We start from the raw sequence: 355,746 nt of genomic DNA on the forward strand, positions 1-355,746 counted from the left end.
GTCCGACACAGGTGTTGCAGCACCCTTCTCGCCGCATTTGACTCTTTCTTTGCGGCATGCCGCGAGTCCGGCAGAGAGGTGCCCCACGATGCTTTCGGCCAAGAGTCTGTTCCAGGAGATCCTCGACAACGACGAGTCCTTCCGGCTGTTCTGCTCCATCGCGGCCAGCGGGGAGTCACAGGGCGGCTGGGAGAACGCCCGCATCGCGGCGCTGGTGCCGCCCAGCGAGCGCGCACTCGCTCCCAAGATCACCCGGCACGGCGCCGACGAGGACAAGCACGGGCGGATCTTCAACGCCCTGATGAGGAAACGTGGTCTCGAACCGGTGCCCGTTCCGCCCGAGACGGACTACACGATGCTGCTGGAGAAGCACGGCATCGGCCTCGCCCACGAGAAGCTCAGGAGCGACGAGCCGCTGACCGTGCAGGACATCGTCACCTACCTCTCCCACAGCAGGGTCACCGAACAGCGGGCCTCCGAGCAGATGGAACTGCTGCGCAAGCACTTCGCCGACCACCCCGAGCTCGGCCGGGCGGTGAGGATGATCTCGGGCGACGAGGACAACCACCTCGCGTACTGCCACGAGGAACTGCTGCGCTTCGCCCACGCCGGCCACGGCCACGCCATCCGGCACACGCTCAGGCGGTGCGCGCTCGCCGAGATCCGCGTCTACCGGGACGTCAGCCTCGCGGTGATGGCCCACATGGGAGGCATCCTCGGCTGGTCCCGGGCGAAGGCCGCCGTCCTCGCCGCGGGCATCCACGGCGTCTACGCCTACGAACGCGCCGCGGGCTGGCGCCGCATGGTCTCCCTGAAGCCGCCGGAGCGACGGGACGCCCTCGGCGGACCCGCCACCTCCGCCCCCGAGTTCGCCTGAGCACCCCTACAGCCAGCCCCGGCGCTTGAACAGCCGGTACAGCAGCACTTCCAGAGCGCCCATCAGTGCGATCACCGCCGGATACGCCCACACCCAGTGCAGCTCCGGCATGTGGTCGAAGTTCATGCCGTAGATCCCCGCGATCATCGTGGGGACCGCCGCCATGGCCGCCCACGCGGAGATCTTCCGCATGTCGTCGTTCTGCCGGACGCTCATCTGCGCGAGATGCGCCGACAGGACGTCCGACACCAGCCGGTCCAGGCCCTCCACCGACTCGTTCACGCGCGCGAGATGGTCGTTGACGTCCCGGAAGAAGGGCCGCGCCCTGTCGTTAACGAACGGCACCGTCCCGCCGTACGCCCCCACTCCCGCGAGCCGGGTCAGCGGCATCGAGAGCGGGACCGTGGCCCGGCGGAACTCCAGGACCTGCCGCTTGAAGGTGTAGATCCGGGACGCGGTGTGCCGCGAGCCGCCGCCGTCCGGCGAGAACACCTCCGCCTCCAGCTCCTCCAGGTCGGTCCCCAGCTCCGTCGCCACCTCCAGGTAGTGGTCCACGACGGCGTCGGCGACCGCGTACAACACCGCGGTGGGCCCCTTCCCGAGCAACTCCGGCTCCTGCTCGAGGCGTTCCCGTACGGCCTTCAGCGGTGAGCCCACGCCATGACGGACCGTCACCACGAACGCGTCTCCGAGGAAGAGCATGACCTCGCCGGTGGAGACGGTGTCGCTCTCCGGCTCGTACACCACCGGCTTGAGGACCACGAACAGCGAGTCGTCGTACACCTCCAGCTTGGGCCGCTGATGCGCCTTGAGAGCGTCCTCCACCGACAGTGGGTGCAGTCCGAACTCCCGGGTGACCAGGTCGAACTCCTTCTCCGTCGGCTCGTGCAGCCCGATCCAGACGAACCCGCCCGCCGATCGCGCCTCGTCCAGCGCGTCGGACAGGTCCTCGGGCCCCTCCGTACGGTGCCCTTCCCGGTAGATGGCACAGTCAACGATCACGGAGTGTGTTCTCCCGTCGCTCGAAGGACGCCGGGGTCCGGCGTACGCCTACCCTGGGCCGCATGCCCACGTTGATCCTTGTCAGGCACGGACGATCCACCGCGAACACCGAGGGGCTGCTCGCCGGGTGGACACCCGGGGTGGCCCTCGACGAGCGCGGCAGCGCACAGGCCGCCTCGCTGCCCGGACGGCTCGAAGGAGTGCCGATCTCCGAGGTCGTCGCCAGCCCCCTGCAGCGCTGTCAGGAAACGATTCAGCCGCTGCTCGACGCCCGGCCCGGCCTCCCGGCGCACAGCGAGGAACGCATCGGGGAGTGCCACTACGGCGACTGGTCCGGCCGCAAGCTCGCGGAGCTGGGGGACGAGCCGCTCATGGAGGTCGTCCAGGCGCATCCGTCGGCGGCCGCGTTTCCCGGCGGCGAGTCCATGCGAGCGATGCAGACGCGCGCGGCGGAGGCCGTACGCGAGTGGAACGCGCGCGTGGAGCGCGATCACGGAGCCGACGCCGTCTATCTGATGTGCTCGCACGGCGACATCATCAAGTCGCTCGTCGCGGACGCACTGGGACTTCATCTCGACCTCTTCCAGAGGATCTCTGTCGAACCGTGTTCCATCACTGTCATCCGCTACACACGTCTCAGGCCGTTTCTCGTCCGCCTCGGCGACACCGGTGACTTCGCGTCCCTGGTGCCGCGCGAGGAGGCCGCGGGCGGTGACGCCCCGGTCGGTGGTGGTGCGGGCGCACCGTGATCGTCGGGCGCAGTAGGGTGAAGCGGTTCACGCAAGCCCGTTCACGCATGGACGTTCCCGTACTCACGAATCCAATGGAGACAGGACGTGTCCCGTCAGGTGTTCCTCTATGACCCGCCGGACCGCTTCGTGGCCGGCACGGTCGGACTGCCCGGGCGCCGTACGTTCTTCCTCCAGGCCACGGCCGGCCCCCGAGTGACCAGCGTGGCCCTGGAGAAGACGCAGGTGGCCGCTCTCGCCGAGCGGATGGAAGAACTCCTCGACGAGGTCGTGCGCCGCAGCGGCGGCAGCGCCCCGGTGCCGGCGGTGTCGCCCACCGAGATCGCCGACACCGGCCCCCTCGACACTCCCGTCGAGGAGGAGTTCCGGGTCGGCACCATGGCCCTCGCCTGGGACGGCGAGGAGCAGCGCATGATCGTCGAGGCGCAGGCCCTCGTGGAGCTGGAGGCCGAATCCGAGGAGGACCTCGCCGAGGCCGAGGAGAAGCTCCTCCAGGACGAGGAGAACGGGCCCCCGATGCTGCGGGTCCGGCTCACCGGCGCGCAGGCCAGGGCCTTCGCCAAGCGCGCCCTGGACGTCGTCAACGCCGGGCGGCCGCCGTGCCCGCTGTGCAGTCTCCCGCTCGACCCGGAAGGACACGTATGTCCGCGCCAGAACGGATACCGCCGCGGAGCGTGACCACGGCAGAGGTGCTCGCCAGGGGTGAGCTGACGGTGCGCGGACAGATCCGGGACGCGTCCAACGCGGTGCTGCACTGCTCCGTCTCCCACGACGGCCAGGAGGCGCTCTGCGTCTACAAGCCGGTCCGCGGCGAGAGGCCCCTGTGGGACTTCCCGGACGGCACCCTCGCCCAGCGCGAGGTCGCCGCGTACGAGGTGTCCGAGGCGACCGGCTGGGGCCTGGTGCCGCCCACCGTGCTGCGGGACGGACCCTACGGCGAGGGCATGTGCCAGTTGTGGATCGAGGCCGTGCCGGGCAGCGAGCTGCTCGCCCTGGTCGACGCCGAGGAACCCGAGCCCGGCTGGAAGGCCATCGGCCTCGCCGAGGTCGACGAAGGCAGGACCGCGCTCCTGGTGCACGCGGACGACGAGCGGCTGCGCAGGCTCGCGGTCCTCGACGCGGTGATCAACAACGCGGACCGCAAGGGCGGCCATCTGCTGCCCGCCGAGGGCGGCCGTCTCTACGGCATCGACCACGGAGTGACCTTCAACACCGAGAACAAGCTCCGCACGCTCCTGTGGGGCTGGGCCGGGGAACCCCTGACGGGAGAGGCGGTCGACGTCCTCAAGAGCCTCAAGGAGACGCTCGGCCCCTCGGGAGCGCTCGCCCGGCGTCTCGCCGTACTGATCACCGCCGCCGAACTCGACGCCACACGCGCGCGTGTCGACGCGCTGCTGGACTCCGGGAAGCACCCGGAACCCAGCGGTGAGTGGCCGGCCATTCCCTGGCCGCCCGTTTAGCGGCACACTGCACACAGGCCCGTACCGCGCAAGAAGGCCTTACCGGCCATCCGGCCCGGTCCGGTTCGTATACGGAACATCCGTCCGGTTAGGCTCATGACATGCATGCCTGGCCCGCTTCCGAGGTCCCCGCCCTGCCTGGTCAGGGCCGCGACCTGAGGATCCACGACACCGCGACCGGTGGCTTGGTCTCCCTCGACCCCGGTCCTGTCGCCCGTCTCTACGTCTGCGGCATCACGCCGTACGACGCCACCCACATGGGGCACGCGGCGACCTACAACGCGTTCGACCTCGTGCAGCGCGTGTGGCTCGACACCAAGCGCCAGGTTCACTACGTCCAGAACGTCACCGACATCGACGATCCGCTCCTGGAGCGCGCCGAGCGGGACAGCCTCGACTGGACCGCCCTCGCCGAGAAGGAGACGGCCCTGTTCCGCGAGGACATGACCGCTCTGAGGATGCTGCCCCCGCAGCACTACATCGGCGCGGTCGAGGCGATACCCGGGATCGTGCCGCTCGTCGAGCGGCTGCGGGACGCCGGTGCCGCCTACGAGCTCGAGGGGGACGTCTACTTCTCCGTCGAGTCCGACCCGAACTTCGGCAGGGTCTCGAACCTCGACGCGGCCGCCATGCGGCTGCTGTCCGCCGAGCGCGGCGGCGACCCGGACCGTCCGGGCAAGAAGAACCCCCTGGACCCGATGCTGTGGATGGCCGCCCGCGAGGGCGAGCCCAGCTGGGACGGCGCCTCGCTCGGCCGGGGACGCCCCGGCTGGCACATCGAGTGCGTCGCGATCGCCCTTGACCACCTCGGCATGACCTTCGACGTCCAGGGCGGCGGCTCCGACCTTGCCTTCCCGCACCACGAGATGGGCGCCTCCCACGCCCAGGTGCTGACCGGCGAGTTCCCCATGGCCAAGGCGTACGTCCACGCCGGCATGGTCGCCCTCGACGGCGAGAAGATGTCCAAGTCCAAGGGCAACCTGGTCTTCGTGTCGCAGCTGCGGCGCGAGGGTGTCGACCCCGCCGCCATCCGGCTGGCGCTGCTCGCCCACCACTATCGGGCCGACTGGGAGTGGACCGACCAGGTCCTCCAGGACGCCGTGGACCGGCTGGGCCGCTGGCGTGCCGCCGTCTCCCGGCCCGACGGTCCGTCCGCCGAGACGCTCGTCGAGGAGATCCGCGAGGCCCTCGCGAACGACCTGGACGCCCCCACCGCGCTGGCCGCCGTCGACCGCTGGGCCGCCGCGCAGGAGGAACGGGGCGGAGCCGACATGGGCGCGCCCGGCGTGGTGACACGTGCGGTGGACGCGCTGCTCGGCGTCGCATTGTAAGGCCGTAGGTCTGTACGGAAGGGGCGCTTCCCGCGGAGGGAAGCGCCCCTTTGTCGTTCAACCGCCGGTCAGATCCGCTGGATCCGCACGCTGCGCAGGACGTTCGGGGACTGGGCGTCCCAGATGCCGATCACCTGATGACCGAACGCGAAGGCCTCCTGGATCTGCTGGTGGATCTGCGGGCTCGGGTTGTTCAGAACCCGGAACTGGTTGTTGATACGCAGGAAGACCTGCTGGGGCTGGGCCTGGAGCGGGTGCACGATGTCGATGAAGCCGTTCGCCACTCCGGCGGCGAGCGCCTGCGACTGGACCTGCTGGATCACCTGCTGGACCACGGACTGCGCGAGCTGCTGGAGCTGCTGCTGGTTCTGCTGCTCCAGCTGCTGCGCCTGCTGGTCCTGCTGCTGTGCCTGCCCGAAGGGCTGCTGCTGGCCGCCCAGCTGCTGCAACAGCTGCTGGAACGGCTGCTGCTGACCGAGCTGCTGGAGCTGCTCCATGGAGCCGGTCCCCGTGCCGAAGCCCTGCTGGCCGCCCTGCTGTCCGAAGCTCTGCTGGCCGCCCTGCTGCTGGTAGGGCGAGGTCGTCGGGAACTGCTGACCCTGTTGCTGTCCCTGCTGGCCCATCTGCGGAGTGATGCTCATGCGGGTGTCACCTTCCGTTTGATGTGACGGGACGTGCCGTGCCGGACCGTCAGCCGGTGATCACCAGGCCGACGATCTCGTCGTCCGAGAACCACACCCGGACGTCGGGCCGTCCGCCCGCGAAGGCGGTGTGGACCGCCTGCCGGATCTCGGGGGACGGGTGGTTGAGGTTGCGCCAGGCGCCGGCCACGAACAGCCGCAGGCGCGGGGGGAGTTCACGGGGATAGGGCAGGAGCTCGTCCCAGTAGCCCTCGGCCTGGCCCGAGCCGACCGCCTCCGGCAGCAGCCGGGTGACCGCCGCCTTGATGTCGGGACGGTTGCCGATCCGCTGCGAGGCGGGGCGGCCCGGCGCGTCCTGCTGCGGGGAGCCCGTGGCGCGCAGCACCGTACGGGCGAGTTCCGGGGACATCGGTGGCCGGCCGGCCGCCTTGAGCATGCCCTGCAGTGCGGCAAGTGCGCCGACCACCACCGGGGAGGCGGAGGACGTCCCGGAGAACGTGTCGGTGTACCAGGCGATCTCCTCGGGCCCGCCCTGAAGGTCGCCGGGCCTGTCCCAGAAGCCGCCGGTGGTCGTGACCTCGCGTCCCCAGCCCTGCGCGTCCACGCGTGCGCCGTAGTTGGAGAACGCCAGGCGAGAGCGGTCCGGGCCGTGGTCGCGGCCGTGCGTGCCGGGCGGCGGGGCGCCCGCACCGACCAGGACGGCACCGGAGGACTGGTTGGAGGGGTTGAAGGGGTTGCGCCACCACTCGGGGAACTCGTCGGGGCGGCGCTCGTAGACGGCGTCGTCGAGGGACTCGCCGCCGTTGCCCGCGGCCGCCACGACGAGAACGCCCTTGGCGGTCGCGTACCGGACGGCCGCGTAGTCGTCCGGCCACCACTCGATCGCGAGGTAGCCCTTCTGGTCGTCACGGATCTCGTAGTCGAACCGCGGTCCGGGACGGTGCAGTTCGACCAGGACGACGTCACCGGGGCCGAGCCGGTCGGCCGCCGCCTGGATCGCGGCGGCCGTGCCGACGCCCTGGAAGGACGCGGCCGCGGTCACCGCCTCCGGCACGATCCCGGTCACTCCGCGCTCGCCCGGGTCGCCGCCGATGACGCCGATCACGGCGGTGCCGTGGTTGCGCCAGGCCAGGTCGGTCAGCGGGGTGCCGACGACCACGCCGGCGAGCTTGGCGGCCAGGTCCTCGTGGCCCAGTTGCCAGGCGCCCTCGACGTCGATCACGGTCACCCCGTGACCCGTCCCACCGGGGCGCTGCCAGGCCCAGTGGGCGTCGATCCCCTCGGGCGCGGGGCGCAGATAACCCTGCCTGCTGGTGAAGTCGGGCGTGACGGGCGCGCCCTCCTTCAGTCGGCGGTCGTCGTCCACCGTCGCGGGCACGGCGGGCGGTTTGACGTACGCCGTGTCGATGCCCGGCAGCGCGGCGATCCGGGCCCGCAGTTCCGCCGCCCGGTCCTCTCCGCCGCGTACCCGGTAGAACCGCGCGAGATCGGGCACGTCCTCGGTGCCCGGGCCGGCCGACTGCTGCAGTCGCTCCTCGCTGCCGAACAGCGGCTCGAGGGCGAGCTGTTCGTCGCTGAGGAACATGTTGAGGGCCGACACGTCAGCCCCCGCCGCGGAGCGGACGCCCTCGGCCCCGGCACGCAGCCGGGCCTCGCGGCGGGCGACGACGATCAGTTCCTGTTCGGCTCCCCGGTAGGTGAATCCCGCTCCGTCGGGGCCCGGCCCGGAGGCTCCCGGGTCCTGTGGCGGCTGTACCTGCTCGGTCATCGGGTACCACTCCCTTCGTCCGTGCGGGTTCTGCGGGTGCCTTCAGTGCCTTCCGGGAGACAACCAAGCACCGCAACGGCGGCCCGTCCAGCCCTGGTTCGCCAACTCGGTTTAGAAACAAGTTGAATTGGGTAACGGGTGCAATCCGTCCGGAAACCGATGTCACGCCACAATCCGGCCAAAGGCTGTGGAGACAGCCGTCGTGTGATGGGGTGGGAGCTTCGCTCGTCCGTTCGGCCGGCCGCGCGCCGGCCGCCTTGCGGAAGGACGCACCGTGGCACTCGCAGACCGTTCCTTAGCACGTCGCACACTCCTGACCACGACCGCCGCACTCACCGGGGCAGCCCTGCTCGGCGGCACCGCGCACGCGGCCGAGACCCGGCAGGCCGCATGGCCCGCGCAGTTTCCCCTCCCCGACGGCTTCCAGCCCGAGGGCATCACCATCGGCTCCCGGCCGTACGCCTACTTCGGCTCCCTGGCGAACGGAGACATCTACCGGGCGAGCCTGGCCACCGGCCGCGGCAAGATCGTCGCCAAGGGCGCCGGACGCCCGACGGTCGGCCTGAAGATCGACCGGCACGACAGACTCTTCCTCGCCGGCGGCGACAGCGGCGAGATACGGACCGTCGACGCCCGCTCCGGCGAGACCGAACAGGTGTACGCCACCGGCGGTACCTTCGTGAACGACGTGATCCTCACCCCGGGCGCCGCCTGGTTCACCGACTCCTTCAAGCCGGTGCTCTACCGGCTGGCCAAGGGCGCGGTGACGACCGTACCGCTGACCGGGGACTGGCAGCAGGGGCCCGACTTCACGGCCAACGGCATCGAGCGCACCCCCGACGGCCGCGCCCTGCTCGTGGTGAACGACTTCGCGAACGGCGGCGGCCTCATGCGGGTCGACCCGCGCACCGGCGCCGCGCGCGCCGTCGACCTGGGCGCGGCGAAGCTGCCCAACGGCGACGGCCTGCTTCTGCTCGGCCGGATCCTCTACGCAGTCCAGCAGCGGCAGAACGCGATCGACGTGTTCCGGCTGAACGACGCCGGCACCCGGGGCACCGCGATCACCCGCATCACCGACCCGCGCTTCCGCATCCCTACGACGGTGGCGGCCTGGGGCAGGCGCCTGTATCTGCCCAACGCGCGTTTCGACGTGGAGCCGACGCCCACCACCGATTACGACGCGGTGGCGGTGCGGCAGGTCTGACACGGCTGAGGGCGGTGCGCATCCCGCGCACCGCCCTCACCGGCCCGGTCTTCGGCAACCCGGTCTTCGGCAACCCGGCCTCGGCTCAGTCCTCCGACGACGAGTCCTCGTCGTCCGTCTCCGGTTCCGTCTCGGCTTCGGCCTCCGGCTTCGGCGGCTTGGGGGGCTTCGCCCGGCCGCCGGGGCTGTCCCGCAGATAGGCGGCGCTGTCACTGCCGTCCGCGGTCGCGTGACCGCCCGGCTGCCCGGGCTGGCCGCCGTCCCGGCGCCGCAGATACCGCTCGAACTCCCGGGCGATCGCCTCGCCCGACGCCTCCGGCAGCTCCGCGGTGTCCCGGGCCTCCTCCAGCGTCTGCACGTACTCCGCGACCTCGGTGTCCTCGGCGGCCAGCTGGTCCACGCCCACCTGCCAGGCGCGCGCGTCCTCGGCCAGCTCGCCCAGCGGGATCCGTACGTCGATCAGGTCCTCCAGACGGTTCAGGAGGGCCAGCGTCGCCTTCGGATTCGGCGGCTGCGACACGTAGTGCGGTACGGCCGCCCACAGCGACACCGCGGGCACGCCCGCGTGGGTGCAGGCCTCCTGGAGGATGCCGACGATGCCCGTGGGGCCCTCGTACTTGGTCTCCTCCAGGTCCATCCGCCGGGCCAGGTCCGCATCGGACGTGGTCCCGCTGATCGGAACCGGACGGGTGTGCGGGGTGTCGCCGAGCAGCGCGCCCAGGATCACCACCAGCTCCACGCCCAGTTCGTGGGCGAAGCCCAGCAGCTCGTTGCAGAACGAGCGCCATCGCATCGACGGTTCGATGCCCCGGACGAGTACGAGGTCGCGCGGCTTGTCGCCGCCGACGCGGACCACCGACAACCTTGTCGTCGGCCACGTGATCTTGCGCACTCCGCCGTCCAGCCACACGGTGGGGCGGTTCACCTGGAAGTCGTAGTAGTCCTCGGCGTCGAGCGCCGCGAACACCTCGCCCTTCCACTCCTTGTCCAGATGTGCGACCGCGGTGGAGGCGGCGTCGCCGGCGTCGTTCCAGCCCTCGAACGCGGCCACCATGACCGGGTCGATCAGCTCGGGAACCCCCTCGAGCTCGATCACCCAGCGCCTCCTTCCGACGTGCCCTCGCTTAACGCACCAACCTTACGGCGTCCGGCGGGGGCGCCCGCAGCCCCCTTGCACGGGGGAGTGAACGGATCACTGCCCCGTTCGCCCCCCTGAAACACCCGGCCCCTCACCCCGGGAGCCGTCCCGACCCCAGGGGCGCGGGCCGTGTCGACATGCGGCTCCGCCACATGGGCGCGAACAGCCGCGACGAGCCGGCACCCGTAACATGACGCGCCGCTACCGCCCCCGCCGCGAAACTCACAGAGTGGACCGCAGCCACTGCTCCACGCTCGCGATGTGCACCGTCGCCCACGATCGGGCCGCCTCGCCGTCCCGGTCGCGCAGGGCGGCGACGATCGCGCGGTGCTCGTGCAGGGTGCGGCTGACCGCGTCCTCCTGCGTCAGTCCACGCCAGATCCGGGCCCGGGTGGTGGGACCAGACAGACCGTCAAGAAGCGAGCAGAGCACGGAGTTGCCGGAGCTCTGCACGATCCCGCGGTGGAAGTCCAGGTCGCAGGCCACCAGCTCCTCCACCGACGGGCTGTCGCCGAGCTTGTCCAACTGGGCGGAGAGGGCGTCGAGTTGCTGCTCGCTGATCCGGGAGGCGGCCATCGCCGTGGCGGCCGGCTCCAGGATGCGGCGCACGGCCAGGAACTCCAGGACCGTGTCGTCGCGATGGAAGTCGACGACGAAGCTCATCGCCTCCAGCAGGAGTTGCGGATCCAGGCTGGTCACATACGTGCCGTCGCCCTGCCGTACGTCCAGGATGCGGATCAGCGACAGCGCCCGCACGGCCTCGCGCAGCGAGTTGCGGGACAGCCCCAGCTCGGAGGCGAGCTCGCTCTCCTTGGGGAGCCGGTCGCCGGGGCGCAGCGCGCCAGAGACGATCATGCCCTTGATCTTCTCGATCGCCTCGTCGGTGACAGCCATGTCCGGCCTCCTTGTCGCCCCGCATCGCGCTGAGACGTCGGATGTCTCAGCCCATTATGAGGTCTGCTCAGACGAGCGCCTCCAGATCACCGATCACGGCCCGCTCGTCGAGCCTAAGCAGCTCCCGGTCCCCGCATCGACCTGCGGCTCGGAAAAGGGCGGCCCCTCGACGAGGAGCCGCCCTTCCCGTGTCACCGCTCACTTCTTGTCGAGCAGATCCTGAACCTTCGCCCGCACGTCGTCCGTGGCAAGCCCCCGGATCGTCAACGTGGTCCTGCGCCGCAGCACGTCGTCCGCGGTCTCGGCCCATTCGTTGTCCCGCGCGTAGACGACCTGCGCCCAGATCTCCGGCGCGTCCGGATGCACCCGCTGACCCAGTTCGGGGCTCTCGTTGGCCAGTCGGGCGATGTCGAAGGCCAACGAACCGTAGTGCGTCGCCAGATGCTTCGCCGTGTCGGCGGCCATGCGCGGACCCGGTGCCGGGTTGTCCACCAGCAGGCGGTGCGCGACCGCGCGCGGGTTGGCGACACCGGGCAGCGGAAGCTTCTTCGGCAGGGACGCGATGGGCTCGAAGTCGTCGCCCAGCGGAGCGCCCGGCAGCGCCTCCAGCTTCTGCATGACCGTACGGCCGATGTGCCGGAAGGTCGTCCACTTGCCGCCCGCGACGGACAGCATGCCGCCACGGCCCTCCGTGACCACGGTCTCGCGCTTGGCCTTCGCCGTGTCACCGGGGCCGCCCGGCAGCACGCGCAGACCGGCGAAGGAGTACGTGATCAGGTCGCGGGACAGCTGCTGGTCGCGGACGGAGAACGCGGCCTCGTCGAGTATCTGGGCCGTGTCCTTCTCGGTGACCGCGACGTCGGCCGGGTCGCCCTCGAACTCCTCGTCGGTCGTACCGAGCAGGAGCATGTCCTCCCACGGGAGGGCGAAGGTGATCCGGTACTTGTCGATCGGGGTGGCCAGCGCGGCCTTCCACGCAGACGTCCGCTTCAGGACCAGGTGCGCGCCCTTGGACAGCCGGATGGACGGAGCCGCGTTCGGGTCCTCCATCTTGCGCAGGTGGTCGACCCACGGCCCGGTCGCGTTCAGCACGAGGCGCGCGTTCACGCCGAACTCGTCACCGGACTGCCGGTCGCGCAGATCCGCGCCCGTCACCCGGCCCTTGGTGAACCTGAGGCCGGTCACCTCGGCGTGGTTGAGCACGACCGCGCCCGCCTCGACGGCCGCGCGGACCGTCATCAGCGCCATGCGCGCGTCGTTCATCTGGTCGTCGCCGTACACGGCCACGGCCTTGAGGTTCTCGGTGCGCAACTCGGGCACGTCCTGCGCCGCCTTGGCGGGGGACAGGAGGTGACCGACGCCGTCACCGAACGCGGAGAGCGCGGAGTAGGCGAAGACGCCCGCCCCGAGCTTCGCGGCGCCGTGCGGCCCGCCCTTGTACACGGGGAGGTAGAAGGTGAGCGGGTTCGCCAGGTGGGGGGCCACCTGGCGGGAGACCGCACGGCGCTCGAAGTGGTTCTCCGCCACCAGCTTCACCGCGCCGGTCTGCAGATAGCGCAGACCGCCGTGGAGCAGCTTGGAGGAGGCGGAGGAGGTGGCGCCGGCGAAGTCGCCGGCGTCGACCAGTGCCACCCTGAGGCCGGACTGCGCGGCGTGCCAGGCGGTGGAGATGCCCAGGATGCCGCCGCCGATCACGAGAAGGTCGTACGACGCCTTGGAGAGCTGCTCCCGGGTCTCGGCGCGGCTCGGGTGGGAGCCGGAGGCCGGGTGCGTACCGAGGGCAGGCACGGACTGCAGGGTGGACTGACTGGTCATGTCGGGTTCTTACTCCTCATCAGAACTTCGAGATGAGCTTTCGTGGAGCTCTCTCGTCAGTTCTCGTCCTCGAGCCAGCCCATGGTCCGCTCGACGGCCTTGAGCCAGCTCTTGTACTCACGGTCGCGCTTCTCCGCGGCCATGTTGGGGGTCCACTCGGCGGCCCGGCGCCAGTTGGCGCGCAGGTCGTCGGTGCTGGTCCAGAAGCCGACGGCGAGGCCGGCGGCGTAGGCGGCACCGAGGCAGGTGGTCTCGGCGACCATCGGGCGCACCACGGGGGCGTCCAGGAAGTCCGAGAGCGTCTGCATCAGCAGGTTGTTGGAGGTCATGCCGCCGTCGACCTTGAGTGCCGCGAGCTCGACACCGGAGTCCTTGGTCATGGCGTCGCTGATCTCACGGGTCTGCCAGGCGGTGGCCTCCAGGACGGCGCGGGCGATGTGCGCCTTGGTGACGTACCGGGTGAGACCGGCGATCACACCGCGGGCGTCCGGGCGCCAGTACGGGGCGAAGAGCCCGGAGAACGCCGGTACGAAGTACGCGCCGCCGTTGTCCTCGACCGAGAGCGCGAGCGTCTCGATCTCGGCGGCGGTGGAGATCAGGCCCATCTGGTCGCGCATCCACTGCACCAGCGAACCGGTGACGGCGATCGAGCCCTCGAGGGCGTAGACCGGTGCCTGGTCGCCGATGCGGTAGCCGACCGTCGTCAGCAGCCCGGAGTACGAGTTGATGATCTTGTCACCGGTGTTCATCAGCATGAACGTGCCGGTGCCGTACGTCGACTTGGCCTCGCCCTCGGCGAAACACGTCTGGCCGAACAGGGCCGCCTGCTGGTCACCGAGCGCCGAGGCGACCGGGATGCCGCCGAGCAGGTCGCCCAGCTTGCCGCCGGTGACCTCGCCGTACACCTCGGCGGACGAGCGGATCTCGGGGAGCATCGACAGCGGCACGCCGATGGACTCGGCGATCTTCTCGTCCCACTCCAGCGTGTGGAGGTTCATCAGCATGGTGCGGGAGGCGTTGGTGACGTCGGTGACGTGGTGACCGCCGTTCACACCGCCCGTCAGGTTCCAGATGACCCAGCTGTCCATGGTGCCGAAGAGGATCTCGCCGCGCTCGGCGCGCTCGCGCAGCCCCTCGACGTTGTCGAGCAGCCAGCGGGCCTTCGGGCCGGCGAAGTACGAGGCGAGGGGAAGACCGGTCTCGCGGCGGAAGCGGTCCTGGCCGACGTTGCGGCCGAGCTCCCTGCACAGGGCGTCGGTGCGGGTGTCCTGCCAGACGATGGCGTTGTGGACGGGCTCACCGGTGTTCTTGTCCCAGAGGAGAGTGGTCTCGCGCTGGTTGGTGATGCCGATGGCCTTGATGTCGTCGCGGGTGATGCCGGCCTTCTGGATGGCTCCGGCGACGACTTCCTCGACGTTGGTCCAGATCTCGGTGGCGTTGTGCTCGACCCAGCCCGGCTTCGGGAAGATCTGCTCGTGCTCCTTCTGGTCGACCGAGACGATACGGCCGTCCCTGTCGAAGACGATGCAGCGGCTGGAGGTGGTGCCCTGGTCGATGGCGGCGATGAAAGGGCCGGCGGTGTGGGCGTCGGTCACTGTGTGCTCCCGGGGTTCCGTGAGTAAGGGGACTGGCTACGACTGGTCTACGACGGCTTTGCTCTGTGCTGTGTCAGCTGTTCTAAGCGAAAGCGATGTTGTAGATGCCTGCAGCGATCGCGCCACCGATCAGCGGACCGACGACCGGGACCCAGGCGTAGCTCCAGTCGGAGCCGCCCTTGTTGGGCAGGGGCAGGAGGGCGTGCACGATACGCGGACCGAGGTCACGGGCCGGGTTGATCGCGTACCCGGTCGGGCCGCCGAGGGACAGACCGATGGAGACGACGACGAGCGCGGTGATCAGGGCGCCGAGGGTGCCCAGGCCCTTGCCGTCGCCGTTGAGCCCCTGCGTGAGTACGGCGAGCACCAGCACGATCGTGCCGATGACCTCGGTGACGACGTTCTGCCAGGCGATCCGGATCTCGGGGCCGGTGGAGAAGATGCCCAGCACCGGGCCGGCGCCCTTCTCCTGTGCCTCGACGGCCTTGGCGCTCGTGGCCTGCGCACCCGGAGCGCCGACGATCTCCTTGTCGGTCAGGTGCGCGTGGAACTGGCCGTAGTAGGCGATCCAGACCAGCGCCGCACCGATCATGGCGCCGAGCAGCTGACCGCCCCAGTAGATCGGGACGTCACTCCAGGAGATGCCGTCCTTCTTCAGCGCGAGCGCGAGCGTCACGGCCGGGTTGAGGTGGGCGCCGGAGAGCGGCGCCGAGGTGTAGACGGCCGTCAGTACGGCGAAACCCCACCCGAAGGCGATGGCGAGCCAGCCGGCGTTGCGTGCCTTGGAGGCCTTCAGCGTGACGGCGGCGCACACGCCGCCACCGAGCAGGATGAGTATGGCGGTACCGATGGTCTCGCCGATGAAGATGTCGGAGCTGGACACCCGCGACTCCTTTGTCCTTCGTCCAGGGGACCGAACCCCGGGTCCCTCCGGAGGTTCGAGCTGCCCTCGGGGATGAGAGCGATGCCGGCCCTTGGCGTTGTCACACTCTAGCGCGTATTGCCGGTAGGTGTTCGACAATGCCGACCGATGGACGGGAGTCTTGCTCCGGCGTTACGTGCACGTCAAGGGTTCTGTTATCGAAAGCGCGATCGTTATTGATCGGTATGGGCTGTCGATCTTGCGAGGTGACCGCGCAGGGCGCGGCGCCGGACACGCTGCGTGCCGACCGGCCGGTATGCCCCCTGCGTGAGGGTACGGCGAGGACCGGAACGCCACCCGGCGCCCGGCCGTCCCTGCCGGCTCCCACGTACGTCTCTCAGAACCGCCCGGCGCCCAGATCCCGTGAGACCGCGCGGGCGCAGTCCCGCACGGCCGCGATCAGCTCCGGGCGCAGCGCGCCCTCTTCGTCGGACCGGCACAGCCGCTCCACCGCGCCCGTGATGCCGACCGCGCCGACCGGCATGCGCCGCCGGTCGTGGATGGGTGCGGCGATGGACGCGACACCCTCCCAGGTCTCCTCCACGTCCGCCGCGTACCCACGCGCGCGCGTGACGTCGAGGATCTGCTCGAACTCGTCCAGCTCGCACACGGTCCGCTCGGTGAACGCCTTGCGGTCGCTCTCCAGCACCTCGCTGTGCGCGACCGGGTCGTACGCCGAGAGCACCTTGCCGAGCGCCGTGCAGTGCAGGGGCTGCATGGCCCCGATCTCCAGCACCTGCCGGCTGTCGTCGGGCCGGAAGACGTGGTGCACGATCAGCACGCCCTGCTGGTGCAGCACGCCCAGATGGACGCTCTCGCCGCTGGAGCGGGCCAGGTCGTCCGTCCAGACGAGCGCCCGCGCGCGCAGCTCGTGCACGTCCAGATAGGTGGTGCCCAGGCGCAGCAGCTCGGCGCCCAGCTGATAGCGCCCGGAGGCCTCCTCCTGCTCCACGAACCCCTCCTGCTGGAGGGTGCGCAGGATGCCGTGCGCGGTGCCCTTGGCGAGGCCCAGGGACGAGGCGATGTCCGACAGGCCGAGTCTCCGCTCGCCGCCCGCGAGGAGCCGCAGCATCGCGGCCGCCCGTTCGAGCGACTGGATGTTCCGTGCCATCGCCGTCCTGCCTCCGTCCGCTTCGGCACCCGAGTGTTACGGCGCCGCTGCCGCTGTTCGGCAATGTCGAACACTACCGGTCGATGCCGACCTCCCGCTAATGGTCGGTCGGCAACTGTTGTGTCACTGGTATCCCGTTGATGACCTGGCCGCCATCCTCGTCCGTCCCGTGGACGTGCCGAACATCCCGGCGGGGACCCGGCTACCCTGGCGTGGTGCGCCCGGCGTGGGACGTCTCGCGGGCGCCTGAAGCCGACAGCCGTCGCAACTGAGGGAGCCCCTTCATGGCCTCGTCGCCACTGACCCCTTCCGCCGACAGCCGGACCCGTGTGTCCGCGCTCCGTGAGGCACTCGCCACCAGAGTGGTGGTCGCCGACGGAGCGATGGGCACCATGCTGCAGGCCCAGGACCCCACTCTCGAGGACTTCGAGAATCTCGAGGGTTGCAACGAGATCCTCAACGTGACGCGCCCGGACATCGTCCGCTCCGTCCACGACGCGTACTTCGCGGTGGGCGTCGACTGCGTCGAGACCAACACCTTCGGGTCCAATCACACGGCCGCGTCGGAGTACGACATCGCCGACCGCGTGCACGAGCTCTCCGAGGCCGGTGCCCGGATCGCCCGCGAGGCGGCCGACGAGCACACCGCCCGCGACGGCCGCCCGCGCTGGGTCCTCGGTTCCGTCGGGCCCGGCACCAAGCTGCCCACCCTCGGCCACATCGACTACGCCACGATCCGCGACGGCTACCAGGCCAACGTCGAGGGACTCCTCGCCGGCGGCGCCGACGCCCTGATCGTCGAGACCACGCAGGACCTGCTCCAGACGAAGGCCTCCGTGCTGGGCGCCCGCCGCGCACTGGAGGCCACCGGCGCCGATGTGCCCCTGGTGGTCTCGATGGCGTTCGAGACCACCGGCACCATGCTGCTCGGCTCCGAGATCGGCGCCGCGCTGACCGCGCTGGAACCGCTCGGCATCGACATGATCGGCCTGAACTGCTCGACCGGCCCGGCCGAGATGAGCGAGCACCTGCGTTACCTCGCCCGGCACTCCCGCATCCCGCTGCTGTGCATGCCGAACGCGGGTCTGCCGATCCTCACGAAGGACGGCGCGCACTTCCCGCTCGATCCCGAAGGCCTGGCCGACGCCCAGGAGACCTTCGTCCGCGACTACGGCCTCTCCCTGATCGGCGGCTGCTGCGGCACCACCCCCGAACACCTGCGCCAGGTCGTCGAGCGCGTCCGTGACCTCACGCCCTCCGAGCGCAACCCGCAGCCCGAGCCCGGCGCCGCCTCCCTCTACCAGACGGTCCCGTTCCGCCAGGACACCTCCTACCTCGCCATCGGCGAGCGCACCAACGCCAACGGCTCGAAGAAGTTCCGCGAGGCGATGCTGGAGGCCCGCTGGGACGACTGTGTGGAGATGGCCCGCGAGCAGATCCGCGAGGGCGCCCACATGCTGGACCTCTGCGTGGACTACGTCGGCCGCGACGGTGTGGCGGACATGGAGGAGCTGGCCGGCCGTTTCGCCACCGCCTCCACCCTGCCGATCGTCCTGGACTCCACCGAGGTCCCCGTCATCCGGGCCGGTCTGGAGAAGCTCGGCGGCCGCGCGGTCATCAACTCCGTCAACTACGAGGACGGCGACGGCCCGGAGTCCCGCTTCGCGAAGGTCACCAAGCTCGCCCAGGAGCACGGCGCCGCGCTGATCGCCCTCACCATCGACGAGGAGGGCCAGGCCCGCACCCCCGAGCACAAGGTCGCCATCGCCGAACGGCTCATCGAGGACCTGACCGGCAACTGGGGAATCCACGAGTCGGACATCCTCATCGACACCCTGACCTTCACCATCTGCACCGGTCAGGAGGAGTCCCGCAAGGACGGCCTCGCCACCATCGAGGCGATCCGCGAACTCAAGCGCCGCCACCCGGACGTCCAGACCACGCTGGGCCTGTCCAACATCTCCTTCGGTCTCAACCCGGCCGCCCGCGTCCTGCTCAACTCGGTCTTCCTCGACGAGTGCGTCAAGGCGGGCCTGGACTCGGCGATCGTCCACGCGTCGAAGATCCTGCCCATCGCCCGCTTCAGCGAGGAAGAGGTCCAGACGGCCCTCGACCTCATCTACGACCGTCGCGCCGAGGGCTACGACCCCCTCCAGAAGCTGATGGCCCTGTTCGAGGGCGCCACCACCAAGTCCCTGAAGGCCGGCCGCGCCGAGGAACTGGCCGCCCTGCCCCTGGAGGAGCGCCTCAAGCGCCGCATCATCGACGGCGAGAAGAACGGCCTGGAGGCCGACCTCGCCGAGGCCCTCCAGTCCCGCCCCGCCCTCGACATCGTCAACGACACCCTCCTGGACGGCATGAAGGTCGTCGGCGAGCTCTTCGGCTCCGGCCAGATGCAGCTGCCGTTCGTCCTCCAGTCCGCCGAGGTGATGAAGACCGCGGTGGCCTACCTGGAACCGCACATGGAGAAGGTCGAGGGCGACGAGGCCGGCAAGGGCACCATCGTGCTCGCCACCGTCCGCGGCGACGTCCACGACATCGGCAAGAACCTCGTCGACATCATCCTGTCCAACAACGGCTACAACGTGATCAACCTCGGCATCAAGCAGCCGGTCTCCGCGATCCTCGACGCCGCCGCCGAGCACCGCGCCGACGTCATCGGCATGTCCGGCCTCCTGGTCAAGTCCACGGTGATCATGAAGGAGAACCTGGAGGAGCTCAACCAGCGCGGCATGGCCACCGACTTCCCGGTCATCCTGGGCGGCGCCGCGCTGACCCGGGCGTACGTCGAACAGGACCTGCACGAGATCTACCAGGGCGAGGTCCGCTACGCCCGCGACGCGTTCGAGGGCCTGCGCCTCATGGACGCCCTCATCGGCGTCAAGCGGGGCGTGCCCGGCGCCAAGCTGCCCGAGCTCAAGCAGCGCAGGGTGCGCGCGAGCGCCGTGACCGTCGAGGAGGAGCGCCCCGAAGAGGGACATGTCCGCTCCGACGTCGCCACCGACAACCCGGTGCCCACCCCGCCGTTCTGGGACACCCGGGTCATCAAGGGCATCCAGCTCAAGGAGTACGCCTCCTGGCTCGACGAGGGCGCCCTCTTCAAGGGCCAGTGGGGGCTCAAGCAGGCCCGCACCGGCGAGGGACCGACGTACGAGGAGCTCGTCGAGACCGACGGACGCCCCCGGCTGCGCGGTCTGCTGGACAAGCTGCAGACCGAGAACCTGCTGGAAGCCGCCGTCGTCTACGGCTACTTCCCGTGCGTGTCCAAGGACGACGACCTGATCATCCTGGACCAGGAGGGCAACGAGCGCACCCGCTTCACCTTCCCGCGCCAGCGCCGCGGCCGCCGGCTCTGCCTCGCCGACTTCTTCCGCCCGGAGGAGTCGGGTCAGACCGACGTGGTCGGCCTCCAGGTCGTCACCGTCGGCTCGCGGATCGGCGAGCAGACCGCCAAGCTCTTCGAGGCCAACGCCTACCGCGACTACCTCGAACTGCACGGCCTGTCCGTCCAGTTGGCGGAGGCGCTCGCCGAGTACTGGCACGCGCGCGTGCGTTCCGAGCTCGGCTTCGCGGGCGAGGACCCCAGTGACGTCGAGGACATGTTCGCCCTCAAGTACCGGGGCGCCCGCTTCTCCCTCGGCTACGGCGCCTGCCCGAACCTGGAGGACCGCGCCAAGATCGCCGACCTGCTCCGGCCCGAGCGCATCGGCGTCCAGCTCAGCGAGGAGTTCCAGCTCCACCCCGAGCAGTCCACCGACGCCATCGTCATCCACCACCCCGAGGCGAAGTACTTCAACGCCCGCTGAGCCGCCGCATCCCGGCTCGCCCAGCACACTGATCGGATAAGTCGTACACTGGTCGGTCCACCGCAGGCCGGTTCCCTTCGTGGGAACCGGCCTGCTCGTCCCTCAAGGAGGTACGTGGATGACCAGCACGGTCCCCGCACCCATCACCCGTACGGCAGACGGCTCCGCCCTCCAGGCCGTCCTCCTCGACATGGACGGCACCCTGGTGGACACCGAGGGCTTCTGGTGGGACGTCGAGGTCGAGATCTTCGCGCGCCTCGGCCACACCCTCGACGACTCCTGGCGCCATGTCGTGGTCGGCGGCCCCATGACCCGCAGCGCGGGCTTCCTGATCGAGGCCACCGGCGCCGACATCACACTCGCCGAGCTCACCGTCCTGCTCAACCAGGGCTTCGAGGACCGTATCGGCCACGCCCTGCCCCTGATGCCCGGGGCCACCCGGCTGCTGACCGAACTGTCCGCGCACCGGATCCCCACCGCCCTGGTCTCCGCCTCGCACCGGCGCATCATCGACCGCGTCCTCGCCTCCCTGGGCCCTGAGCACTTCGCCCTCACGGTCGCCGGAGACGAGGTGCCGCGCACCAAGCCGCACCCGGACCCCTATCTGTTCGCCGCCGCCGGGCTCGGCGCCGATCCGGCCAGATGCGCGGTGGTCGAGGACACCGCCACCGGTGTCGCCGCGGCCGAGGCCGCCGGCTGCCAGGTCGTGGTCGTGCCCTCGGTCGCCCCTATCCCGCAGGCCCCCGGACGCACCGTCGTCGGCTCCCTCGAAGAGGTCGACCTGACATTTCTGCGCGGCCTGATCACCCTTCGATGACGGAAATGCCTCGGCTGTTCACCCAGCGTGCAGTGCGGATAACGCGGTAATTCCCCAGGTCCCTGTCACAGGAATTCGAACCGTGCCGGATGGCCGAATTCCGGTCCGCCGCCCTCCCGTCACGGGTGTGAGGTTCCCCACTCGGCCGGGTCTCGACAGGTGGCCGCGACTGTGCCGGACACCCCGTTTCCGGGGGTGCGGGGGCGCCCATGTGTCCCGATTGATGAAACCCTGCACCAATCCTTCCCCTGATGGGTTTTCGGTGCGTCCACACCCGGTTCCGCTGTGTGATGGAGGCCCAACTCCGGTGGCCGCGAACGCTCCTGCAGGTGCGGACTAATCTCCTGGTGACAACATCGCCCTAACCCCGTGATCCGCCGCACCACCCATGCATGCCGGGTACACGGACTGAACAGCTGTGGAGAAACTCGAGCATGAACCGCAAGACTTTGGTGCTGCCGGCCGTCATCGGTCTGCTGGCGCCGGTGCTCGCCGCCTGCGGCGGCTCCGACAGCGGCAGCGGCGGAGGCGACGCGATCGCTGTCGGCACCACGGACCGGTTCACCGCCACGAAGGCAGCTCCCGCGCCGCTCGACCCCGCCTACGCCTACGACGTCGGCACCTGGAACGTCCTGCGCCAGACCGTGCAGACCCTGATGATCCAGCCCAAGGGCGACGGCGACCCCGTGCCCGAGGCGGCCAAGTCCTGCGGCTTCAGCGACAGCGGCAACGAACGCTACGTCTGCACCCTGCGCGACGGCCTGAAGTTCGCGAACGGCGACGCCATCACCGCGGCGGACGTGAAGTACTCCATCGACCGCGCCCGCGCCATCAAGGCGGACTCCGGCGTCTTCGCCCTGCTGTCCACCGTCGACACCGTGGAGACCAAGGGCGACCGCGAGGTCATCTTCCACCTCAAGACCGCCGACGCCACCTTCCCGTACAAGCTGTCGACCCCGGTGGCCGGCATCGTCAACCCCGACGACTACGCGAAGAACAAGCTCCGCGACGGCTTCGACGTCGACGGCTCCGGCCCCTACACCATGAAGGCCGACGTCAAGAACGACGAGCTCGTCGACGCCGTGTTCACCAAGAACCCCAACTACAAGGGGTCGTTGACGGTGAACAACGACAAGGTCGAACTGCGCTCCTACTCGGACGCCGACGACATGGGCACCGCCCTCGAAAAGGGCGACATCGACCTCATCACCCGCACCATGTCGCCGCAGCAGATCAAGAAGCTCTCGAACGAGTCCGGCGGTGACGTCGACCTCGTCGAGATGGCCGGCCTGGAGATCCGCTACCTCGCCTTCAACACCGACGCCCCGACCGTGAAGTCCCGTGCCGTGCGCCAGGCGATGGCTCAGCTCATCAACCGCAGCGAACTCGTCTCCAAGGTCTACGGCACCCAGGCCCAACCGCTCTTCTCGCTGGTCCCGGCCACCATCACCGGCCACTCCAACTCGTTCTTCAACAAGTACGGCGACCCGAGCGTCACCAAGGCCAAGTCCCTGCTGACCCTGGCCGACATCACCACCCCGGTGAAGCTGACCCTCCATTACACGACCGACCACTACGGCTCGGGCACCAAGGAGGAGTTCGAGGACCTGCAGAAGCAGCTCAACGACAGCGGGCTCTTCGACGTCAGCATCCAGGGCGCGCCCTGGACGACCTTCCGCCCGGCCGAGCAGAAGGGCAAGTACGACGTCTACGGCATGGGCTGGTTCCCCGACTTCCCCGACGCCGACAACTACCTCGCCCCGTTCCTCGACAAGGACAACTTCCTCGGATCGCCGTACGACAACACGAAGATCCGCAGCACCCTGATCCCGGACTCCCGCCGCGAGGCCGACCGCATCGCCGCGGCCTCGAGCCTGACCGAGATCCAGGACATCGTCGCCAACGACGTCCCCGTGCTGCCGCTGTGGCAGGGCAACCAGTACGTCGCCGCACGCGACGACGTCACGGGCACCGCCTACGCGCTCAACTCCTCGTCGACACTGCAGCTGTGGGAACTCGGCCGAGGCGTGAGCGGCTGACCGACCGCGACGCCTCCAGCACCCCGGGCCCCGGCGAACGGGCCCGGGGTTTCCACCAGAACCGACGACAAGGCACTCCTACGTGAACAAGCGCATCCAGTGGCAGGTCCTGCCCATCGTGGCGGGGCTGGGCGCCGGTCTGCTGACCGGCTGCGGCACGGAGTCGGGGGGCTCCGGTTCCGGCGGCTCCTCCGTGGTCATGGGGATGTCCGACGACGTCCTCGCCACCGACCCGGCCTCCGGCTACGACCCCGGCTCCTGGCTGCTGTTCAACAACGTCTTCCAGTCGCTGCTCAGCTTCCCCAAGGGCGGCACGGAACCGGAGCCGGACGCCGCCCGGAGCTGCGAGTTCACGGACACCAAGACCCAGGTGTACGAGTGCACGCTCAAGGACGGCCTCAAGTTCAGCAACGGCGACGCGCTGACCTCCGAGGACGTCAAGTTCTCCTTCGACCGCACGTTGAAGATCAACGACGACGCCGGTCCCGCGATCATGTTCCCGATGCTCGACAAGGTCGAGACACCGGACGCGAAGACGGTCGTCTTCAAGCTCAACACCCCGGACGCCACCTTCCCGAGCAAGATCGCCTCTGGCGCCGGCTCGATCGTCGACCACACCCAGTACGACGCCGACGGCCTCCGCAAGGACGGCAAGGCGGTCGGCTCCGGCCCGTACCAGCTCGACTCGTTCGACGACGACCAGGCCGTGTTCTCCGTCAACGAGAACTACAAGGGCACCGCCGACCCCCAGAACTCCGGCGTCACGCTGAAGTTCTTCCACGGCGACCAGAGCGCCCTGAAGACCGCCCTGACCGACAAGAAGGTCGACATCGCCTACCGCGGCCTGACCGCGGGCGACATCACCGACATCGAGAACGCCTCGCCCGACTCCGGCGTCGAGGTCGTCGAGGGCACCAGCGCCGAGGTCCAGCACCTCGTCTTCAACATGGACGACCCGGCCGCGGGCCGGCTCGGCGTCCGCAAGTCGATCGCCTACCTGATCGACCGCGAAGCCCTGATCCACGACGTCTACCAGGGCACCGCGACCCCGCTGTACTCGATCATCCCGGCCGGTATCGGGGGCCACAACACGGCCTTCTTCGACACCTACGGCGCCGAGCCCTCCAAGTCCAAGGCCGCCGCCGCCCTCGCCGCCGACAACATCACCGGCAAGGTGAAGCTGACCCTGTGGTCGACGCCGTCCCGCTACGGCCCGGCCACCGGCCAGGAACTCAAGACGATCGCCCAGCAGCTCAACGCCAGCGGCCTGTTCGACGCCGACGTGAAGTCCGTGGCCTTCGACCAGTACGAGAAGGACATCGCCGCCGGGAAGTACGGCGTCTACGTCAAGGGCTGGGTGCCCGACTACCCGGACGCCGACAACTTCACGGCCCCCTTCTTCGGCAAGGGCAACGTGCTGGACAACCACTACAGCAACAACGAGATCACCGGCTCGCTCATCCCGCAGACCGCCGCCCAGCCGGACCGCTCCGCGACGGACGACCCCTTCGGCACCCTCCAGGACATCGTCGCCGAGGACGTCCCCGTCCTGCCGGTCTGGCAGGCCAAGCAGTACGCCGTGGTCCGTGACGACGTCTACGGCCTGGAGTACTGCCTCGACGCCTCCACCGTGTTCCGCTTCTGGGAGCTCAGCAAGGGCTGATCCCGCGACGGCCGCAGACACGAAGAGGGCGCCCCCAGTCAGGCGGGGGACGCCCTCTTCGCTCCGTACCGCTTCCGCTACTGCGCGCCGGGACGCACCAGCCCGCTCTCGTACGCGTACACCGCGGCCTGCACCCGGTCCCTGAGCCCCAGCTTGGTCAGGACGTGACCGACGTGCGTCTTCACGGTGGTCTCACTGACGAACAGATCCGCGGCGATCTCCGCGTTGGACAGCCCGCGCGCCACCAGCTTCAGCACTTCGACCTCGCGGTCGGTGAGCGTGTGCAGCGTGTCCGGCACCGGCTCGTCGCCGGACGGCAGATGCGTGGCGTACTTGTCGAGCAGCCGACGCGTGATGCTGGGCGCGAGCATCGCCTCACCCGCGGCCACCACCCGGATCGCCTGCACGAGCTCGTTGGCCGGGGCGTCCTTGAGCAGAAAGCCGCTGGCCCCCGCCCGCAGCGCCTCCACCACGTACTCGTCGAGGTCGAAGGTCGTCAGCACGAGCACCTTGGCCGGGCCGTCCCGCCCGGGCCCGGTGATCTGCCGCGTCGCCTCGACACCGTCCATCCGAGGCATACGGATGTCCATGAGGACCACGTCGGGCTGGAGCGCCCGTACCTGGTCGAGAGCCTGCAGGCCGTCTCCGGCCTCGCCCACGACCGCGAGGTCCTGCTCGGCCTCCAGGATCATCCGGAAGCCGGTTCGCAGCAGGGGCTGGTCGTCGACCAGTAGGACGCGGATGGCCACGTAAGTCTCCTTCGCTAGTCCGGCCCCATTCTGCCCTGCTCACCGATCGCGGACGTCACCGGCAGCGGGTACGGCGGGGGAGTGCCGCCGAACTCCGGGCAGTGCTCCTGGTGATCGCACCAGCCGCACAGCTTGGTCGGGCGCGGCCGCCAGTCGCCCGTCTCCGTGGCCTGCCGGATGGCCTCCCACAGCGCCAGCAGCTTGCGCTCGACGCGCTCCAGGTCGGCGAGGACGGGGTCGTACGTCAGGACGTCACCGCTGCCGAGGTAGACGAGCTGGAGCCGGCGCGGGATCACGTTCTTCAGCCGCCACACGACCAGGGCGTAGAACTTCATCTGGAACAGCGCGCCCTCGGCGTACTCGGGACGGGGCGCCTTGCCGGTCTTGTAGTCGACGATCCGCACCTCGCCGGTCGGCGCCACGTCGACCCGGTCGATGATCCCCCGCAGCCTCAGCCCCGAGTCCAGCTCCGCCTCGACGAACAGCTCCCGCTCCGCGGGCTCCAGGCGCGTCGGATCCTCCAGCGTGAACCACCGCTCGACCAGCCGCTCCGCCTCACCGAGCCACAGCGCCAGCCGCTCGCCGTCCGGATCGTCGGCGAACAGCTCCACGACCTCCGGCCGGCTCTCCCTGAGCCGGTCCCACTGGCCGGGGACGAGCGACTTGGCCCGGGGCGCGGTCCGCTCCGTGGCCGGGGCGTCGAAGAGCCGCTCCAGCACCGAGTGGACCAGCGTCCCCCGGGTGGCCGCCTCGCTCGGCTTCTCCGGAAGCCGGTCGATCACCCGGAACCGGTACAGCAGCGGACACTGCATGAAGTCATTGGCACGAGAAGGGGAGAGGGAAGCCGGCGCTATGGCGGTCGGCCGGGACACCTCCACGGTCCCCTCCGCCGTACCCTCTGCCGTCGGCTCGCCGGTGACCGGCTCCACCGCCGCCCCCGGGTCGCCGCTCGCGGCTTCCGCCGTGTCCTCGGTGCTCGTCTCCATGACCACAGACCATACGGCCCGCCACTGACAGTGACCCACCCGCGGCCGTGACCGCCGTGACCGCTGAGGAAACACGGGGGGTGCCGGGGCGGAACGCGTCGCGACCGCCGCATACCATCAACCCGAGACCCTTCCGCACGGCAGGCGGAAGACGCTTCGAACGAGGGGACATCGTGGACGAGAGCGGCGGGAGCGGGCAGCCGCGGTCCGGCAAGGACCGGCCGGCCAAGCCCCACGCAGGGCCCACGGCCCACACCACCGACCCCACGACCCCCGACCCGCACGAGAACGGCACCCGGGCGTCCGCCCCGAACCCCCAGCCCACGAGCGCTCCCGCACAGGCCGCCAACACACCCGAACACGACGGCGCCCCGGAGCCCTCCGCGGATGATCACCCCACCCACGACACCTCCGAGGCGGACGGTCTCCCACAGACCGGCGCCGGGCCCGAGGGCAGTGGGCGCCCGTCGCAGCCGCCGACGGCCGACGACCGCGGCGCCTCGCCACGATCGACCGACGGCACTCCCGAGGCCGACGCGGCCCCCACGGCCGGTGGTCCCCCGCAGACCGGCGCCGGGCCCGAGGGCAGTGGGCGCCCGTCGCAGCCGCCGACGGCCGACGACCTCGGCACTCCCGAGGCCGACGCCGAAGCCGACGCGGCCCCCGCGGCCGGTGGTCCCCGGGAGACCGGCGCCGGGCCCGAGGAGAGTCGGCGCCCGTCCGAGGCCCCGGCCCCGGAGGCCGACGGGCCGGCAGGTGAGGGTGCGAGCGCGGATCGTGAGTCCGAGGGGCACCACGGCGGTCACCGGCAGCCCTCGCCACCCGCCGGCCCGCACAAACCCGAAGAGGCGGACGCCGACCACGCCCCTCCGGCCTTCCACGGCGAGCACCGCACCCTCGCCCACTCCGGCGCCCCCAAGAACCCCCCSCCACCCCAGTCCCCCCAGCCCCGCGGCGGCCTGCTGATGGGCCGCCCCTTCGGTGTGCCCGTCTACGTCGCCCCCAGCTGGTTCCTCGTCGCCGCCCTCATCACCTGGGTCTTCGGCGGACAACTGGACCGCGTGCTCCCGGAGCTCGGCGCCGCCCGCTACCTCGTCTCCCTCTTCTTCGCGGTCGCCTTCTACGCCTCCGTCCTCGTCCACGAACTGGCGCACACCGTCGCGGCACTGCGCTTCAAGCTCCCCGTCCGCCGCATCCAGCTCCAGTTCTTCGGCGGCGTCTCCGAGATCGAGAAAGAGGCCGAGACCCCCGGCCGGGAGTTCGTGCTGGCCTTCGTCGGCCCGCTGCTCTCCCTGGTCCTCGCCGGCCTCTTCTACCTCGCCATGCTGACCGTCGAACCCGGCACGGTCCCCGGCGTCCTGCTCGCCGGCCTGATGGTCTCCAACCTCATCGTGGCCGCCTTCAACCTCCTGCCCGGCCTCCCCCTCGACGGCGGCCGCATGCTCCGCGCCGTCGTCTGGAAGATCACCGGCAGGCCCATGAGCGGCACCATCGCCGCCGCATGGGTCGGCCGCGCTCTCGCCGTCTGCGTCCTCATCGGCCTCCCCCTGCTCACCCAGTCCGGAGCGCTCGGCTCCTCCGCCGAGGACAACGTCGGCATGGACACCGTCATGGACGCCCTGCTCGCCGCGATCCTCGCCGCGATCATCTGGACCGGCGCCGGCAACAGCCTGCGCATGGCACGCCTGCGCGAACACCTCCCCGAACTGCGCGCCCGCACCCTCACCCGCCGCGCGGTCCCCGTCGAGTCCGACACCCCCCTCTCCGAGGCCCTGCGCCGCGCCAACGCCGCCGGCGCCCGCGCCCTGGTCGTCGTCGACGCCGAAGGCACCCCGCTCTCCCTCGTCCGCGAGGCCGCCATCGTCGGCGTACCCGAACACCGCCGCCCCTGGGTCGCCGTCGGCGGCCTCGCCCAGGACCTCACCGACGGCATGCGCGTCTCCGCGGAGCTCGCGGGCGAGGACCTGCTGGACGCCCTGCGCGCGGCCCCCGCCACCGAGTACCTCGTCGTCGAGCAGACCGGCGAGATCTACGGCGTCCTGTCCGCGGCCGACGTGGAACGCGCCTTCGTGAAGGCCATGGCCAGACCGTCCTAGTGGTCGGCGGCCCCGCCGGGGACCGGTAGGCTGTTCACATGTCCGAACCGACCGGTGCCGCCCGCAGGCGCGGGCCCTTCAAGGTCGGGGACCAGGTTCAGCTGACCGACCCCAAGGGCCGCCACTACACGTTCACGCTCGAAGAGGGAAAGAACTTCCACACCCACAAGGGTTCCTTCCCGCACGACGAGCTGATCGGCGCACCCGAGGGCAGCGTTGTCCGCACCACCGGTAACGTCGCCTACCTCGCGCTGCGCCCCCTGCTCCCCGACTACGTCCTGTCCATGCCCCGCGGCGCCGCCGTGGTCTACCCCAAGGACGCGGGGCAGATCCTCGCCTTCGCGGACATCTTCCCCGGCGCCCGCGTCGTGGAAGCCGGCGTAGGCTCCGGCTCGCTCAGCAGCTTCCTGCTGCGCGCCATCGGCGACCAGGGCATGCTGCACAGCTACGAGCGCCGCGAGGACTTCGCCGAGATCGCCCAGCAGAACGTGGAACGCTACTTCGGCGGCCCGCACCCCGCCTGGCAGCTCACTGTCGGCGACCTCCAGGACAACCTGTCCGACACCGACGTCGACCGCGTCATCCTCGACATGCTCGCCCCCTGGGAATGCCTGGAGGCCGTCTCCAAGGCACTCGTCCCCGGCGGCATCCTGTGCTGCTACGTCGCCACCACCACCCAGCTCGCCCGGACCGTCGAATCCATCCGCGAGATCGGCTCCTTCAACGAGCCCACCTCCTGGGAGTCGATGATCCGCAACTGGCACGTGGAAGGCCTGGCCGTCCGCCCGGACCACCGCATGATCGGCCACACCGGCTTCCTGCTCACCGCCCGCCGCCTCGCCGACGGCGTCGAGCCCCCCATGCGCCGACGCCGCCCCGCCAAGGGCGCCTACGGCGAGGACTACACCGGCCCCAACGCCGACGGAGGCGCCGGCCGCTAGGACGGCCCCGTGCCGCAGTCAACGTACAGGCGTCGGAGTGGAGTTCCCGCAGACCAGGGGAACTTCACCCCGACGCCTCCGTGTTGAGGGAACCGCCGTACGGCAACCCGCACAAGTACCCACCCCGCCGTTCCCCCCACCTGTGACGTGTGGCACCATGCTGGCCACCCCACCCCCACCGGCACGCCCTCACAGGAGACGCTCCTAGTGCAGCAATCCGCCGTCCCGGAACTGGCACACACGAACACCCGCCCCATCCACTGGGTCGCCACCGCCACCGCCGTGGCAGGCGTCGTGGCCTTCTCCTCGGTCCTGCAGCCCAACTCGGCGACAGCGGCCCAGGCGGCCGGCCCCGAGCCCAGAACCGCCCCCGTGGTCGCGACCGCGCCCGATCCCGCGGACGTCCGCTTCCCGATCGACTGCGGACCCGTCAAGGCGAAGATCCAGAAACAGGTCTCCGGAGACCTCGACGGCGACGAACGGCCGGAAACAGTCGTCGTCGTGCACTGCGACGCCCCCATGGGCACCCCGCCGGACGCCGTCTACGTCATCACACGCGCGAAGGGCACCGGTGAACCCCGTGTCGTCGCCACCCTGCTGAGCCCGAAGACCCGCAACACCGTCACCGACTTCACGGTGAGCGACGGCACCGTCCTCGCGACCCTCCTCGGCTACTCCACGTCCGACGTACCCAGTTGCTGCCCGGACGTGAAGGACAAGGCGAAGTGGCAGTGGAAGGACGGTGCGTTCGTCCGCTCGACCCCCGCGGGCACACACACCGTCTGACCGAAGCGATCACATCTGTGAGAAATCAGACAGTCATCACGCACGGTCGTCTCCGGTCACTCAGCGTCCGGACCGTAGATCTCCACCCTGTCCGAAACTCGACGTACGTGAATGCAGTCGCCAGGACACTCCTTCGCGGAGTCGACCACATCGTTGAGAAGCGGCAGCGGTACGGGCGTTGTGGCGCCCCTGTCCTGCAGAAGCTCGTCGTCCGAGCCCTTCACATACGCCAGACCGTCGATGTCCAGCTCGAACACCTCGGGCGCGTACTGGGCACAGATGCCGTCACCAGTACAGAGATCCTGGTCGATCCAGACCTCCAGGGTCTCGCCGTCGGCCCCGACCTCCTGCTGCACTCTCATCTCTCCTGCCGTTTATGCGTCGAGCCGAACGGGAATCCGGCCAGCTCTGGCGGGTGTTGAACACTTCGACCCTACCTTCGGCAGCTTTCCAATCTTGTTCGGTGGGTATTCCCCTGGCGTGAGGGAGAGCGCAAGGGTGAAGATCGGACACACCTCGACAGTCTTTGTGATCTAGGGGTTTCAATCGACACCCACCCAGGTAGGGTCTGGAAGCGTCCAGCTCCCCTTGGAGGAGGTGAGGACCGTGGCAGCCCACGACGACGACATGAACCGCGGCATCCGCCCGGGACGAGGGTCCGACGACCCGTCCGGGCAGATTGCCTACCTTGAGCAGGAGATCGCCGTCCTGCGACGCAAGCTCGCCGACTCTCCGCGACACACGAGGATTCTCGAAGAGCGGATCGTCGAGCTGCAGACCAACCTGGCCGGCGTGTCCGCCCAGAACGAGCGACTCGCCAACACGCTCCGTGAGGCCCGCGACCAGATCGTGGCCCTCAAGGAGGAGGTCGACCGGCTCGCACAGCCCCCGGCCGGCTTCGGCGTCTTCCTCGAAGCGAACGAGGACGGCACCGCAGACATCTTCACCGGCGGCCGCAAACTGCGGGTGAACGTCAGCCCAAGCGTCGAACTCGAAGAGCTCCGGCGCGGCCAGGAAGTGATGCTCAACGAAGCTCTCAACGTGGTCGAGGCCATGGAGTACGAGAGCGTCGGCGACATCGTCACCCTCAAGGAGATCCTCGAGGACGGGGAGCGCGCCCTGGTACAGGGCCACACGGACGAGGAGCGGGTGGTACGGCTCGCCGAACCGCTGCTCGACGTGACCATCCGCCCCGGCGACGCCCTGCTCCTCGAACCACGCTCCGGCTACGTCTACGAGGTCGTGCCCAAGAGCGAGGTCGAGGAACTCGTCCTCGAAGAAGTCCCCGACATCGGCTACGAACAGATCGGCGGACTCGGCGGCCAGATCGAGGCCATCCGAGACGCCGTAGAGCTCCCGTACCTCTACCCGGACCTGTTCAAAGAGCACGAACTGCGCCCACCCAAGGGCGTCCTGCTCTACGGACCCCCCGGATGCGGCAAGACGCTCATCGCCAAGGCCGTCGCCAACTCGCTGGCCAAGAAGGTCGCCGAGGTCACCGGCCAGGCCACCGGCAAGAGCTTCTTCCTCAACATCAAAGGCCCCGAGCTCCTCAACAAGTACGTCGGCGAGACCGAGCGGCAGATCCGCCTCGTCTTCCAGCGTGCGAGGGAGAAGGCCAGCGAGGGCACACCCGTCATCGTCTTCTTCGACGAGATGGAATCCCTCTTCCGCACCCGCGGCTCCGGTGTCAGCTCGGACGTGGAGAACACCATCGTCCCCCAGCTGCTCGCCGAGATCGACGGCGTGGAAGGCCTGCAGAACGTGGTCGTGATCGGCGCCTCCAACCGCGAGGACATGATCGACCCCGCCATCCTGCGCCCCGGCCGCCTGGACGTGAAGATCAAGATCGAACGTCCCGACGCCGAGGCCGCCAAGGACATCTTCGCCAAGTACCTCACCGAGCGCCTCCCGCTGCACTCCGACGACGTCGGCGAGCACGGCGGCAGCAAGGCCACCACCGTCCAGAGCATGATCCAGACGGCCGTGGAACACATGTACGCCGAATCCGAGGAAAACCGCTTCCTGGAAGTCACCTACGCCAACGGCGACAAGGAAGTCCTCTACTTCAAGGACTTCAACTCCGGCGCCATGATCGAAAACATCGTGGGCCGAGCCAAGAAGATGGCGATCAAGGACTTCCTCGACCACAACGCCAAGGGTCTCCGCGTCTCCCACCTCCTCCAGGCCTGCGTGGACGAGTTCAAGGAGAACGAGGACCTGCCCAACACCACCAACCCCGACGACTGGGCCCGCATCTCCGGCAAGAAGGGCGAGCGGATCGTCTACATCCGTACCCTCATCACCGGAAAGCAGGGCGCCGACACAGGGCGCTCCATCGACACGGTGGCAAACACCGGTCAGTACCTGTAAAGACAGGGCGGCTGCGGGTGCCCTCACCGGGGTACCCGCAGCCGACTGTTTTTCAGGCAACTAACCGGACCAAAGGCGAGCAAGGCAATGACGCAAATGATCTCCCCACCAGCGCAGAGCCGTTCTAGGCTCTTCGGTACCGCCGAATCGCGCAGTGCGGGGACGGGCACCGCACACGCACCGGAGCGCCAGCGGTACTTGAGCGGCGCCCCCGACCGAGGGCGCCGCCGGGCAAGGAGGGCCGCATGACCGTACGGCGAGTAATGGGCATCGAGACGGAGTACGGGATCTCCGTCCCCGGCCACCCCAACGCCAATGCCATGCTCACCTCATCCCAGATCGTCAACGCCTACGCGGCGGCGATGCACCGGGCCCGACGGGCCCGCTGGGACTTCGAGGAGGAGAATCCGCTGCGGGACGCACGGGGCTTCGACCTCGCCCGCGAGGCCGCCGACTCCAGCCAGCTCACCGACGAGGACATCGGCCTGGCCAATGTCATCCTCACCAACGGCGCACGGCTCTACGTCGACCACGCACACCCCGAATACAGCAGCCCCGAGGTCACCAACCCCTGGGATGCCGTCCTGTGGGACAAGGCCGGCGAACGCATCATGGCCGAGGCCGCCGAACGGGCCGCCCAGCTCCCCGGCGCCCAGCCCATCCACCTCTACAAGAACAACACCGACAACAAGGGCGCCTCCTACGGCACGCACGAGAACTACCTGATGAAGCGGGAAACCCCCTTCTCGGACATCGTGCGCCACCTCACCCCCTTCTTCGTCTCCCGCCAGGTCTTCGCAGGCGCCGGCCGCGTCGGCATCGGCCAGGACGGACACGAACACGGCTTCCAGCTCAGCCAGCGCGCGGATTACTTCGAGGTCGAGGTAGGCCTCGAGACGACCTTGAAGCGCCCCATCATCAACACCCGCGACGAGCCCCACGCCGACGCCGAGAAATACCGCCGCCTCCACGTGATCATCGGCGACGCAAACCTCTCGGAGATCTCGACGTACCTCAAGCTCGGCACCACGGCTCTGGTCCTGTCCATGATCGAGGACGGCTTCATCGCGGTGGACCTCGCTGTCGACCAGCCGGTACGCACCCTCCACCAGGTGTCGCACGACCCCACCCTCCAGCGCCTGGTCACCCTCCGCAGCGGCCGCACACTCACCGCGGTACAGCTCCAGATGGAGTACTACGAGCTCTCCCGCAAATACGTCGAAGAACGCTTCGGCGCCGACGCGGACGACCAGACCAAGGACATCCTGGCCCGCTGGGAAGACACCCTCAACCGCCTCGAGAACAACCCCATGAGCCTCGCCGGCGAACTCGACTGGGTCGCCAAGCGCGAACTCATGGAGGGCTACCGGCGCCGCGACGACCTCGACTGGGACGCCGCCAAGCTCCACCTCCTGGACCTCCAGTACGCCGACGTGCGCGCCGACAAGGGCCTCTACAACCGGCTCGCGGCCCGCGGCCGCATCAAGCGCCTGCTGGACGAGAACGAGGTCGAGCGAGCCCGCACCAAGCCCCCGGAGGACACCCGCGCGTACTTCCGCGGCCGCTGCCTGGAGCAGTACGCCGACGACGTCGCCGCGGCCTCCTGGGACTCGGTGATCTTCGACCTCCCGGGCCGGGACTCGCTCCAACGGGTCCCAACCCTCGAACCGCTTCGCGGAACGCGAAATCACGTCAAGGAGCTCCTGGACCGCTGTCGCACGGCAGAAGACCTGGTCAGGGTCCTGTCGGGCAGCTGAACGAGTCCTTTGGCCGGGCGGTCCCGCAGGGTGGAAAACCCGGCCAGAGGGAATCATCGAGATGGCCCCCGTACGTTGTAGGAACTGCGGGGCCGATGTCAGACCCTGCTTGTAGGGTCTGATCAAGAACGTCGAACCGAGCGGGGTGAGGGGTTATGGCGACCAAGGACACCGGCGGCGGACAGCAGAAGGCCACGCGCAACACCGAGGAGGTCGAGGAGCAGACCGCGGAAACGCAGGGTTCCGAGGACCTCAAGGAGCGCCAGGAGAAGCTCAGCGACGACGTGGACTCCGTCCTGGACGAGATCGACGACGTACTCGAGGAAAATGCCGAGGATTTCGTGCGCTCCTTCGTGCAAAAAGGTGGAGAGTAGAGGCTGATAGGTCACTTTGCCTTCGAAGTGAAGGTTGCGGGGGATTTAAGTGGCTGAAGAGCTCGACGCCAAGGAGTGCAGGAAGTGTGGGCGGGATCTACCTCTTGCGGCCTTTGCGCGTGACAAGAATCGGCGTGACGGCCTCCAGGTGCACTGCCGGGAGTGCGTGGCGGAGTACAGCGCCACGCACTACCGGCGGCGCCGGGAGGCCATGGGTAAGTCGGTCCGAGAGCATGTTGACGTCCCGGACGGACACAAGCTCTGCCGCACGTGCGGAGAGATCAAGCCGTGGAGCGAATGGCATCGCAACGCGACGGCCTCGGACGGGCTGTCGACGCGCTGCAAGGCGTGCCGCGCGGCTCAGGGTCGGCGAGACCATTTGAAGCGTCAGTACGGCCTCACCGAAGCCGAGCGTGACGAGTTGATCGCCTCTCAAGGGGGCGTCTGCTGCATATGTTTGGCGGCTGTGCCCGAGCATGTGGATCACTGCCACAAGACGGGTAGGGTCCGAGGCGTACTGTGCTTCAGCTGCAATGCCGCACTGGGGCAGTTCAAGGATCGGCCCGATGCCATAAGGCGGGCTGCTGCTTATGTGGAAGGAATCGCGTGGAAGCCAACACTCGTAGCACCGGGCGTCTACCAGCTGCCTTCCTGACGCCTGGGTCGTCGTCCTTCATGGACTTCCTGTCCGAGCACCAGCCGGAGATGCTGCCGGGCAACCGGCAGCTGCCGCCCATGCAGGGTGTGATCGAGGCGCCGCACGGCACCACGATCGTGGCGGTCACCTTCCCCGGCGGTGTCGTGCTCGCCGGTGACCGTCGCGCCACGATGGGCAATGTCATCGCTCAGCGGGACATCGAGAAGGTGTTCCCGGCGGATGAGTACTCGGCCGTCGGGATCGCCGGCACCGCCGGTCTCGCCGTCGAGATGGTGAAGCTGTTCCAGTTGGAGCTGGAGCACTTCGAGAAGGTCGAGGGCGCCCAGCTGTCCCTGGAGGGCAAGGCGAACCGGCTGTCCACCATGATCCGTTCCAATCTCGGCATGGCGATGCAGGGGCTGGCCGTGGTGCCGCTGTTCGCGGGGTACGACGTGGACCGCGGCAGGGGGCGGATCTTCTCGTACGACGTCACCGGCGGCCGTTCCGAGGAGCACAACTTCGCCGCCACCGGTTCCGGCTCGGTCTTCGCTCGCGGTGCCATGAAGAAGTTCTTCCACGACGGTCTGAGCGAGGCCGAGGCCACGATGCTCGTGGTGCAGGCCCTGTACGACGCGGCCGACGACGACTCGGCGACCGGTGGCCCCGATGTCGCCCGCCGGATCTACCCGATCGTCACCGTGATCACCGAGGACGGCTTCCGCCGGCTCACCGACGACGAGTCCTCCGAGATCGCCCGTTCGATTCTCGAGCGGCGGCTGGAGCAGCCCGACGGCCCGCGGGCCGCGTTGCTCTAGGCGCCACCGTCTTGTTCAAGGTGATCGCAGTGACTTCCACAGAAAGGGACGGATAACCGGTGTCGACGCCGTTCTATGTCTCCCCCCAGCAGGCGATGGCCGACCGGGCGGAGTATGCCCGCAAGGGCATCGCCCGTGGTCGCAGTCTGGTCGTGCTGCAGTATGCCGACGGCATTGTGTTCGTCGGCGAGAATCCGTCCCGTGCGCTGCACAAATTCAGCGAGATCTACGACCGGATCGGTTTCGCGGCCGCCGGTAAGTACAACGAGTACGAGAACCTGCGGATCGGTGGCGTCCGGTATGCCGATCTGCGTGGTTACACCTATGACCGTGACGACGTGACCGCTCGTGGTCTCGCCAATGTGTACGCCCAGACGCTGGGCACGATCTTCTCCTCGGCCGGTGAGAAGCCGTACGAGGTGGAGCTGGTCGTGGCGGAGGTCGGTGAGACGCCGGACGGTGACCAGATCTACCGGCTGCCGCATGACGGTTCCATCGTGGACGAGCACGGCTCGGTCGCGGTGGGCGGCAACGCGGAGACGATCAGCACCTATCTGGACCAGCGTCACCAGGACGGTATGAGCCTGGCGGAGGCGCTGAAGCTGGCCGTGCAGGCGTTGTCCCGGGACACGAACGGCAGTGAGCGGGAGATCCCCGCGGAGCGGCTGGAGGTCGCTGTGCTGGACCGTACGCGTCCGCAGCAGCGCAAGTTCAAGCGCATCGTGGGGCGTCAGCTCGGTCGGTTGCTGGAGGCCGGCGGTGCGTCCACCGAGGCGGAGAGCGCGGATGACGCGGAGGGTTCCGAGGACGAGTAGTCCTGGGGCGTTCCGCCCGACCATCACCCCTTCTGTGCCCCGGCCGACCATGAGGCCGGGGCACAGGGCGTTCAGGGGGCGCTGGGCGGGGCCGTGGAGCCTCGTACGACGAGTGCGACGGGGATGTCCCCGGGTTGCGGTGTGCGGCCTTCCAGGACGGCCAGGAGGGCTTCCATGCCGCGTTCGCCGAACAGCTCGGCGTCCAGTCGTACGGTGGTCAGTTCCGGGTCGATGGCGGTGGCGAGGCCGAGGTCGTCCAGGCCGGTGACGGAGATGTCGTCGGGGATGCGCAGGCCGAGTCGTCGTACGGCTTTGTAGGCGCCGGCGGCGAGTTTGTCGTCGTCGCAGACGAGGGCGGTGGGCCGGGGGCCCGGGGTGGCGAGGGCGGCCTCTGTGGCGGTCAGGGCGCCGTCGATGGAGATGGGTGCGTGGGCGGTGCGGATGGAGGTGCCGGGGACCGCGTCGAGTTGTGCGGCGAGTTCGCGGGCTCGGATCTCGAAGGTCCAGGAGGGCACGTCGGCCGCGAGGTGCAGGAAGCGGCGGTGGCCGAGGTCCAGGAGGTGGGCGGCGACCTGGCGGATGCCGTCGGTGATGTCGAGGTTGACGGTGGCGGCGCCGAGGCTGCCGGTGGGGTCGCTGTCGAGCATGACGAGGGGGAGTTGGTCGCCGCGGATGGCGGTGAGGGCGTCGGCGGCCATGGAGGAGGCGATGACGCCGTCCAGGGCGGCCTGGGCGGAGGCGAAGGGGTCGCGGGCGGGGCCGATGCCCTCGGGGGAGGGGTAGAGGACGACGCCGAAGCCGTGGTCGGCGGCCACGCGTGCGGCGCCGGTGTAGACGCCGGCGAAGAACTCCGTGGTCAGGGCCGGGACGACGAGCAGGACGGTGCGGGTGTGGCCGAGGCGGAGGTTGCGGGCGGCCAGGTTGGGTCGGTAGCCGAGGTCGCGGGCGGCTTCGCGGACCCGTTGGGCGGTGGTTTCGGAGACCCGGCCGCGCCACTTGTCGCCGAGCACGAGTGAGACGGCTGCCTGGGACACTCCGGCCGCCTGTGCGACGTCACGGCTGGTCGGGCGCGTACTGCTGCGTGCCACCGTGGGTCCGCTCCTTCGTCTGGACGTCCGAACAGCGCACATGGTACGTATGGGTGTCGGGGTTATACGTATGACTTGGAGGCGGGACATGGCCGCGGGATACCTGGAGATCCTCAGGGCGAGGCACGCGGCGCGCCTGCTGACGGGAACGTTGGTGGGCCGGCTGCCGAACGCCACCGCGGCGATCGCCATCGTGCTGTTCGTGCGGGCGCAGGGCGGCACGTACAGCCTCGCGGGGGGTCTCGCGGCCGTGTACGGCGTGGCCAACGCCGTGGGGCAGCCGGTGCTGGGGCGGCTCGTCGACCTTCACGGCCAGCCCCGTGTCCAGCTTCCCTCCGCCGTGCTGTCGCCCCTCGCGATGGCTGTGTTCGCCTTCAACGGCACCGCCCCGCTCCCGCTCGCCTATGCGGCCGTGGCCGCCGCGGGACTCTTCACGCCGCCTCTGGAGGGCGGTCTGCGGGCCCTGTGGCCGAGTGTGCTGCGCAGGGAGGGCCAGGTGCACACGGCGTACGCCATGGACGCGGTGGCGCAGGAGGTCATGTTCACGGTGGGGCCCTTGCTGGTGACGTTGTGCGCGTCGCTGTGGTCGGCGCAGGCGGCACTGCTGGTGCTGAACGTCATCGGGGTGCTGGGTGCTGTCTCGGTCGTGGTGTCGCCGCCTTCGCGCGCGTGGCGCTCCGCACCGCGTGAGGCGCACTGGCTCGGCGCGCTGCGCTCACCCGGACTGGTGGCGATGCTGGGGGCGTTCCTGTTCGTCGGCATCGCGCTCGGGTCCATCACGGTGGCCTCCGTGCCGTATGCGGACGAGCACGGCGGGGACGCGGTGTACGGCTGGCTGATGGCCGGGATCGGTCTGGGCGCCCTGGTGGGCGGCATGGCGTACGGCGCGCGGCAGTGGGCCGGTGAGCCTGCGCGGCGACTTCAGGTCCTGGTGGGCTTCCTGGCGGTGTGTTACCTGCCGCTCACTCTGATGCCGGGGGCGGTGGCCATGACGCTGCTGGCGGTGCTCGCGGGTGTGTTCCTGGCGCCCGTCATCGCGTGCGCCTTCGTGCTGGTGGACCGGCACGCGCCTGCCGGGACGGTCACCGAGGCTTTCTCCTGGCTTGTGACGACGTTCACGGTCGGTGCCTCGGTCGGAACGGGCCTCGCGGGCCCGGTCGTCGAGCGGGGCGGGGCCCTGTGGGGCTTCGTCGTGCCGGGTGTCGCGGGGGGCGTGTCGCTGCTGGTTCTGCTGGTCACGGGAGGCGTCCTGACAGCTCCCGCTGGGCGGGCGGTGGTTGCGTCTTCATCGGAAAATGATCCAAACCGTGCTGCCGAACCCCGTTTCAGCTCGGGGGATCGGGCGTAATGTTCACTCATGGACCGCCGCATTTTCGGGCTGGAGAACGAGTACGGCGTCACGTGTACGTTCAGGGGACAGCGACGCCTGTCTCCCGACGAGGTGGCGCGGTACCTCTTCCGCCGTGTCGTGTCATGGGGCCGCAGCAGCAATGTCTTTCTGCGAAACGGCGCCCGCCTCTATCTCGATGTCGGGTCACATCCGGAATACGCGACACCCGAATGTGACAACGTGACCGAACTGGTCACACACGACAAAGCGGGCGAGCGCATTCTCGAAGGACTCCTGGTGGACGCCGAACGACGCCTGCACGAGGAAGGAATCGCGGGCGACGTCTACCTCTTCAAGAACAACACGGACTCGGCCGGAAACTCCTACGGCTGCCACGAGAACTATCTCGTCGCACGCCACGGGGAGTTCTCCCGGCTCGCGGACATCCTCATTCCCTTCCTTGTCACCCGCCAGCTGCTGTGCGGCGCGGGGAAGGTTCTGCAGACCCCGCGGGGCGCCGTGTACTGCGTCAGCCAGCGGGCCGAGCACATCTGGGAGGGCGTCTCCTCGGCGACGACCCGTTCCCGGCCGATCATCAACACCCGCGACGAACCGCACGCCGACGCCGAGCGCTACCGCCGCCTGCACGTCATCGTGGGCGACTCGAACATGTCCGAGACGACCATGCTGCTGAAGGTCGGCGCGACCGACCTGGTGCTGCGCATGATCGAGGCGGGCACCGTGATGCGCGACCTGACCCTGGAGAACCCGATCCGGGCGATCCGCGAGGTCAGCCACGACATCACCGGCCGGCGCAAGGTGCGTCTGGCCAGCGGCCGGGAGGCCTCCGCCCTCGAGGTGCAGCGCGAGTACTACGAGAAGGCCGTGGACTTCGTCGAGCGGCGCGGGATCCGCACCGGCACCGTCGACCAGGTCCTGGAGCTGTGGGGCCGGACGCTGGACGCGATCGAGGCGGAGGACCTCGACCGGATCGGCACCGAGATCGACTGGGTCATGAAGTACAAGCTCATCGAGCGGTACCGGGCCAAGCACAACATGACCATGTCCCACCCGCGGGTCGCGCAGATAGACCTCGCTTATCACGACATCCACCGCCGTCGTGGTCTCTACTACCTTCTGGAGAGGAAGGGGCAAGCCGCCCGTATCTGCAACGACTTGAAGATCTTCGAGGGCAAGTCGGTTCCGCCGCAGACCACTCGGGCGCGGTTGCGCGGTGACTTCATCCGCAGGGCCCAGGAGCAGCGCCGGGACTTCACCGTCGACTGGGTCCACCTCAAGCTCAACGACCAGGCGCAGCGCACGGTGTTGTGCAAGGACCCGTTCCGTTCGGTCGACGACCGGGTCGAGAAACTGATCGCCGGAATGTGAGCACCCCGTTCCGGAAGAACGTCCGGAACGCAACACGGGCGCCGTACGTTTCACGTACGGCGCCCTTCTCACGCCGTAGAGTTGCGCGCACGCCATCAACAAGATCGACCGATTACGAGGCCCCCACCGTGCGCCGACGCTCACTCCTCATTGCCGTTCCCGCAGGACTGGCCACACTCGCCGCATGCGGTGACGACAAGTCCGACTCGAGCAAGGCGAGCGACAGCGCGTCACCCTCGGCGTCGTCCTCGGCTTCGCAGGCGCCGCCGCCGAAGATCGTCGACGGTCCGTTGCCGGCGATCACGGCGGGCACGAAGTTCGGTGAGAAGCCGACGGTCGCCAAGGGCAGCGGCGATCCGTCGAAGGATCTCGCGGTCAAGACGGTCATCGCGGGCGGCGGCACCACCATCGCCGAGGGCGACTACATCCAGGCCAACTACCTCGGCCAGGTCTGGAGCACGGCCAAGGTCTTCGACAACTCCTATGACCGTAAGACGGCGCTGGTCATCCAGCTCGCGCCGAACAGCATCATCGACGGCTGGCGGTACGCCCTGACCGGCAAGAAGGCCGGCAGCCGGGTCCAGTTCGCCATCCCGCCCACCTGGGGGTACGGCAAGGAGGGCAACGCGCAGGCGGGTATCAAGGGCACCGACACGCTGGTGTTCGTCGTCGACGTCCAGGACACGTTCAACGCGAAGAGCTCCGCCAAGGGCAAGAACGTCGCGCAGAGCGACGCGGCTCTGCCCAAGGTCGGCACCAACACCGACGGCAAGGCCCCCTCGATCGAGGTCCCCAAGGCGGACGCGCCCACCAAGCTCGTGTCGGAGTACGTCATCGAGGGCGACGGCGACAAGGTGGCGGCCGACAGCACGCTGCTCGTGCAGTACAAGGGCGTGGTGTGGGACTCCGGCAAGGAGTTCGACTCGACGTACAGCCGCAAGCAGTTGGCGTCGTTCTCGCTCCAGCAGGTCGTCAAGGGCTGGGCGCAGGGCCTGACCGGCAAGAAGGTCGGCAGCCGGGTGCTGATCTCCATTCCGCCGAAGCTGGGCTACGGCGACAACCCGCCGGCCGGCAGCGGTATCGAGAAGGACTCCACGCTGGTCTTCACCGTGGACATCCTGGCGAAGATGTGACGCACGGGGGACATGCGCGAAGGTGTCGGCCGCGGGGATGTAAGACTGGTCCCTGTTGCCTTTCCGTGAACCAGCAGGAGCGAGTGACGTGAGCATCGACAAGCCCGAGATCGACTTCCCGGGCGGCGAGCCCCCGGCGGACCTGGAGATCAAGGACATCTGGGAGGGCGACGGCGAGGTTGCGCAGGCCGGCCAGACCGTCACCGTCCACTACGTGGGCGTGGCCTTCAGCACCGGCGAGGAGTTCGACGCCAGCTGGAACCGTGGTCAGCCGTTCCGCTTCCCGCTGGGCGGCGGCCGGGTCATCAAGGGCTGGGACCAGGGCGTGCAGGGCATGAAGGTCGGCGGCCGTCGGCAGCTGACCATCCCCGCCCACCTCGCCTACGGCAACCAGAGCCCGACCCCGGCGATCAAGCCCGGTGAGACCCTGATCTTCGTGGTCGACCTGCTCGGCGTCTGATCGTCGCACCGGAGTCATAAGGGATCGCGTCGCGGTCGGATCGTCGTAGGACTTCCGACCGGACCTGATCAACCGGGGTCCATGCCTGTCCGGGCATGGGCCCTCGGCTTTTGCCCTGCTCCTTCGGGGCGGTACGGTCATCGTCCGTAAGCACATAGGGAGGCGAAGGGCGTCGATGGCCATTGCCAAGGCCGAGCGGCTGATGAACCTGGCGCTGTGTCTGCTCGGGACGGGACGGCCGCTCAGCAAGCGTGAGCTTCGGGAGTCCATCGAGGCCTACCTGGAGGCGAACTCCGACGACTCCTTCAACCGGATGTTCGAGCGCGACAAGGACGATCTGCGCGAACTCGGGCTCGTGATCGAGACCGTTGAGAACCTGGACGGCGAAGTCGGTTACCTCGCCCGCCGCGACAGCAACCGGCTGCCGCCCGTCACCCTCGACGCCGAGGAGGCCGCCGCCCTGGGGCTGGCCGCCAAGGTGTGGCAGCAGGCCCGGCTCGCCGGCGCGGCCAGTGGTGCCCTGCAGAAACTGCGCGCGGCGGGGCTGCCCGAGGACTTCGACCCGTACGAGGCGCACGGCGCCCTGGAGCCGCGCATCCCGGTGCACGAGGCCTCCTTCGAGCCGCTGATGCTCGCCTGCCGGGACCGCCGCCCGGTGGTCTTCGACTACCGCAAGGCCAACGCCGCCCGCCCCGAGCCCCGCCATGTCGAGCCGTGGGCGCTGGAGTGCTGGCGCGGCCACTGGTACCTGGCCGGATTCGACCGTGACCGGGGTGCCGAGCGGGTCTTCCGGCTCTCCCGGATCACCGGCAAGGTGCGCTCACGCGGCACGCGCTACACGGCCCCGGTCCCCGATGTCGTGACCGTCCGTGAGACCGTCGCGAGCTGGGCGGGGGAGACCGCCGACCGCAGCGCGCTGATCCGGCTGCGCACGGGCGCCGGGTACCCCTTGCGGGCGAAGGCCAACTCGGTGCGGGAACTGGGCGACGGCTGGGACGAGTTGGAGATTCCGTACGGCCATGGTCTGGACGCCTGGCTGGTGGAGTTCGGGCCGGACGTGGTGGTCCTGGAGCCCGCCGAGTTGCGGGCCGATGTGGTGGACCGGCTGCGTGCCGTGGCCAAGGGCTGAGGGGGAGCGGAAGAGAACTGTGGCAGGCAAACCGGTCAGGCCCACGAACGCCATCGACCAGACCCGGCGGATGCTCTCCCTGGTGACCTATCTCAGGGAGCGCCCCGGCGCCCGGGTCGAGGACGTCGCCCGCGCCTTCGGGATCACCGAGGACGAGCTGGTCTCCGACCTCGATGTGCTGCCCATGTGCGGCACCAGCTTCCGGGGCGGAGATCTGCTCGACATCGACACCGACGGCGAGCGGATCTGGTGGCACAACCCCGATGACGTGGCCGAGCCGCTCAGGCTCGCCGCCGACGAGGCGACCGCGCTGCTGGTGGCCGCCCGCGCGGTGTCCACGCTGCCCGGCCTGAGGGAGAGCGACCGGCAGGCCCTGCTGCGGGCCACCGCCAAGGTGGAGACCGCGGCCGGTGAGACGGCGGGTGCCAGCGCGCGGCTGTCGGTGACCTTCGAGTCCGAGGGCGGGGTCTTCGCGGACGTCGACCGGGCCATCTCCGAGCGCCGGCGCCTGTGGATCCGCTACTACTCGCCCGCCCGCGACGAGCTCACCGAGCGCGAGATCGACCCGATCCGCCTGGTCAGCGTCGGTCACACCTATGTCGAGGCCTGGTGCCGGCGCTCCGAGGCCCGGCGCACCTTCCGGCTCGACCGGGTCGCCGAGATCAAGATCCTCGACGAGCCGTCCGCGCCGCCCGAGGTCGAGCTCAGGGACCTGTCCGAGGGGCTCGTGCAGCCCGCGGCCGAGGACCCCGAGGTGGTCGTCGAGGTGGGCCCCGGCGGCCGCTGGGTCGCCGAGTACTACCCGCACGACAGCGCGGATGAGCTTTCCGACGGCGGGCTGCGTATTACCCTGCGCACCCCCGACCCGGCATCGCTGCGGAGGCTGGCGCTCCGGCTCGGCCGCGACGGCCGCATCGTCTCGCCGCGCGACCTCGCCGACAGCGCCCGCGACGCGGCCCGCGAGGCGCTGGCGGCCTACGACGGGGTCGAGGCGCAGGACAGCCCCAGCAAGTCGGGGACGCGGGTGCACGACGGTCGGTACGACAGGCAGGAGCAGGGGCTTTGAGCGAGTCGGCGACGTCCGGTGCGGGCATGACGGTGGCTGCCGCCTTCGCGGGGATGAGAAGCGCGGCTCCGGTGACCTTCAAGGCGAGCTGCCCCGACTGCCGGGAGCGGTTCGAGCTGGCCGCCGCCGCCCTGCGCCTCGCCATCGGCGCGACCAGCCGCGCCACCTTCTACTCCTTCACCTGCCCCGAGTGCGGCGCGGCCGTCCGCAAGCCCGCCGGCGAGCGGATCGTGGAACTGCTGACCGGCGGCGGGGTCCGGACGCTGCGGCTGCACTCCACCCTCTAGGCTCGGTGCCATGTTCTGGCCGATGTTCGCGGTAGCAGTGGGGTTCGTGGGTCTCGCCGTCCTGGGTGTGCTCGCCGTCCGGGTCTTTCTCGAAGCACAGCGTCTTGGGCGCGAGGTCACGGACTCGGCGCGGCGTATCAGCAGGGCCGCGGAGGACCTGGAGCGGGCGGCGGTGAGCACGGCCCGTTCTGTGGACTCACTGTGAGTAGGGCTGAGAGTTGGGTGTGAGTCGAGCGGCGCATGCGTTTTGGGCCACTTCGCCCTGTCACCTCGGCCGGGTCGGCAGGTACGCTGCTGGTCGCGGTCCGGATAACGAGGCTCGGCCGCGAACCGGGAGTACGCACAGGGATTGCCAGGCGTTCACCCCTGAGCGTTACGATCGCTGTCAGCACGACTGATCGGACACATGTCCGACCGGTCGGACAGCACCCCACAAGCCGCCTCGGTGAGAAGGTAAAGACTTATGTTCGGAAGGCTCGGCGCCCCCGAGATCATTCTCATCCTCGTCGTCATCATCCTGCTGTTCGGCGCGAAGAAGCTTCCCGACATGGCGCGCTCGCTCGGCAAGTCCGCTCGCATCCTCAAGAGCGAGGCCAAGGCGATGAAGGACGAGGGCAGCAGCACGGCCACTCCGGCCGGTCCGCCCAACACCGACGAGCAGAACCCTGCTCAGCGCACCATCCAGGCCGCCCCCGGCGACGTGACCAGCTCGCGCCCGGTCACCGAGCCGACGGACACGACCAAGCGCTGACGCGGGGCCGGTGACCTCCGGCCCGCCCGCACGAGATGGGAACGTGGGTTGCTGAAGTCTGCCCGCAGAGAAGAGAGGGATCCCGAGGGGCGGATGCCTCTCGCGGATCACCTTCGTGAGCTCCGCAACCGGCTCGCGAAGGCGATGCTGGCCATCGTCATCGTCACGGTGGTGGCCGCCTTCTTCTACAACGACATCATCAACTTGATCACCAAGCCGATCCTCGACTCGGTCGGCTGTGACAAGTCCTTCGCGGAACTGGCCAAGTCGACACAGTCGACCAAGCCGTGCGCCGAGATCACGATCAACGGCCTGCTCGCGCCCTTCACGCTGGCCCTGAAGGTGTCGCTGATGGCCGGTGTCGTCGCGGCCTCGCCGGTCTGGCTCTACCAGCTGTGGGCCTTCGTCGCACCCGGCCTGCACCGGCACGAGAAGAAGTACGCCTACGCGTTCGTCGGCACGGGCGCCCCGCTCTTCCTCGTCGGCGCCTACTTCGCCTACTCGGTCCTGCCGACCACGGCCCAGGTGCTGATCGGCTTCACCCCGGGCGGCACCTCCAACCTGCTGCCGTTGGACGACCTGCTCGACCTCGTCCTCCGCATGGTGCTGGTCTTCGGCCTCTCCTTCGAGCTGCCCCTGCTGCTGGTCTTCCTCAACCTCACCGGGTTGATCACCGGCAAGCGGATGCTCGGCTGGTGGCGCGGCATGATCATGGCCATCACCGTGTTCGCGGCCATCGCCACACCGAGCACCGACCCGCTGACGATGCTGGCGCTCGCCGCGCCGATCTGGGTCCTGTACTTCGGGGCGACCGCCTTTTCCCTGCTCAACGACCGGCGCAAGCGCCGCCGCGAGGCCGAGGGCCCCGACGACGACGAGGCCTCCGACCTGGATCTGACCCCCGAGGACATCGGCGAGGTCGAGACCGTCGCCGCGAGCCGGGCACTGCCCGAGCAGTCCGGTTCGGACCGGGTCAACGGTTATGACGACGTGACCTGACGAGGGCAAGCGGCTCGTAAGGTCACTTCCGTGACCAGCGAGATCACCCTCTTCGTCAACCCCACCGCGGGCCGCGGCCGGGGCGCCCACGCGGCGCAGCCGGCCGCTTCCGCTTTGCGGGCGGCCGGCTTCGCGGTGCGGACCGTGCTCGGCGAGGACGCCGCCGACGCCCTCGCACGCGCGCGTGCCGCCGTGCGGGAGGGCACGGGGGCACTCGTCGCCGTCGGCGGCGACGGAATGGCCAACCTCGCCCTCCAGGCCGTGGCCGGCACCCGCACCCCGTTCGGTCTGGTCGCCGTCGGCACCGGCAACGACCTCGCCCGCACCCTGGGCCTGCCGGTGCGCGATCCCGCCGCCGCGGGCCGGCTGATCGCCGACGCCCTCAAGGAGGGCCGGGTCCACGACACCGACCTGGGCCGGGTCGGTGACCACTGGTTCGCCACCGTCCTCGCCTCCGGCTTCGACTCCCGGGTCAACGACCGCGGCAACCGCATGAGGTGGCCCGCGGGCCGCCTCAAGTACGACCTCGCGATGCTCGCCGAACTGGCCGCCTTCCGGCCCGTGCCGTACCGGATCACCCTCGACGACGGCCGGGTCCGCAATGTCGAGGCCACCCTGGTGGCCGTCGGCAACGGATCGTCGTACGGCGGTGGTATGCGGATCTGCCCGGGCGCGGACCTCACCGACGGGCTCTTCGACATCACCGTGGTCGGGGACTGCAGCCGTACGACCCTGCTGCGGGTGTTCCCGAGCGTGTACCGGGGCACCCACGTCGACCATCCCAAGGTGAGCGTGCTGCGGGCCGCGCGGGTCGAGATCGCCGCCGAGGACGTCACGGGCTACGCGGACGGCGAGCCGCTGGGGCCGCTGCCGCTGAGCGCGCGCTGTGTGCGCGGGGCGGTGTCCGTGGTGGGCCCGTGAACCACGGTGGGCCCGTGAACTGCGTGAAGAGCAGGTTTCGCGGACTCCGATCCGGATAATGATCGTCCTGTTGTCAGTGCCGCCGGGTACGCTCGAAAGTACGATGACAGAGGATCTCTCACCGGCCGAGCGGTACGCGGCAGCCCGCCTGCGGGCAGCCGAGCAGGCCACCTCGCTCGCGGACTTCCGCGAGATGTACGACTTCGGTCTCGACCCCTTCCAGATCGAGGCCTGCCAGGCTCTCGAAGCGGGCAAGGGCGTGCTGGTCGCCGCCCCCACCGGCTCCGGCAAGACGATCGTCGGCGAGTTCGCCGTCCACCTCGCCCTCCAGCAGGGCAAGAAGTGCTTCTACACGACCCCCATCAAGGCTCTGTCCAACCAGAAGTACGCCGACCTGTGCCGCCGTTACGGCGCCGACAAGGTCGGCCTGCTCACCGGCGACAACAGCGTCAACTCCGACGCCCCCGTGGTCGTGATGACCACCGAGGTGCTGCGGAACATGCTGTACGCGGGCTCGCAGACCCTCCTCGGCCTCGGTTACGTGGTCATGGACGAGGTGCACTACCTCTCCGACCGCTTCCGGGGCGCCGTTTGGGAAGAGGTGATCATCCACCTCCCCGAGTCGGTGACCCTGGTGTCGTTGTCGGCGACAGTGTCCAACGCCGAGGAGTTCGGCGACTGGCTCGACACCGTCCGCGGCGACACCCAGGTGATCGTCTCCGAACACCGGCCCGTGCCGCTGTTCCAGCACGTGCTCGCCGGGCGCCGGATGTACGACCTGTTCGAGGAGGGCGAGGGCAGCAAGAAGGCCGTCAACCCCGACCTCGCCCGGCTGGCCCGCATGGAGGCCCAGCGGCCGTCGTACCAGGACCGCAGACGCGGCCGGGCGATGCGCGAGGCCGACCGGGAGCGCGAGCGGCGGCAGCGGTCGAAGGTGTGGACGCCGAGCCGGCCCGAGGTCATCGAGCGGCTGGACGCCGAGGGCCTGCTGCCCGCCATCACGTTCATCTTCAGCCGCGCCGCGTGCGAGGCGGCCGTCCAGCAGTGCCTGTACGCGGGGCTGCGGCTCAACGACGACGAGGCTCGCGGGAAGGTGCGCGCCCTCGTCGAGGAGCGCACCGCGTCCATTCCGCACGAGGACCTCCACGTCCTGGGGTACTACGAGTGGCTGGAGGGCCTGGAGCGCGGCATCGCGGCCCACCACGCGGGCATGCTGCCGACCTTCAAGGAGGTCGTCGAGGAGCTGTTCGTGCGCGGCCTGGTCAAGGCCGTGTTCGCGACCGAGACACTCGCGCTCGGTATCAACATGCCCGCGCGTTCCGTGGTGCTGGAGAAGCTCGTCAAGTGGAACGGCGAACAGCACGCCGACATCACCCCCGGCGAGTACACCCAGTTGACGGGGCGTGCGGGGCGGCGCGGCATCGACATCGAGGGTCACGCGGTGGTGCTGTGGCAGCGCGGGAGCAGCCCGGAGCACCTGGCGGGACTGGCCGGCACGCGCACATATCCGCTGCGCTCCAGCTTCAAGCCGTCGTACAACATGGCGGTCAACCTCGTCGAGCAGTTCGGCCGGCACCGCTCGCGTGAGCTGCTCGAGACGTCGTTCGCGCAGTTCCAGGCCGACAAGTCGGTCGTCGGGATCTCGCGTCAGGTGCAGCGCAACGAGGAGGGCCTCGACGGCTACAAGGCCTCCATGACCTGCCACCTCGGCGACTTCGAGGAGTACGCGCAGCTGCGCCGCGAGCTCAAGGACCGCGAGACCGAACTGGCCCGGCAGGGAGTCTCCCAGCGGCGGGCCGAGGCTGCCGTGGCGCTGGAGAAGCTCAAGCCGGGCGACGTCATCCATGTGCCGACGGGCAAGTACGCCGGTCTCGCGCTGGTGCTGGACCCGGGCCTGCCCGCCGGGCGGTCCAACGGCCACCGGGGCTTCGAGCACCACGACGGCCCGCGGCCGCTGGTGCTGACCGCCGAGCGGCAGGTCAAGCGGCTCGCGTCGATGGACTTCCCGGTGCCGGTCGAGCCGTTGGAGCGGATGCGGATCCCGAAGTCCTTCAACGCGCGCTCGCCGCAGTCCCGTCGGGACCTGGCCTCCGCGCTGCGTGCCAAGGCGGGTCACATTCCGCCGGAGCGGGCCCGTAAGCAGCGCTCCCAGGCGGCCGACGACCGCGAGATCGCGCGGCTGCGGACGGCGATCCGGGCGCACCCCTGCCATGGGTGCAACGACCGTGAGGACCACGCCCGTTGGGCCGAGCGGTATCACCGGCTGCTGCGGGACACCTCGCAGCTGGAGCGGCGCATCGAGGGGCGTACGAACACGATCGCCCGCACCTTCGACCGGATCGTGGCGCTGCTGACCGAGCTGGACTATCTGCGGGCCGACGAGGTCACCGAGCACGGCAAGCGGCTGGCCCGGTTGTACGGCGAGCTCGACCTGCTGGCCAGCGAGTGTCTGCGGGAAGGTGTCTGGGAGGGGCTCGGCCCCGCCGAACTGGCCGCGTGCGTGTCGGCGTTGGTGTACGAGTCCCGGATGGGCGACGACGCCATGGCGCCCAAGGTGCCGTCCGGCAAGGCCAAGGCCGCGCTCGGTGAGATGGTGCGGATCTGGGGACGGCTCGACGCCCTCGAGGAGGACTTCCGGATCAACCAGACCGAGGGGGTCGGGCAGCGGGAGCCGGATCTCGGGTTCGCCTGGGCCGCGTACATGTGGGCCAGCGGGAAGGGGCTCGACGAGGTGCTGCGGGAGGCGGAGATGCCTGCCGGTGACTTCGTGCGGTGGTGCAAGCAGGTGATCGATGTGCTGGGGCAGATCTCGGCTGCGGCTCCCGTGTCGGGAGGGAGCGGGTCTTCCTCCGTCGCGAAGAATGCGCGGAAGGCTGTTGATCTGTTGCTGCGGGGGGTTGTGGCGTACTCGTCGGTGGGGTGACGGGTTCGTGGGCGGGTGGCGGGTTCGTTGCGACTGGTCGCGCCCACGCGGCGGAGCCGCATATCGATGCGGCCCCGCGCCCCTGGGTGGGTTGTGCTACTCGGCGTTCACATAGGGCCGCCAGCCTCCGTACTCCGTGATGTCCTCGGCGTTCTTCAGAGCGCCGGGTTCGCAGAGAAAGCCGGGGACGTGGGTGCCGTCCGCCAACTGCACCCTGCCCAAGGTCATCGGGCGGGGGAGGGTCGCCAAAAGGCGGCCCAGGCCCTCCGCCGACAGGCGCCACACCTCTGCCTCGATCTCCGCGCCGCCCTCGCCCACGTGGACCAGGCCCGGCTTCGGCGGGGTCGTCCGCAGGGCGTGCAGGCGGTAGACCGGCGCCGTGGTGGTCGTACGGTCCAGGCGGGCGCCCAGCGCGAGGAGCTGAGGGTTCAGCGGCTGGCCCGTCAGGTGCGCGCCGACCACCGCGAGCCGGGTCTCCGGCTGGAGCAGGCTCGCGATCCTCGCCAACCGCTCATCGGTGTACGCCGGGCCGATCAGCATCACGCCGAACGGGAGGCCGTTCACCTCACCAGCCGGGACGGCGGCCGCGGCCAGGTCGAAGAGGTTCGTGGAGTTGGTGAAGCGGCCCAGGCGGGCGTTGGCACCCAGGGGATCGGCGGCCACCTCGGCGAGCGTGGGGTGGCCAGGAGTGGTGGGCAGCAGGAGGGCGTCCGCGTCGGCCAGTTCGGCCAGCGCGCGCGTGCGGAGCGCGGCCAGGCGGTCCATGTCGGCGTAGAGCTGGTGGGCGGGGAGGTCGCGGGCCCGGGTGATGATGCCGGCGACCGTGGGGTCCAGGGAGTCGTCGTTCGCCGCTGTCGCCTTGTCGACAAAGGCTCCTACCGCTGTGTAGCGCTCCGCCACGAAGGCACCCTCGTAGAGCATCGCCGCAGCCTCGGTGAAGGGCGACAGATCAAGCTCGCGGAGCGTCGCGCCCGCAGCGGCGAGCTGCTCCACCGCTGCCTCGTACGCCTGGGCCCAGCCCTCGTCCAGTTCGCCGAGCTGGTCGCGCGGCGGGATCGCGATCCGCCATGGGCCGGGGCGGCGCCCGGGGAGGGACGGGATCGTGCCGGTCGCCATGTGGGACAAGGCCTGCTCGGCCTCCGGCAGGGTGCGGGCGAACACCGTCACGCAGTCGATCGAGGCGCAGGCCGGGACGACTCCGGCCGTGGGGACCAGACCGCGCGTGGGTTTGAGGCCGACGATGCCGTTGAAGGCGGCTGGTACCCGGCCCGAGCCCGCCGTGTCGGTACCGAGGGCGAAGTCGACGATGCCCAGGGCCACCGCGACGGCCGAGCCGGAACTGGAGCCGCCGCTCACCCTGGCAGGGTCGTACGCGTTGCGGACCGCGCCGTACGGGGAACGGGTGCCGACCAGGCCCGTCGCGAACTGGTCCAGGTTCGTGGTCCCGAGCACGATCGCACCCGCCGCGCGGAGACCGGCGACGACCGGGGCATCGGCCTCCGGATGGTAGGCGTACGACGGACAGCCCGCCGTGGTGGGCAGGCCGGCCACGTCGACGTTGCCCTTGGCCGCGAACAGGCGTCCCGCGAGAGGGAGCTGCTCACCCTTCGCGAGCCGTTCGTCGATCGACCGGGCTTCCCGCTCGACCTCCTCCCGCGGGCGCAGGTCGATCCAGATCTCGGGGCGGTCCACGGCCTCGACGCGGTCGTAGGCGGCACGGACCCGGTTGACGGTGGTGGACATGGCTCGCTCCTCTTTCACTGTGCGACCGCGCTTCACCGAGCGGGCGGGGCCAGGACGAGCAGAGCCGTCCCCGCCTCCACCTGGTCGCCCGGCCTGGCCAGGATCTCCGCGACCACGCCGTCCGCCGGCGCGTGCACCCTGGACTCCATCTTCATCGCCTCAAGGGCGAGGAGCGGCTGCCCGGCGGCCACCTCGTCGCCCGGCTCGACGTTCAACTGCCATACGGAGGCGGCGAATTCGGCCTCAATGAGACGTCCGCCCGGAGGGACCGCCACCTCGGCGGCAGGGGCGGCCGGTGCGGACGTCTCCGCTGCCCGCGCGAACTCGCCCGCCGCCTCCCACGCGTCCCGCTCCGCGGAGAAGGCCGCCTGCTGATGTGACCTGAACTCCGCTATGGACTCGGCGTGTTCGGCGAGGAAGGACTGGTACGCGGCGAGCGAGAAGGTGCTCTCCTCGATGCGGGGAACGAAGCGGCCGGACGTGATGTCGGCCCGCAGTTCCAGGAGTTCGTCCGCGTCCACCGGATACCAGCTGATGCGGTCGAAGAAGCGCAGCAGCCAGGGCGAGCCCGGCTCGAACGCGCCGCGCTGCTGCCAGGGCGACCACACCTGGGTCGTACGGCCCACGAACTGGTAGCCGCCGGGGCCCTCCATGCCGTAGATGCAGAGATACGCTCCGCCGATCCCGACCGAGTTCTCGGCCGTCCAGGTGCGCGCCGGGTTGTACTTCGTGGTCACCAGGCGGTGGCGCGGGTCGAGCGGGGTGGCCACCGGGGCGCCCAGGTAGACGTCGCCCAGGCCCAGGACGAGGTACTCCGCGTCGAAGACGGTGCGGTAGACGTCGTCCACCGACTCCAGGCCGTTGACCCGGCGGATGAACTCGATGTTCCAGGGGCACCAGGGCGCGTCGTCCCGCACGCCCGCCATGTAGCGGGCGATCGCCTCGCGGGTTGCGGGGTCGTCCCAGGAGAGCGGGAGGTGGACCGTGCGGGAGGGGACGACCAGTTCGTCGGACGGAGGGAGGGAGGCGGTGATCTCCCTTACGACGGCGAGGAGTTGCTGCTGGGGGAGGCGACCGGGGTCCGTCTGGATCTGCAGGGAGCGGATGCCGGGGGTGAGGTCGGTGATGCCGTCGGGGCCCTGCTCGGCCACCGCGTCCATCAGCGCGTGGACCCGCATGCGCAGCGCCAGGTCCAGCTGCATGGGGCCGAACTCGACCAGCAGGTTGTCGTCGCCGCTGCGGCGGTACGTCACATCGCCGTCGCGGGCGAGGACACCGCCGTCCACGATCGCCGGGCGGGGCTCGCCCGAGGCGTCCACCGGCATGAAGCGCACGGTGTCGCCCGGGCGCAGCTGGCCGAGCTTCCATCGCTCGGTGCTGATGACCGTCGCCGGGCACACGAACCCGCCGAGGGAGGGCCCGTCCGGGCCCAGCAGCACCGGCATGTCACCCGTGTAGTCGACCGCGCCGACCGAGTAGGGGGTGTCGTGGATGTTGGAGGGGTGCAGGCCGGCCTCGCCGCCGTCACTGCGGGCCCAGCGGGGCTTGGGGCCGACCAGGCGGACACCGGTGCGGGCCGAGTTGAAGTGGACCTTCCAGTCGGCCGCGTAGAAGTCGTGGATGTCGTCCTCGGTGAAGAACTCCGGTGCGGCGTGCGGGCCTTCAACGGCGCCGATGTGCCAGGTGGAGGTGTAGGAGGGGCGGTCCTCGACCGGTGCTCCCTCGGCCTGAGCCTCTGCGAGCAGCGTTCCCCCGGCCTCGCGGCCTCCGTGCAGTACGTCGCCCGTCCGCAGGGCCCGGCCGCCGTGTCCGCCGAAGCGGCCCAGCGTGAAGGTGCTCGCGCTGCCGAGGAAGGCCGGGATGTCGAGGCCGCCCGCGAACAGGACGTACGTCCGCAGTCCGTGTTCGGTGGGTGTGCCGACCTCCAGGACACCGCCCGCGGGCACGGTCACCGGCTCCCACTGGGCGACCGGTGTGCCGTCGACGGCGACCGGGGCGGGGGCGCCCGTCACACAGACGGTCGTGGCGTGGGTGAACCTCAACGAGGGGCCCTGCAAGGTGCATTCGAGGCCCGGGGCGCTTTCCGGGTTGCCCAGCGCCGTATTGCCGAGCCGGAAGGAACGGTCGTCCATCGGACCGCACGGGGGTACGCCGACCTGCCAGTAGCCGGTACGGCCCGGCCAGTCCTGCACGGTGGTGAGGGTGCCGGCGGCCATGACCTCGATGCGTGGGGTCGGGTCCTGGATCTGGGAGAGCGTTGCCGTCGAATGGGTCGCGGCGGCGACGCGCTGGTCCGCGAGCGCCGCCCGGACCAGGCCGAGGTTGGTCTCGATGCCGTCGACGCGGGTGCGTTCCAGGGCCTCGTCCAGCCGGCGGAGGGCGTGGGCGCGATCGGGGCCGTACGCGATGATCTTCGCGAGCATCGGGTCGTACGACGTCGTCACCTCGGTGCCCGTCTCCACCCAGGCGTCGACCCGGACGCCGGTGGGGAACTCGACCCGCGTCAACAGCCCGGCGCTGGGCCGGTGTTCACGCGAGGGGTCCTCGGCGTAGACGCGTGCCTCGACGGCGTGGCCGTGCGGCGGGTCCGGTTCGCGTACGACGTCCCGCTCGCCGCGGGCCAGGCGGAGCATCCAGGCGACCAGGTCGACGCCGTAGATCTCCTCGGTGACCGGATGCTCCACCTGGAGACGGGTGTTGACCTCCAGGAAGTAGGCCTCCTCGCGGGCGGCGTCGTAGACGAACTCGACGGTTCCCGCGGAGCGGTAGCCGACCGCGGCGCACAACTCACGGGCACTGTCCGCGAGTTGCGCGCGAACGTGCGAGGGGAGCCCCGGCGCCGGAGCCTCCTCCAGGACTTTCTGGTTGCGGCGCTGCAGGGAGCAATCGCGGTCGCCGAAGGTGACGACCCTGCCCTCGCCGTCGCCGAAGACCTGCACCTCGACATGGCGGGCGTGCTCGACGAGCCGTTCCAGGAAGACACCGGCGGAGGAGAAGGAGGCGGCGGCGACGCGCTGCACCCGGTCCCAGGCGTCGCTCAGTTCGTCGGCGGAGTGGCAGGCCGACATGCCGATGCCGCCGCCACCGCCGGTGGCCTTGAGCATGACGGGATAGCCGATGGCCGCCGCGGATTCGAGGGCCTCCTCGAGCGAGGGCAGCAGTCCCGTCCCCGGTGCCAGCGGCACTCCGGCCGCCTCCGCCGCCGCCCGTGCCGTGTGCTTCGCGCCGAAGAGCTCCAACTGCTCGGGCGTCGGACCCACGAACACGATCCCCGCGTCCTCGCAGCGGCGGGCGAAGGCGGCGTCCTCGGACAGGAAGCCGTAACCGGGATGGATCGCGCCCGCGCCCGTGTCCTTGGCCGCCTTCAGCACCAGGTCGGCGTCGAGGTACGACTCCTTCGCGGGTGCGGGACCGAGGCGTACGGCCTGGTCGGCGAGCCGGACGTGAGGTGCGGCCCGGTCGGCGTCGGAGTACACCGCGACCGTCCGCAGGCCCAGCTCACGGGCTGTGCGGATGATCCGGACGGCTATCTCGCCCCGGTTGGCGACGAGGAGGGTGTCGAAGGTCATTCTGCGGCCCCGATCGTCGTCTCTGCGGTCGTGGGCGTCGTCCCAGGGGTCCTGGTCATCGTCTCCGCGGCCCCGATCGTCATTTCCACGGGTGTCGGGTCGAAGCCGTTGCAGGGGTTGTTGATCTGGGGGCAGTTGGAGACCAGGACGAGGACGTCGCGCTCGGCGCGCAGGGTGAGCGAGAGGCCCGGGGCGGAGATGCCGTCGACGATGCCGAGGGTGCCGTCCTTCTCGACCGGCACGTTCATGTACCAGTTGATGTTGGAGACGAGGTCGCGCTTGCCGAGACCGTGCTTCGCGCCCTCGGCGAGGAAGTTGTCCACGCAGGCGTGCTGCGACCAGGTGTGATGGCCGTAGCGCAGGGTGTTCGACTCCTTGGAGCAGGCGCCGCCTACGGTGTCGTGGCGGCCCACGTCGTCGGCGGTGACCGTCATCAGCGGGGTGTGCTCGCCGGACATCAGCACGCTGCCCGCGGTGAGGAAGATGCCGCCCTGCGCCTGGATGGTGTCGGGGGCGCTGTAGCGGACCGCCGTGTCGTGGGCGTCGTAGACGAGGAAGTCGACGGCCTGGTTGCCGTGCAGGTCGGTGATGGTGAGCGTCTCGCCCTCGCGGATGACGCGGGACCAGGCGGCGCGGGCCGGAACCACGGTCTTCATGCGCGTCCCTTCGAGGCCAGGAATTCGGCGGTGTTGAGGAAGGCGCGGCGGCCCTCGGGGGTGGCGTCCCAGAGGGCGTCGCCGGCGCGGGTGGGGTCGGCACGCCAGGCGAGGACTTCCAGGGGCGTGCTGACGTAGTCGGGCCGTGGGTCGGCGGGGTGCGGGACGTTCGCGATCAGTACCATCACGTCCTGTTCGGCGCGAAGGGTGACGCTGCCGCCGGGGCCCGCCGAGCCGGTGAAGTCGAGGGTGCCGTCCTCGCGGATCTCGACGCCCTGGAAGAAGGATAGGGACGGGGGGAGATCGCGGGGTTCGAGGCCGTTCTTCGCGGCTGCCAGCTTGAAGAGCTCGCGACCGGCGGGGGAGGGGCTGTGGGCGGTGCCGTCGCCGTAGCGCCCTGTGTTGCTGACCAGCGTGGAGGTGCCGCACAGCGCGTCGTGGCGGCCGGAGGTGTCGGCGACGACGCTCGCGAGGACGCGGCCCTGGTCGGACAGGAGCAGTTGGCCCTCGCCGAGGTAGGCGTTCCACTGGACCTTGACCGTGTCGGCGACGTTCAGCCGCTCCCACGGGCGGCCCTCCGCGTACAGGAGGACGTGGGCGCAGGCGTCTCCGTGCGGGTCGGTGAGGCGCAGTTCGGTGCCGCGGGCGAGGACACGGTGCGTGTAGTTGCCGCCCGCCACGGTCTCCGCCCACACCAGGTGACCCGCCTCGCACGGTGGGTCCGGCCAGGCGCCGGCCGGGACGACGGGCATGGCCTCGGCGCGGGTGCCCTCCTGGGCGCGGGCATGGTCTCGGGCTCCGTATGTGGTCTGCGTGGCCATGGCGGGACCTCCGGCTCCGGGGTTATTTCTGTCGCTCGACAGAAATTAGGGGCGATGCGGGTCGGAGGGATTGCTCCGGCGTTGCTGGGGGGTTACCGGGGGCTCACAGGTGGGTTGTCGGGTGCAGTGCGGTGGGGGTGGGGTGGTGCGTTGTCAGGTGCGGGCGGTGGGGGTGGGGCGCGTCCGCGCGTGAGGCTTTAAGGCGATACGGCCCGCGCTCCTGGGGAGGGTGGAGCGGGGGTTGGAGGGGGTCGGGGTGTCGGCGGTCGCCTGGCGCCTGTGGGTTAGGCGGAGATCCTGGCGGGCGTTGGGTGGTTGGGGAGGGGCGGGGGTACGGGCGGCTGTCGGGCGCCTGTGGGGGATGCGGGGGTTGCCGTGCCGCTGGGGGTCGGAGTTGGCCGGGGTGTCGGCGGTCGTCCGGCTTCCTGGGCTTCGCGGAGGTCCCTGTGTCGCCGGGGGTTGGAGCGGGTCGGGGTGTGGGCGGCTGTCGGGCGCTTGGGGGGTTGCGGGGCTTGCCGTGCCCGCTGGGGGTTGGAGCTGGCGGGGGTGTCGGCGGTCGTCCGGTTTCTGTGGGTTGCGCGGAGGTCCCTGCGTCGCCCGGGGGTGGAGCGGGCCGAGGTGTCGGCGGTGGCCCGGCGCTCATGGCTCACGCCGAGAACCCCCTGCCATTGGGGGAGGCGTGCCGGGCTGTCGGCGGCGGCCCGGCGCTGGTGGGGCACGCCGAGTACCCGGCCCCCGGTTGGAGCGGGCCAGAGGGTCGCCGGTCGCCCGGTGCTTGTGGATCACCCGGAGACCCCGTGCCCCCGTGTGCGAGGATCGAACGCATGGGTACGACGGGTGGGACGGCGGAGTCCGGGCGACGGGTCGGTAGGCCGCGGGCCGCTCGGCGGCCGGACAGCGGGCTGGCGCCGCGTGACGAACTCCTCGTCGCCGCGGCCGAGTTGTTCACCTCTCTGGGCTACGCCGCCACCAGCACCCGGGCGGTGGCCGAGCGTGCGGGCATGCGGCAGGCGTCCATGTACCACTACGTCTCCGGCAAGGAGGAGCTCCTCGCCGAGCTCCTGGAGTCCACCGTCACGCCTTCGTTGGCGTACGCCCGCGAGCTGCTCGCCGACGACACGGTCCCGGCCGAGAACCGGCTGTGGGAGCTGTGCCGCGCGGACACCGAGGTGCTGTGCGACGGACCGCACAATCTCGGCGGCCTCTATCTGCTGCCCGAGGTGCGCGCCGAGCGGTTCGCCGGCTTCCATGCCGTGCGTGCCGAACTCAAGGACGCCTACCGGCAGTTGCTCGCCGCCACCCCGGCGGGCGGCGCCCTCGCCAAGAGCGAGCTCGATCTGCGCACGGACCTGTTGTTCGGCCTGATCGAGAGCGTGATCCTCATCCACCGCTCCGACCCCGAACGCCCCGTCTCGGTCTTCGCGGAGGCCACCGCGGACGCGGCCCTGCGCATCGCCGGGATCTGAGCCCGGTACCCGGCCGAAGGCCGGTCTTCACCCGCCACGGTGAGTGAGTTCCGTACGTCTGTACGCCCTGACTGAACGTGTTCGAATGGTGCCGGAGCGTATAAATGGGCCGAGGGTACTCCAGTCGCAATGCCCGTTTCAGGTGCTTGCTGAATATGACACGGCGATGATCCGGTCGGACTAAGCTCGCCCGCAGCGCACCGAGTTGATGTGTATTCGTGCGCTTGTTCCCTATATGTGCGACTCCCCGTCGATACGTCTCAGAGGGCCCACATGGTGAGTGTTCAATCCCCGCCAGGACGCCGTGAACTGCCGTATGCGCGCGTGCTGTTGCTCCCCGCCATAGTCATGGCCGCGGCGACCGGGGCCGCCGTCGCGGCGGTGCAGCAGCCCGCCCGGGCCGCTGTCGGCTGGTGCGGCGCCATCGCCACGCTGCTGGTGATCGCGGTGGCGGCCGAAGCCGTCCGGCGCGGTCGTCAACTGCGGGACCAGCGTCTCGAGCACGTCCGTCACACCGCGGATCTGAAGCGGCGCATCGCCGACCAGGACCAGGAGCTGACCCGGTTCGCCAAGGAGATCGCGCCCACCGCGCTGGACTGGCTGCGCCGCGGAAGTTCCCCCGGAGAGGTGATTCGCCAACTCGGCGACATCGACCCAGCGTGGGCGGACCTTCCCGAGGCGCAGATCCGCCTGCTCAAGACGGTGCTCACCATCGTCGACACCGAGGAGATCATGCGCGACGCCGCGCAGCGCTCCTTCGTGAACATCGCGCGTCGCGTTCAGGCCATCGTCCACCAACAGGCCAACGAACTGCGGGAGATGGAGGAGGACCACGGCCGTAACCCCGAGGTCTTCGACGACCTCCTGCGCATCGACCACGGCACCGCGCTGATCGGCCGTCTCGCCGACTCCATCTCCGTCCTCGGCGGCGGCCGCCCCGGCCGCCAGTGGCCCGAGCCCGTCGCGCTGTACAGCGTGCTGCGCGGCGCCATGTCCCGGATCCTGGAGTACCGGCGCATCGACCTGTCCTCGATCGCCAAGGTGAACGTCAAGGGCACCGCCGTCGAGCCGGTCATCCACGCCGCGGCCGAACTCCTCGACAACGCCACGCGCTACTCCCCGCCGCAGAGCAAGGTGCACGTCACCGCCACCGAGGTGCAGACCGGTGTCTGCATCGAGATCGAGGACGCCGGCGTCAGCCTCAGCGAGGAGGCCCGGCTGAGGGCCGAGGGCATGCTGGAGCGGGCCAAGGCCGGTGTGGACCTCCAGGACCTGGGTGAGTCGCCGCGTCTCGGCCTCGCGGTGGTGGGCCGGCTCTGCCAGGCGTACGACATGCAGGTCTCCCTGCGTGCCTCCGCGTACGGCGGCGTGCGCGCCATCCTCGTCGTGCCCAGCGACATGCTCACCGACGAGCCCGGTGTCGGACTCGCCCACGGCATCGGCGCCACCGCCGTGCCCAAGGCCGAACTGGGCGCCCTGCCCGGCCCCAAGCGCACGATCAAGAAGCGCCGCCCCACCAGCCCCAAGTTCACGACCCCCGTCTCCATGGAGGACGACGTCCCGGAGGTCACCGAGTGGACGGCCAACGGGCTGCCGCAGCGCCGCAGCCGGGTCAAGACCTCGCTCACCCAGCGCTATGCCGAGCAGGCCGAGATCGAACGGGCAGAGCGGGAAGGCCGCCCGACGATCTGGTCGACGGCCCAGCGCGAGCCGGAGCCGGAGCCGGAGCAGAAGCCGGACGACACCCCGCCCGGCCTGTGGGTCCAGGCGTTCATGGACGGCCTCAAGCGGCCCACCTCTTCCACAGTCACCCAGCCGACCGACGAACCGGCCCGTACCGAGGCCGAAGACGAGGGGAACCTCAAGTGATCCAGCAGCGAGGCAACTTCGACTGGATGCTCCAGGACCTCGCCAAGGGCGTACCGGGCATCCAGATGATCGTGGTGCTCTCCGCCGACGGCCTGCGCATCGCGCGGCACGGCGGAGACCCGGACACCGCCGACCGCGTCGCCGCCGCCTGTGCGGGCCTGCAGAGCCTGGCGGGTGCCGTGGCCGGGGAGATCCCCGGCAGCGACGGCAAGATGAAGATGGTCCTCATCGAGATCCACGGGGGCTACTTCTATCTGATGGCCGCCGGCCCCAACGCCTATCTCGCGGTGCTGTCCGACATCATCACCGAACCGGGCCACATGAGCGCCCGCATGAGCGACCTGGTCGTCCGCATCGGCGCGCACCTCACCAGCCCGCCCCGGCGCAACGGGCAGACCGTATGACTCCTCCACAACGCCGACGGCGATTCCCCAAGGCCAGTCCGGAACCGACGCCGCAACCCCCGCAGGAGGGCCAGGACCCACCAGAGGGACCGAAGAAGAACCCCGAGCGGCTGTACGTCATCACCGGCCCCGACGGAACCGAGCGCTCGGAACTCGACCTGGTCACCTTAATCGTGGCGCACGCCGACCCGCCGCCCTCCGCCACGCCTGAGCAGGCGGCGCTGCTCAGGCTCTGCACGGCCCCCCTGTCCGTGGCCGAGCTGTCCGCCTATCTCAGCCTGCCGTTCAGCGTGGTGACCGTCCTGCTCACCGAGCTGTTGACGGCCGAACTGGTGACGGCCCGCGCCCCGGTCATCCGCCAGGCGCTGGCCGACCGTTCCCTCCTCGAAGCGGTGATGCATGGACTTCAACGGCTCTGACACCATCCCCGGTCCGCGCACAGCGGACCACCTTCCGCAAACCGCCGAAGCCGCGGTGAAGATCGTCATCGTGGGCGGCTTCGGCGTGGGCAAGACGACCATGGTCGGCTCGGTCAGCGAGATCAAACCGCTGACCACCGAGGAGACCATGACCCAGGCCGGCATCGGGGTCGACGACAACTACGGCTCCGAGACCAAGACGGCCACCACCGTGGCCATGGACTTCGGCCGTATCAGCATCACCGACCAGCTGGTCCTCTACCTCTTCGGCACCCCGGGCCAGGAACGCTTCTGGTTCCTGTGGAACGGCCTGTTCGAAGGCGCACTCGGCGCGGTCGTCCTCGTGGACACCCGACGCCTCGAAGTCAGCTTCGACGTCATGGACCGCCTGGAGGAGCGAGGCGTGCCCTTCGTCGTCGCCGTCAACACCTTCCCCGACGGCCCTCGCCACCCGCTCGACGACCTCCGCGCCGCGCTCGACCTCAGCGCCGACATCCCCATCGTCGAGTGCGACGCGCGCCGGCGGGCGTCCAGCCGGGACGTGCTGATGACGTTGTTGCGGTTCCTTCATTCGCTGTCTTTGGAGAAGACCCCTGTGTGAGGCGTGGCGCGGCAGTGCCGTACCGCCGCCCCCCTCTCCCCCTCTCCCACGCTCCCGGCTTCGCTCGAACCCATCGGACCGGGGCGGCCCATCACTTCCCGTACACCAGATCGATCTCAGCTTCGGAGCGACCATCGTGACGCCTGAATCCCTTTCCCCGACCGGCACGGAAGACCCCACGGCCGCCCCTCCCCCCGGCTGCCCCGCACACGGCGTCGGCGTCGGCGTCGGCGGACTGCGTCGGCTGTACGGCCCTGGGGCGGAGGATCTGGAGGCCGTGTACGAGAAGCTGCGTGCCGAGCACGGAACTGTGGCTCCTGCGCTGCTTCACGATGATGTGCCGATCTGGGTGGTGCTCGGTCACTCCGAGAATCTGCACATGGTGCGCAACCCCTCGCAGTTCTGCCGAAACACCCGATTGTGGTCAGCCCTGCAGGACGGCACGGTCAAGCCCGATCACCCGCTCATGCCGCACTTCGCCTGGCAGCCCATCTGCAGTCACGCCGAAGGCGACGAGCATCTGCGGTTGCGCGGTGCGGTCACCGGTGCCATGTCGACTATCGATCACCGAGGCATCCGCCGTTACATCAACCGGGCGACCCAGCAACTCGTCAACAAGTTCTGCCGGGAGGGTAGGGCCGACCTGGTCGGCCAGTTCGCGGAGCACCTGCCGATGTCGGTGATGTGCGAGATCCTCGGTATGCCCGAGGAGTACAACGACCAGATGGTGCAGGCCGCTCGTGACATGCCCAAGGGCAGCGAGACCGCGATCGCCAGCAACGCATACCTCATGGACGTCCTGATGCGGCTCACCGCCCGCCGCCGGGCCGAGCCCAGGGACGACTTCACCAGCCACCTGATCAATCACCCGGCGAATCTCACCGACGACGAGGTCGGCCAGCACCTGCGCATCATCCTGGTCGCAGCCTACGAGGCCACCGCCAATCTCATTGCCAACGTGATGCGTGTGGTGTTGACCGACCCGCGGTTCCGCGCCCAACTCAACGGCGGCCAGATGACGGTGCCCCAAGCGGTCGAGCAGTCCCTGTGGGACGAGCCGCCGTTCAGCACCGTCCTTCCCTACATCGCCAAGCAGGACGCGGAGCTGGGTGGCCAGCGCATTCGTAAGGGTGACGCCCTCATCCTCGGCATCGCACCGGGCAATGTAGACCCACGAGTCCGGCCCGACCCCAAGGCCCACATGCAGGGTAACCGCTCCCACCTGGCCTTCGGCGGCGGCCCTCATGAGTGCCCGGGTCAGGACATCGGCCGTGTCATCGCCGAGGTCGGCGTCGACGCACTGCTGACCCGCCTGCCTGACGTTCAACTCGCCTGCGACGAGGACGAGCTGGACTGGTGGGCGTCCATCTCGAACCGGCACTTGGTGGAACTGCCGGTGAAGTTCGAGGCCAAGCCCCAGCAGGACGTCATGGCGCGGCCCGCGCACCCGCTGGCGTTTCAGCGGTCCAGTGACTGGCTGGTCAGCACACCCCAGCCGAAGACGGCGCGTCAGGAAGCTGCCTCGCCGACCATCGCGCCGACGCCGACCATCGCGCCGACGCCGACCTACGAACCGGCTGGTCGGCCTGGTGTGTTCCGGCGCTTCCTGCGCTGGTGGCGCGGCGAGTGAGCCGACAGGCCCTGGGTCTATTCGGCAGCCCATTCGACGTACGACGACCACGCCCGCAGCACGCGAGGGCTGACGAACCGGTGCTCGAGTCCCGTGACCGGGTCGGTGAACTCCAGCACCCGGGCCAGCAGTTGGAGCGGACGCCGGAAGTCGCCGGACGCAACGGGGTCGGTGACCACCGGATAGAGGGGGTCGCCGAGGATCGGCACCCCCAGGGCGCTCATGTGCACGCGCAACTGATGCGTCTGCCCGGTACTCGGCGTCAGCCGGTACCGGGCGTGCTCGCCCTGGTGCTCCAGCAACTCGATCCGGCTGACGGCGTTGGGCTCGCCCTGGATCTCCTGGGCCGCCAGGACTCCGCGTTCCTTCACGATACGGCTGCGCGCGGTGTGCGGCAGGGGCAGCGCCGGGTCGTACGGGGCCACCGCTTCGTACTCCTTCGCCACCCGCCTGTCCCTGAACAGCGACTGATAGGCGCCGCGCTCCTCGGGCCGCACGGTGAACATCACCAGGCCGGCCGTCAGTCGGTCCAGCCGGTGCGCGGCGCCCAACGTGGGGATGTCCAGCTGCCGGCGCAGCCGTGCCAGGGCCGTCTCGGCGATATGGCTGCCGCGCGGGGTGGTGGCAAGGAAGTGCGGCTTGTCGGCCACCACCACGTGTTCGTCCTGGTAGAGGACGTCGATCGGGAACGGAACCCGCTCCTCGTCGGGCAGCGCCCGGTGAAACCACACGAACATCCCCGGCACGTACGCCATGTCGCGTGTCACCGGACGCCCGGCGGCATCCACGATCTGCCCGGCCTCCAGCAGCCCGTCGATCACTTCGGCGCCGGCCGCGAGCCGCGCCACGAGATGATCCCGCACGGTCGCCCAAGCATCACCGATCGGCAACCGAACTCGCACCGGATCGATCCCGTCGCGTTGTGACAGGGGAGAAGGCGGGGGTGGAGTACGGCGTCTCATCAGGACCAAGCCTACGAGGGGGTGGTGCCGAGCATGCCTCAACAGTGCCGTACTCGCCGTCGGCACCATCGTCCAGCACCCGCGTCTCACGGGCGCTGCTTCGAAGATCGCCTGTCAAATCCCATCGGGGCAATGGGAAGTTATCGAGACACCGTTGTGAGGTTTGCGGGGTGAAGCTGGCCAGTCATATTCGGGCTCAGGGCGCTGGCCGTACGTGGGGAATAACGGCCATTGCTGCGGCTCCAGTCGTAGCTGCCGCGTATCCATGTGAGCAAGGCGGTCGCATAACGTTGGACATTCTCGGACTCCGAGCTCGTGAGTCCGAGCCGGGCACAGAACAGGGGGACCAGTTTCATCTGCTCTAAAAGCTGACTGACTGTTTTCTGGACGAGCGCGATGGCCAGTCTGATGGCTTCCGCCCGGGAGCAATTTCGTTGCCGCATGAGGCAGCGCACGAGGTTGGGATCGCCTCGTGCGTCGTCGTTCTCGAGGGACATCACCTCGTTGATGAGTTTGACGGCATCGACAGCTGCGCGCCGCATCGAATCCAGATGACTGCTATGCCAAATGATCGGTGGGATCTCGAAGTGTCCCACCCTTTCGGCCAGGTCGAGTGACGGAATAAGCCCCAGGGTGCGGTGCCCGATCCTCATCCGGGTGGCGAAGTCCTCAGGGATCCATGTGCGACGATCGACTTCCTCGGTGAGGTTTCCTGTCAGGTAGTCCGTCCAATTGTGAGCGGCCCGCTGCTGCCATTCCTCGGACATCCCCGTCCTGGCTCGACGCCAGATGTTCGCGAAGGCGCTCACCAGAGGCGCATCGTGGTTGGTTTTCTGCTGCGAGGGGTGGGTGATGAGCGTGATGAGCTGCTGGCACACGTCGACGGCTGCATCGGCCTTGCACCCCTCGGGCACATCAAACAGATCATCGAAAAGGAAGAACCAGCCCATGGTGTCAAAGGCCAGGTCGAGGTCGTCACCTTCGACGTCTGGGTAGCTGTAGGCGGCCAAGTCCGCTACTGCCGAGAATATGTAGCGGTGCGTGGCCCTATGTCCCGACACTAGTTTCTGCTCACGCATCCACTCCAGATTGCGTTGCCTGGCGGCTGCCAAACCGGTGTTCAGTCGGTAAGGGATGGGCAATTCGAAGATTACGTTCTGGGGCATTATTCTCTCCCAGTTTCTGCCACGGCATGCTTGTCGGCCCAGACGATCAGGTGGTCGTCGATGCCTGGTGCCTGCGGGCATCGCTGCCTCAGGATTGTTTTCCAGCGACGAACCGAATTGATCTATCCGGCGAGCTGGACGACGCGAAGCGCCTTGGGCGAGTCCGCTAGGGCCCCGCGACCTCTGGTGCAGTCGGGGGGCTGCCACGGTCCTGAGGGCCCCTCCTCCCGGTCGATCCCACTGCTGGATTGGTGCGGGTCGGCAGGTGTCGCCTCTGCTCGGGCGGACCCGGTGGCTGCGAGCCCCCCGTGGTCCTGGTCGGGATCGGCCGGCGGGCGGATATGCCGGGCAGGGGCATGCGCACCACCTGAGGCGTGTGCTCGATCAAGGGGGCGGACCGAGACAACTGGGCACGAGCAGAGTCTTTCATGAGCCCTCCGGGTGGCGGAGTCGACCAAGTTCATGAACTGTGCGTTGTGCTCCAGACACTGCGATGTGGCGTTGCTGACTCGTGCGCGGCCTGGGCGTGCAGTCCGAGTCGGTCGAGCCGGCCTTGTCAACCGCCTACCGGGCAGGTCGCTGGCGTGACCTTCGAGGCGACCGCGCGACAGCGCAGACAATCCGTGGCCACCACCGCCCCGACAGCGTTGTCGCAGGCGAGGTCGTGGATCATCCCTACCCTCCAGTGCCGCCGTGGGTTTCGTCAACGGTGCGGGGCGAGTTGGCGCTGGTGCGGGGCGCAGCCCCGGGCCGCTGCGCGGGGCAGATCGGGTAGGGACCGGTTCACTTTCCGCGGTGACATTCCGGACAGTCCGGTCGGCGTGAGGAAGGCCGTCACCCCGGGTAGATTCGCACTAGCGTACGACCGTGCCGGTCGCTCCGAACACATCGGTGCGTTGCGCCGAGCACGCACCCGAGCCACACCGCCGACCCTCGCAGGCATCCGGCCACCATCCTCACGGGCCCCGGGTGCGACACCGCTCATGCCGGCAATTCACCTGACAGCCCACCACTTCGCACCATGCGACGATTTCCGGCCGCGGGAAAGGGGGCGCAGCCCCGGCGCACGGAGCGGATCCGCTGGCCGCCGGATGCACGGCCGCGCATTCCAGCCTCTCGGTGCGCCGCGGGTACCACCCTCGTTTGCGGCAGTTGGGAAGCAAGTTCGTCCGGAGGACGGGCCGCGACGCGAGCGCCGAGCGCGAGGGTGGGATGGCGGGCCGCGTCTCATCGCCGTAGGAGTAAAAAACTCGTTGGGACGGAGTCCGCGCGGTTGGCAGGATGCCGCTCATGCCGTTCCTCACCCGCTCGGTCCTCGCACCAGGCACCCTCTCCAGCACCGCCCAACCCACCCTCCCCACCGGCGACGGCCTGCTCCTGCGTCCCTGGCGGGCCGAGGACGCCCCCGCGGTCCTCGCGGCGTTCCAGGACCCGGTGATGCACCAGTGGCACGCCCGTGCCGCCGACTCCGTGGAGGAGGTCGGCGGCTGGATCGAGGAGTGGCGGGAGGCCTGGGCCCAGGAGGAGACCGCTCAGTGGGCCGTGGTGGACGCGGACACCGATCTGCTGCTCGGCCGGGTGGCGCTGCGAGAGATCAACCTCGTCGACGGGCAGGCCGAGATGGCGTACTGGACGACCGCGGCGGCGCGTGGCCGGGGTGTCGCGGCGCGGGCCACGGTCGTCCTGTCTCGCTGGGCCCTCGAAGACATCGGGTTCCACCGTCTCGAGCTCATGCACGCCGTCCGTAATGAGGCCTCGTGTCGTGTCGCGACCAAGACGGGCTTCGTTCTGGAAGGGACCAAGCGAAGTGCGGTTCTGCATCCGGACGGTTGGCATGACATGCATCTGCACGCGCGCGTCCGGGGCGACTGACGGGCTGCCGAGGGGACATCGGTAGGGGTCCGCCAGGGGGCTGCGCCTCCTACGCCCTCGGCGTACGCCCGCGCACCGCCCGCCACGCCACGCCCACTGCCAGCGTCGCGGCCAGGAACAGCACCGTGAACCACTGGAAGTACCAGTGCCCGCCCGCCGGGTCGTACACCTCTGCCCGGGGCCAGGCCAGATTGACGGTCATCAGGAGGCCGTAGAGGAGGGCCAGGGCGTTGACCGGGATGCCCCAGCGGCCCAGGGAGAACAGGGGGGCGCCCGTCTCGTCCGTGCCCTCGGACGTGAACTCCCCTCGCACCCGCCGGATCAGCAACGGGCCCGTGACCATCGCGTACGCCAGGTAGAGCATCACGATGCAGGTCGTGCCGATCGCCAGGAACGCGTCCGGCGAAGCGAAGTTGAGGAGGAGGAGAGCGGCGGCCAGGATGCCGACGACCAGGGCGGGGGCGGTGGGCATGCCCGTGCGGGGGTTCACCCGCGCGAGGCGGCTCGCGAAGGGCAACTGGCCGTCGCGGGCCATGGAGAAGAGCATGCGGCACGCTGCTGTCTGGATGGCGAGGGTGGCCACCGCGATCGCGACCACCACGTCGGCCAGCAGGGTCTTGCCGACGCCGTCGCCCAGGCTGCTGGTGAGGACGTAGCTGAGGCCGTCGACCGACAGGTGCCCGTCGGTGAGGCTGGGGGCGGCGAGCAGGCCGCCCAGGACGAGCAGGCCGCCGAGCAGGCCGGCCGCGCCGAGCGCCGTGAGGATCGTGCGGGGCGCGGTGCGGCGGGGAGCGTGGGTCTCCTCGCTCATCTCGCCCGCGCTGTCGAAGCCGATCATCACGTACGCCGCCGCGAACGAGCCCACCAGCAGGGCCCCGAACAGGCCGCTCTGCGCGGCGCCCGTGGTGTGGAAGGTGATGCTCGGCGTGCGCTCGGAGTGGGTCAGCAGGAGCACGATGATCAGGACCGCACCGATGATCTCTGCGGTCACGCCCACCCGGTTGATCAGGGACATCACCCGGTTGTCGAGGATGTTCACGACGGTCGTCAGGACCAGCAGGATCACGCCGAGGAGCGCCGCGTTGGCCGCCCCGTCCGCCGAGGTCACCGCCGGGTCGGTGCCGATCAGCTGGAAGCCGGACCAGATCGCCGGGAGCACCAACTGCAGGGCGAGTGCCGCCGCCGCGACCACGACGATCTGCCCGATCACCATGATCCAGCCGGCGAACCAGCCGAAGGCCGGGGTGGAGAGGCGGGACGACCACTGGTAGATCGCGCCGGACAGCGGATAGCGCGCCGCCAGTTCCGCGAAGCAGGCCGCCACCAGGAACTGGCCGACCAGTACCACCGGCCAGGTCCAGAAGAAGACGGGGCCGCCGAACGCGTACCCGAAGGCGAAGAACTGGAAGACGGTCGTCAGGACCGAGATGAAGGAGAAGCCGGCCGCGAAGGACGCGTACCGGCCCAGGCTCCGGTGCAGTTCCTGGTGGTAGCCGAACTCGGTGAGGGAGCGGTCGTCGGGGGCGGGGGAGTGCGGGGGATCGGGACGGACGTCGGAGGGGCTGGCTGTCGTCACGGCGGCACCTGCCTTCGGCGGCATGAGGGCGGAGAGCGGAACAGCGGTGCGGGAGCTGAATTCCTGTCGGGTGACAGAAATTAAGGAGGCGCTGTTTCGGGTGCGTGACGCAGGCGTGTCGAAGCGGCTCCCAAGTCCTCACGCCCTTGTACGGGGCACTTAAGCGCGATACATCGTGTCTATTGACCGCCCTTTTGGGTCGCGATATATTCGGTCACGGATATTCGGATACGAGGTCGGATGCGAGGTGGAGTCATGGGGCGTCGCAAGCTCCGCAACCCCCTGGCGCTCGCCGTGCTGGCGACGCTGTGGCAGAAGCCGATGCATCCCTACGAGATCGCCCAGACCCTGCGCCGGCAGGGCAAGGACGCCAGTACGAAGATCAACTACGGCTCGCTCTACACCGTCGTCCAGAGCCTTGAGAAACACGGGTTCGTCGAGGTCACGGACGTGGAGCGGCAGGGCAACCGGCCCGAGAGGACCGTCTACGGCATCACCGCGGCCGGGCGCCAGGAGACGACCGAGTGGATGTCGGACCTGCTCGCCTTCCCGGCCAAGGAGTACCCGATCTTCGAGACCGCGCTCTCGCTGCTCGGCGTGCTGCACCCCGACGAGGTGGTGCCGCTGCTGGAGGAACGGCTCGACGCCCTGGAAGTGCAGATCGCCGGCGGCCGAGGCGCACTGGAGAAGCTCTACGAGACGCTGCCCCGGCTCTTCCTCGTCGAGAACGAGTACCAGCTCCACATGGTCGAGGCGGAAGCGGCGTGGGTCCGCGGCTTCCTCGACGAACTGAGAAAGGGCACGCTGCCCGGCATCGAGGAGTGGAAGACGTTCCACGACCCGTGACCTGAACAAGAACAGGCCCCGGCACGGCTGTTGCAGCAGCCCGCCGGGGCCTCGAACCCCGAACTGAATCCGCCCTGAGGCACATCCAGGCGATCGAGGTGCGGCATGCCCAGGATAGCCCGGTGCTCCTCACGCGGATCAGTTGTCATCCCTTCACCGGATCCGCTCACCCAGGAGGACACCTGCCATGAACACCCGTGCGCCCGCGATCGAGGCGCGTCAACTGATCAAGACCTACGGCGGTGAGGTCACCGCCCTCGACGGCATCGACGTGGTCGTCGAGCGGGGCAGCGTCTTCGGCCTGCTCGGCCCGAACGGCGCCGGCAAGTCCACCACCGTCAAGATCCTCACCACCCTGGCCCGCCCCGACTCCGGCTCGGCCACCGTCGCGGGCCACGACGTGCTGCGCCACCCCGACCGGGTCCGCCGGGCCATCGGCGTGGTCGCCCAGGGCTCCGGCGCCGACCCGGTCGCCACCGGTCACGAGAACCTCCGGCTCCAGGGCAGGCTCTACGGCTTGAAGGGCGCCGCCCTCGACCGGCGGGTGGACGAACTCCTCGACCGCTTCACGCTCACCGACGCCGCCCGGCGCCCGGTCAAGGGCTACTCCGGTGGCATGCGACGCCGACTCGACGTCGCCCTAGGCCTGGTGCATCGCCCCGAGGTGCTCTTCCTCGACGAGCCGACCACCGGGCTCGACCCGGAGGCCCGCAGCGCGATGTGGGACGAGATCGGCCGGCTCGCCGGTGAGGAGGGCCTGACGATCCTGCTCACCACGCACTACCTCGAAGAGGCGGACCGGCTCGCCGAGCGGGTCGCCGTCGTCGACCGGGGCCGGATCGTCGTCGAGGGCACCCCGGACGCGCTGAAAGGTGAACTGCGCGGTGACGCGGTGCACTTGGAGCTGCGCGAGCCGCTCGGTGACGCGGGCCGCACCCTGCTGACCGGCGCCCTGCGCGGGGTGCCGGGCGTGCACGAGGTGCTGGCCGACGGACACCGCGTCAGCGTCCGCGCCGACGACGGGGCCGCCGCGGTACCCGCCCTGCTCGCCGCCCTGGAGCGGGCCGGGGTCAGGGTGGCCACCGCGACCGTCGCGCGTCCCTCGCTGGACGATGTCTATCTGCGCTACGCGGGCCGCCGTTACGCGGAGGCCGAGGATCTGGTGGGTGCCCGATGAGCATGACCGTCTCGCAGACCTGGTACATGACGCAGCGTCAACTCATGGTGTTCGTACGGCAGCCCGCGTACGCGATCATCACCCTGGTCCAGCCGGTGATCTGGCTCTTCCTGTTCGGCAGCCTGTTCAGGAAGGTCGTCGAGCTCGGCGGTTTCGGCACCACGTCCTACCTGGACTACCTGGTCCCCGGTGTGGTGGTGATGAGTGCGCTCAGCTCCAACATGTGGGCGGGGATGACCACCCTGGACGAGATCCAGCGCGGCACTCTCAACCGCTTCCTGACCACTCCGGTCAGCCGGGCCGCGCTGATGAACGGCAACGTCGTCAACAACGGCCTCGTCACCGCCTTCCAGTCGGTGGTCATCGTGCTGCTCGGGCTGCTGGGCGGCGCCGACTACCCGGGCGGAATCGCCGGGATCGCCGTCCTGGTCCTCGCCTCGGTGCTGCTGGGCACGGTGTTCGGGGCGCTGTCCAACGCGCTCGGCATGCTGGTGCGGGAACGGGAGTCGATCATCGGGATCAACACCTTCCTGCTGCTCCCGCTCACCTTCCTGTCCAGCGCCTTCATGGCGCCCTCGCAGATGCCTTCCTGGATGCGGCACGTCGCCGACTTCAACCCGTTGAACTGGGCGATGGTGGCGGGCCGTTCGGCCCTGTCCGCGGACCCGGACTGGGGCGTGGTGCTCGGCCGCGGGGGAGCGCTGCTCGGGCTGGCGGTCGTGGCGGTGTGGCTCTCGATCCGGACGTTCCGGTCGTACCAGCGGTCGGTGTGACCCCTCCCGGACACAACTCCGGACACAACTATCGGGCGTGACTCCCGGACACGACGAAGGGGCGGCACCTTCGAAGGTGCCGCCCCTTTCGGAAACGTAAGCCTAAGCCGCCGGCGCCGCGCCCTCCTGCTCCGCCTCGATGCGCGCGTTCCAGTCCCGCTTGGAGGCCTGCCAGCCGTCCTCGTTGTGGCCCAGGCGCCAGTAGCCGGAGATCGACAGGTCCTCGCGCGGGACGCCGCGCTCGACGCGCAGCAGATGGCGCAACTGCTTCACGAAGTGCGCCTCGCCGTGCACGAACGCGCACAGCCGGCCCTCCGGGAACTCCAGCGCGCGCACGGCCTCGACCAGCGACTCCCCGACCGGGCGGGAGCCGCGGTGCAGCCACACGACCTCCACGTCCGAGTCGATCTTCTGCTCCTCCTCGGGCCCGGAGACCTCGATGAAGGCGTGCGCCCGGGCGCCGTCGGGCAGCGACTCCAGGGAACGGGCGATCGCGGGCAGCGCGCTCTCGTCACCGACGAGGAGATGCCAGTCGGCGTCCTGGTCGGGGGCGTAGGCGCCGCCCGGGCCCATGAAGCGCACGGTCTCGCCGGGCTGGACGCGCACGGCCCAGGGACCGGCGAGGCCCTCGTCGCCGTGGATCACGAAGTCCAGGGTGAGCTCGCGGTGTTCGGGGTCCCAGTGGCGCACGGTGTAGGTGCGGGTCACGGGCCACTGCTCGCGCGGGAACTCCTCGCGGATGCGCTGCATGTCGAAGGGCTCGGGATAGGTCGCGCCCCCGGCCGGGAAAAGGATCTTGACGTAGTGGTCGGTGCAGGTGTCCGCCGCGAAGTCGGCGAGTCCGTCGCCGCCGAGCACCACGCGCTGCATGTGCGGGGTGAGGCGCTCGGTGCGGACGACCTGTGCGGAGTGAGGCTTCCGCGGCTTGCGTCCCGGTCCTTCAGCCATGTCGGCCTCCCAATTCCCTACGCTTAGGCTTACCTAAGTTAGCATCCACCCCCTTGGTGATGGCATGCCACTCATGGAAAGCGCGGGCAATATTTACCCGCCGAGCGTCGCCATCAGCCGCTGCAGTGACCCACCCAGCCCCCATCGCTCTGCCAGCTTCTCCAGTGCCGCGGGATCGCGCGGTGTGCGCGGAACCGCGGTCTCCACCTTCGGCAGCGGCACGTCACCGGCCACCAGCACCACCTTCGGCGCCACGGCGACGTACGGCCGCGACTCGTCGAGCCGCTTGCGCTGCGACGGTGTGAGCTTCGCCTTCGGGTCGTCGACCGCGGCCATGATGCCGGCCAGGTCGCCGAACTCGGCGAGCAGCTTGGCAGCCGTCTTCTCGCCGATGCCGGGGACGCCCGGCAGGCCGTCGCTCGGGTCGCCGCGCAGTGTCGCCAGATCCGCGTACCCACGGCCGTCGACGCCATACTTCTCGCGCAGCCAGGCCTCGTCGGTCAGCTGGAGCGTACCGACGCCCTTGAGGGGGTACAGCACGCGCACCTCGCGCTTGTCGTCCACCAGTTGGTACAGGTCGCGGTCGCCGGTGACGATGTCGACCGGGCCCGTCGCCCGCGCGGTGAAGGTGCCGATCACGTCGTCCGCCTCATACCCGGCCACGCCCACGCGCGCGATGCCGAGCGCGTCCAGGACGGCCTCGATGACGGGCACCTGCGGGGAGAGCGTGTCCGGCACCTCCTCCTCGTCCGGGCCGCTCTCGCGCTCCTCGGCGACGCGGTGCGCCTTGTAGGAGGGGATGAGGTCGACCCGCCACTGGGGGCGCCAGTCCGCGTCCATGCAGGCCACCAGCAGGTCGGGCCGGTGGTCCTTGACCAGGCGGTCGATGAATTCGAGGAGGCCGCGCACGGCGTTCACCGGAGTGCCGTCCGGTGCCTTCACCGACTCCGGCACGCCGAAGTAGGCACGGAAGTAGAGAGAGGCGGTGTCGAGGAGCATCAGTCGTCCGGTCACGCTTCGCATCATGCCGTACGGCACCGACACCGGCCGTCGTCCCTACGGCACCGACACCGGCCGTCGTCCCTACGGCACCGACACCGGCCGTCGTCCCTTGCCTCGTCCGGCGGTGTGAGCGTCCTGTGAACTGGACCACTGGTGTGTTTGCCCGAAAGGCATCGGGGCAGGCGCCGCCCCGGAGCGAGGCAGGTTGCACTTTCAACTGTCGCGGCCCTTCGTCTCCCGCCCCAGTGGTCGAAGAGACGAGAGGCACGCGTGTCATCAAGGCTTGAGGCAGAGCAGCTGTACAAGGTGTTCGGAAGACGTCCGGACGACGCCGTCGAGCGGCTCCGCGAGGGCGCCGATCGGGAGGGACTGCGCGCCGAGGGCACCACCGCCGCGGTGATCGACGCCTCCTTCACGGTGGAACCGGGCCACATCTTCGTCGTCATGGGTCTGTCCGGCTCCGGCAAGTCCACGCTGCTGCGCATGCTCAACGGCCTCCTGGAGCCGACCGCGGGCCATGTCCGCTTCGACGGCCAGGACCTCACCGCGCTCACCGACCGCGAACTGCGCGCCGTACGCGCGAAGAAGATCAGCATGGTCTTCCAGCACTTCGCGCTCTTCCCGCACCGAAGCGTCCTGGAGAACGCCGCCTACGGCCTCGCCGTCCAGGGCGTCGCCAAGGCCGAGCGCATCGAGCGGGCCACCGAGGCCCTGGAGCTCTGCGGACTCAAGGGCTGGGAGAAGTCCTGGCCCGACGAGCTGTCCGGCGGCATGCAGCAGCGCGTGGGCCTGGCCCGCGCCCTCGCCACCGACGCCGACCTGCTCCTCATGGACGAGTCCTTCAGCGCGCTCGACCCGCTGATCCGCCGGGACATGCAGGACCAGCTCCTGCAGCTCCAGCAGACCCTGAAGAAGACGATCGTCTTCATCACCCACGACCTCAACGAGGCCATGCGCCTGGGCGACCGGATCGCCGTCATGCGCGACGGCCGGATCGTCCAGATCGGCAGCGCGGAGGACATCCTGGTGCGGCCCGCCGACGACTACGTCGCCTCCTTCACCAAGGACGTCGACCGCTCCCGCGTGCTGACCGCGTCCGCCGTCATGGACACGGACGTGCGCGGCGACGAGGCCGACTGCGGCTGCGCGAGCGACAGCGACTGTGAGACCGCGACGCCCGACACGCCGTTCACCGAGCTCTGCGCGATGAGCGCCCGGTCGACGCATCCGGTGGCCGTCCTCGACGAGCGGGGCGAACTCGTCGGCGTCGTCCGGCAGCAGCGGCTGCTCGGCTTCCTCGGCGACGACCAGAGCGAACAGGGCGGCAAGGCGGTGGCCCATGCCTAGGATCCCGCTCGGCGACTGGGTCAACGACACCGTCGACTGGCTGCTCGACCATGTGTCCTGGCTCTTCGACTTCCTCAAGACCGTCTTCACCGGCACCTACGACGGTATCGACGCCGTCCTCCAGGCGCCCCAGCCCCTCCTGCTCGCGGGCATCTTCGCCGTGATCGCCTTCTGGCTGCGCGGCACCGTGGCCGGCCTCCTCACCTTCGCGGGATTCGCCTTCATCGACTCCCTCGAACTGTGGGAGGACGCGATGACGACCCTCTCGCTGGTCCTCGTCGCCACGATCATCGCGCTGGTGATAGCCGTCCCCGTGGGCATCTGGGCGGCCCGCTCGAACCGGGTCAGCGGACTCGTCCGTCCCGTTCTGGACTTCATGCAGACGCTGCCCGCGATGATCTACCTCATCCCGGCGATCCTGTTCTTCGGCACCGGCGCCTCCGCGGGCATCGTCGCCACCCTGATCTTCGCGCTCGCCCCCGGCGTCCGCATGACCGAGCTCGGCATCCGCCAGGTCGACAAGGAGCTCGTCGAGGCCGCCGAGGCGTTCGGCACCACCCCTCGCGACACCCTCCTGCGCGTCCAGCTCCCCCTGGCGCTGCCCACCGTGATGGCCGGCGTCAACCAGGTCATCATGCTCGGCCTGTCCATGGCCGCGATCGCCGGCATGGTCGGCACCGGCGGCCTCGGCGGCGACGTCAACGAGGCGATCGGCCAGCTCAACGTGGGCCTCGGCTCCGAGGCCGGCGTCGCCATCGTGATCCTCGCGATCTACCTCGACCGCATGACCGGCGCGCTCGGCACCCAGGTCTCCCCGCTGGGCCGCCGCGCCGCCGCCAAGGCACGCACGACCCAGGGTCTGAAGATCTGGTCCTACCGCCCCCGTCCGCAGGTCGCCGTGATCGGCGTCGTCGTCCTCGCCCTCGTCGCTGGCGGCATGGGGATCTTCGGCGGCACCTCGGGCGAGGCCACGGCCGTCTCCGACGGCAAGGACGTCGGTCAGGGCAAGAAGATCAGCATCGGGTACGTCCCCTGGGACGACGGCGTCGCCTCCACCTTCCTCTGGAAGGAGATCCTGGAGGAACGCGGCTACCAGGTGGACGCCAAGCAGTTCGACGCCGGGCCGCTCTACACCTCCGTCGCCTCCGGCAACGCCGACTTCATGACCGGCGCCTGGCTGCCGACGACCCACGAGCAGTACTGGAAGAAGTACGGCGACAAGCTCGACGACCTCGGGGCCTGGTACGACAAGACGTCTCTCGAGCTGAGCGTGCCGTCGTACATGAAGGACATCAATACCCTGGCCGACCTCAAGGGCAAGGCCTCGCAGTTCGGCGGGAACATCACCGGCATCGAGTCCAGCGCCGGTGAGATGGCCCTGCTCAAGAGCAAGGTTTTGAAGGCCTACGGCCTCGACAAGGAGTACAAGGTCGTCGACAGCTCCACGCCCGCCATGCTGGCCGAGCTCAAGCGGGCGTACGCGCAGAAGGACCCGATCGTCGTCACGCTCTGGTCGCCGCACTGGGCGTACAACGACTACGACCTGAAGAAGCTCAAGGACCCCAAGGGCGCCTGGGGCTCGGGAGACGGCATCCACACGGTGGCCCGCAAGGGCTTCGCGGACGAGAACCCGGTCGTCGGACGGTGGCTGAAGGGCTTCAAGCTGGACGAGAAGCAGCTCACCGGCCTCGAGGCCGAGATCAACAAGGCGGGCAAGGGCAAGCAGCAGGACGCCGTGCGCAGCTGGCTGAAGCAGCACCCCGGCCTGGTGGACAAGCTGGCCCCCGTCCAGAAGACGGCGGCGGAGACCAAGCGCGCGGTGAACGTGGCCTGGTTCCCCTGGGACGAGGACATCGCCGTCACCTATCTCTGGAAGAACGTTCTCGAACAGCGCGGCTACCGGCTCAACCTCAAGCAGATGGACGTGGGCCCGGTCTACACCGGCCTCGCCTCGGGAGACCTGGACCTCAACTTCGACGCCTGGCTGCCCTACGCCCAGCAGAACTACTGGGACAAGAGCAAGGACAGACTCGCCGACCTCGGCACCTGGTACGAGCCGACCTCGCTGGAGGTCGCGGTGCCCTCGTACGTCAAGGGCGTGAAGTCCTATGAGGACCTGTTGGGCAAGGCCTCCCAGTTCGACGGGAAGATCATCGGCATCGAGCCGGGCACCGGCGAGATGAACCTCCTCAAGAGCAAGGTCCTGCCCGGCTACGGCCTCGACAAGGAGTACGACGTCGTCGACGGCTCCACGCCCGCCATGCTGGCCGAGCTGAAGCGCGCCTACGCCAAGAAGCAGCCCGTCGCCGTCGTCCTGTGGTCCCCGCACTGGGCCTACAGCCAGTACGACCTCACCAAGCTGAAGGACGACAAGAAACTCTTCGGCGAGGGCAACACGATCCGCACCATCGCCAACGAGAAGTTCCCCTCGCAGTATCCGCAGCTCACCAAGTGGATCAAGGGTTTCCATATGAGCGAGGACGAGCTCGGTACCCTGGAGAGCGAGATCAACCGCTACGGCCAGGGTCACGAGGAGCAGGCGGTCGCGGCCTGGCTGAAGGAGCACCCGGGGATGGTCGGGCGGATGACACCGTCATAACCGCTCCGGGAGCACGGTAAGGATCCGGCCAACCACATAGAGCTACGTCATCGCCTGAACTTCGCTGCGGACAAGGGGACTTGAGCGGCGGACGACGGGTGGGGGCCCGGCTTCCGGCCCCCTGGTGATCCACCGGGGGGCCGTTCGACTGGCGTGAAGTGTGAGGTACGGTCACACGCCGTGTGACATCGATGTGACGGCCGCATGAAACGGTTTGCCGAACATGCGTAGGGTGCAGACAACTCATCAGGAGACGTGTCACAGGACCGACGAGCGGAGGAGGGAGCCGGAGCCATGGGCGACCACAAAGAACAGCCCCTTCGGGTCGGCGCCGCCGTGCGCCGCAGGCGCCGCGCGCTGGAGCTCACCCTCGCCGTCGTGGCCGAGCGCAGCGGCCTCTCGGTCCCCTTCCTGAGCCAGATCGAGAACGAACGCGCCCGCCCCAGCCGCAGCTCCCTGGAGAAGGTCGCCGACGCCCTGCGCACCACGGCCGTCGAACTCCTCGCCGCCGCCGACCCGGCGTGCAGCGTCGACGTCGTGCACGCCGACGGCCCGGAGCTGGACTACGCACCCCGGATGCGCTCCCTGGTGCGCGGTCACCACCAGATGCACGCCCAGGAGTTCACCGGCGATCATGACGCGGGGCGTGAATTCCAGTACCGCAACGACCAGTTGCTGTACGTCGCCGACGGCGCGGTGGACGTCGAGGCGGAGGGGCGCGCTTACCGGCTGGGCCGCGGCGACACCCTGTACCTCACCGGCGGGGTGCGGCACCGCTGGCGGGCGACCGTGGCGGACACCCGCGTGGTCGTCGTCGCCGTGGCCGAACACATCGAGGCGGTCCAGGACCGGCCCCGGCAGTGAGAGTCGTCTCCCTGGTCCCCTCGCTGACCGAGGCGATCGCCCGCTCGGCACCGGGCGCCCTGGTCGGCGCCACCGACTGGTGCACCCACCCGGTGGACCTCGACGTCACCCGCGTCGGCGGCACCAAGAACCCGAAGCTCGACCGGATCACCGCCCTCGCCCCCGACCTCGTGATCGCGAACGAGGAGGAGAACCGGGAACCGGACCTCGCCGCTCTGCGGGAAGCGGGCCTGCAGGTCCTCGTCACCGAGGTCCGGGACGTCCCACAGGCCTTCCGGGAGCTGGCCCGGGTCGTCGAGGCGTGTGGCGTCGTACGGCCCCGTTGGCTGGACGAGGCCGAGGAGTCCTGGTCGGCGCTCGCGCCCCCCGCGCGCCGCAGCACGGCCGTCGTACCGATCTGGCGGCGGCCGTGGATGGTGCTGGGCCGGGACACGTTCGCGGGCGACGTGCTGTCCCGCCTGGGCGTGGACCACGTGTACGCCGGCCACGAGGACCGCTATCCACGTGTCCCGCTGGAGGAGCTGCGCGCGGTGGCCCCCGACCTGGTCGTCCTCCCCGACGAGCCGTACCGCTTCACCCCCGAGGACGGCCCGGAGGCCTTCCCCGGCCTGCCCTGCGCACTAGTCAGCGGACGGCACCTGACGTGGTACGGACCCTCACTGGCAGAGGCGCCACGGGCGCTGGGCGAGGCCCTGCGAGCAGCGCGCCGTTGATCACCCCACGCGCGGTGTGCAGGGCGGCGGTGGCCCAGGCGGTGACGAGAGCGACGTAGAGACCGGTGGCGAGCCAGTCGTAGACGACGAGGCCCGTGTGCCGGGCCAGCGCCTCGGCCCCCGTCACGCAGGTGCCGACCGGGAAGGTGAAGGCCCACCAGGTCATCGCGAACCGCATCCCGTGCCGGCGCGCACGGATGACATGCGCGGTGGCGAGTCCCAGCCACAGCAGCGCGAACCCCATGACGGGAACGCCGTACAGCACCGCGAGGACGCCGAAACCCTGGCTGTAGGGGGCCGCCACGACACCTGGGGCCACGTCCGCGAACTTGCCGACGGCGGTGGTGGACTGGCCGAGCGGGCCGAGCACCAGGAAGAGGGTCGGGGTGAGGGTGAGGGGGAGCGGCCCGCCGGTGACGATCCGGGCGAAGACGAGCGGCAGCATGACCAGGGTCGCGAAAAGGCTGAGCCCGAACATCGTGAAGCAGGCGAGGAGCAGCGTCTCGCGCGGCTGACCGGCCGGGAGGTGGGGCACGAGGAGCGGCCCGAGCGCGGCGGACACCATGGGCGCGACGAGGGGGAGCAGCCACACCGGTGTGGCTTGCCGCGGGTCGGCTTTCTGCCGTACGGCCATGAGGTACGGCACGGTGATCGCGGCGGCGAGTCCCACGGCCGTACCCGCGGTGAACAGCACGGTGTCGAGGGCGACCGCGGCTGTCGTCCCGATCCAGTACCGGCCGACGGTGAGGGCACCGCCGCCGACGGCCAGCAGGGCCATGGCGAGGCAGCCGTAGAAGGGGGCCATGGCGGGGTCGAGGAGGTGGGCACGGGCCTGGTCGCGGTGGTGGCGCCAGTGCAGGGCGCGGGCGCAGAGGAGGGTGAGCAGCAGGGCGAGGGACAGGAGCCAGACGGCCGCGCAGATCGTGCGCAGGCCGGGGAGGTGCACGGGGAGCGCGGTGCCGGCGGTGGCGACGATCGCGGTGCCCATGACGGAGGCGTACCAGTTCGGCCCGAGGTGACGGACGGCGGTGACCATGTCTCCACGGTGTCGTGCGGGATGGGCCGCGACCAGGGAGTATGGCTCTATGAGGGCATAAGCTGTCTTTATGAGCGGTGTGGATCAGCAAGGAGCGGCGGTGGGCGGCGGGCTGGCCCACCGGGTGCCGGATCTCGGGGCGCTGGAGCTGCTGCTGGCCGTGGCACGCCTCGGGAGCCTCGGCGGGGCGGCGCGGGAGGTCGGCATCACCCAGCCGGCGGCGAGCAGCCGTATCCGCTCGATGGAACGGCAGCTGGGAGTGGCCCTGGTCGACCGCTCGCCTCGCGGCTCCAGGCTCACGGACGCCGGGGCCCTGGTGACGGACTGGGCGCGGCGGATCGTGGCGGCGGCGGAGGCCTTCGACGCGGGGGCGCAGGCGCTGCGGGTCCGGCGCGACTCCCGGCTGCGGGTGGCGGCGAGCATGACGATCGCGGAGTATCTGCTGCCGGGGTGGCTGCTGGCGCTGCGTGCCGGGCGGCCGGACACGGCGGTGTCGCTGCACGCGGGCAACTCGGCGACGGTGGCGGAGCGGTTGCTGTCGGACGAGGCGGACCTGGGCTTCGTGGAGGGGCTGACGGTCCCGGCCGGCCTCGACTCGGTGGTGATAGCCCACGACCACCTCATCGTGGTGACCGCCCCGGGACATGCGTGGGCCCGTCGCCGACGCCCACTGGCCGCCACCGAACTGGCGACGACACCGCTGATCCTCCGCGAGAAGGGCTCGGGCACCCGGCAGGTGCTGGACGCGGCCCTGGGCGGCCTGGCCCGCCCGCTGATCGAGCTCTCCTCCACCACGGCGGTGAAGGCGGCGGTGGTGGGCGGGGCGGGTCCGGCGGTCCTGAGCGAGCTGGCGGTGGGCGAGGAGCTGACGACGCGCCGCCTGGTCCGGGTGCCGGTGGAGGGGGTGTCGCTGGCGCGGGACCTGCGGGCGGTGTGGCCCACGGGGCACCGCCCGGTGGGCCCGGCGAGGGACCTGCTGTCGCTGACGCGGGCGTAGGACGGTTCCTCGCGGGGGCGAAAGCCCTGGCGGTCGGCACGGTCGAAAACCCTTGGTGGGTCGGCACGGTCGAAAACCCTTGGTGGGTCGGCACGGTCGAAAACCCTTGGCGGGTCGGCACAGTCGAAAACCCTGGCGGGTCCGCACGGTCGAAAACCCTTGGCGAGTCACCGGAGCGGACCCGCACCATGAACCCCATGACCGCCACCGCCCCACCCGCCACCGGCGTCCGCACCCCCTGGGAGGACCTCCCCGAGGCCGTGCGCGACGCCGTCGCGGACGTGCTCGGCGAACGGGTCACCCGCGCCACCACCCAACCCGGCGGATTCTCCCCGGGCGCCGCCACCCGCGTCCGCACCGCCACCGGTCACCGGGCCTTCGTCAAGGCCGTCAGCGGCGAGACCAACCGCGAGAGCCCGGAACTGCACCGCACCGAGGCACGGAACGCCGCCGCGCTCCCCGTCACGGTCCCGGCGCCCCGCTTGCTCGGCACCTACGACGACGGCACCTGGGTGGCCCTCGTGTACGAGGACGTCCCCGGCCGCCAGCCCCATGTTCCGTGGCAGACGGCCGAGCTGGCACGCGTCCTGGACGCGGTCGCGGAACTGAGCCGCACCCTCACCCCCTCCCCGCTCGACGCCCCACCCGCCGCCACGGCCCTCGCGCGCACCTTCGACGGCTGGCAGCGACTCCTGGACGATGAGCACGAGGGCCTCGCGGAACACCTCGGCCCCTGGACCGCCACCCAGCTGCCCCGCCTCGCCGAACTCGCCGCCCCCTGGCCCGAGGCCGTCACCGGCGACACCCTCGCCCACGCGGACCTGCGGGCGGACAACATCCTGCTCACCGACGCCGGCCGGACCGCGTTCGTCGACTGGCCGCACGCCCTGCGTGCCACTGCCTGGTTCGACCTGCTGGTGATGCTGCCGTGCGTCCGCGCCCAGGGCGGCCCGGACCTGGAGGAGCTGTTCACGGCACATCCGCTGGGCGCGGCCGCCGACCCGGACGCCGTCACCGCCGCCCTCGCGGCTCTGACGGGCTACTTCCTCTACCACTCCCTGCTGCCCGCGCCGCCCGGCATTCCCACCCTCCGGGCCTTCCAGCGGGCACAGGGCGACGCGGCCCTGGCCTGGCTCCGGAGGCGGCTCACCGGGCGCTAGCAGCCGCCACCAGCCCCCGCATCACCCGCAGGTCCGTGCCCATTTCCGGGTGCCACTGGACGCCCAGCACCCAGGGCGGGCCGGGGAGTTCGACGGCCTCCACCGTGCCGTCCGACGCGTGCGCCGACGCCAGGAGGCCTTCCCCGAGGCGGTCCACCGCCTGGTGGTGAAAGGTCGGCACGGAGGTCTCCTCCGGGGCGAGATCGCCGTACACCGTGCCCGGCACCGGCTTGACCGGGTGATGGCCGAAGACGCCCGGCACCTCCGCGTGGCCGTCGATGTGCTGGACGAGGGTGCCGCCGAGAGCGACGTTCAGCAGTTGCATGCCGCGGCAGATGCCCAGGAGGGGGACGCCGGCCGCCAGCGCCGCCCGGATCAGGGCCAGTTCCCAGGTGTCCCGGGCGCGCGCGGGCGGGCCCGTGCGGGGGTCGGGGGCGGCGCCGTAATGGACCGGCTCGACGTCCGGCCCGCCCGCGACGACCAGACCGTCCAGGCGGGCCACCGTCGCGGCCGCGTGCTCCGGGGCGTCCGGCGGGAGCATCGCGGCGAGACCGCCCGCGCGTTGGACGAGCCGCGGATAGCCCGCCGGCAGCAGGGCCGCCTCCAGCTCCCAGACACCCCAGCGCGCGCGGGCCTCCAGATACGTGCTGACACCGATCAGCGGTCGTACGGTCACACGGCCCTCCCAGACTCGCAATGGCCCACGTGCATACCTTTGCGCCTGGTGGTGCCGAGAATCAAGGTCACGCCAGGAAACCGCGCAGCAGCGCCGCCGTCCCCGCGCAGTGCTCCCGCATCATCTCCCGGGCCCCGTCGGCGTCCCCGTCCAGCACCGCCTCCACCAGCGCCGCGTGCTGCCGCTGGGAGTGCTCCAGGTTGCGGACCAGCAGCGGGATGCAGTCCAGGAGGTCGTTCACCGAGGCGCGTACCGCCGCGTACTGGGCGGTCAGCGTGGGCGAGCCGCACAGTTCCGCCAGCGTCAGGTGCAGCAGCGTGTCCAGACGCCGGTAGTCCGCCAGCGGGGCCTCCTGGGTGGCCGCCAGGGCCTCGCGCAGCCGCTGCGCCTGCAGCTCCGTGAGGCCGTGCGTCGCGCACAGACCCGCCGCGCCCACCTCCAGCACCTCCCGGAAGCGCAGCACGTCCTCGAGGTCCGCCTCGGCGATCCGGCGCCGCAGCTCCTCCTCGCCGACCGCGTCCTGCGCCCGGGGCAGGACGAACGTGCCGCCGTACCGCCCGCGCCGCGACTCCACCAGCCCCTGGTCCTGGAGCACCTTCAGCACCTCGCGCAGTGTCACCCGGCTGATCCCGAGCCGCTCCGCGAGCTCCCGCTCGGCCGGCAGCCGCCCGCCCCCCGGTACCAGGCCGAGCCGCACGACCTGAAGGATCTGCTCCAGCGCCTCCTCGAAGCCGTTGCCCGCCCTGACCGGCCGCAGCACCGGCGTCAACCGGTCGTCCGGGCCGCCGTCAGCGTCCACCGACATATGGCCGAGCCCCCTTCCCAAGCAATGGTTCAGAGCAATACCTTATGGCTCCCGGCCCGGTCGGAAAAACGCGCAGCAGCCGAAGGAGCTCTCCCGTGGCAGACCGCACACCCCCGCTCGGCGTCGAGGAGCTGCACGCCCTCGTCGCGAGCGGTGAGATCGACACCGTCGTCCTGGCCTTCCCCGACATGCAGGGCCGGCTCCAGGGCAAGCGGTTCGCCGCCCGCTTCTTCCTCGACGAGGTACTCCACCACGGCACCGAGGGCTGCAACTACCTCCTCGCCGTCGACACCGAGATGAACACCGTCGACGGCTACGCGATGTCGTCCTGGGACCGGGGTTACGGCGACTTCGCCATGCGCCCCGACCTGAGCACCCTGCGCCGCGTGCCGTGGAACGCCGGTACGGCCATGCTGGTCGCCGATCTCGCCTGGGAGGACGGTTCCCCGGTGGTCGCCGCGCCCCGCCAGATCCTGCGCCGCCAGCTGGAGCGGCTCGCCGAGCTCGGCTACACCGCCCAGGTCGGCACCGAGCTGGAGTTCATCGTCTTCAAGGACACCTACGAGCAGGCCTGGGACGCCAACTACCGCGGGCTGACCCCGGCGAACCAGTACAACATCGACTACTCGGTGCTGGGCACGGGACGCATCGAGCCCCTGCTCCGCCGTATCCGCAACGAAATGGCGGCCGCCGGGCTCACCGTCGAGTCCGCCAAGGGCGAGTGCAACCCCGGCCAGCACGAGATCGCCTTCCGCTACGACGAGGCCGTCGTCACCTGCGACCAACACGCGATCTACAAGACCGGTGCCAAGGAGATCGCCGCCCAGGAGGGCGTGTCGCTGACCTTCATGGCCAAGTACAACGAGCGCGAGGGCAACTCCTGCCACATCCACCTCTCGCTCGCCGACGCCGCAGGCAACAACGCGATGGCCGGCCCGGACGGGATGTCGGACGTGATGCGGTACTTCCTCGCGGGGCAGCTGGCGGCCCTCAGGGACTTCTCGCTCCTCTACGCCCCCAACATCAACTCCTACAAGCGGTTCCAGCCGGGCTCCTTCGCCCCCACGGCGGTGGCGTGGGGCCACGACAACCGCACCTGCGCCCTGCGGGTCGTGGGCCACGGCCGCTCCCTGCGCTTCGAGAACCGGCTGCCCGGCGGTGACGTCAACCCGTACCTCGCGGTCGCCGGGCTGGTAGCGGCGGGGCTGTACGGCATCGAGCAGAAGCTGGAGCTGCCGGACGCCTGTACCGGCAACGCCTACACCGCCGAGTACGCGCACGTCCCCACCACCCTGCGCGAGGCCGCCGAGCTGTGGGAGAACAGCCCGATCGCCAAGGCCGCCTTCGGCGACGAAGTCGTCGCGCACTACCGCAACATGGCCCGCGTCGAGCTCGAAGCCTTCGACGCGGCGGTCACCGACTGGGAGCTGCGCCGCTCCTTCGAACGTCTGTGAGAGGTACTTCGTTGTCCCCGTCGTCATACGAGCATGAACTGACCGTCCTCAACCCGGCCACCGAGGAGGTCGTCGCCACCGTCCCCTCCGCCACCGCGGCCGACGTGGACGCGGCCGTCGCCAGGGCCGCCAAGGCGCAGGCGAAGTGGGCCGCGCTGGCGCCCGCCGACCGGGCCCGGCTGCTGCGCCGGTTCGCCGACGTCGTCGACCAGCACGTCGAGGAACTGGCCCGGCTGGAGGTCCGCGAGGCCGGCCACCTCCTCGGCAACGCCCGCTGGGAGGCGGGCAACGTCCGCGATCTGCTGGCCTACGCGGCCGGGGGAGTGGAACGGCTGAACGGCCACCAGATCCCGGTCCCCGGCGGACTCGACGTCACGATCCTCGAACCGCTCGGTGTCGTCGGGGTCATCGCGCCCTGGAACTTCCCCATGCCCATCGCGGCCTGGGGTACGGCCCCCGCGCTCGCCGCCGGCAACGCCGTCGTCCTCAAGCCCGCCGAGACAACCCCGCTCACCGCCCTGCGGCTCGCCGAACTCGCCCTGGAGGCAGGGCTCCCGGAGGGCCTGTTCCAGGTGCTGCCGGGCCACGGCCCGGTCGCCGGCACCGCCCTCGTCGAGCACCCCGGCGTCGCGAAGATCGTGTTCACCGGCTCCACCGGCACCGGCCGTGCCGTCATGGAGCGCTGCGCCCGCCAGGTCAAGCCGGTCACCCTCGAACTGGGCGGCAAGAGCCCCAACATCGTCTTCGCGGACGCGGATCTGCGCACCGCCGTCGACCCCTTCTCCTTCCTCGACAACTCCGGCCAGGACTGCTGCGCCCGCACCCGGATCCTGGTCCAGGAGTCGGTCTACGACGAGGTCCGCGAACTGCTCGCCGACGCCGTGAACGCCGTGGTCGTGGGCGACCCCGCCGACGAGAAGACCCAGATGGGCCCGCTGATCTCCCGCCGGCAGCTGGACCGGGTACGGGCACTGGTCCCCGCCGACGCCCCCGGCCTGCGCGGCAGCGCGCCCGACGGGCCCGGCTTCTGGTTCGCGCCGACCGTCCTCACCGGCGAGGCGCCCGACTCCGAGGCCGCCCGCGAGGAGATCTTCGGCCCGGTCGCCGTCCTGCTGCCCTTCACGGACGAGGAGGACGCGATCCGGCTCGCCAACGACACCCCGTACGGCCTCTCCGGCTCCCTGTGGACCCGCGACATCGGCCGTGCCCTGCGCCTCTCCCGAGCCGTCAAGGCGGGCAACCTGTCCGTCAACTCCCACTCCAGCGTCCGCTACTGGACCCCCTTCGGCGGCTACAAGCAGTCCGGACTCGGCCGCGAGCTCGGCCCGGACGCCCTGACCGCCTTCACCGAAACCAAGAACGTCTTCATCAGCACGGAGGGCCCCGCACAGTGACCGATCAGATCGTGTGCCGTCGTCTCGTCGGCCGCACCGCCGTCATCACCGGAGCCGGCAGCGGCATCGGTCTCGCCACCGCCCGCCGGCTCGCCTCCGAGGGCGCCCACGTCGTCTGCGCCGACGTCGACGAGGCCCGCGGCAAGGCCGCCGCGGACGAGGTCGGCGGGCTCTTCGTCAAGGTCGACGTGACCGACCCGGAGCAGGTCGAGGCCCTGTTCAAGACGGCGTACGACACCTACGGCAGCGTCGACGTCGCCTTCAACAACGCGGGCATCTCGCCGCCCGACGACGACTCCATCCTGGAGACAGGTCTCGAGGCGTGGAAGCGCGTCCAGGAGGTCAACCTGACCTCCGTCTACCTGTGCTGCAAGGCGGCGATCCCCTACATGCGGCGCCAGGGCAAGGGTTCCATCATCAACACGGCGTCCTTCGTGGCCCGGATGGGCGCGGCGACCTCGCAGATCTCGTACACCGCCTCCAAGGGCGGCGTGCTCGCCATGTCCCGCGAACTGGGCGTGCAGTTCGCGAAGGAGGGCATCCGCGTGAACGCCCTCTGCCCGGGCCCGGTCAACACCCCGCTGCTCCAGGAGCTGTTCGCCAAGGACCCCGAGCGGGCCGCGCGCCGGCTCGTGCACATCCCGGTCGGCCGGTTCGCCGAGGCCGAGGAGATCGCCGCCGCCGTCGCCTTCCTGGCCAGCGACGACTCCTCCTTCGTCAACGCCAGCGACTTCCTCGTCGACGGCGGCATCTCGGGGGCGTACGTCACACCGCTGTAGGTCTCGCCCTACAGTGCCCCCATGAGCAGGACGCTCCCGCCCGGCTGGTACCCGGACCCCGACGCTCCGCACCTGGAGCGCTGGTGGGACGGGACGGCCTGGACGGACCACCGGCGCGCCCCGGAGGGCCCCGGCCCGCCACGGCCGGCCGGCGGGGCCTCCGGGCGCGCGAAGGCCGTGGCCCTGACCGCCTCGGGGGTCGTCCTCGTCGCCGCGATCGTCAGCGGGGCGTTCGCGCTCGCGCGGGGCGACGGGGACGACGTCGTGGCGGACTCCGCACCGACGCCTGCGACGCCCCCGCCCTCCACTGCCTCTCCGGCCCCGTCCCGACTGGTCGACGAACTCGACGGGATCAGCCTGCCGTTGCCCGACGGCTGGGTCCCGGCGAAGTACGTCACAAGCGACAACGTCGTGATGACCACCGACGGCGGCCGGGTCTTCACCCGCACCCTGCCCGCGAACCCCGGGGCGTCCCCGGCGTCCCTCGCGAAGAAGGACATACCGCAGGCCGCCGACAGTGCCTACGGCGGAATCCGCAGCCACCGGGTCGTCGGATCGGAGCGCGTCGCCGTCGCCGGATGCGCCGGATACCTGGTGCGCTGGCGGGTGAGGACGGCCCAGGGACCCGATGGTTACGTCCAGTCGCTGGCCTTCACCCCGGCCCCCGGCGGGCCCCCGGACGCGGTCGTCGTCCGCTTCGCCTTCGACGCCGGTCCCGACGGGCCGCCGCTCGCCGACATGGACCGGATCACCGACGGGATCCGGTCGGTCCGCCGTTGACCTAGAGGAATGTGTGGCCTTCCCCGCGGTACGTCGGGACGGTCGCCGTCACCGCGTCCCCCTCGATCAGGTGCAGCCTCTCGAACCGCTCGCACAGCTCACCGGCCTTGGCGTGCCGGAACCACACCTTGTCGCCGAGCAGCAGATCGTCCGCCGGCGCGCCGAGCAGCGGGGTCTGCACCTCGCCGGGCCCCTCCTGCGGGTCGTACTTGAGCCCCTCCGGCAGATACGGCACCGGCAGCCGGTCGGGTCCGGCCGCGCCGGAGGCCGGGTAGCCACCGCCGAGGACGGTCACGACGCCGACCCCCGGCCTGCGCACCACGGGCTGGGCGAAGAGCGCGGCCGGACGTCCGCTGAAGGACGTGTAGTTGTCGAACAGCTTCGGGACGTACAGCCCCGACCCGGCGCCGATCTCCGTGACGGCGTCCTCCGCGGCGGTGTGCTGCACACTGCCCGTGCCGCCGCCGTTGACGAACTCCAGGTCCGGCACGACGGCCCGCACCGCGCGCACGACCGCGGCGCGCCGCTCGGCGAGCTCCCGGCGGGCGGTGGCCTGCATGAGCCGGACGGCCCGGGAACGCAACGGCCGTCCGGCCACCGAGTCCCCGACACCGGCGATGTGCCCCTCGTAGGCCATGATTCCCACGACCTGGAACCCGGGGCGCCGGGCCACCGCGCGTGCCATGTCGGCGACCTGGGCGGGGGAGTGCAGCGGCGAACGCCGGGCACCGACCCGCACCTTGCCGCCGAGCAGCTTCAGCGAGGTGTCCAACTCCAGGCAGACCCGGATGACTTCGGTGCCGCCCGCGCGGGCCTCGTCGATGAAGGCGAGCTGCGCCGGGTCGTCGACCATCACGGTCACGGCGGCGGCGAGCTTGGGATCGGCGGCGAGTTCGGCGTATCCGGCGCGGTCGGCGGAGGGATAGGCGAGCAGGATGTCGTCGAAGCCGCTCCGGGCCAGCCACAGGGACTCGGCGAGGGTGAACGACATGATGCCCGCGAACCCGTCCTTCGCCAGGACGCGTTCGAGCAGCGCCCGGCACCGCACGGACTTGCTGGCGACGCGGATGGGTTTCCCCGCCGCCCGGCGGACGAGATCGTCCGCGTTGGCGTCGAAGGCGTCCAGGTCCACGATCGCGAGGGGGGCGTCGAGATGGGCGGTGGCCCGGTCGTAACGGGTCCGGTCGGCGGCGCGCGCAGTCATGGACGAAGACTGCCAGACAGGATTACCGCAGGGTAGGGGGACGTTCCGGGCAGATGCCGCCGGCCTGGTGGACTGGTTCCCGTTCGCCCAGGAACAACCCGTAGAGTGACGCGCACGCACGCAGGGCTGGTCGCCCCCGTCGCCGCCGCGCCGGGATGCCGGCCCTTCCGTGCGGGTATGCGTGCCCGGACGGCCGTCTTTTCTGCCGGCGACTCCGACGAGGGCCCGCGCACGACCGAACGGCTCGGACATGAGGAAACGGGGGGTGCATGAGCACCGAAGCACGTCGCGCCTCGATTCCTCCACGCCCGGCGACCCCACCGAGGCCGGCCCAGCCGCCGACTGCGGGCGAGGACGGGCCCGGTTCGGAGCCGTCCGAGGAGTCGCGGCGCCGGGAAGCCGCCGAGCCGGGTGAACGGGAGATCGTCGAGCCGGGCGGGCGGATGAGCGAGGACACCGACTGGCAGGCCTTCGGCGAGCGGAGCCGCCGAAACCCGGGAGCGCAGGGTCGGGCGACGTTCGCCGGGTTCGACTGGCAGGCGTCCGGTGAGAGCGGCGCACGGGTGTCCGGCGGTCCGGACACCTCGGGTCGCCATACCCCCGGTGACGCGGGCCGACAGGACGCCGCCGCCACGGCGCCCCGCGCGTTCGGCGACAGGAACGGGCGACGGGAGACCGACGTGCCGGGTGGGGAGCGGTCCCAGGCATCGGGTGCCACCGGTCGGCCCCCGATACGACCGACCGACGACCCGGGCTCCGGCTCCACACCACCCAACGGTGAGGCCTGGTCCGCGCCGGACGGCGACGCACCCGCGAACCCTCCCACGGGCACGGGGCGGTCCCAGACCCCTTCCGGCACCGACGCCCGATCCGGCCCCCGGAACCCCAACACCCCGTTCCCCGGCAGCATCCCGCCTCCGCCCCCGGCCTCGGCCCGCTTCCCGGACACCCCTCCGGCGCCGGACCCGAAGACCCCCCGTTTTCCCGCGCAGGGCTCGCCGTCGGTGTCCGGTACCGTGCCGCCCCGGCCCGGCACCCAGCCCTCCGTGCCTCCGCGCCGCACCGACACCCCCGCCGAGACCGCGTCCGAGACGACCTTCCGGATGCGGCCGGTGCCTACGGGGCCCGCGGCCGGTGACGGGCGTACCGGCTCGGCCTCCACGCCCTCCGCGACGCGGGGGCCTTCGGGCGGCACCGTCATACCGCCCGTGCCCGACGCCCGCCCCGCCTCCGGTCGCCCTGGAGCCGATCCACACCGTCCGGGTGCGGCCGCCCGCCCCGGGTTCCCGCCGCGCCCCACGCGTGAGGCCTCGGGCGCCGGTGCCATGCGCACGCCCTCGGCGCCCGCGGGCCCGCCGACCACGCCGCCGGTGCCCACCAGTCGGCCTTCTGCACCCCCAGCACCTCCCCGGCCCTCCACGCCCCCCGCCGCTACGGAATCGTCGGCCGCCTCCCTCGCACCCGACCCGGCCCTCTCCTGGAGCGCTCCCATGCCCCCGCATGCCGGAACGCCCGGCAACGGGCGGCCCGTTGTGTCGTTCGGGGAGCCCGAGGTCGGCTACAAGGAGCGGTCGTGGGGGGTGCGGATCCCTCCCCGGATCGCTGCCGTGGCCGCGTGTGCCGTGCTCGGGCTCGGGCTCATCGGCGGTGCCGTCACCGGGAGTTGGCTGATCGGGGACTCCGGGGACGAAGGCGGCGGGGACAGGTTCACCCAGGCCGGTGAGCTGTGGCACAGCGTGCCCGTCGACCAGTTGTTCCCGCCGACCGTGGACGGCCAGGGCGCCGGGCCCGGGGGAGCCGACCGCACGTGGACGCGGATCGCCGTCGCCCCCGACAGCGGCTGCGCGAACGCCTTCGATCCCCTGCTGCGCAAGGCCCTCGCCCCCGTCGGCTGCGAGCGCCTGCTGCGCGCCACCTACACGGACGCCACCCAGAGCTACGTCACCACCGTCGGCCTGCTCTTCACCGACGCCGACGCCGGCGCCATGCGCGACCTCGACACCCGCTTCACCCGCGACGGCCTGGCCGACCGCACCGACCTGATGCCCCTCCCGTACGCCGCGAAGAACACCCTCGCCGCGGACTTCGGCGCGGCGCAGCGGGCCTCCTGGACGATCTCCGTCCTCACCGACGCCCCCGTGGTCGCCTTCGCCGTCTCCGGCTGGGCGGACGGCCGTACGGTCGACACCCCGGAGTCCGCCGAGAAGGCCATGGAGTCCGGCGACACCACCCCCGCCGCCCAGGCAGGTCTCGGCAACGAGGCGCAGGGGCTGGCCGACCGTGTCGAACGCGCCCTGCGCAAGACCGTCACCTCGCCCCCGGAGCAGTCCTCATGAGCGTCACGACCCGCCGGGCAGGTCTCCTGAGCGTCCTCCTCGCCGCCTCCGTCGCCCTGGTCCCGCCCACCGCCGCGCACGCCGACGGCATCCGCGCCAAGCAGTGGGCCCTGGACGCCATGCACACCCAGGAGGCCTGGCAGACCACCAAGGGCGCGGGCGTCACCGTCGCCGTCCTGGACACCGGCGTCGAGAACGACCATCCCGACCTCGTCGGCAACGTCCTCACCGGCAAGGACATGATCGGCTTCGGAGCCGTGCGAGGGCAGCGGCCCTGGGCGCGGCACGGCACCGCCATGGCCGGCATCATCGCCGGTCACGGACACGGCGTGGGCAACGGCGACGGTGTCATGGGCATCGCCCCCGAGGCGAAAATCCTCCCCGTCCGCGTGATCCTGGAGGACGGGGACCCGGCCCGCTCCAGGGCCCGCAACACCCGCGGCAACGCCCTCGCCGAAGGCATCCGCTGGGCCGCCGACCACGGCGCCGACGTCATCAACCTCTCCCTCGGCGACGACTCCGCCTCCGCGCACCCCGAGGCCGGGGAGGACGACGCCGTCCAGTACGCGCTCAAGAAGGGCGCCGTCGTCGTCGCCTCGGCGGGCAACGGCGGCGAGAAGGGCGACCACATCTCCTACCCGGCCGCCTACCCGGGTGTCATCGCCGCCACCGCCGTCGACAAGTTCGGCACCCGCGCCTCCTTCTCCACCCGCCGCTGGTACGCCACGGTCGCGGCCCCCGGTGACGACGTCGTCATCGCCGACCCCGACCACAAGTACTACGAGGGCTGGGGAACCAGCGCCGCCTCCGCGTTCGTGTCGGGCGCGGTCGCCCTCGTCAAGGCCGCCCACCCGGACCTGACGCCCGCACAGATCAAGAAGCTCCTGGAGGACACGGCCCGCAACGCCCCCTCAGGCGGCCGCGACGACTCCCGCGGCTTCGGCTTCATCGACCCCGCGGCAGCCCTGAAGGCCGCGGCCCGTCTGAAGCCGCAGGGCCTGCAGCCGGCGTCCTACGGCGAGAAGTACTTCGGTTCCGGGCCCGATGCCGCCAAGTCGGGGGACGACACGGCCAGTTGGGCGGCCCCGCTCGCGGGCGGCCTGGGCGTGGCCCTGCTGATCGCCGGAGTCGTCCTGTGGCGGGGCCGCCGGGGCCCCCGCCGGTCCTACGAGGGCTTCTGAGGCGGGGCGAAGCCTCAGCGGGCCGCCGCACTGGTGGCGTTCGCCGACGCGGACGCCGAGGCGTCCTCCCCGGTGAACACCGACACCGCCGCCTTCGCCGCCGCCTCCACCAGCGAAATCCCCTTCGCCTGTGTGGAGTTCCCCTTCGAGAGCACGGCCACCAGATACGCGTGGCCGTCCACCGTCACCCGCCCGATGCTGTTGACGTCCCACAGCCCGGTCGTGCTGCGCGGCAGCCACCCGTTCTTCAGCGCCCACCCGGAGCCGTCGGCCGCGGCCGACACCCCCCAGTGCTGGTCGGCCTCTATCCGGCCCATGAGCCCCTGAAGGTACGACCGCGAGGCCTCGCTCAGCTCCGAGTCGTCCCCGAACACCTGCTGGAGCAGGGTGAGCTGGTCGGCCGCCGTGGTCTGGGTCAGCCCCCACAGCGCCCCGTCGCCGCCCTCCGTGCCGGTCAGCCCGAACTTCTTGTTGGCGGCGTCGAGCCCGGAGGCCTTCCCGATGATGTCCCACAGCGCCGACGCCGAGGCGTTGTCGCTGTTCTCGATCATCGTGGTGGCGTACGCCTTCTCCCGCGCGCTGAGCCGGGTGCCCGCCTCCTGGTGCCGGAGCAGCAGCGCCGCCAGGATGTCGACCTTCACGATGCTCGCCGTGTCGAAGGCACCGTCGCCGAAGACGGCGCTGTCGCCCGACTCCAGGTCCAGCACCGCCGCCGAGACCTTCTCGTCGCCCGTCACGCGCACCGCCTTCATGGCGTCGGACAGCCGCCCGTCGAAATCCACCACCGGCTCGGACATGGCAGCCGCCTCCTCGGTCGCGGCCGCCGGGGAGGACGAGAACGATGGCACCGGCGCCGACGATACGGTGCCGCCCCCGGAGTGCGCCTGCGCCTTCACGTACACGGTCCCCCCGGCCGTGACGCCGGCTATGGCGACGCAGGCGAGCGCGGTGTACATCAACGGCCGCAGGGGGAACCTGCGGGCACGGCGTCTGGCGGCTGTGGAGGACTCCATGCCGCCGATCGTCGGGCCGCCGACTGTGCGGGCCGTTAGACGGACGTTAGAGCTGTGTCAGCGAACTCTGAGAAACCCGTGAAAGTGGTCACGGACGGGTTTCCGGGCCCGCACAACCGCAGCAGCAAGCCCCCTATAGGGTCGGTGACCGTGGCGAACAAGAACATTCCCGACCCCGGCTTCTCCGACGACGACGGCTCCGCCGATCCCCGGCTGACCGCGGCGCTCGCGGCCTGGGCCGAGGACCGCGCCGCCGTGGGCCCGGTCCTGGACGCCCTCAAGGGTGCCCGGCTGCTGGTCCCCGTGGTGGCCGTGCTCGGCGAGGTCGAGGAGGACGCGAACGGGCTGCGCCGCGAGAAGACCAGTGACATGGCCGTTCCCACCCTCAAGGCCGGATCCCGGACCGCCCTGCCGGCCTTCACCTCCACCGCGTCGCTGGCCCGCTGGGACCCCGGGGCCCGCCCCGTCGCCGTACCCCTGCACCAGGCGCTGCAGGCCGCCGCGCAGGAGAAGGCCGACACGGTCGTACTGGATCTGGCGGGGCCGGTGCCCTTCGAGCTGACCGGCTCGGCGTTGCTCGCCCTCGCCGAGGGACGCACCACCACGGACCCGCTCGCCGACCCGGCGGTCGTGGACGCGGTGCGCGCCGTCGTCGCCGACGTGCGCGCGGTGCTGCGCGCCTATCTGGGCCCGGGCAACGCCGACGGCACCCTCGCCCTGGTCTTCGAGCCGGCCGTGCCGCACGACGCCGGCGTCCACGCGGTCGCGCGGCGCCTCGCCGCCGACGAAACACTGAGGGCCCGCCTGGTGCGCGGCCTCGACCTGGCAGTGCTGCCGGCCGACGCCACACCTCCGGGCGAGCCCTTGTACGTACGGGGATGAGCTAGCCGTAGATCGGCCCGGTGTACTTCTCGCCGGGGCCCTGGCCCGGCTCGTCCGGGACCAGGGACGCCTCGCGGAAGGCCAGCTGGAGGGACTTCAGGCCGTCCCGCAGCGGGGCCGCGTGGAAGGAGCTGATCTCCGTCGCGCTCCCGTCCAGCAGTCCGGCGAGGGCGTGGATCAGCTTGCGGGCCTCGTCCAGGTCCTTGTACTTGTCGCCCTCCTCGGTCAGACCGAGCTTCACCGCGGCGGCACTCATCAGGTTGACGGCGACCGTCACGATCACCTCGACGGCGGGGACCTCGGCGATGTCGCGGGTCATCTCGTCGAAGTCGGGGGAGGCGGGAGCGCCGGTAGACGCGGGAGGGGTGTCACTCATGGCCCCCACGATAGGGCCCGGCGCACGTCGGTTCGCACCACCCCCGGGTTGCTGCTAACCTTGTGTAACGACCGGCTGGACATTCGCGTGTTCGGCCCACAAGTGGAGGCTCCGATCTCCCACCCGGCCATCCCCTGGGAAGGCGGGTCACCCCGGTCAGGCGGCCACCATCGTTCCGTACGGACGATGGAGTCGCCCGAAAGTGCGCCCCGCGTCATCGCGGCGGTGCTCCGGCAGTGTTGGAGCCCCGTCTGTGATCCGCCGGGGCATTTTTTGTTCCTCGGTGCGGTTAGGTCTGAAGAAAAGACATACGCGGCTGTCCGCCAGACCGCCGTGTGGTGCTAACCGAGGAGGATCCATCAGCGCCGAGCCCCGCATCAACGACCGGATTCGCGTTCCCGAGGTGCGACTTGTCGGTCCCAGTGGCGAGCAGGTGGGCATCGTCCCCCTGGCCAAGGCACTGGAGCTTGCGCAGGAGTACGACCTGGACCTGGTCGAGGTCGCGGCGAACGCCCGTCCGCCCGTGTGCAAGCTCATGGACTACGGGAAGTTCAAGTACGAGTCGGCCATGAAGGCCCGTGAGGCGCGCAAGAACCAGGCGCACACGGTCATCAAGGAGATGAAGCTCCGGCCGAAGATCGACCCGCACGACTATGACACCAAGAAGGGTCACGTCGTCCGGTTCCTCAAGCAGGGCGACAAGGTCAAGATCACGATCATGTTCCGTGGTCGCGAGCAGTCCCGGCCCGAGCTGGGCTACCGACTGCTGCAGCGTCTCGCGGAGGACGTCCAGGACCTCGGCTTCATCGAGTCGAATCCGAAGCAGGACGGCCGAAACATGATCATGGTTCTCGGTCCGCACAAGAAGAAGACCGAGGCGATGGCCGAGGCCCGCCAGGCGCAGGAAGCCCGCAAGGCAGACGCGAAGGCCAACCCCGGCAAGTCGCAGAACGCCGCGGAGGACGACCACGTCGAGGACGAGACCGAGGTCGAGGTCGAGGCCCCGGCAGAGGCTTCCGCCGACGCGTGACCCCGGGGGACGCGAGTCCCCAGGACACAAACCGATACAAGAGCGACGCTCACCGTGCCCGGTTTCAGGACCGGGCACCGGAGCGCCACCGACGAGGAGAGAACGGCGCTATGCCGAAGAACAAGACGCACAGCGGTTCCAGCAAGCGCTTCAAGATCACCGGCTCCGGCAAGGTGCTCCGCGAGCGCGCCGGCAAGCGCCACTACCTCGAGCACAAGACGTCGCGCCTGACGCGCCGCCTCACCGGCAACGCCGAGATGGCCCCGGGCGACGCCAAGAAGATCAAGAAGCTTCTCGGCAAGTGACGTACCCGGCGCCGTCACCGAGCGCCGTACGTCTGGACCGGGACCCCATCGATACCGGGCCGTGTGAGTCCAACCACGGCCCCGCTGCAAGGAGTTAACAAGTGGCACGCGTCAAGCGGGCAGTCAACGCCCACAAGAAGCGCCGGGCGATCCTCGAGGCGGCCTCCGGCTACCGCGGTCAGCGTTCGCGCCTGTACCGCAAGGCCAAGGAGCAGGTCACCCACTCGCTGGTCTACAACTACAACGACCGCAAGAAGCGCAAGGGTGACTTCCGGCGGCTGTGGATCCAGCGCATCAACGCCGCTGCCCGCGCCAACGGCATCACGTACAACCGCTTCATCCAGGGTCTGAACGCGGCGAACATCGAGGTCGACCGCAAGATCCTGGCCGAGCTGGCCGTCAACGACGCGCCGGCGTTCGCCGCGCTCGTCGAGGTCGCGCAGAAGGCTCTGCCGGCGGACGTGAACGCACCGAAGGCCGCGTGACGCTGCGCCTGCCCTAGGCCGACGTGACTGTGTGGACCCGCAGGCTGTGATGCCTGCGGGTCCGCTGTTTCCCGCACACTTCCGAAGGTGAAGAGCATGCCCCCCGTCACCCCCGAGCTGATCTCCCCCCGTTCCCCGCGGGTCTCCGCCGCGCGGCGGCTCGCCAGGCGGAACTTCCGGGGCAAGGAGCGGCTGTTCCTGGCCGAGGGGCCGCAGGCGGTGCGGGAGGCCGCCGGGCAGGGGCTGGTGGAGCTGTTCGCCACCGTGGAGGCGGCGGAACGGTACGCCGACATCGTCGGAGCGGCCCGGACCGTCGGGGCCCGGGTGCACCTCGCCGCCGAGGACGTCATCGCCGACATCTCGACGACCGTCACCCCGCAGGGGCTCGTCGGGATCTGCAGGTTCCTCGACACCCCCTTCGAGGAGATCCTCGCCGCCCGGCCCCGACTCGTCGCCGTCCTCGCGAACGTACGGGACCCCGGGAACGCCGGCACCGTGCTGCGGTGCGCCGACGCGGCCGGCGCCGAGGCCGTCGTACTGACCGACGCGTCCGTCGATCTCTACAACCCCAAGGCCGTACGGGCCTCCGTGGGCTCCCTCTTCCACCTGCCCGTCGCCGTCGGTGTGCCCGTTCAGGAGGCCGTCGAGGGGCTCAGGCGGGCCGGGGTGCGGATCCTCGCCGCCGACGGGGCCGGGACCGACGATCTCGACGCCGAGCTCGACCGGGGCAGCATGGGCGGGCCGACGGCGTGGGTGTTCGGCAACGAGGCCTGGGGGCTCCCGGAGGAGACCCGCGCACTCGCGGACGCCGTGGTGCGCGTCCCGATCCACGGGAAGGCCGAGAGCCTGAACCTCGCCACCGCGGCCGCCGTATGTCTCTATGCGTCAGCCCGCGCACAGCGCGCCCCCGGAGGGTGCCGCTCCGTCACCGACAACCAGTAGGGTGACCAGCTCGGGGGCCCTGCGCCGTCGGAGAGGTGGGGTACGGGGATGAGTGTCGGCACGAGGAGCGCCCAGGACGTGTCCGCAGCCTGTGCCGGTGGTGCCGCCGAGCTCGGCATCGATCCCGACCAGCTGCCCGACGGTCTCGTCGTCGCGGACGAGCAGGGCCGCGTGATCTGCTTCAACGCCGCGGCGGCCCGGATCACCGCACTCCCCGCCGAGGACGCCCTCGGACAGCGGCTGGAGAAGGCCCTTCCCTTAGAGGACCTCGAGGGGCGGCGCTGGTGGCAGCTGACCGATCCGTACGGCGGCCTCGCCATCCGCAGGCGGCAGCCCGAACGGAATCTGCTGTTGCCGGGCGGCCGTGAGGTCCTCGTCTCCGCGCAGTACGTGCGCACCCGGCCGACCGGGCCCGTCCACCGTGTCGTCGTCGCCCTCCGGGACACCGAGGCCCGCCGCCGCACCGAGCGCAGCCACGCCGAGCTGATCGCCACCGTGGCCCATGAGCTCAGGTCCCCGCTCACCTCCGTCAAGGGCTTCACCGCGACCCTCCTCGCCAAGTGGGAGAGGTTCACCGACGACCAGAAACGGCTGATGCTGGAGACCGTCGACGCGGACGCCGACCGGGTCACCCGGCTCATCGCCGAGCTCCTCGACATCTCCCGTATCGACTCCGGGCGCCTGGAGGTCAGGCGCCAGCCCGTCGACATCGGCGCCGCCGTCGGGCGCCACATCCAGGCCTATGTCGCCGCGGGCCTCGCCGCCGACCGGTTCCTGCTCCGCCTCGAACAGCCGCTGCCCGCTCTGTGGGCCGATCCCGACAAGATCGACCAGGTGCTGAGCAACCTGCTGGAAAATGCGGTGCGGCACGGCGAGGGAACCGTCACGATTGACATCACGCCCACGGAGTCACCCCGCGAGGGGGAGGACACCGGCACGTCGGTCACGGTGAGCGACGAGGGTCCCGGCATCCCGGAGGAGTCCATGAACCGCGTCTTCACCCGCTTCTGGCGGGGCAGCAAGCGCGGTGGCACCGGCCTCGGGCTCTATATCGTCAAGGGCATCGTCGAAGCCCACGGCGGCACCATCACGGTCGGCCGCGCCCCGCAGGGCGGCGCCGAGTTCCGATTTACGTTGCCCGTGAGCGCTCCGGCCTATCTCACCTGAGATCCGCCCGAGCCGCCCGCGGGCGCATTCGCATTCCTCCACCCCGTTAGACTCGGCCTTTGGCACCTTTGTGTCCCATGGACGGCCCCTCCAAAAGAGACGGCGTGAGTCGGTGACGGGGACCTTCAGCCAGCCAATCGGAAGCACGGGAAGAGATGTCGGCACCGAACAAGTCGTACGACCCTGTAGAGGTCGAGGCCCTGAAACCGGAAGAGATCGAGCGCATGCGGGACGAGGCGCTCGCCGCCTTCGCCGCCGCGGACTCCCTCGACGCGCTCCAGGAGGCCAAGGTCGCCCACACCGGGGGCGCCTCCCCGCTGGCCCTCGCCAACCGCGAGATCGGCGCCCTGCCCCCGCACGCCAAGGCCGCCGCGGGCAAGCTCGTCGGCCAGGCCCGGGGTGCGGTGAACAAGGCCCTCGCCGGCCGTCAGGCCGAGCTGGAGGCCGAGCGTGACCAGCGCGTGCTGGTCGAGGAGGCGGTGGACGTCACGCTGCCGTACGACCGCGTACCGGCCGGCGCCCGCCACCCGCTCACCACCCTCTCCGAGCGCATCGAGGACGTCTTCGTGGCCATGGGCTACGAGGTCGCCGAGGGCCCGCAGGTCGAGGCCGAGTGGTTCAACTTCGACGCGCTCAACATCGGCCCGGACCACCCGGCCCGCGGCGAGCAGGACACCTTCTTCGTCGAAGGCCCCGAAGGCGGCACCGAGTCCGGTGTCGTGCTGCGCACCCACACCTCGCCCGTGCAGATCCGCTCGCTGCTGAGCCGTGAGCTGCCGGTGTACGTGATCTGCCCCGGTGTCGTCTACCGCACCGACGAGCTGGATGCCACGCACACCCCGGTCTTCCGTCAGGTCGAGTTGCTGGCCGTCGACGAGGGCCTGACCATGGCCGACCTCAAGGGCACCATGGACCACATGGTCCAGGCCCTGTTCGGCGAGGGCATGAAGACCCGGCTGCGCCCGAACTTCTTCCCCTTCACCGAGCCGTCCGCCGAGATGGACATGGTGTGCTACGTCTGCCGCGGCGAGTCCGTCGGCAACCCCGACCGCCCCTGCCGTACCTGCTCCTCGGAGGGCTGGATCGAGCTGGGCGGCTGCGGAATGGTCAACCCCAAGGTGCTGACCGCCTGTGGCGTCGACCCGCAGAAGTACAGCGGCTTCGCCTTCGGGTTCGGCATCGAGCGGATGCTGATGTTCCGCCACAACGTCGAGGACATGCGAGACATGGTCGAGGGTGACGTCCGGTTCACCCGGCCGTTCGGGATGGAGATCTGATGCGGGTCCCGCTTTCTTGGCTGCGGGAGTACGTCGACCTGCCGGCGACCGAAACCGGCCGTGACGTCCAGGCCAAGCTCGTTTCCGCAGGGCTCGAGGTCGAGACCGTCGAGCACCTCGGCGCCGACCTCAAGGGCCCCCTGGTCGTCGGCCAGGTGCTGACCATCGAGGAGCTGGAGGGCTTCAAGAAGCCGATCCGCTTCTGCACGGTGAACGTGGGCCAGGCCAACGGCACCGGTGAGCCCCAGGAGATCGTCTGCGGCGCGCGCAACTTCGCCGTCGGCGACAAGGTCGTCGTGGTGCTGCCCGGCGCCACGCTGCCCGGCGGCTTCTCGATCTCCGCCCGCAAGACCTACGGCAAGACCTCCCACGGCATGATCTGCTCCGGCGACGAGCTGGGCATGGGCGACGACGGCAGCCACGGCATCATCGTGCTGCCGCCGGAGACCGAGGTCGGCAAGGACGCCATCGAGCTCCTGGAACTGGTCGACGAGGTCCTGGACATCGCCGTCACCGCCAACCGCGGCGACTGCCTGTCCATCCGGGGCGTGGCCCGCGAGGCCGCGATCGCCTACGGCATCCCGCTGCGCGACCCGGCCCTGCTCGACGTGCCGGGCCCGAACGCCTTCGGCTACCCGGTGCAGGTCTCCGACCCGCTCGGCTGCGACCGCTTCACGGCCCGTACGGTGACCGGCCTCAGCCCCGAGGCGCGCTCCCCGCTCTGGCTCCAGCGCCGTCTGCAGAAGGTCGGCATGCGCCCGATCTCGCTCGCCGTCGACGTCACCAACTACGTGATGATGGAGCTCGGCCAGCCGCTGCACGCCTACGACCGCTCCCTGGTCCAGGGCACCATCGGCGTGCGCCGGGCCGAGGAGGGCGAGCAGATCGTCACCCTCGACGGCGTCGAGCGGAAGCTGCACCCCGAGGACCTGGTCATCACGGACGAGCGCGGTCCGATCGGCCTCGCCGGCGTGATGGGCGGTGCCAACACGGAGATCGCCGACCACGCGTCCTCGCAGGGCACGACGGACGTGGTCATCGAGGCCGCGCACTTCAACGCGGTGGCCATCGCGCGTACGGCCCGACGCCACAAGCTGTCCTCCGAGGCGTCCCGGCGCTTCGAGCGGGGTGTCGACCCGCAGGCCGCCGCCGCTGCCGCGCAGCGCACGGTCGACCTGCTGGTGCTGCTCGCGGGCGGTACCGCCGAGGCCGGTGTCACCGAGGTCACCGCCCCGTCGGCCCCGCACACCATCAGCGTCCCGGCGGACCACCCCGACAAGGTCGCGGGTGTCTCCTACGGCCGCGAAACCGTCGTACGCCGTCTCCAGGAGGTCGGCTGCGACGTGTACGGGCAGGACGAGCTGATCGTCACCGTGCCGTCCTGGCGTCCCGACCTCCAGGACATCAACGACCTGGCCGAAGAGGTCATCCGGCTGGAGGGCTACGAGAACCTGCCCTCCACGCTGCCCAGGCCGCCGGCCGGCCGTGGCCTGACCCACCGCCAGCGGCTGCACCGCCGGGCCGGGCGTGTGCTGGCCGGTGCCGGGTACGTCGAGGCGCCGAACTACCCCTTCGTGTCCGAGCAGGTCTTCGACCAGCTGGGCCTGGAGGCCGGTGACCCGGCTCGCCGTGTCGTCAGGCTGACCAACCCGCTGAACGACGAGGAGCCCGCGCTGCGTACGTCGCTGCTGCCGGGGCTGCTCGGTGCCCTGCGGCGCAACGACGGGCGGGGCTCGCACGATCTGGCGCTGTTCGAGACCGGGCTGGTCTTCCTGCCGCGCTCGGAGCAGCGGGTCGCCGCGGTGCTGCCGGTGGACCGGCGTCCCACGGACGCGGAGATCGCCGAACTGGACGCCGCGCTGCCGGAACAGCCGCGACACGTGGCCGTGGTGCTCGCCGGTGCGCGGGAGCAGGCCGGCTGGTGGGGCAAGGGCCGACCGGCCGACTGGGCCGACGCGGTCGAGGCCGGGCGACTGGTCGCGCGTGAGGCCGGCGCCGAGCTGGTCGTGCGGGGCGGTCAGTACGGGCCGTGGCACCCGGGGCGCTGTGCCGAGTTCGTCGTCGGCGACACCGTGGTGGGGCACGCCGGTGAGCTGCACCCGCGGGTCGTGAAGGCGTTCGGGCTGCCTGCGCGCACCTGTGCGATGGAGCTGGATCTCGACGCCCTGGAGGCGGCAGGCAACGACACCCCGCAGGCGCCGACCATCTCCACCTTCCCGGTGGCCACGCAGGATGTCGCCCTGGTCGTCGACAAGTTCGTGCCGCACGCCGAGGTCGAGACCGCGCTGCGCGAGGGAGCGGGTGAACTCCTCGAAGGGATCCGGCTGTTCGACGTGTACGAGAACGAGGAGCAGCTGGGGGACGGCAAGAAGTCGCTGGCCTACGCACTGCGGTTCCGTGCGGGGGACCGGACCCTGACCGTGGACGAGGCCTCCGCGGCCCGGGACGCGGCGGTTGCCCTCGCCGGGGAGCGTACGGGGGCCGTGCTGCGCGGCTGAGCGTGCGGAGAGCGCGGCCACCTCACTCGATAGGGTGAGTTGCCCCAGCGATCCGGCCCTTTCGACCCAGGTGGTCGACAGAATCGGACCGGCCTTTCGAGGTCGGTCCGATTGCGTGTGCAGGGCCTAGTTGGGGGGCCATCGGCATGATGTGCTTGAGGGCTGCGGTGCCTCGTGTCGGGCGGGCCGCTCGCCTCGCGGTCCGCAGAGGCCACCGGAAATCACGCCGTGCGCTGACGCTCGGGCTGCCCACGATGTGGGGCGCCGTCGCGGTCACGTACAAGCTGACCTGCCCGCTCGCGCAGCAGAACGGCCTGGGCGCGCGGGTCGCCGGCAGCGCCGTGTTCTTCGCGGTGGGCACCGGACTGATCATCCACGTCAGGCGCGCACTGCTGCGTGAGCTCAGACAGGCCCGCCAGGTCGCGGGCGTCGCCCAGAGCGCGCTGCTGCGGCCGTTGCCGCCGCGTATCGACGGGCTCACCGTGGCCGCGGCCCAGATGTCCGCCGACCGGGGCGCCACCATCGGCGGCGACCTGTACGAGGCCGTCGCCACGGACCACGGGGTACGGGTCGTCATGGGCGACGTCCGCGGCCACGGTCTCGCCGCCGTCGGTACGGCCGCCGCGGTCCTCGGCAGCTTCCGCGAGGCCGTCCACGACGAGCCCGAACTCGCCGGGGTGCTGCGCAGACTGGACCGTGCGCTCGCCCGGCACCTGCGGGAGCGCGCCGAACGTGACGGTACGGTCGCCGAGGACTTCGTCACGGTGCTGCTGCTGGAGATCGGCCGGGACGGTGGGCTCTCCGCCCTCAACTGCGGCCACCTGTGGCCGTACCTGTTGAGTGGCCCCAGGGTCGAGCCTCTGTCGGGCGCGGATCCGTTGCCGCCCCTCGGCCCGTTTCGGCTGCCGTGGGACCTTCAGCCCCTGGAGTGCGGCCAGCTGTTGCCGGGCGAGACCCTGGTCCTGCACACGGACGGTGCCGAGGACGCGAGGGACGCTCATGGCCGGTTCTTTTCCTTGCCGGAGGTACTTCGTGAGGCTGCGCGGGGCACTCCCGACGTCGTACTGGGTGCTGTGTTCACCGCTCTCCTGGACCACACGGGCGGCACCCCGACGGACGACGTCGCCCTCCTGGTGCTGAGAAACGATCGGCAACACTCAGCTGCCTCGGGAACCGCGCGACCAGCCACGACGCACCTCTGAAGCCCACGGCCGGGCCACCGCACTGTACGAGGGGGAGCCGGCGGCCCGGCCGGCCTCTTGCGAGGTATTTCAGTCAACCGGGCGGAAACTCTCCGCGACAGTGCGCACACCCTGCGGATTCGAGCACTCCGATCACACCCCGTGTGAAGACCAACCCACTAATCTGACGGCACCGAGCCACCCGGGGGCCATACATGCAGCCCAACACTCTGCTCGACGCGATCCTCGACGAAGCCGGGATCTCGCACGCCGGGCTCGCCGCACATGTGAACCAGGCCGGTAGGGCACGCGGCCTCGCGCTCAGGTACGAACACACCGCCGTGGCACGGTGGTTGAAGGGCCAGCGCCCGCGCGGTCAGGTGCCCGACCTGATCTGCGAGGTGCTCGCGGGCCGGCTCCAACGCCCCGTCACCCTCGACGACATCGGCCTGGGCGTGCCCGGCGAACCCTCCACCCCGCACGGCACCTCACTGTCCGGTTTCGTCGAACGGGCCACCGCCCTGTGGCGCTCCGACGAACAGCAGCGCCCGCACATCCTGGGCGCCCCCGCGGTCACCGGAACCCCTGCCGTCATGCCCGTGTGGGAGTGGGAGAACCCGCCCGAGGACGTCGACGTCTCCCGAGGTGGCCGGCACCGGGTCACCCACTCCGACATCGCGATGCTCCGCGCGGCCCGCACCCACTACGAGCAGATGTACCGCAAGGCCGGCGGCATAGCGACCCGTACCCGGATCGTCGGCTTCCTCAACGCCGAGGCCGCCCCGCTGCTGCGCGGCAGCTACACCGATGAGACGGGCCGCCAACTGCACCGTGCCACCGGCGGGTTGGTCGCCGTCGCCGGGATCTGCGCCTACGACTCCGACGCCCATGGCCTGGCCCAGCGCTACTTCCACCAGGCCCTCAGGCTCGCCAAGGCCAGCGGCGACCGCGGACTCGGCGCGTATGTCATCGCGCTGCTGGTCAACCAGGCCCTGTTCATGCGGGAGTACCGCCAGGCCGTCGCCTTCGCGGAGGCCGCGCTGCGGGCGGCAGGCAAGCACATCACCCCGGCGCTCGCCTGCGATCTCTACGCGATGCAGGCCAAGGCGTACGCCCACCTCGGCGACGGTACGACCGCGCTGTCCTGCATCCGGCGGGCCGAGCAGGCCGCCGAACGCATCCGGCGGGGATACGAGCCCGACGAGACCGGCTATGTCCAGCCGGGCCTCGTCAACGTCCAGGTGGCGGAGGCGCTCCTCAGCCTCGGCGAGCTCGCGGCGGCGGCCGCGCACGCCGCGGCCGCCGTCGACAACCCGGCCCACGACCGGGGCCGGGTGCACCGCCTCGCCATGCTCAGCACGATCGAACTGCGGCAGGGCAACGCCGACAAAGCGGTGGCCACCGCCGTACAGATGGCGGAACAGGCCCGGGGAATGGAGTCCCAGCGCCTGCGCGACAGACTCAGAGCGGTCCGCGAACACCTGGCCCGCAGCGGCTGCGCGGGCACCGCCGAGGCAGCCGAACTGATCGACGGCGCACTGCGCGTACCGCTGTAGGAGGGCACGCGTACGCCGACAGCCACAGTCCCTGCTGCGATATTGCCACTTACTCGACGGAAGGTGGCAGAACCGTGCAGTGGACGAAACAGAACGAACAAACTGTGTATGAAAACCGCTGGTTCAGCGTCAATCTCGCCGATGTCGAGCTGCCGGACGGCCGGCATCTCGACCACTTCCTGATACGACTTCGGCCCGTCGCCGTCGCCACGGTGGTGAACGAGGCCAACGAGGTCCTCCTGCTGTGGCGCCACCGTTTCATCACCGACAGCTGGGGCTGGGAACTCGCCGCGGGGGTGGTCGAGGACGGCGAGGACATCGCCGTAGCGGCCGCCAGGGAACTCGAGGAAGAGACCGGCTGGCGGCCGGGCCCGCTCCAGCACCTCATGAGCGTGGAGCCCTCCAACGGGCTCACCGACGCCCGACACCACATCTACTGGGCCGACGAGGGCGAGTACATCGGGCACCCCGTGGACGACTTCGAGTCGGATCGCCGGGAATGGGTCCCCCTGAAGCTCGTTCCCGACATGGTCGCCCGTGGGGAGGTCCCGGCCGCCAACATGGCGGCCGCGTTACTCCTGTTGCACCATCTGAGGCTCGGTGACGCTCAGCCCTGATCCCCCCGAGCGTCCCGAAGCCTCAGTGGCCGAAGGCCTGCCAGATCGCCACGACGAGCGCGCCCACGGCGGTGATCGCCGCAACCGCGGGAAGCGGCCAGCGGGCGTGCTCCAGGGCGATGATCCGTGCGCTCAGATCGTCGATCTCCTTGTCCGTCTGCTCCGTGCGATGGCTGAGCAGAGCGAGGCCTCCCTCGACGCGTGCGTACGCGACATCGAGGCGGCGTCGTAACTCTGCGAGTTCTCCTTGAACCACGGGATGCTCCGGGTCGGCGGTCACAGGTCCGCTCCTTTCCGTAGTCGTCACATCCCTTGCATGCGCATGAAGAGTCAACTCGCCTGGTGGGCGCGTGGGGAGAGTGTGCGACGGGCATATGCGGGCCCGGCGTGCACACGGTGTGTGAATGACACGGGCCCGGCACTCGTGAGAGGGCCGGGCCCGTGTTCGTAGCACTGTGTCATCAGCACCCTGGAACGGACAGGGTGCGGGTCAGTCGTAGCTGTAGAAGCCCGAGCCGGACTTCCGGCCGAGCCGGCCCGCGTCGACCATACGCTGGAGCAGCGGGGGAGCGGCGTACAGCGGCTCCTTGTACTCCTCGTACATCGAGAAGGCGACCGAGGCGACGGTGTCCAGGCCGATCAGGTCGGACAGCTTCAGCGGGCCCATCGGGTGGGCGCAGCCCAGCTCCATGCCGTTGTCGATGTCCTCGCGGCTCGCGATACCCGACTCGAACATCCGGATCGCGGACAGGAGATACGGGATCAGCAGCGCGTTGACCACGAAGCCGGAGCGGTCCTGGGCGCGGATCGCGTGCTTGCCGAGCAGCTTCTCGGCGAACTGCTGGGCGCGGGCCAGCGTGCCCTCGGACGTCGTGAGCGCCGGGATCAGCTCGACGAGCTTCTGCACCGGGGCCGGGTTGAAGAAGTGGATGCCGACGACCTGGTCGGGCCGCGAGGTGGCCACCGCCAGCCGCACCAGCGGGATGGACGAGGTGTTGGAGGCCAGGATCGCGTCCGGGCGGGTCACCACCTGGTCGAGCACCTGGAAGATCTCGGTCTTGACCTGCTCGTTCTCCACGACGGCCTCGATGACCAGGTCGCGGTCGGCGAACTCGCCGAGGTCGGTGGTGAAGCTCAGACGGGCCTGCGTCTCCGCCAGCTCGTCCGCCGTGATCTTGCCGCGTTCGGCGGCCTTCGTCAGGGAGTTGAACAGCCGGGTGCGGCCGATCTCCAGGGCCTCGCCGGTGGTCTCGGCGACCTTCACGTCCAGGCCGGCGCGGGCGCACACCTCGGCGATGCCCGCCCCCATCTGGCCGCAGCCCACCACTCCGACGCGCGCGATGTCTCCCGCCGGGAAGTCCGTCACTTCGTCCCTTTCGCTGATCTTCACCTGGTGGCAGGTCGGCCGTGGTCCGGTTCCTGCTCCGTTCGTGCACGTTACTCCCAAGTATCGATGATCGATCGTCGGGGGCCGTCATCCGTCGGGCATTCTGGGGCGCGGAGACGATCCGTGACCGAGCGGATCCATGGTGTTGGGGGAGTGTGCACATGGGGCGTCTGTCGCGCCGGGCCTTCGCGTTGGCCGCGCTGTCGACCATGACCTCGGCCTCGGGAGCGGCGGCGGCACCGCGGCATCCGAGGCGGGCGGCGGCCGGGATGCGGGGGGTGTGGCTCGCCACCGTGTCCAACCGGGACTGGCCGTCCAAGCCGGGGCTGACCGCCGTACAGCAGCGCGCGGAGCTGATCGCCCACCTCGACCGGGCGGCGGCGGACCGTCTCAACGCGGTGATGTTCCAGGTACGGCCCACCGCCGACGCCCTGTGGCCCTCGCCGTACGAGCCATGGTCGCAGTACCTCACCGGGACCCAGGGCAGGAACCCCGGCTGGGACCCGCTCGGCACGGCCGTGGCCGAGGCGCACCGGCGGGGCCTGCAACTGCACGCCTGGTTCAACCCGTACCGCATCGCCAACCACAGCGATCCGACGAAGCTGGTCGCCTCCCACCCCGCCCGCACCCACCCGGACTGGGTGGTGACGTACGGCGGAAAGCTCTACTACAACCCCGGCCTGCCCGAGGTCCGCGCCTTCGTCCAGGACGCGATCCTCGACGCGGTGCGCAAGTACCCGGTGGACGCGGTCCACTTCGACGACTACTTCTACCCGTACCCGGTGGCCGGGCAGACCTTCGACGACGACGCGGCCTACGATGCGTACGGCGGCGCCTTCGCGAACCGGGCCGACTGGCGGCGGGACAACATCGACAAGCTGGTCCTGGAGACCGCGGCCCGCATCAAGCGGATCCGGCCCACCGCACAGTTCGGCATCAGCCCCTTCGGGGTGTGGCGCAACGCCGCCACCGACCCGCTCGGCTCGGACACGCGCGCGGGTGTGCAGTCCTACGACGACAACTTCGCGGACACCCGCAAGTGGGTGCGCGAGGGCTGGATCGACTACCTCGTGCCGCAGCTCTACTGGAACATCGGTTTCGCCGCCGCCGACTACGCGAAGCTGGTGCCCTGGTGGGCGAAGCAGGCGCAGGGGAGCAGGACGAAGCTCTACCTGGGCGAGGCCCTCTACAAGGCCGGGGACCCGGCGCAGCCCGCGGCCTGGCAGGACCCCGCGGAACTGTCCCGGCACCTCACGCTCGCGCGCGACCGCAAGCAGGTGCGCGGGCATGTCTTCTTCGCCGCGCGGGAGGTCTCCTCGGACCCGATCGGGGCGATGGCGCGGGTGGTCGCCGACCACTACCAGGGGCCGGCGGTTCCCCCGCGCCGTGTCACCGGCCGGTCTGCTGGAAGCGGTGCCTGATCTCGGTGTCGGGGCCGGGTGAGCACACGCCCTCGTGCCCGTCCTCGAAGCGGACGCGGTACGGGGGGTTGCCCCCGTGACCCAGCACTTCGACGATCTCACCGACCTTGTCCTGCTGTCCGACCACCCTGCCGTGCTGGACAAGCTGGTCGCCCACGGTTGCAAGCATCTGGGGCCTCCTCACCAAGTGCGGGAGCAGCGGTCCGTGGCCCCGATTCTACGGCGCGGGGACGCGGTTGGGACCGGCGCGTGCGCGCCGTTCAGCCCCGCGCCCGCTGGGTGACGGCGATGCACACGAGCACCGCCGCGGCCGTCAGCGGGGCGGCCACCGTCAGGTGCTCGCCGAGCAGCAGCACCGACCACACCAGTGTGAGCAGGGGTTGGGCCAACTGCAACTGGCTGGCCTTGGGGATGCCGATCGCCGCCATGCCCCGGTACCAGACGACCAGGCCGAGGAACTGCGAGCCGACCGCCACCCACAGCAGCCCGGCGACGCTGTGCGCGGTGAGGTGCACCGGTTCGTACGCCAGCGCGAACGCCGCCGCGGGCACGCCGATCGGCAGGCACAGCACCAGCGCCCAGGCGATGACCTGCCAGCCGGGCATGACCCGGGCCAGCCGGCCGCCCTCGGTGTAGCCGGCGGCGCACACCAACAGCGCGGCGAAGAGATACAGGTCGGCGGTGGTCACGGCGCCCCCGCTCTGCTGCACGGTGAAGGCGACCACCGCGGCCGCGCCCGCGAGGGCGGCCGCCCAGAAGGTGCGCGAGGGGCGGGTGCCCATGCGCAGGGCCGACAGCAGTGCCGTCGTCAGGGGGAGCAGACCCACCACGACGGCGGCGTGCGCGGTGGTCGACGTCCGCAGGGCGAGCGTGGTCAGCAGCGGGAAGCCGACGACGACCCCGGCGGCGACGACCGCGAGCCCCGGCCGGTCGCGGCGGCTCGGCATCGGCACCCGCAGCGCCGACAGACAGCCCGCGGCGACGAGGGCCGCGAGGACACTGCGCACGGCGACGAGGGACCAGGGCCCGAAGCCCTCGAGGCCCCACGCCGTGGCGGGGAAGGTGAGTGAGAAGGCGGCGACGCCGAGAGCGGCCTGGAGGGTGCCGAAGCTCTTGGTGGGAGCGGGGACCGCTATCCCGGTCGGTGCGATAGCGCTACTCTGTACTCTCATGCAAGAGCGTAGCAGCGTTACCGAACTGGCAGAACAGCTGCGACGAGAGCTCGACCGCTACTCTCCCGGTGGAAAGCTCCCGTCGAGCCGGGCCCTGGTCGACCGGTTCAGGGTCAGCCCGGTGACCGTCTCGCGTGCCCTCGCCCAGCTCGCCGCCGAGGGGCTGGTGGTCACCCGGCCGGGCGCGGGCGCCTTCCGGGCGGCGGCGCGCACCCGGGCCGCTCGGGCCGGAGACACCTCCTGGCAGGAGGTCGCGCTCAGCGCGGACGGCGCCGCCGACCTCGTACCCCGCTCGGTGGACGCCTCAGGCGTCCTGGCCTCGCTGGCCGCCCCGCCGCCCGGGGTGGTCGAGTTCAACGGCGGCTATCTCCACCCCTGTCTGCAGCCCGAGCGCGCGATGTCCGCGGCTCTGGCCCGCGCCGGCCGCCGCCCCGGCGCCTGGGGCCGACCGCCGACGGAGGGTCTGCCGGAACTGCGCGAGTGGTTCGCGCGGAACATCGGCGGCGCCGTCACGGCCGCGGAGGTGCTGATCACCGCGGGCGGCCAGTCGGCTCTTACGACCGCCTTGCGTGCCCTGGCCCCGCCCGGTGCGCCCGTGCTCGTCGAGTCGCCCACCTATCCGGGCATGCTGGCGATCGCGCGCTCCGCCGGCCTTCGCCCCGTCCCCGTCCCGGTCGACGCGGACGGCGTGAGACCGGCCCTGCTCGCCGACGCCTTCCGGGCGACCGACGCCCGGGTGTTCGTCTGCCAGCCGCTGTTCCAGAACCCGACCGGCGCGGTGCTGGCCCCCGAGCGCCGGGGCGAGGTGCTGCGCATCGCCCGCGAGGCCGGCGCCTTCGTCGTCGAGGACGACTTCGTACGACGGCTCGTGCACGAGGACGCCGGCCCGCTGCCGCGTCCGCTGGCCGCCGACGATCCCGACGGAGTCGTCGTCCATGTCGGCTCCCTGACCAAGGCGACCTCGCCCAGCTTCCGGGTGAGCGCGCTCGCCGCACGCGGCCCGGTGCTGGAGCGGCTCCGCGCAATCCAGATCGTCGACACCTTCTTCGTCCCCCGCCCGCTCCAGGAAGCGGCCCTGGAACTCGTCGGCTCCCCGGCCTGGCCCCGTCATCTGCGCACGATCTCGGCGGAGTTGAAGGCCCGCCGGGACGCCATGACCGCCGCCCTCCGCCTCGACCTGCCCGAACTGGCCCTCCCGAACATCCCGTCGGGCGGCTACCACCTCTGGCTCCGCCTCCCGGACGGCACGGACGAGACCGCCCTGACCGCCGCGGCCCTGCGCGCGGGCGTCGCGATCACCCCCGGCCGCCCGTACTTCAGCGCGGAACCTCCGGCGGCCCACGTCAGGTTGAGCTTCGCGGCGGTGGCCGGGGTGGGGGAGATCGCGGAAGGGGTACGGCGCCTGCGCACGGCCTGTGACGAGGTGCGGCCGGCGAAAAGCGCTCGACTCCCCCTTCCGTGACTGCCAAGGTCACGCCCATGACCGACACCCCGCCTCTCGCCGAGGGCTACGAGATCTCCACCGACCCCGACCGCATCGACGCCGGGCGGGTGCACCACTGGCTGTCGACCGACGCGTACTGGGCGATGGGCCGGCCGCGGGAGAAGCAGGACCGGGCGATCGCCGGGTCGCTCAACTTCGGGGTGTACGCGGTGGAATCGGGGGATCAGGTGGCCTATGCCCGTGTGATCACTGATCTGGCCAGTTTCGCCTGGCTGTGCGACGTGTACGTGGACCGGTCCGTGCGGGGCGAGGGGATCGGTACGGCGTTGGTCGGTGCCGTGCGCGAGCACCTGCGGCCCCACGGCCTCAAACGCATTCTGCTCGCCACCCACGACGCCCAAGGGGTGTACGAGAAGCTGGGGTTCGCGCCGCTCGCCGAGCCGGACCACTGGATGGCGCTCGTCTTCGGGCAGTGAGCCCCGGCGCACCCTGGGTAACTCCCCGGTAACGCCTCTTGACCTGCGCACTTTCGCGGCTCACGATCGCCGCATGCAACTTCGGGTCACGTTCGTCGCCGCCGCGCGCAGCTCCTCGCTGCTCGCCGAGCGGTTCGAGGACGACCGTCCGCTCGACCAGGCCGGCTGGGACGAGGTGCTGGGTGTGGCGCACGATCTGCTGCCGCTCGCGGCGGCCGAGCTGCGGTACTGCTCGCCCACTCCGCGCAGCCGTGCCACCGGCGACGCGCTCGGGTACTCACCTCTGGTCCAACTCGCGCTGCGCGACTGTGACATGGGGCGCTGGCGCGGGTTGACCCTCGGCGAGGCGATGGCCCGCGAGCCGGAGTCCGTGGACGCCTGGCTCGCCGACCCGCGGGCGACCCCGCACGGCGGCGAGTCACTGCTCGACTTCATCACCCGCGTCGGCGGCTGGCTCGACACCCGGCCCGTCGGCGACGGAGGCCGTATCGTCGCCGTCGCCGAACCCGCCGTGATCCGCGCCGCCCTGGTCTACGCGCTGAAGGCCCCGCCCTCGACCTACTGGAACATCGACGTCCGTCCCCTGTCGGCGACCACCGTGACCGGCAGGGCCGGCCGCTGGAACCTCCGCTTCGAGGGCGCCCCGGCCCAGCCTGTGCGGACGTAGCCAGGGGCTGGGCGTGGTGGGCCGCCGACCGTCGTGCGGGTGTCCGTCGAGTCGTCGGCCGCCTCGTGCCGGTGGCAGCCGGTGCTCTCGTGCGGTCAGTGGTCGGGCGTGCCGTCCGCGTGGCCGCCGGTGGGCTCGCGCGTGTAGTGGGTCGTCAGGACCAGGTCCTTCGCCGGGCCGTCGACCCGCCACACCGTGCGCCAGCGGTCCGGGTCCAGGACGCTGAACTCGCCGCGGTAGAGGTCCGCCACGCAGGGGTGGTCGGCGACATGGTGGCCGGTCGTCAGGTCCAGGTGGTGGAAGGGCCGCCCGTCGGAGAAGCGGACGTCGACCGTGCCCGGTGTCCCGCCCGGCAGGAAGCGCAGCGTCCGTTCCGCGGGGCGCGGGACGCCCTGCCAGACGAAGACGCCCGACTCCCGGGACAGCAGTCCGCCGTCCTCCAGTCGGCCGAAAGCCGTCGTACCGGAGAACTCCCCTTCGGCTCCGCTCGCCAGATCCCGCACGGTCCGCTCGGTCCGCCAGTTGCCGGCCAGATACGTCAGCGCATCCGCCACTGGCCAGAACTCGCCCATCCGTCCCTCACTTCCGACACTTTCGGTCCCGCGCGACCCGTTGACGCTCCCCGGCCCCCTCCCTATCTTGCCGTTCGAAGTGCTGATCATCGTTTCGTATTTCGAACGTCACCTTCGACAGAGAGCCGCGGAGTATTCATGTCACGCACCCGCTGGAGACTCGGTCTCGGCGCCACCGCCTTCCTGGTGGCCGCCGGTCTGGTCCCCGCCCCCGCCCATGCCGAGGACGTCACCGACTACGCGATCACCGTCGACCCGGCCGCCCGGGGCGCGAAGATCGACGACACGATGTACGGCGTCTTCTTCGAAGACATCAACCGGGCCGCCGACGGCGGTCTGTACGCCGAGCTCGTGCAGAACCGGTCCTTCGAGTACTCCACCGCCGACAACTCCTCGTACACCCCGCTGACCTCGTGGACGGTCTCCGGCGCCGGCCAGGTGCTGAACGACGCCGGACGGCTGGGCGAGCGCAACCGCAACTACCTCTCCCTGGGCGCCGGTTCGTCGGTCACCAACGCCGGATACAACACCGGCATCCACGTGGACGAGGGCAAGAGGTACGACTTCTCGGTGTGGGCCCGCGCGGACGCCGGCACGACTCTCACGGTCTCGCTGCAGGACGCCGAAGGGACGCTCGCCACCGCCCGCAAGGTGACCGTGCCGAAGAGCGGCTGGGCCCAGTACAAGGCCACCTTCACCGCGACCCGGACCAGCTCCGACGGCCGCCTCACCGTGGCCTCCTCCGCCGCGACCGCCCTCGACATGGTGTCCCTCTTCCCGCGCGACACCTACCGCGGGGAACCCAACGGGCTGCGCAAGGACCTCGCCGAGAAGATCGCCGCCCTGCGGCCGGGGTTCGTGCGCTTCCCCGGCGGCTGTCTGGTGAACACGGGGTCCATGGAGGACTACAGCGCGGCCTCCGCCTGGCAGCGCAAGCGCTCGTACCAGTGGAAGGACACCGTCGGCCCGGTCGAGCAGCGCGCGACCAACGCCAACGTCTGGGGCTACAACCAGAGTTACGGCCTCGGCTACTACGAGTACTTCCGCCTCTCCGAGGACATCGGCGCCATGCCGCTGCCCGTGGTCCCCGCCCTGGTCACCGGCTGCGGCCAGAACAAGGCCGTCGTCGACGAGGCACTGCTCAAGCGGCACATCCAGGACACCCTCGACCTCATCGAGTTCGCCAACGGCCCGGCGAGCTCCACATGGGGCAAGGTGCGGGCGAAGATGGGCCACGCCAAGCCCTTCCACCTCACCCACATCGAGGTCGGCAACGAGGAGAACCTGCCGAACGAGTTCTTCGCCCGGTTCAAGGAGTTCCGCGCCGCCATCCAGGCGAAGTACCCGGACATCCAGGTCATCTCCAACTCCGGCCCGGACGACTCGGGTACGACCTTCGACACGGCCTGGCAGCTCAACAAGGACGCCAAGGTCGACATGGTCGACGAGCACTACTACAACAGCCCGCAGTGGTTCCTGCAGAACAACGACCGCTACGACTCCTACGACCGCAGCGGCCCGAAGGTCTTCCTCGGCGAGTACGCCTCCCAGGGCAACACCTTCAAGAACGGCCTCACCGAGGCGGCGTTCATGACCGGCCTGGAGCGCAACGCCGATGTGGTCAAACTCGCCTCCTACGCCCCGCTGTTCGCCAACGAGGACTACGTCCAGTGGCGCCCGGACCTGATCTGGTTCAACAACCACGCCTCCTGGAACTCCGCCAACTACGAGGTCCAGAAGCTGTTCATGACCAACGTCGGCGACCGCGTGGTGCCCTCGACGGCCACCGGCACGCCCGCACTGCTCGCCCCGATCACCGGAGCCGTGGGCCTTTCGACGTGGGCGACGACGGCGGCGTACGACGATGTGAAGGTCACCGGCGTGGACGGGACCACCCTGCTCGCCGACGACTTCAGCGGTGACGCCTCCCAGTGGACCCGCACCGGTGGCGGCAGCTGGAGCGTCCAGGACGGGCAGTACGTGCAGACGGACGTGACCGCCGAGAACACCATGGTCTCGGCGGGTGACCCGTCCTGGCACGACTACGACCTGAAGGCGAAGGCCACCAAGAAGGCCGGCAAGGAGGGCTTCCTCGTCGCCTTCGGCGTCAAGGACACCGGCAACTACTACTGGTGGAACATCGGCGGCTGGAACAACACCCAGTCCGCCGTCGAACAGGCCGTGGACGGCGGCAAGTCGACGCTCATCTCCAAGGCCGGATCGGTCGAGACCGGCCGTACCTACGACATCGACGTCAAGGTGCGCGGCCGTCAGGTGACCCTCTACCTCGACGGACAGGAGTGGGGCAGCTTCAGCGACGACAAGCCGGCCGAGCCGTTCCGCCAGGTGGTCACCAAGGACCAGAAGACCGGTGACCTGATCGTCAAGGTGGTCAACGCCCAGAACTCGGCCGCCCGTACGGCCGTCGACCTGGGCGGCGCCAAGGTCGCCTCCCGGGCCCGGGTGACCACCCTGGCGGCCGCCCCCGACGCCGTGAACAGTGAGACGTCGACGACGGTCGCCCCGATGAGGTCCACCTTCGACGGGGTCGCCCGGAAGTTCACGTACACCTTCCCGGCGAACTCGATCACCTTCCTGAGGATCAGGCAGAGGTAGCCGACGGGTCGGCGGGCTGCTGTCCGACGGGCAGCAGCCCCCGCTCGCCGAACACCTTCTTCGCCACGGCCGTGGCGTTGAGGGCCCTGGGGAACCCGCAGTAGCCGGCCGACTGCAGCAGTGCCTCGACGATCTGCTCGGGGGTGAGGCCCACGTTGAGGGCCGTGTTGATGTGCACCTCCAGCTGCGTCTCAGAGCCGCCGAGCGCGGTGAGCATGCCCAGCGTGACCAACTGGCGGTCGCGCGGCTCCAGTTGGGGTCGTGAGTAGATCTCGCCGAACCCCCAGGCGATGACCTGGTGGCCCATCTCCGGGCTGATGTCGGCGAGCGAGTCGACGACCAGCTGCCCTACCTCGGGGTTGACGCTCCCCAGCACCTCAAGACCTCGCGCGAAACGCTCCTCGCGGGTGGTGCTCTCGCTCATGTCGGCTCCCTCCGCCCGTACGTCCCCCTCGGCCGCCGTTGGCTTCCGGGTCGTACGGAGTTCACTTCACCGCCATCGGCGGCCGGACAACCAACCGTATTCACCCCCGGTCTAAATCGGTGCAGCGACAACGCACGGGGTGAACGCCCCGGACGGGGGCTTGAATTGACCAGCAAACAGGGCGTGCGACCGACCATCCCGCCCGAACCCAGGACCGCGGACGACCACATAGGGGAGCGGCCGCCGCCCGGACCTGGGCAGGCCGCTCTGCTGGCGGTGGCGATCACCGTCGTCGTGCTCTGCGCGGCCGACGCCGTCGCCCGCAGCTATCCGTTCGGACCGCGTACCCGCAACGTCAACGACCTGGGAAACCAGTACGTGCCGTTCCACACGCACCTGTGGGACCTGCTGCACGGGCGGAGCACCGGCGGGCTCCTCGTCAACTGGCAGTCGGGATTCGGCACCAGCTTCCTGCCCGACCTCGGCACCTACCTCACCAGCCCGTTCGCCCTGCTCGTGGCGGTGTTCCCGAGGGACGAGATCGACCTCGCGGTGTACGTCATCACCGTGCTGAAGATCGCGTGCGCCGGTGCCGCCATGGCCTGGCTGCTGCTGAGACTGCGTCCCGGGCGCTGGTGGGCGGCAGGTCTGCTGGGCGCGTCCTACGCCCTGTGCGGATGGACCGTGGCGACCGCCTCGTACAACCTCATGTGGCTCGACGGGCTGATCGCCCTGCCGCTGCTGTGTCTGGTCGGGGAGTGGATCCTGAGCGGCAGGCGCCCGCTCGTCGGGGTGCTGGTCGTGACGGCCGTCTGGATCGCCAACTTCTACACGGCGTACATGGCCACCCTCGCCGCCGCTCTCGTGTTCCTGCTGCGGCTGTGGCTGGCCGACCTGCCCCGCCGCCGCAGGCTCACCGCCGCGGGCCGGGCCGCCCTGACCTTCGCGCTCGGCATGGGCCTGGCCGCGCCCCTGGTGACGGTCGTGTACTTCGGCAGCGCGCACGCCTCAGAGGGCCGGTTCACCCGGTTCGCTCCGGTGGGCGCGCAGGACCTGCTGGCCCGGCTGCTGCCGACGACGTACAGCTTCGGCTCCCCGGCCCTCTTCGTCGGCACCACGGCCCTGCTGCTCGCCCTCGCCCTGCCCTTCCACCGTGCGGCACCCCGCCGCGTGCGCGCGGGGTGGACCCTGCTGGTGCTCGTCGTGACCCTGTCCATGCAGTGGGGTCCGACCCATCTGCTCTGGCACGCCTTCGCCGAACCGCAGGGCAGTTCGTACCGCCAGACCTTCGTGGTGTGCGCGCTGCTGGTGATCGCCGCCTGGCACACGCTCTCCTACGGGCCCCTCGACCGGCGGGCCCTGGGCGCGGCGGCCGGACTGCTCGCGCTGATCGCGGTGGTGGCGAGCGGCAGTCAGCTGGTCCGTTCCTTCGCCTGGCCGGTGTTCCTGATGGCGGCCCTGGGCGCGCTGCTCGGCCTGATCCTGCTCGGCCGCGAGCGACCCGTGCTGCGCATGGCCCCGGTGGCGCTCGCCGCCGTACTGCTCGTCGGGGCGCAGCTGGGCGAGGCCACCGCCACCGACGCCGTGGCCACCCGGATGCGGTTCGGGCACATGGACGACTACGCCCCCTGGGGCACCCGGCAGCAGGACCAGGCCGACGCCGTCGAGCAGGCCGACGGCTGGCCCCGCTACCGCACCGACCCGGGCCGGGAACAGACCGTCGGCAACGACCCGCTGGAGGTCGGCGGGCAGGGCGCGCAGTACTACAGCAGCCACACCTCCGCCGTGCTCAGCAGCACGCTCACCGCCCTCGGCGGCGGCTGGACCTCCGGCGGCCGCAGCCTCCAGAGCCTGGACAACGCCGTGACGGACGTCCTCTTCTCCGTCGGCGCCCGGGTGCACTCCCCGCCGGACCCGCATCAGAACTGGTTCCCGCAGGACGGCACCGGGGAGACCGTGACCCGCGAGGACGTCCCGCCCCTGGTGACGGTAAGGCCGTCCGCCGCGACCGGTGCCTTCGGGCCGTCGCCGTACCGCAACCAGGAGCTGCTGCTGGGCGCCCGCGTCTACACCCTGCCCCGCATCACCGTCCTCAACGGCGCCGGGAAGCGGCCGGTCCGCAGCGCCGACGAACGGCACGGGGTGCGCATAGGCGCCAGGGCGACGATCACCGCGCGGTGCCGGGCGGGCAGCGAGGTGTACCTCTGGGCGCCGTACTTCGCGGGCACCGCGCGGCTGGCCGGGCCCTCCGCGCACGGCCTGACCGGACGGTTCCGGGCAGACTGGCGGCCCCTCACCAAGATCGCCGCCATGCAGCGCCTCGGCACGGTCCCGGACTCCGGGCGGCTCACGATCGAGCTGACCGCGAACCGGCTGGGCGTCGTGCCGGACCAGGCGGTCGGCTGCCTGGACACCGGCCGCCTGCACACCGTCGTACGACAGCTCAAGGCCACCGGCGCCACCAAGGTGACCGTCTCCGGCTCCGGCGGCACGATCAGGGCCCAGCTCCCGGCGGGCAGCAAGGGCGTCGCCGTCGTGGCCGCGCCCCGGATCGCCGGCTGGCGCTGCGCCGCAGGTGACGCGGCCGCCGTACCCGCGAAGCAGTACCACGGGCTGATCGCCGTGCCGCTCGACGGCACCTCGACGAGTGTGACCTGCAGCTTCCGTCCGCCCGGTCTGCGGCTGGGGACGGCGGTCGGGGGCGGTGCGCTCCTCGCTCTCGCCGGGCTCGGGGTGTTCGCAGCTCTGCGTCGGTCCGACCGAGCGTTTCAGGCGGCGAAACCGGGGCGTTCCCGGCGGTAGGGGTCACGGGACCGTCCGGACCATGGCAGCGGACCAGGCACCGTGAGATCGTCCGCAGGTGACCAACGCTGCTGGTGGGGAAAGAACTTCGGGACGGCCGGACGACCGCGCCGCGTCCGGCCTGCGCTTCGCGACGGAACTCGTCGCGTGGGTGGCCACCCCCTGGGCCCTGGCCGGCCATTCATGGCTGCTCGCCGCCCTGTCCGTGGTGGCCCTGATCGGCCTTCCGACCCTCTTCTCCACTCCGGGGGACAAGGCCAACGTGATCATCGCGGTGCCGGGCCGGATCACGATCCTGCTGGTGCTGCTCCAGCTTGCCGCGGCCGTGGTCTCCTCCTGGCTGGCCTGGCCCGCCTGGGCGGCCGTCTCGGTGACCCTGCTGGCCGCCGCCACCCTCGTCACGGAGCGCCGGCGCTGGCGCCGGCTGATCATCCGCGATCGATCCGCCCGATGAGGCGCTCCCCCGTCAATTGAAGGGCATTGCCGTGCCCTTCACAGACTGCATCTCCCGGCGGCGAGTGCCGTGATCGCGCACTCCGCGGCGTGCTGTGCCGCGAGCGCGGAGGGGAAGGGCCCGCAGCCGTGGGAGGCACGGCCGACCGGTCCGTTCGTGATCCGCCACTGCCAGGCGGTGCTCGCGGCAGGGGCCGAAGGGTGGTGCCAGACGGGCTGTGCGGCGGAGGGTGCGTTCTCCGCCTGCTGGACGACCACGTCGTGGACCACTCCGCCGATCAGGGCCGAGGCGCGCCCTGCGTCGTCGTGGGTGGTCCAGTGGAGGGGAGTCGGGGTGGACTCCGACACTTCCAGGAGGACGTCGGTGAGGTCGGCCAGAGTCCGGTACAGCGCGGCACGAACCGCGTCGGTGTGCTGACGGCCCCACCGGCATGGGGTCCGTTCGGCGAGTTCGTCCACGATGGCCTGCGCGGCGAGTTCGTCGAGAGGGTCGGGCTGTGCGAGGCGTTCCCGCGCCAGGGTCGCGGTGGCGCCCCATGCGAGGTCGTCGCGGGTCATGCCGGTGTCGCGGGCCAGCGTCCAGAGGTCCGCCGGCCCCAGGTCGTCGACCGTGTGCTGGATGCATCGGGCGCCCGCGTCGGCCGCGGGCGGTACGTCGGCGTTCAGGAGGCCGGCGCGTACCTCGGTGGCCGCTGTCACGTCGCCCGGTTGCAGCGCGCCCGGCGGCAGCGCGGCCGCTGTGCGGAGCACGCGCTCGTGGACGCGCCGTGCCGCATGAGCGCCTGGGGGCGGCGAGGGGCTTCCTGACAGCGAGCACAGGGCGTCCAGCAGGTCCGTCGGCACAACTTTCAAGTTGATGCACGCCTTCGACAGACGGCCGTCCATCCTGACCTCCCCCTTTCCGCTCTCCGGGATGGCGGGCTGGTCCGGCGCGGTTCCCCTTGAACCGCGCCGGACCAGCCTCGTTCTGTGGCTGTGTCAGTCGTCCAGCACGGCCAGGGCGTCGATCTCCACGAGGAGTCCCGGCGGGAGCTGCATGTAGACGGTGGTGCGGGCGGGGAAGGGCTCGCCGACGGCCGCGGCATACGCCTCGTTGAGCTCGGGCAGGTGGGCGGGGTCGGTGAGGTAGACGCGGAGCATGACGACGTCCTCCAGGCCCGCGCCGGCCGCCTTGAGCACGGCGGTGACATTGCGCAGGACCTGTGCGGTCTGCTCGGCGACGGTGGTGCCGACGACCGCGCCGGTGTCGGGGTCGAAGGGGAGCTGTCCGGAGACCTGCAGGACGGGGCCCTTGCGGATGCCCTGGGACAGCGGGGCCGGGAGAGCGGGGGCGTTCTCGGTGGTGATGACGGTTCTGGTCATGGTGTTCCTTGAAGCGGTGGTGATCACTGAAGGGGGTGGGAGGCAGACACCTACGGCGTTAGCTCCAGGCCTGGCGCTCCCGGCTGCGGGGGTCGTCGATCTGGGTCCACTCGGCGTCGATGTGCATCGTGGCCCTGCGCTCGGTGTCGTAGGGGTCCCAGCCGGGGTCGCCGGTGGAGGCGAACCGGATCCAGGTCTCGTGCACGCGGTCCGCGAGATCCGCGGGGGGCTTGTCGGGGCCGAGCAGGGCGCCGGGGCCGATCAGCTCGGGCCGGTCCGCGAGGTCGAAGACGAAGGGCAGCTCGACCGCGTGGGTGGCGCCGAGCTCTCCGTCCAGGGCCCGGGAGCGCCAGGCGAACTCGTACGCGTAGGTGGCGGACTCCGGATGGGCGGCATGGGCGCCGGCCAGAGCGCGACTGCCCGCGCCGAACAGGGCGTCGGCCATGATGGCGGACCGCAGTTCCGCGTAGGAGGCCTCGGGGCGGGACTTGCGGTAGGTCTCGACGAGCCGCGCCGGATCCGGGTGCGAGCGCGCCGCCGCCTCGTCGACGTCGGCTGCGGTCGAGGTGGCGTACTTGCCCACCGGCACCAGGTAGAGGTTGCCCTCCTCGGTGTTGGTGCCGACGAGCAGGTCGACGTCGGCGGCGAGGCCGGCGGCGACGGATGCGGCGGGCTGAGTGTCGAGGACGAGGCTGAAGGGGCTGAGGCCGATCAGCGGGTCGCCGTGGGTCTCGGTCCGCAGGTCGATGCCCGCGAGCTGGGAGGCGGCCTCGACCAGGCGCTCGTCGGAGATGTCCGCGAAGGCGTCGACGTGGGGTTCGATGCTCAGGGCCGCGGCGGCCGCGGCGGTGACGCGGGCGGCCTGCTCAGTGCTGAACGCGCCCAGGCCGCTGCCGCTCTGCACGATCGCCCTGCGGAACAGACCCGTGGCCTCCGCGGTGGCGAGGACGCCGCCCACGATGGTCGCCCCGGCCGACTGGCCGAAGAGCGTGACGTTGTCCGGGTCACCGCCGAACCCGGCGATGTTCTCCCGCACCCAGCGCAGCGCGGCGACGACGTCGAGCAGACCGCGGTTGGCGGGGGCCCCGGGCAGGTCCAGGAACCCGGCGATGCCGAGCCGGTAGTTGAGCGTGACGAGGACGACGCCGTCGCGGGCGAAGGCGGAACCGTCGTACATCGCGGACCGCGTCGATCCGGCGACGAATCCGCCGCCGTGCACGAACACCATGACCGGCAGGTCGCTCTGCGCGACGGCGGGCGTCCACACGTTGACGGTGAGGTAGTCCTCGCCCCGGCTCCAGCCGGTGCCGAAGTAGGGGGCCATGTCGATGCTGCCGAGCTTGCGCTCGGACTGCGGGGCGTTGGGTCCGGGGACCGTGGCGTCCCGTACGCCGTCCCACGGCTCATGCGGCTCGGGCGGCGCGAAGCGGCCGGCGCCCAGGGGCGGGGCGGCATAGGGGATGTTCAGGAAGGCGGCGGTGCCGTCCTCCTGGCGCAGACCGCGCACGGCTCCCTGCGCGGTGGTCACGACGGGTTCGGGGTGGTGGTTCATCTCTGGTGCCTCTCCGCGGGCTTCAGCCCTGCTCGGTGTACGGGGTGAAGGGCGCCCAGCCCTTGATGGCGAAGGTGCTTCCCTCGCGTACGACTTCGGTGGCGCCGTGCCCGCCCAGGTGCGCGGGGATCACGAGCGCGTTGTTGTCGGCGGCCCAGCCCAGCACCTTGCGGCGGGTGGCGCGGGCGCCGGCGGGGTCCTCGCAGAAGCAGCTGTTGGCGTCGGGCTCCAGGATCTGCACCGGGCTGTGCAGCATGTCGCCGACGAACACCGCGCGGTCCGCGCCGGAGGTGAGAGTCAGCACGGAGGAGCCGGGCGTGTGGCCGGGAGCCGTGTCCAGGCGCAGGTTCGCGTCGATCTGGTGGCTGTTCTCCCACAGCTGCGTCAGGCCGGCCTGGTGGACCGGGGCCACGCTGTCCTCGAAGACGTTCTGGTTGCCGCGGCCGAGCAGCGGCTGGTGGCCGTTCTCGGGGTTCCAGAAGTCGAAGTCGTCCTTCGGCATCAGGTAGGTGGCGTTGGGGAAGGTGGGCACCCAGCTCCGGCCGTCCAGGTAGGTGTTCCAGCCGACGTGATCGATGTGGAGATGGGTGTTGATCACGATGTCCACGTCCTCCGGTTGGACACCGGCCCGGGCGAGGTTGGCCAGGAAGTCCGTTTCGCGGTGGCTCCAGACCGGGGCGTAGGGACGCTCCTTGTGGTTGCCCACGCCGGTGTCGACCAGGATCGTCCTGCCCTCGCTGCGCAGCAGCCAGGTCTGGATCGCGGAATTGACGATGTTGGTCTCGGAATCCAGGAAATGCGGGGCCAGCCAGTCGGTGCCGCTCTCCCAGACTTCCTTCGAGCTTTCCGGGAAGAAGGCGTCGGGCGTCATTTCGACGGAACCGTAGTATTCCCATACGCGGGTGATGGAGACATTGCCGAGGGTGATCTGTTCCATGGGATTTCCTTGGAATTCGGGGGATTTACTCAACCGTACGAGCGGCCCCGGTGGGCACGGTATCCGTCACGTGACTGCACCTGTGTGCACAGCTCTGAGGAAGGGTCTTTCCCTAGCCACTTCCGGGCAGCTCGTGACCGCAGAGCGGTCGCCATGTGCCCGTTGAAGAGGCTTCTGCCGGGGTGCCGGCCAGCGGTCACCGCCTTCTCACCGTTTTCACCTTGGCTTTGGGCGACGAGGCCGAGCGGATGTGCACATTCACCGGGGACATCAGGGACAAGGGTCTACGGCCTGGAACAGCTCGGCACCGACGACTACCTCGCCAAACCCTTCGACTTCGCCGAACTCGTCGCCCGGGTCGGAGCGTTGAGCCGCCGCACCCCGAACCGCCACCGGTCGTCCTGAGTTGGGCGGCATCGTCCTGGACCGTGCCAGGCACGAGGTCAGGGTTGACGGCACGAAGACCCGCCCGAGACAGGGCGGCGGACTCACCGTCACGGTCACGGTCGCCGGCGCCTGACCGCCACTTGGTCCATCCGGCTAGGCGCGTTCGCACCGGTCGGTGAGGACGGCGCAGCTTACTGCGGCAGCCTGGGCCGGGCCGTGCGGCAACGGGATGTCCACTCTCTCGGAGGGGACCACGGTGGTGCGGTCGGGGTCCGAGGCGAGTGGGTCCAAGGCTCGTACGAGCGCGGTCAGGGCCGTGTCGAGGCGATCGATGTGCAGCAGCAGGCGGTGCTCCGGCGACGGCCAGTTGCGGCTCACGCGTTGCTCCTCCGAAAGCCGGGACAGCGCCCTGACAGCCGTGGGGCGTGCCATGTGGGAGGCGGCGCCCGGTCCATGACCGGCAACGCGGATCAGGTGGGTCACGGTCTGGTGCGCGCGTTCGGCCGCGGCGGTGAGGCCGGTGGCGCACTCCGGGACGTGGCCCGCCGGCAGACGTTCGGCCGTGGCGGCCAGGCTCCGTGCGTGGTACGCGCCGGCTTCAAGGAGTTCCAGCAGGTGGCGGACGTGGTGACGGCGGCGGCGCTGCGGAGTGAGCGGATGGGTGAGGGGCAGGCAGGCCTTGCGGAAGGATTCCAGTGCCTGGTCGAGGTCGTGTGCCGCGCGGACCCAGCTCGTCGGGGCTTCCGTGTTCGTGCTTCCTGCCGCGACGGTCCGAAGGAGGCGGTCGAGGACGCGCAGGAAGCCGACCAGTTCCTCGTCACTGGCCCGGCGGACCGTGGTGGGAAGCACGAGGACGGCCGCAAGGACCCCGCAGGACACTCCCAGCGCGGTCTCCTGGACACGCAGGAGCAGCATGTGCGTCGAGAAGGTGTCCATCAGCGCGAGCAGCATGCCGAGCGTGCCGGTGATGAAGAACGTCACGGCCCAGTAGGCGTGCGACGGGGTGTAGAACATCCCGAACATGCACAGCAGGAGCAGGACCAGGAGGACGGGGCCGTCTCCGCCGACCAGGGCGGCAAGGCCGTAGCCGAACACCACGCCGAGGACCGTGCCCGCCAGCCGCCTCAGGCTCTGCAGCAGTACCTCGCCGGTGCTCTCGTTCTTGATGAACACGACCCATGCGGCCGCGACGGCCCAGTACCACAGGTGCGGCGACAGGAGATGGCCGCCCGCGATGGCGAGGGCCGAGGCAGCCGTCACCTGAAACGCCTGGCGGGTGGCTCCCCGCTTCAGGCTTTCGGTGTCCGTGTCCCTGTCCCTGCGGGGCAGCGTCCAGGAGGTGGGTGAGGCGTGCTTGCGTGGAGGTCTCCGGCGTCCTGCCGGGCGGTCGCGTGGGCCGAGAACCCGTAGGGCTTCGGCGAGTTCGTCGACCGCGGGGAAGCAGTCCAGCACGAGTGCGGAGCCGGTCGGCCGGTTCGCCGGGCCGCCTTCGTACCCCTGTGCGCACCGCTCGGCTGCGCAAGCGGTTCCCACGATGGGCTGGTGCCGGAGAGTCCGGATCCGCTGGGCGAGCCGCTGTCGCGCCGTCCGTTCCGCCGGATCGTTGCGTGCCGCCGGCGTGCGCATCGCGCGGACCGCCAGTACGGTCAGGCGCTGCGCGGCCACCTCCACCCGGCTGAGGTGCGGCAGCAGGGCCTCGGTGTCCTCGTCGGCGGCGTGTTCGTCGAGAAAGTCCTCGATCAGCAGTACAGACGCGTGCAGTGTGTCGAGGCGGTCCTGCAGCGATCGGCTCCGGGTGTCGATGTCCTGTCCGGTGGCGACCATCGCGGCCGTGTCCCGCAGGACGTCGTGCAGACGCACGTCGAATGTGTGCCGCAGCCGCCTCAGGGCTTCGGACGCCGTGATGGGGCCGACGCAGTACCAGACGGCCGTGACGGCCGCGAACGCCACGAGTACCGATGCCCCGAGCTGCGGAAGGCGGTCTGCCCGGGCCTGGGTGAACTGAGACAGCAGGAAGGCCATGAAAGCGAAGATCCCCAGGCCCAGCCCGCGCGGGCCGAACCGGCGGGCTCGAACGGCGAGGTGGATCACCACCAGGAACACCAGCTCGGCTGCTGTCGGGTACGGCGTCAGCGCGGCTCCGGCGGACAGCGACGCGAGGGAGAGCGGAACGCCGAGTGCGAGAGTGATGAGCTGGTTGCGCGGGCGCAGGTCGCTGATGGCCAGTGAAGTCGTCATCGCGGTGAAGCCGCCGACCACCAGCGCCGTCTCCGGCGCTCGCAGCGCTGTCAGCACGGCAAGGGTCGCTGTGGTGCCGAGTACGGCGCGCATCGCGGAGGTCAGACGCATGAGCCCGGGGTCGAAGGCGGCGAAGCGGTCCCACAGCGATGTCGTTGTCCTTGCCACCATGGGGATCTCCGGAGGTCCTTTCGCGTGTGCACGGCCGTGCCGAAGCCTTCGGGTTCTGGCCGGCCACCGCCCGCGTGACCAGTCTCGGCATGCGGGGTTCCGTCCGGTATGCGTCAGGTGACTGCTTCCGGTGGTTCTGCAGCACGTGGGCGTCCATTGCCGGCGTCGGCGACCGTGCAGCGCTTACAGGCCTGCACCCGTCGACGATGGCTCACGGGTCCAAGGGGGTACGCAGTGCACGGACTTGGGGCGGACAGCCGCCAGGCGCCCGGAAGGTCACGCGACATTCGACGCTCGCTTCACGATTCTGTGGCCGGACGAAAAGCCGGGGGTATGCGTCACGTGGCTGCATCGGTGCTGGTCGGCCGAGAGTGGGGCGTTTGCGCCTGCCGACTGTTTGTCCCGCCGCGGCGATGCTGAGACCGGCCGACGGCGCGGAGACGTACGGCTCGAGGCGTGCGGAGGTCTGCAGGCGCCTCGCCACGATGTCCGCGCGGCGCGCAACTCCGCGGTCGAAACCAGGCGGCCTCGGGGAGAACCCCACCGCGTGCTTCTGACCGGCTACGAGGCCGCTCCCGTAGGCGCTGCCGCGGTTCTGCCACGCTACTATCTGGGCTATCTCAATTCCTGGAGCATCCGTGGAAAACGATGGAAAGGCTCGTGGCGACCAGCGCTCGACGCGGAATTCCGGTCCGGCACTGGTCGGCCGGGAAACCGAGACCGCAGAAATAGTCCGGCGGGTCGGCGCCGATCGGTCGCACAGCGATGTATTGATCCTCACGGGTGACCCCGGCGCCGGAAAGAGCACACTCATCGGCATCGCGGCCGACAGCGCACGGAGTGCGGGTGGCCGGGTGCTGCGAGCCGTGGGCAGCGAATCCGAGGCCCACCTTGGATTCGCGGGTCTTCATCAGCTGCTGCGCCCGGTACTCGGTGAGACCGAGGGTCTGCCGTCGCGGCAGCGCGCCGCGCTCCGCGCGGTCCTGGGGCTCGAGGAGTGCGCGGAGACTCCCGACGCGATGGTCGTGGGTCTGGCGGTTCTTACCTTGTTGTCGGACCTGGCGGACACCGCCCCGCTGCTGGTGGTGGTCGACGACGCGCACTGGATCGACCGAGGATCCCTGGACGCTCTCTCCTTCGTGGCGCGGCGCATGGACAGCGAGCCCGTCACGCTGCTGCTCGGAGTCCGCACCGCGGCCACGCTGCCGGGTTTCGACAAGGGGTACGAGCGCCTCGAACTCGGCCCGCTGGACAGTGCGGCGGCGAACCGGCTGCTCGACCGGCAGCCCACGCCGCCCACCGGCCGAACTCGGGTGCGGATCCTCGAGGAAGCGGCAGGCAACCCGCTGGCCCTGGTGGAACTCGCCCACGCCACCGCGGTCCGCAACCCCGAGGGCAGCAGTGTGGAAGGCCCGCTGCCGGTCACCGACCGACTGGAGCGGATCTTCGCAGGGCACGCGGCCAACCTGCCGGAACCGACCCGCCGCGTCCTGCTGCTGCTCGCGGCCGCCGACGCGGCGGACGCGCAGGCAGCCGCCATGGGGCTGGCCGAGGCGGACGACAAGGCATGGGACCCCGCGGACCGGGCCGGTCTCGTACGCCAGGACGGAACAGCGATCGTTTTCCGCCACCCGCTCGTCCGCTCCGCCGTCTACCATGCCGCGACTTTCGAGGAACGCCGCCAAGCGCACCTGGCTCTCGCGGAACTGCTGCGCGAGGAGCCCGACCGCCGCGCTTGGCATCTGGCCGCCGCGACCGTACGCCCCGACCAGGACGTATCGGCCGCCTTGCAGCAGACGGCCGACCGGGCCCGGCGCCGGGGCGGCTTCGCGGCCGCCGCCGCGGCCCAGGAGCGCGCCGCGGAACTCAGCCCGCACCGCGAGGACCGGGCGCGGCTGCTGGCCGAAGCCGCTGCCAGCGCCGTCTTCACCGGTCAGCTCGGCTGGGTGGAGCACCTGGCCGCCGCAGTCCGCGAGTGCACCGACGACCCGGCACTGCTGGGCAAAGCCGCGCTGGCCACCGGCCGGCTCATGTCTCTTGGCCCCCGTCACACAGCAGCCTTCGCGCTGCTCATGCGCGTCGCCGACGAGGCGGCGAACGCCCGGTCACCCCTCGTACTCGACGCACTGGCCGCAGCAGCGGTGGTCCGCTACTACTCGGGCGCGGAGTCCCAGCAGCGACAGATCCAGAGCCTGCTCTCCGGCATGCCCGACGATGCCGCCGGAGCGGCGCTGCACGCATGGGTCATGGCCGTCTCCGACCCCGGCGGCGCGGGAGCGTCCCTCGCGCCGGTGCTGCCCGAGCTCATCGCCGAGGCCAAGAGTGACGCCCAGCGCCTGACCGCGCTGGCCATCGTCGCCTGGCTGCTCGACCAGACCGCCCTCGCCGCCAGGACCTTCGACGAGGCGTTCGGCCAGTGGCAGGCCCACGGCCCGCTCCCGGACGGACTGGGATGCGCGGTCGGCTGGACCCGCCTGGAGCAGGGCAGATGGGTCGAGGCCCGCTCGGTGGCCGCCGACATCGCAGCCATGGCATCGGCCGCCGGACTCGACCACGCCGAGGCGTGTGCTCAGGCACTCGACGCCACGGTGGTCGCCCTGCTCGGCGACCCGGCCGCCGCACGCCGACACGCCGAGCGAGCCCTGTCTCTCGTCGACCCGCTGGAGAGCCGCTCCGTCGCGGTCTTCGCCCGCCGGGCCCTGGGCATGGCGGCCGTGGCCGAGGGCGACTACGACATCGCATACACACAGTTCCGCTCCGCGTTCACCGACGACGGCGATCCGGTGCACTACCACGTCTCCTACACCGTCCTGGCCGAACTCGCGGCTGCGGCCGTCCGCCGAGGACGGCAGGAGGACGCCGCACAGCTACTGGAACGCTCGGCACGGCACCTCGGTACGGGCATGTCCGCCCGGGTGGCCACGCTGATCGACCGCGGCCGCGCCCTGCTGGCGGATCCCGAACACGCGGAGCCGTTCTTCCAGGCCGCGCTCGCACAGCCCGCGGGTGAGCAGTGGCCGTTCGAACGGGCGCAGACCCGGCTCGACTACGGGGAATGGCTCCGGCGCCGGCGCCGTATCGCCGAGGCCCGGCCCATGCTGAGCGCCGCCCTGGAAACCTTCCAGCGCCTCGGCGCGCGGCCGTGGGTAGAGCGGGCACAGGCAGAACTGCGCGCCGCCGGCATCGAGGCCACCGACGTCGTGCCCAGTGCCTTCACCGAACTCAGCCCCCAGCAGCAGCAGATCGTCGTCCTGGCCGCCCGCGGCCTGACGAACCGCGAGATCGGTGAAAAGCTGTTCCTCTCACCGCGCACGGTCGGCTCCCACCTCTACCGGGTCTTCCCCAAGCTGGGCATCACCGCACGCTCGCAACTCCGCGACGTACTCGAAGGCACCCTGTCGGACACCGGCGTCCAGAGCTGACAGCCGAATCCGCCGCGGATCCACGCTGACGCGCGTGCCGCCTGCCGGGCGTCTCCCGACACGGCGACGGCCGGCGCCGTACAGTCGACTGACAGATACCGCGACCGGATCCCGCGTGACAGATTCATGGAGCGCGACGACGAGAGACCGCACACTCGTCGAATCGCACAAGGGATTCACCCGGGCGCCCCACCCCTGCGCCCGTGCCCTTGGGGGGCGTGGGAGCCGTCCAGCCCTGGCCTGCCTTTCACGCCCCCGGACCTGCACCGCGACCGTGTCGAGAACGCCCGCCACCGGCCCTCTGGGGCAGGCGGATCCGTCGGTTGCTGACCGCTTGGACTCGTTGTGGCTGCTCACCGGTGGGCTGTTCGCGCAGCACCTCGACGGCGGGAGTGACTATGCACGCGGTTGCATAAACGTGCAGCGAAACGTATAGTCATGCCATCCAGGAGGAGGATGACATGGCGGTACGTGCGGCGGTGGCCGGAGCGAGCGGATACGCGGGCGGTGAGGTCCTGCGGCTGCTCCTGGCGCACCCCGAGGTCGAGATCGGTGCCCTGACCGGCAACTCCAACGCCGGACAGCGGCTCGGCACGCTGCAACCGCATCTGCTGCCGCTCGCCGACCGGGTACTCCAGGAGACCACGGCCGACGTCCTCGCCGGACCGGGCCGACGGCATGATGTGGTCTTTCTCGCCCTGCCCCACGGACAGTCCGCCGCCGTCGCCGAACAGCTCGGCCCGGACGTCCTCGTCGTCGACATGGGCGCCGACTTCCGGCTCGAGGACGCGGCCGACTGGGAGAAGTTCTACGGCTCCGCGCACGCCGGCACCTGGCCCTACGGCCTTCCCGAACTTCCGGGTGCCCGCGCCCGGCTCGCCGGGACCAGGCGCATCGCGGTGCCCGGCTGCTACCCGACCGCCGTCACCCTCGCCCTCTTTCCGGCCTACGTCGCCGACCTCGCCGAGAACGAGGCCGTGATCGTCGCCGCCTCCGGCACCTCCGGCGCGGGCAAGGCGCCCAAGCCGAACCTGCTGGGCAGCGAGGTCATGGGCTCCATGTCGCCGTACGGCGTCGGCGGCGGCCACCGGCACACGCCCGAGATCGTCCAGAACCTCAGCGCGGCGGCCGGTGCGAAGGTGAGCGTCTCCTTCACGCCGACCCTCGCGCCGATGCCCCGCGGCATCCTCGCCACGTGCAGCGCCAAGGCGAAGCCCGGCGTCACCGCCGAGTCCGTCCGCGCCGCGTACGAGAAGGCCTTCGCCGACGAGCCCTTCGTCCATCTGCTCCCCGAGGGACAGTGGCCCGCCACGGCGTCCGTCTACGGTTCCAACGCCGTTCAGGTGCAGGTCGCCCTCGACGAGTCCGTGGGCCGCATCATCGCGATCAGCGCCATCGACAACCTGGCCAAGGGCACCGCGGGCGGTGCCGTCCAGAGCATGAACATCGCCCTCGGTCTCCCCGAGGAGCTCGGTCTTTCCACGATCGGAGTCGCACCGTGAGCGTCACGGCAGCCAAGGGATTCCAGGCGGCGGGCATCGCCGCCGGAATCAAGGAGAACGGCAACCCGGACCTGGCCCTCGTGGTCAACACCGGGCCCCGCCGCGCCGCCGCCGGCGTCTTCACCTCCAACCGCGTGAAGGCCGCGCCGGTGCTGTGGTCCGAGCAGGTCCTCAAGAGCGGTCAGCTGTCGGCCGTGGTTCTCAACTCCGGCGGCGCCAACGCCTGTACCGGCCCCAAAGGCTTCCAGGACACGCACGCCACCGCCGAGAAGGTCGCCGAGGTGCTGGACATCGGCGCGGGTGAGGTGGCCGTCGCCTCCACCGGGCTCATCGGCCTGCTCCTCCCGATGGACAAGCTCCTGCCGGGAGTCGAGGCCGCCGCGGCCCAACTCTCCGAGCACGGCGGCGAGAAGGCCGCCATCGCCATCAAGACCACCGACAGCGTCCACAAGACGTCCGTGGTGACCAAGGGCAGCTGGACCGTCGGCGGCATGGCCAAGGGCGCGGGCATGCTCGCCCCCGGCCTCGCCACCATGCTGGTCGTCCTCACCACCGACGCGGACCTGGAGAGCGAGCCCCTGGACAGGGCCCTGCGGGCCGCCACCCGGACCACCTTCGACCGCGTCGACTCCGACGGCTGCATGTCCACCAACGACACCGTGCTGCTGCTCGCCTCCGGCGCCTCCGAAGTCACCCCCGAGTACGAGGAGTTCGCCGAGGCCGTACGGGCCGTCTGCGACGACCTCGGCCAGCAGCTGATCCGGGACGCCGAGGGCGCCAGCAAGGACATCAAGGTCGAGGTGGTGGGCGCCGCGAGTGAGGACGACGCCGTCGAGGTGGGCCGCTCCATCGCCCGCAACAACCTGCTCAAGTGCGCGATCCACGGCGAGGACCCCAACTGGGGCCGCGTCCTGAGCGCCATCGGCACCACGAAGGCCGCCTTCGAGCCCGACCAGCTGAACGTCGCCATCAACGGCGTCTGGGTCTGCAAGAACGGCGGCGTCGGCGAGGACCGCGACAAGGTCGACATGCGCTACCGCGAGGTCCACATCGTCGCCGACCTCGCGGCCGGCTCCGAGACCGCCACCATCTGGACCAACGACCTCACCGCCGACTACGTCCACGAGAACAGCGCCTACTCGTCATGAGCACCACGCGAAAGCACACCGCCCTCCCCAAGGCCCAGATCCTCATCGAGGCGCTGCCCTGGCTGGTCCGGCACAACGGCAAGACCGTCGTCATCAAGTTCGGCGGCAACGCCATGATCGACGAGGACCTGAAGGCCGCCTTCGCCCAGGACGTCGTCTTCCTGCACCACGCGGGGCTCAAGCCGGTCGTCGTGCACGGCGGCGGCCCGCAGATCAGCGCCGCCCTCGACAAGCACGGCATCGTCAGCGAGTTCAAGGCGGGCCTGCGGGTCACGACCGAGGACGCCATGGACGTCGTACGGATGGTGCTGGCCGGGCAGGTGCAGCGCGAGCTGGTCAATCTGCTCAACGAACACGGGCCGCTCGCCGTCGGATTGACCGGCGAGGACGCCCACACCATCAGCGCCACCAAGCACCGGCCCGAGATCGACGGAGAGCTGGTCGACATCGGGCGGGTGGGCGAGATCACCGCGATCGACACGGGCGCGATCCAGGCCCTGCTCGCCGACGGCCGGATCCCGGTCGTCTCCTCGATCGCCCGTAGCCAGGACGACGGACATGTCTACAACGTCAATGCTGATACGGCGGCTGCGGCACTCGCTGCTGCTCTTGACGCCGAAACCCTCATGGTCCTCACGGACGTCGAGGGCCTCTACGAGGACTGGCCGCACAGCGACGAGGTGATCAGCCGCCTCACGGCCTCCCAACTGGAGAAGCTGCTGCCGGAGTTGAGCTCCGGCATGGTCCCGAAGATGGAGGGCTGTCTGCACGCCGTACGCAACGGCGTGACCACGGCTCGGGTCATCGACGGGCGGGTCCAGCACTCGATCCTGCTGGAGATCTTCACCGACGAGGGGATCGGCACGATGGTCGTGCCGGACGGACAGGGGGATTCATGAGCAACGCGGAACTGACCGAGCGGTGGCAGGGCTCGCTCATGAACAACTACGGCACCCCGAGGCTGCCGTTGGTCCGCGGTGCGGGACTCAAGGTCTGGGACGCCGAGGGCAAGCAGTACCTCGACTTCGTCGGCGGCATCGCCACCAACGCGCTCGGCCATGCCCACCCGGCGATCGTCGAGGCCGTCAGCAGGCAGATCGCCTCCCTCGGGCACATCTCCAACTTCTTCATGGCCGAGCCGACCGTCACCCTCGCCGAACGGCTGCTCCAGCTCTTCGGCCGGGACGGCAAGGTCTTCTTCTGCAACTCCGGCGCCGAGTCGGTCGAGGCGGCCTTCAAGATCGGCCGGCTGACCGGGCGCACCCACATGGTCGCGACCGAGGGCGGCTTCCACGGCCGGACCATGGGCGCCCTCGCGCTCACCGGCCAGCCCGCCAAGCAGACCCCCTTCCTGCCGCTGCCGGGTGACGTCACCCATGTGCCGTACGGCGACGCGCAGGCGCTGGCCGCCGCGGTCACCGAGGACACCGCGCTCGTCGTCATCGAACCGATCCAGGGTGAGAACGGCGTCGTGGTGCCCCCGGCCGGCTACCTCAAGGCGGCCCGGGCGATCACGGCGGCCAAGGGCGCGCTGCTGGTCCTCGACGAGGTGCAGACCGGCATCGGCCGTACCGGAGACTGGTTCGCCTACCAGGCCCACGAGGGCGTCCTCCCGGACGTCGTCACCCTCGCCAAGCAGCTCGGCGGCGGACTGCCGCTCGGCGCGACCGTCGCCTTCGGGCGGGCCGCGGAGCTGCTGCAGCCGGGGCAGCACGGGACGACGTTCGGCGGGAACCCGGTCGCGTGTGCCGCCGGTCTCGCCGTCCTCGACACCATCGCGAACGACGGGTTGCTGGAGAACGTCAAGCAGCAGAGCGAGAGGCTGCGGGACGGAATCGAGTCACTCGGGCACCCCTTGATCTCCCACGTCCGGGGTGCGGGGCTCCTCCTGGGTATCGTGCTCACCGAGCCGCTCGCGCCGAAGGTGCAGCAGGCGGCTCAGGAGGCCGGATTCCTGGTGAACGCGCCCGCCCCCGATGTCGTACGGCTGATGCCGCCGCTGAACCTCGGCGACGACGAAGTGGACGCGCTTGTTCAGGCTCTCCCCGGCATCCTGGGTGTCGCCGAGGGAGACGGATGATCCGGAGAATGAGACGACGATGAGTCATGCGCAGGATCACGAGCACAACGGGGTCGCGGGGCCTGCCGTGCCGCAGACGCGTACCGCGCGCCACCGCCGGATCGTGGACATCCTCAACCGGCAGCCGGTGCGGTCGCAGAGCCAGTTGGCGAAGCTGCTGTCCGACGACGGGCTGAGTGTCACCCAGGCGACGCTGTCCCGGGACCTCGACGAGCTGAACGCGGTGAAGATCCGCAACAACGACGGGGATCTCATCTACGCGGTGCCCAGTGAGGGGGGTTTCCGGACTCCTCGGGCGCCGTTGGGGGAGTCGGCCAAGGAGGAGCGGATGCGGCGGCTCTCTCAGGAGCTGCTGATCTCCGCGGAGGCTTCGGCGAATCTCGTGGTGCTGCGGACGCCTCCGGGGGCCGCGCAGTTCCTGGCGTCGGCCATTGATCAGGCTGAGCTGCACGACATCCTGGGGACCATTGCCGGTGACGACACGTTGATGCTGATCAGCCGGAACCCTACGGGGGGTCAGGCGCTGGCCGAGCATTTGTTGCGGTTGGCTCAGAACGGGCACTGAAGGGGGTGGGACTGTTGTGTGCCGGATGCGGGTCGTCCGTGGCTGGTCGCGCAGTTCCCCGCGCCCCTGGGTAGATCGACTCACCCGAGTCGAGCTGCCAGGCCTCCTGTACACCTGACCTCGTCCCCCGCCGTGATCAGCAGCGCCTCCACGTCCGGCAGGGACTCCAGCCACGCCAGGCCCTCCCTCGAACCCATCGCGAAAGCCGCTGTTGCCCAGCAGTCCGCCCAGGTGACGGTCGGGGCGACCACCGTGACCGCCACCAGGTCGGTCACCGCGGAGCGGCCCGTGCGGGGGTCGACTATGTGGGCGCCGCGTTCCGCCGTGCCGGAGGTGGCCACCGCCAGCTCGGCCGCGCCCGCCGCCGAGACCACCGCGGCCAGGCCGCCCGGACGCAGGGGGTCCGAGACCCCTACCCGCCACGGGCGTTGTGGGCCCGGTACGCCCAACAGCTGTACGTCTCCGCCGCCGTTGACGCTCACCCCGGTCGCCCCCGCGAGAGCCATCCGACGGGCCGCGCGTTCCACCGCCCAGCCCTTGACGATGCCGGTGGGGTCGAGGCGGCCCTCGTAGCGCAGACTGAACCAGCCGTCGCTCGAGCGCTCGGCCCGGGCGCCGAGTTCGAGTACCTCGGCCACCTCCGGGTCGCACTCGGCGACCGTCAGCTCGCCGCGGGCCAGGCGGGAGACCTGGCTGTCGTCGCGGTAGGTGCTGAACACCTCGTTCACGCGGTGCAGTTCCGCCACCGCCTCCCGCAGTGCCGTCTGCACGGCAAGAGGTTCCCCGCCGCGGACGTCGAAGGAGAAGACCGTCCCCATGACCTCCTCCGCGTGACGCACCGCGGCGGGAGCTTGTGCCGGCTCGGCCACCGTGTCAGCCACCGGCCTGGTCCAGCGCCGACTGCAGCGACTTCTTGTAGCCCTCGCTGGTGTACGTGGCCCCGGAGACCGAGTCGATGTCGGCGCTGCCGGCCGCCACGGCCTCCTGGTTGAGCTTCGGGATGGACAGCGCCGTCTTCTGGTCGCTCGTCCCGCCCTTGGGCGCCTGCACCGCCTCGGCGTTGGTGATCTTGCCGCCGCTGACCGTGACCCGGACCTGGACCGGGCCGTACTGGGTCTGCGAGACCGCACCGGTGACCGTCTTGGCGGCCGCACCGGTGTTGCCGCCCGCCGGCTGGGAGGGCTGAGCCGACGGCTGAGCCGACGGCTGAGCCGACGGCTGGGCCGGAGCGGCCGCGTTCGCCTTGTCGATCGCCGACTGGAGCGCCTTCTTGTAGCCCTCGCTCGTGTAGGTCGCCCCGGAGACCGTGTCGACCTGCGAGGACTGCTTGGCGAGCGTGTCCTGGGTGAGCTTCGGGATGGACAGCGCCGTCTTCTGGTCGCTCGTGCCGCCCTTGGGCGCCTGGACCGCCTCGGCCTTGGTGATCTTGTTGCCGCTGACGGTGATACGGACCTGGACGGGGCCGTACTGGGTCTGGACCGCGTCCCCGGTGACCGCGCCGCCGGCGGTCGCCCCGGCGCCGCCCTGGGCCGACTCCTGTGCCGCCGCCGTCTGCTGCGGGATCGTTCCGCCCGCCTGGGCGGACGCCGGGTCCGAGGACGGCTTCAGCGACAGCATCAGCACGACACCGGAGACGGTGGCGGCGGTCGCGAGCACGACTCGACGGACGGGGTGACTCTTCCTCATCGCTTCAACAGCTCCTGAATTCCCGTCGTCACATCTCGAACGACTCGTGATGGATGCGGCGGGCGGGCACACCCGCGCCGCGCAGTGCTTCGTACACGGACTGCGCGAAACCGTTCGGCCCGCACATGAACACGTCGTGCTTGTCGATGTCGGGGAGCTTGCGCTGGAGGGACTCCGCGGAGATGTCCGGGCGCTCTCCGTCCGGACTGTTGACCGCGTACATCAGCCGGGCGCCGCGCTCGTCCGCGATGGCGGAGAGCTCGTCCCACAGGGCCAGGTCCTGGGTGGTGTTGGCCCGGTACAGCAGGGTGATGTCACCGGCCGCGCCCGGCAGCGTCTCGAACAGGGCCCGCATCGGCGTGATGCCGACGCCGCCGGCCACCAGCAGCACCTTGCCCCGGCTGCGGCGCTGGGCGGTGAGCGCGCCGTACGGGCCCTCGGCCCACACCTTGGTGCCGGGCACCAGCTCGCGCAGCCGTTCGCTGTGGTCGCCGATCGCCTTCACCGTGATCCGCAGCATGCCCGGCCGGGGCGCCGCCGACAGCGAGTAGGGGTGGGAGCTGAACCGCATCCCCGGCGCGAGGAAGCGCCAGCGGAAGAACTGGCCGGCCTCCGCGCCCATCCGGTGCAGCTTGCGCCCGCCGATCAGCACGGACACGACGCCCGGCGTCTCCTCGACGACCGCCTCGACATACATCCGGTGGCGCAGGTTCAGCCGGATCGGCGTGAGGATCCGGTACCAGAGGACCAGCGCGGTGACCGAGCCGTACAGCGCGTACCAGACGGTCTTGGCGACCGGCTCGACCGCGAAGTCGTTGCCGGTGGTCAGCTGGTGCCAGAAGGTCAGGAAGACCGCCGCGTACGTCAGCAGATGCACGTGGTACCAGGTGTCGTACGGGATCCTGCGGCGCACCCCGCCGATCGACATCAGGCCGATGAGGAACAGCAGACCGGTGCCGATGGCCGCCTTGCCCATGTCCGGCAGCTGGTTGATGGAGTCCATCGTCTGCTGGACGATGTCGCCGAGCCCCTTCCCGGCCTGCAGGGCGTAACCCCACATGATCAGGAAGACATGGGCGACGACCAGGCAGAGGGTGTAGCGGCCGGTCATCGCGTGCCAGCGGGCGACCCGGTCGGAACCCACCCGGCGTTCCAGCGCGGGTACTCGGGCCATCTGCAGCACCACGAGCGCCATCAGATAGCCGGCCAGCAGACCGGTGATCCGGCCCGCGTTGAGGATCTTGCTGTTGTCGTCGGCGACGGACGGTGTGTTGTGCCACCACAGCCACAGCACACCGGCCGCGCCCGCCCATACGGCGAGCAGCAGGACGGTCGCCGGGGAACGGCGCGGGCGGATGCGGCGCATCGTCTGGCGGCGGGCGGCGCGGCCGCCTGCGAGCGTCGTGGTCACGTTTCCTCCGGGGGCGGGGGCAAGGGGGGTGGGCGTGGTCCCTTGGTCCTCAGATACGTGCCGTGACGCCCGTGTGTTCAGCTGGCCGCGGAGTCCAGTGCGGACTGGAGTGACTGGCGGTAACCGTCACTCGTGTAGGTGGCCCCCGAGACCGTGTCGATCTGCGCGCTCTGGGCCTGCAGCGCCTCGGTCCGCAGCCGCGGGAGCGCGTAGCTGTTGATCTCCTGGTCCCTCGGGTTGTCCGTCGGGTAGGTGACCGCCGTGACCTCGGTGAGCTTGCCGTCCTTGATGGTGATGCGGACCTGGACCGGCCCCCAGCGGGTCTGGACGGTGTCGCCGGTGACGGTCTTCGTGCCGGTGGCGGCCGATCCGGTGCCGCTCGACGCGCTCGCGCTGCTGGAGGGCACGGGCAGCGCCAGGGCGGTCTGCGGTGATGCGTGCGGCTTCAACGACAGCAGCATCACCATCCCGGAGACGGTGGCGGCGCTCGCCAGCACGATCCGGCGCAATGGGCGGTTCTTCTTCAGCGCGTGCACGGGTGCGGCCTCACAGTTCGAAGGACTCGTGGTGGATACGGCCATCGGGAACGCCCGCGGCGCGCAGCTCCTCGTACAGGTCCCGGGCGAACCCGTGCGGGCCGCAGAGGTAGACGTCGTGCTCGGCCAGGTCGGGCAGGGCCGCCCGCAGCGACTCGGCGGTGATCCGCGGCCGTTGTCCCCCGGGCCCGTTGAGCAGGTAGTGGAGCCTGGCCCCGCGCCAGCGCGCGACGGCCTCCAACTCCCCGCCCAGCGCGAGGTCTTCGACCGTGTGCGCCCGGTACAGGAGGGTGACCTCGCCCGGCAGCGTCTCGAACAGCGCACGCAGCGGGGTGATGCCGACGCCGGCGGCGATCAGCAGCGACTTCGGCGAGGTCTGCCGGTCCACGGTCAGCGAGCCGTACGGCCCCTCCGCCCACACGCGCGTGCCCGGCCGTAGCAGCGCCACGGCCGCGCTGTGGTCACCGAGCGCCTTCACTGTGATCCGCATCCGGTCGCGGCGCGGCGGCGCCGACAGCGAGTACGGCGTCGACGTCCAGCCCATGCCCTGCCCGAGGAACCGCCAGCGGAAGAACTGCCCTGCCCGGGCGCCCAGTTCGTCGAGCCGCCGCCCGCCCACGACGACCGAGTACACGCCCGGCGCCTCCCTGTGCACGGACTCCACCCGCATCCGGTGCCGCAGGTTCAGCCGCACCGGGGCGAGGATCCGGAACCACAGCACCAGGGCCGCGACACCGAGGTAGAGCGCGTACCAGGCCGCCGTGGCCGCGGCGTTGCCGTTGAAGTCGTTCCCGAGGGCCAGCTGGTGTCCGAAGGCGAGGAACACGGCGCCGTACGTGAGCAGATGGACGTAGTACCAGAACTCGTGGCTGGTCCGACGACGTACCGCCCGTGCCGAGGTGACGCCGACGGCGAGGAGGATCACCGTGCCGGCGGTGGCCTTGAGCATCTCGGGATAGTCCAGGACCACCGTGAGCGTCTCGTGCCAGAGCGAGGCGCCGTCCTGGGCCGCGTACCCCGAGAGGATCAGCCCGATGTGCGCGAGCAGCAGACAGACGGTGTAGCGGCCGGCCATCGCGTGCCAGCGGGCCACCCGGTCCGAACCGACCCGCCGCTCCAGCACCGGCACCCGCGCCATCAGACCCACGAGCACCGCGCAGGCGTACCCGCACAGCAGGCCGGCGATCCGTCCGGCGCCGGTCAGCCATCCGGCCGTACCGACCACGGATCCGGTGTCCGCCCACCACAGGGCGATCACGGCCGCCGCACCGGTCCACAGGAGGGCGAGCACGGCACCCGCGGGGGAGCGTCGCGCGGGCGGCGCCACGGCCGGTGCGGCCCGCTGCTCGTACACGGTGGTCATAGGTGCGTCCTTTCGCCTGTCCAGGACACACACTGTGCAAGGGGAACTTCTCAGGACCCTCTGAAAGGGCACTCCGCAGAGCGCACTCAGAGGAAACTCAGAGCTTCCCGGGGCACCCGCCGCCCCGGCCAGGGGTGATCCTGGAGAGGACATGAACACCGCACGCTCCGGCCGCCCCGCTCTCACCCGCCCCGACGGCACCCCGCTGCGCGTCCTCGTCGTCGACGACGACCCGGACCTCGCCGAGGTCCTCTCCGGCGCCCTGCGCTACGAGGGCTGGCAGACCCGCACGGCCGGCGACGGCGCCTCGGCGGTGGCCGCGGCCCGGGAGCTGCTGCCCGACGCCGTCGTCCTGGACGTGATGCTCCCGGACACCGACGGCTTCGCGGTCCTGCGCGCCCTGCACACCGTGAAGGCGGACGTGTGCGTGCTCTTCCTGACCGCCCGGGACGCGGTCGAGGACCGCATCAAGGGCATCACGGCGGGCGGTGACGACTACGTCACCAAGCCCTTCAGCCTGGAGGAGGTCGTCGCCCGGCTGCGCGGACTGCTGCGCCGCGCCGGTATGGCCCGGCAGCTCGACGAGGGCCCCCGGCTGACCGTCGGCGACCTGGTCATGGACGAGGAGGCCCGCGAGGTCACGCGCGGCGGCGAGCTGATCGAACTGTCCCCGACGGAGTTCGAGCTGCTGCGCTTCCTCATGCGCAACCCGCGCCGCGTGCTCAGCAAGGCGCAGATCCTCGACCGGGTGTGGTCCTACGACTTCGGCGGCCGCGCCCATGTCGTCGAGCTGTACATCTCCTACCTGCGCAAGAAGGTGGACGCGGGCCGCGAGCCGATGATCCACACCGTGCGCGGGGCCGGGTACGTGATCAAACCGGTGACGCCATGAGAAGCCTGCGGCCCCACACGCTGCGGGCCCGGCTCACCCTCGGCCTCCTGGTGCTCCTCGCGGTGAGCTGTGCCGCCGTAGGGCTGGCCGCCGTGGTGGAGCTGAACGGCTTTCTCACCAGTCGGCTCGACGAGCAGCTGACCGAGGCCGGGAACAGGTTCGCGGTCAGCCTGGAGCACAAGCAGGAGCTGCCGAAGGACGACCACGACGGTGACGAGCGCGCCGACACCCGCCGACAGGCCACGGGCACGTTCGGCGCCCGGCTGATGGACGGCACGGTCACCAACGCCGCGGTGGTCCGTCCCAGCGGCACCCTGAACGTCGACCTGACCGCCGCCGACCGGGAGCGGCTCGCGGCCGTCCCGGCCGACGGCCGTGGCCACAGCGTCGGCCTCTCCGCCCTGGACGACTACCGGGTGATCGCCACCCGGGGACTGGACGGCGACGTCCTGATCACAGGGATGCCCCTGGAGCCCGTCGAGGCCGCCGTGCACCGACTGGAGCTGGTCGCCGGCATCGTCTTCGGCGCCGCCCTCACCGCCGCCGGTGTCGCGGGCGCCCTGTGGGTGCGCTGGTCCCTGCGCCCGCTCAGCCGGGTCGCCGCCACCGCCACCCGGGTCAGCGAACTCCCGCTGGCCAGCGGCGAGGTGGCCCTGCCGCCCCGCGCCCCCGAGTCCGATCCGCGCGGCGAGGTGGGCCGGGTCGCCGGCGCCTTCAACCGCATGCTCGGCCATGTCGAGGACGCCCTCACCAAACGCCACGCCAGCGAGGAACGGCTGCGCAGCTTCGCCGCCGACGCCAGCCATGAACTGCGCACCCCGGTCGCCTCGGTGCGCGGCCACGCCGAACTCGCCCTGCTGCACCCCGGCCCGCTGCCGCCGGAGATCACCCGGGCCCTGCAACGCATCGCCGCCGAGTCGACCCGCATGGGCGCGATGGTCGACGACCTGCTCCTGCTGGCCCGCCTGGACGCGGGCCGCCCCCTGGAGACCGCCCCCGTCGACCTCACCCGCCTGGTCCTCGACGCCCTCACGGACGCGCGGGCCACGGGTTCGGGTCATCGCTGGGAACTGGACCTCCCCGAGGACCCGGTCACGGTGACGGGCGACGCACACCGCCTCCAGCAGGTCCTGGCCAACCTGCTGTCCAACGCCCGGCTGCACACCCCCGCCGGCACCAAGGTGACGGTGACCCTGGAGACCGACGGCGCCACAGCGCTGCTGAAGGTCCACGATGACGGCCCCGGCATCCCCGAGGACATCCAGCCGGGCGTCTTCGAACGCTTCACCCGCGCCGACCGCAGCACCAAGGCGGAGACCGGGGGCGCGGGCCTGGGACTGTCGATCGTGGCGGCGGTGGTGGAGGCGCACGGGGGCAGCGTGACGTTGGAGAGCGGGCCGGGATCGACCACCTTCACCGTCCGGATCGGTGCCGCGTGACTCAGACCGCGGACGGCGGCAACGGCAACGGCAGTCCCGGCAGGCCGTCCAGGCTCGTGGCGATGTGCTCCTTCTTGGCGAAGTACGCGCTCAGCGACTCGTCGTCCTCGCGCGCGAACCGCCTGCCGTGCAGCTCGCGGTCGCCCTCGTACGCCATGTACGGCACCGCGTAACCGCAGGAGTCGCGGACCAGTTCGGCCGTCACGACGACGATCGCCCGCAGTCCGTGCGCGGCCGGGTCGATGTCCGGAAAGTGGGAGAGCAGTTCCCTGAAGCGCGGGTCGTCCCGGAAGACCGGCTCACCGCGCCCGTGCACCCGGACGATGTTCGGCGGCCCCTGGAACGCGCACCACATGAGGGTGATCCGGCCGTTCTCCCGCAGATGCGCGACCGTCTCGGCGGTGGAACCCGCGAAGTCGAGGTACGCCACGGTGAGTTCGTCGAGGATCGCGAAGCAGCCGCGCAGTCCCTTGGGGGAGAGGTTGACCGTGCCGTCGCCGGACAGGGGCGCGGTCGCGGTGAAGAAGAGGGGCTGCGCCTCGATGAAGGAGCGGAGCCGGCCGTCTATGCGCTCATACGTCTTTCCCATGTGCAGCAATTATGGGCGCAGACCTTTCGCCTGTCTAAGGAATTCGGGCGTCCCGTCGCGGGAGGACGCCCGTGGCCGCCCCGGCCGGCGCTCACACGGGGCGGCCACAGCGCCTGTCACGTCACTTGGTGAGCGTGCAGGCAGCCAGGGAGTCGAGGCCCTGCGGCTTCTCCGCCGTACGGCCGATGGAGATCGCGATGCGGTCGATGGTCGACTTCCGCTTGTCGGCCAGCGGGCCGAGGATGGCGTTCTGGACGAAGTTCGCACCACCCTGGCCGACGGTGTCGACGAGCCGCTTGTTGGCCTCGTCGATCTGGGTCTGGAGCAGGGTCAGGTTGCGGTCGACCTCGGCCTGGGCGGTGGCGGGGATCGCCGGCAGCTGGGAGGCCACGTCCGGGCAGGAGATGGCGCCGGTTCCGGCTGCCTCACCCGCGTCGCCCGCGCCCTGTCCGTTCCCGGTGTCCTCGGCGCCGCCCGCCGCCTCCGAGGCCGCCTCGCTCGGCGTGGCCCCCGCCTCCGCGCCGGCCCCGGCCTCCGCGCCCGCGCCCGCCTCCTCACCCGTGCCGGCGGCACCGCCGGCGTTGAGGGTGCAGGGAGCCAGGGCGTCGAGGCCCTGCGGCTTGTCGGCCGTACGGCCGATGGCGGTGGCGATGCGGTTGACCGTGGCGATCCGCTTGTCCTCCAGCGGGCCGAGGATGGCGTTCTGGACGAAGTTCGCACCACCCTGGCCGACAGTGTCGACGAGCCGCTTGTTGGCCTCGTCGATCTGGGTCTGGAGCAGGGTCAGGTTGCGGTCGACCTCGGCCTGGGCGGTGGCGGGGATCGCCGGCAGCTGCGAGGCCACGTCCGGGCACGTGATGCTGCCGACGTCGGCCAGCGTCCGGGCGGTGGCGGTGCTGCTCTTGGAGGTCTCCCCGGCGAGGGCGGTACCGGCGACGATCGCCCCGGTCAGTGCCACGGCGGCGGCGCCGCCGATGATCGCCACGCGGCGCTTGTTGTACTTAGGAAGAGCCCTGGACATGCGGATGCCTCACTCGGGGTCGGGGGTGGTCTTCTTGACAAACGCGGCGCCTGCGTTCGGCGGGAAGTACGGGCAAGCGGTTTCTCGTGTTCAAAGGGAGCGCAAATTCCTTGCCGCCCCGACCTCGGATTGACGAATCATGCAGGACTCTGCATAATCATGCATAACGTTGAGTGCAGCCGTGAGGAGCAACGCAAGTGAGCAGCAACAGCGGTGACGTCCGGCTCTGGGGCGGCCGTTTCGCCGACGGTCCCGCCGAGGCCCTGGCCAGGCTGTCCGCGTCCGTCCACTTCGACTGGCGGCTCGCGCCGTACGACATCGCCGGTTCGCGTGCCCACGCGCGCGTGCTCCACAAGGCGGGACTGCTGAGCGAGGACGAGCTCCAGCGCATGCACGCGGGGCTCGACCAGCTCGAAGCCGACGTGGCCGACGGCTCCTTCGTCGGCACGATCGCCGACGAGGACTGCCACACGGCCCTGGAGCGGGGCCTGCTGGAGCGTGTCGGTCCCGATCTCGGCGGCAAGCTGCGCGCGGGCCGCTCGCGCAACGACCAGATCGCGACCCTCTTCCGCATGTACCTGCGGGACCACGCCCGCATCATCGGCGGCCTGATCGCCGAACTCCAGGACGCGCTGGTCGGCCTGGCGGAGGCTCACCCGGACGTGGCGATGCCCGGCCGCACCCACCTCCAGCACGCCCAGCCGGTGCTGTTCGCCCACCACGTCCTGGCCCACGTCCAGTCCCTGTCCCGGGACGCGGAGCGGCTGCGCCAGTGGGACGAGCGCACGGCCGTCTCGCCGTACGGCTCGGGCGCCCTGGCCGGCTCCTCCCTGGGCCTGGACCCGGAGGCGGTGGCGAAGGACCTCGGCTTCGAGCACGGCAGCGTCGGCAACTCCATCGACGGCACGGCCTCCCGTGACTTCGTCGCGGAGTTCGCCTTCATCACCGCGATGATCGGCGTCAACCTCTCCCGGATCGCCGAGGAGGTCATCATCTGGAACACGAAGGAGTTCTCCTTCGTGACCCTGCACGACGCGTTCTCCACCGGTTCGTCGATCATGCCGCAGAAGAAGAACCCGGACATCGCGGAGCTGGCACGCGGCAAGTCCGGCCGCCTGATCGGCAACCTGACGGGTCTGATGGCCACGCTCAAGGCCCTGCCCCTCGCCTACAACCGCGACCTCCAGGAGGACAAGGAGCCGGTCTTCGACTCCTGCGACCAACTGGAGGTACTGCTCCCCGCCTTCACCGGCATGATGGCGACCCTCACGGTCAACCGTGAGCGCATGGAGGAACTGGCCCCGGCCGGCTTCTCGCTCGCCACCGACATCGCCGAGTGGCTGGTCAGGCAGGGCGTCCCCTTCCGTGTGGCCCACGAGGTGGCCGGCGAGTGCGTCAAGGCGGCGGAGGCCGAGGGCAAGGAACTGAGCGACCTGACGGACGACCAGTTCGCCAAGATCTCCGCCCACCTGACCCCGGAGGTCCGCACGGTCCTCAACGTCCCGGGCGCACTCGCCTCCCGCAACGCCAGGGGCGGCACGGCCCCGAGCGCGGTGGCGGTCCAACTGGCGGAAGTGAAGGCGGACCTGGCCGCTCAGCACCGGTGGGCAGAACGCAGTTGAGGGGCGCGGGGCTGTATTGATCTGCGGCTCCGCCGCGGGGCGCGACAAGCCACGGCGAACCCGCACCCGCCACGCAGCTGTCAGGCGCGCGGTTCCCTCACCGAAGGTCGTCGCGGGATACGTTGGTCGGACAGCCGTACCGGACCCGACCGAACGGAGCCCGCGATGCCCTTCGCCCGACTGGCCGCAGCGACAACCCCCACCTGCCACCTCGGACTCGGCCTCGCCGCCGTCGGACGCCCCGGCTACATCAACCTCGGCCGAGACGAGGACCTCGGAGCCGACCGCAGCGTAGAGAGCCTCCGCACCCGCACCCACGATCTCCTCGACGCGGCCTACTTCCAGGGCGTCCGCTACTTCGACGCGGCCCGCTCCTACGGCCGCTCCGAGGAGTTCCTCGCGGACTGGCTCGCCAAGAACCCCGGTATCGACGACGTGGTCGTCGGCAGCAAATGGGGCTACACCTACACCGCCGACTGGACCACCGACGCCGAGAAGCACGAGGTCAAGGACCACAGCGTCCAGGCCTACGAGCGCCAGCGCAGCGAATCCGCCGAAGTGCTCGGCGACCGTCTCGACCTCTACCAGATCCACTCGGTGACCCCGGACAGCCCGGCCCTCACCGACAAGGAACTCCACGCGAGGCTCGCCGAGACGGCCGCCCAGGGCACCTCGATCGGCTTCTCCACCAGCGGTCCCGCCCAGGCGGACGCCATCCGCGCCGCCCTCGCCGTGACGGTCGACGGCGAGCCGCTCTTCCGTACCGTCCAGTCCACGTACAACGCCCTGGAGACCTCGGCCGCCCCCGCCCTCGCCGAGGCGCACGACGCGGGCCTCACGGTGATCGTCAAGGAGGGCATGGCCAACGGCAGGCTCGCCGAGCCGCACGCCCCGGACGCCCTGAAGGCCGTAGCGGCGGAAACCTCCCTGGGCTGTGACGCCGTGGCCCTCGCGCTCGTCCTGCGTCAGCCCTGGGCCGGGGTCGTCCTCTCGGGGGCCGCCACCACCGTCCAGCTCGCGTCCAACCTGCACGCGGCCGTCGTCGACCTCGACGACGAGCAGCTGGCCCGGCTGGCAGGGCTGGCGGAGGAGCCGGACGCGTACTGGGAACGCCGCCGCCGGCTGCCCTGGCACTGACGAGACCCTGATCAGGCGTCGGGATGAGACAGCTGTGCCCGTCATGAGACATCAATGTCTCATATGGTTTATGGTTGTCTCATGGCTGTCGACCGTGACCATGTGCTGCGCAGTGCCGCGGCCCTGCTGACCCGCCGATCCACCGCGACCATGGACGAGGTCGCCAAGTCCGCGGGGATCAGCCGGGCCACGCTGCACCGCCACTTCGCCGGACGCGACGCGCTCGTGCGGGCACTGGAGTCGCTGGGCATCGAGGAGTGCGAAAAGGCGCTCGACGCCGCCCGCCTGGACGAGGGGCCGGCGAGTGATGCCGTGCGGCGCCTGGTCCGCGAGGCCGAACCCGCTGCCGGACTGCTCGCCTTCCTCTACACGGAGAACCAGCTGTTCGAGGGCGAGGAGCAGAACGACGGCTGGGCCCGGATCGACGCCCGCATCTCCGCACTGTTCCGGCGCGGCCAGCAGAGCGGCGAGTTCCGCATCGACCTCACCCCCGTCTGGCTCACCGAGGCCCTGTTCGGCCTGCTCGCCTCCGCCGTCTGGCTGCTCCAGAGCGGCAAGGGCGCCCCCAAGGACTTCCACCACATGACCGTCGAGCTGCTGCTCGGCGGCGCACTGCGTCATTCCGTACGACCGATAGAGGAATCATGACCAGCACCCTGCAGCCGGCGACAGCGACCGAGGCGGTGAAGCGTCCCGGCCGTTGGCTCGCGCTGTCCGTCCTGGTGCTCGCCGTGCTGCTGGTGGCCGTCGACGCGACCGTCCTCGGCCTCGCGACCCCGTACATCAGCGAGGACCTCGAGCCGACCGGCACCCAGCTCCTGTGGATCGGTGACGTCTACTCGTTCGTCATCGCGGGCCTGCTGGTGTCGATGGGCAGCCTCGGCGACCGCATCGGCCGCAAGCGGATCCTGCTGCTGGGCGCGACGGCGTTCGGCGCGATATCGATCCTCAACGCCTACGCGACGACACCGGAGTTGTTGATCCTGGCGCGGGCGCTGCTCGGCGTCGCCGGCGCGACCCTGATGCCCGCCACCCTGGCCCTGATCCGCAACATCTTCCACGACCCTCGCGAACGCAGCCTCGCCGTCGGCATCTGGGGCGCGACCGCCTCCGCCGGTACGGCGATCGGCCCCATCGTCGGCGGCTTCCTGCTCGAACACTTCTGGTGGGGCTCGGTCTTCCTGATCAACCTGCCCGTGATGGCGGTCCTGGTCGTCGTCGGCATCAGGTACCTGCCCGAGTCCCGCAACCCGAACCCGGGACCCTGGGACACGACCAGCGTCGTGCTGTCCCTGGTCGGCGTGATCGGAGTGGTCTACGGCGTCAAGGAGACCGCCGCGCACGGCATCACATGGGAGCCGGCCGCCGCGGGAGTTCTCGGAGCGGCGGCCCTGTACGCCTTCGTCCGCCGCCAGCTCACCCTCCCCGCGCCCCTGCTGGACATGCGGCTCTTCCGCAACCGCGGCTTCAGCGGCGCCGTCCTGGCCGACCTCCTGACCATCCTCGGCCTCTCCGGGCTGGTCTTCTTCCTCTCCCAGTACCTGCAACTCGTCCAGGGCAGAGGCCCGTTGGAGGCGGGCCTGGCCGAACTCCCGGCGGCGGTGGGCGCGGTGGCGGCGGGCCTGGTGGCAGGTCGCGCGGCTCGACGCTTCTCGGTGCGAGCGGTGGTGGCGGGCGGCCTGGCCGCGGTGGGCCTCGCTCTGGCCGCCCTGACCGTGATCGACCAGTCGACGGGCTATCCGCTTCTCGGCGCCGCGCTGCTGGTCGTCGGAGTGGGCGCCGGCTTCTCGTTCACGGTGACGGCCGACGTGATCCTTTCCTCCGTACCGAAGGAGCAGGCGGGCGCGGCGTCGGCGGTCTCGGAGACGGCGTACGAACTGGGCGCGGCGCTGGGCATCGCGATCCTGGGCTCGATCGTGACAGGGATCTACCGCGGCTTTGCTGCTCCGGCGGGGACGCCGGAAGGGGCGCACGAGTCACTGGGCGGCGCGGTGGAAGCGGCGGCGGGCATGTCGCCGGACAAGGCACAGACAATGCTGTCGACGGCCCGAGAGGCATTCGTCGACGGCCTCGCAATCTCGGCGGGAGCAGGCGCAGCAGTACTTCTGGCAACGGCGATTGCGGCATGGTTCATGCTGCGAGCGCAACGGTTGGACAACGCCGCTTAAGGGGCGTGGGGCTGTATGAGTTTGCGGCTCCGCCGCGTGGGCGCGACCAGCCACAACACACCCGCACCCGACGACGAAACCGTTACGCGGCCTTCGCCTTGGTGGCGTACATGTCCACGTACTCCTGCCCCGACAACCGCATGACCTCGGTCATCACGGAGTCCGTCACGGCCCGCAGCACGTACCGGTCCCGGTCCATGCCCTCGTACCGCGAGAACTCCATCGCCTCACCGAAGCGAACCGTGACCCGCCCCGGGCGGGGCATCCCCGCACCCCCCGGCTGCAGCTTGTCCGTGCCGATCATCGCGAACGGAACCACCGGCGCCCCCGTCATGAGCGTCAGACGCGCGATACCGGTGCGCCCCCGGTAGAGCCGGCCGTCGGGCGACCGCGTTCCCTCCGGGTAGATCCCGAAGACCTTGCCCTCCTCCAGCACCCGCCGGCCGGTCATCAGCGCGGCGACTCCGCCGCGACCGCCGTCGCGGTCCACGGGGATCATGCCGACGCCGGTGAAGAACCAGGCCATGAGCCGGCCCTTGAAGGTCTTGCCGGTGACGTACTCGTCCTTGCCGATGAAGAACACCTGCCGGTCGCACACCAGCGGCAGGATCATCGAGTCGATGAAGGTGAGGTGGTTGCCGGCCAGGATGACGGGACCGTCACCCGGGATGTGCTCCGCGCCCTCCACCTGTGGGCGGAACATCAGGCGCATGATCGGTCCGAGCACTGCCTTGATGAGCGCGAAGCGGGACAACGGGCCCTCCGGTGTCAAGAGAACGGCCAGGGAAACTGTATGAGTCTGTGCAGGTGAGGACATTACTCGCGGCTCGGGGGATCGTGCACATCGAGCACCGGCGGTTCACCGAGGTCTTACGCACTGTTGACACTCGTTTACCTGCGTATGGACCCCGTTGCCTTCCGGAAACCCGGGCGGAACGATGTGACGGAGGTCGCCCCGATCGACGCGTACCCCGGCCTCCCGTCCCGAAGCCGACAAGTCGTCAGACATCTGTTCCCATGCGACATCCCACGTCACCCGCGTGTTCCGCCGGAGGTCTCCCGTCCGTCATGGACACGCACCTACGATCGGCCGGCATCGAAGAGGCGACGGCAGGAGGGGTCCCCATGGGATCGCAGGACGAGCACACGGACGGCACCGGACGACGGGCACTTCTCGGGGCCGCGGTGTTCGGCGCCGGGGGAGCGGTCCTGGGGCTGTCCGGTACGGCGAGAGCCGCCGGGGCCGGGTCCGCCGCGCGCGGTGGCGGGCTGAAGAGCCTGCCGGTGCCGACGGTCATCGGTCACCGGGGGGCCAGCGGCTACCGCCCCGAGCACACCTTCGGCTCCTACCAGCTCGCCCTCGACCTGGGCGCCGACATCGTCGAGGCCGGCGACCTCGTCCCCACCCGGGACGGTCACCTGGTCTGCCGCCACGAGCCGGAGATCGGCGGCACGACGAACGTCGCCGACCATCCCGAGTTCGCCGGCCGCAGGACCACCAAGGTCCTCGACGGCGTCTCCACGACCGGCTGGTTCACCGAGGACTTCACGCTCGCCGAGCTCAAGACGCTCCGCGCGATCGAGCGCATCCCGGCCAACCGCCCGCACAACACGCTCTACAACGGCCGCTGGGACATCCCCACTTTCGAGGAAGTCCTGAAGTGGCAGGACGAGCAGACCCGCAAGCGCGGCAAGCAGGTCTGGATCTACCCCGAGACCAAGCACCCCACCTACTTCCGGCGCCTCGGCCTCGGCCTCGAGGAGCGGGTCGCGAAGCTCCTGCACCAGCACGGCAAGGACAAGCGCAACTCCCCGGTCATCCTGCAGTCCTTCGAGCCGACCAGCATCCAGCGCCTGAACAAGCTGGTCGACAACCCCCTCGTCGTGCTCCTGTCCGCCGCGAACACCCGGCCCTGGGACTTCGTCGACAAGGGCGACCCGCGGACCGTCGCCGACCTGATCACCCCCAAGGGCCTCAGGGAGATCGCGGGCTACGCGCAGGGCATCGGCCCGACCCTCGACCTGGTCATCACGAAGAAGGCGGACGGCAGCCTCGACAAGGAGACGACCCTCGTCGCCGACGCCCACAAGGTCGGGCTGATCCTGCACCCCTACACCATGCGCAACGAGAACCCCTTCCTGCCGGCGGAGTACCGCAGGGGCACGGACGCGGACGCCTACGGAGACGTCTTCGGCGCCTTCAAGAGGTACTTCGCCACCGGCATCGACGGCGTCTTCACCGACAACGCGGACACGGGCGTCCTCGCTCGCGCGGACTTCGTCAACGGCTGAGCCACCGTGCCCCGATCGGGGTGACTTACGGCCGCCCGGGCAACCCTGAGCCCGGGCGGCCATGTCGTACCGCATATGACGCACGACTTGGTCGCCACCCTGCGCCCACTGCTGACCGCCGAGGCCTCCGCGGAGGCACATGCCACCGGTACGGAGCCCGCCGACCTGGAGCAGGCGGTGTGGCTCCGCCTCCTGGAGCATCTGGAGACCCAGGGCCCGCCCCTCGACCCGCCCGGCTGGCTCCGCCGCGCCGTCCGTTCCGAGTCCCGCCGCAGCCGTCGTACGACCCGTCTGGAGCGGCCCTACGACACCGAGCCCACGGCCGACGAAGACCGCACTCCCGAACAGCTCACCCTCGCGGCCGCCCGCCGCCGGGCCCTGCACGACGCGGTGCGGCGCTTGCCCGGCCGCTGCCCCTCCCTCATGGCGGCCCTCCTGTCCCCGCGGGACCTGACGTACCGCGAGATCGCGGGGGAGTTGGGTATCTCACAGGGCAGTCTTGGTCCGGAACGTTCCAGATGTCTGGGATGTCTTCGCAGATTGCTCACACCGGAGGTTGCGACACGCCGGGGGCGGGGATAGGAGTGAGGAACAACAGGCGATCAGGTGAGCGGGAGGCGTGCGCACATGGGCATGAGCGTGACCATCTCTGCGGCGGCCGAGCAGGACGCGGAGCAGATCTTCAGGCTGCAGTACCTGTGCTTCCAGAGTGAGGCGGCGCTGTACGGCAACTACCGCATCGATCCGCTCGTCCAGAGCCTGGACTCGGTCCGCGCGGAGGTGGCCGGGGACTGCGTCTTCGTGGCACGCCTGGGCGAAGAGGTGGTCGGCTCCGTCCGCGGCCGCGTCACCGAGGACGGCTCGGCCGCCATCGGCAAACTCTGCGTCCACCCCCGCCTCCAGGGCCACGGCATCGGTGCCCGCCTTCTCCGAGCGGCCGAAGCGGCCCTGGCGGAGGAGCGCGGCGCCACCAGCTTCCGCCTCTTCACAGGCCACCGCAGCGAGGGCAACCTCCGCCTCTACCGCAAGGTCGGCTACCAGACGGTGGGGACGTCGGAGGGGGCGGACGGGGTCCCGATGATCGTCCTGGAAAAGCCGGCGGGCACATATGCGGCAACGGCATGAGGGCGTTTAGGGGCGCGGGGAACTGCGCGATCAGCCACTGACGGCCCGGATGCCGCCCGAAAACATCAGGCGGCATCCCCCGTAGGCGCACCCTTCCGCAACCAGTAAATGGCGGAAAGCGGCAAGAGCACGGGGATGAACAGATACCCGATCCCGAAGTCCGACCACACGGTCGCATCCGGAAACGCGGACGGCTCCACCAACGTCCAGGTGCCAACGGTCAACACACCCAACAGCTCCAGCACGCAGCACGCGAGCGCAGCCTTACGGGCCGTCTCTCCACCCCGCACCAACGAGTACGTGATGAATCCGTAGACCACCCCGGCCACCGCGGACAGCGAATACGCCAGCGGCGCCCGGTCGAACTCCGTGGAGATCTGCACGGCGGACCGAGACACCGCCCCGACCACCATCACGCCGTACAGCCACACGAGCAGCGTCCCCGGCCCACTGGTCAGCCGTCGCCGACTCACGTCAGCCTCCCCAGATGTCATAGAGCCGCACCTCCAGAACGGCCAGCACCACACCGCCGGCGGCAACCGTCACCGATCCCCACCGCGTCCGCTCCGTGAGCGACATGATCCCCGCCGCCGGCACACACGCGAACGCCCCCAGCAGATAGGCGACGAAGATCGTCGTCCCCTGCTCCGGCTTCTCGCCCCGCGCGAGCTGCACGATCCCGATCACCAGCTGGACCAGCGCCAGCACCGACACCACGGCCATCCCGATGAAGTGCCAGTCCTTGGTCGGCTGATCACGGTACGCGGCCCAGCCGCACCAGGCGGCCAGCAGCAGCGCGGCGACGCCGGTCACCAGCGTCAGGGCATCAAACATGCGGCGAGCCTATTACGGTCCAAAAGGCCTGATGCGGCCGCCCCCGCACGGCACCGTAGGGTCGACGGCATGAAGATCCCTGCCGAAGCCCTTCTGTTCGACAACGACGGAACCCTCGTCTCCTCTCTCGAATCCGTCCACCGCTGCTGGACGCGCTGGGCCGAGGAGTTCGGCATCACCGCCGAGGAGTTCGCCCGGGTCGAACTGCACGGGCGACCGGCTGTCGAGATAGCCGCCGACCTGCTCCCCGCCGATGTGGTGCCGCAGGCCCTCGCGCGGATCGAGCAGCTGGAGGTGGAGGACGTACCCAACGGCGGTGTTCATCTGCTCCCCGGCACCAGGGCCTTCCTCGATGCCCTGCCCGCCGACCGCTGGGCCGTCGTCACCTCCGCCACCCGCCGGCTCGCCGAGGCCCGTCTCGAAGCGGTCGGCATCCTCCCCAAGACGCTGATCGCCGCAGACGACGTCACCCGCGGCAAGCCGGACCCCGAGCCCTATCTGCTCGCCGCCCGCGAACTCGGCGTCGACCCGGCCCGTTGTGTCGTCTTCGAGGACGCCCCCGCGGGCCTGCGCGCCGGCCGTGCCGCCGGAATGACCACCGTGGCATTGACCACAACTCACCAGGCCCACGAGCTCGACGCCGACCTGGTCGTCGAGAATCTGTCGGCCTTGTCGGCACTGGTCACCGGCGGGAACGTGGAGATCTCCGTCCGGTCCTGAAAGCTGTCCAGCGCTGTCCGTCATTCGGACAACGGGTTCTTGGTCGCTCCCATACGTCTGCTTTACTGATCGCATGACCACGACGAGCTGCCGCACCCTTGCGACCGAGGCGACCCTGACGCCCGGTGCTCGTTGTATGTGTCGAATGTGCGCCTGTTAGAGGGCCCCCGCACCACCTCCTGAGCTCGCGCCCCGAAGCGAGCCGCCCCGGCACGTCCGTACGCCGTGAACGCCGTACGTGACCCATGTGCCCGCGCACGACTTCGACTTCTCCCGTACCGGGCACACCCACGCCCGCGTACTCGACAGTGACGGAAACCCCAGTGATCACGACATCAGGCCTCACGAAGGTCTACCGCTCACGCGGGCGAGAGATCACCGCCCTCGACGGCGTCGACCTCCATGTCCGCGAAGGCGAGGTGTGCGGCGTCATCGGCCAGTCCGGCGCCGGCAAGTCCTCGCTCATCCGCTGCGTCAACCTGCTGGAGCGCCCCACCGCAGGGACGGTGACCGTCGCCGGACAGGACCTCACCGCCCTCGCCGGCCGCGGGCCCCGGGCCGGCAAGGAGCTGCGGCAGGCGCGCAGCCGGATCGGCATGGTCTTCCAGCACTTCAACCTGCTGTCCACCCGGACGGTCCAGGACAACGTCGAGCTGCCGCTGGAAATCCTCGGCAAGTCCGGAAAGGAGCGTTCCCGCAAGGCACTTGAGCTGCTGGACCTCGTCGGACTCGCCGACCGGGCGGGCGCCTACCCGGCCCAGCTCTCCGGCGGCCAGAAGCAGCGAGTCGGCATCGCCCGTGCCCTGGCCGGCGACCCCAAGGTGCTCCTGTCCGACGAGGCGACCAGCGCCCTCGACCCGGAGACCACCCGCTCGATCCTGCAGCTGCTGCGCGACCTGAACCGGCAGTTGGGCCTCACCGTCCTGCTCATCACCCACGAGATGGACGTCGTGAAGTCGGTCTGCGACTCGGCCGCCCTCATGGAGAACGGCCGCATCGTCGAGTCCGGCACGGTCGGCGAGTTGCTCGCGACCCCCGGCTCCGAACTGGCCTCCGCGCTCTTCCCCGTCGGCGGCGAGGCCACCGGCGAGGACCGGACCGTCATCGACGTCACCTTCCATGGCGAGGCCGCCACCCAGCCCGTCATCTCCCAGCTCTCGCGCACGTACAACATCGACATATCGATCCTCGGTGCCGCCATCGACACCGTCGGCGGCCTCCAGGTCGGCCGGATGCGGATCGAACTGCCCGGCCGCTACGAGGACAACGTCGTGCCGGTCGGCTTCCTGCGCGAACAGGGTCTTCAGATCGACGTCGTCGGTGCGCCCCAGCTGGTGAAGGAAGGTGCCAAGTGACCTGGTCCGAGATGCAGCCCCTGCTGGAGCAGGCGTGTTGGGACACCCTCTACATGGTCGGCTGGTCCACGCTCATCGCCGTCGTGGGCGGTCTTCCGCTCGGTGTCCTCCTCGTCCTCACCGACCGCGGCGGACTTCTCCAGAACGTCGTCGCGAACAAGGTCATCGGGCAGGTCGTGAACGTCGCCCGCTCGATGCCGTTCATCATCCTGATGGTCGCGCTGATGGGCTTCACCCGCTCGATCACCGGAACGACCATCGGCCGCGAGGCGGCCATCGTGCCGCTCGCCATCGGAGCGATCCCCTTCTTCGCGCGCCTGGTCGAGACGGCTGTCCGCGAAGTGGACGGCGGGCTCGTGGAGGCCGTGCAGTCGATGGGCGGCAACACCTGGACGATCGTCCGCAAGGTGCTCGTCCCCGAGTCCCTGCCCTCGCTGATCGCCAGCACCACGACCACGGTTGTCGCCCTCATCGGCTACTCCGCGATGGCCGGCACGGTCGGCGCCGGCGGCCTCGGCGACATCGCCATCCGCTACGGCTACCAGCGCTTCGAGACCCAGCTCATGTGGATCACCGTCGCGATCCTCGCCGTCGTCATCTCGCTCATCCAGTTCGCCGGCGACTACGCGGCCCGCTCCCTGCACAGCCGCGGCGGACGCTCCGGCCCGGCGCCGAAGCTGCGGCTGCTGAAGGCCTCCACGGCGGACACCAAGACCGTCTGAGACACCCGGAAATCTTCCCGTGCACCCCATCACGGGATCGCTGCACCCAAAAGGAAAGGCACTTTTCGTGCGTAACACCGCAAAGCTCACCACCGCCGTCCTCGCCGCCGGAGCCCTCACCTTCGCGCTCAGCGCCTGCGGTTCGTCCGGTTCGGACGCCGCCTCCGACACCAGCGGACCGCTGGTCGTCGCCGCGAGCCCCACCCCGCACGCCGAGATCCTGAACTACGTCAAGGAGAACCTGGCGAAGAAGGCGGGCCTCGACCTGGAGGTCAAGGAGTTCACGGACTACGTGACCCCGAACACGGCGACGGAGGACGGCTCGGTCGGCGCCAACTACTTCCAGAACCAGCCGTACCTCGACGACTTCAACAAGAAGCGCGGCACCCACATCGTGCCCGTCGTCACGGTCCACCTGGAGCCGCTCGGCCTCTACTCCCACAAGGTCAAGAGCGCCGGCGCCCTCAAGAGCGGTGCGACGATCGCCGTCCCCAACGACAGCGTGAACGAGGCCCGTGCCCTCAAGCTGCTCGACGCCAACGGGATCATCACGCTCAAGGACGGTGTCGGCAACGAGGCGACCCCCTCCGACATCGCGAAGAACCCGAAGAACCTCAAGTTCAAGGAGCTGGAGGCGGCCCAGACCCCGCGCTCCCTGGACGACGTCGACGCGGCCGTCGTCAACGGCAACTACGCCATCGAGGCCGACCTCAAGCCCGCCACCGACGCCCTCGTCCTCGAGTCCGCCAAGAACAACCCGTACGGCAACTTCCTCGCGGTGAAGGAGGGCAACGAGGACGACCCGCGCGTGAAGAAGCTCGCCAAGCTGCTCACCTCCGCCGAGGTCAAGAAGTTCATCGAGGACAAGTACGCCGGTTCCGTCCTCGCCTCCTTCTGATCACCGGCGCGTATACGACGTATCGCCACGCACGGGGTCCACTCCGTCACCAGGTGTGGGCCCCGTGATGCGGTTCGGTGCTTTCATGCTGCATGCTGGGCAGTTCAGCAGGCCCTGCAGGTTTTCCGACGGTTACGGAGTGGCGCATGACTGGCACCTTCCCCAACATCTCCATCAGCACGGAGCGGTTGGTGCTGCGCCCTCTCGACGAGGACGACGTGCCCGCACTGGCCGAGATGATGAACGACGAGCAGGTCGGGGCCTGGACCGACGTCCCCCAGCCCTACAGCGAGGAACAGGCGCGCGGCTGGATCACGCGGTACGCGCCGACCGAGCGGGAGGCCGGCCGCGGACTCGCCTTCGCCGTCACCGAGTTCCTCACCCAGCGCCTGGTCGGCATCGTCCAGCTCGCCAAGACCAACTGGCACGTGCGCTCCACGGAGTTGTCGTACATCATCGCCCCGTGGGCGCGCGGTGAGGGCTACGCCTCCGAGGCCGCGCTCGCCACCGCCCACTGGCTGTTCACCGACCAGAAGCTCGAGCGGATCGAGCTGCGCACGGCGGCCGACAACACCGCCTCCCAGCAGGTCGCCCAGAAGATCGGCTGTATCAGCGAGGGCGTCCTGAGAAACGCCTGCATAGCGCACGTCCGCGCCGCGGACGGCACCTGGAGCGACGTCCGCACCGACTTCATCGTGTGGAGCCTGCTGCCCGAGGACCTCGACGGAGCGGGCGATCAGCTGGCCGACGCGGACGGCTTCACGACGTACTCCGACTGGAACTGACCGGATTCGACCTCAGGCCGGCGAAAGCGGTTCCGAGGCGCAGCGGGTACTCTCACGGAGCCGCCCGCGGGCTGCCCACCGACGACGGCCTGCGCACACCCCCCTGGAGACTGAGAGACGATGGCCGACCGGGTCACGGTGATCGGCTGGGACGGCTCGCCGCTGACCGCCGCGGCACGCTCCGCCCTCGGCGCCGCCACGCTGGTCGCGGGCGCCGCCCACCATCTGGCACTTCCCGAGGTGCCGCCCGCCGCCGAACGCATCCGCCTCGGCAGCGTCGCCCTCGCCGCCCGCCGCATCACCGGCCACCGCGGCACCGCGGTCGTGCTCGCCGACGGCGACCCCGGGTTCTTCGGAGTCGTACGGACCCTGCGAGCCCCTGAGTTCGGCCTGGAGGTCGAGGTCGTCCCCGGCGTGTCCTCGGTCGCCGCCGCCTTCGCGCGGGCCGGTATGCCCTGGGACGACGCCCAGGTGGTCGTCGCCCACCGGCGTACCCTGCGACGCGCGGTGAACGTGTGCCGAGCCCACACCAAGGTCGCCGTCCTCACCTCGCCCGGCGCCGGGCCCGCCGAACTCGGCCTGCTGATGGAGGGCGTCCACCGCACCTTCGTCATCTGCGAGGAACTCGGCACCGACCGCGAACAGGTCACCGTCGTCACCTCCGACAAGGCCGCCGACCACACCTGGCGCGACCCCAACCTCGTCATCGTCATCGGCGGCACGGCCGCCGTGACGGAAGGCGGCGGATGGATCGCCGGGCGCGACCCGGCCGCCGCGCCGCGCGGCTGGACCCTGCCCGCCGAGGTCTACGGCGGCCTCATGGGCGAAGGCGAACTGGAACCGCTCCGGGCGGCCCAACTCGCCCGGCTGGGACCACGCGTCGGCGACCTCGTGTGGGACATCGGCTGCGGCAGCGGCGCCTTCGCCACCGAGGCGGCCCGGGCCGGGGCGGCCGTCATCGCCGTCGACCGCGACCTCAGGGCCTGCGAGCGCACCGAGGCCAACGCGCGCGCCTTCGGACTCCAGGTCCAGATCGTCCCCGGCACCGCCCCGCACGTCCTGGAGAACCTTCCCGAACCGGACGTCGTCCGCGTCGGCGGCGGGGGAGTGGCCGTGGTCTCCGCGGTCGCCGACCGGCGTCCGCAGCGCATCGTCGCCCACGCGGCCACCCGCGACGAGGCCGAACTCGTCGGCCGGGACCTCACCGAACACGGCTACCGCGTCGAGTGCGCCCTCCTCCAGTCCGTCGAACTCGACACCCGGGCCTGGACGGAGACGGAACGGAGTGTCGCGTTCCTGCTCAGCGGGGTCCTGCCGGACCGTACGGCCTGACGTCGCCGGTCGCTGTTGCGCCGTCCCCGTGATCCTGTTGTCGTACCGCGCGCGGTAGGCTGGCCGACTGTTGTACCGCTTCTGGCTGCCCGGCATTCGTTCGTCAATGTCCGGAAAGCGCGCCCGTTTTGGGGGTAGGTGTGGTACGGCATGACCGGAGGACGCGCAACGTGGCGCAGTCCACAGCGGGCTGTCGCGGATCAACCTGTCGCGACGGGGTAACGGCCGGGACAATGCCAGTTAATGGCTTTGTCGTCTTTCTCGGCGAGGCCGTTCGTGCCGCTGGGCACGCACGCTCGTTCTTCACTGCGGAGGCGGTCGGTGCGCCGTCCCCGGCGAGCTGGTCGTGGAAGCACTAACCGATGGGCGAGGGGTACGCATGACCGACACCGGCCAGGTCCCGGGCGAGGGACTGCCGGAGAACGCAGGCATGGTGGAACAGCCGGGCGTCCCGGGTGCGTACACCTACCTCTCCGAGACCACCGCCGAGGACGAAGACCTGTTGCTGCTGCCGGGCGCCCAGAGCCCGTGGGGCAACGAGGTCGCCCCGCCCGCCCCGGAGCCCGTCGTCGAGACCGTTCACGAGCCGGGCGCGCACGAGATGTCCGGCCGCGACAGCGGAGCGCACGATCTGAGCGCCGTCCGCACGCCCCAGCCGCAGGCTCCCTCGATGCCGATCCCGCCCATCACGCCCCGTCGGCCGCTGCACCTCGGTCCGCCGATCCCCGACGCCTCCGCGAGCCCGGTCCGCTCCCTCGCCGACCGCGGCCCCGCGGGCGCACCGGTACGGCAGCCGGCCGCGGCCGTGCCCGGCCCCGAGTACTTCGACGCGTCGCAGCCGCAGGGCGCGATCCCGTGGGGCGCCCCGGCCCAGGCCGCCGTCCAGACGCCGGTGAACGCCGTGGCCCCGGCTGCCGAAACGGTTGTTCCGGCCCAGGAGCCGGTGAGCGCCGCCCAGGCCGCGGTGACCGACCTCGCTCCCGAGGCGGAGGCCGCGGTGTACGAGGCTCCCGAGGCGGAGGCCGCGGTGTACGAGGCTCCCGAGGCGGAGGCCGCGGTGTACGAGGCTCCCGAGGTCCCGCTGCCGGATGTCGTACCGGGCCCGGAGGCCGGGTACGCGTCGGAGCCGGTGCAGATTCCGGTCGCCGAGGCGGATCAGGTCCTGGCCGACGGTCCCGGGGCTGACGGAGTTCAGCCCGACGGGGGCGAGGGACAGTTGCCGGGGGACGGCTCCCTGCCCGACAGCGTTCAGCTCGCTTCCGCTGGTCCGGAGATGCCCGCGGAACAGTTCCTGGCCGAGGCCCCTGTGGCCGAGGCGGTCCCGGATTCCGGTGCCGACGCCGAGCAGGCGCCGGGCAGTGGCCCCGTCCTGGGTGCCACGGAGGACGCGGTCGCCGTGCCGGACCCGGTCGACGCCGCTGCGGCCGAGCCGGTGCCCGTGCCCGAGGCCGTGCCTGTCGTGGAGACGTCCGCTGTGGCGGTTGACGTTGACGTCACCACGCCGGTCGCCGAGGAAGCAGTGGCCGAGCCGGAGGCCGTCGCCGCCCAGGAAGCGGTCGCTTCGGAAGCGGTGACCGCCGAGGACGCCGAAACCGGCGCGGTCCAGGAACCGGACGCCTCTCACGAAGCTGTCGTGGTTCCGGAAGCCGAAGCCGCTGTGGAGGAAGCCGCACCCGTCGTCGGGGAAGACGCCGCCATGGCAACCCCGGAGGCCGCCGAAGCCGTAACGCTCCAGGCGCCCTCGGAGGCCGAGCAGGCTCCCCAGCCGGCGGACGCCGTCACCGCACCCGACGAAGTCCCCTCCGCACCCGCGGAGGAAGACCCCGCGGCCGAGGCTCCCGAGCCACTCGCCGTCGAGGAGGCGGCACCGGTGCCGGAGCGGGTCCAGGAGCCCGCCCCTGCCGCTCTGCCCGCCGAGGCCCCGCAGGCTCACCACTTTGTCCCGCCCGCTCCGCAGGGCCCCGTCGCAGGGCCGGCCCACGCGCCCGCCCAGGAAGCGCCGGAGCCCCTCGCGGCGGACGTGGCCGACACCGACGTACAAGTGATGCACCCGCCCGTTCCGGCAGACGAGATCCAGTCGTCGGACCCGGTCGCGCCGCAGGAGTTCCCGGCCGCACCGGACCAGGCGCCGCAGGGCCCGCAGACTCCGGCAGCCCAGCCGCTCGCGGTGGAACTCGCCGACGAGCAGACCCAGTTCGCGTACCCCGCCGCCGCCGAGGCCCCCGCAGTCCTGCCCGCGGGAGTCCCCTTGGAGCCCCGACAGGGCGAGCCCGTGGGCAAGTTCGTGCCGGTGGACGGCTCGGTGCCGACCACCCCGCACCTCGCGCCGACCCCGCCGCACCCTCTGTCGCTCCCCACGGACGACGTACGGCAACCCGCGGTCCCGGCCCCGCGTGAGGCGGGCGGCGACCCCGACATCGCACAGCAGGCGGACGACCTGGACACCCGGGCGGCCGATCAGGAAGACCGCGAAGTCCAAGAAGTCCAGGAAGTTCAGGAAGAAGTGAGCACGGCCGCCGTGGAAGAAGTACGACAGTCCACGGGCCCCGCCGCGCCCGCCTACGACGACGCCGAGCGCGAGGCCGTCCTCAAGGTCATGCGTGAGCGCCGCGACATCCGCAACGGCTTCCGCGGCGACCCGATCCCGCACGAGGTGCTGCTCCGTGTCCTGGAGGCCGCCCACACCGCGCCCTCCGTCGGCCACTCGCAGCCCTGGGACTTCGTCGTCATCCGCTCCGCCGAGACCCGGGCGGCGATGCAGGACCTGGCCCAGCGCCAGCGCGAGGCCTACGCCAAGTCGCTGCCCAAGGGCCGGGCCAAGCAGTTCAAGGAACTGAAGATCGAGGCCATCCTCGAGACCCCGGTGAACATCGTCGTCACCGCCGACCCCACCCGTGGCGGCCGCCACACCCTCGGCCGGCACACCCAGCCGCAGATGGCCCCGTACTCCGCCGCGCTCGCCGTGGAGAACCTCTGGCTCGCGGCCCGCGCCGAGGGCCTCGGCGTCGGCTGGGTCAGCTTCTTCGACGAGCGCGAGATGGTCCGCGCCCTGGGGCTCCCCGAGCACCTGGAGGTCATCGCCTACCTGTGCGTCGGGTACGTCGACGAGTTCCCGGACGAGCCCGAACTGATGCAGGCCGGCTGGTCCAAGCGCCGCCCGCTGTCATGGGTCGTGCACGAGGAGACGTACGGCCGTCGCGCCCTGCCCGGCGAGGAGCCGCACGACCTGCTGGGCGAGACCGTCGCCCAGATCCGCCCGCTGGACGCCAAGGCGCTCGGCGAGGCCTGGGAGCGGCAGAAGCGGATGACCAAGCCGGCCGGCGCGCTCGGCATGCTGGAGATCATTTCCGCCCAGCTGTGCGGGCTTTCGCGGCAGTGCCCGCCGCCCATTCCGGAGCCCGCGGCCGTCGCGATCTTCGCCGGTGACCACGGTGTGCACGCCCAGGGCGTCACCCCCTGGCCGCAGGAGGTGACGGCCCAGATGGTCGCCAACTTCCTCGGCGGCGGCGCGGTCTGCAACGCCTTCGCCGCCCAGGTGGGTGCCGAGGTGTGCGTGGTGGACGTCGGCGTGGCGTCCGAACTCCCGGCCACCCCCGGCCTGTTGCCCCGCAAGGTCCGGGCCGGTACGTCCGACATGACCACCGGTCCCGCGATGACCCGAGAGGAGGCCAAGCAGGCCATCGAGGTCGGCATCGAGACCGCGCGTGACCTGGTCGCCGCCGGCAACAAGGCCCTGCTCACGGGTGAGATGGGCATCGCGAACACCACCGCGTCCGCTGCCCTGATCTCGGTCTTCACGGGAACCGACCCCGCCGAGGTGACCGGTCGCGGCACGGGCATCAACGACGAGACCCTGGCTCGCAAGACCGAGGTCGTCCGCCGCGCGATCGACCTCCACCAGCCCGACCCCGCCGACCCGATCGGCGTCCTGGCGGCGATCGGCGGCTTCGAGCACGCGGCGATGGTGGGTCTGCTGCTGGGCGGCGCCTCCCTCCGCACGCCGGTCATCCTGGACGGCGTCAGTGCGGGCGCCGCCGCCCTGGTGGCCCGTGCGATCGCCCCGGAGGTCCTCGCGGCCTGCATCGCGGGCCACCGCAGCGCCGAACCCGGCCACGTGGCCGCCCTGAACAAGCTCGGCCTGCGCCCTCTGGTCGACCTCGACCTCCGCCTCGGCGAGGGCACGGGCGCCCTGCTGGCCCTCCCCCTGGTCCAGAGCACGGCGCGGGCGATGCATGAGGTGGCGACCTTCGATTCCGCAGGAGTGACCGAGAAGTAGGCGCTGCGCGGGGGGCCCGGGGACCGCGTCCCCGGGTCCCCCACGCACGTGGGTCCGTGCCCGGCGACGACGCCCAGTCGACGGACACCTGAGCCGCCCTCCCCGCCCACCCCGTAAAATCCGCACGTCAGGGCCACCGCACTGCCGTAAAGAGGAGCCGCACCCTCATGGCCGAAAACCCCGCCTACCCCGTAGGCCTCCGCCTCACCGGCCGCAAGGTCGTCGTCCTCGGCGGCGGCCAGGTGGCCCAGCGCCGTCTCCCGGCCCTGATCGCGGCGGGCGCGGACATCGTCCTGGTATCCCCGTCCGCCACCCCCTCCGTAGAGGCGATGGCGGACGCCGGCGAGCTCACCTGGACCCGGCGGCCTTACCAGGAAGGCGACCTGGCGGACGCCTGGTACGCCCTGATCGCCACCGGCGACACGGAGGCGAACACCCGTGCCTCGGCCGAAGCGGAGCGCCACCGTGTCTGGTGCGTCCGTTCCGACGACGCCGACGCCGCCACCGCCTGGACCCCGGCGACGGGCCACAGCGAGGGCGTCACGGTCGCCGTGCTCACGACGAACGCGAAGGGCCGGGACCCCCGCCACACGGCGGCCATCCGGGACGCGGTGGTCGAGGGCCTCCGCGACGGCACCCTCGTCGCCCCCCATCACCGCACCCGCACCCCCGGCGTCGCCCTCGTCGGCGGCGGCCCCGGCGACCCCGACCTCATCACGGTCCGCGGCCGCCGCCTCCTCGCCGAGGCCGACGTCGTCATCGCCGACCGCCTCGGCCCCCGCGACCTCCTCGCCGAACTCCCGCCGCACGTCGAGGTCATCGACGCGGCGAAGATCCCGTACGGCCGCTTCATGGCGCAGGAGGCCATCAACAACGCCCTGATCGAGCACGCCAAGCAGGGCAGGTCGGTCGTACGGCTGAAGGGCGGGGACCCCTATGTCTTCGGCCGGGGCATGGAGGAGCTGCAGGCCCTCGCCGAGGCCGGCATCCCCTGCACCGTCGTCCCCGGCATCTCCAGCTCGATCTCGGTCCCGGGCGCGGCCGGTATCCCGGTCACCCACCGTGGAGTCGCGCACGAGTTCACCGTGGTCAGCGGCCATGTCGCCCCCGACGACGAGCGCTCCCTGGTCGACTGGCCCTCGCTCGCCAAGCTCACCGGCACCCTGGTGATCCTCATGGGCGTCGACAAGATCGGCCGGATCGCCGAGACCCTGGTGGCCCACGGCAAGTCGCCCGACACCCCGGTCGCCCTGGTCCAGGAGGGAACGACGGCCGCCCAGCGCCGGGTCGACGCCACCCTGGCGACGGTCGGTGAGGTGGTCGTCGCCGAGGACGTGAAGCCTCCGGCCGTCATCGTCGTCGGCGAGGTCGTCGCCGTGGGACCGCGGAAGTCGGAGCCCTCGGAGTAACCCGGGGTAACACAACCTGTTCCCAGCCGTTGGCACCGCACCCAGGACAAGGCAGTATCACCCTGTGGCCGATCTCATCACCGTCGAGGACCCCGACGACCCGCGCCTGCACGACTACACGGGCCTGACCGACGTCGAACTGCGGCGCAAACGCGAGCCGGCCGAGGGCCTGTTCATCGCCGAGGGCGAGAAGGTCATCCGCCGGGCGAAGGACGCGGGCTACGAGATGCGCTCCATGCTGCTCTCCGCGAAGTGGGTCGACGTCATGCGTGACGTCATCGACGAACTCCCGGCCCCGGTCTACGCCGTCAGCCCGGAGCTCGCCGAACAGGTCACCGGTTACCACGTACACCGCGGCGCGCTCGCCTCCATGCAGCGCAAACCCCTGCCCACGGCCGCCGAGTTGCTCCAGACCGCCCGCCGCGTGGTGGTCATGGAGTCGGTCAACGACCACACCAACATCGGCGCGATCTTCCGCTCGGCGGCGGCGCTGGGCATGGACGCGGTACTGCTGTCGCCCGACTGCGCCGACCCCCTGTACCGCCGCAGCGTCAAGGTGTCGATGGGCGCGGTCTTCTCCGTCCCCTACGCCCGCCTCGACTCCTGGCCCAAGGGGCTGGAGTCGGTCCGCGAGGCCGGCTTCACCCTCCTTGCCCTCACCCCGGACGCCAAGGCCAAGACCCTCGACGAGGCCGCCCCGCACAGGATGGACCGGGTCGCGCTGATGCTCGGCGCCGAGGGCGACGGCCTGACCACCCAGGCCCTGGTCGCCGCCGACGAATGGGTCCGCATCCCGATGGCCCACGGCGTCGACTCCCTCAACGTGGGCGCGGCGGCAGCGGTCGCCTTCTACGCGGTGGCCACGGGGCGACCGCAGGGCTGAGCGGCAGGGTGGGCCAGGTCCGCCCAGGGCGCTTTCCCCTGACGGCGATCCCGGCGAAGCACTCAGTCCGTCCCGTCACCGACCGACCGCTGCGGCGGTTCCTGGGCCGGCGACGCGTGCACCTGTCCCTGCCGCTGTTCCCGTACGACACCGCTGTCGCCGCCGAGTCCGCGCGACGGCCCCTGGCAGCCCTGGGCCGCAGCGATCCCCAGGGCCACGAGCAGCGTCACGACGACGAACACGAACAGTCGCTGACGCAGCAGGCGGGGGTTCGCGGGGCGCAGCCCCGTCTTGGTGTTCCTGGGGGTGGGCCGACCGGTACCGCTGCGCGGCGCGGGGCGGCTTCCGCTGCCGGACCGGGTCGTGTTCCGCGAGGAGGCCGACGTGGACCGGGGGCCGGGCCGGGAGGAGGGGACGCCGTTGCCGCGCGAGCTGCTGCCGTCGCGTGACGGGGTCCCGCCGCGCGCGGGGGCCTGACCCCGGACCTGGCCGGAACCGCGGGCCTGAGGGGCCCCCTGGGAGCCGGGACTGCCCGGCTGACCCTGGGGGCGTCGTTGCGCGGCCCGCTCCGGGTAGGTGTCGGCGATGCGTCCGGTGGGCCGGTCCGCCTCGCCGGCTCGCGGGGCGGGCGGCCGCAGATCCGGCAGGCCCTGTGCCTCGCGGGCCGCGATCTCCTTGAGCCGCAGCGACAGTTGGAGGGTGCTCGGCCGTTCCTCGGGGTCCTTCGCCAGACAGGCGCGGATGAGGGGGGCCACCGCGTCGGGCACGCCGTGCAGCTGCGCCTCCTCGTGCACGACGCGGTACAGCATCACCTCGGAACTGCCGTGCCCGAAGGGCGAGTCGCCCATCGAGGCGTACGCCAGGGTCGCGCCCAGGGAGAACACGTCGGTGGCCGGCGTCACCGCGGCGCCGCGCACCTGCTCGGGCGCGAGGAAGCCGGGGGAGCCGACGGCGGTGCCGACGTGGGTGAGGGTGGAGGCCCCGGTCGCCCAGGCGATACCGAAGTCGATGATCCGCGGCCCCTTGGGCGACAGGAGGATGTTCGACGGCTTGAGGTCGCGGTGCACCACCCCTGCCTCGTGCACGGCGACGAGCCCCTCCGAGAGGGCGGCCCCGATGGCGGCGACCTCGGCCGCGCCCAGGGACCCCTCGTCGGCGACCTTGTCGTGGAGGGAGGGGCCGGGGACGTACTGGGTGGCGAACCACGGACGGTCCGCCTCCAGGTCCGCCGCCACGAGCCGGGCGGTGCAGCCGCCGCGGATCCGTCGCGCGGCGGAGACCTCGCGCGCGAAGCGCGACCGGAACTCCTGGTCCTCCGCGAGATCGGGCCGGATGACCTTCAGCGCGACCCGCTGCCCCTTGCGGTCGGAGCCCAGGTAGACGACGCCCATTCCACCCGCGCCGAGCCGTCTGTGAAGCTTGAACGAGCCGACGACGCGCGGGTCCTCGCGCCTCAGGCGCATCATCGCCATGTTCATCCCCGCTGCCCGGTCCGTGTGACGAGCCACAGCTTACGTTTCCGCGGGCCGCCGCGCGCAGAGGCCGCGCCCTCTCGTCCCGATGGATTGTCAGTGCCGGGTGGGAGACTTGAGGGGTGGTCAGGGAGCCGGAGAGCGGGCGGACTTCGGTGCTGATGTGGTCCCAACCACCCGTCGCAGAAGGGGGATTGAACCCGTGAAGGGTGATCGCGTGGAGATAGTCGTGGACGCAGGGGACACGACGCGCACATACGAGGTGGTGGCGAGCAGGGCGGGCCGCCGAGTGGAGACGGCGGTACGACGAGGTGTCGTGGAAGTGAGCGAAGTCACGCGAAACGGATCGGTGGTGCGGACGGCCCGGTTCATGGCGACCCGGGTGCTCGCGCTGGTGGAGCAACCGGTGCCGCGTGAGGACAGCTCGGAGAAAGCCGGGCAGACCGGACGACCCCTCCGGGAAGACCCGGAGACCTAGGTCTCCGTCTCCACCCACGGGAGTACTCCGCTCGTCGTGGCTCATCCTCGGGGAGGCCCGGCAATCGGTACGAGGGCATGACGTGCGGAGAGCCCCTGACGCCTAGATTTGAGGTCAAGCGGCGGGTGCAGCACTCGTCCCCCGAGGTCAGACACCCGCCGCTGCCAACGACAACAGAACGGTCAGGAGAGGGACCATGGCTCTTACGGCACCGCGGACACTGTCCCGCACATCCAAAACCCGCCGTACGGGCCGTCGTCACCCGCTGGTGGCGACGCTCATGGCCCTTCCTCTGGCGGTCCTGCTCCTCGTCGTCTTCGACGGCTGGGAGACAGTGACCACACAGGCGTCGTCCGTGGGAGTGATGCTGGGGCGCTGAGCGGCGACCCCAGGCCCGGAAGAGCGGTCCGGGCGGGGACATCAGCCCATGAAACCCCGTGGGGACGGGGGTGCGGCGGACGGCAAAATGCCGGCGCAGCTGGGGAGCTGCGCCGGCATTGCTTTGCCCTCCGGGGGTTGGGCGGTCGGTTTACTGTGCAGCTGGGTGGGGGCGGGCGTTTTTGCGCAGTTCCCCGCGCCCCTGATGCCTGCGGCGGCCTGTTTCGGTTCGGTGGGGGCTTGTGTAGCGCCTTGGGTTCGGTGGGTGGGTCGGGGCCGGGGTGGGGGGTGTCCGTCCTCGGTCCGGCGGCTCGGTCTCTTGAGATGTGCTCGGTAACGGACGCCGGCCGCTGCGGGCGGACACCCCCCACCCCGTCCCCTTCGCGCCGTACGCGGCCAACCGCTCATCGGGGCGCACGGTACGGCGAACGGCCCGTCGCGGCGCGCGAGGTGGGGATCGGTCCGTCGTGGCGCAGGTGACTGCAACCCCCTAGGGGCGCGGGGAACTGCGCGACCAGCCCCCACCGGCTCGCACTCGCCCGACAACCCCACCCGGCACCCCTTTGGGCGCCCCGCTCAAGCCCAGCGCAGCGGCCGCGTACCCTCGCGAGCAGACCACCCCGCCGCCCAGGGAGCCCCGTGACCACCCATCCCTTGCTCGCCGAGCTCACCCTCAGAGCCAGGACCGAGGCTCACTCGCGGACCTCGTCGGCGTGCCCCTGCGGAGCGAGCACCCTCGCCGACCGCCCCGACGCCACGGTCGTCCGGCATGCCGACACCGTCGCGAAGGCCCACGCCCCCGACACCGCCCCCGCCGACCTGATCCCCCGTCTCGCCGCGGCCGCTCACCTCCCCGGCATCTTCCTGCCCCCACTCGGCGAGAGCCCCGTCGACCTGCACGGCAGGCTCGTCACCTTCTGGCCGTACGGCGAACCCGTGGACCCCGATAACCCCGACGCCGCCCCCTGGGAAGCCGCCGCCACCCTCCTCGCCCGGCTCCACCGCACCCCCGCCCCACCCGGCCTTTCCCCCATGCGCGGCCCCGTCAAAGCAGCCCTCGCCGTTGCCCGTCTCCTCGCCACCACCCGCCAAAGGCACGCCCTTCCCGTCCTCCGGGCCTGGCGCACCCTCCCGGCCTGGGCCCGCGCCGAGACCCCCATGTCCGACAGGACGACCCTCTGCCACGGTGACCTCCACCTCGGTCAACTCGTCCGCCACCCCGCCCCCGACGGCCCCTGGCACCTCATCGACGTCGACGATCTGGGCGTAGGGGAACCCGCCTGGGACCTCGCCCGACCCGCCGCCTGGTACGCCTGCGGACTGCTGTCGCCCGACGACTGGTCCCGCTTCCTCGGCGCCTACCGAGCGGCCGGCGGCCCCGCGGTTCCCGCCGACGGCGACCCCTGGCCGGCCCTGGACGTCGCCGCCCGCGCCCTCACCGTGCAGACGGCGGCCCGGGCGATCGCCAAGGCGACCGAGGCGGACCGTGCGCTGGGCGACGTGGAGCAGGCGGTCGTCGATGCCTGTGACCGAATGGGTTCTGCCCCGCCGCAGTTGGCGGGCGGTTTCGCGAAGTAGGGTGCAACCGACCAGGGCCGGACGGAGTCTGTCCTGGCGTAACGCGAAGCAGTACCAACGGGCGAGGAGTTGAGCCGACGATGCAGTGTCCGAAGTGTCACGCACCGATGCACACCTACAACCGCAACGGTGTCCAGATCGAGCAGTGCAGCGGCTGCCGCGGGATCTTTCTCGACTACGGCGAGCTGGAGGCGCTGACCCGCCTGGAGGGCCAGTGGGGCGGCGGCCCCGCCGTTCCGCCGCCCCCGAACGCGCCGCAGTACCCCGCCGCGCCCGGCGCACCGGCCTGGGGCGCGCCGCAGCACGGAGGTGGTCACTACGGCGGCCACGGCGGCCACGGCGGGCACCACCGCAACCGCGGCTTCGGCCACATGCTGTTCTCCAGCTGACCGGGCAACGAGGAAGCCCCCGGCCGCAGGGCCGGGGGCTTCGGTCTGTGCGCGATACTGGGATTGAACCAGTGACCTCTTCCGTGTCAGGGAAGCGCTCTCCCGCTGAGCTAATCGCGCGGGAACCACGATCAAGATCGTGAGTACTGCGTGCGCGATACTGGGATTGAACCAGTGACCTCTTCCGTGTCAGGGAAGCGCTCTCCCGCTGAGCTAATCGCGCGGGTCAGACCTTCGATGATCTGCCGAAGATCCAGTGGACGATACTGGGATTGAACCAGTGACCTCTTCCGTGTCAGGGAAGCGCTCTCCCGCTGAGCTAATCGTCCTTGGAGGTGGAGACGGGATTTGAACCCGTGTAGACGGCTTTGCAGGCCGTTGCCTCGCCTCTCGGCCACTCCACCAGGAGTGAGGGGGCTCGGGAAGATCCCCCTGCTTCCTACGAGCGGACGACCAGGTTCGAACTGGCGACCTCAACCTTGGCAAGGTTGCGCTCTACCAACTGAGCTACGTCCGCGTGTCGTTTCGTTCCGCTCTCGCGGCCCGGCGACGAGTTGAACTCTAGCGGATTCCGGGGCCAGTACAAAAACGCGTTTGCGCAGCGTGCTGCGGTGCGCATGTCGACGTACGTGGTCAGGGCGGCCTGAGGGACATGGCCAGGTCTCCCGCAGGACACCCGCCATAGACTCGACAACGTGCTCCACCTCCCTCCTCTCGCCCGTTTCGGCGACCGCGTCGCCACCGGTCTCCTCGATGTCACCAGCGATCCCGCGGCTCTGGACTCCACCGGCTTCTGGGCTATCGCCGCGGACTTCGAGGGCGGTCTGACCTGCGCCCGCTTCGCCGACGTACGCCTGGAACCGGTGCCCGCGCCGAGGTCCGGAGCGTGGCAAGGGCCCCAGGCCGGTGACTGGACGTCATCGCTGGATCGCGCCGCGTACACGGAGGGCGTGCAGCGGATCCGGGCGTGCATCGCCACCGGCGAGGTCTACCAGGTCAACCTCTGCCGTGTGCTGACCGCGCCCCTCCCGCCCGGCGCCGACGTGGACGCGCTGACCGCGCTGCTGGCCCGCGGCAACCCAGCGCCCTATGCAGGAACGATCCGGCTGCCCAAGCACGGGGTCGAGATCGCCACCGCTTCCCCCGAGCTGTTCCTGCGCCGGGAGGGCCGGGTGGTGGAGTCGGGGCCGATCAAGGGGACCGGGCGGACCGAGGACGACCTGCTGGCCAAGGACTACGCCGAGAACGTGATGATCGTGGACCTGGTCCGCAACGACCTGGGGCGGGTGTGTGCCACGGGCAGCGTCACCGTTCCCGACCTGTGCGCCGTGGAGAAGCACCCCGGTCTCGTCCACCTCGTGTCGACCGTGCGGGGTGAGCTCGGCGAGGGCGCCGGCTGGGCCGAGCTGCTCGGCGCCGCCTTCCCGCCCGGCTCGGTCACCGGCGCGCCCAAGTCCAGCGCCCTGCGGATCATCGACGCCCTGGAGACCGCGCCGAGGGGGCCGTACTGCGGAGGCATCGGCTGGGTCGACGCCGACCGGGGTACCGGGGAGCTGGCCGTCGGCATCCGTACCTTCTGGATCGACCGTGCCGAAGCAGTGCTGCGCTTCGGTACCGGCGCCGGCATCACCTGGGGGTCCGACCCCGAGGGGGAGTGGCGGGAGACCGAGCTGAAGGCGTCCCGACTGCTCGCGATAGCGTCGGGGACGTACGAGGTGAGTGGAGGAACTTTTACGTGAAGATCTGGCTCGACGACGGGTTGCAGGACACCGAGACCGCCCGCGTCTCCGTCTTCGATCACGGGCTGACCGTGGGCGACGGCATCTTCGAGACGCTGAAGGCGGTGGACGGTCGCCTCTTCGCCCTCACCCGGCATCTCGACCGGCTGACGCTGTCGGCGCGGGGCCTGGGGCTGCCCGACCCCGATCACGACGAGGTCCGCCGCGCCTGTGCCGCCGTACTCGAGGCGAATCCCGTGCCGCTCGGGCGGCTGCGCATCACGTACACCGGCGGCCACGGCCCTCTCGGCTCCGACCGGGGAGAGCACGGGCCGACCCTGGTGGTCGCCCTCGGCGAGTCCTCGCCGCGACCCGACTCCACGGCCGTGATCACCGTGCCGTGGACCCGTAACGAGCGCGGCGCTCTCACCGGGCTCAAGACCACCTCGTACGCCGAGAACGTCGTCGCACTCGCACGCGCGCGTGCGCACGGTGCTTCGGAGGCGCTGTTCGCCAACACGGTCGGTCAGCTGTGCGAGGGCACCGGGTCGAACGTCTTCGTCGTGCTCGACGGCGAGATCCACACGCCGCCGCTCGCCTCCGGCTGCCTCGCGGGCATCACGCGCGCGTTGACCGTCCAATGGACCGGGGCCAAGGAGACCGACCTGCCGCTGGACGTCCTGGAGCGGGCCGACGAGGTCTTCCTCACCTCGACTCTGCGGGACGTCCAGGCCGTCCATCGCGTCGACGCGCGCGAACTGCCGGTCGCGCCGGGCCCGGTGACCGCGAAGGCCATGCGCGTCTTCGAGGAGCGGTCCGGGCACGACCTCGATCCGTGAAGCCCGGGAAATTGGGCTGAACTGGCGCGCGGCAGCGGGTAGAACTCCGGTGATGACCACCACCCTGCGGCCGACCGAGCCGCTCCAGCGCGGCTCCGACGGGGCGCTGTCCCGCCACTACACGGTGTGCGTGAACAGCCGTCCCGTCGGGGCGATACACCTCGCGACCCATCCGTCCTTCGGGCCGGCCGTGGCCCAGATCCGCGATCTGCGGATCGAGGAACCGGACCGCAGGCGCGGTCGGGGCACGGTCGCCGCGCTCGCCGCCGAGGAGGTGGCGCGGGGCTGGGGCAGTGGGCAGCTGGAGATCAGGGTCCCCGCCGACGCCGAGCCCGCGCGGCGGCTCGCCACGATGCTCGGGTACGTCCATCGCAACCGCGGTATGGAGAAGCGGCTCGGCCCCACCGCGCCCGAACTGCCCGCGGGCAGCCGCGGCAGACCCATGACGGAGGCCGAGTTCGGCCCCTGGGCGGAGCGCGGCATCGCGGAGTACACCCGGGACTGGGCCGACCGCGGGGTGCCCGAGGCCCAGGCGAGGGCGAGGTCGCAGAGGGACAACGCACGGTTGACGGAGCGTGGCCTCGCGACCGAGAACGCGCTGTTCAGCGTGCTGGAGCAGGACGGTGTCCGGGTCGGCATCCTGTGGTTGGAGTTCATCGGCGACAAGGCGTTCGTCTACGACGTCGAGACCGAGGAGGCCGTCCGCGGCCGTGGGCACGGCCGTTCGCTGATGCTGCTGGCCGAGGCCCAGACGATCGCCTCCGGCAGACGGGTCCTGGGCCTCAACGTCTTCGCGGGCAACACACCGGCGGAGCGGCTCTACGAGTCGCTGGGCTACGAGACGGTGGGTTACTCGATGTACAAGAGCCTGCTCTGAGGCCGGCTCACTCCTGCCCGGCGAGCAGCCGGTCCACGATCTGCTCGATCCGCTCGCGCAGTCCGTCCTGGCTCTTGCCGCCGTCGAGACGCTCGCCGTCGATGACGTACGTCGGGGTCCCGCTCACGCCGATCGCCTTGCCCTCGGCCTGGTCGGCGTCCACGATCAGGATGTGCCGGCCGTCGATCAGCGCGGTGTCGAACTCCTCGGCGTCCAACCCCAGTTCACGGGCGACCTCGACCAGGAAGGGTTCTCCCGCACGGTCCAGCTCCGCCACCCGCCCCAGCACGGCCTCGACGAACTCCCAGCCCCTGCCCTGCTCCAGCGCCTCCTCGGCGGCCTGCGCGGCGGCGAAGGAGTACTTGTGCTTCTCCAGCGGGAAGTGCCGCAGCCGCAGCTCCAGACGGTCGCCGTAGCGGGCACGAAGGGCCCGGACATCGTCCAGCGCGACACGGCAGTCCGGGCACTGCAGCTCGCACCAGACATCGAGAACGGGCACGGCGGAACGGACGGGGGAGGGGTCGCTCATGGGCCCAGTCTCCCAGCTACGGACCACCCGCCCGAATCGGCCCCGTCGTCCGCACGACGGCGTCCGCCTGCTTCGGCGGTACGACGCCGACCGGCACCTCGGGAGGAGGTGACCCGGAGATGTCCCTGATGTCCTGCCCAGGCATGGCCCGGCGGGGGTCGGGAGGTGCAGGATGGATAGGGACGAAGCGGCACGTTGCCGATCGACACCGCCTGGAGGACCGGATGATTGCCGAGACCGTCTGTTCCGCCGTAGCCGCGGCCGGCCTGGGCATCGCGGCGGTCACCGCGTACCGCAAGCGTTTCCTCGCGGCCACCCGTATCGCCGCCTACTCCCTCGTTCCGCTCGGCCTGGTGATGACCGGTGTCGTCGACTGGCTCGCGGACACCGCCCTCAGCCCGACGGCCTGGGCGGGCTTCGGCGTGCTCGGCCTGTCGTGGGTGCTGTTCTCGACCACGCGGGCGGTGGAGCGCCGCCGCGGCGGCACCCGCAAGGAGCGCAAGGCGGCCCGCGGCGCCGAGCAGGAGGCGATGGCCCCCGCGGCCTCGGCGCCCTCGCTCGGCCCGGCCGTCCGCACCCCGGCGACCCGGCCCGCGGGCAAGCCCCGGGGCACTGAGTCCGCCGGGGACGACTTCAGCGACATCGAGGCCATCCTGAAGAAGCACGGCATATGACGGTCGCCTGTTGAACTGAAACGTTCGCAGTGGGGTCCGCCCCTGTCCGTAAGTGATCACGACTTGAAACGGACATCACGGAATCTGGCGAACTCCCGCCCATTTCGGGCGTGTTGATCGCGCCGGGGGCGTCGGCTGCGCCATCATCGCCGCGAGATGCTGGACACCGAACAGAGCGACACCGCGCCGCCGCAGGACGAGCCGCGTGGATGCCTTTTCGCCCTTTCCCAGCCACCGCTGATGATCTTCCTTGCGGTGATCGGGTGTCTGCTGCTCATGGCTGCGCTGCACGACCTGCTGCTGCTCTGAGCCGTACCCGTGGGTCCCCGGCGTCACCCGTCGGGGACCACGTCGACCATCCCGCCAGGGCCCGGTCCCGCGGCCGGGACGTCAGCCCGCGGCTTCCTTGCGCCGCGCCCGGTACGCGGCCACATGCAGACGGTTTCCGCAGGTCCGGCTGTCGCAGTAGCGCCGCGAGCGGTTGCGGGACAGATCGACGAAGGCCCGTCGGCAGTCGGGCGCCTCACAGCGCCGCAGCCGCTCCTGCTCGCCGGCCACCACGAAGAACGCCAGCGCCATCCCGCAGTCGGCCGCCAGGTGGTCGGCGACGGACGCGCCCGGCGCGAAGTAGTGCACATGCCAGTCGTAGCCGTCGTGGTCCGTGAGCTGGGGAGTGGTGCCCGCGGCGGCGACCAGGTCGTTGATCAGCGCGGCGGCGGCCCGGGCGTCCGGGGCGGCGAAGACCGAGGCGAACCGGCCGCGGATCTTGCGCACCGCGGACAGATCGAACTCCGAGAGCACTCCGACATCGCTGATCTCGTGGTTTCGTACGAAATCCGCGAGCGCCGCGACATCCTGCAGTCCGTCCGGCGTCCCGTCGTCCTCCGGTGCGGTGTTCACCAGATCGACCACGGTGTCGAGGGCGCACCGGGTGTCGTGGGTGATCAGCACGATTCGCTCCCTGGCCTGGGGGTCGGGCGAATGCCCGCCGATGCTGGCCGATGGTAGTGGCTCGCCGGGCCCCGGTGACGGGCAGCACGACAGGTGCCGTGGCTGCGGAGCGCTCCGCAGCCACGGCACCTGTCGTTCCCTATGCGGTTGTACCGGCCCGAGCCGTCTCCCCGAGTGGACGGCGCCGGGCGGCTCTGTGGGACCTCGCCCGCCCCTAGCTTTCCGCCAGGATGTGCGAGAGCTCCTGATCCAGATCGAAGTGCCGGTGCTCCGTGCCCGGGGGCACGGCGGCGTCCGTCCGCTTCAGGAACGATTCCAGGGCCCGCGCCGGGGCCTCGAGCAGTGCCTCGCCCTCAGGGGAGCTCAGGGCGATGCAGACGACGCCCTGACCGTGACTGCGCGACGGCCAGACTCGGACGTCGCCGGTTCCGGTGGGCCGGTGGAGGCCCTCCGCGAGGAGGTCGCGGGCGAACACCCACTCGACGGTTTCCTCGGCTCCGGTGTGGAAGGTGGCGTGCACGGCGTAGGGGTCGGCCGTGTCGTACCGCAGGCCTGCGGGGACAGGCAGGGAGGACTCGCTCGACACAACGAGGCGCAGGTGCAGCTCGCAGCTGACCGTGGTGTTCATAAGCGCCAGGGCCTTTCGCTCAGTGTGCGCTCGGGGATTCGCACGTCGGCGAAATCGACATGCCACCTACGGTGCCGTTGTAAACCCCTCTGAGTGTTTTGCGTGTGTTTACGTAACTCTTCCGGCCGAGTGCCTCTTCGAGAGGTACGACCATTCCGGTGACCGGTTTCTCTCGGGTAGGGTTTGGCTGTATGAATACGGGGAGTGACGAGCCGGGCGAGGTCGCCGTGTCGGCGGACGACGAGAGCGGCAAGAAGACGGACGGGGCGAAGGACGGGCAGGGGCTCGGCTCGCGGGCGCCGGAGTTCGTCAAAGCGCGTCGCCTGTTGCACCTGAGCTGGCAGGTCCTCATCTTCGTCATCGGCCTGGCGGTCGTGGTGGCGGGGATCATCATGCTGCCGCTGCCCGGACCCGGGTGGGTCGTGATCTTCGGCGGTATGGCGATCTGGGCGACCGAGTTCGTCTGGGCCCAGCTCGTGCTCCGCTGGACCAAGCGCAAGGTGACCGAGGCGGCCCAGCGCGCCCTCGATCCCAAGGTGCGCCGGCGCAACATCATCCTCACGGTGATCGGCCTCGCGATCGTGGCCGCGATCCTCGGGGTCTACCTCTGGAAGTTCGGCTTCGAGATGCCCTGGAACATCAAGGACCAGTGAGCCGCGCGGGGGTGCGCAGGCTGTCACCGCTGGTCACCGGCACCCCCTGACATGGGGTAATCTTCTTCCTGCGTCCGGGCGATTAGCTCAGTGGGAGAGCGCTTCGTTCACACCGAAGAGGTCACTGGTTCGAACCCAGTATCGCCCACCCGGACCGACGGCCCGTCTGTGAGAGTGCAGACGGGCCGTCGGCGTGTCCGGGGACAGACGCGAAGGCCGTGGACTGCCGGCCGGCCCGCGTGACCGTCCGAGCGTCGCCTCCCCGCGTGACCGTCCGCAGCGCCGCCTCCCCGCCGCCCGTACTTTTTCGGCCGCGCGCCGACCCGTACGGCGGCCTGTGCCCCGTTCGACGGGTCGATCCCGTGGCTCTCACCTGGGCAGTCGTCAGCTCCCCGACGCCGCCCGGCGGTTGGAGGCGCGCCGACGTCTCACCACACTCACAATAAATTCCTGTCCGAATCATTGACGCACTCCCGGGCCCTCCGTAGCTTGTGCCAGCAAGCGCTTACTTGAAACGATTCATGCAGGCGGCGACGCTGCGGGGAGGGGCCCGACTGTGGGAACCAACAGGAATGTTGAGAGGCGAACGATCCTGAAGGCGGCCGGGGCTACAGCGGCGACGCTGGGGCTGGCCGCGACGACCGGGTGTGGCGGTGACAGCGGTAGTTCCGGAGACGGAACGGTGACACTGCGTTATGCGTGGTGGGGTGGCGAGCCGCGCACCATCGCCATCAAGAAGACCATCGCGCTCTTCGAGAAGAAGTATCCGAAGATCAAGATCAAGCCTGAATTCACCGACTATGAAGCGTTCTGGGAGAAGTTCCAGACCCAGGCCTCCGGTGGAAATCCGCCGGACGTTTTCCAGAACGCGGTCGGTTTCCTGCGCAAGTACGACAAGCGCGGTGTTCTGCTGGATCTCAAGTCGCAGGCGGACGCCGGGAATCTGAGCCTGGACAACTTCCGCAACGGCGTTCTGGCGAACGGTCAGGTCGACGGCAAGCAGATCGCTGTTCCGGTCGGCGCCAACACCATGTCGCTCGTCATCGACGTCAAAGCCTTCAAGAAGGCGGGCGTCGAGGCGAAGTTCGGCTGGACCTGGGACGACTACTTCGCCGCGCTCCAGACGATCCAGGACAAGCTGAAGATCGCCGGCGACACCGGCTACTTCAGCATCATGTACCTCTACGACCTGTATCTGCGCCAGAACGGAAAGGCCTTCTTCACCGACTCCGAGCTCGGTTTCACCGAGGACGACCTGACCCAGTGGTGGACGGACGGCTACAAGCGCGTGAAGTCCGGGCTGGTCGCCGACCCGAAGAAGATCGAGCAGGTCAAGCCCAAGTCCGGACTCTCGGCGGGCCTCGCCGCGTCCGAGTTCACCTGGGACAACTTCTCCATCCGTTACGAGGGCGAGGGCGAGTCGGACTACGGGCTCGCGCCGATCCCCACCACGGACGGCAAGGACACCGGCCAGTACCTCGGTTCGCTGATGCTCAGCGCCTTCTCCGGGACCAAGCACCCCAAGGAGGCGGCGCAGTTCATCTCCTTCATGGTCCACGACCCCGAGGTCGGCAAGATCATGGGCTACGACCGCGGCATCCTCGCCACCACCGAGCAGTACGACGCGTTCAAGCCCGCCGACGCCCAGAACAAGGGCGTCGCGGCGTACGAGGACGAGGTCGCCAAGGCCGGTGTGCTCGGGAAGATCACCCCGCACCCGTCCGGCGCCGACGTCATCGAGGCGGCGTTCCTGCGTCTGGGCGGCGAGGTGGCCCAGGGCAAGTCCAAGCCGGCCGACGCCGCCAAGTCGCTGTTCAGCGAGGCCAAGGCCGCGTTCGCGGGCTGAGGGGACGTACCACCATGACGCTCGTCAAGGAAGCGCCCGTGCGCCCGGCGCAGAAGCGGCCCGCCGCTCCCGCCGCCGGGCGGCGCGGGCGGCGCCGCGAGAACCTCGCCGGCTACCTCTTCATGTCGCCGTGGATCGCGGGATTCCTGCTTCTCACGGCGGGGCCGATGATCGCGTCGCTGTACTACGCGTTCACCCGGTACAACCTGTTCACTCCGCCCGAGTGGGTGGGCTTCGACAACTTCACGACGATGTTCCACGACCCGCGCTGGCAGAAGTCGGTGGAGGTCACACTCAAGTACGTCGTCGTGGCCACTCCGCTCAAGCTGCTGCTCGCGCTCGGCGTCGCGCTCCTGCTCGCGCAGAGCCGGCGCGGGCAGGGCCTGTACCGGGCCGCGTTCTACATGCCCTCCCTCATCGGCGCCAGCGTCTCCGTCGGCTTCGTGTGGCGGGCGCTGTTCTCCGACGACGCGATCGTGGACCGCACCCAGAAGATCTTCGGCGTCGACGTGGGCGGCTGGATCGGCAACCCGGACTACGTCCTCTACTCGCTGGTGGCTCTGAGCATCTGGCAGTTCGGTGCCCCGATGGTCATCTTCCTGGCCGGCCTCAAGCAGGTCCCCCGGGAGCTGTACGAGGCCGCCGAGGTGGACGGGGCCGGGCCCTTCCGCAGGTTCTGGAACATCACGCTGCCGATGATCTCCCCGGTGCTGTTCTTCAACGTGCTGCTGGAGTCCATTCACGCGTTCCAGGTGTTCGGCTCCGCCTACGTCGTCTCCGACACCCGGTGCGGGCCCGCCGACGCCACCCTCGTCTACACCTGTTACCTCTACCAGAAGGGCTTCAAGGAGGCCCAGATGGGCTTCGCCTCCGCGATGGCCTGGTCGCTGGTGGTCGCGGTGGCGCTGGTCACGGCGGTCCTGTTCTGGTCGCAGAAGAAGTGGGTGCACTACGAGGAGGCCGCCAAGTGACCACCGTCAGCACGCCCGTCGTGCGCACCGCGAACGAGCGGCGGAGGAAGGGATCGATCGCCTGGCACGTGGGCGCGCTCGCCGTCCTCGCGGTCGTCCTGTATCCCGTGATCTGGGTGCTCGGCGCCTCGTTCAAGCCGAGCAAGGACATCATCGCCAGCATCGACCTGCTGCCCTCCAAGCCGGTCTGGGCGAACTTCTCCGGCCTCGCCGACGGCATCTCCGGCATCTCCATCGGCACCTTCTTCACGAACTCACTGATGTACGCGGGCCTCGCCGTGGCCGGTGTCGTGATCTCCAGCTCGCTGACCGCGTACGCCTTCGCCAAGATCCGGTTCGCCGGGCGGAACCTGCTGTTCACCCTGATGATCGGCACCCTGCTGCTGCCGTATCACGTGCTGCTCATCCCGCAGTACGTGATGTTCCGCAAGCTGGAACTCGTCGACACGCTGGTACCGCTCGTGGCCGGCAAGTTTCTGGCGACGGAGGCGTTCTTCGTCTTCCTGATGGTGCAGTTCATGCGCGGACTGCCGCGCGAGCTGGACGAGGCCGCCAAGCTCGACGGCTGCGGGCACCTGAGGACCTACTGGTCTATCGTGCTGCCGCTGTGCCGCCCCGCCCTCATCACCAGCGCCATCTTCACCTTCATCAACGCGTGGAACGACTTCATGGGGCCGTTGATCTACCTCAACACGCCCGAGAAGTACACCGTCTCGCTCGGCCTGATGATGTTCCGCGACCAGGAGGGCATCTCCAACTACGGCAGCATGATCGCCATGTCACTGGTGGCTCTGGTGCCGGTCATCGCCTTCTTCATGGCCTTCCAGCGGTATCTGATCGACGGCATGGCGACGTCCGGACTGAAGTGAGGCGGTCAGCATGGCGCAAGCGCGTGTGAAGGCGCGTCGCAGGGCCACCGTGTTCGGCGGCGAGCGCTTCGCTCTCTTCGCCGAGACCCTGCTCACCGGCGTGTGGATCGCCGTGGCCTGTCTCGGACTCGTCACCTACCCGGCGGCCTTCGCCGCCGGGGCGCGGCATCTGCGGCGTCGTACCGGCCATGAGGCCGGCGGTTGGCGGGAGTTCGTCGCGGACTTCCGTACGGCCGTGCGCCGCGGGTGGCTCGTCGGGGTCGCGGGGTGGGTCGCGGCGGCCGCGGTGTGGGTGGACGTCCAGGCCGCGCGGGCCGGGATCCCCGGCGGCCCCCTCGTCGGGGCCGTCGGACTGTTCGCGCTGATCGGCCTCGCGGTGGCCGGGCTGCGCGCGGCGGCGGTCTGGACGCCGGGCGCCTCCTGGCGGGCGCTGCTCGCGGACGCCGTACGCCGGACCCTGCGCGACCCCGCCGGGTCCTTCCTGATCGTCGCCGGCCTGGCCGTCGTGGCCCTGTCCGCGGGGTTCATCGCGCCGCTCGCGGTCCCGGTCCTCGGGGCCGTCGCGGCGGCGGCCGTAGCCGTGGAGGAACGCTACCGGCGCCGCTGACGGGCGGTGCCCTCGTCACAAGGTCGGCGCCCTCGGCGTCGTACCTCTCTCTGTCATGCCCCTGACCAGCCTGTCCATGGAAAGGAATGACCATGTCCCCCATCCCCCGCAGGTCCATCCTCAAAGCCGCCGCTGTCGCCGGTGCCGCCGCGCAGTTCAGCTGGGCGCTGGGAGCCAAGGACGCGCAGGCCGCGCCGAGAGCCGCCGAGGCCGACGACTCTCCCGTGACCCTGGACTGGCTGGAGGACGGCGGCCTCGGCGCCGCGCCCGGCTCCACCGTCGGAGTCCCCTGGCCCAAGGGCGTGTACCAGCAGGACCAGAAGTTCGCGGTCACGGACGCCGACGGCAAGGCCGTGCCGGTCCAGTCCTGGCCGATCGCCTACTGGCCCGACGGCTCGCTCAAGTGGACCGCCCACGCGGTGAGTTCGGGCAACGGGAAGCTGTCGCTGAGCGCCGGTGACGCCGCCGTACCCGACAAGAAGGTCACCGTCGACAAGAGCGGCGGCACGATCACCGTCTCCACCGGGGTCATCACCGCCAAGATCGGCAAGTCGGGCGCCACGCTCATCAAGTCGGTCACCCGCGGGTCGACGGAGATCGCCAAGAACGGGCGGCTCGTGCTGATCCGTCAGCCCGAGATCGAGGACGAGGACCAGGGCACGGTCAGGACCGAGCGCTTCGAGGGGGCCATCTCCGAGGTCACCGTCGAGCAGTCGGGCCCCGTCCGCGCGGTCGTCAAGATCGACGGCAAGCACCGCAAGGGCAACCGCAGTTGGCTGCCGTTCTCGATCCGCCTCTACTTCTACGCGGGCGCCGACTCCTTCCGCATGGTGCACACCATCACCTACGACGGCACCCAGGAACCCGGCAAGGCGAGCGGCGACTTCATCCGCGGCCTCGGCGTCCGCTTCACCGTGCCGATGCGCGACCAGGCCTACGACCGGCACATCCGCATCGGCGGTGAGGGCGCCGGCCTGCTGCGCGAGGCCGTCAAGGGCATCACCGGGCTGCGCCGCGACCCCGGCATCGCCGTGCAGGAGGCCCAGTACGCGGGCCAGAAGCTGCCCGACCCCGCCACCTGGGACCAGCGGGTCACCACCCGGCTCCAGTACATCCCCGAGTGGGGCGACTACACCCTCTCCCAGCTCTCCGCCGACGGCTTCACCCTGCGCAAGCGGACCAAGAAGGGACACGGCTGGGTCGGCGCCGGCGGCGGCAGGCGGGCCTCCGGGTTCGGTTACGTCGGTGGTGCGAGCGGCGGATTCTCCTTCGGGCTCAGGGACTTCTGGGAGAAGCATCCCTCCCAGCTCGACATCCGCGACGCCCAGACCGACGAGGCCGAGGTCACCCTGTGGCTCTGGTCGCCCGAGGCGCAGCCCATGGACCTGCGCTTCTACCACGACGGCATGGGCCAGGACACCTTCGCCGAGCAGCTCGAAGGCCTCAACATCACCTACGAGGACTACGAGCCCGAGTTCGGCACGCCCTACGGCATCGCCCGTACGTCGGAACTGCTGTTCTGGGCCAACGAGTCGACGCCGTCGCCGGAGACCCTGGCCCAACAGGTCGAGGCCGTCAGGGAGTTGCCCCAGCTCGCCGCACCGCCCAAGCAGCTCATCAAGGCGAAGGTCTTCGGGCCGGGCCTGTACTCCGAGCCCGACCGGTCCACGCCCGCCAAGGCCAAGATCGAGGACCACCTCGACTTCCTCTTCACGTACTACAAGGACCAGGTGGAGCAGCGCCGTTGGTACGGCTTCTGGGACTACGGCGACATCATGCACACCTATGACACCGTCAGGCACCAGTGGCGGTACGACATCGGCGGCTACGCCTGGGACAACTCCGAGCTCTCTCCGGACCTCTGGCTGTGGCTGGCGTACATAAGGTCGGGTCGCGCGGACATCTTCCGGTTCGCCGAGGCCATGACGCGCCACACCGGTGAAGTGGACGTGTACCACCTGGGACAGTGGGCCGGACTCGGCACCCGGCACGGTGTGCAGCACTACGCCGACAGTGCCAAGCAGCAGCGCATCGCCAACACGACGTACCGGCGCTACTACTACTTCCTCACCGCGGACGAGCGCGTCGGCGACCTCATGCACGCCAACGTCGACTCGGACGAGACGTTCCTCGTGCTCGACCCGCTGCGCAAGGTCCGCACCGACCCCTACACGCCCGACCGGCACGCCCTGTCGGTCGGCTTCGGCACGGACTGGAGCGGGCTGGTCTCGGCCTGGCTGACCGAGTGGGAGCGCAAGGGCCCCAAGTGGGAGAAGGCCAAGGCCCGCGTGCTGTCGACGATGGAGGGCATCGCCGCCCAGCCCAACGGATTTGTGCAGGGCAGCGGGCTGTACGACCTCGACACGGGCAAGTTCGCGGTGGCCTCGGCGCCCGTCGTCGGGGTCTCGCACCTCTCCGCCGTGTTCGGGCTCAACGAGCTGTGCGCCGAGCTCATCGACCTCGTCGACATGCCGAAGTTCAACGAGGCGTACTTCGACTACTGCCGCTACTTCAACGCGACCAAGGCCGAACAGGCGGCGCGGTACGGGTCCAACTTCGGGTCGCTGCTGCTCTTCCAGGGCCACTCGCGGCTGGACGCGTACGCGGCGGTGAAGACCGGGGACGCGAAGCTGGCCACGCGCGCGTGGGAGAAGTTCTACAACTCCGACGGGTACAAGGAGTCCGCGCCCTGGAAGACGGAGGCGTTGAGCGGGCCGGTCTCGTTGGTGGCGGGCAGTGAGGCGGCCTGGGTGTCGACGAATGACACCGCGTTGTACGGGCTGGCCGCGATCGAGAACCTGGCGCTTCTTGGGGACAAGATGCCGTAGGTAGGGGCTTGTGTGGTGGGGAACTGCGGGGCCGTTGTGGCTGGTCGCGCAGTTCCCCGCGCCCCTGAGTGGGTTCAGTGCATGTTGGTCAAGAAGTGGCGCATCCTTTTGGCGTCCCTGAGGCGGTGTTCGTATGTCGCGCCCAGTGCGAGCAGGAGGAGGCCGGCCAGGGCCGGGGGGACCCAGCGGGGGAGGGCGTCGGTCACCTGGACGAGGTACGGGGCCAGTTCGTGCAGGGCGTCCAGGAGCAGAACCGAGCCGCCCAGCAGGAGCGGGGCCTGGAGGTGGTGGCGGGCGCCTGCCAGGGTGACCAGCAGGGCCGCCACACCCAGCAGCAGCGGGCGCGTCCAGTGAGGGTCGCCCCAGGCCGCGAAGAGGCTCGGCACGAGAGTGGCGGCCAGGCCGGGGGCGTACGCCGTCCAGGACGAGGTCTGTGGGTCGCGGCGGTGGCGCAGGGCGCCGACCAGCAGGGCGGGGATCGTGACCGGGAGTGTGTAGGCCTCCGGGGTGTCCACGTCCCAGCCCGCGAGGCGGACCCAGGTGGCCGCGAGGAACAGGGCCGCGGACGCGTAGCCGACGGGGCGGCGGTCCGTACGGATCGCCGTGCCCGCCGTGATCACTCCGCACACGGCCAGGACCGTGGCGAGCAGGGGCAGGTCGGTGGCCGCCGGCGCGATGGCGAGGACTCCGGCCGCCGCTCCGACCGCCTCGACCGGCACGGTGGCCTTCGAGTCGCCGAGTCGCCCGGCGAGCAGCGCCGCGGCCGCGGGGACCACCAGGACCAGTAGGGCGGTGTGCGCCGGCGACCAGTCCGCGGCGGATCCGATCGCGACGGCCAGCGCGGCCCCGTAGGCGAGAGCGGTGGGGGCGGTGAAGGGGGCGAGACGCCAGGAGGCCGCCGTGAAGAGGGCGATCAGGCCGGAGAGCACGACGAGGGTCGCTGTCTGGGAGGCAAGGGCCAGGAAGGCGAGGCTCGCGGAAGTGACGAGTGCGAGGAGGAGGGCCGTGCGGTGCTGCCTTAGAAGGATCGCTGATGCCAGGGCCGCGGCGGTCGCAGCGCCTTGGATCAACAGGCCCGCGGCGTAGGGAAGTTCCAGCACGGCCGGGAGGGTGAGGACGGTGGCCCAGGCCAGGCCCAGTGCCCCTGCCAGGGCTCGCGGGCGCCAGGCCGTGTCCCGTACCGCCAGGGCCAGCACGCCCGCGACGGCTGCCAGGACGAGCGGTGCCGCCTCCGCGTGCGGTGGCCAGGTCACGTCGGCGGTCACCGCGGTACGGGCGTCCGACGGGGCGCCGGTCCACGCTCGCGAGGCCCAGGCGAGCGGGCCCAGCACGACGACGCCGACGACGGGCAGGGCCCACAGCAGGGACAGCGCCTGTACGGCCCCGGAGGCCCAGGCCAGACCCCGCCGTACCGTGTCCGGCAGTCGGTCGAGCCGCAGAGCCGCCAACAGGGCGATCCCGAAGGCCAGATGGGCCGGAACGGTCCACAGCTCGGGCAACAGGGACCGTGCCGTACCGCCGAACGCGGCCACCGCGAGCAGTCCGGAGGCGCCGGCGAGCCCGAGGGCCTGCCCGTTCGCCCGCGCTGCCGTACGACCGCCCAGCCACGCGGCGGTCAGCGCGATAGCGCTCGCCAGGAGAAGGAGCGCCGCCGCACGGGCGGCGGCGCTCGGGCCGGAGGCTGTCCAGGTCAGCAAGCCGGCCGCCAGTGCGCCCCAGGCACCCACGCCGTACGCGCCGATCGCGGCGACCACGCGTACGGACCCGGGCATCGCCCGGAGCGCCACGAGCGAGTCGAACCCCGCCGTCACCAGGAGCGCGGCCGTGAGCCCGTAGGAGCCCGCGTCGGCCGCGATAGCCCAGAAGAACAACGGGAGTTGGGCAGCGACCAGGGCGGCCGGGCGGGGCAGGCGCAGGCCGGTGGCGCCAGGCAGGAGGCCGTACGCCGTCCAGAGCGCCGCCAGGAGGGCCGAGGCGACCGCCGTGTACGGCGCCCCGGGTGTCTGCGGGAAGACGGCTCCGTGCAGCGCGACCGCGTCCAGGACCGTCAGCGCAAGCCCCAGTCCTGCCACGGACTCGGCCGTCGAGCGCAGCCCGCGCTTCAGCAGCGGGAGCGGCGCCGCGAGTGCGGCCACCGTGACCGCGCCGAGCACCAGGGTCCGGCCGGCGATCCCCAGGTGACCCCAGCTGACCAGGGTGAACACCATCGCCGCGATCGTGAGCAGGAGACCGCCGAGAACCAGGAGCACGTTCTGCACGCTCGGTGCGCTCGCCTCGGGGCGGGGGGATGCGGCGGGCCTCGGCCCGGTCGGCTGCGGGGCCGGCCACTTCGGCTGGAGCGCCGCGACCAGCCAGGCCCGGCGGGCCAGCAACTGGGCCCGGCGAGCGTCCAGTTGCCACAGCTCGGCGTCGAGGAGGCGGAGCTCCTCGGCCGGGGGCAGGGTGTGCGTCATGCCCTGAAGTGTGGGCTGGGTCACGCGACGCGACATGAGTACGCGTACTCAAAACCTACTCGGATCCGATGCCAGACTCTGTCCATGGACTGGACCCGATACCGCTTCCGCAGCCTGTGGTCCCTGCCCGCGAAGCCCGCCGTCGTCTACGACGCGCTGGAGCGCGCCGAGGAGTATCCGCGCTGGTGGCCCCAGGTACGCGAGGTGCGACGGCTCGACGACACCAGCGGCGTGATCACGATCCGCGCCGTGCTGCCGTACGACCTGGTCTTCACCGCGCGCGAGGTGCGGCGCGATCCGGAGGCCGGGGTGCTGGAGATCGCGATGGACGGCGATCTCGACGGCTGGGCGCGCTGGACGATCACCGCGGACGGGGACGGCAGCCTCGCTCGCTACGACCAGGTGACCGAGGTGAACAAACCGCTGCTCCGGCGCTTCGCCGTGCCCGGGCGGCCGGTCTTCCTGGCCAACCACCGGGTGATGATGCGCGCCGGGCGGCGGGGGCTCGTCGCCTACTTGGAAGCGGTTTGAAGGAAACCCGCGGGGACCTGTATTGTTCAGTGCGTTCCCGGGCGATTAGCTCAGTGGGAGAGCGCTTCGTTCACACCGAAGAGGTCACTGGTTCGAACCCAGTATCGCCCACCGGGAAAAGCCGGTCCGTCTCAGACGGGCCGGCTTTCTTCATGCTCGCTCACGCCGCCGCCGGCAGATCCGGGCGCAGCGGCCACGCCGGATCCACCGACTCCTCCGACCCGCTGCGCGCGAACCACGCCTGCAGTCCCCGCGCCTGGGCCGCATGCCACACCGCCTGCAGGTTGTGCAGCTCCGGCGGTGCCAGCCGCTCCAGCCGGGCGGCGAAACGGCGCCCCAGTGCCCGTACGACATCCAACGAGGCCTGCGCGTCGGCCGCCGCGTCGTGCGCGCCGTCCAACTCGACGCCGTAGTGCGCACACAGGTCGGTGAGGGTGCGGCGGCCCTTGCGGTAGCGGTCCAGGTGCTTGTCGAGGACCCGCGGATCCAGCACCAGCAGCGGCGAGGAATCCAGCCAGCGGTTCAGCGACGAGGCGCGATGGCGGCGCAACTCCCGGTCCAGGAGCGTCAGATCGAACGGAGCGTTCATCACCACCAGCGGCCGGCCCGCCGCCGCCTGTTCGGCCAGCGCCTCGGCTATCTCGAGCATCACCGGCGCCGGCCAGCGGCCGTTGAGCTGGAGATGCTCGTCCGTTAGCCCGTGCACCGCCGTCGCCCCGGCGGGCACCGGCACACCCGGATTGACCAGCCACCGGCTCACCCGTGGCCGGGTGCCCGCCGCGTCCTGGACGACGACGGCGGCCGACACGATCCGGTCGGTCTCGACGTCCACGCCCGTGGTCTCGGTGTCGAATGCGGCCAGGGGCCCTTCGTACCAGCACGTCATAGCTACACAACCCCTCGTTCACCCAGGGCGGCTGACGCCCCGTCTTCTGCCTGTTTGGTGATACCCGGGCTGTTTGCGCCGTACGCCGGAAGGACACAACAGGAGTACGGGTCTTTGCAGTTCAGCGGCTCGGCGCGGGATTCATGTGGCCCATGTGTGGGCATGTCACTTGGCTTGGAAGGCTGTTGGTCATGGCGATAGCGCAGCCCGAGCGGGGCGGGCTGCTGCCCGAGCGCACGGGCCCTCTTCGCGGCACACTCGCCACCACCGCCTGCATGGAGACACTGCAGGTGGGCTATCTGCACGCCGTCGCGGCGGCGGCCGGCTGCTCGTTGTCGCAACCCTTTCCGGACAACGGCATCGACTGGCACGTCAGCCACGGCTCGCCCGGACACACCGTCGACGACGAGGTCACCATCAAGGTGCAGCTCAAGTGCACCTACCAGGTCGCGCCCAACCCACCGGGCCGCTCCTTCTCCTTCACGCTCGACAACGACCACCTGCGCAAACTCGCCCGCACCCCGGTGTCGGTCCACAAGATCCTCGTGGTGATGCTCGTGCCGAGGGCCCAGGACGACTGGCTGCGCGCCAGCCACGACCGCCTGGACCTCAGACACTGCTGCTACTGGGTCAACCTGGCCGGCCAACCGATCACGGGCCGGACCCGGACCACCGTGCGGATCCCCACCAACCGCATCTTCGACGACCGGGCGCTGTGCGAGATCATGACGCGGGTCGGTACGGGAGGCAGACCATGACCCACCGCCCGCTGGAGGAGCCACTGCGCGCGGTACGGCCCCACCCGGAGGCCCACTGGGACCGTTCGCCGACCCCCGAAGAGGTCGACCCGGCCGTCCTGAGCGCCCTGCTGCACCGGCACGGCTGGCAGCGGCGCGGCGGCGCCCCCGGACGGTACGGCCGCTGGACGCCACCAGGGCCGGGTGCCGGCGGGACCAGCCTGCTCGTGCCCGAGAGCCGCGCCTTCCCCGACAGCGAGGACCTCCTCGGCGAGGCCCTGGTCGCCCTCTCCCGCAGCGGCACACCGTCCGCGCGCGAGGTGCTCGTCGGCCTCGCCGTGCCCAGCGACGAGATCCGCTGGTGGCGGGACGTCCCGACCGGCCCCGCCGACGCCGCGACCTGGACCGTCGAGGAGCAACTGCGCGCCGCCGCCCGGCAGACCCTGCTGGCCGGCGCGCTCGCCACACGCGCGCGTGCCGGCTACTACGGCGCCCGCTATCGCCGTACGGCAGCCGCGTCCCTGGAGAACGTCCTGGTCGGCTCGGCCGCCGGTGGCCGCCGGCTCACCGCCTTCGTGCCCGTCGGCACCACCCGCCCCCTCGCCGTCCGCCTCCACCAGGCCCTCTACGCCACCCGCGAGGCCATCGACTACCAGCGGGCCACCGGTGGCATGGACGCCTTCGACGGCGCCGTCGAGGCGGGCGTCAGCCGTGAGCTCACCGAGGCGCTGATCGCCCTGGTACGCGGCACGGAAGGCGCGCGGATCGCCGTCGAGTGGGCGCCCGCGGCCGGGGTCCCCGAAGGGTGCGCGGCGTCCTGTGAGGCCGTGGAGTTCTCGCCCGGCGACCTGCCCGTGCTGCGCGAGGCCGGGGCCCGCTTCCTGCGCGAGGAGCCCTCCGTCCCGGTGCGGATCACCGGCACGGTGGTGCGGATGCGCAGGTCGGGGCCGCGCGGGGACGGGTCGGTACGGCTGCGGGTGATCGCCGGCGCCGAGATCCCGCACCTGCGGCTGACCCTGGACGAGGAGGCGTACCGGATCGCCGGGCACGCCCACCTCGTCGGGCTGCCGGTGCGGGTGCACGGCAGGCTGGAGAGCCGCGGTGGCTTCCGCAGGCTCACCGGGGCCACTGGGGTCGTACCCGTGCAGGTCGACGAGGCCGAGCGGGATCGGCTGATGAAGTCCCTCCAGGAGAATCTCGACTTCTTCGAGGAGGCCTGCGGAGGGGACTGAGACCGGGACTGATTTCGCGCTGGTGGGTGCCGGGTCGGTACGATCCCCTATTGCGCGCGCTCCCGGTATGGCGCCGCACCCACCTTCAGTCAGGAGAGACCGGTGTCAGACGTCCGTGTGATCATCCAACGCGATTCCGAGCGGGAAGAGCGCGTGGTGACGACGGGCACTACGGCCGCCGAGCTCTTCGCCGGCGAGCGCTCGATCATCGCCGCGCGCGTGGGAGGCGAGCTCAAGGACCTTGCGTACGTCCTGTCCGAGGGTGAGGAGGTCGAGGGCGTCGAGATCTCCTCCGAGGACGGCCTCAACATCCTGCGTCACTCCACCGCGCACGTCATGGCGCAGGCCGTGCAGGAGCTCTTCCCCGAGGCCAAGCTGGGCATCGGCCCGCCGGTCAAGGACGGCTTCTACTACGACTTCGACGTCGAGAGGCCGTTCACGCCCGAGGATCTCAAGGCCATCGAGAAGAAGATGCAGGAGATCCAGAAGCGGGGGCAGAAGTTCTCCCGCCGCGTGGTGACCGACGAGGCGGCTCGCGAGGAGCTGGCGTCCGAGCCGTACAAGCTGGAACTGATCGGCATCAAGGGCTCCGCCTCCACGGACGACGGCGCGGACGTCGAGGTCGGCGCCGGTGAGCTGACGATCTACGACAACCTGGACGCCAAGACCGGCGACCTGTGCTGGAAGGACCTCTGCCGCGGTCCCCACCTGCCCTCCACGCGGAACATCCCGGCGTTCAAGCTCATGCGCAACGCGGCCGCCTACTGGCGCGGCAGCGAGAAGAACCCGATGCTCCAGCGCATCTACGGCACCGCGTGGCCGACCAAGGACGAGCTGAAGGCGCACCTCGACTTCCTCGCCGAGGCCGAGAAGCGCGACCACCGCAAGCTGGGCTCCGAGCTCGACCTGTTCTCCATCCCGGAGCAGATCGGTTCCGGCCTCGCCGTGTTCCACCCCAAGGGCGGCATCATCCGCCGCGTGATGGAGGACTACTCGCGCCGCCGCCACGAGGAGGAGGGCTACGAGTTCGTCTACACGCCGCACGCGACGAAGGGGAAGCTCTTCGAGCAGTCCGGGCACCTGGACTGGTACGCCGACGGCATGTACCCGCCCATGCAGCTCGACGAGGGCGTGGACTACTACCTCAAGCCCATGAACTGCCCGATGCACAACCTGATCTTCGACGCGCGCGGCCGCTCGTACCGTGAACTGCCGCTGCGCCTCTTCGAGTTCGGGACCGTGTACCGGTACGAGAAGTCGGGCGTCGTGCACGGCCTCACGCGTGCGCGTGGCTTCACGCAGGACGACGCGCACATCTACTGCACCCGTGAGCAGATGTCGGAGGAGCTCGACAAGACGCTCACCTTCGTCCTCGGCCTGCTGCGCGACTACGGCCTGACCGACTTCTACCTGGAGCTGTCCACCAAGGATCCGGAGAAGTTCGTCGGCTCGGACGAGGTCTGGGAAGAGGCCACGGAGACACTGCGCCAGGTCGCCGAGAAGCAGGGGCTGCCCCTGGTCCCGGACCCGGGCGGCGCCGCCTTCTACGGCCCGAAGATCTCCGTCCAGACCAAGGACGCCATCGGCCGTACCTGGCAGATGTCGACGATCCAGCTGGACTTCAACCTGCCGGAGCGCTTCGAGCTGGAGTACACCTCGCCGGACGGCTCCAAGCAGCGTCCGGTCATGATCCACCGCGCGCTGTTCGGTTCCATCGAGCGGTTCTTCGCCGTGCTTCTGGAGCACTACGCGGGCGCCTTCCCGGCGTGGCTGGCCCCGGTCCAGGCGGTCGGCATCCCGATCGGCGACGCGCACGTCGAGTACCTGGAGAAGTTCGCCGCGGCCGCCAAGAAGCAGGGGCTGCGGGTCGACGTCGACTCCTCCTCGGACCGGATGCAGAAGAAGATCCGCAACGCCCAGAAGCAGAAGGTGCCCTTCATGGTCATCGCGGGCGACGAGGACATGTCGGGCGGCTCGGTGTCCTTCCGCTACCGCGACGGCTCGCAGGAGAACGGCATTCCGTTCGACGAGGCCATCGCGAAGATCGTCAAGGTCGTGGAGGAGCGGGCACAGGTCTGACCCCTGTTGCGCGCGAGGCCCCCGGGAGGCTCAGCTTCCCGGGGGCCTCTCGTCGTCCTCCCGCGCGAACACCTGGAGCAGCCAGGAGGCGAAGGTGCCCGTCACCGCGCCGAGCAGGGCCAGCCCGATGGCCATCACACCGACCGCGATCAGGCGTCCGAGCGGGGTGACCGGGACCACGTCGCCGTAGCCGACGGTGGCGAGGGTGGCGCAGGTCCACCAGACGGAGTCCCCGAAGGTGCGGATGCTCGCACCGGGCGCGTCGTGCTCCTGCTGGTAGACGGCGAGGGCACCGGTGAAGCCCAGCAGAAGAGCCGCCAGACCGGCGTACGCGATCACACGCGCGTGCAGGGCGAGCCGGGGCCGTCCGTGCCGGCGCTGCACGGTCTCGTACAGCTTCACGACCCTGAGTGGGCGCAGCAGCGGCAGAAACAGCACCACGGTGTCCAGCAGGTGCGTCCGTACGAAGCGCAGGCGCTGTCCGCTCAGGTGCATGCGGACCGCGTAGTCGACGGCGAACAGCGCCCAGGCGGCCAGCGTCACCGCCAGGCAGAAATCGAGCGCGGCCTTCGGGAGATGGGCCAGGACCCGGAGCGCGTACGCCGCGAGAAAGGCCAGGGAGGCGAGGGCGAGCGGGATCTCCGTGCGGGCTTCCCAGTGGGCCTGGCGGCTGTCGGGGTTGTGGGGGCTGGGGGAGTCAGTGCTGTCGGCCCTGCGGGCGTCGATGCCGGCCTGGGGAGGGTCGTGGGGCTCGCGGGGAGTCCTGTGGGCGTCGGTGGTGCGAGGCTCGCGGATGTCGGCGCCGTCCGTGTCGTGAGCCTCGGTGCCGCCAGTGCCGCCAGTGCCGCCGGTTCCGTTGCTTCCGCCGGTGTCCGCGCTGTCGGCTCCGCGGCTTTCGTCGTCCACCCGTCCAGCTTGGCCCGGGCAGCTTTTCCCACAACCCCGCCGACACGGCGCGAACGGGCGAAGTCATATGCTGCACTGCATGACGAGTGAGCCGGAGCAGCAGTTGGGAGTGGGCACGCAGGACGCGTTCCAGCGTCTGTGGACGCCCCACCGGATGGCCTACATCCAGGGCGAGAACAAGCCGACCGGCCCGGGTGCCGACGACGGCTGCCCCTTCTGCTCGATCCCGGCCAAGTCCGACGAGGACGGTCTGATCGTCCGGCGCGGAACGCTGGTGTACGCGGTGCTCAACCTCTACCCGTACACCGGCGGTCACCTGATGGTCGTGCCCTACCGTCATGTGGCCGACTACACCGACCTCACCGAGCCCGAGACCGCTGAGCTGGCCGCGCTGACCAAGCAGGCGATGACGGCGCTGCGGACGGCCTCCGGGGCGCACGGCTTCAACATCGGCATGAACCAGGGGACGGTCGCCGGGGCCGGCATCGCCGCCCATCTCCACCAGCACATCGTCCCGCGCTGGGGCGGCGACACGAACTTCATGCCGGTCGTCGGCCACACGAAGGTGCTGCCGCAGCTGCTGGGAGACACCCGCAAGATGCTGGCGGAGGCCTGGCCCAGCGAGTGATGCACCGGGGGCCGGCGACTGTGCGGCCCCCGCGCACCTACGCGTCGTACACGTCCGCCTTTCGCGGTGAGACGTCCTGGACCTGCGTGCTCAGGAAGCCCGCCCGCGTGCCGAACTGCTCCGTGTCCACGCCGTTGTCCGACAGGACCCGGATCGCCGCGGCGTGCACGACCCGCAGTACCGGTGTCGCGGCGCGCAGCGCGTCGTCGGCCATGAAGCGGTGCCGCCACGGCCGGTCCGCCCAGGCGTGCCGCAGACCGAAGGGCTCGGGAAGGGTGAGCGAGCCGCCGAGCCAATTCAGCAGCGGGGGGTAGCGGGTCAGGGGCGCCCGGGCGGTGAGGCGGACCACCTCGTCCGCGTCGACCAGCGGGAGCTTGATCTTCTTGGTCTCCCAGAACCTGAGCTGCTTGGCGACTTCCTTCTCCTTGGCCGCCGGCTTCGAGGTGAAGAGCCCGTGCACGGGCCCCAGGGCGTGCCCGGTGACCTCGATGCGCAGCGTCTCGTGCAGCACGGTCACCGTGATCAGCATGGTGAGGACCAGCTGCCCCTCCCAGAGCGTCCACTGGACGCCCAGGTAGTGCCGGTCACCGCCGCCGAACTGCTGCTTGTTGCAGATGTCCTGTATCGCGTGGGTCTTGACCTGGTAGGCGTCCACGTCCGTGCCCCCGGGCCGGGACACCTCCTTCGCGCCCTCCGCGATCGGGGTGACGATCCAGTGGCGTACGGACGGCTTCGGGAAGCCACCGGTGTTGATGGTGTTGCGTTCCAGCATGCGCAGCTTGTCGTGGATGGCGCGGACGACGTCCCAGCTGCGGAAGGGATGGATCTCCCTTGTCGGGTCGGCGGACACCAGATCCTCGGCCAGCTGCCAGCTGCCCCACCGGGTGCCCATGCCGAGTATCCCCTTGGGACCGGCGTAGAAGACGGAGTTGGACTGCTGCTCGGCGCTGAGCATCGCCAGGGACTGGCGCAGCTGCTCGGCCGCGGTCTCGCCGGGGTTGCTCGGCACCGCCTCGGGCACCTTGGCGCCGACGCTGCTGCCGGCCAACAGACTGTCCCAGCGGCCCCGCAGATCCTGCGCCGTGCGCTCGCAGATCTGCTTGGCCCAGAACCAGCCGACGACGGGGAGGACCACGCACGCGCGTGCGTACCAGCCCCAGAACCCTCCGAACGGCATCTTGATCAGGAAGAGCACGGCGAGCGCGCCCATCGCGACGAGCAGCGCGGTGCCGAGCGCTCCGGCCTGCTTGTCCTCGCGCCTGGCGATGGTGGTGCGCAGCGTGAAGACGAGCAGCCACACGAACAGCCCCGGCAGGAAGAGCACACCGCACAGCACCATCACGGCGGTGAGCCAGTTGTCCCGGTCCCGGCGGATGTTGTTCGCCGCGAGGCAGTGCTCGACCACCACCTGCGGCTCGGCGCCGAAGGACTGGATGAGGGGCTTGCGGCCCTTGCCGAGCATGCGGGTGATCACCGCCGTGGAGAAGGCCTCGCCCAGGTTGGGACGGAAGATCTTCGCCCAACTGCGGCCGCCCTTGACCACCGACTGGTGCAACTCGTTGTTGGTCTTGAGGATCTCCTCCACCGGATTGTCCCGATAGGCCGCCGAGGCCAGGGCGAACGTCGCCGTCTGCGCCTCGTCGCCCGTGCGCGGCACCTGCGGACCGAAGAAGTCCGCGTAACCGCCGTCAACGGTCATTCCCGCCCCCGATCGCCGCTGGTGTCACCCACTGCGGCCTTCCCGACTTCCGTGCTTCGCACACCTGTTGATCAGGTCATCAGCGTATCCGTAGGTGCTGACATTCGTCGGCGGACGGCCGAAGCCGCCCGGCGAATCGGAGGGGAGCGTTCCACAAACGTCACTTGTGGGGCGCGGAACGCCATGTGTGCGGTCCTGGAGGCCACTTGTGCGGCGCCGACGACCGCGCGTGCGGCGCCGACGACCGCGCGTGCGGCGCCGACGACCGCGCGTGCGGYGCCGACGACCGCGCGTGTGGCGTGGACGGCCACTTGTCCGTGGCCCGGTGCCAACTAGGAGGCGGCGCGCGCCTCTTCACGGATCCTTTCTGCGATCTGCGCCGGCATGGGCTCGTGCCGCGCATAGGACCGACTGAAGCGCGCGGTGCCGTGCGACAGGGACCTGAGGTCCACCGCGTACCGCCCGATCTCGATCTCGGGCACCTCGGCCTTGATCAGCGTGCGCCCGCCATTGGTCTGCTCGGTGCCGAGCACCCGGCCGCGCCGACCGGACAGGTCGCTCATCACGGCACCCACGTAGTCGTCGCCGACCAGCACGGACACCTCGGCGACCGGCTCCAGCAGATGGATCCTCGCGTCGGCCGCGGCCTCCCTGAGGGCCAGCGCCCCGGCCGTCTGGAACGCGGCGTCCGAGGAGTCCACGGAGTGAGCCTTGCCGTCAAGCAGCGTCACCCGGACGTCGATGAGCTGATGGCCGGTGGCGACCCCCTTGACCGCCTGCGCCCGTACACCCTTCTCCACGGACGGGATGAACTGCCGTGGCACAGCGCCGCCGACGACCTTGTCCACGAACTCGATGCCCGAGCCGCCGGGCAGCGGCTCCACCTCGATCTCGCAGATGGCGAACTGCCCGTGCCCGCCGGACTGCTTCACATGGCGCCCGCGCCCGGTCGACCTGTCGGCGAAGGTCTCGCGCAGGGAGACCCGGTGCGGTACGACGTCCACCTGCACGCCGTAGCGGCTGCGCAGTCGCTCCAGTGCCACATCGGCGTGCGCCTCGCCCAGGCACCACAGGACGACCTGGTGGGTGTCCTGGTTCTGTTCGAGACGCATCGTCGGATCCTCGGCGACCAGCCGGGAGAGACCCTGCGAGAGCTTGTCCTCGTCCGCCTTGCTGTGCGCCTGGATGGCGAGCGGCAACAGCGGGTCGGGCATCTCCCACGGCTCCATGAGCAGCGGGTCGTCCTTGGCCGAGAGGGTGTCGCCGGTCTCCGCGCGGCTCAGCTTCGCCACGCACGCGAGGTCACCCGCGATGCAGTGCGTGAGGGAGCGCTGCTGTTTGCCGAAGGGAGCGGACAGCGCGCCGATGCGTTCGTCGACGTCGTGGTCCTCGTGCCCGCGGTCGGCGAGACCGTGCCCGGAGACATGGACCGTCGCGTCCGGGCGCAGGGTGCCGGAGAAGACCCGCACCAGCGAGATCCGGCCGACATACGGATCGGACGCGGTCTTCACGACCTCCGCGACCAGCGGCCCCTCGGTGTCGCACGCCTTGATCTCGCGCGGCTTGCCGTCGATCGTCGTGACGCCCGGCGTGGGGTGCTCGAACGGCGTCGGGAAACCGCCGGTGACCAGCTCGAGGAGCTCGACCGTGCCGAGCCCCTGCCGGGCGCCCTCGGCCGCGGGGGCGGCGGCCAGGACAGGATGGAACGCCCCGCGCGCGACGGCCCGCTCCAGGTCCTCCACGAGCGTCTTGAAATCGATCTCCTCGCCGCCGAGGTAGCGGTCCATGAGGGTCTCGTCCTCGCTCTCCGAGATGATCCCCTCGATCAGCCGGTTGCGGGCCTCCTCGATGCCCGGCAGCAGGTCCTCGCCCGGTTCTGTCTCTTTGCGCTCTCCGGACGAGTAGTCGAACAGCTTCTGCGACAGCAGACCGGTCAGCCCGGTGACGGGCGCGTGCCCGTCGGGCGCCTGCGGGCCGTGCAGCGGCAGATAGAGCGGGAGTACGGCGTCGGGGTCGTCGCCCCCGAAGGCCTCCGCGCAGATCCGCGTCATCTCCTCGAAATTCGCCCGGGCGGCCTCCAGATGCGTGACGACGATCGCCCGGGGCATGCCGACGGCCGCGCACTCCTCCCACACCATGCGTGTGGAGCCGTCCACCCCGTCCGAGGCCGAGACGACGAAAAGGGCCGCGTCCGCCGCTCGCAGACCGGCCCTGAGTTCTCCGACGAAGTCGGCGTATCCGGGGGTGTCCAGAAGGTTGATCTTGTACCCGTCCCATTCGACGGGCACCAGGGAGAGCTGCACCGAGCGTTGCTGCCGGTGCTCGATCTCGTCGTAGTCGGACACGGTGCCGCCGTCCTCCACGCGGCCCGCCCGGTTCACTGCTCCCGCCGTCAGCGCGAGAGCTTCCACCAATGTCGTCTTGCCCGAACCGGAGTGGCCGACCAGCACCACATTCCGTACGGACGCGGGGTGGTCGGCCGCTGTTGCCCTGCCGGCGGCTCCGGGGTGTGCGTTCGCCTTGTCGCCCATGGCCTTGCCTCCCGTGCACGGTGAGGTCTCTTTGGGCGCGGACATGCGGACCCGCGTGCGGTGCGGCTCCGGTGACGCCCGCGGTCCTTCGAGCTTTCCACTCCCGTCACGGTGCGTCCATACGACGGACGTGATCGCGCCGTGACCCGGAGGGCGCGGGCCGGTGACACGAGCTCCGGGTGCCCGGCCGTCGGCCACGCGCGCGCGTGGCTACGATGGGCCAGCCGGTGGCCAGCAGGGGCCGAGCCGGCCACACCGACCGTCGGGAAGGCCATGCTGAACAAGTACGCGCGTGCATTCTTCACGCGTGTTCTCACGCCGTTCGCCACATTTCTGATCAGAAGGGGCGTCAGCCCCGACACGGTCACGCTCCTCGGTACCGCAGGAGTGGTCGCGGGCGCGCTGGTCTTCTACCCCATGGGCGAGTTCTTCTGGGGCACGGTCGTGATCACGCTGTTCGTGTTCTCCGACCTCGTCGACGGCAACATGGCCCGCCAGCTCGGCCGCTCCAGCCGCTGGGGCGCCTTCCTCGACTCCACCCTCGACCGCGTCGCCGACGGCGCGATCTTCGGCGGCTTCGCCCTCTGGTACGCGGGTGGCGGCGACGACATCACCCTGTGCGCGGTCTCCATCTTCTGCCTGGCCAGCGGCCAGGTGGTGTCGTACACGAAGGCCCGTGGCGAGTCGATCGGGCTGCCGGTCGCCGTGAACGGCCTCGTCGAGCGCGCCGAGCGCCTGGTGATCGCCCTGACCCTGGCGGGCCTCGCGGGCCTGCACAAGTTCGGCGTGCCCGGCATCCAGTACCTGCTGCCGATCGCGCTGTGGATCGTGGCCGTCGGCAGCCTGATCACGCTGATCCAGCGGGTCGTCACGGTTCGCCGGGAGTCGGCGGAGGCCGAGGAGGCCGAGGAGGCCGCCGCCGAGCCGGGCGCTGTCGAGCCGGGAGCGGCGGAGCCGGACGCCGCAGAATCTCCCGCGTCGGAGCCCCACGCGTCGGCGCCGCCCGAGTCGGACGTCGTCGAGGAGAAGCAGAAGTCGCGGGAACAGGGGAGCGAGGCCGCGAAGTGAGCGCCCAGGAGCGGCTGACGGACTCGCTGTACGGCCTGGGCTGGGGCGTGGTCAAGAAGCTCCCCGAGCCGGTCGCCGTGCGCCTCGGGCGGAGCATCGCCGACCTGGCCTGGAAACGGCGCGGCAAGGGCGTGCTCCGGCTGGAGAGCAACTACGCGCGCGTGGTGCCCGACGCGAGCCCCGAGCGCCTCGCCGAGCTCTCGCGCGCGGGCATGCGCTCGTATCTGCGCTACTGGATGGAATCCTTCCGGCTGCCCGCCTGGAGCAAGGAACGCATAAAGGGCGGCTTCGACCCGAAGGACCTCCATCACCTGACCGAGGGGCTCGCGGCCGGCAAGGGCGTCGTTCTCGCGCTGCCGCACATGGCCAACTGGGACCTCGCCGGCGCCTGGGTCACCACCAAGCTGGAGACACCGTTCACGACGGTCGCCGAGCGGCTCAAGCCGGAGACCCTGTACGACCGTTTCGTCGCCTACCGCGAGGGCCTCGGGATGGAGGTGCTCCCGCACAGCGGCGGCACCGCCTTCGGCACGCTGGCCCGGCGGCTGCGTGACGGCGGCCTGGTCTGTCTGGTCGCCGAGCGCGACCTGTCGTCGTCGGGAGTCGAGGTGCGGTTCTTCGGCGAGGCGACCCGCATCCCCGCGGGCCCGGCCCTGCTGGCCCAGCAGACGGGCGCGCTGCTGCTGCCGGTGACACTCTGGTACGACGACTCGCCCGTCATGCAGGGAAGGGTGCATCCTCCGGTCGAGGTGCCCGAGACAGGTACGCGGGCCGAAAAGACGTCTGTCATGGCACAGGCGCTGGCCGATGCCTTCGCCACAGGGATCGCCGACCACCCGGAGGACTGGCACATGCTGCAGCGCTTGTGGCTGAAGGACCTCGAGCCCCGCCCGTCGGACGGGGTCCGCCCGTGAGAATCGGCATCGTCTGCCCGTACTCCTGGGATGTACCGGGTGGCGTCCAGTTCCACATCCGTGATCTCGCCGAGTACTTCATCCGCCTCGGCCACGAGGTGTCCGTCCTCGCCCCGGCCGACGACGACACCCCGCTGCCGCCGTACGTCGTCTCGGCCGGCCGCGCGGTTCCGGTGCCCTACAACGGCTCGGTGGCCCGCCTGAGCTTCGGCTTCCTGTCGGCGGCACGGGTGCGGCGCTGGCTGCACGACGGCGAGTTCGACGTGGTCCACATCCACGAGCCGTCCTCACCGTCGCTCGGCCTGCTGACCTGCTGGATCGCTTCGGGACCGATCGTCGCGACCTTCCACACCTCCAACGCCCGGTCCCGGGTCATGGTCGCCGCGTACTCGATCCTCCAGGCCGCCCTGGAGAAGATCAGCGCCCGGATCGCCGTGAGCGAGTACGCCCGCCGCACCCTCGTCGAGCACCTCGGCGGCGACGCGGTGGTGATCCCCAACGGCGTCGACGTCGCCTTCTTCGCCAAGGCCGAGCCGAAGCCCGAGTGGCAGGGCGGCACGATCGGCTTCATGGGGCGCATCGACGAGCCGCGCAAGGGCCTGCCGGTGCTGATGAAGGCCCTGCCGAAGATCCTCGCCGAGCGCCCGGGGACGCGGCTGCTGGTCGCCGGACGCGGTGACGAGGAGGAGGCGGTGGAGTCGCTCCCCGAGGAACTGCGCGCGCGCGTGGAGTTCCTCGGCATGGTCAGCGACGCGGACAAGGCCCGCTTCCTGCGCAGCGTCGACCTGTACGTCGCCCCCAACACCGGCGGCGAGAGTTTCGGGATCATCCTGGTCGAGGCCATGTCGGCGGGCGCCCCGGTGCTCGCCTCCGACCTCGACGCCTTCGCCCAGGTCCTCGACCACGGCGCGGCGGGCGAACTCTTCGCCAACGAGGACGCGGACGCGCTGGCGGCGGCGGCGCTACGGCTCCTCGGGGATCCGGCGAGGCTGACCGAACTGCGCGAGCGCGGCAGCGCGCACGTCCGGCGATTCGACTGGTCGACCGTCGGGGCGGACATCCTGTCGGTCTACGAGACGGTGACGGCGGGCGCTGCGGCGGTGGCCGCGGCGGATGTCGACCGGGGCCCGGGACTGCGGGCCCGTCTGGGACTTGCCCGCGACTGAGCCGTTGCGCGGGCGCCGGGCGCGACTGGGGCCGGCGGCGGATTACGAGCGACGGTGTGACCGACGCTGCCGCGGCTGCCCGAGACCGGCGACTCGCCTGCGGTGGGCCGGTGGGGCATGGGGTCGCGGATTCGTCGCCCGCGGGCGACCGGCAAGGCAGGCGGCGGCGACCTCACCGCCGACCGACCGCGCGCCGTGCGACATACCCGCCGGCGGGCCCGCACGCCGGCCGATCGTGTCCGTTCCGTGCCTGACCCGGACCGCCCGAACCCGCCCCGATAGCCTTGCTGCCCGTGACTCCCACCCTCATCTGGATTCTCGTCGCGCTCGTCGCGATCGGCCTTTATCTGAGCTGGACCGCGGGCCGTCTCGACCGGCTGCACGCCAGGATCGACGCCACGCGCGCGGGCCTTGACGCTCAGTTGCTCCGCCGTGCCTCCGTGACCCAGGAGCTGGCCACCTCGGGCGTGCTCGACCCGGCCGCGTCGATCGTCCTGTACGAGGCCGCGCACGCCGCCCGGCAGGCCGAGGAGGAGCAGCGGGAGGTCGCCGAGAGCGAGCTGAGCCAGGCGTTGCGGGCCGTGTTCGCGGAGCCGACCCAGGTGGAGGCGGTCCGCGAGGCGCCCGGGGGAGAGGCGGCGGCCCACGAACTCACCGAGGCCGTGCGGCGGGTCCCGATGGCTCGCCGCTTCCACAACGACGCGGTCGGCGCCGCCCGCCGCCTGCGTCAGCACCGCAAGGTCCGTTGGTTCCGCCTGGCCGGTCACGCCCCCTTCCCGATGGCCTTCGAGATGGACGACGAGCCGCCCGCGGCCCTGGTCGACCGGGCGGCGTAGGACCGGGGCCGCATCAAAACGATCCACCGGCTCTCCATTGGCCCTTGCTGTGGCCTGGTCCGGTGACGTTTCCTCGGTGCTGCAGCAGTCCCTTTCACTTCAGCGAGGTCAACCCGTGTCCAGCACCGAGAACCAGGCTCCCGAGACCGGCACCGCGCGCGTGAAGCGCGGCATGGCGGAGCAGCTCAAGGGCGGCGTGATCATGGACGTCGTCACGCCGGAGCAGGCGAAGATCGCGGAGGACGCGGGCGCCGTCGCCGTCATGGCCCTGGAGCGGGTCCCCGCCGACATCCGCAAGGACGGCGGCGTGGCCCGGATGTCCGACCCGGACATGATCGAGGGCATCATCGAGGCCGTCTCGATCCCGGTCATGGCCAAGTCCCGCATCGGCCACTTCGTCGAGGCCCAGGTCCTGCAGGCTCTCGGCGTCGACTACATCGACGAGTCCGAGGTCCTCACCCCGGCCGACGAGGTCAACCACAGCGACAAGTTCGCCTTCACCACGCCCTTCGTCTGCGGCGCCACCAACCTGGGCGAGGCCCTGCGCCGCATCGCCGAGGGCGCGGCCATGATCCGCTCCAAGGGCGAGGCCGGCACCGGCAACGTCGTCGAGGCCGTCCGCCACCTGCGCCAGATCAAGAACGAGATCGCCAGGCTGCGCGGCTACGACAACCACGAGCTGTACGCCGCCGCCAAGGAACTGCGCGCCCCGTACGAGCTCGTCAAGGAGGTCGCCGAACTCGGCAAGCTCCCGGTCGTGCTGTTCTCCGCCGGTGGCGTGGCCACCCCGGCCGACGCCGCCCTGATGCGCCAGCTCGGCGCCGAGGGCGTCTTCGTCGGCTCCGGCATCTTCAAGTCCGGCGACCCCGCCAAGCGCGCCGCCGCCATCGTGAAGGCCACCACCTTCTACGACGACCCGAAGATCATCGCGGACGCGTCCCGCAACCTCGGCGAGGCCATGGTCGGCATCAACTGCGACACCCTCCCCGAGACCGAGCGCTACGCCAACCGCGGCTGGTAACCACTCATGAGCACTCCTGTCATAGGCGTCCTGGCCCTCCAGGGCGACGTCCGGGAGCACCTCGTGGCCCTGGCCGCGGCCGACGCCGTGGCCAGGCCGGTGCGACGCCCCGACGAACTCGCCGAGGTGGACGGCCTCGTCATCCCCGGCGGCGAGTCCACCACCATCTCCAAGCTGGCGGTCCTGTTCGGCGTGATGGAGCCGCTACGCGCGCGTGTGCGTGCCGGACTGCCTGTCTACGGCACCTGCGCGGGCCTGATCATGCTGGCCGACAAGATCCTCGACCCGCGCTCGGGCCAGGAGACGATCGGTGGCATCGACATGATCGTGCGCCGCAACGCCTTCGGACGTCAGAACGAGTCCTTCGAAGCGGCGGTCGACGTGAAGGGCGTCGAGGGCGATCCTGTAGAGGGCGTTTTCATCCGCGCCCCCTGGGTCGAGTCCGTGGGTGCCGAGGCCGAGGTACTCGCCGAGCACGAGGGCCACATCGTCGCCGTGCGTCAGGGCAACGCGCTCGCCACGTCGTTCCACCCGGAACTGACCGGCGACCACCGCGTGCACTCCCTGTTCGTCGACATGGTGCGCGCGAACCGTACGGCCGAGTCCTTGTAGGATCTCTGGCGTTCGTTGTTTGGATGGGTTACGCGAAGGAGACAGGCAGATGTCCGGCCACTCTAAATGGGCTACGACGAAGCACAAGAAGGCCGTGATTGACGCCAAGCGCGGCAAGCTCTTCGCAAAGCTGATCAAGAACATCGAGGTCGCGGCCCGCATGGGCGGCGTCGACATCGAGGGCAACCCGACTCTCTACGACGCCATCCAGAAGGCGAAGAAGTCGTCCGTCCCGAACAAGAACATCGACTCCGCGGTCAAGCGCGGAGGCGGTCTCGAGGCCGGTGGCGCCGACTACGAGACGATCATGTACGAGGGCTACGGCCCGAACGGTGTCGCGGTGCTCATCGAGTGCCTCACCGACAACCGCAACCGCGCCGCCTCCGACGTCCGCGTCGCCATGACCCGCAACGGCGGCTCCATGGCCGACCCGGGCTCGGTGTCGTACCTCTTCAACCGCAAGGGCGTCGTCATCGTCCCCAAGGGCGAGCTGGGCGAGGACGACGTCCTCGGTGCCGTCCTGGACGCGGGCGCCGAGGAGGTCAACGACCTCGGTGAGTCCTTCGAGGTCATCAGCGAGGCCACCGACCTGGTCGCGGTCCGCACCGCCCTTCAGGACGCCGGCATCGACTACGACTCCGCCGACGCCAACTTCGTCCCGACCATGCAGGTCGAGCTGGACGAGGAAGGCGCCAAGAAGATCTTCAAGCTGATCGACGCCCTCGAGGACAGCGACGACGTCCAGAACGTCTTCGCCAACTTCGACGTGAGCGACGAGGTCATGGAGAAGGTCGACGCCTGAGCCACAGCTCAGCTTCGAACGGGCCGACGGGACACACCCGTCGGCCCGTCGCGTTGCCGGGCGTTGCCGACGCCCGTTGTCGGTGGCACCCGATAGCCTGCACAAACAGGAGATCGAAGGGCGGGGTGAGCGTGCGCGTACTCGGGGTGGACCCCGGACTGACGCGGTGCGGTGTCGGTGTGGTCGAAGGCGTCGCCGGCCGGCCGCTCACGATGATCGGCGTCGGGGTCGTACGCACGCCCGCGGACGCCGAGTTGGGGCAGCGGCTCGTCGCCGTCGAGCAGGGCATCGAACAGTGGCTGGACGAGCACCGGCCCGAATGCGTCGCCGTGGAGCGGGTGTTCAGCCAGCACAACGTCCGTACGGTGATGGGCACCGCCCAGGCCAGCGCCGTCGCGATGCTGTGCGCCGCCCGCCGCGGCATCCCCGTCGCCCTGCACACCCCGAGCGAGGTCAAGGCCGCCGTCACCGGCAGCGGACGCGCCGACAAGGCCCAGGTCGGTGCCATGGTCACCCGCCTGCTGCGGCTCGACGCCCCGCCCAAGCCCGCCGACGCCGCCGACGCCCTCGCGCTCGCCATCTGCCACATCTGGCGCGCGCCCGCCCAGAACCGACTCCAGCAGGCCGTCGCCCTGCACACAGCCACAGCACGGAAAGGCCGTACGGCATGATCGCCTTTGTGAGCGGCACGGTCGCCGCCCTCGCTCCCGACGCCGCCGTGCTCGAGGTCGGCGGTGTCGGCATGGCGGTGCAGTGCACGCCTAACACGCTGTCGACGCTCCGCCTCGGCAAGCCCGCCAAGCTCGCCACCTCCCTCGTCGTACGGGAGGACTCCCTCACCCTCTACGGCTTCGTCGACGACGACGAGCGCCAGGTCTTCGAACTGCTGCAGACCGCGAGCGGAGTCGGCCCGCGGCTGGCCCAGTCCATGCTGGCGGTCCACTCGCCCGACGCGCTGCGCCGAGCGGTGGCCACGGGCGACGAGAAGGCGCTCATCGCCGTGCCCGGCATCGGTAAGAAGGGCGCCCAGAAGCTGCTCCTGGAGCTGAAGGACCGGCTGGGCGAGCCCATCGGCGCGCCGGCGATCGGCGCTCCGGTCACCCAGGGCTGGCGCGACCAGCTGCACGCCGCCCTGATCGGTCTCGGATACGCCACGCGCGAGGCCGACGAGGCCGTCACCGCCGTCACCCCGCAGGCAGAGGCGGCCGAGGGCACCCCCCAGGTCGGCCAGCTGCTGAAGTCGGCCCTCCAGACCCTGAACCGCGCCCGCTGACCCACCCGACACAGAGGCACATCACATGAACTGGGACGACACCACCGACGCGACCGCCTCCGAGCGGCTCGTCGGTGCGTCCGCCGACGGCGAGGACCAGGCGGTGGAGGCCGCCCTGCGCCCCAAGGACCTGGACGAGTTCATCGGCCAGGAGAAGGTGCGCGAACAGCTCGACCTGGTGCTCAGGGCGGCACGCGCGCGCGGGGCCACCGCCGACCACGTGCTCCTCTCCGGCGCCCCCGGCCTCGGCAAGACCACCCTGTCGATGATCATCGCCGCCGAGATGAACGCCCCGATCCGGATCACCAGCGGCCCCGCCATCCAGCACGCCGGCGACCTCGCGGCGATCCTCTCCTCCCTCCAGGAGGGCGAGGTCCTCTTCCTCGACGAGATCCACCGCATGTCGCGGCCCGCCGAGGAGATGCTCTACATGGCGATGGAGGACTTCCGCGTCGACGTCATCGTCGGCAAGGGTCCAGGCGCCACCGCCATCCCGCTGGAGCTGCCCCCGTTCACCCTGGTCGGCGCCACCACACGCGCGGGCCTGCTGCCGCCTCCGCTGCGCGACCGCTTCGGCTTCACCGCGCACATGGAGTTCTACGAACCCGCCGAGCTGGAGCGCGTCATCCACCGCTCGGCCAACCTGCTCGACGTCGAGATCGGTTCCGACGGCGCCGCCGAGATCGCGGGCCGCTCCCGCGGCACGCCCCGTATCGCCAACCGTCTGCTGCGCCGGGTCCGGGACTACGCCCAGGTCAAGGCCGACGGAGTCATCACGCGCGACATCGCCGCGGCGGCGCTCAAGGTCTACGAGGTCGACGCCCGCGGCCTGGACCGCCTCGACCGCGGAGTCCTGGTGGCCCTGCTCAAGCTCTTCGGCGGCGGCCCGGTCGGCCTGTCCACCCTCGCGGTCGCGGTGGGGGAGGAGCGCGAGACCGTCGAAGAGGTCGCCGAACCGTTCCTCGTGCGCGAGGGACTCCTCGCCCGCACACCCCGCGGACGGGTCGCCACTCCCGCAGCATGGGCACACCTCGGCCTCACCCCGCCCCGCTCGGCGTCCACAGGAAACGGACAACAGGACCTGTTCGGGGCGTGACGAGATCGTGACGGCGCGGGCATTGGCCGGGTCAGGAACCCTGGTGCCATGCTGAGCGTTGTTCACTGCGCGCGGACTCGCTTAGACTCCGCCGATGCCGCCTTTGTCGGCGGCAGACATACCCCCAACCATCAGGCCGCTCACCTCGCGGTCGCGTGAAGGAAGTACCGACCCGTGAGTCTCGTGACCCTCCTCCCGTTCATCGTGCTCATCGGGGCCATGTTCCTGATGACCCGCTCGGCCAAGAAGAAGCAGCAACAGGCCGCGAGCATGCGGAACGACATGCAGCCCGGCAGCGGCGTCCGCACCATCGGGGGCATGTACGCCACGGTCAAGGAGGTCAACGAGGACACGGTCCTCCTCGACGCCGGTCCCGGCATCGATCTTCTCTTCGCGAAGAACTCCATCGGTGCCGTCCTGACCGACGACGAGTACAACCGCATCGTCCACGGCATCGAGCACGACCTGAAGTCCGACTCCGACGTCGTCCCGGACGACGCCTCCTCCCTCACCGACACCGAGACCGACGAGTCCGCCGACGAAGCTGCCGCCGCCTCCGACGAGAAGTCCGTCGACCTCGGTAAGAAGGACACGGCCGAGGAGCCCGCCGACGACGCGCCCGCCAAGGCGGACGCCGAGACCGAGGCAGTCGAGGCGAAGTCGGACGACGAGCCGAAGAAGACCGACGGCGACTCCGACGCGAAGTAGTCGCACTCCGGGGCGCGTGGACCTGCTCCGCGCGCCCCGGATCTGCGCGGCTCGCACGGGATCCCGACACCAGTCATGGCCGCCCGCCCGCCGACCAGGCGCGAGAGCGGCCCGAGAGGGAGTACGAGAAGGTGGCAGCACCTAAAAGGGGCCGGAGCGCGAGTGCCCAGAGCAAGCCAGGGCGCGCGCTGGCCCTGATCCTGATCGCCATCGTGGCGCTCACCGGTGGAATGTTCCTCTCCGGACACACCACCCCGCGCCTCGGCATCGACCTTGCCGGAGGCACCAGCATCACGCTGGAGGCCAAGGCCGACCAGGGGTCCGCGATCAACAAGGCCAACATGGACACCGCGGTCGACATCATGAACCGCCGTGTCAACGGCCTGGGCGTCTCCGAGGCGGAGGTGCAGACCCAGGGTGATCGCAACATCATCGTGAACATCCCCAAGGGCACCAACTCCCAAGAGGCCCGCGACCAGGTCGGCACCACCGCCAAGCTGTACTTCCGCCCGGTCCTGGCCCAGGAGGCCACCGGCGGCGCCGCGGCCACCTCACCGAGCCCGTCCGCGAGCGGCTCCTCGACCGCCTCGCCGAGCCCCTCCGCGAGCAAGTCCGGCTCCACCGGTGAGAAGGCGACCTCGTCGTCCTCCCCGTCGGCCTCCGCCACCTCGCAGGGGCGCGCCGTCACCGACGCGCTGAAGGCCGATTCCACGCCGTCGGCGTCCGCGAGCGCGTCGAGCTCCGCGTCCCCGTCGGCCCCCGCGAGCGGCGGCACCGACACCTCCTCCGCCCAGGCCAAGCTCCAGGCCCAGTACACCGCCCTGGACTGCTCCAAGAAGGCGCAGCGCAACACCGCCGGCGACGGCGCCAAGCCGACCGACACCACGGTGGGCTGCGGCGAGAGCTCCGGCGTCTGGTACAAGTACCTGCTCGGCCCGGCCGCCGTCGACGGCACCGAGGTCAAGAAGGCCCAGGCGGTCTTCGACACCCAGACCGCCGCCGGCTGGCAGGTCACCATGAACTTCAACAGCAAGGGCGCGAAGAAGTTCGCGGACATCACGGGCCAGCTCGCGAAGAACACCCAGCCGCAGAACGAGTTCGGCATCGTCCTCGACGGCGAGGTCGTCTCCAGCCCCTACGTCAGCTCCTCGATCACGGGCGGCAGCGCCCAGATCTCCGGCAGCTTCACGCAGGACGAGGCCCAGAACCTCGCCAACATGCTGTCGTACGGCGCCCTCCCGCTCTCCTTCAAGGAGCAGAGCGTGACCACGGTGACCGCGGCGCTCGGCGGTGACCAGCTGCACGCCGGTCTCCTCGCCGGTGCCATCGGCCTCCTGCTGGTCGTGATCTACCTGGTGGCCTACTACCGGGGCCTGTCGCTCGTCGCGATGGCCTCGCTGCTCGTCTCCGGCATCCTCACCTACGTGCTCATGGCGCTGCTCGGGCCGGCGATCGGCTTCGCGCTGAACCTGCCGGCCGTGTGCGGTGCCATCGTCGCGATCGGCATCACCGCGGACTCGTTCATCGTGTACTTCGAACGCATAAGGGACGAGATCCGCGAGGGGCGCTCGCTGCGCCCCGCCGTCGAGCGGGCCTGGCCGCGTGCCCGGCGCACCATCCTGGTCTCCGACTTCGTGTCGTTCCTCGCCGCCGCGGTGCTGTTCATCGTGACGGTCGGCAAGGTCCAGGGCTTCGCGTTCACGCTCGGTCTGACCACCGTGCTCGACGTCGTCGTGGTCTTCTTCTTCACCAAGCCGCTGATGACGCTGCTGGCCCGTCGGAAGTTCTTCGCGAGCGGCAGCAAGTGGTCCGGCCTCGACCCGAAGAGCCTGGGTGCCAAGCCGCCGCTGCGCCGCACCCGCCGTTCCGCCCCCGTTGAGACGAAGGAGGCGTGAGCATGTCGAAACTCGGCAATCTCGGCGCCCGACTGCACCGTGGCGAGATCAGCTACGACTTCATCGGTCACCGCAAGCTCTGGTACGGCATCTCGATCCTGATCACCATCACGGCGATCCTGGGCCTCGCGGTACGCGGCCTCAACATGGGCATCGACTTCCAGGGCGGCGCGGTCTTCACCACCGAGAAGACCAGCGTCTCGGTCTCCCAGGCCGAGGACTACGCGAAGGAAGCCTCCGGCCACGACGCCGTCGTGCAGAAGCTCGGCAACGGCACGCTGCGCATCCAGATCGCCGGCATGGACACCCAGCAGTCCGACCAGATCAAGACGGACCTCGCGAAGGACTTCAAGGTCGACCCGGAGACCATCGCCGCCGACCTGGTCGGACCCAGCTGGGGCGACCAGATCGCCAACAAGGCCTGGCAGGGTCTGGCGATCTTCATGGTCCTCGTCGTGATCTATCTGGCGATCGCCTTCGAGTGGCGCATGGCCATCGCGGCGCTCGTCGCCCTGATCCACGACATCACCATCACCGTCGGCATCTACGCCCTCGTCGGCTTCGAGGTCACGCCGGGCACGGTGATCGGTCTGCTGACCATCCTCGGTTACTCGCTCTACGACACGGTGGTCGTCTTCGACTCCCTCAAGGAGCAGACGAAGGACATCACCAAGCAGAACCGCTGGACCTACAGCGACATCGCCAACCGTTCGATCAACGGCACCCTGGTCCGCTCGATCAACACCACGGTGGTCGCGCTGCTGCCGGTGGCGGGCCTGCTGTTCATCGGTGGCGGTTTCCTCGGCGCGGGCACGCTCAACGACATCTCGCTGTCGCTGTTCGTCGGTCTCGCCGCCGGTGCGTACTCCTCGATCTTCATCGCCACGCCGCTCGTCGCCGACCTCAAGGAGCGCGAGCCGGCGATGAAGGCCCTCAGGAAGCGGGTCCTGGCCAAGCGTGCCCAGGCGTCCGTCGAGGAGGAGATGGCCGACGCGCGTCCCGTCTCCGACGAGCCGGACGACGACGCCGCCCCGGCGGTCGTCGGTCCGCGCACCCAGCCCGCGTCCCGGGGCCGGGGCCGTGGCCGTCCCTCGGGGAAGCGCCGATGACCGAGCTCACCGACATCACGGCGCTGCTGCTCAGCCGTATCCGTGATGTGGCCGACTATCCGGAGCCCGGCGTGATGTTCAAGGACATCACCCCGCTCCTGGCGGACCCCGCTGCGTTCTCGGCGCTCACCGACGCTCTGGCGACGGTCGCGTCGGACACCGGCGCCACGAAGGTCGTCGGGCTGGAGGCCCGGGGCTTCATCCTCGGCGCCCCGGTCGCGATCCGCGCGGGTCTCGGCTTCATCCCCGTGCGGAAGGCGGGCAAGCTCCCCGGGGCGACCCTCAGCCAGGCGTACGACCTGGAGTACGGCTCGGCGGAGATCGAGGTGCACGCGGAGGACCTGTCCGCCGACGACCGCATCCTGATCGTCGACGACGTCCTGGCCACCGGCGGCACCGCCGAGGCATCCATCCAGCTGATCCGGCGCGCGGGCGCCGAGGTCGCCGGCCTCGCGGTCCTGATGGAACTGGGCTTCCTGGGCGGCCGGGCCCGCCTGGAGCCGGCCCTGGCCGGAGCCCCGCTGGAGTCACTCCTCAAGGTCTGACCCCACAGCAAGCCCCCCGCACGAACGGCCGTCCCTCTTCGGGGACGGCCGTTCGCATGCGAGTCGGGCGCGGGGTGGACCCTGTCCGCCGTGGCACTCGTTCCCTCGCGCGGGACCGCAGCCTCTCGCGCCGGCCCCACATCAGCTTTCGGGACCTCTCACGCGGCAGAGATTCTCACCCGCCCCCATCGCCCAGGACCCGCCCAGGACCCATGCGCCCGCCCCGCCCCCGCGGATCCATTCGCCTCGGCCCGGCCTCCCCGCCATCCCCAGGCCACCCACAGGCCCCGCACCGCACATCCCCGGGCCACCGTCAGGAATCACGCGGGAGCACCTCTTGTTGCACCGGTAGACGTCCCTCACATCGGGCTGAAGGCGATCCCCGGGCGCAGGATCGCTACCATGGGGGCTCCGGAGCCTGACCGGGGGACCCGGATCGCGCACGAGGAGTCCTCTTGCCAGACGAGGCCCAGCCACTCACCGCCGCAAAGCCCGAGCCCGACTCGGCGCTGGCGGCCAAGCCCGCGCCGGACGCGAAGAGCGCGACGAACGACGCCCGCGGGCCGGTCGAGCACGCCCAGTCGGCGCCCGTCGAGAAGCCGGCCGAACCGCCCCGGCCCAAGCCCGCCACTCCCGAGCGCTCCACGTCGGCGACCCCCGCGGCCCGTCCGAACGCGGGCCAGCCTCCCCGTACCGGCTCCTCCAACCGCGTCCGCGCCCGTCTGGCCCGTCTCGGCGTCCAGCGCTCCAACCCGTACAACCCGGTCCTGGAGCCCCTGCTGCGGATAGTGCGCAGCAACGACCCGAAGATCGAGACCGCGACACTGCGTCAGATCGAGCGCGCCTACCAGGTCGCCGAGCGCTGGCACCGTGGCCAGAAGCGCAAGAGCGGCGACCCGTACATCACCCACCCCCTCGCGGTGACCACGATCCTCGCCGAGCTCGGCATGGACCCGGCCACCCTCATGGCGGGCCTGCTGCACGACACCGTCGAGGACACCGAGTACGGCCTCGACCAGCTCCGCCGCGACTTCGGCGACTCAGTGGCCCTGCTCGTCGACGGCGTCACCAAGCTGGACAAGGTCAAGTTCGGCGAGGCCGCGCAGGCCGAGACCGTGCGCAAGATGGTCGTGGCGATGGCCAAGGACCCCCGCGTCCTGGTCATCAAGCTCGCCGACCGCCTGCACAACATGCGCACCATGCGCTATCTCAAGCGCGAGAAGCAGGAGAAGAAGGCGCGCGAGACGCTGGAGATCTACGCTCCGCTCGCCCACCGCCTCGGCATGAACACCATCAAGTGGGAGCTGGAGGACCTCGCCTTCGCGATCCTCTACCCCAAGATGTACGACGAGATCGTACGACTGGTGGCCGAGCGGGCGCCCAAGCGCGACGAGTACCTCGCCATAGTGACCGACGAGGTGCAGTCCGACCTGCGCGCGGCCCGGATCAAGGCCACCGTCACCGGGCGACCGAAGCACTACTACAGCGTCTACCAGAAGATGATCGTCCGCGGCCGCGACTTCGCGGAGATCTACGACCTGGTCGGCATCCGAGTCCTCGTCGACACCGTCCGCGACTGCTACGCCGCCCTCGGCACCGTGCACGCGCGATGGAACCCGGTCCCCGGCCGGTTCAAGGACTACATCGCGATGCCCAAGTTCAACATGTACCAGTCGCTGCACACCACGGTCATCGGCCCGAACGGCAAGCCGGTCGAACTCCAGATCCGTACGTTCGACATGCACCGCCGCGCCGAGTACGGCATCGCCGCGCACTGGAAGTACAAGCAGGAGGCCGTCGCCGGCACCTCCAAGGTGCGCTCGGACCAGCCGCGGACCACCGGCAAGGACGACCACCTCAACGACATGGCGTGGCTGCGCCAGCTCCTCGACTGGCAGAAGGAGACCGAGGACCCCGGCGAGTTCCTGGAGTCCCTGCGCTTCGACCTCTCCCGCAACGAGGTCTTCGTCTTCACCCCCAAGGGCGACGTCATAGCGCTGCCGGCCGGTTCCACACCGGTGGACTTCTCCTACGCGGTGCACACCGAGGTGGGCCACCGCACCATAGGAGCCCGCGTCAACGGCCGCCTCGTACCGCTGGAATCGACCCTGGACAACGGCGACCTCGTCGAGGTCTTCACGTCCAAGGCGCCCGGGGCCGGGCCGTCCCGGGACTGGCTGAACTTCGTGAAGTCGCCGCGGGCGCGCAACAAGATCCGCGCCTGGTTCTCCAAGGAGCGCCGCGACGAGGCGATCGAGCAGGGCAAGGACGCCATCGTCCGGGCGATGCGCAAACAGAACCTGCCGATCCAGCGCATCCTCACCGGCGACTCGCTCGTCACGCTCGCGCACGAGATGCGGTACTCCGACATCTCCGCCCTGTACGCGGCGATCGGCGAGGGTCACGTCTCCGCGCAGAACATCGTGCAGAAACTCGTCTCCGCGCTCGGCGGCGAGGAGGCGGCCACCGAGGAGATCGACGAGGCGGTCCCGCCGAGCCGCGGCCGTCGCAAGCGGCGCTCGAACAGCGACCCGGGCGTCGTCGTCAAGGGCGTCGACGACGTGTGGGTCAAGCTGGCCCGCTGTTGCACTCCCGTCCCCGGCGACCCGATCATCGGCTTCGTCACCCGCGGTAGTGGCGTATCGGTTCACCGCAGCGACTGCGTCAACGTGGACTCACTGTCCCGCGAACCCGAGCGCATCCTCGAGGTCGAGTGGGCGCCCACGCAGTCCTCGGTCTTCCTGGTCGCCATCCAGGTCGAGGCCCTGGACCGCTCCCGGCTCCTCTCCGACGTCACCCGCGTCCTGTCCGACCAGCACGTCAACATCCTCTCCGCGGCCGTCCAGACCTCCCGCGACCGCGTCGCCACCTCCCGCTTCACCTTCGAGATGGGCGACCCGAAGCACCTCGGTCACGTCCTGAAGGCGGTCAGGGGAGTCGAGGGCGTGTACGACGTGTACCGCGTGACCTCGGCGCGGAACCGGTCGTAGCAGACACGCGAAAGGGGCCCCGCACTCAAGGTGCGGGGCCCCTTTCGCGTGCGGCCTCTCAGCCGCCGAACTCCTGGAGACCCTTCAGTGCCTGGTCCAGAAGCGCCTGGCGGCCCTCCAGCTCGCGCTCCAGCTTGTCGGCCCTGGCGTTGTTGCCCTGGGCGCGGGCCTGGTCGATCTGGCCCCTGAGCTTGTCCACGGCGGCCTGGAGCTGGCCGGTCAGACCCGCGGCACGCGCGCGTGCCTCCGGGTTGGTCCGGCGCCACTCGGTCTCCTCGGCCTCCTGGAGGGCACGCTCGACGGCGTGCATCCGGCCCTCGACCTTCGGCCGGGCGTCCCGCGGGACGTGACCGATGGCCTCCCAGCGCTCGTTGATCGCGCGGAAGGCGGCGCGGGCGCTCTTCAGGTCGCCGATCGGCAGGAGCTTCTCGGCCTCCTCGGCCAGCTCCTCCTTCAGCTTGAGGTTCTCGGTCTGCTCGGCGTCCCGCTCGGCGAAGACCGAGCTGCGGGCGGCGAAGAACACGTCCTGGGCGCCGCGGAAGCGGTTCCACAGGTCGTCCTCGTGCTCGCGCTGGGCGCGGCCGGCCGCCTTCCACTCGGCCATCAGCTCGCGGTAGCGCGCGGCCGTCGGACCCCAGTCTGTAGACCCGGACAGTGCCTCGGCCTCGCCGACCAGGCGTTCCTTGGTCCTGCGGGCGTCCTCGCGCTGCGCGTCCAGCGACGCGAAGTGGGCCTTGCGGCGCTTGGAGAACGCCGAGCGCGCGTGCGAGAAGCGGTGCCACAGCTCGTCGTCGGACTTGCGGTCCAGACGCGGCAGACCCTTCCAGGTGTCCACCAGCGCGCGCAGCCGCTCACCGGCGGCCCGCCACTGGTCGGACTGGGCCAGCTCCTCCGCCTCGACGACCAGTGCCTCCTTGGCGTGCCGGGCCTCGTCGGACTGCTTCGCGCGCTGCTGCTTGCGCTCCTCGCGGCGCTTGTCGACGGTCTCCACGAGCTTGTCCAACCGCACCTTGAGCGCGGCCAGGTCGCCGACCGCGTGATGCGCGTCGACCTGCTCGCGGATGTGGTCGATGGCAGCCTGAGCGTCCTTCGCCGACAGGTCGGTGGTCTTCACTCGCTTCTCGAGGAGGCCGATCTCGACAACCAGGCCCTCGTACTTGCGCTCGAAGTAGGCCAGGGCTTCCTCGGGGGAGCCGGCCTGCCAGGAACCGACGACCTGCTCGCCGTCGGCCGTACGCACGTACACGGTCCCCGTCTCGTCGACGCGGCCCCACGGGTCGCTGCTCACAGCGCCTCCTCCACATGATGCCTGCGAGAGGCTTCAGCGCCCCCGGGCATCGTCCACAGTTTCGTCACGGCCAACATAGGCGACCGGCGGGTTGCCTGTCCGCATCCCGCGCGACCGAAATTCCGCACTTGGCGGTCAGGATTTGGTGACCGTCGCCTTGTTGATCACGACGGTCGCGTTGGGCGCGCCGTCGCCCGCGCCGGTGCTCTCACCGGCGGCGGCGATCTTCTTCAGCACCTTCATACCGGATTCCGAGATCGTGCCGAACGGGGTGTAGCTCGGGGGCAGCTGGCTGTCCTGGTAGACCAGGAAGAACTGGCTCCCTCCAGTGTGCGCCTGACCGGTGTTCGCCATCGCCACGGTGCCCGCCGGGTAGACGTTGCTCTTGAGGCTCTTGTCCTTCAGGTTCTCGTCCGGGATGGTGTAGCCCGGTCCGCCGCTGCCGGAGCCCGTCGGGTCGCCGCACTGCAGGACGTAGATGCCGTTGGTGGTGAGCCGGTGGCACTTGGTGTGGTCGAAGAAGCCCTTGTTCGCCAGGAAGTCGAACGAGTTCACGGTGTGCGGGGCCGCCGACGCCTTCAGCGCGATGTCGATCTTCCCGCAGGTCGTCGCGAGGTCAAGGGTGTACTTCGCCGACTTGTCGATGGACAGCGCCGGCTCCTTCTTCCACGTCTGGGTCCCGACCTTGCCGGCGGCGGGCTTGTCGCACGGGTCCGGCGCCTTGCTGGTCGGCGCCGCGCTGGGAGTGGTCTCCGCGCTCGCGCTGGCCTTGTCGTCGTCCTTCATGACCCCGGACGTGTAGAGCGCCAGGCTGCCCACCAGTATCACGCCGAACACCGACGCGATCACAGAGTTGCGTACACGGGCCTTGCGGCGCGCGGCCGTGCGCCGCTGCTGCTGCCGCAAGAACTTCTCCCGCGCGAGCTGCCGCTTCCGCTGTTCCTGGGTGACCACGGGGTTCTCTCCTCATGCGTCTCGTACGCCGACCGGTACGCATGCGTCCTATGAACCGACCGCCTGCGTGTGCCCCGTACCGTATATGGGTTCGCTGAGGAATCGGCAGCGCCGGTAGGCTCTGACCACTGGGGCAGCCGCCCGGAAGACCGCCCGTACCTAGACAAACCGAGGACGATCGTGCTCATTGCCGGGTTCCCCGCCGGGGCCTGGGGGACGAACTGTTATCTCGTCGCCCCCGCCGCCGGTGAGGAGTGCGTGATCATCGACCCGGGCCACCAGGCCGCCGAGGGAGTCGAGGAGACGCTCAGGAAGCATCGGCTCAAGCCCGTCGCCGTCGTCCTCACGCACGGCCACATCGACCACGTGGCCTCGGTCGTCCCCGTGTGCGGCGCACACGGAGTGCCTGCGTGGATCCACCCCGAGGACCGCTACATGATGAAGGACCCGTCGATGGGTCTGGGGCGTTCCATCGGGATGCCGCTCATGGGTGAGATCACCGTGGGGGAGCCGGACGACGTCAAGGAGCTGACCGACGGCGCGAAGCTGGAGCTCGCGGGCCTGGAGCTCTCCGTCGCGCACGCGCCGGGCCATACCAAGGGGTCGGTGACCTTCCGGATGCCCGAGACGTCCGACATCCCGTCGGTCTTCTTCTCCGGGGATCTGCTCTTCGCCGGCTCCATCGGACGCACCGACCTGCCCGGCGGTGACATGGCCGAGATGCTCGACTCGCTGGCCCGCGTGTGCCTGCCGCTCGACGACTCGACCGTGGTGCTGTCCGGCCACGGCCCCCAGACGACCATCGGCCAGGAGCGCGCCACCAACCCGTATCTGCGGGACGTGGCCTCCGGCCAGGGAGAGGGTGCGCACACCCCTCCCCGACGAGGAATGTGACAAGAGACTTCGTGAGCACCTTTCAGGCCCCCAAGGGCACGTACGACCTGATCCCGCCGGACAGCGCCAAGTTCCTGGCCGTCCGGGAGGCGATCGCCGCTCCGCTGCGCACCTCCGGCTACGGCTACATCGAGACGCCCGGCTTCGAGAGCGTCGAGCTGTTCGCGCGCGGGGTCGGTGAGTCCACCGACATCGTGACCAAGGAGATGTACGCCTTCGAGACCAAGGGCGGCGACAAGCTGGCCCTGCGCCCCGAGGGCACGGCCTCCGTCCTGCGCGCGGCGCTGGAGGCCAACCTGCACAAGACGGGCAACCTGCCGGTCAAGCTCTGGTACTCCGGCTCGTACTACCGCTACGAGCGCCCGCAGAAGGGCCGTTACCGGCACTTCTCGCAGGTCGGCGCCGAGGCGATCGGCGCGGAGGACCCGGCGCTCGACGCCGAGCTGATCATCCTGGCCGACCAGGCGTACCGCTCGCTGGGGCTGCGCAACTTCCGCATCCTGCTCAACAGCCTGGGCGACAAGGAGTGCCGTCCGGTGTACCGGACCGCGCTCCAGGACTTCCTGCGCGGCCTCGATCTCGACGAGGACACTCTCCGTCGCGCCGAGATCAACCCCCTGCGCGTCCTCGACGACAAGCGGGAGTCGGTCCAGAAGCAGCTCGGGGACGCCCCGCTGCTGCGCGACTACCTCTGCGACGCCTGCAAGGCGTACCACGAGGAGGTCCGTGAGCTGATCACGGCGGCGGGCGTGGCCTTCGAGGACGACCCGAAGCTGGTGCGCGGCCTCGACTACTACACCCGTACGACCTTCGAGTTCGTCCACGACGGTCTGGGCTCCCAGTCCGCGGTGGGCGGCGGCGGCCGCTACGACGGTCTGTCGGAGATGATCGGCGGTCCGGCCCTGCCGTCCGTGGGCTGGGCGCTGGGCGTCGACCGCACGGTCCTCGCCCTGGAGGCGGAGGGCGTCGAGCTCGAACTCCCCTCGGCGACCAGTGTGTTCGCGGTCCCGCTGGGCGAGGAGGCCCGCCGGATCCTGTTCGCCAAGGTCACCGAGCTCCGCAAGGTGGGCATCGCGGCGGACTTCTCCTACGGCGCCAAGGGACTCAAGGGCGCCATGAAGAACGCCAACCGCAGCGGCGCCCGCTACACGATCGTCGCCGGCGAACGCGACCTCGCCGAGGGCGTCGTACAGCTCAAGGACATGGAGTCCGGGGAGCAGTCGGCGATCGGGGTCAACGAGATCGTGGCGGAGCTGGAGGCCAGGCTCGGTTAGCAGGCCCTCGGGAGAAGGGCGCCGGTCGGGAGGCCGGCGCCCTTCGACGGCCGCGCCTCACTGATCGAGGAGCCCGTACCGCATGGCGCTGGTGACGGCGGCGGTGCGGTCGTCGACTCCCAACTTGCCGAAGGCGCGCAGGAGATGGGTCTTCACCGTGGACTCACCGATGAACAGCTTGCGCCCGATCTCCGCGTTCGTGCAGCCCTCCGCCACCAGACGCAGCACCGCTGTCTCGCGCTCCGAGAGCCGGGGCCGTTCCGGCCTGGTGCGCAGCTGGTCGACCAGGCGGGCGGCGACGGTCGGCGCCAGGACCGTCTCGCCGCGGGCGGCGGCCCGTACGGACTCCGCCAGTTCGCCCCGGGGCAGGTCCTTGAGCAGATAGCCGGCGGCCCCGGCCTCCACGGCCCGCAGGATGTCCCGGTCCGTCTCGTACGTCGTCAGGACGATCACCCGGCAGGGCAGGCCCGCCTCCGTCATCCGTACGATCGACTCCACGCCCGAGCCACCCGGCATCCGCAGGTCCATCAGCACGATGTCGGGCCGGAGTTCCGCCGCCAGTGCCTCGGCCTGCGGTCCGCTGGACGCGTCCGCGATCACCTCCAGATCCGGTTCCGCGCTCAGCATCGCGCGCAGGCCCTCCCGTACGACCGGATGGTCGTCGGCCAGGATGATCCGGATCATGAAGAGCTCCTCGGGGGCGGTACGGGCAGACGAACGGTGACCGTGGTGCCGCCGCCGGGCGCGCTGTGCACCCGCACCGTCCCGCCGACCTCGGTGGTGCGGGCGCGGAGACCCGCCAGACCGTAGCCGTCCCGGGCGGCCTCGGTGTCGAAGCCGTGACCGTCGTCCCGTACGGACAGGGTGAGGCTCTCGTCGGCATAGCCGAGGTCGATGGTCACGGTCGCCGAACTCCCCGCGTGTTTACGGCAGTTCGTCAGCCCCTCCTGGCAGGAGCGCAGAGCGACGACCTCGGTGCCCGCGGGCAGCGGACGGACCTGGCCGGTCACCGCGAGCTTCGCCGAGTGCCGGGCCGCCAGCCGGAACAGGGCGTCGGGCAGCGTCGCGCCGTCCAGGTCGGCGGGGGTGCCGTCGACGACCAGGGCCCGCGCCTCGGCGAGGTTCAGCCGGGCCGTCTCGTCCATCAGGGCCAGATGCCGGCGGGCCTGCGGCAGGTCGTGGTCGAGCTCGGCCTCGACGGCCTGGACCAGCATCAGCAGGCTGGTGAAGCCCTGCGCCAGGGTGTCGTGGATCTCCCGGGCCATCCGCTGTCGCTCGGTCAGTGCCCCGTGCGCCGCGGACAGCCGCGAGACCTCGTGCCGGCTCGCGTCCAACTCGGCGATCAGAGCCGCCCGTTCCTGGCTCTGTTCGATGATCCGGATGACATAACTGCCGACGGCCACGGAGAAGACCAGGGTGACGACAGCGAACAGACCGTTGAAGAAGACGTCCTGGTCGCTCGGCCGCCACAGCAGCGCCCAGCCCGCCACGGGCGCGAGGTTGATCACCGCCACGGCGGTCGGAGCCCACCGCATCCGCAGCGTCATGAAGCACTGGGGGACGAGAGCGAAGGTCATCAGCCGGGTCTCGCCGACCAGGATCGCCGAGGGAAGGAACAGCGCCATCATCGCGCCGAGGTAGGTGAGGGCCCTGCGCGCGTCGGGCGGATCCTGGCGGAGCAGGGGGCGCCCGACCCGGAGGAAGAGCGGGACCAGCGGGACCAGCAGCGCCGCGGCCGTGACGCGGACCGGCCACCCGGGGTGTCCCGCACCCAGCACGAACACCAGGGTGGCCAGCCAGATCAGCGCGAAGTAGGTGTCCCAGAGCCGGAAGGAACGGTCCCACGAGTACGCGCCCACGGCGTCCGCCGGACCGGTCATCCGTCGCGCCGGTTCTTCCACCGGAAGGTCAGCAGACACAGCAGCAATCCTCCGACGCACCACGCCCCCAGCACCAGGGCGGTGCGCCCGAACTCCCAGCCGCCCGCCTGCTCCAGGACCTGCGCCGAGTCCGGCAGGAACACCCCGCGCAGCCCCTGGCACATCCACTTCAGGGGGAACAGCGCGCCGATGTTCAGCATCCAGTCGGGAATCGTGCCGATCGCGATGTACACCCCGGAGATGAACTGGAGGACCAGGAAGGGCAGGACGACCACGGAACTCGCGCTCTTGCTGGACTTGGGCACCGAACTGACCGCGATGCCGAGCAGCGCGCACCCCGTGAGACCGAGCACGAAGATCCAGGCGAACGCGAACCATTTGCCGGCGTCCGACGGCAGATCGACGTCGTACAGCGTGGTGCCGACGAGCAGCAGGATCGCCGTCTCCAGGACGCCGGTGACAAGAACCAGCCAGATCTTGCCGAGGAAGTACGCCGCCGGCGGCATAGGCGTCCCGCGCAGCCTGCGCAGCACCTTCTCGTCCCGCTCGACGGCGATGGAGATGCCCAGCGACTGGAAGCTCGTGGACATGATGCCGGCGGCCATCATCGCCGGGACGTACAGCTGCGAGGCCTTGATGCCCGCCCCCTCCACGTCGTCGCTGAAGATCGACGCGAACAGGAACAGGAAGACCACGGGGAAGGCGAAGGTGAACACCACCTGGTCGCGCTGGCGGAAGAACTGCCTGATCTCCAGGGCCCCCCGCCGCAGTCCGAGCCCCCAGACCCCGGGCAGCCTTCCGGCACGAGCATCGGTCCGGGACCGTACGGCGGTCGTGGTCATCGCGCGTCCTCCTGTCCGGTGAGCCGGAGGTAGACGTCCTCCAGCGTGGGGCGGCTGACCTGGAGCCCGGGGATCTCGCCGTCGAAGCGGCGCATCAGCGCGGCGACCGTCCTGGTCGGGGTGTCGGTGTGCTCCGCGCGCGGGGCGCCGTCCGGCTCGGTCCACTCGACGGTGGCGCCGGTGCCGTGCCGCTCCCGCAGAGCGGCGGGCTCGTCCTCGGCGACGACCCTGCCCCGGGAGATCACCGCCAGCCGGTCGGCGAGTGCCTCGGCCTCTTCCAGGTAGTGCGTGGTGAGCAGGATGGTCGTGCCCTCGTCGGCCAGTTTGCGGATCAGGTCCCAGAACTGGCGCCTGGCCGCCGGGTCGAAACCGGTCGTCGGCTCGTCCAGGAGCAGCAGTTCGGGGCCGCCGATCACACCGAGCGCCACGTCGAGCCGCCGCCGCTGCCCGCCCGACAGTGCCTTGATCCGGCTGCCCGCCTTGGCCTCCAGGCCCACCAGGCCGATGACCTCCTCAGGGTCCCGCGGCCGCGGGTAGTAGTGGGCGAAGTGGCGGACGGTCTCCGCGACCGTCAACTCGGCGGGCGCGGATTCGTCCTGCCAGACGATTCCGACTTTTGAACGCCACGCGCGCGTGCCGTGCGCCGGGTCCGCGCCGAGCACGGACACCTCACCCGCGTCCCGGTCCCGGTTGCCCTGGAGGATCTCCACCGTGGTGCTCTTGCCCGCGCCATTGGGTCCGAGCAGGCCGAACACCTCGCCCCTGCGGATACCGAGATCGATCCCGTCGACCGCGGTCACGTCGCCGTACTGCTTGCGCAGCCCCCGAACGTCCACCGCGAGTTCGTTCGCCTGTGTGGTCATGCCCCTGAGCATCGGCCGGAACCGAACGTTCAGGGACGACCGTGCGTACTTCCTTATGTCCACCGAACGGTGGACAAGCCTCCGGGTGCGGCACAATGGCCCCTGCCCGAAGAAGGTCCAACTCTCAAGCAGACGGATCGGCGTGATGAGCAAGACCACAGTGAAAGACGTGTCCACGGAGCCCGAGCCCTCGTCGGCGAGCGCCGACGCCGCGCCCCGGACGGTCGGCGGCAGCCGTGCCTTCGCGTTGCTGCTGGTGATCACCGGCGCCGCCGGACTGCTCGCCGCGTGGGTCATCACGATCGACAAGTTCAAGATCCTCGAGGGCAAGGTCAGCGGCAAGACGTTCACGCCGAGCTGCTCCCTCAACCCGATCGTCTCCTGCGGCAGCGTGATGGAGAGCAAGCAGGCCGCCGCCTTCGGGTTCCCCAACCCGATGCTCGGCCTCGTCTGCTACGGCATCGTCATCTGTGTCGGCATGACCCTGCTCACCCGCGCCGCATTCCCGCGCTGGTACTGGCTCACCTTCAACTTCGGCACGCTCTTCGGCGTGCTCTTCGTCACCTGGCTCCAGTTCCAGTCGCTGTACCGGATCAACGCGCTGTGCCTGTGGTGCTCGCTGGCCTGGGTCGCCACGATCACGATGTTCTGGTACGTGACCTCGTTCAACATCCGCAACGACCTGCTGCCGTCCCCGGGCTGGCTCAAGCGCTTCCTCTCCGAGTTCACCTGGGTCCTGCCGGTCACCCACTGCGGCATCATCGCCATGCTGATCCTGACCCGCTGGGGCGACAAGCTCTGGGCCTGACCGACGGCCGACGGCATTGTCAGTGGCGTGACATAGGGTTTTGAACGTGGAGCCCGATCTGTTCACCGCCGCGGCAGAAGAACGCCAGCAGAAGGACCCGGCCGGCAGCCCCCTGGCGGTCCGGATGCGCCCGCGCACCCTCGACGAGGTGGTGGGCCAGCAGCACCTGCTCAAGCCGGGTTCGCCGCTGCGCCGGCTGGTCGGCGAGGGCAGCGGCGGTCCCGCCGGGCCGTCCTCGGTGATCCTCTGGGGCCCGCCCGGCACCGGCAAGACGACCTTGGCGTACGTCGTCTCGAAGGCCACCAACAAGCGCTTCGTGGAGCTTTCCGCGATCACCGCCGGCGTCAAGGAGGTCCGCGCGGTCATCGACGGCGCCCGCCGCGCCACCGGCGGCTTCGGCAAGGAGACCGTCCTCTTCCTCGACGAGATCCACCGCTTCAGCAAGGCCCAGCAGGACTCCCTGCTCCCCGCGGTCGAGAACCGCTGGGTGACCCTGATCGCGGCGACCACCGAGAACCCGTACTTCTCGATCATCTCCCCGCTGCTGTCCCGGTCCCTGCTGCTGACCCTCGAACCGCTCACCGACGACGACGTCAGAGGACTGCTGAAGCGGGCGCTGAGCGACGAGCGGGGCCTGAAGGACGCCGTCGCCCTCCCCGAGGACACCGAGGACCATCTCCTGCGGATCGCCGGCGGCGACGCCCGCCGTGCCCTGACCGCACTGGAGGCCGCCGCCGGGGCGGCCCTCGACAAGGGGGAGCCGGAGATCACCCTCACCACGCTGGAGGAGACGGTCGACCGGGCGGCCGTGAAGTACGACCGCGACGGCGACCAGCACTACGACGTCGCCAGCGCCCTCATCAAGTCCATCAGGGGCTCCGACGTCGACGCCGCCCTGCACTACCTCGCCCGCATGATCGAGGCCGGTGAGGACCCCCGCTTCATCGCCCGCCGACTGATGATCTCCGCCAGCGAGGACATCGGCCTCGCCGACCCGAACGCCCTGCCCATAGCGGTCGCCGCCGCCCAGGCCGTCGCCATGATCGGCTTCCCCGAGGCCGCGCTGACCCTGAGCCACGCCACCATCGCCCTCGCCCTGGCCCCGAAGTCCAACGCCGCGACGACGGCGATCGGCGCGGCCATGGAGGACGTACGCAAGGGGCTCGCCGGGCCGGTACCGCCGCATCTGCGCGACGGGCACTACAAGGGCGCCGCCAAGCTCGGGCACGCGCAGGGGTACGTCTACCCGCACGACCTGCCCGAGGGGATCGCCGAGCAGCAGTACGCCCCGGACGCCATCAAGGACCGCGCGTACTACGAACCCACCAGGCACGGCGCCGAGGCCCGGTACGCGGACGCGGTGGAGTGGACCCGCAAGCACCTCGGTCGCAAGCGGTCCTGAGCACCCTGTAGAATCCTCGAAGCGCTGTGTCCCGTGCAGTCAGAACGGGACGGTCAGCCGGAACCCCCCAGTGGGGTTCCAGGAGCGTCGCGCACCGTTCGAATGGTGTCGCGGGCAGCCCACCACCGCTCGCGGTTGGTGGGCCACTCGCGTGCTGCACATATGTGCCCAGACCAGGGGAGCGGCTGCCCACCAGGTTCCTCGAGGACCCGGCGGGTTTCCCCGGCTGCGGATGCGACCTCCCATAACTCTGACGAGCCGAACACCAAGAGATGAGAGATTGTGGCGAACCAGCCCCGCCCCAAGGTCAAGAAGTCGCGTGCCCTCGGTATCGCGCTGACCCCGAAGGCCGTCAAGTACTTCGAGGCCCGTCCCTACCCCCCGGGTGAGCACGGCCGTGGCCGCAAGCAGAACTCGGACTACAAGGTCCGTCTGCTCGAGAAGCAGCGTCTGCGCGCGCAGTACGACGTGTCCGAGCGTCAGCTCGTCCGCGCCTACGAGCGTGCCGCCAAGACCCAGGGCAAGACCGGTGAGGCCCTGGTCATCGAGCTCGAGCGCCGTCTCGACGCGCTGGTCCTGCGTTCGGGCATCGCCCGCACGATCTACCAGGCCCGCCAGATGGTCGTCCACGGCCACATCGAGGTCAACGGCCAGAAGGTCGACAAGCCGTCCTTCCGCGTCCGTCCCGACGACGTCGTGATGGTCCGCGAGCGCAGCCGTGAGAAGACCCTCTTCTCGATCGCCCGTGAGGGCGGCTTCGCCCCCGACGGCGAGACCCCGCGCTACCTCCAGGTGAACCTCCGCGCCCTGGCCTTCCGCCTGGACCGCGAGCCGAACCGCAAGGAGATCCCGGTGATCTGCGACGAGCAGCTCGTCGTCGAGTACTACGCCCGCTGATCACCGGCAGGCCGTAGGACACGCACCACTTCAGCCCGCCGTCTCCCCGCCCTTCCGGGTGGGCGAGGCGGCGGGCTGCTGCATGTGGAGAGTCACACGCGCGTGCCGCACGGCACCCCGCGGGGCCGGCAGCCCCTCGAGCGGGCGGGCGCGGCCCAGCGCCCGGGACACCGCGGCGTCCCGCCCGAGCGCCCGGCCCTGTCGTACGCACTCCTCGTACCGTTGGTCGCCCAGCCGCTCCCGGGCCGTCGTCTCGCACAGCTCGTGCGGGGCGTTGCAGTGGGCCGAACCGAACAGGGGCAGGCCCACGGACGGCCACAGCGACGCCGCCGCGCCCTGCAGCACGGCGGCCTCGGCCGGATCACCCTCGGTCGCGGTGACCAGAGCGAGCAGCTCGATGGACAGGACCGAGCCGAGCAGGTCGTGGAAGGCGTGCGGGCGGCGCACACCGCCCGGCCGCCACCCGCGCCGCGAGCCGGGACTTGCCGATACCGCCCGGCCCCGTCACCAGCCGCGAGGCGTCGAGCGCCCGTGCCAGCCCCTGGAGTTCCGCGCGCCGGCCGACGAATCCGTCGAGCTCCAGGGGGAGATTGCCGTTCACCTCGGTGCCGTCCGGCTGATGACTGCGCATGGAACACGGAGCGTACTGAAGCGTGTTCACTCCGTACAAGCGGCGGGAGTGGCCCGCGCCCGGGCGAGGAGTTATCCGGTGTGGAGCGCCGTCGTCGGCGCGATAGGCTCGGCGGAGACTTTTTTCGTGGACAGCACGTTTCAGGGAGCGGGTGCACACAGTGTCCGGTGGAGAGGTTGCCGGGATCCTGGTGGCCGTCTTCTGGGCGATTCTGGTTTCCTTCCTCGCCGTCGCGCTGGCGAGGCTGGCCCAGACGCTCAAGGCGACCACCAAGCTCGTGGCGGACGTGACCGACCAGGCCGTCCCGCTGCTGGCCGATGCCTCCACCGCGGTGCGTTCCGCGCAGACCCAGATCGAGCGGGTCGACGCGATCGCCTCGGACGTCCAGGAGGTCACGTCGAACGCCTCCGCGCTGTCCACCACCGTCGCCTCCACCTTCGGCGGCCCCCTGGTCAAGGTCGCGGCCTTCGGCTACGGCGTGCGCCGCGCGATCGGCGGCCGCAAGGACGACGTGCCCGCCAAGACGCCCCGGCGTACCGTCATCGTGGGCCGGGCGGTTTCCCGGGGCCGCTGGAAGAAGGACTGAGGCTCAAGAGATGTTCCGCCGTACTTTCTGGTTCTCCACGGGCGTGGCCGCAGGTGTCTGGGCCACCACCAAGGTGAACCGCAAGCTGAAGCAGCTGACCCCCGAGAACCTCGCCGTGACGGCGGCCAACAAGGCGATCGACACGGGCACCCGCCTCAAGGACCGCGCGGTCGGCTTCGCACTCGACGTCCGCGACAACATGGCCCAGCGGGAGGCCGAGCTGACGGACGCCCTGGGTATCCGGGAGGATCCCGAACTTCCCGCCCCCAGGCGCGTCGCCGCCATCGAGAACACGACGTACACCACGCATTCGTACAACCGGAATGAGGACCACTGATGGAGTCGGCCGAGATCCGCCGCCGCTGGCTGAGCTTCTACGAGGAGCGCGGGCACACCGTCGTGCCTTCGGCGTCGCTCATCGCGGACGACCCGACTCTGCTCCTGGTCCCCGCCGGCATGGTGCCCTTCAAGCCGTACTTCCTCGGTGAGGTCAAGCCGCCGTGGTCGCGCGCCACCAGCGTGCAGAAGTGCGTGCGCACGCCCGACATCGAAGAGGTCGGCAAGACCACCCGGCACGGCACGTTCTTCCAGATGTGCGGCAACTTCTCCTTCGGCGACTACTTCAAGGAAGGCGCCATCAAGTACGCCTGGGAGCTGCTCACCAGCCCCCAGGACAAGGGTGGTTACGGCCTTGAGCCGGAGAAGCTCTGGATCACCGTCTACAAGGACGACGACGAGGCCGAGCGCATCTGGCACGAGACCATCGGCGTGCCCAAGGAGCGCATCCAGCGCCTCGGCATGAAGGACAACTACTGGTCCATGGGCGTCCCCGGACCCTGCGGCCCCTGCTCCGAGATCAACTACGACCGCGGCCCCGAGTTCGGCGTCGAGGGCGGCCCCGCCGTCAACGACGAGCGGTACGTCGAGATCTGGAACCTCGTCTTCATGCAGTACGAGCGCGGCGAGGGCATCGGCAAGGACAACTTCGAGATCCTCGGCGAGCTTCCCAGCAAGAACATCGACACCGGCCTCGGACTCGAGCGCCTCGCGATGATTCTGCAGGGCGTGCAGAACATGTACGAGATCGACACCTCCATGGCCGTCATCAAGAAGGCCACCGAGCTGACCGGCGTGGCCTACGGCGACGCCCACGACTCGGACGTCTCGCTGCGCGTGGTCACCGACCACATGCGCACGTCCGTGATGCTCATCGGCGACGGTGTCACCCCCGGCAACGAGGGCCGCGGTTACGTCCTGCGCCGCATCATGCGCCGCGCCATCCGCAACATGCGCCTGCTCGGTGCCACCGGCCCGGTCGTGCTCGACCTGATCGACACCGTGATCGCCATGATGGGCCAGCAGTACCCGGAGCTCGTCAGCGACCGCGAGCGGATCGAGAAGGTCGCCGTCGCCGAGGAGAACGCCTTCCTCAAGACGCTGAAGGCCGGCACCAACATCCTCGACACAGCCGTCACCGAGACCAAGCAGTCCGGTGGCACGGTCCTCGCCGGCGACAAGGCGTTCCTGCTCCACGACACCTGGGGCTTCCCGATCGACCTCACCCTGGAGATGGCCGCCGAGCAGGGCCTGTCCGTGGACGAGGACGGCTTCCGCCGCCTGATGAAGGAGCAGCGGGAGCGCGCCAAGGCCGACGCCCAGGGCAAGAAGACCGGCCATGCCGGCGCGGGCGCCTACCGGGCGATCGCCGACCAGGCCGGCGAGACCGAGTTCCTCGGCTACTCGGACACCGAGAGCGAGTCCACCATCGTCGGCATCCTCGTCGACGGCGCCTCCTCCCCGGCCGCCACCGAGGGCGACGAGGTCGAGATCGTCCTGGACCGCACCCCGTTCTACGCCGAGGGCGGCGGCCAGATCGGCGACACCGGCAGGATCAAGGTCGACTCCGGTGCCGTCATCGAGGTCCGCGACTGCCAGAAGCCGGTCCCGGGCGTCTATGTCCACAAGGGCGTCGTGCAGTTCGGCGAGGTGACCGTGGGGGCCAAGGCCCACGCCTCGATCGACAGCCGCCGCCGTACGGCCATCGCCCGCGCCCACTCGGCCACCCACCTCACCCACCAGGCGCTGCGGGACGCGCTCGGTCCGACGGCCGCCCAGGCCGGTTCCGAGAACCAGCCCGGCCGCTTCCGCTTCGACTTCGGCTCCCCGTCCGCCGTTCCGACGGCCGTCATGACCGACGTCGAGCAGAAGATCAACGAGGTGCTGGCCCGCGAGCTCGACGTCCGCGCCGACGTCATGGGCATCGACGAGGCCAAGAAGCAGGGCGCCATCGCCGAGTTCGGTGAGAAGTACGGCGAGCGGGTCCGTGTCGTGACCATCGGCGACTTCTCCAAGGAGCTGTGCGGCGGCACCCACGTGCACAACACCGCACAGCTGGGCCTGGTGAAGCTGCTCGGCGAGTCGTCCATCGGCTCCGGGGTCCGCCGTATCGAGGCGCTCGTCGGTGTCGACGCGTACAACTTCCTCGCCCGTGAGCACACCGTCGTCGCCCAGCTCCAGGAGCTGATCAAGGGCCGTCCGGAGGAGCTCCCGGAGAAGGTCTCCGCCATGCTCGGCAAGCTGAAGGACGCCGAGAAGGAGATCGAGAAGTTCCGCGCCGAGAAGGTGCTCCAGGCCGCCGCCGGCCTCGCCGAGTCCGCCAAGGACGTCCGCGGGATCGCCGTCGTCACCGGTCAGGTCCCCGACGGTACGACCCCCGACGACCTGCGCAGGCTGGTCCTCGACGTGCGCGGGCGCATCCAGGGCGGCCGGGCCGCCGTGGTCGCCCTCTTCACCGTGAACAACGGCAAGCCGCTCACGGTCATCGCCACCAACGAGGCCGCCCGTGAGCGCGGGCTCAAGGCCGGTGACCTGGTCCGAACCGCCGCCAAGACCCTCGGCGGCGGCGGTGGCGGCAAGCCGGACGTCGCCCAGGGCGGTGGCCAGAACCCGGCCGCGATCGGTGACGCCGTGGACGCCGTGGAGCGCATGGTCGGGGAGACGGCCAAGTAATGCGCCGAGGCCGCAGACTCGCGATCGATGTCGGGGACGCCCGCATCGGGGTCGCCTCGTGCGACCCCGACGGGATCCTCGCCACTCCGGTGGAGACGGTCCCGGGCCGGGACGTCCCGGCAGCTCAGCGCCGGCTGAAGCAGCTGGTCGAGGAGTACGAACCGATCGAGGTCGTCGTCGGCCTGCCTCGCTCCCTCAAGGGGGGCGAGGGCCCGGCCGCGGTCAAGGTCCGCGGCTTCGTCCAGGAGCTCGCCCGGGGGATCGCACCCGTCCCGGTCAGGCTCGTCGACGAGCGGATGACCACCGTGACGGCCAGTCAGGGACTGCGCGCATCCGGAGTGAAATCCAAAAAGGGCAGATCGGTCATCGACCAGGCAGCGGCCGTGATCATTCTTCAGCAGGCGCTGGAATCCGAACGGGTGTCAGGTAAAGCACCCGGCGAGGGCGTCGAAGTGGTCATCTGATCGCGGTACGGTAACGTTCCGCGCGATGCGGCGACATTCGAACAGTCACCGCACAGAAAGAGGCGAAACGGTAGCCGGATGGTGAGAGAAGGAGACCGCCGCCTCGCGGCTCTAGGGGATCGATGACTGAGTATGGCCGGGGCGAAGGCTCCGAACCGTGGCATCCCGAGGACCCGTTGTACGGGAACGGTGGATGGGAGGGACAGCAGGCCGACGCCGGTCAGCAGTCCCCCTACGGCGGCCAGCCGCAGCACTATCCGCAGCAGCCGCAGCAGCAGTACGACAACGGTGGCTGGGACGACGGCCGGCAGGCCGCCTATGGTCAGGCGCAGCAGCAGTACCAGCAGCACGACGGCCAGTACGACCAGCATCAGCAGTACGGCCAGCAGCAGTACGGCCAGCAGTACGACCAGCAGCATCAGCAGTACGACCAGCAGTCGTACCAGGGCCAGCCGCAGCAGTCGTACGACGAGAACGGCAACGGCTGGGCGACCGGCACGCAGGCGCAGGTGCCGTACCCCGCCGATCCCTCGGACCCGTACGGACAGCAGGCGGCCGTGTACGGTGCCGGGCAGCAGGACTACTACGGCAGCCCTGACGCGTACCCGCCGCCGGAGCCGCCGGGCCGTCGGCGGGCCGAGCCGGAGCCGCAGATCGACTGGGATCCAGGGCCGGACCAGGGAGAGCACGCCTTCTTCGCGGGCGACGACGACAGCGAGGACGACTCCGACGACCCGAAAGGCGGCCGCGGCGACCGGCGCGGGCGCGGCGACAAGGGCGGCAAGAAGCGCAGGAGCGGATGCGCCTGTCTGGTGGTCCTGCTGGTGTTCGGCGGCGGCACCGCGGGCGTCGCCTACTTCGGGTACCAGTACTACCAAAATCGTTTCGGCGCGGCCCCGGACTATGCCGGGGACGGGACGAGCCAGATGGTCACCGTCCAGGTCCCCAAGGGCGCGGGCGGGTACGCGATCGGCCGGCTGCTGAAGGACGCGGGTGTCGTGAAGAGCGTCGACGCCTTCGTGTCCGCCCAGGAGCAGAACCCCAAGGGCAAGGCGATCCAGGCCGGCGCCTATCTCCTGAAGAAGGAGATGTCCGCCGAGAGCGCCGTCGTGATGATGCTCGACCCGAAGAGCCAGAACAACGTGCAGGTCATTCCGGGAATTCGGAACATCGCCGTCTACAAGAGGATCGACGAGAAACTCGATCTTGCTTCCGGTACCACGAAGAAGACGGCCGAAAAGAAATACAAGAGCCTCGGGCTGCCGAGCTGGGCGAACGACAACGACGACATCAAGGACCCGCTGGAGGGCTTCCTCTACCCGGGTACCTATCCCGCCGCGAAGGGCATGAAGCCCGAGACGGTGCTGAAGGAAATGGTCACCCAGGCCGCCGAGACCTACGGCAAGTACGACCTGGAGGCGAAGGCCAAGGCGCTCAAGCTGGACAGCCCGCTGCAGGTCATCACGGTCGCCAGCCTCGTCGAGGCCGAGGGGAAAACCGAGGACGACTACCGCAAGATGGCAGAGGTGGTCTACAACCGGCTCAACCTCGCCAACCCCGAGACCTACGGCCTGCTCCAGTTCGACTCGACCTTCAATTACCTGAAGAACGAGAGCGACATCCGCATCTCCGAGTCGGAGATCAAGAGCAACAAGGACCCGTACAACACGTACACGAACAAGGGTCTGCCGCCCGGCCCGATCGACAATCCGGGCGACGTCGCGCTGAAGGCCGCGCTGAACCCGACCGACGACGGCTGGTACTACTTCGTCGCGACCGACGGCTTGAAGACCACCGAATTCGCCAAGACCCACGCTGAATTCCTGAGGCTCAAGGACAAGTTCGATGCAAGCACGGGCAGTTGACGCCCGCCGGGCCGCCGTCCTCGGAAAGCCCATCGCCCACTCCCTCTCGCCGGTCCTGCACCGGGCCGCCTACGAGGAGCTGGGGCTCACGGGCTGGTCGTACGACCGGTTCGAGCTCGACGAGGCCGCACTGCCCGGGTTCGTCGGGCAGCTGGGGCCGGAGTGGGCCGGGCTGTCGGTGACCATGCCGCTCAAGCGGGCGGTCATTCCGCTGCTCGACGAGATCAGTGAGACGGCCGCGTCGGTGGAGGCGGTCAACACGGTCGTGTTCGCCGAGGACGGCCGCCGCCTCGGCGACAACACCGACATCCCGGGGATGGTCGCCGCCCTCAGGGAGCGGGGCATCGAACAGGTCGACTCGGCGGCGATCCTCGGCGCCGGCGCCACCGCCTCCTCCGCGCTCGCCGCGCTCGCCCGGATCTGCACCGGTGAGGTCGTCGCCTATGTGCGCAGCGAGGCCCGCGCCGCCGAGATGCGGCAGTGGGGCGAGCGTCTCGACGTCGAGGTGCGCACGGCGGACTGGGCGGACGCGGCCCAGGCCCTGGACGCTCCTCTGGTGATCGCGACCACCCCCGCCGGGGCGACGGACGCCCTCGCCCACGCCGTACCGCAGCGCCCCGCGGCCCTCTTCGACGTGCTCTACGACCCGTGGCCGACCGAGCTCGCGGCCCGCTGGTCGATGATCGGCGGAGCCGTGGTCAGCGGCCTCGACCTGCTCGTGCACCAGGCGGTGCTCCAGGTCGAGCAGATGACCGGCCTGCGGCCCGCGCCCGTGGAGGCCATGCGCAAGGCGGGCGAGCACGCGCTGGCTGCCCGCTGAGATCCGTCCACGTCCGTCTGCTGGACCAGTGACCGGCTCCCGGCGGCGAACGTGGGAGGATCGGAGGTGGCGGGCCGGGGCCGCGCACCTGGTCGCGCCGTTGCCGTACGCGAGGACGCGCGTAAGCAGGGCAGTACCAGGGCGCGAGCACTGAGGAGCACCGTTGAGCAGGTTGCGCTGGCTGACCGCGGGGGAATCCCACGGTCCCGCACTCGTGGCGACGCTGGAGGGCCTTCCCGCCGGCGTGCCGATCACCACGGAGATGGTGGCGGACCACCTGGCGAGGCGTCGGCTGGGCTACGGCCGCGGTGCCCGGATGAAGTTCGAGCGTGACGAGGTCACCTTTCTCGGCGGAGTCCGGCACGGCCTCAGTCTCGGTTCCCCGGTCGCGATCATGGTGGGCAACACCGAGTGGCCCAAGTGGGAGCAGGTCATGTCGGCCGATCCCATCGACCCGGAGATCCTGGCGGGCCTCGCGCGCAACGCGCCGCTGACCCGGCCGCGGCCCGGTCACGCCGATCTCGCGGGCATGCAGAAGTACGGCTTCGACGAGGCCCGGCCGATCCTGGAGCGGGCCTCCGCGCGGGAGACGGCGGCCCGGGTGGCGCTGGGCGCGGTGGCCCGGTCGTACCTGAAGGAGACGGCCGGTATCGAGATCGTCAGTCATGTCGTGGAGCTGGCCTCGGCCAGGGCCCCGCAGGGCGTGTACCCCACCCCGGCCGACGTGGAGAAGCTCGACGCGGACCCGGTGCGCTGCCTGGACGCGGACGCGTCGAAGGCGATGGTCGCGGAGATCGACCAGGCCCACAAGGACGGCGACACCCTCGGCGGAGTGGTCGAGATCCTGGCGTACGGCGTGCCGGTGGGCCTCGGCTCGCACGTGCACTGGGACCGCAAGCTGGACGCCCGCCTGGCGGGTGCCCTGATGGGCATCCAGGCGATCAAGGGTGTCGAGCTCGGCGACGGCTTCGAGCTGGCGCGGGTGCCGGGCTCGAAGGCGCACGACGAGATCGTGAACTCGCCCGAGGGCATCCGGCGCGTCTCCGGCCGCTCGGGCGGCACCGAGGGCGGACTGAGCACGGGTGAGCTGCTGCGGGTGCGGGCCGCGATGAAGCCGATCGCGACCGTGCCGCGCGCCCTGCAGACCGTCGACGTGACCACCGGCGAGGCCGCGCAGGCCCACCACCAGCGCTCCGACGTGTCCGCGGTGCCGGCCGCCGGCATCGTCGCCGAGGCCATGGTCGCCCTGGTCCTGGCGGACGCGGTGGCGGAGAAGTTCGGCGGCGACAGCGTTCCCGAGACTCGCCGCAACGTGCGGTCCTACCTCGAGAACCTGGCCATCCGATGACCGGTCCGAAGGTGGTGCTGGTCGGTCCGATGGGCGTGGGCAAGTCCACCGTCGGGCAGCAGCTGGCCGAGCGGCTCGGCGTCGGCTACCGGGACACCGACGACGACATCGTCGCCGAGCAGGGCCGCACGATCGCGGAGATCTTCGTCGACGAGGGCGAGCCGGCCTTCCGGGCGATCGAGAAGGCCGCCGTGCGGCGGGCGCTCGCCGAGCACGACGGTGTCCTCGCGCTGGGCGGCGGCTCGATCCTGGACGCGGACACGCGCGCGCTGCTGGCCGGGCAGCAGGTGGTGTACCTCTCGATGGACGTCGAGGAGGCGGTCAAGCGCACCGGCCTGAACGCCGCGCGTCCGCTGCTCGCGGTCAATCCGCGCAAGCAGTGGCGCGAGCTGATGGAGGCCCGCCGCCACCTGTACGAGTCGATCGCCACGACGGTGGTCGCCACGGACGGCCGTACACCCGAAGAAGTCACCCGAATCGCGCTGGACGCACTGGAGTTGAAGGAAGCATGAGCGAGGCAGTGACGCGCATCCAGGTCGGCGGCACCGCGGGCAGCGATCCGTACGAGGTCCTGGTGGGACGTCAACTCCTGGGTGAGCTCGGCGCGTTGATCGGGGAGAAGGCGCAGCGGGTCGCGATCATCCACCCCGAGGCGCTCGCCGACACCGGTGAGGCGCTGCGTGACGACCTCGCCGGACAGGGCTTCGAGGCCGTCGCCATCCAGGTCCCGAACGCGGAGGAGGCCAAGACCGCCGAGGTCGCCGCCTACTGCTGGAAGGCGCTCGGCCAGTCCGGCTTCACCCGCACCGACGTCGTGGTCGGCGTCGGCGGCGGCGCCACCACCGACCTCGCCGGCTTCGTGGCCGCGACGTGGCTGCGCGGGGTGCGCTGGATCGCCATCCCGACCACCGTGCTCGCCATGGTCGACGCGGCCGTCGGCGGCAAGACCGGCATCAACACCGCCGAGGGCAAGAACCTCGTCGGCGCCTTCCACCCGCCCGCCGGTGTCCTGTGCGACCTGGCCGCGCTGGACTCCCTGCCCGTCAACGACTACGTCTCCGGACTCGCCGAGATCATCAAGGCCGGCTTCATCGCCGACCCGGTGATCCTGGAGCTCATCGAGTCCGACCCGCAGGCCGCGCGCACCCCGGCGGGCCCGCACACCGCCGAACTCATCGAGCGCTCGATCCGGGTCAAGGCCGAGGTCGTCTCCTCCGACCTCAAGGAGTCGGGCCTCAGGGAGATCCTCAACTACGGCCACACGCTCGCCCACGCCATCGAGAAGAACGAGCGGTACAAGTGGCGGCACGGTGCCGCGGTCGCCGTAGGCATGCACTTCGCCGCCGAACTGGGTCGTCTGGCGGGCCGGTTGGACGACGCGACGGCCGACCGCCACCGCACCGTCCTCGAATCGGTCGGCCTGCCGCTGCACTACCGCTACGACCAGTGGCCCAAGCTGCTGGAGACCATGAAGGTCGACAAGAAGTCCCGCGGCAATCTGCTGCGGTTCATCGTCCTCGACGGACTGGGCAAGCCCACGGTCCTGGAGGGCCCGGACCCTGCGGTCCTGCTCGCCGCGTACGGCGAGGTCGGCCAGTAAGTCCCGCGACGGGCGTTCCGCCTGATTCGCCTTGCGTCAGGGGCACTTCGGGGCTCCCCCGGCCGTTTCACCAAAGGAGGGCCGGGGGCGGTACCGTTCGGTGACGAGCGGGGTATGTACCACCCCGTAACCAGCGCCGATCAGCCTGCCGCGAGTGAGCCGGAGGGGCGCGTCGGAGACGAGAGGACGAGCGGGCACCGGCCTTCGGGCCGAGCACGGTCGGGCTCCCGGCACCGACGCGAGCGCCCCGGAGGCGAGCAAGCCGAAAAGACGAGACGGAGTCGCACCGGATGCAGCACGCAGTGGGTTCTCCGCTGCCGCCGCCCCATCAGCCGGGGCACGGACCCGCCGCCGGCTGGTCGCCGGCCGCACACCACCCGGGACCGCATCACCCGGGCGCGCACCAGGGTTCCGCCCCGGTGCCCCCATCGCCTCCGGCACCCGGGTTCACCCCGGCCCCGGTTCCGCCGACGCCCCAGCACTCACCGGTCCCGCCCGCACCGCAGCACTCACCCGCGCCGGTCCCGGACACCACCGGCCATGTGCCGCTGCCGCCCGGCGCCCCCGTGGGCGTCCCCAGCACCCCGCCCGCCGCCGTGTCCGATCCCGCGGGCACCACCCTCGCCGTGCTGCTCATCGGCCCGGCGGGCGCCGGCAAGACGAGCGTCGCCAAGTACTGGGCCGACCACCGCAGGGTCCCCACCGCCCACATCAGCCTCGACGACGTGCGCGAGTGGGTCCGCTCGGGCTTCGCCGACCCCCAGTCCGGCTGGAACGACCACTCCGAGGCCCAGTACCGCCTCGCCCGCCGCACCTGCGGCTTCGCCGCCCGCAACTTTCTGGCGAACGGCATCTCCTGCATCCTCGACGACGCCGTCTTCCCCGACCGTCCGGTGGTCGGCCTCGGCGGCTGGAAGCGGCACGTCGGTCCGGGACTGCTGCCGGTGGTGCTGCTGCCCGGCCTGGAGATCGTCCTGGAGCGCAACGCCGAACGCTCGGGCAACCGCCGCCTGACCGACGAGGAGGTCGCCCGGATCCACGGCCGGATGGCCGGGTGGTACGGCTCGGGCCTGCCGATCATCGACAACAGCCAGATGGACGTGGCCCAGACGGCGAGAGTCCTGGACGACGTGCTGGCGCGGTCGATCGCGAGCCCACCGAGCTGGTGACGCAGGGGATCGGCACGAACCCCCACTCGGCCTCTCCCGAACGGCGCCGCACTCGTATGACTCCTACGCTCGTGTCATGTCAGAGGTGTACGTCACCCGGAGAACGAAGCTCAGGGCCCGCTGCCAAGCCGGCGGCAGCGCCACCGCGCTGATCTCCCGCCCCGCCAACGTCCGCTACCTCGCGGGCACCGCCCCCCGCGGCGCCGTCCTCCTGCTCGGCGCCGGCGAGGACGTCCTGCTCTGCCCCGGTCCGCTGGACGACCGCATGGACGGCCGTCCCGACGAGGCCCTGCGGATCCACACACTCCCCGGCGCCGCCGGCGACCCGGCCGTCGCCGCGGCCGACCTCGCGGCAGGCGAAAATGCCGGCTCCCTCGCCGTCGAGGAACACCACCTCACCGTCGGCCGCCACCGAGCCATCCGCTCGGTCGTCCCGAGGCTGCGCCTGGCAGACCTCGCGGGCGCGGTCGAACAGCTCCGCGTCATCAAGGACGAGGAGGAGATCTCCTGCCTGCGCATCGGCGCCGAGATCGCCGACCAGGCACTGGGAGAACTCCTGGAGTCCATCCTCGTCGGCCGCACCGAGCGACATCTCGCGCTCGAACTGGAGCGCCGTCTCGTCGATCACGGCGCCGACGGCCCGGCCTTCGCCACATCCGTGGGGACGGGTCCGAACGCCGGCCGCCCCGGCCACCGTCCCACCGACCGCCGTGTCGAGGAGGGCGATTTCCTCTCCGTCTGCCTGGGCGCGAGCTACCGCGGCTACCGCTGTGAGATCGGCCGTACCTTCGTCATCGGTACGTCCCCCGCGGACTGGCAGATCGACCTGTACGACCTCGTCTTCGCCGCTCAGCGGGCCGGACGCGAGTCGCTGACACCCGGTGCGGCCTACCGCGACGTGGACCGTGCGGCCCGTCAGGTACTGGAGTCCGCGGGCCACCACGAGGGCCTGCCGACCCTCACCGGACACGGTGTGGGACTGGAAATCGACGAGGACCCGCAGTTGGGCCCCGCGGCCATGGGTAAACTGGACGCTTGCGTGCCGGTCACCGTCGAACCGGGGGTCCACCTCCCGGGACGGGGCGGCGTCCGGATCGATGACACGCTCGTCGTACGCCCCGAGGCGGACGGCGGACCCGAGCTACTCACCATCACGACCAAGGAGCTGCTCGCGCTGTAGGAGTGCGTGCGCCGGGGTCGTCCACGTCAGTCCAGGAGATTCCGCAACCGTGGCTTCCACGAACGACCTCAAGAACGGCCTGGTGCTCAAGCTCGAAGGCGGCCAGCTCTGGTCCGTCGTCGAGTTCCAGCACGTCAAGCCCGGCAAGGGCCCTGCATTCGTGCGCACCAAGCTCAAGAACGTGCTGTCCGGCAAGGTCGTCGACAAGACGTTCAACGCCGGCGTCAAGGTCGAGACGGCCACTGTCGACAAGCGCGACATGCAGTTCTCGTACATGGACGGCGAGTACTTCGTCTTCATGGACATGGAGACCTACGACCAGCTGATGATCGACCGCAAGGCCGTCGGCGACGCCGCCAACTTCCTGATCGAGGGCTTCACCGCCACCGTGGCGCAGCACGAGGGCGAGGTGCTCTTCGTCGAGCTGCCGGCCGCCGTCGAGCTCGTCGTGCAGGAGACCGAGCCGGGCCTGCAGGGCGACCGCTCCACCGGCGGCACCAAGCCCGCCACCCTGGAGACCGGTCACCAGATCCAGGTCCCGCTCTTCATCACCACCGGTGAGAAGATCAAGGTCGACACCCGCACGAGCGACTACCTCGGCCGGGTGAACAGCTAACCGTGGCTGCCCGCAACACGGCCCGCAAGCGCGCCTTCCAGATCCTCTTCGAGGGCGACCAGCGCGGAGTCGACGTCCTGACGGTCCTGGCGGACTGGATCCGGCTTTCCCGGGAAGACACCCGGCAGCCGCCGGTGAGCGAGTACACGATGCAGCTGGTCGAGGGCTACGCGGAGCACGCGAAGCGCATCGACGAGCTGATCGCGCAGTACTCGGTCGGCTGGACGCTGGACCGGATGCCGGTCGTCGACCGCAACATCCTGCGTCTGGGCGCCCATGAGCTGATCTGGGCCGACGAGACCCCGGACGCGGTGGTGCTCGACGAGATGGTGCAGCTGGCGAAGGAGTTCTCCACGGACGAGTCACCCTCGTTCGTGAACGGCCTGCTGGGCCGGCTCAAGGACCTGAAGCCGTCGCTGCGCCGGGACGAGGCGTAGGACCGCGTCGGCACGACGCGTAAGAGGCGCGAAACGCCTGAGGGCCCGCAGCGAGACCGCCGCGGGCCCTCAGGCGTCTGTGTACGCGCAGGCCCCACAAGGCGCGCAGAAAGCCGCCGGGGTGGCCGGAACCGTGAAGTTCCGGCCACCCCGGCGGCACGTTTCTGCTGAGGCTGGGAGCGGCTCAGCCGTCCTCGTGGGACACCGCGCGACGCGCGTCCGCGTCCAGCACGCCCCAGCTGATCAGCTGCTCGGTGAGGACCGAGGGGGACTGGTCGTAGATGACGGCGAGTGTGCGCAGGTCGTCCTGGCGGATCGAGAGCACCTTGCCGTTGTAGTCACCACGCTGGGACTGGATGGTCGCCGCATACCGCTGGAGGGGGCCGGCCTTCTCGGCCGGGACGTGGGCCAGCCGCTCCAGGTCCAGGACCAGCTTCGGCGGCGGCTCGGCGGCCCCGCCCGGAGTGGTGCCGGGCAGCAGCTCCTGCACCGGAACGCCGTAGAAATCCGCCAACTCGGCAAGACGCTGCACCGTCACCGCGCGGTCGCCGCGCTCGTACGAACCGACCACGACCGCCTTCCAGCGTCCCTGGGACTTCTCCTCGACACCGTGGAGGGAAAGGCCCTGCTGGGTGCGGATGGCCCGGAGCTTGGCCCCGAGCTGTTTGGCGTATTCGCTGGACATATAGCTCCCCGGACACTGGATCGACGCGGCCGCAGTGGTTTCGAGCCGCGCGTCTGGTAACTCACTGTGAGGTTACGCAGCGTGACTCTTCTGCGTCAAGCCGAATGGTCCACACCGACTCTTCCGTGAGAGTGGTGGCTGATTGGGCCAAGGGGGTGATCGGGGACGCCGTTCCGGCCTGCTACCGTGGATGGCGCAAATCCGACGTCCTTTAAGGTCCGTCCCGTGAGGCGGAGAAGGAGGTCCGTTTCGTATGGACACGCAGGACACTTCCGACCACCAGGCGTCCGATGCCCGGCCCGTTCTCGAAGGCCCCGACATCGCACGCGTGCTGACCCGTATCGCCCACGAGATCGTCGAACGCGCCAAGGGCGCCGACGACGTGGTGCTCCTCGGCATCCCCACCCGGGGCGTCTTCCTCGCCCAGCGGCTCGCCGTCAAGCTCGAGGAGATCACCGGCCGCGGGATTCCGGTCGGTTCGCTCGACATCACCATGTACCGCGACGATCTGCGCATGCACCCGCCGCGTGCGCTGGCCCGCACCGAGATTCCCGGTGACGGCATCGACGGCCGTCTGGTCGTCCTCGTCGACGACGTGCTCTTCTCAGGCCGTACCATCCGCGCCGCCCTGGACGCCCTGAACGACATCGGCCGCCCTCGCGCGGTGCAGCTCGCGGTCCTCGTCGACAGAGGCCACCGCGAACTGCCCATCCGTGCCGACTACGTCGGCAAGAACCTCCCCACGTCGTTGCGGGAGACGGTCAAGGTCCAGCTCGCCGAGGAGGACGGTCGCGACACCGTGCTGCTCGGTGTGAAGCAGACCTAGCGGCGGACGGACCGGGTACGCCCTATCCGGCGTGCCCTCGCCTGCCCGGAATCTCCCGATCCTGAACTGCCTTACGGAGCCTGAAAGATGCAGCGTCATCTCATCTCGGCCGCCGACCTGACCCGCGACGACGCCGTCCTGATCCTCGACACCGCCGAGGAGATGGCCCGGGTCGCCGACCGGCCGATCAAGAAGCTGCCGACCCTGCGCGGCCGCACGATCGTCAATCTCTTCTTCGAGGACTCCACGCGTACGCGTATCTCCTTCGAAGCCGCCGAGAAGCGTCTGTCGGCGGACGTCATCAACTTCACCGCCAAGGGCTCCAGCGTGTCCAAGGGCGAGTCCCTCAAGGACACCGCCCAGACCCTGGAGGCCATGGGTGTCGACGCCGTCGTCATCCGCCACGGCGCCTCGGGGGCGCCGTATCGCCTCGCCACCTCCGGCTGGATCGACGCGGCCGTCATCAACGCCGGTGACGGCACCCACCAGCACCCCACCCAGGCCCTGCTGGACGCGTTCACCATGCGCCGCCGGCTCGTCGGCCGGGACGCGGGGATCGGCCAGGACCTCGCCGGCAAGCGCATCACGATCGTCGGTGACATCCTGCACAGCCGGGTCGCCCGCTCCAACGTCGACCTGCTGCACACCCTCGGCGCCGAGGTCACCCTCGTCGCCCCGCCCACCCTGGTGCCGGTCGGCGTCGAGACCTGGCCCTGCGAGGTCGCGTACGACCTCGACGGCACCCTCGCCAAATCGGACGCGGTGATGATGCTGCGCGTGCAGCGCGAGCGGATGAACGCCGCCTTCTTCCCGACCGAGCGCGAGTACTCGCGGCGCTACGGCCTGGACGGCGACCGCATGGCGCGGATGCCGGAGCACGCCATCGTGATGCACCCCGGCCCGATGGTCCGCGGTATGGAGATCACCGCCGAGGTCGCCGACTCCGACCGCTGCACCGTCGTCGAGCAGGTCGCAAACGGAGTCTCCATCCGGATGGCCGTCCTGTATCTGCTGCTCGGCGGCGCCGTGGTCGATTCGAAGAACGTGCCCGCCGTGTCCCCCACCCGTATCGAGGAGAAGTAAGTCACATGAGCAAGATCCTGATCCGTGGTGCGAAGGTCCTCGGCGGCGAGCCGCAGGACGTGCTGATCGACGGCTCGTCCATCGAGGCGGTCGGTACGGGGATCTCAGCCGAGGGCGCCGAGGTCGTCGACGCGGGCGGAAAGGTGCTCATGCCGGGCCTCGTCGACCTGCACACCCATCTGCGCGAACCGGGCCGTGAGGACTCCGAGACCGTGCTGACGGGCACGCGTGCGGCGGCCTCCGGCGGTTACACGGCCGTGTTCGCCATGGCCAACACCTTCCCGGTGGCCGACACCGCCGGTGTGGTCGAGCAGGTCTACCGGCTCGGCCAGCAGCACGGCTACTGCGACGTGCAGCCCATCGGTGCGGTCACCGTCGGCCTGGAGGGCCGCAAGCTCGCCGAGCTCGGTGCCATGCACGAGTCGGCCGCCGGGGTGACCGTCTTCTCCGACGACGGCAAGTGCGTCGACGACGCCGTGATCATGCGGCGCGCGCTGGAGTACGTGAAGGCCTTCGGCGGAATCGTCGCCCAGCACGCGCAGGAGCCGCGGCTGACCGAGGGCGCCCAGATGAACGAGGGCGTCGTCTCCGCCGAGCTGGGCCTCGGGGGCTGGCCCGCGGTGGCCGAAGAATCGATCATCGCCCGGGATGTCCTGCTCGCCGAGCACGTCGGCTCCCGCGTCCACATCTGCCACCTCTCGACCGCCGGGTCCGTCGAGATCGTCCGCTGGGCCAAGTCCCGCGGCATCGACGTCACGGCCGAGGTCACCCCGCACCACCTGCTCCTCACGGACGAGCTGGTGCGCACCTACAACCCCGTCTACAAGGTCAACCCCCCGCTGCGCACCGAGCGTGACGTGTACGCCCTGCGGGAGGCGCTCGCCGACGGCACGATCGACATCGTCGCCACCGACCACGCGCCGCACCCGCACGAGGACAAGGACTGCGAGTGGGCCGCGGCCGCCATGGGCATGGTCGGCCTGGAGACCGCGTTGTCAGTGGTGCAGGAGACCATGGTGGACACCGGGCTCCTCGACTGGGCCGGGGTCGCCGAGCGCATGTCCTTCAAGCCCGCCGAGATCGGGCAGGCGAAGGGCCACGGGCGTCCCGTCTCGGCTGGTGAGCCCGCCAACCTCATGCTCGTCGACACGGAATACCGTGGGTCCGTGGACCCCGCGGGCTTCGCCTCGCGCAGCCGCAACACTCCGTACGAGGGGCGTGAGCTGCCGGGCCGTGTCACGCACACGTGGCTCCGGGGCAAGGCCACGCTCGTCGACGGGAAGCTCACGTGACATCTGCAACTCTGCTCGCCGCCGGACTCGCCACCGGCCTTGCCGCCGAGAAGAAGTCGGCCGAGGTTACCGACTGGGCCGCCCGGGTCGGCTGGCTCGTCGGCCTCGCCCTCTTCGTCGCGCTCGTCTACTGGCTGATGCGTGAGGGCTGGAAGTGGCGCGGCACGCTGCAGGGCGACCTGCCCGAGCTGCCTACCGCGCCGGACGACCCCGGCCCGGCGAGACTGGGCATGAGCGGCCGCTACCACGGCTCCACCACCGCGGGGCAGTGGCTCGACCGGATCGTGGCGCACGGCCTGGGCGCCCGCAGCCGGGTCGAGCTCACGCTGACGGACGCGGGACTGGACGTCGTGCGCCCCGGCGCGACCGACTTCTTCATCCCGCGCGCGGCCCTGCGGGAGGCCGTGCTCGGCAAGGGCATCGCGGGCAAGGTCCTGACCGAGGGCGGGCTCCTCGTGGTGACCTGGGCCCACGGCGAGCGTCTGATCGACTCGGGGTTCCGCTCCGACCACGCGGCCGAGCACACCGACTGGGTCGACGCCATCAACTCCATGATCAACAAGACGGAAACGGAAGGCGCACGATGACGACCTCCACGAAGGGGAACGCCTCGCAGAGGAAAAAGGTGTCCCCTGCGGTACTCGTCCTGGAGGACGGCCGGATCTTCCGGGGCCGTTCCTACGGGGCCGTGGGGGAGACCTTCGGCGAGGCCGTCTTCTCCACCGGCATGACCGGCTACCAGGAGACCCTGACCGACCCGTCGTACGACCGCCAGATCGTCGTCGCGACCGCCCCGCAGATCGGCAACACCGGCTGGAACGACGAGGACGACGAGTCGAACCGCATCTGGGTCTCCGGCTACGTCGTGCGCGACCCCGCGCGCGTGCCGTCCAACTGGCGCGCCAAGCGCTCCCTGGACGACGAGCTGGTCGCGCAGGACATCGTCGGGATCTCCGGCATCGACACCCGCGCGCTCACCCGCCACCTGCGCGAGCGCGGCTCGATGCGCGCCGGGATCTTCTCCGGCGAGGCGATCGCCGCCGAGCCCGAGCTCGTCGCGCGCGTGCAGGCCCAGCCGCACATGAAGGGCGCCTCGCTCTACGAGGAGGTCGCCACCAAGGAGGCCTACGTCGTTCCCGCGGTCGGTGAGAAGAAGTTCACCGTCGCCGCGATCGACCTCGGCATCAAGGGCATGACCCCGCACCGCATGGCCGAGCGCGGCATCGAGGTGCACGTACTGCCGGCCACGGCCACCGCGGAAGACGTCTACGCCGTCGCCCCCGACGGAGTCTTCTTCTCCAACGGGCCCGGCGACCCGGCCTCCGCCGAGGGCCCGGTCGCGCTGATGACCGCCGTCCTGGAGCGCAGGACGCCGCTGTTCGGCATCTGCTTCGGCAACCAGATCCTCGGCCGCGCGCTCGGCTTCGGCACCTACAAGCTGAAGTACGGCCACCGGGGCATCAACCAGCCCGTGCAGGACCGGACCACCGGCAAGGTCGAGGTCACCGCGCACAACCACGGATTCGCCGTGGACGCACCGCTCGACAAGGTCAGCGAGACCGAGTTCGGCCGTGCCGAGGTCTCCCACGTCTGCCTGAACGACAACGTCGTGGAGGGACTCCAGCTGCTCGACCAGCCGGCCTTCTCCGTCCAGTACCACCCCGAAGCGGCAGCGGGTCCGCACGACGCCGCCTACCTGTTCGACCGTTTCGTATCCCTGATGGAGGGCCAGCGTGCCTAAGCGCTCCGATATCCAGTCCGTCCTGGTCATCGGCTCCGGCCCGATCGTCATCGGCCAGGCCGCCGAGTTCGACTACTCCGGCACGCAGGCGTGCCGGGTCCTGAAGGCCGAGGGCCTCAGGGTGATCCTGGTCAACTCCAACCCGGCGACGATCATGACCGACCCGGAGATCGCCGACGCCACCTACGTCGAGCCGATCACCCCGGAGTTCGTCGAGAAGATCATCGCCAAGGAGCGCCCGGACGCCCTGCTGCCCACCCTGGGCGGCCAGACGGCCCTCAACACGGCGATCTCGCTGCATGACGCCGGGACCCTCGACAAGTACGGCGTCGAGCTGATCGGCGCCAACGTCGAGGCGATCAACAAGGGCGAGGACCGCGACCTGTTCAAGGGCGTCGTGGAGGAGGTCCGCAAGAAGATCGGGCACGGCGAGTCCGCCCGCTCGGTCATCTGCCACTCCATGGACGACGTCCTGCAGGGCGTCGAGACGCTCGGCGGCTACCCCGTCGTCGTCCGCCCGTCCTTCACCATGGGCGGCGCCGGCTCCGGCTTCGCGCACAACGAGGAGGAGCTGCGCCGCATCGCCGGACAGGGCCTCACCCTCTCGCCGACCACCGAGGTGCTCCTGGAGGAGTCCATCCTCGGCTGGAAGGAGTACGAACTGGAGCTGATGCGCGACAAGCACGACAACGTCGTGGTCGTCTGCTCCATCGAGAACTTCGACCCCATGGGCGTGCACACCGGCGACTCGATCACCGTGGCCCCCGCGATGACGCTGACCGACCGCGAGTACCAGGTGCTGCGCGACGTCGGCATCGCGATCATCCGCGAGGTCGGCGTCGACACCGGCGGCTGCAACATCCAGTTCGCGGTGGACCCCGAGGACGGCCGCGTCATCGTCATCGAGATGAACCCGCGTGTGTCCCGGTCGTCGGCGCTCGCGTCGAAGGCGACCGGCTTCCCGATCGCCAAGATCGCCGCGAAGCTCGCCGTCGGCTACACGCTGGACGAGATCCCGAACGACATCACCGAGCAGACCCCGGCCTCCTTCGAGCCGACGCTCGACTACGTGGTGGTCAAGGCCCCCCGGTTCGCCTTCGAGAAGTTCCCGTCCGCGGATTCGACGCTGACGACCACCATGAAGTCGGTCGGCGAGGCCATGGCGATCGGCCGCAACTTCACCGAGGCCTTCCAGAAGGCACTGCGCTCGCTGGAGAAGAAGGGCAGCCAGTTCACCTTCGTGGGCGAGCCCGGCGACAAGACCGCCCTCCTGGAGGAGTCGGTACGGCCCACCGACGGCCGGGTCAACACCGTCATGCAGGCCATCCGCGCGGGTGCCACGCCGGAGGAGGTCTTCCAGTACACGAAGATCGACCCCTGGTTCGTCGATCAGCTCTTCCTGATCAAGGAGACCGCGGACGAGCTGGCCTCCGCCGAGCGTCTGGACGCCGATCTCCTCGCCGAGGCCAAGCGGCACGGCTTCTCCGACCAGCAGATCGGTGAGATCCGCGGCCTGCGCGAGGACGTGGTGCGGGAGGTGCGGCACGCGCTGGGCGTGCGCCCGGTCTACAAGACCGTCGACACCTGCGCGGCCGAGTTCGCGGCGAAGACGCCGTACTTCTACTCCTCCTACGACGAGGAGAACGAGGTCGCGCCCCGGACAAAGCCCGCGGTGATCATCCTGGGCTCCGGTCCGAACCGCATCGGCCAGGGCATCGAGTTCGACTACTCCTGCGTGCACGCCTCCTTCGCGCTGTCCGACGCCGGGTACGAGACGGTGATGGTCAACTGCAACCCCGAGACCGTCTCCACCGACTACGACACCTCCGACCGGCTGTACTTCGAGCCGCTCACGCTTGAGGACGTCCTGGAGATCGTCCACGCCGAGCAGCAGGCCGGTCCGGTCGCGGGCGTGATCGTGCAGCTGGGCGGGCAGACCCCGCTGGGTCTGGCGCAGGCGCTCAAGGACAACGGCGTCCCGGTCGTGGGCACCCCGCCCGAGGCGATCCACGCCGCCGAGGACCGCGGCGCCTTCGGCCGTGTCCTCGCGGAGGCGGGCCTGCCGGCCCCCAAGCACGGCACCGCCACCACCTTCGCCGGCGCCAAGGCCATCGCTGACGAGATCGGCTACCCGGTCCTCGTACGGCCCTCGTACGTCCTCGGCGGCCGCGGCATGGAGATCGTCTACGACGAGACCCGCCTCGAGTCCTACATCGCCGAGTCCACCGAGATCAGCCCCTCGCGCCCGGTCCTGGTCGACCGCTTCCTCGACGACGCCATCGAGATCGACGTCGACGCCCTCTACGACGGCCAGGAGCTCTACCTGGGCGGCGTGATGGAGCACATCGAGGAGGCCGGCATCCACTCCGGCGACTCGGCGTGCGCCCTGCCGCCGATCACACTGGGCGGCTTCGACATCAAGCGCCTGCGGGCCTCCACGGAGGCCATCGCGCGCGGGGTCGGCGTCCGGGGCCTGATCAACATCCAGTTCGCCATGGCCGGTGACATCCTCTACGTCCTGGAGGCCAACCCGCGCGCGTCCCGCACCGTCCCCTTCACCTCGAAGGCGACCGCCGTGCCGCTCGCCAAGGCCGCCGCCCGGATCTCACTTGGCGCGACCGTCGCCGAACTGCGCGCCGAGGGCCTGCTTCCGGCCAACGGCGACGGCGGCGAACTCCCGCTGGACGCGCCGATCTCCGTGAAGGAGGCCGTCATGCCGTGGTCGCGCTTCCGCGACATCCACGGCCGCGGCGTCGACACGGTCCTCGGCCCGGAGATGCGCTCCACCGGCGAGGTCATGGGCATCGACTCCGTCTTCGGCACGGCGTACGCCAAGTCGCAGGCGGGCGCCTACGGTCCGCTGCCGACCAAGGGGCGGGCGTTCATCTCGGTCGCCAACCGTGACAAGCGCTCGATGATCTTCCCGGCGCGCGAGCTGGTCGCCCACGGCTTCGAGCTGCTCGCCACCTCCGGCACCGCCGAGGTCCTCAAGCGCAACGGCATCAACGCCACGGTCGTGCGCAAGCAGTCCGAGGGCACCGGCCCCAACGGCGAGAAGACCATCGTCCAGCTCATCCACGACGGTGAGGTCGACCTGATCGTCAACACCCCGTACGGCACCGGCGGCCGCCTCGACGGCTACGAGATCCGTACGGCGGCCGTGGCGCGGTCGGTCCCGTGTCTGACGACGGTCCAGGCGCTCGCCGCCGCCGTCCAGGGCATCGACGCCCTCAACCACGGTGACGTGGGCGTCCGTTCGCTCCAGGAACACGCGGAACACCTGACCGCGGCCCGCGACTAGCAGCCCTGAGGGGGACACCGGAAACGGTGTCCCCCTCTTCGTGAGGACACCATGTACAAGATCTTCTTCAACCTCGTCTTCAAGCGCCTGGACCCCGAGAAGGCCCATCACCTGGCCTTCCGGTGGATCCGCCTCGCTGCCCGAGTTCCGGTGCTGCGCACGTTCGTCGCGGCCGCTCTCGCACCCCGCCACAAGGAGCTGCGCACCGAGGCCTTCGGCCTGCGCATGCACGGCCCCTTCGGACTGGCCGCCGGCTTCGACAAGAACGCGGTCGCGATCGACGGCCTGACGATGCTGGGCTTCGACCACGTCGAGATCGGCACGGTGACCGGGGAGGCTCAGCCGGGCAACCCCAAAAAGCGGCTGTTCCGCCTGGTACCGGACCGCGCGCTCATCAACCGCATGGGCTTCAACAACGAGGGCTCGCTGGCCGTGGCGGCCCGCCTGGCCTCCCGTGAGCCGGTTTTCAAGACGGTTGTGGGCGTCAACATCGGCAAGACCAAGGCCGTCCCGGAGTCCGAGGCGATCGGCGACTACGTGAAGTCGGCGGAGCGGCTGGCGCCGTACGCCGACTACCTGGTCGTGAACGTCTCGTCGCCCAACACGCCAGGACTGCGCAACCTCCAGGCGGTCGACCACCTGCGTCCGCTCCTGAGCGCCGTTCGCGAGGCCGCCGACCGCAGGGTGGCCTCCCGTCACGTCCCGCTCCTGGTGAAGATCGCGCCCGACCTCGCCGACGAGGACGTCGACGCGGTCGCCGACCTGGCCGTCGAGCTCGGCCTGGACGGCATCATCGCCACCAACACGACCATCGCGCGCGAGGGACTCGGTCTGACGTCCGCACCCGCCCTGGTGAAGGAGACGGGCGGCCTCTCCGGAGCACCCCTCAAGGCACGCTCCCTGGAGGTCCTGAGGCGCCTGTACGCGCGCGTGGGCGACCGGATCACCCTGGTGGGCGTCGGTGGCGTCCAGGACGCCGAGGACGCCTGGCAGCGCATCCTGGCGGGCGCCACGCTGGTCCAGGGCTACAGCGCGTTCGTCTACGAGGGTCCCTTCTGGGGCCGGGCCATCCACAAGGGGCTCGCCGCGCGCCTGCGCACGAGCCCGTACGCCACCCTCGCCGACGCGGTCGGCGCCGACGTGAGGAAGACGGTATGACCGAGCCCTTCGGCGCACGCCTGCGCCGAGCCATGGACGAGCGCGGCCCGCTGTGCGTGGGGATCGACCCGCACGCCTCACTGCTCACCGAGTGGGGCCTGAACGACGACGTGGCCGGTCTGGAGCGGTTCAGCCGCACGGTCGTGGAGGCGCTGTCCGACCGGGTCGCCGTGTTCAAGCCCCAGAGCGCGTTCTTCGAGCGCTTCGGCTCGCGCGGCGTCGCCGTACTGGAGACGACCGTCCAGGAGGCCCGCGCGGCCGGTGCGCTGGTCCTCATGGACGCCAAGCGCGGTGACATCGGCTCGACCATGGCCGCGTACGCCGAGGCCTTCCTGCGCAAGGACTCCCCGCTGTTCTCGGACGCGCTGACCGTGTCGCCGTACCTCGGTTACGGCTCGCTCTCGCCGGCCGTCGTGCTGGCGCGCGAGAGCGGCGCCGGCCTGTTCGTGCTCGCGCTGACGTCCAACCCGGAGGGCGGCGAGGTCCAGCACGCCGTCCGCGCGGACGGCCGGACCGTCGGCGCGACCATGCTGGCCCATCTGGCCGCCGAGAACACGGGGGAGGAGCCCCTGGGGTCCTTCGGCGCCGTCGTCGGGGCCACGCTCGGCGATCTGTCGTCGTACGACCTGGACATCAACGGTCCGCTCCTCGCGCCCGGCGTCGGGGCCCAGGGGGCCACTCCGGCCGATCTTCCCGGGGTCTTCGGGGCGGCGATCCGCAATGTCGTCCCGAACGTCAGCCGGGGCGTGCTGAGGCACGGTCCCGACGTCAGTGCGCTGCGCGCGTCCGCCGAGCGGTTCGCGGACGAGATCAGGTCCGCGCTGCCGACGGGTTGAGACGGCCGTCGAGGACCGGATCTGGCGTGCGCGACGGTCGTCGCGGATGTTCGACACCCCCGTTCGAGTCCTCCGACGCGCGCTTCGAGGCCTCCTTGAGCCTGAATACATCCTCAAATCCGGGGCAATATGTCAGAAATGTCCGACCTGGCGGAGGCTGACCAGGACTTTTCCGCTGTTCTCGCTGACTCTGGCGGACTTGGCCGCTAGTCTCCGACGCAGAGTGAACGGGCAAGCGTGTTGCTCGTGGCTCCCCAGGTGTGGGGCGACTAGGTTCCTCACCGGTCCGTATCCGACAAGATCGACATCCGAGGTGACGTAGGCGTGGCTCTTCCGCCCCTTACCCCTGAACAGCGCGCAGCCGCGCTCGAAAAGGCCGCCGCGGCTCGCCGGGAGCGGGCCGAGGTCAAGAATCGACTCAAGCACTCCGGCGCCTCCCTTCACGAGGTCATCAAGCAGGGCCAGGAGAACGACGTCATCGGCAAGATGAAGGTCTCCGCCCTGCTGGAGTCCCTGCCGGGCGTGGGCAAGGTCCGCGCCAAGCAGATCATGGAGCGACTCGGCATCTCCGAGAGCCGTCGTGTACGCGGCCTCGGCTCCAACCAGATCGCTTCGCTGGAGCGTGAGTTCGGCAGCACCGGTTCCTGAACCCGGGTCACTCCGGGAAGGGAGTCCCGGGCACCCCGGGATTGCTGGAATAATCGCTGCATGAGTGAACGTCCGCGGCTGACCGTGCTCTCCGGCCCCTCAGGGGTCGGCAAGAGCACGGTCGTCGCCCATATGCGCAAGGAACACCCCGAGGTCTGGCTCTCGGTGTCGGCGACGACCCGCAAGCCCCGCCCCGGCGAGAAGCACGGCGTCCAGTACTTCTTCGTCACCGACGAGGAGCTGGACAAGCTGATCGCCAACGGTGAGCTGCTGGAGTGGGCGGAGTTCGCCGGCAATCGCTACGGCACGCCGCGTGCGGCCGTGCTGGAGCGGCTGGAGGCGGGTGAGCCCGTCCTGCTGGAGATCGACCTCCAGGGCGCCCGGCAGGTCCGCGAGTCCATGACGGACGCCCAGTTGGTGTTCCTGGCACCTCCCTCCTGGGAGGAGCTCGTGCGCAGGCTCACCGGACGTGGCACTGAGCCGCCCGCCGTGATCGAACGCCGCCTGGAGGCGGCGAAGGTCGAACTGGCGGCTGAACCCGAGTTCGATGTGACCTTGGTCAACACCTCCGTCGAGGACGTGGCGCGCGAGCTGCTAGCCTTGATGGATGTGGTGTGATCCCGCCTGCTCGTTGAGGCTTGATCAATCGCACTGATTCTTTCCCATCCATCGGAAGGTAGAGCGTGTCCTCTTCCATCTCCGCGCCCGAGGGCATCATCAACCCGCCGATCGACGAGCTCCTCGAGGCCACGGACTCGAAGTACAGCCTCGTGATCTACGCGGCCAAGCGGGCCCGCCAGATCAACGCGTACTACTCGCAGCTCGGTGAGGGCCTGCTTGAGTACGTCGGTCCGCTGGTGGACACCCACGTCCACGAGAAGCCGCTCTCGATCGCCCTGCGCGAGATCAACGCGGGTCTGCTGACGTCCGAGGCCGTCGAGGGCCCGGCGCAGTAGTCGTACTTTCAGCTTTTCGCTGACTTATCCACAGGCCCGGCAGCGCGACTGTCGGGCCTGTGGTGTGTGATGGACCCGTACGTCGCAGTCGTACGTTGCCAATACGGGGAGAGACGGGGCGAGACGGTGGACAAGCCGAAGGTCGTGCTGGGGGTCAGTGGCGGCATCGCCGCGTACAAGGCCTGTGAGCTGCTGAGAAGGCTTACGGAGTCCGGCCACGACGTCCGCGTCGTCCCCACCGCCTCCGCACTGCACTTCGTGGGCGCCGCCACCTGGTCCGCCCTTTCCGGCAAGCCGGTCTCGACGGAGGTCTGGGACGACGTCCACGAGGTCCCGCACGTCCGCATCGGGCAGCACGCCGACCTCGTGGTCGTGGCCCCGGCGACCGCGGACACCCTCGCCAAGGCGGCGCACGGCCTGGCGGACGACCTCCTCACCAACACCCTCCTGACGGCCCGTTGCCCCGTCGTCTTCGCGCCCGCCATGCACACCGAGATGTGGGAGCACCCGGCCACCCAGGAGAACGTGCAGACACTGCGCCGACGCGGTGCGATCGTGATCGAGCCGGCCGTCGGCCGGCTGACCGGCGTCGACACCGGCAAGGGCCGGCTGCCGGAACCCGCCGAGATCTTCGAGGTCTGCCGCCGGGTGCTGGCCCGGGGCGTCACCGAGCCCGACCTCAAGGGCCGGCATGTGGTAGTGAGCGCCGGCGGCACCCGCGAACCCCTCGACCCCGTCCGGTTCCTCGGCAACCGCTCCTCCGGCAAGCAGGGCTACGCCCTCGCCCGCACCGCGGCCGCGCGCGGCGCCCGGGTCACCCTGGTCGCGGCGAACACCGGTATGCCGGACCCGGCGGGCGTGGACGTGGTCCCCGTGGGGACGGCCGTGCAGCTGCGCGAGGCGGTCCTGAAGGCGGCGGCCGACGCCGACGCGGTCGTCATGGCGGCGGCGGTCGCCGACTTCCGCCCGCAGACGTACGCGACCGGAAAGATCAAGAAGAAGGACGGCCAGGACCCCGAGCCGATCGTCCTGGTGCGGAATCCGGACATCCTCGCCGAGATCTCGGCCGAGCGTGCCCGCCCCGGCCAGGTGATAGTCGGCTTCGCCGCCGAAACCGACGACGTCCTGGCCAACGGTCGTACGAAACTGCGGCGCAAGGGCTGCGACCTCCTCGTCGTCAACGAGGTGGGGGAGCGCAAGACCTTCGGGTCGGAGGAGAACGAGGCGGTGGTGCTGGGCGCCGACGGCAGCGAGACCCCGGTACCGCACGGCCCGAAGGAATTCCTGGCCGAAACCGTGTGGGACCTGGTGGCACAGCGCCTCACGTGAAATGTTTCCTTCGCTTCTCGGTCCTCTCAAACCTCTGCCACAGTGGCGTGGCGACCCTGGCCAAGCCCGCTCGTGATTGGGCACAATGCCCGTGCCGCAGGTCACAGCACTCCCGAGTGGCGAGACGGGGGAGCCGGTGACCGAGCACGACCGATAAACTGTTCTCGGACGATGCCGGGCGCAGCCCCCGAGCCCGTCCGCCAATGATCAGCCAGCAGCCGCTGCAACCCCAGGGAGCGTTGTGTCCCGTCGTCTGTTCACCTCGGAGTCCGTGACCGAGGGCCACCCCGACAAGATCGCTGACCAGATCAGTGACACCATCCTCGACGCGCTCCTCAAGGAGGACCCGACGTCCCGGGTCGCGGTCGAGACCCTGATCACGACCGGCCTGGTGCACGTGGCCGGTGAGGTCACCACCAAGACCTACGCGCCGATCGCCCAGCTGGTGCGCGACAAGATCCTGGAGATCGGTTACGACTCCTCGAAGAAGGGCTTCGACGGCGCCTCCTGCGGTGTCTCGGTGTCGATCGGCGCGCAGTCCCCGGACATCGCGCAGGGCGTCGACACGGCGTACGAGAACCGGGTCGAGGGCGACGAGGACGAGCTCGACCGCCAGGGTGCGGGCGACCAGGGTCTGATGTTCGGCTACGCGACGGACGAGACCCCCACCCTGATGCCGCTGCCGATCTTCCTGGCGCACCGCCTGGCGAAGCGCCTCTCCGAGGTCCGCAAGAATGGCACCATCCCGTATCTGCGCCCCGACGGCAAGACGCAGGTCACCATCGAGTACGACGGCGACAAGGCCGTCCGTCTCGACACGGTCGTCGTCTCCTCGCAGCACGCGTCCGACATCGACCTCGACTCTCTGCTCGCCCCGGACATCCGCGAGTTCGTCGTGGAGCCGGAGCTGAAGGCGCTCCTGGACGACGGCATCAAGCTGGACACGGAGAACTACCGCCTCCTGGTCAACCCCACCGGTCGCTTCGAGATCGGCGGCCCGATGGGTGACGCCGGCCTGACCGGCCGCAAGATCATCATCGACACGTACGGCGGCATGGCCCGCCACGGCGGCGGTGCCTTCTCCGGCAAGGACCCGTCCAAGGTCGACCGCTCGGCCGCGTACGCCATGCGCTGGGTCGCCAAGAACGTCGTCGCCGCGGGCCTCGCCTCCCGCTGCGAGGTCCAGGTCGCCTACGCCATCGGCAAGGCCGAGCCCGTGGGCCTGTTCGTGGAGACCTTCGGTACCGCGAAGATCGACACCGACAAGATCGAGAAGGCCATCGACGAGGTCTTCGACCTCCGCCCGGCCGCCATCATCCGCGACCTGGACCTGCTGCGCCCGATCTACTCCCTGACGGCGGCGTACGGCCACTTCGGCCGCGAGCTGCCCGAGTTCACGTGGGAGAGGACGGACCGCGTGGAGGCGCTGAAGAAGGCCGCCGGCCTGTAAGTCCACAAGCAAGCCCCCTGCGGTTTGCCGCGAGGCCCGGTGCCCCCCTTGGGGTGCCGGGTCTCGGCGCGTCACCGGCCGGACGTGTACGCCCGCGGGAAGGGCCTCTTCGGGTTCGGGCGGCGTCAGTTGTCAGTGGGGTTTGGTAAGAATGCAAGCGTGAGCAGCGAGAACGGGTCCGTGGACGGTGGCGCCGAAGGAGCGCAGCCCGAGCAGCTTGCCTTCATTCGGGAGAGCGTGCGCAAGGCCAAGGTGCCGCGGGCCAAGCCGCGGACGTGGCGGGGGGCCGCGTTGGCCAAGGAGCTGCCGGTCGCGCGGGTGCTGGTGGACAAGGGCGTGCTGCATCTTGACCGGTACTTCGACTACGCCGTGCCCGAGGAGCTCGACGCGGACGCGCAGCCGGGGGTGCGGGTGCGGGTGCGGTTCGGGGCCGGGCGTGGACGGGTCCGGGAAGGGCGGCGTGAGGGCGGGGGGCTGATCGACGGGTTTCTGGTCGAGCGGCTCGCCGAGTCGGACTACTCCGGGCCCCTGGCGGCGCTCGCTCAGGTCGTCTCGCCGGAGCCGGTGCTCAGCGAGGAGCTTCTGGGGCTCGCCCGGGCCGTCGCCGATCGGTATGCGGGGAGTCTGGCGGATGTGCTGCAGCTCGCCGTCCCACCTCGTAGCGCTCGCGCCGAGCAGCGGCCTTCGCCCGAGCCGTTGCCGCCGCCCCCGGCGCCCGAGGTGGGCTCCTGGGGGCGGTACGAGCGGGGGGACGCGTTTGTGGAGTCGCTGGCCTCGGGGGGCGCACCGCGCGCGGTGTGGAACGCCCTGCCCGGGCCGGAGTGGAGTGCGGAACTGGCGCGGGCCGTGGCCGCGACCCTGGCCTCGGGGCGGGGGGCGCTCGTCGTCGTGCCGGACGGGCGGGCCGTCGCGCGGGTCGACGCCGCGCTGACCTCGGTGCTGGGGGAGGGGCGGCATGCGGTCCTGACCGCCGACGCCGGGCCCGAGAAGCGGTACCGGGAGTGGCTGGCCGTGCGGCGGGGGGCCGTGCGGGCCGTGGTCGGGACCCGGGCCGCGATGTTCGCCCCGGTGCGGGATCTGGGGCTCGTCGCTCTCTGGGACGACGGCGACGACAGCCACAGCGAGCCGCATGCCCCGCAGCCGCATGCGCGTGAGGTGTTGCTGTTGCGGGCCGCGCAGGACAAGTGCGGCTTTCTGCTGGGGAGTTGGAGCTGCACGGTGGAGGCCGCGCAGCTTGTGGAGAGCGGGTGGGCGCGGCCGCTCATCGCCTCGCGGGAGCAGGTGCGGGCCGTCGCTCCGCTGGTGCGGACCGTGGGGGACCAGGATCTCGCCCGGGACGAGGCGGCTCGGGCGGCCCGGCTGCCGACGCTCGCCTGGCAGGCCGTCAGGGAGGGGTTGCGGCACGGGCCGGTGCTCGTGCAGGTGCCGCGGCGGGGGTATGTGCCGCGGATGGCCTGTGCCAACTGCCGGGAGCCCGCGCGGTGTCGGCACTGTGCCGGGCCCTTGGAGGGGCAGGAGTCCGGGGCGGCGCTGCGGTGCGGGTGGTGTGGGCGCGATGAGGGGGCCTGGCACTGTCCGGAGTGCGGGGGCTTCCGTTTGCGGGCGCAGGTGGTGGGGGCACGGCGTACCGCGGAGGAGTTGGGGCGGGCGTTTCCGGCTGTTCCGGTGCGGACGTCCGGGCGTGAACATGTGCTGGACACCGTGCCGGGGGCGCCGGCGCTGGTGGTGAGCACGCCGGGGGCGGAGCCCGTCGCCGAGGGCGGGTATGCGGCGGCGCTATTGCTGGACGGGTGGGCCATGCTCGGGCGGCCGGATCTACGGGCCGGGGAGGATGCGCTACGGCGGTGGATCGCGGCGTCGGCGCTGGTGCGGGCGCAGGAGGCCGGGGGCACCGTGGTGGTGGTCGCCGAGCCCACGCTGCGGCCTGTGCAGGCGTTGGTGCGGTGGGACCCCGTGGGGCACGCGGTCCGGGAGTTGGGGGAGCGGGCTGAGCTGGGGTTTCCGCCGGTGTCGCGGATGGCTGCGGTGTCGGGGACGGGGGAGGCCCTTGCCGAGTTCCTGGCGGCCGTCGAACTGCCTGCTGAGGCTGAGGTGTTGGGGCCTGTGCCGTTGCCGGTGACGGTGGCGGGGGGGCCTCGGAGGGTGGGTGCGCCACCGGTCGGGGAGCGGTGGGAGCGGGTGCTGGTGCGGGTGCCGCCGGGAAGGGGGGCGGCGTTGGCGTCTTCACTCAAGTCGGCGCAGGCTACGCGGATGGCTCGGGGCGGGGGCGGGGGCGGAGGTGAGGGGGCGGTTTGGGTGCGGATTGATCCGCCTGATATCGGGTGACGGTCGGGGGGCGGTGGCGGGTGTGTGAGGGGGCCGGACGACCTGGGCGCGGGGGCCGCGGGTGCAGGTGATCGTGGTGGCTGTGGGCGCAGCCGCTGGGTGGCCGTGATTTGGCGGTGGCCGTGGGGTCGCGCGTGGGTTGAGGGTGTGTGAGGGGGCCTGACGACCTGGGCGCGGGGGCCGCGGGTGCAGGTGATCGTGGTGGCTGTGGGCGCAGCCGCTGGGTGGCGGTGATCTGGCGGTGGCCGTGGGGTCGCGCGTGGGTTGACGGTGTGTGGGGGGCTGGACGACTTGGGCGCGGGGGCCGCGGGTGCAGGTGATCGTGGTGGCTGTGGGCGCAGCCGCTGGGTGGCGGTGATTTGGCGGTGGCCGTGGGGTCGCGCGTGGGTTGAGGGTGTGTGAGGGGGCCTGACGACCTGGGCGCGGGGACCGCGTGCCCACGCGATCGTCGTGGCTGCAGGCGCAGGGCCGCGGTGATCTGGCGGTGGTTGCGGGGTCGCCGTGGGTCGAGGGTGTGGTGGGCTGGACGACTTGGGGGCGGGGACGGCGGGCGCACGCGATCGTCGTGGCTGCGGGGTCGCGCGTGCATCGAGGGCGTGTGAGGGGGGCCTGACGACCTCGACGCTGGGACAGCGGGCCTTCTCGATCGTGTGGTCGCAGGCCTGGGGTCGCCGCGAGCTGCGGTGGCCCTGGGACACGCCTGGGTCGGGACCGTGAGGACATGCGTCTGCCCTCCCGGTCGGGGGTGGGAGGGCAGAGAGGGGGAAGCGGGTCAGCCGTTGCGCGGGCCGGGGAAGGCGGTGGGTCGTACCTCTTCACGGAGGGTGGGGCTGCCCGCGGTGGGCTGGGTCGGCATGGAGCGGGCCGCGGGGACCGTCGGAACGGAAGGCACCGTGGGGATACCGGTGTTGACACTGACCGTGCGGGCCGCCCCCGACGTCTCCGTGGCCCGCTCGGCGTCGGCTGTCGCCTGGGCCGCGGCGCGGCGGGCGCCGTAACGACGGTGCACCGCCTGCTTGGTGACGCCGAGGGCGGAACCCACCGCGTCCCACGAGAAGCCGAGCGAGCGGTCGAAGTCGACCGCGGCCGTCACCAGGGTCTCGACGCTGTCCCGCAGTTCCTGCGCGAGACGGACCGTGGGGGCGGGGGCGCGTCCGTAGACGACGAAGCCCGTGGAGGGGCCGGAGCGGCGCGGGCGGTAGACGTTGCCCAACTGGGCGGTCAGGGTGCGCAACGCGTCCACCTGCCGGCGGACCCGCTCGATGTCCCGCACCAGCAAGTGCAGGCTGGCCCGAGCCTGGGCGTCGTGGGTTGCGTGGTCGGCCATGAACAAGCCTCTCGAACCGGCGTTGAAAAGGATGGGGCCGCGATCGCGGCCCGTTGTGGTCAACTCTTTCTTGACCAACGCGTTTACGCTCCGCTGGTCACGCAGTGGGGGCGTACAGGCATATGCGTGCGCCGGGGGCGGGGGGTTCGCGCCTTGAGCGGGAACGCGAGCCTCGCCCGTGGGGTCCCTATCCGGCCGTGCGGCGGTCGCGCCTCGCCATAGACTTGTGTGTTGCCCGTCGTCACCCGTCCGAGTCGTCCGCCGAGTCACCCGTCCGAGAGGCCCAGCCCACCCATGAAGCTCGTCTTCGCCGGTACCCCCGAGGTCGCCGTTCCCGCCCTGGACGCTCTCATCGCCTCCGGGCGGCATGAGGTCGCCGCCGTCGTCACACGGCCGGACGCGCCGGCCGGGCGGGGGCGCAGGCTGGTGGCGAGCCCGGTCGCCGAGCGGGCCGAGGAGGCCGGGATCGAGGTGCTGAAGCCCGTCAAGCCGCGGGATCCGGAGTTTCTCGAGCGGCTGCGTGAGATCGCCCCGGACTGCTGCCCCGTCGTCGCCTACGGCGCCCTTCTGCCCCGAGTCGCCCTCGACATCCCGGCCCACGGCTGGGTCAACCTGCACTTCTCGCTGCTGCCCGCCTGGCGTGGGGCCGCTCCGGTTCAGCACTCCATCATGGCCGGGGACGAGGTTACGGGGGCGTCGACCTTCCTAATCGAGGAGGGGCTCGACTCCGGGCCCGTCTACGGCACCGTCACCGAGGTGATCCGGCACACCGACACCAGCGGTGACCTGCTGACCCGGCTCGCCTTCGCCGGTGCGGGGCTGCTCGCGGCGACCATGGACGGTATCGCCGACGGCACGCTGAAGGCGGTGCCGCAGCCGGCGGAGGGCATCACCGTCGCACCGAAGATCACCGTCGAGGACGCGCGGGTCGACTGGACCGCGCCTGCCCTGCGGGTGGACCGGCTCGTGCGGGGGTGTCACCCCGCGCCCGGTGCCTGGACGACCTTCCGCGGCGAGCGGCTCAAGCTCATCCAGGTCCAGCCGGTTCCCGACCGTACGGATCTCGCCCCCGGGTCGCTCGCCGTCGGCAAGAACAGCGTCCACGTCGGCACCGGGTCGTACGGCGTCGAGTTGCTGTGGGTGCAGGCACAGGGGAAGAAGCCGATGAAGGCCGCGGACTGGGCGCGGGGCGTCAGGATCTCGGACGGGGAGACCGTCGGCGAGTGACGCGTCGGCGACGGTCGGCTGCCGGGCGCGGGTCTCCGCTCGGGCCGGTGATGCGAGGCGGATATCCATCCCGGGCAGGCGGGTGGGAAGCCGCTGTCGGGAGGCGTCGGTCGTCGGAGTGCCGGGGGCCGGGCTTCCGTCGTCGATCGGGTGGGTGGTTGTGACGGCGGCCGGTGACGGGGTCCCTGGGCTGTCTGTGTCTTTGGCCGGTCGTGCGGGCTGGGGCCGGAGTCGCGGTGGGGTGGTGTCGGTCGTCGGAGTGCCGGGGGCCGGGCTTCCGTCTGGATCGGGTGGGTGGTTGTGACGGCGGCCGGTGACGGGGTCCCTGGGCTGTCTGTGTCTTTGGCCGGTCGTGCGGGCAGGGGCCGGAGTCGCGGTGGGGTGGCGTCGGCCGTCGGTGCCGGGGGCCGGGCTTCCGTCTGGATCGGGTGGGTGGTTGTGACGGCGGCCGGTGGCAGGCCCTGGGCGGACCTGTGTCCTTGGTAGGTCGTGGGGGTCGGCGGCTGGAGTCGCGCTCGGGTGGTGTCGGTCGTCGGAGTGCCGGGGCCGGGGGTAGCGAGCAGATCTCCGGCAGGTGACGCTCCGCCTCGGGATCACCCCGGCCCTCGAAAGGTGACGTCGCCTCCCGCGGACGTACGCTTGGGGCGTCACCAGACCTTGAATCCGGAGCACCTTTTTCGTGAGCGACCAGCCCCGTCGGCCCCACAAGACCGGCAAGCCCTACCGTCGGCCCCAGAAGGACCCCGTCCGCTTCCTCGCCTTCGAGGCGCTGCGGGCCGTGGACGAGCGGGACGCGTACGCCAACCTCGTCCTGCCGCCGCTGCTGCGGAAGGCACGGGAGAAGGGCGGCTTCGAGGCGCGGGACGCGGCGCTCGCCACCGAGCTCGTGTACGGGACACTGCGCCGGCAGGGGACGTACGACGCGATCATCGCCGAATGTGTCGACCGGCCGCTCCGCGAGGTCGATCCGCCGGTGCTCGACGTGCTGAGCCTCGGGGCGCATCAGCTGCTCGGGACGCGTATCCCGACGCACGCCGCCGTGTCCGCCTCCGTCGAGCTCGCGCGGGTCGTGCTCGGCGACGGACGCGCCAAGTTCGTCAACGCCGTACTGCGGAAGATCGCGCAGGACGATCTAGACGGGTGGGTCGCGAAGGTGGCTCCGCCCTACGACGACGACCCCGAGGACCATCTCGCCGTCGTGCACTCCCACCCTCGCTGGGTCGTCTCCGCGCTGTGGGACTCCCTCGGCGGTGGGCGGGCCGGCATCGAGCGGCTGCTGGAGGCCGACAACGAACGGCCCGAGGTGACCCTCGTCGCCCGGCCGGGGCGGTCCACCGCCGAGGAACTGCTCCGCGAGGAGTCCGCCGTGGCAGGGCGCTGGTCGCCGTACGCCGTACGACTGTCCGAGGGCGGTGAGCCCGGTGCCGTCGACGCCGTACGGGAAGGCCGGGCCGGGGTGCAGGACGAGGGGAGCCAGCTCGTCGCGCTGGCCCTCGCGAACGTGCCTGTCGAGGGGCGTGACGAGAAGTGGCTCGACGGGTGCGCGGGGCCCGGCGGGAAGGCCGCGCTGCTCGCCGCACTGGCCGCCGAGCGTGGGGCCGTGCTGCTCGCCGCCGAGAAGCAGCCGCACCGGGCCGGGCTCGTCGCCAAGGCGCTCGCCGGGAATCCCGGGCCGTACCAGGTGATCGCCGCGGACGGGACCCGGCCGCCGTGGCAGCCGGGGAGTTTCGACCGGGTGCTGATGGATGTGCCGTGCACGGGACTCGGCGCGTTGCGGCGTCGGCCGGAGGCTCGGTGGCGGCGTCGGCCCGAGGACCTGGAGGGCTTCGGGCCGTTGCAGCGGGAGCTGTTGAGCACCGCGCTGGACTCCGTCAGGGTGGGCGGCGTGGTCGGGTACGCCACTTGTTCGCCCCACCTCGCGGAGACTCGGGCGGTGGTGGAGGACGTGCTCAAGCAATGGCCGGCCGCCGAACTCGTCGATGCGCGGCCGTTGTTCCCCGGTGTGCCGGAGCTGGGGGAGGGCCCGGACGTTCAGTTGTGGCCGCATGTGCACGGGACCGATGCGATGTATCTGGCGGTCATCCGCAGGACAGGGTGATCTAGTCGCGGGTCTGCGGTGCCGTCGTGGCTGGTCGCGCGGGTCCCCGCGTCCCTGGGTCGACCGGCTCCTCCTTGGCCAGGCTGTGCGGCCACCACACCTTCGGCCCCACGTCCAGGAACAGGGACGTCACCAGCACCGACCGCACGATGAACGTGTCCAGCAGGACGCCCAGCGCCACCGTGAAGCCGATCTCCGCGAAGGCGACCATCGGGAGGGTGCCGAGTGCGGCGAAGGTGCCGGCCAGGACCAGGCCGGCGGAGGTGATGACGGCGCCGGTCGCGGCCAGACCTGTGATCACGCCCGCGCGGGTGCCTGCGTGGGCCGCCTCCTCGCGGATGCGGGTGGTCAGGAAGATGTTGTAGTCGATGCCGAGGGCCACCAGGAAGACGAAGACGAACAGCGGGAAGTCCGTGGACTCGCCCGCGTAGTCGAACACGTGACGGAAGGCCAGGGCGCTGAGGCCCAGGGCCGCCGCGAAGGACAGGATCACCGTCCCGATCAGCAGCAGCGGGGCGATCAGGGCGCGCAGCAGGGCGCACAGGATCAGCAGGACGACCGCGAGCACCAGCGGGATGATCAGTTTGTTGTCGTGCGTGGTCGCCTTGTCCATGTCGAGCAGGGCGGCCGTACCGCCACCGACCTGGGCGTCGGCGTCCGGGATCGCGTGGACGGTGCCCCGGACCCGTTCCACCGTCTGTTTCGCGGCCTCACTGTCGGACGGGGCGGTCATCGTCGCCTCGAAGAGGACCTTGCCTTCGTGCGACGGTTTCGTGCCCGGTGGCAGGCCGAGGGACGTGGGCACGACTCCCCGCGTTCCCGCGACCGCCTCGCCGACCTGTCGTGCCTGCGCCTGGTTGCTGACGACGACCAGGGGATCGCCGCTGCCCGCCGGGAAGTACTTCGCGGACACCTCCTGGCCGGTGATCGAGTCCGGTTTCCCGGTGAACGCGTCGGCGTTGCTGATGCCTTCGGCGCGCAGCTGGATCAGGCCGAGCGAGCAGATCACGAGGGCCGCGGCCGTGGCGCTCCAGACCATCCGGGGGCGCAGGGCCATACGGCGGCCGGCGCGGGCCCAGAGGCCGGACTCGATGCGGTCGGGGGCGCCGAAGCGCGGGATGGCCGGCCAGAACATCCAGCGGCCGAAGATCACCAGCAGGGCCGGGAACAGGGTCGTCATCGCCAGCAGGGCGACCGCGACACCGATCGCGGCGACCGGGCCGAGGCCCCGGGTCGAGTTCATCTCGGCGGTCAGCAGGACCAGCATGCTCAGGACGACGGTCGCGCCGGAGGCGAGCACTGCCGGGCCCGCGCGGTGCAGGGCGCGGGCCATCGCCTCGTGGCGGTCCTCGTGGTGGTGCAGTTCCTCGCGGTAGCGGGCGACCAGCAACAGGGCATAGTCGGTCCCCGCGCCGAAGACGAGCACGGTCAGGATGCCCGCGCTCTGGCCGTTGACGGTCAGTCCCGCGTGCTGGGCGAGCAGGTAGATCAAGGCCTGCGCGGTGAACAGCGCGGCGACCACGGAGAGCAGCGGGATCAGGAGCAGGGTGGGGCTGCGGAAGGTGATGAGCAGCATGACGATGACGACGCCCATCGCCGACAGCAGCAGAGTCGAGTCGATGCCCTCGAAGGCCTTGGAGAAGTCCGCGGACGTGCCGCCGGGGCCGGTGATGTGCACGGCGAGGCCGTCGCTGCCCTTGCCCACGACGTCACGGATGGAGTCGACGGCGGGCGCGATCTCCTGCCAGCCCTTCTCGTCCATGGTGATCGGGATGAGGATCTGGGCCGCGCGCGGGTCGCTTTGCCGGTCGTAGATCGGGCCCCGGGTCTCCGAGCCGCGGATGCCGTGTGCGGTGAGCTGTTTGATCTCGGCCGTGTCCTTGGCGATCGCGGCCCGCTCCTGCGGCGTGAGGCCGCTCTCGCGCGCGTAGACGACGACCGCGGGGATCTGTTCCGGCCTGAAGTCCTCGGAGAGTTGGAGGACCTGGGTCGACTCCGCGGAGCCTGGCAGCCAGGAGGCCGCGTCGTTGTCCTGGGCGTCGGTGAGCTTGGAGGCGAGAGGCGCCGTCAGGAACAGCACCACCAGCCACAGCGCCAGCACTACCCACTTGGCGCGCCGTCCGCAGACGACGTGCGCGATGCCCCGATTCCCGGTCATGGCCACCCCCGGCGCCACCTCTCGAGCCGATCGGCCGCCCAGCATGGCACGCACAGGTCGTTCACAACATCCGATGAACGGCTTAGGTCTGGACCGGCGCGCTCCTTCGTGCCCCGGCATGGGAGGCTTGGGGCATGGCCGCGCAGATCAATCCCAGCATCCTGTCCGCCGACTTCGCCCGCCTCGCGGACGAGGCGAAGGCGGTCGAGGGAGCCGACTGGCTCCACGTAGACGTCATGGACAACCATTTCGTCCCGAACCTCACGCTCGGTGTGCCGGTCGTAGAGTCTCTGGCCCGTGCGACGGACACCCCGCTGGACTGCCATCTGATGATCGAGGCCCCCGATCGCTGGGCGCCCCAGTACGTAGAGGCGGGGGCTTCCTCCGTCACCTTCCATGTGGAGGCGGCCGCCGCTCCGGTCCGGCTCGCCCGGGAGATCCGGGCCAAGGGTGCCCGCGCCTCCATGGCGCTGAAGCCCGCGACGCCCATCGAGCCGTACGAGGACCTGCTCCCCGAGCTCGACATGCTGCTGATCATGACGGTCGAGCCCGGTTTCGGGGGACAGGCCTTCCTCGACATCATGCTCCCCAAGATTCGCCGGACCCGCGAGTTGATCAGCAAGCACGGGCTTGAGCTGTGGCTCCAGGTCGACGGTGGCGTTTCGGCCTCCACCATCGAGCGCTGCGCGGACGCGGGCGCCGACGTCTTCGTCGCCGGATCCGCGGTGTACGGGGCGTCCGACCCGGCCGAGGCGGTACGTGTATTGCGCAACCAGGCGGAGGGGGCGACCGCGAAGGCTTCGTGGGCGTGCGACCACTGAGCGTCAGGAACGTGAACGGCGCCCATCAGGGCTGATCAAGTGCGCCGGATCTGCAAGGATGAACGGCGAATCCAGAGTGTGAACAGCAGTGAGGAGATCGCCGTGTCGGGTATGTCGGCTGGCCGGTCAGCCATGCGGATGGGACCCGCTGAGCTGGTGCAGGCGGCGGCCATGGCCCGCCGCTTCTACCTCGAGGGCAAGTCCAAGATCCAGATCGCGGAGGAGTTCGGCGTCAGCCGCTTCAAGGTGGCCCGGGTCCTGGAGACCGCCCTCGAACGGGATCTCGTACGCATCGAGATCCGCGTGCCCGCCGAGCTGGACGCCGAGCGCTCCGACGCGCTCCGCGCCCGCTACGGCCTCAGGCACGCCGTGGTGGTCGAGTCCCCGGCCGAAGCCCAGGACTCGCCCGATCCCGAGAACCTGGGAGAAGTGGCCGCCGACCTGCTCGGCGAACTGGTCGACGAGGGCGACATCCTGGGCCTGGCCTGGGGTCGTTCCACCATCCACATGGCGGCGGCCCTCGACCGGCTGCCCCCGTGCACGGTGGTGCAGTTGACGGGTGTGTACGACGCCGGGACCGCCGAGCGCGGTTCGGTGGAGGCGGTGCGGCGGGCCGCCCAGGTGTCCGGTGGGGACGCCCACCCGATTTACGCGCCGATGCTGTTGCCGGACGCGGCCACCGCGGCCGCGTTGCGCAACCAGACCGGGATCGCCCGGGCCTTCGAGTACTTCGACAAGGTCACGGTCGCCTGTGTCTCCATCGGCTCCTGGGAGCCGGGCATCTCGACGGTGCACGACATGCTCAGCGACGAGGAGCGGGCGCACTACGCCTCCCTCGGTGTCGCCGCCGAGATGTCCGCGCACCTCTTCGACGCCGAGGGCCGCCGGGTCGGACGGGACCTGGGGGAGCGGTGCATCACCGTCAAGACCGAGCAGCTCCGCCGTATCCCCGAGGTCGTCGCGATCGCCGGTGGCCAGCGGAAGGGGGCCGCGATCGACGCGGTGCTGCGGTCCGGGCTCGTCACCAGCCTGGTGACGGACACCTCCGCCGCGGACTACCTGATGACGGCGGGGACGACGCCGAAGCCGGCCCTCAACAGGGCGGACCCGGACGGGCCCTGAGGCAGGTCAGAGGGGACGGCCGTGGCAGCATCGAGCGCATGCTGCTGCGGTTCGTCTCCCGAATGCTTCTGTGTCTGCTGGTCCTGACGGGATGTTCGGCCACCGACAACGATCCGTCGACGGGCGGGGGCCTGGCCACCGTCCAGGAGCCGAAACTCCCGGCCGAGGCCCGGCAGACCCTCGAACTCATCGACAGGGGCGGTCCGTTCCCGTACGCCAAGGACGGCTCGGTCTTCGGGAACTTCGAGCGGCTGCTGCCCGCGCACCAGCGCGGTTACTACCACGAGTACACCGTCCCCACGCCGGGCTCGCGCGATCGCGGGGCCCGGCGCATCGTCACCGGGCAGGGCGGGGAGATCTACTACACCGATGATCACTACGACTCGTTCAGGGCGGTACTGAGATGACGGCACGCGTGGTCACGCTGGACCTCGACGGGGTCGCGGACAAGGCGGACCTGATGGACCGCTGCGCCCGGGACCTGCGGCTGCCGGACTGGTTCGGCCGCAACTGGGACGCGCTGGCCGACGTCCTCTCCGACCCGGGCCTGTGGTCCGAGGAGGGCTCCGAGGACGCCGGCGAAGAAGAGACCGTCGTCGTCGTACGGAACTGGGACCGGTACGCCGGGGCGCGGCCGGACGAGTGGGCGACCGCGCGCGAGGTGTTCGCGCAGGCGTCCGCGCTCACCGTGGCGCTCGCCCTTGGAGGTTCGTCCTAAGGCCCCTCCGGCTGGTCTGGACGATTCGCCCGTGGGTGGCTTTCCGCCCGGCATGGGAGAATGAAGTACGTGCTCTTTCCCCCTGGCTGACCTGTCCGGGGGCCACCTCTGATCGACTGGGATGTGCAGCACGTGCGTTTCCTCAACGACATCCAGCCCCCGTACGACCTGACGTACGACGACGTCTTCATGGTCCCGAGCCGCAGCGCCGTCGGCTCGCGGCAGGGGGTGGATCTCAGCTCCGCGGACGGCACGGGCACCACCATCCCGCTGGTCGTCGCCAACATGACCGCCATCGCCGGGCGCCGCATGGCGGAGACCATGGCCCGCCGCGGTGGCCTCGTCGTCATTCCGCAGGACATTCCGATCGAGGTCGTCACCGAGGTCGTCTCCTGGGTCAAGAGCCGCCACCACGTCCTGGACACCCCGATCGTGCTGGCCCCGCACCAGACCGTCGCCGACGCGCTGGCTCTGCTGCCCAAGCGCGCGCACAACGCCGGTGTGGTCGTCGACGAGGCGGGCCGGCCCGTGGGTGTCGTCACCGACCAGGATCTGACCGGGGTCGACCGTTTCACGCAGCTCGCCGAGGTCATGTCGCGCGATCTGGTGCTCCTCGACGCGGACATCGACCCCCGTGAGGCCTTCAACCGCCTCGACGCGGCCAACCGCCGCTACGCCCCCGCAGTCGACAAGGACGGCCGTCTCGCCGGCATCCTCACCCGCAAGGGCGCCCTGCGGGCCACGCTGTACACCCCGGCCGTGGACGCTCAAGGCAGGCTGCGCATCGCCGCCGCCGTGGGGATCAACGGCGACTTCGCGGAGAAGGCCAAGCAGCTGCTCGACGCGGGTGTCGACACCCTCGTCATCGACACCGCGCACGGCCACCAGGAGTCGATGATCACCGCGATCAGGACGGTCCGGGCGCTCGACCCGCAGGTCCCGATCGTGGCCGGCAACATCGTGGCCGCCGAGGGAGTGCGGGACCTGGTCGAGGCGGGCGCGGACATCATCAAGGTCGGTGTGGGGCCCGGCGCCATGTGCACCACCCGCATGATGACCGGCGTCGGCCGGCCGCAGTTCTCGGCGGTTCTGGAGTGCGCGGCCGAGGCGAGGAAGTACGGCAAGCACGTGTGGGCCGACGGCGGTGTCCGGCACCCTCGCGATGTCGCCATGGCGCTGGCCGCCGGCGCGTCCAACGTGATGATCGGGTCCTGGTTCGCGGGCACCTACGAGTCGCCGGGCGACCTTCAGCAGGACGCGAGCGGACGGCTCTACAAGGAGTCCTTCGGCATGGCGTCCGCGCGGGCGGTGCGCAATCGCACGTCGGACGAGTCGGCGTACGACCGGGCCCGCAAGGCGCTGTTCGAGGAGGGCATCTCCACCTCCCGGATGTTCCTCGACCCGGCCCGCCCGGGTGTCGAGGACCTGATCGACTCGATCATCGCGGGCGTCCGCTCCTCCTGCACCTACGCCGGTGCGGGCTCCCTGGAGGAGTTCGCCGAGAAGGCGGTCGTCGGTATCCAGAGCGCGGCCGGCTACGCCGAGGGCAAGCCGCTGCACGCCAGCTGGAGCTGAGCCCGTCCGTGGTGCGGGCCCCCGTCGAAAATCGGGGGCCGTCCGCCTTCCCGGTCCGTACGGTCGTCGTATGGAGATCAGCGTCTGCCGGAGCGGCGATGTCGCGCTGCTGGACCGGTACATGGGATCGCCCGGAGCCACGTCCTTCCACGCCCGGCGGTTCGCGCGGCAGGAGGCGGAGGAGTGCACGTATCTCGTCGCGTGGCTGGAGGGGCGGCCCGTGGGACACGCGGAGATGCGCTGGACCGGGTGTGCCGCCCCCGAGGTCACCCTGGACTGCCCCGAGATCGGCGGCCTCGCGGTGTGGCCCGAGGAACTGCGCTCACGGGGGATCGGCACCGAGCTGATCCGGACCGCCGAGGAACTGGCCCGCGAGCGGGGTCTGACGACCGTGGGTATCGGCGTCGGGAAGGACAACCCGCGTGCGGCGGGACTGTACGCACGGCTCGGCTACCGGCCGGTGACCGAATACCTGGACCGCTACTCGTACCGGGACCACGACGGCACGACCCGTGAGTGTGCCGACGCCTGCACGTTCCTCGTCCGAGAACTCTCGTCAGGCCACCTTGACGTCAAGCCTGCCTGACGTAAATCTGGGAGTATGACGACACCCGAGAGCATCGAGCCGCAGTACACCTTGCTGACCGCCGTCTCCCGGCTCGACGAGCTGCGCATGCGGGAGGCGATGGGCGGGGCCACGGACACCCCGGACCGGGCCGAACTGCTCGAACTCCTCGCCCTGAGCGAGGTCGTGGCCCGCAAGGCGTCCTACGGCCGTCAGCTGACCGTGCGCGCGGCCCGCGTGGCCGGCGCCTCCTGGTCGCAGATCGGGGCCGCGCTGGGCACCAGCAAACAGGCCGCGTGGGAGGCCCACACCCGCTGGATCGACGCCCAGCGGGAGGCGTACGGCAAGCCCGGCCAGATGGGGTTCGACGAGGCGGACGTGGCTGAGGCGCGGGCTGTGGCGGGGGAGCCGGAGGACCGCTGACGAGGGTCGACGGGCACCGGCGGGGGGCGCGCGCAACGAACGCCCGCCCATCGGCCCGGAACGCAACGATCTTGCGAGTGCGTGCAAGGTTGCTGCATTACGACCGCGACGTCCGGGCTCGTAGGGTGCTGCGCTGTACTCACCTGCAGCGACGAAGGAGTCAGCGCGTGCTCGACCAAGGTGCACCCACGCACCACCGCACCCAACAAGCCCCCACGTCCCCGGGGCTCGGCGCGCGCCTCATGCGGCGCAAACCCGTGGAACGCCTGGTCGCGGAGGGCGGCCAGGGCGAGGGCGGAGCCCTCAGGCGCTCCCTCGGACTGTGGCAGCTGACGATGATCAGCATCGGCGCCACCCTCGGCACCGGCATCTTCGTCGTGCTGGGCGAGGCCGTGCCGAAGGCGGGTCCCGCCGTGACCCTGTCCTTCGTGATCGCCGGCCTCACCGCCCTCTTCTCGGCCCTCTCCTACGCCGAGCTCGCGGGCACCATTCCGGTCGCCGGCTCCTCGTACTCGTATGCGTACGCAACCATGGGCGAACTGATCGCCTGGATCTGCGGCTGGTGCCTGGTCCTGGAGTACGGCGTCTCGGTCGCCGCCGTGGCCGTCGGCTGGGGCCAATACCTGAACGAGCTCCTCGACGGGACCATCGGCGTCACCATCCCGGACGCGCTGTCCGCCCCGCCCGGCGACGGCGGTGTCTTCAACCTCCCGGCACTGATCGTCGTCCTCCTCGCCATGGCCTTCCTGCTGGGCGGGGCCCGCGAGTCCGCCCGCGCCAACACCGTCATGGTCGTCGTGAAGATAGCCGCGCTGGTGCTGTTCTGCGCGATCGGAATCCAGGGCTTCCGTTCCGGCAACTACGAGCACTTCATGCCGCTCGGGATGGCAGGGGTCAGCGCGGCCGGTGCCACGCTCTTCTTCTCCTACATCGGCTTCGACGCCGCCTCCACGGCCGGTGAGGAGGCGAAGAACGCCCAGCGTGACCTGCCTCGCGCGATCATGCTGTCGCTGGTCATCGTGACCGCGCTGTACGTACTGGTCGCCGCCGTCGCGGTCGGCGCGAAGCCCTGGCGGCACTTCAACGACTCCGAGGCCGCCCTCGCCCAGATCATGCGCGAGGTCACCGGGCAGAGCTTTTGGGGCACCCTGCTGGCGTTCTGCGCGGTCATCGCCATCGCGAGCGTCGTCCTGACCGTGCTCTACGGCCAGACCCGCATCCTCTTCGCGATGTCCCGGGACGGACTCGCACCGAAGGTGTTCGGCCGGGTCCACCCCAAGACCGGCGCGCCCCGGGCGAACACGGTGATCGTGTCCCTGTTCTGCGGGGTACTGGCGGCGGCCATCCCGCTCGGGCAGCTCGCGGACGCCACCAGCATCGGCACGCTCTTCGCCTTCGCCCTGGTCAACATCGCCGTCGTGGTGCTGCGCCGGACCCGCCCCGACATGCCCCGCACCTTCCGCGTCCCGCTCTCGCCGGTCTTCCCGGCTCTCGGCCTCGGCTTCTGCGTCTGGATGATGGGCAGCCTCTCCACCGTCACCTGGGTGGTCTTCGGAGTCTGGATGGCCGTCGGGCTCGTGTTCTACTTCCTGTACGGCCATCGCCGTTCCCGACTCGCAACACCCGAAAGCTGATCCACCCACCGTGCTGAACGATCTCGACGAACGCATCGTGCACGCCCTCGCCGAGGACGCCCGCCGCTCCTACGCGGACATCGGGCAGATCGTCGGCCTGTCCGCGCCCGCCGTGAAGCGCCGCGTGGACCGGCTGCGCGCCACCGGGGCCATCACCGGGTTCACCGTACGGGTGGACCCGGCGGCCCTCGGCTGGGAGACCGAGGGGTTCGTCGAGATCTACTGCCGGCGCAACACCTCCCCGGAGACCATCCAGCGGGGTCTGGAGCGCTACCAGGAGGTGGTGGCGGCCTCCACCGTCACCGGGGAGGCCGACGCGGTCGTCCAGGTCTTCGCCTCCGACATGCGGCACTTCGAACGGGTCCTGGAGCGGATCGCGGGCGAGCCGTTCGTGGAGCGCACCAAGTCGGTCCTGGTCCTCTCCCCGTTGCTGCGCCGCTTCTCCTCGGGCTCGCCTACCTGACCTGCTCGGCACGGCGCCGGACCGCCGCCAGCAGCCGCCCGGTGAGCAGGCCGTGCGCGCCGGAGGAGATGACGAGCAGCCGGTAGAGGGCACCGCCGGGGCCTGGGAACCGGGCCCGAGTCTCGGCCCGCAGCCGGGTGCGCCCCGGGGTGGCCTCCTCCAGGCGGAAGACCAGGGCGTACGTCGAGAAGTGGTGCCGCCCGACGAGGACCAGTTCCCGTCCCGGGGCCGCGTGGGCCACCCGGAACCCGGGGAAGGCCGACCCCGCGGCGAGGGGCCGGGGTCCGGACGCCGTACGGTCGGCGACGCCGACGAGACGGGCGTAGCGGGTGGAGTGGGGTCGGCCGAAGGACTGTTCCAGGGTCTTGCCGAGCGCATCCCAGACCTCGACGGCCGTCGCCGAGACGATCACCGCATGCTCGTCGACCGGGGGCAACATACCGATGTCCAACGGAACCTCCTGTCGGGCGGGGACCCTACTCCGCTGTCTTCCGCGCCAGCGCGTTGTTGTCGATCGAGTTGTGCACGCTGAAGCTCACCGCATCGGAACGGTAGCGGTCGTCCGACCACTCCACGGGTCGCCCTTCCCGGGTGGTGGTCACCCGGCGGACCCTCAGCAGCGGGCTCGTGCGGCGGACTTCCAGCAGCTCGGCGTCCTGCGCGCCCGCCGCCACCGCGTCGATGACGTGCTCCCCGTAAGCGAAGACCAACCCCGTGTCGTCGTACAGGCGTTGGGTGACCGAGGGGCACTCGGGCTCGATGGACTCGACGGTCGGGGAGATCCAGTCGGCGTACACCGTCCGCTCCAGAAGCACCGGTTCGCCGTCCAGTCCGCGCACCCGCAGGACATGCAACACCGGGGTTCCGGCCGTCAGTTGGAGGCGTGTCGAGTCCTCCTTGGAGGCCGGCCGGTACTCCTGCGCGATCACCCGCCCCGTCGCCTCACGCCCCATCGCCCGCGCCCACTCGGCGAAGCTCCGCAGTTCGGCGAAGCTCTGGCTGCGGCGGCTGGCCAGCACGACCCGCCGGGCGCCCTGGCGGGAGCCGATGAGTCCCTCGGCCGTGAGCGCCGCGACCGCCTGGCGGACCGTCCCGCGCGAGACGCCGTAGTGCGCCGCGAGCTCCGTCTCGGCGGGCAGCAGACTGCCGACGGTGTACTCCTCGCGGTCGATCGCCCGACGCAGTTCGTCGGCGATCTCCTCGTGTCGCGCCCCCATGCTTCCCCTCTGAGTCGGTCTCTGTGCACAGCGTGACCAGGGTAGTCGACATCCCGGTGGGTGGGGAGAGGGCTCAGATTGTGCGGAAATTCGGGGTCAGCGTTTCGCCAGTGTTTACCGGAGCGACACCAGCGGCGGCCTTACTGAGGCCAACTTGTTCAGACAAGTTATCTCCCTTTGGCTCCTGCACCCTCGCGCGTCCCCTGGAGAAGCCGTGACCGTGTCCCTCCCGAGAACAGCCGCCCTCGGTGTTCTCGCCGCCCTCGCCCTGAGCGCGTGCGGCGCAGCCCCCGACAACGCGTCGACCACCGCCGACGGCAAGAACGCCGCCACCGCCACCTCGGCCGCCGACTTCGGCGGCATGGACAAGCTGGTCGCCGCGGCGAAGAAGGAGGGCACGCTCAACGCCATCGCGCTGCCCCGCGACTGGGCCAACTACGGCGCCCTCATCGACGGCTTCACGAAGAAGTACGGCATCAAGATCGCCGTCGAGAACCCCGACGGCTCCAGCCAGGACGAGATCAACGCCGTGACCTCGCGCAAGGGGCAGACCCGGGCGCCCGACGTCCTCGACCTCGGCAGCTCCTTCGCCCTCAGCGCCGCCCAGCAGGGCCTGCTCGCGCCGTACAAGGTGGCCTCGTACGGCGACCTCCCCACCGGGCAGAAGGACCCGCAGGCCCGCTGGTACAACGACTACGGCGGCTACATCTCCATCGGCTGCGACGCGAAGCGGGTCAAGACCTGCCCCACCACCTTCGCCGACCTGCTCAAGCCGCAGTACAAGGGCCAGGTCGCCCTCAACGGCAACCCGACCAAGTCCGGTTCGGCCTTCGGCGGCGTCTACGCGGCCTCGCTCGCGAGCGGCGGTTCCTTCGACGACATCCAGCCCGGCCTCGACTTCTTCGCCAAGATCAAGAAGAACGGCAACTACACGCCCGTCGAGTCGACCCCGGCCACCGTCGAGAAGGGCGAGACGCCGATCAGCATCGACTGGGACTACCTGAACGCCGGGTACGCCGACGAGTTCAAGTCCAAGGGCGTCGACTGGAAGGTGTCGGTGCCGAGCGACGGCCAGTTCTCGCAGTACTACTCCCAGGCCGTCAACAAGGACGCCCCGCACCCCGCGGCCGCCCGTCTGTGGCAGGAGTACCTCTACAGCGCCGAGGGCCAGAACCTGTGGCTCAAGGGATACGCCCGCCCGGCCCTGATGACCGCCATGGAGAAGGCCGGCACCCTCGACAAGACGGCGGCCGCCAAGCTGCCCCAGGTCTCCGGCACCCCGTCCTTCCCGACCGAGGCCCAGCAGGACAAGGCCAAGACGGTCCTCGGACAGGGCTGGGCGAAGGCCGTCTCCGGATGACGGCCACCGCCGTACGGGTGGACACGGCGCCCGCCGCTCAGGTGAAGCGGCGGCGCCGGTCCCTCGGCTGGATCGCCGTCGTCCCGCTGCTCGTGTTCGTCGCGGTCGCCTTCGGACTGCCCGCGATCGCCATGCTGGACGGCGCGTTCACCGCCAAGGACCCGGCCACCGGGGCGACTTCGTACACCGTCGACAACCTGACGGCCTCCCTGAAGGGCGCGTATCTCACCGCGCTGCTCGGCAGCGTGAAGCTGTCGGCCGTGTCCGCCGCCCTGGCGACTGCCTTCGGTCTGCCGCTGGCCCAGGCCGTGGTGTCCTCCCGCTTCCGCGGGCTGCGCGAGGCGGTGCTCACCGCGTCCGGGGTCCTCGCCAACTTCGGTGGCGTCCCGCTGGCCTTCGCCTTCGTCGCCACGCTCGGCAACGCCGGCGTCCTGACCCGGCATCTGGGCCTCACGGACAAGGGCTGGGACCTCTACAGCTTCTGGGGCCTCGTCATCGTCTACCTGTACTTCCTGATCCCCCTCATGGTGCTCACGATCACGCCCGCCCTGGACGGACTGCGCACCCAGTGGCGCGAGGCGGCCCAGAACAACGGGGCAACGGGCGTGCAGTACTGGCGCTTTGTCGCCCTGCCCGTCCTGCTGCCCACGCTGCTCGGCGGGTTCGTCCTGCTCTTCGGCAGCGCCTTCGCCGCATACGCCACCGCCGCCGCGATGGTGGGCAGCTCCATCCCGCTGGTCACCCTCCAGATCGCCGACGCGATCTCCGGCAACGTGCTCGTCGGCCAGGAGAACGTGGCGCTCGCCCTCAGCCTCGACATGGTCCTGGTCGCGGGCCTGGTCATGGCCGTGTACCTGCCCCTGCAGCGGAGGAGTGCGCGATGGCTCGCCTGAACCTGTGGCGGTGGGGCGTGCTCGGCCTCGCCGGACTGTACTTCCTGGTGCCGCTCGCCGCGTCCGTCGTCTTCACCGTCGACGTGCCCGGCCAGGGGATCACCTTCGACGCGTACACACAGATCTTCTCCACCGACGGTTTCGTCTCCAGCCTGCTGCTCTCGCTGGAGCTGGCCCTCGCCACCATCGCCGTGGTCCTGCTGCTGATGGTGCCCGCGATGGTCGCGCTGCGGCTCGGCGCCCCCCGGCTCAGGCCGCTCGTCGAGGTGGTGTGCTCGCTGCCACTGGTCGTCCCGCCGATCGCGTTCGTCGCCGGCCTCGGCACGGTCCTCAAGTGGGGGCCCGACCACCTCTCCCGCACCCCGCTGTTCGAGACCTTCGTGGCGATCCAGAACCCCGACTTCCCCTTCGTCCTGGTCCTGGCCTACGTCGTGATGGCGCTGCCGTTCGTCTACCGGGCACTGGACGCCGGGCTCCGCGCCGTCGACGTCCGCACCCTCGTGGAGGCCGCCCGCAGCTGCGGTGCCGGCTGGCCGCAGGCCCTCGTCCGGGCCGTACTGCCCAATCTGCGCGGCGCCCTGCTCAACGCCTCCTTCCTCACGCTGGCCCTGGTGCTCGGCGAGTTCACCGTGGCCCAGCTCCTGGGCTTTCGGCCCTTCGCCGTGTGGATCGTCAACGTCAGCGGCTCGCAGGCCCAGTTGTCCGTCGCCGTGTCCGTGCTCAGCCTGCTCGTGACGTGGGTGCTGCTCCTCGTCCTGGCCGGCTTCGGCGGCCGTACCCGTACTACTTCCCGGGGATGATCCATGTCTGAAACAGCGGCAACCGTCGAATTCCGGGGGATCAGAAGGGAGTTCGGCCCGACCGTCGCCCTCGACGGCCTCGACCTGACCGTCCGGCCCGGTGAGCTCGTCGCCCTGCTCGGGCCGTCCGGCTGCGGCAAGACCACCGCGCTCAGGATGCTCGCCGGCTTCGAACACCCCGACTCCGGTGAGGTGTTGGTGGACGGCGAGGACGTCACCCGGGTTCCGGCCCACCGCCGGGACGCCGGGATGGTCTTCCAGTCGTACAGCCTCTTCCCGCATCTCGACGCGCTCGACAACGTGGCCTTCGGACTGCGGATGCGCAAGGTCCGCACGGCCGAACGGCGTTCCAGGGCAGCCGAGTTGCTGGAACTGGTCGGGCTCGCCGAGAAGGGCGGGCGGTTCCCGCACCAGCTCTCCGGCGGTCAGCAGCAGCGGGTCGCGCTCGCCCGGGCGCTCGCCCTGCGCCCTCGCGTGCTGCTGCTGGACGAGCCGTTGTCGGCGCTGGACGCAAAGGTGCGGCTCACCCTGCGCGAAGAGATCCGGCGGCTCCAGCAGGAGCTCGGTATCACCACCCTGTTCGTCACCCACGACCAGGAGGAGGCCCTGTCCATGGCGGACCGGGTCGCCGTGATGCACGCCGGTAGGCTCGAACAGTGCGCGGCGCCAGGCGAGTTGTACGGCCGCCCCGCCACCGCCTTCGTCGCCGAGTTCGTCGGCACGATGAGCCGGATCCCGGGACGCCTCGCCGACGGCACGGTCGACGTGCTCGGGCAGCGGCTGCCGGTCGACGGCCCGGTGCCGTCCGCGACCGAGATCGACGTGCTGGTACGGCCGGAGGCCGTGCGGGTACGGGCCGCGGCCGACGGGAAGTCCCGCGTGATCGCCACGTCCTTCCTGGGCGCGGCCGTCCGCGTCACCGTCCGGCTCGCCGACGGCACCGCCGTGAAGGCCGATCTGCCCGCGCACGAGGCCGCCGAGCTCACGGCGGGTGCCGCGGTGAGTGTGTCGCTGCCGGAACGGCCGGTGCTCGTGGCCGAACGTACGTCCTGATCTTCCAGAAAGAGGCACCCGTGAACCGACTCCCGCTCCAGGCCGTCCTGTTCGACATGGACGGCACGCTCGTCGACACCGAGCGGCTGTGGTGGGAGGCGGTGGAGCAGGTCGCCGGACGGGCCCTGACCGAGGAGGACCGGCCCGAGGTGCTGGGCCGCCCGGTCGAGTACACGGCCGCCTGGCTGGCCGCGATCACGGGCGCGGTGGCCGCGGACCTCGCCGAGACCCTCCACCGGGAGTTCGCGGACCGCGTCCGCACCGGCATCGTGCCCCGCCCCGGCGCCCTCGCCCTGCTCGACGCCCTGGCCCGCGAGGGCGTCCCCACGGCTCTGGTGACCGCGTCCCCCCGGGCCGTGGCCGACACCGTGCTCGACGCGCTCGGCGCCGAGCGCTTCGCGGTCTCCGTCACCGCCGACGACACCCCGCACACCAAGCCGGCCCCCGACCCCTACCTCGCCGCGTGCCGGGCGCTCGGCGTCGATCCGGCGGTCTGTGTGGCCGTCGAGGACACGGAGACCGGCGTCGCCTCGGCGGAAGCGGCGGGCTGCGCGGTGCTCGCGGTGCCCTCGCTCGCCCCCATAGAGGCCGCGCCCGGCCGGACCGTACGGGCCAGCCTGGAGGGCGTCACCGTCGACAGACTCCGCTCCCTGCTGCCGTACCGGCTCCGCGTGATGACCTGGAACCTCTGGTACGGCGGCACCAAGGTCCGCGACCACCGGGCCAAGCAGCTCAAGGCCATCGCGGAGACCGACGTGGACGTGGTCGCGCTCCAGGAGACGTACGGCGCCGCCGCCGGGGAACTCGCCGAGGCGCTCGGCTGGCACCACCACAGCGCGGGACCGAACCTCGGCATCATCAGCCGGTTCCCGATCACGGCCGTGCTGGGAGACCCGGACGTCGGTTTCTACGGGGCCGCCGGGGCCCGGATCGCCCTAGGGGATCAGGAGGTCGAGGTCTGGACGGCCCACCTCGACGCCGAGCACTACGGGCCCTACGAGGCCGAGCCGCTCGCCCACGAGGAGGTGCGGACGGGGCAGCTGCGGGACACCCTGCGCCGCATCTCGGGCGCGGCTCCCGTCGTCCTCGCCGGCGACTTCAACAGTCCCTCCCACCTGGACCGGCCGGACGTCGAGTGGCCGGTGACCAAGGCGGCACAGGAGGCGGGCTTCGGGGACTCCTTCCGGCAGGCCAATCCCGATGCCGTACGCGACCCGGGGCACACCTGGTCCCCGGTGCACGCGCACCCGGAGCCGCAGGACCGGATCGACTTCGTGCTCCACCGCGGCCTGCGGGTTCTCCACTCCCGGACGTACGTCAGCGGCATCCAGCGGACCTGGCCGGACGTCGAGGACAACGACTGGCCGTCCGACCATGCCGCGGTGATCACCACGTTCTCGCTGGGCAGCGGCCCCGGGACTGTCTAACATCGGTGCCATGACCTGGCGACATTGATCCACCAGCCGCGCCTCCCGAGGGCCGCCTCGGACGCCGTACCGACGACGTCCGAACCGCCCTTCCGGGAAGGCCTCATGACACTCTCACCCGCACGTGTGCCCGCGACCGGCGTCCGCCGGCTGACGACCACGCTGTACGGCTACGCGTTCCTAGACGACCTCGTCCTGCTCTACCCGGTGTACGCGCTGCTGTTCGCCGACACCGGTCTGCCGCTCTGGCAGATCTCCTCGCTGTTCGCCCTGTGGTCGATCACGGCCGTCGTCCTCGAGGTGCCCTCCGGCGCCTGGGCCGACACCGTCTCGCGACGCAGGCTGCTGTGGATCGGCCCGCTGCTCACGGCCGTCGGCTTCACGCTGTGGGTGACCGTGCCGTCCTACGGCGCCTTCGCGCTGGGCTTCGTCCTGTGGGGAGCCGGAGGCGCGCTCGGCTCCGGCTCACTGGAAGCCCTGGTCTACGACGAGCTGGAGCGGCTCGGGGCCGCCGAGCGGTACGCGCGCGTGATGGGGCGGACCCGGGCCGCCCGGCTGCTGGCCACGGTCGTGGCGATGGGCCTCGCCGGACCGGTCCTCGCGCTCGGCGGCTACGCGGCCGTGGGCGCCGCCAGTGTCCTGGCCTGTCTGCTGGCCGCGGTGACGGCGACCCGGCTGCCGGAACACCGGGTACCGGCCGAGAAGGGGAGCACGCGCTGGACGGTGACCCTGCGGGCCGGGGTCGCCGAGGCCCGTGGCGACCGGACCGTCCAGGGGGCCCTGCTGCTCGTACCGGCCGTCGCCGCGGTGTGGGGCGCGCTCGACGAGTACGTCTCGCTGCTGATCCGCGACCTCGGTGTGGCCGACGCGACCGTGCCCTATCTGGTCCTGCTGGTCTGGGCGATCGTCACCGTCGGCAGCCTGTTCGCCGGGCCGGCCGAACGCCTCGGCACCCGGGGCCTCGCCGCCCTGATCGCCGGTGCCGCACTCGCCCTGGCCGTGGGCGCCGGGGTCCGCACCCCCGCCGGCATCGTCCTCGTGGGCCTCGCCTTCGCCGGTTTCCAGCTGGCCGAGGTGCTCGCCGACGTCCGGCTCCAGCACCGTATCGACGACGCCCGCCGGGCCACGCTGACCTCGGTGGCCAGCCTGGGTACGGAACTGGTCACGGTCGCCGTGTTCGGTGTGTACACCCTGCTCGGGGCGTCCCTGGCGCACAGCACGGTGTTCGTGATCCTCTCGGTGCCGTATCTGGTGACGGCGCTGATGCTGGGCCGGGGCGGCGGCGCGCGCAACGAATCGCCGGGAGACCGCCGGCGCACGCAATGAAACGCTTACCGGTGCGCAACGGCTCCTTCTTGTCCGCCCTGGTGAGCCGCCCGTACCGTCTAGGGGGCCCCTCTCTGTGGCCCCCACAACCACCTTCCGCCCCGGTGAGGATCACGCATGCGCACCGCCCTGCTCCAGAGCTCCGGCCGCCCCGGCTCCGTCGAGGGGAACCTCAAGGTCCTCGACGAGGCCGCGGGCCGGGCCGCCGCCGCGGGCGCTGCGCTGCTGACCGCGCCGGAGATGTTCCTCACCGGGTACGCGATCGGCGACGACATCGCCCGCCTCGCCGAACCGGCCGACGGCGACTCGGCGGACACGGTCGCGGAGATCGCCGAGCGGCACGGGATCGCGATCGCGTACGGCTATCCCGAGCGCGTTTCCGACGCGGTCCACAACTCGGCTCAGCTGATCTCCGCCGACGGTGTCCGTCTCGCGAACTACCGCAAGACCCACCTCTTCGGCTGCTTCGAGCGCGACCACTTCGAGCCCGGCGAACAGCCGGTGATCCAGGCGGAGCTGGGCGGACTCACCGTCGGCCTCATGATCTGCTACGACGTCGAGTTCCCGGAGAACGTCCGCGCCCACGCCCTCGCCGGCACCGACCTCCTCCTCGTGCCGACGGCCCAGATGCACCCGTTCCAGTTCGTCGCCGAGTCCCTCGTGCCGGTGCGGGCCTGGGAGAGCCAGATGTACGTCGCCTACGTCAACCGGGTCGGCCAGGAAGGGGAGTTCGAGTTCGTCGGGCTCTCCACGCTGGCCGGCCCCGACGGGGTGGCCCGGGCCCGCGCCGGGCGCGGCGAGGAGCTGGTGTTCGCCGACGCCGACCCCGCGATCCTCGCCGCCTCCCGCGAGGCGAACCCGTATCTGGCGGACCGCAGGCCCGGCCTCTACAGGTCCCTCGTCTGATCCACCCCACTGCTTCAAGGAGTCCGTACCCCATGACGTCCACCGTGCCCAACGCCGTCGAGCACGCAGACGAGCAGCAGCCGTCGATCACCATGTTCGGTCCGGACTTCCCGTACGCCTACGACGACTTCCTCGCCCACCCGGCGGGGCTCGGTCAGATACCGGCGACCGAGCACGGCACCGAGGTCGCGGTGATCGGCGGTGGTCTCTCCGGCATCGTGGCCGCGTACGAGCTGATGAAGATGGGCCTCAGGCCGGTGGTCTACGAGGCCGACCGGATCGGCGGGCGGCTGCGGACCGTGGGCTTCGACGGCCAGGGCACCCAGGGACTCACGGCCGAGATGGGCGCGATGCGCTTCCCGCCCTCCTCGACGGCGCTCCAGCACTACATCGACCTCGTCGGCCTGGAGACCCGTCCCTTCCCCAACCCCCTAGCGGAGGCGACCCCTTCGACGGTGGTCGACCTCAAGGGCGAGTCCCACTACGCCGAGACGATCGCCGATCTCCCGCAGGTCTACCGCGATGTCGCCGAGGCCTGGAACAGGTGCCTCGAAGAGGGCGCCGACTTCACCGACATGAACCGGGCCCTGCGGGAGCGGGACGTGCCGCGCATCCGCGAGATCTGGGCACGGCTCGTCGAGAAGCTCGACAACCAGACCTTCTACGGCTTCCTCTGCGACTCCGAGGCGTTCAGGTCCTTCCGCCACCGCGAGATCTTCGGGCAGGTCGGCTTCGGCACCGGCGGCTGGGACACCGACTTCCCCAACTCCATCCTGGAGATCCTGCGCGTCGTCTACACCGAGGCCGACGACCACCACCGGGGGATCGTGGGGGGTTCGCAGCAGCTGCCGCTCAGGCTGTGGGAGCGCGAGCCGGAGAAGATCGTGCACTGGGCGCAGGGCACCTCGCTCGCGACACTGCACCAGGACGGCGAGCCCCGCCCGGCGGTCACCCGGCTGCACCGCACAGCCGGCAACCGGATCACCGTGACGGACGCGCGGGGCGACATCCGCACCTATGCGGCGGCGATCTTCACCGCACAGTCCTGGATGCTGCTCTCCAAGATCGCCTGCGACGACTCGCTCTTCCCGATCGACCACTGGACGGCGATCGAGCGCACCCACTACATGGAGTCCTCCAAGCTCTTCGTCCCGGTCGACCGGCCGTTCTGGCTGGACAAGGACGAGGACACCGGCCGAGACGTCATGTCGATGACCCTCACCGACCGTATGACGCGGGGGACCTACCTCCTCGACGACGGCCCGGACAAGCCCGCCGTCATCTGCCTCTCCTACACCTGGTGCGACGACAGTCTGAAGTGGCTGCCGCTGTCCGCGAACGAGCGGATGGAGGTGATGCTGAAGTCGCTCGGCGAGATCTATCCCAAGGTCGACATCAGGAAGCACGTCATCGGCAACCCGGTGACCGTCTCCTGGGAGAACGAGCCCTACTTCATGGGCGCGTTCAAGGCCAACCTGCCCGGCCACTACCGCTACCAGCGGCGCCTTTTCACGCACTTCATGCAGGACGGCCTGCCCGAGGACAAGCGGGGCATCTTCCTCGCCGGCGACGACATCTCCTGGACGGCCGGCTGGGCCGAGGGCGCGATCCAGACCGCGCTGAACGCGGTCTGGGGCGTCATGCACCACTTCGGCGGCGAGACCGACGCGACCAACCCGGGTCCGGGGGACGTGTACGAGGAGATCGCGCCGGTCGAACTCCCCGAGGACTAGATCCCCCGCTGCCCTGGAAGGGGGCGGTCCGGGCCGAAGCCGCGGTGCCCGGTCGAGCCAGGGGACTCCCGATGGGCTACGAGAGTCTCCGGGGCTACGAACGCGCCCCACGTAACGCGAGTTGGTTCAGTCCGGCAGCGGAGTGAGCAGCATGCGTCCCGCGAATCCCACCGCCGTGTCCAGGCGCTCGGTGAACTCCTCGGCCACGTCGGGCAGCCCGCGCAGCGCCCACAGCGCCCGCGCCGCGGTCCAGGTGGCCTCGCGGGCGCGCTCCAGGCTCCAGGCGCCGAGCAGGTGGGTCAGCGGATCGGCGATCTGCAGGAGATCGGGCCCCGGCATCAGATCTTCGCGGATGCGCTCCTCCAGCGAGACGAGGAGATCACCCACGCGGTCGAACTCGTCCTCCACGTCGGCGGGTTCGCAGTCGAGGCTACGACAGGTGTCCACGACGGCGAGCGCAAGATCGTGGCCGATGTGCGCGTTGATGCCCGCGAGCGCGAACTGCAGCGGTCGTACGCCGGGATGACGGCGGAACTGGAACAGGGGCCGCCAGCAGGCCGGCGGCCGGCGTTCGCGGGCGACCGCGTCCACCGCCGCGAGATAACGCTCGGCGAACCGCACGTCCAGCGTGATCGCGGCCCGGGCGTCCGCGAACCGGCCCCCGTCGACGCACCGGTCGACGGCCTCGGTGACGGCGAGGTAGACGCGGTTGAAGACCGCCACGCCGTCCCGGTCGGGCAGGCCCTCCTCCAGGGCGCGCATACGGGAGACGACCGCGTCGAGGGGAGTGGTGAACTGTTCCAATTGCGCCATAGCGGCAGGGTCCCAGTCCTAGGCTGGCCGGGGTAGCGGCGGGCCCGACGCTTCCCCAGAACGGGGGAACGTCCCCGCCGTGCGAGGGGGGAGCGACAGGGTGCCAGGCCTACGTGCCCAACGGCTGGCCGCGCGCCGGGCCGCACGCCGCCGCGCCATGGGCCGCGGCGTGATGGTCGCGGCGGCCTCCGTGGTGGTCGCCCTCGGCACCGCGACCGGGATGCTCTCCGCGCTCGACGACCGCGGCGGCTCCGACGAGGCGCGGCCGGGGCTCGTCAGCGGCTCCCCGAGTCCGGACTTGCTGCCCGTCGTACCGTCGGCGTCCGGGCCGGCCGCGCCCTCCGCCTCCGCCTCTGCCTCGCCCTCCGTGAAGGTCAGCGAGTCGCCGTCCCCCAGGAAAGCGAGCCCCGGTTCCACGAAGGCCCGGACCACGACCGCCACCCGCCTCTACCGCTACCCGTCCTCCCAGGTGCTCGACTGGGTGCAGGACAACCCGAGCGACCGGCGTGCCGCTGTCATAGAGTCCCGCATCGCCGACGAGCCGGCCGCGGTCTGGTTCGCCGACTACGCCCCGGCGACCATCACGTCCAGGGTCCGCGCGGTCACGTCGGGCGGTGCCGCGCAGGGCAGGGTCCCGGTGGTCGTGGCGTACGCGATCCCGGACCGGGACTGCGGCGGCGCCTCCCAGGGCGGGGCTCCGGACCTCGGTTCATACGACGCCTGGATCGACAGGTTCGCCGCGGGGCTCGGCTCCGGCGAGGTCGTGGTGGTCCTGGAGCCCGACTCGATCGCCCAGTCGGACTGCCTCTCGGCCGCTCAGAGGGCTGCCCGCTTCGCCTCGCTGGCCCGCGCCGGCCGGGTCCTGAAGGCCGCGAACCCCGAGGCGCGCGTCTACTTCGACGCCGGTCACTCCGGCTGGCGCCCGGCGGCCGAGCAGGCGGCCCTGCTGAAGCAGGCGGGGGCCGCCTCGGCCGCCTCCTCCGACGGGATCTTCAGCAATGTCTCCAACTTCCACACCACGGCTGCCGAGATCGCCTACGACCGTCAGATCCTCGACGGCCTGGACGGACCGCCCGGCCTGGGCGCCGTCATCGACACCAGCCGCAACGGCAACGGCGCCCCGCCCGACGGCGAGTGGTGCGACCCGGCCGGCCGGAAGATCGGCCGGGCACCGACCCTGGACACCGGTGAGCCGAGGATCGACGCCTACCTGTGGGTGAAGCTCCCGGGGGAATCGGACGGCTGCAAGGGCACACCGGGCACGTTCAGCCCGTCGTACGCCTACGACCTGGCCTCGCCCTAGATCTTCAGGACCGCCGCTCGGGAACTGCCGCCGCCGTGGGGCTCAGCTTCGGGCGGTCGCGGTCGCCGGCGCGCAGCACGCCCGCGAAGACGATGAGACCGCCGGCCAGGACGGTCACCAGGATGAAGGAGACCATCAGGTTGGTGGCCTGGGCCACCCCGCCCAGCAGGCTCGGCGCGATGAGCCCCGAGGTGTAGGTGATGGTCGCGACGCCCGCGATCGCCTGGCTCGGATTGGGCCCGCTGCGCCCCGCCGCCGCGAAGCACAGCGGCACGACCACCGCGATCCCGAGACCCATCAGGGCGAAGCCGGCCATCGCCACCGCCGGATGGTCCGCGACGACGATGAGCAGCCCGCCGCCGGCGGCCAGGACACCGCCCAGGCGGACCGTGCGGACCGACCCGAAGCGGTTGACCACGGCGTCGCCCACGATCCGGGCCACCGCCATGGTGAGCATGAAGCCGGTCGTGCAGGCGGCGGCGAGTCCCGCCGAGGAGTCCAGCCGGTCCTTGAGATAGACCGCCGACCAGTCCAGGCTCGCCCCCTCCGCGAACACCGCGCAGAAACCGACCGTACCGATCAACAGGGCCGACTTCGGGGGCAGCGCGAACCGGGGCGGCGGCTCCTCGTCCGCACCGGCCTGTACGTCGAGGACCCACCGGCAGGCCAGCACACCGAGGACGGTGAGGCAGGCCGCCGCCAGCGCGAAGTGCACCCGCGCGTCCGCGCCCAGATGCGCGGCGAGCGTGCCGCCCGCCGAGCCGACAAGCGCGCCCGCGCTCCACATGCCGTGCAGCCCGGACATGATCGACTTGCCCAGCCGGTTCTCCACCTCGACGCCCAGCGCGTTCATGACCACGTCGGCCATACCGGCGCTCGCGCCGTACACGAACATCGCCAGGCACAACGTGTAGAGGTTGGGCGCGAGTCCGGGCAGCACCAGGGACAGCGTCCAGAGCACGATCAGCCCGCGCAGTGCCGTCCGGCTGCCGAAGCGATGGCTGACCCGGGCGGCCAACGGCATCGCGCAGGACGCGCCGAACGCCGTGAAGGCCAGGGCGAAGCCCAGTTGACCCGCGCTCACCGAGGCATGGTCCTGGATCCACGGCACCCGCGTCGCGAACGACCCGGTCACGGCCCCGTGCACGGCGAACACCGCGGCCACGGCGTACCGGGCCCGCCGTACCTCCGCCGACGCGTGCACCACATCGCTCATTGTCGGGCCCCTCCCCGGGTCCTCGTCGTCCCGCTGCTGCCGCCGTAAACTATCAGGAACCCTGCCTGATAGATAGCGCACTTTCGGCACCGCGGATCTGAGAGGATGCCCGGCATGCCCGCATCCCCGAGCACCGCCCGGGCCATCAACGACCGGCTCGCCCTGCGACTGCTCCAGCAGGAAGGCCCGCTGACGGCAGGGCAGTTGAAGCAGCTCACCGGACTGTCCCGGCCGAGCGTCGCCGACCTCGTCGAGCGCCTCGCCGCCGCCGGACTGATCGACGTGGTCGGGGAGTCGGGGGAGCAGCGCCGCGGTCCCAACGCCAGGCTGTACGGCATCGTCGCCGACCAGGCCCACCTCGCCGCTCTCGACGTCCGTACCGAGGGTGTCTCCGTCGTGGTCTCCGACCTGCTGGGCCGGGTGCTGGCCGAGGCGTCGGTGACCGTCGGAGGGGACACGGGGACCGGGCCCGCGGTCGAGCGGGCGGTCGCGCTGGTCGAACGCGCGGCGAAGGAGGCGGGGGTGCCGGAGCTCCACACCGTCGGCATCGGCGCCCCCGGCCTCATCGACCCGGCCACCGGCGAACTGCGCGACTCCGGCGGCCTGCCCGAATGGCACCGGCGGCTGGTGCTGGCCTTGCAGGAACGGCTCCCGAAGACGCGCATCCACGTCGAGAACGAGACCAACCTCGCGGCGCTGGCGGAACAGCGCGACGGTGCGGCCCGGGACCGGGACACCTTCGTCCTGCTGTGGCTCGGCCACGGCACGGGCGCGGCGGTGGTCCTGGACGGCACCCTGCGCCGGGGAGCGTCGGGCGGCACCGGGGAGATCGGTTTCCTGCCGGTGCCGGGGACGGTGGGGCTGCCGTCCGCGGTGGACTGTGAGGGGGGCTTCCACTCCCTCGCGGGGTCGGCGGCGATCGTGGGACTGGCGGAGCAGTACGGGCCGGCGGTCGAGGTGGACGGGCACGAGCCGCCGGCCGCGCGCGTGGTGCGGGAGGCGGTGGCCGGGGGTTCGGCGGACTTCCTCGACGCCCTCGCGGACCGTCTGGCCATAGGAGTCGCGTCGGTCGTGGCCATTCTCGACCCGGGCTGCCTGGTCCTGGGCGGCGAGGTGGGTCAGGCCGGCGGGGCTGACCTCGCGGCACGGGTGGAGAGCCGGGTCCGTCGTATGTCACCTCTGCCCACGGAGGTGCGAGCGAGCACGCTGGGCGGAGCGGCGGTCCTGCGAGGAGCCCTGCTCACGGCGAGGGACAGGGCTCAGGACGACGTGTTCGCACCCCGTTAGGGCCGAAGGAGACCCGGCGGCGGGCAAGGGCCGTCGTCACCGCCGCCGGGTCCGTCTATACGGGTGTCCACGCACGGCGACCCTAAAAAGGACTAGACCATTAGTCAATGGATCTGAGCCACCCGGCACTTGGGAGTGCGGTCCGTAAATGTCCATCGGTACTGTCTGTGAGCCACCCCACACCCTTCGCCCATATGGACGTCGATCAGGCGTGGCACACTGGCTCTGTACCAGAAGCAGCGCACTCCGGGGTCGGTGAAAGTCCGAACCGGCGGTTACAGTCCGCGACCCGTCCGCTTCCAGCGGCCGGTTGACCAGGTGAAATTCCTGGACCGACGGTTAAAGTCCGGATGGGAGGCAGTGCGCGGCGGGCGGGCATTCGTGCGCGCCGCCGTATCGGTCCGTCCTTCGGGACGGGTGCGTCCGGCGTCGCCCCCGGTGTCCCTGCTCGTTCATTCTGTCGTCATCGACAGCCCCGGAGTCCGTGCCCCCATGAGGCAGGGAGGACCCGGGTCGTGTTCACCGGAATCGTCGAAGAGCTGGGCGAGATCACCGCCGTCGAGAACCTCGGCGACGCCTGTCGTTTCCGACTGCGCGGCCCCGTCGTCACCGAGGGCGCGAAACACGGGGACTCCATCGCCGTCAACGGCGTGTGCCTCACCGTCGTCGACCACGAGGGTGACGAGTTCACCGCCGACGTCATGGCCGAGACCCTCGACCGTTCGAGCCTCGGTGTCCTGGGTGTCGGCTCCCGCGTCAACCTCGAGCGTCCCACCGCGGTGGGCGACCGCCTCGGCGGGCACATCGTGCAGGGGCACGTGGACGGCACCGGCGAGGTCCTGGAGCGCAAGCCCTCCGAGAACTGGGAGATCATCAAGATCTCGCTGCCCGCGGACCTCGCGCGCTATGTCGTGGAGAAGGGCTCCATCACGGTCGACGGCATCAGCCTCACCGTCGTGGACGCCGGCCCGGACTACTTCACCGTCAGCCTCATCCCCACCACCCTCGACCTGACCACGCTCGGCCTCAAGCAGCCCGGCGCCCCGGTCAACCTCGAGGTCGACGTCGTCGCCAAGTACGTCGAGCGCCTGCTCGCGAGCGGTCAGGGGGCGGGGAAGTGAACTCCCTCAACACCGAGGCGTTCACCCTGTTCGGCCAGCACATCCTCTGGTCGGACATGATCGGCAACATCCTCGGCCTCATCGCCCTCGCCCTCGGCTGGCGGCGCAACCTGTGGAGCTGGCCGGTGCAGTTCGCCTCCGGCCTCATCCTCTTCGGCGCCTTCTACGGGCACCTCACCGGCAGCGCCGGCAAGCAGGCCGTCGTCATGGTCGTCGCCCTGTACGGCTGGTGGCAGTGGAACCGCAACAAGGGCAAGTCCGGGGACGGCCTCATCGCCCCGCGCTTCGCCACCTGGCGCGAGCGGGCCGCCCTCGTCGGCGCCGCCGCAGTCGGCACCGTCGCCGTCGCCCTGTTCTTCAAGGCCAACCCGAGCCTGTCCTGGGACCCCTGGCCGGACGCCTACATCTTCGTCGGCACCGTCGTCGCCATGTACGCCCAGGCCCGCGGCATGGTCGAGTTCTGGTTCGCCTGGCTCCTCGTCGACCTCGTCGGCGTCCCGCTGAACTTCGCCAACGGCTACGCCTTCTCCGGTTTCGTCTACGTCATCTACGGCGCGCTCGTCCTGTGGGGCATGCGCGACTGGTGGCTGCGCTCCCGTGAGTCCAAGCAGCCCGCCCTGGAAGGAGCGCCCGCATGACCGCCGCACCCATTCTCTACAGCACCGACGGCTTCGAGGACTTCGCGCTGGACCCGGTCGAGCAGGCCATCGCCGACATCGCGGCCGGCCGCCCCATCGTGGTCGTCGACGACGAGGACCGCGAGAACGAGGGCGACCTGGTCGTCGCCGCCGAGAAGGTCACGCCCGAGATCGTCGCCTTCATGATGAGCGAGTGCCGCGGCCTGATCTGCGCCCCCATGGAGGGCGACGAACTGGACCGGCTCAAACTGCCGCAGATGGTCGACGACAACACCGAGTCGATGAAGACCGCGTTCACCGTCTCCGTGGACGCCTCCGGTGCCCACGGCGTGACCACGGGGATCTCGGCCTCCGACCGCGCGACCACGCTCCAGCTCCTCGCGAGCGGCGCCGCCGAGCCCACCGACTTCGTCAGGCCCGGCCACATCTTCCCGCTGCGCGCCAAGGACGGAGGCGTCCTCACCCGCAACGGCCACACCGAGGCCGCCGTCGACCTCGCCCGGCTCGCGGGACTGCGCCCGGCCGGAGCGATCGTCGAGATCGCCGGCGAGGACGGCCGGATGCTCCGGCTGCCCGAGCTGATCCCCTTCGCCCGCAAGCACGGCCTGACGATCATCTCCATCGAGGACCTGATCGCCTACCGCCGGACCAGCGAGCCCACCGTCCGCCGCGAGGCCGAGACCCGGTTGCCCACCGCCCACGGCACCTTCCGGGCGTACGGCTACCGCTCCACCGTCGACGGCGTCGAGCACGTCGCGCTGGTGCACGGCGAGATCGGCGACGGCGAGGACGTCCTGGTCCGCGTCCACTCCGAGTGCCTCACCGGCGACATCTTCGGCTCCCTGCGCTGCGACTGCGGCCCCCAGCTCGACGCCTCCCTGGAGCGCATCCAGGCCGAGGGCAGGGGAGTGGTGGTCTACCTGCGCGGTCACGAGGGGCGCGGCATCGGCCTGCTCTCCAAGCTGCGGGCCTACGAACTCCAGGAGCAGGGCCACGACACCCTCGACGCCAACCTGGAACTCGGCCTGCCCGCCGACGCCCGGGACTACGGCGCCGGCGCGCAGATCCTTCAGGACCTCGGCGTCCACACCCTGCGCCTGATGACCAACAACCCCGACAAGTCCGAAGCCCTCCTGCGGCACGGACTCAAGGTCACGGGACGGGAGCCGATGCCCGTACAGGCGGGCGAGCACAACCTCCGCTACCTGCGCACCAAGCGGGACCGGATGGGCCACGACCTGCCCTGGCTGGACACCACCCCCGTGTCCACCTGCAGCAACCAGTAGCACAAGCACTCCGAGGAGACTGAAGAACGTGAGCGGCAAGGGCGCACCGGAGCTGTCCGTACGCAACGTGGGTGACCTGCGGGTCGCCGTCATCGCGGCGCAGTGGCACGAGAAGGTGATGGACGGACTGGTCGACGGCGCCCTGCGCGCCCTGCACGACTTGGGCATCGACGAGCCGACCCTGCTCCGGGTCCCCGGCAGTTGGGAGCTCCCGGTCGTCGCCAAGGTCCTCGCGGGCCGCGGCTACGACGCGATCGTCGCCCTCGGCGTCGTTATCCGCGGTGGCACCCCCCACTTCGAGTACGTGTGCCAGGGCGTCACCCAGGGCCTCACCCAGGTCTCGGTGGAGACCGGAGTCCCCGTCGGCATGGGCGTCCTCACCTGCGACACCGAGGAGCAGGCCCTGGACCGCGCGGGCATCGAGGGCTCCAACGAGGACAAGGGGCACGAGGCGGTGACCGCCGCGGTGGCCACGGCGGCCACCCTCCGCTCAGTATCTGAACCGTGGCGTTAGGTGGTGCGGGCTTACGCGTAAAGTGGGCGCCACCATGTCCAATAAGACGTTCGAGGAGCTCTTCACCGAGCTCCAGCACAAGGCCGCCAACGGCGATCCCGCCACTTCCCGCACCGCAGAGCTGGTCGGCAAGGGCGTCCATGCCATCGGCAAGAAGGTCGTCGAAGAGGCCGCCGAGGTGTGGATGGCCGCCGAGTACGAGGGCAAGGAGGCGGCCGCCGAGGAGATCTCGCAGCTGCTGTACCACGTCCAGGTGATGATGGTCGCGCGCGGGATCTCCCTCGACGACGTCTACGCCCACCTGTAAGCCACCTGCCGAACCAAACTCTGAGAGCAAAGGAAGCCGACCTCATGCTGCGCATCGCCGTCCCCAACAAGGGTTCCCTGTCAGGACCTGCGGCGGACATGCTGCATGAGGCCGGCTACCAGCAGCGCCGCGAGTCCAAGGAACTGCGGATCGTCGACCCGGTCAACGACGTGGAGTTCTTCTACCTCCGCCCCCGGGACATCGCGATCTACGTCTCCTCCGGCCAGCTCGACATCGGCATCACCGGCCGCGACCTGCTGATCGACTCCGGAGCCGACGCCGAGGAGATCCTCCCGCTCGGCTTCGCCCGCTCCACGTTCCGCTTCGCGTCCAAGCCCGGTGAGGCGAACGGCGTCGAGGACCTGAAGGGCAAGACGGTCGCCACCTCGTACGAGGGGATCGTCGCGGGGCACCTCGCCGACCACGGCATCGACGCCTCCGTCGTCCACCTCGACGGCGCCGTCGAGACCGCCATCGAGCTCGGGGTCGCCGAGGTCATCGCCGATGTCGTCGAGACCGGCACCAGCCTGCGCAACGCGGGCCTGGAGGTCTTCGGCGAGCCCATCATGAAGTCCGAGGCCGTCGTCATCCGCCGCACCGGCGCCGACGGCGAGGAGGCCTCCGAGTCGAAGGTCCAGCAGTTCCTGCGCCGCCTCCAGGGCGTCCTCGTGGCCCGGACGTACGTGATGATGGACTACGACTGCCGGGTCGAGCAGCTCGAGAAGGCCGTCGCGCTCACCCCGGGCCTCGAGTCCCCGACCGTCTCCCCGCTGCACAACGAGGGCTGGGTCGCCGTCCGCGCGATGGTCCCCGCCAAGGAGGCGCAGCGGATCATGGACGACCTGTACGACATCGGCGCGCGGGCCATCCTGACGACGGCCATCCACGCCTGCCGTCTCTGAGGGGCGCACCGCAGATGTCCTCCGAACCGCCCACCCTTCCCGTCACGTTCCGGCCGAGCCGCACGCGCGCGGTGCTGCTCACCGCGGGCGTCGCCATCTTCGTGACGATCACGGTGATCGCGCTGCTGCTCGAGCAACTGGGACCCGGCGAGCGCCTGAGCTTCATCTTCACCGCGGCCCTGCTCGCCGGTGTGCTGTTCCTGCTGGCCAGGGTGAAGGTCGTCGCCGACGAGTCCGGTGTCACCGTCCAGAACATCGCCGGCCGGCGGCATCTGGAATGGGCCGAGATCATCCAGGTGAACCTCCGACCGGGCGATCCGTGGGTGTTTCTCAACCTCAGCGACGGCACCAGCCTGCCCGCCCTCGGTATCCAGCCGGGTATCGCGAAGCAGCAGGCCATCGCCGACGCGAAGACGCTGCGCGCGCTCGCCGAGGCCCGCTCCACAGCCCGCCCCGACGAAGATCAGGGCTGACTCAGGGGCTTCCACCCTGCCGCAGTCGGCCATGTCTTGATTAATCTGTTGGCGGAGGCGTTTTTCCTTGCGCCTCCGCCTCTCGTTGTTCCTGCTACCCGAGGAGTGACTCCCTCCAGCGATGGACGGATCGTCCTGTAGTACCTGCGCCGCCCCCTCCCGGCATATCGAGGCGGCGGCATGACCATCCCCTTGCTGCTCCTCGGAGCGGCGTTCCTGCTGATCCTCGCCAACGGCTTCTTCGTGGCGGCCGAGTTCGGCCTCGTCACCGTCGAGGCCACGGATGCCGAAAGGGCCGCCGCGGAAGGCGACCGGCGGGCCCGTCGGGTCGCCGACTCGCTCAAGGAGCTGTCCTTCCAGCTCTCCGGCACCCAGCTCGGCATCACCATCACCTCCCTCGTCGTCGGCATGCTCGCCGAACCGGCGCTCGCGGAACTGCTGCACGGCCCGTTCACGGCCGTCGGCGTCCCCGAGGGCGCGGTCTCCGGCGTGGCCGTCGTCGTCGGCATGCTGCTGGCCTCCGCCGTGCAGATGGTGATCGGCGAACTCGTGCCCAAGAACTGGGCGGTGTCCAAGCCGATGCAGGTCGCCCGCTTCGTCGCCGGCCCGCAGCACGCCTTCGCCCGGCTGTTCCGGCCGGTGATCGCCGCCCTGAACGCGGTCGCCAACCGCCTCGTCCGCGCGCTCGGCATCGAGCCCGCCGATGAACTGGCCTCCGCCCGCACCCCCGGCGAGCTGGTCTCCCTGGCCCGGCACTCGGCGCAGGCCGGCACCCTGGAACAGGACACCGCGGACCTCTTCGTCCGCACCCTGTCGCTCGCCGAGCTGACCGCCCAGCACGTCATGACCCCGCGCGTGAAGGTCAGCTCGCTCCAGGTCTCGGCCACCGCCGAGGACGTCGTCAACCTCACCCGCGCCACCGGGCTGTCCCGCTTCCCGGTCTACCGCGAGAAGATCGACGAGATCGTCGGCATGGCCCACCTCAAGGACGCGTTGGCGGTCCCCGTCCAGGACCGGCTGCGCACCCCCGTCTCCCGCATCGCCCGCCCGGCGCTGCTGGTGCCCGAGACACTCCCGGTCCAGCCCCTGCTCGCCCAGTTGCGCAGTGAGCAGCCCATCGCCGTCGTCGTCGACGAGTACGGCGGCACGGCCGGCGTGGTCACCCTGGAGGACATCGTCGAGGAGATCGTCGGCGAGGTCCGCGACGAGCACGACGGACAGGACGTCCCCGAACTCGCCGCCGCCCCGCCGGAGGACGGCCGCCTCACCTGGGACGCGGACGGCAGCTGCCGGGTCGACATCCTCCAGCGCATAGGTCTCGACGTGCCCGAGGGGCCGTACGAGACCGTCGCCGGGCTGGTCGCCGACCTGCTCGGCCGCATCCCCGCCGTCGGCGACCGGGCCGAGCTGCCCGGCTGGCGGCTCACCGTGCGCCAGGTCGGGCACTACCGCGCCGAGCGGGTCCGCCTGGTCCGTCTGGTCCCCACGGTCAACGTCATGGAGGCCGCCCGATGAGCGTGCTCCAACTCCTCTTCGCGGCGCTTCTCGTGCTCGCCAACGGGTTCTTCGTCGGCGCCGAGTTCGCCCTCGTCTCCGTGCGCCGCAGCCAGATCGAACCGCTCGGCACGGCGCGGGCCCGACAGGTGCTGTACGGCCTGGAGCGGCTCCCGCAGATGATGGCGGCGGCCCAGTTCGGCATCACGGTGTGCTCACTGACGCTCGGCGCGGTCGCCGAACCGACGGTCGCGCACCTGCTGGAGCCGGTCTTCGAGTGGATACACCTGCCGCACGGCATGATCCACCCGCTGGGATACGTCATCGCCCTGGCCGCGGTGGTCTTCTTCCACCTCGTCATCGGCGAGATGGTCCCGAAGAACCTCGCGATGGCGGCCCCGGAGAAGGTCGCGCTGTGGCTCAGCCCCGGCCTGGTCTACTTCGCCCGCCTCTGCAGGCCGATCACCATCTCCCTCGGCGCCTGCGCCCGGGCCATCCTGCGGCTCTTCCACGTCGAGCCCAAGGACGAGGTCGAGGCCGTCTTCACGAGCGAACAGCTGAACCGGCTGGTCGAGGACTCCGGCCAGGCGGGCCTGCTGGACCCCGAGGAACAGGAACGCCTCGAGGACGCGCTGGAACTGGGCTCGCGCCCGGTGACGGACGTCCTGCTGCGGCACGAGTCCCTGGTGACGGTGCGTCCCTCGGTGACCCCGGGCCAGATCATCGAGCTCACCGGCCGTACCGGGTACTCGCGCTTCCCCATCGCCGCGGAGAACGGCGCGTTCATGGGGTACCTGCATGTGAAGGACGTACTGGATCTGGAGGACTCGCAGCGGGCGGTGCCCCAGCAGATCTGGCGGCCGATGACGAAGCTCCGCTCCGACCTGCCGCTGGATGACGCCCTCACGGTGATGCGGCGCGCGGCCACGCACTTGGCCCAGGTGGCGGACGGGTCCGGGAAGGTGCTGGGTCTGGTGGCCCTGGAGGACGTACTGGAACTGCTGGTCGGTGAGGTACGGGACCCTGCGCACCGGGAGCTGCCGGAGGTCCGGGTCACCGAGCCCCGTAGCAGCGAGGAGGCGTTGGCGTCGTAGTTGTTCGGCTGCGGGCCGGTGGGGGCTGGGCGCGCAGTTCCCCGCGCCCCTGGGTGGGTGCAGGCCATGCATGCCTAGCTGTACCCACTGCTTTTAGGGGCGCGGGGAACTGCGCGACAAGCCCCCACCGGCCCGCGGTCAACGAACTACATCGCCGACGGATCCTGCGGCCCCCGCCCCGACAGGACCTCCCCGTACGCCTGCATCAGGTCCGGCAACCGCAACGTCGACAAGTCGTCCCGGCTCAGCATCCCCGGATACGTCGACAACCGGAGATCCCGATACGCGCAGCTCTTCTCGTACAGCGTGCGCAGGAACCGCCCGTTGCCCAGTTCGTCGATCCACCCCTGGTCCACCACGTGCCCGGCGATGGAGCGCAGCTCGTCCAGCGCCTCCTCGTCCCAGATGTCGCCGTTCTCCGCCGCCAGCACCTCGCCGATGGAGGTGAGTTCGAGCGGGCGGTACGACGGGAAGTCGACGCGGGTCGTGAAGCGGGACGACAGTCCGGGGTTCGCGGCCAGCAGACGGTCCATGCCCTCCGGGTAGCCCGCCAGGATCACGACCAGGTGGTCCCGGTTGTCCTCGGCCCTCTTCAGCAGCACCTGGAGCGCCTCGTCGCCGTACGCGTCCCCCTTGCCGTAACCGGAGTTGGAGAGCGAGTACGCCTCGTCGACGAAGAGCACCCCGCCGAGGGCCGAGTCGATGAGTTCGTTGGCCTTCACGGCCGTCTGGCCGAGGTACTCCCCGACCAGATCCGCCCGCTGCGCCTCGACGAGATGGTCACCGCCGAGCAGTCCGAGGGCGTAGAAGACGCGGCCCAGGATGCGGGCCACCGTGGTCTTGCCGGTGCCGGAGGGGCCGGAGAAGACGAAGTGACGCTTGGGCGGCTGGACCGGCAGGCCCTGCCCGGTGCGCAGCCGGGCCATGTTCAACTGGGCGGAGAGCGCTTTGACCTGGCGCTTCACCGGTTCGAGTCCCACCATGCGCTCGAGCTCGGTGAGCGCCTCCTCCAGTAAGACGGGATCGGTGGGCCCGGCGGGCAGCGGCCCCACGGGCGGGCCGGACCTCTCGCGTCCGGCCGGATCGGTCATCGAGGGCAGGGGACCGGTCGGCGGCTCGGGATCGGAGAGCTTCAGCTCCCGACCCTCGATGCCGAACAGCGGATCCATCCCATCGGGCCCCTCCAGCATGTCCTGCCCGAACCCGGTGAGCGTGATCGCCGCGAGGTCGGCGGAGTCGTCGTACCCGTCGCCCTCGGCGATCGCGGCGAGCCGGGCCGAGGTGTCCATGAAGGCGGGGTCCACGCGGTGCACGGCCCGGTACAGGGGGAGGGCGGCGGCGGACCGGCCGGTGCCCTCGTGCGCCCGGGCCAGCCAGTACCGCAGTTCCTTGCGCTGGGGCTGTTCGCTGCGGCAGCGCATCAGGGCCGCCGAGAGCAGCGGTTCGGCCTGGCCGTACATTTCCAGACGGACCCGGGCCATGCCGCCGAACAGCCCGGCCTCGATGCCGAGCATGGCGTCGTCGATCAGCGGGTCGGTGTGCCGGACCAGCTGCTCCCAGTCCTTGACGAGATAGGCACGGCAGGCGTGCAGGAAACGGACCTGGTGGTCGGTGTCCACCGGGGGCAGGCCCGCGAGGGCCCGGTCCAGTTCGGGGACATGGCGGCCGTCCAGCCAGTGCGAGGCGTGCGCGAGGAGCAGGTCACGCGGGCTCTCCAGCACCGGTTGGACCCACCAGCCCAGCCAGTACCAGGAGTTGAGGGTGCGCCGGTGCCGGGCGCGCTGTTCGCCGAAACGCTCGCGGTGCCGGAACATCCGCAGCAGCGCGGTCGTCGTGTCGACGCGCAGCGCGTGCAGTCCGAGCCAGCCGTCGGCCATCCCGGGATCGATGCGCACCGCGGCCCGGAACTCCTCCTCGGCCTGCGGATAGGCGCCCATCGTGTAGGCGTCCACACCTCGCAGCCAGGCGAGGTCGGCCGGGGCCTCGGGGCCCTGCGTGCCGAAATCCATCACGTCCCCCACAAACCGTGCCCCCGTGGCTTCACCACCGGGCCGACGCCCGGTGGCCGCCTTCGTCAACCACTGTGCCGCGGACCGCAGTTGCGACGGTGCGCAGAGCAGTCGTCCGAAGGTCGCACCGAGGGCATCGTACCTGCGGTGGTGTCGCCCGCCGTAGGGTGCCGCACAGGCCGTTTGACGAGGTGGGAGCAGATGAGGCGCACCACGGATGGTTACCGAGGGTGAGCGAACGGCGCCTCACGGCGTCCGGAAATCCGTGTGAGGGCAGAACGAAGCCCCCGATCACGGGGGAACAACCGGGGGCTTCGCGACTGCGGGCGACCTCGAACGGCCGCACATTCAGAACGTAAGACCTGTACGGCCCCTCGGTCAAGCGGAGTTGGGCGACTCAGGCAAGTTCCTGGCGGAGGGTCCTTCACAGGTTCAACACATCGCCGATGGGTCGTCACCGTGTGTGATCCCGCGGTCCGGTCCAATGGTCCCCGCAGGCCCACTGGCGATCGTGTACCCCTTCTGACACTGCCGTACCAGTAGGTCGGCGAAGGGCCGGGAGGGGTCTTCGGCGAAATGCCGCTGTTCCGCCACGACCCATCCGTCCCAGAACTCCCGCAGCTCCGCCCCGTCCCGGGAGCGCCCGCGTGCCCAGGACTCCTCGCGGGACAGCTCCATCCACAGCAGCCGCGCCAGGTGCGGCCGCAGCGCGCGGCGGCCCGCGCCGACCCCCTCCAGAAGGATGACCGGCCCGGGCGGCAGGGCGCGGGGCGGCCCGAAGCGGCGGGCGTGCCAGTCGTAGACGGCGTAGTGCGCGGTCTCGCCGCGGCCGAGCGGGGTGATCACCTCACTCAGCAGCCGCCCGGTCCAGTCGAACAGTTCGTCGTGACTGGCGATGTCGTCGAGGCGCAGCACCGGCGCGCCGCCGAGGGCGTCGGCCAGATGTCCGGCGAACGTGGACTTACCGGAGCCGGCATGCCCGTCGACGCCGATCAGACGGACCGGACCACAGGACGGAGGCAGTCGAAGGAGCCGGGAGGCGAGGTCGTGGATGACGGTTCCTGGGGACGGGCGAAGGGACGGACGGGTGGCCGCGGCCAGTCTAGTGACGGCCCGCCCCCGGCGGCGGAAGCGCAGCTTCCCAGGTCATGCCAGTGGACGAGACCAATATTCGTGGGCGTGGCATGGGCCGAAGTGCTGGCAGGAGCATGCCGCCTCATCCATAGTTGGCGCACAACCGTGCATTGGACCCGCCCCGACTCGGACACCCTGGGGGTCTTCCCACCCATGAGCAGAGCCGAACAGCCGTCCCGCAGAACCGTTCTGGCCGTCGCGGTCGCCGCCGCGGTGGCCGGCAGCGCGGGCCCCGCGGCCGCCGCCGGCAGCGCGGCCGACGCGGCACCCGACGAGACCGCCGCCCGCCTGGTCGACAACCACGCCTGGACCACGTACAGCGACTGGCGCAGTGGCACCGCGAAGGGCACCCGTGTCGTCGCCGGCAGCCGCCCCGGCGTCGTGATGGGCGCCCCCGCGGGCACCACCGAGTACACCGACCCGCACACCGGGACCACCGCCACCTGGGAGTACGCGACCTGGACCTCCCCGGTCCACGAGCTCGCCGTGCCCTCGACCGAGGTGATCGCCTCCTGGAACGCCCGCACCCCGGCCGGCACCTGGATCCAGATCGAGCTCCAGGGGACGTACTCCGACGACACGGCGACCCCCTGGTACGTGATGGGGCGCTGGGCGGCCGGCGACGGTGACATCAAGCGCACCTCGGTCGACGACCAGACCGACGACAAGAGCACGATCTGGACGGACACCTTCGCCATCGACGACCCGTCGACGGGGCTGCGCCTGGCGTCGTACCGGCTGCGGCTGACCCTGTACCGCAAGCCCGGCACGAAGACCACGCCGACCGTCTGGCGGCTGGGCGCGATGGGCTCGGACGTCCCCGACCGCTTCACGGTCCCGGCCTCCGCACCCGGCCTCGCCCATGAGCTGATCGTCCCGCGCTACTCGCAGGAGATCCACGCGGGTCAGTACCCGGAGTACGACAACGGCGGCGAGGCCTGGTGCAGCCCCACCTCCTCGCAGATGATCATCGAGTACTGGGGCGGCCGGCTCACCGGGGAGCAACTGGCCTGGGTCGACCCGTCGTACACGGACCCGCAGGTCTGCCACGCGGCCCGGTACACCTACGACTACCAGTACGCGGGCTGCGGCAACTGGCCGTTCAACGCGGCCTACGCGGCCACCTTCAAGGACCTGCAGGGCGTGGTGACCCGGCTCGGCTCGCTCACCGACCTGGAGACGCTGATCGCGGCCGGTATCCCGGCCATAACGTCCCAGTCGTTCCTCAAGGAGGAGCTCACGGGGGCGGGTTACGGCACCTCCGGCCATCTGATGACCGTCATCGGCTTCACCGTCGAGGGCGATGTGATCGCCAACGACCCGGCCTCGCCCGGCGACACGGCGGTGCGGCGCGTCTACAAGCGGCGCGAGTGGGAGAACATCTGGCTGCGCACCAAGCGGTACAACGCCAGTGGCAAGGTCGTCTCCGGCACCGGAGGCGTCTGTTATCTGTACTTCCCCGCCCGTCCGACCGCGCGCCAGCGCAAGGCGCTCGCGGCGGTGGGTGTGCGCTGAGTCGACCCGGTACGGCCCCCGGTGTCTGCCGGGGGCCGTTCGCTGTGACCAAGGTCTCGGCCGCAAAAGCGACCGGGAGTGGCAAGGTGGACGAATCGGCGGGGGATTCCGGCCAGTACACCCGAGATCAGCGAGACGCCATGACCGCACACTCAGCCACAGCCGCCCGTGCCCGCACCGGTGGCCCCCAGGACGACGGTCCGAAGCTCCTCGAACATGTCGCGGGCTGGGCCCTCGTCGCGGTGATCGCGATGCTGGTCACGCAGCTCGGTCTGCTGTGACCTGATCCGTAGTTGACTGACATACTGCGGATGTCCCGCCGCCAGCCCGAGACCAGGGTCGAAACTTGAATATCAGTGATCAGCGTGAAGCCCGGCCGCGGGCGCGCGGCACCGAGCGCTCGGTGGCTCGCCGCGCCGAACTCATCACCATCGGGCGCAAGTTGTTCGCGGACACGTCCTACGACGCGCTCTCCATGGATGACATCGCCCGCCAGGCGCATGTCGCCAAGGGGCTGATCTACTACTACTTCCAGTCCAAGCGGGGCTACTACCTGGCGATCATCCAGGACTCCGTGGCCGACCTGGTCACCTACGCGGCGAGCGGCCTCGAAATGGGGCAGGTGGACCGCGTCCAGCGCACTCTGGACAGCTATCTGCGCTACGCCGAGCACAACCAGGCGGCCTACCGCACCATCGTCAGCGGCGGTGTCGGTTTCGACACCGAGGTACACGCCATCCGGGACGGGGTGCGCGACGCGATCGTCGCGACCATCGCCGACGGGGCGTACGGCCGTACCGACATCTCTCCGCTGGCCCGCATGGGCCTGCTCGCCTGGGTGTGCAGTGTCGAGGGTGCCACCCTCGACTGGATCGACGGCCCGCCCCAGCTCTCCCGCGACACCATGCGCGACCTCCTGGTGAAGACGCTCGGCGCCTCGATGCGTGCCATCGAGGAGATGGACCCGACCCACCCGGCTCCGGCACCGGCCCGCCGCGACGGCTGAGGCCGACCGTCCGCCATGACGGCTGACGGCCGACCGGTTGGGGCGGAGGCTCGTGGTCCCCCGCCCCAAGTCCCTCTAGGGTCCGGCTAGTTGATCGCCCTGATCAGCTCTCCGCCCGAGGTGTCCCCGCTCAGCTCCCAGAAGAACGTGCCGCCCAGGCCCTGCTGGTTCTTGTACGTCATCTTCGTCGCGATGGTCGCGGGGGTGTCGTAACTCCACCAGTTGTTCCCGCACTTGGCGTACGCCGTGCCGCCCACCGTTCCCGTCGCCGGGCACTTCGACTTCAGCACCTTGTAGTCGTCGATGCCCTGTTCGTAGGTGCCCGCCGCCGGGCCCGTCGCGGTGCCGCCCGGCGCCGACTGGGTCACGCCGGTCCACCCGCGGCCGTAGAAGCCGATCCCGAGCAGCAGCTTCGAGGCCGGGATGCCGAGCCCCTTGAGCTTGGCGATGGTGGCCGAGGTGTAGTAACCCGCCCTCGGGATGCCGGAGTAGGAGTTCAGCGGGGAGTGCGGGGCCGTCGGTCCTGACGCGTCCCAGGCGCCGAAGTAGTCGTACGTCATCGGGTTGTACCAGTTCACGTACTGTGCCGCGCCCGCGTAGTCCGCCGCGTCGATCTTGCCGCCGGCCGTGGCGTCCGCGGTGATCGCGGCGGTGACCAGCGAGCTGCTTCCGAACTTCGAACGCAGCGCCGACATGAGGTTCTTGAACGCCTCCTTGCCGCTGGTGTCACAGGTGTTGCCGCAGGCGTTCGGGTACTCCCAGTCGATGTCGATGCCGTCGAAGACGTCGGCCCACTTGGAGTTCTCGACCAGGTCGTAGCAGGACTGCGCGAACGCGGCCGGGTTGCGGGCGGCCTCGCCGAAGCCGCTCGACCAGGTCCAACCGCCGAACGACCAGAGGACCTTGAGGCCGGGGTGCTTCTTCTTCAGTTCGCGCAACTGGTTGAAGTTGCCCCGCAGCGGCTGGTCCCAGGTGTCGGCCACGCCGTCCACGGACTCGGCTGCGGTGTACGTCCGGTCGGTCGCCGCGTAGGCATCGCCCATCGCGCACTTGCCCCCGGTGACGTTGCCGAAGGCGTAGTTGATGTGGGTCAGCTTCGCCGCCGAGCCGGAGGTCTCGATGTTCTTGACGAAGTACTTCCGGTCGTAGGTGCCCCATTCGGTGAAGTAGCCGACGACCTTGGAGCCGGCGGCCTTCGGGCTCGCCTGGGGTGCGGCGGCGGTGGCGCTGCTCGCGCCCGCCAGCAGGCCCGCGCCGAGGACCGCGCAACACGCGGCGGAGATCAGCGCCCGGAAACGGGCGCGGTGGGGAAAGTGCATCGGTGTCTCCTCGTGGGGGAGAGGGGAACGCCAGCCGATCGGCATGGACGCGGCCGATTGGCATGAACGCGGAAAGCGTTGCCGGAACAGTAGGAGGACTAGACCACCGCGTCAATGGTTCGGACCAATCCCGAGTCGATTCCTCGCCGACTGTCGGCGCCCTGGGCTATCTTGAAGTGAGCGGTCGTTAACCAGTGACCGGGTGTCTCCGATCGGGCATACTCACAGGACGCAGCCGCTGGTCAGCAGCTTCCGTGACCCGGGAGACGCGAGCAGCGACCGGAGTCCAGTGAGACCGGCGGCGCCGCCCCACCCCACGGCGTGCGTCCGTCAGCGCCCTACAGGGAGGAGAGCGTCGCCATGCCCGACCGCGCCCCGCAGCCGGTGGACCGGCAACTGCCCACGGACGAGGCCCGGGATCTGATCTCGCTCGTCCGCGACATCGCGCAGCACGAGATCGCCCCGAACGCGGCCGAGGAGGAAGGCGCCGGGCACTTCCCGCGAGAGGTCTTCACCCTGCTCTCCCGGACCGGCCTGCTCGGTCTGCCCTACGCCTCCGAACACGGCGGCGCCGACCAGCCGTACGAGGTCTACCTCCAGGTCCTCGAGGAGCTCGCCGCCGCCCGCCTCACCGTCGGCCTCGGCGTCAGCGTGCACACCCTCTCCTCCTACGCGCTCGCCACCTACGGCACCAAGGAACAGCAGGTCGAGCACCTGCCCGCGATGCTGGGCGGCGGGCTGCTCGGCGCCTACTGCCTCTCCGAGCCCTCGTCCGGCTCGGACGCGGCCTCACTGCGCACCAGAGCGGTACGGGACGGCGACGACTGGGTGATCACCGGCACCAAGGCCTGGATCACGCACGGCGGCGTCGCCGACTTCTACACCGTCATGGCGCGCACCGGTGAGGAGGGGCCGCGCGGGATCACCGCATTCCTGGTGCCCGCCGACGCGGAGGGCGTGAGCGCCGCGGCGCCGGAGAAGAAGATGGGCATGAAGGGCTCGCCCACCGCCCAGGTCCACTTCGACGGTGTGCGGGTCCCGGACGGGCGGCGCATCGGCGACGCGGGGCAGGGCTTCGCGATCGCCCTGTCCGCGCTCGACTCGGGGCGGCTCGGCATCGCGGCCTGCGCGATCGGCGTGGCTCAGGCGGCCCTCGACGAGGCCGTGGGCTATGCCACCGGGCGGCTGCAGTTCGGGCGGCCGATCGCCGACTTCCAGGGGCTGCGCTTCATGCTCGCCGACATGGCGACCCAGATCGAGGCGGGCCGGGCGCTGTACCTCGCGGCGGCACGGCTGCGCGACGCCGGACGGCCCTTCGCAAAACAGGCGGCCATGGCCAAGCTGCACTGCACCGACACCGCGATGAAGGTCACCATCGACGCCGTCCAGGTCCTCGGCGGCTATGGCTACACCGCGGACTTCCCGGCGGAGCGGTACATGCGCGAGGCCAAGGTCCTGCAGATCGTCGAGGGCACCAACCAGATCCAGCGGATGGTCATCGCCCGTCACCTAGCGGGTCCGGAGACCCGCTGAACTGACCCGGTCTGACCTGCGGCGCCGCGAGCCGGACCCACTCCGGGTCGTGGCGTCCCGGAAGGGTCCGTCCGCGGTTCGCCCAGGTGCGCATCAGGTCACGGTAGATGGGCGGGTCCTGGGGTGGCGGCGGGGCCGGACGGAAGGCGGACGGAGCCGAGGGAGCCGACGGAGCTGACGGAGCCGACGGAGCCGATTCTGCGACCGGTGCATACGTACGGGTCATACCGGGGCAACGCGGAAGCCGGTGACCGGGTCACCGCTGAGCGCAATCGAGAGTGAGTTCGCGGACGTCCGGCCGGACATCTGGCCAGTCACAGCGGTCTGACATACCGTCAGCCAACTGCCGTCAGGGAGGTTGGCCATGACCGACGACCGCCCGGTACCGCTCGACGAGTACCCCGTGCACCAGGTGCCCCTGTCGATGAAGTACGTCGCGACGGGGGACCGCAACGCCTACGACCGCTGCATCTTCCACGTCCTCGACCACGACGGACGCGCCCTGCTGATCCTCGGGCTCGGTGTGTACCCCAACCTCGGGGTGATCGACGCCTACGCGACCCTGCGCCTCGGCGAGACCCTGCACGCGGTGCGCGCCTCGGACGCCCTGCGGGACGACTCGCGGACGAACCTGGCCGTCGGCCCGCTGCGCATCCTCGTCGAACGCCCCCTGCGTGACTTCGTGTTGAGCTGCGAGGCGGCCCCCGGCGACCCGGACGGGCTGTCGTTCGAGATCAACTGGAGTGCCGACTTCCCGGCGCTCTGGGAACCGCACCACCTCCAGCGGCGCGGCGGCCGGCTCACCCTGGAGGGACGGCGCTTCGCGCAGGCCGGTCACTGCGACGGCTGGATCAGGGTGGGCGGGCGCGAGCTGCGCGTGCGGGGCTGGACCGGGACCCGGGACCGCAGCTGGGGTGTGCGGCCGGTGCCGGGGGAGGAGGGCGGCCGGCTCGCGGAGGAACATCCGACCGCGGGCTTTCACTGGATCTGGTGCCCGGTCCGCTTCGAGGACCGCTTCCTCATGGTGATCGTCCAGGAGGACGCCGACGGCCACCGCTCGCTCAACGACGCGACTCTGGTCCGCCCGGGCCACCGCGACCGCCAACTCGGCTGGCCACAGGCCGAGATCACCTACCGCCCCGGCACCCGCCACCCGGAACGCGCCGTCGTCCACCTCGGTGACATCCGCAAGCCCATGGAGCTGGAGGTGGAGGTCCTCACCTCCTCACCGCTCGCGCTCGGCGCCGGCTACCCGCCTGCCGACGACTGGCAGCACGGCACCTGGCAGGGCCGCGACTGGACCGACCGCCGCACCTACGACCTCACCGAGCCGCACCCCCTGGCCGCGTTCGGCGTCACCGACCACGCGGCCCGCTTCCGGCTGGACGGCCGGATCGGCCACGGCATCTTCGAGCACGGATCATTCGGACGGCACGACCCGAGCGGCTTCACCGGCTTCGACTCGGTGGCTCCGTGAGGAGGACCCGGACACAAGGGAGTTGACGACGTGGCCACGGCACCCCGCCCCCGCACCACCACCCGCGACCCCGAGGAGCTCGCCCACCGCCTCACCGCCTGGCTCGGCACCCGTCTGCCCGGCGCCAAAGCCGTCGGCGTGACGGTCCCCGCCTCGAACGGCCTGTCCAGCGAAACCCTGCTCTTCGACATCGAACACCCCGGACCGCCCCTGCGCTCCTGCGCGTTGCGGCTCGCCGCGGATCCGTCGGCGTACACCGTCTTCCCGGTCTACGACATGGTCCGCCAGTACCGCACGATGGAAGTGGTGGGCCGCCTTTCGGACCTGCCCGTCCCGAAGGTGCAGTGGCTGGAGGAGGACCCGGGCCCGCTCGGGGCACCCTTCTTCGTCATGGAGCGCGTGCGGGGGCGTGTACCGCCGGACGTCATGCCCTACACCTACGAGGGCAACTGGCTGCACGCCGCGAGCGACACCGAGCGCGAACACCTCGAGACCGCCACGATCGGGCTGTTGGCGCACCTTCACGACCAAGTCCCGGTACAGGAAGCGGCGTTCCTGGAGCCGCCCGGCGAGGGCGACGCGCTGCGCCGCCATGTCACCGCCCAACGCGCCTACTACGACTGGGTGGTGGACGGACTCACTCGCTCACCCCTCATCGAGCAGGCCTTCGACCGGCTGGAGCAACTCTGGCCGGCCGACCCGGGCCCGCCCGTCCTCAACTGGGGCGACGCGCGCATCGGCAACGTGATCTACGACGGCTTCGACCCCGTAGCCGCCCTGGACTGGGAGATGGCGGCCCTGGCCCCGCGCGAGGTCGACCTCGGCTGGACCGTCTATCTGCACCGCTTCTTCCAGGACCTGACGGTGGCCTTCGGCCAGCGCGGTCTGCCCGACTTCCTGCGTCGGGACCGGGTGGAGGCCCGCTATGCCCGACTCACCGGCCACACACCGCGCGACATGGACTTCTACACGCTGTACGCCGCGCTGCGGCACGCGATCGTCATGCTGCGCATCGCTTATCGCCAGGTGTTCTTCGGCGAGGTGGCCCTCCCGGCGGACCCGGACACACTGATCCTGCACCACGGCAGCCTGCGAGCCATGGTGCAGGGCAGCTACTGGGACTGAGCGAGACGGCTCAGGCGGCCTGACCGCGTATCACCGGCACGCGCATGGGGCGCGAACCGGGGCCACCGACGTGGGAGAACGGCTGGGTCCGCCAGTCGAGCCCCTGAGGGAGCGTCAACAGCAGGGCGGTGTCCTGCTCCTGGGGCTCGGCCGACTCGTCCGCCGACCGGGCCTCGGAGGCCTTGCGGCCCGTACCGGCGCAGACCGTGAGGCCGAAGGGGTTCCACGGCGAGGCGCACAGCGCGTGCTCCGGCAGCACCTCCTCGTCCGCCAGCAGGGCGATGGGCTGCACGCAGTCCGGGCAGATCACCCGGTACATCTCGAAGGTGTCGTACGCGTCGAAGTCGTCGTCGAGAGCGTCGGGTTCGACGCCCTCCGGCTCGGACTCGACAACCGCCTGGAGGCGCTTGGGCGCGGTACGACCAGGACGCTGAAGACTCTGCATTGGGTTCTCCCCCTCGGACTGGGCCGTGACGGCGCTGCGGCCTCGACCACAGCAAGCACTTCCCGTCCCCTCATCGCGGTAATCACGAGAACATCACGGAGGTCGTTCGGTGTGTGTGGCCTTCGTCACATGCCGCTCGCAGATGCCCGTGGCGGTCGCTTTGTCCCCAGGCGGCTCACAGGCACCTCTCGGTCACATCACGAACCGGGCATGACCTGGGGCGCTGAGGTATCCGAGGAGATCAGGCGCACTGTAGGTTCTTGCGCCATGGAGGAGCTGGACCGACAAATCGTGCAGCTGCTCGTCAAGGACGGGCGGATGAGTTACACGGACCTGGGCAAGGCCACGGGCCTGTCCACCTCGGCCGTGCACCAGCGGGTGCGACGGCTGGAGCAGCGTGGTGTCATCCGCGGGTACGCCGCGGTGGTCGACCCCGAGGCGGTGGGTCTGCCCATGACCGCCTTCATCTCGGTGAAACCGTTCGACCCCAGCGCCCCCGACGACATCGCGGACCGCCTGGCCGGCGTCCCAGAGATCGAGGCGTGCCACAGCGTGGCGGGCGACGAGAACTACATCCTGAAGGTGCGTGTGGCGACCCCGCACGAACTGGAGGAGCTGCTGGCGAGGGTCCGGAGCCTGGCGGGGGTCTCGACGCGTACGACGGTGGTCCTGTCGACCCCGTACGAGGCGCGCCCGCCGCGCATCTGAACGAAGGGGGACGCGTCCACCCGCACTCCGACGGCGCGCGGCCCCCTGCGAAACTGTCCCCATGAGCGAACCGAACACCGTCCTCCTCCGCCGCGGCGAGGTCCACAGCCCCGCCGACCCGTTCGCAACAGCGATGGTCGTGGAGCGAGGGCAGGTCGCCTGGGTCGGTTCGGAAGGGGCCGCGGACGCCTTCGCGGACGGTGTCGACGAGATCGTCGACCTGGACGGCGCCCTGGTCACCCCCGCGTTCACCGACGCCCACGTCCACACCACCGCCACAGGCCTCGCCCTGACCGGCCTCGACCTCACCGGCGCCTCGTCCCTGGACGCGGCCCTGACGCTCGTACGGGACTTCGCGGCCGCCCGCCCGAACGACCGCGTCCTGCTCGGTCACGGCTGGGACGCCGCCCGCTGGCCCGGCGGACGCCCGCCCACGCGCGCGGAACTCGACGAGGCGACAGGTGGCCGCCCCCTGTATCTGAGCCGCATCGACGTCCACTCGGCGGTCGTGACGACGGCACTCCTCGACATGACGTCCCTGGGGCTCCTGGACGGCCCTCTCACAGCGGACGCCCACCACGCCGTGCGCGCCACGGCACTCGGCTCCGTCACGCCCGCCCAGCGCACCGAGGCGCAGCGCGCCGCCCTCGCCCACGCCGCCTCCCTCGGCATCGGCACGCTTCACGAATGCGCAGGCCCCGAGATCTCCTCCGAGGACGACTTCACCGGGCTGCTGCGGCTCGCGAGCCAGGAGCCGGGCCCGAGGGTGGTCGGCTACTGGGCCGAGCGGGCCGATGAAGGCGTTGCCAAGGCGCGGGAGCTCGGTGCGCTCGGCGCCGCCGGGGACCTCTTCGTCGACGGCGCCCTCGGTTCCCACACGGCGTGCCTGCACGAGCCGTACACCGACGCCGGCCACACCGGGATCGCCTACCTGGACGCCGCCGCCGTGGCCGACCATGTCACCGCCTGCACCGAGGCGGGCCTGCAGGCCGGCTTCCACGCGATCGGCGACGCGGCGGTGGACGCCGTGGTCGAGGGCGTCCGCGCCGCCGCGGAGAAGCTCGGCCTCGCCCGCGTCCGTGCCGCACGGCACCGTGTGGAGCACGTCGAGATGCTCACCCCCGAGGCCGTCGCCGCCTTCGCCGAACTCGGTCTGACCGCCTCCGTCCAGCCCGCCTTCGACGCCCTGTGGGGCGGCGAGGACGGCATGTACGCCCAGCGCCTGGGCCGGGAGCGGGCGAGCCGTCTGAACCCCTTCGCGGCCCTCCTGCGCGCCGGTGTCCCGCTCGCCTTCGGCTCCGACAGCCCCGTCACCCCGCTCGACCCGTGGGGCACGCTCCGCGCGGCCGCCTTCCACCGGACCCCGGAGCACCGCGTCTCCGTACGCGCCGCCTTCACCGCGCACACCCGCGGCGGCTGGCGGGCGATCGGCCGCGACGACGCGGGCGTCCTGGTGCCCGGCGCCCCCGCGGACTACGCCGTGTGGCGCACCGACGAACTGGTCGTGCAGGCCCCCGACGACCGGGTCGCCCGCTGGTCCACCGACCCCCGCTCCGGCACCCCCGGCCTGCCCGACCTGACACCGGGCCGTGACCTGCCCGTCTGCCTGCGGACCGTGGTCGGCGGACGGACGGTCTTCGTACGGCCGGGCGAGTGATCTCCGGGGGTGGCGGGGTGTGGATCGTCCTCCGCCGCGCTGTCGCGCGACCTGCGCATCCTCCGCTCTGACCAGGGCGTTGGCGACAGACTTGCAGGTCAAACGACTGTTGACAGCCGACGGCAGGTGGCCGGTAGGTTCGGCCGGGTCCACCACCGGACGCCCGACCGGGGAATCTGTGCCCAGTCGTCGCAGCGCCGCTGGGTCAGGGACGGTGTGCCGCACCGGAACACCGTCACTGGGAGCCAGGCCCAGCGCTCGCGCCACGACGAGGAGACGTTCCGTCCGGCCGGGGAGGTGTGACCCGGGTGGGGCCCGGGCGCTCAGTAGACAACGGCTTTCGGTCGACCCGCAGCCAGCGGGCCCCAGGTCGGCCCGAAGGGCGCCGGGCCCCCATCCGCAGCGAGGGCGGGATTCCGCCATGATGGCCGAAAAGACAAGTCTTACCCCACTCTTGGGAAAACGACACCAGCATACGAACGCCTTGTCACGTCATCGCAGGCCGTGCGCACTATGGTGGACGCCTGCGCAATGACTCGAAGGGGCAGCAGTGAACGACGGCGACGGGACCCGTATGGGCCAGGAGAGGCGGTTCGGCCCGCTCGGCACGGCGTTGGTGATCATTCCGACCTTCAACGAGGCGGAGAACATCAAGGCCATCGTCGGCCGGGTGCGCGAGGCCGTCCCGGAGGCCCACGTCCTCGTGGCCGACGACAACAGCCCCGACGGCACCGGCAAGCTCGCCGACGAACTGGCCGTCGGCGACGACCACGTCCACGTGCTGCACCGCAAGGGCAAGGAAGGCCTCGGCGCGGCCTATCTGGCGGGCTTCCACTGGGGCCTGGAGCACGGCTACGGCGTCCTGGTCGAGATGGACGCCGACGGCTCCCACCAGCCCGAGGAACTGCCCCGCCTGCTGACCGCCCTCAAGAACGCCGATCTGGTCCTCGGCTCCCGCTGGGTGCCCGGCGGCCGGGTCGTGAACTGGCCCAGGTCCCGCGAGTTCATCTCCCGCGGCGGCAGCCTCTACTCACGCGTGGCCCTCGACCTTCCGCTCCGTGACATCACCGGCGGCTACCGCGCCTTCCGCCGCGAGACCCTCGAAGGCCTCGGCCTCGACGACGTCGCCTCCCAGGGCTACTGCTTCCAGGTCGACCTAGCCCGCCGCGCCGTCAAGGCCGGCTACCACGTCGTCGAGGTGCCGATCACCTTCGTGGAGCGCGAACTCGGCGACTCCAAGATGAGTCGCGACATCCTCGTGGAGGCCCTGTGGCGGGTCACCACCTGGGGTGTGGGGGAGCGGGTCGGCAGGATCACGGCGCGGGGAAAGCGCGCACAGCCGTAGTCCTACGGCCTCACAGCCGCGGCTGATCGTCCCCTTATCCCGTGCTGAGCCGCACCCAGGCACACTGGACGTATGACGACAGGCGCTCCGACCCCCACGTACCCCGTCCGGCCCCGCCGTTCCCGTGTGCGCACCTTCCTGCCGCTGGGCCTCGCCGCCTGGCTGGTGCTGGAGATCTGGCTGCTGACCGTGGTCGCGGGCGCGACGAGCGGATTCGTGGTGTTCCTCCTGCTGGTCGCGGGCTTCGTGCTCGGTTCGGTGGTCATCAAGCGGGCCGGCCGCCGCGCCTTCCAGAACCTGAACGAGGCGCTCCAGCGGGGCGGAGCCCCCTCGAGTTCCGGCAGCAGTGGCAACGGCCTGATGATGCTGGGCGGCCTGCTCCTGATGATCCCCGGCCTGATCTCCGACGCCGTGGGCCTGCTCCTGCTGATCCCGCCGGTCCAGAAGGCCATCGGCCGGTACGCCGAGCGCACCTTCGACCGCAAGCTCCGCGAGGCCGCTCCGGGCACCCTGGGCGATGCCTTCCAGCAGGCCCGTATGCAGCGCCCCGACGGCAAGGTGGTCCAGGGCGAGGTCATCGTCCGGGAGGAGCCGGGCGACGACACCCCGCAGGGGCCACGGCCGCCGCTCACCCGCTGAGGCGGCGCGGGCAGCCGCGGGGCGGGCGCTACAGCCGCAGGCCGCCGTGGACAGCACAAACCGCGGGCGCGGTACGTGAGATCACGTACCGCGCCCGCGGTTACTTGTATGCGCTGTGTTCCCGCTCAGGCCGACTTGCGGCTGTCCCGGGGATGAACAGCGATGTTCATCGCGCCGGAACGCAGAACCGCCAGACGCTCCTCAAGGACCTCTTCGAGTTCCTCTCGGGTGCGTCGCTCCATCAGCATGTCCCAATGCGTACGCGCGGGCTTGGCCTTCTTTTCCTCAGGGCCGTCGCCGTCCACGAGGAGTGCCTGCGCCCCGCAGACCTTGCACTCCCACTCCGGCGGGATCTCCGCCTCGACCGAGAAGGGCATCTCAAAGCGATGTCCCTTCTCGCATGCGTACTCCACGGCCTGGCGCGGGGCCAGGTCGATGCCGCGGTCCGTCTCGTAGCTGGTCACCACGAGGCGCGTGCCGCGAAGAGCTCGCTCACTCATGAATCGTGCCTCCCGGGCTTGTCGCCCACAGGACAGGTGTCGCTGTCGTCGTCATACCGGTCAACGTCCGGTCGGCGGTAAAGATTCCCGTTCCGGGTCCCGTCCCGGGCAATGCATCGCCGTCGTAGCCGCCCCTTGTTGTACCCACCAGCGCCCGGTTTGTCACATCTGCTAGCAGATGTCACCCAGCGTTTCGGCATCTTTGACGCGCAGTAACGGTACGCCTGGCAGGCCAAACGCGTACACTACAGCGCTTTGGTGTTGAACGCTAAATCCTTTCGGGTACCGGGTTGCCCGCGTCGCTGATCGCCCGCCGCACCGGGACCCGCGCGAGCAGGGCGAATCCGATGACGAAGAAGGCCACCAGCGAGATGATCGCGTCCCGATAACTTCCCGTTACCTGGTAAGTGATCCCGAACAGGAGCGGGCCCAGCCAGCTCATGCCGCGGTCGCTCATCTCGTACGCCGAGAAGTATTCGGCCTCCTTGCCCGGCGGGACGAGATGCGAGAACAGGGAGCGGGACAGGGCCTGGCTGCCGCCGAGGACGAGTCCGATGCCGGAAGCCAGTACGAAGAACCACACGGGTGCGCCGGCGGGCAGGAAGTATCCCGCGCCCAGGATCACCGCCCAGGCGACCAGGGATCCGAGAATCGTGCGCTTGGCCCCGTAGGTCCGGGCGAGCCGGCCGAGCGCCAGCGCCCCCGCCACCGCGAGCACCTGGACCAGGAGCACGGCCGCGATGAGCGTCGACTGACCGAGCCCCAGCTCTTCCGAGCCGTAGACCGACGCCTGGGAGATCACCGTCTGGATGCCGTCGTTGTAGACGAGGTACGCGAGCAGGAAGGCGAGGGTGAGCGGGTGGCGGCGCATGCCGCGGACGGTGGCCGCGAGCTGCCGGAAGCCGGGTGCCGTCGCTTCCGCCGGTCCTTCTTCGAGGGAGCGGCGATCCCGCAGCCGGCGTAGCGGAATCAACGCGAAGGCGCCCCACCACAGCCCGGCCGAGGCCAGACAGATGCGGACCGCGGCGCCCTCGGAGAGGCCGAAGGAGTCGTGGCCCGTGTAGAGAACGAGGTTCGCGACCAGGACCAGGGCGCCCGCCGCGTAGCCGAAGGCCCAGCCCTTGGAGGAGACGGCGTCGCGTTCCTCCGGCGGGGCGATCTGAGGGAGGTAGGAGTTGTAGAGCATGGCGCCGACGGCGGCCGCGGCGTTCGCGACGACCAGCAGGACCCCGCCGAGGAGATACCGGTCGCCGCCCAGGAAGAACATGCCGGTCGTCGCGGCGGCCCCGGTGTAGGTGGCGGCCGCCAGGAGGGGCTTCTTACGGCCGCCGCGGTCGGCGGCAGCCCCCACCAGGGGCATCACCAGCACGGCCACGATCACCGACAGGGACACCGAGTAGGCGAAGAAGGAGCCTGCCCGCACCGGGATGCCCAGGGGGTGGACGTATCCCTCCGCGTCCGCCGCGTGCTTGGCGACCGACGTCAGATAAGGGCCCAGGAACACGGTCAGCACACTCGTCGAGTAGACGGAGCACGCCCAGTCGTAGAAGTACCAGCCGCGTTGCTCACGCCGCCGTTCGGCGGTCTCGTCCGCCGAGCCCGCCCGCACGGTGTCGGTGCCCACCCGTGCCCTCGCTTCCCCGTGAAGGTGCCGTGCGCGGCCCGGGGACGGGACGGGTCAGACCCAGGCGCCCCGCTCCTCCATGACCTTGCGCAGTGTGTCGATGTGATCGGTCATGATGCCATCGACGCCCAGGTCCAGAAGCCGGTGCATGCGATCGGGTTCGTTGATGGTCCACACGTGCACCTGCAGCCCGCGCGCGTGGGCTGCGCGCACGAAGCGGTGGTCGACCACCTGGATGCCGGACTGGGACTCCGGCACCTGGGCGGCGACGGCCGAGCGGCGCAGCGCCGCCGGGACTCCCCACGAGCGCAGCCGCAGGTTCAGCACACCCCGGGTGCCGTACGACGTCGCCAGGCGCGGTCCGGCCAGCCGCTGGGCGCGCATCACCCGCGCCTCGGAGAACGAGCCGGCGCAGACGCGGTCCCAGGCGCCGGTGCGCTCGACGAGGTCCAGGAACGGCTGGAGCGCGGGCCCGGCCTTGATGTCGACGTTCCAGCGGGCCTCGGGGAAGGTCTCCAGGAGCTCCTCGAACAGCGGCACCGGTTCCTTGCCCGCCACGCGCGCGTGCCGTACGTCCGCCCAGGGCAGGTCGGCTATCCGGCCCGCCCCGTCGGTCACCCGGTCCAGGGTCGCGTCGTGGAAGGCGACCAGCTTGCCGTCCGCGGTGGCGTGGACGTCGGTCTCCAGATACCGGTAGCCCGCCTCGACCGCCCGCCGGAACTGGAAGGCGGTGTTCTCCAGGCCGTCCGCCGCCCCGCCTCGGTGGGCGAAGGGAATGGGGCCGGGATGGTCGAGGTAGGGGTGGCGTATCCGCGAGGTCACGGACGCAGTATCGCTCCCCGCGGTTGCCCGGTGGCAACGACCGTGCTGCCGTCGGATGCCGGGGGGACGGCGAACACCCGCAGGAAGAGCTGGGCGAGCGGGCCGATGGACACCGCGTAGAGGACGGTTCCGATGCCGATGGTGCCGCCGAGGACGAATCCCGTGATCACGACGGCCACTTCGACCGCGGTCCGCATCAGCCGGATCGAGCGTCCCGTCCGCCGGTGCAGCCCGGTCATGAGACCGTCCCTGGGGCCAGGACCGAAGTGGGCGGCGATGTAGAGGCCGGTGGCCACGCCGTTGAGGACGATGCCGGCCAGCAGCAGGGGGATCCGTACGGCGAGACCGTGCATCTCGGGGACCACGGCGAGGGTGGCGTCCATGGCGATGCCGACCACGAAGACGTTGGAGACCGTGCCGAGGCCCGGCCGCTGACGCAACGGGATCCACAGGAGCAGTACCGCCGCGCCCACGATGATCGACACGACACCGATGGACAGGCCCGTCAGCTCGGCGAGGCCCTGGTGCAGCACGCCCCAGGGCTCCAGGCCCAGGCCCGCCTCGACGAGCAGCGCCGAGCTTGCCCCGTAGAGGGCGAGTCCGACGTACAGCTGGATCAACCGTCTTCCGAGACGGCTCTGCGTGGACAAGGCGGGTCCCCCTGTGGTGGTAGTGGCCTGACACATGACACCCTGTGGCTTGGGATGACACGCCATCCATGGCCAATTCGGGGAAGGTGGACTGATTTCAGTGGCGCAGTGGACCTCGGCGGTGGGTGCGGCGCAGCTCGCCCGGCTGCTCAACTCCCAGCAGGACCGTCCGGCGGGCGCCGGCACGCGCCGCCCGCCGGCCTACCGCGCGCTCGCCGACGGTGTCCGCCTGCTGGTCCTGGAGGGCCGGGTTCCGGTGGCCGCCCGGCTGCCCGCGGAACGCGAGCTGGCCCTCTCCCTGTCCGTCAGCCGTACGACCGTGGCGGCGGCCTACGAGGCGCTGCGGGCCGAGGGTTTCCTGGAGTCCCGGCGTGGTGCGGGTAGTTGGACGGCGGTCCCGGCCGGCAATCCGCTCCCGGCACGCGGTCTCGAACCCCTTCCGCCGGAGGCACTCGGCTCGATGATCGACCTGGGCTGCGCGGCCCTGCCCGCGCCGGAGCCGTGGCTGACGCGGGCGGTGCAGGGGGCCCTGGAGGAACTGCCGCCGTACGCCCACACGCACGGCGACTACCCGGCCGGTCTTCCGGCCCTGCGGACGATGATCGCCGAGCGGTACACCGCGCGCGGAATACCGACGATGCCCGAGCAGATCATGGTCACCACCGGGGCGATGGGCGCGATCGACGCGATCTGTCATCTGTTCGGGGGCCGGGGCGAGCGCATCGCGGTGGAGTCCCCGTCCTACGCCAACATCCTTCAGCTGATGCGGGAGGCGGGCGCCCGGCTCGTGCCCGTCGCGATGGCGGAGGGGCTGACCGGCTGGGACGTGGACCGCTGGCGGCAGGTGCTGCGGGACGCGGCGCCGCGGATCGCCTACGTCGTTGCCGACTTCCACAATCCGACCGGTGCGCTTGCCGACGAGGACCAGCGGCGGCGGCTGGTGGAGGCGGCGAGGTCCGCCGGGACCGTGCTGGTGGCCGACGAGACGATGACCGAGCTGTGGCTGGACGAGGACGTCTCGATGCCGCGGCAGGTGTGCGCGTTCGACCCGGCCGGCTCGACCGTGGTCACCGTCGGCTCCGCCAGCAAGGCGTTCTGGGCGGGGATGCGGATCGGGTGGGTGCGGGCGGCGCCGGACGTGATCCGCAGCCTGGTCGCCGCGCGAGCCTATGCCGACCTGGGTACGCCCGTGCTGGAGCAACTGGCCGTGAACTGGCTGTTCAGCACCGGAGGGTGGGAGCAGGCCGTGGAACTGCGGCGTCAACAGGCCCGGGAGAACCGGGACGCGCTGGTGGCGGCGCTGCGCAAGGAGCTGCCGTCGTGGGAGTTCGAGGTGCCGCAGGGTGGCCTGACGCTGTGGGTGCGGGCCGGGGGGCTGTCCGGCTCGCGACTGGCGGAAGTGGGCGAGCGAGTGGGTGTACGCGTGCCGTCGGGACCGCGGTTCGGGGTCGACGGCGCCTTCGAGGGCTATGTGCGACTGCCGTTCACCGTCGGGGGAGCGGTGGCCGACGAGGCCGCGGCGCGGCTGGCCGCGGCGGCGCGGGTGGTGGAGAGCGGCGGGTCCGGGGGCGGGGAGGCGCCGCGTACGTTCGTCGCGTGAGCGGAGCGGGCGGCTGTCGGAGTGGCCGCAGCCTCGGCACTGTGCGACTGACGGCAACTGCAGCTCCTCAGGGGCGCGGGGAACTGCGCGATCAGCCCCCACGCACCCGCAGCCGCCCGACAACTGCTGGGGTCACGGTGCTTCCGCGGCCACCACTTCCGGCTCCGCTTTCGAGAGGACCGGCACTGCTTCCGAGGGGGCCGCTTCCGGCTCGGCTTCCGGCTCCGCTTCCGCGGGGACCGTCTCCCCGTCGGCCGGAGTCGTCCGCGCCGGCAACAGCGCCAGCACCGCCTGCCGGTCCGCCTCGCTCGTCGCCTCGTCGTACGGGTCCGGGGTCGCCGGCACCTGGAGACGATGGACCGGCCCCGTTCCCAGCCGGGCGTACCCGCGGCCGGGCGGGACCTGCGCCGCCGGGGTCGTGTGCGGGAGCGCCCCCAGGACCGTCTCCAGCTGGTCCGGCGTCGCCGGGCCCAGCACGACACGCGCGCGCGTGTGCTGGCGTACCGGATCGCTCAACGCCTCCGCGCTGTCGAACTGGTCGGCCACCACCACCGTGACATTCGCCGCACGACCGTGCCGAAGGGGGACCTGGAGCAGGGACTGCGGATCCTTGCGGCCGTCCGCGGCGGCCAGGTGGGTGAAGGCGCTCGGGCGGTCGAGGAGGATCCACAGCGGGCGCTTGGTGTCCTCCGGCGAGGACCGGCCCGCCTGACGGGCCCGGTTGGTCTCGATGAGACGGCGCTCCGTCTCGGTCGCCGCCCATTCCAGGCTCGCCAGTGCTCCCGCCAGCCCGCACTCGACCGCGAGGACCCCGTCCCGCCCGGTCAGGCACGCGTACTCGTCGGTGCCGCTGCCCTCGACGATGACGACATCGCCGTACTGAAGGGCCTGGAGCGCGATCGAGCGCAGCAGGGTCGAGGTGCCGCTGCCCGGCTGGCCCATGACCAGCAGGTGCGGCTCGGTGGAGCGGATGCCGGTGCGCCAGACGACCGGCGGGACGTCGCGCTGTCCGTCGCCGAAGCCCAGCGGCAGGGTGCGCTGGACCTGCGTGGGATCGGTGAAGCCGAGGAGCGTCTCGCCAGGGGCGGTGACGAAACGCTGGGCGGCGATGTCGGTGGGCAGCGGGGCGAGGACGGTGACCGTCAGCTGGTTGCCCTCCTCGTCCCAGGTGAAGTGGTACTCGCGGCCGCGGCCCGATTTGGCGTGCAGCAGCTGCTCGACGCGGGCCCGGGCCTCGGCATCGCCGTCGGCGAAGTACGCCGGGTAGCGGATCTGCAGGTGGGTGATGCGACCGGTGCCGTCGAAGTCGTACGCGGGGAAGGCCTTCTCCCACTCGCCGCCGTGCGCGTACAGCGGGGCTGGATCCTCGGCCGCCCAGAAGTAGGGGACGAGCGCTTCGTACAGCGACTGCAGGCGCTGTGTCTGCGACTCGTCGGGTCCTTCCGGCTTCGACGGCCCGCGGTCCCGGCCCTGCCAGGCCGCCGCCGCCATCAGGCTGATGACGGCGAGCAGCGGACCGTACGGAACGAGCGCCACGACCAGGACCACCGAGGCCACCAGGAAAAGCAGCGGGCCGCGCCTGTCCTTGGGGGCCTCGACCCACTTGCGCCGCCCGGCCGAGGCCAGCCGGCGCAGACCGCGTGTCATCGTGATCAGCGGGTGGAGGACGTCGGTGGCGCTGTCGGCCGCCGTCCGGGCCAGCTCCCGGCTCCGGGCGATCTGCGCGCTGCCTGTGCTCAGGATGCGGGGGAGGGGGCGGCGGGCCACTGCTGTCTCCTGGAGGTGCGTACGGACGGGAGGGGCGGCGTCAGAACTTGATGCCGCCGAGGAGGCTCGCCAGGCTCTCGCCGCCGGCCTTGATGCTCGGGGCGATGGCGGTGCTGGCCAGGTAGAAGCCGAACAACGCCGAGATCAGGGCGTGCGAGGCCTTGAGCCCGTCCTTGCGGAAGAAGATGAAGACGACGATGCCGAGCAGTACGACGCCGGAGATGGAGAGGATCATTTGGTGCTCCTGGTTCGTGGGGACAGTCACCATGAGTACTTCCAGGATCACAGCATGTATCCATACGACAAAAGGTGCAAATGGTTGAATTTCCGGGGTTTTCACTTGGTTGGCAGAGTCGGGGTGATCCTTACGTCCGGCACTTCGGGTCATCTCCCGCGCGAGCCAGTACGCTGGCGATTCACCTGAACGGTTGTATGAGAGGCGGACCGGCCGATGACTGAAGCCCCCGACCCCGAGGTCGTGGAGCTGGCGACCAAGATCTTCGATCTGGCCCGGCAGGGACAGACCGAGGCGCTCGTGGCGTACGTCGACGCGGGTGTTCCGGCAGGCCTCACCAACGACCGCGGGGACTCACTCGTGATGCTCGCCGCCTACCACGGTCACGCTAACGCGGTACGTGCGCTCGTCGCCCGTGGGGCGGCGGCCGGCGGCGTCAACGACCGAGGGCAGACGCCCCTCGCCGGGGCTGTCTTCAAGGGCTCCACGGACGTCATCAAGGCTCTGCTGGAGGGCGGCGCCGACCCGGCCGAGGGCACCCCCTCGGCCCTCGACACGGCCCGGATGTTCGGCAGGGCGGAACTGCTCGAATTGTTCGCCGCACACTGATACGTATGTTCTGACCAGCGAAAACACAGATAACGGGGGAGGCGGTACAGGGCCGCCGAAATTTCGGTCGCGGCAGACTCAAGTGCCGAGTCATCATGACGTCGTGGTTCACGGACGTGATGGCAGGGCAGGTGATGCCGCACCGCGCGGACCGTGATGCGGTCCGCATGGGCCACCGACGAGAGGCAGAGGAAGATGGCTTACAGCAAGCAGGAAACGGCGGGCGCCCCGACGTGTTGTCACGCGGCCAGGTAATGCAGGTCCCCGGTTGCGTCGACGCTTGATGTGAGGCTGTTTCCCATGTTCGATCCGGTCATAGCGCCCAGCGGTACGCTGCTCGGCCTGCTCCAGCGGGGCCGCGGCGACGGCACACTGCACGCGCTCACCGCCCCGCGCGCCGAGGCGCTCGCGGCCCTGAACCACTGCGTGCTGCGCGATCCCCGCCACGACTGGCAGGTGGAGAACCGCTCGCTGTACTACGCCCGTCTCTTCCTCGACCTCAATGGCGAGCTGGACGAGATCGAGGCGCACCTCTTCGAGGTGGACGACGTCTTCGACACCGAGGAGTCGCGCACGGGCCTCGCCCTCGCCGTCCTCGGCCACCTCGCCTCCTACGGCAGGCGCGACGCGCTCGAACTGCTGCGCAGGTACGCCGCCTCGGGCTCCAACTGGGCCTGGGCGCTGGACGAACTGGCGCTGCGGGACGACGACGCCGGTCTGCGTGCCCTCGCCGCGCCCGTGCTCGCGCGCTTCGCCACCGATCCGGAGGGCGAGGCCGAGCTGGCCGCCGTCGTCCGCGACGCCTTCGAACCGAGGCCGTGGCGGCTGTGGGCCGACGATCCCCGTGAATCCGTCTCCACGCGTGTGCGTGCCGCTCAGGAGGCCGGCTGTTTCGACCGCTGGCAACGCCAGATGCGACCCGCCGGGCCGCGCCCCGGGTGGAGCGTGCAGGCCGTCTTCGAGTGGGCCCAGCAGGGCGTCGAGCGGGGCGCCGCGCTGCATGTGCCGGCCGCCCGCTGTCTGTCCGCCGTCGCGGGCCCCGAGGACGGGCCCGAGATCCTCGCGGCAGCCAAGGACGGCACCGACGGGGCCCGGGCCACCGCTCTGCGCTATCTCGCCGACAGCAACGACCCCGACGCCTTCGACCTGATCGAGCTGGCCGTCGTCACCGGCTCACCGGTCGTCGTGGAGGCCGCCCTCGACTCGTTCGAACGCATGCGCAGTATCGCCGCCGTCGACCGCGCGCGTGGCTGGGCCCGACGGCCCGATCCGCTGGGCGCCGCCGCCGGCCGCATGCTCGCCTGTCTGGGCGGCGCCCAGGACCGGGACCTGGTGCTCGCGGCCCTGAGGGAGGCCGTACGGGGTGAGGGCCCCGACGCCCCGACCCTGTGGACCCTCGTGGACGGCACCGGACGCCTCGGCATCGTCTGCGCCGCGCCCGTGCTGCGCCACATCTACCGGGAGACGGCCTCCTCCCATCTCCGAGGCCGCGCCGCCCGCGCGCTCGCCGCCACTGACCCCTCCTTCGCCACCGGCTTCGCCGTCGAATGCCTCTGGGACTGCGAGGAGACCACTCGCGAGATCGCCGCCCGGCACGCCGAGACCGGAGACGCCCGGGTCGTCGAGCGACTGCGCCGGCTGGCCGCCGATCCGGCCGAGGAGGCCGAGGTCCAGACGGCCGTCCGCAGCCGTATCGGACCGGACACCGCGGCCATGTGAAACCACCCCCGGGTGTGGACCTACGGGCCCTGTCACACCCGCCCGGTGAACTCGGGGTGACCCGCGGGTCAGGTCGGCATGGACACGGCCTGACCTGCTCGGGTGCGGAGCGCAACGCTCACGGGACGTTCATCGCTCGCAAAGATCCACGTTGACGCGGCCACGTCCAGCGCGGCGAGAACACCCGTATGCGTGTCGTCATAGTGACCGAATCCTTTCCCCCCGATGTGAACGGCGTGGCCCACTGCGCGCTCCAGACCGCCCGGCACCTCGTAGATCGCGGTCACCTTCCGCTCGTCGTCGCGCCGGCCACCGCGTCCGGCCCCGGTTCCGGCGTGGACGCCCTCGCGCCGTGCCCCGTCGTCCGTGTCCCCTCCCTCCCCCTCCCGGGCTACCCCCAGGTCCGCGTCGCCCTCCCCAGCAGGCGTGTGGCCGCGGCGATCGTCGAGCACCGTGCCGACGTCGTCCACCTGGCCAGTCCCTTCGTCCTCGGCGTCCGCGGCATGGCCGCCGCCGCCCGGCTCGGCATCCCCGCCGTGGCCGTCTACCAGACCGACCTCGCCGGATACGCCCGCACCTACGTGCACGCGGGAGAAGCCGCCGCCTGGCGCCGTATCCGCTCCGTCCACGCCGCCGCCGACCTCACCCTCGCCCCGTCCAGCGCGTCCCTGCACGACCTCGAAACGCACGGCGTGCCCCGGGTCAAGCTGTGGCCGCGAGGCGTGGACACCGTCCGCTTCCGCCCCGACCTGCGCGACGAGGCGCTGCGTCGGCAACTCGCCCCGAACGGCGAGATGATCGTCGGCTACGTCGGGCGGCTGGCGCCCGAGAAGCACATCGAGCTGCTGGCCGACGCGTGCCGCCTGGAGGGCGTCAAGGTCGTCGTGGTCGGCGACGGGCCGAGCCTGCCGAACCTGGAGCAGGCCCTGCCCGGCGCGGTCTTCCTGGGCCGCCGCATGGGCGACGAACTGGCCCGGATCTTCGCCTCCTTCGACGTCTTCGCGCACACCGGCCCCTTCGAGACCTTCTGCCAGACCGTGCAGGAGGCCATGGCGAGCGGTGTGCCCGTCGTCGCGCCCGCCGCCGGCGGTCCGCTGGACCTGGTCGCCCACGGGCGCACCGGGTTCCTCGTCCCGCCGCGCGACCCGGCCGCCGTACGGGACGCGGTGTGGTCCCTGGCCGCCGACCCCGAGATGCGCGCCTCGTTCGGACTCACCGCGCGGGCCATGGTCGAGGGACGCACCTGGGCGGCCGTCGGCGACCAGCTGATCGGCCACTACGCCGCCGTGCTCACCGGCCGGAAGACGGCGGTGGCGGCATGAGCGGACAGTCGCTGCGGATCGTCCGCCTCGCCAACTTCGTCGCTCCCGCCTCGGGCGGCCTGCGCACCGCCCTGCGCGAGCTGGGCAAGGGCTACCAGGCGGCCGGACACGAGTCGGTGCTCATCGTGCCGGGCGAGCGCGCGAGCGACCGCCTGACCGAGCAGGGACGGATCATCACCCTGCCGGGGCCGCTGCTTCCGGGCACCGGCGGTTACCGCGTCCTCGCCGACAAGCGGCGCGTGGCCCGGCTCCTGGAGGAGCTCGCCCCCGACCGCCTGGAGGTCTGCGACCGTACGACCCTCAGGTGGACCGGCAAATGGGCCCGGCGCGCGCGGGTCCCCGCCGTGATGGTCTCCCACGAGACCGCCGACGGCGTGCTCCGCACCTGGGGCCTGTCGGAGGGGGTGGCCCGGCGTGCCGCCGACGCCCTCAACGTCCGTACGGCACACACGTACGCGCGCGTGGTGTGCACCACGGAATTCGCCGAGCGGGAGTTCGTGCGGATCGGCGCGCGCAATGTCGTACGGGCCCCCCTGGGCGTCGATCTGGTCGAGCGGCGCCCGGCGCTGCACGACGCGGGACTGCGGGCCCGGTACGCGCGCGAGGCCGAGACGCTCCTCGTGACCTGCACCCGGCTGTCCGTGGAGAAGCGGCCCGGCACCGCGCTGGACGCCGTGGAGGCGCTCGTACGGCGCGGTCGGCGGGCGGTGCTCGTGGTGGCCGGGGACGGGCCGCTGCGGCCGCGCCTGGAGCAGCGGGCCCGGGAGCGCGGCCTGCCGGTCACCTTCCTCGGGCACGTCTCCGACCACGGGCTGCTCGGGGCGCTCCAGGCCTCCGCCGACGTGTGCCTGGCCCCCGGTCCGGCCGAGACCTTCGGACTCGCCGCGCTGGAGGCCATGGCGTGCGGTACGCCGGTGGTGGTGAGCGCCTCCTCCGCGCTGCCGGAGGTCATCGGATCCGCCGGAGCCGTCGCCGCCGACCGCGGGGAGGCCTTCGCGGACGCCGTGGACATGCTGCTCGAACGTCCCGAGGCCGAACGCCGCGGGATCGCACGAGCGCGTGCGGAGTGCTTCGGCTGGGACACGGCGGTGCGGGCGTTCCTCGCCGCGCACGACGCCGAGGTCTTCCTGCGGCGTTCCGTGCCCGGAGGCGTGGCATGAGCGGGGGCGCGTCATGAGAGGCCCGCGCTTCGTCGCCCTCGGTGACTCGCTCACCGAGGGCGTGGGGGACCCGGTGGGCGACGGGTGGCGCGGCTGGGCCGCCCTGCTCGCCGACGGGCTCTCCCAGGCGGACGTGGACTTCACCAACCTCGCGGTGAGCGGAGCGCAGACCCGGGACGTGCTGGAACGGCAACTGCCCGCGGGGCTCGCGCTGCGGCCGGACATCGTGTCCGTGGTCGTCGGCGTCAACGACACGCTGCGCTGCACCTTCGACATCCACGCGGTGGCCGCCCGGCTGGACACGATCTACGCGGCATTTCGCGACCAGGGAGCGGTGCTGCTCACGGCATGTCTGCCGGACCCGGGCACGATGCTCGGTCTGCCCGGGACGCTGGCGCGGCCGCTGGCTCGGCGGCAGCGGGCGGTGAACGCCGTCGTGCACGCCCTGTCCGAGCGGTACGGAGCCCTGCATCTGCACGCCGCTGAGGGGGCCTGGACCACCGAGCGTGCGATGTGGAGTGCGGACCGGTTGCACCCCAGCGAGCGAGGGCACCGGCAACTGGCCGTGCGGTTCCATGAGTTGCTGGTGGAGCGGGCGGTCGCCTCCGGAGCGGCGCCCTCGGCCGAGCCGGAGTCCGCCGTGCCCACCAGGTCGGCGAGTCTGTGGTGGCTGGCCACGGCGGGGACCGGGTGGGTGGTGCGGCGGTGCACGGATCTGCTGCCGCAGTTGATGACGCTGGCCGTGGACGAGATGCGGCACCGCGCGCGGGGGACGAGCGGGCGGCTCGACCTGCGGGCCGCGCACGCGGTGTCCATGGCGTTGGCCGCGTTGTCGGTGGCGTCGGGGGAGCAGCAGGTGGAGGCGGCTTGAGCGATCTGGCGGGTACAGGCGCGTCGTGGCCGGCCGCGCAGTTCTCCGCGCACCTCAGGGGCCGTACTAGCGCCTGCGTACCTCTATGAAGCGCACCGGAGTCCCCGGTACCGCCTGGGCCGCCGCCGGGAGGTCTGTCTCGCGGACCACTCCGATCACCGGGTAGCCGCCGGTGGTCGGGTGGTCGGCCAGGAAGACCACCGGTCTGCCGTCGGGTGGGACCTGGACAGCGCCCAGGACCATGCCCTCGCTGGGGAGTTCGCCCTTGAGCCGCCTCTCCAGGGCGGGCCCCTCCGTGCGCAGGCCGATGCGGTTGCTCGCCGAGGACACCTGGAAGGTGCGGGAGGTGAAGGCCCGTACCGCTTCCGGTGTGAACCAGTCGTCCCGTGGGCCCAGCGTGACGCGCAGGGCCAGTTCTGCGGGGGGTGCCGGCTGCGGAGCCGTGTCCACGCGCGTGTGGAGGGGGTTCGGGGTGCCCAGGGGCAGTACCGCGCCGACCGTGAGGGGGGTGGGGCCCAGGCCCGACAGGAGGTCCGTGGAGCGGCTGCCCAGGACCGGCTCCACGGCGATCCCACCGGAGACGGCCACATAGCTGCGCAGTCCTGCGACTGCCGTTCCGACGGTCAGCAGCGCTCCGGCCGGCACACGTACGGGTGCGCCCCAGGCTGCCGGACGGCCGTCCACCGATACCTGGCAGGGGGCTCCGGTGACGGCCACGGTGACCGTCGAACGGGGGCGTACCGCACAGCCGTTGAGGGTGGTCTCCAGGACGGCTGCCTCGGGGCGGTTGCCGACCAGGCGGTTGGCGAGCGCCGCGGCGGGGCCGTCGAGGGCGCCCGAGCGGGGCACTCCGAGGTGGGCGTGGCCCGGCCGGCCCTGGTCCTGGACCGTGGTCAGGGCTCCGGGCCGGACGACGGAGAGGGCGCGGTCCGTCATGCCGCACCCACGAAGCGCACCCGCGTACCCGGCGACAGCAGCGCGGCCGGCACGCGCGCGTGGTCCCACAGCACGGCGTCCGTGGTCCCGATGAGCTGCCAGCCGCCGGGCGACGAGCGCGGGTAGACGCCGGTGTACGGGCCGGCGAGCCCCACCGAGCCCGCCGGGACGGCCGTACGGGGGGTGGCCCGGCGCGGGACGTCGTAGCGGGCGGGCAGGCCGGTGAGGTAGCCGAAGCCGGGGGCGAATCCGCAGAAGGCGACGGTGAATTCGGTGCCGGCGTGGATGCGGGCCACCTCCTCGGGGGAGACACCCCAGAGCGCGGCCACGTCGGCCAGGTCGGGGCCGTCGTAGCGCACCGGGAGCTCGACGACCTCACGCGCGCGTGGGGGAGCGGGCGGTACCTCGGAGGCGGTGAGTTCGGCGGCCAGGCGGGCCGGGTCGGTGAGGCCGTCGAGGAGGACCGTGCGGGCGGCGGGGACGATCTCGCGGACGGACAGCGAGCCCTCCGCGCGGCGGCGCACCAGCTCCGCGTGCAGCGCCTGGGCCTCGTCGCCCGAGGACACCTCGACGAGCAGGGCGGCGTCTCCGACCGGCAGCGCCCTCATACGAAGGCCTCCACCCGGACGCCCGACGTCTCCAGCCGCTCCCGGACCCGGCGGGCCAGTTCCACCGCGCCCGGCGTGTCCCCGTGCAGGCACAGGGAACGGGCTTCGACCTCGATGCGGGCGCCGGAGCGGGTGGTGACCACGCGGTCCCGGGCCAGGCCGAGCGAGCGGGCCACCACCGCCTCCGGATCGGTGATCACCGCGCCTTCCTGGGCGCGTGCGACGAGCGTGCCCTCCTCGGTGTACGCGCGGTCCGCGAAGGCCTCAGTGACGCCCGCCAGGCCCGCCTTGCCCGCCGCCTCCAGGAAGCGTGAGCCGGGCAGGCCGAGCACGGCCAGCGTGGCGTCCGCGAGGAGCACGCCGTCGACGACCGCGGCGGCCTGCTCCTCGTCGTGGACGACCCGGTTGTAGAGCGCCCCGTGCGGCTTGACGTACGACACGCGCGTGCCCGCCGCCCGGGCGAAGACCTCCAGGGCGCCGATCTGGTAGGCCACCTCGGCCGTCAGTTCGGCGGACGGCACGTCCATCGCGCGCCGCCCGAACCCCGCCAGGTCCCGGTAGGAGACCTGGGCGCCGATCCGGACCCCGCGCGCGGCCGCCAGCTCGCACACCCGCCGCATGGTGGCCGCGTCCCCGGCGTGGAACCCGCAGGCCACGTTGGCGCTGGTGACGACGGACAGCAGTTGCTCGTCGTCGGTCAGCCGCCAGCGGCCGAAGCCCTCGCCGAGGTCGGCGTTCAGATCGATCCAGGTCATCGTTGGTCTCTCCTGCTCAGGCCACGCGGTACTGCTCGTCGCGGGCGTCGGTGAGGAACATCTGCCCCGGTGCGTGGGTGAGGGCGAACGGCGGGCGCGAGGCCATCACCGCGGCCTGCGGGGTCACTCCGCAGGCCCAGAACACCGGAATGTCGTCCGGCTCGGCGACCACCGGATCGCCGAAGTCGGGGCGGTCGAGGTCCTCGATGCCGAGTCCCGAGGGATCGCCGCAGTGCACGGGGCTTCCGTGCACCGCCGGGAGCAGGCTGCTCTCCCTCAGCGCGGCCGCCAGGTGCTGCGGCGGCACCGGACGCATGGACACCACCATGGGTCCGTGCAGCCGCCCCGCGGGTCGGCACTGTCGACTGGTCACGTACATGGGAACGTTCCGGCCCTGCTCGATGTGCCGGATTGGGACGCCCGCCTCGGAAAGTGCCCACTCGAAGGTGAAACTGCACCCGATCAGGAACGAAACGAGATCGCTCCTCCAGTGTGCGCGCACGTCCGTCGGCTCGTCCACCAGCTCGCCGTTCTCCCACACCCGGTAGCGCGGGAGATCGGTGCGCAGATCGGCGCCCTCCGCGAGGACGGTTTTCCAGTCACCGGCGTCCGTGACGTCGAGGACCGGGCAGGGCTTGGGGTTGCGCTGGCAGAACAGCAGCATGTCGTACGCCCAGTCGGCGGGCACCGAGATCAGGTTGACCTGGGTGTGGCCGGCCGCGACTCCGGCAGTGGGGCCCGTCAGGCCCGCGCGGAAGCGGGTACGCGCCTCGGCCGGGCTCCACGCGTGCGCGTGCTCGTCCACGAGGGTCAGGGGACGGTCTTCCGTACGGTTCACGCGAGTTCCTTCCCACGGGTCTCCGGCAGCCCGAGCAGTGCCAGTGCGGCGATGCCGTAGCCGATGGCGCCGAAGACCAGCGCCCCGCCCACGCCCCAGCTGTCGGCGAGGAATCCGACGGTGGTGGGGAAGACCGCACCGACGGCGCGGCCCGCGTTGTACGTGAAGCCCTGTCCCGAACCGCGCACCGCCGTCGGGTACAGCTCGCTCAGATAGGAGCCGAAGCCGCTGAAGATCGCCGACATGCAGAACCCGAGTGGGAACCCGAGGACCAGGAGCCAGGTGTCGGCTCCGCTGGGGATGTTGCCGTACGCCACGATGCAGACGGCCGACAGCAGGGCGAAGAGCCAGATGTTGCGCCGCCGGCCCAGACGGTCGGTGAGGTAGCCGCCGGTCAGATAGCCGAGGAAGGCGCCGGAGATCAGGAACGTCAGATAGCCGCCGGTGCCGACGACCGACAGTCCGCGGTCGCTCTTGAGGTACGTCGGCACCCAGGTGGCCAGCGTGTAGTAGCCGCCCTGGACGCCGGTGGACAGCAGTCCCGCGAAGATGGTCGTGCGCAGCAGGTCCGGTTTGAAGATCGCCGCGAACGAGCCCTTTCCGGCACTCTTCTCGCGCACCGCGATCGCCTCGGGGGCGTCCTGGACCTGGCGTCGCATCCAGACGACCAGCAGCGCGGGCAGGGCGCCGGTCCAGAACATCACGCGCCAGGCCGTGTCGGCGTCGAAGACGGAGAAGACCAGCGTGTAGACGATCGCGGCCAGTGCCCAGCCCACGGCCCAGGAGCTCTGGATCGCGCCGAGGGTGCGGCCCCGCTGCTTGGCGCTCGCGTACTCGGCGACCAGGATCGCGCCTACCGCCCATTCGCCGCCGAACCCGAGGCCCTGGAGGGCGCGGAAAACCAGCAGTGACTCGAAGTTGGGCGCGAAGCCGCAGGCCACGGTGAAGATCGCGTAGGTGACCACCGTGATCATCAGCGCCCGGACCCGGCCGGCCCGGTCGGCCAGCACCCCTGCCAGGGCTCCGCCGATGCCGGAGGCCAGCAGGGTGACGGTGGTGAAGAGACCGGTCTGGCCGCTGTCCAGGCCGAAGTAGGCGGCCAGCGCGACCATGCTCAGCGGGAGCGTGAAGTAGTCGTAGGAGTCGAGGGCGTAGCCGCCGAACGCGCCGGCGAAGGCGCGGCGGCCGCGCGGACCGAGAGCGCGGTACCAGCCCAACGGCCCGTCTTCGGAGGGGCGTTCGGTCGGTGTGGGGTGGTCGGCCAGGGCCTGTGGGGGCGGGGTCGTGCTCATGGGCACCTCGCAGGAGGGGGGACGGAGGATGCGGAGTTGAGCCGTGCGGTGTAGAGCACCGTAGAGGATCGTTCAACGATCCTTCAATACCCGTGTTGTTTCGTTCTCGTGTCTGCTGTTGAATTCCGGGCATGGCAGAGCAGTTGAGTGGACTGGCCGACGATCGTGCCCTCCTGGGCCGCACGAGCACGGCCGAGCGGGTCTCGGACATCCTCAGAAGTCGTATCGCCGAGGGGTATTTCCCGCCAGGGACCCGGCTGTCGGAGGACAGCATCGGAGGGGCGCTGGGCGTGTCCCGCAACACACTGCGCGAGGCGTTCCGCCTGCTCACGCATGAGCGCCTGCTCGTCCACGAGCTGAACCGAGGCGTGTTCGTCCGGGTCCTGGCCGTCGAGGACGTGGAGGACATCTACCGGACCCGCGCCCTCGTGGAGTGCGCCGTCGTCCGCGGGCTGGGCAAGCCTCCGTACGCCTTGGACGCGCTCGCCGAGGCGGTCGTGGAGGGACAGCGGGCGGTACGCGAAGGTGACTGGAAAGCGCTGGGCACCGCCAACATCCACTTCCACCGGGAACTCGTCGCCCTCGCGGGCAGCGACCGCACCGACGAACTGATGCGCAGTGTCTTCGCCGAACTGCGGCTCGCCTTCCACGTCGCGGACGACCCCAAGGCCCTCCACGAGCCCTACCTGGCCCGCAACCAGCAGATCCTCGGGGCGCTTCAGGCGGGCGACAAGGGTGAGGCCGAAAAGCTGTTGGCGGTGTATCTGCGCGACTCGCTGGAACGAGTGGTCGATGTCTACCTGCGCAGGGTGAGCGCCCCGTAGGGGCGCGGGGCGGTGTCTGACATGCGGCTCCGCCGCGCGGGCGCGACAAGCCCCCACCGGCCTGCCGACGCAACACAACCCGGTGGTCCCCCGTCCGACCGCCGGAGGCGATCCGCACGGTTTGGGGAGTTGTCAGACCGAGGACCTAGTCTGTGCACCGTGACTTCGCCTGCGACGACGGACAGCGTTCCGCCCCAGTTCAGCGCGGGGCCGCGCCCCGCACCGGGCCCGGCCGCCGACGAGGGACTGGCGCGGCGGCTGCGCGCGCTCGCCTGCACCGCGCCGCTGCACGACCTCGACACCCGCAAGGCCAACCTCGCGGGTGAGTACTCGGTGTACGGCATGGCGGAGGTGGCCCTCTCCGCCATCGACCTGGTCACCCTGAACATGGACTTCGACACCGGCGCCGACCACGACCAGATAGTCGCCCGCCTCATCCCGCGCATCGCCGCCCAGGCCCCGCAGCGGCCCGTCGCCGAGCATGAGCGCGTGGCCCGCTGGGTCCTGGAGAACCTGATCAACGTCGGCAGCGTCGACCGCGGATTCCGCGCGGTCTACGGCACTTTCGCGCCGGACGGGACCTATGTCCGGCGGGACTACGACTTCAAGCTGATCGAGGAGGTGCCGGGGCCCGGCGGCTCGGTGTACCTCCGGACCACGGACGAGGCGGTCAACGTCCTCGTCGGTGCCCTCGACACCGATGTCACCAGCGCCCAGATCGCCGCCGAGGTCAAGCTGGAGGTGCTGATCAGCCGCGGCCGCCTCGCCGACGCCCAGCTCGCCGCCGAACAGGCCCGCTACCGGACCGTGCAGTACTCCGAGACCCTGCGCAGGGCACTGGACGCCACCCGCCGCAATGTCCGGGCCGTCGACTGGCTCAACTCAGTACCCGACATGATCGCCGAGGCCCTCGACCACGTCGCCGACCGGTACCGCCACGAGAACGCGATCCTGACCAACATCCGCAAGGCGCGGGACGAGTCCGAGGACGCCGAACAGAAGCGGCGCGCCGCCGAGCTCGTGGACATCGTCAAGGACTGCATCCGGCGCCACACCCAGCTCCAGTCCCGGCTCCTCGAAGCGGGGCCGCTGTTCCGCGCCGAACAGGACCGGCAGGCCTTCGCCACGCCGATGACGACGTCGGGGATCGATCTGTACGGCCACCTCGTCGCGCCGGTGCTGCCGCTGCCGTTGGAGCAGGCCACCCGGGTCACCGACGCGTTCTTCGCGCGCGGGACCGGCCTGCGCACGCCGGCGTCGGTCCGGGTGGGCGATCTCGTCGACATACTGCTGACACCGCCGATGGAGCGCGAGCACCTGGGCGCGGAGATGCCCGAGCCGGACCTCATCGCCACGCCGGACGACAGCCGGTTCAGCGAAGAGCAACTGGCGTCCGCGAAGGAGCTGCTGGATCTGCCGGCCGACGCCCCGCGACGACTTTCGGGACTGCTCGCGGAGGCCCGCCGCACCGGCGGTTTCGATCTGGCCTATCTGGTCGCCCTGTTGGCGGTCCACGCGGCGAGTCCCCCCTTCGGCACCGCCTACCGCCAGGGCGAGGAGAAGCTGCTCTTCGCGGTGGACGACGGGACGGAACTGGACGATCCGGACTTCGGTGGCGCCGACCTCATCGTCGGCACAGCCCTGCTGGACGCCGTGGGGATGGCGGCGGACCGGACGGAAGCAGCATGAGTGAGCAAGAGCGTGACAAGGAGCCCAGCCGTGAGTGAGCATGTCGAGTGGAGCGACACGGAGGCCCCGACCCCGTCGGTGCCCGCCGCCGTCACCCCCGCCGACGCCGCCGACGCCGCTCGGCTCGTCGCCTTCGGCCTGCAGCCCAAGCTGCAGCCCGCGCGGGACCAGGAGTACGCCGAACTGCTGCGGCGCTACCGGGAGGACCCGCCGTTCGCGCGGCTCGCCGACGCCGTCGCCGCCGGACTCGGTCTGGTCGTCCTGGAAGTGTCCCCGCGCGCGGGCATGGCCGTGACCGCCGCCGAGGACTCCGTGTTCGCCGTCCGGATGGGGGACTACGCGCGTCGTACGTCCGCCGACGGCGGCGACCGGTTCCTGCACGGCCTCGCCCATCTCGCGGTGGCCGCCATGGCGTTCCCCCGGCCCGAGGACCTCGCCGACGACGGATACATCGGGCGCGTCTCGGTCAACGGCGTCGACGCCTTCGTACGGCAGGCCTGCCGACGCCTCGAGGAGCGGGCCGAGGAGGTCGGCGAGAACACCGACCCGGCCACCGACGCGCCGGGCCTGGAAGCGGCCTGGCGGATCTGGGCCAGACGCAGCGCTGCCGGCGCGACCAAGGACGCGCGCCGGCTCGCCGGATCCACGACCGGCATCGTCGGCAAGGCCGCCGCCTTCCTCACCGACTCCGGGTTCCTCCAGCGCACCGGGGACGACAACGGCGGTACCTACCGGACCACGGCTCGTTACCAGCTCCAGGTGCGGGACATGGCCGGAAGTGCCGCCATGGCCGAACTCCTGGAGCTGGGTGTCGTCCCGGTCACCGACGGCACACCGACGCTGCTGCCGCCCGAGGACGGCGACGACGTGGAACTGGCGGCCGATGCCGGGCTGCCGTTCCACTCCTGAACTTCCCTGACCTGCCGAAGACTTACGAGAGTCCGCCATGTACGAGCTGTCCCGGGTCCGCCTCTACTCCATCGGTCCTGCCGGTGCGCGCTACGCCGACACCGTGCTTGACCTGCGCGGCGTCGGCGCGGAAGTGCCCGACCCCGCGCCCACCCAGGCGGAGTTCTTCGAGGAGGAGCCCGTCGGCCCGCCCCGCCGGCCCGCGCCCGCCGGGGTGCTCTTCCTGGAGAACGGCGGCGGCAAGTCCGTCCTGCTCAAGCTGATCTTCTCGGTGATGCTGCCGGGCCACCGGAACACGCTCGGCGGTGCCAGCTCCGGCGTGCTGCGCAAGTTCCTGCTGGCGGACGACTGCGGGCATGTGGCCCTGGAGTGGCAGCACACGCTCACCGGCGAGTGTGTCGTCGTCGGCAAGGTCAGCGAGTGGCGCGGGCGCCAGGTCTCCACGGACCCGCGGAAGTTCGCCGAGGCCTGGTACTCGTTCCGGCCCGGACCGGGGCTCAGCCTCGACAACCTGCCCGTCGCCGAGTCCACCGCCGTACGGCCGCCCGCCGAGGGTCAGTCGGCCGCACAGGGCCGTCGCCGCACCATGAAGGGCTTCCGGGACGCCATCACCGAGGCGGGCAAGGCGTATCCGCACCTGGAGGTGCACTGGGAGGAGATCCACGACCGGTGGATCGAGCACCTGGGCGACCTCGGCCTGGACCCCGAACTCTTCCGCTACCAGCGGGAGATGAACGCCGACGAGGGCGAGGCCGCCGGTCTCTTCGCGGTGAAGAAGGACTCCGACTTCACCGACCTGCTGCTGCGTGCCGTGACCGACACCCGCGACACCGACGGGCTCGCCGACCTGGTCAGCGGCTTCGGCAACAAGCTGGGGCGACGCGCCGAACTCATCGCCGAACGGGACTTCACCGCAGGGTCCGTGGACCTGCTGGGCCGGATCGTCGAGGCCGCCGAAGCCCGCTCACGCGCGCGTGACATCCACACGGGCGCCGAACGCCGTACCCGGACACTGGCCCGACGGCTGTCCGCGCGGGGCGTCCGGGAGCGGGTGCGGGCCGCCGACCTCGCCCAGCGGGTCACCGCCACCGCGTACGCCGTCACACACGCGGAGGCGGGCCGGGAGCGCAGTGCGCTGATCGCCGCCGAACTCGCCTACCGGCACGCCTCCCTGGCGCTCGCCGCCGCCGAGAAGTCGGCCGCCGCCCAGAAGCGTGAACTCGCCGAAGCACGCACCCTGCACTCCGCCTGGCAGGCCGCCGAGGCCGTCCTGCGCCACCGTGCCGCAGCCGACCGGATCGCACGCGTGGCCTCCGCCATCCAGGAGGCCGAGCGGGACGCGGCCCCCGCGCTCGCCGCCCGGGCCAAGGCCGCCGTCGATCTCGTCCGGGCCCTGCACGCGGCCGCCGGGAGCGCCGAGGCCCTCGCCAACGAGGAGGAGGAGCGCTCCGCCGCCCTCCAGGAGGTCGGCGAGTCCGCGTACCGGGACTCCACCTCGGCCGCGACCGAGGCGCAGCGCGCCCGCAGTGAGATCGGGCATCTGCGCCAGCGGCTGAGCGAGGTCGAGCAGGAGACCGCCGAGGCGGTCCGCGCGGGCTGGCTCGACGACAGCGCGCCCGACGCCGACCCCGCGCGCGCGGCCCTCGCCGCGAGCGACGCCGAGAAGACGGCCGTCGCCGCCTGGGACACCGCCCGCGAGGCCTCACACCGAGCCGCCGAGCACGCGCGCGAGGCGGCCTCCGCCGAATCCCGGGCGGAGCTCACGGCCGCCCGCGCGGAGGACGCGGCCACCGCGGCCGCGCGGTCCTACGAGGCCGAGCGGCGGCTCGCCGAGGGGCTGGCCGGCGAGGAGCGGCTGGCGGAGATCCTGAGCCTGACCGGCGCCGTCGGGAGAGTGCCCGGCCCGCGCACGGCGGCCGAGGGCACGAAGGCGAACGGCGCGGCCGGGCACGAGGGTGCCGGCGCCGGACATGGCTCCGACGCGCACACCGGCGCCACGGGTGCCTTCGGCGACGACGGTCTGAACCCCGAGGACCTCGACCGTTTCGCCGACGAACTGCGTGAACTGCTCGACGACTCCGTCTCCTCCGCCGAACGCCAGCTCTTCGAGCTGCGTACGGCCGCCGCCGACGATGCACGGATCCTCGGCGCGCTCGGTGACGGCGGGCTGCTGCCGCCGGGACCGGACGTGCTGGCCACCGTCGAGTACCTCGGTGAGAACGGCATCCCCGCCCTGCCCGGCTGGCGCTATCTCGCCCAGGCCGTCGACCCCGCCGACCACGCGCGCGTGCTGGCCGCCAGGCCGGAACTGGTCGACGGCGTGATCATCACCGACCCCGACACGCACGCGCGCGCCCGGGAGGTCCTGAACGACGCCGCGCTGCTTCCCCGGTCAGCTGTCGCCGTGGGCACGGCGGCTGCCCTCCTCGCACCGACTCCGGCCCCCGAGTCGGACAGCGGAGACGTCTTCCTCGTACCGCCGAACCCGGCCATGCACGACGAGCATGCCGCCGACGAGGAGCGCCAGACGCTGCGCGCGCGGGCAGGCGAGCGGGACGAGGAGATCCGGTCGCTCGCGGCCCGCCTCGCCAAGGACCGCGAACTGTCCGCCCGGCTCGCCTCCTGGCGTACCGGCTGTCCGGCCGGTCGCCTCGTCGAGCTGGCGCAGGCCGCCCGGGACACACGCGCGTTCGCCGAGGAGGCGGAGGCCGAACTGGCCGAGGCGCGCATCGTGCGGGCCGAGGCCGACGAAGCCGCCGCCGAGGCCGCGCAGACGCGCGACGAGCGGCAGGAGGCCGCACAGAAGGCCCGGCGCGCGGCCGACGCCCTGGCGGGCCTGGCCTACCGACTGCGCGAACGGGCCGGCTGGCAGGTCAAGCTGCGCGAACTCGCCGACGAGGCCACCGAGTCGGAGGCCCGCGCCCAGACCTGTCTGGAGCGCGCCCGCGCCGCCGACGAGGACCGGCGCGGTGCCCAGCGGGCCGCCGATGACGCCCGTCGCACCGCCCGTGCGCTGCGCGCCGAGCGCGCCGAGATCGCGGGCGCCCCGGACGACGTACCGGACAGCGACTCGGATGCCTCCAAGGCCTCCCTGCCCGCGCTCCGCGAGGCCTATCGGGCCGCCTCCCAGCTGTACGAGAAGGTGGGTGTCGGCGCCGACCTGCGGGCCGAACAGGCCCGGGCGGAGAGCGACGAGAGCGCGGCCCTGGCCGAACTGGACCGCCTGAGCAACAAGGTCCGCACGCGCGCGGCGCAGTTGCTCCAGTCGCCCGACGGTTCCGACGGGCCCTCCCGACAGGCCGCCGCTGCCCGCGCGGAGGAGCTGGTGCAGCTCCTGGAGACCCGTGTGTCGACCGCGAGCGAGCAGCTCGGGCGGTTGCGCGGCGAGGCCGAGCGGCACGCCCCCGAGGACGGCGAGGCGCACACCGATCTGTCGCCCGAGCTGGAGCCGCGCGACGCCGAGCACGCACAGGCGCTGTTGCGCACGGCCACCGCCGAACTCGCCTCCCGCACCGAGGCGTTGGCGCAGGCCCGGGAGGCACACGCGGAGCTGCTCGACTCCCACCGGGCCGCCGAGGACGCGGCGGGCGGCTTCGACGAGATCGCCGCGATGCTCCGCGACCTGCTGCGTGAGCACCCCATGGAGGACGAGCAGGAGGAGCCGGAGCCATATCCGGGCAACCCCGAGGAGGCCCGTCAGGCCGCCGCCGAGGCCCGCCGGTCGCTGCGTGGCTGCGCCGCCGACCTCTCCGCCGCCGAGGCCGCCGTGCGCGAGGCGAGCGACGTACTCGTCCGGCACGCCAACTCCACGCGCTACGAACAGGTCCGCACCCCCGCGCGGCAGCAGATCCGCGAGCTGCCCGCGTCCGCGCTGTCCGAGCACGCCCAGAAGTGGGCGGACGCCTTCGCGCCCCGACTCCGGGTGCTGACCGACGAGTTGGCCCAGCTGGAGCGGAACCGGGACTCGATCGTGGACCGGCTGCGGGGGCTCGTGGAGTCCGCTCTGGCCACGCTCAGGTCGGCCCAGCGGCTGTCCCGGCTGCCCGAGGGGCTCGGCGAGTGGTCCGGGCAGGAGTTCCTGCGGATCCGCTTCGAGGAGCCCGATCAGGCGACACTGACCGAGCGGCTCGGCGAGGTCATCGACGAGGCGACCCGGGCCGCGGTGAAGAAGAACTCCGACCTGCGGCGGGACGGAATGTCCCTGCTGCTGCGGGGAGTCGCGGCAGCATTGCAGCCCAGGGGCGTGGCCGTGGAGATCCTCAAGCCGGACGCCGTACTGCGCGCCGAGCGCGTGCCCGTCGGACAGATGGGCGACGTGTTCTCCGGCGGCCAGCTCCTCACCGCGGCCATCGCGTTGTACTGCACGATGGCGGCCTTGCGCTCCAACGACCGGGGCCGGGACAAGCACCGGCACGCCGGCACGCTGTTCCTGGACAACCCGATCGGACGCGCCAACGCGACGTATCTGCTGGAGCTCCAGCGGGCGGTGTCGGACGCGCTGGGCGTCCAGCTCCTGTACACCACGGGCCTGTTCGACACCACGGCACTCGCCGAGTTCCCGCTGGTCATCCGCCTGCGCAACGACGCGGACCTCAGGGCCGGCCTGAAGTACATCAGCGTGGAGGAACACCTCCGCCCGGGCCTGCCTGAGCAGCCCCAGGCGGGCGAGGCGGTACGCAGCGAGATCACGGCGACCCGGATGTTCAAGCGTCCGGCGCCCGCGGCTCCGTAAGGAGGCTCAGCCGCTCAGGAGTGGGACAGCCGCCCTGTGCCGCCTTGTCGCCGTATCCGCTCCTGCGTCCGCTCGGCAACCCGCGCCTGCCGCCGGGCCTTGCGCCGCTCACGCCGCAGCGCGCGCGCCGTGCTGCTCGGGGTCGACACCACGCCGTGGCGCTGGTTCCACACCTGGCGGGTCACCCAGACGTCCAGGGCGCCCCAGGTGGCCACCACGGTGCTGGCCACACTGCTGACCACCATCGGGAACGCCAGCCAGGAACCGGCCAGGGTGCACAGGAAGGCCACCATCGCCTGAAGCAGGGTCAGGGCGATGATGAGCACCGCCCGCACCGCGGAGTTCCGCACCGGATCCGGGAGCCGGCGCCTGCGCGCGGGTTCCTCGACCCACAATGGCTGGTACGCCTCCTCCCGGGTGGCGCCTCGCCCGCTCGGCATGTCCGACCCCGCCGGTATGTCGTGAACCCGCGCCTCCTGGCGCCGAGGCGCCGTCGAAACCGCCGTCTCCACGCCGCTTCCCGGCGCCTCCTGTCGTTCCGCCGTGCCCATCACCGTGTCACTCCCCACCGCCGGCAGACCCCTTGTCCCGGTGTGCATGAACCGGGCTTCAAGGTGACTGCCCGGCTTGCGCTGGTTTACGCCGCCCAGTTGCAGATGCGGCTCCTGTGGCCGAATCCACCGCCATTTCCTGAAGAGAAGGACGAACAAGACCCCTTCAAGATTCCCCCACGACGTCAAAGAAACGAAAAAATCCAGCCAACCCCCCGCCCTGGCCGATCGGTTCCGGTCGGACACGGATCACCTGATCACAGGAGGCAATCTCCCGCAATGGGAGGACAACTCCCCATGTCGCGATACTGGAGCGGAAGTTCAGGTTCCGGACGCAACTTCGAGTTACGTGTGCGTCGGTAGTAGGCTCGCGCCGTTTGTTGACGTACATGTGTACCCCCGGCCGGCGGGGGTCGAGCTGGGGGAGGCCATGCGCTTTCGCGGGAAGTCGATCCGCCGGAAGATCGTGGCGCTGCTTCTCGTGCCGCTGGTGTCCCTGATCGCGGTGTGGGGCTTCGCCACGGTGCTGACGGGACGTGAGGTCGCCCAGCTCTTCCAGGTGTCCACCGTCACGGAGAAACTCGGTTATCCCACCGAGGACACCGTGCGTGTGCTCCAGCAGGAACGCCGCCAGACACTTGTCTACCTGGCTGATCCGCGCGCGTCGGACGCCCTGTCCGCACTGCGCAGCACGAGGAACGCCTCCGACGACGCCATCGCCAAGTTCCGGCAGAACGCGCGCGATCCCGACGTCCGCGACGGACTCGACCAGGACGACGACGAACGCCTCACCGCTGTCCTGGACGCGTTCGACGGCATCGACGCACTGCGCCGCAGCGTCGAGGAGGGCACGGTCACCCGCCTCCAGGCCTTCGACCAGTACAACCGCCTCGTCGACCCCGCCTACGCCTTGCTCGCCACCCTGGACGGCGTCGACAACGTCGAACTGGACAAGCAGGCACGGGCTCTCATCAACATCACCCGGGCCCGCGAACTCCTCTCCCGTGAGGACGCCCTCCTCGGCTCCGGCCTGGTGGTGGGCAAGCTCACTCACGACGAGATCCGCGACGTCTCCGACCTCGTCGCCCAGCGGACCCTGCTGTACGACATCAACCTGGCAGTGCTGCCGACGTCGGAGCGCGAGCGGTACGAGCGCTTCTGGAAGAACGCCGGCACCGCCCCGCTGCGCTCCGCCGAGCAGTCCGTCGCCGGTGCCGATCCCGGCACCGACGCCGACGTCAGCGCCAAGAGCTGGGACGCCGCCGCGGGCAGTGTGCTCGACGAACTCGCCAAGCTCGACGACCAGGCGGGCGACCGCCTCCAGGACCGCGTCCGGCCGGACGCGATGGGCGTGATCATCAAGGCGGCCGTCGTGGGCGTCCTCGGCCTGGTCGCCCTGCTCTTCTCGCTCGTGCTGTCCGTGCGTGTCGGCCGCGGTCTCATCCGCGACCTGAGGCAACTGCGCCTGGAGGCCCACGAGGCCTCCGGCGTACGGCTGCCCAGCGTGATGCGCCGGCTCTCCGTGGGCGAACAGGTGGACGTGGAGACCGAGGTCCCGCGCCTGGAGTACGACAAGAACGAGATGGGTGAGGTCGGCCAGGCCCTCAACACCCTCCAGCGCGCAGCCGTCGAAGCCGCAGTCAAGCAGGCGGAGTTGCGCGCCGGGGTCTCCGAGGTCTTCGTCAACCTCGCCCGCCGCAGCCAGGTCCTCCTGCACAAGCAGCTCACGCTGCTCGACACCATGGAGCGCCGCACCGAGGACACCGACGAGCTCGCCGACCTCTTCCGCCTCGACCACCTGACCACCCGTATGCGCCGGCATGCCGAGGGTCTGGTGATCCTCTCCGGTGCCGCCCCCTCCCGGCAGTGGCGCAAACCCGTCCAGCTCATGGACGTCGTCCGCGCCGCCGTCGCCGAGGTCGAGGACTACGAGCGCATCGAGGTCCGCAGGCTGCCCAGGGTGGCCGTGACCGGCCCGGCCGTCGCGGACCTCACGCATCTTGTGGCCGAACTCCTGGAGAACGCCACGGTGTTCTCCCCGCCGCACACCGCCGTCCAGGTCCTGGGTGAGCGCGTCGCCAACGGCTTCACCCTGGAGATCCACGACCGCGGACTCGGCATGGCCGCCGACGCGCTGCTGGACGCCAACCTCCGGCTCGCCGAGACACCGGAGTTCGAGCTCTCCGACACCGACCGGCTCGGTCTGTTCGTGGTCAGCCGGCTCGCCCAGCGGCAGAACGTCAGGGTCTCGCTGCAGCCTTCGCCGTACGGCGGCACGACGGCCGTCGTCTTCATTCCCGACGCGCTGCTGACCGACGACGTCCCGGACACCAACGGCATCGGCTTCCGTCTCGACCGCCCCCGGCCGTCGAAGGAGGCCGAACTGGAGGAGGCCCAGCGCGTCTCGCTCACCCGGGGACCGGCCCAGCTTGTTGGCAGGACGCCCGCGATCCTGGACGGCCCGGTCGAACTGGAGGCTCCTGTCGACCTGGACGCCCTGCACGAATTCCCGGGTGTGCTCGACTCCGAGGACAGCGAGCGTGGCGGACTGTTCCGCCCGCGCCGCTCCCTGGCCCAGGTCGACGACGAAGCCCCGGGATCCGACGGGGCGGACATCGGCGACGGCGGCCCGGACGCCCCGGTGTCCCTGTCCCGCCGCCGTAATTCCAAGCTGGTCACCTCCCATGGACGCCCGGTCACCGACGAGCGGGCGGGACGCGAGGAGACGGACGAACCACCGGCGATCGGCCCGGGCGCGTCCCGTCCGCAGACGACTCCCTCGGTGGGGCAGGGGCCCGCGCGCTCCGAACCTCCGACGCTGCCCAGCCGTCGCCGCGCCGCGGCCCTGCGCCGGGGCACCGGCGTGGCCGACCGCCTCGACGAGCTGACGGAAGCACCGACCTCCTCGGCATCCACGAGCCGTGAATCCGGCGGGCCGTCCGGCGCTCCGGTCCTGCCCCGGCGCACCCGGCGTGCCGAGATCGCGTCCAGCGGCACGGCCCCGGACTCGGGTGACTCGGCCACCGGCGCCACCGGCAGGCCGGACGTGCCCGCTCCGGGCGACCTCGTCAGGGGCGGCCCGGCCGACTCCGCCCCGGACAGCGTCGTACGGCCGGGCTGGGGCGAGTCCGCCCGCAGTGCCTCCGGATCCGGCTCGGGCAGGCCGCCCCTCGGCGCCGCGCGCGGGTCCCAGGACACCGCCTCCGGCACCGCCCCGTTGCCCCGCCGTGTACGGCAGGCCAACCTGGCCCCCCAGCTCAAGCAGGCCCCGGAGCGGCCCCAGAACCAGGCGGAGCCCGCCGAACGGGACGCCGACGAGGTCCGCAGCCGAATGGCCTCGCTCCAGCGCGGCTGGCAGCGTGGCCGTGAGGAGAACGCCGTGGGCGACGACACGCCAGGCGGCACAGCACCACAACGAACGACTAAGGGGGACGGTCGATGACCGCACCGAAGGCGACCGACAAGTCCGGCGAGCTGAACTGGCTCCTCGACGACCTGGTGGACCGCGTCGCGAGCATCCGCAAGGCCCTGGTGCTCTCCAGCGACGGCCTCCCGACCGGCGTGTCCAAGGACCTGACCCGCGAGGACAGTGAGCACCTCGCCGCCGTGGCGTCCGGGTTCCACAGCCTCGCCAAGGGCGTGGGCCGGCACTTCGAGGCCGGCAGCGTCCGGCAGACGGTCGTGGAACTGGACGACGCCTTCCTGTTCGTGACGGCCGCCGGCGACGGCAGCTGCCTCGCCGTCCTCTCGGACGCCGACTCGGACGTGGGCCTCGTCGCGTACGAGATGACGCTCCTGGTCAAGCGGGTCGGTGTACATCTCGGTGCCGCCCCACGCACCGATCTGCCTCAGGGCGGGTAGTGAGATGGCATGAGCACAGACGGGCAAGGAAGAAGCCACTGGTTCGACGACGAGGCCGGGCCGGTGGTCCGTCCGTACGCCATGACACGCGGCCGCACCACGAGTGCCGGTCAGCACCGTCTCGACCTCATCGCGGTCGTCGTGGCCGAATCCGTCACGGACGACCCCGAAGGGGACCACTCGCTGTCCCCCGAGCACGTGGACATCGTCGACCTGTGCCGGGACACCCCCCAGTCGGTCGCCGAGCTGTCGTCCGAACTCGACCTGCCCATCGGGGTCGTACGGGTGCTCATAGGCGACCTCGTGGCCTCGGAGTGGGTCCACGTGAACCGGCCCGTGCCGCCTGCCGAGCTCCCGGACGAGAGCATCCTGCGCGACGTGATCAACGGCCTCAGAGCCCTGTGACCGACCGGCCCGCCCGCCCAGGAGCCGCTCCGGCAGTGCCGGGAGGCGCGCACGGACGGTGTCCGGCCACGGTGCCGCCCGGCGCGCGGGCCTGACCTCGGCGAACACCGAGGACGTGCCGCGGACCCGCGCCGGGAGTCCCCGCCGGTCCGCGGCGGGCGCCGTGACACCCCTGCCGATATGATCTGACTGATCGTCGACGACCATCCGCGGACGGCCGCCCACCAGTCCGCGGACACGGTTGCGAGCAGTGCGATCGGGGAGACCGACGTGACGACAGGCCGGCAGTTCCGGGTCGACCGAGGCGGCACCTTCACCGGCATCGTCGTGCGACGCCCGGACGGCCGCCTCCTCACCGTCGGGCGCGGACCGGACGCGGGCCCCGCCTGTTGTCGAGGCGGCGGCCCGCTCGCCGTCACCAACGCCAACGTGACGCTCGGCCCCATCCAACCCGCCTACTTCATGAGGGCGTTCGGCCCGAACGGCGACCAGCCTCTCGACCCGGAGCTACTGGAGTGGCGACTGCCCGTACAGCTCGACGAGTTCGCGCTGCGGCCGGGCTGCGGCGGCGGAAAGTGGCGCGGTCCACCCTGTCCCAGCACCGTAGGGTGCCCCCGTACGGCATGGCGGACGTCGGCCCCGGCGACGTACTCGTCATCGAGACCCCCGGCGGCGGAGGCTATGGCCCGCCGTCGACCCAACACCCCCCAGCAAGCAGGAGAAGAGACCAATGATCTTCGGGCGTTCTGAGCGCGGCAAGCCCCCGGTCGAGCCCGTCACGCTCAAGATCCTGGTGGCCGGCGGCTTCGGCGTGGGCAAGACCACGTTCGTGGGCGCGGTCAGCGAGATCAGGCCGCTGCGCACCGAGGAGCTGCTGACCGAGGCAGGACGTCCGGTCGACGACACGAGCGGTGTCGAGGGCAAGCGCACCACCACCGTCGCCATGGACTTCGGACGCATCACCCTGCGCGAGGACCTGGTGCTGTACCTGTTCGGCACACCCGGACAGGAACGGTTCTGGTTCATGTGGGACGAGCTCTCCGAAGGCGCCCTCGGAGCCGTCGTGCTGGCCGACACCCGCCGCCTGGAGGACTGCTTCGCGGCCGTCGACTACTTCGAGCGGCGCTCCATACCCTTCCTCGTCGGCGTCAACTGCTTCGAGGGAGCGATCCGTTACCCGGAGGAGGACGTACGCCAGGCCCTCGACCTCGACGAGGACGTACCGATCGTGCTGTGCGACGCCCGGCACAAGCAGTCGGTCAAGGACGTCCTGGTAGGCGTCGTCCAGCACGCCATGGCGTACTCGGCGCGGCGCCGTCAGAGCGTCACCACCTGAGACCTGCGACACGGGTGCGGCCCGTACCCCCGCCGACAGGGGTACGAGCCGCGGCTTTTCGGCACCACGCGCGGGCCTAGTTCTCGCCGTCGTCCTCCCAGCCGAAGCTCTTCTCCACGGCCTTGCGCCAGTTGTGGTACTGACGGTCCCGGACGGACGCCTCCATGTTCGGCGTCCACTCGACGTCCTTCTGCCAGTGGGACTTCAGCTCGTCGAGGTCGTTCCACACGCCTGTGGCGAGCCCGGCAGCGTACGCCGCGCCCAGGCACGTGGTCTCGGAGACCTTCGGCCGGACCACCGGCACGTCGAGCACATCCGCCTGGTGCTGCATGAGCAGGTTGTTCTTGGTCATGCCGCCGTCCACCTTCAGGGTGGTGATCTGCACCCCGGAGTCCTGGTACATGGCGTCCACGACCTCGCGCGTCTGCCAGCTCGTCGCTTCGAGCACCGCGCGCGCGAGGTGCGCCTTGGTGACGTATCGCGTGAGACCCGTGACGACCCCGCGCGCGTCGGAGCGCCAGTAGGGCGCGAACAGGCCGGAGAAGGCGGGCACGATGTACGCGCCGCCGTTGTCCTCGACACTCGCCGCCAGGGGTTCGATCTCGTCGGCGGTACGGATGATGCCGAGCTGATCGCGGAACCACTGGACCAGCGCGCCCGTGATGGCAATCGACCCCTCCAGGCAGTACACCGGCGCCTCACCGCCGATCTTGTAGCCCATCGTCGTCAGCAGCCCGTTCTTCGAAGGGACCGGCCGGTTGCCCGTGTTGAGCAGCAGGAAGGAGCCCGTGCCGTACGTGTTCTTCGCCGTGCCCACGTCGTAGCAGGCCTGCCCGAACACGGCGGCCTGCTGGTCGCCCAGCGCGGACGCCACGGGTACGCCCGCCAGTTGGCCGACCGCGGTGCCGTAGACCTCGGCGGACGACCGGATCTCGGGCAGGACGGCGTCGGGCACGTTCATCGCGGACAGGATGGACTGATCCCACTGGAGGGTCTCCAGGTTCATCAGCATGGTCCGTCCGGCGTTCGTCACGTCGGTGACGTGCCGCCCGCCGTCCGTGCCGCCGGTGAGGTTCCAGATCAGCCATGAGTCGATGGTGCCGAAGGCGATCTCACCGTTCTCGGCGCGTGCGCGCAGCCCCGGCACGTTGTCCAGCAGCCAGGCCGCCTTGGGTCCCGAGAAGTAGGTGGCCAGCGGCAGCCCGGTCTGCTCGCGGAACCGGTCCTGCCCGTCGGAGCCGCCGAGTTGCCTGGTCAGCGCCGCGGTGCGGGTGTCCTGCCACACGATCGCGTTGTGCACGGGCTTGCCCGTCGCGCGGTCCCACAGGACCGTGGTCTCGCGCTGGTTGGTGATGCCGAGCGCGCTGAGTTGGTCGGCCCGCAGCCCGGCCTTGGCGATCGCCCCGGCGACGACGGCCTGCACCTTGGACCAGATCTCGGTGGCGTCGTGCTCCACCCAGCCGGGCTTGGGGAAGATCTGGCGGTGCTCACGTTGGTCGACGGCCACGATCGCGCCGTCCTGGTTGAAGATGATGCAGCGGCTGGAGGTGGTGCCCTGGTCGATAGCGGCGACGAACTTGTCCGTCATGACGTCCCCTTCGTCGGTTCCTGCACAAGGCCTGCGTCTCACAAGGCTTGCGTTTCACGAGGGCTGTGCTTCAGAAGGCTGCGTTGAAGATCACCCCGGACAGCGCCCCGCCGATCAGCGGTCCGACCACCGGGATCCACGCGTAACTCCAGTCCGAGGTGCCCTTGTTGGGAATCGGCAGCAGGGTGTGGATGATGCGCGGGCCCAGGTCACGGGCCGGGTTGATGGCGTATCCGGTGGGCCCGCCGAGTGACAGACCGATGCCGACGACGAGGAAGGCGACGACGAGGACGGCGGTACCGGACTCGCCGAGTCCCTTGGTGAGCCCGAAGGCCAGGACCGGCAGGACCAGGCCGATCGTCGCGATGATCTCGGTGATCAGGTTCGCCACGGGATTGCGGATCGCGGGTGCGGTGGAGAAGATCCCGAGCGTCGGCTGGGCGATCTCCTCCTCGGCGTTGGCCTGGAACTGCGCGAAGTAGACCAGCCAGCACAGGACCGCCCCGAGCATCGCGCCGACCATCTGACCGGCGATGTAGACGGGAACCTGGTCCCAGTCCCCGGTGTCGACGGCGATCCCGATGGTCACGGCGGGGTTGAGATGCCCGCCGGACAGCGGTGCGGCGGTGTACGCCCCGGCGAGCACGCCGAAGCCCCAGCCGAACGCGATGACGACCCAGCCGGAGTCCTTCGCCTTGGAATAGTTGAGTACGACGGCGGCGACCACGCCCGCGCCGAAGAGGATCAGAATCGCCGTACCGATGACCTCACCGAGAAATACGTCTCCGTTGCTCATGGCGGCTCCTAGGCCCTGGCCCGGGACGTTCCCGCCCCGGTCCACCGTGCAGGGTTGCGGTTCCCTTGGCGAACTGCCGAGGGCAGGGAGAATCCCGCGCCCCGCCCGGCGTCCGCGACGAGCGTGCCGTCGCAGCCGAATCGCCCGTGGGGGACTGGGCCTGAGCTCGTGGGGGCCCGCGCGGCGTGGTGCCTGGATACGCCGAGAATGTACGGCGATGTCGACTGACACCGGAAGTGTTCACCGGGCCCCGGGGGGCGTCAAGGTCGCCGACGGCAACGGTTGGGACGGGCGGCCGAACCGCCCCGAGCAACGGGCGCGGGGCCGGCCGAGACACGTGCGAGCCGAACGGCGCCTTCCGGGTTGTCCCCTCAGCCCGCCCCCGGCTCCGCCACCGCATACCCCGTCGAGGTGGCCTCCGCGCCCGCTGCGCGCCGGATCTCGTATCCAGGCAGCCCTGCCCGCCCCACGACCCAACTCGCCCCGCTGAGCGCCTTCGCGGCCTTCTTCAGCGGCGCCAGACACGCGGCCGCCTCCCTGTGGTCCGCCACACTCCCGGGCACGCACTCCACGGTGGCCAGGGACAGTGTCACGGGCCACCCGCCCGCGGTCCAGGGCGCGTCCAGCACGGCGGCGGCCAGCGGAGCCAGCTCCTCCGGGTCCGCCAGTACCAGGAAGTCGTCCCCGCCGATGTGCCCCATGCGCGCGGTGCCGGTCGCCGCGTGCTGCAGCAGCCGTCCCACCGCGCGGATGAGCTCGTCGCCCGCCGCGAAACCGGCCCCGTCGTTGACCTGCTTGAAGTGGTCGACGTCCAGCCAGCTCAGCGCGAACGTCCGCCCGGCCGCGATACGCCGGTCCACCTCGACCGTGATCGCGTCCGAACCCGGCAGCCGAGTCAGCGGATTGAGCCCGGCGGCCTCCTCCACCCGGGTCTCGCTCAGCGCCCGTACGAGATCCGCGAGCCGTACGACGCCCACGCAGCGGCCGTGCCGGTCCACCACGGCCACGTCGTCCGACGTACGGTCACGGCCGCCCACGGCGACGACATCCAGGACCTCCCACGCGGTGGCGTCGATCCCCACCGTCCGCGGTGGATCGCCGAGCTTCGCCGCGGGGCGTTCGGCGTACAGGGCGTGTCCGTAGCGGCCCGACATCGACAGCAGGAACCGAGACCGGTGCACCGAGCGGAACGGCACCCCGTTTCTGTCCACGAGCAGCACCCCCGACACGTCGGGGGACCCGGTCAGCAGCGCCCGCACCTGACCCGCGGAGGCGGTGGCCGGCAACAGCGCGGCGGGGCGCACGAACTCCCGTACCGAGGGACCGGACCGCGGTGGTGACGCGTCAGCGGGGGAGCGGGGCGGAAGGTACACCTCCGCCGCGGGAAGCCGGGAGGGCGGCGCGAACAGCGTGCCCTGTGCCAGCTGCGCGCCGGCCGACAGCGCGGCCCCGTACTGCAGTTCCGTCTCCACTCCCTCGACGCACAGGAGCGCCCCGAGTTCGTCGCACAGGGTCCGCATCGCCCGTACCGCCGAAGGCCGGACCAGCAGCGATGCGTCGAGCTTCACGAGGTCGGGCGACATGTCGACAAGCAGTCTCAGCGGTACGTCCCCGTCCCCCACGCCGTCCGCGCTGATCCGGAAGCCCTGGCCCCGCAGTTCGGCGAGCGCGTCCAGCAGTCCCTGATGCGGCACATGCGTGTACGGCGGACTCACGTCGATGGTGACCTCCCACGGCAGCCGCCCCGCCTCACGTACGGCGTGGTGCAGCGGGGTGAGGCCGCCGAGGTCGGCGAGCGTGCCGGCGAACACGTTGACGTGCAGCGGCAGCAGGGTTTCCCTGCGCACTGCCGCCCGTAGCGCCAACACCACGAGCTGACCGTCGAGTTCGGGGTCGCGGCGGGCCTCCGCCAGGATGTCGCCGGTCTCCGGACGGGCGAGTATCTCCAGCCCCGCGACTCCGCCGGTGGCCAGATTGACCACCGGTTGGAAGGCGAAGCGGAGAGTGTCCGTCCAGGAGCGCACGGGAGCATGATTGCGTCATTCGTGCACGCCCAAGCGCAGTTCATGAGACGTTCACGCAGGATTCCGGGTCGCTCACAGAGCGTATGAGAAACCCCTTTCCCTTCCGATCACCTCACGGCGATCACCGCCGACCCGTGCCCGAACAGCCCCTGGTTTGCGGTGATCCCCACGCGCGCGTGCTCGACCTGCCGGGCGCCCGCTTCGCCCCGCAACTGCCAGGTGAGCTCGCACACCTGGGCGATCGCCTGGGCCGGGACCGCCTCGCCGAAGGAGGCGAGCCCGCCGCTCGTGTTGACGGGTATGCGTCCGCCCGGCGCCGTCGCCCCCTCGCGAAGGAGCTTCGCGCCCCCGCCCTCCCCGCACAGTCCGAGGTCCTCGTACCACTGCAACTCCAGGGCCGTGGACAGGTCGTAGACCTCGGCGAGGGAGAGATCCTCCGGCCCGGCACCGGCCTCCTCGTAGGCAGCGCGCGCGATCGACGCACGGAATGTCCCGGCGGCGGGCTCGACCGCGGCGGCGGAGTCCGTCGCGATGTCCGGCAGGTCCAGCACCGTGTTCGGATACGTCGGCGTCACCGTCGACACCGCCCTGATCCGCACGGGCCCGGCCACACCCCGCCGACGCGCGAACTCCATGCTGGAGAGTACGAGCGCCGCACCGCCGTCCGAGGTGGCGCATATGTCGAGCAGCCGCAGCGGATCGGCCACGACGGCGGAGGCCGCGACCTCTTCCGCGCTCACCCGCTTGCGGTACCGCGCGTACGGATTGAGCGCCCCCAGGGCCGCGTTCTTCACCTTGACCTGAGCGAAGTCCTCCATCGTGTCCCCGTGCACGGCCATGCGCCGCCGCGCGTACAGCCCGAAGTACGTCGGGTTGGTCGCGCCGAGGATCCGGAAGCGGAGCCAGTCCGGATCGTCAGGCCGGTCGCCGCCCGCGGGCCGGAAGAACCCCTTCGGCGCGGCATCGGCCCCCACCACGAGCACCACGTCGGCCAGTCCCGCGAGGATCTGTGCCCGCGCGGCGGCCACCGCCTGCGCCCCGGACGCGCACGCCGCGTACACGCTGGCGACCCGGGCCCCCTGCCAGCCGAGCGCCTTGGCGAAGGTCGCCCCTGCCACATAGCCCGGGTAACCGCCCCGCACGGTGTCCGCGCCGACGATCGAGCCGACGTCCCGCCACTCGAGGCCCGCGTCGGCCAGCGCCGCTCGGGCGGCCGCCACGCCGTACTCGACGAACCCGCGCCCCCATTTGCCCCACGGGTGCATGCCCGCGCCGAGCACCGCCACCTCTCCTGTCATGCCGTCACCCCCGTCGGCCGCCAGTGCCATGTCGTCCAGACCGTCTCGCCGTCCTCGTGGAGCACACCGGGGACGACCTCCACCTCATCGCCCACCGCCAGGTCGGCGACGGTGACCCCGGGAACCGCCTGCCCCAGCACCACGATCCGCTCGGCGGCCAGCTCCACCGCGATCAACGTGTACGGCTCCCACGGAAGTTCCGGATCGGTCACATAGGGTGACGGAGGCCGGTAGCGGCCGTCCGTGTACGACCAGACGCGACCGCGCCGCGAAAGGGGAATCTCCGCCAGATCACCACAGTCGCATCCGGGGTTGCGACAGTGGCTGTCCTCGCGCGGGAAGAAGACCGACGCGCAGGCGGAGCAGCGGGTACCGAGAAGCGTGAAGTCGTCTCCCTCACCGGCGAACCACCCGGTGACCACAGGTGTGCGTGTGCGCGGCAAGACCCCTCCCCGGGCCGTATCTGACGGAACGTCAGAAGTGTCGCACGGGCGGCCGCAAAGGGGCAGGGGGCCCAGCGAAAGCGGAACACCTGATGATCGGATACAGTCCGCCGCGTGTCCGAAACTCAGCACTCCATCCCCAACTCCGCGCCCGGCTCCCACTGTTCGAGCTGCGGAGCGCCCTACGGAGAGGGCGTCGCGGGCTGGCCCCGCACCTGTCCCGTCTGCAACACGGTGGCCTACCGCAACCCCCTGCCGGTCGCCGTCGCACTCCAGCCCGTGTACGACACGCAGGGCACCGCCCTGGTCGTCATCACCCGAACCATCGCCCCCGCGCGCGGAGGCATCGCCCTGCCCGGCGGTTACGTCGACGACCGTGAGGACTGGCGGCACGCCCTGGTCCGCGAACTCAAGGAAGAGACCGGCATCGACGCGGCGAGCCGCGACGTACGGCTCGTCGACGCGCTGAGCTCGCCCGACGGGCACCTGCTGCTGTTCGGAGTGCTGCCGGAGCGTCCCGCCGACGGCCTCACGCAGTCCGCCGCCACGGACGAGACGGAGGGCTGGCACCTCCTGCGCAGGCCGGAGGAGCTCGCCTTCCCGCTGCACACGCTGGCCGTAAGGGCCTGGTTCGAGGGCCGCTACGTCTGATCCTCAGCGCGCTCCCAGCCCGCGCAGCCGCACGGGGTGGGACGGCTCGCTCACGCCGTCCTCGCCCTCCCGCTGAACGACCACCTTGTGGCCCTCCCAGCGGGCGACGTAGCGCTCGATCTCCGGTTCGTCCCAACCGTCGCCCGCGTCCGCAACGACCAGTCCGCCCCCGCTCCGTCCCCGGGCGGGCGCCCACACCTCCAGTTCGAGACCGCCGTCGTCCCCCTGCACCGGAATGACGGCGCCCGCGCGCGCGAGTACCGGGATCCGCGACAGCGGGGCGTCCACGAGCACCTGTCCCGGCCCCTCGTAGACCTGTTCCGTCACCGTGTCGTACCAGCGGCCCCGCGGGAGCTGAACCGCACGCCGGTCGCTGCCCGGATCGAGCACCGGTGCCACGAGCAGGCAGTCACCCAGCAGAAAGACGTCCTCGCAGTCCCGCAGGGCACGGTCCTCGGGCGCGGACCACCACACGGGCCGGACGTAAGGCGCACCGGTACGCCGGGCCAACAGTGCGAGTGTCATGAAGTACGGCAGCAGCCGCCGGCGTTCCACGAGGGCCACGCGCGCGTGCTCCAGCACCTCGGCTCCGAACTCCCACGGCTCTCTGCGCCCTGCCCGGGGACTCGCGTGGGTGCGGAACAACGGCAGATAGGCGCCGAGTTGGAACCAGCGCAGATACAGCTCGGGCGAGGGGAGCCCGTCGTAGCCGCCCACGTCGGGCCCCGAGTACGGCACCCCGCACAGCCCGAGCCCCATCACCAGCGACAGCGAAGCCCGCAGGCCCGGCCAGCCGGTCGCCACGTCACCGGACCAGGTGCCGCCGTATCGCTGCATGCCGGCCCATCCGGAACGCGAGAACAGAAAGGGCCGCTCGTCCGGCACCAGGTCGCGCAGACCCTCGTATCCGGCCCGGGCCATGCACAGCGCGTAGACGTTGTGCGCCTCCCGGTGGTCACCGCCGCGGCCCTCCAGGGAGTGCCTGGCCGACCGGGGCAGGGTGGACTCACCGAACGCGTTGAAGGACGTCGGCTCGTTCATGTCGTGCCAGAAGCCCTTGAACCCCGCCGTGAGCCTCTCCTGGTAGAGGCGACCCCACCATGCACGCACGCGCGCGTGCGTGAAGTCGGGATAGACCGCCTCACCGGGCCACACGACCCCGCCCACGAGCCGCCCCGACGCGTCCCGCACGAAGGCGTCCTCGGCCGTCCCGCTGTCATGGACGGCGTTGCCGGGCGCGGCCTTGACCGCCGGGTTGACGATCGACACCAGCCGGATCCCGTCCCGCAGCAGTTCCTCGGCCAGTTGGGGCAGCTTCGGAAACCGCCCCTGATCGACCGTGAACACCTGGTGCTCGTCGTAGTGGTCGATGTCCAGATGGACGGCATCGAGCGGCAGCGCCCGCTCCTGGTACCCGGCGACGATCCGCCGCACCTCCTGGTCGCTGCCGAAGCCCCAGCGGGCGTGATGATGGCCGAGCGCCCAGGACGGCGGCAGCGCGGGCGCACCGGTCAGCGAGGCCCAGGCGAGCAGCACGCGCGCGGGAGTGCCCACCATCACCCAGCAGCGCAGCGGACCGCCGGCCATCCGCAGCTCGGACATCCCCACCCGGTCGTGCCCGGAACCGGCGCCCTCCTCGCCCTCCCGCAGGGTCACGGTGCCGTCCCACGAGGTGTCGTGGAACACGAGATGGGTGGCGGCGTCGGCGACCACGAGCTGCACCGGCATCGTGATGTACAGCGGATCGTCTCCCGGCCCGAACGCCCGGCCCGGGTCGGTGTTCCACAGCCGGTACGTCCCGTCCCGCAACCGAGGCCCCGACGCGCGTCCCCCCAGCCCGAAGAACCGTGCGTCGGCGGCCACCTCCGACCGCTGCATCCAGCGCGCCTCGCCGCCGCCCACCGGCTCCCACCAGCGGGGCGGCAGATCCCGGCGCAGGGTCACCCCGCCGGGCGTACGAACCTCGACCGCTCCGTGCCGCGACACCACGACCGTCGCCCGCTCGGCCACGACCCGCCAGCCGCCGTCCTTGTCCGGCTCCAGGACCGCACGGGGATCCGGCTCCGGACAGCGGCCCGTGAGCGCGTACGACGGCTCGGGCTCGGCGCCGTCCCACCCCCAGAAGACCACCCCGTTCACCGCGACGACGATCCGCAGCTCGGCGCGGCTGAACCGTATGACACCCCCTCCGGGACCCGGCTCGACGTCCCGCATCGGCCCGGGCACCCGCGCCCGCTCGGCCCCCCGCGCCGGCAGCCCGACGGCGTCGGTACGCCTCCTGCGCCACGCGGCGCGCACGGTACGCAACCCCTGGGGCGCCCCCGCCGAACCAACCGCCTTCACCGAACGCACCAGGTCACGACCGTTCATGCTGCTCACCCTGCCACTCACTGACTCACCCGCGCGTGTCGTTCAACTGGCGTTCACCCGTGCCGGAGCCACATCTTCACGACACGGACTATGTGGGGCGCACCCTGGCGTAGAAGTTGATCACATGGCATCGTCCCTGTCAGCCGCGTCACGCGCACACCCCTGGCCCGTGCGCGGGAGACGCACACGACGCGCACAGTCCGGGAGCCCCCATGTCGACCGTGAATCCCCAGCCGCTCTGGCAGCCAGATCCGCAGCGCATCGCCCGGTCCCAGGTCACCAGGTTCCAGGCATGGGCGGCCCAGCACCACGGCGCCCCGGCCGACGGAGGCTACGAGGCCCTCCACCGCTGGTCGGTGGACAAGCTGGAGCCGTTCTGGGAAGCAGTCACCCAATGGTTCGACGTACGGTTCTCGACGCCGTACGCGCGCGTGCTGGGCGACCGCTCGATGCCCGGCGCCGAGTGGTTCCCGGGAGGCACCCTCAACTACGCCGAGCACGCCCTGCGCGCGGCCGCGACCCGCGCGGACGAACCCGCCCTCCTGTACGTCGACGAGACCCATGAGCCGCGCCCGGTGACCTGGTCCGAGCTGCGCCGCCAGGTCGGCTCCCTGGCCGCGGAGCTGCGCGCCCTCGGTCTCCGGCCCGGAGATCGCGTCAGTGGCTACCTCCCGAACGTTCCGCAGGCCGTCGTCGCCCTGCTCGCCACGGCCGCCGTGGGCGCCGTCTGGACGTCCTGCGCCCCCGACTTCGGCGCCCGCAGCGTCCTGGACCGCTTCCAACAGGTCGAACCGGTCGTCCTGTTCACCGTCGACGGCTACCGCTACGGCGGCAAGGAGCACGACCGCCGTGAGACGGTCGCCGAACTCCGCCGCGAACTGCCTTCCCTGCGCGCCGTCGTCCACATCCCGCTCCTCGGCACCGAGGCTCCTGAAGGCGCCCTGGAGTGGGATGCCCTCACGAGCGCGGACACGGAGCCGGTCTTCGAACAGGTGCCCTTCGCGCACCCCTTGTGGGTGCTCTACTCCTCGGGCACGACAGGCCTGCCGAAGGCGATCGTCCAGTCCGAGGGCGGCATCCTCGTCGAGCACCTCAAGCAGCTCGGCCTGCACTGCGACCTCGGCCCCGAGGACCGTTTCTTCTGGTACACCTCCACGGGCTGGATGATGTGGAACTTCCTCGTCTCCGGCCTCCTCACGGGCACGACCGTAGTCCTGTACGACGGCAGCCCCGGCTACCCCGACACGGGCGCCCAGTGGCGGGTCGCCGAACGCACCGGCGCCACCCTCTACGGCACCTCGGCCGCGTACGTCATGGCCTGCCGCAAGGCCGACGTGCACCCCGGCCGCGACTTCGACCTCGCCCAGGTGCGGTGCGTGGCCACCACCGGTTCACCGCTTCCGCCCGACGGCTTCCGCTGGCTGCACGACGAGGTCCGCGAGGACCTGTGGATCGCCTCCGTCAGCGGGGGCACGGACGTGTGCTCGTGCTTCGCGGGCGCCGTACCGACCCTGCCCGTGTACATCGGCGAGCTCCAGGCACCGAGCCTGGGCACCGACCTGCAGTCCTGGGACCCGAGCGGCAAGCCCCTGATCGACGAGGTCGGCGAGCTCGTCGTCACCAATCCCATGCCGTCGATGCCGATCCACTTCTGGAACGACCCCGACGGAAGCCGCTACCACGACAGCTACTTCGACACCTATCCCGGAGTGTGGCGGCACGGCGACTGGATCACCGTCACCTCGCGCGGCTCGGTCGTCATCCACGGCCGCTCCGACTCGACGCTCAACCGCCAGGGCGTCCGCATGGGTTCGGCCGACATCTACGAGGCCGTGGAGCGACTCCCCGAGATCAAGGAGTCCCTGGTCATCGGTATCGAGCAGCCCGACGGCGGTTACTGGATGCCGCTGTTCGTGCAACTGGCTCCGGGTGCCGTCCTCGACCAGGCACTCCTCGACCGCATCAAGGCGACGATCCGCGAAAACCTCTCGCCCCGCCACATCCCGGACGAGGTCATCGAGGTCCCCGGCATCCCGCACACCCTCACCGGGAAGCGCATCGAGGTCCCAGTCAAGCGCCTCCTCCAGGGCACCCCTCTGGAGAAAGCGGTCAACCCGGGCTCCATCGACAACCTCGAACTGCTCCACTTCTACGAGGACCTGGCCCGGAAACGCGCCTGAGGGAGCGGGTCACCGAGGCCGGCCGCCGCATCGGCCGACTTCAGCGCACCTGAGGCGGTGCGGCCGCTTTTCGGCGGACGCCGCAAGGGCTCCGAGGCGCGAACGCCACCATCTCCAGGACCACTCACAGTCACCGCGGTCATATGCCACCCTCCCGGCAGGGCGGGCCGCCTTCGGCACGACCGTAGTTCTGACCTGCACAATCAAGCACCGACTGGTAAGGGGGTGCTTTCCTCGGACCTCGTTGTCAGTGCCGCCGGTTACTGTGAGTGAGAATTGATCGACTGCGCACAGGGGGAAACATGGCGCACACCGACCACCAGACAATGCGACGCGTCCTGCGCCGCGAAATCGCCGGAACCATCGGCCTGCTCACCGACGAACACGACTTCCGCGCCATGCGGCGCTACCGCAGCTTCACCTTCGACGACCACGCGACCTACCTGAATCAGGTCGAAGACCTCCTCAGGACCCGCGCCGCACAGGGCAGCCACACCACCGTCGCCCTCTTCGACCCCCAGGAGTACGCCGAGTTCTGCGAGGAGACCGGCCTCAACCCGGACATCCCGTCGAGCCGAACACGCTTCACGGCAGAACTCGCCAACACCGGACCGACCCTTCCCTACGAGGGCCAGCCCCTCACCGACCTCGTGCCCGCCCTCGTGGACGAAGCCGTCCGCCAGGCCACCTGGGAGTACGCGACCACCCTCCTCGCCCGCCTCGGCGCCTGCGGTTCCTGCGGGGAGGACATCGGCCGGGCCGCCTTCACCCGCGCCTCCCACCTCCTCGTCCGGATCCTCGACACAGCCCTGCCGGGCGAACACCACCTCGTCTGCAGCGTCACCGGCTCGCCGGAAACGCTCGTCTCCGTCCTTCACTCCGAAGAGAACACCGATGGGGCCGTCCAACTAGACGAGTCCGAGGCCCTCGAATTCACCACAGTCCTCGCACTCGGCATCGCCACCCAGAGCCCCGGCGGACTCGTCATGCGCACCAGCGCCCCCGGGACCACCGACCGCATCTACGGCTGGCGTCTGCGCGGCGACGGCCTCGAACCCCTCACCGCCGGAGAAGTCTTCGACGCCTACTGCACTGACATCGACTCCGGCGACCTGATCTCCCCGGAATCGGACGTCGACTACTGCGTGCCGCCCGACCTCGGACCGGAAGGACAGACGTCGCGCCACAGTCACTGAACACAGAGGAGGGCGCTCCACCCACGGGTGGAGCGCCCTCCAGGAACCTTCGCCGGGCCTCTGCGGTCCGACTACTCGCCCGACAGCACCGCCTGGGCCGCGGCGCGCGCGTCCTCAGCGCTGTCGGCGGCCCGCGCGGCGGCGGCAGCACGCTCACACTGCGCCAGCGTGTACTTCGCCAGCGTCGCCCGGACATAAGGAAGGGACGCCGCACCCATGGAAAGCGAGGTCACCCCCAGACCGGTCAGCACACAGGCGAGCAGCGGGTCGGAAGCGGCCTCACCACACACACCACAGCTCTTGCCCTCGGCCTTCGCCGCCTCGGCGGACAGCGCGACCAGGTCGAGCAGCGCGGGCTGCCACGGATCCTGCAGCCGCGACACCGCACCCACCTGACGGTCGGCGGCGAAGGTGTACTGCGCGAGATCGTTGGTCCCGAGCGACAGGAACTCGACCTCCTGCAGAATCGACCGCGCCCGCAGAGCGGCCGAGGGAATCTCCACCATCGCGCCGAACTTCGCCTGCAGCCCCGCCGCACGGCAGGCGTCGGCGAACGCCCTGGCATCGGCGCGGTCCGCCACCATCGGGGCCATGACCTCGAGGTAGACGGGCAGACCCTCGGCGGCCTTCGCGAGCGCCGTCAGCTGAGTCCGAAGCACGTCGGGGTGATCGAGCAGCGTCCGCAGTCCACGCACACCCAGCGCCGGATTCGGCTCGTCGGACGGCGTCAGAAAGTCCAGCGGCTTGTCCGCGCCCGCGTCGAGCACACGGACGACCACACGCCCCTCGGGGAACGCCTCGAGGACCTGGCGATACGCCTCGACCTGCTTCTCCTCGGACGGAGCGTTCTTGCTGTCGTCGAGGAAGAGGAACTCGGTACGGAAGAGACCGACGCCCTCGGCTCCCGCTTCGACCGCGGCGGGCACGTCCGCCGGACCACCGACGTTGGCCAGCAGCGGCACCTTGTGGCCATCGGCGGTGGCACCCGGACCCGTCGATGCGGCGAGCGCGGCCTTCCGCTCGGCGGCAGCGGCCTTCAACTGAGCCTTCTTCTCATCGCTCGGGTTCACGAAGATGTCACCGGTGCTGCCGTCGACAGCGATGACCGTGCCCTCGGCCAGCTCACCGGCACCCGGCAGCGCCACAACGGCCGGCACACCCAGCGCCCGCGCCAGAATCGCGCTGTGGCTGGTCGGCCCACCCTCCTCGGTGACGAAACCCAGAACGAGCGTCGGATCCAGCAGAGCGGTGTCGGCAGGAGCGAGATCCCGTGCCACCAGGACATACGGCTCGTCGCTGTCCGGGACGCCCGGCATCGGCACCCCCAGCAGACGAGCGACGATACGATTCCGCACGTCGTCGAGATCGGCGACGCGACCGGCCAGGTACTCACCCGCGCCCGCCAGCAGCTCGCGGTACGCGGCGAACGCGTCGTACACGGCGCGCTCGGCCGTGCTGCCGACGGCGATACGCCGGTCCACGTCTGCCATCAGCTCGGGATCCTGGGCCATCATGGCCTGCGCTTCGAGCACAGCCTGGGCCTCACCCCCCGCCAGATTGCCGCGCGCCATCAGGTCGGCCGCCACAGCCTCCACGGCCTTGCGGGCGCGCCCCTGTTCACGCTCCGCGTCCTCAGCCGGAATCTGCTTGGCAGGCGGCTCCAGCACCGCCGTTCCCATATGCCGAACCTCGCCGATCGCCACACCGTGGCTCACGCCGACGCCTCGCAGCGTTGTCTCCATCTCACCCGTCTCCGATAGTGCGGCGGGTCCCGCCGCCGTGGTGGTTGTCGTCCCTATTTGCCGTCGTACGACGGCACTGACGTCACTTCCAGAC

313 protein-coding genes, 7 tRNA genes, 4 pseudogenes and 1 riboswitch (1 of these 325 only partly in view) are annotated in these 355,746 nt (G+C 70.7%); of the genes and pseudogenes, 223 read left to right on the top strand and 101 right to left on the bottom strand.

Going from position 1 to position 355,746, the window contains the following annotated elements:
- Positions 1-88 precede the first annotated feature (88 nt).
- Entirely contained in the window at positions 89-877 is a 789-nt protein-coding gene (locus BFN33_RS19030) for a ferritin-like domain-containing protein (protein WP_069761283.1), read from the top strand.
- 6 nt (positions 878-883) lie between these two features.
- On the opposite strand, the gene corA is transcribed toward BFN33_RS19030, so the two are convergent.
- On the bottom strand, positions 884-1,879 hold the full coding sequence (gene corA, locus BFN33_RS19035; RefSeq protein WP_069761284.1) for a magnesium/cobalt transporter CorA: 996 nt from the start codon (positions 1,877-1,879) through the stop codon (positions 884-886).
- 62 nt (positions 1,880-1,941) lie between these two features.
- Between corA and BFN33_RS19040 the strand changes: the two genes are divergently transcribed.
- The 4 genes from BFN33_RS19040 to mshC all read left to right on the top strand — a co-directional run bounded on the left by BFN33_RS19040 (position 1,942) and on the right by mshC (position 5,419).
- Positions 1,942-2,628, top strand: coding sequence for a histidine phosphatase family protein (locus tag BFN33_RS19040; protein WP_069761285.1), 687 nt, complete (start codon positions 1,942-1,944; stop codon positions 2,626-2,628).
- An 87-nt stretch (positions 2,629-2,715) separates the two neighbouring features.
- Positions 2,716-3,306 carry a DUF3090 domain-containing protein gene (locus tag BFN33_RS19045; protein ID WP_069761286.1) on the top strand — a complete coding sequence of 197 codons (591 nt, stop codon included), beginning with the start codon at positions 2,716-2,718 and terminating at the stop codon, positions 3,304-3,306.
- Positions 3,270-4,088 carry an SCO1664 family protein gene (locus tag BFN33_RS19050; RefSeq protein WP_176742417.1) on the top strand — a complete coding sequence of 273 codons (819 nt, stop codon included), beginning with the start codon at positions 3,270-3,272 and terminating at the stop codon, positions 4,086-4,088. Before BFN33_RS19045 ends, BFN33_RS19050 begins: the two co-directional genes overlap by 37 nt.
- A gap of 101 nt (positions 4,089-4,189) precedes the next feature.
- The gene (gene mshC, locus BFN33_RS19055; RefSeq protein ID WP_069761288.1) at positions 4,190-5,419 is read left to right on the top strand and encodes a cysteine--1-D-myo-inosityl 2-amino-2-deoxy-alpha-D-glucopyranoside ligase; all 1,230 of its coding nucleotides are present in this window, start codon (positions 4,190-4,192) and stop codon (positions 5,417-5,419) included.
- A gap of 68 nt (positions 5,420-5,487) precedes the next feature.
- Here mshC and BFN33_RS19060 read toward each other — a convergent pair whose 3' ends face one another.
- Together BFN33_RS19060 and BFN33_RS19065 are read right to left on the bottom strand one after the other, a co-directional pair.
- Complete coding sequence (locus BFN33_RS19060; RefSeq protein WP_069761289.1) at positions 5,488-6,060, bottom strand: hypothetical protein; 573 nt, start codon at positions 6,058-6,060, stop codon at positions 5,488-5,490.
- 49 nt (positions 6,061-6,109) lie between these two features.
- The gene (locus BFN33_RS19065) at positions 6,110-7,828 is read right to left on the bottom strand and encodes a S8 family peptidase (RefSeq protein ID WP_069761290.1); all 1,719 of its coding nucleotides are present in this window, start codon (positions 7,826-7,828) and stop codon (positions 6,110-6,112) included.
- 274 nt (positions 7,829-8,102) lie between these two features.
- On the opposite strand from BFN33_RS19065, the gene BFN33_RS19070 reads away from it, so the two are divergent.
- Positions 8,103-9,032 (top strand): SMP-30/gluconolactonase/LRE family protein, encoded by a 930-nt coding sequence (locus BFN33_RS19070; RefSeq protein WP_069761291.1) that lies wholly within the window; start codon positions 8,103-8,105, stop codon positions 9,030-9,032.
- An 85-nt stretch (positions 9,033-9,117) separates the two neighbouring features.
- On the opposite strand, the gene BFN33_RS19075 is transcribed toward BFN33_RS19070, so the two are convergent.
- From BFN33_RS19075 to BFN33_RS19100, 6 genes are all read right to left on the bottom strand, one after another.
- Positions 9,118-10,128 carry a PAC2 family protein gene (locus tag BFN33_RS19075; protein WP_069761292.1) on the bottom strand — a complete coding sequence of 337 codons (1,011 nt, stop codon included), beginning with the start codon at positions 10,126-10,128 and terminating at the stop codon, positions 9,118-9,120.
- A gap of 264 nt (positions 10,129-10,392) precedes the next feature.
- Positions 10,393-11,064: a FadR/GntR family transcriptional regulator gene (locus BFN33_RS19080; RefSeq protein WP_069761293.1), complete on the bottom strand. Its 672-nt coding sequence runs from the start codon at positions 11,062-11,064 to the stop codon at positions 10,393-10,395.
- Between the two features lie 198 nt (positions 11,065-11,262).
- Positions 11,263-12,879 (bottom strand): glycerol-3-phosphate dehydrogenase/oxidase, encoded by a 1,617-nt coding sequence (locus tag BFN33_RS19085; protein ID WP_069761294.1) that lies wholly within the window; start codon positions 12,877-12,879, stop codon positions 11,263-11,265.
- Positions 12,880-12,935: 56 nt separating this feature from the next.
- Complete coding sequence (glpK, locus tag BFN33_RS19090) at positions 12,936-14,474, bottom strand: glycerol kinase GlpK (RefSeq protein ID WP_057614338.1); 1,539 nt, start codon at positions 14,472-14,474, stop codon at positions 12,936-12,938.
- A gap of 82 nt (positions 14,475-14,556) precedes the next feature.
- Positions 14,557-15,357 carry an MIP/aquaporin family protein gene (locus BFN33_RS19095; protein ID WP_069761295.1) on the bottom strand — a complete coding sequence of 267 codons (801 nt, stop codon included), beginning with the start codon at positions 15,355-15,357 and terminating at the stop codon, positions 14,557-14,559.
- Between the two features lie 376 nt (positions 15,358-15,733).
- Positions 15,734-16,507: an IclR family transcriptional regulator gene (locus tag BFN33_RS19100; protein ID WP_069761296.1), complete on the bottom strand. Its 774-nt coding sequence runs from the start codon at positions 16,505-16,507 to the stop codon at positions 15,734-15,736.
- A 284-nt stretch (positions 16,508-16,791) separates the two neighbouring features.
- Here BFN33_RS19100 and metH point away from each other — a divergent pair, with 284 nt between their 5' ends.
- The 4 genes from metH to BFN33_RS19120 all read left to right on the top strand — a co-directional run bounded on the left by metH (position 16,792) and on the right by BFN33_RS19120 (position 24,832).
- Positions 16,792-20,313, top strand: a complete 3,522-nt coding sequence (metH, locus tag BFN33_RS19105; protein WP_069761297.1) for a methionine synthase — start codon at positions 16,792-16,794, stop codon at positions 20,311-20,313.
- A gap of 118 nt (positions 20,314-20,431) precedes the next feature.
- Complete coding sequence (locus BFN33_RS19110; RefSeq protein ID WP_069761298.1) at positions 20,432-21,130, top strand: HAD family phosphatase; 699 nt, start codon at positions 20,432-20,434, stop codon at positions 21,128-21,130.
- A gap of 434 nt (positions 21,131-21,564) precedes the next feature.
- A complete protein-coding gene (locus BFN33_RS19115) occupies positions 21,565-23,169 on the top strand; it encodes an ABC transporter substrate-binding protein (RefSeq protein ID WP_069761299.1) in 1,605 nt (534 codons plus the stop codon).
- A gap of 82 nt (positions 23,170-23,251) precedes the next feature.
- Complete coding sequence (locus BFN33_RS19120; RefSeq protein ID WP_069761300.1) at positions 23,252-24,832, top strand: ABC transporter substrate-binding protein; 1,581 nt, start codon at positions 23,252-23,254, stop codon at positions 24,830-24,832.
- A 77-nt stretch (positions 24,833-24,909) separates the two neighbouring features.
- Here BFN33_RS19120 and BFN33_RS19125 read toward each other — a convergent pair whose 3' ends face one another.
- Positions 24,910-25,581 carry a response regulator transcription factor gene (locus tag BFN33_RS19125; protein ID WP_030606450.1) on the bottom strand — a complete coding sequence of 224 codons (672 nt, stop codon included), beginning with the start codon at positions 25,579-25,581 and terminating at the stop codon, positions 24,910-24,912.
- Between the two features lie 14 nt (positions 25,582-25,595).
- On the bottom strand, positions 25,596-26,567 hold the full coding sequence (locus tag BFN33_RS19130) for a RecB family exonuclease (protein WP_069761301.1): 972 nt from the start codon (positions 26,565-26,567) through the stop codon (positions 25,596-25,598).
- 173 nt (positions 26,568-26,740) lie between these two features.
- Here BFN33_RS19130 and BFN33_RS19135 point away from each other — a divergent pair, with 173 nt between their 5' ends.
- The 3 genes from BFN33_RS19135 to BFN33_RS19145 all read left to right on the top strand — a co-directional run bounded on the left by BFN33_RS19135 (position 26,741) and on the right by BFN33_RS19145 (position 30,390).
- Positions 26,741-28,663 (top strand): site-2 protease family protein, encoded by a 1,923-nt coding sequence (locus tag BFN33_RS19135; RefSeq protein ID WP_069761302.1) that lies wholly within the window; start codon positions 26,741-26,743, stop codon positions 28,661-28,663.
- A gap of 38 nt (positions 28,664-28,701) precedes the next feature.
- Positions 28,702-29,604, top strand: a complete 903-nt coding sequence (locus tag BFN33_RS19140) for a tRNA (adenine-N1)-methyltransferase (RefSeq protein ID WP_069761303.1) — start codon at positions 28,702-28,704, stop codon at positions 29,602-29,604.
- A gap of 207 nt (positions 29,605-29,811) precedes the next feature.
- Positions 29,812-30,390 (top strand): hypothetical protein, encoded by a 579-nt coding sequence (locus BFN33_RS19145; protein ID WP_069761304.1) that lies wholly within the window; start codon positions 29,812-29,814, stop codon positions 30,388-30,390.
- A 56-nt stretch (positions 30,391-30,446) separates the two neighbouring features.
- Here BFN33_RS19145 and BFN33_RS19150 read toward each other — a convergent pair whose 3' ends face one another.
- Complete coding sequence (locus tag BFN33_RS19150) at positions 30,447-30,752, bottom strand: ferredoxin (protein ID WP_069761305.1); 306 nt, start codon at positions 30,750-30,752, stop codon at positions 30,447-30,449.
- 244 nt (positions 30,753-30,996) lie between these two features.
- Between BFN33_RS19150 and arc the strand changes: the two genes are divergently transcribed.
- The 6 genes from arc (at position 30,997) to prcA (ending at position 37,161) form a co-directional block, all read left to right on the top strand.
- Entirely contained in the window at positions 30,997-32,763 is a 1,767-nt protein-coding gene (arc, locus tag BFN33_RS19155; protein WP_057614326.1) for a proteasome ATPase, read from the top strand.
- A 245-nt stretch (positions 32,764-33,008) separates the two neighbouring features.
- Entirely contained in the window at positions 33,009-34,520 is a 1,512-nt protein-coding gene (gene dop, locus BFN33_RS19160; RefSeq protein ID WP_365647039.1) for a depupylase/deamidase Dop, read from the top strand.
- 155 nt (positions 34,521-34,675) lie between these two features.
- On the top strand, positions 34,676-34,894 hold the full coding sequence (locus BFN33_RS19165) for a ubiquitin-like protein Pup (protein ID WP_007380863.1): 219 nt from the start codon (positions 34,676-34,678) through the stop codon (positions 34,892-34,894).
- A 49-nt stretch (positions 34,895-34,943) separates the two neighbouring features.
- Complete coding sequence (locus tag BFN33_RS49890; RefSeq protein WP_079140890.1) at positions 34,944-35,549, top strand: endonuclease VII domain-containing protein; 606 nt, start codon at positions 34,944-34,946, stop codon at positions 35,547-35,549.
- Positions 35,501-36,346 (top strand): proteasome subunit beta, encoded by an 846-nt coding sequence (gene prcB, locus BFN33_RS19170; RefSeq protein WP_069761307.1) that lies wholly within the window; start codon positions 35,501-35,503, stop codon positions 36,344-36,346. Before BFN33_RS49890 ends, prcB begins: the two co-directional genes overlap by 49 nt.
- 59 nt (positions 36,347-36,405) lie before the next feature.
- Positions 36,406-37,161 (top strand): proteasome subunit alpha, encoded by a 756-nt coding sequence (gene prcA, locus BFN33_RS19175; protein ID WP_069761308.1) that lies wholly within the window; start codon positions 36,406-36,408, stop codon positions 37,159-37,161.
- A gap of 71 nt (positions 37,162-37,232) precedes the next feature.
- Here prcA and BFN33_RS19180 read toward each other — a convergent pair whose 3' ends face one another.
- Positions 37,233-38,249 carry a LacI family DNA-binding transcriptional regulator gene (locus BFN33_RS19180; protein ID WP_069761309.1) on the bottom strand — a complete coding sequence of 339 codons (1,017 nt, stop codon included), beginning with the start codon at positions 38,247-38,249 and terminating at the stop codon, positions 37,233-37,235.
- A gap of 88 nt (positions 38,250-38,337) precedes the next feature.
- Between BFN33_RS19180 and BFN33_RS19185 the strand changes: the two genes are divergently transcribed.
- From BFN33_RS19185 to BFN33_RS19240, 12 genes are all read left to right on the top strand, one after another.
- Entirely contained in the window at positions 38,338-39,597 is a 1,260-nt protein-coding gene (locus BFN33_RS19185) for an MFS transporter (RefSeq protein ID WP_069761310.1), read from the top strand.
- A gap of 9 nt (positions 39,598-39,606) precedes the next feature.
- Positions 39,607-40,968, top strand: a complete 1,362-nt coding sequence (gene pafA, locus BFN33_RS19190; RefSeq protein WP_020117715.1) for a Pup--protein ligase — start codon at positions 39,607-39,609, stop codon at positions 40,966-40,968.
- 128 nt (positions 40,969-41,096) lie between these two features.
- Positions 41,097-42,101, top strand: coding sequence for an FKBP-type peptidyl-prolyl cis-trans isomerase (locus BFN33_RS19195; protein ID WP_069761311.1), 1,005 nt, complete (start codon positions 41,097-41,099; stop codon positions 42,099-42,101).
- 88 nt (positions 42,102-42,189) lie between these two features.
- The gene (locus BFN33_RS19200; protein WP_020117713.1) at positions 42,190-42,561 is read left to right on the top strand and encodes an FKBP-type peptidyl-prolyl cis-trans isomerase; all 372 of its coding nucleotides are present in this window, start codon (positions 42,190-42,192) and stop codon (positions 42,559-42,561) included.
- Between the two features lie 175 nt (positions 42,562-42,736).
- Positions 42,737-43,690, top strand: coding sequence for a YafY family protein (locus BFN33_RS19205; RefSeq protein ID WP_069761312.1), 954 nt, complete (start codon positions 42,737-42,739; stop codon positions 43,688-43,690).
- A gap of 19 nt (positions 43,691-43,709) precedes the next feature.
- The gene (locus BFN33_RS19210; RefSeq protein ID WP_069761313.1) at positions 43,710-44,756 is read left to right on the top strand and encodes a YafY family protein; all 1,047 of its coding nucleotides are present in this window, start codon (positions 43,710-43,712) and stop codon (positions 44,754-44,756) included.
- The gene (locus BFN33_RS19215; protein ID WP_176742418.1) at positions 44,753-45,043 is read left to right on the top strand and encodes a hypothetical protein; all 291 of its coding nucleotides are present in this window, start codon (positions 44,753-44,755) and stop codon (positions 45,041-45,043) included. Before BFN33_RS19210 ends, BFN33_RS19215 begins: the two co-directional genes overlap by 4 nt.
- 10 nt (positions 45,044-45,053) lie before the next feature.
- On the top strand, positions 45,054-45,248 hold the full coding sequence (locus BFN33_RS19220) for a hypothetical protein (RefSeq protein WP_069761314.1): 195 nt from the start codon (positions 45,054-45,056) through the stop codon (positions 45,246-45,248).
- A gap of 258 nt (positions 45,249-45,506) precedes the next feature.
- Positions 45,507-45,794, top strand: a complete 288-nt coding sequence (tatA, locus tag BFN33_RS19225) for a Sec-independent protein translocase subunit TatA (protein ID WP_069761315.1) — start codon at positions 45,507-45,509, stop codon at positions 45,792-45,794.
- A gap of 48 nt (positions 45,795-45,842) precedes the next feature.
- Complete coding sequence (gene tatC / locus BFN33_RS19230) at positions 45,843-46,793, top strand: twin-arginine translocase subunit TatC (RefSeq protein WP_176742419.1); 951 nt, start codon at positions 45,843-45,845, stop codon at positions 46,791-46,793.
- 30 nt (positions 46,794-46,823) lie between these two features.
- Positions 46,824-47,714, top strand: coding sequence for a diacylglycerol kinase (locus tag BFN33_RS19235; RefSeq protein WP_069761317.1), 891 nt, complete (start codon positions 46,824-46,826; stop codon positions 47,712-47,714).
- A gap of 58 nt (positions 47,715-47,772) precedes the next feature.
- On the top strand, positions 47,773-50,637 hold the full coding sequence (locus BFN33_RS19240) for an RNA helicase (RefSeq protein WP_069761318.1): 2,865 nt from the start codon (positions 47,773-47,775) through the stop codon (positions 50,635-50,637).
- Positions 50,638-50,733: 96 nt separating this feature from the next.
- On the opposite strand, the gene atzF is transcribed toward BFN33_RS19240, so the two are convergent.
- Genes atzF through BFN33_RS19260 form a run of 4 tightly spaced genes read right to left on the bottom strand, consistent with a single transcriptional unit; the run spans position 50,734 to position 57,426 of the window.
- On the bottom strand, positions 50,734-52,380 hold the full coding sequence (gene atzF / locus BFN33_RS19245; RefSeq protein WP_069761319.1) for an allophanate hydrolase: 1,647 nt from the start codon (positions 52,378-52,380) through the stop codon (positions 50,734-50,736).
- A gap of 32 nt (positions 52,381-52,412) precedes the next feature.
- On the bottom strand, positions 52,413-55,949 hold the full coding sequence (locus BFN33_RS19250; protein WP_069761320.1) for a 5-oxoprolinase/urea amidolyase family protein: 3,537 nt from the start codon (positions 55,947-55,949) through the stop codon (positions 52,413-52,415).
- Positions 55,946-56,605 carry an urea amidolyase associated protein UAAP2 gene (locus BFN33_RS19255; protein WP_256122796.1) on the bottom strand — a complete coding sequence of 220 codons (660 nt, stop codon included), beginning with the start codon at positions 56,603-56,605 and terminating at the stop codon, positions 55,946-55,948. The genes BFN33_RS19250 and BFN33_RS19255 overlap by 4 nt, the downstream gene beginning before the upstream one ends.
- Positions 56,602-57,426 (bottom strand): urea amidolyase associated protein UAAP1, encoded by an 825-nt coding sequence (locus BFN33_RS19260; protein WP_069761321.1) that lies wholly within the window; start codon positions 57,424-57,426, stop codon positions 56,602-56,604. Before BFN33_RS19260 ends, BFN33_RS19255 begins: the two co-directional genes overlap by 4 nt.
- 824 nt (positions 57,427-58,250) lie before the next feature.
- Between BFN33_RS19260 and BFN33_RS19265 the strand changes: the two genes are divergently transcribed.
- From BFN33_RS19265 to BFN33_RS19290, 6 genes are all read left to right on the top strand, one after another.
- Positions 58,251-58,892: a TetR/AcrR family transcriptional regulator gene (locus tag BFN33_RS19265; RefSeq protein ID WP_069761322.1), complete on the top strand. Its 642-nt coding sequence runs from the start codon at positions 58,251-58,253 to the stop codon at positions 58,890-58,892.
- A 273-nt stretch (positions 58,893-59,165) separates the two neighbouring features.
- Positions 59,166-60,761 (top strand): sensor histidine kinase KdpD, encoded by a 1,596-nt coding sequence (locus BFN33_RS19270; protein WP_176742420.1) that lies wholly within the window; start codon positions 59,166-59,168, stop codon positions 60,759-60,761.
- Positions 60,758-61,165 carry a roadblock/LC7 domain-containing protein gene (locus BFN33_RS19275; RefSeq protein WP_007380839.1) on the top strand — a complete coding sequence of 136 codons (408 nt, stop codon included), beginning with the start codon at positions 60,758-60,760 and terminating at the stop codon, positions 61,163-61,165. Before BFN33_RS19270 ends, BFN33_RS19275 begins: the two co-directional genes overlap by 4 nt.
- Complete coding sequence (locus tag BFN33_RS19280) at positions 61,162-61,584, top strand: DUF742 domain-containing protein (protein ID WP_069761324.1); 423 nt, start codon at positions 61,162-61,164, stop codon at positions 61,582-61,584. The genes BFN33_RS19275 and BFN33_RS19280 overlap by 4 nt, the downstream gene beginning before the upstream one ends.
- Positions 61,565-62,185: an ATP/GTP-binding protein gene (locus BFN33_RS19285; RefSeq protein WP_069761325.1), complete on the top strand. Its 621-nt coding sequence runs from the start codon at positions 61,565-61,567 to the stop codon at positions 62,183-62,185. The genes BFN33_RS19280 and BFN33_RS19285 overlap by 20 nt, the downstream gene beginning before the upstream one ends.
- A 136-nt stretch (positions 62,186-62,321) precedes the next feature.
- Positions 62,322-63,815, top strand: coding sequence for a cytochrome P450 (locus BFN33_RS19290; protein WP_069761326.1), 1,494 nt, complete (start codon positions 62,322-62,324; stop codon positions 63,813-63,815).
- A 17-nt stretch (positions 63,816-63,832) separates the two neighbouring features.
- Here BFN33_RS19290 and BFN33_RS19295 read toward each other — a convergent pair whose 3' ends face one another.
- Together BFN33_RS19295 and BFN33_RS19300 are read right to left on the bottom strand one after the other, a co-directional pair.
- Positions 63,833-64,777, bottom strand: a complete 945-nt coding sequence (locus BFN33_RS19295) for an RluA family pseudouridine synthase (RefSeq protein WP_079140932.1) — start codon at positions 64,775-64,777, stop codon at positions 63,833-63,835.
- Positions 64,778-64,917: 140 nt separating this feature from the next.
- Positions 64,918-65,943 (bottom strand): hypothetical protein, encoded by a 1,026-nt coding sequence (locus BFN33_RS19300; protein WP_069761328.1) that lies wholly within the window; start codon positions 65,941-65,943, stop codon positions 64,918-64,920.
- A 1,290-nt stretch (positions 65,944-67,233) separates the two neighbouring features.
- Between BFN33_RS19300 and BFN33_RS19305 the strand changes: the two genes are divergently transcribed.
- Complete coding sequence (locus tag BFN33_RS19305) at positions 67,234-67,815, top strand: GNAT family N-acetyltransferase (protein WP_069761329.1); 582 nt, start codon at positions 67,234-67,236, stop codon at positions 67,813-67,815.
- Between the two features lie 49 nt (positions 67,816-67,864).
- On the opposite strand, the gene BFN33_RS19310 is transcribed toward BFN33_RS19305, so the two are convergent.
- Positions 67,865-69,391, bottom strand: a complete 1,527-nt coding sequence (locus tag BFN33_RS19310) for an amino acid permease (protein ID WP_069761330.1) — start codon at positions 69,389-69,391, stop codon at positions 67,865-67,867.
- 255 nt (positions 69,392-69,646) lie between these two features.
- Here BFN33_RS19310 and BFN33_RS19315 point away from each other — a divergent pair, with 255 nt between their 5' ends.
- From BFN33_RS19315 to BFN33_RS19325, 3 genes are all read left to right on the top strand, one after another.
- Positions 69,647-70,237 (top strand): PadR family transcriptional regulator, encoded by a 591-nt coding sequence (locus tag BFN33_RS19315; protein ID WP_069761331.1) that lies wholly within the window; start codon positions 69,647-69,649, stop codon positions 70,235-70,237.
- Positions 70,238-70,424: 187 nt separating this feature from the next.
- Complete coding sequence (locus BFN33_RS19320) at positions 70,425-71,414, top strand: ATP-binding cassette domain-containing protein (RefSeq protein ID WP_069761332.1); 990 nt, start codon at positions 70,425-70,427, stop codon at positions 71,412-71,414.
- Positions 71,411-72,187 (top strand): ABC transporter permease, encoded by a 777-nt coding sequence (locus tag BFN33_RS19325; RefSeq protein ID WP_069761333.1) that lies wholly within the window; start codon positions 71,411-71,413, stop codon positions 72,185-72,187. The genes BFN33_RS19320 and BFN33_RS19325 overlap by 4 nt, the downstream gene beginning before the upstream one ends.
- Before the next feature lie 102 nt (positions 72,188-72,289).
- Here BFN33_RS19325 and BFN33_RS19330 read toward each other — a convergent pair whose 3' ends face one another.
- Positions 72,290-73,135 (bottom strand): siderophore-interacting protein, encoded by an 846-nt coding sequence (locus tag BFN33_RS19330; RefSeq protein WP_069761334.1) that lies wholly within the window; start codon positions 73,133-73,135, stop codon positions 72,290-72,292.
- A 93-nt stretch (positions 73,136-73,228) separates the two neighbouring features.
- On the bottom strand, positions 73,229-74,158 hold the full coding sequence (locus tag BFN33_RS19335; protein ID WP_256122824.1) for a 5'-3' exonuclease: 930 nt from the start codon (positions 74,156-74,158) through the stop codon (positions 73,229-73,231).
- Positions 74,159-74,407: 249 nt separating this feature from the next.
- On the opposite strand from BFN33_RS19335, the gene BFN33_RS19340 reads away from it, so the two are divergent.
- The 4 genes from BFN33_RS19340 to BFN33_RS19355 all read left to right on the top strand — a co-directional run bounded on the left by BFN33_RS19340 (position 74,408) and on the right by BFN33_RS19355 (position 79,660).
- Complete coding sequence (locus BFN33_RS19340; RefSeq protein WP_069761335.1) at positions 74,408-75,484, top strand: glycine betaine/L-proline ABC transporter ATP-binding protein; 1,077 nt, start codon at positions 74,408-74,410, stop codon at positions 75,482-75,484.
- Positions 75,477-78,083 (top strand): ABC transporter permease/substrate binding protein, encoded by a 2,607-nt coding sequence (locus BFN33_RS19345; protein ID WP_069761336.1) that lies wholly within the window; start codon positions 75,477-75,479, stop codon positions 78,081-78,083. Before BFN33_RS19340 ends, BFN33_RS19345 begins: the two co-directional genes overlap by 8 nt.
- 294 nt (positions 78,084-78,377) lie before the next feature.
- Positions 78,378-78,947 carry a helix-turn-helix domain-containing protein gene (locus tag BFN33_RS19350; RefSeq protein ID WP_069761337.1) on the top strand — a complete coding sequence of 190 codons (570 nt, stop codon included), beginning with the start codon at positions 78,378-78,380 and terminating at the stop codon, positions 78,945-78,947.
- Positions 78,944-79,660, top strand: coding sequence for a helical backbone metal receptor (locus BFN33_RS19355; RefSeq protein WP_069761338.1), 717 nt, complete (start codon positions 78,944-78,946; stop codon positions 79,658-79,660). Before BFN33_RS19350 ends, BFN33_RS19355 begins: the two co-directional genes overlap by 4 nt.
- Here BFN33_RS19355 and BFN33_RS19360 read toward each other — a convergent pair.
- Positions 79,572-80,696 (bottom strand): TDT family transporter, encoded by a 1,125-nt coding sequence (locus tag BFN33_RS19360; protein WP_069761339.1) that lies wholly within the window; start codon positions 80,694-80,696, stop codon positions 79,572-79,574. The two genes, BFN33_RS19355 and BFN33_RS19360, sit on opposite strands and share 89 nt — an antisense overlap.
- 70 nt (positions 80,697-80,766) lie before the next feature.
- Between BFN33_RS19360 and BFN33_RS19365 the strand changes: the two genes are divergently transcribed.
- Together BFN33_RS19365 and BFN33_RS19370 are read left to right on the top strand one after the other, a co-directional pair.
- Entirely contained in the window at positions 80,767-81,693 is a 927-nt protein-coding gene (locus BFN33_RS19365; RefSeq protein ID WP_069761340.1) for a LysR family transcriptional regulator, read from the top strand.
- 197 nt (positions 81,694-81,890) lie between these two features.
- Positions 81,891-82,853 carry a phosphotransferase gene (locus BFN33_RS19370; RefSeq protein WP_069761341.1) on the top strand — a complete coding sequence of 321 codons (963 nt, stop codon included), beginning with the start codon at positions 81,891-81,893 and terminating at the stop codon, positions 82,851-82,853.
- Here the strand turns inward: BFN33_RS19370 and BFN33_RS19375 are convergent.
- Both BFN33_RS19375 and BFN33_RS19380 read right to left on the bottom strand, forming a co-directional pair.
- Positions 82,840-83,529: a gamma-glutamyl-gamma-aminobutyrate hydrolase family protein gene (locus BFN33_RS19375; RefSeq protein WP_069761342.1), complete on the bottom strand. Its 690-nt coding sequence runs from the start codon at positions 83,527-83,529 to the stop codon at positions 82,840-82,842. The genes BFN33_RS19370 and BFN33_RS19375 overlap by 14 nt on opposite strands.
- Before the next feature lie 67 nt (positions 83,530-83,596).
- Positions 83,597-84,334 carry a FadR/GntR family transcriptional regulator gene (locus BFN33_RS19380; protein ID WP_069761343.1) on the bottom strand — a complete coding sequence of 246 codons (738 nt, stop codon included), beginning with the start codon at positions 84,332-84,334 and terminating at the stop codon, positions 83,597-83,599.
- Positions 84,335-84,429: 95 nt separating this feature from the next.
- On the opposite strand from BFN33_RS19380, the gene BFN33_RS19385 reads away from it, so the two are divergent.
- From BFN33_RS19385 to BFN33_RS19400, 4 genes are read left to right on the top strand one after another with little or no spacing between them, the layout of a single operon-like run.
- The gene (locus BFN33_RS19385) at positions 84,430-85,788 is read left to right on the top strand and encodes a glutamine synthetase family protein (protein ID WP_069761344.1); all 1,359 of its coding nucleotides are present in this window, start codon (positions 84,430-84,432) and stop codon (positions 85,786-85,788) included.
- 11 nt (positions 85,789-85,799) lie between these two features.
- Positions 85,800-87,182, top strand: a complete 1,383-nt coding sequence (locus BFN33_RS19390) for an aldehyde dehydrogenase (RefSeq protein WP_069761345.1) — start codon at positions 85,800-85,802, stop codon at positions 87,180-87,182.
- Positions 87,179-87,961, top strand: coding sequence for a 3-oxoacyl-ACP reductase (locus BFN33_RS19395; protein ID WP_069761346.1), 783 nt, complete (start codon positions 87,179-87,181; stop codon positions 87,959-87,961). Before BFN33_RS19390 ends, BFN33_RS19395 begins: the two co-directional genes overlap by 4 nt.
- Before the next feature lie 21 nt (positions 87,962-87,982).
- On the top strand, positions 87,983-88,741 hold the full coding sequence (locus BFN33_RS19400; protein ID WP_069761347.1) for a DUF2510 domain-containing protein: 759 nt from the start codon (positions 87,983-87,985) through the stop codon (positions 88,739-88,741).
- A gap of 1 nt (position 88,742) precedes the next feature.
- Here the strand turns inward: BFN33_RS19400 and BFN33_RS19405 are convergent, their stop codons facing one another.
- Positions 88,743-89,945 carry an amino acid deaminase/aldolase gene (locus tag BFN33_RS19405; protein ID WP_069761348.1) on the bottom strand — a complete coding sequence of 401 codons (1,203 nt, stop codon included), beginning with the start codon at positions 89,943-89,945 and terminating at the stop codon, positions 88,743-88,745.
- A 269-nt stretch (positions 89,946-90,214) separates the two neighbouring features.
- On the opposite strand from BFN33_RS19405, the gene BFN33_RS54360 reads away from it, so the two are divergent.
- The gene (locus BFN33_RS54360) at positions 90,215-92,281 is read left to right on the top strand and encodes a hypothetical protein (RefSeq protein WP_256122797.1); all 2,067 of its coding nucleotides are present in this window, start codon (positions 90,215-90,217) and stop codon (positions 92,279-92,281) included.
- Complete coding sequence (gene mycP / locus BFN33_RS19415; RefSeq protein ID WP_069761350.1) at positions 92,278-93,462, top strand: type VII secretion-associated serine protease mycosin; 1,185 nt, start codon at positions 92,278-92,280, stop codon at positions 93,460-93,462. Before BFN33_RS54360 ends, mycP begins: the two co-directional genes overlap by 4 nt.
- A 14-nt stretch (positions 93,463-93,476) precedes the next feature.
- Here the strand turns inward: mycP and BFN33_RS19420 are convergent, their stop codons facing one another.
- Complete coding sequence (locus BFN33_RS19420) at positions 93,477-94,475, bottom strand: serine hydrolase (RefSeq protein WP_069761351.1); 999 nt, start codon at positions 94,473-94,475, stop codon at positions 93,477-93,479.
- Positions 94,476-94,625: 150 nt separating this feature from the next.
- Between BFN33_RS19420 and BFN33_RS19425 the strand changes: the two genes are divergently transcribed.
- A complete protein-coding gene (locus BFN33_RS19425) occupies positions 94,626-95,357 on the top strand; it encodes an SseB family protein (protein ID WP_069761868.1) in 732 nt (243 codons plus the stop codon).
- A 1-nt stretch (position 95,358) separates the two neighbouring features.
- Here the strand turns inward: BFN33_RS19425 and BFN33_RS19430 are convergent, their stop codons facing one another.
- Entirely contained in the window at positions 95,359-95,733 is a 375-nt protein-coding gene (locus BFN33_RS19430; protein WP_069761352.1) for a DUF1844 domain-containing protein, read from the bottom strand.
- 333 nt (positions 95,734-96,066) lie between these two features.
- Between BFN33_RS19430 and infC the strand changes: the two are divergent.
- The 10 genes and pseudogenes from infC to BFN33_RS19480 all read left to right on the top strand — a co-directional run bounded on the left by infC (position 96,067) and on the right by BFN33_RS19480 (position 106,791).
- Positions 96,067-96,763 (top strand): annotated as a pseudogene (gene infC, locus BFN33_RS19435) (translation initiation factor IF-3).
- 110 nt (positions 96,764-96,873) lie between these two features.
- Positions 96,874-97,068 (top strand): 50S ribosomal protein L35, encoded by a 195-nt coding sequence (gene rpmI / locus BFN33_RS19440; RefSeq protein ID WP_057614273.1) that lies wholly within the window; start codon positions 96,874-96,876, stop codon positions 97,066-97,068.
- A 101-nt stretch (positions 97,069-97,169) separates the two neighbouring features.
- Positions 97,170-97,553, top strand: a complete 384-nt coding sequence (rplT, locus tag BFN33_RS19445) for a 50S ribosomal protein L20 (RefSeq protein ID WP_057614272.1) — start codon at positions 97,170-97,172, stop codon at positions 97,551-97,553.
- A 96-nt stretch (positions 97,554-97,649) separates the two neighbouring features.
- Complete coding sequence (locus BFN33_RS19450) at positions 97,650-98,495, top strand: RNA methyltransferase (RefSeq protein WP_069761354.1); 846 nt, start codon at positions 97,650-97,652, stop codon at positions 98,493-98,495.
- 48 nt (positions 98,496-98,543) lie between these two features.
- Positions 98,544-99,662, top strand: a complete 1,119-nt coding sequence (locus BFN33_RS19455; RefSeq protein ID WP_069761355.1) for an ATP-binding protein — start codon at positions 98,544-98,546, stop codon at positions 99,660-99,662.
- 155 nt (positions 99,663-99,817) lie between these two features.
- Positions 99,818-100,939 (top strand): phenylalanine--tRNA ligase subunit alpha, encoded by a 1,122-nt coding sequence (gene pheS / locus BFN33_RS19460; protein ID WP_069761356.1) that lies wholly within the window; start codon positions 99,818-99,820, stop codon positions 100,937-100,939.
- On the top strand, positions 100,939-103,437 hold the full coding sequence (gene pheT, locus BFN33_RS19465; RefSeq protein WP_069761357.1) for a phenylalanine--tRNA ligase subunit beta: 2,499 nt from the start codon (positions 100,939-100,941) through the stop codon (positions 103,435-103,437). The genes pheS and pheT overlap by 1 nt, the downstream gene beginning before the upstream one ends.
- A 146-nt stretch (positions 103,438-103,583) precedes the next feature.
- Positions 103,584-104,639 carry a PP2C family protein-serine/threonine phosphatase gene (locus BFN33_RS19470; protein ID WP_079140891.1) on the top strand — a complete coding sequence of 352 codons (1,056 nt, stop codon included), beginning with the start codon at positions 103,584-103,586 and terminating at the stop codon, positions 104,637-104,639.
- 194 nt (positions 104,640-104,833) lie between these two features.
- Positions 104,834-106,174, top strand: a complete 1,341-nt coding sequence (locus BFN33_RS19475; RefSeq protein WP_069761359.1) for a transcriptional regulator — start codon at positions 104,834-104,836, stop codon at positions 106,172-106,174.
- Positions 106,175-106,248: 74 nt separating this feature from the next.
- Entirely contained in the window at positions 106,249-106,791 is a 543-nt protein-coding gene (locus BFN33_RS19480; protein ID WP_069761360.1) for an NUDIX hydrolase, read from the top strand.
- A gap of 22 nt (positions 106,792-106,813) precedes the next feature.
- On the opposite strand, the gene BFN33_RS19485 is transcribed toward BFN33_RS19480, so the two are convergent.
- Positions 106,814-107,071: a hypothetical protein gene (locus BFN33_RS19485; protein WP_069761361.1), complete on the bottom strand. Its 258-nt coding sequence runs from the start codon at positions 107,069-107,071 to the stop codon at positions 106,814-106,816.
- Between the two features lie 210 nt (positions 107,072-107,281).
- Positions 107,282-108,157, bottom strand: coding sequence for a 3-hydroxybutyryl-CoA dehydrogenase (locus BFN33_RS19490; RefSeq protein ID WP_069761869.1), 876 nt, complete (start codon positions 108,155-108,157; stop codon positions 107,282-107,284).
- A gap of 182 nt (positions 108,158-108,339) precedes the next feature.
- Between BFN33_RS19490 and BFN33_RS19495 the strand changes: the two genes are divergently transcribed.
- Complete coding sequence (locus tag BFN33_RS19495) at positions 108,340-109,599, top strand: glycoside hydrolase family 10 protein (protein ID WP_069761362.1); 1,260 nt, start codon at positions 108,340-108,342, stop codon at positions 109,597-109,599.
- On the opposite strand, the gene BFN33_RS19500 is transcribed toward BFN33_RS19495, so the two are convergent.
- A complete protein-coding gene (locus BFN33_RS19500) occupies positions 109,568-109,768 on the bottom strand; it encodes a DUF1918 domain-containing protein (RefSeq protein WP_069761363.1) in 201 nt (66 codons plus the stop codon). The genes BFN33_RS19495 and BFN33_RS19500 overlap by 32 nt on opposite strands.
- Before the next feature lie 91 nt (positions 109,769-109,859).
- The gene (locus tag BFN33_RS19505; protein ID WP_069761364.1) at positions 109,860-110,771 is read right to left on the bottom strand and encodes a DMT family transporter; all 912 of its coding nucleotides are present in this window, start codon (positions 110,769-110,771) and stop codon (positions 109,860-109,862) included.
- On the opposite strand from BFN33_RS19505, the gene BFN33_RS19510 reads away from it, so the two are divergent.
- From BFN33_RS19510 to BFN33_RS19520, 3 genes are all read left to right on the top strand, one after another.
- Positions 110,770-112,233 carry a PLP-dependent aminotransferase family protein gene (locus BFN33_RS19510; RefSeq protein WP_069761365.1) on the top strand — a complete coding sequence of 488 codons (1,464 nt, stop codon included), beginning with the start codon at positions 110,770-110,772 and terminating at the stop codon, positions 112,231-112,233. The two genes, BFN33_RS19505 and BFN33_RS19510, sit on opposite strands and share 2 nt — an antisense overlap.
- Positions 112,234-112,250: 17 nt before the next feature.
- On the top strand, positions 112,251-112,691 hold the full coding sequence (locus tag BFN33_RS19515; RefSeq protein ID WP_069761366.1) for a GNAT family N-acetyltransferase: 441 nt from the start codon (positions 112,251-112,253) through the stop codon (positions 112,689-112,691).
- A 73-nt stretch (positions 112,692-112,764) separates the two neighbouring features.
- The gene (locus tag BFN33_RS19520; protein WP_069761367.1) at positions 112,765-113,358 is read left to right on the top strand and encodes a histidine phosphatase family protein; all 594 of its coding nucleotides are present in this window, start codon (positions 112,765-112,767) and stop codon (positions 113,356-113,358) included.
- Positions 113,359-113,453: 95 nt separating this feature from the next.
- On the opposite strand, the gene BFN33_RS19525 is transcribed toward BFN33_RS19520, so the two are convergent.
- On the bottom strand, positions 113,454-113,930 hold the full coding sequence (locus BFN33_RS19525; protein ID WP_069761368.1) for a DUF6314 family protein: 477 nt from the start codon (positions 113,928-113,930) through the stop codon (positions 113,454-113,456).
- A 138-nt stretch (positions 113,931-114,068) separates the two neighbouring features.
- On the opposite strand from BFN33_RS19525, the gene BFN33_RS19530 reads away from it, so the two are divergent.
- On the top strand, positions 114,069-116,546 hold the full coding sequence (locus BFN33_RS19530) for an alpha-L-arabinofuranosidase C-terminal domain-containing protein (RefSeq protein ID WP_069761369.1): 2,478 nt from the start codon (positions 114,069-114,071) through the stop codon (positions 116,544-116,546).
- On the opposite strand, the gene BFN33_RS19535 is transcribed toward BFN33_RS19530, so the two are convergent.
- The gene (locus BFN33_RS19535; RefSeq protein ID WP_069761370.1) at positions 116,533-116,970 is read right to left on the bottom strand and encodes a carboxymuconolactone decarboxylase family protein; all 438 of its coding nucleotides are present in this window, start codon (positions 116,968-116,970) and stop codon (positions 116,533-116,535) included. The genes BFN33_RS19530 and BFN33_RS19535 overlap by 14 nt on opposite strands.
- A 183-nt stretch (positions 116,971-117,153) precedes the next feature.
- On the opposite strand from BFN33_RS19535, the gene BFN33_RS19540 reads away from it, so the two are divergent.
- Positions 117,154-119,772 carry a YfhO family protein gene (locus BFN33_RS19540; RefSeq protein WP_069761870.1) on the top strand — a complete coding sequence of 873 codons (2,619 nt, stop codon included), beginning with the start codon at positions 117,154-117,156 and terminating at the stop codon, positions 119,770-119,772.
- A 58-nt stretch (positions 119,773-119,830) separates the two neighbouring features.
- Positions 119,831-120,226: a hypothetical protein gene (locus BFN33_RS53185; RefSeq protein ID WP_069761371.1), complete on the top strand. Its 396-nt coding sequence runs from the start codon at positions 119,831-119,833 to the stop codon at positions 120,224-120,226.
- Between the two features lie 38 nt (positions 120,227-120,264).
- Here the strand turns inward: BFN33_RS53185 and BFN33_RS53190 are convergent, their stop codons facing one another.
- The 5 genes from BFN33_RS53190 to BFN33_RS19570 form a co-directional block, all read right to left on the bottom strand.
- Positions 120,265-121,068: a hypothetical protein gene (locus BFN33_RS53190; protein WP_176742421.1), complete on the bottom strand. Its 804-nt coding sequence runs from the start codon at positions 121,066-121,068 to the stop codon at positions 120,265-120,267.
- A 135-nt stretch (positions 121,069-121,203) separates the two neighbouring features.
- Positions 121,204-121,587, bottom strand: coding sequence for a RidA family protein (locus BFN33_RS19555; RefSeq protein WP_069761372.1), 384 nt, complete (start codon positions 121,585-121,587; stop codon positions 121,204-121,206).
- A gap of 58 nt (positions 121,588-121,645) precedes the next feature.
- Positions 121,646-123,139, bottom strand: coding sequence for a carboxylesterase/lipase family protein (locus BFN33_RS19560; RefSeq protein ID WP_069761373.1), 1,494 nt, complete (start codon positions 123,137-123,139; stop codon positions 121,646-121,648).
- 22 nt (positions 123,140-123,161) lie between these two features.
- Positions 123,162-124,076, bottom strand: a complete 915-nt coding sequence (locus BFN33_RS19565; protein WP_069761374.1) for an MBL fold metallo-hydrolase — start codon at positions 124,074-124,076, stop codon at positions 123,162-123,164.
- Positions 124,077-124,616: 540 nt separating this feature from the next.
- Positions 124,617-126,872, bottom strand: coding sequence for an FUSC family protein (locus BFN33_RS19570; protein WP_069761375.1), 2,256 nt, complete (start codon positions 126,870-126,872; stop codon positions 124,617-124,619).
- 638 nt (positions 126,873-127,510) lie between these two features.
- Between BFN33_RS19570 and BFN33_RS19575 the strand changes: the two genes are divergently transcribed.
- The 6 genes from BFN33_RS19575 (at position 127,511) to BFN33_RS19600 (ending at position 135,589) form a co-directional block, all read left to right on the top strand.
- Positions 127,511-130,294, top strand: coding sequence for a LuxR family transcriptional regulator (locus tag BFN33_RS19575; protein ID WP_069761376.1), 2,784 nt, complete (start codon positions 127,511-127,513; stop codon positions 130,292-130,294).
- Between the two features lie 461 nt (positions 130,295-130,755).
- Positions 130,756-131,796: an N-acetyl-gamma-glutamyl-phosphate reductase gene (gene argC, locus BFN33_RS19580; RefSeq protein ID WP_069761377.1), complete on the top strand. Its 1,041-nt coding sequence runs from the start codon at positions 130,756-130,758 to the stop codon at positions 131,794-131,796.
- Positions 131,793-132,944: a bifunctional glutamate N-acetyltransferase/amino-acid acetyltransferase ArgJ gene (argJ, locus tag BFN33_RS19585; protein WP_069761378.1), complete on the top strand. Its 1,152-nt coding sequence runs from the start codon at positions 131,793-131,795 to the stop codon at positions 132,942-132,944. The genes argC and argJ overlap by 4 nt, the downstream gene beginning before the upstream one ends.
- On the top strand, positions 132,941-133,843 hold the full coding sequence (gene argB / locus BFN33_RS19590) for an acetylglutamate kinase (protein ID WP_069761379.1): 903 nt from the start codon (positions 132,941-132,943) through the stop codon (positions 133,841-133,843). Before argJ ends, argB begins: the two co-directional genes overlap by 4 nt.
- On the top strand, positions 133,840-135,024 hold the full coding sequence (locus BFN33_RS19595; protein ID WP_069761380.1) for an acetylornithine transaminase: 1,185 nt from the start codon (positions 133,840-133,842) through the stop codon (positions 135,022-135,024). The genes argB and BFN33_RS19595 overlap by 4 nt, the downstream gene beginning before the upstream one ends.
- Before the next feature lie 19 nt (positions 135,025-135,043).
- Positions 135,044-135,589, top strand: a complete 546-nt coding sequence (locus tag BFN33_RS19600) for an arginine repressor (RefSeq protein ID WP_069761381.1) — start codon at positions 135,044-135,046, stop codon at positions 135,587-135,589.
- An 80-nt stretch (positions 135,590-135,669) separates the two neighbouring features.
- On the opposite strand, the gene BFN33_RS19605 is transcribed toward BFN33_RS19600, so the two are convergent.
- The 5 genes from BFN33_RS19605 to BFN33_RS19625 all read right to left on the bottom strand — a co-directional run bounded on the left by BFN33_RS19605 (position 135,670) and on the right by BFN33_RS19625 (position 140,585).
- A complete protein-coding gene (locus BFN33_RS19605; RefSeq protein ID WP_256122798.1) occupies positions 135,670-136,470 on the bottom strand; it encodes an FAD:protein FMN transferase in 801 nt (266 codons plus the stop codon).
- A complete protein-coding gene (locus BFN33_RS19610) occupies positions 136,463-137,275 on the bottom strand; it encodes an FMN-binding protein (RefSeq protein ID WP_069761382.1) in 813 nt (270 codons plus the stop codon). The genes BFN33_RS19605 and BFN33_RS19610 overlap by 8 nt, the downstream gene beginning before the upstream one ends.
- A gap of 28 nt (positions 137,276-137,303) precedes the next feature.
- Positions 137,304-138,686, bottom strand: a complete 1,383-nt coding sequence (locus BFN33_RS19615; protein WP_069761383.1) for a ferric reductase-like transmembrane domain-containing protein — start codon at positions 138,684-138,686, stop codon at positions 137,304-137,306.
- A 77-nt stretch (positions 138,687-138,763) separates the two neighbouring features.
- Positions 138,764-139,222 (bottom strand): FMN-binding protein, encoded by a 459-nt coding sequence (locus tag BFN33_RS19620; protein WP_069761384.1) that lies wholly within the window; start codon positions 139,220-139,222, stop codon positions 138,764-138,766.
- 10 nt (positions 139,223-139,232) lie between these two features.
- Positions 139,233-140,585: a ferric reductase-like transmembrane domain-containing protein gene (locus BFN33_RS19625; RefSeq protein WP_069761385.1), complete on the bottom strand. Its 1,353-nt coding sequence runs from the start codon at positions 140,583-140,585 to the stop codon at positions 139,233-139,235.
- A gap of 151 nt (positions 140,586-140,736) precedes the next feature.
- Here BFN33_RS19625 and BFN33_RS19630 point away from each other — a divergent pair, with 151 nt between their 5' ends.
- Positions 140,737-141,477, top strand: a complete 741-nt coding sequence (locus BFN33_RS19630) for a response regulator transcription factor (RefSeq protein ID WP_069761386.1) — start codon at positions 140,737-140,739, stop codon at positions 141,475-141,477.
- The gene (locus BFN33_RS19635) at positions 141,474-142,916 is read left to right on the top strand and encodes a cell wall metabolism sensor histidine kinase WalK (protein ID WP_069761387.1); all 1,443 of its coding nucleotides are present in this window, start codon (positions 141,474-141,476) and stop codon (positions 142,914-142,916) included. The genes BFN33_RS19630 and BFN33_RS19635 overlap by 4 nt, the downstream gene beginning before the upstream one ends.
- Position 142,917: 1 nt before the next feature.
- On the opposite strand, the gene BFN33_RS19640 is transcribed toward BFN33_RS19635, so the two are convergent.
- The gene (locus BFN33_RS19640; protein ID WP_069761388.1) at positions 142,918-143,505 is read right to left on the bottom strand and encodes a pyridoxamine 5'-phosphate oxidase family protein; all 588 of its coding nucleotides are present in this window, start codon (positions 143,503-143,505) and stop codon (positions 142,918-142,920) included.
- A 121-nt stretch (positions 143,506-143,626) separates the two neighbouring features.
- On the bottom strand, positions 143,627-144,526 hold the full coding sequence (locus BFN33_RS19645; RefSeq protein WP_069761389.1) for a hypothetical protein: 900 nt from the start codon (positions 144,524-144,526) through the stop codon (positions 143,627-143,629).
- A 197-nt stretch (positions 144,527-144,723) separates the two neighbouring features.
- Between BFN33_RS19645 and argH the strand changes: the two genes are divergently transcribed.
- From argH to BFN33_RS19665, 4 genes are all read left to right on the top strand, one after another.
- On the top strand, positions 144,724-146,148 hold the full coding sequence (gene argH / locus BFN33_RS19650; protein ID WP_069761390.1) for an argininosuccinate lyase: 1,425 nt from the start codon (positions 144,724-144,726) through the stop codon (positions 146,146-146,148).
- Between the two features lie 165 nt (positions 146,149-146,313).
- The gene (locus BFN33_RS19655) at positions 146,314-147,285 is read left to right on the top strand and encodes an aldo/keto reductase (RefSeq protein WP_069761391.1); all 972 of its coding nucleotides are present in this window, start codon (positions 146,314-146,316) and stop codon (positions 147,283-147,285) included.
- Between the two features lie 81 nt (positions 147,286-147,366).
- A complete protein-coding gene (locus tag BFN33_RS19660; RefSeq protein ID WP_069761392.1) occupies positions 147,367-147,933 on the top strand; it encodes a TetR/AcrR family transcriptional regulator in 567 nt (188 codons plus the stop codon).
- Entirely contained in the window at positions 147,930-149,453 is a 1,524-nt protein-coding gene (locus tag BFN33_RS19665) for an MFS transporter (RefSeq protein ID WP_069761393.1), read from the top strand. Before BFN33_RS19660 ends, BFN33_RS19665 begins: the two co-directional genes overlap by 4 nt.
- Positions 149,454-149,535: 82 nt before the next feature.
- Here BFN33_RS19665 and BFN33_RS19670 read toward each other — a convergent pair whose 3' ends face one another.
- Positions 149,536-150,207: a lysophospholipid acyltransferase family protein gene (locus tag BFN33_RS19670; protein ID WP_069761394.1), complete on the bottom strand. Its 672-nt coding sequence runs from the start codon at positions 150,205-150,207 to the stop codon at positions 149,536-149,538.
- Positions 150,208-150,578: 371 nt separating this feature from the next.
- Between BFN33_RS19670 and BFN33_RS19675 the strand changes: the two genes are divergently transcribed.
- From BFN33_RS19675 to BFN33_RS19685, 3 genes are all read left to right on the top strand, one after another.
- The gene (locus BFN33_RS19675; protein WP_069761395.1) at positions 150,579-151,745 is read left to right on the top strand and encodes a glycerophosphodiester phosphodiesterase; all 1,167 of its coding nucleotides are present in this window, start codon (positions 150,579-150,581) and stop codon (positions 151,743-151,745) included.
- Between the two features lie 75 nt (positions 151,746-151,820).
- Complete coding sequence (locus BFN33_RS19680; protein ID WP_069761396.1) at positions 151,821-152,327, top strand: sigma-70 family RNA polymerase sigma factor; 507 nt, start codon at positions 151,821-151,823, stop codon at positions 152,325-152,327.
- A 45-nt stretch (positions 152,328-152,372) separates the two neighbouring features.
- Complete coding sequence (locus tag BFN33_RS19685; RefSeq protein ID WP_069761397.1) at positions 152,373-152,870, top strand: GNAT family N-acetyltransferase; 498 nt, start codon at positions 152,373-152,375, stop codon at positions 152,868-152,870.
- 65 nt (positions 152,871-152,935) lie between these two features.
- On the opposite strand, the gene BFN33_RS19690 is transcribed toward BFN33_RS19685, so the two are convergent.
- Together BFN33_RS19690 and BFN33_RS19695 are read right to left on the bottom strand one after the other, a co-directional pair.
- Positions 152,936-153,364, bottom strand: coding sequence for a hypothetical protein (locus tag BFN33_RS19690; RefSeq protein WP_069761398.1), 429 nt, complete (start codon positions 153,362-153,364; stop codon positions 152,936-152,938).
- Positions 153,345-153,704, bottom strand: coding sequence for a hypothetical protein (locus tag BFN33_RS19695; protein WP_057614223.1), 360 nt, complete (start codon positions 153,702-153,704; stop codon positions 153,345-153,347). The genes BFN33_RS19690 and BFN33_RS19695 overlap by 20 nt, the downstream gene beginning before the upstream one ends.
- 69 nt (positions 153,705-153,773) lie before the next feature.
- Here BFN33_RS19695 and BFN33_RS19700 point away from each other — a divergent pair, with 69 nt between their 5' ends.
- The 9 genes from BFN33_RS19700 to BFN33_RS19740 all read left to right on the top strand — a co-directional run bounded on the left by BFN33_RS19700 (position 153,774) and on the right by BFN33_RS19740 (position 166,084).
- The gene (locus tag BFN33_RS19700; protein WP_069761399.1) at positions 153,774-154,424 is read left to right on the top strand and encodes an HAD family hydrolase; all 651 of its coding nucleotides are present in this window, start codon (positions 153,774-153,776) and stop codon (positions 154,422-154,424) included.
- Between the two features lie 323 nt (positions 154,425-154,747).
- The gene (locus BFN33_RS19705; RefSeq protein WP_069761400.1) at positions 154,748-155,779 is read left to right on the top strand and encodes a methionine ABC transporter ATP-binding protein; all 1,032 of its coding nucleotides are present in this window, start codon (positions 154,748-154,750) and stop codon (positions 155,777-155,779) included.
- A complete protein-coding gene (locus tag BFN33_RS19710; RefSeq protein WP_069761401.1) occupies positions 155,776-156,501 on the top strand; it encodes a methionine ABC transporter permease in 726 nt (241 codons plus the stop codon). Before BFN33_RS19705 ends, BFN33_RS19710 begins: the two co-directional genes overlap by 4 nt.
- Before the next feature lie 67 nt (positions 156,502-156,568).
- Positions 156,569-157,399 carry a MetQ/NlpA family ABC transporter substrate-binding protein gene (locus BFN33_RS19715; RefSeq protein ID WP_069761402.1) on the top strand — a complete coding sequence of 277 codons (831 nt, stop codon included), beginning with the start codon at positions 156,569-156,571 and terminating at the stop codon, positions 157,397-157,399.
- Positions 157,400-157,545: 146 nt separating this feature from the next.
- Positions 157,546-158,184: a GNAT family N-acetyltransferase gene (locus BFN33_RS19720; RefSeq protein WP_069761403.1), complete on the top strand. Its 639-nt coding sequence runs from the start codon at positions 157,546-157,548 to the stop codon at positions 158,182-158,184.
- A 120-nt stretch (positions 158,185-158,304) separates the two neighbouring features.
- Positions 158,305-159,516, top strand: a complete 1,212-nt coding sequence (gene cbiE, locus BFN33_RS19725; protein WP_069761404.1) for a precorrin-6y C5,15-methyltransferase (decarboxylating) subunit CbiE — start codon at positions 158,305-158,307, stop codon at positions 159,514-159,516.
- Between the two features lie 379 nt (positions 159,517-159,895).
- Positions 159,896-163,792: a nicotinate-nucleotide--dimethylbenzimidazole phosphoribosyltransferase gene (gene cobT / locus BFN33_RS19730; RefSeq protein ID WP_069761405.1), complete on the top strand. Its 3,897-nt coding sequence runs from the start codon at positions 159,896-159,898 to the stop codon at positions 163,790-163,792.
- Between the two features lie 167 nt (positions 163,793-163,959).
- On the top strand, positions 163,960-165,201 hold the full coding sequence (gene cobA / locus BFN33_RS19735) for a uroporphyrinogen-III C-methyltransferase (RefSeq protein WP_069761406.1): 1,242 nt from the start codon (positions 163,960-163,962) through the stop codon (positions 165,199-165,201).
- Positions 165,202-165,265: 64 nt separating this feature from the next.
- Positions 165,266-166,084: an RNA methyltransferase gene (locus BFN33_RS19740; protein WP_069761407.1), complete on the top strand. Its 819-nt coding sequence runs from the start codon at positions 165,266-165,268 to the stop codon at positions 166,082-166,084.
- 62 nt (positions 166,085-166,146) lie between these two features.
- On the opposite strand, the gene BFN33_RS19745 is transcribed toward BFN33_RS19740, so the two are convergent.
- Entirely contained in the window at positions 166,147-167,562 is a 1,416-nt protein-coding gene (locus BFN33_RS19745) for a protein kinase (protein WP_176742440.1), read from the bottom strand.
- 196 nt (positions 167,563-167,758) lie between these two features.
- Here BFN33_RS19745 and BFN33_RS19750 point away from each other — a divergent pair, with 196 nt between their 5' ends.
- The 4 genes from BFN33_RS19750 to BFN33_RS19765 all read left to right on the top strand — a co-directional run bounded on the left by BFN33_RS19750 (position 167,759) and on the right by BFN33_RS19765 (position 170,379).
- Complete coding sequence (locus BFN33_RS19750; RefSeq protein ID WP_007380750.1) at positions 167,759-168,034, top strand: hypothetical protein; 276 nt, start codon at positions 167,759-167,761, stop codon at positions 168,032-168,034.
- 196 nt (positions 168,035-168,230) lie between these two features.
- Positions 168,231-168,413, top strand: a complete 183-nt coding sequence (locus tag BFN33_RS19755; RefSeq protein ID WP_069761409.1) for a hypothetical protein — start codon at positions 168,231-168,233, stop codon at positions 168,411-168,413.
- Between the two features lie 638 nt (positions 168,414-169,051).
- Positions 169,052-169,990, top strand: a complete 939-nt coding sequence (locus tag BFN33_RS19760) for an aminoglycoside phosphotransferase family protein (protein WP_069761410.1) — start codon at positions 169,052-169,054, stop codon at positions 169,988-169,990.
- Positions 169,991-170,070: 80 nt separating this feature from the next.
- Positions 170,071-170,379: a zf-TFIIB domain-containing protein gene (locus BFN33_RS19765; RefSeq protein WP_079140894.1), complete on the top strand. Its 309-nt coding sequence runs from the start codon at positions 170,071-170,073 to the stop codon at positions 170,377-170,379.
- Positions 170,380-170,427: 48 nt separating this feature from the next.
- Here BFN33_RS19765 and BFN33_RS19770 read toward each other — a convergent pair.
- From BFN33_RS19770 to BFN33_RS19790, 5 genes are all read right to left on the bottom strand, one after another.
- A tRNA-Val gene (locus BFN33_RS19770) sits at positions 170,428-170,499 on the bottom strand.
- Between the two features lie 31 nt (positions 170,500-170,530).
- Positions 170,531-170,602 (bottom strand) — tRNA-Val (locus BFN33_RS19775).
- A gap of 34 nt (positions 170,603-170,636) precedes the next feature.
- Positions 170,637-170,708, bottom strand: a tRNA-Val gene (locus BFN33_RS19780).
- A 1-nt stretch (position 170,709) separates the two neighbouring features.
- Positions 170,710-170,783 (bottom strand) — tRNA-Cys (locus tag BFN33_RS19785).
- Between the two features lie 40 nt (positions 170,784-170,823).
- Positions 170,824-170,896, bottom strand: a tRNA-Gly gene (locus BFN33_RS19790).
- 178 nt (positions 170,897-171,074) lie between these two features.
- Between BFN33_RS19790 and BFN33_RS19795 the strand changes: the two genes are divergently transcribed.
- Genes BFN33_RS19795 through BFN33_RS19805 form a run of 3 tightly spaced genes read left to right on the top strand, consistent with a single transcriptional unit; the run spans position 171,075 to position 173,813 of the window.
- The gene (locus BFN33_RS19795; protein ID WP_069761412.1) at positions 171,075-172,118 is read left to right on the top strand and encodes a chorismate-binding protein; all 1,044 of its coding nucleotides are present in this window, start codon (positions 171,075-171,077) and stop codon (positions 172,116-172,118) included.
- Positions 172,115-172,936: an aminotransferase class IV gene (locus tag BFN33_RS19800; RefSeq protein ID WP_069761413.1), complete on the top strand. Its 822-nt coding sequence runs from the start codon at positions 172,115-172,117 to the stop codon at positions 172,934-172,936. Before BFN33_RS19795 ends, BFN33_RS19800 begins: the two co-directional genes overlap by 4 nt.
- A gap of 49 nt (positions 172,937-172,985) precedes the next feature.
- On the top strand, positions 172,986-173,813 hold the full coding sequence (locus BFN33_RS19805; RefSeq protein ID WP_069761414.1) for an N-acetyltransferase: 828 nt from the start codon (positions 172,986-172,988) through the stop codon (positions 173,811-173,813).
- Between the two features lie 7 nt (positions 173,814-173,820).
- Here BFN33_RS19805 and BFN33_RS19810 read toward each other — a convergent pair whose 3' ends face one another.
- Positions 173,821-174,342, bottom strand: coding sequence for a DsbA family protein (locus tag BFN33_RS19810; RefSeq protein WP_176742422.1), 522 nt, complete (start codon positions 174,340-174,342; stop codon positions 173,821-173,823).
- Positions 174,343-174,566: 224 nt separating this feature from the next.
- Here BFN33_RS19810 and BFN33_RS19815 point away from each other — a divergent pair, with 224 nt between their 5' ends.
- Together BFN33_RS19815 and BFN33_RS53195 are read left to right on the top strand one after the other, a co-directional pair.
- The gene (locus tag BFN33_RS19815; RefSeq protein ID WP_069761416.1) at positions 174,567-175,016 is read left to right on the top strand and encodes a hypothetical protein; all 450 of its coding nucleotides are present in this window, start codon (positions 174,567-174,569) and stop codon (positions 175,014-175,016) included.
- 156 nt (positions 175,017-175,172) lie between these two features.
- Positions 175,173-175,325 (top strand): hypothetical protein, encoded by a 153-nt coding sequence (locus BFN33_RS53195; protein ID WP_167363017.1) that lies wholly within the window; start codon positions 175,173-175,175, stop codon positions 175,323-175,325.
- Positions 175,326-175,406: 81 nt separating this feature from the next.
- On the opposite strand, the gene BFN33_RS19820 is transcribed toward BFN33_RS53195, so the two are convergent.
- A complete protein-coding gene (locus BFN33_RS19820) occupies positions 175,407-175,967 on the bottom strand; it encodes a CGNR zinc finger domain-containing protein (protein ID WP_069761417.1) in 561 nt (186 codons plus the stop codon).
- 214 nt (positions 175,968-176,181) lie between these two features.
- Positions 176,182-176,595, bottom strand: a complete 414-nt coding sequence (locus BFN33_RS19825) for an SsgA family sporulation/cell division regulator (protein WP_004002642.1) — start codon at positions 176,593-176,595, stop codon at positions 176,182-176,184.
- A 191-nt stretch (positions 176,596-176,786) separates the two neighbouring features.
- Between BFN33_RS19825 and BFN33_RS19830 the strand changes: the two genes are divergently transcribed.
- From BFN33_RS19830 to BFN33_RS19860, 7 genes are all read left to right on the top strand, one after another.
- On the top strand, positions 176,787-177,248 hold the full coding sequence (locus tag BFN33_RS19830) for a TIGR02611 family protein (RefSeq protein WP_069761418.1): 462 nt from the start codon (positions 176,787-176,789) through the stop codon (positions 177,246-177,248).
- Between the two features lie 76 nt (positions 177,249-177,324).
- Positions 177,325-177,396 (top strand) — tRNA-Val (locus BFN33_RS19835).
- 408 nt (positions 177,397-177,804) lie between these two features.
- Entirely contained in the window at positions 177,805-179,094 is a 1,290-nt protein-coding gene (locus tag BFN33_RS19840; RefSeq protein ID WP_069761419.1) for an extracellular solute-binding protein, read from the top strand.
- A 14-nt stretch (positions 179,095-179,108) separates the two neighbouring features.
- Positions 179,109-180,065, top strand: a complete 957-nt coding sequence (locus BFN33_RS19845; RefSeq protein ID WP_069761420.1) for a carbohydrate ABC transporter permease — start codon at positions 179,109-179,111, stop codon at positions 180,063-180,065.
- Positions 180,062-180,934, top strand: coding sequence for a carbohydrate ABC transporter permease (locus tag BFN33_RS19850; RefSeq protein WP_069761421.1), 873 nt, complete (start codon positions 180,062-180,064; stop codon positions 180,932-180,934). Before BFN33_RS19845 ends, BFN33_RS19850 begins: the two co-directional genes overlap by 4 nt.
- A 10-nt stretch (positions 180,935-180,944) precedes the next feature.
- Positions 180,945-181,541 (top strand): hypothetical protein, encoded by a 597-nt coding sequence (locus tag BFN33_RS19855; protein WP_176742423.1) that lies wholly within the window; start codon positions 180,945-180,947, stop codon positions 181,539-181,541.
- A gap of 92 nt (positions 181,542-181,633) precedes the next feature.
- A complete protein-coding gene (locus tag BFN33_RS19860; RefSeq protein WP_069761873.1) occupies positions 181,634-184,369 on the top strand; it encodes a Tat pathway signal sequence domain protein in 2,736 nt (911 codons plus the stop codon).
- 74 nt (positions 184,370-184,443) lie between these two features.
- Here BFN33_RS19860 and BFN33_RS19865 read toward each other — a convergent pair whose 3' ends face one another.
- Positions 184,444-186,822: an SCO7613 C-terminal domain-containing membrane protein gene (locus BFN33_RS19865; RefSeq protein WP_256122800.1), complete on the bottom strand. Its 2,379-nt coding sequence runs from the start codon at positions 186,820-186,822 to the stop codon at positions 184,444-184,446.
- An 84-nt stretch (positions 186,823-186,906) separates the two neighbouring features.
- Between BFN33_RS19865 and BFN33_RS19870 the strand changes: the two genes are divergently transcribed.
- Positions 186,907-187,353, top strand: coding sequence for an SRPBCC family protein (locus tag BFN33_RS19870; protein ID WP_069761424.1), 447 nt, complete (start codon positions 186,907-186,909; stop codon positions 187,351-187,353).
- 39 nt (positions 187,354-187,392) lie between these two features.
- Positions 187,393-187,464, top strand: a tRNA-Val gene (locus tag BFN33_RS19875).
- Between the two features lie 49 nt (positions 187,465-187,513).
- Here BFN33_RS19875 and BFN33_RS19880 read toward each other — a convergent pair.
- Complete coding sequence (locus BFN33_RS19880; RefSeq protein WP_069761425.1) at positions 187,514-188,239, bottom strand: 3'-5' exonuclease; 726 nt, start codon at positions 188,237-188,239, stop codon at positions 187,514-187,516.
- Between the two features lie 191 nt (positions 188,240-188,430).
- Between BFN33_RS19880 and BFN33_RS19885 the strand changes: the two genes are divergently transcribed.
- The 3 genes from BFN33_RS19885 (at position 188,431) to thrS (ending at position 192,287) form a co-directional block, all read left to right on the top strand.
- Positions 188,431-188,997 (top strand): DUF4365 domain-containing protein, encoded by a 567-nt coding sequence (locus tag BFN33_RS19885; RefSeq protein WP_069761426.1) that lies wholly within the window; start codon positions 188,431-188,433, stop codon positions 188,995-188,997.
- On the top strand, positions 188,994-190,208 hold the full coding sequence (locus BFN33_RS19890; RefSeq protein ID WP_069761427.1) for a hypothetical protein: 1,215 nt from the start codon (positions 188,994-188,996) through the stop codon (positions 190,206-190,208). The genes BFN33_RS19885 and BFN33_RS19890 overlap by 4 nt, the downstream gene beginning before the upstream one ends.
- A 102-nt stretch (positions 190,209-190,310) precedes the next feature.
- On the top strand, positions 190,311-192,287 hold the full coding sequence (thrS, locus tag BFN33_RS19895) for a threonine--tRNA ligase (protein WP_069761428.1): 1,977 nt from the start codon (positions 190,311-190,313) through the stop codon (positions 192,285-192,287).
- Positions 192,288-192,317: 30 nt separating this feature from the next.
- Here thrS and BFN33_RS19900 read toward each other — a convergent pair whose 3' ends face one another.
- A complete protein-coding gene (locus tag BFN33_RS19900) occupies positions 192,318-192,926 on the bottom strand; it encodes a potassium channel family protein (protein WP_256122825.1) in 609 nt (202 codons plus the stop codon).
- Between the two features lie 334 nt (positions 192,927-193,260).
- Here BFN33_RS19900 and BFN33_RS19905 point away from each other — a divergent pair, with 334 nt between their 5' ends.
- A complete protein-coding gene (locus BFN33_RS19905) occupies positions 193,261-193,821 on the top strand; it encodes an HIT domain-containing protein (protein WP_069761429.1) in 561 nt (186 codons plus the stop codon).
- 37 nt (positions 193,822-193,858) lie between these two features.
- On the opposite strand, the gene BFN33_RS19910 is transcribed toward BFN33_RS19905, so the two are convergent.
- Complete coding sequence (locus BFN33_RS19910) at positions 193,859-195,520, bottom strand: hypothetical protein (RefSeq protein ID WP_069761430.1); 1,662 nt, start codon at positions 195,518-195,520, stop codon at positions 193,859-193,861.
- A gap of 332 nt (positions 195,521-195,852) precedes the next feature.
- Positions 195,853-198,051, bottom strand: a complete 2,199-nt coding sequence (locus BFN33_RS19915; RefSeq protein WP_069761431.1) for an elongation factor G-like protein EF-G2 — start codon at positions 198,049-198,051, stop codon at positions 195,853-195,855.
- 273 nt (positions 198,052-198,324) lie between these two features.
- On the opposite strand from BFN33_RS19915, the gene pgsA reads away from it, so the two are divergent.
- The 15 genes from pgsA to BFN33_RS19990 all read left to right on the top strand — a co-directional run bounded on the left by pgsA (position 198,325) and on the right by BFN33_RS19990 (position 214,086).
- Entirely contained in the window at positions 198,325-199,119 is a 795-nt protein-coding gene (gene pgsA / locus BFN33_RS19920; RefSeq protein WP_256122801.1) for a phosphatidylinositol phosphate synthase, read from the top strand.
- A complete protein-coding gene (locus BFN33_RS19925; RefSeq protein ID WP_069761432.1) occupies positions 199,116-200,033 on the top strand; it encodes a phosphatidylinositol mannoside acyltransferase in 918 nt (305 codons plus the stop codon). The genes pgsA and BFN33_RS19925 overlap by 4 nt, the downstream gene beginning before the upstream one ends.
- Positions 200,030-201,199: a glycosyltransferase family 4 protein gene (locus BFN33_RS19930; protein WP_069761433.1), complete on the top strand. Its 1,170-nt coding sequence runs from the start codon at positions 200,030-200,032 to the stop codon at positions 201,197-201,199. The genes BFN33_RS19925 and BFN33_RS19930 overlap by 4 nt, the downstream gene beginning before the upstream one ends.
- A gap of 293 nt (positions 201,200-201,492) precedes the next feature.
- The gene (locus tag BFN33_RS19935) at positions 201,493-202,035 is read left to right on the top strand and encodes a hypothetical protein (protein WP_069761434.1); all 543 of its coding nucleotides are present in this window, start codon (positions 201,493-201,495) and stop codon (positions 202,033-202,035) included.
- Positions 202,036-202,150: 115 nt separating this feature from the next.
- On the top strand, positions 202,151-203,056 hold the full coding sequence (pdxS, locus tag BFN33_RS19940) for a pyridoxal 5'-phosphate synthase lyase subunit PdxS (RefSeq protein ID WP_062045088.1): 906 nt from the start codon (positions 202,151-202,153) through the stop codon (positions 203,054-203,056).
- A gap of 6 nt (positions 203,057-203,062) precedes the next feature.
- Positions 203,063-203,668, top strand: a complete 606-nt coding sequence (pdxT, locus tag BFN33_RS19945) for a pyridoxal 5'-phosphate synthase glutaminase subunit PdxT (protein ID WP_069761435.1) — start codon at positions 203,063-203,065, stop codon at positions 203,666-203,668.
- Between the two features lie 49 nt (positions 203,669-203,717).
- The gene (locus BFN33_RS19950) at positions 203,718-204,470 is read left to right on the top strand and encodes a YebC/PmpR family DNA-binding transcriptional regulator (RefSeq protein ID WP_057614183.1); all 753 of its coding nucleotides are present in this window, start codon (positions 203,718-203,720) and stop codon (positions 204,468-204,470) included.
- Positions 204,471-204,601: 131 nt separating this feature from the next.
- Complete coding sequence (ruvC, locus tag BFN33_RS19955) at positions 204,602-205,141, top strand: crossover junction endodeoxyribonuclease RuvC (protein WP_069761875.1); 540 nt, start codon at positions 204,602-204,604, stop codon at positions 205,139-205,141.
- A complete protein-coding gene (gene ruvA / locus BFN33_RS19960) occupies positions 205,138-205,743 on the top strand; it encodes a Holliday junction branch migration protein RuvA (RefSeq protein ID WP_069761436.1) in 606 nt (201 codons plus the stop codon). Before ruvC ends, ruvA begins: the two co-directional genes overlap by 4 nt.
- Positions 205,744-205,768: 25 nt before the next feature.
- Positions 205,769-206,839 carry a Holliday junction branch migration DNA helicase RuvB gene (gene ruvB / locus BFN33_RS19965; protein ID WP_069761437.1) on the top strand — a complete coding sequence of 357 codons (1,071 nt, stop codon included), beginning with the start codon at positions 205,769-205,771 and terminating at the stop codon, positions 206,837-206,839.
- A gap of 174 nt (positions 206,840-207,013) precedes the next feature.
- On the top strand, positions 207,014-207,547 hold the full coding sequence (yajC, locus tag BFN33_RS19970) for a preprotein translocase subunit YajC (RefSeq protein WP_069761438.1): 534 nt from the start codon (positions 207,014-207,016) through the stop codon (positions 207,545-207,547).
- Between the two features lie 131 nt (positions 207,548-207,678).
- Positions 207,679-209,442: a protein translocase subunit SecD gene (secD, locus tag BFN33_RS19975; RefSeq protein WP_176742424.1), complete on the top strand. Its 1,764-nt coding sequence runs from the start codon at positions 207,679-207,681 to the stop codon at positions 209,440-209,442.
- A gap of 2 nt (positions 209,443-209,444) precedes the next feature.
- Positions 209,445-210,551, top strand: a complete 1,107-nt coding sequence (secF, locus tag BFN33_RS19980; protein ID WP_069761440.1) for a protein translocase subunit SecF — start codon at positions 209,445-209,447, stop codon at positions 210,549-210,551.
- Positions 210,548-211,096, top strand: a complete 549-nt coding sequence (locus BFN33_RS19985; RefSeq protein ID WP_069761441.1) for an adenine phosphoribosyltransferase — start codon at positions 210,548-210,550, stop codon at positions 211,094-211,096. Before secF ends, BFN33_RS19985 begins: the two co-directional genes overlap by 4 nt.
- 455 nt (positions 211,097-211,551) lie before the next feature.
- Positions 211,552-214,086 carry a bifunctional (p)ppGpp synthetase/guanosine-3',5'-bis(diphosphate) 3'-pyrophosphohydrolase gene (locus tag BFN33_RS19990; RefSeq protein WP_069761442.1) on the top strand — a complete coding sequence of 845 codons (2,535 nt, stop codon included), beginning with the start codon at positions 211,552-211,554 and terminating at the stop codon, positions 214,084-214,086.
- Positions 214,087-214,144: 58 nt separating this feature from the next.
- On the opposite strand, the gene BFN33_RS19995 is transcribed toward BFN33_RS19990, so the two are convergent.
- Positions 214,145-215,374, bottom strand: a complete 1,230-nt coding sequence (locus tag BFN33_RS19995; protein WP_069761443.1) for a DUF349 domain-containing protein — start codon at positions 215,372-215,374, stop codon at positions 214,145-214,147.
- 135 nt (positions 215,375-215,509) lie between these two features.
- Positions 215,510-216,328, bottom strand: a complete 819-nt coding sequence (locus BFN33_RS20000; RefSeq protein WP_069761444.1) for a peptidylprolyl isomerase — start codon at positions 216,326-216,328, stop codon at positions 215,510-215,512.
- Between the two features lie 180 nt (positions 216,329-216,508).
- Between BFN33_RS20000 and BFN33_RS20005 the strand changes: the two genes are divergently transcribed.
- Positions 216,509-217,222: an MBL fold metallo-hydrolase gene (locus BFN33_RS20005; RefSeq protein WP_069761445.1), complete on the top strand. Its 714-nt coding sequence runs from the start codon at positions 216,509-216,511 to the stop codon at positions 217,220-217,222.
- Between the two features lie 11 nt (positions 217,223-217,233).
- Entirely contained in the window at positions 217,234-218,496 is a 1,263-nt protein-coding gene (gene hisS / locus BFN33_RS20010; protein ID WP_069761446.1) for a histidine--tRNA ligase, read from the top strand.
- A gap of 57 nt (positions 218,497-218,553) precedes the next feature.
- On the opposite strand, the gene BFN33_RS20015 is transcribed toward hisS, so the two are convergent.
- From BFN33_RS20015 to BFN33_RS20030, 4 genes are read right to left on the bottom strand one after another with little or no spacing between them, the layout of a single operon-like run.
- A complete protein-coding gene (locus tag BFN33_RS20015; protein ID WP_069761447.1) occupies positions 218,554-219,180 on the bottom strand; it encodes a response regulator transcription factor in 627 nt (208 codons plus the stop codon).
- Positions 219,177-220,376 carry a sensor histidine kinase gene (locus BFN33_RS20020; protein ID WP_069761448.1) on the bottom strand — a complete coding sequence of 400 codons (1,200 nt, stop codon included), beginning with the start codon at positions 220,374-220,376 and terminating at the stop codon, positions 219,177-219,179. The genes BFN33_RS20015 and BFN33_RS20020 overlap by 4 nt, the downstream gene beginning before the upstream one ends.
- Positions 220,373-221,218: an ABC transporter permease gene (locus BFN33_RS20025; RefSeq protein WP_069761449.1), complete on the bottom strand. Its 846-nt coding sequence runs from the start codon at positions 221,216-221,218 to the stop codon at positions 220,373-220,375. Before BFN33_RS20025 ends, BFN33_RS20020 begins: the two co-directional genes overlap by 4 nt.
- On the bottom strand, positions 221,215-222,081 hold the full coding sequence (locus BFN33_RS20030; RefSeq protein ID WP_069761450.1) for an ABC transporter ATP-binding protein: 867 nt from the start codon (positions 222,079-222,081) through the stop codon (positions 221,215-221,217). The genes BFN33_RS20025 and BFN33_RS20030 overlap by 4 nt, the downstream gene beginning before the upstream one ends.
- A 145-nt stretch (positions 222,082-222,226) precedes the next feature.
- Here BFN33_RS20030 and BFN33_RS20035 point away from each other — a divergent pair, with 145 nt between their 5' ends.
- The 3 genes from BFN33_RS20035 to rpsD all read left to right on the top strand — a co-directional run bounded on the left by BFN33_RS20035 (position 222,227) and on the right by rpsD (position 225,188).
- A complete protein-coding gene (locus BFN33_RS20035) occupies positions 222,227-222,889 on the top strand; it encodes a vitamin K epoxide reductase family protein (RefSeq protein ID WP_069761451.1) in 663 nt (220 codons plus the stop codon).
- Between the two features lie 46 nt (positions 222,890-222,935).
- Positions 222,936-224,291 (top strand): replication-associated recombination protein A, encoded by a 1,356-nt coding sequence (locus BFN33_RS20040; RefSeq protein WP_069761876.1) that lies wholly within the window; start codon positions 222,936-222,938, stop codon positions 224,289-224,291.
- 282 nt (positions 224,292-224,573) lie between these two features.
- Positions 224,574-225,188 carry a 30S ribosomal protein S4 gene (rpsD, locus tag BFN33_RS20045; protein WP_037714931.1) on the top strand — a complete coding sequence of 205 codons (615 nt, stop codon included), beginning with the start codon at positions 224,574-224,576 and terminating at the stop codon, positions 225,186-225,188.
- Positions 225,189-225,218: 30 nt separating this feature from the next.
- Here rpsD and BFN33_RS20050 read toward each other — a convergent pair.
- A pseudogene (locus tag BFN33_RS20050) lies at positions 225,219-225,623 on the bottom strand (regulator); the annotation flags it as partial.
- A 347-nt stretch (positions 225,624-225,970) separates the two neighbouring features.
- Here BFN33_RS20050 and BFN33_RS20055 point away from each other — a divergent pair.
- The 13 genes from BFN33_RS20055 (at position 225,971) to nusB (ending at position 238,913) form a co-directional block, all read left to right on the top strand.
- Entirely contained in the window at positions 225,971-226,405 is a 435-nt protein-coding gene (locus BFN33_RS20055; RefSeq protein ID WP_176742425.1) for a DUF948 domain-containing protein, read from the top strand.
- Between the two features lie 10 nt (positions 226,406-226,415).
- A complete protein-coding gene (locus BFN33_RS20060; RefSeq protein ID WP_069761454.1) occupies positions 226,416-226,742 on the top strand; it encodes a hypothetical protein in 327 nt (108 codons plus the stop codon).
- The gene (gene alaS / locus BFN33_RS20065) at positions 226,742-229,414 is read left to right on the top strand and encodes an alanine--tRNA ligase (RefSeq protein ID WP_069761455.1); all 2,673 of its coding nucleotides are present in this window, start codon (positions 226,742-226,744) and stop codon (positions 229,412-229,414) included. The genes BFN33_RS20060 and alaS overlap by 1 nt, the downstream gene beginning before the upstream one ends.
- The gene (gene ruvX / locus BFN33_RS20070; RefSeq protein ID WP_031056400.1) at positions 229,414-229,878 is read left to right on the top strand and encodes a Holliday junction resolvase RuvX; all 465 of its coding nucleotides are present in this window, start codon (positions 229,414-229,416) and stop codon (positions 229,876-229,878) included. The genes alaS and ruvX overlap by 1 nt, the downstream gene beginning before the upstream one ends.
- Before the next feature lie 122 nt (positions 229,879-230,000).
- On the top strand, positions 230,001-231,743 hold the full coding sequence (mltG, locus tag BFN33_RS20075) for an endolytic transglycosylase MltG (protein WP_069761456.1): 1,743 nt from the start codon (positions 230,001-230,003) through the stop codon (positions 231,741-231,743).
- Complete coding sequence (locus BFN33_RS20080) at positions 231,724-232,563, top strand: shikimate dehydrogenase (protein ID WP_069761457.1); 840 nt, start codon at positions 231,724-231,726, stop codon at positions 232,561-232,563. Before mltG ends, BFN33_RS20080 begins: the two co-directional genes overlap by 20 nt.
- A gap of 163 nt (positions 232,564-232,726) precedes the next feature.
- Positions 232,727-233,911 carry a chorismate synthase gene (gene aroC / locus BFN33_RS20085; RefSeq protein ID WP_069761458.1) on the top strand — a complete coding sequence of 395 codons (1,185 nt, stop codon included), beginning with the start codon at positions 232,727-232,729 and terminating at the stop codon, positions 233,909-233,911.
- Positions 233,908-234,423, top strand: a complete 516-nt coding sequence (locus BFN33_RS20090) for a shikimate kinase (protein ID WP_069761459.1) — start codon at positions 233,908-233,910, stop codon at positions 234,421-234,423. The genes aroC and BFN33_RS20090 overlap by 4 nt, the downstream gene beginning before the upstream one ends.
- Positions 234,420-235,511, top strand: coding sequence for a 3-dehydroquinate synthase (aroB, locus tag BFN33_RS20095; protein WP_069761460.1), 1,092 nt, complete (start codon positions 234,420-234,422; stop codon positions 235,509-235,511). The genes BFN33_RS20090 and aroB overlap by 4 nt, the downstream gene beginning before the upstream one ends.
- 290 nt (positions 235,512-235,801) lie before the next feature.
- Positions 235,802-236,680, top strand: a complete 879-nt coding sequence (locus tag BFN33_RS20100) for a Pro-rich N-terminal domain-containing protein (protein ID WP_079140895.1) — start codon at positions 235,802-235,804, stop codon at positions 236,678-236,680.
- Positions 236,681-236,756: 76 nt separating this feature from the next.
- Positions 236,757-237,860, top strand: coding sequence for an aminopeptidase P family protein (locus BFN33_RS20105; RefSeq protein WP_069761462.1), 1,104 nt, complete (start codon positions 236,757-236,759; stop codon positions 237,858-237,860).
- A 49-nt stretch (positions 237,861-237,909) separates the two neighbouring features.
- Positions 237,910-238,476, top strand: a complete 567-nt coding sequence (gene efp / locus BFN33_RS20110) for an elongation factor P (RefSeq protein WP_057614159.1) — start codon at positions 237,910-237,912, stop codon at positions 238,474-238,476.
- A 2-nt stretch (positions 238,477-238,478) separates the two neighbouring features.
- Positions 238,479-238,913 (top strand): transcription antitermination factor NusB, encoded by a 435-nt coding sequence (gene nusB, locus BFN33_RS20115; RefSeq protein ID WP_057614158.1) that lies wholly within the window; start codon positions 238,479-238,481, stop codon positions 238,911-238,913.
- 184 nt (positions 238,914-239,097) lie between these two features.
- Here nusB and bldD read toward each other — a convergent pair whose 3' ends face one another.
- Positions 239,098-239,598, bottom strand: coding sequence for a transcriptional regulator BldD (bldD, locus tag BFN33_RS20120; protein ID WP_069761463.1), 501 nt, complete (start codon positions 239,596-239,598; stop codon positions 239,098-239,100).
- 253 nt (positions 239,599-239,851) lie between these two features.
- Here bldD and pyrR point away from each other — a divergent pair, with 253 nt between their 5' ends.
- From pyrR to BFN33_RS20190, 14 genes are all read left to right on the top strand, one after another.
- On the top strand, positions 239,852-240,424 hold the full coding sequence (pyrR, locus tag BFN33_RS20125; RefSeq protein ID WP_069761464.1) for a bifunctional pyr operon transcriptional regulator/uracil phosphoribosyltransferase PyrR: 573 nt from the start codon (positions 239,852-239,854) through the stop codon (positions 240,422-240,424).
- Positions 240,425-240,511: 87 nt separating this feature from the next.
- Positions 240,512-241,507, top strand: a complete 996-nt coding sequence (locus tag BFN33_RS20130; protein ID WP_069761465.1) for an aspartate carbamoyltransferase catalytic subunit — start codon at positions 240,512-240,514, stop codon at positions 241,505-241,507.
- 5 nt (positions 241,508-241,512) lie between these two features.
- Positions 241,513-242,799, top strand: a complete 1,287-nt coding sequence (locus tag BFN33_RS20135) for a dihydroorotase (RefSeq protein ID WP_069761466.1) — start codon at positions 241,513-241,515, stop codon at positions 242,797-242,799.
- A complete protein-coding gene (locus BFN33_RS20140) occupies positions 242,796-243,386 on the top strand; it encodes a hypothetical protein (protein ID WP_069761467.1) in 591 nt (196 codons plus the stop codon). Before BFN33_RS20135 ends, BFN33_RS20140 begins: the two co-directional genes overlap by 4 nt.
- Positions 243,383-244,540, top strand: coding sequence for a glutamine-hydrolyzing carbamoyl-phosphate synthase small subunit (carA, locus tag BFN33_RS20145; protein WP_069761468.1), 1,158 nt, complete (start codon positions 243,383-243,385; stop codon positions 244,538-244,540). The genes BFN33_RS20140 and carA overlap by 4 nt, the downstream gene beginning before the upstream one ends.
- Positions 244,533-247,841: a carbamoyl-phosphate synthase large subunit gene (gene carB, locus BFN33_RS20150; RefSeq protein WP_069761469.1), complete on the top strand. Its 3,309-nt coding sequence runs from the start codon at positions 244,533-244,535 to the stop codon at positions 247,839-247,841. The genes carA and carB overlap by 8 nt, the downstream gene beginning before the upstream one ends.
- 51 nt (positions 247,842-247,892) lie before the next feature.
- A complete protein-coding gene (locus BFN33_RS20155; RefSeq protein WP_069761470.1) occupies positions 247,893-248,999 on the top strand; it encodes a quinone-dependent dihydroorotate dehydrogenase in 1,107 nt (368 codons plus the stop codon).
- Entirely contained in the window at positions 248,996-249,835 is an 840-nt protein-coding gene (gene pyrF / locus BFN33_RS20160) for an orotidine-5'-phosphate decarboxylase (protein ID WP_069761471.1), read from the top strand. Before BFN33_RS20155 ends, pyrF begins: the two co-directional genes overlap by 4 nt.
- 324 nt (positions 249,836-250,159) lie before the next feature.
- Positions 250,160-250,483: an integration host factor gene (locus tag BFN33_RS20165; RefSeq protein WP_003977346.1), complete on the top strand. Its 324-nt coding sequence runs from the start codon at positions 250,160-250,162 to the stop codon at positions 250,481-250,483.
- A 60-nt stretch (positions 250,484-250,543) separates the two neighbouring features.
- Positions 250,544-251,101: a guanylate kinase gene (gene gmk / locus BFN33_RS20170; protein ID WP_069761472.1), complete on the top strand. Its 558-nt coding sequence runs from the start codon at positions 250,544-250,546 to the stop codon at positions 251,099-251,101.
- 65 nt (positions 251,102-251,166) lie between these two features.
- Positions 251,167-251,439 (top strand): DNA-directed RNA polymerase subunit omega, encoded by a 273-nt coding sequence (gene rpoZ, locus BFN33_RS20175; RefSeq protein ID WP_003988945.1) that lies wholly within the window; start codon positions 251,167-251,169, stop codon positions 251,437-251,439.
- A gap of 126 nt (positions 251,440-251,565) precedes the next feature.
- On the top strand, positions 251,566-252,768 hold the full coding sequence (gene coaBC / locus BFN33_RS20180) for a bifunctional phosphopantothenoylcysteine decarboxylase/phosphopantothenate--cysteine ligase CoaBC (RefSeq protein ID WP_069761473.1): 1,203 nt from the start codon (positions 251,566-251,568) through the stop codon (positions 252,766-252,768).
- A gap of 241 nt (positions 252,769-253,009) precedes the next feature.
- The gene (gene metK / locus BFN33_RS20185) at positions 253,010-254,218 is read left to right on the top strand and encodes a methionine adenosyltransferase (protein WP_069761474.1); all 1,209 of its coding nucleotides are present in this window, start codon (positions 253,010-253,012) and stop codon (positions 254,216-254,218) included.
- Positions 254,219-254,377: 159 nt separating this feature from the next.
- Complete coding sequence (locus BFN33_RS20190) at positions 254,378-256,543, top strand: primosomal protein N' (protein ID WP_069761877.1); 2,166 nt, start codon at positions 254,378-254,380, stop codon at positions 256,541-256,543.
- A gap of 772 nt (positions 256,544-257,315) precedes the next feature.
- On the opposite strand, the gene BFN33_RS20195 is transcribed toward BFN33_RS20190, so the two are convergent.
- Complete coding sequence (locus BFN33_RS20195) at positions 257,316-257,870, bottom strand: hypothetical protein (protein WP_069761475.1); 555 nt, start codon at positions 257,868-257,870, stop codon at positions 257,316-257,318.
- A gap of 294 nt (positions 257,871-258,164) precedes the next feature.
- Between BFN33_RS20195 and fmt the strand changes: the two genes are divergently transcribed.
- Both fmt and BFN33_RS20205 read left to right on the top strand, forming a co-directional pair.
- A complete protein-coding gene (gene fmt / locus BFN33_RS20200; RefSeq protein WP_069761476.1) occupies positions 258,165-259,097 on the top strand; it encodes a methionyl-tRNA formyltransferase in 933 nt (310 codons plus the stop codon).
- Between the two features lie 679 nt (positions 259,098-259,776).
- Positions 259,777-261,195 (top strand): RsmB/NOP family class I SAM-dependent RNA methyltransferase, encoded by a 1,419-nt coding sequence (locus BFN33_RS20205; protein ID WP_069761477.1) that lies wholly within the window; start codon positions 259,777-259,779, stop codon positions 261,193-261,195.
- Between the two features lies 1 nt (position 261,196).
- Here BFN33_RS20205 and BFN33_RS20210 read toward each other — a convergent pair whose 3' ends face one another.
- Positions 261,197-263,353, bottom strand: coding sequence for an MMPL family transporter (locus tag BFN33_RS20210; RefSeq protein ID WP_069761878.1), 2,157 nt, complete (start codon positions 263,351-263,353; stop codon positions 261,197-261,199).
- 134 nt (positions 263,354-263,487) lie between these two features.
- Here BFN33_RS20210 and rpe point away from each other — a divergent pair, with 134 nt between their 5' ends.
- The 9 genes from rpe (at position 263,488) to BFN33_RS20255 (ending at position 270,674) form a co-directional block, all read left to right on the top strand.
- On the top strand, positions 263,488-264,174 hold the full coding sequence (rpe, locus tag BFN33_RS20215; RefSeq protein ID WP_062045012.1) for a ribulose-phosphate 3-epimerase: 687 nt from the start codon (positions 263,488-263,490) through the stop codon (positions 264,172-264,174).
- Positions 264,175-264,252: 78 nt separating this feature from the next.
- The gene (locus BFN33_RS20220; RefSeq protein ID WP_069761879.1) at positions 264,253-265,296 is read left to right on the top strand and encodes a sugar-binding transcriptional regulator; all 1,044 of its coding nucleotides are present in this window, start codon (positions 264,253-264,255) and stop codon (positions 265,294-265,296) included.
- A gap of 38 nt (positions 265,297-265,334) precedes the next feature.
- Positions 265,335-265,703 carry a ribonuclease domain-containing protein gene (locus BFN33_RS20225; RefSeq protein WP_069761478.1) on the top strand — a complete coding sequence of 123 codons (369 nt, stop codon included), beginning with the start codon at positions 265,335-265,337 and terminating at the stop codon, positions 265,701-265,703.
- The gene (locus BFN33_RS20230) at positions 265,700-266,014 is read left to right on the top strand and encodes a barstar family protein (RefSeq protein WP_069761479.1); all 315 of its coding nucleotides are present in this window, start codon (positions 265,700-265,702) and stop codon (positions 266,012-266,014) included. Before BFN33_RS20225 ends, BFN33_RS20230 begins: the two co-directional genes overlap by 4 nt.
- A 132-nt stretch (positions 266,015-266,146) precedes the next feature.
- Complete coding sequence (locus BFN33_RS20235; RefSeq protein WP_069761880.1) at positions 266,147-267,589, top strand: GuaB1 family IMP dehydrogenase-related protein; 1,443 nt, start codon at positions 266,147-266,149, stop codon at positions 267,587-267,589.
- A 70-nt stretch (positions 267,590-267,659) separates the two neighbouring features.
- Complete coding sequence (locus BFN33_RS20240; RefSeq protein WP_069761480.1) at positions 267,660-268,175, top strand: GNAT family N-acetyltransferase; 516 nt, start codon at positions 267,660-267,662, stop codon at positions 268,173-268,175.
- Positions 268,176-268,190: 15 nt separating this feature from the next.
- Positions 268,191-268,577, top strand: a complete 387-nt coding sequence (locus BFN33_RS20245) for a hypothetical protein (protein WP_069761481.1) — start codon at positions 268,191-268,193, stop codon at positions 268,575-268,577.
- A 167-nt stretch (positions 268,578-268,744) separates the two neighbouring features.
- Positions 268,745-270,211, top strand: coding sequence for an amino acid permease (locus tag BFN33_RS20250; RefSeq protein WP_069761482.1), 1,467 nt, complete (start codon positions 268,745-268,747; stop codon positions 270,209-270,211).
- Between the two features lie 10 nt (positions 270,212-270,221).
- Positions 270,222-270,674: an Lrp/AsnC family transcriptional regulator gene (locus BFN33_RS20255; RefSeq protein ID WP_007380661.1), complete on the top strand. Its 453-nt coding sequence runs from the start codon at positions 270,222-270,224 to the stop codon at positions 270,672-270,674.
- On the opposite strand, the gene BFN33_RS20260 is transcribed toward BFN33_RS20255, so the two are convergent.
- The gene (locus tag BFN33_RS20260; RefSeq protein ID WP_256122802.1) at positions 270,667-271,125 is read right to left on the bottom strand and encodes a hypothetical protein; all 459 of its coding nucleotides are present in this window, start codon (positions 271,123-271,125) and stop codon (positions 270,667-270,669) included. The two genes, BFN33_RS20255 and BFN33_RS20260, sit on opposite strands and share 8 nt — an antisense overlap.
- A 25-nt stretch (positions 271,126-271,150) precedes the next feature.
- The gene (locus BFN33_RS20265) at positions 271,151-271,891 is read right to left on the bottom strand and encodes a GntR family transcriptional regulator (protein WP_069761483.1); all 741 of its coding nucleotides are present in this window, start codon (positions 271,889-271,891) and stop codon (positions 271,151-271,153) included.
- A 214-nt stretch (positions 271,892-272,105) separates the two neighbouring features.
- Here BFN33_RS20265 and BFN33_RS20270 point away from each other — a divergent pair, with 214 nt between their 5' ends.
- The 8 genes from BFN33_RS20270 (at position 272,106) to BFN33_RS20305 (ending at position 281,389) form a co-directional block, all read left to right on the top strand.
- Positions 272,106-273,251 carry an ABC transporter substrate-binding protein gene (locus BFN33_RS20270; RefSeq protein WP_069761484.1) on the top strand — a complete coding sequence of 382 codons (1,146 nt, stop codon included), beginning with the start codon at positions 272,106-272,108 and terminating at the stop codon, positions 273,249-273,251.
- Positions 273,248-274,144 (top strand): ABC transporter permease subunit, encoded by an 897-nt coding sequence (locus BFN33_RS20275; RefSeq protein ID WP_069761485.1) that lies wholly within the window; start codon positions 273,248-273,250, stop codon positions 274,142-274,144. Before BFN33_RS20270 ends, BFN33_RS20275 begins: the two co-directional genes overlap by 4 nt.
- Complete coding sequence (locus tag BFN33_RS20280) at positions 274,132-274,944, top strand: ABC transporter permease (RefSeq protein WP_069761486.1); 813 nt, start codon at positions 274,132-274,134, stop codon at positions 274,942-274,944. Before BFN33_RS20275 ends, BFN33_RS20280 begins: the two co-directional genes overlap by 13 nt.
- A 3-nt stretch (positions 274,945-274,947) precedes the next feature.
- Positions 274,948-275,997: an ABC transporter ATP-binding protein gene (locus BFN33_RS20285; protein ID WP_069761487.1), complete on the top strand. Its 1,050-nt coding sequence runs from the start codon at positions 274,948-274,950 to the stop codon at positions 275,995-275,997.
- A 20-nt stretch (positions 275,998-276,017) separates the two neighbouring features.
- Complete coding sequence (locus BFN33_RS20290) at positions 276,018-277,424, top strand: HAD-IA family hydrolase (protein WP_069761488.1); 1,407 nt, start codon at positions 276,018-276,020, stop codon at positions 277,422-277,424.
- A 105-nt stretch (positions 277,425-277,529) separates the two neighbouring features.
- Positions 277,530-278,750, top strand: a complete 1,221-nt coding sequence (locus tag BFN33_RS20295) for an MFS transporter (protein WP_069761882.1) — start codon at positions 277,530-277,532, stop codon at positions 278,748-278,750.
- A 117-nt stretch (positions 278,751-278,867) separates the two neighbouring features.
- Positions 278,868-279,656 carry a carbon-nitrogen hydrolase family protein gene (locus BFN33_RS20300; RefSeq protein WP_069761489.1) on the top strand — a complete coding sequence of 263 codons (789 nt, stop codon included), beginning with the start codon at positions 278,868-278,870 and terminating at the stop codon, positions 279,654-279,656.
- A gap of 32 nt (positions 279,657-279,688) precedes the next feature.
- Positions 279,689-281,389, top strand: a complete 1,701-nt coding sequence (locus BFN33_RS20305; protein ID WP_069761490.1) for an NAD(P)/FAD-dependent oxidoreductase — start codon at positions 279,689-279,691, stop codon at positions 281,387-281,389.
- A gap of 126 nt (positions 281,390-281,515) precedes the next feature.
- On the opposite strand, the gene BFN33_RS20310 is transcribed toward BFN33_RS20305, so the two are convergent.
- Positions 281,516-282,202: a DUF5995 family protein gene (locus BFN33_RS20310; protein WP_069761491.1), complete on the bottom strand. Its 687-nt coding sequence runs from the start codon at positions 282,200-282,202 to the stop codon at positions 281,516-281,518.
- Between the two features lie 157 nt (positions 282,203-282,359).
- Between BFN33_RS20310 and BFN33_RS20315 the strand changes: the two genes are divergently transcribed.
- Complete coding sequence (locus BFN33_RS20315) at positions 282,360-283,505, top strand: glycoside hydrolase family 6 protein (RefSeq protein ID WP_370743303.1); 1,146 nt, start codon at positions 282,360-282,362, stop codon at positions 283,503-283,505.
- Positions 283,506-283,509: 4 nt separating this feature from the next.
- On the opposite strand, the gene BFN33_RS20320 is transcribed toward BFN33_RS20315, so the two are convergent.
- A complete protein-coding gene (locus tag BFN33_RS20320; protein ID WP_069761493.1) occupies positions 283,510-284,721 on the bottom strand; it encodes an MFS transporter in 1,212 nt (403 codons plus the stop codon).
- 114 nt (positions 284,722-284,835) lie between these two features.
- Between BFN33_RS20320 and BFN33_RS20325 the strand changes: the two genes are divergently transcribed.
- From BFN33_RS20325 to BFN33_RS20370, 10 genes are all read left to right on the top strand, one after another.
- On the top strand, positions 284,836-286,008 hold the full coding sequence (locus BFN33_RS20325) for an ROK family transcriptional regulator (RefSeq protein ID WP_069761494.1): 1,173 nt from the start codon (positions 284,836-284,838) through the stop codon (positions 286,006-286,008).
- 237 nt (positions 286,009-286,245) lie between these two features.
- Positions 286,246-286,376: riboswitch (FMN riboswitch) on the top strand.
- A gap of 147 nt (positions 286,377-286,523) precedes the next feature.
- Positions 286,524-287,129, top strand: a complete 606-nt coding sequence (locus tag BFN33_RS20330) for a riboflavin synthase (protein ID WP_069761495.1) — start codon at positions 286,524-286,526, stop codon at positions 287,127-287,129.
- On the top strand, positions 287,126-287,767 hold the full coding sequence (locus BFN33_RS20335; RefSeq protein ID WP_069761496.1) for a nicotinamide mononucleotide transporter family protein: 642 nt from the start codon (positions 287,126-287,128) through the stop codon (positions 287,765-287,767). Before BFN33_RS20330 ends, BFN33_RS20335 begins: the two co-directional genes overlap by 4 nt.
- Complete coding sequence (locus BFN33_RS20340) at positions 287,764-289,053, top strand: bifunctional 3,4-dihydroxy-2-butanone-4-phosphate synthase/GTP cyclohydrolase II (RefSeq protein WP_069761497.1); 1,290 nt, start codon at positions 287,764-287,766, stop codon at positions 289,051-289,053. The genes BFN33_RS20335 and BFN33_RS20340 overlap by 4 nt, the downstream gene beginning before the upstream one ends.
- Before the next feature lie 28 nt (positions 289,054-289,081).
- On the top strand, positions 289,082-289,567 hold the full coding sequence (ribH, locus tag BFN33_RS20345; protein ID WP_030613284.1) for a 6,7-dimethyl-8-ribityllumazine synthase: 486 nt from the start codon (positions 289,082-289,084) through the stop codon (positions 289,565-289,567).
- A 34-nt stretch (positions 289,568-289,601) separates the two neighbouring features.
- Positions 289,602-289,874, top strand: coding sequence for a phosphoribosyl-ATP diphosphatase (locus BFN33_RS20350; protein ID WP_020117406.1), 273 nt, complete (start codon positions 289,602-289,604; stop codon positions 289,872-289,874).
- A 44-nt stretch (positions 289,875-289,918) separates the two neighbouring features.
- Positions 289,919-290,776 (top strand): ATP phosphoribosyltransferase, encoded by an 858-nt coding sequence (gene hisG, locus BFN33_RS20355; protein ID WP_069761498.1) that lies wholly within the window; start codon positions 289,919-289,921, stop codon positions 290,774-290,776.
- 14 nt (positions 290,777-290,790) lie between these two features.
- Entirely contained in the window at positions 290,791-291,249 is a 459-nt protein-coding gene (locus BFN33_RS20360; protein ID WP_069761499.1) for a PH domain-containing protein, read from the top strand.
- Positions 291,250-291,429: 180 nt separating this feature from the next.
- Positions 291,430-292,764, top strand: a complete 1,335-nt coding sequence (locus BFN33_RS20365) for a hemolysin family protein (RefSeq protein WP_069761500.1) — start codon at positions 291,430-291,432, stop codon at positions 292,762-292,764.
- Positions 292,761-293,837, top strand: coding sequence for a hemolysin family protein (locus BFN33_RS20370; RefSeq protein ID WP_069761501.1), 1,077 nt, complete (start codon positions 292,761-292,763; stop codon positions 293,835-293,837). Before BFN33_RS20365 ends, BFN33_RS20370 begins: the two co-directional genes overlap by 4 nt.
- 146 nt (positions 293,838-293,983) lie before the next feature.
- Here the strand turns inward: BFN33_RS20370 and BFN33_RS20375 are convergent, their stop codons facing one another.
- Together BFN33_RS20375 and BFN33_RS20380 are read right to left on the bottom strand one after the other, a co-directional pair.
- Complete coding sequence (locus tag BFN33_RS20375) at positions 293,984-295,846, bottom strand: AAA family ATPase (protein WP_069761502.1); 1,863 nt, start codon at positions 295,844-295,846, stop codon at positions 293,984-293,986.
- A 432-nt stretch (positions 295,847-296,278) separates the two neighbouring features.
- The gene (locus BFN33_RS20380; protein WP_069761503.1) at positions 296,279-296,899 is read right to left on the bottom strand and encodes a uridine kinase; all 621 of its coding nucleotides are present in this window, start codon (positions 296,897-296,899) and stop codon (positions 296,279-296,281) included.
- Positions 296,900-297,133: 234 nt separating this feature from the next.
- Between BFN33_RS20380 and BFN33_RS20385 the strand changes: the two genes are divergently transcribed.
- From BFN33_RS20385 to BFN33_RS20390, 3 genes are all read left to right on the top strand, one after another.
- Positions 297,134-298,495: a peptidase C39 family protein gene (locus BFN33_RS20385; RefSeq protein WP_069761883.1), complete on the top strand. Its 1,362-nt coding sequence runs from the start codon at positions 297,134-297,136 to the stop codon at positions 298,493-298,495.
- 140 nt (positions 298,496-298,635) lie between these two features.
- Complete coding sequence (locus BFN33_RS51960; RefSeq protein WP_107487989.1) at positions 298,636-298,776, top strand: SCO1431 family membrane protein; 141 nt, start codon at positions 298,636-298,638, stop codon at positions 298,774-298,776.
- Positions 298,777-298,841: 65 nt separating this feature from the next.
- Positions 298,842-299,501, top strand: a complete 660-nt coding sequence (locus BFN33_RS20390; RefSeq protein ID WP_079140896.1) for a TetR/AcrR family transcriptional regulator — start codon at positions 298,842-298,844, stop codon at positions 299,499-299,501.
- An 86-nt stretch (positions 299,502-299,587) separates the two neighbouring features.
- On the opposite strand, the gene BFN33_RS20395 is transcribed toward BFN33_RS20390, so the two are convergent.
- Complete coding sequence (locus BFN33_RS20395; RefSeq protein ID WP_069761505.1) at positions 299,588-300,820, bottom strand: glycoside hydrolase family 18 protein; 1,233 nt, start codon at positions 300,818-300,820, stop codon at positions 299,588-299,590.
- A 360-nt stretch (positions 300,821-301,180) separates the two neighbouring features.
- Between BFN33_RS20395 and BFN33_RS20400 the strand changes: the two genes are divergently transcribed.
- The 3 genes from BFN33_RS20400 to BFN33_RS20410 all read left to right on the top strand — a co-directional run bounded on the left by BFN33_RS20400 (position 301,181) and on the right by BFN33_RS20410 (position 304,955).
- Positions 301,181-302,353 carry an acyl-CoA dehydrogenase family protein gene (locus tag BFN33_RS20400; RefSeq protein WP_069761506.1) on the top strand — a complete coding sequence of 391 codons (1,173 nt, stop codon included), beginning with the start codon at positions 301,181-301,183 and terminating at the stop codon, positions 302,351-302,353.
- 364 nt (positions 302,354-302,717) lie between these two features.
- Positions 302,718-303,830 (top strand): hypothetical protein, encoded by a 1,113-nt coding sequence (locus BFN33_RS20405; RefSeq protein ID WP_069761507.1) that lies wholly within the window; start codon positions 302,718-302,720, stop codon positions 303,828-303,830.
- Between the two features lie 30 nt (positions 303,831-303,860).
- On the top strand, positions 303,861-304,955 hold the full coding sequence (locus tag BFN33_RS20410; protein WP_069761508.1) for a phosphotransferase family protein: 1,095 nt from the start codon (positions 303,861-303,863) through the stop codon (positions 304,953-304,955).
- Between the two features lie 10 nt (positions 304,956-304,965).
- Here the strand turns inward: BFN33_RS20410 and BFN33_RS20415 are convergent, their stop codons facing one another.
- A complete protein-coding gene (locus BFN33_RS20415) occupies positions 304,966-305,400 on the bottom strand; it encodes a hypothetical protein (RefSeq protein WP_069761509.1) in 435 nt (144 codons plus the stop codon).
- A 267-nt stretch (positions 305,401-305,667) separates the two neighbouring features.
- On the opposite strand from BFN33_RS20415, the gene BFN33_RS20420 reads away from it, so the two are divergent.
- The 4 genes from BFN33_RS20420 (at position 305,668) to fxsA (ending at position 309,749) form a co-directional block, all read left to right on the top strand.
- On the top strand, positions 305,668-306,108 hold the full coding sequence (locus BFN33_RS20420) for an Lrp/AsnC family transcriptional regulator (protein WP_006136660.1): 441 nt from the start codon (positions 305,668-305,670) through the stop codon (positions 306,106-306,108).
- 61 nt (positions 306,109-306,169) lie between these two features.
- On the top strand, positions 306,170-307,765 hold the full coding sequence (locus BFN33_RS20425) for an amidohydrolase (protein WP_069761510.1): 1,596 nt from the start codon (positions 306,170-306,172) through the stop codon (positions 307,763-307,765).
- Between the two features lie 550 nt (positions 307,766-308,315).
- Positions 308,316-309,110: a polyprenol monophosphomannose synthase gene (locus BFN33_RS20430; RefSeq protein WP_069761511.1), complete on the top strand. Its 795-nt coding sequence runs from the start codon at positions 308,316-308,318 to the stop codon at positions 309,108-309,110.
- 72 nt (positions 309,111-309,182) lie between these two features.
- Positions 309,183-309,749 carry an FxsA family membrane protein gene (gene fxsA, locus BFN33_RS20435; RefSeq protein ID WP_069761512.1) on the top strand — a complete coding sequence of 189 codons (567 nt, stop codon included), beginning with the start codon at positions 309,183-309,185 and terminating at the stop codon, positions 309,747-309,749.
- Positions 309,750-309,874: 125 nt separating this feature from the next.
- Here fxsA and BFN33_RS20440 read toward each other — a convergent pair whose 3' ends face one another.
- The 4 genes from BFN33_RS20440 to BFN33_RS20455 form a co-directional block, all read right to left on the bottom strand.
- On the bottom strand, positions 309,875-310,249 hold the full coding sequence (locus BFN33_RS20440) for an RNA polymerase-binding protein RbpA (RefSeq protein WP_003977404.1): 375 nt from the start codon (positions 310,247-310,249) through the stop codon (positions 309,875-309,877).
- 268 nt (positions 310,250-310,517) lie between these two features.
- Complete coding sequence (locus tag BFN33_RS20445) at positions 310,518-311,873, bottom strand: MFS transporter (protein WP_069761513.1); 1,356 nt, start codon at positions 311,871-311,873, stop codon at positions 310,518-310,520.
- A 54-nt stretch (positions 311,874-311,927) separates the two neighbouring features.
- The gene (locus BFN33_RS20450) at positions 311,928-312,695 is read right to left on the bottom strand and encodes a glycerophosphodiester phosphodiesterase (protein WP_069761514.1); all 768 of its coding nucleotides are present in this window, start codon (positions 312,693-312,695) and stop codon (positions 311,928-311,930) included.
- Positions 312,692-313,381, bottom strand: a complete 690-nt coding sequence (locus BFN33_RS20455) for a YitT family protein (RefSeq protein WP_256122803.1) — start codon at positions 313,379-313,381, stop codon at positions 312,692-312,694. Before BFN33_RS20455 ends, BFN33_RS20450 begins: the two co-directional genes overlap by 4 nt.
- 64 nt (positions 313,382-313,445) lie before the next feature.
- On the opposite strand from BFN33_RS20455, the gene BFN33_RS20460 reads away from it, so the two are divergent.
- Positions 313,446-314,945, top strand: a complete 1,500-nt coding sequence (locus BFN33_RS20460; RefSeq protein ID WP_069761516.1) for a PLP-dependent aminotransferase family protein — start codon at positions 313,446-313,448, stop codon at positions 314,943-314,945.
- A 132-nt stretch (positions 314,946-315,077) separates the two neighbouring features.
- Here the strand turns inward: BFN33_RS20460 and BFN33_RS20465 are convergent, their stop codons facing one another.
- Together BFN33_RS20465 and BFN33_RS20470 are read right to left on the bottom strand one after the other, a co-directional pair.
- A complete protein-coding gene (locus BFN33_RS20465) occupies positions 315,078-316,712 on the bottom strand; it encodes a hypothetical protein (RefSeq protein ID WP_069761517.1) in 1,635 nt (544 codons plus the stop codon).
- 40 nt (positions 316,713-316,752) lie between these two features.
- Entirely contained in the window at positions 316,753-316,947 is a 195-nt protein-coding gene (locus BFN33_RS20470) for a hypothetical protein (RefSeq protein ID WP_007380617.1), read from the bottom strand.
- Between the two features lie 216 nt (positions 316,948-317,163).
- Here BFN33_RS20470 and BFN33_RS20475 point away from each other — a divergent pair, with 216 nt between their 5' ends.
- The 5 genes from BFN33_RS20475 (at position 317,164) to BFN33_RS20495 (ending at position 322,628) form a co-directional block, all read left to right on the top strand.
- Positions 317,164-317,556, top strand: coding sequence for an ankyrin repeat domain-containing protein (locus BFN33_RS20475; RefSeq protein ID WP_069761518.1), 393 nt, complete (start codon positions 317,164-317,166; stop codon positions 317,554-317,556).
- A 300-nt stretch (positions 317,557-317,856) separates the two neighbouring features.
- Positions 317,857-319,275, top strand: coding sequence for a HEAT repeat domain-containing protein (locus tag BFN33_RS20480; protein ID WP_069761519.1), 1,419 nt, complete (start codon positions 317,857-317,859; stop codon positions 319,273-319,275).
- Between the two features lie 188 nt (positions 319,276-319,463).
- The gene (locus BFN33_RS20485) at positions 319,464-320,597 is read left to right on the top strand and encodes a glycosyltransferase family 1 protein (protein ID WP_069761520.1); all 1,134 of its coding nucleotides are present in this window, start codon (positions 319,464-319,466) and stop codon (positions 320,595-320,597) included.
- Entirely contained in the window at positions 320,594-321,757 is a 1,164-nt protein-coding gene (locus tag BFN33_RS20490) for a glycosyltransferase (protein WP_069761521.1), read from the top strand. The genes BFN33_RS20485 and BFN33_RS20490 overlap by 4 nt, the downstream gene beginning before the upstream one ends.
- A gap of 13 nt (positions 321,758-321,770) precedes the next feature.
- Positions 321,771-322,628 (top strand): SGNH/GDSL hydrolase family protein, encoded by an 858-nt coding sequence (locus tag BFN33_RS20495; RefSeq protein ID WP_069761522.1) that lies wholly within the window; start codon positions 321,771-321,773, stop codon positions 322,626-322,628.
- A gap of 66 nt (positions 322,629-322,694) precedes the next feature.
- On the opposite strand, the gene BFN33_RS20500 is transcribed toward BFN33_RS20495, so the two are convergent.
- Genes BFN33_RS20500 through BFN33_RS20520 form a run of 5 tightly spaced genes read right to left on the bottom strand, consistent with a single transcriptional unit; the run spans position 322,695 to position 327,057 of the window.
- Positions 322,695-323,564, bottom strand: coding sequence for a biotin-dependent carboxyltransferase family protein (locus BFN33_RS20500; RefSeq protein ID WP_069761523.1), 870 nt, complete (start codon positions 323,562-323,564; stop codon positions 322,695-322,697).
- Positions 323,561-324,172, bottom strand: coding sequence for a 5-oxoprolinase subunit PxpB (gene pxpB, locus BFN33_RS20505; RefSeq protein WP_069761524.1), 612 nt, complete (start codon positions 324,170-324,172; stop codon positions 323,561-323,563). Before pxpB ends, BFN33_RS20500 begins: the two co-directional genes overlap by 4 nt.
- Positions 324,169-324,927 (bottom strand): LamB/YcsF family protein, encoded by a 759-nt coding sequence (locus BFN33_RS20510; protein WP_069761525.1) that lies wholly within the window; start codon positions 324,925-324,927, stop codon positions 324,169-324,171. Before BFN33_RS20510 ends, pxpB begins: the two co-directional genes overlap by 4 nt.
- A gap of 16 nt (positions 324,928-324,943) precedes the next feature.
- Complete coding sequence (locus BFN33_RS20515; protein WP_069761526.1) at positions 324,944-325,765, bottom strand: putative hydro-lyase; 822 nt, start codon at positions 325,763-325,765, stop codon at positions 324,944-324,946.
- On the bottom strand, positions 325,762-327,057 hold the full coding sequence (locus BFN33_RS20520) for an MFS transporter (RefSeq protein WP_069761527.1): 1,296 nt from the start codon (positions 327,055-327,057) through the stop codon (positions 325,762-325,764). Before BFN33_RS20520 ends, BFN33_RS20515 begins: the two co-directional genes overlap by 4 nt.
- Positions 327,058-327,188: 131 nt before the next feature.
- Here BFN33_RS20520 and BFN33_RS20525 point away from each other — a divergent pair, with 131 nt between their 5' ends.
- From BFN33_RS20525 to BFN33_RS20540, 4 genes are all read left to right on the top strand, one after another.
- Positions 327,189-327,881 carry a GntR family transcriptional regulator gene (locus BFN33_RS20525; RefSeq protein ID WP_069761528.1) on the top strand — a complete coding sequence of 231 codons (693 nt, stop codon included), beginning with the start codon at positions 327,189-327,191 and terminating at the stop codon, positions 327,879-327,881.
- Between the two features lie 159 nt (positions 327,882-328,040).
- Complete coding sequence (locus BFN33_RS20530) at positions 328,041-329,570, top strand: hypothetical protein (RefSeq protein ID WP_069761529.1); 1,530 nt, start codon at positions 328,041-328,043, stop codon at positions 329,568-329,570.
- Between the two features lie 30 nt (positions 329,571-329,600).
- Entirely contained in the window at positions 329,601-330,479 is an 879-nt protein-coding gene (locus BFN33_RS20535) for a hypothetical protein (protein ID WP_069761530.1), read from the top strand.
- A 37-nt stretch (positions 330,480-330,516) separates the two neighbouring features.
- Entirely contained in the window at positions 330,517-335,211 is a 4,695-nt protein-coding gene (locus tag BFN33_RS20540) for a hypothetical protein (RefSeq protein ID WP_069761531.1), read from the top strand.
- Between the two features lie 14 nt (positions 335,212-335,225).
- Here BFN33_RS20540 and BFN33_RS20545 read toward each other — a convergent pair whose 3' ends face one another.
- Positions 335,226-335,762: a hypothetical protein gene (locus tag BFN33_RS20545; protein WP_069761884.1), complete on the bottom strand. Its 537-nt coding sequence runs from the start codon at positions 335,760-335,762 to the stop codon at positions 335,226-335,228.
- Between the two features lie 430 nt (positions 335,763-336,192).
- Here BFN33_RS20545 and BFN33_RS20550 point away from each other — a divergent pair, with 430 nt between their 5' ends.
- The 6 genes and pseudogenes from BFN33_RS20550 (at position 336,193) to BFN33_RS20565 (ending at position 341,364) form a co-directional block, all read left to right on the top strand.
- Complete coding sequence (locus BFN33_RS20550) at positions 336,193-339,204, top strand: nitrate- and nitrite sensing domain-containing protein (protein WP_069761885.1); 3,012 nt, start codon at positions 336,193-336,195, stop codon at positions 339,202-339,204.
- On the top strand, positions 339,201-339,623 hold the full coding sequence (locus BFN33_RS20555; RefSeq protein ID WP_069761532.1) for a roadblock/LC7 domain-containing protein: 423 nt from the start codon (positions 339,201-339,203) through the stop codon (positions 339,621-339,623). The genes BFN33_RS20550 and BFN33_RS20555 overlap by 4 nt, the downstream gene beginning before the upstream one ends.
- Before the next feature lie 9 nt (positions 339,624-339,632).
- On the top strand, positions 339,633-340,028 hold the full coding sequence (locus tag BFN33_RS20560) for a DUF742 domain-containing protein (RefSeq protein WP_062044901.1): 396 nt from the start codon (positions 339,633-339,635) through the stop codon (positions 340,026-340,028).
- Between the two features lie 327 nt (positions 340,029-340,355).
- Positions 340,356-340,487 (top strand): annotated as a pseudogene (locus tag BFN33_RS54365) (hypothetical protein); the annotation flags it as partial.
- A gap of 39 nt (positions 340,488-340,526) precedes the next feature.
- Positions 340,527-340,778 (top strand): annotated as a pseudogene (locus BFN33_RS53200) (hypothetical protein); the annotation flags it as partial.
- Positions 340,759-341,364, top strand: a complete 606-nt coding sequence (locus BFN33_RS20565; protein ID WP_069761533.1) for an ATP/GTP-binding protein — start codon at positions 340,759-340,761, stop codon at positions 341,362-341,364. The pseudogene BFN33_RS53200 and the gene BFN33_RS20565, both read left to right, overlap by 20 nt.
- A 76-nt stretch (positions 341,365-341,440) precedes the next feature.
- Here BFN33_RS20565 and glpK (BFN33_RS20570) read toward each other — a convergent pair whose 3' ends face one another.
- From glpK (BFN33_RS20570) to BFN33_RS20590, 5 genes are all read right to left on the bottom strand, one after another.
- On the bottom strand, positions 341,441-342,952 hold the full coding sequence (gene glpK, locus BFN33_RS20570; RefSeq protein ID WP_069761534.1) for a glycerol kinase GlpK: 1,512 nt from the start codon (positions 342,950-342,952) through the stop codon (positions 341,441-341,443).
- Positions 342,953-343,022: 70 nt separating this feature from the next.
- On the bottom strand, positions 343,023-343,748 hold the full coding sequence (locus BFN33_RS20575; RefSeq protein WP_069761535.1) for an MIP/aquaporin family protein: 726 nt from the start codon (positions 343,746-343,748) through the stop codon (positions 343,023-343,025).
- A 371-nt stretch (positions 343,749-344,119) separates the two neighbouring features.
- Positions 344,120-345,772, bottom strand: coding sequence for a GGDEF domain-containing protein (locus BFN33_RS20580; RefSeq protein WP_069761536.1), 1,653 nt, complete (start codon positions 345,770-345,772; stop codon positions 344,120-344,122).
- Between the two features lie 107 nt (positions 345,773-345,879).
- Positions 345,880-347,070 (bottom strand): lipid-transfer protein, encoded by a 1,191-nt coding sequence (locus BFN33_RS20585; protein WP_069761886.1) that lies wholly within the window; start codon positions 347,068-347,070, stop codon positions 345,880-345,882.
- A complete protein-coding gene (locus tag BFN33_RS20590) occupies positions 347,067-347,492 on the bottom strand; it encodes a Zn-ribbon domain-containing OB-fold protein (protein ID WP_069761537.1) in 426 nt (141 codons plus the stop codon). Before BFN33_RS20590 ends, BFN33_RS20585 begins: the two co-directional genes overlap by 4 nt.
- Before the next feature lie 135 nt (positions 347,493-347,627).
- On the opposite strand from BFN33_RS20590, the gene BFN33_RS20595 reads away from it, so the two are divergent.
- Entirely contained in the window at positions 347,628-348,164 is a 537-nt protein-coding gene (locus tag BFN33_RS20595; protein WP_069761538.1) for an NUDIX domain-containing protein, read from the top strand.
- A gap of 3 nt (positions 348,165-348,167) precedes the next feature.
- Here BFN33_RS20595 and BFN33_RS20600 read toward each other — a convergent pair whose 3' ends face one another.
- Entirely contained in the window at positions 348,168-350,534 is a 2,367-nt protein-coding gene (locus BFN33_RS20600; protein ID WP_069761887.1) for a TIM-barrel domain-containing protein, read from the bottom strand.
- Positions 350,535-350,746: 212 nt separating this feature from the next.
- On the opposite strand from BFN33_RS20600, the gene BFN33_RS20605 reads away from it, so the two are divergent.
- Positions 350,747-352,714, top strand: a complete 1,968-nt coding sequence (locus BFN33_RS20605; protein WP_069761539.1) for an acetoacetate--CoA ligase — start codon at positions 350,747-350,749, stop codon at positions 352,712-352,714.
- A 302-nt stretch (positions 352,715-353,016) separates the two neighbouring features.
- Complete coding sequence (locus BFN33_RS20610) at positions 353,017-353,910, top strand: hypothetical protein (RefSeq protein WP_069761540.1); 894 nt, start codon at positions 353,017-353,019, stop codon at positions 353,908-353,910.
- Positions 353,911-353,981: 71 nt separating this feature from the next.
- Here BFN33_RS20610 and ptsP read toward each other — a convergent pair whose 3' ends face one another.
- Both ptsP and BFN33_RS20620 read right to left on the bottom strand, forming a co-directional pair.
- Positions 353,982-355,652 carry a phosphoenolpyruvate--protein phosphotransferase gene (gene ptsP, locus BFN33_RS20615; RefSeq protein ID WP_069761541.1) on the bottom strand — a complete coding sequence of 557 codons (1,671 nt, stop codon included), beginning with the start codon at positions 355,650-355,652 and terminating at the stop codon, positions 353,982-353,984.
- Between the two features lie 82 nt (positions 355,653-355,734).
- Positions 355,735-355,746, bottom strand: the 3' end of a protein-coding gene (locus tag BFN33_RS20620) for a PTS glucose transporter subunit IIA (RefSeq protein ID WP_069761542.1). 438 nt of this gene lie beyond the right edge of the window; 12 of the gene's 450 nt are visible here — the last part of the coding sequence; its start codon lies off the right edge, out of view — the gene reads right to left on this strand; the stop codon is at positions 355,735-355,737.

Source organism: Streptomyces sp. LUP47B (genome assembly GCF_001746295.1).
Classification (GTDB): domain Bacteria; phylum Actinomycetota; class Actinomycetes; order Streptomycetales; family Streptomycetaceae; genus Streptomyces.

Bases quoted from the DNA above. Each gene is read 5' to 3' on its own strand.
- BFN33_RS19855 (WP_176742423.1), top strand. From the start codon at position 180,945: ATGGCGCAAGCGCGTGTGAAGGCGCGTCGCAGGGCCACCGTGTTCGGC.
- tatA (WP_069761315.1), top strand. From the start codon at position 45,507: ATGTTCGGAAGGCTCGGCGCCCCCGAGATCATTCTCATCCTCGTCGTC.
- BFN33_RS19600 (WP_069761381.1), top strand. From the start codon at position 135,044: ATGAGTCATGCGCAGGATCACGAGCACAACGGGGTCGCGGGGCCTGCC.
- BFN33_RS20015 (WP_069761447.1), bottom strand. From the start codon at position 219,180: ATGATCCGGATCATCCTGGCCGACGACCATCCGGTCGTACGGGAGGGC.
- BFN33_RS20365 (WP_069761500.1), top strand. From the start codon at position 291,430: ATGACCATCCCCTTGCTGCTCCTCGGAGCGGCGTTCCTGCTGATCCTC.
- BFN33_RS20360 (WP_069761499.1), top strand. From the start codon at position 290,791: ATGTCCTCCGAACCGCCCACCCTTCCCGTCACGTTCCGGCCGAGCCGC.
- argC (WP_069761377.1), top strand. From the start codon at position 130,756: ATGGCGGTACGTGCGGCGGTGGCCGGAGCGAGCGGATACGCGGGCGGT.
- BFN33_RS20285 (WP_069761487.1), top strand. From the start codon at position 274,948: ATGTCTGAAACAGCGGCAACCGTCGAATTCCGGGGGATCAGAAGGGAG.
- BFN33_RS19535 (WP_069761370.1), bottom strand. From the start codon at position 116,970: ATGAGCGAGAGCACCACCCGCGAGGAGCGTTTCGCGCGAGGTCTTGAG.
- BFN33_RS20575 (WP_069761535.1), bottom strand. From the start codon at position 343,748: ATGAGCAACGGAGACGTATTTCTCGGTGAGGTCATCGGTACGGCGATT.
- BFN33_RS19755 (WP_069761409.1), top strand. From the start codon at position 168,231: ATGGCTCTTACGGCACCGCGGACACTGTCCCGCACATCCAAAACCCGC.
- BFN33_RS20440 (WP_003977404.1), bottom strand. From the start codon at position 310,249: ATGAGTGAGCGAGCTCTTCGCGGCACGCGCCTCGTGGTGACCAGCTAC.
- BFN33_RS19865 (WP_256122800.1), bottom strand. From the start codon at position 186,822: ATGACGCACACCCTGCCCCCGGCCGAGGAGCTCCGCCTCCTCGACGCC.
- BFN33_RS19365 (WP_069761340.1), top strand. From the start codon at position 80,767: ATGAGCGGTGTGGATCAGCAAGGAGCGGCGGTGGGCGGCGGGCTGGCC.
- BFN33_RS19140 (WP_069761303.1), top strand. From the start codon at position 28,702: ATGTCCGAACCGACCGGTGCCGCCCGCAGGCGCGGGCCCTTCAAGGTC.
- BFN33_RS20020 (WP_069761448.1), bottom strand. From the start codon at position 220,376: ATGACCGGTCCGGCGGACGCCGTGGGCGCGTACTCGTGGGACCGTTCC.
- BFN33_RS20300 (WP_069761489.1), top strand. From the start codon at position 278,868: ATGCGCACCGCCCTGCTCCAGAGCTCCGGCCGCCCCGGCTCCGTCGAG.
- BFN33_RS20425 (WP_069761510.1), top strand. From the start codon at position 306,170: ATGAGCGAACCGAACACCGTCCTCCTCCGCCGCGGCGAGGTCCACAGC.
- BFN33_RS20130 (WP_069761465.1), top strand. From the start codon at position 240,512: ATGCAGCGTCATCTCATCTCGGCCGCCGACCTGACCCGCGACGACGCC.
- BFN33_RS19185 (WP_069761310.1), top strand. From the start codon at position 38,338: ATGGCCGCGGGATACCTGGAGATCCTCAGGGCGAGGCACGCGGCGCGC.
- BFN33_RS20600 (WP_069761887.1), bottom strand. From the start codon at position 350,534: ATGAACGGTCGTGACCTGGTGCGTTCGGTGAAGGCGGTTGGTTCGGCG.
- BFN33_RS19515 (WP_069761366.1), top strand. From the start codon at position 112,251: ATGACCGACACCCCGCCTCTCGCCGAGGGCTACGAGATCTCCACCGAC.
- BFN33_RS20245 (WP_069761481.1), top strand. From the start codon at position 268,191: ATGACGACACCCGAGAGCATCGAGCCGCAGTACACCTTGCTGACCGCC.
- BFN33_RS20405 (WP_069761507.1), top strand. From the start codon at position 302,718: ATGACCGACGACCGCCCGGTACCGCTCGACGAGTACCCCGTGCACCAG.
- mltG (WP_069761456.1), top strand. From the start codon at position 230,001: ATGACTGAGTATGGCCGGGGCGAAGGCTCCGAACCGTGGCATCCCGAG.
- BFN33_RS20025 (WP_069761449.1), bottom strand. From the start codon at position 221,218: ATGACCACGACCGCCGTACGGTCCCGGACCGATGCTCGTGCCGGAAGG.
- BFN33_RS19220 (WP_069761314.1), top strand. From the start codon at position 45,054: ATGTTCTGGCCGATGTTCGCGGTAGCAGTGGGGTTCGTGGGTCTCGCC.
- BFN33_RS20490 (WP_069761521.1), top strand. From the start codon at position 320,594: ATGAGCGGACAGTCGCTGCGGATCGTCCGCCTCGCCAACTTCGTCGCT.
- BFN33_RS19720 (WP_069761403.1), top strand. From the start codon at position 157,546: ATGACTGGCACCTTCCCCAACATCTCCATCAGCACGGAGCGGTTGGTG.
- BFN33_RS19870 (WP_069761424.1), top strand. From the start codon at position 186,907: ATGGACTGGACCCGATACCGCTTCCGCAGCCTGTGGTCCCTGCCCGCG.
- BFN33_RS20195 (WP_069761475.1), bottom strand. From the start codon at position 257,870: ATGGCCGACCACGCAACCCACGACGCCCAGGCTCGGGCCAGCCTGCAC.
- BFN33_RS20520 (WP_069761527.1), bottom strand. From the start codon at position 327,057: ATGAGCACGACCCCGCCCCCACAGGCCCTGGCCGACCACCCCACACCG.
- BFN33_RS19680 (WP_069761396.1), top strand. From the start codon at position 151,821: ATGACGCACGACTTGGTCGCCACCCTGCGCCCACTGCTGACCGCCGAG.
- dop (WP_365647039.1), top strand. From the start codon at position 33,009: ATGACCGTACGGCGAGTAATGGGCATCGAGACGGAGTACGGGATCTCC.
- BFN33_RS19420 (WP_069761351.1), bottom strand. From the start codon at position 94,475: ATGGAGTCCTCCACAGCCGCCAGACGCCGTGCCCGCAGGTTCCCCCTG.
- glpK (WP_069761534.1), bottom strand. From the start codon at position 342,952: ATGACGGACAAGTTCGTCGCCGCTATCGACCAGGGCACCACCTCCAGC.
- BFN33_RS19655 (WP_069761391.1), top strand. From the start codon at position 146,314: ATGCCCTTCGCCCGACTGGCCGCAGCGACAACCCCCACCTGCCACCTC.
- BFN33_RS20295 (WP_069761882.1), top strand. From the start codon at position 277,530: ATGACACTCTCACCCGCACGTGTGCCCGCGACCGGCGTCCGCCGGCTG.
- BFN33_RS19880 (WP_069761425.1), bottom strand. From the start codon at position 188,239: ATGACGTGCTGGTACGAAGGGCCCCTGGCCGCATTCGACACCGAGACC.
- BFN33_RS20400 (WP_069761506.1), top strand. From the start codon at position 301,181: ATGCCCGACCGCGCCCCGCAGCCGGTGGACCGGCAACTGCCCACGGAC.
- BFN33_RS20540 (WP_069761531.1), top strand. From the start codon at position 330,517: ATGTACGAGCTGTCCCGGGTCCGCCTCTACTCCATCGGTCCTGCCGGT.
- BFN33_RS20420 (WP_006136660.1), top strand. From the start codon at position 305,668: ATGGAGGAGCTGGACCGACAAATCGTGCAGCTGCTCGTCAAGGACGGG.
- pyrF (WP_069761471.1), top strand. From the start codon at position 248,996: ATGACCGAGCCCTTCGGCGCACGCCTGCGCCGAGCCATGGACGAGCGC.
- BFN33_RS19165 (WP_007380863.1), top strand. From the start codon at position 34,676: ATGGCGACCAAGGACACCGGCGGCGGACAGCAGAAGGCCACGCGCAAC.
- BFN33_RS20280 (WP_069761486.1), top strand. From the start codon at position 274,132: ATGGCTCGCCTGAACCTGTGGCGGTGGGGCGTGCTCGGCCTCGCCGGA.
- BFN33_RS20310 (WP_069761491.1), bottom strand. From the start codon at position 282,202: ATGGCGCAATTGGAACAGTTCACCACTCCCCTCGACGCGGTCGTCTCC.
- pheS (WP_069761356.1), top strand. From the start codon at position 99,818: ATGTCGGCACCGAACAAGTCGTACGACCCTGTAGAGGTCGAGGCCCTG.
- BFN33_RS20560 (WP_062044901.1), top strand. From the start codon at position 339,633: ATGAGCACAGACGGGCAAGGAAGAAGCCACTGGTTCGACGACGAGGCC.
- BFN33_RS19495 (WP_069761362.1), top strand. From the start codon at position 108,340: ATGGGGCGTCTGTCGCGCCGGGCCTTCGCGTTGGCCGCGCTGTCGACC.
- BFN33_RS19560 (WP_069761373.1), bottom strand. From the start codon at position 123,139: ATGAACCACCACCCCGAACCCGTCGTGACCACCGCGCAGGGAGCCGTG.
- BFN33_RS19280 (WP_069761324.1), top strand. From the start codon at position 61,162: ATGACTCCTCCACAACGCCGACGGCGATTCCCCAAGGCCAGTCCGGAA.
- BFN33_RS20350 (WP_020117406.1), top strand. From the start codon at position 289,602: ATGTCCAATAAGACGTTCGAGGAGCTCTTCACCGAGCTCCAGCACAAG.
- BFN33_RS19040 (WP_069761285.1), top strand. From the start codon at position 1,942: ATGCCCACGTTGATCCTTGTCAGGCACGGACGATCCACCGCGAACACC.
- BFN33_RS19250 (WP_069761320.1), bottom strand. From the start codon at position 55,949: ATGACCTTCGACACCCTCCTCGTCGCCAACCGGGGCGAGATAGCCGTC.
- BFN33_RS19305 (WP_069761329.1), top strand. From the start codon at position 67,234: ATGCCGTTCCTCACCCGCTCGGTCCTCGCACCAGGCACCCTCTCCAGC.
- BFN33_RS20030 (WP_069761450.1), bottom strand. From the start codon at position 222,081: ATGACCACACAGGCGAACGAACTCGCGGTGGACGTTCGGGGGCTGCGC.
- BFN33_RS19645 (WP_069761389.1), bottom strand. From the start codon at position 144,526: ATGTCCAGGGCTCTTCCTAAGTACAACAAGCGCCGCGTGGCGATCATC.
- BFN33_RS20495 (WP_069761522.1), top strand. From the start codon at position 321,771: ATGAGAGGCCCGCGCTTCGTCGCCCTCGGTGACTCGCTCACCGAGGGC.
- BFN33_RS19675 (WP_069761395.1), top strand. From the start codon at position 150,579: ATGGGATCGCAGGACGAGCACACGGACGGCACCGGACGACGGGCACTT.
- BFN33_RS20305 (WP_069761490.1), top strand. From the start codon at position 279,689: ATGACGTCCACCGTGCCCAACGCCGTCGAGCACGCAGACGAGCAGCAG.
- mshC (WP_069761288.1), top strand. From the start codon at position 4,190: ATGCATGCCTGGCCCGCTTCCGAGGTCCCCGCCCTGCCTGGTCAGGGC.
- BFN33_RS19635 (WP_069761387.1), top strand. From the start codon at position 141,474: ATGAGAAGCCTGCGGCCCCACACGCTGCGGGCCCGGCTCACCCTCGGC.
- BFN33_RS19110 (WP_069761298.1), top strand. From the start codon at position 20,432: ATGACCAGCACGGTCCCCGCACCCATCACCCGTACGGCAGACGGCTCC.
- BFN33_RS20265 (WP_069761483.1), bottom strand. From the start codon at position 271,891: ATGGGGGCGCGACACGAGGAGATCGCCGACGAACTGCGTCGGGCGATC.
- BFN33_RS20485 (WP_069761520.1), top strand. From the start codon at position 319,464: ATGCGTGTCGTCATAGTGACCGAATCCTTTCCCCCCGATGTGAACGGC.
- BFN33_RS19260 (WP_069761321.1), bottom strand. From the start codon at position 57,426: ATGGCCACGCAGACCACATACGGAGCCCGAGACCATGCCCGCGCCCAG.
- BFN33_RS19950 (WP_057614183.1), top strand. From the start codon at position 203,718: ATGTCCGGCCACTCTAAATGGGCTACGACGAAGCACAAGAAGGCCGTG.
- carA (WP_069761468.1), top strand. From the start codon at position 243,383: ATGACGACCTCCACGAAGGGGAACGCCTCGCAGAGGAAAAAGGTGTCC.
- BFN33_RS19625 (WP_069761385.1), bottom strand. From the start codon at position 140,585: ATGACCACCGTGTACGAGCAGCGGGCCGCACCGGCCGTGGCGCCGCCC.
- BFN33_RS19285 (WP_069761325.1), top strand. From the start codon at position 61,565: ATGGACTTCAACGGCTCTGACACCATCCCCGGTCCGCGCACAGCGGAC.
- BFN33_RS51960 (WP_107487989.1), top strand. From the start codon at position 298,636: ATGACCGCACACTCAGCCACAGCCGCCCGTGCCCGCACCGGTGGCCCC.
- pxpB (WP_069761524.1), bottom strand. From the start codon at position 324,172: ATGAGGGCGCTGCCGGTCGGAGACGCCGCCCTGCTCGTCGAGGTGTCC.
- BFN33_RS20395 (WP_069761505.1), bottom strand. From the start codon at position 300,820: ATGCACTTTCCCCACCGCGCCCGTTTCCGGGCGCTGATCTCCGCCGCG.
- fmt (WP_069761476.1), top strand. From the start codon at position 258,165: ATGAAGCTCGTCTTCGCCGGTACCCCCGAGGTCGCCGTTCCCGCCCTG.
- BFN33_RS19695 (WP_057614223.1), bottom strand. From the start codon at position 153,704: ATGTTTGATGCCCTGACGCTGGTGACCGGCGTCGCCGCGCTGCTGCTG.
- BFN33_RS19455 (WP_069761355.1), top strand. From the start codon at position 98,544: ATGAGTGTCGGCACGAGGAGCGCCCAGGACGTGTCCGCAGCCTGTGCC.
- BFN33_RS20105 (WP_069761462.1), top strand. From the start codon at position 236,757: ATGTCAGAGGTGTACGTCACCCGGAGAACGAAGCTCAGGGCCCGCTGC.
- BFN33_RS20275 (WP_069761485.1), top strand. From the start codon at position 273,248: ATGACGGCCACCGCCGTACGGGTGGACACGGCGCCCGCCGCTCAGGTG.
- BFN33_RS19555 (WP_069761372.1), bottom strand. From the start codon at position 121,587: ATGACCAGAACCGTCATCACCACCGAGAACGCCCCCGCTCTCCCGGCC.
- BFN33_RS20555 (WP_069761532.1), top strand. From the start codon at position 339,201: ATGACCGCACCGAAGGCGACCGACAAGTCCGGCGAGCTGAACTGGCTC.
- BFN33_RS20605 (WP_069761539.1), top strand. From the start codon at position 350,747: ATGTCGACCGTGAATCCCCAGCCGCTCTGGCAGCCAGATCCGCAGCGC.
- BFN33_RS19570 (WP_069761375.1), bottom strand. From the start codon at position 126,872: ATGGTGGCAAGGACAACGACATCGCTGTGGGACCGCTTCGCCGCCTTC.
- BFN33_RS20510 (WP_069761525.1), bottom strand. From the start codon at position 324,927: ATGACCTGGATCGATCTGAACGCCGACCTCGGCGAGGGCTTCGGCCGC.
- BFN33_RS19265 (WP_069761322.1), top strand. From the start codon at position 58,251: ATGGGTACGACGGGTGGGACGGCGGAGTCCGGGCGACGGGTCGGTAGG.
- BFN33_RS19100 (WP_069761296.1), bottom strand. From the start codon at position 16,507: ATGGCACGGAACATCCAGTCGCTCGAACGGGCGGCCGCGATGCTGCGG.
- aroB (WP_069761460.1), top strand. From the start codon at position 234,420: ATGAGCGAGGCAGTGACGCGCATCCAGGTCGGCGGCACCGCGGGCAGC.
- pheT (WP_069761357.1), top strand. From the start codon at position 100,939: ATGCGGGTCCCGCTTTCTTGGCTGCGGGAGTACGTCGACCTGCCGGCG.
- alaS (WP_069761455.1), top strand. From the start codon at position 226,742: ATGGAGTCGGCCGAGATCCGCCGCCGCTGGCTGAGCTTCTACGAGGAG.
- BFN33_RS19640 (WP_069761388.1), bottom strand. From the start codon at position 143,505: ATGGGAAAGACGTATGAGCGCATAGACGGCCGGCTCCGCTCCTTCATC.
- BFN33_RS20325 (WP_069761494.1), top strand. From the start codon at position 284,836: ATGCCCGCATCCCCGAGCACCGCCCGGGCCATCAACGACCGGCTCGCC.
- BFN33_RS19810 (WP_176742422.1), bottom strand. From the start codon at position 174,342: ATGAGCGACCCCTCCCCCGTCCGTTCCGCCGTGCCCGTTCTCGATGTC.
- BFN33_RS19665 (WP_069761393.1), top strand. From the start codon at position 147,930: ATGACCAGCACCCTGCAGCCGGCGACAGCGACCGAGGCGGTGAAGCGT.
- BFN33_RS19315 (WP_069761331.1), top strand. From the start codon at position 69,647: ATGGGGCGTCGCAAGCTCCGCAACCCCCTGGCGCTCGCCGTGCTGGCG.
- BFN33_RS20155 (WP_069761470.1), top strand. From the start codon at position 247,893: ATGTACAAGATCTTCTTCAACCTCGTCTTCAAGCGCCTGGACCCCGAG.
- BFN33_RS20100 (WP_079140895.1), top strand. From the start codon at position 235,802: ATGCAGCACGCAGTGGGTTCTCCGCTGCCGCCGCCCCATCAGCCGGGG.
- BFN33_RS20500 (WP_069761523.1), bottom strand. From the start codon at position 323,564: ATGACGGACCGCGCCCTCTCCGTCGTCCGGCCCGGAGCCCTGACCACG.
- BFN33_RS19885 (WP_069761426.1), top strand. From the start codon at position 188,431: ATGGCGATAGCGCAGCCCGAGCGGGGCGGGCTGCTGCCCGAGCGCACG.
- BFN33_RS19915 (WP_069761431.1), bottom strand. From the start codon at position 198,051: ATGGGCGACAAGGCGAACGCACACCCCGGAGCCGCCGGCAGGGCAACA.
- BFN33_RS19500 (WP_069761363.1), bottom strand. From the start codon at position 109,768: ATGCTTGCAACCGTGGGCGACCAGCTTGTCCAGCACGGCAGGGTGGTC.
- BFN33_RS19690 (WP_069761398.1), bottom strand. From the start codon at position 153,364: ATGACATCTGGGGAGGCTGACGTGAGTCGGCGACGGCTGACCAGTGGG.
- BFN33_RS19745 (WP_176742440.1), bottom strand. From the start codon at position 167,562: ATGAACATGGCGATGATGCGCCTGAGGCGCGAGGACCCGCGCGTCGTC.
- BFN33_RS19685 (WP_069761397.1), top strand. From the start codon at position 152,373: ATGGGCATGAGCGTGACCATCTCTGCGGCGGCCGAGCAGGACGCGGAG.
- BFN33_RS19830 (WP_069761418.1), top strand. From the start codon at position 176,787: ATGAATACGGGGAGTGACGAGCCGGGCGAGGTCGCCGTGTCGGCGGAC.
- BFN33_RS20415 (WP_069761509.1), bottom strand. From the start codon at position 305,400: ATGCAGAGTCTTCAGCGTCCTGGTCGTACCGCGCCCAAGCGCCTCCAG.
- BFN33_RS20565 (WP_069761533.1), top strand. From the start codon at position 340,759: ATGATCTTCGGGCGTTCTGAGCGCGGCAAGCCCCCGGTCGAGCCCGTC.
- BFN33_RS19050 (WP_176742417.1), top strand. From the start codon at position 3,270: ATGTCCGCGCCAGAACGGATACCGCCGCGGAGCGTGACCACGGCAGAG.
- BFN33_RS19400 (WP_069761347.1), top strand. From the start codon at position 87,983: ATGAGCAGGACGCTCCCGCCCGGCTGGTACCCGGACCCCGACGCTCCG.
- BFN33_RS19060 (WP_069761289.1), bottom strand. From the start codon at position 6,060: ATGAGCATCACTCCGCAGATGGGCCAGCAGGGACAGCAACAGGGTCAG.
- BFN33_RS19660 (WP_069761392.1), top strand. From the start codon at position 147,367: ATGGCTGTCGACCGTGACCATGTGCTGCGCAGTGCCGCGGCCCTGCTG.
- BFN33_RS19205 (WP_069761312.1), top strand. From the start codon at position 42,737: ATGGCCATTGCCAAGGCCGAGCGGCTGATGAACCTGGCGCTGTGTCTG.
- BFN33_RS20375 (WP_069761502.1), bottom strand. From the start codon at position 295,846: ATGGATTTCGGCACGCAGGGCCCCGAGGCCCCGGCCGACCTCGCCTGG.
- cbiE (WP_069761404.1), top strand. From the start codon at position 158,305: ATGGCCGACCGGGTCACGGTGATCGGCTGGGACGGCTCGCCGCTGACC.
- BFN33_RS19405 (WP_069761348.1), bottom strand. From the start codon at position 89,945: ATGACTGCGCGCGCCGCCGACCGGACCCGTTACGACCGGGCCACCGCC.
- BFN33_RS54360 (WP_256122797.1), top strand. From the start codon at position 90,215: ATGAGCACCGAAGCACGTCGCGCCTCGATTCCTCCACGCCCGGCGACC.
- BFN33_RS20080 (WP_069761457.1), top strand. From the start codon at position 231,724: ATGCAAGCACGGGCAGTTGACGCCCGCCGGGCCGCCGTCCTCGGAAAG.
- BFN33_RS19255 (WP_256122796.1), bottom strand. From the start codon at position 56,605: ATGAAGACCGTGGTTCCGGCCCGCGCCGCCTGGTCCCGCGTCATCCGC.
- BFN33_RS19510 (WP_069761365.1), top strand. From the start codon at position 110,770: ATGCAAGAGCGTAGCAGCGTTACCGAACTGGCAGAACAGCTGCGACGA.
- BFN33_RS20340 (WP_069761497.1), top strand. From the start codon at position 287,764: ATGACCGCCGCACCCATTCTCTACAGCACCGACGGCTTCGAGGACTTC.
- ruvX (WP_031056400.1), top strand. From the start codon at position 229,414: ATGCGCCGAGGCCGCAGACTCGCGATCGATGTCGGGGACGCCCGCATC.
- BFN33_RS19700 (WP_069761399.1), top strand. From the start codon at position 153,774: ATGAAGATCCCTGCCGAAGCCCTTCTGTTCGACAACGACGGAACCCTC.
- BFN33_RS19115 (WP_069761299.1), top strand. From the start codon at position 21,565: ATGAACCGCAAGACTTTGGTGCTGCCGGCCGTCATCGGTCTGCTGGCG.
- BFN33_RS19860 (WP_069761873.1), top strand. From the start codon at position 181,634: ATGTCCCCCATCCCCCGCAGGTCCATCCTCAAAGCCGCCGCTGTCGCC.
- BFN33_RS20480 (WP_069761519.1), top strand. From the start codon at position 317,857: ATGTTCGATCCGGTCATAGCGCCCAGCGGTACGCTGCTCGGCCTGCTC.
- BFN33_RS53195 (WP_167363017.1), top strand. From the start codon at position 175,173: ATGCTGGACACCGAACAGAGCGACACCGCGCCGCCGCAGGACGAGCCG.
- pyrR (WP_069761464.1), top strand. From the start codon at position 239,852: ATGGACACGCAGGACACTTCCGACCACCAGGCGTCCGATGCCCGGCCC.
- BFN33_RS19825 (WP_004002642.1), bottom strand. From the start codon at position 176,595: ATGAACACCACGGTCAGCTGCGAGCTGCACCTGCGCCTCGTTGTGTCG.
- BFN33_RS20470 (WP_007380617.1), bottom strand. From the start codon at position 316,947: ATGATCCTCTCCATCTCCGGCGTCGTACTGCTCGGCATCGTCGTCTTC.
- cobA (WP_069761406.1), top strand. From the start codon at position 163,960: ATGGCCGAAAACCCCGCCTACCCCGTAGGCCTCCGCCTCACCGGCCGC.
- BFN33_RS19520 (WP_069761367.1), top strand. From the start codon at position 112,765: ATGCAACTTCGGGTCACGTTCGTCGCCGCCGCGCGCAGCTCCTCGCTG.
- BFN33_RS20525 (WP_069761528.1), top strand. From the start codon at position 327,189: ATGGCAGAGCAGTTGAGTGGACTGGCCGACGATCGTGCCCTCCTGGGC.
- BFN33_RS19345 (WP_069761336.1), top strand. From the start codon at position 75,477: ATGCCTAGGATCCCGCTCGGCGACTGGGTCAACGACACCGTCGACTGG.
- BFN33_RS19505 (WP_069761364.1), bottom strand. From the start codon at position 110,771: ATGAGAGTACAGAGTAGCGCTATCGCACCGACCGGGATAGCGGTCCCC.
- BFN33_RS19525 (WP_069761368.1), bottom strand. From the start codon at position 113,930: ATGGGCGAGTTCTGGCCAGTGGCGGATGCGCTGACGTATCTGGCCGGC.
- argB (WP_069761379.1), top strand. From the start codon at position 132,941: ATGAGCACCACGCGAAAGCACACCGCCCTCCCCAAGGCCCAGATCCTC.
- BFN33_RS19350 (WP_069761337.1), top strand. From the start codon at position 78,378: ATGGGCGACCACAAAGAACAGCCCCTTCGGGTCGGCGCCGCCGTGCGC.
- ruvB (WP_069761437.1), top strand. From the start codon at position 205,769: ATGAACTGGGACGACACCACCGACGCGACCGCCTCCGAGCGGCTCGTC.
- BFN33_RS20060 (WP_069761454.1), top strand. From the start codon at position 226,416: ATGTTCCGCCGTACTTTCTGGTTCTCCACGGGCGTGGCCGCAGGTGTC.
- BFN33_RS19295 (WP_079140932.1), bottom strand. From the start codon at position 64,777: ATGAGACGCCGTACTCCACCCCCGCCTTCTCCCCTGTCACAACGCGAC.
- BFN33_RS20225 (WP_069761478.1), top strand. From the start codon at position 265,335: ATGCTGCTGCGGTTCGTCTCCCGAATGCTTCTGTGTCTGCTGGTCCTG.
- BFN33_RS19030 (WP_069761283.1), top strand. From the start codon at position 89: ATGCTTTCGGCCAAGAGTCTGTTCCAGGAGATCCTCGACAACGACGAG.
- BFN33_RS19815 (WP_069761416.1), top strand. From the start codon at position 174,567: ATGATTGCCGAGACCGTCTGTTCCGCCGTAGCCGCGGCCGGCCTGGGC.
- BFN33_RS19450 (WP_069761354.1), top strand. From the start codon at position 97,650: ATGCCCCCCGTCACCCCCGAGCTGATCTCCCCCCGTTCCCCGCGGGTC.
- atzF (WP_069761319.1), bottom strand. From the start codon at position 52,380: ATGTCCACCACCGTCAACCGGGTCCGTGCCGCCTACGACCGCGTCGAG.
- BFN33_RS19240 (WP_069761318.1), top strand. From the start codon at position 47,773: ATGATCGTCCTGTTGTCAGTGCCGCCGGGTACGCTCGAAAGTACGATG.
- ruvA (WP_069761436.1), top strand. From the start codon at position 205,138: ATGATCGCCTTTGTGAGCGGCACGGTCGCCGCCCTCGCTCCCGACGCC.
- bldD (WP_069761463.1), bottom strand. From the start codon at position 239,598: ATGTCCAGCGAATACGCCAAACAGCTCGGGGCCAAGCTCCGGGCCATC.
- BFN33_RS19335 (WP_256122824.1), bottom strand. From the start codon at position 74,158: ATGCGAAGCGTGACCGGACGACTGATGCTCCTCGACACCGCCTCTCTC.
- BFN33_RS20090 (WP_069761459.1), top strand. From the start codon at position 233,908: ATGACCGGTCCGAAGGTGGTGCTGGTCGGTCCGATGGGCGTGGGCAAG.
- BFN33_RS20545 (WP_069761884.1), bottom strand. From the start codon at position 335,762: ATGGGCACGGCGGAACGACAGGAGGCGCCGGGAAGCGGCGTGGAGACG.
- BFN33_RS19270 (WP_176742420.1), top strand. From the start codon at position 59,166: ATGGTGAGTGTTCAATCCCCGCCAGGACGCCGTGAACTGCCGTATGCG.
- BFN33_RS19610 (WP_069761382.1), bottom strand. From the start codon at position 137,275: ATGAGGAAGAGTCACCCCGTCCGTCGAGTCGTGCTCGCGACCGCCGCC.
- BFN33_RS19360 (WP_069761339.1), bottom strand. From the start codon at position 80,696: ATGGTCACCGCCGTCCGTCACCTCGGGCCGAACTGGTACGCCTCCGTC.
- BFN33_RS19470 (WP_079140891.1), top strand. From the start codon at position 103,584: ATGATGTGCTTGAGGGCTGCGGTGCCTCGTGTCGGGCGGGCCGCTCGC.
- BFN33_RS20320 (WP_069761493.1), bottom strand. From the start codon at position 284,721: ATGAGCGATGTGGTGCACGCGTCGGCGGAGGTACGGCGGGCCCGGTAC.
- BFN33_RS20370 (WP_069761501.1), top strand. From the start codon at position 292,761: ATGAGCGTGCTCCAACTCCTCTTCGCGGCGCTTCTCGTGCTCGCCAAC.
- BFN33_RS20610 (WP_069761540.1), top strand. From the start codon at position 353,017: ATGGCGCACACCGACCACCAGACAATGCGACGCGTCCTGCGCCGCGAA.
- pgsA (WP_256122801.1), top strand. From the start codon at position 198,325: ATGCTGAACAAGTACGCGCGTGCATTCTTCACGCGTGTTCTCACGCCG.
- BFN33_RS19065 (WP_069761290.1), bottom strand. From the start codon at position 7,828: ATGACCGAGCAGGTACAGCCGCCACAGGACCCGGGAGCCTCCGGGCCG.
- ptsP (WP_069761541.1), bottom strand. From the start codon at position 355,652: ATGGAGACAACGCTGCGAGGCGTCGGCGTGAGCCACGGTGTGGCGATC.
- gmk (WP_069761472.1), top strand. From the start codon at position 250,544: ATGAGTGAACGTCCGCGGCTGACCGTGCTCTCCGGCCCCTCAGGGGTC.
- BFN33_RS20585 (WP_069761886.1), bottom strand. From the start codon at position 347,070: ATGACAGGAGAGGTGGCGGTGCTCGGCGCGGGCATGCACCCGTGGGGC.
- BFN33_RS20550 (WP_069761885.1), top strand. From the start codon at position 336,193: ATGCGCTTTCGCGGGAAGTCGATCCGCCGGAAGATCGTGGCGCTGCTT.
- BFN33_RS19475 (WP_069761359.1), top strand. From the start codon at position 104,834: ATGCAGCCCAACACTCTGCTCGACGCGATCCTCGACGAAGCCGGGATC.
- BFN33_RS19845 (WP_069761420.1), top strand. From the start codon at position 179,109: ATGACGCTCGTCAAGGAAGCGCCCGTGCGCCCGGCGCAGAAGCGGCCC.
- BFN33_RS20455 (WP_256122803.1), bottom strand. From the start codon at position 313,381: ATGTGTCAGGCCACTACCACCACAGGGGGACCCGCCTTGTCCACGCAG.
- BFN33_RS19565 (WP_069761374.1), bottom strand. From the start codon at position 124,076: ATGGAACAGATCACCCTCGGCAATGTCTCCATCACCCGCGTATGGGAA.
- hisG (WP_069761498.1), top strand. From the start codon at position 289,919: ATGCTGCGCATCGCCGTCCCCAACAAGGGTTCCCTGTCAGGACCTGCG.
- pafA (WP_020117715.1), top strand. From the start codon at position 39,607: ATGGACCGCCGCATTTTCGGGCTGGAGAACGAGTACGGCGTCACGTGT.
- BFN33_RS20135 (WP_069761466.1), top strand. From the start codon at position 241,513: ATGAGCAAGATCCTGATCCGTGGTGCGAAGGTCCTCGGCGGCGAGCCG.
- BFN33_RS20210 (WP_069761878.1), bottom strand. From the start codon at position 263,353: ATGACCGGGAATCGGGGCATCGCGCACGTCGTCTGCGGACGGCGCGCC.
- BFN33_RS19985 (WP_069761441.1), top strand. From the start codon at position 210,548: ATGACCGAGCTCACCGACATCACGGCGCTGCTGCTCAGCCGTATCCGT.
- BFN33_RS19080 (WP_069761293.1), bottom strand. From the start codon at position 11,064: ATGGCTGTCACCGACGAGGCGATCGAGAAGATCAAGGGCATGATCGTC.
- BFN33_RS19330 (WP_069761334.1), bottom strand. From the start codon at position 73,135: ATGGCTGAAGGACCGGGACGCAAGCCGCGGAAGCCTCACTCCGCACAG.
- BFN33_RS19370 (WP_069761341.1), top strand. From the start codon at position 81,891: ATGACCGCCACCGCCCCACCCGCCACCGGCGTCCGCACCCCCTGGGAG.
- BFN33_RS19890 (WP_069761427.1), top strand. From the start codon at position 188,994: ATGACCCACCGCCCGCTGGAGGAGCCACTGCGCGCGGTACGGCCCCAC.
- BFN33_RS20240 (WP_069761480.1), top strand. From the start codon at position 267,660: ATGGAGATCAGCGTCTGCCGGAGCGGCGATGTCGCGCTGCTGGACCGG.
- fxsA (WP_069761512.1), top strand. From the start codon at position 309,183: ATGACGACAGGCGCTCCGACCCCCACGTACCCCGTCCGGCCCCGCCGT.
- BFN33_RS19765 (WP_079140894.1), top strand. From the start codon at position 170,071: ATGCAGTGTCCGAAGTGTCACGCACCGATGCACACCTACAACCGCAAC.
- BFN33_RS19380 (WP_069761343.1), bottom strand. From the start codon at position 84,334: ATGTCGGTGGACGCTGACGGCGGCCCGGACGACCGGTTGACGCCGGTG.
- metH (WP_069761297.1), top strand. From the start codon at position 16,792: ATGGCCTCGTCGCCACTGACCCCTTCCGCCGACAGCCGGACCCGTGTG.
- BFN33_RS19430 (WP_069761352.1), bottom strand. From the start codon at position 95,733: ATGAGTGACACCCCTCCCGCGTCTACCGGCGCTCCCGCCTCCCCCGAC.
- BFN33_RS20315 (WP_370743303.1), top strand. From the start codon at position 282,360: ATGGGCCGCGGCGTGATGGTCGCGGCGGCCTCCGTGGTGGTCGCCCTC.
- cobT (WP_069761405.1), top strand. From the start codon at position 159,896: ATGACCGACACCGGCCAGGTCCCGGGCGAGGGACTGCCGGAGAACGCA.
- BFN33_RS20475 (WP_069761518.1), top strand. From the start codon at position 317,164: ATGACTGAAGCCCCCGACCCCGAGGTCGTGGAGCTGGCGACCAAGATC.
- BFN33_RS20035 (WP_069761451.1), top strand. From the start codon at position 222,227: ATGAGCAAGACCACAGTGAAAGACGTGTCCACGGAGCCCGAGCCCTCG.
- BFN33_RS19150 (WP_069761305.1), bottom strand. From the start codon at position 30,752: ATGAGAGTGCAGCAGGAGGTCGGGGCCGACGGCGAGACCCTGGAGGTC.
- BFN33_RS19130 (WP_069761301.1), bottom strand. From the start codon at position 26,567: ATGGAGACGAGCACCGAGGACACGGCGGAAGCCGCGAGCGGCGACCCG.
- BFN33_RS19905 (WP_069761429.1), top strand. From the start codon at position 193,261: ATGCTGCACTGCATGACGAGTGAGCCGGAGCAGCAGTTGGGAGTGGGC.
- BFN33_RS19910 (WP_069761430.1), bottom strand. From the start codon at position 195,520: ATGACCGTTGACGGCGGTTACGCGGACTTCTTCGGTCCGCAGGTGCCG.
- BFN33_RS20385 (WP_069761883.1), top strand. From the start codon at position 297,134: ATGAGCAGAGCCGAACAGCCGTCCCGCAGAACCGTTCTGGCCGTCGCG.
- rpe (WP_062045012.1), top strand. From the start codon at position 263,488: ATGGCCGCGCAGATCAATCCCAGCATCCTGTCCGCCGACTTCGCCCGC.
- rpmI (WP_057614273.1), top strand. From the start codon at position 96,874: ATGCCGAAGAACAAGACGCACAGCGGTTCCAGCAAGCGCTTCAAGATC.
- BFN33_RS19085 (WP_069761294.1), bottom strand. From the start codon at position 12,879: ATGACCAGTCAGTCCACCCTGCAGTCCGTGCCTGCCCTCGGTACGCAC.
- BFN33_RS20230 (WP_069761479.1), top strand. From the start codon at position 265,700: ATGACGGCACGCGTGGTCACGCTGGACCTCGACGGGGTCGCGGACAAG.
- mycP (WP_069761350.1), top strand. From the start codon at position 92,278: ATGAGCGTCACGACCCGCCGGGCAGGTCTCCTGAGCGTCCTCCTCGCC.
- BFN33_RS19325 (WP_069761333.1), top strand. From the start codon at position 71,411: ATGAGCATGACCGTCTCGCAGACCTGGTACATGACGCAGCGTCAACTC.
- BFN33_RS19595 (WP_069761380.1), top strand. From the start codon at position 133,840: ATGAGCAACGCGGAACTGACCGAGCGGTGGCAGGGCTCGCTCATGAAC.
- BFN33_RS19630 (WP_069761386.1), top strand. From the start codon at position 140,737: ATGAACACCGCACGCTCCGGCCGCCCCGCTCTCACCCGCCCCGACGGC.
- BFN33_RS19300 (WP_069761328.1), bottom strand. From the start codon at position 65,943: ATGCCCCAGAACGTAATCTTCGAATTGCCCATCCCTTACCGACTGAAC.
- pdxT (WP_069761435.1), top strand. From the start codon at position 203,063: ATGAGCACTCCTGTCATAGGCGTCCTGGCCCTCCAGGGCGACGTCCGG.
- BFN33_RS19320 (WP_069761332.1), top strand. From the start codon at position 70,425: ATGAACACCCGTGCGCCCGCGATCGAGGCGCGTCAACTGATCAAGACC.
- secF (WP_069761440.1), top strand. From the start codon at position 209,445: ATGTCGAAACTCGGCAATCTCGGCGCCCGACTGCACCGTGGCGAGATC.
- BFN33_RS19530 (WP_069761369.1), top strand. From the start codon at position 114,069: ATGTCACGCACCCGCTGGAGACTCGGTCTCGGCGCCACCGCCTTCCTG.